We start from the raw sequence: 449,450 nt of genomic DNA, 5'->3' as shown, positions 1-449,450 counted from the left end.
AGGATCGCGCGGCGGTACATCGGCAGTTGGGTGATATCGACGCCGTCGAGCATGATGCGGCCCGAATTAGGCTTTACCAGTCCCATGATCGAATAGAAGCAGGTGGTCTTGCCCGCGCCATTGGGGCCGAGCAGGCCGAGCACCTCGCCCTTGGCGACCTGCAGCGACACGTCCGAGAGCACGACCTTCTTGTCATAGCTCTTGGCGATCGAGACGACGTTCAGGCCATCGCGCGACGTCGCCGGATCGGCCGCGGTACCGCTGAGCAGGCCCTGGGGGGCGACATCGTTCATTGTGACTTCCTGCAAACCTTTCCGGCGGCGCTTGGGCCCGTCGGTGTCTTGCCCCTCCCATAGCACGGAACAAGGCGATGAAAACCGGCGATAATCGCAGGATGGCAGGATTTATGCATGGAGGGTGTAGTGTCGCTTCCCTATTCGTCACCCTGAACTTGTTTCAGGGTCCATTTCACCCCAAGCGGCTTCGGCTGATGGGGCACGATGGATCCTGAAACAAGTTCAGGATGACGGAAGCGTGGATCGGCTGGAGCTCAGTCCCGCTTGGGCACCGAGAAGGTTCCCGACACGCGCCCACCGGCGCTGCCGGTCTGACCGGGCGCGCCACCAGCCGAGCGGCCGTCGACGGTCGAGCGACCCGTGGTCAGGTCGATGACCATGCGCCCGCCATTGAGCGTGTTGCCGCCCTGGCGCAGCGCGACATTGCCGATCAGCGTGATGATGCGCCGGTTGAAATCATAGATGCCGACATTGCCGCTGGCACGCTCTTCGCCCTTGGTGACGACGACGCCGCCATTCGCATCGATCCGCTCGATCTCGATGCCGCCGGCGTTGCGATAGGCCACGGTCATCCGCGCCGCCTGCAGGCGAAGGCCCGCCTGTGTGATGTCGACATTGCCCGACAGCAGCACGCGATTGGCGCGATCCTGCAGCTCGATCCGGTCGGCGGCATAATCGACCGGCGCATTGCTGTTGTGGTTCATCAGCGACTGTGCGGTCACACTGGCGGGAGAAAGCACCAGCCCGGCCATGGCGATGCCGCCAGCCGAAACCGCCAGCAGGGCGCGCCGCGCCCCCCCTGAAATCCTGCCCGAAAACCGCATGCTGCTTCCTGTCTTCCTCAAACCTGTCATGGCAGGCCGCCCTGGGTCATGCGCAGCCGTGCACGCCCTTCCAGCGTCACCGTGCGCTCGGCAAGGTTCGCCTTTAGCCGGTCGGCGCGGAAAGTGCCAGTCGGCAAGCGTCCGGTCACCTCGCCCCGGCTGACCATGCTGCGCTTGGGCAGATCGATATCGACGTCGCGCGTCACCATGCGGTAGCCATTGGCGCTGCTGAACTGGACCGGACCGACCACTTCGACCTGCTCGGTATCCATATTGTAATTGCCGCGCCCCGCCTCGAGCACGCCCGGGCCGTCCTTCAGCAGGATGCGCGCGGCCAGATCGTTCATCTCGACCACCGGATTTCGCGAGCTTTTCTGCACCGCCGATCCCGCCTCGAGCGAGAAGGGCCGGCCTTCGCTGTCCTGGCCGCGATACAGGGCCTGGGTCACGCGCATGCGTTCGCGCGCGATATCGACCTGGTTCTTGTCGAGCAGGAAGCTGACCTCGGTATTGCGCAGCAGCGGCGCGAGCGCGAGAAACGCGACCAGCACGCCGATCGCGGCGGGCAGGAACATGCCGAGAAAGCGCACCATCTTGTCATGGCTGCTGCCGGGCGCGGCGAACAGCTGGCGGCGGCTACGCATCTGATCGGCACGCTGGGTCATGGAACGCTTTTCAGGCCTGTGGACTGCGAACGCGCGACGAACGGGCGTTCTTCGGAAGGCGCGATATATTAGGCGTGCGCGAAAATATCAATTTCCGGCCAGCCGGCGAGATCGAGCTCGGCGCGTGCGGGCAGGAAGTCGAAACAGGCCTGCGCGATCTCGCGGCGCCCTTCGCGTACCAGCCGCGCGTCCATCGCCACGTGCAGCGCGTGCAGGAATCGCACGTCGCTCGCGGCATAATCGCGTTGGGCATCGTTGATCTCCGGCGCGCCCCAGTCGCTCGACTGCTGCACCTTGCTCAGCTCCTTGCCCAGCACCTCGCGCACCAGCTCCTTCAGGCCATGCCGGTCTGTATAGGTGCGGATCAGGCGCGAGGCGATTTTGGTGCAGAAGACCGGCGCGGCCATCACGCCCAGATAATGCTTGATCGCCGCCAGATCGAACCGCGCGAAATGATAGAGCTTCAGGCGTTCGGGATCGGCCAGCACGGCGCGCAGGTTCGGCGCGGCATATTCGCTGCCGGGCATGAAGCGCACCAGATGCTCGTCTCCGCGCCCATCCGAAATCTGCACCAGGCAGAGGCGATCGCGCGGGGTGATGAGGCCCATGGTTTCGGTATCCACTGCGACCGGGCCGGGTGCCAGCACGTCGGCCGGCAGGTCTTCCTCGTGAAAATAAACGCTCATGCTGTCTCGCCGTCCGTGTTTGTCGGCGATGCGACGCGCCGCTTTTCGCGCCCGTTGCGGGCCCAGATGTTCAAGGTTTCCACCATCGCAGAAAAGGCCATGGCGGCATAGATATAACCCTTGGGCACGTGCACGCCGAAGCCATCGGCGATCAGCACTGCGCCGATCATCAGCAGGAAGCCCAAAGCGAGCATGACCACCGTGGGGTTGCGGTTGATGAAGTTCGCAAGCGGATCGGCAGCGACCAGCATCACGCCCACGGTGATGATCACGGCGGCCATCATGATCGGAACCTCGTCGGTCATCCCGACGGCGGTCAGGATCGAATCGATCGAGAATACCATGTCGAGCGCGATGATCTGCACGATCGCCGCGCCGAAGCCGATCGCGGCCTTGCCCTTCTTGTCGAGCGCCTCGCCCGAGGGCTCGTCATCGACGCTGTGATGGATCTCCTTGGTCGCCTTCCAGACCAGGAACAGCCCGCCCGAAATCAGGATGAGGTCGCGCCACGAGAACTGCGTCTCGAAGGTCGGCTCACCATTCTGCCCGGGTGCGCCGGTGATGCCCAGATCGAACACCGGCGTGGTCAGCGAGACGATGAAGGCGATCATCGACAGCAGCGCTAGCCGCATGACCAGCGCCAGGCCGATGCCGGCGCGGCGCGCGGTCTGCTGCTGGTGCACCGGCAGCTTGTTCGAGAGGATCGAGATGAAGATCAGGTTGTCGATGCCGAGCACGACTTCCAGGATCACGAGCGTGACGAGCGCGGCCCAGGCGGCCGGGTCGCTCAAGAGCGGGATAATGCTGTCCATCGGCCCCAATTGCCGCAGCCATCGGGGTCTGGCAAGGCCTGCCGGATGCCCGCGGCACCGATTTTGCGGCAGGCAGAGCCGCGCGCTGCCCAGCGGCGGCGATCATCGCTGTGGCCCAGCCGCTTCGAACGTGCGGCAAAGCCACGATCACGGCCATTTATCGTTCGCCAAGCATCCGAATTTGGTTTAAGAGAATCACTGGAAGCGCGCGCCTTTTGCGGGCTCATCCTGTTGCGCAAGGCGGGAAATGCGATCTTCCACAGGTTTTTGGTCCGTGAAGGCCGGTGGCACTGTCGAAAAGTCGCCTGCTTCCATGGACTTGGGTTGGGGTGTTTTAAGATTTGCGCGGTATTCGTGGCGGCTGGCAGGGAGTCAGACAGGTTCGCCAGGATACTGGCCTGAATTTGAGTGATGGGGTTTACGTCCGCCCTGTTCTTGAGCGAGTGATCCAGGACGACATTGAAAGTGAATAGTTCGGCATGAGTTTTGACAGGGGTCGGCGCGGCGGCAGAGGCCGGGATAAACGCGACAGATTTGGCGAGGATGATTTCGACGCTTTTTCGCCTCCGCCTTCCTATGGTGACCGTGGTGGTTTCGGCGGCGGTGATCGCGGCGGCTTCGGCGGTGGCGACCGTGGCGGCTTCGGCGGCGGTGGTGGCGGTGGCTTCGGCGGCGGCCCGCGCGGCGGCGGCGGCGGTGGTGGTGGTCGCGGCGGCTTCGGCGGCATGCCCACCCAGGTCGTCGGCGAAGCCAAGGGCAAGGTGAAGTTCTTCAACGCGCAAAAGGGCTTCGGCTTCATCCAGCGCGAAGATGGCGGCGACGACGTGTTCGTGCATATCAGCGCGGTCGAGCGAGCCGGCCTGTCTAACCTGGCCGAAGGTCAGGGCCTGGAATTCACGCTGGTCGATCGCGGCGGCAAGGTCTCGGCGAGCGACCTCAAGGTCGATGGCGAGCTGATCCCCGTGTCCGAAGGTTCGGGCGGCGGCGATCGCGGTGATCGCGGTCCGCGCAGCGAGGCTCCGCGCCGCGAGCTGACCGGCGAGCGTGCCACTGGAACCGTCAAGTTCTTCAACGCGATGAAGGGCTTCGGCTTCATCACCCGCGACGATGGCCAGCCCGACGCGTTCGTGCACATCAGCGCGGTCGAGCGTGCCGGCATGGCAGGCCTCAACCAGGGCGACCGTCTGGAGTTCGACCTCGAAGTCGACCGCCGCGGCAAGCACTCGGCCGTCAACCTGGTCGCGCATAACGGCTGACCTGGGCTCCGCGCCCGACCGGGCCGGATGAGAGACATGAAAACCCCGCCTGCACCCGATGGTGCGGCGGGGTTTTTTGTTGGTTGGCTGTCAACAGATTTGCTGGCTACACGCCCAGCCATTCCAGCCCGTAGGGGAGATTGTCTGCAGCATAATCAACCTGCAGCACCCTTCTGCTCATCGGTGCCGACGCGACATCAGAGGCATGGAGGATAGGTGTTGCATAGGCCCAAACATCGCCCGCGCTTGCCAGACAAACAACCTGGCCGCATTTTGCAACGAGTTCGTCAATCTGATCGATCGCAACCCTGCCAAACCTGTGTGAACCCGGCGCGATGACAAGAGGTGCATTTGTAGCCGGAACATCGTCAATATGCGCTCTCAAGGTCACCATGCGTGCCAAAAGCTCGAACGGCGGGGCGACGTGGATCATGCCGTTCTTGACCGTCCATGGCCCAAAGCCAGGCGCCTCTTGTCGTTGCTTTACGCAGATCGTCCTGTCCTGGTGCCAACCAAGTGACCAGTTTGCCTCTGTGGACTTGTCGAACAAAATGGCCCTGACAGGCCGAGCACAGCTCCCCAATATCTGTTCGGCAATTGATCCCAAGGACCCATTGCGGGCCAAAACGGGTTCGAGCGCCGGGATGCGCCACAAACGAACGCCGGCTTGGCCTCGGGGGATTTCCGAAATGGCCGTCAGGACCTGATCCATCTGATTAGCCATGGCGGCTTTGAAAAGCAGCGCACCGCTCGTTACGAAATGGGATGCAGCTTTATTGTCCAGCATATTGCTTCTAAGCATGCCAACTCCCGAAGAGCAACGGCTGCCCACTTTCCGGCGGACGCAGGATGCACAGCGAGAGCAGATCGCCCCCGGCTGGACTCCGGCTTTCGCCGGAGAACGGATGGGTCAGCACCTAAGCCATTCCCCTTACCCGGTCTCCCGAGAAGGCGGGAGCCCACCTCCTGGCTGTGCCTCTGGAACAACCGGCAGGAGATGGGCCCCTGCCTGCGCAGGGGACCGGCTGGGGAGGGCACGATGGGGCATCGGTACGCCCTCCGCGCATTTTAATCAGTTGATTAAACCGTCAGCTCGTTTACCCGGCTTGGGCTAATCCATGAACGTTCCCGGGAGCCTTTTTCATGTCCCATCTGTCCGCCGCCGAAGTCGATGCGATTGCCAAGAAGGTCGAACGGTTCGTCCGCGATGTCGTCGCCCCCTATGAGCGCGATCCGCGCTGCGGCGCGCATGGGCCGTCGGAAGAGCTGGTGCTGGAGCTGCGCGCGCTCGCCCGCCAAGCCGGGGTGATGACGCCGCATATCCTGCCCGATGGCCGCCACCTCACCCAGGCGCAGACCGCGATCGTGCTGCAGAAATCGGGCCTGTCGCCGCTCGGCCCCGTCGCCTGCAACACCGCCGCGCCCGACGAGGGCAACATGTATCTGCTCGGCAAGGTCGGCAGCCCCGAACAGAAGGCGCGGTTCCTCAACCAGCTCGTCTCGGGCGAATCGCGATCGGCCTTTTTCATGACCGAACCGGCGGAGGAAGGCGGCGCGGGCTCCGACCCGTCGATGATGAAGACCACCGCGAAGCTCGACGGCAACCATTGGGTGATCAACGGGCGCAAGGCGTTCATCACCGGCGCGGAAGGCGCGAAGGTCGGCATCGTCATGGCGAAATCGGACGACGGCGCTTGCATGTTCCTGGTCGACCTGCCCGATCCCGCGATCCGCATCGAGCGCGTGCTCGACACCATCGACAGCTCGATGCCCGGCGGCCATGCGGTGGTCGAGATCGAAAACTTACGCGTCCCCGCCGACCAGATGCTGGGCCAGAGCGGCGAGGGCTTCAAATATGCGCAGGTCCGCCTCTCGCCCGCCCGGCTGTCGCACTGCATGCGCTGGTTTGGCGCCGCGACCCGCGCGCACGAGATCGCGAGCGATTATGCCTGCCGCCGTCATGCCTTCGGCAAGCCTCTGGTCGATCACGAAGGCGTCGGCTTCATGCTCGCCGAGAATCTGATCGATCTGAAACAGGCCGAGCTGATGATCGCGTGGTGCGCGGGCGTGCTCGACACCGGCGAACTGGGCACGGTCGAAAGCTCGATGGCCAAGGTCGCGGTGTCGGAAGCGCTGATGCGCGTCGCCGATCGCTGCGTGCAGGTGATGGGCGGCAAGGGCGTCAGCGGCGACACGATTGTCGAGCAGGTGTTCCGTGAAATCCGCGCCTTCCGCATCTATGACGGCCCGACCGAAGTGCACAAATGGTCGCTCGCCAAGAAGATCAAGCGCGACCACAAGCACGCGCAGGAAGGAGTGTCGGCATGACCCTGACCGCAGACCTGACCGGCCAGCGCATCCTCGTCACCGGGGCATCGAGCGAAGGCTTCGGCGCGCATTTCGCGCGGCTGCTGGCGAAGAGCGGCGCGCATGTCATCGTCACCGCGCGCCGCCTGCCCGCGCTCGAGGCGCTGGTCGAGGAGATCAGAAGCACCGGCGGCAGCGGCGAGGCGATTCGCATGGACGTCGCGGATCTCGCCTCGGTGCGCGAAGGGATGGCTGCGGCTGGCGCGATAGACACCTGCATCAACAATGCCGGCGTCGCGGTAACCAAGCGCGCACTCGACCAGACCGAGGACGATTACGACTTCGTAATGGGCATCAACCTGAAAGGCGCGTGGAACGTCGCGACCGAGGCGGCGCGCGGCATGCGCGAGCGCGGCGGCGGCAACATCATCAACACCGCCTCGATCACCGGATTCCAGACCGCGGCGGGCACCGGGCCCTATGCGGTGTCCAAGGCGGGCGTGCTGCACATGACGCGGCAGCTGGCGATGGAACTGGCGCGGTTCAACATCCGGGTCAACGCACTCGCGCCGGGCTATTTTCTCACCGATATCAACCGCGACCAGCTTTCGGGCGAAGCGGGCGAACCCTTGCGCAAGCGCATCGCGATGCGCCGTTACGGCGAGCTGCCCGACCTCGACGGGCCGCTATTGCTGCTCGCCTCGGACGCCAGCCGCTTCATGACCGGCAGCATCCTGACAGTCGATGGCGGGCATCTGGTGCACTCGCTGTAAAGCGGCTCAGCCGCTTTGCACGACGCTGAGCAAGTTGCCGTCGGGGTCCTGAAACCAGGCGACACGCGCCGCCCCATCGGGCGCGGTCCAGATGCCGAGCGCGTCCTGGCCGAAGCCTTCATAGAATTTGGGCGCGACGCCCCGGCTGGCCAGATGCTCCATGGTCTGCTCGATATCCTCGACCGACCAGCCGAGCGCCGGGTGCGGCGAGGCGGCATAGCCTTCCAGCTCGGTGATGCGGAGCACCGCGCTGCCCAGATCGAACACGGCGGCAAAGCCGTCGTCAGCGACAAACGGAAGCTGGAGCACGTCGCGATAGAAGCTTTCGGCGGCGCGGCGGTTGGCGGTGTTGATGAAGGTGACAGGCTTGGCGTGGGTGAGCGGCATGATGGCAACCCCTGCTAATGCGTCGCGATTCGTGATGGCGACATGGCATAGCATCATTCTGCGTCAAGACGCCAACCCTTCGCTTGACGCTGCCCCCGGGGCCGCGTCAAGGTCGCGCGCATGCCCGACAGTGCCAGCCCCCAAGCCACCATCCAGCTCGATCCGCAATGGCGCGAGGCGCTCGCTGGCGAGTTTGCCGCGCCTTACATGGCCGATCTCAAGCGCTTCCTGCTAGAGCGCAAGGCGGCGGGCGCGCGCATCTTTCCGCCGGGCAGCCACTGGTTCCGTGCGCTCGACCTCACCCCGCCGGACAAGGTGCGCGTCGTCATCCTGGGGCAGGACCCGTATCACGGCCCCGGCCAGGCGCATGGCCTGTGCTTCAGTGTGCGTCCCGGCGTGCCGGTGCCGCCCTCGCTGGTGAACATCTACAAGGAATTGCAGCGCGATCTCGGCATAGCGCTGCCGCGCCACGGCTTCCTGGAATCCTGGGCGAGACAAGGCGTGCTGCTGCTCAACGCGGTGCTGACGGTCGAGATGGGCGATGCCGGGTCGCACCAGGGCAAGGGGTGGGAGCAGTTCACCGATGCGGTGATCGCGCGGGTCAATGCGCTAGAACACCCGGTCGTGTTCCTGCTCTGGGGCAGCCATGCGCAAAAGAAGGCGGCGGGCGTCGACAGCGTCGATCGCGGCGGACGGCATCTGGTGCTGAAGGCCCCGCACCCCTCGCCGCTCTCGGCTCATCGCGGATTCCTGGGCTGCGGGCATTTCAGCCAGGCGAATGCGTTTCTGGAAGGCCAGGGACTGGAGCCGATCGACTGGCGATTGCCCGAGAGCGTGCAAGCCGCCTGACCTGCTTGTCACCCCCGAGGGCGTGGGCCCCGCTTCCTCGGGCAACTGACGCGGAGAAGCGGGATTCCCGATTTCGCGGGAATGACGGTTATTTGAACACCGCCCGCGTTACCGCAAAGCCCACCAGCGCCGACGATCCGGTGAGGAACGTGCCCCAGATGATGTCGAGCACGGTGATCTTCGTGTTCCAGGTGGCGAGCGTCGCCTGGTTGGTCAGGTCATAGGTCATGTAGCAGAAAAAGCCGAGCAGCGCGCCCTTGACCAGCGCGGTCTGCCAGCGGCCATCGGCGAGCGCAGGGACCACCGCGAAAATCTGGATGCCGGCGATGTACAGCACATAGAATATCACCGCCGGAGCAAGCCGGAACGAGGGTGCGAGCAGGTCGCCAAGCAGCGGCTGGTAGAGCCGCGGGGCCATGGTCTTGAGCCAGACGCTGTCGATCAGCGCGAAGGCGAGCCCGGTGAACAGATAGGCGGCGGCATAGCGGAGCATGGCGGGACCTTTGCGCGAATGATGGGACGCAGGTGAACTGGCGTCAGTCGCCAACGCGCGTCAAGCGGGTGCGGTTGCGGGTGAGCCACTCGCTCTTGTCGTCGTCGAGAAAATCGACCTCCTTCAACGTCTCGACCTTGTCGCCATCGCGCACGGTGGTGAGGCGGAGGGTTGCCGGACGGTTGTCGTCGCTGGCCTTTGTCTCCTCGACCATCGTCCAGTGCGTGGCATCGCGCGAGCCCGGATCGATCCGGATCGCATAGGTCATTACTTCGACAGCTCGACCCTTGCGGAAGGTTGCGACCGAGACCGTGTCGGCCTTCTCATCGAACAGTTCGCCGGTGGTGATGCGGACAATGCCGACCTTGGGTCCATCGTCGAAATCGGAAACACGCAGCATCGTCGCGCCATCGCCCTGGTCGATGATGCGCGTTTTGACCGGAATGCCGAACCAGCGGTTGGCCGAATAGTCGAGATAGCCGAGCTCGCCTTCCCACGATCCCACCAGGCTTGCACGGGCCGCTGTGGCATTAGGAGCGGAAGAGGACGCTGGCTGGGCACTTGCCGCAGAAACGGAAACAAGACTGAGCGCAAGCAAGGCATATCGGAACATCATGGCCCCCTGTGATGTGGTACTCGCCCAGCTACGCGACCATCGCCTGCGCAGATGCGCCGGGATCACGCCATCGGCTTGGGCTGCCACAATTCGATCTTGCGGCCTTCGGGGTCCATGATGTGCGCGAACAGGCCGTTCGCCTCGGCGGGGAAGGTCTTGACCGGCTCCACCCCTTCGGCAGCGCAGCGGGCAAGCACGGACTCGAGATCGTCGACCATCAGGTTGAACATGAACTCCTTGGTGGACGGCGCGAAATATTCGCTGCTCTGCGCGAAGGGCGAAAAGACCGTGCCCGCGCCGGGGTGATTCGCGGCGTCCTGCGGCAGGAAGACCAGCCCACCCCAGTCGTCGAAGGCCAGACCGAGCACGCGCGAATACCATGCGCGCAACGCGTCAGGGTCCGGGGATTTCAAGAAAAGCCCGCCCAGCCCGATGACCTTGCCCATATGCCGCCTCCATCAAACGAGTCGGCCGACAAAATACCACGAAGTCGAACCATGAAAAAAGGAAACCCGCCGATGTTGCCACCGGCGGGGTAACCTTTTTCCTCCCCAGGAAAACTTTATCGGTCAAACATTCTTTTCAACGCAGTACCGATCACCATGAACCGCGCTCTTACGAGAACTGGTTCATCGTGTTGTTGACGCCGCCTGCCTTCAGCGCCGCCTCGCCAGCGAAATATTCCTTGTGAGCATCGCCGATGTCGCTGCCAGACATGTTCTGGTGCTTCACGCATGCGATCCCCTGACGGATCTCCTGCCGCTGGACGCCGAGTACATAACCCAGCATGCCCGCTTCTCCAAAATATTCCTTCGCCAGATTGTCGGTCGACAGCGCGGCGGTGTGATAGGTGGGCAGCGTGATCAGGTGGTGGAAGATGCCCGCGCGGCGCGCACCATCGGCCTGGAAGGTGCGGATGCGCTTGTCGGCGGCGATGCCGAGTTCGGTATCGTCGTACTTGGCATCCATCAGCTGGGCACGGTCATATTCGGACACGTCCAGACCTTCCTTGACCATCGCGTCATAGACCTGCTGGCGGAAGTTCAGCGTCCAGTTGAACGAAGGCGAGTTGTTGTACACCAGCTTGGCGTTGGGAACGACTTCGCGGATGCGGTCCATCATGCCCGCGATCTGCTCGACATGCGGCTTTTCGGTCTCGATCCACAGCAGGTCGGCACCGTTCTGCAGCGAGGTGATGCTGTCGAGCACGCAGCGATCCTCGCCCGTACCTTCGCGGAACTGGAACAGGTTGCTGGGCAGACGCTTCGGGCGCAGCAGGCGTCCGTTGCGGTTGAGGATGACATCGCCATTGCGCGCGGTCGCGGGGTCGATCTCCTCGCAATCGAGGAAGCTGTTATACTGGTCGCCGATATCGCCCGGCTCGTGGCTGACCGCGATCTGCTTGGTCAGGCCAGCGCCCAGCGAGTCGGTGCGGGTGACGATGACGCCGTCTTCGACGCCCAGTTCCAGGAACGCATAGCGGCAGGCGCGGATCTTGGCGAGGAAGTCCTCGTGCGGCACAGTGACCTTGCCGTCCTGGTGACCACACTGCTTTTCGTCCGACACCTGGTTTTCGATCTGCAGCGCGCAGGCGCCGGCCTCGATCATCTTCTTGGCGAGCAGATAGGTGGCTTCGGCATTGCCGAAACCGGCATCGATATCGGCGATGATCGGCACGACATGCGTCTGGAAATTCTCGACCTGGGCGAGCAGTTCCTGTTCCTTCGCAGTATCACCGGCGGCGCGTGCCTTGTCGATGCCGCTGAACAGCAGGTCGAGCTCGCGCGCATCGGCCTGGCGCAGGAAGGTGTAGAGCTCCTCGATCAGCGCGGGCACGCTGGTCTTCTCGTGCATCGACTGGTCGGGCAGCGGGCCGAATTCGCTGCGCAGCGCAGCGACCATCCAGCCGGACAGGTACAGATACTTGCGCTTGGTGGTGCCAAAATGCTTCTTGATCGCGATCATCTTCTGCTGCGCGATGAAGCCGTGCCAGCAGCCCAGCGACTGGGTGTATTGCGACGGATCGGCATCATAGGCGGCCATGTCCTCGCGCATGATCTTCGCGGTGTAGCGCGCGATGTCGAGACCGGTCTTGAACCGGTTCTGCAGTTGCATGCGCGCGACGGATTCCGGGTTGATGCCGGTCCAGCGGCCCTGCTTGCTGGCAACGAGCTGTTCGTTGGCGCGGATGTGATCGGTATAGGACATGGGGCTTTCCTCTTGCGAATCAGGCAGTGTCACAAATTGACAGCTGATGGTGTTGATTTACGCGACATGAGCGAGATCACCGCATGATCGCTGCAAGAATCTTGTCTAATTGCGGCAAGTGCGAAGGCCCTGATTTGTCATCCTGTAAATTTATTCACAAAACTCCGCACCCTGCGCAATCGCCTTGATCTGTTGCACCGCAGCATTATATCGGGCCGCGCGGTGTCCCCCCACATGCTCTCGCCCCGGCGGAGCGCCATCCTTCATGGAATTCATCCGATGATCGCCAGAACCCTTGCGAGCCTTGCCCTGTTTGCCAGCGTCAGCACGCCTGCGCTTGCCCAGGCCGTAGCTGACCAGCCGCCCGCGCCTGCCGCAGAGGAACAGAAGCAGCAGGCCCCCGCGAAGCCCGGGCCGACGCCCGAACAGATGAGGCTTCTCGCCACCGCCGCGGCGATGTCGCAGTCGGTGTTTGCCAAGGATTTCTACATGACCGTGGGCCTGGGGGCAGGCATGGTGCCCAGCTACGAAGGCTCGGACCAGTATGTCTTCTTTCCCGCTCCGATCATCCAGGGCAGCTACAAGGGCTATAATTTCGCTGCACGCGGCCCGGGCCTGTTCGTCGACCTGGTCAAGGACCCGGTGCTGCCCAAGGTGGAATTCATCGCCGGCCCCATGTTCCGCGTTCGGCCCGAGCGCAACAATCGCATCCGCGACGCCGTGGTCAAGCGGCTGGGCGACTTTCCGATCGCGCTCGAGCTCGGCGCATCGGGCGGGGTCAAGATCAACCGCATCTTCGGCCGCTTCGACAGCATGACCTTTACCACCGACGCGCTGTTCGACGTGACCGGGGTGCATTCGGGCGCGATCGTCACGCCGCAGGTCAGCTATAACCGGCTGCTCGGCACCAAGGGCGTGGTCAACGTCTCCGCCTCAGCCGATTTCGTCGATGGCGATTATGCCAATACCTATTTCAGCGTCGATGCCGCCGGCAGCGCTGCATCGGGTCTGCCGCGCTTCCGTGCCGATGGGGGATTGAAGTCGCTCCAGACCTCGGTCCTGCTCGGCCTGGACCTGTCGGGCAACGCGCTTGATGGCGGCTGGGGCGTGTTCGCGCTCGCCAGCTATTCGCGGCTGCAGGGCGATTTTGCCGACAGCCCGATCGTGTCGATCCGCGGCGATGCCAACCAGTATTTCGGCGGCGTCGGCGTGACCTACACCTTCTGATTTTCGGAAAGGCCCCGCGCGCCGGTGCGACGCGCGGGGCCTTTCATCCTCAGTTGTTGCCGCTGATCAGGTCGCCAAACGCGCCGAGCGCAGAGCCTTCGCCCCGGTTCTGACCGCCGCGCGGTCCTGCGGCAGCCAGCATCCGCCCGGCGAGCCGCGAGAAGGGCAGCGACTGGATCCACACATGGCCAGGCCCGCGCAGCCGCGCGAAGAACAGGCCCTCGCCGCCGAACAGCGAGGTCTTGATGCCGCCCGCCGAGACCAGGTCGAAATCGACATTGCCGGTGAACGCGGCGATACAACCGGTATCGACGTGCAGCTCCTCGCCCGCGCGCAGCTCGCGTTCGACGATCGTGCCGCCCATCTGCGCGAACACCATGCCGTCGCCCTCGAGCTTTTGCATGATGAAGCCCTCGCCGCCGAACAGGCCGGTGAGGATGCGCTTCTGGAAATGGATGCCGATCGACACGCCCTTGGCCGCAGCGAGAAAGCTGTCCTTCTGGCAGATCAGCCGCCCGCCATATTGCGACAGGTCGATGGGCAGGATCGATCCCGGCACCGGCGCACCGAAGGCGACGCGCGCCTTGCCAGAGCCCGTGTGCGTGAACACGGTGGTGAACAGGCTCTCGCCGGTGACGAGACGCTTGCCCGCGCCGAGCAGCTTGCCCATGAAGCCGCCGCCCTGGTCGTCGCTGCCGTCGCCGAACACGGTGGTCATCTCGATCGAGGGGTCCTTCCAGACCATCGACCCGGCCTCGGCCACCGCACTCTCGCCGGGGTCGAGTTCGATCTCGACGAACTGCAATTCCTGGCCCTTGATCTCATAATCTATCTCATGCGCGGGCATGGTTCTCTCCTGTTGGTGCTGGGTAGCGCGATCCTAATCGCCGCCTGTGACAGCAGCAATGCGGTGGGTCATAGGCCTGTCGATTGGTCAGGGTCGAGGGCGCGCGCCATGGTGCCATGAATTGGCGTCAGCTCGAGAAATAGACATACCAGGCGATCAGCAGCACCACGCGCGGCGCGAAGGACGACCCCGTCAGCGCGGCAAGCGTGATTGCGGTCACCGAAGCCGCCGCCCCGGTGGTCAGCGCGAGCAGCAGCGGCTCGCCCGATCCGCGCACGATCGCGGCGGGCAGCGCGAGCAGCAGCGACCATGCCAGCCCCGCAACAACAAACGCCGCCCGGCGTAGCATCGGCAGGGTCGCCGTGGTCGCGGTGAGCTTCAACAGCCCCCGCGCCTCGCAGCGCCCGGCCTGCGCGCTCAGCGCGAAGACGAGCAGCAGCAGCGCCGCCGGACTGCCGATATGCCGGTAATCGCCGAAAATCCCTGCGAGCGTCGCCGCCGCCGCGAGCAGCAGGAACAGTCGTCCTGCGCCGATCAGCCGGAACTCCGCCAGAACCAGCCCCAGCAGTGCCGACCGGGCAGGCGGCGCCGGCGGCGCATCGGCGCGCGCGGCCGCCGGTGGCCCGGCGGAGAGAAGCTTCGCAATGCGCCCCTGGCCGGCCTGCTTGCGCCCCGACCGGTGCGGGCGATAGATCAGCCCCGCGACCAGCACCAGCGCCACCGCAATCCCGATCCAGGCAAGGCGCGCGGCGATATAGCCCGGTGCGTGCAGCCCGGCGGCCACGTCGAGGTCGATGCGGCCGGGCTTGAGCGTGGCCGGGTCCACCCCGCCGATCTGCACGTTCATCTCGCCCGCAGGCTCGGGCCCGGCGAGCGGGCGGACGAAGCCCGGATGGTCGAACAGATTGGCGGTGAACGATGAAGGCTGGTTCGCCCCCAGTAGCGGCATCACGATCGATGCCATCCACACGAAGAAATAGGCGAGATCCCCCAGTCCGCCACGCAGCCACGGGACCGCATCGAACAGGATGCGCAGCGCCGCCAGCGCGACCAGCGGCGGCGCCGCGATCAGCCAGAGCGGATAAGCAATCTGCCACAGGCTGTAGGGGCCGCTCACCATCAGCCAGCCGAGGAACCAGCCCGCCAGCGTCAGCGCGCCCAGCGTGCCGAGCAGCACCGCGGCATCGGCGGCGAACCGCCCGAGCAGCATCGCGACGCGCGGCGCGGCGGTCACCTCTTCCACCTGCCAGGGCTGGCGGCGGTTGGTATTGGCGCGGAGGTAGATATAGCCGACCGGCAGCAGCAGTGTCGTCACCACGATGCCCAGCCACACGCCGAGCATCGCCGATGTCAGCACCGGCAACTGATCGGCGACGGCGATCGCCACGCCGCGCCCGCTCTCGTCCGAAATCATGAAGCGCGCGCCCACCGGCGCGATCAGCAGCAGCAGCCACAGCCCCCAGCTGCGCCGATAGCGCATCAGGCTGGTGGCGAACGAGGAACGCAGCACCGCCCCCGGTTGCGCCGCCGGTTGCGCGCCCGATGGCTGAGGCAACATCATTGCGGCGCGACCCGGCCCTGGTCGACGCGCAGCACCTGCACCGCCTGGGGCGCGAGCGCATCGGCAAGGTGCGTGGTCATCACCACCACCGCCTCGGCCGCCCGCTCGACGATCAGCGCGCTGACCTGAGCCGCCGTTTCGCCATCGAGCTCCGCCGTCGGCTCATCGAGCGCGAGCAGTCGCGGCGCGCCGAGCATCGCCTGCGCAAACACCAGCCGCCGCCGCATGCCGCCGGAAAAGGTGGCGATGCGGTTGTTGATATCGGCATGCAGCCCGATCCGCTCGGTAATCGCACCGAACTGCAGGTCCGCAGTGCGCGCATCGAGCCCCTTCAACGCCGCCATATGCAGCGCAAATTCGCGCGCGGTCAGATCCTCGGGCAGATCGACCGCCTGCGGCGCATAGCCCAGCACTGCCCGCAAGGCCTTGCGCGCCCCCGGCAGTGCCGCCCCGTCCCAGGCAATCGCCCCCGCATTGGGCTTCTCCGCCGTGGCGAGCAACCGCAGCAAGGTCGACTTTCCCGCCCCGCTGGGCCCGACCAGCAGCGTCAGCCCGATGGGAAAGGTGGCGGAAACACCGTCAAGCACCCGCTTGCGGCCATAGGATCGGGAAATGTCGGTTAACGTCAGCATGGTGGTGTATTGTAACGGCAATACACTCTTGGCAAGCGGATTTCGCTGGCCTTGGCGCTCCGGGCGTCCTAATCTCCCCCCATCCCCGGGGAGCCGAGCGGCTGAGAGGTGGGTTTGCGCCCCACGACCCGTTGAACCTGAACCGGCTGATACCGGCGGAGGGAGGGAGCGGCGTTGTCCATTCATGCGCCCGCATCCGCTCTCCCGCCGCACAAGGAGAGCATTACGATGGCTGATTTTCCTGCCCGCACCGAGATCGGCGTGACCACCGGGCCCATTCGCGGCAGCCGCAAGATCCATGTCGCGACCAAATCGGGCAGCGGCATCCGCGTCGCGATGCGCGAGATCGATCTCGCCGGCGGCGAGCCTTCGGTCCGCGTCTATGACACCTCGGGCCCCTATACCGACCCCAATGCGCATATCGACATCTCCGCCGGCCTGCCCGAGCTGCGCCGCGACTGGATTCTGGCGCGCGGCGATGTCGACCATGTGCCGCAGCGCGAGGTTCGCCCCGAGGATAACGGCCGGCTCGGCCCCGATCGCTCGGGCGGCGTGCCCCCCTTCCCCAATGTCCGCAAGACCGTGCTGCGCGCCAAGCCCGGCATGAATGTCAGCCAGATGCATTATGCCCGTCGCGGCATCATCACGCCCGAGATGGAATATGTCGCCGAGCGCGAGAATCTGGGCCGCGAGCGGCTCAAGGAATATCGCCGCGACGGCAACAGCTTCGGCGCGTCGATCCCCGATTACGTGACGCCCGAGTTCGTCCGTGACGAGGTCGCGCGGGGCCGCGCGATCATCCCCAGCAACATCAACCATCCCGAAACCGAGCCGATGGCGATCGGCCGCAATTTCCTGGTCAAGATCAACGCCAATATCGGCAACAGCGCGGTCGCTTCCGACGTCGCGTCCGAAGTCGACAAGATGGTCTGGTCGATCCGCTGGGGCGCGGACACGGTGATGGACCTGTCCACCGGCCGCAATATCCACGACACGCGCGAATGGATCCTGCGCAACAGCCCCGTGCCGATCGGCACCGTGCCGATCTATCAGGCGCTGGAAAAGGTCGGCGGCATTGCCGAGGAGCTGACCTGGGAGATTTTCCGCGACACGCTGATCGAGCAGGCCGAGCAGGGCGTCGACTATTTCACCATCCATGCTGGCGTGCGGCTGGCATACATTCCGATGGCGGCGAAACGCGTCACCGGCATCGTCTCGCGCGGCGGGTCGATCATGGCCAAATGGTGCCTGGCGCATCACAAGGAGAGCTTCCTCTACGAGCATTTCGACGAGATCACCGAGATCATGAAGGCGTATGACATCGCCTATTCGCTGGGCGATGGCCTGCGGCCCGGATCGATCGCCGATGCCAATGACGAGGCGCAGTTCAGCGAACTCTACACGCTGGGCGAGCTGACCCATCGCGCGTGGAAGTCCGACGTGCAGGTGATGATCGAAGGGCCGGGCCATGTGCCGATGCACAAGATCAAGGAGAATATGGAAAAGCAGCTGGAAGTGTGCGGCGAAGCGCCCTTCTACACGCTTGGCCCCCTCACCACGGACATTGCGCCCGGCTATGACCATATCACCAGCGGCATCGGCGCGGCGCAGATCGGCTGGTACGGCACGGCGATGCTCTGCTATGTCACGCCCAAGGAGCATCTGGGCCTGCCCGATCGCGACGACGTGAAGGTCGGCGTGGTCACCTACAAGCTCGCCGCGCACGCCGCCGACCTTGCCAAGGGCCATCCGGCGGCGCAGGTGCGCGACGATGCGCTGAGCAAGGCGCGCTTCGAATTCCGCTGGCGCGACCAGTTCAACCTCTCGCTCGACCCCGATACGGCGGAGGAATTCCACGACCAGACCCTGCCGGCAGAGGGCGCGAAGACCGCGCATTTCTGCAGCATGTGCGGCCCCAAATTCTGCTCGATGCAGATCAGCCAGGAAGTCCGCGACTTCGCCACCAAGCAGAACCAGGGCGTGGAAGGCTTTATCGCCACGGGCCCCAGCGGCGCGGAAACCGCAGCGGCAAGCCGCGAGGCCGCTCTCAAGGGCATGGCCGAGATGAGCGAACGCTTCAAGCAGGAGGGCGGGGAGCTGTATCTTCCGGCGGAGTGAGGCAGGATGCCTACCTGCTAAGGCTTGATGGTTTTCGGTTCTATTTCTTCAGTCACGAACCGAACGAGCCCCCGCATGTCCATGTCGACAGGGGGGCGGCGACCATCAAGCTGTGGCTGGACCCGGTTTCCGTCGCACGGAGCCGGGGCTTTCGTGCGCACGAGATAGGTGGCATAATTGCCGCCGTGGATGAGCATCGCACGATGTTTCTGGAGAAATGGCATGAATATTTCAGCTAACCTCACCGACGAGCGCGTGCTGGACGTGCGCTTCGACGATCACAGCCTGATCGTGGATCTGATGGACGGCCGGACCATCTCTGCTCCGCTGGCCTGGTATCCCAGGTTGCTGAACGCCAGGGCAAAGCAGCGGGCAGTGTTGGAGACCTGCGCAGGCGGATATGGCATCCACTGGCCCGAACTGGACGAGGATTTGAGCACCGAAGGCCTGTTGCGTGGGGCACCTGCAGCAAAGGCAGCATAACCACGTGCCCGCGCCTGATGTCAGAATTGTGTGAGCAATAAGCAGTAAGCCCTCTGATCCTGGCGCAATCCTGGCGGGCAGGAATGCCATCCGGATCATTGGCTCTTCCGGCCCTAAATCACGAATGACCCTCCATTTTTTCCAGCCCCGAGTTTCCGCATGATCCGCACCTTGCTCACCCTCGCCCTCCTCACCATGCCCCTTGCCGCCTGCGCGCAGGACGCGCCGCCGGCCGCCGAGCGCGACATGCCGGTCATTACTGGCGGCTGGAGCAAGGCCGCCCTCACCCCCGAGATCGAGGCGGTGGCGGTATGGGCGTTCAATGCGATGGACGTGCCCGGCGCAGAACTGGCCGAGATCGAGAATATCAGCCAGCAGGTCGTGGCGGGGATGAACTATCGCATGGATCTGGTGTTCACCGATGGCCGCCGCTGGCGGGTGCAGGTGTATCAGAACCTCGCGGGCGAGCGCAGCCTGACTAGCGCGCAGGCGGTGAAATAGCCGCAGCGGCGCTGATCGCGGTGATCGTGCCGCCATCCGGAGCTTTTTCGCATGGGCCGTCTGTGAGACCTTCGTGAGCTGGGGGGTGATCTCAGGCAGATCACCGATCCGGGCGCGCCTATCACGCAGATCACGGAAACCGCAGGCGGTGCGATGGGCATCATCGGGGTGAAGCTGCTGCTGGCCTTCCTCCATCACCGGTGCAAGGGCAATTGATATCCAGGCAAGCACGTGAGCATGCGTTACCTGCTCGCGGTCAGACCATCTTGTACCACAGGATCGCGGCCCAGACAGCGATGGTCAGCGCCCCGCCCGTGAAGGTCGCGATCACCGACTGGCGCAGGCAATGCGCCTGTGCGTCGATCGAGTGAATGAACGCGGCGAACAGGCGGCGTTGAAGCTTTTGCACCTGATCCGGGTCGGGTCCGGCGACCAGTCCCTCCTCGAGCCCCTCGGTCTCGAACTCCTCGCCCAGCAGCAGTGCGCGCAGGCACAATATGCTCGACCAGACCAGCGGCAGCAGCCCGACCAGGCTGAGCAGCGTCAGCACCGGCTGGGTCGGCGCATCGAGGCTGAGCGGCGCGCCGGGACTGGCGGAAATGGGGTGCGTACCGATGGTGGTCATCAGCGCGTTGAAAGCTAGCAGCCCGCCGATGCGGATCGACAGGTCGAGATCGCGGTTCTCCAGATATTCGAGCGTCGCGATGAAGCCAGGATCGGGCGTATCGCCCAGCATTGCCTGGAACGCGCGCAGACGGGATCGGAAGAATGGTCGCACCATGGCCTGTTGCTAACCGCAATTGTTCAGGCACGCCAGACGCCGATCGCATGGCGCGGCGGCCAGCGCCTTCCTTTCTACACGATGGCGGCCTTTTCCTGTGCCGGAGCGAGGAATGGCCCGCACAGAATGATCCGATGCGGACGCATCTGCACTTGAACGGCTGTCTGCGCTTCCGGGCACGCGCTAGACTTCGTGCTGCAGCACTGCTGCTGCAACATGGGGCGAAGCTTTGCCATGGTGGATACAAGGTCGGTCCTGCTGGTCGCTCTGCTGGCCTGCACCATGCAGGTCTGCACAGCGGCACCGACACCCGCCCCCAACGCCGAGGCGAAGCCGATGGACTTTTCGCACGTCACAAGCCACGCCCAGGCAGATGCGCTGGTCAAGCGCGGCGAACTGGTGAAGATCTGGCTTTTCCCCAAGCGCTTTGGCGGCCCCGAGGTGCGGGAGAATGTCGGCTATGTCCCCGCGGGCACCGAAGTCGCGCTCGATTTCGCGCATGACCGGATCAGCGGCCTGATCGATCTGAAAGCGATCGATCGCATGACCGTGAAGCCCGAGTATCGTGGGAAGAGCAAGGTGCTCAAGGCGATCACCTATGTCTGCCACGGCGCGCCGGACAAGCCGCCGATCACGATCAGCATCGACATCTGGTAACGGCTTGGCGTGACGCCCGGTCACCCGTTGCCACGCGGAGCCTTGCGTCGGCGGCTGGCGCGGAGGATATCTGTCATCTCGTCAATCAACTCGCGCCCCTTGATGCCGTCCTCGGTCTTGTCGTCCGGGTCCGCCTCGAAATGCGCGCGCATCCTGTCTGACATCTCGACCAGCCGGGCATAGGTTTCGTCACCGATCTGCCGGCGGACGACCTTCAGCCCCTCATTGAGCTGGTGGAAGTTCGTGTCGATATCCTCTTCAAAATCCCAAGGCAGTCTGGATTTGAACTTTGGCGCGGACAGCATCATCGACCCGAGTTGGTCCACGACATCGCCAACGCTCTGCGGGATGTAAAGCTTATCAAGTGGCAGAACTGGCCTGGACATATTGCTCTCCCGAACCATCGGAGCTGTCTTAAATGGTACCGCGCGGAGCCGTACGCCTGAGGCTGGACTCGATGATGTCGCTAATGTCTTCGATCAAGGTGCGGCCCTTTTTGCATTCTCCGTTCTTGTCTTCGGGGTCAGCTTCGAAATGCGCCCGCATCCGCTGCGACATCTCGACGAGCTGGAGATATGTTTTCTCACCGATCTGGCTGCGAACTTGCTTCAAACCCTCATTGAGTCCAAAGAAAGTGATATCGATCCCCTGTTCAGATGCCGAAAACGTGTCTGATCTGAATTCCGGCGCATAGAGCATCATCCAGCCCAAAAAGTTATAAATGGAGTCCAAGTCTTTAGGGACATAATGGCTCTTTTTGCGATCACCGATTGCTGGCATCTTATTTTCCTGGCTTCTTAATAGCGTAGGTACTGCCTCGTCCCAGCCGTGTAGGACGCACAATCACCGTAGAATCAGCTCCAAAGTCAGCGCCGAAGAAGCCTCGAATCTGAGGTTTGGAAGGAAGTTTGCGCTCGGTGGTCATATCATAGGCCATTCTGCCAACTCTTACATCGGGGATACGATATGTTCGAACCGATCTGGATGTATCATATTCGCGACCAGCAACTCGCACCTGCTTGCCGGCTCCGTGTTCAATGCCATGCCGGTCAAACAGCCTGCTCATTTCAGCTTTGACAGAACGATCAATGTAATTGCCAATCGCCTCGCTACGCGAAAGCGATGGTCGCAGGTGCCCAGAATCATATAGTTTGATGGCATTGTCATAAGCCCGGTCAACGCTCGTTTGCATCTGCCTCAGCACTTCCACCTGCAGCGGCCCCGTATCCCCCAGCTTGTTGTAGCGCGCCGCCGCTCGGTGCATCCTGAGGCTCCGGATCTCGTTGATCTGCCCCTCCAACGTGGTCGCAGGGCCGAGGCTCTGGTAGCGGAAATCGGGATCCACCTGCTTGATCTGCGCGATCAGCTTCTTCACCTCGGCATCCGCCAGTTCGGTCGTCAGGCGGCGCGAGGGGCCGGTAATGTCGAGCGCATTGTCGGCAAGCGCGATGATCGCTCCGCCCGGAGCGTTACGCAGACCTGGAAAGGTCTGCTCAAGCGTCATCGGGTCGTAGCTGGGCCGGCGCTGGTTTCCGCCAATTCGGGCGCGCGGATTGGGCTTGTAATTGGCGAGCGTCAGCTGCGGCTGCGCCGCCGGTGCACTGGAGTTTGGAGCGGCACGTCCGCGCAGCGACCGACGCGCAGTACCCGATCGCTTGCCACCCGGAGCGAAGGTGAACTGCCCGTTGTTGGGATCGTGATACGGGTTGAACTTGCGCTCAAGGCGATGCAGTGGCGCGCCGATATCGGGGCCTCTGCCCGTCCTCAGATAAAGTTCAAAAGCGCGCCGATAGCCGAAGGTGCGAGCATCGGGTGGGGGATAGGCATTCATGAATTGCTCCCTTCCATTGAGGGAACAATTCATGAACAAATCCTACATTTCAACCCAGTTAACCTATTTGGTTATTTCTCCGAGCATTAGCTAACCAGCAGCCGAGACTGCTTGTCGACCGACGGCGCTGGAATGCCTGCATCGGCGATGCTGCGTCGCATCGCCACCGCGACCCAGGCGATCAGGGCCACGACCAGCGGCGCCATCAGCGCGAGCGTCTGCCCGTTCATGGCAGGCGCCGAACCATCGGGTAGATAGGATGCGACAAAACCATAACCTGTCGCGACCCAGCACAGCACCAGCAGCGCGGCCTGCTCCCATGGGCGGGTACGAGCCAGCAGATCGGGCAGGATCAAGGCCAGCGCCACGCCCAGCAGGCACAGATCGTAATCATAGGCATAGGGGCTGACGAACACGGTTGCCGCGCAGGCCGAGGCGGCGAGCCAGCGCGGGGGCAGCGCGCGATACCAGCCGATCAGCAGCAACCCCAGGGCGATCACGGCCCCCGCACCCTGGATTGCAAAGGCAAGGCCCGGTTCCGCGCCGAAGCGGAAGGCGGACGCATAGGGCGAAATCATGCGGTACATCGGATAGCGCCCCTCCGACAGGAACATGCCGGATTCGCGCACGCCGTCGATGAACGCGATCCAGATCGAGGGGCCAAAGGCGATGGTCGCGGCGAGAAGCGCGGCAGCGACCGTGACGGCCGCGATCGCCACCGTCTGCCAGCGGCGATGCGTCAGTGCGAGCAGCGCTAGGCCTGCGGCGAGATGCGGCTTGATCACCATCAGCCCCAGCGGCACGCCCGCACCCGACCTTTGCGCCAGCAGCGCGAGCAGGAACCACCCGGTCAGGGCGCCGGTCAGGAACCCGTTCTGGCCGGTCATCACCGTCAGCACGATGATCGGGATCATGGCGAGGATGACGCCAGGGAGGAAAGGCCCCGCGATCCGGCGGAGCACCGTGACGTAGAGCGCCAGCGTGAGTCCCGTGAACAGGCCATAGGCCAGGCCGAGCGGCAATGCCGCCAGTCCGGTCACGAACAGGGTGAAGGGCGGCGGATAGGTCCAGGGCATGAACACCTTGACCCCGGTCGCGGCCTTTTGCGCCCGGGCCATCTTGCGCGCATCATAACCGTCCGCCGCTCGGCCCTGAAGCCCCAGCGTGCCCGCCACATGAAAGGCGTGAAAATCGACCACAGCGGGGTTGCCGCCTTCGGCGACCGGGCGCTGATAGGATATCGCGGCGAAGACGAGCAGCATCGCGATCAGGGTCAGCACCCCCTTGAGCAACCATGGGCGCGTGGCGAGGCCGCGCGGCGGGACATGCGTCGGGGTCGGATCGGGCACGGGCATCGGCGTGTGCCTCATCCAGGCAGCCGAACGGCCCGCCGGGCGGGCGGCAGGTCTTGAGCCGGTTCAGTCTGGCGCATCGATCGGTCCCCGCTGGCTTGCGCGCGCCAGCATGCAGGGGACGGGCTTCAATTTGGTTAACGCGCTGTCACCATTTCGGACAGGACGATGGCCGCCCGGGGGTCCGGCTCACAGATAATATTTGATCTTCACCCGCTGGCTGGTGCCGCTGCCCTGTGCGACGAACACGACCTGCGAAAAGCGCGGCGGGCCGAAGCTGAAGCTGGGGTTGCGCGAAAAGCCGATGCCTTCCTTGGGGATCCCGGCAAAGGTATCGAGCTTGTTGTTGCCATTCTCGTCATGGACGATGGCAAGCGCATACTGCCCGGCGGGCAGGTTCTCGAACCGCGCCACGCCATCTTTGGCCCGCGCGGTCAGTCGATACGCACTCTTGTCCTTATCGCAATCGGGAAAGCTCTTCTCGTTCGCGGTCAGGCACAGCTGCAGCAGCCCCTTGGCCGAACGCAGGTGATCGACCGTGATCTCCACCGTGCTCAGCGGTGCGGCGCCCGGCAGCATGGTCAAAGCCATGAAACCGATTGCGCAGGTAGAAAACAGCTTGCCCATGTCTTTCTCCGGATCAGGCCGAGCGGGTGGCATCGCTCAGCGATGCGTCCTCGCGCGGTCGCGACGTTCTGTCCTGAAAGGCCCCCAGCCCTTTGTCGGTCCCGCATAGCCTGTCCCAGAAGCGGAAATAAAGCCCATAATTGCAGGTATAGCGGGCGTGGTGCAGTTGATGATGGCTCGCGGTTATCAGCCCCTGGCCTAACCGCCCCTGAACCAGCCAGCGCGGAAACAGCTCCCAGCCCATATGGTTGGTGACGCCCATCAGCGTCATGATGAACAGGACAAGGCCCAGCATCGCGGCGTGGATGGGGATCAGGAACACGAGCGCGGGGATCACGACCGCGCCGGTCAGCGCCTCTACGGGATGAAAGCTCATCGCCGCCCACGCGGTCGGCGGGCGGCTGTCATGGTGCACCGCATGCGCGATGCGGAACCATTTCGGCACGTGCATCCAGCGGTGCGTCCAGTAGAACCAGGTATCGTGCGCGAACAGATAGAGCAGCACCGAGACCGGGAGATACCAGAGCGGCCAGGCGTTCCAGTCGGTATAGATCTGCGTCCAGCCCCGGTTCTGCCAACCCCAGGCGACGATGCCGGTGGGGATACCATAGATGGCCGCGCTGTAGAGCGACCAGCGGATTTCCCGCCCGATCTGCGGCTTGAGCCCCGCATAGAGCCCCGGCCGCACCTTCTTCGTCAGCCAGGCGAACAGCCCGCTGGTCATCAGATAGCGCACGCCGACGATCAGCGTCATGGCAATGGCCGACACGAGGATGGAAGACGAGCCGATCATCCGCCCGCTGTAGCGTGCTTCGGCTGCGCTGCAAAGCGCGCCTTCCGCCCTTCCATCGCATCGCCCGCTGCGCTAGGGCGGACAGGACATGAAATCCCCGCGCAATATCTCCAGCAAGACACTCAAATGCGATGTCGCGATTCTCGGCGGCGGCCTGGCCGGCGGGCTGATCGCGCTTGCGCTGCGGCGCAAGCGGCCCGAGCTCGACGTGCTGCTGATCGAGGAAAGCGCGACGCTGGGCGGCAATCATATCTGGTCGTTCTTCGGCCCCGATGTCGCAGGCGAACATCGCTGGCTGGTTGCCCCCCTCGTCTGCCATGGCTGGCGCGGCTATGACGTGAAATTCCCGGGGCACGAGCGTGGGCTCGAGGAAAGCTATTATTCGATCCTCTCCGACCGGTTCGATGCCTATCTGCGCGAAGCGATCCCGGCGCACAATATCGTCACCGGAGTGCGCGCACTCGCCGCCAGCCAGACCAATGTCGTGCTCGAAAACGGCGCGCGGATCGAGGCGGGCGGCGTCATCGACGCTCGCGGCGGCGGCAATGTGCGCCATCTGCGCTGCGGCTGGCAGAAGTTCATGGGGCAGATGCTGCACCTGTCCGAACCGCACGGCCTGACCCGCCCGATCGTGATGGACGCGACGGTCGAGCAGATGGACGGCTATCGCTTCGTCTATTGCCTGCCGGTGAGCCCGATGGAAATCTTCGTCGAGGACACCTATTACAGCGACACCTCGGACCTCGACACCCAGGCCTTGTCCGCCCGGATCAGCGCCTATGCCGACGCCAAGGGCTGGCAGGTCGAGCGGGTGAGCCGCACCGAGACCGGCGCGCTGCCGGTCGTCTATGGCGGCGATTTCGGCGGATACTGGCAATCGACCGGCGGCGATGTCGCCAAGGCGGGGACCCGCGCGGCCTTGTTCCACGGCCTAACCGGCTACTCGCTGCCCGATGCGGTGCGCCTTGCAGCGCATATCGCCGAGATGCCCGACCTTTCAGGCGCGGCGCTTGCCGAGATGAGCCGAAAGACCAGCCTCGACCATTGGCAGGCAGATGGCTTCTACCGAATGCTCACCAAGATGCTGTTCAAGGCCGCCGGGCCCGATGAGCGCTACCGTGTGCTCGAACGCTTCTACACGCTGCCCGACGGCCTGATCGCGCGCTTCTATGCCGGAAAATCCACGCTGATGGACAAGATGCGCGTGCTCGCCGGCCGCCCCCCGGTGCCGATCTGGCGCGCGATCCGCGGGCTGTTCAGCTAGAGCGGCCTAGACGGCCGCCAGGCCCTGAACTTCTCCCATTGAACCCATGGCTCCCGGATGCGGTCGGAAGGCCGCAGCCGTACACCGTCGCGTGCACCCGCGTGTTCCGGATTCAGACGAATTGACATGACAACTGTCATGTGAAATGATCCGGCAACGATCCAGGAGGCGCGAGTCATGAAGCGTGCGGAGCAGAAGGCGGCGACCCGGGCGATGATCCTCGATCTCGCCGCGCGCCGCCTGCGCGAGGAGGGTCTTGCGGGGAATGCCGTCCACCGGCTGATGCGCGATTGCGGGCTGACCCATGGCGGCTTCTATGTCCATTTCCCCAGCAAGGACGCGCTCGATGTCGCCGCGCTCGAACAGGCGATGGCCGAGCATGGATCGCGCGACGCCGCGCTGCCGCCGGGCTTGCCCACCGCCGAGCGCCGCAAGCAGCGCGCACGCCGCTATCTTTCCCGCGCGCATCGCGACGACTCGGCTAATGGCTGCCCACTGGCGGCCTTGCTGAGCGAGGTCGCGCATGCCGGATCTGACCTGCGCGAGACCTTCCAGCACCTGCTCGCCGGGATCGTCACCGACACCGGCGATGCCGAAGGTCCGTCACCGCCATCGGAGGAACTCGCGCTGGCCGCGCTCGCGATGGGCGGGCTCGCGCTCGCACGCGCCGTGCCCGATGCGGCGCTGTCGGATGCGATCCTCAGCGCCTGTCGCGACGCCACCGCCACGCTTGCCGATGCCTATGCCGCGCAGAAGGAGGTCTGACATGAGCGAGAACTGGAAGCCCACCGCCTGCGTCATCTGCTCGCTCAATTGCGGGCTGGAGGTGCAGACCGAAGGCGGCAAGATCACGCGCATCCGTGCGGACAAGAACCATCCCGTCAGCCAGGGCTATCTGTGCGAGAAGGCGCAGCGGATGGACGCCTATCAGCAGGGCCGCGACCGGCTTTCATCGCCGATGCGCCGGCGGCCCGACGGCAGCTATGAGGCGATCGACTGGGACACCGCGATCGCCGAGGTCGCGGCCCGGCTGGCGGCGGTGCGCGATGCGCATGGCGGCGAGAGCATCCTCTATTATGGCGGCGGCGCGCAGGCGAACCACCTGCCGGGCGTCTATTCGCAGAGCACGCTCGCCGCCCTGGGCGTGCGCTATCGCTCGAACGCGCTGGCGCAGGAAAAGACTGGCGAGGCCTGGGTGCAGGCGCGGATGTTCGGCTGCGGCATGCACCATGATTTCGAGCATGCCGAGGTCGCGCTGTTCATCGGCAAGAACCCCTGGCAATCGCACGGCTTCCCGCGCGCGCGGCTGGTGCTGCGTGAGATCGCCGCAGACCCGAACCGCGCGATGATCGTGATCGACCCGCGCCGTAGCGAGACCGCGGCGATGGCCGATTATCATCTCGCGATCCGCCCCGGGACCGACGCCTGGTGCCTCGCCGCGCTCGCCGCGATCCTGGTGCAGGAGGGCCTCGAGAACCGCGAGTGGATGCAGGCGCATGTCGTCAACGAAGGCCCGGTGCTGGACGCGCTGTCGCGCATCCCGGTGAGCGCGTTCGCCGATGTCTGCGGCGTCGACGAAACGCTGCTGCGCGCTGCGGCGTGGCGGATGGCGACGGCCGAAACCCTGGCCTCGATGGAGGATCTGGGCATGCAGATGGGCGTCCATTCGACGCTCGGTTCCTATCTGCACCGGCTGATCATCGGCCTGACCGGCGCCTTCGGGCGCAAGGGCACCAGCTATGCCTTCGTCCCCTTCCGCCCGCTCGGCTCGGGCGGCGGTGGCGGGGCGAGCGGCAAGACCAGTAGCACGAGCGCCCCAGGCGAGCGCAATTTCCGTCGCTCGCCGGTCACCGGCTTTCCCGTCATCATGGGCCTCATCCCGTGCAACGCGATCAGCGAGGAGATCCTCACCGATCACCCGCACCGTTTCCGCGCTATGATCATCGAAAGCTCGAACCCGGTGCATTCGCTCGCCGATACCGCCCGGATGCGCGAGGCGCTACGCGCGCTCGATGTCAGCGTGGTGATCGACATCGCGATGACCGAGACCGCGCGCGAGGCGGACTATGTGCTGCCCGCCGCCAGCCAGTTCGAAAAGGCCGAGGCGAGCTTCTTCAATTTCGAGCCCGAGGCCAATGCCTTCCATCTGCGCCGCCCGCTCTTCCCGCCGCGCGAGGGGACGCTGGAGGAAGGCGCGATCCATGCCCGGCTGTGCGCGGCTCTGGGCGCGTTCGGCGAGGCGGAGATCGCGCCGCTGCGCGCGGCGGCACAGCAAAGCCTCGACCATCTCGCCATGGCGTTCATGCAGGTGATGGGCGCGAACCCCGGACTGATGCGCGTCGCCTCGGCATTGCTCTACAGCGCGCTCGGCCCCGCGCTGCCCGAGGGCATGGGCAATGCCGCCGGCATATGGGGCGTCGCGCAGCTTTTCACCGGTGCCTTTCAGCGAGAGGCCGAGCGCGCCGGGTTCGTCGGTCCGCTGGCCGGAAACCGGCTGTTCGAGGCGATCCTCGACTCCCCCTCGGGCGTGGTGTTCGCGCGGCAGGACGCAGAGGACAGCTGGCAGCGGCTGCGCAGCCCGGGCGGGCAGATCAACCTCTACATTCCCGAAATGGTCGAGGCGCTGCAGGCGCTCGATCCGCAAGGACCGCCGCGCGATCCGGATTATCCCTTCATCCTCTCGGCGGGCGAACGGCGGACCGAGACGAGCAATACCAGCATCCGCAACCCCGACTGGCTGCGCAAGGGCGAGCTTGTCAGCACGCTCAGGGTGCATCCCGAGGATGCCGCGATGCTCGGGCTCGCCGATGGCGCGCCGGTCGATATCATCACCCGCCGCAGCCGCGCGCGCACGCTGGTCGAACTGCACGAGGGCAGTCGGCGCGGCCATGTCTCGCTGCCCAACGGCCTCGGCCTCGACGTGCTGAGCCCCGGCGGCGAGGTGCAACGCCACGGCGTCGCGCTCAACGAGCTCACCGACTATCGCTGGCGCGACCCGATCGTCGGCACGCCCTGGCACAAATATGTGCCCGCGCGGATCGAACCGGTCGGTTGAGCTGGGCGCGCTGGTCGCCCCTCAACCGCCGAGCCCGAGCGAAGCCGAAGGCCCCGCGCCAATAGCCACCCTCCCCGCCCCTCGACGCATTGCGGCAAATGGAATATTCTCCGCCCTCGAATGCCGCCAAGAGCACGAAAAACGGGTCGATCACGATCAACGACGGTGGAAACGCGGCGTCTCGCGGCGGCGTTCCGACCGCTTGGGGAGGGATCCAGTGCAACAGTCGCTCGTTAACCTGCTGCCGCCTGCCACGCTGGCGGCGATTCTCGCCTTCTGGGGGCTTGCCCCCGCCGCATGGGTGGAAGCGCCATGGTCGCTGCCTGCAGTCGCGGTGGGCACGGTCGTGTTCGTCCAATGCCTCGAATTCGTGTTCGAGCGGCACGCCGGCTGGCGGATGAACTGGCGCGAGTTTGCCACTGATCTGTTCTATTTCGGCTTCTTCTTCTTCGTCATCGGCTGGCTTTCGGACACGCTGATCAACTCGCCGCTGCGCGAGCTGAAAGAGGCCTGGGGCATCGGCACGCCCTGGCTGGCCGAGCTGCCCTATCTGTTGCAGGCGCTGATCGCGCTGTTCTTGTTCGAACTCGGCCAGTACTGGATGCACCGCGCAATGCACAACTGGACGCCCCTGTGGCTGACCCATGCACCGCACCATCACCTGACGCAGCTCAATGCGATGAAGGGCTATATCGGCAATCCGATCGAACTGTTCCTGATCAGCATCGGGGTGATCGCGCTGCTCGATATCAACCTCGACGCGCTGTTCGCCAGCATCACCGTGGGCAGCGCGATCGCGATCTATGCGCATGCCAATGTCCGCGCCGACCCGCCGATCTGGTACGGCTTCTTCTTCACCACCATCCGCAACCATTCGCTGCACCACACCGCAACGAGCTATGAAGACACGCGCTGCAACTATGGCAATTCGGTGATCTTCTGGGACCGGTTGTTCGGCACCTACAAGGAAGGCGAGAGCGCGATCGTCGGGCAGGATGACCGCAAGCGGCTCTCCATTCGCGAGCAGTGGCTCTTCCCACTGCGCCCGTGGCTCGAACGGCGAAAGGCGGTCAGGGACTAGCTAGCCGATCGTCCCGATCACATCGCCGATCTTGTAGCTCTCGCCCTCCTCGCCGGTGACGCGCAGCACGCCCGAATCCTGCGCTTCGATCTCGGTCGTGCTCTTGTCGGTCTCGACGGTGTAAAGCACGTCGCCCTTTTCCACCGTCTCGCCATCGCCGAACATCCATTCGACCAGGGTGACCTCGGTGACGCTCATGCCGAGCTTGGGGATGCGGATTTCTGCCGGCATCAGCGCTTCCATTCCATCGTCGTGCGGATTGCGGCGGCAATCTCTTCCTTGTTGGGGATCCAGGCCTGTTCGAGCACGCTTGCCATCGGCACGGCGGAGAACGCGCCGCCGATGCGCTGGACCGGGGCCTTGAGCTCGTTGAACAGGCTCTCGTGCAAGCGCGAGGCGATTTCCGCGCCCGTTCCGTACGCGCGCACCGCTTCGTGCAGCACCACCGCGCGGCCGGTCTTGCGTACCGATGCGGTGACGGTCGCCTCGTCATAAGGAGCGATGGTGCGCAGGTCGACCACCTCGACCGACACGCCCTCGCCCGCCAGCGTTTCGGCGACTTCCAGCGCATCGAGCACGGTGCGGCCATAGGTGATGAGCGACACATCGTGCCCCTCGCGCGCGACCGCCGCCTGGCCCAGAGGCACGCGGTAATCCGTGCCGGGATCGTCCGACTTGAGGCCGTAGCACAGGATGTTCTCGATGAAGATCACCGGATCGTTGCACTCGATCGCGCTGCGCATCAGCCCCTTGGCATCGGCGGCGTTCGAGGGCGTCACGATCTTCAGCCCCGGCACATGCGCGAACCACGCTTCCAGCATGTCCGAATGCTGGCCGCCAAAGCCGACGCCGACGCCGGTGGTGGTACGGATGACCAGCGGCACGTTGGTCTGCCCGCCGGACATGAAGCGCAGCTTGGCGGCATGGTTGACGATCTGGTCCATCGCCACGGTAACGAAGTTCATCAGCATGATCTCGGCAATCGGCCGCATGCCGGTGAGCGCCGCGCCAACGCATGCGCCCATGATCGCCTGCTCCGAAATCGGCGTCGCGCGGATGCGGTGCTCGCCATATTTCTCGGTCAGCCCCGACGAGACCTTGAACACGCCGCCGCCCTGCTTGGCGGCGACATCCTCGCCGAGCAGGATGACCCCCTCGTCCGCCGCCATCGCCTCGTCGATCGCGGCATTGAGCGCCTGGACCATGGTGATCTGCTTCGGCTTCTTGGCCTTGGGCGCGGCGGCCTCGAGTGTTTCGGCCTCGCTCATGCCGCGATCTCCTCTTCGAAAACGTCCTTCAGGATTTCGTCCGCATCGGGGAACGGGCTCGAGAAGGCGAACTCGACCGCCGCCTCGATCTCGGCTTCCAGTTTCGCGACGATCGCGTCGAGCTCGGCCTGCTGGAACTGGTGCTCGAGCATCAGCGCTTGCAGCTTGGGCAGCGGGTCCTCGGCCTTCATTTCCTCGATATGCTCGGGCGGCATGTACGAGAAGTCCGCGCCGAAGAAATGGCCCATCATCCGGTAGCACATCGCCTCGATCAGCGTCGGCCCCTCGCCCGCGCGGGCGCGATCGACCGCCTCTTTGGCCGCCGCGTACATGGCCAGCGCGTCATTGCCGTCGACCTTCACGCCCTTCATCCCATAGGCGGCGGCGCGGGTAACGATGCTGTCGACCTTGGTATGGTCGGCAAAAGCGGTGTGCTCGCCATAGCGGTTGTTCTGGCACAGGAAGATCACTGGCAGCCTGTAGAGCTGCGCCATGTTCATCGCCTCGTGGAACGCGCCGATATTGGTCGCGCCGTCGCCGAAACAGGTGACGGTGACCCTGCCGTCCTTGCGGTTCTGGCTGGAGAGCGCGAGGCCATTGGCGATCGGCAGGCCGGAGCCGACCACCCCGGTGGTGACCATCACGCCGGTGGCCGGATGGGTGATGTGCATCGACCCGCCCTTACCCTTGCAGGTGCCGGTAGCGCGGCCCGCAATCTCGGCGATCAACAGGTCGAGCGGTACGCCCTTGGCGATCTGGTCGTGCTGGCCGCGATAGGTGGTGACGAGATAATCGTCCTGGTTCAGCGCCGCCATCATCGCCGAGGTGACGAGTTCCTGCCCGCGCATCGTGTAATAGATGGTGGCGAGCTTGCCGCTCATCAGCAGCGATCGCATCTTCTCGTCGAAGCGCGCCACCTTCATCGTGCGGGTATAGATGTCGAGCAGCGTGTCGCGGTCGAGGCTCATGACGCGGTCCCCTTCTTGGCATCGAGGCTGGCCGCGGCGCTGGGCCGCGCGGCGACCCGCTCAGACCAGGCGGCAAGGTTGGCAAGGCCCTCGGGCAGCGGCTGGGCAACCATTTTGCCGAATTCGGTGAGGCAATAGAGCAGGATGTCGGCGAGCGTGAAGCGATCCCCTGCCAGCCAGGTCTTGCCCGCGAGCAGCGCATCGAATGCGGCCAGGCCATCGCGCGCACAGGCCTTCAGACCATCCGCAGCCTCGGGCAGGCAGCGCATCCGGCTCTGGAACATCGGCAGGCCTTCCGAGCCCCGGAACGCCGTGGTCATCGGGCCGACCACATCATAGTCGAGGCGGCGGATCAGCATGCTGGTCACCGCGCGCTCTTCGGCCGTGCTGCCGATCAGCGCGGGCGTCGGGAATTTTTCCTCGATATAGCCGCAGATCGCGGTGCTTTCCGACAGATAGCCGCCATCGTCCATCTCGAGCAGCGGCACCTGGCCGAACGGGTTCTTGGCGACGAAATCGGGCTGGCGGTTCTCGCCCTTCATGATGTCGACAAAGGCGCGGTCGATGACAGCGCCTTTCTCTTCCAGGAACATCAGCACGACCCTGGGATTGGGGCCGATCGATTGATAGAGCTTCATGGGGAGCCTTTCGCTGGAAATCAGAACTGGACGCGCTGGGTGAAGCCGCCATCGATGACGATGTTCGCGCCGGTCATGTACGGGCAGGCCGGGCTGGCGACGAAGACGATCGCCTTGGCCACCTCTTCGGGCTCGCCGAACCGGCCCATCGGCATTTTCGCGAGCGTGCCCTCGTAGAGCGCGGGCACCACGCCCTTGATCATTTCCCAGTTGCCGCCGGGATAATAGATCGCGCCGGGCGAGATGCAGTTGACGCGGATGTTCTGCGCGGCGAGCGCCTGGCTGAGCTGCGACCCGTAAGTGATCAGCGCGGCCTTGAGCGCGTTGAAAGCCTGGGGCGCGACAAAGGTCTCCAGCGCGGCGGTCGAGGACATGAACACGATCGATCCGGTGCCCGATTCGGTCAGCGCAGGGGTCAGCACCTCGACCCCGTGCACCGCGTTCATGATGTCCATGTCCAGGCATCGCTGCCAGTCGCCGGTCGCGCCCTGGCCCGAGGCGCTGGCGGTATGGACGAAGATGTCGCAGCCGCCCAACTTGTCCAGGCAATCGTTCAGCCAGCCCTTGTAGCCTTCCGGATCGCCGGTGATGTCGATCGCGGTGCCGTGCACCTTGCCGGGGCCTGCCGCGTCGATTTCCCGGACCGCCGCCTCGACCTTGGCGGGATCGCGCGAGAGGAACGCGACATCCGCGCCCTCGGCGGCGAAATGGCGCAGCGAGGCGAGACCGAGGCCATGCCCGCCGCCGTTCATGATGACCTTCTTGCCGGTCAGCCCCAGATCCATCGCCGCTCTCCCTCGCCGGTTTTGTTGCAGGCGGCGAGGCTATCGGAAAGCGGCTGAAGCGGTAACCAGCAAAAGTGACAGCTTGAAAGCGCGGCTGGTGCTTGCACCAGTTTACATCGGCCTGCCGGATCGAATGCACCGCCCATCCGTTCATGGGGCACGCTGGACACGCCTGCCGCCTGTCCATAACAAGGCAGCAATGGTCTTTGGGAAAGGGAGCGATCGCATATGGTCTGGGTCATCCGCCTGCTCGTTGCGGGGTTCTCCGCATTGTTCGTGATCATCGGCGCGCGCGCGCTGCTCGATCCGCAGACGATCATCGCGCAGTTCGAGCTGGGCCAGCAGAACGCGACCGGATTGAGCGCGATCCGCGCCGATATGGGCGCGTTCTTCATCGGCACCGGGCTTGCGGCGCTCATCGGGCTGATGCCCGGCAAGCGCGAATGGCTGCTCGGTGCCGCGGCAATGGTGGCGCTCGCGTTCACCGGACGTGTCTTCGGCCTGATCAGCGATCCGCTGACCGCGAACATTGCCCAGTCGATGATCATAGAAGCGATTTCGGTGGTGCTGCTCGTCGCCTCGTTCGCGATCCTCAGCCCGCGCCGCTTGGCTCCGGAACCGGTGATCGAGACCCGCGACGAAAATCTTGCTGCCGAGCCGTTCGAGCCGCAAACGACCGGTGACTCGGCCCGCCCGATTGGCTAACGGGAGGTCAGTTGATTCTGTCGCTGACCGGGGGTTTCGCGATCTTGCTTTGGACCTGCTCGCCTGATTCCCCGCTGGTGGCGCACGATCATGGCTGATAGCGGCCTGATCGTCAGCTGCCCGTCCGGCGCTGATGCCGCGCTGCACTGGTGGCGCGTCGAGAGCGGCCATATTGTGGCGCGCGGGCAGGATTTTACCCCGCCTTCCCGGGCTGCGCGCGATGGCGATGCGCCCGTCATGGCTCTCGTCCCTGCCGCCGATACGGTGATCCGTACGCTCGACATGGGCGACATGAGCGCACCCCAGGCCGAGGCTGCCGCGCGCTATCGCGCGGCCGATCTCAGCATCGGTGGCGATGTCTTCGTCGCAGTACGCGCGCTGGGCCGGGCCGTCGACGAAGGGGGCATGCGCGTGCTGTGCGCGACGATCGCGCGCGCGACGCTGGCCGATCATCTGGCCGAACTGGCGTTGCGCGGGCTCGATCCGGATATCATCCTGCCCGTCGGGCTGTTGCTGCCCGCTGCCGAACATCGGGTGGCTGCGACCTTTGGCGATCTGGCAGCGGAGCGGCTGGGCGATCTGGTTTTGCCGCCCGACGAGGCGCTGGGCGCGGTGCTGCTCGGGACGGCCGCTCCGGTGTCGCTCGATAGCGATGCACGCGAAGCCGCGATGATCGGCGCGCTGGCCGATCCCCCGCTCAATCTGCGTCAGGGCGAATTCGCGCGCCGCACGCCGCTGTTCGCGCTCGCGCCGGGCCAGGGGCGCACGCTCGCCTGGCTGTTCGGCGCGCTGCTCCTGGTCAGCCTCGCCATCCCGCTGCTCGAGATCGGCAAGAACTATTTGGGCGCGGATCTCGCCGAACGGCGCGCGCTTGCCAGCGCCGAGCGGCACGTTCCCGGCGCGACCGATGTCGGCCAGGCCGAGGCGCAGCTCGATGCGAAGCTCGCCGCGCGCGGCACCGGCAACAGCGTGGTCAGCGTGCCGATGTCCGGGCTGCTGTCGGCGATGCAGCCGGTGCCCGGCGTCGTCATCCGCCAGGCCGATTACCGCCCCGGCGGCATTGTCGGCGCGATGATCGCCGCTCCGCGCGTCGAGGACCTGAACGCGGTGCTGATCGCGCTGCAGAACAATGGCTACAAGGTCACCGCCGCCAACCGCAGCGATGCGACCGGCCAGGCGGTGGCCGATATCACGGTGCTGGCGCCATGACCGAAGCGGCGAAGAACTGGTTCATCGCGCTGTCGCGCCGCGAGCAGATCCTGGTCGGAATCGCCGCGCTGCTGGCCGCGGGCGTGATCGGCTTTTTCGGCATCTACAGCCCGCTTTACGGCCTCGCGACCGATGCCAAGCGCAGCTTCTACGAGGCAACGATGCAGGCCGGGCGGATCGAGGCCAAGGCGCAGGCGCTCTCGCTGCCCGCCGACAAGCGCCCCGCCGAGGCGATCGCCGCGCTGCACCTGCTGCTCGCCAGCGAGGCGGGGGAACGCGGCTTCACGCTCGATGCCAACACGCCGCAAGGCAATGACCGCGCCGAGATCGCGATTGGTTCGGCCCGCTCGACCGCGTTCCTCGCCTGGCTCGCCGATCTCGAACGGCGCGGCGTGGTGCCCGAAACACTGGTGATCCGGCGGATGGACAATGGCACCGTCTCGGTCTCGGCGCGGCTGGTGAAGATCGGCGCATGAGCCGCAGCACCAAGCGGGCGGTGCTGATCGCGCTGGCATTGCTGCTCGCGCTGATCGTGCTGCTGCCGCTGCGCATCGTGTTCGATGCTGCGGGCCTGGGCGCACGCGGGGTCAGCGCGCGCGCGGTCGAAGGGACGATCTGGTCGGGTACGGTGCGCGACCTGAAGATCGGCAGGCTGAGCCTCGGCGATCTTGATGCGGGGCTATCTCCCACCGGGCTGCTCGGCGGCGAGCTGGTCCTCGCGATGACCCGCGCCGGAGACGCACCGGCCCAGCCCCCGCTCGCCTTCAGCCTGGCGCAGAGCGGTGACAGCATCGCGATGCGCGATGCGGTGGGCGAGATCGCGACCGCCGACCTGTTCGCACCGCTGCCGCTGCGCAGCGTCAGCCTCGATGGGGTGAACATCGCCTTTTCGGGTCGCCGTTGTACAGACGCCTCGGGCGCGGTGCGGGTGAATATCGAACAGAGCCTGTTCGGGCTAACGCTGCAACGCGGCCTGAGCGGGAATCTGCGCTGCGACGGCGCGGACCTGCTGGTGCCGCTGAAGGGCCAGTCGGGACTGGAACAGATGGACATCCGCATCCGGGGCAATGGCCGCTACAGCGCCGATTTCCGCCTCGGCGGTCTCGCCGCGAGCGCCGGGCCTGCGCTGTCTGCCCTCGGCTTCCGCCAGCAGGGCGATGCGATGGCGATCCGGATCAACGGGCGGTTCTGATGGGTGGCGGATATGGCTCCGACCATCCTTTCATCGTCACCCGCGCGCGCGGGGGTGTCCCGCTTCCTATCGGCGCCAGCAATCAAGCGGGACTCCCGCTTTCGCGGGAATGACGAATTGACAACACTGAAACCAAGAACACGACAGGAGAGCCCGAAATGACCCTTGACCCCAGCACCCCCGTCCTGATCGGTGTCGGCCAGGCGGTCGATCACTGGGATGGCAGCGATGCCGCCGCCGCGCCCAGCCCGCAGTCGCTGATGCAGCGCGCGGCGGAGGCAGCGCTGGCAGACACCGGTGCCGCCGAAGCGGTGCGCGCCGCGATCGATGTGGTCACGGTCGTGCGTCATTTCGCCGACAGCGCGCCCGGCATGGTCCCCGAAGGCACGGGCGGCTGCGACAAGCCGCCGCTCGGCCTCGCCCGGCGTCTGGGCGTGACGCCGGCGCGCGCGATCTATTCGATCGTCGGCGGCCAGAGCCCGCAATCGCTGGTCAACGAATTCGCCGCCGCGATCCATGCGGGCGAGGCGCGTTGCGTGGTGCTCTCGGGATCGGAGGCGATCGCCGCGGCCAAGACCGCTGCGCGCAAGGGCGTGGCGCTCGACTGGAACGAGGCGATCGACGGCGAAATGGAGGATCGCGGGCTTGGGCCGATGCTGCTCGACCGGCACGAGCTGAAAAACGGCATCGGCGCGCCGATCCTCACCTATCCGCTGTTCGAGAACGCGCTACGCGCGCGGCTCGGTCGCAGCAAGGCCGAGCATGTCGCCGAAATGTCCGAACTCTGGGCGGGGTTCAGCGCGGTCGCCGCCAAGAACCCTTATGCGCAATTCCCCAAGGCGATGAGCGCCGACTATCTCGCGACGCCATCGGACGGCAATTATCCGGTCGCCGACCCCTATCTCAAATGGCATGTCGCGCAGGACGCGGTGAACCAGGGCGCGGCCGTCATCCTGACGAGCGTCGGCCAAGCCGAGGCGATGGGCGTGCCGCGCGCAAAATGGGTATTCTTGCACGGCAGCGGCGAGGCGATGGACAAGCCGGTCAGCCTGCGCACCGACCTGTCGCGCTCGCGCGCGATCGAGGTGTCGCTCAAGGGTGCGCTCGCCAGTGCGGGAAAGACCGCTGCCGACATCGCGCATTACGACATCTACAGCTGTTTCCCGGTGGCGGTGCTGCTCGCCGCCGAAACGCTGGGCGTCGACGGACGCAGCACGCCGCTGACGCTCACCGGCGGGCTCCCGTTCTCGGGCGGGGCGGGCAACAACTACTCGATGCACGGGATCGCCGCGATGGTCGAGACGCTGCGCGCCGACCCAGGCAGCTATGGCCTGGTGCTCGCCAATGGCGGCTTTCTGTCCAAGGAAGCGGTGGGCATCTACAGCACGACCGCGCCTAAAAGCTGGTCGCCGGTGGACCACGCCCCGATGCAGGCCGAGGTCGATGCGCAACCTTCGCCTGAGCGGCTGGAGGAAGATGCGACCGGCATGATCGAGAGCTATACCATCGGCTATGCCAAGGGCGTTCCCGCGCGCGCCGTGGTGATCGCGCGCACCGACAAGGGGCGCATCGTTGCGCGCCCCGATGACGCCGACAAGGCGGGCCAGCTCGCCGCGCTTGCCGATCCGGCGCGCGATCCGATCGGGCGCAGGGTCACCATCCGACACGCCGACGGCGTCAACAGCTTCACGGTCGCCGCATGAGCCGCCCCGCCCGCCCCGGCCGTGCGCAGTTCCGCCACTTCACGCAGATCAGCACGCGCTGGTCGGACAATGACATTTACGGCCATACCAACAATTCGGTCTATTATTTCTGGTTCGACACCGCGGTGAACGAATATCTGATCCGCGCGGGCGCGCTCGACATTCATGCCGGCGGCGTGATCGGCCTGGTGGTCGAAACCGGCTGCGCCTATTTCGCGCCCACCGCCTTTCCCGACCTGATCCATGCGGGCGTGCGCGTGGACCATATCGGAACTTCGTCAGTGCGCTATGCGGTCGGGCTGTTCGCGAACGACGAGGATGCCGCCGCGGCTGCGGGGCATTTCACCCATGTCTATGTCGATCGAGAAACCCGCCGCCCGGTGCCCCTGCCCGATGCCCTGCGCACCGCGCTGGAAGCGATCCGGGCGTAAAGCTCAGCCGACGAAGGCGCGCTCGAGCACATAGGTGCCCGGCTTGGACTGGGCCCCTTCCTCGAAGCCCAGCGATTCGAGCAGCGCGCCGGTTTCCTTGATCATCGCCATGCTGCCGCACAGCATCACGCGGTCGGTGGCAGGATCGAGAGGATAGTCGCCCGCCTCGATCCGCGTGGTGATGCGGCGGTTTTCGTCGACCCAGGTCGGGCATTTTGTGACCGAGCAATCATAGACGAGCTGCTTCGCGGCTTCCTCGGCGACCAGCGGATCGTCCTTGAGCTTGCTTTCGAGCAGGTCGCGATAGGCCAGGTCCTGGATCTGGCGCACGGTGTGCTGCACGGTGATCTGCTCGAACCGCTCATAGGCTTCGGGATCGCGAATGATCGACATCCAGGGCGCAAGCCCCGTGCCGGTACCGATCAGGTGCAGCCGCTTGCCGGGCAGCAGCGCATCGAGCGTCAGCGTGCCGGTGGGCTTGCCGCCGAGCAGGATCTCGTCGCCCGGCTGGATCTTGTAGAGACGGCTGGTGAGCGGGCCATCGGGCACGATGATGCTCAGGAACTCGAGCGATTCGTCCCACATCGGCGAGGCGACCGAATAGGCGCGCAGCAGCGGCTTGCCATCGACCATCAGCCCCAGCATCACGAACTGTCCGCTGACGAACCGGAACGACGAAGGCCGCTCGACGGTGAAGGAGAAAAGCCCTTCGTTCCAATGATGCGTGGTCAAAACCTTGGCGGGGGTGAAAGCCATTATCCGTCCGATTAACTGATGTGAATGCGTGCCCTCTAGCAGCATGAATCGCAAAGTGTGAGGAAGGATTGTTATCCGCGGCAAAATTTTGGCTTGGCGGATCGGCGATTCGGTAGTCCGGAACCGGGCTTGAACGCCGGTGCGACGATGACCCGCCAGGCACCCGGCAAATTTCGAAAAAAAATTTCGGCAATTGCTGCCCGGGCGGCGACGGGCCGTGAGGGAAGCGCAGAAGCGAAACACGCAAAGATGTCAGTTTCGCAGGTGTCCAATTTTGTGGACAGTTGCCAGTGGTTAACATCGGTCACATCTAAAGCTGCAAGTCACTGCAGGTATATATATTTGAATCGCTACACGGAGATCAGTGGAGCCCTGGCGGCAAGCACAGCATTCCGGTCGGAATTTGCCGCTATTCCCGCCGTTTAGGAATATGACCGCATGCGCCGATGCTCAAGCAATGGTGAAGTAATACGCAACAACGCTTTCCAGTTCCGGCGTTCAATCGCCATCCGGGTTTCATGTCATCGGCCTCGTCGTTAACCAGTGCTTATCGATTGCAGTCGATGAACGGCATGCGACCTCATCCACGTTTCGCAGCACAGGTTCATGATGATCCACCAGTTCTACGCTCACATGCCGATCCGCAAGAAATTCGACTGGATCATTTCCCTGGTGCTGGGATTGATGGCGATCCCGATCGCGGCCGGGTTGACGGGCTGGCTTGGCGCGGCTCCGGGTGCTGGCCAGACAGGCCTTTCGCTCGCCGCGATGGGTTGTATCGCGCTTCTCCTGCTCAAGGCCAAGCAGCTGATCTGTGACCCCTATGTCAGCACCGTTGTCCGCATGGAGGGGCTTGCTGCCGGGGATATCGAAAGTCCGCTCGCGTTTACCGAGCACCAGGACTGTGTCGGCCGGATGAACCGCTCGATGCTGGTGTTCCGTGACAATGCCGCAGAACGCAACCGCGCGGAAAGGAGCCTGAACACGGTCGTGTCCGAGATCACCACCGGGCTGGAGCAGATGAAGAGCGGCAATCTGGCCTATCGGATCGAGCGCGCGTTCGATGCCGACCATGACAGCCTGCGCACCAGCTTCAACGACACCACGTCCCGGCTCAGCGAGCTTCTGGCGCAGACAGCGGCGGCAGCATCGCATGTTCTGACCGGCGCCACCGAGATCCGCTCGGCCTCGGACGATCTGGCCAGCCGCACCGAGCAGCAGGCCGCCAGCCTGGAGGAAAGCGCCGCCGCGATGCGCGAGGTGACCACCATGGTGCAGCAGACCGCACAGAATGCGGCAGAGGTCGGCAAGCAGGTCGGAGAGGCTCATGCTGCAGCCGACAATGGCGGTGCGGTTGTCCGCAGGGCCGTGCAGGCGATGGATGCGATCCAGAAATCGTCGAGCCAGATCACCAACATCATCGATGTCATCGACGGTATCGCGTTCCAGACCAACCTGCTTGCCCTCAACGCCGGGGTCGAGGCGGCCCGCGCCGGGGATGCAGGCAAGGGCTTTGCCGTGGTCGCCAACGAGGTGCGCGCTCTGGCCCAGCGTTCGGCCGATGCTGCCAAGGACATCAAGGAACTGATCACCGCGTCGACCACCGGGGTGTCGGATGGGGTTGCCCTTGTCGATCAGACAGGTTCGGTCCTGCTGCAGATCAGCGACCGCGTTGCTGCGATCAACAGCCGTATTTCGGAGATCTCCAGCTCGGCCCAGGCGCAGGCCGCGCGCTTGCAGCAGGTCAATATCGCCGTCGGCGAGATGGACAAGATGACCCAGCAGAATGCTGCGATGGTCGAGGAAACCAATGCAGCGGCACGCAGCCTGGCAGGCGAGGCCACCAACCTGTCGCAGGTCGTCGATCAGTTCAATGCCGGCCAGAAATCCGGTGCACCCGCCATGTCCAGGCCGATGCCCCGCCCGGCACCTGCCGCCCGCGTGCCGATGGTGACCGGCAATCTGGCGCTCAAGGCGGATGCAGAGGACTGGTCGGAATTCTAGGGTGCAGCCGGGACAGGTCGATCGGCGCCACCGACCGTCCAGGCGATTGGCGCGCCCTGCAGGAGTCGAACCTGCGGCCTCAAGATTAGAAGTCTCGTGCTCTATCCAGCTGAGCTAAGGGCGCGCGCCTTGGTGAGGGCGCAATAGCGGGCTTTGCAGGTGGGTGCAAACCGCGATATGGCTTGGGGCGATGCAAAGCCCCTCTGCCGAACCCGCCGCCGTCAGCCACAGCCTGCAACCAGGCATCGGCTTCGATCCCGCTACGCACCGCTTCCGATATTACGATTTCGTCATGGCGGCGTTCGTCACGGTGCTGCTGCTGTCGAACGTGATCGGCGCGGCCAAGCCGACCTTCATCACCATCGCCGGACAGCAATGGGTTTATGGCGCGGGCATCCTGTTCTTCCCGCTGGGCTATGTCATCGGCGACGTGCTCACCGAAATCTATGGCTATGCCCGCGCACGCCGCGTGATCTGGGCAGGCTTCGGCGCGCTGCTGTTCATGGCGTTCATGAGCTGGGTGGTGGTGAGCCTCCCCCCGGCGGAAGGCTGGAACGGCCAGGCGGCTTATGAATCGGTCTTCGGCCAGGTTCCCAGGATCGTCTTCGCCTCGATCGTCGCCTTCTGGGCGGGCGAGTTCGTCAACAGTTACGTCATGGCGCGGATGAAAATCTGGACGGCGGGCAAGCTGCTCTGGACCCGCACGATCGGCTCGACGGTGGTCGGCCAGGGTGTCGACAGCCTGATCTTCTACCCGCTCGCCTTTTACGGCGAATGGGAGACGAGCCAGGTCATCACCGTGATGATCACCAACTGGCTGCTCAAGGTGAGCTGGGAAGTGGTGCTGACGCCGGTGACCTATGCCGTGGTCGGCTGGCTGAAGCGGCGCGAAGGGGTAGAGGTATTCGATACCGCCACCGATTTCACGCCGTTCAGCACGAAGGTCTGATCGGGGGTCTGATCCGGCATCCAGCGCTCCCGGCTCAGCGGTCCGAGGCGATCAGGCCGATCACCAGATAGATCAGCACCGGTGCGCCGATGCCGAACAATGCGGCGAGCACGAAGGCGATGCGGATCAGGTTCACATCCCAGTCGAAATAGTTGGCGATGCCGGAGCACACGCCCATCAGCTTGCCGTTCGACTTGTCGAGATGGAAAGAGCGGTTGTTCATGATGGTTCCCCTTTAAACCGATAGATTGATGATAGCGTGTCGGGCGATCAGACGATCATCGCCGACATCGTGCCGATTTCCGCCGGACCTACGCTCAGTCCGATGAAAAGTGCCGAGGTGGCGAAAGCGCAGACGGCAGCGACGAGATTGGTGTTGAACTGCGAGAGCGAGAACATGATGCGGGTCCTTTCAGAGTGTCTGTGTGTCCCTTTGGTCCGTCCGTCGGGAGATGCCGGATACTCTGCATAGGGCGTGCCAGATTGAAAAACCCATATTTTTCTGATGCTTGCACAGGATGAAACATTTCTTGCCGCAGGCTGAATGCGAAATTTTGGGAATATTCACGATGTTTTGGGGTGGGATCATTCCCGCCGTGCCGCGCCTCGCCGATTTTGCGCGCATGGCTCGGTTCATGGCGCTATAGCGGGCCACAGATGGCGCTTTCTTCCCTCTCGCTGACCCAGTTCCGCAACCATGAGGCGACCCGGCTGCAGGCGGGCGCGCGGTTCAACGTGATCTGGGGCGACAATGGCGCGGGCAAGACCAACATCCTGGAGGCGATCTCGCTGCTCGCACCGGGCCGGGGCATGCGCCGCGCCGACATCCAGCAGATGGCCCGGCAGCAAGGTCCCGGCGGGTTCACGGTCGCCGCCGCACTCATGGACGACGATGTGCGCATCGGCACAGGCACCAGCGCGGATGCGCCATCGCGCCGGCAGGTGCGCGTCAATGGCGCGGCGGCGGCAGCGAACAGCCTGGCCGACTGGCTCGCCGTTGTCTGGCTGACCCCGGCGATGGATCGGCTGTTCCTGGAAAGCGCGGGCGGCAGACGACGGTTTCTCGACCGGCTGGTGCTGGCGCTGCACCCCGCGCATGCCCGGCACGCCGCGCGCTACGAGGCGGCGATGCGCGAGCGCAACCGGCTGCTCGCTGCCGACCGCCCCGCCGATCCCGGCTGGATCGATGCGCTGGAAGCGCGGATGGCGGAGCATGGCGCGGCGATCGCGCTGGCCCGGGCCGATACGCTCGAAGCGCTCGATGCGCAGATCGACGCGCTCGAAGCCGGACCGTTCGCCCAGCCTTCGCTCGCGCTGGAGCGAAAGGGTCCGGTCGAGGTCGAGGCGCTGATCGCCGCATTGCGATCGGGGCGGCCGCGCGATGCCGGAGCAGGCCGCGCGCTCGCAGGCCCCCATCGCGACGACCTGATCGTCACCATGCGGCAGAAGGGACAAGCCGCCGCGCTTTGTTCGACCGGCGAGCAGAAGGCGATGCTGATCGCGATCATCCTGGCGCATGCCGATCTGGTCGCCGAGCGCCGAGGCAGCCGCCTTATCCTGCTGCTCGACGAGGTCGCCGCCCATCTCGACCCGGCGCGGCGCGCGGCGCTGTACGAACAGCTCGCCGACCGCTCGGGCCAGGTGTGGATGACGGGCACCGATGCGTCGCTGTTCGACGCGGTGCCGCTATCCGGCCGTGCCGACTGGAGCGTCAGCGGCGGGGTGGTTTCGCCTCAGTGAATGGTGCCGATGCACTGATCGAGCGAGAGGATCACCAGCAACCGCTCGATCTGCCGCCAGTGACAGAAATGGATGTGATTGCCGCGCGCCCGCGCTGCCTCGGCCCGGTCGGAGGCCTCGATCCCCGCCGTCTCGCCGTAATGCGAGAGCAGCTTGCAGGCGTCCTCATAGGCTTCGCGGCTTCCGATATAGGGCGGGTTCATGGGCGCGTTCGGGTCCTCTTTCCTCGTGCCGGCAAAGCTGCCGGCGCCGCGTCCAGATGGGGATACAGGCTGGCCGTGCAGGAAGGTTCAACCGGCATGGTAAACTGGGCGTTAGGCTTTGCGCCCGGTGTCAGCAGCGATTGGCGGTGGCAAAAGCCGCGCGCGCATGGCAAGGGCACGGTCATGGTCAATCAGACATCAGGCAACCGTCAGCCCCCGGCCCGCGCTGGTGGTGTTTTCATGGCTTTGGGCACGCTGGCAGGCACCGTCATCGGCGGGTTCATGGGCCAGCCCTCGATCGGCTTTCTCGCGGGCCTGGGCGGCGGCGCAGCGCTGCACGGCGTGATCTGGTACATCGACCGCCGCAAGGGCTGATCGGCCCGGTCAGCGGGCAGCAGCGGCAATCTCGGCTGCGCCGCACAGGATGGCATTGGTGCCGGTCTGGCGCACCGTGCATTGCGGTGTGCCGCCGATCGCAATGTCCGCCCCGCCCTTCACCGCGATCCGCGCCGGACCAGCGACGCTGAGCTTGGCGCGCACCGGCCCCTCGCCGATCAGTTCGAGCGCGCCCAGGGCAAGCCCCATCCCTTCGATCAATCCGTCACCGAGCATCACCGCGCGTGCGCTGGCCGCCTTGCCGCCGATCTTCAGGCTGCCGCTGCCGTTGACGTTGAGCGACAGCGCCTCGGCCGCGACCGCGCCGATCTCGACCGAGCCGTTGCCGTCCATGGTCGCGCTGGGCCGCGTGCCGCTCAGCGCATCGATCTTCGCACTGCCATGGCCCAGCAGGGTGAGCGACTGGACGCTGCGCGCATCGAGCCGCACCAGCGGCAGAGCCTCGGGGGCCTTCGGGCGATAGCGGCGCTCGGTAGGCAGGCTGGTGCGCGCCCGGCGGATGTAAAGCGTGCCGCCCTGGACCCGCATCGACAGCGATTCGAGCGCGCGCGGATCGCCGCTGGCCACCGCAAAAGGCGCCGCGCCCGAGCGTATCTCCACCGCGACATCGCCCTCGATCCGGACCTTGTCGAACGGCGAGAGGGTGAAGCGCTTGTCCGCGGCCTGTGCGGCTTCGGGCAGCAGCAGCACCAGCGCCAGCGCAAACAGCCGCCGCTTCATGCGCGCGCCTCGCCCATCTCGATCCAGCCGAGAAAGCGCGGGGTCTTCGGCATGTAGCGGCTGTCGCAGCCGCTCAGCCGGAAGCCCTGACCGGCAAGGGCGCTGCTGACCGGGCGGGTCAGATGGCATCCGCCCGCAATCCGCTTCCACACGGGTTCGATCCGCTGCTGCCAACGTGCCGGGCCGGGATCGGGTGCAGCACCATGTTCGAGGAACAGGATCGTTCCGCCGGGCGCCAGCACGCGGCGCATTTCGCGCAGGACTGCTTCCGGATCGCGCACCGAGCACAGGGTGAAGGTGGTGAGTACCGTGTCGAAGCTGCTGTCTGCAAAGGGCAGGCTTTCGGCGTAGCCTGCGCGGAAATCGGCGTCGAAGCCGCGCGCCTTCGCCTTGTCGCGCGCGGTATCGAGCAGCTGCGGCGAAGGATCGACCCCGGCGAGCGCCGTGACGCGCGCGCGATCATAATGATCGAGGTTGATGCCGCCGCCGCAGCCCAGTTCGAGCACCCGGCCCTCAGCGCGCGGCACGATGCGGCCGCGCGCCTTGGCGATGGCGGGCTGGCCGCAGCAGAAGGTGATGAGGCGCGGCATCACGTGCCGGTCCCAGAAACCGGGCTGGTCGGCTGCCCCTACCGGACTGTCGTTGTTCGTCAATGCGCTCTCCCCCGTCCCGGCAAGCCAGGAACGGGGACGAGTGTCTAGCATGGCTGGCGACCATGCAACCGCTTTTGCGCCTGGCGCGCGCCGTCGGATCAGCCGCAGGTGATCGTGCCCGAACCCATGGAGCTGCTCTTGCACTTGGCTTTGCCCTTGATGGTGACATCGCCTGAGCCCATGAGCGCCGCATCGACCGAACCGTCCGACGCCATGGTCACATCGCCCGATCCGGCGATCGAAATATCGACGGCGGGGCTGGAAAAGCGCTCGCCCAGCACGCTTCCCGATCCCGCGATCGAGATATCGGCATTGTCGGCACTGCCCGCGAGCTTGAGCGAGCCGCTGCCCGCGATCGCGCCGTCGAGCTTCTTGGCGGTCAGCTGCGCGATATCGGCCGTGCCCGATCCGGCGACGCTCAGCTTGATCTCGTCGCCTTCCATCCGGTCGACCTTTGCCGAGCCCGATCCTGCCAGCACCAGCGCGCGCAGCGCGGGCGCGCTGATCTTGATATCGGCCTCGCCCGAATCGCCGAAGCTGAAGGTCGATTTCTTGCGGCGGATGCGCAGCTCGCCATCGCGAACGCGGAATTGCAGCCTTTCCAGAGCCTTTTCGTCGCCCGACGCGCTGACGGCATGCTCGCCTTCGGTGGTGAAGCTGATGTTGTCCGGCCCGGCCAGCGTGATCCGGTCGAACGGTTCGCCCGACCATTTGGACGACCATCCCTCATCCGAACCACCCGATTCGTCCTCGATCAGCACCTCGGCACCGTCGACCATGTTGCAGCCTGCGACCGCGACAGCGGCGGCAGCCGCGACCAGAGCGTGTTTCCAAGTGACGGCCATGACGATACTCCTTGCGTGTGTTGCTGTATTAATACAGAAGGAGTAGCGAAAACGCAAGCTGAAGCTGACAAGACGCTCGACGGTTCGTCGCCAAGTGTCTAGAACCATTGGCAGGGGGCGGCGCAGCATCTTTGGGGAAAGGCGCGTACCATCAGCAAGATCGGGATGCAGGAGCTCGCGGAGCTCGCTGGAGTGTCGGTGTCCACGGTGTCGCGGGCGCTGGCAGGAAAGACGATCATCAACGCCAAGACGCGCGAACGCGTGGTCGAACTGGCGCGCCTGCACGGCTTCAAGCCGAATCAGGTCGCCCAGAATCTCCGCCTGCGTCGTGCGCAGGCGATCGGCGTGGTCATGCCGATGGGCCATGAGGTCGATCAGCACCCGTCCGATCCGTTCTTCATGACCATGCTCGGCTATCTCGCCGATGCGCTGACCGAGCGCAATTTCGACCTGCTGCTCTCGCGCGTCATTCCGTCAGGCGATCACTGGCTGGACGATCTGCTCGATTCCGGGAGGGTGGATGGCGCGATCGTCATCGGCCAGTCGGACCAGATGAAGGTGCTCGAGGCGGCCGCCGAGCGGCACCGCGCGCTGATGGTCTGGGGCGCGCGGATCGAGGGCCAGCGTCATGTCACCGTGGGGTCGGACAATGTCCGCGGCGGACTGATCGCCGGACGGCACCTCATCGAACGCGGCAAGCGCAAGCTGCTGTTCTTGGGCAATCCGAGTCCGCCCGAATTTGGCCAGCGCCAGCAGGGATTCCTCCAGGCCTGTGCCGAGGCAGGGCTGTCGCACAGCGTGCACACGCTGCCGATCCATCTCACGTCCGAGGCTGCCTATAGCGCGGCGAGCGCGTTTCTTGACGAAAATCCCGGCATCGACGGCATTTTCGCCTCCTCGGATGTGGTGGCGATGAGCGCGCTAAGGGCGCTGTCCGAGCACGGCCTGTCGGTACCGGGCGATGTTGCTGTCGTCGGCTATGACGACATCATGCTGGCGGCGCACACCAATCCGCCGCTGACCACGATCCGCCAGGACCTGCAGGCCGGCGCGAAGATGCTGGTCGACATGGTGTTCCGCCAGATCGATGGCGAAATCTGCGAACCGGTGCAGCTCGAGCCCGAACTGATCGTCCGCGCGACGAGCTGAACCCGACAGCGCTCGCCAGCGGCGTCCGCTGGCGCGCGCTCAGATGCTCGCGATGCGCTTGACCACGCCATCGTGGTCATTGTCGTCGCCATCGGCGGCGTTCAGATCGGCCAGATCGATCCAGCACAGGTCGTGGTGCGTCAGCACGCGGCCATCATGCGCGCGGATCGAGATCGGCTGGATCGGACGGCGATCGCGCTCGTCGACCAGCACCGGGTTGGACGGCACGCCGCTTTCCCATTTCTCGCCCCATTGGCGCAGCGCGATCATCGTCGGCAGCAGGTCCAGCCCCTTGTCGGTGAGACGATATTCGATCTTGCGCCGATCATCGACACAGGGCGCTCGCTTGAGGATGCCGCTTTCGACCAGGCGGGTCAGCCGGTTGGACAGGATGTTGCGGGCAATGCCCAGCTCTTCCAGAAATTCCTCGAAATGGTGCAGCCCATTGAACGAGGCGCGCAGGATCATGAACGACCAGCGCTCACCCATCGTCTCGAGCGCCTGAGGCAGGCTGCAACAGGCTGCAATCTCGGCCAGCGGTTCGCGCAGTTTGTTGGGGTTGCCGTGGGTCATGATCATCAAATCCAGTTTCAAACCGCCATCTTATCGAAAAATGCGGCCTTGCCAATGAAAATTCAGTTTCTAGTTGCAACTCGAAACCTATTCGTATAGGTAGTGATTCGCAACTGAAATTGCACCCCGCCGATTTCCTCCCCGGGAAAACCGTTAGAAAGGACACGCCATGCCCCGCTTCACCAAGACCCTGACCCAGATCGCTTTTGTCGCCGCCGCCTCGCTTTCGAGCATGGTGATGATGCAGGCGAGCACCGCCAGCGCGCAGGCTCCGGGCAGCAGCTATTTCACCGCAGAACTCGCCGCGCCCGTCGAAAAGACCACCAAGATCATCCAGGGCGTCGTGTGGCAGTGCGAAGGCACCGTGTGCACCGGATCGAAGGCGACCTCGCGCCCGATCAACGCCTGCACGCGTCTGTCTCGCAAGATGGGCGATGTCACCGCCTTTACAACCCGCAACGAGGCGATGGCCGGCGAAGAGCTGGCTACCTGCAACGCCAAGGGCTGATCGAACGAACCGCTTCCGGTCGGGTGGCCAGGACCTGCGATACTCCCACATCGCATGACCCTGCCGCCCGGCAAACCTGCCGCGCCTGTGCGATAACCCCCTTGATGCCCTGGTCCCTTGCCCCGAGCGACCCCGACCATGGCCCCTCGCACAGGCGCGTTTTTCTGTTGCAATTGCTTGCAAAGCACCGACATTCACCAGGTGCTTAGACAATATGAACTGGTAGAACGGGTCAAGGAATACGACCCCGATGCGGACGAGGCGCTGATCAACCGCGCCTATGTGTTTTCCGTGCAGAAGCATGGCAGCCAGAAGCGCGCCAGCGGCGACCCGTATTTCAGTCATCCGATCGAGGTGGCAGGTCTGATGACCGACCTGAAGATGGACGTCGAGACCATCATCACCGCATTGCTGCACGATACGGTCGAAGACACGCTGACCACGATCGAGGAGGTCGAACGGCTCTTCGGCCCCAAGGTAGCCGAGATGGTCGACGGCGTGACCAAGCTTTCCAAGATCGAGGCGCAGACCGAGAACGAGCGCGCGGCCGAGAACCTGCGCAAGTTCCTGCTCGCCATGTCGAACGACCTGCGCGTGTTGCTGGTCAAGCTGGCCGACCGGCTGCACAACATGCGCACGCTCAAGTTCATTTCCAGCGCCGACAAGCGCAAGCGCATCGCGCGCGAGACGATGGACATCTTCGCGCCGCTCGCCGAGCGCGTCGGCATGTACGAATATATGCGCGAGATGCAGATGCTCGCGTTCCGCGAGCTCGAACCGGAAGCCTATGAAACGATCTGCGGTCGGCTCGACCAGATCAAGGCGAGCGGCGAGAACCAGGTCGAAACCATCGCCGAATCGCTCAAGGCAGAGCTCGCCGCCCACGGCCTGACCGCCGAGATCAGCGGTCGCGAGAAGCACCCCTATTCGATCTGGCGCAAGATGGCCGAGCGGCACGTGTCGTTCGAGCAGATGACCGACATCATCGCCTTCCGCGTCATCGTCGACAGCATCGACGACTGCTATGCCGCATTGGGCCATATCCACCGCAAGTGGAAAATGATCCCCGGCCGGTTCAAGGACTATATCTCGACCCCCAAGCGCAACGGCTATCGCTCGCTGCACACCGCGATCATCCACGGCCAGTCGATGCGCGTCGAGATCCAGATCCGCACGCACGAGATGCACCGGCAGAGCGAATTCGGTCTCGCGGCGCACTGGGCGTACAAGCAGGGCGGGACGCGGCCCGACGGCCAGGCCGGATGGATTCGCGACCTGATCGAGATTCTTGACACCGCGCAGGATGCCGACGAGCTGCTCGAGCACACCCGCATGGCGATGTATCAGGACCGCATCTTCGCCTTCACGCCCAAGGGCGCGCTGCACCAGATGCCCAAGGGCGCGACCGCGATCGACTTCGCCTATGCGGTGCACACCAACCTCGGCAACAAGGCGGTCGGCGTGCTGATCAACGGACGCAACCTGCCGCTGCGCACCCCACTCGCCAATGGCGACATCGTCGAGATCCTGAAATCCGAAGGCCAGGAGCCGCAGACCAGCTGGCTCGGCTTCGTCACCACCGGCAAGGCGCGCGCCGCGATCCGCCGCTATGTCCGCGACAAGGAGCGCGACGAGACCATCGCCATCGGCCGGGTGATCTACGACGAGATCGCCGGGCGCCTGCCGGTCAAGATCGGCAAGAAGGCGCTCAAACAGGCGCTCGAACGGCTCGGCATGGACGACGAGTCCGAGCTGATGCTCGCGGTAGGCAAGAACCAGATCAGCGATGTCGATCTGATGGATGCGCTGGTCCCCGGCAGCAGCAGCGAACAGGCCGCGCTGCGCGAATTCCCGCGCCAGGACCGGGCGATCTCGATCCAGGGGCTGACCCCGGGCGTCGCCTTCCAGCTTGCCGAATGCTGCCACCCGGTGCCCGGCGACCGCATCGTCGGGCTGCGCCGCCAGGGCCAGCATATCGAGGTGCACACCATCGATTGCCTCAATCTGGTCAGCGGGGTCGATGCCGACTGGATCGACCTGTCATGGGGCGGCGATTCGGATGGCGCGACCGCGCGCATCCGCGCGATCCTGTACAACCGGCCGGGCACGCTCGCCGACATGGCGGGCATTTTCAGCCATCACAAGGCGAACATCGTCAACCTCAAGCTGACCAATCGCGACCAGCCGTTCCATACCTATGAATCGGACCTGGAAGTGCACGATGTCGGCCATCTGATGCAGATCATCATGGCGTTGCGCGCGTCGGAATCGGTGGCGCGGGCAGAGCGTATCTGACCCGCGATACCGGGCTCAGGCGAGGCTGACGAAGCTGTCGATCACCCGCTTGCGCCCTGAATTCTCGAAGTCGATCTCCAGCTTGTTGCCTTCCTTCTCGGCGACCAGCCCATAGCCGAATTTCTGGTGGAACACGCGGGTGCCGATCTCGACATCGCTGCGCCCGGCATTGCCCAGGCTGATCGCGCTCGACCGCGCTTCAGCGACGCGCTGCGGCGTGGCGTTGAACCCGCCGGGCACCTGCGCCGCGCGCTGCCAGCCAGGGCCGCGCCGCGCCGCGCGCTCGGGATCGCGCGCCAGATGCGCGAACGGATCGTCGCGTTCGGACAGCCCTGCGCGCCACAGCGACGCGCCGCCGGTGAGCGAGCTTTCCTCCTCGACATGCTCGGGCGGCAGCTCGCCGATGAAGCGCGAAGGGATCGAACTGGTCCACTGGCCATAGATGCGCCGGTTCGCCGCGTGCACGATCGTGCAGCTCGCCCGTGCGCGCGTGATCGCGACATAAGCGAGGCGGCGTTCCTCCTCCAGGCTCGCCATGCCACCCTCGTCGAGCGCACGCTGCGAGGGGAAGACGCCCTCCTCCCATCCCGCCAGGAAGACATGCTCGAACTCGAGCCCCTTGGCGCCGTGGATGGTCATCATCGTGACCTTGGCCTCGTCCGCCGCCGCCTCGTTGTCCATCACGAGGCTCACATGCTCGAGGAAATCGCCGAGGCTCTCATATTCCTCCATCGCGCGCGCGAGTTCGGACAGGTTCTCCAGCCGGCCCGAGGCCTCGACCGAGCGCTCGGCCTGGAGCACCTGGGTATAGCCCGATTCGTCGAGTATTTGCCGCGCCAGGTCCGCCGGGTTCATCGTTGCGAGCAGGTCGCGCCAGCGCGCGATGCCGCGCATCAGCGCGGTCAGCGCGGTGCGCGCGCGGGCGGGCAATTCATCGCTGTCCAGGATCTGGAACGCGGCAGCGCTGAGCGGCAGCCCGGTCGCGCGCGCCAGCCGGTGCACCTTTTCCAGCGCCTTGTCGCCCAGCCCTCTTTTCGGGGTGTTGAAGATCCGCTCGAACGCCAGGTCGTCCGCCGGCTGGTTGACCACGCGCAGGTAAGCGAGCGCATCGCGGATTTCGGCGCGCTCGTAGAAGCGGAAGCCCCCGATGATGCGATAGGGCATGCCGATCGCGATGAACCGGTCCTCGAACTCGCGCGTCTGGAACTGCGCGCGCACCAGGATCGCGGTCCGGTCGAGGCTGATCCCGCGCCGCGACAGGCTTTCGAGCTCTTCGCCGATCCGCCGCGCCTCTTCGGGCCCATCCCACACGCCGAGCACGCGCACCTTCTCGCCCGCATCGACCTCGGTCCACAGCGTCTTGCCGAGTCGGTCGCTGTTCGACGCGATCAGCCCCGAGGCCGCGCCCAGGATGTGCGGGGTGGAGCGGTAGTTCTGCTCGAGCCGGATGATCCGCGCGCCGGGAAAATCCTTTTCGAAGCGCAGGATATTGGCGACCTCCGCCCCGCGCCACGAATAGATCGACTGGTCGTCATCGCCGACGCAGCAGATATTCTTGCGCGCCTGGGCGAGCAGCCGCAGCCAGAGATACTGGCTGGAATTGGTGTCCTGATATTCGTCGACCAGGATATATTTGAACTTCTGCTGATATTGCTCGAGCACCGCGCGGTCGGTGCGCAGTAATGTCAGCATGTGCAGCAGCAGGTCGCCGAAATCGCAGGCGTTGAGCGCCTTCAGCCGATCCTGATAGGCGGTGTAGAGCTCCTGCCCGCGCCCGTTGGCGTAGAGCTCGCTCTCCGCCGCATCGAGCTCGTGCGGGTTCAACCCCTTGTTCTTCCAGCGGTCGATGCACCCGGCGAGCTGGCGCGCGGGCCAGCGCTTGTCGTCGATGTCCGCCGCCTGGATCAGCTGCTTGAGCAGGCGCAACTGGTCGTCGGTATCGATGATCGTGAAATTGCTCTGCAGCCCGACCAGCTCGGCATGGCGGCGCAGCATCTTCGCGCCGATCGAATGGAAGGTGCCGAGCCAGGGCATGCCCTCGACCGCCTCGCCGATGATCTTGCCGACGCGCTCGCGCATCTCGCGCGCAGCCTTGTTGGTGAAGGTGACCGCGAGAATCTCCGACGGCCAGGCGCGCCGCGTCGCGATCAGATGCGCCAGCCGCGCGGTGAGCGCCGCGGTCTTGCCCGTGCCTGCGCCGGCCAGCACCAGCACCGGCCCGTCCGAGGACAGCACCGCCTCGCGCTGCGGTGTGTTCAGCCCCTGCAGATAGGCGGGGTCGCTGGCCGAGGGCGGCGGGAATTCGGAGGCGGGGGCGAGATCGTTCACCGTCGAACGTTTAGGGAACGTGGGAGCCGGGGGCAAGGGCTGCGTTGGCCTGCATTCGATTAGGCGGTCCCCTGCGCAGGCAGGGGCCCATCTCCTGCCCTAGCCGATGTCGCACCTGCCGGGAGATGGCCCCCGCCTTCGCGGGGCATCAAGAGAGGGACGCCCGCCCCCACCATCGGCAACCATTAATGCAGCACGAACCGCTCAAGGATCTCGACGTCGCCCGGCAGCGCCAGGCCGATCTTCGCGCGCGCGAATGCCTCATGCGACATAGCGCGCGCCGCCTCGCCGAACCGAACGGGATCGTGCGCGGCAAGCGATCGCAGCGCCTTTTGCAGCCGGATCTGCACCTCGAGCTGCCCCGCGCCGTCGCGCGCGATCCAGCGAAAGGCATCGCAGACCAGATCCTCGATCCGGATCGCGGGCACATGCAGTCGCGGGCAGGTGACCCGGGCCGGTGTGGCGCGTGCCGCCGTGCTCCATCCGGCCAGAACGCGCAGCGACGTGCCCAGCACGTCGATCGCGGTGCCGGGGTCGTTGACCCCGGGCGACAATGCCTTGGACGCGGTTTCGGACAGCACGATCAGGCCATAGCGCGGATCGGCCTCGAAGGTGCGCTCGCCTGCGATGACGAATGCGCGCCGCACCGAACGCGCCGTCGCCTCGTCGAGTGCCTTGGATGTCTTGAGCAGGATCGTGCTCGAATCGACATAGGTGCCGGGGCGCACGCCCAGATGGAAATCCACGTCCTCGCGCTCGCTCACCGTCGCGAACAGCTCGTCGTCGATCGCCTGGACGAAGCCGAAGCGCTCGGCAAAGAGCGGCACGCCGCTATCGGGCAGCGCATCGCTCTGCACGCCGCCGAGCAGCGGACGCTCGGCCAGATCGGCAAAGGCCTTGTTGGCAGCATCCTCGAGCAGGTCGATCACTTCGGACACGTCACCCAGCCGGCTTAGCCGCGCGATCCAGCGGATCAGCGCATAGATGACCGAGACGATGACAAGGCATGTGGTGAGGAACAGGATGACGCGCGCGGGCTGGCCGAAATAGCTGGTGGACAGCCCGACCGTGCCCACGATCGCGTATATAAACCCGCCGATGAACACCGAGATCGCGTTCTGCGCGGTACGGTCCTGCATCAGCAGCGGGCGAGCGCGCGGGGTCGCGGCGGAGGCTGCGGCCTGGAGCGAGGACACCATGATGCCGAGCGAGAAGATCGCGACCGCCAGCAGCGTGTTGGCGAGCACGCCGAGCAGGTCGTCGACGCCGTCCAGCCCGATGAGCTTGTGGAATTCCTCTGGCAGCAGCACGGCCAGCGCCGGGGCGAGCAGCAGCGCCAGCACCGCAAGCACCGCATAAGCCGCCGGCGTGAACCACAAGGAGCGATAGACCCGCCGCGCGAGCAGCCGGGCATAGGACAGGCTCATGCGCCGGTCGCCATGAAGGCGATCGGGGCGCGCCGATCAGCCAAGCCGCGCGAGCGCCGCTGCCAGCCGCTCGGCCTCGGCGGATTTCTCCGCATGGTCGGCGCGCGCCTTTTCCACCGCTTCGGGCTTGGCCTTTTCGACGAACGCCGGGTTGGAGAGCCGCCCTTCGAGCGATTTCGCCTCCTTGGACACGGCCTCGAGCGCCTTGCTCAGCCGGGCCTTTTCGGCGGCGATGTCGATAATACCTTCGAGCGGCAGCACGAACGTCGCCTCGTTGACCACGATCTGCAGATTGGCGCCTTCGGGCGCGGCCTCGTCCAGCGGCGCGAAGTCGATCCGCGCCAGCCGCTGCGCACCGGTCCAGAAGCCGTTGACCCAGGCTTTGGTCTGGTCATTGGCATCCTGCACGAACGCCTTCAATCGCGTACCCGGCGCGATGCCGAGTTCATTCTTGGCCGAGCGGATGCTGCCGACCAGATCGATCCGCCATTCGGTTTCCGCCTTGGCACCGGCATCCACCTCGGCCAGCGGCGCGGGCCATTGCGCGACGATCAGGTCATTCGACCGCTCGCCCAGCGCGTGCCACAGCTCTTCGGTGATGAACGGCATGAACGGGTGGAGCATCACCAGGATCTGATCGAGCACCCAGCCCGCGACCGCGCGGGTTTCAGCGGCTTCGCCCGCGTCGCTCTCGGCGGAGAGCACCGGCTTGATCAGCTCCAGATACCAGTCGCAGAACTGGTCCCACACGAAATGATAGATCGCATTGGCCGCCGCATCGAAGCGCAGGTCTGCCAGCGCCTTGTCGAGCGCGGCGACCGTTTCCACCACCTCGCCGATGATCCAGCGATTGACTGCAAGCGTGGCCGCCGGCGCGGCGACCGATGAACTCGCGCCGATACCGTTCGACTGGCAGAAACGCGCTGCGTTCCACAGCTTGGTCGCGAAATTGCGATAGCCCTCGACGCGGCGTTCATCCATCTTGATGTCGCGGCCCTGGCTTTCCATCGCCGCCATGAAGAAGCGCAGCGCATCCGCGCCATAGCTGTCGATCAGCCCCAGCGGATCGACCGTATTGCCCTTGGACTTGGACATTTTCGCGCCATCGGCGGCGCGGACCAGCCCGTGCAGATACAGCCGCTTCCACGGGGCTTGCCCCATGAAATGCGTCCCCATCATCGCCATGCGCGCATCCCAGAAGAACAGGATGTCGAACCCGGAGATCAGCAGGTCATTGGGATAATGCTTGGCAAGCAGCGAGGTGCCAGGCGCACCCTCCCCGTTTGTCCCGAGCGCAGTCGAGGGACCCTGCACCACCGTCTCTTGACGTCCCTCGACTTCGCTCGGGACAAACGGAGCTGGGGCGGCATCGGGCCAACCCAGCGTCGCAAACGGCCAGAGCGCGGAGGAGAACCAGGTGTCGAGCACGTCGGCATCGCGTTCGAGCGTCACGCCGTCGCCGGCAAGCGCCTGCGCCTCCTCCTCGGTCTCGGCGACATAGCATTGGCCATCCGAGCCATACCAGGCCGGAATCCGGTGCCCCCACCACAATTGCCGCGAGACGCACCAGGGCTGGATATTATCCATCCAGTGGAAATAGGTCTTTTCCCAGCTCTTGGGCACGATCTCGATCACGCCGGTCTTCACCGCCTCGATCGCGGGCTGCGCGAGCGTCTTGGCATCGACATACCATTGGTCGGTGAGCCAGGGTTCGATGACCACGCCGCCGCGGTCGCCATAGGGCGTCTGGATCGTGCGCGGTTCGGCGTCGTGCTCGGTGACTTCGCCGTCCTTGGCGGTGACGACATGCGGGACGAGACGGCCGAGCGCCTTCATCCGCTCGACGACGAGCTTGCGCGCATCGAACCGGTCCACGCCGATGAACTCCGCCGGGATCAGCCCGTCGGCGGTCTGCACCACCCGCGCCTCGGCATCGAACATGTTGAGCATCTCGCTCGCCGCGATGCCTGCGCGCCGCCCGACCTCGAAATCGTTGAAATCATGCCCCGGCGTGATCTTCACCGCACCCGAACCGAGCTCGGGATCGGCATGGTCGTCGGCGACGATCGGAATGCGGCGTCCGGTGATCGGCAGCTCGACATACTTCCCGATGACGCTGGCATAGCGCGGGTCCGCGCCGTTCACCGCGACCGCCATATCGGCGAGCATCGTTTCGGGACGGGTGGTTGCGACCACGATATGGTCGCGCCCGTCATCGAGCGTGACGCCATCGGCCAGCGGATAGCGGAAGTGCCAGAAATGGCCCTGCACCTCGCGCGTCTCGACCTCGAGATCGCTGATCGCGGTCTTGAGCTTGGGGTCCCAGTTGACCAGGCGCTTGTCGCGATAGATCAGCCCCTGATTGTACAGGTCGACAAAGACCTTGAGCACCGCCTTGCTGAAATGCGGGTCCATGGTGAACTGCTCGCGCGACCAGTCCATCGAACAGCCCAGGCGGCGCAGCTGGCGGGTGATCGCGCCACCGCTCTCCTCCTTCCACTCCCAGACCTTCTGGACGAAATCCTCGCGGCTGTAGTTGGTGCGCTTGTCCTGCTTCGCCTCGAGCTGGCGTTCGACCACCATCTGCGTCGCGATGCCCGCATGGTCGGTGCCGACCACCCACAAGGCATCCTTGCCGCGCAGCCGCTCATAGCGGATCATGATGTCCTGCAGCGTGTTGTCGAGCGCATGGCCGATATGCAGCGATCCGGTGACGTTCGGCGGCGGGTTGACGATGGTATAAGGCTCGGCACCGGGCCGCTCGGGCCGGAACGCGTTCGTCCCTTCCCAATGCGGATACCATTTCGCCTCGATCGCGGCGGGGTCGAAGGTCTTGGGCAGTTCGGTCTTGTCGGTCATGGGCAGGGCATTAGCGGCAAAATGCCGAATAATCCAAGCCCCGAGTTAGCCTTCAAAGCGAGCGATTCTGACCTCTGCTCGGTTGAGGGCGTCGAGCAAATCCGGCGGCAGGGTCCGCAGTGCGACCAGCGCGCCCGCCGACTTGCTCGCGATCAGGTCCGGCTCGCCACCGGAATTGTCGAAAATGAACAGCTCATCCAGCTTGCCGAAAAACTCGCCGAGCATCTCGAACGACCGCGTCCGGCGCGCAGCGATCTTGCCGCGCGGCACATCATGCCCGCCGGTGCGGACCCGGATGGCGACGCGCTCATATTGCGCTTCGACGCTATTCAGCACCACATAGAGCATGCGAACGATGAAACCCTTGTCGTGCGCCAGATCGACGAGGCGGAGATATTTGGGCGAGGACAGGACGGTCTCGACGCCGATGGTCTGATAGGTGTTGATCGAGGCTTCGAGCCAGGCTTCGATCCGCTGGACGGCGGCGAGATTGGCCACCTCCGTCTGCGAACCTTCATGTTCGATGATCTTGGCGGTCAGGAGATCCGGGTTGATGATCCAGACCGACCCGCCCCAGCCTTCGATGTCGGTACGGTTGTAGAGCGAACTCTTGCCGCTGCCATTGGGCCCGGCGACGATCCACAGGACGGGGCGTTCAGGCTTCCGGGGAGTCTTCACGCGACGCCGCCTGCGCCTTCTGGTCGGCCTTGATGCGGCGGACATTGGACCGGAAGGCGGCGAGCAGATCGTAGGGCAGACTCGGGCTTTCCGCCTGAACCACCTTCATGCGCACCTTGCTGCCATCAGGCGCGGTGACGACCTTGGTCGGCAGGTCGCTGGGACGGACGCGAGGGGGATGGCTGGCCATGAAGACGCTCCTTGTCGTTACAAGCTAGGGCGCATGCGGGCCAAAGCCAAGCCCCGCCGCGCTTATTTCCCCTCGCGCCCCTTAAGATGCTTTGCCAGCCAGTCGAAGACGTTGCGGTGCCATTGCACGCTGTTCTGCGCCTTGAGCACCCAGTGGTTCTCGTCGGGGAAGATCAGCAGCTTCGATTCGATGCCCTGGCGCTGCAGCGCGGTGAACGCCGCGAGCGATTGCGAATAGGGGATGCGGAAGTCCTTTTCCCCATGGATGACCAGCGTCGGCGTCTTCCACTTGGTCACGTGATTGACCGGGTTCCACTTCTCGGCGTCGGTCCGCTGCCACCAGGGGCCGCCATGGTCCCATTCGTCGAACCACAGTTCTTCGGTCTCGAACGCCATGGCGCGCAGGTCGAACACGCCTGCGTGCGTCACCAGGCACTTGAAGCCGTCGGGCCACTGGCCGGCGATCCAGTTCATCATGTATCCGCCATAGCTGCCACCGAGCGCGCAGGCATTGGCCGTGTCGAGCGAGGCGTCGATGCCGGGCAGCGCGGCCATGCCGAGCTTCAGATCCTCGAGCGGCTTGCCGCCCCAATCCTTGTTGATGCTGTCGGTGAACGCCTGGCCGTATCCGGTCGAGCCGTGGAAATCGATCGTCACCGCGGCATAGCCCTGCGAGGCCATCACCGCCGGATTCCAGCGATACGACCAGCTGTTCGAGAAACTGCCCTGCGGACCGCCATGTACCAGCAGCGCGACCGGCAGCTTGCCCTTCGCGCCCTGGGGCTTGACGATCTGGCCATGGACAAGATCGCCATTCGCGCCCTTGAACGAGAACTGCTCGTACATCACCGGATCGAGCCCGGCGAGCTTGTCCGCGTTGACATTGGTCAAGCGGCGCGTCTGGCCCTTCGCGTCCATCAGCACCAGATCGTCGGGCGCGGAGACCGAGTTGATCGTGTAGATCATCGCGCCACCCGCCAGCGGCACGACATTGCCCACATTGCCACGCTCGGTCAGCCTGGTCACCTTGCCGCTGGGCACGTCGACGCGGAACACAGGATGTTCGAGCAGGTCCTGCGCCGTGACCAGCAGGCTCTTCGAATCCGCAGCCCAGGCGATCGAGCCGACCGAACGGTCCCAGCCGTCGGTCAGCTTCACGGTCTTGCCGGTCTTCATGTCCCGCAGGTGCACGACCATGCGATCGGCCTCGTAACCGGGCCGCGCCATCGCCGCCCAGGCGAGCCAGCGGCCATCGGGCGAAGCGGTGGGCAGCGAATCGGTGCCCTGGTTGGTCTCGGTCAGATTCTGCGCGGTCGCGCCATCGGCGAGCGGCTGCCAGACGATGTCGAGATTGGTCGAGCGCGGCTCGTCGCCATCGGACTTTCGGATGGCAAAGGCGATGGCGTTGCTGTCGGCGCTCCACGCGATTTCCTCGCCGCCGCCGAACGGCTTGCTCGGCGCATCGCCTTCGATTCCACCGCTCACCGCGCGCGCGGGACCGGCGGTCTTGCCGTCGGTCGCCAGCGCATAGGCATAGATGCGCGAATAGGTGCCGGGCTCGCGCCAGCTATCCCAATGCCGCACGAACAGCCGGTCATATTCGCGCCCCGTACCCATCGGCTTGGCCCTGGCATCGCACGTATCGACCGAGCATCCCTCGGCGACATCCGCCCAGACCGCGAGGCTGTTGCCATCGGGCGAGAGGCTGAAGCCGCTGAGGTCCACCGCCGATTGCGTCACCTGCACTGGCTCGCCGCCGGGCAGCGCGACGCGCCACACCTGGTTGGTTCCGGAGCGGTTCGACAGGAAGAACAGGTGCTTGCCATCGCGCGCAAACACGGGCGCGCTTTCGTTATGGCCGGGCGAATCGGCGATCGCGATCGGCTGGGCCTTGCTGTCCGCGAGGTCGAGCACGAACAGCCCGGTGCTGCGCTTGTTCGCGGCGAGATCGGTCGTGGTCAGCTGATAGGCGACCCATCTGCCATCGGGCGACGCGGCGGGTGCCCCCAGCCGGTTGAAGGTCGCAAGGTCCGTCTCGGTCATCGGCCGGGCGGCGGCAGGGCTGGCGAGGAGAACGGGCGAAAGCGCACTGGCGACCAGCGCGGCGAGGAGCATCTTCTTCATGGTTGCAGGCGTTACCATCGGGTACCGCCGGGTGCAAAGGGGAAGCTCAGCCCTTGCGGCCGGTGATCCGCCCAATTTCCTTCGCGACCATCGCCTCGACGATCGGCGGCAGGTTCTTGTCGAGCCATTCGGCGAGCATCGGGCGCAGCATCGCGCGCACCATGCCTTCGAGCGAGGTCTCGCCCGAGCGGACGATCTGCGGGCTGACGCCCGGTTCGGTCAGCGTCGCCAGCACGGCAAGCGATTCGCGCATCGACTGCTCGCCCGCACGGCTGATCAGCGGCGCTTCTTCAGGCTCCGCCGCCGGCTCGGGTTCGACGCTGTCGGTAAGTTCGAGAATGTCATCCACCGGTGCTGCCTGCCGGGCGGGCGCGGGCGCAGGACGTTGCGGCGGCGCGCGGCGCGGCTTGCGGTTATCCTCCGCGATCACCTTCTTGATCGAGGCGAGGATTTCCTCAAGGCTCGGCTCGCCGATATCGCGTGTCATTCCCTTGCGCCCCTGATCCGATTCGCCCCGTGCCCTGCCTTACTGGTTGGGCGGGCCGATCAGTGCGGCATTTTGCGCGGGGCTGTCAACGGTGCGCGTCGATTGGGCGACCGGGTCCTTGTCCGAATCGAAGTCCATGATCTTGTCGCGGACGCGCTCGTAATTGATCTCGGGATCGTAGAGCAGCCCGCCATCGAGACCCAGATCGCGTGCTTCGGCCCGGCCCATCGCCGCCAGCAGCGTGAAGCCCGCGACATAGGCGTTGCGGCGCGCGGTCACCAGCTGCACCTGTGCGTTGAGCAGCTCGCGCTCGGCATCGAGAATGTCGAGGATGGTGCGGTTGCCGACGCTGTTCTCGGCGCGCACGCCTTCCAGTGCCAGCGTGTTCGCATCGACCGCGCGCTGCGACGATTCGATCACCTGAAGCGAGGCATTGAAGCTCGCATAGGCAGCGCGCACCTGCGCGATGACGCTGCGTTCGACGGCGATTTCCTGCTCCATCGCCTGGCCGGTCACGGCCTGGGCGCGGCGGATCTGCGCGCCGGGGCGGCCGCCCTGATAAACGGGCACGGTCACCTGGACGCCAGCGGCGGCGCTCGACTGCTGCTGCACGAAATTGCCCTGAATCAGGGTACTGCCCAGCGTGCCGAGGAAATTCTGGTAATTGCCCTGGCTGAACAGCCCGACGCGCGGCATGCGCGCACCCCGCGCCGATTTCACATCAAATTCCGCCGCCTTGACCCGCTCGCGCGCGGCTTCCAGATCGGGGTTGCTGTCGAGCGCGGTCGCCACGGCGGCATCGGGCGCATCGGGCAAGTTGGGCAGCGGCGGCGGCGGCTCCAGCGCTTCCGGAGCGCGGCCGACGAGCTGGATATAGGTTTCTTTGCTGCGGATGAGGTTCGCCTCGGCGGTCTGCAGGTCACTGCGCGCAATCGCGAGCCGGGCCTCGGACTGGGCAACATCGGTGCGCGTCAGATCGCCGATCTCGAACCGGTCGGACGAAGCCTGGAGGTTGACGTCGAGCACCTCGACATTCTGCCGCTGCAGCCCGACGATCGCCTCGTCGCGAATCACGTCCATATAGGCGGCGACCACATTGCTGAAGACGGTCGCCTCGGTACCGCGCAGATCGGCCTGTCCAGCCTCGACCCGGGTCTTCGATGCCTTGATCGCGTTGCGCACCGTGCCGCCCGAATAGATTGGCACGTCCAGGCTGATGGTGCCGTTGACGGAGCGGGCAGGTGCCGTGAAGGCGTTGGCGGGGTTGAGGAAGTTCTCCGAATATTGCGCCTGGACTTGCGAGCTGGGCCGACCGTCGGCCAGCGCGATTGGCACGCCTTCGTCGGTCGCGCGCTGCTGGGCGCGCGCGGCGTTGAGTGTCGGGTTGGTCTGATAGGCGGCGATCAGCGCATCGCGCAGCGTATCCGCCTGGGCGGGCACGCTGCCCAGAACCAGCGCCGCACCACAACCGGCCATCCAAAGCGAAGTCTTCATCTATCCGGTTCTCTTGTCGTCCACCGCCGGTGCCAATGGCGAGGCCCTGTGCTTCAGAAGGTATAGCTCTTTGGCCGGGCGAAGGCCGCAAGCGGTGCGATGTCGGTATCGGCAAAGGGGACCAGAGCGAAGGCACCACCCTGACGGCGACCTGCGGCCAGCCGGGTCACGCCTGCCTCATCCAGACCGGTCAGCAAACGCCCGCCATCGGCGAGCTGCGCCACGATGGCATCGGGTACCTGCTCGACCGCGCCGTCGATGATCACGAGACTATAGGGTGCCCCTGCAGCGTGGCCCTCCCCCAGCGCCGATTCGACGGTGGTGACATTGGCAAGTCCGGCAAGTCCGGTGCTGGCCTGTTCGACCAAGGCACGATCCTGTTCGACCGCAACCACGTGCGCCACGATGCCGGCGAGCAAGGCGGCCATATAGCCGGTTCCCGATCCGATCAGCAGCACCTTGTCGTCGCCCGACAGTTCGGCGCGGGTCAGCAGCAGGCCGGTCGACAGCGCGGGGTTGAGCACGCGGCCACCGCCCAGCGGCACCGCCCGGTCGATATAGGCGATGGCACGGTGGCTGGCGGGGACGAAATCCTCGCGCGGGGTCACGGCCATCGCGGCGATGACGACGGGATCGCTGACGTCGCTGGGACGCAGCTGGCTTTCGATCATGTGCCTGCGGGCAGCGGCAAAATCGGTCGGAGCAAGAGTCTGTGTATCGGTCATGTCCAAGCGCCCTAGAATATGCGGACGGCGATGCAAGCCCTAACGGAACAGCACGCTCCGCTTTGATAGCCTTCCGGTTGCAAAATGCAATCGACATCGCCGTATTCATGCTTATGGCATGGCTGTATTAGCATGGCAATACAGCAAATGCGCCACTTTGGACATATCGCGCATCGGGCTCCTCCGCACGCTTGTGTCTTGACTTTCGCCGCGATCCGGCACAATGCGCGCTCCTTCCCCACGGTGGCCCGATGGCGGAGTGGTGACGCAGAGGACTGCAAATCCTTGCACGCCGGTTCGATTCCGGCTCGGGCCTCCATTTCCTGCGCGGCAGTTCCGAGCGAACGGCATGGCTGCTCCTGGGGAGATGATGAAATCATGATGATCTGGGTCGATGCCGATGCCTGTCCGGTCAAGGACGAGGTCTATCGCGTCGCGCTGCGCCACGGCGTCGCGGTCACCATCGTCAGCAACAGCCCGATCCGCGTGCCCTCGCATCCGCTGATCGCGCGCAAGGTGGTAAGCGACGGCTTCGATGCCGCCGACGACTGGATCGCCGAACATGCCGATGCGCGCTCGATCGTCATCACCGCCGACATATTGCTCGCCGACCGCTGCCTGAAGCAGGGCGCAGCCGTGATCGCGCCCAATGGCAAGCCGTTCACCACCAGCTCGATCGGCGGCGCAATCGCGACGCGCGCGATAATGGCGGACCTGCGCGCAGGCGGTGACGTAATCGGGGGACCACCGCCCTTCACGAAGGCGGACCGATCGCGCTTCCTGCAGGCGCTCGACGAGGCGCTGGTGCGGCTGAAACGCCAGGCCTAATCCTGGATATCGCCGATCGGCATGCCCGGCGGAATCGGCAGATCGGCCTTGTCGCTGGCGAGCAGCGCCTTGAGCGCATCGCGATCCTTGAGCAGCCGCGCGGTCGAGAGCGCCCAGGCGCGGTCCGCCGGATCGGCGAAGCGCTTCCCCGTCTGCGCCTCGGCCCAGTCGTGCAGCGCCTGGTCGATCCGGGTCGTCGCATCGACACCCGCATCGGACGACATCGCCGCCCTGGCCAGTGACAGGATGATCCGCGTGCCGAGCGCGCGGCGCACCGCACCGAGCCGCGCGGTCGCTTGAGGCGCATCGGTGAGCGCGAGCAGCCGTGCCGCCACCGCATCGACGCCGGGGCTGTCCGGATTGGCGCGATGCTGTTCGGCCATCCGGGCCAGCCGCTCGGGCGCGAGCAGTGCGTTGAGCGTCTGCTGCGCCGCCACCTGCGCCGCGACCAGCGGATCGAACGCGGCGGTGCCCGCCATCGGCATGATCTCGATCTCGGTCTGGCGATCATAATCGCCTGAGAACCCGGCGGAGAGCTGCGGCATCAGCGCAGACGGCACATCGAGCACCGCCGGTTGCAGCGTCGCCAGCAGCGAATCGAGCGCGCGCTTCTGATCGGCAGGCGCGACCGGCGCGCCCTGCGCCGCCGCGCCCGGGCCGACCGCATATTCTGAGGTCAGCCCGCCCAATAGCTTGGCCGCCGCCTCGACCTGATAGCGGTGAACCAGCCAGATCGGCACGAACTTGCGGCGCAGGCTGGCGACCGGTTCGCCCGGGGCCAGCGCCGCCGGGCCGAAGCGCGATACGGCAGCGGCGCGCACCTGCATCATCCGGTCGAGCTCGGCTACCGGATCGGCCCCGTCATCCCACAGGCTGCCCCAAGGCTGGCTCGCCGAAACACTGCGCGCGTTCTCATCTGACACGAAGCGCAGCCCCTCGCTCTCCGCCGCTTCCGCCTTGGCGCGCGCGGCAGCATCGGGATCGCCGCTCACCGGATCGCCATAGAGCCAGTCGATCGCATGCACGTCCCAGCGCCCCATGCCGACGCCATAGGCATCGGAAAGATCGGGCGCGCCATCCTTCAGCCCGATGCGCGGCGCGGGATAATCCATCACGCTCGCGCGATCCTGCGTGCTGCCCGCGAAATTGTGCATCAGCCCCAGCGCATGGCCGACCTCGTGCGCGGCGAGCTGGCGGATGCGCGCCAGTGCCACCTGCACCGGATCATTGGGACCGCCGGTTCCGGTCTTGTCCGCGCCGACCAGCCCTTCGTAGATCAGCATGTCCTGCCGCACGCGCAGCGATCCGAGCAGCACCGAACCTTTCAGGATCTCGCCAGTGCGCGGATCGGAGACGGCATAGCCATAGGACCAGCCGCGCGTCGCACGGTTGACCCAGTTGACGACATTGTAGCGGATGTCGAGCGGGTCGGCCCCCTCGGGCAGTATCTCGACTCGATAGGCATCGACAAAGCCCGCCGCCTCGAACGCCTGTTTCCACCAGGATGCGCCTTCGAGCAGCGCGGTGCGGATCGGCTCGGGCGCGGCATTGTCGATATAGAAGACGATCGGCTTGCGCACACGCGAGCGCGGCGCGGCAGGATCGAGCCGCTCGAGCCGGAAGCGGTTGGCGAGATTCTGCACGATCTGCCCACCCAGGGGCGCGGAGAAATCGAGGATCTGCGTCGCGAAGCTGCCGCCGCGCGGATCGAACTGGCGCGGCACATAGCCGCTTTCGGGCAATGCGATCAGGCTGTGGCGCACTACCAGCGTCACCTGGCGGGCATCGGGCGCGATATTGCGCACCTCGGGCCCCGGCGTGTCGCTGGCATAGGTCTGGCGGGCCTCGAACTCCAGGTTCATCGGAAAGGCGCGCACCGCAGCGGGGTCGGCCGCGCTCAGATTATCGACCAGCCGCCAGCCCTTCTCGCCGCTCGAATTGAGCTGCGCGGTGACGTTGCGCGTGTCGCGCGCCAAAAACGGTGCGATGTCGACCAGCAGCCGCCCGTCAGGACCATCGATCGCATCGCCCATCCAGATAAGCGAGGTGGCAAAGGCATTGGCAGCGGCGGCCTGTTCTGCCGGCGTGCCGCTGCTCGCCCGGAAACGGGGGTTTTCGAGCTCGAACGCGATTTTCTTGCCCATCCGCCGGACGAGCAGGATCTGCGCAGGACCCGGCTGGGCACGATCAAGCCCGATCGGCGCGGAGCCCAGGCCCGTGCGCAAGGCGGTGGCATAGAGCATCCGCGTGACCACGCCATCGTCCCCGGCAACGGGCAGCGAGAGCAGGATGCGCCCGCCCTTCTGGTCGACATGCACCGGGTAGAGCCCGTCGAGCCTCTCGGTCCCGGCGAGCGGGCTGGCCGAGGCGGAGGCAGGCGGCGCGGCCTGAGCCTGAAGCGGAACGGCCAGGGCGGCGAGCCCCAGGGCGAGTGCAAGCGAACGGTTCATCGGACCCCCAGTCTGTTTGCCGCAGACTAGGGGCCAACGATATCAGCGGGCAAGCGGCTTTTGCGGGACTTTGCGTCTGCGCCGCCAGTCCCAATAAAGCCCGATGCCGCCCATGAAACCGATCAGCGCGAGCATGAAGCTGCCTACTACCGCGTTCAGCCCAACCTTGCCGATCGGGAACAGGAAGTTCCATTTGTGGATGAAGCTGAAGATATAGCGCTCGGGCTTCTGCCAGTTCTCGGTACGGTCGGCGAGCACGCCGGTCGCGGTGTCGACGAACAGGGTGGCATTGACCGGCGCGCCATAGTCGATCCGCCAGACCGGCAGCCGCTTGTTGCGGAAATCGTAATCCGGGCCGAAGCGGGTGACGAGTTCCATATGCGTGATCGCGCTGTCCGGCGCGCCGCTGAACCGGCGGCCAAGCTCGCGCGCCAATGCCTTGTCGCCATCGCCCCAGGGCTTGCCGGTCGCGGCATCGATATAGAGCGCGGGGCCGGTGGGGCTGATGCCTTCGAACCGCGCATTGCGGATCGCACTATCGCCCATCGGCATCTTGTGTCCCTGATGCGCGCTGTGATCGTGCTCGCCCTTGGGGCTGGCCGAACCCGGCTGGGCGAGCCCGAGCCGATAGAGCGCACGACCGCCCGGCCCTTCGACTAGCGACAGCGCGTTGACATCGAGCCCTTTGGCGATCTCGGCCCAGTCGCGCTCCACCGGATAGCGGGCATTCGCGACATTCACCGGCGGGGAGAGGCGCAGCTTGCTCGTCGGCTGCTCGAGCGCGGACTGCACCAGATGGAGGATTCCGCTGACCGAGAACATCAGCAGCGGCAGCGCCAGCACATAGCCCATCGCGCGGTGCCACCCCTTCGATCCCGCCAGACGCTTGCCGCGCCGGATCGCGACCAGCAGCAGGATGCCGGTCACCGCCAGCGCCGCCAGGCTGCCGACCATCAGCGTGATGACCAGTACGCGCAGCCAGTCCAGCCCTTGCGGCACCCATTCCCAGCTGTGCAGCGCGCGGAACACGTTCTGCAACCGCGTCTTGGTCAGGTTGTTCACCGCCGCGAGGCTGCTGGTTTCGGTGTGGACATAGGCGGTCAGCCGGTCGTCGCCCGCAAAGCGGATGCGCCAGACCGGCAGCAGCCGGTTGACCCAGGGATAATCGGCATCGAACGCGGTCTGCTGCACGATCTCGGCGATCGGGCGCTGTTCTTTCAGGAAGTGCCGGGCGATGAACTCGGCCTGGCGCGCATCCTCGCCCGCCAGTTCCGCGCCGGTATCGAGCCGGAAATAGCGGCGCGCGGCCTGCGGCGAGACCGTGACCTGCAACAGGTTGCGGTCCTTTCCGACCACCACCTTGACCGCGCGCGCCTTACCGATCCCGGCATCGGCCAGAACCTTCTCGACCGGCACCGCGCCTGCCATGTCGATCGCGCGCATCGACGGCATGAACTCCAGCTGCTGCGGGCCGAACAGCACCATGGCGATATGCGCCATGCCCGACAGCCCCCAGATGAAAAGGCTGATGCCGCCGATCAGCGCCAGCCATTGGTGCTTGCCCATCGACCAGCGGGCGAGCCTGGGACGATTTGCCATGATGGATCTCCCTTCCCGCTCAGAACCGGGCCTGCAGGCCGCCATAGACCGCGCGGCCGACACCGGGGGTGTAGATCGCGGCGCGTTCCAGCGACTGGTTGGCATTGGTGGCGACGTTCGAGATGAATACCGTGTCGAACAGGTTCTCGACCGATCCGAACAGGCGGATACCGGGGATGACATCGACCCCGGCGGTCAGGCCCAGGAGTTCATAGCCCGGTGCCCGTTCGGTATTGGCAAAGTCCGCCCAGGGGCCGTCGAACACCCAGCGCAGATTGGCCGAAACGTACCAGCGGTCCTTCTGCTCGAACCGCACTTCGGACACGAAGACATGGCGCGGAACCCCGGCAAGCTGGTTGTCGCCATAGGTCCGGTCATTGTCGAAGCGGAAATCGTTGAACGTATAGGCCCCGCGCAGGGTAAAGGCCTGGCCGCGCGCCGCCAGCACCTCGCGCGCAACATACACGTCAAGGCCGAGCTCGATGCCCTGATGGATGGTCCTCGCCGCATTGTCGGTAAACGAGACGAAGCCATTCGCGCCGGGCACGCCGAAGTCGAGAAACTCGTTCTCGATCTCGCTGCGATAGAGCGAGACGTCCCAGGCGATGAAGCTCGCCTGGCCGCGGCTGCCGATCTCGAACGTGGTCGCGCGCTGTTCCTTGAGCGGGGCAAAGGGCCGCGCGCCGCCCGAGGTCAGGTCAGCCAGGCTCGGCGGCTCGAAGCTGCGGTTGATATTGCCATAGAGCTGCGCGGTGTTGGACAGCTGATAGAGCAGGCCGAAGCGCGGGCTGAACTGCTCGTATTCGCCGCGTCCGGACACGTCGCCCAGCCTGGCTGCGACATCGCGCACCACGCTGACATATTGCCCGCCAAGGATTGCGGTGAAGCGGCGGGTAAGGCCAAGGTCGAGCTGACCGAAGGTCGTAAGGCTGGTCGAATCCTGGTCGGATTCGCTCACCAGACCGGCACGCTGGCCGTTCACGTTGCGATGCCGCCGCGCGCGGTTGTCTCCCTTCGCATAATAGCCGCCGAGCGTCCAGCGGCTCACCGCATCGCCGATCAGCGCGAATTCGCCATATCCCTTCAGCGAGAGGCCGAATTCGTCCTCCTTCTGGTCGATGATCCCGGCAAAGCGGGTGATCGCGTGGTCGAGCTTGCGCCGCGCGTACCAGCCGCCGATCTCGACCGTGCTGCTGCCGAGCGTGATCGCCGTCAGGTTCGACAGGCGCAGCACTTCGAGATTGCGGTCCCAGTCATCGGCAACCGGACCGGGATCGAGCACCGTCACCGGCCCGCCAGGACGGAACGGGCCGACGGTGACGGGGCGTCCTGCCGCGCGCGGATTGGCCAGCGCATCGGCGAGGCGCAGCGATCCGTTCAGCTCGAAATTGTCGCTGAGCGCCGTCACATAGAAACGCGTCTCGACATTCTGGCCGAGCCTGAAGCCGATATTGCCATGGCCGTAGAGGCTGCGCACATCGCTATGCTCGCGAAAGCCGTCGTCGCGAAGCCCGGTCAGCCCGATATAATAGTCGGTGTTGCCAGAGACGCCCGAGGCGCTCAAGTTTCCGCGCAAGGTATTGAAGCTGCCGCCCTCGATCCGTCCCGAGAAACGCGAATGCGCGGTGCGCCCGGTGGGCGAGACGATGTTGACCGCACCGCCGAGCGAGGCCGCGCCGAACTGAAGGCCGTTCGCGCCCTTGAACACCTCGAGATAGCGGATGGTGAGCGGGTCGATCTCCTGGAACTCGGTCGAGCCGCTCGCGCGGCTGATCGGCACGCCATCGCGCAGCACGGTGAGCCCGCGGCGCTCGAAGCCGGAATTCAGCCCCGATCCGCGGATCGAGATACGCGATTCGCGCTGCGCGCTGGTATCGGCGAACACGCCGGGGGTGAAGATCAGCACATCGCCGATGCTCTGCGCGAAATCCTCGGCGAAGACGGTGTCCTCGACCAGCCCGACGCCGCCGGGCACCTGTTCGAGCCGCTTGCGCCCTTCCTCGACGCTGGGCGCGGTGGGGGTGCCGGTCACGCTGGCAGTGACGACGATGACGGGGTCGGTACGCTGGCCGACGCCCTGGGCAAGAGCAGGAGAAACACAGGTGAAGGCAGCGCCACCCAGCAGGGCAGCGCGCAGAAATGCGGTATTGGTCATGATCATTCGTTCCCTGAACGCGGGATTCAAGAGGCACGCAGGGCACGCCGGGCCCGCACGCGTCATGCGCGCGCGGCGGCGGCCTGCAAGGGCGTCAATGGTTCAGAGAAACAGCGGGGGCCCGGTCGCGGGAGGGGTGGCGGCATGGTGCCGCGCGCGCAGCAGCTGGTGGTGCAGTGCGGGCGCGATGGTTGTAATCGCCAGCATCGGTGGAAGCGTCACGGCATCGACCGGGATCGCCAGCATCGCCATGCCGGCAAAGGCGCAAGGCGGCATCGGATTGTCCGCATCGTCGCCCTGGTCATGGTCCTGCTGGCCGGATCTGGCGGCAGCAAGCTTCTGATAATCCTGGTAACGCGGGTCATCGACCGAAATCGTCGCCGCCTTGTTGCCCAGGCCCGAGCACAGCTCGATGGTCAGGCCTGCCGGTCCGAAATGCGGCATGAACCCGCGCGGCGCGAACGCACCGAACAGCATCGCCAGCAGCAGCACCGGCAAGGCATGTCTGGTCAATTTGCGAAAGCGCCCCATCGCCGCGGCGGGTAGAACCGATCACCGGACCAATCAACCCCCCAAAAACGGGGCAGGATTTGTCAGGACGCGAACTTGCGCGCCTGGCGGCGCACGGGCGCCCGCGATCCCCCGAAGGCACTGCGCAACCGCGCCCAGAAGGTCGGCCGGGGCTCCTCGGGCAGGGTCTGGCCCGTCACCTTGAGCAGGTAGCGCGCGAGCAGCAGCGCCTGGTTGCGCGTCATCACGATATCGCGCTGTTCGATCACGTCATTCTCGAGCGCGATCCGCGACCGCGCGCATTCGATCCTCAGATCGATGCCGTTAGGCATGTCGACATGCGTCCAGCCGACCAGCGCCTTCGGCGCGCTATCGTGATATTTCCGTTCTACGGCAGATGGTTGCAGTTCGTCGTTCATGGCCCCACTCCTGATGCGATTAGCCGACATTTGTAACCTTCTGTCAAGACTATCCCAGATTTGGTGCTGTTTTGCGCAGCATGGCCGAGTTGGCGGGGAACCGGCGCGAGCGCTGGACGTAAGCACCCTGGCAGGCCCTGCCATTCAGCAAGGCCCCCTTTCCGTTACAAAACAGGAGGAATTGACATGGCAACTGCAGCCAAAGCCACCACCAAGCCCGACAATGTCGATACCGGCATCGAAGCCAAGGACCGCAAGGAAGTCGCCAAGGCGCTTCAGCACGGTCTGGCCGACACCTATTCGCTCTATCTCAAGACGCTGGGCGTCCACTGGAACATCGTCGGCCCCGCCTTCTACAGCGTCCACAAGCTGACCGAAGCGCAATATGAAGACCTGCACGCTGCCGCCGACGTGATCGCCGAGCGCATCCGCGCCCTGGGCGAAATCGCCCCGGCATCGTTTGGCGACTATACAAAGCTGTCGGTGGTCGATTCGAGCGAGACCCCGCGCCAGGCCGATGCGATGATCAAGGGCCTGATCACCGACAACGAAGCGATTGCCAAGCGCATGCGCGATTTCGTCGAGGTCGCCGAGGACGCCGATGACGTGTTCACCGCCGACCTGCTGACCGCCCGGATCGGCAAACACGAGGAAAATGCATGGATGCTGCGCGCGCTGATCAGCTGACCGCACGCCACACCAGGCACCTCGCAGGGGCCGCGATCCTTTGGGATCGCGGCCCTTTTGCTGTGCGTGGTCAGCCGGCACAGGGACGGCAAAAAGCCCGCCCGGCGCGATGCCGGACGGGCTTTGGAGGTCGCAGACTGATAGAAATCAGCGCCGTTCGGGCACCGCAATTTTGTCGAGCTCACTCAGCAGCGCGTCGAACTGGTCGGGCATCGGGCTATCCGCCACGCCGTCATACACCTCGCGCAAGCTGCGGCCGATGCGTGCCTGACGCATCAGCATGGGATCGAAACACGAGGTACGCATGGCACTTGCCTCCAGACGATCTAGGGAACTGGCACCGCGCACTGTCTTCACTTCCCGTCCAGCCCAAGGGCTGCTTGCAAGATCGGGGCGCAGCATCACGCCCGGGTTGAACACGACCGCCCCGACCATGCGGCAAGCGGCTCCCGGCCACATGCCGGAGGTGAATTGGTCACGCAGCGAGTGCAGTCACGCCCTCGCTCAGCTTGTCGAGCGTGCCAAGAATATCGCTCATCGCCTCGTCAGCGGAGTTGCGCTGACGGCGCGAACCGATCGGCGAGTCGCCATCCAGCATCGCGACCAGTGCAGCGCGGGCGCGCGACACGCGGCTCTTCATCGTGCCCACGGCACAATCGCAGATTTCCGCCGCTTCCTCGTACGAGAAGCCGCCCGCGCCGACCAGAATGATCGCCTCGCGCTGGTCCGCGCCGAGCTGCATCAGCGCCATGCGCACGTCCTCGAGGTGCAGCGGGGCCTGCTGATCCGAATTGGCGGTCAGCGTGCGCTCTGCAACGCCCTCGTCATAGGGCGCGGTAAACTTGTTGCGGCGCATCTGCGAGATATAGCAGTTGCGCAGGATTACGAAGGTCCAGGCGCGCATCGACGTGTCGGGGCGGAAACGCGCACGCGCGCCCCAGGCCTTGAGCATCGTGTCCTGCACCAGATCGTCGGCCACATCCATCTTTCCGCACAGGCTGTACGCAAAGGCGCGCAGGTGCGGAATGGTTGCAGCAAGCCGCTGCTTGAACGTCGCATCATCCAGCGGCACCACGGCCTCTTCGCTCCGCTCGCTGGCGGCATTCGCTCCGGTCGACTGGTCCTGAATGATCGTCATAAACTCGCCTCTCATTAGCTGCCCCCAAAGCAGCATGGATTGGTCCTCAACCAGCGATGCGGCTCCTGGTCCTCACAAACCCGACGGCCGCATCGCCGTGTCCCATCAACCCGTGGCTCCGGGGATGGTTCCAACCGAATTTTCGGCAACCGGTTGCATGCAATTGCGTAAATGGCCGGGCCATGCCCCCGAACAACCAAGAAAAGTCATTGAAGAAGAAGGATGATCCCCATGAACCGCAACGCCTCTTTCCGCATCGTGCTCGCAGCAGGCCTGGTCGCATCGCTGCTTTCCGCCTGCAACACCGTCAAGGGCGCAGGCCGCGATGTCGAATCGGTCGGCCGTGCCGCCGAACGCGCCATCGACTGACGAACGTCTTGCACGAAAAGAAAAAGGCCCGGAGCGATCCGGGCCTTTTTTGTGCATTCATGCTGCGCGCAACAGGTTACGCTCGACCACGCACAAGATGCATCACCAGGCTGGCGACGAGGAACAGCAGGAAGAGGAAGAAAAGGATCTTGGCGATACCTGCCGAAGCGCCGGCGATACCGCCGAAACCCAGCACGCCGGCAACGATCGCGACGATCAGAAAGATAAGGGCATAATGCAACATGGTTCATCTCCGGTTGGGATGAACCGTTTACGATGCGCGCTCGATTCAGGTTCCCTGAGCGCCGCGATTTTCTGGAATGTTCAGCCGCGCATCGCGCTGCCCATCGGCTCGCTGGTCACCGGATATCCCATGTTCTCCGGGATGCACAGGAACGGCCTGCCGTCGCGCTCCTCGATGAACGGCATGATCATCCGCACCGGAAACTGGGCCACATGATCGACCGCGTCGGCATGGCAGCCGAACTGCGCCAGCCGCTCCATGTTGCGCCGCGTCGGAAAGATCAACTTGACCTTGCCCACGTCCGCCATTGCCAGCGCGTCGGCGGCCGTGGCCCAGAACAGATGGTGGTTTTCGGTCGCATCGACCTCGACAATATGGTCGTGCTCGTCGCAGCGCGCGAGATAGAAGCGCGTATCGAACACCCGGCGCTCGTTGAAGGGCGGGCGCCAGCGCGCAAATGGCGTCAGCGCAGTCAGGTCGAGCGTCCAGCCGGCATCGCGGCAAAGCTCTGAAAACGCGGTACCCTTGTGCAACGCGGCGCGCGCCTGCGCCAAGGCCTCGCGTTCGGGCGGAGCGGCAAAACCGATTCCGAGCCCGGTCTCCTCGACCGTCTCGCGGATCGCGGCAACGCGCGCCGCCGCTTCGTGCGGATCGAGCCCGTGGTCCAGGCCGGAGGCGATCACATGATCGTCGGCATCGACGCGGCCACCGGGAAACACCACGGCGCCGCCCGCAAACACCATCTGCGACGACCGCTCGACCATGAGCAGTTCCGGCGCGCCGCCATTGGGGCAGTCGCGAAAGACGATGATGGTCGCGGCAGGGGTTGCAGTCACCAGCGGTTCGCCGGTGCGCGGGTCATGGGTCTGGATATGCGGATCGGTTTGCTGCGGTTCGCTGTCGGCCATGCTGCATGTCATTGCCTATAGCGCGCAGCCTGCCAAGCGCGAAAAATGCGAGAGGCCGTTCCGGCTCAATGCCGCAGCAGCCGTTCCGCAATCCGGTCGGGCTCGATGCGGTAGAAGCGCCGCGCCGCCTCGCTGGCAAGCGGACCATAGCCCTCGGACACGCCGGCAAGATCATCGACGAGTTCGGCCTCGCGGTTGCATTCGTCGACCAGCATGTCGAGCAGCCCGATCAGCTTCTCGCGCTCGGGCGAGGGTTTCACCGGCATGCGTCCGAAAAGGCTCAAGCCCTTTTGCGCCAGAATCCCGATCATCGCTGAGTCTCCTTGTGCTTTGTGCGGTCGTGACAGGGATAACGGCAGGCCGGTTCGCGAATTTAGCAATTCGCTAACCATGTTGGCCATGTCGGCAAATTTTACACCCGGTCGCCGCTGCAACAGCTCGTTAACCATTCAGGCTTATGTAAAAGCTTGGTTTTCACGGTGTGGCATGCTGCGTGCTACGTTACGCGCACAGTCATCTTCACTTCCGGCAGGGTGGTTCGCTTCACAGGTCTCGCGAGCCCCCTGCCGTCCCCCTTCCATCATCAACCCGCCAGCGAACGCAGCACCTGCATGGTGTGGGCATCGGCGGGGAAGAAGGTCTCGAGCGCGAGTTCGGACAGGGTGATGTCGCGCGGGGTGCCGAAGATCGTCACCGTGCTCATGAACGACAGTCTGCCCGCCACGGTATCGATGATCATCGGCAGTGCGATGGGCGCGCGCCCGGCCGGGGCGTTGTCATTGGCCGAACCCGGATAGGCGGCCAGCTCGTCGCGCAGCTCGGCCAGTCCCGAATCGGCGGTCAGCTCGATATCGCGATCGAGCCGGTGCAGGATATAGCTGCGCCATTGCTCGTAATTGACGATCTGCGGTGCGAGGCCATCGGGGTGCAGCGCGAGGCGCAGCACGTTGACCGGTGGTTCGAGCAGGTACGGCGCGATCTGTTCGGTCAGCACGGCGAGCGCGCCATTGGCCGCAACCATGTTCCAGTGCCGATCGACCGCCAGCGCCGGAAAGGGCTCGTGCGCCTTCAGCAGATGCTCGACTGCCGCCAGCGCCTCGGCCATTTCGGGCGCCGTAAGCCCCGTCTCCTCGAACTCGGGCGCCAGGCCCGCCGCAAGCAGGATCTGGTTGCGCGCGCGCAGCGGGATGTCGAGATAGTCGGCCAGCCGAATGATCAGGTCGCGGCTCGGCTGAGCGCGCCCGGTTTCGACGAAGCTCAGATGCCGGGTCGACATCTCGACCTCGAGCGCCAGCTGAAGCTGGCTGAGGCGGCGGCGTTCGCGCCACTGGCGCAATTGCGCTCCGGCGGGTTCCTGGGTTCGGGTCTCGTGCTTCATGCGGACGAAACTAGCCGAGCGCGAGAACCGCCGCCATTACCTCGAAGGTCATCGGATCACCCCGCCAGCCCGACCACGGCAAAGGCTAGAAATGCGAGCAGCCCGGCATTGCGGTTGCTGCGGAACTTGGCGAGCGGGTCCTGAGGGTCCGCAGGCTTCAGCGTCAGAATCTGCCAGGCAAGATGCACCGTCACCGGCAGCAAGGCGAGGAGCGCGACCCAATCGGGCCGCACCAGCCAGATCGCGCCGCCCCATCCGGCAATCGCAAGCGCATAGCACAGCGCGACGCCGGGGCGCACCGCGCTGCCCATTGCCCGCGCGCTGGACTTGATGCCGACCAGCGCATCGTCCTCGACATCCTGCAGCGCATAGATGGTGTCATAGCCGATCACCCAGGTGATGCAGCCGCCATAGAGCAGCAGCCCGGCGAGCGAAACCGAACCGGTCACAGCCGCCCAGGCGACCAGCGCGCCCCAGCTGAACACGAGCCCCAGCCAGACCTGCGGCCACCAGGTGATTCGCTTCATGAACGGATAGGCGGCGACCAGCGCGAGCGAGGCGATCGCGATCAGAGCAGCGGCGAGGTTCAATTGCACGAGCACGACCAGCCCGATCAGGCACAGGCCGATCAGCCAGGCCCAGGCGGCCTTCAGGCTCACCGCCCCGCTTGCCAGCGGACGTCCGCGGGTACGGGCGACCCGGGCATCGAGATCGCGGTCGACGATATCGTTATAGACGCAGCCCGCGCCGCGCATCGCGATCGCGCCGAGCAGCATCCACGCCAGCAGCGGCCAGTGCGCACGAAGACCGCCCGCCAATGCAAGCGCATAGGCGCAGGGCCAGTAGAGCAGCCACCAGCCGATCGGCCGATCGAAGCGCGCCAGCAGCGCATAGGGCCGCGCTGCGGCGGGCAGCATCGAAAGCAGGCCGCGGGTTTCGGTGTCGGGGAGAGGCGTGGTGGTCATGGAGCCAGGCTTAGCGGGGATTCATCGCGCAAGGAACCTGCCCCAATTCCCCCGCCCCATTTTCATCGTCACCCCCGCGCAGGCGGAGGTCCCGCTATGGCGCAACGCTCTGATCAAAGCGGGATTCCCGCGTTCGCGGGAATGACGGGCAAGATGGATGGCGACTACAGCCGCGTCCTCAGCGACCACAGTTCCGGAAAGGCGCGCTTGGGCAGCGTTGTGTGCAGATAGGCCGCGCCGGCTGTGCCGCCGGTACCGCGTTTCATGCCGATGATCCGCTCGACCGTCAGCACGTGCTTGTGCCGCCAGGCCGCCATCGCATCGTCGAGATCGACCAGCTTTTCGGCGAGCTGGTACAGGTCCCAATAGCGCTCGGGCTGGCGATACACTTCGAGAAACGCGTCCTCCACCGCCGGATCGGGTGCGTGCGGCTTTGCAAAATCGCGCTCCAGCAGCGAATCGGGAATGGCAAAGCCGGCGCGGGCCAGCGCGGCGATCGCATTGTCCCACAGGCTGGGCGCGGCGAGCGCCTGCTCCATCGCACTCAGCGCCCGGGGCCGGTCCTGCTGATATTTGAGAAAAGCGCCGTCCTTGAGGCCCAGCAGATATTCGACCGTGCGGAACTGGTCCGACTGGAAGCCCGAACTGGGCCCCAGCACGCCGCGAAAGCGCGAATAGTCGCTCGGCGTCATGGTCGAGAGGATATCCCAGCTCAGCGTCATCACCGCCTGGATGCGGCTCACCCGTGCCAGCCCCTTGTACGCGGGAATCAGCGCACCCGAGGCGACCTGCGCATTGGCCAGCTGCAGCTCGCGGATGATCTGCTTGAGCCACAATTCCTTGGTCTGGTGGATGATGATGAACAGCATCTCGTCATCTTCGGGCGAGATCGGGTGCTGGCAGTCCAGCAGTGAATCGAGCGCGAGATAGCGCGCATAGGTCATAGGGGGATCAAGGGGCGTATCGGTCATGCCCGGGTCATAGCGCCCGGCGCATCAAAGCGGAACCGTTCAGCGGTCACTCTCGTTCGGCGCAGCGTCGGCCCTTGGCTCGGTCGCCGCATCCGGATTGGCCTGACGCTCGTCGAGCATTTCGGCGGCCTCGTCGAGCGCGCGGGCCTCGCCCACGGTCACGCCGCCCGGGCCCGGGTCGTTTTCGGCAGGCCCGCACGAGGCCAGCCCAAACGACATAACCCCAAACGACAGGGCCGCCAGCGCCAAAGCGCCGACGGCCCGTATCTTATCCAAGCTTCCGAAGAAGCGAGGCATTACTTCTTGGCAGCTTCGCCAGCGGCAGCAGCGGCGTCCTTGGCAGCGTCCTTGGCTTCGCCAGCAGCAGCAGCAGCCTTGTCGGCGCCAGCTTCGGCAGCGTCGACAGCGCCTTCAGCAGCAGCTTCGGTGGCTTCGCCAGCAGCTTCGGTGGCTTCAGCAGCGGCGTCGCCAGCAGCTTCGGCAGCTTCCATGCCAGCGTCGGCAGCTTCTTCAGCGGTCGCTTCGGTGGTGGCAGCTTCTTCGGTCTTTTCTGCGCCGCAAGCAGCCAGAGCCAGCGAGAGTGCGGCAACCGATGCGATCGAAATAATGCTCTTCATCTTGAACTTCCGTCCTTGTCTAAATGGCTGATAATCAGCCCAAAAGGAGTTAAACACGTCACAACCGTGCCGACAAGCTTCAGCCAAGCCCCCACTGTCGGACGCGCGCATCTAGCGCCCAAATTCTTCCTTTGCAATCTTTTTGGTTGGGATAAGCGACAAAGCGAGACACGGCTTTACGTCTGGCCCGGTCTGGTGCCCGAGCACCGCCGTCTCCCAAGCCCGATTGACCACATATAAAGATTTCTTTATATGACACCTCATGGACATGGGAACGCTCTTCCGGGCACTGGCCGACGACAGCCGATTGCGCATCATGCTGCTGCTGCAGTTGATGGAGCTTTCGGTCGGCGAGCTCGCGCAGGTGCTCGATCAGAGCCAGCCGCGCGTGTCGCGCCATGTTCGCATTCTCGCGGAGGCGGGGCTGGCCGAGCGGCACAAGGAAGGCAGCTGGGTATTCCTGCGCCCCGCGCTGCCGCGCCGCGACCACGAGGCCGCCAGGCTGCTCGATGCCTTTCTGCGCCGCGAGGACGCGGTGGGCGAGGCGCTGGCCGCGCAGCATGCCAGCGACCGGCAGCAGCTCCAGGCGATTCGCAGCGTTCGCGATGCGCGCGCCGCCGATTTCTTTGCGCAGCATGCCGGCGAATGGGACGCGATCCGATCGCTCTATCTGCCCGAGGCCGAGGTAGAGGCTGCGCTCGCAGCGATGATCGGCGAACGCCCGTTGGGGCGTCTGCTCGATATCGGGACAGGCACGGGACGCATGATCGAGCTGTTCGGCCCGACCGCCGATCACAGTACGGCGATCGACCGCAGCCCGGAAATGCTGCGCCTGGCGCGCGCGAAGCTGCAGCATCTGCAGAGCGGTTCGGTCGATCTGGTCCAGGGCGATTTCTACGCGCTGCCGCTGGCCGATGCCGCTGCAGACACGATCCTGCTGCACCAGGTGCTGCATTACGCGCAGAACCCGCAAGCCGTGCTCGATGAGGCCGGACGGGTCGCCGCTCCCGGCGCGCGCATCGCGATCGTCGATTTCGCACCGCATGCGCTCGAGGAGTTGCGCGAGCGCGATGCGCACGCGCGCCTGGGCTTTGGCGACGACACCATGGCCGCGCTGCTCGGCCATGCCGGCTTCGCGCTGATCGACACGCGCAGCCTCTCTGGCGGCACGCTGACCGTGAAGATCTGGCTCGGCCAGCATCGCGGCGAGCCGGCCCGCATCCAGCCCCATGATCAGACACACGTAACGCCCAGAAAGGCCGCTGCATGACCCTCTCTCTCAAACAACTGGCCGAAGCGCGCGAGGCGCTGGGCGCGCCGCTGTTCGCGGGGCTGGCCGGTGATGTCGAAGTGAGCTTCGAATTCTTTCCGCCCAAGACCGAGAAGATGGAGGCGACCTTGTGGGACACGCTGACCACGCTTGCCCCGCTCGGCCCCAAATTCGTTTCGGTCACTTATGGTGCCGGCGGATCGACGCGCGAACGCACGCACGCCACGGTCGCGCGCATCGCGTCCGAGACCGCGATCCCCGCTGCGGCACACCTCACCTGTGTCGATGCCAGCCGTGACGAGATCGATTCGATCGCGCAGAGCTACTGGGATGCGGGCGTGCGCCACATCGTCGCGCTGCGCGGTGACCCGCCGCGCATGGGCGAGAAATTCGTCGCGCATCCCCGGGGCTATGCCAATGCGGCGGAACTGGTGAAGGGCCTGAAACAGGTCGCGCCGTTCGAGATTTCGGTCGCCGCCTATCCCGAAACGCATCCCGATGCCGATTGCGCCGACAGCGATATCGACAATCTCAAGCGCAAGCTCGATGCCGGAGCCGATCAGGCGATAACCCAGTTCTTCTTCTCGCCCGAAGCGTTCTTCCGCTTCCGCGATGCCTATACCCGCGCGGGAATCACCGCGCCGATCCTGCCGGGCATCCTGCCGGTCAGCAATGTCGCGACCACGCGCAAGATTGCCGGGGCCTGCGGCACCGAAATTCCGCAATGGATGAACGACCTGTTCGAAGGGCTCGACGACCATCCGACCACGCGCCAGCTGGTTGCAGCCACCGTCGCTGCCGAAATGTGCCGCCGCCTCTATTCGGGCGGGGTGCGCCATTTCCACTTCTACACCCTCAACCGCGCCGAGCTGAGCTTTGCGATCTGCCACCTGCTGGGCCTGCGCGCGCCCAAGGTCGCCGCCGCTCCGGTGCTACAGGAGAATGCCGCATGAGCCCCGCCGAAAAGCTCAAGTCGATCGCTGCCACCCGCATCATGATGCTCGATGGCGGCTATGGCACCCAGATCCAGGCGCACCGGCTCGAGGAAGCCGATTTTCGCGGGGGCATGGAATTCACCCATGACCAGAAGGGCAATAACGACATTCTCGCGCTGACCTGCCCGTCGGTCATCGCCGGCATCCACCGCGCCTATCTCGACGCGGGGTCCGACATTATCGAGACCAACACGTTTAGCGCCAACCGCATCAGCCAGGCCGATTACGGCGCCGAGCATCTGGTGCGCGAGATCAATGTCGAATCCGCCCGCGTCGCGCGCGAGGAAGCCGATGCGGCAGAAGCGCGCGACGGCAAGCCGCGCTTCGTTGCCGGTGCGATCGGCCCGACCAACAAGACGCTGTCGCTCTCGCCCGATGTCAACGATCCGGGCTATCGCGAGGTCGATTTCGACACCATGCGCGACGTCTATCGCGAACAGTGCGACGCGCTGGTCGAAGGCGGAGTCGATTTCATCTTGATCGAGACGATCTTCGACACATTGAACGCCAAGGCCGCCGCCATGGCCGCGCGCGATGCCGCAGAGGCCGCTGGCCGCGAGGTGCCGATCATGCTCAGCATGACCATCACCGACATGGCAGGGCGCAATCTTTCGGGCCATACGGTCGAGGCGTTCTGGCATGCGGTGCGGCACATCAAGCCGCTCACCGTCGGGCTCAACTGCTCGTTCGGCGCGGACCTGCTGCGTCCGCATCTCGCCGCTTTGGCGCGCCAGGCCGATACGCTGATCATGGCCTATCCCAATGCCGGGCTGCCCAATGACCTTGGCCAATATGACGAGCTGCCCGAGCATACCGCGAGCCTGATCGGCCAGTGGCTGGAAGACGGGCTGATCAACATCGTCGGCGGTTGCTGCGGCACCACGCCGGGCCATATCGGCGCGATCGCGCGCGCCGTCGCCAGCGCCCCGCCCCGCGCCATCCCGACCCTGCCGGTCCAGACGCGGCTTTCCGGTCTGGAACCGTTCACGATGGCGGCTTGACCCGCATTGGCCCTCTCCCCTTCAGGGGAGAGAGAAGAGCCGCGTAGCGGCGAAGGGAGAGGGGCACGGCACGACCCTCTCCGCATGTTCCCCTCTCCCAACCCTCTCCCCTCAGGGGAGAGGGCGAAAGCGAAAAAATGACCCAGTCCCCCACCCCTTCTACGGCCCAGTTCGTCAATATCGGCGAGCGCACCAACGTTACCGGATCGGCCAAGTTCAAGAAGCTGATCATGGAAGACCGCTATGAAGAGGCGGTCGAGGTCGCGCGCCAGCAGGTCGAGAACGGCGCGCAGATCATCGACATCAACATGGACGAAGGCCTGCTCGACGCGCACGCCGCAATGACGCGCTACCTGAAGCTGATCGCCGCCGAGCCTGATATCGCGCGCGTGCCGTTCATGATCGATTCGTCCAAATGGTCGGTGATCGAGGCCGGGCTGAAATGCGTCTCGGGCAAGCCGATCGTCAATTCGATCAGCATGAAGGAAGGCGAGGAGGAATTCCTCAAGCACGCGCGCATCTGCATGGATTATGGCGCCGCCGTCGTCGTCATGGCATTCGACGAGGTCGGCCAGGCCGATACCCGGGAGCGTAAGGTCGAGATCTGCGAGCGCGCCTACAAGCTGCTCACCGGCATCGGCTTCCCGCCCGAGGACATCATCTTCGACCCCAATATCTTCGCAGTCGCCACCGGCATCGACGAACATCGCCGCTATGCGATCGACTTTATCGAGGCCTGCCGCGACATCAAGCAGCGCTGCCCGCACGTGCACATCTCGGGCGGCGTGTCGAACCTGTCGTTCAGCTTCCGCGGCAACGAGCCGGTGCGCCGCGCGATGCACAGCGTGTTCCTGTACCACGCAATCAAGGCGGGCATGGACATGGGCATCGTCAATGCCGGCCAGCTCGATATCTATGACGATATCGATCCGGTGCTGCGCGAAGCGTGCGAGGACGTGATCTGGGACCGCACCGAGGACGCGACCGAAAAGCTGATCACGCTCGCCGAGACCTTTCGCGGCAAGGACGAAAAGGCCGAGAAGGAAGCCGCCGAATGGCGCAGCTGGCCGGTGGTCAAGCGGCTCGAGCATGCTTTGGTCAAGGGCATCGACGCGCATATCGTCGAGGATACCGAGGAAGCCCGGCTCGCCGCGGCGCGCCCGATCGAGGTGATTGAAGGTCCGCTGATGGACGGCATGAACGTCGTCGGCGACCTGTTCGGCGAGGGCAAGATGTTCCTGCCGCAGGTGGTCAAGTCCGCGCGCGTGATGAAGAAGGCCGTGGCGCACCTCTTCCCCTATATCGAGGCCGAGAAGGACCCCAATGCCAAGGGCAAGGGCCGGATCATCATGGCGACGGTGAAGGGCGATGTGCATGACATCGGCAAGAACATCGTCGGCGTGGTGCTGCAGTGCAACGGATACGAGGTCGTCGACCTTGGCGTGATGGTGCCCTGGCACGACATCCTCAAGGCTGCGAACGACAACCAGGCGGACATTATCGGCCTGTCGGGCCTCATCACCCCCTCGCTCGACGAAATGGTGACCGTGGCCGAGGAAATGCAGAAGGCCGGAATGCGCATTCCGCTGCTGATCGGCGGCGCGACCACCTCCAAGGTGCACACCGCGCTGCGCATCGCGCCCGCCTATGAAGGCCCGGTGGTGCATGTGCTCGACGCCAGCCGCGCGGTCGGCGTTGCCTCCAACCTGGTCAGCGGGACGCTGGCCGCGCCGTTCATCGCCAAGGTGGCAGAGGAATATGAGGCGGTGCGCCTGGCGCGATCGAACAAGGGGCAGAACGACCTGTCGCCGATCGAGGTCGCGCGTGCCAATGCGTTCGTCGCCGACATGAGCCAGAAGCCGCCCGCCCCGGCGCAGCCCGGCGTCCATGTGTTCGAGGACTGGGACCTGGCGGACCTGCGCGAATGCATCGACTGGACGCCGTTCTTCCGCGCCTGGGAGCTGGCGGGCAATTTCCCCGCGATCCTCGAGGACGAGATCGTCGGCGAGAGCGCGACCTCGCTGTTCGCCGATGCCAATGCGATGCTCGACAAGATCATCGCCGAGAAATGGCTGACCGCCAAGGGCGTGGTCGGCCTGTGGCCCTGCCAGCGCGATGGCGACGATGTTTTCATCCATGCCTATGGCCAGGAAATCCGCATGCCCTTCCTGCGCCAGCAGATCGCCAAGCGCGAGGGCCGTGCCAATATGTGCCTCGCCGATTTCATCGATCCGGCGGGCGACTGGATCGGCGGCTTCGCGGTCACTGCAGGCCATGGTATCGACGAGCATCTGGAACGCTTCAAGGCGGCACATGACGATTATAACGACATCCTGCTGAAAGCGCTCGCCGACCGCCTGGCCGAGGCCTTTGCCGAGCGGCTGCACCAATATGTCCGCACGACGCTCTGGGGCTATGCCCAGGGCGAGCAGCTCACCAACGAGGCGCTGATCAAGGAACAATATCGCGGCATCCGCCCGGCACCGGGCTATCCCGCCTGTCCCGATCACAGCCAGAAGCCGGTTTTGTTCGACCTGCTCAAGGCCACCGACGCCACCGGCATTACGCTGACCGAAAGCTTTGCCATGCTGCCGACGGCGGCGGTGAGCGGCTTCTATTTCGGTCATCCGGAAAGCGCCTATTTCGGCGTCGCGCGGATCGGCGAGGACCAGCTTGCCGACTATGCGACACGGCGCGGGGTCGATCTCGACACCGCGCGGCGCTGGCTGCGTCCCAATCTGGATTGATCGCAAGCGATTGACTCTGGACCGCTAAACCGCAAACTCCCGCCGCAAGTCCCGCTGCGAGGGGTTTGCGGGAGGGGCATCGGCGCGTGACACCGTCTGAACTCAGCGCATATTTCTTCGTGCAGATGGCGCTGATCATCGGCACCTGCCGGCTTGTCGGCTATGCGGTGCGGCGCTGGCTCGGCCAGCCCCAGGTGGTGGGCGAGATGATGGCGGGCGTGCTGCTCGGCCCGTCACTGTTCGGCTTTTTCCTGCCCGACCTTCAGGCCGCGATCTTCCCGCCCGAGACCAAGAACGTGCTGTTCGTCTGCGCGCAGCTCGGCGTGGGGCTGTACATGTTCCTGGTCGGCCTTGGCTTTCGCTCCGACCATTTCCGCGCGCAGATCGGCAGTGCGGCAGCGGTTTCCTTCACCGGCATGGCTGTGCCGTTCATCGTCGCGATGCTGCTTGCACCCCGGCTGCAGAACGTCCCCGGCCTGTTCGCCAGCGACGTCAACCAGTTCCAGGCGACGCTGTTCCTCGGCGCGTGCATTGCGATCACCGCCTTCCCGATGCTCGCGCGCATCATCCACGAACGGGGACTCACCGACACCAAGCTCGGCAGCCTGACCCTTTCTGCCGGCGCCATCGACGATGCCGCCGCCTGGACGGTGCTCGCGATCGTGCTGGCAAGCTTCGGCGACGGGCCGGGCGTCGCAATCAAGGCAATTGCCGGCGGGGCGAGCTTTGCGGCGTTCATGCTGATTTTCGGGCGCAGGCTGCTCGCGCCGCTCGGCCGCATCACCGAACGCAACGGCAAGGTGACGCACTCGATGCTCGCCGCCGTGCTCGTGCTGTTCATGCTCGCCGCCTTTGCCATGGATTATATCGGCATCCACGCGGTGCTGGGCGGTTTCCTGCTCGGCATCTGCATGCCCCGCGGAATGCTGTCGAGCGAATTGCAGCGCCAGCTCGAACCGATCATCATGGTGCTGCTGATCCCCATGTTCTTCGCCTATTCGGGGCTGAACACGCAGCTGACCGTGGTCAACAATGCCGAGCTGCTCGCGATCGCGATGGGCATTCTGGCGGCCTCGATCCTGGCCAAGGGGGTCGCCTGCTATGCCGCCGCACGCATAACCGGGCAGGACAATGCCACCGCCATGGCGATCGGTGCGCTGATGAACGCGCGCGGGATGATGGAGCTGATCATCATCAATATCGGCCTGCAGCGCGGGATCATTGGCCCGGCGCTGTTCTCGATGCTGGTGATCATGGCGATCGTGACGACCTTCATGGCCTCGCCACTGTTCGACCTGGTCTACGGGCGCAGGCACAAGACGGAAGGCGAGGCGGAGCCGGTAACCGATGAACCCGCGCCTGTGCCGTGACGGGACGGCGCCCGCGTTAACCCTCTAAAACCCGGCATTTCCCAACGAGCATGGTATGACATTGGGCATGACCACGCTTCGCATCATCCTTGTCGCCGCGCTGGCCCTGATCAGTGCCCTGCCCCTTTTCGCGCAACAGCAGCGTCCCATGCCCTATCGCATCGCCGAGACCGGCAAGACCTATCGCTCGCTGTCCGATGCCGTGAACAAGATCGGCGGCGGCACCGGCACGATCGAGGTCGCACCCGGCATCTGGCGCGATTGCGCGGTGCAGGAGGCCGGCAATATCACCTATCGCGCCGCCACCCCGGGCACCGCGATCTTCGACGGCGGTGTGTGCGAAGGCAAGGCGACGCTGGTGCTGCGCGGCCGCAGCGCACGGGTCGAGGGGCTGATCTTCCAGAATATCGGCGTGCCCGATGAGAACGGCGCCGGCATCAGGCTGGAATGGGGCGATCTCAGCGTGTTCAACAGCCTGTTCCGCAACAGCCAGCAGGGCATTCTCACGGCTCAGAATCCGGGGGGACGGATCGTCATCGACAAGTCGAGCTTTTCGGGCCTCGGCATCTGCGCGTCGGATTGCGCGCATTCGATCTATATCGGCGATTACGGATCGCTCACCGTCACCCGCTCGCGCTTCGAACGCGGCCAGGGCGGCCATTATGTGAAGAGCCGCGCTGCGCAGGTGTCGATCACCGACTCGAGCTTCGACGACAGCCAGGGCAATGGCACCAACTACATGATCGACCTGCCTGGCGGCGCGAGCGGCGAGATCACCCGCAACATCTTCGTCCAGGGTCAGAACAAGGAAAACTGGTCGGCCTTTATCGCTGTCGCCGCCGAAGGTCGCAGCTACAGCTCCGCGGGGCTACAGATCTACGGCAATGATGCGAGTCTTGCCCCCGGCGTCGATCGCGCCACCTGGTTCGTCGCCAACTGGAGCCGTGACCGCATCCCTCTGGGCGAAAACCGGTTGGGCAAGGGCTTGAGTGCCTACGATCAGCGGTAACCGCCGGGTTCCGCAAAGCGAAACGTTCGCCGAACGGCCATTGGTTTTGGCCCGCAAACCCTCTACATGGCGGCGATGATGCTGGCTGTTTTCCGGACCCTTTGGGCTATCTTCCTGCTGGCTCTTACCCTGCCCGCTGCAGCCCAGCCGCTCCAGCGCGGGCCGAACAACATCGCCGCATCGCTGGTCGCCGAGAGCGCCGATCCTGCGCCTGGCAGCACGGTCGATCTCGCCTTTGCCATGACGCCCAAAAAGGGCTGGCACGGATATTGGGAAAATCCGGGCGATGCCGGGCTTGGCATGACGCTCGAATGGACGCTGCCCAAGGGCGTTTCCGTCGGCCCGCTGCGCTACCCCGTGCCGCAGACGCTGATCATCGCGGGGCTGATGAACCATGTCTATGAAGGCCCCTATGCGCCGCTGGTCGCGCTAAAGCTCGATCCCACGCTCACCCCCGGCACGGTATTGCCGATCAGCGTCAGGGCCGACTGGCTGGCGTGCACCGACGAGATCTGCGTGCCCGAGAGCGCGACGCTGACCACGCGCCTCACCGTCGGCAAGAACGGCATCGACAAGGCCGCGCGCGCCCGCTTCGACGCGTGGCGGCAGCGTCTGCCCGCGCCGCTCGGCTCCGAAGCGACCTTTGCGCGCGACGGCAAGATCCTGCGCATCGCCATCCCCTTTCCCGCCGCTGGCGCAATCGACGCCCCGCATTTTTTCGCGCGCACCGACAAGGCGCTCAGTTATCGCGCGCCGCAGAGCTTTTTCCGCGACGGTGACCGGCTGATCGTCGAGACCGAGGTCGCGGGCAGTGACGCTGCGGAAATCGGCGGCGTGCTGCGCATCGGCGAGAATATGGGGCTCGATCTGGTGGCGAAGCCCGGCACGGTTGCCCCCGGCGGCACGCGGATCGAAAGCGCCGCCGGTAACACAACAGCCGAAGGCGACATGCTCGCGCTGCTCGCCACCGCGCTGGGCGGCGCGCTGCTGGGCGGGCTGCTGCTCAACATCATGCCCTGCGTCTTCCCGATCCTCAGCCTCAAGGCGATCAGCCTCGCCAAGGCGGGCGGCGACGAACGCGCGGCGCGGCGCGATGCGCTCGCCTATACCGCGGGCATCGTGCTGGTGTGCCTCGCGCTGGGCGGACTGCTGCTGGCGCTCCGCGCAGGCGGAGAGCAGATCGGCTGGGCATTCCAGCTGCAGGACCCGCGCATCATCCTCGCGCTGCTGCTGCTGGTCACTGCCATATCGTTCAACCTTGCCGGACTGTTCGAGTTCGGCACTGTCTCAGCGGGGGGCAGCCTGACGCAGAAACAGGGCGCGGCAGGATCATTCTGGACCGGCGCGCTCGCAGCCTTTGTCGCGACGCCGTGCACCGCGCCGTTCATGGCCGCCGCGATGGGCACCGCGCTGGTGCTGCCCTGGCCCGCCGCGCTGCTGGTCTTTGCCGGGCTGGGGCTCGGCCTGGCACTGCCCTTTCTCGCGATCGGTTTCGTTCCCGCCTTGCGCCGGATAATGCCCCGCCCGGGTGCCTGGATGAGTGCCTTCCGCCGGATCATGGCGGTGCCGATGTTCTTAACTGCGCTAGCGCTGGTCTGGCTGCTCGGCCAGCAGACAGGCAATAGCGGGGTCCTTTTCGGGCTGGCCGCCGCGATGGCGCTGGCGCTGCTGCTGTGGTGGCTGGGCGCGCGGCAGAGCGCGGGCAAGAGCGGCTGGATCGCACTCGCCCCCTCGCTGGCCGTTGCGGTCGCGGCGATCGCCGCGCTGCCGATCGATGCCGCGCCGTCCGCCTCGGCCCGCACTGCCGACGCGACGCTTCCCGCCCAGCCGTTCAGCGAGGCGAAGCTCGCCGAATTGCGCGCCGATGGCAAACCCGTCTTCGCCTATTTCACCGCCGACTGGTGCATCACCTGCAAGGCGAACGAGGCCGCCGCGATCCAGCGCGAGGCGACCGCAGCGGCGTTCAGGAAAGCGGGCGTCGTGGTGCTCGAAGGCGACTGGACGCGGCGCGATGCCGAGATCAGCCGCTATCTCGAGGCGCAGGGCCGATCGGGCGTACCGCTCTATGTCTGGTATGCGCCGGGCCAGGAGCCGGTGATCCTGCCGCAGGTGCTGACCGTGGACACGCTGACCGCGCTGCCCGGCTGAGGCCGAGCGTTACTCGCCCGCGCGCGCCAGCACTTCGGGCAGATATTGCTCGCCCAGCGTCCCACAATTGTCGGCCAGACCTTCGAGATCCTTGGCCATTGCCTTGTCATCGGCGACCATCGCCACCGCAAATATCTGCGCCTGTTCCTCGAGCGCCTTTTCCGCCTTGGCGCTGTCACCGCCCGGCGCCAGCAGCACCGCGCCGGTCATGAACGCCGTCGCCAGCTCGGTCGCCTCGCCGCTGGTTTTCTTGTCGTCCTCGGTTACCGCTGCAGCCGCCGAAAAGAACGCCGCGCAGCTCAGCAGCGAGTCATACCCGTCCTTGTCGGACAGGGTCTGGGCATGCGCCGGGGTAGCCAGCGCGCCAAGGGCTGCAGCGCCAACAAGGGGGCGGGAGAAAAGGGAAGAAACCATGCAGGACGTCCGATCAGTCTTGCCCCGCCGAAATGCACGGGGCCACGGTGCGACCCGCTGGAACGATGCGTGCCGCGTTTCGGCGGCGATGGCAATAGCGGTCAGGCGGCGTCGCGCGTCACCGAGAGGCGGAGACCAAGGGCGGACAGCACGGCCATCAGCGTTTCGAGCGTCGGATTGCCGTTCTCTGACAGCGCATTGTAGAGCGCCTGACGGCCAAGCCCGGTGCGCTTGGCGATCTCGGTCATGCCCTTGGATCGCGCCACATCCCCCAGCGCCCGGGCAATTTCCTGTGGGGTGCCATCTTCCATCCAGACGTTGAGATAGCGGACAACATCGTCTTCGCTGGTCAGAAACTCTGCGGGATCAAACGTCCTGGTCTCCACCATCACTAAGCACCTCTTTCGCGAGCTTACGAGCCAGTGCAATATCGCGCGGCTGGCTGTCCTTGTCTCCGCCGACCAGCAGCAACACCACCGTGTCGCCCACCATCGTGAAATATGCGCGGTAACCGGGGCCGAAGAACATGCGGAGCTCCGACACGCCTTCGCCCACAGCCTTGCAGTCGCCGAAATGTCCATCGGCCAGCCTGCGCAGCCGCTTCAGGATTCTTGCCCGCCCTTCAAGATCGCGCAACGCCTTAAGCCAGGCTGCAAACTGTTCGGTCTGCGTAACGCTGAATTGCTGTCCTTTATAAAGGACAGGCGGGTTTTTGTCAATCGATCCGTCGTTAGGCCTGGTCATCGGTACTGCTCCGGAAAGCCAAGCTTATGCGTCATCGCTGATGGTGTCGCCATTGGGCTTTTTCAGCGCCCAAAACCCCTCAAAACTTCCGCTGCGTTTTCCCGTAACGCATTTTTCGCGTCCCCGGCTTGCCCTCGGTCGCCCGTCCTTTGGGCGCGGCGACGCGCTGCTCCACCGGGAGCCCCAGCTCCTCCGCCTCCAGCTTGCGGATCTCGTCGCGCAGCCTTCCTGCTTCCTCGAATTCCAGATCGGCAGCGGCGGCGCGCATCTTCTTTTCGAGGTCCTCGATATAGGCGCGCAGATTGTGGCCGACCATGTGCGGGCGGTCGTCGACGCCGGTGTCGACCAGCACGCTGTCCTTGCTCGCGACATGCGCGATGATGTCGCCGATATTGCGCTTGATCGTGGTCGGCGTGATGCCGTGTTCGGTATTGTACGCAATCTGCTTCTCGCGGCGGCGGTTGGTCTCGTTGAGCGCGCGCTCCATGCTGCCGGTGATGCGGTCGGCATAGAGGATCACGCGACCTTCGACATTGCGCGCGGCGCGGCCGATCGTCTGGATCAGCGAGGTTTCGGAGCGCAGGAACCCTTCCTTGTCGGCATCGAGGATCGCGACCAGCCCGCATTCGGGAATGTCGAGCCCCTCGCGCAGCAGGTTGATGCCGATCAGCACGTCATAGACACCCATCCGAAGGTCGCGGATCAGTTCGATGCGCTCGAGCGTCTCGACGTCCGAGTGCATGTAGCGGACCTTGATCCCGGCCTCGTGCATGTACTCGGTCAGGTCCTCGGCCATGCGCTTGGTGAGCGTGGTGACGAGCGTGCGGTATCCCGCGGCGGCGACCTTCTTGCACTCATTGATCAGGTCGTCGACCTGCTCCTCGACCGGCTTGATCTCGACCGGCGGGTCGATCAGGCCAGTGGGGCGGATGACCTGCTCGGCGAACACGCCGCCGGTCTGCTCCATCTCCCAGTTACCGGGCGTCGCCGAGACGCTGACCGTCTGCGGGCGCATCGCGTCCCATTCGTTGAAGCGCAGCGGGCGGTTGTCGATACAGCTGGGCAGGCGGAAGCCATATTCGGCGAGCGTCAGCTTGCGCCGGTGGTCGCCGCGCGCCATCGCGCCGATCTGCGGAACGGTCTGGTGGCTTTCGTCGATGAACAGTAGCGCGTTTTCGGGCAGATATTCGAACAGGGTCGGCGGCGGCTCGCCCGGCAGGCGCCCGGTGAGGAAGCGCGAATAGTTCTCGATGCCAGCGCAGCTGCCCGTTGCCGCGATCATCTCGAGGTCGAAATTGGTGCGCTGCTCGAGCCGCTGCGCCTCGAGCAGCCGCCCTTCGGCCTCCAGTTCCTTCAGCCGCTCGGTCAACTCGAACCGGATCGCGGCCGCGGCCTGCTGCATCGTCGGGCCAGGCGTCACATAGTGCGAATTCGCATAGACGCGCACTTGCGCCAGCTTCGCGCCGGGCTTGCCGGTCAAGGGATCGAACTCGGCGATCGATTCCACCTCGTCGCCGAAGAACGAGATGCGCCAGGCGACATCCTCGTAATGCGAGGGGAAGAGTTCAAGCGTATCGCCGCGGACGCGGAAATTGCCGCGGGTGAAGCTGGCATCGTTGCGCTTGTACTGAAGCGCGACCAGCTTGCGGATCAGCTCGCGCTGGTCGACGCTCTCGCCCGCCTTGATGTCGAAGATCATCGCCGAATAGGTCTCGACCGAACCGATGCCGTAGATGCACGACACCGAGGCGACGATGATCACATCGTCGCGCTCGAGCAGCGACCGGGTCGCGGAGTGGCGCATCCGGTCGATCGCCTCGTTTACGCTCGATTCCTTCTCGATATAGGTGTCGCTGCGCGGCACATAGGCTTCGGGCTGGTAATAATCGTAATAGCTGACGAAATATTCGACCGCGTTTTCGGGGAAGAAGCTCTTGAACTCGCCATAAAGCTGCGCGGCGAGGATCTTGTTCGGCGCGAGGATCAGCGCGGGACGCTGCGTCTGCTCGATCACCTGCGCCATGGTGAAGGTCTTGCCCGATCCGGTGACGCCGAGCAGCACCTGGTCGCGGTCCTGCGCCTTGATGCCCTCGACCAGTTCCTTGATCGCGGTGGGCTGGTCGCCCGAAGGGGTGTAATCGCTGACCAGCTTGAACCGCCGCCCGCCCTCGGCCTTTTCGGGCCGCTGCGGCTTGTGCGGCACGAACGTGCCATCGGTTTGCGGCTCTTCCAGCCCGCGTCGGATTACCAGTTCAGCCATGATGCGAGATATGCGGAGCGAGCGGCACCGGCGCAAGGGTGGCGATGCGATTGCATTGGTTGGACGGGCTCTTTAGGGTCTGGCACTCAAGGACAATGCGGTCGCGCATCCACAAACCCCCTATGGAGAATTCCCCATGAAGATGCAGACTGTTTCGATCCTCGCCCTGCCGCTGCTCGCGCTGGCCGCCTGCAGCGGCGGTGGTGCCGACAAGGACGGCGACGGCAAGATCAGCAAGGAAGAGGTCGCCAAGGAAGCCGAATCGATCAAGTTCAGCCCCGGCGAATGGGAGAACAAGGTCGAGATCGTCGACGTGAAGTTCGACGAGAGCAAGCTGCCCCCCGAAGCCAAGGGCATGACCGGCGCGATCGTCAAGCAGATGGTGGGCCAGGTCCAGACCACCAAGAACTGCCTGACCGAGGAACAGGCGAAGAAGCCGGGGGCGGACTTCCTCGCCGGGGCCGAGAATGACGAGTGCACCTACAAGAAGTTCAATCTTTCGGGCGGCAAGATCGATGCCGATATCGAGTGCAAGGGCAAGGAAGCGGGCCAGCAAGGCAATATCAAGCTCAGCGGCACCTTCACCGGCACCACCTATGACATGCAGATGGACATGGTCATGCAGTCGCCGCAGACCGGATCGATGACGATCAAGGCGAAGAACAGCGCCAAGCGCATCGGCGAATGCAAGGCCTGATCTTTCGAGCCATGTTCTTGCTTCCGTCACCCCCGCGCACGCGGGGGTCCCGCTTCCTGAAGCAGCTTTGGCGCAAAAGCGGGATTCCCGCCTTCGCGGGAATGACGGTGCTGGCTGTCATGGTAGTGGCTGCCCTCAGCGTCCCAGCCACCGCGCAGACCGATGAGAATGTCCGCATCGCGCTGAAATTCACCGCTGACCGGCTCGATCGCGGCAAGGTCACCGGCCTTGCCCACCGCCCGAGCATGCGCGAGGCAACGCTCGACGATCCGGTGCGCATCGCTTCGATCTCGAAGCTTGCGGTGGGCGTCGCGGTGATGCGGCTGGTCGACAAGGCGGTGCTCGATCTCGACCGCGACGTGTCGCTCTATCTCGGCTGGCGGGTCGTGCATCCGGGGTTCCCGGCGCAGAAGATCACGCTGCGACTGTTGCTGTCGCACCAGTCGGGGCTGAAGGATGATGCAGGCTATTTCATCCCGCTCGATGCCAGCCTCGCCGATCTGCTCGCCAAGCCCGAAGCCTGGGATGCGACCCATGCCCCCGGCGCCTATTTCCGCTATGCCAATGTCAACTTTCCCGTCATCGCTGCGGTGATGGAGGCGGCGAGCGGCAAGCGCTTCGACCGGATCATGGCCGAAGAGGTGTTCGATCCGCTCGCCATCCCCGCCTGCTACAACTGGTCGGGCTGCAAGCCGGGCGCGGCCAAGACCGCGATCACGCTCTACAATCCCGATGGTACGATCGCGCGCGATGACTGGATTGGCGCGCCCGACCAGTGCGCCTATGTGCCCACGAGCGATGGTCGATGCGATATCGAGCTTTATGCGCCGGGCAGAAACGGATCGGCCTTCAGCCCGCAGGGCGGCATGCGCATTTCCGCCGGTGGCCTCGCGCGGCTGGGCCAGATGCTGCTGAACGGCGGCGACGGGCTGCTCACCCCGGAGTCCTTCGCCGAACTCACCCGCGCGCAATGGCGCTTCGATGGCAGCAATGGCGATGACGATCGCGGCTATTTCCAGGCCTTCGGACTCGGCGTGCAGCGGATCGAGAAGCCCGATGGATCGGTGTGGATCGGCCATCCGGGCGAGGCCTATGGGCTGCGCGCAGGTTTGTGGGTCAACCGGGCAAGCGGTGAAGGTGTTGTACGGATCAGCACGGGAAATGCGGAAGATTACCCGATAGGTCATTGCCTCGACACATGTCCATGATAGGTTGCGATCTGCAACTGGCCGGAGTCGGGCCGGGCGAGCAGGAGACACCACATGATCGGATATGTTACCGTCGGATCCAACGATCTCGACAAGGCGCGCGCTTTCTATGCAGGGCTGGTCGGCGCGCTGGGCGGCAGCGAGCTGATGCGGATGGAAGAGAACGGCTTCACGCTGTTCGGCACCGCCTGGGGCACGCCGGGCATCGCCATCACCCGGCCCTATAATGGCGAGCCGGCGACCGTTGGCAACGGCATGATGATCGCTCTGGCCATGGATGCGCGCTCCAAGGTCGACATGCTGCACGCCAAGGCGCTCGAACTCGGCGGCACCTGCGAGGGCGAACCGGGTCTGCGCGGCCCCGAGGGCGACCAGGCCTTTTACGGTGCCTATTTCCGCGACCTTGACGGCAACAAGCTTTGCGCGTTCAAGGTGGGTCCGGCGGATTGATCACCGCGATCTTTCACTCTTCATGAATATCGTAACCCCCGCGCAGGCGGGGATTCCGCTTCGCTACAACTCTGTTGGAGAAGCGGGATTCCCGCCTGCGCGGGAATGACGATAGATTCCGCGATCGCAGGCGCTATAGTCGCGCGAACGGCGCAGGAACGCCTTGGGGAAAAAGGGGAAATCGATGAACAGAGCAACGGCTTTCGGCCTGATCGGCAGCGCGATGGCACTCGCGCTCTTCGCACCGGCGCAGGCGCAGGATGCGCTCGGCAAGGCGGTGGCGAGCGATTATGACGCGAAGCTCGAAAAGCTGTTCCTCGATTTCCACGCCAATCCCGAACTGTCGTTCAAGGAAACGCGCACCGCAAAGATCATCGCGGCCGAACTGCGCGCCGCCGGTGCCACGGTTACCGAGGGCGTCGGCGTGACCGGCGTGGTCGGCATCATGAAGAATGGCGACGGCCCGGTGATCATGGTGCGCGCCGATATGGACGGCCTGCCGCTCGCCGAGGATAGCGGCCTGCCCTATGCCTCAAAGGTCCGCCAAGTCGATATCGACGGCACCGAAAAGCCGGTGATGCACGCGTGCGGGCACGACACGCACATCACCTCGATGATCGGCACCGCGCGCCGCCTCGCCGCGATGAAGGACCAGTGGAAGGGCACCGTGGTGTTCGTCGCGCAACCGGCGGAAGAGCGGATCGGCGGCGCGGCCAAGATGATGCAGGACGGCCTGTACACCCGGTTCCCCAAGCCCGATTACGCGCTGGCCTTCCACGTCTCCGCCGGGACGCCCACGGGCAAGATCGAGATCCAGCCAGGGCTCACCGCCTCGTCTTCGGATTCGGTCGACATCACCATTTTCGGCGTCGGCACGCACGGCGCCTATCCGCACATGGGCAAGGACCCGATCGTAATGGGCGCGGAGATCGTGATGGCGCTGCAGACCCTGGTCTCGCGCGAGATCTCGCCGCTCGAGGCTGGCGTGGTGACGGTCGGCTCGTTCCATTCTGGCTTCAAGCACAACATCATTTCGGACAAGGCCGAGCTGCAGCTCACCGTCCGGTCGAACGACAATGCGGTGCGCCAGAAGCTGCTCGACGGGATCAAGCGCATTGCCGAGAATGTCGGGCGCTTGAACGGCCTGCCCGAAGACAAGCTGCCCCAGGTGAAGGTCGGCTTCGAATCGACCCCGGTGACGGTCAACGACAAGCCGCTGACCGAACGGATCACCAAGACCTTCGCCAAGCGCTTTGGCGAGGCCGCGCTGCTGACCAGCGAGCCGCAGACCGGCATGGGCGCGGAGGATTTCGCCTATTTCGTCGCGCCCAATACCGATGTGCCGGGGCTGTACTTCAACGTCGGCGGCACCCCGCAGGCGGATATCGACGCTGCCAGGGCGGGCAAGCTGACGCTGCCGGCGCATCACAGCCCGTTCTTCAAGGTCATGCCGCGCGAATCGATCACACTGGCGACCGAGGCGATGGTGACCGCGGTCATCGATCTGCTCGGCCCCGGCAACGGCCCGACCGCGGATTGATGCGCTGATGCCCAAACGCCGCGCCTGGGAAGAGGAAGAGGACGAAGCCGCTGCACCGCCGCCCGAGCCGTGCTGGCTGTGCGGGCGCGATCTCGGCGAGCTGATCGAATGGCACCATCCGGTGCCCAAATCGAAAGGCGGCAAGGCGCGCGTCGCGGTTCACCCGATCTGCCACCGCACCATCCACGCGCATTTCACCAATGCCGAGCTGGGGCGGATCGGCGAGGACGTCGAGGCTTTGCGCGACCATCCGGAGATCGCGAAGTTCCTGACCTGGGTCGCGGGCAAGCCTGCGGATTTCAACGCGCCGACGAAGAAGAAGGAGCGGTAAGGGGGCAGCGGTCCTTTTGAGCCAGATGCCCCCCCGCGCTCAGCCTGAGCCTGTCGAAGGCCCCGCGCTGATGGTTACGATATGACTCCCGTCACCCCCGCGCAGGCGGGGGTCCCGCTTTTTGCGCAGCCGCCAAAGATCAAGCGGGATTCCCGCGTTCGCGGGAATGACGAGGAGCATATTGCAACTCCTGGCGCGGGACCATCGACACGCTCAGGCTGAGCGGAGGTTGAACAGGAAACCCCCGCGCGCCCTATTCCCCTTTGTCAGGCCGACTGACGCTCCAATACTGCCAGGCGCAGAAGCCGAGCACCAGCACGCCTGACATCAGCATCTCGATGATGCCCAGATTGTTGACGATCCAGTCTTTCATGCGCGCGCTCCCCTAGGCCTGCCGCCGCTGCACGGACCTGGTCCCGCTGCCCGCGCGCGGGCGGTGAGCGAGCGTGTAGCGGATGATCAGGCTCACCCCGATGACGCTCGGCACCGCCCAGATCAGCGGATTGAAGACATGATCGGGCACCAGCCGGATCAGCCCGACCGAGAGGAAGGCGGTATAGGCCGAAATCCCCATGCCGAGCAGCGCGCGGAAATGTTCGGGCACATGCGCACGCGGCGGGGCGCTGGGCCGCCAGACATAGAAGAGCTGCGTCGCCACCGCAGTCAGCCCGACCACGGCGAGCGCGGCCATCAGCGGTTGCGCGATTATCAGCCCGTAATAGCCGCACCAGGCGGCGGAGGCGATCACCGCGCCGAACAGCGCGAGATAATGTGGCGCGCGCAGCGCCGCGCGGTTGGCGCGGTGGCGGACGACGGCGAGGCCATAGACCGCAAAGCCGATGGTCAGCATGCCGAGATAGAGCATCATCCAGCCGAACAGCCCGTCGAACAGCACCCGGTCGGTGATCATCGGCAGCCGCTCTTCCGGCCCGTAGAGCGACAGCAGCGCCATCGCGATGGCCAATATGCCTGCCCCGATAAAGGCGAGCGTCGCCACCCGCCCCCATTTGCGATGCGCCGCGCCGCCCTTGCGCGAGGCGATGGGCACCCAGAACGCGATCAGCCCGGTTGCCCCGCAGATGACGTGGAGGACAACCAGGGCTTCGAACAGGTGCATGAGATGGCCGTTCAAGAAAACGAAATCCTCCCCGAGCTTGTCTCGGGGAGGGGGACCGCCGACCGCAGGTCGGGGGTGGAGGGGAAACGGTATGGCATGTCGCGGAAGCTATAGGCTATCCCGCTGCCCCTCCACCACCCGCTTCGCGGGCGGTCCCCCTCCCCCAGCAAGCTGGGGGAGGATTTCATCAGGTCAGTTCCCAGCCGCAGCAGGCGCTGCCGCCGCCGCTGCCGGAGCAGGCGCTACCATGCCGGGCATGGCCGGAGCCGCACCGGCAGGCGCTGCGCCAGGCACAGCTCCCTTGGGTCCGAGCGTCAGCAGGGCCGGATAGTCCTTGGCCATCTGCGCCCCGCCCAGCGGTTTGCGCTGGATCTGGTGGCAGGTGGCGCAGTTGGTCTTGTACGGATCCCCCTGCGGTCCGAGCCGGTTGGCCGGGAACACGCTGGTCAGCGGGTGGATATATTCCTGATTGGCATTCTTGACCATCTGCAGGCCGTACCAGGCCTGGGCGCGCTGCGGGCTCGACTGGCCCCATTGCGCAAAGGCACGGCTGTTGTGGCAATAGGTGCAGTTGACGTTCAGCGATCGCGACAGGTGCATCATGATCGCGTAATTGGCTTCCGCATCCTTGGTGCCCTTGAGGTTAAGCGTCGTGGGGTGGATCGTCTTCGATTGCACCCGCGCCGCCTTGGCATCGAGCCCCAGATACATGCTCGCCGTGCTCAGTGGCAGCGAGGCATAGGCGGTCACCGGGCTGGGCGTGTTCTGGCCACGCTTGTTGCCCATCAGACGCCCGTCGCTGGGCTTGGGATCGGTCCAGACATATTTCGGCACCGCATTGCCGCGATGGCAGGTATAGCAGGTCACGCCGGTCTTCTTGACGTGGTCCGAATAGTTCTGGTTGATGTTCTGCGTCATCTGGATCATCCGGCGCGCGACAACCTTGGTATATTTGCTGTCGTCGGCCAGATTTTCGGCATTGTGGCAGTAGTTGCACCCGGCCTGTTCAGGCGGGGCGTCGGCCGGAACGATCCACTGGGTGATCGCCGCCATGGTATAGTCGAACTCTTCCTGGCTGACATGACCCAGCACCTTGACGTTCTGATACACCTCGCTTGCCTTCGGACCCGATGGGGGCGGAAGCTCATAGGGAGGCGGCGGAACGGTGCCGGGATCGATCTTGTTGTCAGGATCGCTGATCTGGGCGATGCCGGTTCCCCGGAAACCGCCCTGTTCGGAGGTCTTGGGGCCGATGTCACAGGCCCCGAGCGAGAGCGCGGCCACGGCCAGCGCTCCCATGGTGGTGAGTTTGGATAGGGTCAACATGGCTGTCAGTTCCCTTCTGCCGGGCTGGGGGCCGCAGGCGCAGCAGCGCCAGGGTCCGCAGCCATCAGGCTCGGTTCCGCCGGCACCGGAGCCGGTGCGACGAAACTCGTGCTCGGATCAACAACACCGGTATCGGGATAGGCAGGCGCAAAACCATGCTCCTGAGCCCAGAGATACCAGTTATCGACAACCGTGCCGGTGAGCAGGATGCCGATGCCGCCGGTAAGTGTGGTCAGCACCGCAAACCACCAGGCCCAACGATGGATCGATTCCATGGTGGCATTGAAGCCCATGGTCCAGCGCCAGAACAGTCCGGCGCGTTCGCTGGCCGTTCCGCGATCGTAGATCTGTTCGATCTCGCGCTCGCCACCATAGCGACCCACAGCCAGAATTGTGGCGCCGTGCATCGCAAAAAGCAAGGTGGAGCCATAGAGGAAGGCGATCGAAAGCGCGTGGAACGGATTGTAGAACAGGTTGCCGTAACGGATCGAGAAAGCCGCGGTCCAATCGAGGTGCGGGAAGATGCCGAAGGGCACGGCTTCCGACCAGCTGCCGAGCAGGAACGGGCGGATGATGCCGAGCACCAGATACAGCCAGATTGCGCTCGCAAAGGCCCAGGCGATGTGCGTTCCCATGCCCAGCGCCTTGGCGCGGAGATAGGTGCGGGCCCACCAGAGCAGGATCGAGGCGGTCAGGAAGAAGCCCGCGATGATCCACCAGCCGCCCTCGGCCAGCGGCACATAGACCGAGAAGCCCCATTCCGGACCCGGCGGTTCGAGCGCCAGCCAGAAGAATTCCTTGAGGAAGCGATTGGGGTTCCAGTTGACCGAAGCCAGCATGTTGAGACCCATGATCGCGATCGACAGGCTGCCGAAGAGCAGCGATGCGAGACCCAGCTTGCCGAGATAGAGCGGCCCGAGCTGCGCCTGGCCCAGCTTGCCCATCCAGTAGCTATAGGCGGTAAGCGGGATGCGCGGTTCGCTGTCGTCCTTGTGCGGCATCCCCATTTCGGGATGCCCGCGCAACTGGACCTGGGTGAAGATATTTTGGTAGCTTGCCATGGTGATTACCCCTCTCACATCCAGATCGGCAGGTTGAGCCACCACGTCCACCATTCGGGCCAGCCGCGGGTCCAGAACGGTCCGGATATGATGATGCACACAGCGCTCCAGAACCCGGCGTTCAGCGCCAGCAGCAGGCCCACGCGGTGAATGCCGAGCGTGCCGACCGAATAGCCGATCAGGTCGCGGAAGAAGGTGTCTTCATATTCGGGTGATTTCACTTCCTCACCCTTGGCCGGGTTGGTGGCCGAAAGGACCAGCGCGCCGTGCATCGAAAGCGCGAGCGTGGTGGTGAAGAAGAACGACACGGCGAGCATGTGCGCCGGGTTGTAGTGGAAGTGCAGATACTGGTAGCCGACGTTCGACACCCAGTCGAGATGGCTGAAGATGCCATAGGGGAAGCCATGTCCCCAGGCGCCCAGCAGGAACGGGCGGAACACCACCAGCGTCACATAGGCGAAGATCGCGAAGCCGAAGGCGACGGGCACATGATAGCCCATGCCCAGCTTTCGGCAGATTTCCACCTCGCGCAGCGCCCAGCTGACGAACGCGCCGATCGCGCAGACCGTGATGATCTGCCACAAGCCCCCTTCTTTCAGCGGTGCGAGGCCAAGCCCGTATTTCAGGTCCGGCGGCGCGATGCTGATCAGCCAGGGGTTCCAGGTTCCGCCCTGCGATGCACCATAGAAGATGAGCGCAGTGCCGAGCGAGGCGAAGAACAGCGTCGTGATCCCGAAGAAGCCGACATAAAATGGCCCGACCCAGAAATCGAACAGATCCCCGCCGACCAATGTTCCGCCTCTGACGCGATATTTTCTCTCGAAGCTCAAGAGCGCCATTGCCAGACTCCTTCGTTCGCCGCCGCGATAGGTGCGGCGAGCGTGAATGATTATTCCCCGTATGCGGGGACTCGTTTGTTCTCATGCATCCAGTGAAAGGGGCGGACCGGTGAAAACCGGTCCCACAGGTCCGCCCTCATCGCCTGGCAAGGCGACACACTGGCATTACCCTTAAGTCAGGGTGTAATCGCCGATGCCGCAGCAACCGCCGCAGGTGCAGCTGCCGGCATAGGGGGCTCCAGCCAGTTGTAGCGATTTGTGCTCAACAGGATGAAGTGGATGAGAAGTGCGAGGACGAACAGGAAGACCGCGAGCGCAGTCAGGATCCTGTTGCCGTCGAATGATTGCCACATTCTATGCATGATCAGGTTTCCTTCTTAGCTGAGCTGAACGTCGGTCACCGGGTCGAGGCTCGATGTCGCTTCATAGCCGGGCGTGCCCGGGAACCAGGGGCGCCATTGCCAAACCAGTACGTGCGCGATGATCGCGACGATGGTGAAGAAAGCGAAACTGGCGACGAAGAGCTTGTGGAACTCCTTCGCCTCGCTTTCTGTGAGGTAGGTCGTGGGACCCATCCCTTCATCTGCCATGAGATATTCTCCTTAGCTTCCAGATTTGGAAGAACGCCGCGTGGGCGCCTTCCAGGCGATTATCCGTGCGGGCGCAAACCCGACGCGGATAGTTGGAGGCCCCGTCCCAAGGCCGATGACTGGACAAGACGCTCACGCGACCTCACCCATATTCTGTGCGACGGCTTCCTCCACCAGCCGCACCTCGGTTACTGAATCTTCGCCTGCGCGCCGCGCTGCCCTCTCCGCAGCGTCGCGCAATGTCTTGGCCGCAGAGATGCGCACCAGCACCGGCTGCGCGTCGACCAGCCGGTCGAGCATGGCCTTGGCTTGCGGCGTCCAGGCGAGTTCCCGCTCGATCCTGGCCGGCGTCGCCGCCACCGCATCCATCTGGCTCGACAGCGGCAGGATGTGGAACAGCGCGTCGAACAGCGCATTGCACACCTCCTGCACCAGCCAGGTCGCACCCGAATAGCCCATCACCGGCGTGCCCGTGTGGCGGCGAATGACCGCGCCGGGGAAGCTTGCCGGAATGTACATGCCGCGCGCGCCGCATTCGGCCATGTACATGCGCTCGTTATAGCTGCCGAACATCACCAGCGGCGGGTTGGTGCGGATCGCCTGACGCACCGCCTCGTTGTCGGGCTTCACCCCAGCGGTGCGGCTGAAGGCGAAATTGCACGGCAGCCCCATGTCGTGCTCGAGGAAATTGCGAATGCCGCGCGCATAGGTCTCATTGGCATGGATGCCGAAGCTTGCGGTGCCGAAGAAATCCTGCGTGACCGAACGCCACAGGTCCCAGAGCGGCTTGATCGTCGTGTGCTTCTCGCGATCGATGAACGGCTCGGGGTTGAGCCCGGTCAGCTCGCCCAGCTTGCGCAGGAAGAGCGTGGTCGATTCGAGGCCGATCGGTGCCTGCAGATAGGGCCGTTCGAGCGTCTCGCACAGGTTGCGTCCGAACTCGCGGTACATGCAGATGTTCACTTCCGCATCGGCGAGCTTCTTCACATCGGCCAGATGGCTGCCCAGCGGGAAGACCATGTTGAGCTCGCAGCCGATGCCCTCGACCAGCCGCTGGATCTCGGCCAGGTCGCTCGGCATGTTGAACGTGCCGTAGATCGGGCCGATGATGTTGACCTTGGGCTTCACGCCTTCCTTGCGGGGCGCGAGCGGCTTGACCTTCTTGGGACCGAACTCGGTCCACAGCCAGGTCAGCGCGCGGTCGGCGGCCTGCCACTGGTCCTCGTCGATGGTGCGCGGCAGGAAGCGGCGGATATTGGTGCCATTGGGGGTGACGCCGCCGCCGATCATCTCGGCGATCGATCCGGTGACCACCACGGCGGGAAGATCGGGGTCGAGCGTCTGCCAGGCGCGGCGCATCGCCGCTTCGGTGCCGGTCTTGCCCAGCTCTTCCTCGCCGAGACCCGTGACGACGATCGGCAGCTCGTGCGGCGGCAGCGCGTCGGTATAATGCAATACCGAGGTGACCGGCAGGTTCTCGCAGCCCACGGGGCCGTCGATGATGACCTGCAGGCCCTTGATCGCGGTGAACGCATAGACCGCGCCCCAATAGCCGCCGGCCCGATCGTGATCGATGATGAGCGTCATGTGCCGACCGCCTCCTCGGACTTGGAGAGGCCGGCCATGCGCGCGGCATATTTCTTCTTGAACTCGGGCCGGTCGACCGGGGTGTCGCGCCAGATGCCGGCATTTTCCTGGGCGCCGACGCCGTCGAAAAAGCTCTGCATCCGGTTGAACCGGTCCTGATTGGCAAGCGCGGCATTGATGACCACCGCCAGCGAACCTGCGCCTGCAGGGCCCATCAGCGGCCGCGCGGAAATGAGGTTGGTGAAATAGAGCGCGGGGATCGCCTCGCTCTTGGCGTGCTGGACCACCGGCGTGGTGCCGATCGCCAGGTTCGGGCGGAATTCCTCGACCGCGGCAATGTCCTGTTCCAGGCTGGCGCGATACTGGATGCGCACGCCGCGGGCTTCCAGCCATTCGCGGTCGGGCTCCGACCAGCGCGTCTTGGGGCAGGCGGTGCCGACATAGGGCACGTCCGCGCCGCTTTCGATCAGCAGCCTGGCAACGAGCAGTTCGGAGCCTTCATAGCCCGAAACGGTGATGCGGCCCTGGATCGGGCTGGCGGCGAGCGCCGCGCGGATCGCGGGCAGGAAGCGGTCCTTGGCGGCATCGACCCTGTCCTGCGCGATACCGCAGGCCGCGCCCACGGCATCGAGCCAGGCCGCCGTGCCATCGACGCCGACCGGCGCGGATCCGATCACCGGACGGCCCGCCGCCTCGAACTCGCGGATGCTGGCGGTGTAGAACGGATGGATCGCCGCGACCGCAGCACAATCGAGGGCGCTGTACAGCTCGCGCCATTCGCGGGTGGGAACGACCGGGCCGGCCGCGAGGCCCAGGGGCTCGAGTAATTGCCCGATGCCAACCGGGTCAGCGGGGAACATCTCACCCAGGAGAGTCACCGTCGGCCGGTCCGGTCGATGGCTGGGGCTGGCAACCGGCCCCTGTGAAGCTTCCTTGCGGGCATAGGCGAGCATGGCGCCGGCCAGCACGTCCTTGGCCTCGGCATGCGTCGGCACGCCGAAACCGGGCACATCGATGCCGATAACGCGCACGCCGTTGATCGCCTTGGGCAGGCCCTGGAGCGGCACGCCCGAGGCGGTCGGCACGCACAGGTTGGTCACGACGATGGTGTCGTAGAGCGCGGGGTCCGCCATCTGGTGGACTGCGTCGCGAATATCCTCGTAGAGCTTCCCGGTGACCAGCGTCTCCGAGCTGAACGGCACATAGCCGACCGAGCGGCGCGCGCCGTAGAAATGCGAGGTGAAGGTCAGCCCATAGACGCAGCAGGCCGATCCCGACAGGATCGTCGCCGTGCGCCGCATGCGCAGGCCTACCCGGAGCGATCCGAAGGCCGGGCACATGCTTTGCGGCTGATCGTGCGGGCCTTGGGAAGGATCGGGGGGATAATCGGCGGCATAGCGCGCCAGAACCTCGCCCTTGCCCGCCTGCTCCGCCGCCGCGCGCATCGTGTCTTTCGACGCGCAGCCGCCCTCGACGGGAACCGCCGCAAGGTCGATCCGGTCAGGACTGCGTGGCGCGGGAAAGGCGGGGCTGTCGCTCATATCTGGTCGTACACCACTTCGAGCGAGGGCTTTTCCTCGAACACGCCGCCGCGCATGTCCGCCTGGGTCGCGGGGACCAGTTCGACATTGCCGCCGGTATCCTCGGGCTTGAACAGGCCGAGCAGCCCGTCCTGCGTGAGCGGGCGCGGATGGGTCGGCTGGGCATCGGCGACGTTGATCGCCAGTTCCTCGAACAGCGGCGCCCATTCGGTATCGGGGCGGCCGATGATCTGGTAATTGGCCGACTTGCGGCGAATGTCCTCGTTCGCGGGGATCGAGGCGAGCACCGGAATGCCCACCGCCTCGGCAAAGGCCTGCGCCTCGCCGGTGCCGTCATCCTTGTTGATCAGGATGCCCGCGACGCCGACATTGCCGCCCATCTTGCCGAAATAATCGACCGCCTTGCAGACATTGTTGGCGACATAGAGCGATTGCAGGTCGTTCGACCCGACCACGATCACCTTCTGGCACATGTCGCGCGCGATCGGCAGGCCGAAGCCGCCGCAGACCACGTCGCCGAGAAAATCGAGCAGCACGAAATCGAAGCCCCAGTCATGGAAGCCCAGCTTCTCGAGCAGTTCGAAGCCATGGATGATGCCGCGTCCGCCGCAGCCGCGTCCCACTTCGGGGCCGCCCAGTTCCATCGCGAACACGCCGTCGCGCTGGAAGCAGACATCCTCGATGCGCACCTCTTCGCCGGCGAGCTTCTTGGCGCTGCTGGTCTCGATGATGGTCGGGCAGGCCTTGCCGCCGAACAGCAGACTGGTGGTATCGGACTTGGGATCGCAGCCGATCAGCAGCACGCGCTTGCCCTGCTGCGCCATCATGTAGCTGAGGTTCGACAGGGCAAAGCTCTTGCCCGATCCACCCTTGCCATAGATGGCGATGATCTGCGTCTCCTTGGTGACCGGCCCCGTGGCGACGGGATCGGGTTCGTGCGCGGCTTCCTCGCGCAACGCGGTGACATCGGGACCAGAGTTTTCAAGCATCGTCATGCGCAAGCGCTCCAATCGAGTATCATCTTGAGGCAGGTGGGATCGGTGAACGCTGTCGGATACGCAGCGGGCGCATCGGCGACCGGCTGGACATGGCTGACCAGTCCCGAAAGGCTGAGCGCCCCGCTGGAGACCATCGCGCGGATCGCGACCAGATCGTCCGGACCCCATTCGGCGGCGACGCGGATGCGCGCCTCGCGCATGAAGGCCGGGGGAAAGGTGAAGCTCAAGGGCTGCTGGTAGAAACCGGCGAGCGTGACTTCGCCCCGCTTCGCCAGGCGACCGATCAGCGTATCGAGCAAGCCCGAATCTCCGCTGACATCGCAGATGCTGCGATAGTCGCGGCGCTCGTCTGCGTCGGGATGAATCACGGCATAGCCATGGTCGCCCGCTGCGCGCTCGGCATCGATTTCCCAGACGGTGGGCGCGGGCGCGCCGCTGGCGATGGTGAGCCGCGCGAGCAATCGGCCGAGAATGCCATGGCCGACGATCAGGTCGGGGGCTTCGCCGCCCGCCATCGCGTGCAGCGCCGTAGCCGCGAGCGCGAACAGCACGCCATCGCTGCCCCAGCTCTCGTCGATCGGCAGCGCACGGGCCGAAGGCACCACCAGCCGCCGCGCCGATCCGCCGAACAGACCGCGCGCATCGGCAAAGCAGTTGGCACCAGGCACGAACACCCATTCACCGATCCGGCCACGGCATTCGCTGCCCGACTCGACGATGCGGCCGACCGATTCATAACCGGGGACCAGCGGATACCCCATGCCGGGAAAATTGGGCATCTTGCCGGTGAACAGCAGCTTTTCGGTGCCGGTGCTGATGCCGCTCCAGGCGATCTCGACCACGACATCGCCCGATTCGGGCGCGTTCAGCGCGAGGGGGCGAAGCGCAAGGCGATGCGGCGCTTCGAAAATGACGGCCATTGCCTGCACGTGCGCGCTCCCCTTGTTCTTGTGATCCGATCCCGGAGAGGGACCTTCCATCAAGGTGTCATCTTATATTAACGCCCTCTAGTGTCAATCTAGGTTTACAGCTTGAGGCGCATTAGTTCCGCGACGGAATGCGAGCGTTTTGCAACAAGGGGAGGTCAGGCCGTAGCGGCAATCACCCGCGTGACGATGGGCAGGCCGGTGCGGCGTTCGGTCCAGCGGGCAAAGCCTGCCTTGTCCAGCATCGCGCCGATCTCGTCCGGCGTGCGCGCGCGGCCCGAGCCCATCGCGAGCAGATAGAAGCCGAAATAGGCATCCGCCATCGCCTCTGCGCCCGGCGTCCCCGCCATCGGTTCTGCGATCAGCAGCGTGTCGCCGGGCTTCAGCGCGGCGCGCACCTTGGCGAGCAGGCTCTGCGCCAGATCGTCGTCATGATCGTGCAAGATGCGGACCAGCGTGATGAGATCATAGCCGGCGGGAATCGGGTCATTGCGGAAATCGCCGGGATGCGCCGTAACGCGCACGCCCGCCTCGCCCAGCTGGCGCGCGCCGATGGCGGTGACGGCGGGCAGATCGAACAGCCCGAATTCGAGCCCCGGAGCGGCTTTCGCCACCGCCGCGATGAACGCGCCCGCGCCGCCGCCGACATCGAGCATCCGCTGGTGCTGGCCGAAGCGCCAGGCGTGCACCACCTGATCGGCGACCATCGGCTGCGAAGCGGCCATCAGCTGCGAATAGGGCGAGACCGCCGCCTGATTCTCGCCCTCGCTGCCATCGCCCAGCGCATAGGGCCAGTAGCCGGCAAGCGCGCCCGGTTCGCTGCGCTCGCCGCGCAGCAGCGACAGTGGATCGGCCAGATCGGCATAGAGCAGGTGATGGTGGCGGATCATCGCGATCGCGCCCGGATTGCCGGTCAGCGCGACACCCTGCTCGCCGAGCATCCACAGATCGTCGCCGACACATTCGATCACGCCCAGCGCCGCCGCCGCGCGCAGCAGCCTGTGGGTCGCATCCTCGCCCAGCCGCGCCAGCGCGCCGAGTTCGGCGGAGCTTGCCGCGCCCTGTTCCAGCCGCGCCACAATCCCGCCTTCGACACAGGCATAAAGCGTCTGCGAATAGGTGAACCCGGCGATGATATCGAACAGCCGCCGCGCGCGCACCCGCGATATGCCGCGCGCCAGAATCGAGCGCGAGGCCCAGGACTGGAAGGCGGGGTTTCCGATCATCCGGTTGCGCCAGCCGACCCAGCGCTGCTTGAACCCCGCCATGCTGGTCAGGCCGCCACGGCGGGGCTGGTTGCGGCAAAGGCGAGGATCATCTCGGCGATGCGATCGGGCGCCTCTTCATGCGCCAGATGTCCCAGATCGGGAATTACGGCAAGCTCGGCACCGGGGATCAGCCTGGCCGCGCGCTCGACCGAATCGGTGGGCACCATCGCGTCGCGCCCGCCATGGATCAGCAGCGTGCGTCCGGTCAGCCCCGGCAGGCTGGCCGAGAGCGTCTCCAGGTCCCAGTTCGCCATCATGCCGATCGCGCCCGCGCAATGGTCCGATGTGCGGAACAGCCTGTGGTAGAGGTCGACCCCCAGATCGTCGATTCGCGATCCGGTCGATTTCTTGAGGAAGCGCGCGACCTCGCCCCGGCTGCTTGCCATCTGGGCAAAGATCATCGCGGTGAACGGATTGACGAACAGCATCCGCGCGAGCGCCGGGAACAGCCGCGCGGCGAGCCCCGGGAACGGCATCAGCGCGGGCGTCAGGCCGATCAGCGTCGCATCCCAGCGTTCGTCCATCGCCAGCCGTGCGCCGATCGCTGCGCCCGCCGAATGGCCAACGATCACCGCCGGTGCGGGATGGCCGAGCTTCTTGAGCAGCTCGCCCAGCGCCTTTGCCATGCCCGGCAGGCTCTGCCCGCCCGAAATCCGCCCCCGGGTAAAGCCATGGCCCGGCATGTCGGGCGCGATCACCAAATAGTGCTTCGCCAGCAGCGGCAGCAGGTCGCGCCAGCTGTGCGTCGCAGCACCCGTGCCATGGACCAGCAGCAGCACCGGCGCATTCTCGGGCCCGGCGATCTGCACGTGCCAGTCGAGCATCGCGGTGCGCACGAAGCGGCTGTGCGCGCGATTGGGCCAGTCCTGCCCCTCGACCTCCCAGCGAACCGAACTCATGATGCCTTCCCGAACTGCAGCGCGGATACCGCCTGTTCCACCCCCCGCGCATCGGCGCGCGGCAGCGCCAGATAGCGCGCGCGCATCGCGGCTGCAATCGCTGCGGCCTCGGGCTGGGGCCTTGCGGAGATATCGATGACCACGCCCTGCGTTCCCGATCCGGCAAAGCGCCGCGCCGCCGCCAGCGCATCCTCGCCCGCCTGGGCGCGACCCGGCTGGCCATGCTTGTCGATATTGCCCTTGCCATCGGTGAGCAGCGCGACGAACGGCGTGCGCCCGCGCGCGGCCTGGGTCTCGGCCAGTTCCGCAGCTGCGGCCAGCCCCAGCGCGAGCGGCGTGCCGCCCCCGCCGGGTAGCTCGCCCAGCACCTTCTTGGCGCGGGTGAGCGATCGCGTCGGCGGCAGCAGCAGTTCCGCGCTGGTGCCCCTGAAGGCGATCAGCGCCACCTGCGCGCGCTTGACATAGCTTTGCGCCAGCATCAGCTCGACCGCGCCCTTGGCCTCGGCCAGCCGCGCCAGTGCCGACGATCCCGAGGCATCGACCGCGAAGATGGTCAGCGCCTCGGCGCGCTCCTCGAACCGGCGGATGCGCAGATCGCCCTTGCGGATGCGCAGCCGTTTCGGCGCGTCGGCCGCCTCCTGCTGGCGGCGGATTTCCTGCCAGGGCACCGCCGCGCGCAGCGTATCGATCAGCGCCAGCCTGGCCCCGCCGCGCGGCAGGCCGGGGCGCGCACCAAGCGGTTTCCCACGCAGCTGCGAGGCGCGCTTGCGCCCTGCCCCGCCTGCCCCCGTGGCACGGCGTGCGCTCCGCCCCTCGCCGATCCGCGCGAGCACGTCCTTGGGGATCGAAGCGAGTGCAGCGGCGAGGATGAGATCATCGAGCGCATCGGGATCATGCTGTTCCTGCTCGCTCTCGGCATCGCCGGGAGGCGGTTCGTCCTCGGCCTCGGGCGGCGGGGGCGGCGTATCGTCAGCCTTTTGCGGGATGCGCGTGGCGCGCGGACCCAGGATCGTGCGCGCGGTAAAGGCGAGGTCTTCGTCGGTGGATTCGCGCGAATGCGATTGCGCGTGCAGGCGCATGGCGGTCTGCGCGAACAGCAGCGCACGCGCGGAGTCGACGCCCAGGGCGAGCGAGAGATTGGCGAGGCTCGCAACAACCTTCTCCCCTCCGTTTGTCCCGAGCGTGTCGAGGGACGTATCGCAACCGTCCGAGATCACGTCCCTCGACTTCGCTCGGGACAAACGGGAAGGGTCATTGTCTTGGCTTTCGACTGACTTGGTTGACACAACCCCCTCGCACCAGAAGCCCACCCGCTCGGTCAGCGCCACCGGCGGTGCCTCGTCCTCGCCGCCATCGTCGAGCAGCACCAGCGCGAAGCCAGCGCCCGCATCCATCGCCTGCGCGATCCGACCCGCGACCAGCGCCGACATCCGCTCGGCCATCGGCACGACCAGCAGGCCGCCCGCAGCCTCCTGCAGCAGTCCCGTCTGCTCGATCCGGTGCCCCGCCGCCAGCGAGGCCGCGACATTGAGCCCACCGCACAGCCGCTCCTCGTCGATATGCACCGGCACCCGGCGCACGGCCCGGCCGTCGAATGCCGCCGTCAGCAGCGCCAGCGCCGCCTCGCGCTCTGGCCCCGCGCCACGCAGCCAGATGCCGCCCAGCCGGGCGGGCGCAGCGGCCAGCAACCGGGCCGCCGTCAGCGTGTCGGTCATCCGAAAAGCTCGGTCAGCGCCCGGTCGATGCGCGCGGTCGATCCCGTCTCGTCGAGCACGTCGCGGCGCAGCCGGTGGCGCAACGCCATCGGCGCGATCGCGCGCAGATGCTTGCGTTCGGCCGATTTCGCGCCCTCGAGCGCGGCATAGGCGCGGGCCGCGCGCATGAGCGTGAGTTCGCCGCGCAGGCCATCGGCCCCCACCGCGATGCACAGGCTGGCAGCATCCTGCAGCGTTTCATCGGGCATCGCGACCTTGGGCAGCGCCTTCTTGCCCTTGGCAATGCGCTTGACGATCTTGGCATCGGCCTCGGCCCAGTCTGCGGCGAATGCGGCGCCATCGCGTTCCTGCGCATCGCAGCGGCGCATGATCTCGATACGCTGTTCGATATCCTGCGGCGTTTTCACCTCGACCGACAGGCCGAACCGGTCGAGCAGCTGCGGGCGCAGTTCGCCCTCTTCCGGGTTGCCGCTGCCGATCAGCACGAATTTCGCCGGATGCCGGACCGACAGCCCCTCGCGCTCGACCAGGTTCTCGCCCGATTGCGCGACATCGAGGAGCAGGTCGACCAGATGGTCCTCGAGCAGATTGATCTCGTCGATATAGAGGTAACCGCGATGCGCGCGGGCGAGCAGCCCCGGCTCGAACGCCTTCTCGCCACGCCCCAATGCGCGTTCGAGATCGAGCGCGCCGAGCACCCGGTCCTCGGTCGCGCCCAGCGGCAGGTCGACAAACGGCACCGGCACCTTGGCGGTCTTGCGCGCGCCGCATTGGTCGGGGCAGCGATCCGCCTCATCGGGCGCGCAATTGTAGCGGCACCCGGCAATCGCCACCATCGGCGGCAGCAGCGCGGACAGCGCTCGCGCGGCGGTGGACTTGCCCGTGCCGCGATCGCCGAACACCATCACCCCGCCAATGCGCGGATCGACCGCGCTGATCAGCAAGGCACGCTTCATTTCGTCCTGGCCGACGATGGCAGAAAAGGGAAAGGCCATAGCGCCCATGTCTAACACATCGGACGGCCATCACAAGCAAAGTGTCAGGCTAGGTTGACGGTTGTTACCAGAACGAAATCCTCCCCCAGCTTGCTGGGGGAGGATTAAAGAGGATGTCAGCGCGAGCTGGCCAGCCGCTTGCGCAGGGTTTCCAGCGCGGATTTCTTGATCTGGCAGACGCGCGCGGCGGTGATGCCGAGCACCAGGCCGATTTCGTCGAGGTTCATCTCCTCGATATAATGCAGCTGCAGGATGAGCTGCTCGCGCTCCTTGAGCGTGCCGATGCTGGCGTTGAGCAGCTGCTTGAGATTGTCCGCCTCCATCCGGGTTTCGGCGGAATCCTCGGAATCGGCAAACCACATCGAATGTTCGGAATAGACCTCGTCCATCGATTCGAACTTCACGTCCTGCGCCGCGTCCGAGCGCATGCGGAATTCGGCGGCGTCCATGCCCATCGCAGCGGCCAGCTCGGCTTCGGTCGGGTTGCGGCCCAGTTCGCGCACCAGCTTCTCGCTCGCCCGGCGCAGCTGCTTGCGGAAGTCCATCGCCGACCGGCACATGTTGCTGTTGGCGCGCAGATGATCGATCAGCGCGCCGCGGATCCGCATGCTGGCATAGGTGGCAAAGCCGTGCCCGCGATCCTCGTAGTTGTTCGCCGCCTCGACCAGCGCGACCATGCCGATCTGGACCAGGTCCTCGATCTCTATCACCCCCGGTGCCATGCCGCGCACGTGCCAGGCGAGCTTGCGGACCAGCGGCAGATGCGCCTCGATCAGCTTGCCGGGCGGCACGGCGGCAGGCTTGCGGCCGTAGGTGATCGTCTCGATGGGAAGATGCTGCATGTCAGGTGTCCAGCTTCATGAGAATGTTCGGGATCGGCGTCTGCATCAGCCGCGCGAGAAGGAATGTTCGGCCTGGGGCGTGCGGTAGCCCGCCTGTCCGCCGACGGTGGCGACCACCTCGACCGGCTTGTCGTCGGGCAATTCGCGGAACGAGAGCACCGGCGTATCGGGGAAGCGCGGGCGCAGGAGATCGGCGAGCGGTTTGCGCGCCTGGGGCGAGGTGACCAGCGCATAGTTGCGCTGTTCGAGCATCAGCGGGCGCGCCGCCTGTTCGATCGCGCCCAGGATGCGCTGCGCCAGCCCCGGTTCGATCGGGAAGGCAGCGTCGCCTGCGACGCGCAGCGACTGGGCGAGCAGCGTCTCGAGCTCGGCATCCAGCGTCACCACCGGCAGCGGCAGGTTCACCGGCACCAGCGACTGGATGATGATCGATCCGATCCGCTGGCGCACGCCCTCGACGATCTGCGCCACGGTGGTGCCTTCGGCCGCCGCCTCGACCATCGCCGAGCAGATGCGGCGGAAGTCCTTGAGCGGCACGCCCTCGCGCAGCAGCTCGCGGCAGACGGCGGAGATGGTGAACAGTGACAGCGGCTGCGGGGTGAGGCCCTCGACCAGCTGGGGCGAGTTTTCCTTGAGCGTTTCGAGCAGCTTCTTGGTCTCGTCCATGCCGAACAGCTGCGCGGCGTTGAGGCGGACCATCTGGTTGAGATGCGTCGCCATGACGGTGGCAGCATCGACCACGGTATAGCCCGCGACGATCGCCTCGGCGCGCTTGTCGGCGCTGATCCACACCGCATCCATGCCGAAGGTCGGGTCCTTGCAGGCGCGGCCCTCGATCGGCGTGTCGATATCGCCGCTGTCGAGCGCGAGCAGGTCGTCGGGCCAGATCTCGTCCTCGGCGACGATCGTGCCGCCGATGGTGATGCGATAGCTGTTGGCGGGCAGCGCCATGTCGTCCTTGATGCGAACCAGCGGGATGACGAAGCCCAGTTCCTTCGAGATCTGCTTGCGGATGCCGGTGACGCGGCGCATCAGCGGCGCGTCGCGGCGCTCGTCGACCAGCGGCACCAGGCCGAAGCCGACATCGATGCCCAGCATCGCGCCATCGGACACGTCTTCCCATTCGATGGCATTGGGGTTTTCGGGCGCTGCGGGGGCGACGTTCTCGACCACGGGCGGCTTGGGACGCGACAGCTTCCACGCGATAAAGCCGGCAGCGGCGGCAGCGGGCAGGATGATGAGATGCGGCATGCCGGGCAGCACGCCCATGATGCCAAGGATCACCGCGACCGGGGTCCAGGCCTTGGCAATGGCGAACTGGCCCGATATCTGGCCGGGCAGGTCCTGCGCCGAGTTGACGCGGGTGACAATCGACGCGGCGGCGATCGACAGCAGCAGCGCGGGCACCTGCGCGACCAGCGCGTCGCCGATCGCCAGCATGGTATAGTTGGAGGCGGCTTCGGCAATGCCCAGGCCATGGCTTGCCATGCCCAGGATGATGCCGCCGACGATATTGACCACCAGGATCAGCACGCCCGCGACCGCGTCGCCCTTCACGAACTTGGACGCACCGTCCATCGACCCGTAAAAGTCCGCCTCGGTCGCGACTTCGGCGCGGCGGGCCTTGGCTTCCTCGGGCGTCATCAGGCCGGCGTTCAGGTCGGCGTCGATCGCCATCTGCTTGCCGGGCATCGCATCCAGGGTGAAGCGCGCCGACACTTCGGACACGCGGCCCGCGCCCTTGGTGATGACGACCAGGTTGATGATCATCAGGATCGCGAAGACGAAGATGCCGACGACATAGTCCCCGCCGATCAGCAGGCTGCCGAACGCCTCGATGACGTGACCTGCGGCCGCGCCGCCCTCATGCCCGTGCACCAGCACCACGCGGGTCGAGGCAACGTTGAGGCCGAGACGCAGCAGCGTCGCGAACAGCAGCACGGTGGGGAAGCTCGAGAAATCGAGCGGCTTGGTGACATTCAGCGCCACCATCAGCACCGCAAGGCTGATCATGATGTTGAAGATGAAGCCGATGTCGAGCACCATCGCGGGAACGGGCAGCACCAGGAACACCACCAGCAACAAGGTGGCGAGCGGCAGGATCGAGCCGCGCGACATGGCGAGGATATTGGCAAGCTTGCCGGAAGCAGGGTTCATCTAGGTCAGGCTCCCATCGCGGCGAGCAGCATGTAGGCCAGCCGCGCATTGTCGTTTCCGCCGATGCTGGCGGTCATTTCGGGTCGGGCGGCGCGCGCGCTGGCGAGCCGGACGTAATCGGCAGGCTGGACCTGCGGCAGATCATTGCCATCGCGCGGCAAGCGGCTGCCGCCGGCGGCTGCCGCCCCGCCGAGCTTGTCGGCAAAGCGGGTACGGATCTCGGCAAAGCTGCGCGGCGCGCCCGAGCGATCGTAGAAGATCGAGCGGTTGGCCCCGGCGGCGCGCGCGAACATCGGCGCGGCTGCGGCATCGGGATTGGCATCGTGCGCGGCGAGGAACTGGCGGGCACCTTCGGGGCCCAGGAAATGCGCGAGATACAGGTCCACCGGCGCAGCGCTGCGGCCGAGCGAGGATTCGAGATACTGGCGGTTGTCGGATGCGAATTCGCCCGCCATCAGCGCGGCAATTTCGGGATTCTTGCGCAGCGCGAGGATCGACTGACGGGTCTGCGGATCGTCGACACGGTAGCGGCCGCGCCCGTCGCGCTGAATGGCGTTGGCGGCCCAGTCCAGCCCGTGCTTGTATCCGTGCTTCTCGACAACGCCGAGCCAGCTCTGGTCGATGAACTGGTACAGGCCGGTCGCCGACGAGGTTCCCGCCTTGGCGTTGGGGTTGAGCCCGCTCTCGATGCGCGCCTGGCCCATGAGATAGTCGAAATCCACGCCCGTGCGCTGCGCAGACGCGGCAATCGCGCGGGTGACGCGATCTCCTGCATTGCTGACACTGCCAAGATACGAGGACAAAACGGCTCTCCAGAGTTACTGGAGACGTTCACAGCAAAAGCTGTGCCAATTTGGGGATGTTGCCGCCCTTGCCCGCAGCTGCCGTCGATCCTCTCCCCTCCCGCTTGCAGGAGGGGCAGGTTCAGCCTGCTGAACCGGGGTGGGATAGGAGCACGACCGGTGGCGCTAGCCCACCCCGCACTTCGGGCACCCTCCTGCACGCGGGAGGGGAGAGGCGATGCGCGTCATGGCAGATTCGCTCGAACGGAAAGCCCCCCCCCTCGATGGGGGAGGATTTCGTACAGCGCACAAACAAAAAGCCCCCCGCCCGCTGGGGGCGAAGGGCCGAATGGAGGTCTTTCGGGGAGAGTATCAGCGCCGGGCGGGGCGGCCTGTATAGGTCGCGACCGTCTGTTCGCCCTGGATCGCGGCGACGCGGCGCTCGACATGGTCGCGCAGGAAGCGCAGGCGCTGCGCGGCAGCGGCATTGTACTTCATCAGCGTTTCCAGCTGGCTGCGGGTGCTGGCATCGGCGCGCAGCACACCCTGGGTGCGCAGGGCATCGGTGATCCCGCCCAGATCGCGGGTGTGCGCGATCATGGCTTCAGTGTCTCCGGCGTCCAGCGCGGCGATCAGCGCGGTTTGCGTGTCCGCAAAGCGCTCAAGCAGTTCGCCCTGCATCAGTTGAGCGATCCGCCGAGGTCGAGTTCGATCATCTTGGCGGCAAGCTTTTCCGCGTCGATGACATAGCTGCCATTGGCCAGCGCATCGCGGATCGCGGCGACGCGGCCTTCGTCGATCGGCGCAGAGGCGGATGCGGTCTGCAGGAAGCTGCTCACCGACACCGCTTCACGCAGGGTATTGTCGGTCGCAGCCGTGGCCGCGCTCGCGCCAACGGTCTTTTCGGTGCTGCCGCCCTTGCGGGTCGCACCGACGATCGGGCTGCCATAGGCATTAATGCGGGACATGGTGTAAAGACCTCGTTCTAGCATGACTTACGTCCTTTAACGGCCTTGGCAGCGGTTGCTTAAGGCGATTTTTTGACAAAGGGTTAACGCGATCTTGCTCGCGCTGGTAAACGGCTCAGTTACTGAGGATCGTGGCGCGGCCCGGTTCGACGATGCGCACGAATATGGGCTTGCCCCTGGGATCGTCGCGCACCGGAATGACCTCGCCGACGCGTCCGTCCTTGTCGGCGATCATCACGCGCGAGAGCGAGAACATCGGCCGGTCGACGGTGAGCAAGATCGGCTCGCCGCGCTTGACGGCCTCGGCGCCCTGCCCTGCCAACGCCCTGGCCTGACCCGGACGCGGGGCGACGGCCTGCTCGCGCTCGGCGGCCAGATCGAGCGGCACGCGGATGCGCCAGCCGAGCGCGGGGCAGCGCACGGCGGCTGCGCCCAGATCAGGTCCGGTGACCTCCAGCGCAACCGGGCAGGCCTTGAGCTTGAGCCGACGATCCACCGGCGCGCGCGCGCCGCCAGGCTCGCCGATGCCAGCGCCCATGGTCGCGGCAACCAGCACGTCGATCTCGTTCAGATCCTGAATGGCTTGCGCCTGTGCCTGGACGCTCGCCGAGGATGCCAGCAGGGGCGCGGCAAGGCCTAGCGCCAGAAATGTTTTGCGAACGGGCATGAACGGTCCTTTGATGACTGTGCCTCGATCACAGCAAGGTCCGTGCCAGAAACTCAGCGCCCGGCCGTATCGCGAGCGCGGATCGTAATGAGCACGGTCCCGCCCGCTGCCGTCTCTCCTTCGCCAGGTCGCGCCAGGTCCGGTAGCATCGCACCATCGCCAACGCCCTGTTCGGCCAGGACGCGCATGATCGCCGCCGTCCGCGCCGCCGCCAGTTCCCAGCGATCAAGCCGCGAGCTGCGGTTGGCCGCCACCACGGGAACGGCAATGGCGAATTCCGCCTGCCGATTCTTGCCGCCAAGCGCGGCAACCGCCTGCCTGCCCCCTGCCGTCAGCCGTGCCTCCTGCGGTTCGAACAGGGTGGTCAGCTTCAACCGGACCTGCTGCGCGCGCGCGGCCCTGTCCTGGCCGAAGCTTTCCGAGAACGCGTCGGCCACGGCGGGATGACGATCGCCGACGCTGGCGATCATCGCCATCACACCGGTCATGATCAGCGCAAGGTCCAGAAACGACAATGTGGTGCGCTGTGCCGGCGTCATATATGTTCCACCGGGCGCGGCGGCTGCGCCTCCGCCTCTTCCTTGCGCTTCTGTGCGGCGGCGATGTCGGCATATTCGCGTCGGCCGATATCCACCAGGCGTCGTGCGGCATCCTCTTCCCAGTGAATCTGTTCGCCCGCGATGCGCGCCAGGCGCTGCGCGATCGGGCCCGCGATCACGTTGGCCAGCACCAGTCCATATAAGGTGGTGAGCAATGCGACCGCCATCGCGCGGCCGATCGAGGCGGCATCGCTGACATTGCCGAACAGCAGGATCAGCCCGATGACGGTGCCGAGCATGCCCATGGCGGGCGCGCAATCGGCGACATTCTCCCAGAAGCGCACCATCGCGGTCAGGCGCGCGCGGCGCTGCGCCGCCAGCCGGACGATCGCAGCCTGAAAGCCGTCGAGCGACCGGTGGTTGGCCATCGCGTCGGCGGCGGCAGACACGAACGCCCCGCCCGACTTCACCCGGTCGGCGCAACTGATGCCGCGGCTTTCGACCATATGCTCGATGCGCAGGACCGCGCGATAGCCGTCATCGGCCTGTTCCTGCACCTTCAGCCACAGTTCGCGGCGCAATGCGGAAAAGCCGCTCAGCGCAGCCGACGTACCGTTCTGTGCCCAGGCGACGGCAAAGCTGGTGCCCACCACGCCAAGCAGCGCGGCGGGATCGATAAAGGCGGCAATCGACATCGCGTATCCGTTCAAACCCCCGATTGCCCCCGGCACAGCGGCAGAAAATTGCCGCCTGACTGGCAGATAATTGCCACCCCCTCCACGGATCGTTGACGCATGACCAGGGCCATCCCGTCCGGAACCGCGGATTTCCGGCATTTCCATCAATTGGCACAGGCTTTGCTTCTCCCTTGGGCGACGCACTCTGTCCATCGCTTAGGACGGCAGATGCAGCCACAGTTTAAGAGGAATGGTCCCATGGGGGCAGACAGGCTTTTCGGAATGCACGGCACGGCGCTGCAGCTGCGATCGCAGCGGCTGTCGATGCTGGCATCGAACATCGCCAATGCCGGAACGCCCGGATACAAGGCGCGCGACCTGGACTTCGACAAGGCCATGCAGCGCGTGCAGAGCGGCGACACGCTCGACGCGGCGCTCGGCGAGAATGCGGGCTATCGCATTCCGCTGCAGCCCTCGATGGACGGCAACACCGTCGAGCTGTCGACCGAGCAGACGCTGTTTGCCGAAAACGCCATCGGCTATTCGACCACGCTTTCCTTCCTCGAGGGCCGCGTCGCGACGCTGACCCGCGCGATCAAGGGAGAATAAGCCATGCCCGGTCCCATGAGCGTTTTCGACATTTCGGGCCGCGCCATGTCGGCCCAGCTGTCGCGACTGAACACCACCGCATCGAACCTGGCCAATGCCCGCACCACCTATGCGAGCGAGAAAGAGGCCTATCGCGCGATCAAGCCGGTGTTCAAGACCATCGAGGAACGCCCCGGGGTCGCCACCGTCCAGGTCGAAAAGGTCGTCCAGTCGGACATCAAGCCGGTCAAGCGGCACGACCCCACCAATCCGCTCGCCGATGACGAGGGCTATGTCTGGGATGCCGGGGTCGATGAGACCGCCGAGCTGATCGATATGCTCGAGACCGCCCGGCAATATCAGAACAACGTGCAGGTGATGCAGACCGCCAAGTCGCTGATCCTCGATACCGTGAGGATGGGCAAATGACGACCGTCACCAATGACTTCGTTTCGCAATACCAGAAGCAGACCGCGAGCGTCCCGAGCGCGAACAGCAAGGAATCGCTGGGCCAGGCCTCGTTTCTGAAGCTGATGACCGCGCAGCTCAAGTTCCAGGATCCGTTCAAGCCGGTCGAGAACAAGGACATGGTCGCGCAGATGGCGCAGTTCAGCCAGGTCGCGGGCATTTCCGAGATGAACGCGTCGCTGAAGGCCATTGCCGGCTCGTTCGGCACCTCGCGCCTCGCTGAAGCCGCCAATTTCATCGGCCGGTCGGTGCTGCAGGATGGCGACACCGCCTATGCCGATGCGCAGGGCCGCTATTCCGGCGAGTTCAACCTGGCCAATGCGGCGAGCAACGTCTCGCTCGAATGGCTCGATAGTGCGGGCAATGTCGTCCACACCCAGGAGATGGGCAATCTGCCCGCGGGCCGCATCCCTTTCCAGCTCGTCAGCGAGGACGACCAGGGCAACCCGGCCGATATCGGCCCGCTCAAGGTGCGCATCAAGGGCGCCGCCGCCTCCACCGTTTCGACCTGGCTGCCGGTGACGGCGGTCGAATCCAGCAGCACGGGTGCCGACGCCCTGCTGGTGACCCCCGCCGGTTCGTTTTCCGCCAGCAGCGCCAGGCGCATCACCTGAGCTGCCCGATCCACCCACCCAGAACGACCCGATTTCACTGACCAAGTTTCACTGAGGAGTAAGCCCAAATGTCCTTCATCACCTCGCTCAGCGGCCTCAAGGCAGCGCAGACCGATCTTGCGACGGTCTCGAACAACATCGCCAACTCGAGCTCGACCGGCTTCAAGAAGAGCAAGGCCACCTTCGGTGACCTGTTCGCCTCTGCCCCGACACAGAGCACCAAGTCGGTCGCGGGCCAGGGTGTGCGCCTGACCGGCATCGTCCAGCAGTTCACGCAAGGCTCGCTCAACTCGACCGACCGCACGCTCGATCTCGCGATCGCCGGCGACGGCTTCTTCATCGTCGAAGGCTCCTCGCCGCGCCAGGCACAGAGCTTCACCCGCAACGGCAACTTCTTCGTCAACGTCAACCGCGAGGTCGTCGACAATATCGGCAACCGCGTGCAGATGCTCCCGGTCGATGCCAATGGCCGCGTGACCTCGACCGCCGCTGCCGACCTTTACGACTTCGTGCTGCCCCAGAACGACCCGGCCGATCCCAATGCGGTGCTGTCGAACATCACGATCAGCGACGAGGGCGTGGTCAGCGCCACCTTCTCCAACGGCACCCAGACGCGGATCGGCGCGGTCGCGATGGCGAGCTTCGCTGCCGCCGAAGGCCTTCGCCCGATCGGCGATGCGCACTGGCAGTCGACCGGCGTGTCGGGCACACCTCTGATCAACCAGGCGGGCAACGGCCCGCTCGGCACCGTCCGTTCGGGAACGCTCGAAGCGGCCAATATCGACCTGACCGAAGAACTGGTCTCGCTGATCGCGGCGCAGCGCAACTTCCAGGCGAACGCCCAGGCGCTCGAAACCGCGAACACGCTGACCCAGACGATCGTCAACCTGCAGACCTGATGATCCGCGCTTAACCCTTTTGTAATCCGCAAAACCAAGGTGCCCTGACATGGACAAGATGATCCACATCAACCTGAAAGCCATGCAGGGCATCATGAATCGCCAGACGGCGATCGCCAACAACATGGCGAATGCGGACACGACCGGGTTTCGCGCAGAGATCGTCAACGCCCGCGCGCTCTATGTGCAGGGCGAAGGCCTGGCCAGCCGTGCCTCGACCAGCGAGGCGGTGGTCGGCGCGGACATGAACGCAGGAACGGTCGAGATGACCGGCGGGCCGCTCGACATCGCGATGAACGGCGATGCGCTGCTCGGCGTGCAGGCGGCCGACGGGGCGGAAGCCTATACACGGCGCGGCGACCTGATGGTCAACGAAAGCGGGCTGCTGACCACCGGCGACGGGTTCCCCGTGCTCGGCCAGGGCGGCCCGATCACGCTGCCCCAGGCGGACAAGATCAGCATCGCGTCCGACGGCATGATCTCGATCGTGCCGGCCGGAGGCGATCCCAACCAGCCGATCGAGGCGGGCCGCCTGAAGCTGGTCAGCCCGCAGGGCAGCGAGATCAAGAAGGGCCTGGACGGCCTGTTCAGGGTGCCGAATGACGGCGCCCTGCCCGAGGATCCCGACGCAACGGTGACCACCGGTGCGCTCGAGGGGTCGAACGTGAACATGACCCAGGCGCTGGTCGACATGATCAAGGCCAGCCGCGCCTGGGAAACCCAGGTCAAGATGCTGACCACCGCGCAGGAAATGGACGATGGCGGCGCATCCATCATGCGGATGCCGAGCTGAGCCGAGCGAAACGGAGTGAAATGAGATGAGCAACGGAGCCCTTCAGGTCGCCCGTACCGGGCTGGACGCGCAGAACACCAAGATGCGCGTCATCGCCAACAACCTGGCGAACGTGAACACCACCGGTTTCAAGCGCGACCGGGCCAATTTCGAATCGCTGGCCTATCAGCAGCAGATCGCCCCGGGCGCCCGCGCCGATGCGCAGAACCGCTATGCCACCGGCCTTTCGGTCGGCACCGGCGTGCGGGTCGCCAACACGAGCCGCATCGAAACCCAGGGTTCGGCCCAGATCACCAACAATTCGCTCGACGTGATGATCGAGGGCAACGGCTATTTCCAGCTGCAGATGCCCGATGGCAGCTTCGCCTTCACCCGCGCAGGCAATTTCACCCAGACCGCCGACGGCCTGCTGGTCACGCAGGAAGGCCTGCCGGTCGTCCCGAACATCCAGATTCCGCCCGGCGTCACCAGCATCACCATCGGTTCGGACGGCATGGTTTCCGCCACGCTCGCCGGGCAGACCGATCCCAGCGAACTGGGTCAGATCGAGCTTGCCAGCTTCGTCAACCCGGCAGGCCTGCAGTCGATCGGCAACAACCTGCTGACCCAGACCGCTGCCAGTGGCCCGCCGGTGACCGGTGCAGCCGGTATCGAAGGCCGCGGCACCCTGCGCCAGGGCGTTCTCGAAGGATCGAACGTCAACATCGTCGAAGAGCTGGTCGACATGATCGAGACCCAGCGCGCCTATGAGGTCAATTCCAAGATGATCAAGGCGACCGACGAGATGCTGCAGTTCGCCAACCAGCAGGTCGGCTGAGGATAGATGACGATGCTTCGCACCTCTCTCCGCCACGGCCTGACCGCAGCTCTGCTGGTCGCACTGTGCGCGGCAACGCCTGCTCTGGCCAAGAAGAAGAAGGCGCCCATCCAGCCCGATCCGGACTATGCGCCGACCCTGTCGATGCCACAGCCGGCGCCGGCCGTGCCCAATGGCGCGATCTTTCAGGCGAGCAACGGCTATTCGGCACTGACCAACGGCGCGCGCGCCGCGATGGTGGGCGATGTGCTGACCATCGCGCTGGTCGAACGTACTCAGGCGGCCAAGTCCAACGGCGCCAATACCGAACGCAATGGCAGCATCGGCCTCACCCCACCGACCACCGGCCCCTTGAGCTTCTTCAACCCGTCCGATGTCGCGGCGGGCGGCAATACCAGCTTCCAGGGCACCGGCACGGCGCAGCAGTCCAACTCGCTTCAGGGCCAGATCACCGCGACCATCGCCGAGGTCTATCCCAATGGCACCATGCTGGTGCGCGGCGAGAAGCTGATCAGCCTCAACCGGGGTGCAGAACATATCCGTTTCAGCGGCATCGTCCGCGCCGTCGATATCAGCGCAGAGAATGTCGTCCCGTCGTCACGCGTCGCCAATGCGCAGATCATCTATGGCGGCACCGGCGAGATCGCTCGCGCCAGCCAGAAGGGCTGGCTGCAGCGCTTCTTCGAAATCATCAGCCCGTTCTGAAGGCCCATTGACATGACGCTTGCCTCCACCTTCCGCATGTTTGCCGCGCTGCTGCTGGCAATCTGTGCCGCAACGCAGCCTGTCCAGGCCGAGCGCATCAAGGATCTGGGAACGTTCCAGGGTCTGCGCGCCAACCAGCTGACCGGCTATGGCATCGTGGTGGGCCTGCCCGGAACCGGCGACGACAACCTGCAATATGCCACGCTGGCCATGCGCGGCGTGACCAATCGCTTCGGCCTGACGCTGCCGCCGGGCATCAACCCGGCCACCCGCAACGCCGCCGCGGTCATGGTCACCGCCGAGCTGCCCCCGATGGCCAAGCCCGGCCAGCGCCTTGACGTGACCGTCTCTGCCATCGGCCAGGCCAAGTCCCTGCGCGGCGGAACGCTGATCATGATGCCGCTGCTGGGTGCCGATGGACAGATCTATGCCATGGCCCAGGGCAATCTGGCGGTGGGCGGACTTGGCGTGACCGGCGCGGACGGCTCGAACACGGTCGTCAACATTCCGTCGGTCGGACGCATCGCCGGCGGGGCCACGGTGGAACGCACCGTGGATACCGGGTTCGACCAAAGCCCGCATCTGCTGTTCAACCTGAACGATGCCGATCTGACCACGGCCATGCGCGTTGCCGACGCGATCAACGGCCAGTTCGGCTATGCGCTGGCGGTGGCCAATGACGCCGTGTCGGTGCGGATCGCCGCCCCGGTGACCCCGCAGGAGCGGGTGCTGATGATGTCCCGAATCGAGAATATTCCGGTCACCCCGGCAGAAGCTGCCGCGAAAGTAATTGTTAACGCGCGCACGGGTACGGTCGTTATCAATGGCGCGGTACGGATCGGGCCGGCGGCGGTGAGCCATGGCAAGCTGACCGTGAAGGTGCAGGAAGCACCCACTGTCGTGCAGCCCGCGCCGTTCAGCCAGGGCCAGACCTCGGTCGAACAGCGCAGCCAGGTAGAGATCGAGGAACAGACCAACCCGGCATTCGAAATCACGAAAGGTGCCAACTTGTCCGAGATTGTCGAAACGATCAATGCCATCGGCGCCTCGCCGAGCGATCTCGCCGCGATCCTGGAAGCGTTGAAGCAGTCCGGCTCGCTCAAGGCGGAGCTCGTGATCCTGTGACCGTCATGCCCGCCTCTGCCGCCTTCCCGCTTGCGCGCACCAGCGCGGCGCTGCCGCTCGACAAGCAGGCCAAAGCCGCCGCGTCCGCTGCCAGCGGCGCGCAAGGTGCCGCGCCGGGCAGGAGCGAAGCCGAAACGGCCGAGCTGCGCAAGGCGGCGCAGTCGTTCGAGGCGATCTTCCTGCGCCAGATGATCGGTGCGATGCGCAGCGCCACCGATGGCGACACGTTGCTCGGGTCTTCGGCCACCGACCAGTTCCGCGACCTGATGGACGCGCGCGTCGCCGAGGACATGGCGGGCAAGCAGAGCTTCGGCATCGCCGACATGGTGCTCAAGCAGTTCGGGATCGATAAGCCATGAGCAACCTGCTGAACATCGGCCGATCGGGCCTGCGCGCGTTCTCGCGCTCGATGGATGCGGTGTCGCACAACATCGCCAATGCCGAAAATCCGGATTATGTGCGCCGCAGCGTGCAGATGAGCGATGCCACCGTGTCGAGCGCGCTCAATCCCGCTTATCTGTCGCAGACCGGCCTCAACGGCGTGCGGGTGGCACAGACGGTGCGCGCATCGGACGAGTTCATTGAGGCGCAGGTCCGCCAGAGCGGCGCCGCGCGCATCCGCGCCGAGACCCAGGTCACCTGGATGGAGCGGATCGAGACCAATCTCGACAATGCCGGATCGAATGTCGGCAGCCGGCTCAACACCTTTTTCAGCCGCGCCGAAGAGGTGGCGGCCGCGCCGTTCGACAATTCGCTCAAGCTCACCCTGCTCAGCGAGCTCGACGCGGTGGTCGATGCCTTCCGCCGCACCGCCAGCAACATGACGCTGACCGCGCAGCAGGTCAGCCAGGCCGCGACGCAGGAAGCCAACACGCTCAACGCCGCGCTCGAGAATCTCAACAAGATCAACCTCGACATCACCCGCACCAAGGAAGGCACCGATGCGCATGCCGGCCTGCTCGATGCGCGCGATGCGATGCTGGCGACGATTTCCGAAAAGCTGAACGCGACGATCAGCCTGGCCCCCAATGGTACCGCGACGCTCACCTATGGCGGACAGCAGCTGGCGGGTGTCAACTTCTTCGCCACCGTGACCTCATCGTCCAATGCCGATGGCAGCCTGGCGCTGCAGGTCAATGGCGTTGCAGTCCCCGTGCCGAGCGAGGGATCGCTGGCCGGGCTCAGCCGCTCGGGCGCGACTGCGCAGGGACGGCTCAACGATCTGACCGCGCTGGCGCAGCAGCTGGTCACCGATATCAATGCCTGGCAGGCCCAGGGCCGCACGCTGGGGGGAGCCGCCGGAGCCCCGCTGCTGACCATGCCGGGCGATGCCTCGACGCTCGCGGTGACGACGCGCGACATCAATCAGCTCGCGATCGCCGGCGCCGATGGCACGCCCAACGGCAATCTGCTGGCACTGCCCGCCCTGCGCACCACGGCGGGCGTCGAGACGCAGTGGAACAATTTCATGGCCGGCTTTGCCACCAGTCTTGCATCGGTGCGCAGCGAATCCGATGCCGCGACCGCGCTCGACGAAGGCGCACGCCGCCGCCGCGATGCGATGTCGGGGGTCGATCTCGACCGCGAGGCCGCCGATCTCATCCGGCTGCAACAGGCCTATGAAGCGTCGGCCCGGGTGATCCAGGTCGCGCGCGAAACCATGCAATCCATCCTGAACATCTTCTAACGCGACAAGGCACGACATCATGGTCCAATCCGTCAACCGCTATCGCGCGCCGCAGGATGTCACCCGGCAGGTGCGGCTGAGCCAGCAGATCGCCGATCAGCAGGCGCTGGTCAGCGGCGAGAGCCGCATCGCCCGGCCCTCGAACGATCCCAAGGCCTGGCTCGAGTCCTCGAACATCTCGCGCTTCCAGTCGGACGAAGCCGCCTGGGTCAACAATCTGGGCCGCGCCGACACGCGCGCCAACCAGGCCGAGGCGAGCCTCAACACCATCGTGAGCGGGCTCATCCGCACGCGCGAGCTGCTGCTGCTGGCCAATACCGGCACGATCAGCACGGCCGACCCCGAAGTGCTCGCGCTCGAGGTCGAGGGGATCAACGCCGATTTCAACGATGCGCTGGGCCAGCGCGACAATTTCGGCGGGCAGCTGTTCGGCAACGGGCCGGTCATCCGCATTCCGATGGGCGATGCCCGCTTCGTCGTGTCTGCGCCCAATCTGGACGAGGTCCAGGCGAATATCGATGTCGACGGGGGCGCTGGCGGAGCCACGCGCAGCCTGGAACAGATCATGACCGATACCGCCGCCGCGATCCGCGACAACACGGCCACCGGCCAGGCCGCCCGAAATGCGCAGCTGACCGCGCTCGACGGCGCGATCGACCGCATGACGCAGCTGCTGACCCGCCAGGGCGTGGTGAAGAATTCCATCGAATCGGCGCGCGAGGAGCTGGAGCAGAGCAAGCTGTCGCTGGCCTCGCGCAAATCGGAACTGGTCGATGCGAATGTCGCCGAGGCCCTGACCCGGATCCAGACGTTGCTGACCAACCTGCAGGCCACCCAGGCCGTCTATGCCAAGGTCTCTCAACAGTCGCTGCTCGACTTCCTGCGCTGATGATCCACCGGGTTAACGCCAACGCCCGCGCTGTTAACCCTGTTTTGCGCTTAACCACGATCGTCAAAAGCCGTTCTACGATCTGAACGGGCCGGTTTTTCAGCCCGCATTGCGCCACCGTCCGGTGGGCAATTATCACGATCAAGGGAACCGCGATGTTCGCAGCAATTGGCTTTGTCGTCCTGATCGCCATGGTGTTCGGCGGGTTCATTCTCGCCGGGGGCAGCATGGGCGTCATTCTGCACGCCCTGCCGCTGGAAATGATGATCATCGGCGGCGCGGCTGCAGGCTCGATGCTGATCGGCAATTCGGGCGCGCACATCAAGGCGATCGGCGGCGGCGTCAAGACCGCGTTCAAGGGTGCCAAGTACAAGAAGCAGGATTTTCTCGACTGCATCTTCCTGGTGTCCAAGCTGATGAAGATGCTGCGCACCGAAGGCCCGGTGGCGCTCGAGCCGCATATCGAGGACCCCAAGAGCTCCTCGGTCTTTTCGGAATATCCCACGCTGCTCAAGGATACGACGCTGATCCATCTGATCTGCGATTCGCTGCGCCTCGTCGTCGTCTCGTCGGGCCAGCTCGATCCGCATGCGGTGGAGGATGTCGTCGATCAGGCGATCAAGACGCATCACCACGAGGCGGTCGGCCCCGCCGACGGCCTGCAGAACCTCGCGGATGCCTTGCCCGCGCTCGGGATCGTCGCGGCCGTTCTCGGGATCGTCAAGACCATGGGCTCGATCGACAAGCCGCCGGCCATCCTGGGCGAAATGATCGGTTCGGCACTGGTCGGTACGTTCCTCGGGATTTTTCTCGCTTATGGTCTGGTCGGTCCGCTAGCCAACCGCTGCAAGCAGGTGATCGAGGCCGATGGCGCGATGTATCACGTTGCCAAACAGATCATCATCGCATCGCTCCACGGCCATCCGCAGCCGCTGGTGATCGAGGCTGCACGCTCGAGCCTGGGTCACGCCAACCAGCCGACCTTTGCCGACGTGTTCGACGGCATGCGGGGCCGCTAAGCCATGGCCAAGCGCAAGCCCGATCCGGTGGAGAATGTCCGCCCGATCATCGTCAAGAAGATCATCGAGGAAGGCCATGGCGGCCATCATGGCGGCGCCTGGAAGGTGGCCTATGCTGACTTCGTGACGGCAATGATGGCCTTCTTCCTGCTGATGTGGCTGCTCGGCGCGACCGAGGAAAAGGACCGCAAGGCAATTGCCGACTATTTCGCGCCGACCATCGTCGAGCTGAAATCGGGCAGCGCCGGCTCCAACGGCCTGTTCGGCGGGGAATCGATCGTCGGGCGCGACGATTATCCCAACCGCGCCGGCCAGACTGGAACGCGGACGATCACCATTCCGCAGGATGCCACCGGGACCGCCGATGATGCCGGCAAGAGCCCCTATAGCAACATGACCGAAGAGCAGCGGGCGGCGATGCGGAAGGCGCAGCAGCTGGCCGAGAAGGAACAGTTCGAGAAGCTCAAGAAGCAGCTCGAGGAGCGGCTAGGCGGCAGCGAGCAGCTCAGCAAGCTGCTCAAGAACGTGCGCTTCACCGATACGCGTGAAGGCCTGCGCATCGACCTGGTGGACGAAGCCAATTTCAGCATGTTCGCGCTGTCGACCGACAAGCTGGTTCCCAAGGCGGCCGAATTGCTGAAAGAGGTCGCGCAGGTCATCAACGGTATGCCCAATCCGGTGATCATCCGCGGGCATACCGATGCCCTGCCCTATGCCTCGGGCAAGACGATGAACAACTGGATGCTCTCGACCAGCCGCGCCGAGGCGACGCGCAGGGCGCTGGTGATCGGGGGGATAAATCCGGGTCAGGTGCACCGCATCGAAGGCGTGGCCGACAAGGAGCCATACAATCCGATGGACCGCAACGACCCGGCCAACCGCCGCATCTCGATTACCCTGGCATTTACCGACCCGACCGCAGGATCGGCGAGTGCACCGGGCGGCGCGAAGGCACCCGGCGCCATGCCGTCACGGCCCGTTCCCGCGCCGCTACCCTCCAAATAGGGGAACGGTCGGGCCGGGGACGGCAGCGTCAGCCGGCGAGCTTCTCTGAAATCTCGAGCATGGCGATGGCGGCGCGGGCAGCGTCGCCGCCCTTGTCCTTCTCGTCCTTCTTTGCCCGGGTGAGCGCCTGGGCCTCGTTCTCGACGGTGAGAATGCCATTGCCGATCGGCAGGCCGTCGAGCGTCAGCGCCATGATCGCGCGCGCGCTTTCGTTCGAGACCACCTCGAAATGATAGGTCTCGCCGCGGATGATCACGCCGATCGCGACAAAACCGTCAAAACGCTGCGTTTCCGATGCCATGGCGATGGCTGCCGGGATTTCCAGCGCCCCCGGAACGGTCAGCGTTTCATGGCTGTGCCCCGCCGCCTTGATCGCGGCGCGCGCGCCTTCGAGCAGCAGGTCGTTCAAATGATCGTAGAAGCGTGCCTCGACGATGAGGAAATGCGCCATGGTTCGATTATCCTGTAATGAAGCGGAAAAAGAGGCCGATCAGCCAGTGGTCCAGGCCGCGACCTCGGCCGCGACCGTGTTTGCCGCCTGGTTCAATGCCGCACCCACCGTCACCGCGTCAACCGTCGCGACCGGAACGCTCGCCTCGAAGCGCTGCTTGCGCAAGGGGCTGCCGGGCTTGCGCACCACCGCGTCGAAGCGGACGATCGCAGCGCGCCTGTCCTCGTCATAGCCGAAGCGCTGGAGCTGGCCCGAGAGCATCGTGCTGCGCTCGGCCCCGGTCTCGACCTGGTCGAGCACCAGCCGCCCGCTCTTCGCCGCCAGCGTCTCGGCCAGCACGGTGCGGAACAATCGCGCGGGCTTGTCCGCCCAGACCGCATCCTTGACATAGGCGATGGCACTGTCGCTGACCTGCACCGGCACGCGCACCTGATCGAGCGTGCGCTCGACCGTGGGTGTATCGACCACGATCGCATCGGTCACCGACGCCGATGCCATCGACCCCGCCCCCGGCGTGGCGCTGGAGGTCAGCGTCAGCAACTGCGGCGGCGCTTCGGAACCGAAGCTGACGCAACCGGCGAGCAAGGCGCAGGCAGCGCCGGCGGCCAGCAATGAACGGAACGTGGCGGTCATGGCGTAGCCTCTCAATTCTTCGGCTTGTAATCGGGCAGCGGCGGCGCGCTGAGCAGTCCGCCTGCGCCTTCCTGATCGATCTTCTCGGTGATCGCCGACAGCGCGCGCGCGGTGACGCGCAGGTCGCGCACCAGCGCCTCGGTCTCGGGCAAGGTGGTGGTCGAGAACTGACGCAGACCCGGCTTGGCCTCGTCCATCGTCTCGGTCAGCTTGACCAGCGCCTTGTCGGTATCGGCCAGCGTCTTGGCGAGTTGCCGTGCCAGCGGACGGCCTTCGCTGTCGAGTACTTCCTTGGTCGACTGCGCGGTCATGCCGAGCTGCTCGGCGGCGACCCCCGCCTTGGTCAGCGTCACGCGCAGCTCGGCAAGCGCGGCGCGCAGTTCGGGCGCGCTGTCGGCCAGCTCGCCGGTCAGCCGGCCCGAATTCTTGAGCAGGATCGAGATCGACTTCTGGTTCTCGTCCGACAGGACCTGGGTGAAGCGCTCGGTCAATGTCGCCAGCCGCTCGATCAGCAGCGGCGCATTGTTGAGCAGTTCACCGAGCGCGCCGGGCTTGGTCGGGATGACAGGCACGCCTTCGGGTCCCGGCTCGGTGATCGCGGGCGCGCCCTGCTTGGCACCGTCGAGCTGGATCTGCGACACGCCGGTAAAGCCGACGCCCTGGATGGTGGCGGTGGTGCCTTCGAGGATCGGAACATGCGCATCGACCTCGATCCGCACGCGCACGAACTGCGGGTCCTTGGCCCAGAGCGCGATCTCGGTCACCTGACCAGAGGGCACGCCCGAATAGGCGACGACCGACCCCTTGGCGATGCCGTCGACCGAGGTCTTGAAGAAGATGTCATAGGGCTGCCGATCGGTCTCACCCAGCCCCGCCAACCAGATGACAAAAGCGGCGATGCCCGCCAGCAGCACCAGGGTGACGGTCCCCACCCAGACATGATTGGCGCGTGTTTCCATGGCGTTGGTTATGCCCCTGATGTTCTGATGGTGTAAACCGCCAAAGCGGCGACGGCGTTCCGCAAGGTCATCGCAGGAACCCCCGGCTCTTGCTGCTGGCCGGAAGGCGCTTGCGCTTCAGTTCCTCGTCGGCATGGCTAACGGCGGCAGCGCGGCCGCGCGGGCCGTTGAAATACTCCTGGATCCACGGATGATCGGTGGCGAGCAGTTCGGGGATCGTGCCGATGGCGATGACCTTCTTGTCGGCGAGCACCGCCACCCGGTCGCAGATCTCGTGCAGCGTATCGAGGTCGTGCGTGATCAGGAACACCGTCAGCCCCAGCGTCCGCTGCAGCTCGCGGGTCAGCGCATCGAAGCGCGCCGCGCCGATCGGGTCGAGCCCCGCAGTGGGTTCGTCGAGGAACAGCACGTCGGGATCGAGCGCAAGCGCCCGCGCAAGCCCTGCGCGTTTCTTCATGCCGCCCGAAAGCTCGGACGGATATTTGTCGGCCGCGTCCTCGGGCAGGCCCGACAGCGCGATCTTGTAGAGCGCGATCTCGCGCCGCAGCTTGCGATCGATATTCGGATAGAATTCGGCGAGCGGCACCATCACGTTCTCGGCGACGGTGAGCGTCGAGAACAGCGCCCCGCCCTGGAACAGCACGCCCCAGCGGCTGCGGATCGAGACATCCTCCTCCTCGCCGTCGAGGATCGATTCGCCCAGCACCTCGATGCGCCCGGCATCGGGCCGCTGCAGCCCGATGATCGAGCGCATCAGCACTGACTTGCCGGTACCCGATCCGCCGACCACGCCCAGGATCTCGCCATGCCGCACGTCGAGCGACAGATCCTCGTGCACCACCTGCTCGCCGAAGCTGTTGGTCAGCCCCGTGATGCGAATGGCGACATCGCAGTCCTTTTCCCGCGCTGCGCTCATCCCCAGCCCACTTCGGTAAAGAAGACCGCGAAGAACGCGTCGAGCACGATGACCATGAAGATCGCCTGGACCACGGCGGCGGTGGTGCGCATGCCGACTTCCTCGGCATTGCCGCGCACCTGCATGCCCTGATAGCAGCCGGCGAGCGCGATGATCAGCCCGAAGACCGGAGCCTTGATCATGCCGACATAGAAATCGGTGATCGGGACGACCTCCTGGATGCGCACGACAAAGGTGGCGGGCGGAATCTCGAGCACGATCCAGCACAGGAACGCGCCGCCAATCATCGCGACGATCATCGAATAGAAGCCGAGCAGCGGCATCATCAGCACCGCAGCGGTCACGCGCGGCAGCACCAGGGCCTCGACCGGGGAGACGCCGATCGTGCGCATCGCGTCGACCTCCTCGGTCAGCTTCATCGTGCCGATCTGCGCCGCGAACGCGCTGCCCGACCGGCCCGCGACCATGATTGCGGTCATGAGCACGCCCAGTTCACGAATGGTCAGTCGCCCGACTAGGTTGACGGTGAATACCTCGGCGCCGAACTGGCGCAGCTGCACCGCGCCCTGCTGCGCGATGACGATGCCGATGAGGAAGCTCATCAGCCCGACAATGCCGAGCGCCGAGACGCCGACCAGCTCGAAATGGCGTACGGTCGCGGCCCAGCGGATGCGGCGCGGATGCGCGATCAGCGACAGCAGCGATCGCACCAGCGCGCCGAAAAAGCCGAGCATGCCGAGCATCGAGCCCAAGGCGGTCATCGTCGCCTCGCCGACGCTGGCGAGCACCCGGCTGACCACATTGGGCCGGTGCGGCGGCTCGATATCGCTGATGTCCGATCGGCCCACCGCCTCGACCAACCTGCTGCCCGATTCGCTGAGGTTCACGATCTCGCAGCGCTGGTCGCGTGCCAGCCGATAGACCACCCAGGCGCCGACGGTGTCGATATGCCCGGTATCGGCCATGTCGATCAGCCCGATCGGCTGGTCGATCGCCTTCAACCGCTTGTCGAGAGCGGCAATGGTGGTGATATCGAGATTGCCGGAAAAGCGCAGCACCGCGCCGGTTTCACCGCGCTCTTCGATCGCAAAGTCGGCCGGGGCACCCATATGCCGCCCTTCTTGTGCGATAAACGGTGCGATCACAAGCACCTTGGCGCACAATTGGTCGCAGCGGAATTTGCCATCATGCAGGCCATACGCGGCAAGCACCGGCTTGTTTCCCGCCGCATTGGCGTTAATGCTCGCGGGCGTGGGGGAGAGGCTGGCCTTTTACGATATGGATCGGACGATTACCGTCCATCCGACCTATGCGCGCTTCCTGCTGTGGATGGCGCTGCGCCATGCGCCGTGGCGGCTGGTGCTGCTTCCGCTCTCGCTGCTCGCCGCGATCGGCTATGTCCTGCGCCTGGTCAGCCGCGACCAGCTCAAGCAGATCAACCAGAGGCTGCTGCTGGGCGAACTTCGGGTCGCCTGGCTGGCAGAACCCATGGCAGCACATGCCGAGCATGTCTTTGCAACCAATATCCGCCCCGGCGCGCTCGAGCGCATCGCCGCCGATCGCGCCGAAGGCTATCGCATCGTCATCGCCACGGCGTCCTACCGGCTCTATGTCGAGGCGATCGCGCGGCGCCTTGGGATCGACGACGTGATCGCGACCGACCTTGTCTCCTCGCACGGGACCGTGCAGCCCAAGATTGCCGGGCACAATTGCTACGGCATCCACAAGGCGGAGATGATCGCCGCCTGGATGGCCGAACACGGGCTCGATCCGGCCGAGTGCAGCATCCGCTGCTATTCTGACCATGTCTCGGACATTCCGATGCTCGAACTGGCGCACGAGGCGTTCGTGACCAATGCGCATATGCCGATGCGCATCGTCGCGCGCGAACGCGGCTGGCCCGAGATCGACTGGCCCGGCGCGCTTGCGCCGCAGCACAGGGTGGCGCAACCGGGCATCACCGGCTAGGCAGAAAGCTCGCCTGCGAACAACCCCGGGGAAGCTCATGAAATCCGTCGCCGTCCTGCTGTCCACCGCGCTCGCCGCCTCGCTGATGCTGGCCTCGCCCGTATCGGCCCAGTCTGCCGGCAATACCGCCGAGGCAGAAGCTCCCGATTATCCCGCCATCCTCCCCCTGCGCGAACAGGCGAAGTTGCGCGATGCCTGGCTCGCCCAGCGGCTAGAGACCGTCGTCCCGGCGCTGATGCGCGAACAGGGCGTCGACATGTGGGTGCTGATCGCGCGCGAATATGACGAGGACCCGGTGGTCGCGACCATGCTCGATGCACGTTCGATGCATGCGCGGCGGCGGACGATCCTGGTGTTCTTCGATCCGGGCGAGGGCAAGCCGGTCGAGCGGCTGACGGTGAGCCGTTATGGCCTCGCGGGAATGTTCGCCCCCGTCTGGACGCCCGAGCAACAGCCCGACCAGTGGAAGCGGCTTGCCGAGATCGTCGCCGAGCGCAATCCGCAGAAGATCGCGATGAACATCTCGTCGCAGACCGCGCTCGCCGATGGCCTCAGCCACAGCCAGTACGAGGATTTCGTCGCCGCGCTGCCGCCCGAATATCGCGAGCGAATCGTGCCCGCCGGGCCGCTCGCCATCGGCTGGCTGGAAAGCCGCATCCCCGCCGAGATGGAGGTCTATCCGTCGATCGTCCGCCTGGCGCACGCGATCATCGCCGAGGCGCTGTCCGACAAGGTCATCACGCCGGGCCAGACCACGGCAGAGGATGTGCAGTGGTGGATGCGCGAGAAGATCAGCGCGCTGGGCCTCAAGACCTGGTTCCATCCCTCGCTCGCCATTTTCCGCGCCAGCGAGGCGGGCGAGCTGACCGGCGATGCCGTTATCCAGCCCGGTGACATGCTGTGGACCGATTTCGGCATCACCTATCTGGGGCTAAACACCGATACCCAGCATCTCGCTTATGTTCTCAAACCCGGCGAGACCGACGCGCCGGCCGGCCTGAAGGAAGGGCTCGCTGCCGCCAATGCGGTGCAGGACATATTGACCGGCGAATTCCGTGTCGGCCTGACCGGCAACGACCTGCTCGCGGCCACCCGCGCCAAGGCGATCGCATCGGGCTATCAGCCGAGCATCTATTCGCATCCCATCGGTTTTCACGGGCACGGCGCGGGACCGGCGATCGGCTTCTGGGACAATCAGGACAGCAGCCCCGCCGGCCGCTATCTCGTCCGCGGCAGCACCGCCTGGTCGATCGAGCTCGCGGTCACCAACAACGTGCCCGAATGGGGCGACAAGGCGGTTTCCTTCCGCACCGAGGAGGACATGTTCTTCGACGGCGAGAAGGTCGCATATCTCGACGGGCGGCAGGACAGGTTCCACCTGATCCGCGGCGCAGCGGACGCGCCGGCCGAGACAACCGAGCCCGCACCCCAACCCGAAGCACTGCCGACCGAGCCGGTGGCGGATGCGGGCGAGTAAGGCGAGCAGCTCTCTCCCGTTGAGCTTCGCTCGCCTGCGGCTCAGGGGAGAGATACGAAGGCTTGGCAGCTTGTCTGGCTAGCCGGAGTTGAGAGGGGCTAGGGCAGCGCTTTCCCCTCTCCCTCCGCCGCTACGCGGCTCCTCCCTCTCCCCTCAAGGGGAGAGGGCGTGATGCATATGCCCCTATTGATGCACCCGCCCGAAATCGGGCTTGGCATCATCCTGGCCCTGTTCGATGATCGAGCGGCGGATGGCGCGGGTGCGGGTGAACAGCGCTTCGAGCTCGTCGCCCTTGTCCCAGCGGATCGCGCGCTGCAGCGCGGACAGGTCCTCCGAGAAGCGCTGGAGCATGTCGAGCACCGCGTCCTTGTTCGAGAGGAACACGTCGCGCCACATCACCGGGTCGCTGGCGGCGATGCGGGTGAAATCGCGGAAACCCCCGGCCGAATATTTGATCACCTCGCTCTGCGTCACGCCTTCCAGATCGCTGGCGGTGCCGACGATCGTATAGGCGATGAGGTGCGGCAGATGGCTGGTCACCGCAAGCACCAGATCGTGATGCGCGGCCTCCATCGTCTCGACATTCGCGCCGAGCGCCTGCCAGAACGCCGCGACCCGCTCGCACGCCGCCGCATCGGCGCCGTCATCGGGGGTGAGGATGCACCAGCGGCCCTTGAACAAGGAGGCAAAGCCTGCTTCCGGCCCGCTATTCTCGGTGCCCGCCACCGGGTGCGCAGGCACGATCACGGCCTCGGGCAGCACCGAGCGCAAGGCGGTGAGCACGCTCGCCTTGCACGAGCCGACATCGCTGATGATCGTGTCGGGCGAGAGATGCGGCGCCATGGCGGTGGCGGCGGCAGCCATCGCGCCGACGGGCACGCAGAGGATGACCATTTCGGCGCTCGCCAGTTCGGGGCCGAACCCGGCATTATAGCCGTCGCACAGCCCGATCGCTTGCGCCCGCGCGCAGACATCGGCGCTGCGGTCATAGCCCAGGATGCGCGTATCGGGCAGCGCCTGGCGCACGGCGCGCGCGATCGACGAGCCGATCAGGCCCAGCCCGACGATCGCGATGGTGCCGAAGGGTGCGCTCATGCGGTCACCAGATCCCGCAGCACCTGCGCGATGGCGCGCATATGCGCTTCCTCGCCGATGGTGATGCGCAGCGCATGGCCGAGCCCCTGGCCCTTGGGCCAGCGCACGATATAGCCCGCCTGCATCAGCGCCTGATAGGCCGCCTCCGCACTCACCGCGCCCTCGAACAGCACCAGCAGGAAATTGGCATGGCTCGGCACCACGGTCACGCCATGATTGCCGAGCTGCGCGAGCTCGCCCGCCAGCCATTGCCGCCAGAAACTGTTATGCTCGCGCGAGCGGGTGACGAATTCCTCGTCCGCCAGCGCTGCCAGCGCCGCGGCCTGACCGGTGAGCGTGACGTTGAAGGGCCCCCGGATGCGGTTGAGCGTGTCGATGATGCCTTGCGCGCCATAGCCCCAGCCGATGCGTTCGCCGGCCAGGCCATAGATCTTGGAGAAGGTGCGCGTGACCAGCACGTTGGAATGCCCGGCCGCGAGCTCGAGACCATGATCGTCCTCGTCCGCGTCCAGATATTCCGAATAGGCCTGGTCGAGCACCAGCAGCACATCCGACGGCAGACCGGCATGCAGCCGCGCGATCTCCGCACGGGGTGTCAGCGTGCCTGTGGGGTTGTTGGGATTGGCGAGATAGACCACGCGGGTGCGATCGGTCACGCAGGCGAGCAGCGCATCGACATCGGTGGCGTAGAAGTTGTCTGGCGCAACTACCGGCGTCGCACCGCAGCGCCGCGCGGCAATGTCATAGACCGAAAAGCCGTAACGGACATAGACGACCTCGTCGCCCTGCCCGGCATAGCCCTGCGCCGCGAGGTTGAGCAGCTCGTCCGATCCCGTCCCACACACGATCCGCGCCGGGTCGAGCCCGTGCAGCTTGCCGATCGCCTCGCGCAGCGCGGCGCTGTCCGGATCGGGATAGAGCGAGGGGGCGAGCGCCGCACCGTGCGCGCGCGCCTGGAGCGCCGCCGGGCTGGTGCCGAGCGGGTTCTCGTTGGCGGAGAGCTTGACGAGCGGACGGCCGTCATCGCCGACCGACTTGCCGGGGACATAGGCGTGAATGGATGCGATCCACGATTTGGGCTGGGGCTGGCTGGTCATGGGCCGGGCGCATAGCGCGAGTCGGGCGACAGGGGAAGCCGCGAGCGCCAGACCCGTTCGAGCTGGCAGGGCCTTGCCTGCAAGTCTGCGTAAATGCTTAACAAAATCAATACCGATGCAAGCGAGGCCTGCACCCTTGGCTGACATGAGCAAGCATATGTTAAGTCTGGATAATTCTGGGCGGCACGGCTTTTGCGACTTGCCCCCGATATGAGGCTGCGTTAAGACATCGCCCAAGGTCGCCCAGGAAAATGCGAGCGGTACAGCCGCAGCATGATCCAGAATACGGTCCGGGGTGATGCATTGGTGTCCGCGTCTCCTCGGTATCCGCACAGGTTACAGGGGGTGATCTTGGGACAACGCCATTTCCGCACGCGACAGCTGATTCTGGGCACCGCGACCTGCGCCGGGCTGTTGTGGACGAGCGCGAGCCATGCCCAGCAGGTCAATGTCCCCTCGCCCCCCACACGCGAGGAAATCGAGCGCCCGGTGCAGCAGCGCAGCGAACGGCCTGCGCGCCTGACGGTCGAAGGCGATATCGAGCGCGCGCCCTGCCCGCTGGCCGACCCTGCCTATGCCAATGTCAAACTGACGCTGACCGAGGCGCGCTTCAACAATCTGGGCCCCATCGCGCCGATCGAGCTGCGTCCGCTGTACGAACGCTATATCGGCACCGAACAGCCGGTCGCGGTGCTTTGCGAAATCCGCGATGCGGTCGCCACCAAGCTGCGCCGCGATGGCTATATCGCCGCCGTGCAGGTACCCACCCAGCGCATCGACAATGGCGTGGTGCAGTTCGAGGTGCTCTATGCCAAGCTGACGCAGATCCGCGTGCGCGGCGATGCGGGCAATGGCGAGAAGCTGGTCGCCAGCTATCTGGAGCGGCTGACCGAAGGCACGGTGTTCAACCAGAAGCTGGCCGAACGCTATCTGCTGCTCGCGCGCGATCTGCCCGGCTATGATATCCGGCTGACGCTGGTCCCTGCGGGCACAGGCCCGGGCGAGCTGATCGGCGATGTCACGGTGCGGCGCACCCCGTTCGAGGTTGACCTGAACGTCCAGAACCTGGCGGCGCGCGATGCCGGCCCCTATGGCGCGCAGCTGCGCGCGCAATTCTATGGCCTGACCGGCATGGGCGACCGCACCTATGTCTCGGCCTATTCGACGCTCGATTTCCAGGAACAGCAGATCGTCCAGGCGGGGCACGAATTCCGCGTAGGTTCGGAAGGCCTGACCCTGGCCGGGCGCTTCACCTATGCCTGGACCGAGCCGGACATCAACTTGCCTGCCGGGGTCTCCGCCAAGATCACCGCGACCACCCTGCTCGCCAGCGCGGAGGCGCGCTATCCGCTGCTGCGCAGCCAGGCCGGATCGCTCTACAGCACGGTGGGGATGGATTATGTCGATCAGGACATCGATTTCATCGGCCCGCTCTCGCGCGACCGCTTGCGCATCGCCTATGCCCAGCTGTCGGGCGAGGCGATCGACATGGCCAATGGCGCCTCGCCGCGCTGGCGCATGGCCGGGCTGCTCGAATTCCGCCAGGGCCTGTCGATCCTGGGTGCAAGCGATCCATGCAATTTCGTCTGCGCACTGGTGCGCACCCCGACCACGCGCGGCGATGGCGATCCGACCTCGACACTGATCCGCGGCGAACTGTCCGCCGAGGCGGCGTTCGGCGACAAGGGCTCGATCTTCATCCGCGGCCGCGGCCAGCTTGCCTTCGATCCGGTGCTCAGTTTCGAGGAATATTCGGGTGGCAACTTCACCATCGGCCGAGGCTATGATCCGGGCACGATCGTCGGCGACGATGGCGTCGGTTTCCAGGCCGAACTGCGCGGCCCGCAGATCACGCCGATCAAGGATGTCGATTTCTCGTTCCAGCCGTTCGCCTTCATGGACGTCGCCTGGACCTGGGACGATGGCCGCCCCGGCGACCCGCAGCGGCTGAGCTCGGTCGGCATCGGCGCGCGCGCGCGATTGAGCGACCGGTTCCGGCTCGACGTCACCGTCGCGGTGCCGACCGAGGCCGCAGGGCTGCGCACCGACACGCCCGATCCGCGCATCCTGTTCACCCTCACCACCTTGCTACTGCCCTGGGGAGCCCGCTGATGGCTTATGACCGCAACCTGACCGCCCGCCGCATCCTGCTGGCCAAGGCGACATCGGCGCTTGCGCTGGCTACCGGCCTGGCGATCGGAGGGACAGGCACCGCTCATGCCCAGGCCTTCGAGGGTACGCCTACCGTGGTCTCGGGCGGAGTCGGCATCAACCGCACGCCGGGTGCCGACAATATCCGGGTCGATACCAACCAGGCGGTGATCAACTGGACCACCAACGACACCGCGATCGGCGGCGGGGTGATCAACTTCCTGCCCAATGGCCGGACCGCCTTCTTCCGCAACAACCCGACCATCCAGAACCAGTTCACCGTCCTCAACCGCATCATCCCGACCGACCCCAATCGCGCGATCGCGATGAATGGCACCGTCATCAGCCAGCTGCAGACCGGCGCGGGTCTGGTGTCGGGCGGCAATGTCTGGTTCTACAGCCCCGGCGGCATCGTCATCGGATCGACCGGGGTGATCGATGTCGGCGGGCTGCTGCTGACCAGCCTCGATCCGGTGCGCGACGCCAGCGGCAATTTCATTAATGCGGGCGGTTCCTTCACCCTCGGCCCGGCGGCATCCGCGACCAGCTATGTGCAAATCGATCCGGGCGCGCTGGTTCAGGCGACGCCGGAAAACAGCTATGTCGCGATGGTCTCGCCGATCGTCCGTCAGCGCGGTACGATCGATGTCAATGGATCGGCGCTGATGGTCGGTGCCGAGGCGGCGACGATCACCTTCGGCACCGGCGGGCTGTTCGACATTCAGGTGACGACAGGCACCAATGGCGATCCGGCGACCACCGATCCCATCACCGGCAACGCTGCTATCTTCCACGACGGCAAGACGGGTGGCCCGGTAAGCGCCGGGGCCGGCGACAATCACCGCATCTACATGGTCGCCGTGCCCAAGAACAACGCCATCTATATGGCAATCGGCGCCGGCAGCGAGCTGGGCTTCGACGTGGCGGGCGCCGCCAATGTGGTCGGCAACTCGATCATCCTTTCAGCCGGCTACAATGTGTTCGGCGATACCATTGACGACAGCGCCGCAGTCAATGCCGCGCAACAGGCACGCCTGTTCATCAGCGATTCGACGATCACCTCGTCGCTGACGGGCGCGGGCGTGACCGAAGCGGTGGCAGATGCGTTCAATGCCGATCTCAGCTTTGCAAGCGACCTCACCCTGCGCTCGCCCAACAACGCCCGGCTGACCGCGCGCAACGGACGGACCGCCTCGGTCGCGGGCAATGTGCTGGTATCCGCCGACCGCTTTGCCGCCACCGCAGGCGAGAATGTCACCGCTGGCACCGCCCAGATCAGGGCATTCCAGAATGGTGTCATCACCATCGGCGGAACGGCCCGGGTTAGCGCAGACGCCTTTGGCGGCAACAATTTCATCTCGGGCAGCGTCGGCAGCGGTACCGGCGGGACGGCCCTGCTGCAGAGCGATTCGGGCGGGCAGATCACGATCGCCGGCAATGTCGACATGTCGGCCAGTGGCTTTGCCGGTATCGGCGAACCTTCGACGGTCGTCGGCAGCAATTTCGGTCGGGGCGGGCTGGTGGTCGTATCCAGCACCGGAACGGACGGGCGCATCTCCCTGAGCGGCAATCTCAACGCGGTCGCCAACGGCTTCGGCAGCGCCGATTACGGCTCAGGCACGGCAGGCAACGGCTTTGGTGGACAGGTCTCGGTCGCTGCAGGAAATTCGACCGCCGCCGGGACAGGCAACGCGCTCATCATCTTCGGTTCGGCAACGCTCAACGCTGATGGCTTTGGCGGTGAATCGGCCTTCGGGCGGGGCGGGAACGGTACGGGCGGTACCGCCGCCTTCGGTGCGGGTATCGGCGGCACGGCCGGTGTTCTGGGCAACCTGCTGGTCACCGGCATCGGTCTTGGCGGCGCAACCTCCTCGGCAACTGGCCGGGGGGGCGATGGCATCGGCGGCCGCGCGTTCGCGCAGATCTTCGGCGCGGGCGGCATTCTGAACGCCGGTGCCAATGTCACGCTGCAGGGGCTTGCCAATGGCGGCAGCGCCCAGACCGCTGGCGGCGTTGGCGGCGACGCGACTGGCGGCCAGGCGCAAATGGTGATCAACGCGGCGGGCGGTTCGCTCAACGTCACCGGAATATCGGATGTCAGCGCCCTTGCCTCGGGCGGGCAGGGCACGATCGGCGGTAATGCCGTCGGCGGCACGGCGCTGGTCAACACCAATACCAGCGGTGTCATCACGCTCGGCAACGGCCTGTTCATCAGCGCAGGCGGCGTCGGGGGTTCGGCGACGACCTCTGGCCAAGGCGGATCGGGCAACGGCACTGGCGGCACGGCGCAGATCGCCGCGCTGGCCAACGGGGCGATCAACATCACCGGCGATGTCGATATCAACGCCAATGGCGCCGCATTCAGCTCTTCGCTGACCGGGGTCGATGGCGGCAACGGCACGGGCGGGCGCGCGTCGATCTCGCAGAATACGGGCGGTCAGATCACGATCACCGGCAATGCATTTGTTGCCGCGACCGGCATAGGCGGCGACAACACGGGCGGCGGCGACGGCATTGCGGGTAATGGCCTGGGCGGCGACGTTCGCATTGCGGTGAACGACCGCTCGATCAGCATCACCGGCAATGCCACCACCGACGCGCGCGGGACCGGCGGCGCGAGCATCGGGGGCGTGCGCGGCGGCAATGGCACCGGCGGCCTCGCCAATCTGGGTGCTGGCGCGGGCACGCTGGCGATCGGTGCCATCGGCACGGTCAATGCCGATGGCACCGGTGGCAGCGCGATCAGCGGCAATGGATCGGGCGGCATCGGCACCGGCGGCCAGGCGATCATCGGATCGATCGTGGGCGGCATCATCCAGATCGGCAGCACCGCCGAACTGAGCGCACAGGGCTTTGGCGGCCAGGGTGCGGGCGTCGGCACTTCGGGCGGCCTTGGCGATGGCGGCGATACGCAGATCTTTGCGCAGGCCAACGGACGGGTCACCGTTACCGGCGAGACGAACATGAACTCGTCCGCATTCGGCGGATCGGGCGCGGCAGGCGGCAATAGCGGTGCGGCGACCGGCGGTTTTGCCAACATCCTCTCGTTGGGCAATGGCCAGATCGCGCTCAGCCAGAATGTGTTCATGTCGGCGCAGGGCCTGAGCGGCGTCGTGCGCGACGGCGCGGGCAATTCGGGCGCCGCGACCGGCGGTTCGGCCATCGTCGAATCGCGCGACAGCGGCGGAGCCATCACCATTGCGGCCAATCTCGTCGCCGATGCGATCGGCGATTCGGGTTCTGCATTCACCGGCACCATCGGCGATGCCCTGGGCGGCACCGTGGCGGTTCAGGCGCAATCGGGCTCGATCAGCATCCTGGGCACGACCTCGCTCGATGCCGGCGCGTTCGGCGGCAACAGCCTGCTGACCGGCAATGGCGGCAATGCCACTGGCGGCCGCACCGCAGCGGTGGTGTTCGGTACGGGCGGCGGCCAGATGATGTTCGGCAACGCACTGACCATGGCGACGAACGGCATCGGCGGATCGGCGCAGACCGGCAATGGCGGCGTGGGCACGGGCGGCCTGACCGAAACCGGCACGATCGGGGTGATCGGCAGCTTCAATTTCGGCGGCCTGATCTCGATGGTGGCCAATGGCACCGGCGGCAATGCGCTGGTGGGGGGCAATGGCGGCGCCGGTACCGGCGGTACCTCGCGCATCGGCGCGAACGAGAGCAACATGACCGGCGGCGACATGTTCGTCGCGGCTGTGGCGCGCGGCGGTGACGGCGCGCTGGGCGGACGCGGCGGCGATGCAACGGGGGGCCTCGCCACCCTGATCTCCGGCGGTAGCCAGGCCACCCGGCTGCTCGATTTCGACAATGTGACGCTGCTTGCCGACGCCTTTGGCGGCGCGGGTGGCGCAGGTGCCAATGGCACGGTCGGCGGGGCGGGCGGTGCGGGCGGCAATGCCACGGGCGGGCGGACCCAGGCGATCGGCACGGCGCGCGGCGGCCAGCTCGACATCCTGAACCTGCAGGTGTCGATGAACGGTTTTGGCGGCGCAGGCGGCGCGGGCGGCACAGGATCTGCAGGCCTGGGCGGCAATGGCGGCGCAGGCGGAATCGGCACGGGCGGCAACACGCAGATCGGCACGGTCAGCAGCACGATCACCACCGGGCCCAATCCCACGCCGACCGGCTTCATGGTGATGACCGATGCCTCACTTCAGGCCAATGGCTTTGGCGGCGCCGGCGGCGATGGCGGCATCGGCACCACCGGTAACGGCAATGGCGGCAATGGCGGGCTGGGCGATGGCGGCGACATCTTCTTCGCCACGCGCGGATCGCTGACCCGGGTGGGCAACCTGACGATGCTGGCCAATGCCGGCGGCGGCAATGGCGGTGCAGGAACGCTGCGCGGCAATGGCGGCAACGCGATCGGGGGCGTGATCGGCCTGGAAAGCACCGAGCAGTTCCAGGCGCCCACCAACCGCGGCACCCTGATCGCGAACGACATCATCGCGATTGCGAGGGGCACGGCGGGAACCGGGGCCATCAACGGCACGACCACCCAGGAGACCGGATCGTTCGTCCGTGCGGTCAATGGCGACCTGTCGGCCAACAGTCTGGTGTTCAACATCGGCAATGCCGGCGATGCGCCAGATCCGACCGGGATCGTCGAGGATTACATCCGGGTCACCGATGCCGCGGTGAACGTCACGGGCAGCTTCACCTTCATCACCCCCGTCCAGCTTTCGGTGCTGGTGAACAATGGCTCGGTCAATGCGGGCGCATTCGGCGTGCAGGCAGGAAGCTTCGTTGCCGACACGGTGGTGACCGCGCCCGGTGCCATCGGCACGATCACCGCCAATGCCATGGATCTGCGATCCGATGGCGCGATCATCGTTACCGCCAATCTGGCCACGCCCGGCAGCCTCACGGCCGTCGGCGGCGGCGCGATCAACCTGGGCAACATCAACGCAGGCGGGGTCATCGGCATTCAGGGCGCCGCGCTGCAGCTCGGCAACCTGACATCGGGCAACCATGTCAACCTGACGTCGACCACTGGCGCGATCAATGCGGGCACGATCACGGCCGCCAATTTCGTCGCCATGACGGCAGCAAACGGGCTGACCCTGTCTGCCGTCACCGCGACCAACGGCTATATCGACCTGCTGGTCAATGCCGGCAACATGACCATCGGCAATCTGACGGCAGGCACTTATATCGTGCTGGATACGCGCGCCGGCAACATGGCGCTGGGTGATATCCAGTCTGGCCAGGATACCGAGCTTGAAGCAGCCGGTTCGGTCCAGTTCGGCAATGCCGTGACCGGGCTGGAGTTCGCCATCGAGGCGCTGGGCAGCATCACGGGTGGCAATGTCAATGCCGCAGGTGCCTTGCCGACTACCAGTTATAGTGTGGGCCTGTTGTCGCAGACCGGCAATATCCAGGTCGGCAACCTGACCGGCGCCCGCAATATCGGCTTTATCGCAGGCGGCACGATCAACGCCGGTTCGCTCACCAGCGGCGAAAACATCATCGCGCTGGGCACGGGCAATATCCTGTTCAACGGCGCGGTCACCACCGGAAATGCCGCCAGCCGCTATTTCTATGTCGGCAACACCTCGATGGTTACCTCTTTGGGACAGGATTTCGATCCGACGCCTCTCTTTGCCCTGACCCCGGTACGAACCGCCGGCAGCCTGAGTGTGAACGGCCCGATCCAGGCCAGCAACGTGCTTGCCGGTGTCGGGACCGGCTTCAACTCCGGCGCGATCACCGCCAATGGCGGGCGCGTCGGCATCACGGCGGCCAACATCAGCTCCGGGGCGATCAACTCGACGCTGTTCAGCTTCCTCAATGCCACCGGCGGCAATCTTTCGGTGGGCAATGTCACGGCAGGTGGTGCGGTGACGCTGCTGGCGGATACCGGGCCGATCACTGCAGGCACGCTGGGCGGCTCGCAGGTCAGTGTCGACGGCCAGGGTGCGGTCAGCATCGGCGGCGTCACGGCCACCGGCGCGGCGCAGCTGCGCTCGCGCGCGGGCACCTTCACCGCGACCGGGGCGATTACCGGCGGCACGGTGAACATCGGCGGCACCGCTATTGCACTGGCCAATGTCACCAGCACGGCGGGAGCCATCGCCATGGCGGCGAGCGCAGGCAACCTGAGCTTCGGCACGTTGACCTCGTCAGCCAACACCCAATTCACCGCGACCGGATCGGTCACGGGCGGCGACATCACGGCAGGCAGCTGGATCGGCACCACCGTTGGCGGCAACATGACGCTGGGCAATCTGCGCACCACTGGGCCGGGCACATCGCCCAACGGCTTCAGCATCGGGCTCGGCGCGCAGGGCAATATTGTCACCGGCACGATCAACAGCTTCGGCCTGCTCGGCATCGGATCGGATGACGGCCAGGGCAATTTCGGCAATGCCACCAGCATCACCACCGGCGCGATCACCGCAGGCGGAACCGTGCTGGCGCGCGCCAACCAGGGCATCGTGACTGGCGCTATCAGCTCGACCAACGAGATCCGCGTGCGCGGCGCCAGCGTGACCACCGGTGCGCTCCAGGCGACCAATGCGGTGTTCGCCGCAGCGCTGAACGGCAATCTCAACACCGGCAACGTCACCACCGGCACCAACGCGCTGCTGCTCGCCTCGCAGAGCATCAGCACGGGCAGCATCGGCACCGGCACCAGCGGCACGACGCTGCTCGCCAGCAGCGCGGGCCTGGCGCCGACCGCCAACCTTTCGCAGATCGACCTCAACGCCCTGCTCGCGGCCACCCCCGCGCGCGTCGGCGGCAGCGTGTCGATCGGCGCGACGACGACGGGAACGCTGCTCGGCGCCTCGACCGGAACCTTCTCGGCCAACAGCACGATCACCGCGGGGGCGCGGATCAGCCTGGACGTCGGCGGCACGGCGGTGTTCGGCGGGCTCGCGGTCGCCCCGACCATCGCGATCAGCTCGGGTGATATCGCCTTCTCGCAGGGTGGCGGCCTGGGCAATGCCAATACCGGCACGATCACGCTGACCGCCAACCGCAGCGGCGCGGTGGTCATTGGCGGCACGGCCGACAGCCAGTCGCAGCAGAGCGGCTACACGCTCGACGGCAGCGAGATCTCGCGCATCCGCGCGCAGAACATCGTCATCAACGCGCCCAATGTCTCGTCGACCGGCACCGGCGTCGAGATTCGCGCGCTGACGATGAACGGGTCGAGCGCGTCGAGCGGCGTCAACCTCAACGGGTCCGAGGGCAGCCTGACGATCAACACGCCGGGGACCATCCGGGTCAACGGCAATGCCGTGTTCAATGCGATGGCGGCCACCAACCGCGTGTCGCTCAATGCGGGCCGCGTGGAGATCAACGCCGATACCGGCGGTCTCTTCCTCAACGGCAGCTCGCCGGGCGGCATCCTCTCGATCAACGCCAACAACATCCATATCGCCAGCGCCTCGCTGCTCGAGCGGCTGGCGGATAACGTCAATTTCGTCGGCCGCGACACCGCGCTCGGCCTGCCGATCGCGACTGCGCGCCCCGATGGCGTGATCCAGGCCTCGAGCCTGAGGTTCACGGTGGGTAGCACGCTGCTGATCCAGAACACCGGCACCTCGCTGCTCAATGCAGGCTTTTTCGGCCGCGTCGGCAGCTTCCAGGTGACCCCGCGCAGTTCGCAGAGCCAGGGCACGCCCAACCTGATCGATCTGGTGATCTATGGCCAGCTGCTCGATACCGGCGATCTGGTGCGCAACGGCACCTCGGTGCGCGACCTGATCTTCCCGCGCTCGACGAGCAGCACCGGACAGGACAGCGGCGGCCCGAGCGGCTTTACCAGCACGTCCAGCGTCAACGGCTGTCTGCTGAGCGCGATCTCGTGCGGCGGGGGCGGCATTACCGAGACCGGTCCGACCGTGATCAGCCATGCCGGTCCGCCGCCGCCGACCCCGGCGGCCGAGCGCGAGGCGCAGAAAGAGCAGGAAGAAGCCGAAGCCGCCGCCGAAGAGGCCGCGCGTGGCGAGGCCGCTCCGCGCAAGCCGATCATGCCGCCGGTGACCATCGTCAACACGCGCCGCCTGGGCGTCGAGCCGATCATCGACGAGCCCGTGACCAGCGGCGGCAACCCCAATCTGCAGCTCGACGTGCCGCTCGCCGAAACCGTGCCCGATACCGGAGGACAGCCATGATCCGCCCCTCGTCCCTTCAGCCTGGCCTGGCCCGCGCGTTGTGGCATGGCGGCACGGCCCTGGTCGCTCTGGCAGTGGGGCTGGGCTCGCCCGCGCTGGCGCAGACGCAGGAATCGATCGCGCTGCGCGACAGCTTCCGCGTCGGTTCGGCGGGCGTGCTGTGCACGGCGCAATACCGTCCGACCGACCCGGCGCTGACCAGCATGTTTGATCGCGGCTATCGCGTGGTGTGCCGCGATGCCGCCAGCCCGGTCGCCTCGCTCTACGCGCTGCGCGGGGGCGAGGGCGACCGGCTGGAGCGCTATCTCGCGGCCGCGGCCACGCGCCTGTCCTGCGGCACGAAGCAGGTCACCGAGGTCGAGACCGCAGGCGGCGCGAGCGTGATCGAATGCAGCGATCCCAAGGCCGGGGTCGATTATCGCATCTATGCCGCCGTGCGCGGCGACACGGTGTTCGTCGCAGAAGGGCTTGCGGGCTATGACTCGGCGCTCAAGCTGGCGCTCGCGGCGCTGGTGACCGACCGCGCCGTGCCCGGCACGGTCGATGTCGCGACCACCCAGGTGAGCGATCCTGCCGCGTTCGCCCGCATCCAGGCGGGCACGCTCGACGAGGAATCGGCACGCGTCGAGGCCTATATCCGCAACAATTACGGCGCCTATGCCGAGTCCGCCGAATTTTTCGAGACGCTCGCCGCGCGCGAACAGGGCGGCAGCGAGCGCAGCGCCGAGTTTCTGGCCAATCAGGCGCTACAGCTGTCCAACATGGGCGATTTCGCCACCGCCGGTGCGCTGTTCGCGCGCGCCGACCGGCTGGTCGCGGCCAGCGACGGCGTCACCCAGCGGATGATCCGCAATTTCCGCGCGATCGATGCGATCAACCAGCGCAACCCGCTGGAAGCGCTCAAGGTGCTCGACCGGCAGGTATCGGTCGATACCGAGATGGTCGGCGAAACGCGATTGTCGCAGGGCGAGATCACCAAGATGCTTGCCGACCAGATCAACCGCGAGAATGCAGGGCTCAAGCGGCTGGGCGGTGTCGATGCGAGCCTGACCGGAGCCGAGCGCGCGCAGATTCTGGACGGGCAGGCGCTGCTGCTGCGCGGCACCGCGCTTCGCCTGTCGGGCCAGAGCGATCAGGCGCTGGTCGCACTGCAACAGGGCATCGACAGCATTGTCGCGGTGCGCAACGGACGGATCAGTTCGACCGGCTGGCTGCGCGCGGAAGTGGCGACCCAGCGCGCGCTGATCCAGGAATCGCGCGGCGATTTCGCAGGCGCGCGCGCAGGGCTCACCGAGGCGCTCGACATCTACAAGCTCGACTATCCGCAATCGCCCGGGCTGCTCAGCGCCAAGGGACGGCTTGCCGCATTCCTGGCGCGACGCGGCGAAGCCGATGCCTCGATCGCGCTCTATGACGAGATCGTCGCCGAGGGCGAAGCCGTGCCGAGCGCGCGCGCCGCGATGAAGGAGATGCTGGCGCCCTATTTTGCCCAGCTCGCCACGCGCGCCGACAATGATCCGTCGGTCGCCGCGCGGATGTTCACCGCCAGCCAGCTGCTCCAGCGCCCCGGCGTCGCACAGACCCAGGCGGTGCTCGCGCGCGAGCTTTCCGAAGGCAATGACGAAGCCTCGGCGCTGTTCCGCCTGGCAGTGACGCGCACCCGCGAGATCGCGCGCACCAGTGCCGAGATCCAGCGGCTCGAAGCCCTGCCAGCGCCGACGCCCGAGGATCTGGCCACGCTGGCGCTGGCGCGCGAATCGCTGACCACCCAGCAGAACGAGCAGACCGCGCTGCAATCGCGGCTGGGCCAGTATTCGCAATATCGCGTGCTCTCGCCGACATCGGTGACGCTCGCGGAGCTGCAGAAGCTGCTCGGCCCGCGCGAAGGCTATTACAAGGTCAGCTTTGTCGGGCAGACGGTCTATGGTCAGCTGATCACCGCGGACAGGGTGCGCACCGTCAGCATCGCGCTGACCCGGGCCGACCTCGACAAGGTGGTGGCCAAGCTGCGCGATTCGATCGTCGTCATCGAGAATGGTCAGCCGACCAACTATCCGTTCGACGTCGTCGAGGCGCGCAAGCTCTACGAGGCGCTGTTCCCCGGGCTCAAGCAGGATCTCGCAGGAATCGAGCATCTCGTCTACGAGCCCGATGGCGCGCTGCTGCAATTGCCGCCGGGCCTGCTGGTCGAGGACCAGAAGGGCGTCGATGCGTATCTGGAACGTTCGGCCGCGATCGATGCCGACCCGTTCGACTTTACCGGCGTCGCCTGGTTCGGGCGCGACCGGCGCTTCTCGATCGCGGTGTCGCCGCGCTCGTTCGCCGATGTCCGCACCATCGCTCCGGCGCGCGGCAAGCAGACCTATCTGGGGGTCGGCGAGAACGCTCCGCCGCCCGAGCGGATCCAGCTCGCCTCCGCGCAGCGCGAAGCCGATTGCGAATGGCCGGTTGCGACCTGGATGGACCCGATCTCGCCGGCTGAGCTCAAGCTGGCGCAGAACGTGCTCGGCGCAGGCCGGGCGAATGTGATCACCCAGCAGAGCTTCAGCGACACCGCGCTGCTGGGCCGCGACGATCTCGACGATTATCGCATCCTGCATTTTGCCACGCACGGTCTGGTCACCGCACCGCGCCCCGAATGCCCGGCACGCCCCGCCCTGGTCACCTCGTTCGGCGATGCGAGCTCGGATGGGCTGCTCAGCTTCAAGGAGATTTTCGACCTGAAGCTCGATGCCGATCTGGTCATTCTCTCGGCCTGCGACACGGCGGGACTGGCGACCGTTTCGGCCTCGCGCGAAGCGGGGATCGAGACCGGGGGCAATTTCGCGCTCGATGGTCTGGTCCGCGCCTTCGTCGGCGCCGGAGCACGCTCGGTGCTGGCGAGCCACTGGCCGGTGCCCGATGACTTCAACGCGACCGAGAATCTGATCTCCTCGCTGTTCAAGGCTAGCCCCGGCACCGCGATGAACGAATCGCTCGCCAGGGCGCAGCGCGCGGCGATGGACGATCCGCTGACCTCGCATCCCTATTACTGGGCGGCGTTCATCCTGCTCGGCGATGGGACGAAGCCCCTGGTGAACTAAGGGGCGCTGAAATAGGCCTGCACTGGTCAAGACGGACGCAAGCGCCTATCTTGACCCTTATGGGATTCTTTCGCGACATATCGCCGGTGCGCGCTGCATCGGACCTGAAGGCCTATTGGTTCGACCAGCAGGAGCATAAATGGCGCTTTCTCGCGCTGTCGGCGGCGTGCACGATCGCAATCTTCGGCGCGTTCATCAGCGAATCCGGCTTCGAGGTGCAGTGGAAGCGCCCCGAGATCACCTGGGTGACCAGCCTGGAGCCGGGGCGCAGCGACGAACAGATCCGCAAGGAAATCGAGGCCAACCAGCTGCTCAAGGAGAAGCGCGAAGCCGAGGCGCTGAAGCGCGAGGAAGAGCGCAAGGCGCAATATCGCCGCCTCGCCGAACAGCTGGGCATGGATACCGAGTGATCCCGACCGTCCGGTCCGATGCCGACTGGATGCGCATCGCCATTGCTCTGGCAGAGCGTGGGCGTTCGCTGTCGAGCCCCAATCCCTCGGTCGGCTGCGTGCTCGTGCGCGACGGTCGCGTCATCGGCCGCGGCTGGACGGCCGCTGGCGGCCGCCCGCATGGAGAAGCCATGGCGCTCGCGCAGGCAGGCGATGCCGCACGCGGTGCCACCGCCTATGTTACGCTCGAACCCTGCGCCCATGAAAGCACGCGCGGCCCGGCCTGTTCCGATCTGCTGATCGCCGCCGGTTTGGCGCGCGTCGTGATCGGCTGCCAGGACCCCGACCCGCGAACCAACGGCGCCGGGATCGACCGGCTGCGCGCGGCGGGCATCGCGGTCGAGACCGGGCTGCTCGAGAGCGAGGCACGCGCCAGCCTCGCCGGTTTTCTTGCCCGGCAGACGCTCGGCCGTCCGTTCGTCACGCTCAAGCTCGCCACCTCGCTCGACGGGCAGATCGCGCTTGCCGATGGCACCAGCCGCTGGATCACCGGCGATGCGGCGCGTGCGCATGCGCATGTCGAGCGCGCACGGCATGACGCCATCCTGGTCGGCGGTGGCACCTTCCGCGCCGATGCGCCCAGGCTCGACGTGCGTCTGCCCGGGATCGAGCATCGCTCCCCCCGCCGCGTGCTGCTGAGCCGCATGGGCGATGCGCCGCCGGGCTGGACCGGTATCGCCGCGCCGGAGGACATCGCGACGCTGGACGGAACCGACTGGCTGATGGTCGAGGGCGGGGCGGAAGTCGCCGCCGCGTTTCTGGCGCGCGACATGGTCGACCGGCTGCTGCTCTACCGCGCACCGGTGCTGATCGGGCGCGGCATGGCGGCTTTGGGCGATATCGGGCTAAGCGATCTGGCGCACGCGCATGGCCGCTGGCGGCTCGCCGACACGCGGCTGCTTGGCAAGGACCGGATGGAAAGCTACCAGCGGGTGCGCTGACCCGCCGCATCGAGGACCCATTTCATGTTCACAGGCATCATCACCGATATCGGCACCATCGAGCATGCCGAACAGCGCGGCGACCTGCACGCGCGCATCCGCTGCCAATATGACATGGCCAGCGTCGCGATCGGCGCGTCGATCGCCTGTTCGGGCGCGTGCCTGACCGTGACGAGCAAGGGCGATGACTGGTTCACCGTCGATATTTCCGCCGAAACGGTCAGCAAGACCGCCGCCAACCGCTGGGTCCAGGGCAAGCGGCTGAACCTCGAACGCGCGCTGAAGATCGGCGACGAGCTGGGCGGGCATATCGTCACCGGCCATGTCGATGGCGTCGGGACCGTCGCTGCGCGCGAGGCCGAAGGCGATTCGATCCGCTTCACCATCGCCGCCCCGGCCGCGCTCGCGCCCTATATCGCCGCCAAGGGATCGATCACGGTCGATGGCGTGTCGCTGACCGTCAATTCCCATGCCGACCAGTCCGATGGGACCGTGCATTTCGGCCTCAACATCATCCCGCACACCTGGGAGATGACCACGCTGGGCGAGTTGCAGCCCGGCGATCCGGTCAATCTGGAAATCGACGTGCTGGCGCGCTATCTGATGCGAATGAACGAGGCAAAATCGCTTTCGATGTGATTTTCCGATTTCGACTCACATTGTGATGTGATACTGGAGTGTCCGAAAGGATATTCCCATGTCAGCGCAATTGATCGAACGCATCGTCGAAATCATCGAGACCGGCCAGGAAAGCCGCGCCGGGCTGGCGCGTGCCGCAGGGCTGCACGCCAATTCGCTGCGCAAGCTGGGCGAACCCGACTGGAACCCGACCGCCGAGACGCTGGGCAAGCTGGAACGCTATCTCTCGCGCGACCCCGCCGGCGTGATGGCGACCGCCGAAGAGATCATCAACGAGGCGCGCAACGGGCGCATGTATATCCTGGTCGATGACGAGGACCGCGAGAACGAAGGCGATCTCATCATCCCGGCGCAGATGGCGACCCCTGATGCGATCAACTTCATGGCCAAATATGGTCGCGGGCTGATCTGCCTCGCCATGACGCGCGACCGTGTCGAGCAACTCGGCCTCAACCTCATGTCGCGCAACAACGGCACGCGGCACGAAACCGCGTTCACCGTCTCGATCGAGGCGCGCGACGGCGTCACCACCGGCATCAGCGCGGCGGACCGTTCGCGCACCGTCACCGTCGCGATCGACCCCAGCAAGGGGCCCGAGGAGATCGTCACCCCCGGCCATGTCTTCCCGCTGATGGCGCGCGATGGCGGCGTGCTGGTGCGCGCAGGGCATACCGAGGCGGCGGTGGATGTATCGCGACTCGCGGGGCTCAATCCCTCGGGCGTGATCTGCGAGATCATGAACGACGACGGCACCATGGCGCGGCTCGACGACCTGATCGAGTTCGCGCACATCCACGGCATGAAGATCGGCACGATCCGCGATCTGATCGCCTATCGCCGCCGTCACGACCATCTGGTCGAACGCCGCGCTGAAGCGCGCTTCACCAGCCGTCACGGCGGCGAGTGGAAGGCGATCGTCTTCTACAACAAGGCCGAGAAGAACGAGCAGATCGTGCTGCAAAAGGGCCATGTCGATCCCGACAAGCCGACGTTGGTGCGCATGCATGTGCTGAGCCCGTTTGCGGACATTTTCGGCGAGACCGGCGCGCGCTCGGGCGTGCTGGGCAAGGCGATGGACCTGATCGGCGAAGAAGGCGCAGGCCTTGTCGTGCTGCTCAACCGGCACGGCATCAACAGCCTCAGCAACGCCGTACGGATGAAATCGGGCGAGGCCGTGCCCGATATGGAAGAGCTGCGCGATTATGGCATCGGCGCGCAGATCCTCACCGAAATGGGCGTGAACGAGATGGAATTGCTGACCAACTCTCACCACAGCCTGGTGGCGCTCGACGGCTATGGCCTGTCGATCGTCGGCGAACGCCCGATCCCGACCGAATGACCGCCGGTGCGGCGAACGAGCGAGGGCTTCAGACCGTGAAGCTCTCGCCGCAGCCGCAGCTGCCCTTGGCATTGGGATTGTTGAACACGAAACCGGCGGTGAAATCGTCCTCGACCCAGTCCATGATCGATCCGATCAGATAGAGCACCGATCCGCCATCGACGTAGAAGGTGCCACCGGCGGTCTCGATCTTCTCGTCGAACTTCACCTCTTCGGTGACATAATCGACCGAATAGGCGAGGCCTGAGCAGCCGCGTCGCGGGGTCGACAGCTTGACCCCGATCGCCCCTTCGGGCGCGTTCGCCATCAGATGCGCGATGCGCGCCTCGGCCGACGGGGTGAGCGTCAGCGCAGCGGGACGGGCACGGGTGGTGGTGGTCATCGGTCTTTTCCTCACTTTACCCCTCTCCCCACGAGGGAGAGGGTGGCGAAGACTTGGCAGATCGCTGCCTAGTCGGAGCTGGGAGAGGGGGAATGCGCAACCCCCGCGCACATCACCCTCATCCAACTGCGCCTAGCTGGCTCCGCCAGCAAGGCTTCGTATCCTTCTCCCCTCAAGGGAGAAGGGAAAACATCACAACATCCCCATTTCGAGCCGGGCCTCGTCGCTCATCTTGCCGGGATCCCACGGCGGGTCCCAGACCAGATTGACCTCGGCATCGGCGATGCCGGGGACGGAGCAAACCTGCATCTCGACCTCACCCGGCATGGATTCGGCGACCGGGCAATGTGGCGTCGTCAGCGTCATGGTGATGACCGCATGCGCGTCGTTCACCTCGACGCCGTAGATCAGCCCCAGGTCGTAAATGTTCACCGGAATTTCGGGATCGTAAATGCCCTTCAAGCGGTCGATCACCGCCTCGTACACCTCGCCGCCGGGCTCGTTCGGAGCCTGACCTTGCGGCTTTTCGGCGAGGAAGCCGTCCAGATAGTCGCGGCGGCGCGGTTCCGCGGGCGCGGCGTCCTCGACCACGTCCTGCACGCGCGCCTTGGGCGGCTTGGCCACTGCCTCGACCTCGTCGATCACGATCTTTCCCGTCTCTTCCATAAGCCTCACCCGAAAATCCTGCGGACCCGTTCCAGTCCCCGCACCAGGGCGGCGACATCCTCGCTGTTGCTGTAAATCCCGAAGCTCGCGCGCGCGGTCGCGGGCACGCCCAGATGGTCCATCAGCGGCTGCGCGCAATGATGCCCGGCGCGGATCGCGACATTCGCCTCGTCCAATATGGTGCCGATATCGTGCGGATGCACCCCCTGCATCTCGAACGACAATATGCCCGCGCTGTCCTTCGGCCCGAACAGGCGGATCGCGTTGATGCCCGACAGCGCGTCCTGCGCCTCTGCCACCAGCGCGCATTCGTGTGCGTGGATCGCCTCGACGCCGATCGCTTGCACATAATCGATTGCCGCCGCCAGCCCGATGGCGCCGGTGATATGCGGCGTACCCGCCTCGAACCGCTGCGGCGGCGGGGCATAGCTGGTGCATTCGAAGGTCACCCGGTCGATCATCGCGCCGCCGCCCTGCCAGGGGGGCATGGCATCGAGCAGCGCGGCCCGGCCCCACAGCACGCCGATGCCGGTCGGGCCATAGAGCTTGTGCGCACTATAGACATAGAAATCGCAGCCCAAAGCCGCGACATCGACGGGGATGCGCGGCACCGCCTGGCAGCCATCGAGCAGCAGCAGCGCGCCGACATTGTGCGCCAGCGCCGCCGCGCGCTTCGCATCGAGCACGCTGCCGAGCACGTTCGACACATGCGCGAGCGCGACCATCTTGTGCGCCGGCGTCAGCATCGCCTCGACCGCCTCGAGATCGATCTGGCCATCTTCGGTCAGCGGCGCGACATCGATGACCGCGCCGGTGCGCTCGGCGACCAGCTGCCAGGGCACGATATTGCTGTGATGCTCGAGCTGGCTGAGCAGTATGCGGTCGCCGGACTTGAGGTTCTTGCCCCCCCAGCTCGAGGCGACCAGGTTGATCCCCTCGGTCGCGCCGCGCACGAACACGGTTTCGTCCTCGCGCCCACCGATGAACGCCGCCGCCTTGCGCCGCGCAGCCTCGTAGGCGATCGTCATGTCCGCCGAGCGCGCATAGACGCCGCGATGGACGGTGGCGTAATCACCGCCATAGCTCCGCGCGATCGCATCGATCACCGCCTTCGGCTTCTGCGCGGTGGCGGCGGAATCGAGATAATGCCAGGGCTCACCCGAGGCGGTGACCAGGCCGGGAAAATCGGTGCGACGGTCGAGCAGGCGGGGTGCGGTGAGCGTGGCCATCACGCCAGCCCCTCGAGCGCCGCGAGCGCGCGCGTTTCGATCGTCTCGCGCGCGGCATCGTCGTCCAGCGACACGAATGCGTCGGCGATGAACGCCTGCAGCATCAGCTTGCGCGCCACCTGCGGCGGCAATCCCCGCGCGGCCATGTAGAACAGGGCCTGCTTGTCGAGCTCGCCCACAGTCGCGCCGTGCGCGCATTTCACGTCGTCGGCATAGATTTCCAGCTCGGGCTTGGCATTGGCGGTCGCGGTGCGGTCGAGCAGCATCGCCTTTACCGACTGCGACGCATCGGTCTTCTGCGCATGGCGCGCGACCGCGACCTTGCCGAGGAACGATCCGGTCGCCCGGCCCGCGAGCACGCTGCGCACCACCTGGTTGCTGGTCGCATTGGGGTGCGCGTGGTTCACGCTGGTGACGATCTCGAGCGTCTGGTCCGAATGGCCCAGGATCGCCCCGCCCATCTCAAAATGCGCGCCTTCGTGCAGCAGCACATGGATGCTCATCCGGCCATAATCGGCGTCGGTCGCCAGCAGGTGCAACGCAAAGGTCGCGCCCGCCTCAATCTCGACATCGAGATCGGTGATCGACACGCCCGACAGCGCCACCGGCAGCACGATCTGCCGACTAAGCGTCTCGCCTGCGGGCACCACGATCCGCTCGGGCGCTAACGGCACTTCGCCCCAGACGCGCGCCAGCGCATCGAGATCAGCATAGCGCCACGCCTCGTCCCTGCGGGTGGGAAGGGGGATGACGTTGGTCATCACGCCACGGCCTCGTAACCCTGCTCTTCCAACTCCAGCGCCAGCTCGGGCCCGCCGCTGCGGACGATGCGGCCGCCGGCCAGCACGTGGACGAAATCGGGCTTCACCAGATCGAGCAGCCGCTGATAGTGGGTGATCAGCAGCACTGCCTTGTCGCCCTTGCGCATGATCGCGTTGATGCCTTCGCCGACAATGCGCAGCGCGTCGATGTCGAGCCCGCTATCGGTCTCGTCGAGCAGCGCGAGCTTGGGATCGATGATCCCCATCTGCACCATCTCGTTGCGCTTCTTCTCGCCGCCCGAAAAGCCGACATTCACCGGGCGCTTGAGCATCTCCATGTCCATGCGCAGCAGCGCCGCCTTTTCCCTGGCGAGCTTGATGAACTCCGCGCCCGAAAGCGGCTCTTCCCCACGCGCCTTGCGCTGGGCGTTGAGGCTTTCGCGCAGGAACTGCAGGTTGGAGACGCCGGGTATCTCGACCGGGTACTGGAAGCCCAGGAACAGCCCGGCCGCCGCGCGCTCGTACGGCTCGAGGGCGAGCAGGTCCTGCCCGTCGAAGGTCGCGGAACCCTCGGTCACCTCATAGCCGGGCCGTCCGCCCAGCGTATAGGCGAGCGTCGACTTGCCCGCGCCATTGGGCCCCATGATCGCATGGATCTCGCCCGCGTTGATGGTGAGCGACAGCCCCTTGAGGATCGCGGTTTCGCCGACCGTGGCGTGGAGGTTTTCAATCTTGAGCATTGTCATTCCGTTCTATCCCTCTCCCTTGAGGGGAGAAGGGGTTGTTGCAGCGAAGCCGATCATTCGCTCGCCTCCGGTCCGCGCTTGCGGTCCATGTAGAACGCCAGCACCTTGTCGGTGGCGCAATCGGCCAGCGGGCCGCGCTTGGTCGCGCCTTCGGCCATGCATGCGCCAATTGCTTCGCAGGCATAGCCATCGACGACCGGATCGCCGCTCGACGCGCGCACGCGGCAGCTTTTCAGCACGCCCTTCTTGCGCGACAGGCGCAGCTTGATGCGGCTCATCCGCTCGGCAATCACGACGATCTCGTTCGCCGGGGGTGGCGTAGCCAGGGCAGGCTGGAGCGCAGCAAGGGCGAGCAGCGCGATCACCCCACGCTCCCCTCAAGCGAAATGCCCAGCAGCTTCTGCGCCTCGACCGCGAATTCCATCGGCAGCTGCTTGAGCACCTCGCGCGCGAAGCCGTTGACGATCAGCGCCACCGCGTCTTCTTGGGCGAGCCCGCGCTGCATCGCGTAGAACAGCTGGTCGTCGCTGATCTTGCTGGTCGTCGCCTCGTGCTCGATCGTCGCGGAAGGATTGCGCACCTCGATATAGGGCACCGTGTGCGCGCCGCACTGGTCGCCAAGCAGCAGCGAATCGCACTGGGTGAAGTTGCGCACGCCCTCCGCACCGGGGGCCACGCGCACGAGCCCGCGATAGGTGTTGTTGCTCTTCCCCGCGCTGATCCCCTTGGACACGATGGTCGAGCGGGACCCTCGTCCGTTGTGGATCATCTTGGTGCCGGTATCGGCCTGCTGGTAATTGTTGGTGACCGCGACCGAATAGAATTCGCCGACGCTGTCCTCGCCGTTGAGCACGCAGCTCGGATATTTCCACGTCACCGCAGAGCCGGTCTCGACCTGCGTCCAGCTGATCTTCGAGCGCGCGCCCTGCGCCAGGCCGCGCTTGGTGACGAAATTGTAGATGCCGCCCTTGCCCTCGGCATCGCCGGGATACCAGTTCTGCACGGTCGAGTATTTGATCTCGGCATCGTCGAGCGCGACCAGCTCGACCACCGCGGCATGCAGCTGGTTCTCGTCGCGCTGCGGCGCGGTGCAGCCTTCGAGATAGGACACATAGCTGCCCTTGTCGGCGACGATCAGCGTGCGTTCGAACTGGCCGGTATTTTCCGCGTTGATGCGGAAATAGGTGGAAAGCTCCATCGGGCAGCGCACGCCCTCGGGGATGTAGACGAAGGTGCCGTCGGAAAAGACCGCGCAGTTCAAGCACGCGAAATAATTGTCGCGCACCGGCACGACCTTGCCGAGCCACTTTTTCACCAGCTCGGGATGCTCGCGGATCGCCTCGCTGATCGACATGAAGATCACGCCCGCTCTGGACAACTCCTCGCGGAAGGTGGTGGCGACCGAGACGCTGTCGAACACCGCATCGACCGCGACCTTGCGCGCGCCCTCGACCCCTGCGAGCACCTTCTGCTCCTCGATCGGGATGCCGAGCTTTTCATAGACGCGCAGGATTTCCGGATCGACCTCGTCGAGCGACCCGAGCTTGGGCTTGGCCTTGGGCGCGGCGTAGTAATAGGCGTCCTGATAGTCGATCGGCGGATAGTTGAGCTTGGCCCAGTCGGGCTCGGGCAGCTCCTGCCAGATGCGGAAAGCCTTGAGCCGCCAGTCGAGCATCCATTCGGGCTCGTTCTTCTTGGCGCTGATATAGCGGACGGTGTCCTCGTTCAGCCCCTTGGGCGCGAGTTCCTGTTCGATATCGCTGGTAAAGCCCCATTCATAGGTGCCCACCTTTTCCGCCGCGGCCCAGGCATCGGCATCGCGCAGCTTGCTTTCAGCGGTGTTGCTGCTGTCGGTCACGATACGGTCCTTTTGAAATCAAGCGGGTGTTCGGGGCGGCGGGGGTCGGGGATGTGCTGGCCCAGGCTGGCGAGCGTGACCGAGGCCAGCGCCGCGCGGATGGTGCGGTTGACGATCTGCCAGTGCGGGCGGACGTGACAGCTGCCCTCGATGGCGCAGTCGCTGGCATGTTCTCCGGAGCAGACGGTGATGGTGATCGGCCCATCGACCGCCTCGACGATATCGGCGAGCGTGATCGCGGCGGGCGGGCGCGACAGGCGGAAACCGCCCCCTGCCCCGCGCACCGATTCGATCAGCCCGGCGGCGGACAGCTTGCTCACCAGCTTCTGCGCGGTGGGCAGCGGCAGGCCGGTCTCTTCGGCCAAGGCCCGCGCGTTGCACCGCATGCCACCGCAATGGCGCGCAGCGGCGCTCATCAGCACCACGGCATAATCGGCAAGACTGGACAGGCGCATCGGGGCCTCCCGCTAATCGGAGTGAATCGTTCCGATTAGGAGATGGCTGTTTTGCATGCGGAAATCAAGGTTTTGTTGGACGGTGGCTCGCACCCCCGCTGCTATTCGAACAGCGCGCGCCTGGGGCCCAGAAAGCCGAACAGATAGGCCGCCACCTTGCGCATCTGGATTTCCTCCGACCCTTCGGTGATGCGATAGCGGCGGTGGTGGCGATAGATATGCTCGAACGGCGTGTGCCGCGAATAGCCAATGCCGCCATGCACCTGCATCGCGCGGTCCGCCGCCTCGCAGCACAGCCGGTTCGCCCAGTAGTTGCACATGCTGACCTTGTCCGACAGCTCGCGCTCGATCGCCTTGTGCGGCATATTGTCCATGTCCCAGGCGGTCTTGCGGATCAGCAGCCGCAGCATCTCGGCCTGGGTGGCGAGCTCGACCAGCGGGAACTGGATCGCCTGGTTCTCGGCCAGCGCCTTGCCGAACGGCCGCCGCTCGCGCGCATATTTCACGCTTTCCTCGATGCAGAACACGGCCGCGCCCAGCGACGATGCCGCCTGGCGGATGCGGTTCTGGTGGACGAAGCTCTGCGCGAGCGAAAGCCCCCGCCCCTCCTCGCCCAGCATCGCGCTTTCGGGCACCCAAACATTGGTGAATGACAGGCGCGGGTGATCGGTGGGCATGTTGAAGGTCCAGAGATACTCCTCGATCTTGAGGCCCGGCGTGTCGGTGGGCACCAGCAGGCAGGTGATGCCGCGCGCGTCGCCGTCCTGGCCGCTGGTCCGCGCAAACAGCGCGCAATGCGTCGCGACATGCATGCCGGTGATCCACATCTTCTCGCCATCGATGCGCCAACCGGGCACGCCATCGCGCGTCTCGCGGACCGCGCGCGTCTCCATATGCGTGGCGTCCGATCCGTGATGCGGTTCGGTGAGCCCGAAAGCGGTGATGCGCTTGCGCTCGAACCCGCCCAGGATGAACTCCTGCTTCTGTTCCTCGGTGCCGAATTCCTCGAACATCGCGACGAAAGGGAAGTTGCCGACGATCGAATGCTCGTTCTGCAGGTCGTTGTGCAGGCCAAGCCCCTGCGCCGCGAAATGCTCGCGGATCACCGCCATCCACAGGTTCGATCCATCCTTGCCGCCGTATTTCTTCGGCGCGGAAAAGCGCCAGTGCCCGGCGGCATCGGCGCGGCGCTGCGCCTCGCGCAGCAGCTCTTCCCAGTCGTGGCGCGGCAGGCCCCCATTATCGAAATCGGTCCGCGCCCATTCGCGGCGATGGTCGAAAAAGCGGATATTGTCGTCCGCCTGCTCGAGCGGCTTGATCTCCTTCGCGATGAACGCGTCGAGCTCGGCCAGATAGGCGGTCAGCTCCGCCGGAAGCGTGAAATCCATAGGTGCATCCTCATATTATCGTTTGGATGCACTATGGACGGGTTTACGCTTCCGGCAAGCCTTTAGCAGGGTCGCGCTGGCCGAGGCCCGACCAGTCGACCCGGCGCGTGACATACATCACCGCCGCCAGCGCCACGAACAGCAGCACCGATCCGATCAGCAGCGAATAGGCCTCTAGGTTGAGCAGCACATAGAGCAGCGCATAGAGCCCGAGCAGCAGCCCGCCGATAAAGCCGGCGCGCTTGGCGCTGCCCAGCACCGCGGCGCTATAGGCCGAGATGAGCCCAATGATCGCGCCCGAAGCGAGCAGATAGGCCAGCGTGAAGCCGATGATCTCGGCAAAGGCGAGCAGCAGCACGAAGAACAGGATCAGCCCGGCGCCGGTGAGCAGATATTCCGCCGCCGCGACGCGCGCGCCCGCGATGATGTCGAACATCAGGAAGGCGAGGAAGGTGAAGCCGATGAACAGGAAGCCGTATTTCACCGCGCGGTCGACCTGGCTGTAGAGGTTGACCGGTTCGATCAGGTCGATCTGCGCCATCTGGCCGCCGGCAGCCACCTGCTCGCCCGGCTGGGGCAGCTGCACGATCGCGCGGCCCAAGGCGAGATTGCTGATCTTGTAGCGCGCGGTGAAGCCCTTGTCCGACACCTGGCGGCTGTTCGGCAGGAACTGTCCGGCAAAGCTCGGATGCGGCCAGTGCGAGCGCACGCTCCAGTCGGTCGCCTCGCCATCGGGGATCAGCATCAGCTGGCCATTGCCGCGCACGCCGAAGCGATAGGCGACGTCCACCGGCGCTCCGGCGCTGTCCGACCAGTCGGCAAAGGCAAAGAAGCCCGATCCGTTGGTCGATCCCAGCCCCTTGCCGGGGCGGAGCGGCAATGCTTTGCCCGCCATCGCGAGGCTGTTGTCGGCGAGCAGCCCGCGCGCATCCGAAATGCCGACGCGGATCTCGGCGCGGTCGAGCAGCAGCTCCTCGGGCCGCACCCCGAAGCGCGCGAGATCCTCAGGCAGCGCGAACCGCGCCGTGCCCTTGACCCGCGCCTCATAGACGACCGTCTCATAGATCGACTTGGGCCGCCGATCGGGCTCGACATCGACCGAAGCGGTATTGGTGACCGGCGCGAGGAAAAGTTCGCGCTCGATCGTCACCGCGCGCGTCATCGCCTTGCCGTTCTCGGTGACGGTCTCGACCGATTGCTGGCGGTACGGGATGACCATCACCGGCCCTGCAAGCATCTGCGGCCCGCCCCAGCCCTCGGCGACGCTGGCGCGCGCGGTTTCCGACTGGCTCTGCCGGTCCCAGACGAGCGCATAGACCATGAACAGCGGGATCGCGAGCAGCGCGCCGATCAGCACGGTCATGCCCAGCTTGAAGCCGGGGCTGCGTTCCTTGGCCATGTGCACTGGTCCCTTCACGGTTCATCGATGAAAATGCACAGGTCAGCTATGCGCGCAAAGCTGAATTGGGTGTGAACTGCGTCACAGCGAATCGGTGAAGCGATCGTTAACCCTGTTGCGGAAGCCGGATGCCTCACCCGTTCGTTGCCCGCTAGCAATCGGGGCATCCGGCTTCCACTAGCCTGTTTCCGGATATGCGCATGCGTCCCTCGACTTCGCTCGGGACAAACGGCTGGGTTCCGGTGCGCCTCAACCTCCCCGAGTTCCCGAGCGAAGTCGAGGGACGTGCGCAAAACGGTTTTGGCTACCTCCGACATCCACTGGCGCCTTCGCGAGGAAAATGGGTTCGCGCGAAGACGCGAAGCCGCGTAGGCCTTTCGCAAACCCGCCCCCTCTCCCGGTCCCCTGCGGAGGCAGGGGCCCATCTCCCGAAGGATGTTTGTGGACGCAACGGCAGGGGATGGATGCCTGCCTTCCCAGGCAAGCCGAAGGCGCCATGACGGCGAGAGGGAGGCAACCCGAAGCTCTGCTATCTACGATTGTACGGACAAAGCTGGCTTTGAGAACTTGACCCCATTGCGGACATGGCTTGATCGGTTAAATGTTTACCGATGATCGACAACATATGGCATTTGAGAGGCTCCGTGGAATTGCCTCCCGATGTCACAGACGCAATTACAATTGAACGCCTAGAAGAATTTTTGGTCAAGCAGGCCAAACCCGTGCGTAATGATACGAATTCGTCAATAACTTTCTATTCCCCACTTTGGGAAAATCCACTCATCGCGAACAATGGGCTCGTGTTGGCAATGTACGACCAAGGGAATTTTCGTATTGAGCCGGCCCCCGAAGGCCGCCATCTTCGTTATGACCTGCGGAGTTTGCATGGCCTGATGTTTTGTCTGGCCGGAGCATTGTTATTTCTTGTTTTTGTTGGCTTTTTTCGCGGATTCGCGGCAGCCGTGCCTGTCTGCTTATTCGTCTTTGGGTGGCTTTATGGGGGAAATATGCTTCTAGCTTGGGTGCGCATTCCTAGCGCTATCCGAAACGTTGTTAGAGGCAGCTAACCACACAAATTCCGCCATTCAGCCTACCAAGGCCCAGATCCAACCCCTCACCTTTTCTCCATCGCCAACCGGCTCATCAAAATCGCCGCCCTCTTCGCCTGGCGCTTGATGCTCGGCAGGTCGACGGTTTCGCCCGGTGCGTGCGCGCCGTCGCCTGCCGGGCCCATGCCGACCAGACCGTCGACATAGCGCGCGACGAACGAGATATCGCCCGCGCCGCGCTTCAGCGGATCGAGTTCGGCCATCTGTTCGAGGCCGAGGTCCGCGTTGATGCCGTTGAGCTTCTTTAGCAGCGCGCGGTTGCCTTCGGTCGGGGCCATCGGGGGATAGCCCTGTTCGAAGATGATCTCGGCGCTGGTGCCGGGCAGATGCTGCGCCACGATCGCCTGCATCTTGGCCTTGACCCGCTCGGACTGCTCGTCGCTCAGCGTGCGGAAATCGCCGCGCGCGATGGCCTGGGCGGGGATGATGTTGGTCTTGCCCGCGGCCTGCGCGCGGACCAGATCGGTATCGAGCTGCGCCACCGTTCCGCCCGCGATCAGGCCGACATTGAAGGTCAGCTTGTCCTCGGGCAGCTCGTCATGGAACTGGTCGATGATCCGCGCGAGCTCGTAGATCGCGCCATGGCCCGCGCTGGCCGAGAAGATGCCCGAGCTGTGCCCTTCCTTGCCGGTGGCGTTGACCTGCCAGCTGTACGAGGAGCGGCGCGCGATCGAGCCCATGTCCTTGCCGTCGACCTGGGACAGTCCCTCGAAATCGAGCGCGACATCGGCCCATTGGCCCCATTTGATCAGGTCGGCGCGCGCGATGTCGATGGGATCGCCTGCATCCTCCTCGTCGCCGGTGAGCACGATGGTGATGGTCGCGGCCGACAGCGTGCCCGCCTTCTGCATCGCGTCGAGGGCCGCGAACATGGTGATGACGCCGCCCTTGTTGTCCTCGATCCCCGGCCCTTCGAGCGTGTTGGCATCGATGCGGCGGACATTCTGGAACGGCGAATCGGGTTCGAACACGGTGTCGAGATGGCCGATCAGCAGCATCTTGGTGCTGCCCGCACGGCCGGTGCGCGTCGCGATCAGGTGCCCGGCGCGCTTGGCGGCGCTCTGGTCGACCCATTCGACCTTGAAGCCCAGCTTTTCCAGCTCGGGCGTCACCATGTCCGCCACCTTCTTCACGCCCGCCAGATTGCGGCTGCCGCTGTTCTGCCGGGTGATCGCCTCGAGCACGCCGATCCAGCGGTCATGATCCTTGTCCACCGCCGCGACCATCTTCGCCTCTTGCGGGCTGAGCTTGGCGAGCGCGGGCGTGGCAACGACGGCGAGAGCCGTTGCGGCGGCGAGAGCGAATGTCCGGAACGTCATACTGTACCCCTTAACCTATGTCGAATTCGCGCACGCCGCGCCGCTGGCGGATCGCCTCGACCCGGTCGCGCAGCTCGGCGCGGATCGCGCGCGCGTCGCGCACATTGGTCACCTCGATCATCGTGCGCGGATGCGGCGCGGCCGACGCCGTGCGCCCGGTCGAATCCGAGGAGCTGATGCAGATGGTGCCGTTGTCGAACATCTGCTGGATGATCGAGAATTCGACCTTCACGTCCTTGATGCGATACAGCTCGATCTCTTCCTCGCTGCGCATCAATATGCCGCGCCGCATGAACAGCCTCTGGTCGTCGATCCAGAACAGGCTCGCGCGGTTCTCGATCGCGTTCCAGCCGATCCAGGCGCCCAGCACCACCGCCAGCACCGCACCGGTCTGCCAGCCATAGCCGGCATAGATGCCGCCCGCGAGCACCGCGAGCGCGACGGCCAGGATCAGCCAGCCGGTGCCCGACTGGAACAGCCAGGCAAAGGTCGACGAGCGGAACTCGATGCGCGGCACGCCCTCCATGCGGCGCACGGCGCTGCGCGGCTCGATCGGGCGGTGTTCGATAATGTCATGCGGGTCCATGGCGCGTCCTTCCCCTGAACGCCAAGGTCTTAACCGGCCAGGCGGCGGCGGTAAACGGGATTGCACATGAGCAGCATAAAAGCCGCTCGTCGAAGCCGAATGTGCATCGGTCGAAGCTGCAGAGCATTGCAGGCAGGATCGGACGCAGGGAACGACTACGGATGTAGTTGAAGAGCTGCGACAATCGGGCGGCATCCGGATAAGGCAGGGGAAATTTCGTGAAAATCCGGTATCTTGCATCCGTGGCGGCGATCGCCCTGGCGGGCCTTCCCGCGATGGCCTGGGCGCAGGATGCCGCGCCCGCCGCGCCCGCGCCTGCAGACCAGACGACGACCCCGCTGCGCAGTTTCGATCCTGTCTATTTCGCGCAGTTCGCCCCGCGCACCGCGCTCGACATGGTCCGCCAGATCCCCGGCTTCTCGATCGCCGAGGGCGAGGACCGGCGCGGTCTCGGCCAGGTGTCGAGCAACGTGCTGATCAATGGCGAGCGCTTTTCGGGCAAGAGCAACGATGTCGTCTCCGAACTCGGCCGCATCGGCGCGGCCAATGTCATCCGCATCGAGCTGATCGACGGTGCGACGCTGAACCTGCCCGGGCTGACCGGCCAGGTGGTGAACATCGTCAGCAAGGTTGACAGCCTGACCGGCCAGTTCCGCTGGAGCCCGCGCGTGCGCTTCCGCCGCACAGATCCGCAGGTGCTGAACGGCGAGGTTTCGGTGAGCGGCAAGGCAGGGAAGATCGCCTATACGCTGAGCCTTGCCAATAACAGCTTCCGCAACGGCAATGCCGGGACCGAGCGCGTGCTTGACGCTGCGGGCAATGTCACCGACCGGCGCTATGAAGAGCTGTACGTCAATGGCGACGAACCCCGGATTGCGGCGGGAATCAAATATACCGGCGACAGCGGCCAGATCGGCAATCTCAATCTCGCCTATCAGCGGCGCTGGGTGCGGATCACCGAGGATTCGGACGGCGAGGTGGTGCGCGACCGCGACTATCTGGAGACCGAGAAGGAATATAATTACGAGATTGGCGGCGATTACCTGTTTCCCTTGTGGGGCGGCAATCTCAAGCTCATCGGCCTGCGCCGGTTCGAGCACAGCCCGTTCTTCACCCGCATCTTCCTCGATTTCGAGGATCGCCGCCCGCGCGAGGGCAACAGCCTGGCGACCCGGATCGACGAGACCGAGACGATCGCGCGCGCCGAATATGGCTGGAAGGCGGGCAAGGCCGACTGGCAGTTCAGCCTCGAAGGCGCGATCAACAAGCTCGACACCGATGCCGAGCTGAAGCTGCTCGACACGTCGGGACAGTTCAACCCGGTGGCGCTGCCCGGGTCCGACGCGACGGTCGAGGAAAAGCGCGCGGAAGTCGGCCTCAGCTATGGCCGCCCGCTCGCCTCCAACCTGACGCTGCAGACCTCGATCGGCGGCGAATACTCGCAGATCATGCAGAGCGGCCCCAATGGCCTCACCCGCAGCTTCATCCGCCCGAAGGGGTTCGTGTCGCTGGCGTGGAAGCCGGCCAAGTCGCTCGACCTGAGCTTGCGCCTCCAGCGCGATGTCGGCCAGCTCAACTTCTTCGATTTCGTGGCGTCGGCAGACCTCGGCGCGGAGAACCAGAACAGCGGCAATCCCGATCTGGTGCCGCAGCAGAGCTGGAATGTCGATTTCCAGGCTACGCAGAACCTCGGCGCGCTGGGATCGATCAACCTCAAGGCGTTCGTCAATTTCGTCGAGGATATCGTCGACCAGGTACCGATCGGCGCCACCGGCGAGGCGCCGGGCAATATCGACAGCGCGACCATCTGGGGCGTCTCGATCGATTCCACCTTCAAGATGGACGTGATCGGCTGGACCGGGGTGCGCTTCGACATCGACTATACCTATCGCAAGTCGAGCCTGCCCGACCCGCTGACCGGCATCAATCGCCGCATCTCGGGCGACCTGATCCACGAATTCAGCGCCGAGTTCCGCTATGACATTCCCGGCGGCAACTGGGCTGTCGGCGCGAACTATTTCGACTTTTCACAGGCCGACGAGGTGCGCCTTGCCCAACTTGCCGAATTCCCGATCGATGGCGGGGACCTGGGCTTCTATGTCGAGAACAAGGACGTGCGCGGGCTGACCGTGCGGCTGGGCCTGTCCAACCTGATCGGCACCAACGAGGCGTTCCGGCGCACCTTCTATGTCGCGCGGCGCGACGGGCCGGTGGCGTTCGTCGAGGATCGCGACCGCTTTTTCGGACCCGTCGTCCGGCTCGACATCAACGGCAGCTTCTGATCGCCCGGCGGTTCATGCGCGATACAGCCGGCAAAACCTACGCGAAGGCCCGTGCGGCGAATCCTTCCCGCTCCCCAGGATTTGCGCTTGGCGCACGGGTGCTTAGCCGATAAGGGTTGCGGCCATGAACAAGGCGATCACACTGGCTCTGGCAAGCGCGGCTGCGCTGACCGTGCTGTCCGGCTGCGCGGGCGGCAAGAACAAGGTCAACACCAACTATATCGCGCGCGATGTCAGCACGCTGTACATGGCGGCCAAGGACCGGCTCGATCGCGGCCAGAACAAGATCGCCGCCGAGCTGTTCGACGAGGTCGAGCGCCAGCATCCCTATTCGCCCTGGGCCCGCCGCGCGCAGCTGATGAGCGCGTTCAGCTATTATCTCGCCAAGGATCACAACAAATCGATCCAGTCGGCGCAGCGCTTCCTCGCCATCCATCCCGGCAACAAGGACGCGCCCTATGCCTATTACCTGATCTCGCTCAACTATTACGAGCAGATCAGCGACGTGACGCGCGACCAGAAGATCACCCAGCAGGCGCTCGCCGCGCTGGGCGAGGTGATGCGGCGCTATCCCAATACCCGCTATGCCTCCGACGCGCGGCTCAAGGTCGATCTGGTCAACGATCACCTCGCCGGCAAGGAAATGGAGATCGGCCGCTATTACCAGCGCAGCTCCAACTGGCTGGCGGCGACGCTGCGCTTCCGCGAGGTGGTCGACAAGTACCAGACCACCAGCCACACCGCAGAGGCGCTCTATCGCCTGACCGAATGCTATCTGGCGCTCGGCATCCCGGCCGAAGCCAAGAAATCCGCTGCCGTGCTCGGCGCGAACTATCCCGGTTCGGACTGGTACGAGCGCGCCTACAAGCTCACCGAAAAGCACGGCGACCTGATCACCGCGAGCTGATCCCGCCGATTTTGCCAACAAGAAAGGCCCCGGAAGCGCGATGCTTTCGGGGCCTTTTCGTTAGAGCTGGCCGAACACCCAGCGCAGCACCGATTTCTGCGCGTGCAGCCGGTTCTCCGCCTCGTCCCAGACCACCGATTGCGGCCCGTCGATGACGCTTCCCGTCACCTCCTCCTCGCGATGCGCGGGCAGGCAGTGCAGGAACAATGCATCCTTCTTGGCCTTTGCCATCAGCGCATCGTTGACCTGGAACGGCATCATCGCCTTCAGCTTCTCTTCCGCATGCGCCTGGCCCATCGAGATCCACGTATCGGTGACGATCACGTCCGCGCCCGACGCCGCCTCGCCCGCATCGCGGTGGAAGCTGATCGCGCCACCCGCCGCGCGCGCGGCCGCGACGAACGCCGGGTCCGGATCATAGCCGTCGGGGCAGCCGATGCGCACGCTGAACTTCATCAGCCCGGCGGCCTCGACGATCGAGTTGAGCACATTGTTGCCATCGCCCAGCCAGGCGACGACAAGCCCGGGCAGCGCCTTGCGATGCTCGATGATGGTGAGCAGGTCCGCGACGATCTGGCACGGATGCGACAGGTCGGTCAGGCCGTTGATGACGGGCACGGTCGCGAAATGCGCCATTTCCTCGATCTTGGCATGGTCGTCGGTGCGGATCATGATGGCATCGCACATGCGCGAGAGCACGCGCGCGGTATCGGCGACGGTCTCGCCGCGGCCCAGCTGGGTGCTGCCCGCATCGAGGATCAGGCTGGTGCCGCCCAGCTGGCGGATCGCCATGTCGAACGACACGCGCGTGCGGGTCGAGTTCTTCTCGAACACCATGGCGAGGGTATGCCCCTCAAGCGGCGCATCGGGATCGGCCTTGCCCCTGGGCCAACCATGGCGCACGTCCTTGCGGTCGATCGCGTCGTTGAGCATGGCGGCGATGGCATCGTGTCCGGCGTCGGACAGGTTCAGGAAATGACGGGTCATGAAATGTCTCCCCCTCCTCTCTCCTTCGCAGGGAGAGGATACGGAGCCTTGGCAGCAGCGCTGCCTAGGCGAAGTTGGAGAGGGGAATGCGATATGGCACCCTTGCCCCTCTCCCAACCCTCTCCCCTGAAGGAGAGAGGGCCAGCTTAGCGTCAAGCCGCTTCGGGCAGCGCGAAGTCTCGCGCGCCTGCCGACAGGCGCTCGATGAACTCGTCGACATGCACCTGCTCGATCACCAGCGGCGGGAGGATGCGCACGACATTCTCGCCCGCCGCGACGGTCAGCAGCCCGTGATGATCGCGCAGATGCGCCACGAACGCGCGGTTCTCCGCCCGGTCCTTGAGTTTCAGCCCCAGCATCAGCCCCATGCCCCGCACCGAATCGAAAATCTCGTCGTGATTGGGGATCAGCTGCTCGAGTGCGCCGCGCAGCCGTTCGCTCATCGTGCGGACATGCGCCAGGAACTCGGGATTGTCGACCACGTCGAGCACCGCTTCGCCCGCTGCCATGGCCAGCGGATTGCCGCCATAGGTCGAACCGTGCGTGCCGATGACCATGCCGCGCGCCGCCTTTTCGGTGGCGAGGCATGCGCCCATCGGGAAGCCACCGCCAATGCCCTTGGCGGTCGCCATGATGTCGGGCTCGATACCGTATTGCTCATAGGCATAGAGCGTGCCGGTGCGTGCGACGCCGCACTGGACCTCGTCGAGCACCAGCATCAGGTCATGCTCGTCGCACAGCGCGCGCAGGCCCTGCATGAACTCGGGCGACGCCGGACGCACGCCGCCCTCGCCCTGGACCGGCTCGACCAGGAACCCCGCGACATCGGGGCCGATCGCTGCCTTGGCGCCTTCCAGATCGTCGAAATCGACATAGCGGAAGCCGGGAAGCAGCGGCGCGAAGCCCTTGTGCATCTTCTCCTGGTTCGACGCGCTGATCGTCGCCATGGTGCGGCCGTGGAACGCGTTCTTGAACGTCACCAGCACCGTGCGATTGGCATCGCCGCCTTCGGACTGGTGATAGGCGCGCGCGGTCTTGATCGCGCATTCCACCGCCTCGGCGCCCGAATTGGTGAAGAACACGGTATCGGCAAAGGTCGAATCGACCAGCCGCTGCGCGAGATGCTCGCCCTGCGGGCTGCCGTAAAGGTTCGACACGTGAATCAGCGTCTCGGCCTGTTTCTGGATCGCCTGGGTCAGGTGCGGATGGCCATGACCGAGCAGGTTGACCGCGATGCCGCTGGCAAAGTCCAGATATCGCTCGCCACGCTCTCCGATCAGGTAACAGCCTTCGCCGCGCACCGGGCGCACAGCGCACCGGGGGTAAACGGGCATCAGCGGCGTGATCGTCATGGCAGCCTTGTCCTTCCTTCTTCGCGGGTCCCTCAAAAAAACAGCACGCGCCTTGCGCATTCACCCGGTGCACGGGGACCACGGCACCAAAAGTAAAAAGGCGACCCCATGAACCAGGGCCGCCAGCGTGCGGGCCCAAGCTATAGCGCCGCAGGGGCCACAGGGTCAATGATCGCTGCACAAAGGGGCTGGCGGCGGCGCAATCGGCTTGCTAAGGGCTTGCCCCTTGGCGATGCACCCGTAGCTCAGCTGGATAGAGCGCTGCCCTCCGAAGGCAGAGGTCACAGGTTCGAATCCTGTCGGGTGCGCCAGATTCTTGCGTATCGAGTCGGCGATATTTCCGCTTTGAGGTCCGCCATGCCTGACCCATTGCAAAGCCAGCATCGCCAATGACGAGCTCTCCGCCACCTGTCAGACCGCCGGCAGGCATCGCGCCGTCCGCCCACGGCCCGACCGCGCGCGAGCGGATGCGGGCGATCATCGGCGGGTCCACGGGCAATCTGGTCGAATGGTACGACTGGTATGCCTATGCGGCGTTCACGCTCTATTTCGCGCCGCATTTCTTCCCCTCGGGGGACAGCACCGCGCAGCTGCTCGGCGCGGCGGCGGTGTTTGCGGTGGGCTTCTTCATGCGCCCCATCGGGGCCTGGGCGATGGGCATCTATGCCGATCGCAAGGGGCGCAAGAGCGGGCTGGCGCTGTCGGTTTCGCTGATGTGCGCCGGATCGCTGCTGATCGCGGCGGCGCCGACCTATGAGACCGCAGGCCTGCTCGCCCCCGCGCTGCTGGTGCTGGCGCGGCTGATGCAGGGGCTTTCGGTCGGCGGCGAATATGGCGCCAGCGCGACCTATCTGTCCGAAATGGCGGGCAAGGGACGGCGCGGCTTCTTCTCGTCCTTTCAATATGTCACGCTGATCGGCGGGCAGCTGCTGGCGATCGGCGTGCTGCTGGTGCTGCAGGCGGTGCTGAGCGAAGCCGCGCTCGATGCCTGGGGCTGGCGCATTCCCTTTGCCATCGGCGCAGCGCTGGCGGTGGTGGTATTCTGGATCCGGCGCGGGCTGGCCGAGACCGAGAGCTTTGCCAATGCGCAAGCCAGCGATGCGCCGAAATCGGGCATGCTCGCATTGTTCAGCCATCACCCGCGCGAGGCGCTGACGGTGATGCTGATGACCGCAGGCGGCACGCTCGCCTTCTATGCGTTCTCGATCTACATGCAGAAATTCCTGGTCAACACCTCGGGCTTCGACCGCGAGATCGCCTCGCGGATCAACGGTGCCAGCCTGTTCGTGTTCATGCTGCTGCAGCCGGTGGCGGGCGCGCTCAGCGACCGGCTGGGGCGCAAGCCGCTGCTGGTCGGCTTCGGCGTGCTGGGGGTGCTGTGCACCTATCCGCTGTTCGCCGCGCTGGAGACCACGCGTGATCCGGTCATCGCATTTTGCCTGGTGCTCGGCGGACTGGTGATCGTCACCGGCTATACCTCGATCAACGCGGTGGTGAAGGCCGAGCTCTTCCCCGCGCATATCCGCGCGCTGGGCGTCGCGCTGCCCTATGCGCTGGCGAACACCATCTTCGGCGGTACGGCGGAATATGTCGCCCTCAGCTTCAAGCAGGCCGGATGGGAGCGCGGCTTCTACTGGTATGTCACGGGCATGATCGCGCTGTCGCTGATCGTCTATGTCCGCATGCGCGACACCCGCACTGCCAGCGCGATCGTCGAGGACTGACCGCCAGCGCGGTCGTTGCGCAGAGCAAGCCCTTGAAAACCATTGCAAAGCCGAGCGCCGCTCCAGCTACCGGTTGAGTCGCCAGCGACACATTGCTGTCTCAAATAGGCAACACCAGTGAAAAATCTGGCGCCGGCGCATGGCGAGTGTTGTCCTCGGCTCCCGTCTCAGCGAAGGGACGCAGAGATCCGGCGCGATTCCGCCGGTGTTACCCTATCGCCACATCCGCCACTTCGAGGATATTTCCGATGCGTGTCCTGTCCCGCCGCCTGGTTTCGTCGATCGCCCTGTCTGCTGCCGCATTCGGTTGCGCCCTCGCCTCCCCCGCTGCAGCACAGACGGCAGAGGGCGACCAGGCCGAGGACGCCGAGCGCGGCGTCGGCGTCATCGTCGTCACCGCGCAGAAGCGCGAGCAGGACCAGCGCGACGTTCCGCTGTCGATCTCGACGCTGAGCAGCGATGCGCTCGCGGCAGTACAGGCGGGCGGCGGCGACATTCGCGGCCTCGCCGGACGCGTGCCCAACCTCAATATCGAAAGCTCGTTCGGTCGCAGCTTCCCGCGCTTCTACATCCGCGGCCTTGGCAATACCGATTTCGACCTCAACGCCTCGCAGCCGGTCAGCCTGGTCTATGACGATGTCGTGCTGGAAAACCCGATCCTCAAGGGCTTCCCGATCTTCGACCTCGACCGGATCGAGGTGCTGCGCGGACCGCAGGGCACGCTGTTCGGCCGTAACACGCCCGCGGGCATCGTCAAGTTCGACACCGTCAAGCCAGGCGTCGATGGCGGCTATGCCAAGGCCAGCTGGGCGCGGTTCAACACCATCCAGCTCGAAGGCGCGGTCGGCGCGAACCTGGGCAATGGCTTCTCGTTCCGCGCCTCGGGCTTCTACCAGCACCGCGACCACTGGGTCGACAATATCGACAATGGCGCGGGCGATGACCTCGGCGGCTATGACGATTTCGCCGGACGGCTGCAGCTGCAGTACGAGGACGGCCCGCTCACCGCGCGGCTGACCGGCCAGGTCCGCGTGCTCGACGGATCGGCGATCCTGTTCCGCGCCAACGTTTTCCAGCGCGGCAGCAACGAGCTGATCGGGCTGGGCGGCCCCGGCACCGAGTTCCGCCGCGACCGGATCCGTTCGGACGGGATCAATTTCCAGGAGCTCAACACCTATAATGTCGGCCTGACCGTCGACTATGATTTCGGCCCGGCGACGCTGACCTCGGTCACCTCCTACTGGAACGGCAATCTCAAGAGCCGCGGCGATATCGACGGCGGCTTCGGCAATGCCTTTGCGCCCAGCATGGGTCCGGGCTTCATCCCGTTCTCCGCCCAGACCCGCGACGACGTGCCCAGCCTCGACCAGTATACGCAGGAAGTGCGCCTCGCCTCGAACAACCAGACCGGCCTCGGCTATCAGATCGGCGGCTTCTTCTTCAACGAGCGGCTGAACATCACCACGCTCGATTATGGCGCACCCGCCGATACCGTTGCGGCGGCGGTCGCGGTGCAGCGCCAGGTGACCAATGCCTTCGGCCTGTTCGGGACCTTGAGCTACACGTTCGATAACGGCCTGATCCTGCAGGCCGGCGCGCGCTATAATGACGACGACCGCGACTTTGCCGCCGCGCGCCCGATCGACACGCGCCCCGGTTTCCTGGGCTTTGGCGGGCCGGTCGGCACGTTGCGCACCGAGGCCAAGGCAAACCTGCTGACCTGGGACCTGAGCGCGGTCTATCCGGTAAGCGATGCGGTCAACATCTTCGCCCGCGCCGCACGCGGCTATCGCGCGCCTTCGATCCAGGGCCGCCTCGCCTTCGGCCGCGCGCTCTCGGTCGCCGATGCCGAGCGCACCATGTCGTATGAAACCGGCATCAAGACCGTGCTGTTCGACGGCGCGGCGCGGTTCAACCTGACCGGCTATTATTTCAACACCGAGGACCTGCAGCTGACCGCGGTCGGCGGCGGCGGCAACGTCACCGCGCTGCTCAATGCCGATGATGTCGAGGGCTATGGCTTCGAGGCCGAGCTGGCTGCTCGCCCGACCGATGGCCTCGATCTCAGCATCGGCGTCGGCTTCAACGAGAACGAGATCAAGTCGCCGGGTCTGGGCGTTGCCGGATGCGGCGCGCCGTGCACCGTGCTCAACGCTCCGATCGCAGGGCGCCCGGGCATCTTCTCGATCGACGGCAACCGCCTGCCGCAGTCGCCGAAATGGTCGGTCAACTGGACCGCCGGCTATGCCCATCCGGTCGGCAATGGCGAACTCTATGTCTTCACCGACTGGTATTATCGCTCGCGCATCCAGTTCTTCCTCTACAATTCGGTCGAATTCAGCGACGACAGCCTGATCGAGGGCGGCCTGCGCTTCGGCTATCGCACCGGCGACGGCAAGTTCGATGTCGCGGCCTTTGCGCGCAACATCACCAACAATGTCTCGGCCACCGGTGGCATCGATTTCAACAATCTGACCGCCTATGTGAACGAGCCGCGCATCATCGGCATCGAGCTCGGCACGCGCTTCTGAAACCTGGCCAGACCGGTCTGGAAACACGAAAGGGGAGCAGCGATGCTCCCCTTTTGCATGCTCGGGTCCAGCGCTTTAGGGCATCGAACCCGCTAACCCCACCAGCCGAGCAGCGCGCCGATCACCGTCGCGCCACCGATGGGCGCGACGATCGCGAGCAGCAGGTTGAGGCCAATGGCCTGCATCAGCCGCTTTTCCTGCTCACTGCTCAGCCGGCGCGGAGGCGGGGGCGGCGTACGGCGCGGAGGATCGAAGGGCGGCCAGTCGGGGTCGAATGGAACGAACATCGCTGGCCTCCCCCGCTTATTGCTGCTGGCCGAGTTCGCGGTTGAACCACAAGGCGGTGAGCGTCGCCAGCGCGCCCGAGAGCAGATAGGCCCCGGCGGCGAGCAGCCCGTAATTGGCCGAGAGCCACAATGCGACCATCGGCGCAAAGCCCGCTCCGAACAGCCAGGCCAGGTCGGAGGTCAGCGCCGATCCGGTATAGCGGTGCTTCAGCGGGAAGAACGACGAGAGCGCGCCCGACGACTGGCCGAAGGCGAGGCCCAGCAGGATGAAACCGCCGAACATGAACGCCGCCTCGCCCGCGCCCCCGGCATCGAGCAGCTGCGGCGCGAAGCCGCTGAACGCCGCGATTGCAACCGCGGTGGCGGCGAGCAAGGTGCGGCGGCCATAGGCATCGGCCAGCCTGCCCGAGGCAAGGATCGCCAGCACGCCCAGCGCGGCCGCCACCGCCTCGATCAGCAGGAAGCGCACCGGCGATTCCTCGGTGAACAGGAACACCCAGCTCAGGGGATAGACGGTCACCATGTGGAACATGGCAAAGCTGGCGAGCGGGGCGAAGGCGCCCAGCACGATGATCTTCCACTCGCTGCGCACGGTCGAGAACACCGGCTCGGGCTGCAGCGTCTGGCTTTCGAACAGCTCGGTATATTCGGGCGTCACCACGATGCGCAGGCGGGCGAACAGCGCGACGACGTTGATCGCGAAGGCGACGAAGAACGGGTAGCGCCAGCCCCAGGCGAGGAAATCCTCCGCAGGCAGCGCCGAGATCAGGAAGGCGAAGAGCAGGCTGGCGACGATCAGGCCGAACGGTGCGCCGAGCTGCGGGATCATCGCGTACCAGCCGCGCTTTTCCTTGGGCGCATTGAGCGCGAGCAGCGATGCAAGCCCATCCCACGAGCCGCCCAGCGCCACGCCCTGGCCCATGCGGAACAGCGCGAGCAGCAGCGCCGAGCCGATGCCGATCGTCGCATGGCCGGGAAGAAAGGCGATCGCTGCGGTCGATCCGCCGAGCAGGAACAGCGCGATCGTCAGCTTCGCGCCGCGGCCATAGGCGCGGTCGACCGCCGTGAAGATCATCGTTCCGGCGGGCCGGGCGACAAAGGCGAGCGCAAAGATCGCGAACGACCAGAGCGTGCCTTCGAGCGGATCGAGATAGGGGAAGACCAGCTTGGGAAAGACCAGCACCGAGGCGATGGCATAGACGAAAAAGTCGAAGAATTCGGATGTGCGCCCGATGACCACGCCAATCGCGATCTCGCCAGGCCCCACCGAATGGCCATCGTCGTTGATCGCGCGGGCATCGCGTTCGGCCTCGGTCGTGGGGACGGTGTTGGCCACCATGGGCAGTTCCTTGGATTCGGGGGCGGATAAATTTCTACACGTGCCTTATGCAACTTTGATCCAGATCAATGCACTTGGACAAAATGTCCTATGTGCGCTTGCAGCATAGGGGTCTAATTGGACGGTCATGTCGCGCTCCATGACTCGCCTCCGCCCCCCGCTGGCCATTGCCGCCGTCTGCCTCCTGCCGCTGCTTGGCGGTTGCAACATGGTCGTGCTCGATCCGGCGGGCGATGTCGCGCAGCAGCAGGGCGATCTGGTCGTCATCTCGACGCTGCTGATGCTGATCATCATCGTGCCCGTCATGGCGCTGACCGGATATTTCGCCTGGAAATATCGCGCGGCCAACGAGACCGCGACCTACAAGCCCGATTGGGACCATTCGACTCAGCTCGAGCTCGCCATCTGGGCGATCCCGCTGCTGATCATCATCTGTCTGGGCGCGGTGACCTGGGTCGGCACGCACCTGCTCGACCCCTATCGCCCGCTCGCCCGCACCGCGCCCGGACAGGCCGTGACCGAAAAGGACAAGCCGCTCGAGGTGCAGGCGGTCGCGCTCAACTGGAAGTGGCTGTTCATCTATCCCGAACAGGGCATCGCCACGGTGAACGAGCTCGCGGTGCCCGAAGGCCGACCCTTGCGGTTCCGCATCTCCTCGTCCTCGGTGATGAACAGCTTCTATGTCCCCGCGATGGCCGGCCAGATCTATGCGATGCCGGGCATGGAGACCAAGCTGCACGCGGTGTTCAACGAGACCGGGCGCTTCACCGGCTTTTCGGCCAATTATTCGGGCGCGGGCTTTTCGAACATGCGCTTCGGCGTGCGCAGCCTGAGCCCGCAGGATTTCGCCAAATGGACCGCGAAGGCGCGTAGCCAGGGCCAGACGCTCGACCGCGCGACGTACCTGAAGCTCGAGCGGCCGAGCGAGAAGGAGCCGGTGCGCCATTATGCCAGCGTCGAGCCCGACCTGTTCGACCGCATCGTCAACATGTGCGCCGAGCCGGGCAAGATGTGCATGCACGACATGATGGCGATCGACGCGCGCGGCGGCATGGGCCTCGCTGGCCTGCACAATGTGCGCCAGCTATCCTATGACAAGCACGCTGCGCGCGGCACCGGCGATACCGCCAGCGACCGCTATATCGCCGAGAACTGCACCAATCCCGAGCTGCTGAGCGCCAGCCTCGCGCGGATGGAGGATCGCGTGATCGATCTTTCCACGCTGACCGGCGCAGGCCTCAAGCGCCCCGGCGGCCCGCTGTTCCGCAAGCGCGAAACTTCTCCCCAGTCGCCTGAACACACCAAGTCGCCTGAACTGACTCAGGCAGGCACCATGGACCCCGTATCATGAGCACCGACGCCGTTCCCTCCACCTCCGCCGCCGAGCCGACCTTCCTGCTGGGCAAGCTCGGCTGGAACTCGCTGCCGCACGATCCGATCGTGCTCAGCACCATGGTCGTCGTCATCATCGGCGGCGTGGGCCTGCTGGCGCTGGTGACCCGCTACAAGCTGTGGGGCTATCTGTGGAAGGAGTGGTTCACCACCGTGGACCACAAGAAGATCGGGATCATGTACATGATCCTGGGCCTCGTCATGTTCCTGCGCGGCTTTGCCGATGCGATCATGATGCGCCTGCAGCAGGTCATGGCGTTCGGCGGGTCCGAGGGTTACCTGAACGCGCACCATTACGACCAGATATTCACCGCGCATGGCGTGATCATGATCTTCTTCGTCGCGATGCCGTTCATCACCGGCCTGATGAACTATGTCGTGCCCTTGCAGATCGGTGCGCGCGACGTGTCCTTCCCCTTCCTCAACAATTTCAGCTTCTGGATGACGACATCAGGCGCGGTGTTGACCATGGTGTCGCTGTTCGTCGGCGAGTTCGCCGCGACCGGATGGCTCGCCTATCCGCCGCTCTCCGGCATTGCCTACAGCCCCAGTGTCGGGGTGGATTATTATATCTGGGCGCTCCAGATCGCAGGCGTCGGCACGACATTATCCGGCATCAACCTGATCGTGACGATCCTCAAGATGCGCGCGCCGGGCATGGGCCTGATGAAGATGCCGGTGTTCACCTGGACCTCGCTGTGCGCCAACATCCTGATCGTCGCCAGCTTCCCCGTGCTCACCGCGGTTCTCGCGCTGCTGACGCTCGACCGCTATGTCGGCACCAATTTCTTCACCAACGACTTTGGCGGGTCGTCGATGATGTACGTCAACCTCATCTGGATCTGGGGCCATCCGGAGGTGTACATCCTCATCCTGCCGCTGTTCGGCGTGTTCAGCGAGGTGACCTCCACCTTCTCGGGCAAGAAGCTCTTCGGCTATACCTCGATGGTCTATGCGACGGTGGTCATCACCATCCTGTCCTACGTCGTGTGGCTGCACCATTTCTTCACCATGGGTTCGGGCGCGAGCGTCAACAGCTTCTTCGGCATCACCACGATGGTGATCTCGATCCCCACCGGGGCCAAGCTGTTCAACTGGCTGTTCACCATGTATCGCGGACGCATCCGCTACGAGCTGCCGATGATGTGGACGGTGGCGTTCATGCTCACCTTCACCATCGGCGGGATGACCGGCGTGCTGCTCGCGGTGCCGCCTGCCGACTTCGTATTGCACAACTCGCTGTTCCTGATCGCGCATTTCCACAACGTGATCATCGGCGGCGTGCTGTTCGGCATCTTCGCGGCGATCAACTACTGGTGGCCCAAGGCGTTCGGCTTCAAGCTCGACAAGTTCTGGGGCAAGGTCAGCTTCTGGTGCTGGGTCCCCGGCTTCTGGGTTGCGTTCATGCCGCTCTATGTCCTCGGCCTGATGGGCGTGACGCGCCGGATGCGGGTGTTCGACGATCCCAGCTTGCAGATCTGGTTCGCCATCGCCGCCGTCGGTGCGCTGATGATCGCTGCCGGCATTGCCGCCATGCTCATCCAGTTCGCCGTCAGCATCTGGAAGCGCGAGGCGCTGGCCGAGACGACGGGCGATCCGTGGAACGGCCGCACGCTCGAATGGGCGACCAGCTCGCCCCCGCCCGACTATAATTTCGCCTTCACTCCGCGTATCCACGCGCTCGATGCCTGGTACGACATGAAGGCGGCGGGCGTGGAGCACCCTGCCGATGGCTACAAGGACATCCACATGCCGAGCAACACCGGCGCCGGCGTCATCCTGGCGGGCATCAGCACCGTCGCGGGCTTTGCGCTGGTCTGGCACATCTGGTGGCTGGCAGGGCTGAGCCTGATCGGACTGATCGGCGCGGCGATCGCGCACACGTTCAACTACAAGCGCGATTTCCATATCCCGGCCGCCACCGTCGCCGCGACCGAGAAGGCGCGCCTCAGCCAATTGCAAGCGGCAGGAGCCTGATCCCATGAGCAGCATCACCCTGCCCGCCGGCAACGACAAGCCGGTCTATTACGAGATCGACGAGCATCCGCATCCCGAAGGCCACAGCACGCTGCTGGGCTTCTGGATCTATCTGATGAGCGACTGTCTCATCTTCGCGATCCTGTTTGCCTGTTATGCGGTGCTCGGCGGCAATTTCGCCGCGGGTCCCGGCCCCAAGGACCTGTTCGACCTCAACCTCATCGCGCTCAACACGGCGATGCTGCTGTTTTCGTCGCTGACCTATGGCCTGGCGATGATCGCGATGCAGAACCGCAACCTGCGCCATGTGCAGATGTGGCTCGCGGTCACCGGCCTGTTCGGCGCGGCGTTCCTCGCGATCGAGCTCTATGAATTCTCGCACCTCATCCATATCGGCGCGACGCCGCAGCGCAGCGCGTTCCTCTCGGCCTTCTTCACGCTGGTCGGAACGCACGGGCTGCACGTCACCTTCGGGCTGGTCTGGCTGGTGACATTGATCGTCCAGCTCGGCCGCCATGGCCTCAACCCCGCCAACCAGCGCCGCGTTGCGTGCCTTAGCCTGTTCTGGCACTTTCTCGACGTGATCTGGATCGGCGTGTTCACCTTTGTCTATCTGATGGGAATGCTGTGATGAGCGCTGCCACCACCCATGCCGAACAGGCCGAGCACGACAGCCACGGCATCGAAATCCCGCACGCCTCGTACCGCGACTATACCATCGGCTTCGTCCTCTCGGTCATCCTGACCGCGATCCCGTTCGGCCTGGTGATGACCGGCGCATTGTCGCCTGCGGTCACCGGCGTGGCGATCCTGGGCCTCGCCGTCGTGCAGATCGTCGTCCACATGGTCTATTTCCTGCACATGAGCCCCAAGGCCGAGGGCGGCTGGTCGATCACCTCGCTGATCTTCACGATCATCGTCGTAGGCATCATGCTGTCGGGATCGCTGTGGGTGATGAGCAACCTCAACACCAACATGATGCCCCAGGCGCATGAAGAGATGAGCCAGATCCCGTGACCCGGTCCCGACCAGCCGCGCGGGTCGTGCTGGTCGTCTCGCTGCTTGCGCTGGCGCTGGCGGGCTTAGGCCTTGCCGCCTGGCAGGTGCAGCGCCGCGCCTGGAAACATGCGCTGATCGAGGCGGTTGACAGCCGCAGCACCGCCGCGCCGGTCGCCGCGCCTGGCCCGGACCAATGGCCGCGCATCCGCCAAGAACGCGACGCCTATCGCCGGGTCGCCTTCACCGGACGGTTCGCGCATGACCGCGAGACGCTGGTGCAGGCGGTCACGGCGCGCGGCGGCGGATACTGGGTGCTGACACCGCTGGTGGGCGAGCGCTTCACCGTGCTGGTCAATCGCGGCTTCGTGCCCCCCGACCGGCGCGATCCGGCCACACGGGCGGCGGGCAATCCGGCGGGAATGGTCCGCATCACCGGGCTGCTGCGGATCACCGAACCGGGCGGCGGCTTCCTGCGCTCCAACGACCCTGGCGCGGATCGCTGGTATTCACGAGACATCGCTGCGATCGCTGCCGTGCGCGGGCTGAATCACACCGCACCCTATTTCATCGACGCCGATGCGGCGCGCAATCCCGGCGGCTATCCGGTCGGCGGGCTCACCGTCATCCGCTTCAGCGACAATCATGCGGTCTACGCCTTCACCTGGCTCGCGCTCGCGCTCGGGTGCCTGTTCGGCGCAAAGCTGGTATGGCAGCGGCGATGATCGCCACGCCTGCCCCCCAGATCACCGATGCCGTGCGGCGCAACATGGCGCTGCTCATCCAGCTGCGCTGGCTCGCGGTCGGGGGCCAGCTGCTGACCATCCTGATCGTGCATGGGCCGATGGGCATCGCGCTGCCGCTCGCCCCGCTGCTCGCGGCGATCAGCCTGCTCGTGTTCATCAACATCGTCACGCTGTACATGCTGCACCGGTTCGATGCGGGGCTCGAATATGCGCTGTTCACTGCGCTGATGTTCGATATCGCCGCGCTCACCTGGCAGCTGCATTTCACCGGCGGTCTCGCCAATCCGTTCGCGGCTTTGTTCCTGCTGCAGGTGGTGATCGGCGCGATGGTGCTGCGCCCGGCGGCATCCTGGGCGATGGTCGCGGCTTCGCTCGGCGCACTGGCTGTGCTCGCGATCGACCCCGTCCCGCTCGCGCTGCCGCCCGAGCTGCAGGACGAGGAGTTCAGCCTGTATCTGCAGGGCAGCTTCGTCTGTTTCGGGCTGATCGCGGTGCTGCTGGTCGCCTTCGTTACCCGCATCGCGCGCAACCTGCGCGAACGCGATTCCGCGCTCGCCGCGATCCGCCAGCGCGCGGCGGAAGAGGACCATATCGTGCGCATGGGCCTGCTCGCCTCGGGCGCGGCGCATGAACTGGGCACCCCGCTCGCGACGCTTTCGGTGCTCGTCAACGATTTCCGCGCGATGCCCGAACTGAACGCGGTGGCCGATCTTTCCGCCGATCTCGACGACATGGAAAACGCGGTGCAGCGCTGCAAGACGATCGTCAGCGGCATCCTGATGTCCGCCGGCGAGGCGCGCGGCGAGGCGACCGAACGCACCACGATGCGTGCCTTCCTGCGCGACATCGTCGACGAATGGCAGGTGACGCGCGGGCTCGATACGCTCGAATATCACGACAGGTTCGGCCAGGATGTGGCGATCGTCTCCGACCCTGCGCTGCGCCAGGTGATCGGCAATGTCATCGACAATGCGGTCGAGGTGTCGCCGCAATGGGTCGGCATCCGCGCCGCGCGCCAGGGCGAGGCGCTCGAGCTGACCGTGACCGACAGGGGCCCCGGCTTTGCGGAGGAGATTCTCGATGGCCTGGGCAAGCCGTACCGGTCGACCAAGGGCAAGCCCGGCGGGGGCCTGGGCCTGTTCCTGCTCGTCAACGTGATGCGCAAGCTGGGCGGAGAGGTGCGTGCGGGCAATCGCGAGCAGGGCGGCGCCGAAGTCACCATATGGTTGCCGCTGGATGCCATCGCCTATTCGACAGGAGCGCGGACATGACCGAGACCCGTCAGTTGCTGATCGTCGAGGATGACGAGACCTTCGCGCGCACACTGCGCCGGTCGTTCGAGCGGCGCGGTTATGCGGTCGAATCGGCCTCGGGCCATGAGGCGCTGGTGGCTCTGCTCGACAAGGGCCTCAAACCGACACACGCGGTGATCGACCTGAAGCTCGCCGGCTCCGTCTCGGGCTTGACCTGCGTACAGGCCGTCCGCGCCGCCGCGCCCGATGCGCGGATCGTGGTGCTCACTGGCTTTGCCAGCATCGCCACCGCGGTCGAGGCGATCAAGCTGGGCGCGGACCATTATCTCGCCAAGCCATCGAACACCGACGATATCGAAGCCGCCTTCGCGCGCACCGAGGGCGATGCCGACACCGCGCTCGACACGCGCCAGTCGTCGATCAAGACGGTGGAATGGGAGCATATCCACCAGACGCTGGTCGATACCGGCTTCAACGTGTCGGAAACCGCGCGGCGGCTGGGGATGCATCGGCGCACCCTGGCGCGCAAGCTGGAGAAGCGGCAGGTGCGGTGAGGCGCGGCTGCGCTTGGCATTATCCCAGTTCGTCACCCAACCCCCGCTCAGCCTGAGCCTGTCGAAGGCCCCGCGCTTCCCGGCCCATCTACTGAACGTCACCCCCGCGCACGCGGGGGTCCCGCTTCTTGCACAAAGCCTTGAATTCAAGCGGGATTCCCGCCTTCGCGGGAATGACGATGATGTGGGCGGAAAATCCCGGCCTCAAGGCCGCGCGCAGCTATCCAGTCCGTCGCGCTGGACGATGCGGATGCGGCGCGCGATATTGTTGCCATAGCGGCGCACGAAACCGCTGGGGTTCTTGACCGAACGCTTCTTGGGCAGCGGCAAGGCTGCGGCCATGCGCGCGGCTTGGTCGCGGGTGAGCGAACTTGCGCCCTTGCCGAAATAGCGCTCCGCCCCCGCCTCGACGCCATAGGTGCCGATGCCGGTTTCGGCGACGTTCAAGTACACTTCCATGATCCGGCGCTTGCCCCAGATGCCCTCGATCAGCACGGTGAACCAGGCTTCCAGCCCTTTTCGGAAAAAGCCGCCATTCTGCCAGAGGAACACGTTCTTCGCGGTCTGCTGGCTGATCGTCGATCCGCCGCGGATGCGCCCTCCTTCCATGTTGCGCCGCATCGCCTGCTCGATCGCCTCGGTATCGAAGCCGTTATGCGTGCAGAACTTGCCGTCCTCCGCGGCGATCGCGGCGGAGACCATGTTGCGATCGATCCGGTCGAGCGGCGTCCAGTCGCGCGTCGCGCCATTGGCATCGCTCAGCATCGTGATCGTCGTCGGCGGCGGCACGAAGCGATAGATCACGACCATCAGCAGCGATAGCGCCACAAAGCCGAAGATCAGCTTGAAAACCAGTGCGATCAGGCGAGCGATCATGCCGCGTTTGCGCGCTGCTGCCACGGGTGGTTCAACGCTTGTCGCGCCAGGTCACGGTATCGCCCGGCTTGATCCCGAGCTCGGCCGCTCGGCCCGCAGCGATCTCGAGCACGGCCGCGACCGGCTCGCCCGAGCTGATCGGGTCGAGCGAATAGGGCACCGCATTGGCCGCGATGCTCTCGACGGTGCCATCGGCGCGAATGAACAGCAGGTCGAGCGAGATGACCGTGTTCTTCATCCAGAAGCTTGCGGGCTTCGGCGTCGGGAAGGGAAAGAGCATGCCCGCATCGGGGGCCAGCTCGGTGCGGAACATCAGCCCCTGCGCCTGTTCCTGCGAGCTGCGCGCCATCTCGACGGTAAACTTGTGCGTCTTGGCGCCGCTCCTGATCGTCAGCGGCACCAGATCGAGCCCGGCGGGCGACAGCGCAGGATTTTCCGCCGCAGGGCGCTGCGCCACGGCATCGCTGGGGGCAGAGGCATTGCACGCCACCAAGGCCAGCGTCGCCAGCATCGCCCCGCAGAATCTCGTTACCATGTCTCTCTCCCGAATTGCTCGTCCAGCCCCGCTATCTCCTCCATGCTATCGGCGAAAACAAGGGCCCGGGCGAGTGCAAAATCATGGCCTGCGCGGATAAAGGCCTGCAATTGCTTGCGCCTGCGGTCGGGATCGGCCGGGTCTGATGCAAACGGGCCGATACGTTTGCGCCGGGCAAAGGCCATCGCGGCGTTCAGCGCCTGATCGCTCGCGGTCTCACGGGCCTCGCCGCGCTCGGCCTCACCGACACCGGCGGCGACCAGCGCCTGCTCGACCCGGCGCGCGCCATAGCCTCGCCTGAGCAACGCGCCGCCCTTCATCGCGGCGAAAGCGGCATCGTCGACATAGCCCAGCTCCACGCAGCGATCGGCCAGCTGGTCGTAATCGGGTGCGCGCTCGTCCGCCCATCCGCGCTCGCGCACCTTGCGTTGCATGTACTGGATGAGGCGCGCGCGCGTCGTCGCAAACCGCCCGAGATAATGCAGCGCCAGATCCTTGAGCGCGCGCTCGTCGAGCGGCTTTGGCGGGCGCTTTTCACGCTTGCGTCGATCATCGGGAGCGGTCATGCGCCATTTTTGTGCCACAGTCGGGTCGAATTTAGAACGCTTGTCATCGGCTAGAGGCGAGATGGGGCATTCTGGGATGAAGCGGGCGCTGCCTGAACCATTCATCTCTGGGCCATGACGGCATGGGCAGACGCTAGCGGGTCTTGTCCATGTGGGCGTGACAGACCGGGCCACCGGCGCGCGCAAAGGAAAGCAACGGGTTAATACGCATGACGCAATTGCAGCCGACTCCCACCGCCGATGCGCTGCCGCGCCGGTTCGCCGATTTCGCGACACTGGGTGATGCACTAGACTACGCGGCACAGGGCGTGCGCGGGTTCAACTTCCACGATCCGCGCGGCACATTGGTGCGCCCCTATCCCTATAGCGAGCTGCGCAGCGATGCTCTCGAGCATGCCCGGCGGCTGATCGCGCGCGGCGTGAAGCCCGAGGACCGGATCGCCATCGTTGCCGAAACCGGCGCGGAATTCGCCTCGCTGTTCTTCGGCGCGGTCTATGCCGGCGCCTGGCCGGTGCCGCTGCCCCTACCCACCAGCTTTGGCGGCAAGGAAAGCTATGTCGAGCAGCTGAGCGTCCAGCTGCGCTCGAGCGACCCCAAATTCCTGTTCTATCCGGCCGAACTCGCCGAGATGGGCGGCGAGGCGGCCAAGCGCTGCGGCGTCGAGGGGATCGACTGGGAGAGCTTCGCTGCCGAAGCTGCACCCGAAGCCGATCTGCCCGCTGCGAGCCCTGACGATATCTGCTATCTGCAATATTCGAGTGGATCGACGCGCTTCCCGCATGGCGTCGCGGTCACGCACGCTGCGCTGCTGAGCAACCTCGCCGCGCATTCGCACGGCATGCATGTGTGCGAGACCGATCGCTGCATCTCGTGGCTCCCCTGGTATCATGACATGGGCCTGGTCGGCTGCATGCTCTCGATGGTCGCCAACCAGGTTTCGACCGATTACCTGAAGACCGAGGATTTTGCGCGGCGTCCGCTCGCATGGCTCGACCTGATCAGCCGCAACCCCGGCACCTCGTGCAGCTATTCGCCGACCTTCGGCTATGACATCTGCGCGCGCCGCATCGGCAGCCAGTCGCGGGTCGAGGAACGCTTCGACCTGTCGCGCTGGCGGCTCGCGGGCAATGGCGCGGACATGATCCGTCCCGATGTCATGCAGGCCTTCGTCAACGCGTTCGCACCGGCGGGCTTCAAGGCGAGCGCTTTCCTGCCGAGCTATGGCCTGGCCGAAGCGACACTTGCCGTCACGCTGATGCCGCCGGGCGAGGGCATTGTCGTCGATCTGGTCGAGGAACAGCGCCTGTCGGGTGCGCCGGTCGATCCTTCCAAGCCCAAGCGTTACCGCTCGATCGTCAATTGCGGCAAGGCTTGCCGCGACATGAGCATCGAGATCCGCGATGCCGACGGCAAGGTGCTGCCCGACCGCGAGATCGGCAAGGTGTGGACCGCAGGCCCGTCGATCATGCACAGCTATTTCCGCGATCCCGAAGCGACCGAGGCGTGCCTGATCGATGGCTGGCTCGATACCGGCGACATGGGCTATATGGTCGATGGCTATCTCTATATCGTAGGCCGCGCCAAGGACATGATCATCATCAACGGCAAGAACCACTGGCCGCAGGATATCGAATGGGCGGTGGAACAGCTGCCCGGCTTCAAGTCCGGCGACATTGCCGCCTTCTCGATCACCACGCCTGCCGGGGAAGAGGCCCCCGCCGTGCTGGTCCAGTGCCGCACCACCGACGAGGCCGAACGCCGCCGGTTGCGCGACGAGATCCGCGAGAAGGTCCGCTCGATCACCGGCATGAACTGCGTGATCGAACTGGTGCCACCCCGCACGCTGCCGCGCACCTCGTCGGGCAAGTTGAGCCGCGCCAAGGCACGCAACCTGTATCTTTCGGGCGAGATCCAGCCCTACGAACTGGCCGCCTGAACAGGTCTTGCGGCGATGGCCGGGTTTACCGCCCGGCCCCCGCTTCCTATATCGGCAAGGCATGACCGCTCAGCCGCGCCCCACAGGCCCCGATGCCGCCGCTGCCTCCATGGCCGCACCGTCGCGTCCTGCCTGGGTCAGCGGCATCATCATCGCGCTGTTCATTGCGCTTGCCAGCGCGTTGCTGCCAGGCTCGCTGCCCGCCAGCCAGCAGGTCGGTTCGGCCTTCAACCCCGCCACCACGCAGGTCGCGCTCAGTCGCCAGGAGGGCGAGGCGATCACGGTCGCCGAACCGGTTGACAATGGCCTGCGCCTGCCCTCGGGCGGTGATGGCGATGCTGCGGCCGCCTATTCCTGGACCAGTCCGGCCGCGATCGTTGCTGCAGCGCTGGCAGATACCCTCCTTTCCATTCCCGTATACGCGCGCGCCTGGGCAGACCATCCCGCTTCTGTGCGCCCCGGCACCGCCCCGCGCGCGCCTCCGCTGACCGCCTGATCCGCGCGACGACCGTGCTGGCGGTATCGATACGCTGAACCCTTAGCGGATCGGCGTGCTGCTCCTGTCCGCCCGTCGCGCCTGATCGCCGGGTAGTGTCGCGCCGTGTCTCTGGCACCGGCCGCGGCGCAGCCCGAGACCTTCCCTCTCGCCAAGAGAGACTGATCATGCATCATGCCACTCCGCTGATCGGCACCATCGTTGCCGGTCTGGTCGTCGCGTTCCTGATGGGCGCGCTGGCCCAGAGGCTCAAGATATCTCCCATTGCCGGCTATCTGCTCGCCGGCGTCCTGGTTGGCCCGTTCACCCCCGGCTTCGTCGCCGATGGCAAGCTCGCCAACGAACTCGCCGAGATCGGCGTCATCCTGCTGATGTTCGGCGTCGGCCTGCATTTCTCGCTGCGCGACCTGATGGCGGTGAAGAATATCGCCATTCCCGGCGCGCTCGCCCAGATCGCCACAGCCACCTTGCTCGGCATGGGCCTGTCCTGGGCCATGGGCTGGACACCGATCGCGGGCTTCATCTTTGGCCTCGCGCTGTCGGTCGCCAGCACCGTGGTGCTGCTGCGTGCGCTGCAGGTGCGGGGTCTGGTCGAGACCGAACGCGGGCAGATCGCCATCGGCTGGCTCATCGTCGAGGACATCGTGATGGTGCTGGCGCTGGTGATGCTGCCCCCGCTGGCGCGCATCGCCACCAATCCCGAAGGCGCAGACCTGATGGCCATCGCTCAGCCGATGGCCGCAACCTTGTTCAAGGTCGCGGGCTTTGTGGTGTTCATGCTGGTGATCGGCCGCCGCCTGATTCCGCATGTGCTGCACTGGGTGGTGCATACCGGATCGCGCGAGCTGTTCCGCCTCGCGGTGCTCGCGATCGCGCTTGGCGTCGCCTTCGGTGCAGCCTTCGTGTTCGAAGTGAGCTTTGCGCTGGGCGCATTCTTCGCAGGCATGATCCTGGGCGAAACCTCGCTCAGCAGGCGGGCGGCGGAGGAGACGCTCCCACTGCGCGATGCGTTCGCGGTGCTGTTCTTCGTCTCGGTCGGCATGCTGTTCAACCCGTTCGTGCTGGTCGAACAGCCATTGCCGCTGCTCGCCACGCTGGGGATCGTCGTGATCGGCAAGTCGATCGCGGCCTATGCCATCGCGCGGCTGTTCCGCAAATCGAACCGGACCAGCCTCACCATCGCGTGCAGCCTCGCGCAGATCGGCGAGTTCTCGTTCATCCTGGCAAGCCTTGGAAACAGCCTGGGCGTTCTGCCCGCGGATGCGCGCGACCTGATCCTCGCCGGCGCGATCCTGTCGATCTTCCTCAACCCGTTCCTGTTCGGCTGGGTCATGCGGATTCAGGAGCGCTTTTCCGACGACACGCCCGCACAAGATCCGCCCGCCGATAAGGGGCATATCATCATCATCGGCCATGGTCGTGTCGGTCGGCATGTCGCCGCCGCGCTGAGGGCCGCACCGGGCAGCCTGGTGGTGATCGAGGACAATCCCGAAAATCTCGCCATGGCCGCCGATCAGGGCCTGACCACGGTGCGCGGCGATGCGGTGGAAAGCGGTATCCTGGAAAGGGCGGGGATCGATCGCGCCAGCGCGCTCATCCTGGCCATACCCGAAGGCTATGAGGCAGGCGCGATCCACCAGCGCGCGCAAATATTGAACCCGGAACTGAAAGTCATCGCCCGGGCGCATTCCGAGGACGAATACGCGCACCTTGCCCGTCTGGGCGTGCGCCACATCGTCCGCGCCGAACAGGAAACCGCGCGGCGCATGGTCGAGCTGCTCCAAAGCCTCTGAGCGCGCCCTCCACCAGTTTCACGAAAGACATAGCATGCAAGATATTACCGAGGCGCAAGCCGCCAATGACACAAGCCATGAAGCGCGGCGCAAGCGCATGAAAACCCTGTTCCAGCGCTATCCCGACATCAGCACATCCGAACGCGACGAAATGGTCCGCTATCTACGCACCGCACCGGTGCTCGATATCGGCCTGCTGAAAAGCGACGAATCGCTGCGCTATCGCATCGCCGCATTCGAAGCCGCCAATGCCCGCGCGCTTGGTGCCAGCCCATGGGAAATCGCGGCGCTGGTGGCGATCTTCGTCTTCGTCGGGAGCGTTTGTGTCGCATTATGGGACATGGGGGCGTAGGCGCGACACGCGCCACGCCCGTGATGGACAATGGAGGGCCAGGCCCGCCATTTTCCTTGCACTTTGCGGCTGTATTGTTATCTTAACACAGTAACACTTATCTCTTGCCCTGACGGGCATCTCCCCTCATTTTGGGGAACAAGAGCGAACGGGAGCGCAAAGGCCATGGCGACGCAAACTGCGATTGCGGACAAGAAACTGACGCTGGAAGCGCCCGAACCGGTGCCGATCGTCACCGCAGCCGAGGCGACGGGGCTGGTTCCGGTGTCCGAAGAGGTGCGCTCGAAGCTCGACGAAAAGGTCGACGGCTTCATCAGCGATCTCGTCGCGCAGGACGTCAACTCGCCCGAGTTCGGCAAGCGCGTCGACCAGATCACCAATATGGGCCGCAAGGAAATCACCGACGCGGCGGGCCAGTCGAACCGCTTTCTCGACCGCCCCGTGCGCGCGATGGACAATGACAATTCTGTCGGCGCGAACCTCGCGCAGCTGCGCCGCACGGTCGAGGATCTCGACCCCGGCAAGAAGGGCGACCTGTTCACCCGCAAGAAGATTTTCGGCATCATCCCCTTCGGCAACAAGATGCGTGACTATTTCGACAGCTACAAGTCGAGCCAGGGGCATATCCAGTCGATCCTCGCGTCCTTGCAGAGCGGCAAGGACGAGCTGCTGATGGACAATGCCGCGATCGACGTCGAGCGCCAGAACCTTTGGGCCGCCATGGGCAAGCTCGAGCAGATGATCCACGTGTCGAAGACGCTCGACGCGCGGCTCGAGGCCAAGGCCGCCGAGCTCGAGATGACCGACCCGGCCAAGGCCAAGGCGATCAAGGAAACCGCGCTCTTCTATGTACGCCAGCGCACGCAGGACCTGCTGACGCAAATGGCGGTGACCGTGCAGGGCTATCTCGCTCTCGATCTGGTCAAGAAGAACAATGTCGAGCTGGTCAAGGGCGTCGATCGCGCCAGCACGACCACCGTCGCGGCACTGCGCACGGCTGTTACCGTGGCGCAGGCTTTGGTCGGGCAGAAGCTGGTGCTCGACCAGATCACCGCGCTCAACACCACCACCGCGAACATCATCGATTCCACCGGCACAATGCTCAAGGACCAGACCGCCAAGATCCACGAACAGGCGGCTTCGGCGACCATTCCGGTCGAAACGCTGCAACGCGCGTTCCAGAACATCTACGACACGATGGACAATATCGACACATTCAAGGTCAAGGCGCTGGACAGCATGAAGACCACGGTCGACACGCTGAGCAAGGAAGTCGAGAAGTCCAAGGGCTATATCGCGCGCGCCGAGGGTGCCTCGCAGGGCGGCGGCGGCGCATCGTCCGGCCCCTCGCTGCTGAGCTCGCTGGAGGCTTGAAGCAGGTACGCGCATGTCCAAATCGCTGACCAGCCAGTCCGACCAGATCCTCGCCGATGCCGCGGCGGTCAAGCGCCGCGTCCAGATGGGCCCGTCGATCGGCAGCAAGTCGCGCGCGCTCAAGCGCGAGCATCTGTGGAAGAAAATCGCGGCGATCGCGATCAGCATCGGCGTCATCCTGGTGGCGGCGGGCATTGTCGGCGCGATCATCGACGGCATCGGCTTCTATGGCGTGCTGCTCACCGTGCTCGCGGCGGTGGTTGCCACGGTGGTGCTCGGCAGCGGCATGAAGCTGAAGGTGCCGACGCCCGAACGGCTCGCCAAGGAGCCGCTGAAGGTGCTGGCCGGCAAGACCGAGATCTGGCTGGAGAGCCAGCGCCCCGCGCTGCCCGCGCCGGCCGTGACGCTGATCGACCAGATCGGCGTGCAGCTCGACATGCTCGCGCCGCAGCTCCAGACGCTCGAGGAAAACAGCGAGCCCGCGCGCGAGATTCGCAAGCTGGTGGGCGAGCATCTGCCCGAACTCATCACCGGCTATCGCAAGATCCCGGCGAGCATGCGGCAGGAAAAGCGCGGCGAGCGCACCCCCGACGAGCAGCTGATCCATGGCCTTGGCGTCATCGAACGCGAAATCGCCAGCGCCACCCGCACGATTGCCGAGGGCGATGCCGACAAGCTCGCCATCCGCGGGCGCTATCTCGAACTCAAATATGATGGTGTTGCAGACAGCCAGTAAGGCTGCCCTTCAGGCTATCGAAGTCCTGAAGGCATAAAGCACCACCTGCCCGTCGGCGTCGCTGTCATCGGGCTCGCGCACGCCGCCTGCTGCCTCGTACAGCGCCCGAGCCGGGCGATTGCCCTGTTCGGTCAGCACCCAGGCGCTGGCGCAGCCGAGCGTTTCGCCATGCGCGAGCAGACAGGCCATCAGCCTCTTGGCCAGCCCTTGCCCCTGGTGGCTCGGCGCCACGCCGACCTCGTTGATCCACAATTCGGGCGGTTTGTCGGGATGGAGATAGTCGACGCCCGAGGCAAAGCCGACCACCTGCCCGGCGCCGATTGCCACCGCGATGTGGTGGCGCGGATCGGCGAGAAAGGCTGCAGTCTGCTGCGGATCGAGCGGATTGTCGAAGACATCGGCTGCCACATGGGCGAGGACCTGCGCTTCGTCGCTTCCCAGAACGCGCACCTCGATCATGGCGCAATCGCCAGCCAATCCCCGCCCGGCATCCGCTCCAGTCCTTCGACGCCCAAGTTCCAGACATAGACCATTGCCTCCACCGCGCCGTTTGCCGTCAAGACCTCAGCGATCTCGCGGCGATAGTCGTGCGGGGGCGGGTCGGCGGGGCCGCAGCTTTCGAACGCGTCGAGCCAGGGGAGGCTGGCGGTGGGGTCGGTGAGGCGCAGCAGGTCGCCGGTGATGGTGTCCTCGCCCTCCAGCACCAGCGCGGGGTGCCAGCTGACGCGGTAGAGCGTGCCGGTCAGCGTGCCCGTGCCTAGCCATTCGCTTTCCGCTGACAGACGCGCCGCATTTTCATGATCGCTACCCCGGCGCAGCGTGCCGTAGACGAAGAGAAGGTCGGTCTGGATCGCGGACATGATCTGTGGCTATCATGGCCGCGGGAGACAATCGAGATGCAGCGTTACACCAGCTTCGCCGAATTCTGGCCCTTCTATCTGCGCGAACACAGTCGGGCGCTGACCCGCGCGTGGCATTATACGGGCACGTCGCTGGTCGTGCTGCTGGCGCTCGCGGCGCTTGTCACCGGCAATTTCCTGCTGTTCGCGATGATGCCGGTGGCGGGCTATTTCTTCGCCTGGATCAGCCATTGGCGGATCGAGCGCAACCGGCCCGCCACCTTCACCTATCCGCTCTGGTCGCTCGCGGCGGATTGCCGCATGTGGGCGCTGTGGCTGACCGGCAGGCTGGGGCCGGAGCTGCGGCGCGCCGGGGTCGCCTGACGGGAACCGCCTTGCGCGGCCCGGCGTAGTCCGGGCAGCAAGGAGAGTTCCATGACCGATACCCCGACCCCCAAGCCGACCGATCCCGTCGACTGCACCGAAGAGACCGCGCAGCGCGCAGGCGCCAAGACATCGAGCCTGAACGATCAGGCCGGGGGCGATTCCGACAAGCCGACCGAACCCGATGTCGACAAGGACAATGTCAGCGAAGACGAGCTCGACGACGCGCTCGACGATTCGATGGACGCCTCGGACCCGCCGTCCTTCACCCAGCCCTGATCGGCTTTCGCCTGCCGAACAGCAGCGGGAACAGCGCCAATGGCCCCTGTCCCGCAAGTCCGGCGATCCCGGGCATGTGGAAAAGATCGTCATACCATTGCCGGGCATTGATCCCCAGGGCCAGGCCCAGCAGCAGTTCGGCGAACATCAGCACGATCGATCCGGTGAGCCCCATGACGACCAGGTTTCCGGTGCCTGAAAGCTCGGGTGGCCGCCGGACAATCGTCCGTGCTCGCCAGGCCATGGCCAGCAGCAGCAAGGGGAACTCGATCATCACGGCCGCTGATGCCCCGATTGCGGGTGCGACGATCATGGTTCGAATTATACCCAGGATGAACCCGAGGGCGAAGGCTTCCAGGCCGTAGCGCAGTCCTGCAACAAGAGCGGGACGGCGCATCGCCTCACACCGTGATCAGCAGGCCCGCCAGCGCCGCGCTCATCAGGTTCGCCAGGCTGCCTGCGGCGAGCGCCTTGAGGCCAAGCCGCGCGATCATTGGGCGCTGGCTGGGCGCGAGGCCGCCGGTCACCGCCATCTGGATCGCGATCGACGAGAAATTGGCAAAGCCGCACAGGGCGAAGGTGATGATTGCGACCGTCCGCGCCGATAGCCCGGCCTCGGGCTTGCTCAGCTCGATGAACGCGACGAATTCGTTGAGCACGATCTTGGTACCGAACAGCCCGCCTGCGCGCAGCGCCTCGTCCCAGGGCACGCCGATCAGGTACATGACGGGGGCGAAGACATATCCCACGACCTGCTGGAAAGAGAGATCGGGCTGGCCGAACCAGCCGCCGATGCCGCCGAAAATGCCGTTGGCGAGCGCGACCAGCGCGACAAAGGCGAGCACCATAGCGCCGACCGCGACCGCCAGCTTGACGCCGGTCTGCGCGCCCATCGCGGCGGCCATGATGACATTGGCGGGGCGCTCTTCCTCATATTCGACATCGAGCGGCATCACCGCCTCGCTGCTGATATCCGCCGGATCGTCGGGCATGATGATCTTGGCCATCAGGATGCCGCCCGGCGCGGACATGAAGGCCGCGGCGAGCAGATAGTCGATGCGGATGCCCATCGCGGCATAGGCGGCGAGGATCGTGCCGGCAACGCCGGCCATGCCAACGCTCATCACCGTGAACAACTGCGCGGGCTTCAGGGCGGCGAGATAGGGGCGGATGACCAGCGGCGATTCGCTCTGCCCGACAAAGATGTTTGCCGCCGCGCACAGGCTTTCGACCTTGGAGATGCCGATCAGCTTCTCGATGCCGCCGCCGACCCACTGGATCACGCGCTGCATGATACCGAGATAATAGAGGATCGAGACGAGCGCCGAGAAGAAGATGATCACCGGCAGCGCGGCGATGGCAAAGCTGTTGCCGCCGACATCGGGGCTGGCCAGCGGACCGAAGATGAAGTTGGTGCCCGCCTGCGCATAGCCGAGCAGGTTGGAAACGCCGCGCGACATCGCCTGTATCGCGGTGCGACCGGCGGGCACATAGAGCACCAGCACCGCGATGCCGGCCTGCAGCGCAAAGGCGGCGCCGACCACGCGCAGCCGGATGGCGCGGCGATTGTTTGAGAGCAGCAATGCGATCGACAGGATCAGCGCAATGCCTGCCACCCCCAGCAAAATCCGTGTCATGCCCTGCGCCCGTGTCCCGTCTATCGAATTTGAAGATTGTCCCCGATTCTGCCTAGCCACAATGGGGCGACGGGGAAAGCGCGAACTGTCTCGGGGTGCGGCGGGTCGTCAACTGGCCTGCCGCCGTGCCACCTGCCAGCAGCCGGTAACGATCAGCGCCGCGCCTGCCAGCGTCGTCCAGCCGATCGTCTCGTTGAAGATCAGCCAACCGAACAGCGCGCCCCAGATGAACATCGAATATTCGAGCGGCACCAGCGCTTGTGCCTCGGCGCGGGCATAGGCCCAGGAGAGCAGCGAGAGCGACAGGATTGCCAGCATCGCCGCCAGCGTCAGCAGGCCCCAGCCGATCGGCGCGGCCATCGCGGCGTCGCCCGGCATCGCCGCACCGGCAAAGGGCATGGCGAGGCCGAACCAAAAGCCCATGATGACATTCTGCACCAGCACGATTTCCTGCGGGCTAGCGATCTGCGCCTGCTGGCGCTGCAGGATCAGGTTCCAGGCATAGAGCACTGCCGACGCCATGATCGCGGCGATGCCCTGCCACCCGGCCTCGCCCTGGTCGGCGACCGCATCTCCGCCCAGCCAGCCGAGACGGCCGGCGGCGATCACCAGCACCCCGCCAAAGCCGAGCACCGATGCGAGCACCGCGCCGCGCCCGATCCGTTCTTTGAGCAGCACCGCAGCGAGAAACAGCGCGATGATCGGCGCGATGAAGGTGATCGCCACGGTCTCGGCCATCGGCGTGCGTGCCAGCCCCCAGAAGAACAGCACCGCCATGCCTGCCACCACCGTGCCGCGCAGCAGATGCAGCCGCAGCGCCGCGCCGCGCGGCAGCCGCCGGTTGCCCTTCCACCAGAACAACGCGCCTGCCAGCGCCGAACCGATCAGGCAGCGCCAGAACAAGGCCGCGATCACGCCGATATCGATCGTCACCGCCTTCATCGCGCTGTCCATGGCGCCGAAGAACATCATGCCGCCGGCACAGGCGACAAAGGCCAGCAGCGGCGCGCGCGGGGCAACGGTAAGCGGGGCGGGGGTGCTGGCCATGGTGCCGCTATCGGGGTGCGAAGCGGCGCTGTCCAGTGCTGTCGGTCGAAGACCGGCGCTCAGCGGTCCATCTGCGCAAGCGCGGCACGCGTCGCATCGCGATAGGCGGTGCCGTCATGACGGTGCGCGCCGACAAAATGCATGAAGCGGCAATCGGCATCCCAGGGCTCGGCCCAGTAATTGCCGTACTGGCGATAGGGCAGCAGTACGGGATCCGGATCGTTCGCGACCACGAAGCTGGAGGTCACCTGCTCGCTGCCCCATTCGGCCATCGCCGCGTGGCCCAGCAGCCGCGCCATCTCGTCATGGAAGAAGCGCGCGGTCTCGCGCCCGTTGCCGCCGCGCGCGAAGCCGGCAAAGCCTGCGCAGCCGCGGATATAGCCATGGCGCTCGGCGCCCTGGATGCTGGCAAGCGCGCGTTCCATCCGCGACTGGATGTGCCGTGCCTCGCCCGGATTGTCGGGCGCGGGCGGGACATAGTCGGTACAGGTCTTGACGCCGATGTCCCATTCGGGACCGCCAAGCAGGGTAAAGCTGCGATTGGCGGCAATGGCATCCGCCACGACATCGGGACGCCCCAGGGTCACCGTGTCGCTGTCGAGCTGGATGACATAATCGTCGCCGCGCCGGTCGAGGATCGACAGGAACCGCTCCCAGGCACCGCCCGCTGGGAAGCCGTTATGGTCGACATCGGCGATATCGATGATCTCGGGCTTGCCGCAATGCCAGGCGAGCACCGCGCGGTCTTCGGTGGTGAGCGTGCCATCGGACAGGATGACGATGCGCCCCCGCCGCAACTGCCCCCAGAAGGACTTGACCGCCACCAGATAGGGCAGCAGCACCGCCGTCCCCATCATCGAGAAGATGACAAGCCCGTCATTGGCTGGACGGATCGGCGCGGTTTCCAGCACCGGGCGACAAGCCCGATCGTGACGCCAGTTGTCCAGGCGCGTTTGCAGGCGATAGGGCAGAAAGCGGGTCAGCATGGCGGCAGGACCTAGCACGGGCCGGTTAACCGGTGGCAAACACGGTAGGCGCATCGCCCGGCTGCCACGGGGGAAGCCGCAGCATTACGGATGCGAACAGGTCCGAACCGATCAGTCCTGCCAGCCAGCCGTGCATCTGCGGCAGCGGCTGCGCATCGAACCAGGCCTGGTCGGTCGCGGCGAACTGGCGGATGAACGGGAAGAGCGCGATGTCGGCGAGCGTCCGGGTCGATCCGCACAGGAACGCGCTGGCGGCAAGACGCTGTTCGAGCGATTCCAGATGCTCCAGCCCCGCCGTGCGATGCTCGATCGGGTCGCTGCCATGGCGGCCCGGATATTTGTAGCGGTCAAGATGGTGCTTGAACGGGCCGTCGAAGCGCTCGATCAGCTCCGCATCGTCGCCCCGCAGCCAGCCCTCGGGATCGTGCCGCGCCAGCGCCCAGCGCATGATATCGAGGCTCTGGTCGATCACTCGGGTATCGGGAAGCACCAGCACCGGTACCGTGCCCTTGGGCGAGGCGTCGAGCATCGCCTGCGGCTTGGCGCGCAGCAGGATCTCGCGCAGCTCGACACTCCGGCCGCTCACCAGCAGCGCCATGCGCGCGCGCATCGCGAACGGACAGCGTCGGAAGCTGTAGAGGATCGGCAGCGCCGTCATGCCGCAGGTGATCAATCGAGCGAGCGGCCCGCGCGGCCCGCCAGTTCGGTGACATAATGCCAGGCGATCCGGCCAGAGCGCGCGCCGCGCTGCCGCGCCCAGAGCAGCGCTTCCTCGGGGTCGAAATCGAGCCCAAGAGCATCAGCATAACCGGCGATGATCGCGAGATAGGCATTCTGGTCGCAGGCGGGAAAGCCGAGGCTCAGCCCGAACCGGTCGGCGAGCGCCAGCCGATCGTCGACCGCGTCGCGCGGATTGATCGGATCGTCCTGTTCGGCCATCGATCGCTCGACAATAGCGCGGCGGTTCGAGGTAACCGCGAGCCGGGCATTGGCCGGACGCGCCATCGCTCCGCCTTCGAGCAGCGACCGCAGCGAGCGCGCGGCGCTGGCGGCTTCGGGACCGTCAAAGCCGATATCGTCGATGAACACCAGGAAACGGCGCTCGACCGCTCCCAGTGCGGCGAACAAGGCGGGCAGCCCGGTCAGCGCATCGGGCTCGCCCCCGGTCTGGACGAGCGCGAGCGGCGCACCCGAGACCTGCGCATCGGCGACCGCTGCCTTGACCAAAGCCGACTTGCCCATGCCGCGCGATCCCCAGAGCAGCACGTCATGCGCCGCCTGGCCGGCGGCATGGCGGCGGACATTTTCCACGAAGCTCGCCTTTTGCGCGTCGATGCCGCGCAAGCGCTCGAGCGGGACGGCCTTCAGCTCAAGCACGGCCTCGGCCCCGCGCGCGCTCCACACATAGGCCGGGTGCGCGGTCCAGTCCGCCATCTGCACCGGCGGCGGCGCAAGGCGCTCAAGCGCGGCCGCGATGCGGGCTATAAGCTCAGTTTCATCCATGACCGGGTACCCCTACCCGTTTGTCCCGAGCCCTTCAACGCCGCCTCTCGGCGTCGCTCAGGATAAACATGAGCCCTTGGCTCATGTCGAGGGACGTACTCGGTACCGTTCGGGCATACGTCCCTCGACACGCTCGGGACAAACGGCCGTGGAGGTTGCGCTCACCAACCGCTCAAGCCGCCAGCGCCTCGGCGTCGAGCGCGTAGAGCAGGTCCGCACCCGCCATCGCCGCCGCCTTGAGGCCGCTCGCCTCGGGCACCATGCGCTCGAGGTAGAAGCGCGTGGTCACCAGCTTGGCTTTCAGGAACTCGGCATTCCCCTCTGCCGCATCGAGCATCGCCTGCGCGGCGTGGCTCTGCCTGAGCATCAGCCAGCCTGCGGTCATCACGGCCATCATCGTGCAATAGGGATAGCTGCCCGCCAGCCGGTCATCGACATTCGCGCCGACCATATATTCGGTCACTTCCGCGACATCGCCGGCGAGCGAGGCCAGCGCAGGGTGGTTGCCTGCATCGGCCTGGACCTCGGCGATCAGGCCGCGCACGACATCGCCGCCCGCCATGCCGAGCTTGCGCCCGACCAGGTCGGCCGCCTGGATGCCGTTGGTGCCCTCGTAGATCTGCGCGATGCGGATATCGCGATAATATTGCGCCGCACCGGTCTCTTCGACATAGCCCATGCCGCCGTGAATCTGCACGCCGAGCGAGGCGATCTCGCTGCCCAGATCGGTGCCATAGGTCTTGGCGAGCGGGGTCAGCAGATCGACCATCTCGCGCGCGCCGGGCACGCCGAGGTTCGCGCGATCGACTTGGCCCGAGGCATAATAGAGCAGCGCGCGGATCGCCTCGGTCCCCGCCTTCATGCGCAGCAGCATGCGGCGGACATCGGGATGCTCGATGATCGCGACCGGATCGCGCCCTGCGCCTGCGCGCGCCGACTGGACGCGCTCGCGCGCGAACCACAGCGCCTTTTGCGTCGCGCCCTCGGCAATCTGGACGCCCTGCAGCCCGACATTGAGCCGCGCATTGTTCATCATCGTGAACATCGCGCGCATGCCGCCGAATTCGGGGCCGATCAGCTCGCCGATGCTCTCGCCTTCCTCGCCGAACTGCAGCACGCAGGTGGGCGAGGCGTTGATGCCCATCTTGTGCTCGATCGACACGGTCTTGATGCCGTTCGCCTCGCCCGGATTGCCGTCTGCATCGAGCCGGTATTTGGGCACCAGGAACAGCGAGATGCCCTTGGTCCCTGCAGGCGCACCGGGGGTGCGCGCAAGCACCAGATGGATGATGTTGTCGGCCATGTCATGATCGCCGAACGAGATGTAGATCTTCTGCCCGCGGATCGCATAGGTGCCATCCCCGCGCGGCGTCGCGGTCGCGCGCAGGGCGCCGACATCGCTGCCCGCCTGCGGTTCGGTGAGGTTCATCGTGCCGGTCCACTCGCCGGTCGACAGTTTCGGCAGGTACAGCGCCTTCTGTTGATCGCTGCCATGATGGTGCAGCGCCTCGATCGCGCCGACGGTGAGGATCGGGCAGAGCGCGAAGGCCATGTTCGCCGCGCCGAGCGAATCGAGCGCGACGGTGGCGAGAGAAAACGGCAGGCCCTGGCCGCCATGATCGGCGGGCGCGCTCAAGGCACTCCAACCCGCTTCTACATAATGCTGGTAAGCCTCCCGGTAGCCTTCGGGCATCTTCACCGATCCGTCGATCAGCCGCGCACCGACCGTGTCGCCGATCCGGTACAGCGGCGCGAATTCCCCAGCGGCAAATTCGCCCACACCCTCGACGATCGCCTCGACCAGATCGGGCGTCGCCTCGGCAAAGCGCTCATGGCCTGCGAGTTCTTCGATGCCGGTGATCGTCTTCAAGACGAACAGCTGTTCGGTGGTCGGTGCGGTGAAGGTCATGGTCTATTCCCTGCTGTCCCTTGCGTTCGAGCGCTGTATAGGCAGCAACATGCCAGCTTCCAAGCCTTCTGACCCGAGGATTGCGCCCGCCGACGCCGCCGGGATCGCGCGCGCGGCGGCGATGCTGCGCGAGGGCAGGCCCGTCGCACTGCCAACCGAAACGGTCTATGGCCTGGCCGCCGATGCCGCGCGCGCGGATGCCGTAGCGGCCATCTATCGCACCAAGGGCCGGCCTGATTTCAACCCGCTGATCGTGCATGTGCCCGACCTGGACGGCGCACGGGCGATTGCGATTTTTGATGCGCGCGCAGAAAAACTGGCTGCCGCCTTCTGGCCGGGTCCGCTGACGCTGGTTCTGCCGCTGCGGGAAGGGGCGGGAATCGCCCCGGCGGTGACCGCCGGGCTTTCGACCATCGCGCTGCGCTGTCCTGCGCACCCGGTGATGCGCGCGGTGCTGGAGGCAAGCGGGCTGAGGCTCGCCGCGCCGTCCGCCAACCGCTCGGGTGCGATCAGCCCGACCCGGGCGGAGCATGTCGCGGCGAGCCTGGGCGAGGGACTGGACCTGATCGTCGACGGCGGTGCAGCTCGGGCCGGGCTCGAATCGACCATAGTTGCGCTGCGCAACTTGGGCGACGAACCCGCGGGCTGGCAGCTGCTGCGCCCCGGCCCGATCGATCCGGAGGCGATCGCCGCGCTGCTCGGCGAACCGCCGATCCCGCTCGCCGACCAGCGCATCGAGGCCCCCGGCCAGCTCGCCAGCCATTATGCGCCGGGCAAGCCGCTCAGGCTGGGCGCTGTGGCGGCGGATGCGGATGAGTGGCTGATCGGGTTCGGCAATGTGGTGGGCGATGACACGCTCTCGGCGTCAGGCGATCTCGCCGAGGCAGCGGCGAACCTCTACGCCGCGCTCCACCGCGCCGATGCAAGCGACCACGCGCGAATCGCCATCGCGCCGGTCCCGATGGGCGGCATGGGCGACGCGATCAACGACCGGCTGAAACGCGCAGCGGCCTAGGCCAATTGCCATCTGCACCCGTCACCCCTGCGCACGCGGGGGTCCTGCCACTGGGGCGCCGTGCTGAAAAAGCGGGATTCACGCCTTCGCGGGAATGACGATAAAGTCAGAATGCTCCCCCAAACCCCGCACCCACCGGCCAGCCTGGGCCGCGATAGGCGATGACCTTGAACAGCGTCCCCATCTGTTCAGGCGAGACCAGCCGGTCGAGCGCGGTCATGATCTCGTTCGCCTTGGCAGGCTGCCCCTTGGCGAGCACCGCTGCGCGCTGCGCGATGCCCAGCGCCATCAGCCAGTCGCCCTGCCCCACCGGACCATGGCAATCGACATCGCCCGCCAGAGCGATGCGCTTCAGCTGCGGGAAATCTACCAGAGCGGTGAGATCGGCCAGTCCCGGATCGGCGAAGGGATCGACCTTCCGGTGCGCGCGCACCGCCTGCAGCGTGCTTCCCGTCCGGGGCTCGGCATAGCCGTAATCGATGAACAGTGCCGCACCGCCCTGCGCCTTCAGCCGCGCCGCGATCTCGTACGCCATGCCGGCTGCCGCCGGGCTGCTTTCCAGGATCGTGCCCTCGGGGCTGTCGGCGAGCTCCGCCGGGACCACCGAATCCATCGGCCTGGCGCCTGCGACGGGCAGGAAGCGCTCGCCATTGTGCACCACCACCCGCTCGCGCCAGCCATTTTCGGTGCGCACGATCTGCCGCACCGGCAATGCGTCGAGAAATTCGTTGGCGACGATCAGCAGCGGCCCCTCGCGCGGGACGCCGTCCAGCCCGTCATGCCAGGTCGCACCGGGCACGCTCAGCTTCTGCGCCATGCGCAGCGCGGTGCTGCCCTCGATCAGATGCACCTTCGGACGAAAGCCGAACTGCTCCATCGCGCGCAGTGCATCGGCGGCGAGCGTGCCCCTGCCGGGTCCGAATTCGACATAATGGCACAGCGCCGGCTTGCCCGCCTGCTGCCATTGATCGGCCAGCCACAGACCGATCATCTCGCCGAACATCTGGCTGATCTCGGGCGCGGTGATGAAATCGCCGGTGGTGCCGAGCGGATCGGCCCGGTTGTAGTAATGCGCATTGGCCTCGGCCATGTAATGCGCCACGCTGATCGGGCCGGTCGTGCCGATCAGCCGACGGAACACCGCCTCGAGCCCCTGCGGCGCTGCCCCCTCGCCTTCGGTCTCGTCCATCGGTTCAGGCAGTGGCGGGCAGCGGCTTGGCCGTGCGTCCGCGCGAGGAGACCATCAGGTACAGGCCGATCAGGATCATCGGCACGGTCAGCCACTGGCCCATGCTCATTCCCGTCTGTTCGGCAAATTCGATGAGGTGCGCATCGGGATTGCGGAAATATTCGACGATGAAACGCGCGGCGCCATAGCCCGCCAGGAACACTCCGCCCAGAAAGCCTGGACGGTGGCGCACATCGGTCTTCCAGAACAGCACCATCAGCACGAGGCCCAGCACCAGCCCTTCGAGCCCCGCTTCGTACAGCTGGCTGGGATGGCGCGGCAGGCCGTCGGGATCGGTCGGGAAGATGACCGCCCAGGGCACGTCGGTCGGGCGGCCCCAGAGCTCTGCATTGACGAAATTGGCGAGCCGTCCGAAGAGCAGGCCGAGCGGCACGACGCAGCTGACATAATCGCCGACGCGCAGATAGCTTAAGCGGTTGCGCCAGGTCAGGTAGGCGATCGCGAGCAGCACGCCGATCAGCCCGCCATGGAAGGACATGCCGCCCTCCCAGACCTTGAACACCTCGAGCGGGGTCGCGTAGAGATCGGGGCGGTAGAAGGTGACATAGCCCAGCCTGCCGCCCAGAATGATGCCGAGCGTGCAATAGAGCATCAGGTCGTCAGCATGGCGCTGCGCCATCGGCGCGCCGGGCTGTTTGAGCATCTTGCCCATGTACCAATAGCCGATCAGGATGCCGAACAGATAGGCCAGGCTGTACCATTTGAGCTGGAACGACCCGATCTGCAGCGCGACCGGCGACAGGCCCAGCTCCTCGAACCGGATCGCGGACTTGGCGACGGCGGCGCTCGCGCTGGCGGCAATGTTGGCGGCTAGCGCCGAAATGGGCAGGATCAAGGCTTTTCCCCAAGGGTTTTCCCCTTCATAAGGGCAGGCAAGCACAAGCGAAAGAGGAGAGATTTTGATGGCGACCGAGCTGGACCAGATGATGGATGAAGCCATCCAGGCGCTGACCGGCGAAGGAGGGATGCTCCCGCTGACGACATTCGAGAAATACGGCCAGAAACTGCCCATGATCGAGTCGGCCCCGCCTGCGCTGTCGCATTTCTTTGCCTATTTCTGCATGCAGCATGCCGATGCCGAGTTTCTGGTCGATGGCGAGACGCGCCTGACCTTCGGCCAGAGCTATGCCGCCGCGCGCCATGTCGCCGCTGCGCTGGTCGCGGGCCATGGCATCAAGAAGGGCGACCGGGTGGGCATTGCCGCGCGCAACTCGGCCAACTGGATCATCGCCTATATGGGCATATTGATGGCGGGCGGCGTCGCGACGCTCCTGAACGGCTGGTGGCAGGGCCCCGAACTGTGCGCCGGGATCACCGATGTCGATTGCACGCTGGTGCTTGCCGATGATCGCTGCGCAAAGCGGATCGCCGAATGCGGGGCTACCGGCAATGCCCGCGTGGTCGTGATCAGCCATGACGGTCCGCCCGAAAAGGGGCTGGCATCGGTGCTCGAAGCCGGCGGCGATGCCGCCACCGAACTGCCCGAACTGACCGGCGACGATCTTGCGACCATATTGTTCACCTCGGGTTCGACCGGCCAGTCCAAGGGGGCCTATTCCGACCATCGCGGCGTGGTCCAGGGCGTGTTCAGCTATGTCGCGCAGACGCTGATGGCCTTGAACATCGTCACCCGCCAGGGCAAGCCGCCCGAAGGCCAGCCCGCGACGCTGCTCAACGTGCCGCTCTTCCACGTCACCGCCGAGGTGCCGGTGCTGTTGCAGAGCTTCGTCATCGGGCGCAAGCTCGTGTTGATGCCCAAATGGGATGCCGAAGAGGCGATGCGGCTGATCGAGAAGGAGAAGATCAGCTATTTCGTCGGCGTTCCGCTGATGAGCTACGAGATCGCACAGCACCCCAATCGCGACAAGTACGACCTCAAGACCTGCGTCACCTTTGCCGCAGGCGGCGCGCCGCGTCCGGTCGAGCATGTCAAGCGCATCAAGGAGACGATGGACTGGGCCTTCCCGATCCTGGGCTATGGCCTCACCGAGACCAACGGCGTGGGCTGCGGCAATTTCAACGAGAATTACATGGCCAAGCCCGACAGCACCGGCCAGGCCTCGCGTCCGCTGGTGGACCTTGCGATCCTCGACGATAATGGCCACCCGCTGCCCCAGGGCCAGGTGGGCGAGGTCGCGATCCGCTCGGTCGCCAATTTCCTCGGTTACTGGAACAACGAGGCGGCAACGAAGGCCGCGATCATGCCCGATGGCTATTTCCGCACCGGCGACCTCGGCTATCTCGACGCCGACGGCTATCTGTTCATCGTCGACCGCAAGAAGGACATCATCATCCGCGGCGGCGAGAATATCAGCTGTGTCGAGGTGGAATCGGCGATCTACGCGCATCCCGACATTGCCGAGGCGAGCGTGTTCGGCATTCCCGACGAGCGCTTTGGCGAGATCGTCGGCGCGGTCTATGTGGTGCGCGAAGGCGCCAGCCTGAACGACGAGCAGCTCACCGAGTTCCTTGCGGGCCAGCTTGCCGCATTCAAGGTGCCCGCGCGGCTGTGGCAGAGCGCCGAGGCGCTGCCGCGCCTGGGCACCGCCAAGATCGACAAGGTCAGCTTGCGCAAATCCTATCAGGCCGCCGCCAAGGCCGAAGCGGGAGCCGCCACCTGACCTTAACCTTGCGCCTGTATCGCTGCTTGCCATGAACCCCGTTGCCAACCAGCGCGCGATCATCGATCGCCGTGCGCTCGATGCGCGCATTGCCGAGTTCGCCGCCGAACTCGGCGACAAGGCGCGCATGCCCGTCGTCACGATCCTGCGCGAGGCGCTGGCGGCGGGGCGCGCGGAGATCGCCGCGCGGCTGCATGCCAATCCGGCGGCGGGGCACGATTGCGCGGCGGCGCAGTCGTTCCTGATCGACCAGATCGTGCGGCTGATCCACGATTATGTCGTGCGCTTCCAGTACCCGGTCGCCAATCACAGCGCGGGCGAGCATTTCTGCATCGCGGCGGTGGGCGGCTATGGCCGGGGCGAGATGGCCCCGCACAGCGATGTCGACATCGCCTTCCTCACCCCGCTGCGCAAGAACAGCTGGACCGAGCAGGCGATCGAGGCGATGCTCTACATGATGTGGGACCTCGGCCTCAAGGTCGGGCATTCCAGCCGCTCGATCGACGAGATGGTCCGCCAGGCGCGCAGCGACCTCACCATCCGCACCGCATTGCTCGAAGGGCGCTATGTCTGGGGCGATCAGGACATCTATCGCGAGGCCTCGGTGCGCTTCGGGAAGGATGTCGTTACCGGCACCGCGCGCGACTTCGTGGCGCAGAAGCTCGAGGAGCGCGACCAGCGGCACAAGCGCATGGGCGACAGCCGCTATGTCGTCGAACCCAATGTCAAGGACGGCAAGGGCGGCCTGCGCGACCTGCACACGCTCTACTGGATCGGCAAGTATATCCACCAAGTGCGCTCGGCCGCCGAGTTGGTCGATGCCGGCCTGTTGACCATGACCGAATATCGCGGGTTTCGTCGCTCGGCCAATTTCCTCTGGGCGGTGCGCTGCCATCTGCACGACATTACCGGGCGCGCCGAAGACCGGCTCACCTTCGACCTGCAGCGCGAGGTTGCGACGCGGATGCGCTTTGCCGATCGGCCGGGCAAGTCGGCGGTCGAGCGGTTCATGCAGTATTTCTTCCTCAACGCCAAACGCGTCGGTGACCTCACCGGCGTGTTCCTCGCGCAGCTCGACGACCAGTTCGCCGCGCGCGACCGACGCTTCATCCCCTCGATCCTGCGGCGGCGTCCACGCAAGCTTTCGGGCTTCATTCTCGATCGTGGGCGGCTGGCTTTGCCTCGGCCCGATTTCTTCCGCGAAGACCCGGTGCGGCTGATCGAGATCTTCCAGCTTGCCGACCGGCACAAGGTCGAGATCCACCCCAGCGCGATGCGGCAGGCGAGCATGGATGCGCATCTGATCGACCGGCATGTCCGCGCCGATCCGCGCGCCAACTCGCTGTTCATGGACGTGCTGTGCAGCCCGCGCGATCCCGAGCTGGTGCTGCGCTGGATGAACGAGGCAACCGTGTTCGGCCGTTTCGTGCCCGATTTCGGCCGCGTCGTGGCGCAGATGCAGTTCGACATGTATCACCATTATACGGTGGACGAGCATTCGATCCGCGCGATCGGGCTGCTGGCGAAGATCGAGTCGGGCGAGCTCAAGCAGGACCATCCGCTCGCCTATGACGTGATGCAGAAACTGATCAGCCGCCGCGTGCTGTTCGTCGCCACGCTGCTGCACGATATCGCCAAGGGGCGGCGCGGCGACCACAGCGTGCTGGGTGCCGAGGTCGCGATGAAGCTGTGCCCGCGGCTGGGCATGACCGAGGCGGAGACCGAGCAGGTCGCCTGGCTGGTGCGCTATCACCTGCTGATGTCGGCCACCGCGTTCAAGCGCGACCTCACCGATTACAAGACCATCGCCGATTTTGCCGCCATGGTGCAGAGCCCCGAGCGCCTGAAACTGCTGCTGGTGCTGACCGTGGTCGATATCCGCGCGGTGGGTCCGGGCATCTGGAACAGCTGGAAGCGCCAGCTGCTGGGCACACTGTTCGAATCGACCGAGGAGGTGCTGCGGCTGGGCCACAAGCAGCATGGCCGGCGCGAACGCGTGATCGCCAAGCAGGATGCGGCGCGCGCCGCGCTCGGCATCGACGAGGGCCGCTTCGTCCAGCTCGCGCGCAAGCTCGACGATGCATACTGGATCGCCGAGCCCGAGGACATCATCGCACAGAATCTGCAGCTGATCGATGCGCATGACAGCGAACCGCTGACCGTGGCGGCCGAATTCTATCCCGCGCGCGGCGCCACGCTGGTGACGGTAAGCGCGGCGGACCATCCCGGGCTTTTCTACCGCATCGCGGGCGGCATCCATCTTGCCGGCGGCAACATCATCGACGCGCGCATCCACACTCGGCGCGACGGCATGGCGCTCGACAATTTCCTGGTGCAGGACCCGCTGGGCCGTCCGTTCATGGAGGAAAGCCAGATCGCGCGGCTCAAGACCGCGATCGCCGATGCGCTGGCCAACCGCGTCGCGCTGACCCCCCGGCTGATTGCCCGGCCCGTCGCCCGGCCACGCGCCGAGGCCTTCAGCATCGCCCCCAATGTGCTGGTCGACAACAAGGCGTCAAACCGTTTCACCGTGGTCGAGGTCAACGCGCTCGACCGGCCGGCGCTGCTCAACCGCCTCGCCTTTGCGCTGTTCGACCTGAAATGCATCGTCCATTCGGCGCATGTCGCGACCTATGGCGAACGCGCGGTCGACACCTTCTATGTCACCGATCTGCTGGGCGACAAGATCGACAGCAAGTCGCGGCTGAAGACGCTGGAAAAACGGCTGCTGGCTGCCGCCTCGCCCGACAGCGAGCAGGCGGTCGCCGCCTAGATTTTCCCGGTGAGGATCGCCCAGCCGGCAAGGCCGTTCATGCCAGTATAGACGATATAGGCAGGCAGCGCGATCGTGTAGCCCAGTGCCGCGAAGCTGAGCGCCGACAGCAGGATCAGATATTCGAGCATGTAGCTGCCATAGCCGCGCATGAAGCCCTGGAACAGCGCGCGCATCTGCACGGCCATGGGGTGCGCCGATTCCATCGTCGCGCGGTGGAGCGCAAAGTTGATGATGCCGCAAAAGACGATGAGAATGGTTGCCATGGCGTTAAACTAACGCCAATCGCACCCGCCATGAAAGCCCTGAATTGCGGCTGGACGATTTCGGGACGCCCCGCCCGCGAAGCGTTAAATCGCGAGGCGGATAATCTCGGCGCCGGGCTGTTCCCTGGCCAGCCGGAAGACGGGCACTTCGCCGACACCCTTGAGCGTGATCTTTTCGGGCAGCTCGAAATGGCGGTCGCCGCGCCCGCGCAGCCAGGTGGTCTCGGACACCGCAATGCCATCGGGATGCGCGGTGCCCTCGATCCGGGCGGCGATGTTCATCGTCTCGCCCCAATAGTCATAGGCCATGCGCGTCTCGCCGATCACACCGCCGACCACCGGGCCGGTATGGATGCCGACGCGGATGTGCAGGTCGATGCCGGTCGCGGCGCGCAGGGCGGGAAGCCCGGCGATGACCGCCTCGCCGAAGCGGATCGCGGCATCGGCGCTGTTGTGCGACGGGCTGTTGCCGCCGCTGATTGCGAGATACGCGTCGCCGATGGTCTTGACCTTTTCCACCCCGGTCTCGGCCGCGCACTTGTCGGCGAGCAGGAAGAAGGCGTTGAGCAGATCGACCAGATGCCCCGGCGAAATCCGCCGTGACAGGTCGGAAAAGCCGCAAATGTCGATGAACACCACCGAGACATCGGGATAGGCATCGGCCACCACCTGTCCAGCCTTAAGCCGTTCGGCCACCGCAGGCGGCAGCACGTTGAACAGCAGTTCCTCGGTCTTGGCCTTTTCCGCCGAGAGCGCATCGGACAGCAGGAAGCTCTGCCGGTGCGCCTGGCCGACCGACCAGTTGAGCAGCACCATCACCGACGCGCTGGTGATATAGGTCATCGTGCCATAGATTACCGGCACGATCGAGCTGCCGGTTTCGACCATCACGGTGAAATACACCGCCGCATGCGAGGCCAGCCAGGCCGCGAACCAGCGTGTCTGCCCAGCAAAGGCGATCGCGGCAAAGGCCATGACGATCAGGCCGTTGATCGCGATCGGGGCATGCAGTTGCACATGCTCGCGGTGCATTTCCTCAAACAGCAGCGCGTTTTCCGCCATGATGAGAAAGGCAATGCCCAATAGGCTGGCAAAGTCGATGATCGGCTTGCCCGCATAGCCGCGCCAGAAGGTCGCCCCGGCAAAGCCCGCCAGGATCGCGAGCGTCGGCAGCAGCAACACCGAGAATTTGAGCTCGTCGGCGCGCGAGAAATAGAGCGGATTGACCAGCGCATAGCCGATCAGCATCGCCGCGAGAAAGCCCGCAAACAGCCGCATGTGGACCACGCGCGCCTGGCGTTCGCCGGTGACGAAGCGCGCTTCGAGCGCGGAATCAAGAAAGCGCCCGGTGCCCGAGCGCGCTATTTCCAGCCTGTTTGCGTCCTGCTGCATCATGGGTCCCTCTGCCCTGGCGGCCCGGCCATCGCCCTTCCGATTAACATCGAGGAATTGACAAAGCTGTAACGGGCTCGGAATTTCGGCTGCAACGACACGAAGGGGAGGATGATTTGACCGATTTCGACAGCTGGCGCGCGCGCTCGCCTTTTTACGACGACAGCCATGAGGCGCTGGCGCAATCGGTCCGCCGCTTCGTCGCGCGCGAGATCGCGCCGCATATCGATCAATGGGAGGCCGATGGCGAGCTGCCGCGCGAGCTGCACCGCAAGGCAGCCGAGGCCGGCATCCTCGGCCTGCGCTACCCCGAACAATATGGCGGGCATTCGGACGGCTTCGATATCTTCCATGGCCTCACCCAGACCGAGGAGCTGGCGGCCGTCGGCGCCGGTGGGCTTTCGGCCTCGCTGATGACGCACGGCATCGGCCTGCCGCCGGTGCTGGCGCTGGGCAGCGAGGCGCTGAAGCAGCGCGTCGCCCCGCCGGTGCTCCAGGGCGAGAAAATCATCGCACTCGGCATTACCGAGCCTTCGGGCGGCTCGGACGTCGCCAATCTCAAGACCCGCGCCGAGCGCGTGGGCGACCATTATGTCGTCAACGGCTCCAAGATGTTCATCACCTCAGGGATGCGCGCCGACTGGCTGACCTGCGCGGTGCGCACCGGAGGTGCTGGCGCGGGCGGCATATCGCTGCTGCTGATCGAGATGGACGCGCCCGGCGTCACTCGCACCCGGCTCGACAAGATGGGCTGGCGCTGCTCGGACACCGCCGCCATCTATTTCGAGGATGTGAAGGTACCGTCGGAGAACCTGATCGGGCCGGAAAATGGCGGCTTCATCGGCATCATGCGCAATTTCAACAGCGAGCGGCTTGGCATGGCGATGGGCTGCTGCGCCTATGCGCGGGTGTGCCTGAAGGAAGCGGCGGAATGGGCGCAGAGCCGCGAGACCTTCGGCAAGCCGCTGGTCAAGCACCAGTCGATCCGCATCAAGCTGGCCGACATGGCGCGCCGCATCGCCGCGACTCAGGCCTGGGTCGATCAGTGCGCCTGGGCGGTCGAGAACGGCCGCGACCAGCCGGCGGATTTCGCGATGCTCAAGGTGCAGGCGACGCAGATGCTCGAGCATGTCGCGCGCGAGGCCGCGCAGATCCTGGGCGGGGCGAGCTATATCACCGGATCGAAGGTCGAGCGCATCTATCGCGAGGTCCGCGTCAACGCAATCGGCGGCGGATCGGAGGAGATCATGCTCGACCTCGCCGGACGGCAGCTGTTCGGCGGGAAATGATCGGAAATGGAGGGGGTTGGGGATCAACCTGCTCCATAACCGAGCGGCAAGCGCTGGTGAAATTGGCCCGAAATGCGTCCAATAGCATCTCCTTGGGGCAGGTGGCGCTATGGCCGTATTTTCCGATCAGAGTTTGATCGCGCGAACCTATTACGAAACCATGCGCGGACGTTTCGCAGCCTATTATCCACCCGAAACCTCGGGCGAGGTCGAAATGAATCCTGTCCGCATGCAGAAGGCGGAAATGGCCAGGATCATCACCCAGGAATTCGAGGACCTGGATCCCTTGAAAGGGGCAAATCCATCCCTGGGTCAGTTGTTCAAGATCGAGATCGACTTGCTGTCCCTGATCCCGGAAGTCGCCCTTCGAGAGCAGTTCTGGACTATCGAGAACCGTTTCAGGCGGGTGGTCCCCGGCAGCATGGCGGACGCATTCATCGACAGCCTCGAAGATGACCGGCCTGCAAACGCTGGTGGGGAGGTGCTGCTTCAGCGCGCACGCGCTTTGCTCGGCGTGATCCACAGCAATTACGAAGTCAATTTCAACCGTGAACTTCTAATCCGGCGCTTGATGTTCATCGTGTCGGCGCTTGCCTTGGTCCTCATCGCCATCTCCGCTGCGACCGCGACTGCTGTCGTTCCCCGGATAGCCCAGCAAGCCTTGCTGCTGATTACCATCGTCGGGATGGCGGGAGGCATGATCTCCACCATACAGCGGCTGCAGAAGGCGACGTCTCGCGACGCCATGGTGGATGACGGCATCTTCGAACTGATCAGCCTGCGCGTAGGATGGCTCAGCATCATCATGTCTATCGGCATTGGCGGGATCTCGGCGCTGTTCGTCTATGCTCTGATCTCAGCCGGGCTGCTCGACACGCTAATCCCGCAATTGGCCGGTATGCCAACCGACCAGAATGTGCTGCCTCCGGTTTGCGTGCTAGGCAAGAACTGCTCCCATTGGGCGGATCAAACCTATCAGGCACTTGGCCTTTCCACCCGTGCCGACCTGTTCAAGCTCATGGTCTATGCCTTTGTGGCAGGATTTGCAGAGAGATTCGTGCCCGATGCCATCAACAAGCTGGCAAAGAGCGCGTTTCCGCCGACGACATTGCCGATCGGCTGACATCCTATGACCCAGCGCACTGCGCGTAGGACTCCCTGAAACTACAGGATGATGCTATCAGGCGACTCGCCTGCATGTCCTTGTTTTACCGGGAGTCCATCATGCCCTTGCCCGCGCGTCGTTCCGCCGTGTTCAGCCTGTCCGTCGCCGCGATCGCGGTCCTGGTCGCCAGCCCGGTCAGCAGCCAGCAGGCAGCCAGCCCCATCGCGCGATACGACATGGATGTCGGCACCGTCACGGGCCTCGCCGCAATGGGCAGCGGCATGGGCGCAGGGCTTTCGATGATGTTCGGCGGCGGCGGCAACAAGCAGGCGCACGAGCTGATCCTGCGGCTGGGTTCTTCCAGCGCTCCAGCGGGCGGCGCGCCCAAGGCCGATCATTTCATGCCCGCCGTCGCCAAGCTTGGCGCATCGGTCCCGCTGGTCAGCCCCAAGCCGGGAACGCGCACCGATGTGCCCGAGCAATTGCCCAAGGACTTCCAGCGCCCCAAGGGCCGTCTGCTGATCTATTGGGGCTGCGGCGCCAAGGCAGGTCCCGGCCAGCCGGTGGTGATCGATTTCGCCAAGCTGACGGCGGGCCAGGTGCCGCCCGACCTGTTCGCAGGCGCGATGCCGGTCGACCGCAGCGTCACCGCGGGCAACAGCCGCACCTATGGCGAATGGCCCAATGCCGAAACGCGCAAGCTGCTGAGCAGTGACAGCTCGCTGCTCGGCGAGCATCGCGTCGCGGGCAATTTTTCGCCCGAGATCAAGTTCGCGCTGGCGCAGGATTTCATGCCCGCGATCACCGGCAAGTCCTCGCCGCTGGCAGGGGGCGCGACGCAGATCAGCTGGAACAGCGTCGCCAATGCCACCGGCTATTATGCCTGGGTGATGACCGCCAAGGCGAACAGCAAGGGCGAGTTCCAGGACATGGTCTGGTGGTCGTCCTCGGCCTCGCGCCAGTTCGGCGGCGCCTTGTGGGACTGGATCGCGCCTGCGCAGGTGGCGAAGCTGATCCAGCAGCAGGTCGTCATGCCGCCATCGCAGACCAGTTGCACCGTGCCCGCCGAGGTGACCGCAGCGGGCGGCGAGTTCGCGCTGGGCAACCTCTATGCCTATGGGCCTGAGGCGAATTTCGCCTATCCGCCGCGTCCCGCCAATGCGAAGACGCCGTGGAAGCCCGAATGGACGGCACGCGTGCGCTATCGCTCCAACTCGATGTGGCTGCTCAACGGCCCGGACATGGACGCGATGATGCGCGGCGGCGACAGCAGCGAAGCCGAACCGCCGAAGAAAAAGAAAAAGTGCAAGGGTGGCCTTGGCGGGCTGCTCGGCGCGGTGGTCACCGGCGAGGGCTGCTAACCCGGCTTGGAGCGCGCCCGTGTTCCTGCTATGTTCCAGCTGCGACCTCGAGTCGGAACAAAGGGGATGAAGCCATGAGCGAGTTGATATTCTACACCAACCCTATGTCGCGCGGGCAGATCGCCCGCTGGATGCTGGAAGAGTTGGGCGCGCCGTACGAGCAGCGCATCGTGCAATACGGGCCCGAGATGAAGGGGCCGGATTACCGGGCGATCAACCCGATGGGCAAGGTCCCCGCGATTGTCCACGATGGCAAGGTCATCACCGAATGCGCCGCGATCTGCGCCTATCTGGCCGAGGCCTTTCCCGAGGCCGGGCTGGCGCCGACGGCCGAGGAGCGCGCGGATTATTATCGCTGGATGTTCTTCGGCGCGGGACCGCTTGAACAGGCGATCATCAACCATGCGATGAAATGGGAGAGCCCCGAGGACAAGCAGGCGATGCTCGGCTATGGCAGCTACGAGCTTGCCGTCGAGACTCTCGCCGGGTGGCTGGCGGATCGCGACTATGTCTGCGGCGACCGGTTTACCGCAGCCGATGTCTATGTCGGCGCGCAGGTCGACTGGGGCCAGGCGTTCGGGACGCTTCCCCCTCATCCGGTATTCGCCGCCTATGCCGAACGGTTGCGCGCGCGCCCGGCCTATCAGCGGGGCAAGGCGATCGACAACGAACTGATCGCCAAGGCCAAGGCCGAAGCCGAAGGAGCCAGCGCATGACCCGGCAGGAAGGCGGATGCCATTGCGGCGCGGTGCGCTTTGCCGTCGACGCCCCGGGCGAGCAGGACGAACCGGCACGCACCGCCTTGTGCCATTGCACCGATTGCCGCCGCTGCGCCGGAGCACCTGCCGTCGGCTGGACCGCGGTGGCGAGCACGACCTTTCACCTGCTGAAGGGCACGCCTGCCGTCTATCATTCGTCCGAGACTGCCGAGCGCAGCTTCTGTCCGAATTGCGGAACGGGGCTGTTCTACGTCAACGAGGCGGTGCTGCCTGGCCTGGTCGATATTCAGACCGCGACCTTCGACGATCCCGATGCCTTTCCGGCGATGGCGCATATCCAGACGGCCGACCGCATCGGCTGGATGAAAAGCGCGCACGAACTGCCCGAATTCGAGCGGTTTCCGGAAGGGTAAATTCCTCCCCGAGCTTGTCTCGGGGAGGGGGACCGCCGACCGCAGGTCGGTGGTGGAGGGGAAGCGGGTTCGCGCTTCCCTTCGAAATGGGCTCTATCCCGCCGCCCCTCCCCGAGACAAGCTCGGGGAGGATTGGAAACTTACCCCGTCGGGCCGAACACCTTGGGCGCGCCGGTGCCTGCCTTGCGGTCCTTGTCGCTGGCGGTAATCGCCTCGAGAATCTGCGGATTGCGAAAATCGCCATTGGCATAATCGCGCGCCGACTGGCCCGCGATCGTGTCCTGCTTGTCCGGGTTTGCACCGTTCTTGAGCAGCAGCCGGACCATGGCGAGGTCGCGCAGCTGCACCGCGCGGATCAGCGCGGTCTCACCCGAATTGTTGGTGGCATCGACCTGGGCCTTGCGGCCAAGCAGCGTTTCGGCACCGTCCACAAAGCGCAGGTTGGTTGCCAGCATCAGCGGCGTCACCCCGTTCTTGTCGCGCGCATTGGGGTTCGCCCCGCGCTGGAGCAGAAAACCCATCCAGGTAAGGTCGCGTCGCGCGGTGACGATGTGCAGCGCGGTCTCGCCGCTGGTAATGTCCTTGGTGTTGACGATGGTGCTGCCCGGCTCGTTGAGCATCTGCGTCGCCTTGTCGCCATCGCGCTCGCGCACCGCCTTGAGGAAATTGTAGCTGTCCGAAAACTGGGCCTGGGCAGCAACGGGGAAGAGCAGCGCAAAGGCCAGAACTGCCGACCACAGGCGCGAAAAACGGTTCATTCGGGGTGTCACAGGGTCCATGATCCTTGATATGCTGGCATCGGGAACGCGGCCAGTGGAGCTGCCGACCGCAATGCCCCCTTGAAAGCGCCTGCATAGCAGAGCAGAGACGAACCTGTCATGAACAAATCCCTTTTTCCCGCCCTCGCCGCCGCGCTCGCCCTGGTGCTTCCGCTGTCCCTGACCGCGTGCGACAGCACTGCTACCAAGCCCGAAGCCCCGCTCGAGGGCGCGAAGATCGGCGGGCCGTTCACGCTCACCGACCAGGACGGCAAGCCGGTGAAAGACACCGATTTCGCCGGCAAGTTCCGCATCATCTATTTCGGCTACAGCTATTGCCCCGATGTGTGCCCGGTCGACCTGCAGAAGGTCGCCGCCGGTTTCGCGAAGTTCGAAAAGGACCAGCCCGAGCGCGCCAAGCAGATCCAGCCGATCTTCATCACCATCGATCCCGAGCGCGATACGCCTGCGGTGCTCAAGCAGTATGTCGGCGCCTTTCACCCGCGGCTGATCGGCCTCACCGGCACCCCTGAGCAGATCAAGGCGGTCGCGGACGCGTATCTCGTCATGTACAAGGCGCAGAAGCCCGCCGGCGCGGACCCCAAGGCCTATCTGGTCGACCACAGCCGCCAGGCCTATCTCATGGGCAAGCAGGGCGAGCCGATTGCATTGCTGCCCTATGACGAAGATCCGCAAGCGATCGCCGCCGAAATCGACAAATGGACCAGCTGACCCCGTTCTGGGAGCAGCCGCTGGCGAGCCTCGACCGCGCGCAATGGGAGGCCTTGTGCGACGGTTGCGGCAAATGCTGCCTTCACAAGGTGGAGGATGAGGATACGGGGCATATCTACCCCACCAATGTCGCCTGCCGCCTGCTCGACACGCGCACCGCGCGCTGTTCCGACTACCGTCACCGCCGCGCGCTGGTGCCCGATTGCCTGCGGCTGACCCAAGGCAATGTCGGCTCGATCGCCTGGTTGCCCTCGACCTGCGCCTATCGCCTGCGCGCCGACGGCCTGCCGTTGCCCGATTGGCACCATCTGAAGACCGGAAGCCTGGCGGCGATGCACGCGGGCGGCCATTCGGTGATCGGCCGGGTGATTTCCGAGGTGCATGCAGGCCCCATCGAGAACCATATCATCGAGGAAGAACTGTGAGGGCGAGCGGCCGATGCCGATAGCCCGCCTTCTGCTGCGCAGACCCGACGCGCCCGAAGCCCCGCAGCGGCTGACGATCAACGGCCGCGATTATGCGCTCGTCATCCGCCGCCATCCGCGTGCGCGTACGATCCGGCTGCGCACCGATCCGGCCAAGGGCGCGCTGCTGCTGACCTTGCCGCGCCACGCGCGGCTCGGCGAGGGGCTCGCCTTCGCCCGCACCCAGGTCGATTGGATCGAGGCGAGCTTCGCGCACGCCGGCACCGCGACGCCGATCGAACCGGGCGCGGTCCTTCCCTTTCGGGGGACACCGCACCGGATCGACTGGGAGGCCGCGCATGGCCGCACGGTGGTCGCCGCCGATGGCGTCATCCGGCTGGGCGGCGCGCGCGATTCGGTCGAACCGCGCCTCACCCGCTGGCTCAAGGCCGAGGCCAAGAGGCTCTGCGCCGCCGATCTTGCCGATTATTGCGCCCGCGCGGGCGTCGCGACACCATCGCTTGCCCTGAGCAGCGCCGCGCGCCGCTGGGGGAGCTGCTCGGCCAATGGCACGATCCGCATCAACTGGCGGCTGATCCTCGCGCCGGACCTGGTCCGCCGCTCGGTCGTCGCGCACGAGGTCGCGCACCTCAAGCACATGAACCACAGCCCCGACTTCTACGCCTGGCTCGACCACCTGTTCGAAGGCGACCGCAAGTCCGCCGACCGCTGGCTGAAAGCGCACGGACGCGGGCTGTATCTGGTGGGCGGGGGTTGAGACCGCGACTTTTCGCGACCATCGGCGCACAGATCCCTCGACTTCGCACGGGAACTCGGACCCTTGACGGGGCACCTTACCCCTTCCGTTTTTCCCGAGCGACGCCGAGGGACGGCACGTTTCCAGGATGATGCCGCCGCAGCTAGCCTGGCGACTCATCCTCGCGCCAGTCGCGCGATGTGTGGATGACGCGCAGGATGGCCACTGTCCGGCCATTGTCTGCCAGGGTATAGGCAATGATATAGGGAAACCGCTGCACCGATTTTTCGTACGTGCCGATGATCCGGCCCGGATGGCCGGTGGAAAATTCTCCCAATTGCTCGCCAGTCCTGTGAATGGCACGGCCCACTCTTTCCGCCGCGTCCGGATCATCATCGGCAAAATAACGGATCGCCGCGAGATAATCGGCCCTCGCGCGTTCTGACCAGACCACCCGCCGCATCAGCGCTTTGTTCTGGCCTCGCGAGCTTGCGCGATAATGGCCTCGGCCTCTGCGACGACCTGTTCATGCGGGACGACGCGGCCGGCATCCACATCGGCCAGGCCCTGCTGGATGCCTTCGATAATCTCAAGCTCCCGATCCACATAAGCCGACAGTGCAGCCGCGGCGAGATAGGAGCGGCTGCGGTCGGTACCCTTGGCCAGGCGAGAGAGCTTGTCGCTGACGTCCAGTGGCAACCGGATCGTCATGGTTGTGCTACTCATGAGTCCCCTCGTGTGTTCAATTGTACACAAGCTAGCACAACCATGGGTCGATCACAATCACACCGTCATCGACGTACCCCTGTAGATCCGCGCTCTGTACCGCGAATCCTGCGCGTCGGGCAGCGGGGCGCCGACCAGCAGGACCGCGCGGGCGAAGCGCTTGAGCTCTTCCTGGTGCTCCACCGCATTGCGCGGTTCTTCGGAGCGGACGCGGCGGGTAAGGTTGATCTGGTTGGTCGGAACATCGTGCACCAGCCGCTCGTTTTCCACCGCCAGTGTCGCGGTGAACGCGTGCAGCGTCGTCTTGACGAAATTGGCGAGCGCGAACGCCGGGCCGCTCTGGCCGAAGGGCACGTCGGGCGAGACCAGCACCAGCTGGCAGCCGTCATAGAGCGAGGCCTTGCGCGAGACGCGGAAATGCTGGGTAAGGTTCTCCTCGCACAGCGTGCGGAATTCCTCGGGCTCGAGCATCGCACCATCCTCGAACAGCCGGTCGGGCAGGCCCGCCATCGGGGTCGAGACGACCGTGGTGGGACGACCGAAATCGGTCAGCGCCTGGTCCATCGCGCTTTCGACATCCGCGCCGCACACGCGCACGGTAACCTTGTCGGCAATCTCCTGGTCGAGCAGGGCAAGGACGCTCGCGCCGCCCGCCTCGCTGCGGGTGAGCAGCACCATCCGCGCGACGCCCAGCCCGCCGATCAGATGGTTGGCGGTCTCGGCGATATAATCGGCCAGATGCTCGCCGATCACCCACACGGTCTTGCCCTTCATCTGCTCGAGCCGCTCCTGCTTGGGGCTGCCGAACATCTCGCGCTCGGTGTACGAGCGTTCGACGCTGAGCCCGCCCGAGGGCATGAAGGTCTCGCCGCTCACCGCGCGGTCGGCAAGGTAGAAGACGGTGGCCTGCGCGACCTCGCTCTCCTTGGGCATCGCGCCCAGGTGCAGCTGCGACAGCACGCCGCGCCCGACCTTGTCCGCCTCCTTGCCGATGCGCTCCTGCGGCAGGTACGGCATGTCGTCGGGCGGCAGGGCCAGCAGCCAGCCGGTGCGGCCCTCGGCGCTCGCGCTGCGCTGCTGCCATTCGTCATGCGCGAGCAGATAGCCCGCCGAGGCGAGCCGCATCAGCAGGCGCCCGGCAATATCGGGGGTGAGCAGATAGCGGTCCCAGGTGCAGATGCCGTCGCCCTCGCGCGCGAGTTCGAGGCACAATAGCCTCAGCGGATCGGGGGTCGAGCGGTCGTGGCTGAGATAGCCGGTATCGTTGCGCGCGAGACGCCCGAGAACATGCGTCACCTCCGCGCCCTCGCGGATCGATTCGATCACCGCGGCATAGATGGCATTGAGCCGCTTGTTCTCGAGGATCAGGCGCGCACGCCGCAGGAACAGGCCGGGCTTGCCACCGGTGCCGGACAAGCGGTCCCCATCGACCGGGCCGGGCGCGATCGCGTTGACCTGGATCTCGGGGCCGAGAAAGCGCGAGAAGCTTTCCACCATCGCGCGCTGCCCGGCCTTGGACACCGCGTAATCGGCGCGGTTGGGATAGGCGACGGCGAGGAACTTCTCGCCGCCGAAATAGCTCGACACGTTGAGGATATAGCCCGAACCCTGCCGCTTCATGATCGGCACGACATAATGCATCAGCAGATAGTTGCTGATGAGGTTCGCGTCCAAGGTCCAGCGCCACATGTCGAGGCTCATGTCGATGACCATGTCCTCTGCGCCTGCGACGCCGGCATTGTTGATCAGATAATCGATGCGCCCGAACTCGGCCATGGTGGCATCAGCGGCGCGGCGCAGCGAATCGAAATCGCTGACATCGACATCGGCCATGATCTTCACCCGGCGCTCGACCCCGGCAAAGCCGACATCCTGCAACTCGCCGACGATGCGTTCGCGCGCGGCCTCGAGCTCGCTGGCGCGGCGCGCGACCATCATGACTTTCGCCCCGGCGAGCGCGAGCAACCGCGCGACCTGGCCGCCGATCCCGGCCGAACCGCCGGTGATCATCGCCACTTTGCCCAGATGCAGCCCGGTGATGTTCTCGGCAAAGCCCAGCATCGCCCGGCGCGCGCCCGTCTCCTCGCCGATATTGGCGGGGAGATAGAGCGAGGTTTCGGTGATCTTCTGTTCCTTGAAGACGATGCGCGTCGCGTGCCCTGCGGCAAAGCGCGTGTTCTCGTCCTCCTCGTTGGTGTAGCGCACGATCTGGTTGCCCCAGGCGGCGCGCTTCTGGCGGCGCTGCGCGAAATCGACGCGCGATTCGTCGCGCCAGATGGTGATGAGCTGCGCGACCGCGGCGGTGAGGATGCGGCCCGCCTTGTTGCCCTTGCCATCGCTGGGCCCCGACATGAACACGAAGCGCGGGTCCTGCATCAGGTCGGTGCATGTCTTCCAGTAGCGGCGCAACGTGCGCGCGACCGCGATGGTGCCGGTGAGCTCGATATCGATCAGCGCATCGACCTCGGCATCGCTTGCTTCGACCAGCGAATTGCCGAAATGGCCTGCGGGTTTGACCGGCAGCACGATCGCGCTGTGGATCGCGCCATGCGCATCCGAATAGGCGCGGATCGCCGCCTCCATCCCGTCGGGCTCGGCGCGGTTGAAGCGCATGATCGTGAGGCCTTCTTCGGCCCCCTGCGCCTTTACCCGCGCCTCGGCCTGCGCGACATCGACCTGGCGCGTCATGCCCAGCAATACGCGCGCACCGCACGCCGCCTGGATCTTGGCCATGTCGAGCGCGTCTTCCCAAGCCTCGCCCGCCGCGATCAGCACGGTGAGCCCTGCGCCGTCCAATGAGCGCATCGACGGTCGCGTCATATAGGTCGAGCGCGAATCCTTGCGCACCTGCATGCCGTGGGTCACGTCGATCTCGTTGCCGTTGAGCGCCGCCGATTCATCGCTGGCGAGGAACAGGCACGCATCGGCAATATCGCCCGGAACCGGCAAGGTCTTCTGTTTCGGCGCATCGCCGATCGCGCGTTCGAGCGTCATCCGGCCCATGAAATGGTTCGCGGTGGTGTTTTCCGGCTCGCCCTGCAGCGCGTCCATCGCCGCGAAGACGGTGCGGATGCGCTCGCTCTCGATCGGACCGGGAAAGACGGTGTTGACGCGGATGCCGTGTGCACCGAGCTCCTTGGCCAGCTCCTGGCTCAGCGCATTCAATGCCGCCTTGGGCACGACATAGGCGGTGCGCCCATAATAGCGGGTGTGCGAGAAGATGGTCGAGATGTTCACGACCGAGCCGCCCACCGGCATGATCGGGGCTGCCGCGCGCGTCAGGTTCCAGCTGACGCCGAGCAGGTTGCGCATCGCATCGGCGACGGTCTCGCTATCGCCATTGGCCTCCATCTCGGCGCGGGTCAGCGGCACATTCTCGAGTGTCTGGCGCGGCCCGGCCGAACCCGCATTGTTGACCAGCACGTCGATCCGGCCGAGCGCCTGCTTGACCTGATCGATCCCGGCGCGCACCGAATCCGGATCGGCACCATCGAGGATCACGGTGAACACCCGCGCTTCCTCCACCCCGGTCTCGTCGAGCAGCGCCTGCTTCGCCGCCGCCAGCCGCTCCGCCGTGCGCCCGGTCATCACCAGGGTCGCGCCCTCGGCGATGAAGCGGCGGATGATCGCGCCGCCCAGATTGCCCGCAGCCCCGGTGACCAGCGCCACCTTGCCCGCCAGCCTGCCGGTCGCCGCCTTGCCGCCCGCCGGGTCCACCTTGGCCCCCTTGCCCTTGCCTGCCGTCATCTCATGTCTCTCCTGCAACGCCGGACCAGGGCGATCGTGGTGCGGTCAATCCCTGGGGAGGGTGGAAGTGCTGGCCCAATATTCGAGCAGCTCGTCGCGGCTGCGCAGGCCCATCGCGGGCAGGGCGTGGTTGACGACATAGGTCGCCCCGGTGTGCCGGTTGTCCCACATCGCCTGATGCGCCTCGGGCAGGCCGTCCCAGTCGACGACCAAGGGCTCGGTGACGCTCAGCAGCCCGCCCGCGATCATATTGTTCATCACCGTCACCTCGTGCGCGTTGCACAGGTGCGTGCCGAAGATGTTGGCAGTCGGCATGATGATGCGGCGCTGCCGGGTCCAGACCTGCGGCGCGTAGAAGGTGTAGCGGCGGCCCGCCATCTCCTCGGCATAGACCACGCGGCCGCCAAAGGGTTTCACCAGCGAGGTCGACACGCCGAGCGAATCCTGCCCGGCGCGCTCGATCACCAGATCGGGCACGCCGCGCGGATTGCCGGGCGATCCCAGGATCTTGCCGATCGCGGTGCCGAAGGGCTTCATCGTGTGCTGCTGATAGCGGCGCACGCCTTCCTTGAACCGCTCGATATCCGCGCGGGCATCGGGCAGGCGTGGCAGGCTGTCGGGCCAGACGAACTCGGCATCGCGACGCTTCAGCCCTTCCAGGCTGATAATGCCCTCGACCGATTCCTCCAGCCCCAAGGATTGCAGGAACTCGCGCTGCCCGTCGGTGGTGGTGACGATCACCGTGCGCGCCTTGTACAGCCGCGCCGCCTCGATCATCTCCAGCCCCAGCGGATCGGCAAGATCACGGCTGCCCGGGCCGTAATAGAGCAGCACCGATTCGCCACCACGCAGCTGCGCGCGCGCCAGCATGTCCGACGGTGCGGCGCTGCCAGGCTTGCCCATGAAGCTGAAATGATAGCCCGAGGATGCCCCGTAAAAGGCGAGCGTGCCATGCTCCTCGAGCAGCTGGAAGCTGCGCGGAAAGGCGCTTTCGCCAGCATGGCTGACGACGAAATCGGCGAGCCTGCCGCCGTTCATGCGGCGATATTCCTCGAGAATGCCTTCGCCTTCGCGCTCCCATGCCCTGGCCGCTTCGGGGTCGTCGGGCACGGGGGTGAAGGCTCCGGCAAAGCGCGGGTCCTTGCGGTTCAAGGCACCGACCGCGCCCTGTTCCCTGACGAAGGCCGCGCGGCTGTCACTCGAGACCATGCCCGTCGCCTTGAGGCCCGACTTGATGCTCGATTTCAGCGCATCAAGCCCGGTGCCGGTGGCCGATCCCTCGACGAAGATCGTCTTGCCCGGCACGATCTGCAGCGTGGTGAACAGGCAGCGGGTGATCGTGCCCAGATTGAGCACATAGCTTCCTGCCTGTTCGAGCGTCAGGTCGGGCGGCACGCGGTGCAGCTGCGGCCCCTGGACGTTGAGGAACTGGGCATGGCTGCCGGTCTTCGTCTCGTATCCCTGGATCGCGAAGCCCGCGAACATCGGGTCGTCGCCCGCTTGCGGTGACAACAGGTCCGAGGTGCCCGAATAGACGACCACCAGGTCGCCGACGCGCAAGCGCCCTTCGGCCTTCACCTCGCTGCCCAATGAGGCGACCAGCGCCAGCCCGCCTGACCCTGTAATCTGGACGTCCTCGTCATGCGCGTCGAAGGGGGAGACGGGAATGCCGGTGAGCGCCCAGATATCGTTGAAATTGACCTCGCTGGTCAGCATGTAGACCAGAGCCTCGTTGGGCTCGGGCGCGACCACGGGCACGATATGCTCGCGCTCGTGGCTGGCGGGCGGGCCAAAACGGGGCGCGCCGGTATCGGGGTCGCGGCTGATGCCGAAGGCGAGCTGCTTGGGCGGGATCGCGGTGACCCCGGGATAGAAGGGCGCGCCGACGGGGAGCAGCTGGCCGTTCGCGATCATCGCCGCCTTGTTCGCCTCATGCTCCTCGTCGATCCACACGCCGTTGCGCCGGACGGGCAGCGGCGGCGATTGCTTGTCCATGAACTGGCGGATGCCGGTCTTGCCGCCTTCGGGATCGATGATCGCCTCGGCAAAATGCTCGCCCTCGCGCTTGAGCCCTGCGGCCATGCCTTGCGTCCAGCCAGTGCGCACCGCATCGAGCGCGCGCCTGCCCGCCTCGCCGCGACCGGCCCAGTCGAGCTGCTTGAGGATGCGTTGGAGAAACGCGTCCTCGAGCACCGCGTCGAGATCGATATGCGCGGCATGCGCCCAGCGCTTGGTCATCGCCTTGCGATCGGCAAAAGCCTTGCCCAGCGTGCTTTCCGCGCCGTGCCGCGCATAATCGCGCACCATCGCGTGCGCCATGCTCAGCACATCGTCGCTGCCATCGGCGATCTGCTCGATCGCGCCCAGCTCGAGCGCTTCCTGCGCTCCGATCGCGCGGCCGCCCAGGATCAGGTCGAGCGCATCGCGCAGGCCATCGGCAGCGCGGCGTTCGGCGAGCAGGCGCGGCAGCCGCTGCGTCCCGCCATAGCCGGGCAGCAGCCTGAGGTTGATCTCGGGCTGGCCAAAGCGCGCCACGGGCTCTGCAATGCGATAATGGCAGGCGAGCGCGAATTCCATCCCGCCGCCCAGCGCCACGCCCTGGATCGCCGCGATGCACGGCTTGCCCATCGTCTCGATCTTCGCGAAGGCCAGCTGCGCATTGTTGGGCAGCACGCCGGCTTCCTCGACGCTGTTCACCTCTTCGAGCATCTGGCGGATGTCCGCGCCCGCAACGAACGAGGCGGTGCCCTGGCCTGTAAACACCACCGCGATCACATCGTCCTTGCGCGCGAGATGCTCGACCACGATGACCAGCTCGTCGATCGCGCGTTCGTTGAGCGCATTGACCGGGGGGTTGGTGACGGTGACCGTCGCCACACGCCGGCCGTCGCCCAGATCGTTGTACTGGATGAGGAAATAGCGATAGCGCTCGAACAGCGCCTGATCCTCGGCGAGCTGCTGCTTGCGCTGCCAGGCGGCGACGGCGGCTTTCAGCGCATCGATGCTCTCGGGATTGCGCAGCGTCGAGGTGTCGCCGATATCGCCGCCCTCTACGATCGCGCGGACCATGCGGCGCATGTACTTGCCCGAGCGCGTCTCGGGAAATTCGGCGACCTCAAGGAAATCCTGCGGCACCGCGACCGCGCCCTTTTCGGTGCGGACTAGGTCGGTGAGGCGGCGGCGGTCGTCCTGGGTGAGCCTGCGCCCGGCAATCGTGGTGACGAACGCGATCGGCGTCGCCCCCTTTTCGCGGTGCGGCGCGCCGACGACCAGCACATTGCCCACCGGCGATCCCGGATCGAGCGTCTTGTCGCGCAGGATCGCGCCCTCGATCTCCTCGGTGCCGATGCGATGGCCCGACACGTTGATGACATCGTCCGACCGGCCATGCAGCGAGAACGAGCCGTCCTCGTGCCGGATCGCGAAATCGCCCTGGGTGTACGCCCAGGTGCCCTTCCACCGGCCCCAATAGGTGCTGGCGTAACGGGCGGCATCCCCGCGCCAGAGCGGGTTGACGCGGATGCCGCCCGCGACCTCTTCGAGAGCAAACTGCTCGGCATCGCCCCAGATGGTGCGGGTGAGATAGGGATAGGGGAGCGCGATGACAATCTCGCCCTTCTCGCCATTTTTCGCGCGCCGCCAGGCGACGCCGCCCGGCTCCTCGCGTTCCAGCCCGAATTCGAGATCGGGCGCGTCGGGGTCTTCGACCCAGACATCGCCGACGATCCAGGGCAGCGGATAGGTGTGCGCGTCGGGACGCAGCGGGAAATCGCCATTGCCGTAGAAATGCGTCCAGGCGATGCCGCCATGCTCGGTCGCCCAGTAGCTGTTGATATACCAGGGGGTGACATGCTCCATCGCGAAGGCCTGGACCGAGGGCGAGGTCGGCTCCGCGCAGAAGGTCGCGACCTTGAGCGAGGACATGTCGTACGCCTGGATGTCCTTCAGATTCTCCGGGTCCTGCATCACGCTCTTCAGGAAGGTGACGCCCGCCTTGAAGATCTGCACCTTGTGCCGCTCGATGATCGAGGCGAAGCGACCCGCATGCGGGAAGACGGGCGAGCCTTCGGTGATGATCGTCGTCACCCGGCACAGCAGCGATCCTGCGATCAGATAGCTCTGCCCGGTGATCCAGCCCGGATCGGCGACGACGAACATGACATCGCCGGGCGCGGCATCGAACGCCACCGGCATGGTCGCGGCGACACCGGCGCAATAGCCGCCATGCACATGCACGACGCCCTTGGGCTTTCCGGTCGAACCCGAGGTATAAATGATGAAATTGGGATATTCGGCATCGACCGGCAGCGGCTTCGACACCGCCCAGATCGCGCGGACGAAATCGGCATCGGGCAGCGCGAGCAAAGCCGCCTCATCGGCGACATCGAGCCCGAGCGCGCGCGCGGCGTCCAGTATCTGCCCGAGCGCGGCTGCAGTCAGGTCATGGCTCCAGTGGTCGCGCTGCGCGTTCCACACCAGGTCGGGCTGCGCGGTATGGCGCACCACCACCACCGCCTCGACGCGCGGCGGCGAATCGACCAGGGCAGACGCGATCGCCATGCGCAGGTTCGCCGCCTGCGCGGCATTGAGCGCCGAGCCCTGCGCCAGATCGTCGAGCGCGCGCCCGACGCCGCGCATCACGTCCGACCGTTCGACCGTGACCTCGCCGTCGAGCAATTCGGTGACCGCATCGGTGATCGCGCCGCGCACCTTGTCATCGGCCTCGTTCGCGGGATCGTTCAGCGCGCCGGCGAGCAGATCCATCGCGGTGCCCACGCCGATGAAATTGTCGAGCGCAGGGTCGGTATAGCTCGTCTTGAACGGCACCATCTGCGCGTTGCGATAGCTGCCATCGGCGGTGATGACGATGCGCGCGCCCGCATCGGCGATGCGATCGGACAGGGTCTTGTCGCTGAACCCACCGAAGACCGGGGTGTAGATGATGCCTGCGCGCTTGGCGCCTTCGGTCCAGTAGATCTGCGCCGGGATCGACGGCATGTTGAGCGCGATGCGGTCGCCCGCCTTCAGGCCCAGACCGGCCAGCGCCAGCGAGCATTTCGCCGCCTCCAGCATCAATTGCTTGCGCGACACGGGAAAGCAGTCGACCGGTCCGCCGCGCCCGTTGTCGCTGGACATGTTCCAGCGGTCGCCCTCGAAGATCAGCGCGGTTTCCGCGCCGTGCCCGGCGAGCACGTGTCGGTCGACCTCGTTGAAGCCGCTATTGGTGAACGCGCCCTCGAACCAACGCCAGTTGGGCGGGTTGTCGGCATTGAGCCCGCGCTCCCAAGGGTTATAGTCGGCCGGCAGGTCGAGACTCAGCGGCGCGCCCGTGGTCGCGTCCCAGCCGGTCCATGCACCGGCATCGCGGTCGAAATAGCCCCAGGTCTGGAGGTCGGGCAGATACCAGCAGATCGACGATCGCGCCTGGTCGCCATGAAAGCCGCCCGGATCGGCGATGCACGCGTTGCGCATGGCGGTCCAGCTGGCCGAATCGGTCAGCGGGTTGGCGCGCGGCGGAACGGCAGGCGATGCCACCATCTGGGGGGCGGTCAGAGGACGGGCCTGGACAGGCAGGTGGGATGGGGGAACGACATGAGTTCGCAGCTCTCCTGCCGTCCCGGTCTATCGCGATTCCCAAATCGCAAATGCCGGATGCGGCGAACGAAACAAATGTCTCCCGTCCTTCGGATAACACAATGTTTCGTGAAGCGGTAGCGCTGATTACCGCGCGCCGATCAGCGCTGGTGCCAGCGCCCCACCGCGCGCGACACCGCCTGCATCAGCTGCATGCGCGCCGGGATGCTCGCCGTGGTCTCGGCGAGCATGACCGCTACGGCATAGCGGGTCCCATCAGGCGCGGTCATGATGCCGACATCGTTATAGCCGGTCGACACCGGGGGCAGATCCTGCCCGGTCCCGGTCTTGTGGAGGAACTGCCAGCCCGCAGGAACCCCCGCTTTCAGCCGATTGGGTCCGCTGCGTGTACGGCCAAGCGTGTCGAGCATCAGCCGCGTGGAGCTCTGCGAGAGCAACTCGCCGCGTGCCAGCCGCGCGAGCGCATCGACAATGCCTTCGGGGCTCGCCCCGTCGATCGGATCGGCGACATAGGCCGACAGCAGATTGCGCCGCCGGTCGAGCGGGACGCGCTCGCGCGCCGCCTGGAAGGCACGCCCGGCCGAGAGTTCCTGCCGCCATTCGACGCCGGCGATCGAGCTCTGCAGCAGGCGCTCGCCAGGACCGAAGCGGATGTTGGCAAGGCCCTTGCGGCGGAGGAAATCCTGCACCGCAGCCGGACCCCCGGCGGTACGCAGCAGCGCATCATTGGCGCTGTTGTCGCTGGCGGTGAGCGCCTCGTTGATCAGCGAGCGCACCGTTTCGCGCACCACGCCCTCGCGCGACACGCGTGCCGCAAGGGGCTGGTGAAACAGGGTCAGGTCATCGGGTGTGATCGTCACCTGCTGATCGAGCGTCAGTTCACCGCGATCGACCTTTTCCAGGACGGTCATCGTTACCCAGAGCTTCGAGACGCTCTGCTGCGGGAACAGCTCGCCGCCGCGCTGGCCCACCACCCAGTCGCCATCGATGCGGCGCACCGCGATGCCGGTCTTGCCGGGAAAGGTGCGCCAGAGCTCCTGCAGTTCATCGCGCAGCCCCTGCGGCACGACATTGGCGGCGCGCGGCGCGAGTGGCGGCGGCACCGGCTGAACGCGCGCGGGCGCAGGCGGCGCGGGGCGCGGCTGCGCAACCTGTTTCGGCGTCGATACGCATGCCGACAAGGCAGCGGTGGCGAGGATCAGGACCAGCGGACGGGCGACCATGCAGGGCTTTCTAGCAGCATCTTCGGGTTGGCGACCATGCGGACTGACAGATGTATCCGCGCTGAAGCGGTCTAGCCACGGGTTCCGCATGCCGGGCCGCTTTTGCGGCGAACCCGGCGTTGGGCGCGATGAGCAGTGCCTTTCCCTCGCTATGGCGCGATAGCAGCACTCTCTCCTCCCCCATCAAGGGGGAGGGCTTTGGGGTCAGGGAACCAGCACCGTATCTTCGGCCACCGGCAGCAGGTCGGGATAATCGCTGTTATAGTGCAGCCCCCGGCTTTCCTTGCGTTCGAGCGCCGAGCGGACGATCAGGTCGGCGACCTCGATCAGGTTGCGCAGCTCGACCAGATCGGGAGTGACGCGGAAATTGCCGTAATATTCCTCGACCTCGCTGCGCAGCAGTTCGATGCGATGCCGCGCCCGCTCCAGCCGCTTGGTGGTGCGCACGATGCCGACATAGTCCCACATGAAGCGGCGGATCTCGCGCCAGTTGTGCTGGACGACGACCTCCTCGTCCGAATCGGTGACGCGGCTCTCGTCCCAGGGCAGGATGGCGGGCGGCGGGCCGAGCTCGTCCCAATGTTCGATAATGTCCTTCGCCGCCGCATCGCCGAAGACGAAGCATTCGAGCAGGCTGTTGGATGCGAGCCGGTTCGCGCCATGCAGCCCCGACTGGCTGACCTCGCCCGCGGCATAGAGCCCCGGCAGGTCGGTGCGGCCGTTGAGATCGATCAGCACGCCGCCGCAGGTATAATGCTGCGCGGGCACCACAGGGATCGGATCGCGGGTGATGTCGATGCCGAGGCCCAGCAGCTTGTCGTAGATCGTCGGGAAATGGCCCTTCACGAATTCGGGCGGCTGGTGGCTGATGTCCAGGTGCACGTAATCGAGGCCCAGCCGCTTGATCTCGTGGTCGATCGCGCGCGCGACGACATCGCGCGGAGCCAGTTCGAGCCGCTCGTCGAAATCGCCCATGAAGCGATAGCCGGTTTCGGGGATCAGCAGGTGCCCGCCCTCGCCGCGCACCGCCTCGGTGATCAGGAAGTTCTTGACGTCGAGATTGTAGAGGCAGGTCGGGTGGAACTGCATGAACTCCATGTTCGAGACGCGCGCGCCCGCGCGCCAGGCCATCGCAATGCCGTCGCCGGTGGCACCCCTGGGCGCGGTCGAGAACAGATAGGTGCGCCCCGCCCCGCCGCTCGCCAGCAGCGTCGCGCGCGCGGTCAGCGCCTCGACATGGCCGGTCGCGCGGTTGAGCGCATAGGCCCCCCATATCCGCTTGTCGCCCGCAGGCGAGACGCGGTGCCGGTCGGCGATCAGGTCGATCGCGACCATGTCGGGCAGCAATGTGATGTTCGGGTTGGCGAGCGCCGCGCGCTCGAGCGCCTGCTGCACCGCCCAGCCGGTGGCATCGTCGACATGCACGATGCGCCTATGGCTGTGCCCGCCCTCGCGCGTCAGGTGCAGGTCGTCGGCATGGTCGCCGCTGCCGCCGTTGCGGTTGAACGGTACGCCGAGATCGACCAGATGCTGGATCGCCGCCGGAGCGTTCTCGACCACGAACTCGACCGTCTCGCGCCGGTTGAGCCCGGCGCCCGCGACCATCGTGTCCTCGATATGGCTTTCGAACGTGTCGCCTTCCTCGAGCACCGCCGCGATGCCACCCTGTGCCCAGGCGGTCGATCCGCCCGAAATGTCACCCTTGGCGAGCACCAGCACCCGGCAGTGCCGCGCAAGGCTGAGCGCCGCGGTGAGCCCCGCCGCGCCCGATCCGATGATCAGGACATCATGCTGCTTGCCCCCCGCCATGGCCTAGGCCGCCGCCTTGGTGAGGTTGAGGAACACGTCTTCCAGGTCCGGCTCGCGGGTCGAGACATCGACAATATCGTATCCGGCGGCGCGCACGCGGGTCATCACCTGGCCGGCATTGAGCCGGTCCTTGCTATAGCCGATTTCGATCACCCGGTCGGTGAGCTTGCTGACCTTGTCGAAATCAGGATCGGAGGGCAGCACGACCACATCCTGGTCGAGCGTCAGCACGATCAGCTTCTCGCGCGCCATGCCGACCAGCTCGGCCGTCGGCTTGTTTGCAATCAATTTGCCATGGTTGATGATCGCGATGCGATCGCACAATTCTTCGGCTTCCTCGAGATAGTGCGTGGTCAGCACGATGGTGACCCCGGCGCGGTTCAATTCGCGGACATAATCCCAGAGCTGCTGGCGCAGATCGATATCGACGCCCGCCGTCGGCTCGTCGAGCACCAGGATCGGCGGCGAGTGCACCATGGCTTTGGCCACGAGCAGCCGCCGCTTCATGCCGCCGGAGAGCGTGCGGGCATAAGCATTGGCCTTGTCCTCCAGCCGCACCGCGCGCAGCAGCTCGGCGGTGCGCCGCTCCGCCTTGGGTACGCCGAACAATCCGGCCTGCAGCTCGAGCGCCTCGGCGGGGGTAAAAAAGGGATCGAACACGATTTCCTGAGGCACGATGCCGATCGAGGCCTTGGCGTTGCGCGGATCGGCATCGATGTCGAAGCCCCAGATGCGCGCCGACCCGGAGGTCTTGCGGACCATGCCCGACAATATGTTAATCAGCGTCGATTTGCCCGCGCCATTGGGGCCGAGCAGGCCGAAAATCTGCCCGCGCGGGACATCGAAGCTGACGCCGTCGAGCGCCAGCTTGTCGGGGGCCTTGCCTGCACCCGCATAGAGCTTGCGCAGATTGTCGATCGATATGGCAGCTTCCGTCACGAAAAGCGGATTAGCCGCACGGGCAACCGAGCGCAAAGGGAAAGGTGCACCTGCCCGTGATGTGTGCAGGTGCAGCACAAATGCTGCCTAAATTTTACGCACCGCTTCGCATGTGCACAAATTTTGAGCGCGCCTGCCTGCCGCGCGGTTAGCGATTCATTAGGAATCGCCCGATTCCAGCATTTGGCACGTGGCTTGCGTAGCTTTGCTGCGGTGACGGGGCCAACCCCGCAATAAAATAACCAATGGGGGCGTAATGAAATTCATCATTGCCATTATCAAACCCTTCCGGCTCGACGAGGTGCGCGAAGCCCTTACCAGCCTGGGCGTCGCGGGCATGACCGTGACCGAAGTCAAGGGCTTCGGCCGCCAGAAGGGCCAGACCGAAATTTATCGCGGTGCCGAATATACCACCAACATGGTCCCCAAGCTGAAGCTGGAGATCGCGGTCAGCGACGATATCGCGCCGCAGGTGGTCGAAACCATTCAGGCAGCCGCCAACACGGATTCCATCGGTGACGGCAAGATCTTCGTTTTCGACCTGGCGGCAGCGACGCGCATCCGCACCGGCGAGACCGGCGACACGGCACTGTAAGGGGAAAGGGGAATGATGAAACCTTTGCACAAGATTGGCGCTGTGGTCGGAACGACAGCGCTTAGCGTATTCACCGCAGCCCAGGCCTGGGCTGCGACCGCCGCCCCGGCTGCAGAAGTGGTCGAAGAGGCCGTCACCGCCGTGGCCGAAGGCCCGATCAAGGCCCCGACCGCCGAGCAGATGGCGGGCATGGTCGACAAGGGCGACACCACCTGGATGCTCGTTTCGGCGGTGCTGGTGCTGATGATGTCGATCCCCGGCCTCGCGCTGTTCTATGGCGGCCTGGTGCGCACCAAGAACATGCTTTCGGTGCTGATGCAGGTGCTGACCATCGTGTCGGTCGCCGCGCTCGTCTGGGTCAGCTGGGGCTACAGCCTCGCCTTCACCAGCGGATCGCCCTATATTGGCGGCCTGTCCAAGGCGTTCCTGGCGGGCGTCGACGGCACCACCTTTGCCGCGACCTTCTCGAACAACGTCTATATTCCCGAGCTGGCCTTCGTGGTGTTCCAGATGACCTTCGCATGCATCACGCCGGCGCTGATCGTCGGGGCCTTTGCCGAGCGCGTGAAGTTCACCCCGCTGATCATCTTCACGGTGCTGTGGCTGACGCTCGCCTATTTCCCGGTCGCGCACATGGTGTGGTACTGGGCTGGACCGGACTTCCTGCCTGACGCGCCGACCGACACCGGTCTGCTCTGGGGCATGGGTGCGCTCGACTTCGCCGGTGGCACCGTGGTGCACATCAATGCCGGTATCGCAGGGCTCGTCGGCTGCCTCGTGATCGGCAAGCGCCTGGGCTACCGCACCGAGAACATGCCGCCGCATTCGCTGGTGATGACCATGATCGGTGCCTCGCTGCTGTGGGTGGGCTGGTTCGGCTTCAACGCCGGCTCCAACCTGGAAGCCAATGGCGTCACCGCCGTCGCCTTCATCAACACCTTCGTCGCCACTGCCGCCGCCACCGTCGCCTGGGCCGTGATCGAACAGATCGTCCACAAAAAGCCCTCGTTGCTGGGCGCTGCCACCGGTGCGGTTGCAGGCCTCGTCGCCATCACCCCGGCTTCGGGTCTGGCCGCGCCGATGACCTCGATCCTGCTCGGCTTCGCCGCCTCGATCGTCTGCTTCTTCTTCGTCACCACGGTGAAGAACAAGCTCGGCTATGACGACTCGCTCGATGTGTTCGGCGTGCACTGTGTCGGCGGCATCATCGGCGCGATCGGCACCGGCATCGTCGCCGACCCGGCGCTCGGTGGCCAGGGCTTCTTCGACTACACCGTCTTCCCGGCAGGCGTGGGCGAATATGACATGGCCGCACAGGTCATCACCCAGATCAAGGCGGTGGGCATCACCATCCTCTGGTCGGGCCTGGTCTCCGCCGTGCTCTTCTACGCACTCAAGTTCACCATCGGTCTGCGTCCCTCCGAAGAGGTCGAGCAGGCCGGGCTCGACATCTCCGAACATGGAGAGCGCGCCTATAACTACTGATTTCACGAGTTTGGTCTGCGGCGGGAACAGCTAGCACCCGGCGCAGACCTCCAGAGGTTCCTCCTGCGAACTGACAACTCAAGGCCGGGATGGCAACATCCCGGCCGTTTTTTTGCGTTCGTCGCCAAGGCCTTGCCGATGGCTCGCGGCGCCTTATCGGTTTCAGATCGAAACCCTATTGACAAAGCTGTCAGCAAGGTGAGACCTTCCGTCCGACAGATCGCGAGAACGCGGCACCTGCGGGGACTTCGCAAGCCCCGGTCCCGGACGACATTGCACCGGACCCTGTCGGGCCGGGTTGCATCGAAGGAGAGAGCCATGGCCACCGTTTTGAAAGAACCCGGCGCCGCGCTGAATTACGACATGAGCGATGCCAGCTGGTATGTCGAAGACCGCTGGCAGGAGCCGTTCCGCCAGATGCGCGAGCTCGATCCGATCCACTGGACCGAAAACGGCATGTTCGGCAATTTCTGGAACGTCACCAGCCACAAGGCGATCCAGCATGTCGAGGCCCTGCCCGAGATCTTCTCCTCGTCCTACGAACATGGCGGCATCACGCTGGCCGACCGGATCGATGACGGCACCGAGCTGGTGATGCCGATGTTCATCGCGATGGACCGGCCCAAGCATACCGGCCAGCGCCGAACCGTCGCGCCCGCCTTCACCCCGACCGAGATGAAGCGCATGTCGGACGACATCCGCCGCCGCACCGCCGAGATTCTCGACGGCCTGCCCTGGGACCAGCCGTTCGACTGGGTCGACAAGGTCTCGATCGAGCTGACCACGCAGATGCTCGCGATCCTGTTCGACTTTCCCTGGGAGGACCGCCGCAAGCTCACCGAATGGTCCGACTGGGCGGGCGATATCGAGCTCGTGCACAGCGAGGAGCTGCGCCAGGAGCGGCTCAAGCACCTTTACGAGATGGGCGCCTATTTCAAGAAGCTGTGGGATGCCAAGATCAACGCCGAGCCCACGCCCGACCTCATCTCGATGATGATCCATTCGGACGCGATGAGCGAGATGGACGAGTTCGAGTTCATGGGGAACCTCATCCTGCTGATCGTCGGCGGTAACGACACGACGCGCAATTCGATGTCGGGGCTGGTCTATGGCCTGCAGCAATTCCCCGACCAGCGCGAGAAGCTCGAGCAGAATCCCGAACTGATCCCCAATGCGGTGCAGGAAATCATCCGCTGGCAGACCCCGCTCGCGCATATGCGCCGCACCGCGCTCGAGGATTACGACCTGTTCGGCAAGACCATCAAGAAGGGCGACAAGCTCGCCTTGTGGTACATTTCGGGCAATCGCGACGAGAGCGTGTTCGAGGATGCCGACAAGATCATCGTCGATCGCGAGAATGCGCGGCGACACCTCGCGTTCGGCTATGGCATTCACCGCTGCGTCGGCGCGCGCCTTGCCGAACTGCAGATCGCCATCCTGCTCGAGGAAATGGCCAAGCGCCGGATGCGGGTGAACGTGCTCGAGGAGCCGGTGCGCGTGCGCGCCTGTTTCGTCCACGGCTATCGCTCGATGCAGGTGTCCTTAAGCAAATATTGAAGCCGCGTTGGCGGCGCGCGCGTAACTATGGCATCCTGACCGGCGTAACGGGCCGGACGATGACACGGGGACGTGACGATGCAACGACGCGAATTTCTGAACGCCGGACTGCTCGGGGCCGCCGGCCTCGGGCTGTTCGGTCTTGCGAACTTCTCCTTCGGCGCTGCCACCGCGCGCGCCAAGGGCAAGTTCGAGATCACCAAGACCGATGCGCAGTGGAAGCAGCAGCTGACAGCGGATCAATATTATGTGCTTCGCCAGGAAGGGACCGAACGGCCCTTCACCAGCCCGCTGAACAAGGAAAAGCGCGCAGGCACCTTCCTGTGCGCCGGATGCCAGCTGCCGCTGTTTTCCTCCAAGACCAAATATGAAAGCGGCACCGGCTGGCCGAGCTTCTACGCGCCGCTGCCCAGAGCTGTGGGCACCAGCACCGACACGCTGCTCGGCTATCCGCGCACCGAAGTGCACTGCAGGCGGTGCGGCGGGCATCTCGGCCATGTGTTCGAGGACGGGCCGAAGCCTACGGGCCTGCGCTATTGCATGAACGGCGATGCGATGCTGTTCCGGCCGAGTGCCACATAAAAATCCTCCCCGAGCTTGTCTCGGGGAGGATTTAAGATCAACCCACGCGCTTCACGCTGTCCTTGTGCGCGCCGACACGGGCACCACCGCCACCGCCGCCGGGACGGCCACCGCCACCCGAACGACCGCCACCGCCACCGGGACGACGCCGGCGACGATTGCCGCCCTCGCCATCGCGCTTGGGACCATAGTTGCGACCGCCGGACGCGCCGCGCTCGCCGCCGCGACCCTGGGCCGGGCGCTCGGGCGCCTTGGCCGGGGGCGGCAGCTGGGCTGCGGCCTCGGTAAAGCCCTTGGGCAACGGCATCGGCACCGGCTTGACCTTGGTCAGCTTCTCGATGTCCTTGAGCAGCGGCCGCTCGTCATTGCTAACGAACGCGATCGCGATGCCGTCGGCACCATTGCGCGCGGTACGACCGATGCGGTGGACGTACTGCTCGGGCACATTGGGCAGGTCATAGTTGAACACATGGCTGACGCCGTTAATGTCGATCCCGCGCGCGGCGATATCGGTCGCGATCAGCACCTTGATCTCACCATCCTTGAACGCAGCGAGCGCGGCGGTGCGCTGCGACTGGCTCTTGTTGCCATGGATCGCGGCAGACCGGATGCCCGCCCCCGCCAGCACGCGCACCACCTTGTCCGCGCCATGCTTGGTGCGGGTGAAGACGAGCGCGCGCTCGGGCTTGATCTCGCGCAGCTTCAGCGTCAGCAGCGCTTGCTTCTCGCTCTGGCTGACAAAGGTCACGTACTGCTCGACCCGCTCGGCGGTGGTCGATTGCGGCGCGACCTCGACCCGCACGGGGTTGTTGAGGAAGCGCGCGCCAAGTTCGGCAATCGCCTTGGGCATGGTCGCGGAGAAGAACAGGCTCTGGCGCTGCTTGGGCAACATCGAGGCGATGCGCTTCAGGGGCACGATGAACCCGAGATCCATCATCTGGTCGGCCTCGTCGAGCACGAAGATCTCGACATTCTCGAGCGTGATCGCGCGCTGCTCGATCAGGTCGAGCAGGCGGCCCGGCGTCGCGACGAGCACGTCGGTGCCGGCCTGAAGCTTGCGCTTCTGCTGGTTGATTGGCACGCCGCCGAAAACGCAATTGACCGAAAGGTTGAGATAGCGGGCATAGACGCGCATGTTCTCTGCAATCTGCGCGGCAAGTTCGCGCGTCGGCGACAAGACCAGCATGCGGACACCGCGATGGCTGCGGCCCTTGGCCTCCTTGGCCAGGTGATGCAGCGAGGGCAGCGAAAAGGCTGCGGTCTTGCCGGTACCGGTCTGGGCGATGCCCAGCAGGTCGCGGCCTTCGAGCAAGGCCGGGATGGCGTCGCGCTGGATCGGCGTGGGCGTATCATAGCCCTTCGAATCGAGCGCACGAAGGATCGGATCGGCCAGGCCAAGTTCATGAAAATAGGACATATTTACTCTTCAACAAGAGCAACGCGCGAACCTCGCCCCTATCGGGCGGCGCGCGCATTGCGGGGTTCAGAAGCCGCCGGAAGGTTCCGGAAACTTCAGGAAAACGCCCCGCGTGAATTGGGATGTTCGGGAATATAAGCAGCGGGGTTTCAGGACCCGGCCTATCGCCAGCCTGCCCTTGGGGCGGGGCTGGAACGAAGTTCACGCTGCCGGTTCATAAGGGGCATTGGGAAGGATTCCCGTGCCAAGGCGCGCTGCTTGGAGCGGCATATGGTGGAAAGCCCGCGAAATAGCAAGGAAATTCGCGGGACGCCGGAGCGCCTTGGCGAATCAGGCGGCTTCCTGCGCGTCCGCCGGGCCGCCGATCAGCACGAAGCGGCGGTCGCAATAGCCGCATTCGACATAGCCCTTTTCGTCGATCTGTAGCCAGACCCGCGGATGACCCAGCGCTGCGCCACCGCGAATATCGCTGGCGCCATCGCAGGCGACACGGGCAGAGGTGGTGCGGACGGTTTCGGGCGGTGTGATCATGGCTGCGCGATTATCAAAACCGGCGGGCCCATGCAATCGGGCTTTGGTGCAAAGATCAGGCCTGGCCGTGCTTTTCGAGCACGATGCGCGCCTCGGCGGCATCCTCGGGCAGCACCATCAGGCGCGCGGGCGTCATGAAGCCCAGGCCAAGGCCTGCCATGCCGCCATCGAAGACATGCGCGTCGATCCCCTCGGCGGCGAGCGCCAGCCGCGCCATCTCCGCCTCGATCCGGTCGCTATATTCGGCAATCGCCTTGAGACTCACGCCCGATCCGCCGCCCGTTCGGTCAATTCCGGGGCATCGGTGAAATAGCGCGTGGTCGGGGTGGTCGGCAGGCCGTCGATCGAGCGGGTGCGCCCCGCGGTCCTGGCGAGCCAGGCCTCGGGCTCCATCTGCCGGTGCGCCTTCTTCAGCGTCTCGCGCTCGCGTTCCATCTGCATGACCGGCACGCCCCAGCCGCAGCTGGTCTGCACGCTATCGACGCTGATGTCGAAAATCTGCCGGGTTCCGGGCATCAGGGTGAAATGCGCGGCAAGCTCGTCCCACTCCGCATCCTGCGGCAGCACCGGGCGGCCGCGCCCATAGATACGCAGGATCAGCGCCGGATTCTCGAACGCGCAGAACATGATGGTGATGCGGCCATCGGCGACCAGATGCGCGTGCGTCTCGTTGCCCGATCCGCCGAGGTCGAGATAGGCGACGCGCTTGTCGCTGAGCACGCGAAACGCATCATAGCCCTTGGGGCTCAGGTTGATCCGCGCCCCATCGGCCGCGGTCGCGACGAAGAAGATCGGCTGGCGCGCGATGAAGGCGCGGTGTTTTTCGCTGAGCGCATCGGAAAAGTCTGCCATGCGGCGATTGTGAAGCAGTGACCTCGGCGGCGCAAGACCGCCTCTTCCCCCCGGCCCAAAAAGCCGTTACCGCAAGGCCCATGACGACCTCTCCTCCTGCCGGAACGCCCGGCATTCCCCGCTCGCTGTTCGTGCTCTCCGTCTTCTATGGCGGCATGGTATGCCTGGCGGGCGTGCTCGGCAACAAGCAGGTGGCGATCGGTCCGCTGGCGGTCGAGGCGGGCATCTTCGCCTTTCTGCTGCTGGTCGTGGTGTCGAGCGCGATCGCCGAACTGCACGGGCGCGATACGGCGAACAGCCTGGTGAAGTTCGGCTTCGTGCCGCTGCTCTTCTCGATGCTGCTGTCGTGGATCGTCTGGTCGCTGCCGCCCTCACCCGACATGGCGGAAGAGAACGCCAAGGCCATCCAGCTGATCCTGGGCGCGACGGGGCGGATCTGGGCCGCAGGGGTGTGCGCCTATGGCGTCTCGCAGTTTCTCAACGTCTATATCTTTTCCAAGCTGCAGAACATGCCGGGCCGGTTCCTCGCAGTGCGCGGGGTGATCGCCTCGGCGCTCTCGCAGATCGTCGACACGCTGATCTTCGTCACCATCGCCTTTTACGGCGTGTTCCCGATCGGCCAGCTGCTGGTCGGCCAGATGGTCGCCAAGGTCGCGCTTTCGGTCGCGCTGGTGCCGTTCCTGATTGTGTTCTTCGTCCGGCTGGGCAAAAGGCTCGACGCATGAGCGATACCATTCACGATCCCGCGCTGCTCGCCAAGGCAGAGACGCTGACCGAGGCGCTGCCGTTCATGCAGCGCTATGCCGGCAAGAGCTTCGTCGTCAAATATGGCGGCCATGCGATGGGCGATCCCGAGCTGGCGCGCGATTTTGCCGAGGACATCGTGCTGCTGAAGGCGGTGGGCATCAACCCGGTGGTGGTGCACGGCGGCGGGCCGCAGATCGGCGCGATGCTCAAGCGGCTGGGCGTGGTGTCCGAATTCATCGACGGGCTGCGCGTCACCGACAGCGAGACTGCCAATGTCGCCGAGATGGTGCTGGGCGCGATCAACAAGGAACTGGTGACCTGGATCGCGGCCGCCGGCGGCAAGGCGATCGGCATCAGCGGCAAGGACGCCGGTTTTGTCCGCGCGTCCAAGGTCGAGCGCACGATGCGCGACCCCGACAGCAATATCGAGCGCGCGATCGACCTCGGTTTCGTCGGCGAGCCCGAAGCGATCGACTGCACCGTGCTCAAGACCATTTCGGATGCGGGCATGATTCCCGTGGTCTCGCCGATCGGCGTCGGGCCGGACGGCCAGACCTACAATATCAACGCCGACACCATGGCAGGCGCGGTCGCGGCGGCGCTCGGTGCATCGCGGCTGTTCCTGCTCACCGATGTCGCGGGCGTGCTCGACAAGGTCAAGCAGCTGCTCACCGATCTCACGCCGCAGGACATTGCCGCGCTGCGCGCCGATGGCACGATCACCGGCGGCATGATCCCCAAGCTGGAGACCTGCGTCCATGCGGTCGAACAGGGAGTCGATGCGGCGGTGGTGCTCGACGGCCGCGTGCCGCATGCGATGCTGCTCGAAATCTTCACCTCGCGCGGGGCCGGCACGCTGATCCGCGCGTAACCGTTTTAGTCTTGTAATACACCCCGGATCGTCCTAGATATCCGGCCCAAGATCTCCGACAAGCCCATAGCGAGAGACCCATGCAGATCGTGCTCGAAATCCTGGATATCATCCTGCAGGTGGTGACCTGGTTCATCATCATCCAGATCGTGCTGTCCTGGCTGATCGCGTTCAACGTCGTCAGCATGCAGAACGATCTGGTTCGCCAGCTGGTCGAATCGCTGCATCGGATCACCGAGCCGCTCTATCGGCCGGTGCGCAAGATCATGCCCGATCTCGGCATGATCGATCTGGCGCCGATGGTGGTGATCCTGATCGTGATGATCCTGCGCAACTCGATCATCCCCAGGCTCTGGGAACAGTTCGCCTAAAGCGCACATTTCCGCGCTCGGCTGTGGCATTGACGGCCATTTGCCGCTAGGGCCGAGGGCATGACAGCCCGGATCAGCGCCAAAATCATCGATGGAAAGGCCTTTGCGGCCGATTTGCGCGCGCGTCTTGCCGCGCGTGTCCCCAGCTTTGTCGAACAGGCGGGCCGCGCGCCCGGCCTGGCCGTGGTGCTGGTGGGCGAAGACCCGGCGAGCCAGGTCTATGTTCGCTCCAAGCACAAGGCGACGCTCGAGGCCGGAATGCAAAGCTTCGAGCATCGCCTGCCCGCCGAAACCAGCCAGCAGGACCTGCTAGACCTGGTCGCCGCGCTCAACGCGGACGACAATGTCGACGGCATTCTTGTGCAGCTGCCGCTGCCGGACCATATCGACGACAAGGCGGTGCTGGCGGCGATTGATCCGGCCAAGGATGTCGACGGCTTTCATGTCGTCAACGCAGGGCGGCTCGCGGTCGGCGAAGAGGCGCTGGTGCCCTGCACGCCGCTCGGCTCGCTGATGCTGCTGCAGGATGTGCTGGGCGACCTTTCCGGGCTGCACGCGGTGGTGATCGGGCGGTCGAACATCGTCGGCAAGCCGATGGCACAACTCCTTCTCCAGCAGAGCTGCACCGTGACCATCGCGCACAGCCGCACCAAGGACCTGCCCGCCATCGTGCGGCTCGCCGATATCGTCGTCGCTGCCGTGGGCCGCGCAGAGATGGTCCGCGGCGACTGGATCAAGCCGGGCGCGACAGTCATCGATGTCGGCATCAATCGGGTTCCCGGTGCCGAGCCCGGCAAGACCAAGCTGGTCGGCGACTGCGCCTATGACGAATGCGCTGCCGTGGCCGGCGCGATCACCCCGGTGCCCGGCGGTGTCGGCCCGATGACCATCGCCTGCCTGCTGCGCAATACGCTCGTCGCCGCGCACCGCCGCACAGGGCTGAGCGATCCGGAGGGGCTGTGATGCGCTTGGCCGCCGCGAGCCTCGCGCTGCTCACCCTCTGCACCCCGATCGCGCATGCCCAGTCCGGGCCGCCGCCGCGCGAGGATCGGCGCGGGCCGCCGCCGGGGCCTCCGGGGCAATCCTATGCCAATTCGAGCGCGGTGCTCGTCTCCGAGATCGCCTTTGCCCGTCTGGCGCAGGACAAGGGCCAGTGGACGGCGTTCCGCGAAACGGCATCGGACGATGCGCTGATGTTCGTGCCCAAGCCGGTGCTCGCACAGGCCTGGCTCAAGGGCCGCGCCGATCCGGCACAAGCGGTGAAATGGCAGCCGCAAAAGCTGTTCATGGCGTGCGACGGGCGCACCGGCGCCTCGACCGGGGCCTCGCAATTTCCCGGCGGCGCTGTCGGCTATTACACCACCGTCTGGCAGAATCTGGAAAAGCCGCGCGCCAAGAAGCCCGACTGGAAATGGGTGCTCGACCATGGCGCATCGCTGGCGGCACCGCGCACAGGCGACGAGATGATCTCCTCGCGCACCGCCGTGTGCACAGGCAACCCCAAGGCGGCACTCGGCGCCATTCCGTTCGGCCCGCCGCCAAAGGGAGAGAAACCGGCGACCCCGGCGACCAGCGGCGCGCGCGCATCGGCCGATGGCACGATGGTCTGGCGCTGGGACGTGCGCGCCGATGGCAGCCGCACGATCAGCATCGAATTGTGGAACGGCACCGGTTTCGACACCGTGGTGCGCGATGACGTTCCGGCGGAGGCCGCATGATCGAGCTTTTCGTTTCCGCCTTCGTCACCCTGTTCGTGGTGATCGACCCGCCCGGCTGCGCGCCGATCTATGCCAGCATGACCACCGGCGCGAACGCGCAGCAGCGGCGCAGCATGGCGTTCCGTGCGGTGATCGTCGCAGGCGGCATCCTGCTGGTCTTCGCGCTGTTCGGCGAGGTGCTGCTCTCTGCGCTGCATATCGAACTCAACAGCTTCCGCATCGCGGGCGGCATCATGCTGTTCCTGATCGCGCTCGACATGGTGTTCGAAAAGCGCACCGAACGCCGCGAACAGCGCGCGCAGAAGGTGATGGAGACGCCCGAGATCGAGGATGTCTCGATCTTCCCGATGGCGATGCCGATGATCGCCGGTCCCGGCTCGATTGCCTCGGTGATGCTGCTGGTCTCGCAAAATACCGGGCTCGACCGCGCACTGACCATCCTGGCCGCGCTGCTTGCGGTGCTGCTGCTGACCCTGGTCGCGCTGCTGACCGCAGGCCCGCTGATGAAGCTGCTCGGCGCCAAGGCCGAAGCCGTGATCACGCGCCTGCTCGGCGTGCTGCTGGCCGCGCTGGCGGCGCAGTTCGTGATCGACGGGCTGAGGGCCAGTTTTCAGTAAGGTGGTGGGGCGAGGGCGAGGCTCGCTCGTCAAAGGCCATGCTCCGCGAAGAGCGTTACCATCGTCCGTCACCCTGAACTTGTTTCAGGGTCCATTTCTCCCCAAGCAACTTTCGGCTTTTGGGGCATAATGGGTCCTGACACGAGTTCAGGATGACGTTGACTTGCGCAGTTCCCATGACGCGGGGCCTTCGACAAGCTCAGGCTGAGCGGTCGAGTGATAGCCGCTTCTGCGCCTTTTTGAAGAAAAGCTGCCATTCAGCAATCGACCCCATTGCGGACCATGATCAAACCAGTATCTTCATCGTACAATAATGGCAGCCAGGGCGAGGCAATCGATGCCCCTTTATACATACATAATGTCTCACAAAGGGAGCACGAAAGTGTTCCAAGATAGAAGTAGCAACTACACTGGTTTCTTGCTCGAACCGATCGCAGCGATGTTTCCCGAACTTAAGCCTGCTTATGGAGATTTGATGCGAATGAGACCGGCGGCAGTGTCTGGCGCGGCTCGGACTTGGGGTTGTTCTCTGGATGTTTCCGGATCAGTGTTCACGCTTCATGTGGTCGAGACACGCGAATAGCAATTGTATTGGCCGCTTCCCACCCCAATTTCGGACGCCACAAGAGCAGCAACAAGGCCCTGAAAGTGGCCATCCTGCACGCCGAAAATCCCGTGACCACCAGACACAATTGCCGCAATTCCGGTCGCCTCGGCTTGACGCGTTGCCTACGAAAAACCCGCCAGCCTTTCGGCTGACGGGCTTTTGTTGAGGCTTGCGCCCAGGCTGGTGCTTAGAAGCGGACCAGCGCCGAGAGCGAGTATTGCTGCGCCTGGAAGTCCTGGCGACCCACCGTGGTGTCGATCGACGCGGTGAAATCGAAGGTCGGCTGCGAGATGGTCAGACCGACGCCCGCCTCGGCCCAGGTCCGGTCGTCCGAACGATAGGCGAAGGGGAAGCGGCCCGTGGTGCTTCCGGCGAAATTGGCACCGAAGAAGCGGTCGCCTTCCAGCACATCATAGACATAGTCGGCATAGATGTACGGACGGAACACCGCGGTCTTCTTGGCACTGGCCGATGCGCCGACGCGGATCTGCAGGCTGTCGAACTTGTCGCGGTCGATGTCCAGAGCGGGACCGCCACCGATTTCGCGCACGTCACCATAGTTGATATACTGGTACTGTGCGGCGATGCGCGGCGTGAAGACGATCGTCTTGGTCTCATAGGCCTTGGACAGGCCCAGTTCCGCCGTCAGTGCCAGGCTGTCGTCGCTGGTTCCCAGGTTGAAAACGGTGGGACCGACCAGCACCGAACGGGCCGTATCGACCGAGAAGCGGCCAGCGCTGATGCGGCCATCGACGATCAGGCCGCCCGGCGTGGTGACCGCGCCATAGATGCTGCCTTCCAGCAGTTCGCCCGCTACGCTCTGGCCGCGAACGACATTGGCATCGACGTCCGAATAGCTGCCCGAGATACCGAGCACCACGCCATCGCGCGGCAGATATTCGAAACCGCCGGTGATGAAATAGCCGTCGAAGAAGTCGCGACGACCGGTGGTCAGCGCCGTCGGCATCGCCGTGGACTTGCCGTTGATGTAACCGCCGCCCAGATACAGCGCAAAGCTGCTGTCGAGCGAGGTCGAATCGGTCACGGCAGCTTCCTGGCCATCCTGTGCAGCGGCAGCCGCAGCCATCGCGCCCGGAAGCGCCATGCCGTTGGTGGCAGTGGCGGCGATGCCCATCGGCTGGCCGATCATCGCGATCGTGCCGCCCATGTTGCCGGACAGAGCCGACTGCATGCGGGTGCGGTGGAAGCGCGAGCTGGCCGACAGCATGGCTTCACCGATGTTCAGACGGGCCGATTCGGTGAACGGAGCCAGCTGCTCGAACGTCGCCTGGATCTGGGCGGCCGACATCAGGTCGGTGCGCAGATAGACGTCGGCGAAGGTGCGCTCGGCGCTGCGGTTGCTGTCCAGAATGCCCGCATAGGAGCGCTGCACGGCCGAACCGCTGGCGATCACGTTGCGGTACAGACCTGCGGTGATGCGCATGTCGACGGCATTGGCGCTGGTGGTCAGCACCGGCGTCAGGATGGCGCTGATCGGAGCGGCGGAGTTGAACGCCGCCGTGATCGCGCCGCCCGTTGTGACGATGCGGTAGGTGTCGCCATTCTTGATCGTGTAGCCGGACACCGGCGAGACGATCACGCGGCCACCCAGGCTGGCTGCGCCGGTGATCGCCAGGCGATCCGACACGCCGTTGCCGACATCGACCGCAAACTGCGTCGCCGAGGACAGCACGGCGCTGCCGTCGATGGTCAGCGTGCCGATGCTGCCGACGCCGCCCGGCGCGATCGTGCCCATGATGCTGGTGACGAACGGCGCCTGGATGGTGCCGGTGCCGGTCAGCAGGCCAGCCGCAAGCGTGTAGTCACCCACCGAGCGCAGGCGACCGTTGACGTTGACGGTGCCACCCGTCTGGGTGACGTCGATCAGGCTGGAGAGGTTGCCCGCAGCAGCGATGGTGAGACCGGCGGTGTTGGCCACGGTCAGGCGGTCGATAGTGACGACGCTCGACAGCGTGGTGGTGCCGGCGGCGCTCAGGGTCACGTCGAAATAGCGACCGGCCACGCCCGTGCGGTTGTTGGGGTTGATGTTGTTGGGCACGAAATTGGTCGCACCCGGCAGACCGTTGGCCAGCGTCGCGGTGGGCAGCGGTCCGGTGCGGAAGATGCCGCTGCCGTTGCGCTGGGCTTCTTCGGCCAGCTTCTGCAGCGCGGCCAGGCTTTCGGCGCTCGCGGCTGCGCTCAGCGGCGTGCCGAGATCAGCCGTTGCGAGCTGGTTCTGCAGGCCGGCCACAGCATTGTCGCCCGTGCTCAGCGAGTTGATCATGTCCGCGCGGGTCAGCGTGGTCGCGGCCGCTGCCGGGGCAGCCTCGGTCGCGGTGGCGGCAGCGGCGGGGGTTGCCGCAGCAGCCTCGGTGCCGACCGTGGTGTTCAGCGCCACCTGTTCTGCACCGCCGCTCAGCTGACCGTTGAGGTCGGCGCGGCCGATGCCCGAGACCACCGCTGCACCATCGGTGGTGCGAGCGGGCGGCGTGAAGTCGCGGCGGGTCGCCAGATCACGGCACTCGTTGAGGCCCAGGCCCTGGATGCAGACCTGGCCGAAATCGGGATCACCGCCGGCAATGCCGAGGCCCAGACCGGTCGGGATGCCGTTGACCACCTGGCCGCTGGCATTGATGATGTTGTAGTTGGGGTCGAGCGTCGTCACCCAGCGGCTGGCGTCTTCCCAGTTGCCGTTGCCGGCGGCTGCGGTGACATAGCGATAGGGGTTGGTCGCAGCGATATAATCCCAATAGAGATAGAGCGGCTGGTAGAAGCTGGTCGTGCCATAGCTGCTGAACGCCTGCGGGCCGAAGAAGCGGCTGCCGCCCGACAGCACGCCGATCTGCAGGTTCTTGGTCGACAGCGTGTTGCGCGATGCGGTGAGGATCAGCGGACCGCCCGAGTCGCCACCTGCGGTGGTGCCTTCGCCGGGAAGCGCATCGTCGCGGTGGATGTTGATGTCGAACTGATTGGCACCAGCAGTGCCGCGACGCGGATCGTCAAAGTCCAGATTGTAGAGGTTCTGGCCGAGCGGCGGCGTTCCGGGCGCGGCGGGACCGAACAGGAAGTCGTTGCGGTCGTCGAGCGAGGCGAGCGCGCCCAGCATGTTTTCCGCAGCACGGCGGCGGAAGTCGACACCCTGCGTCGCGCCTGCGGTGCCGTTGCCCGAGCGGCCATAGCCGGTGATGGTGACGTGATAGCCGGTGCCGCGAGCCGGATCGATCGTGGTCGGGGTCGGAAGCGGCGAGAACAGCAGCGCCCAGGTGGGGATGCGGGCAGCCGGCGTATCGAGCGTCGCCAGCGCGATATCGGCTTCAAGGAAGCCGAGCGCCTGCGGGTTGAGCAGCGAGCGCGGATCGTACTGGATCTGGCTGATGTTGAACACGTTCAGCGCGGAATTCGAACGGAAAGCATTGGCGGCCCAGTTCTGGAAACCGGGGCGCGCGTCGACATTGAACGAGAAGGCCGCCGGAACGGTGCCGTCGATGCTGCTGTAATCGGTCGCGAGGCGATCGTTGACGCAGTGCGCGGCGAACAGCACGGTGCGCGGATTGATCAGCGTGCCGGTGCAGACAAAGCCGTCGTTGCGGAAGAACATGCCAACGCCGTTCACGCCGCCCGCATTGTCGATAATCTGCGTCGGGGTCTGGTTGTTGTTCGGAACAATGGCGAGCGCCGGAGCGGAAGCCAGCGCGACGGCCATCGCCGTTGCCGCGGTTCCGCCCAGAATTGCCTTGTGAAGGTGGGAGGTCTTGAAGGTCATGAATTTCCCCTGATCAACGTTTTGTTGATCGGGGAAATTAGCTGGAGCGGAACGAAAGGCAACGCAGGCCGTTGAAGTGCGTTCCGATTGTGGCGATCTGTTGCCGCTTTGACACATTTTGTTACAGAAACGGCATGAAAACGGCCCCGACCCCCCAGAATGAGGGGGTCCGGGGCCGTTGAGTAATCGTGCGGACGATTACTTGCCGAGCGTTTCGGTGAGAAACCAGGCACGTTCCTGCGCCTGATCGGTCCAGTCGTCGACGATTCCGTCAGTGGCATTGTCCCCGGCCTGTCCGGCGAGTTCCTTGACCTCGCGCAGCTTGGCGACAAAGGCGAGATTGTCGTCGCGCAGCTCCTTGAGCATCGCTTCGGCCGACACGCCCGACTTGTCATTGTCGGCAATCGAGCTGCGGCGCGCGATATCGCCGATCGAGGTCAGCGTGCGGAATCCGTTCTTGCGCACGCGCTCGGCAATCGCGTCGGTAATGGCGAGGATCTGCGTCGCCTGATCGTCGAGCAGCAGGTGATATTCGCGGAAATGCGGACCCGCGACATGCCAGTGGAAATTCTTGGTCTTGAGGTACAGCGCAAAGCCATCGGCCAGCAGGCCGTTCATCGCTTCGGCCAGTGCCTTGCCGGCATTGTCGCCCTTCTTGTTTCCCATGACGTGCTCCTGTTCTTGCTGCGGATGCGGCTAACATAGGTTGGTTTTGCGCGATTCCCATGGCGATTTGTCGGTTCGCGCCGATGCAGCGGGTGTTTGGCTCACACCAGCCCGAAGGCGCCGAGCGCGAGCGCAAGCCCGATGGCGGTGATGACTAGCCCGGCAGCGATCCGCGCCGGGCGGATGGGCCAGGCGGCAAGCCGCTCCTGCCAGATGATCGCGGGCATGAGTCCCAGCACCGTCCCTGCCCAGCCACCGATTAGCGGCCAGACCCAGTCATGGCTGCGCGCGGCGGTCGCCGCGACGATGAACTGCCCCTTGTCGCCGAACTGCAGGATAAACAGGCCGAGCATTCCGGTGAGCAGCGGCCCCGTACGCCATCCCGGCAGCGTATCGACCGGCCGCCGTGGAGCGAGCATGCCGAGCCCGGCAAAGAGCAGCGACAGCGCATAGAACAGCCGAAGCGCATCGAGGCTTATCCAGGTTCCGACCACGACGCCGCCCAGTGCGCCGATCAGCGCCATCAGCCCGCAGGCCAGCGCGACGCCGATCGTCAGCAGCACGGGCCGGGCAAAGCGCTGGCCCAGAGCGGCGCACAGCAGTTGCGCGCGGTCGCCCGTCTGAACGATCGCGGTCAGCAGCAATGTGGTGAGAAAGGCTTCCATCCCTGCCGACGTTAGCGCCAATCAGCGCACGCCGCGCACCGCAATCGAGGCCAGCATCGCCGCGCGCATCTCGCCATCGCCCGAATCGCAGGCGATCGCCTCGTCCATCGCATCGAGATAATGTGCGGCCATCGTCCGGCTCCAGCCTTGCGCAAGCAGATGCTCAAGGCCGTGCGCTAGATCGCTCACGCAAGGCAGCGCATTGACCTCTGCCATGTGCCGCATCTTGCCCAGCTCGCGCTGCAGTTCGGTGCGTGCGACGCGGCGGGCGAGCGCACGGATATGCCCGGCCTGCATGCGCAGTTGCTGGCGCGCGAGCTTCAGCCGGTCCTGCGCGGGGTCCGAAGGCGAAAACTGCTGCATGGCGATCCGCTCCTGCAAGGCACCGGCCTGCATTCGGCCGGTCTTGCACAAGGTTCGCACGCATCAGTTAATTTTCGGGTAAGCGCCTTTGCGTGCCCGCAACGGGTCCGCGATATGCGGCGCAGCTTGACAAGCCAGCGGCCATCCGGCATGGGCCGCCTTCGCGTTTGAAGGGCGGCCGCATGTGCCGCTCTTTGTGTTTGTGATTCTCAGCAGGCCCCGGCATCCGCCGTTTCCTGCATCCGATTTCTAACCCAAAGGAACAGGTCATGGCCAAGCCAGCCACTGTCAAGATCCGCCTGGTCAGCACCGAAGGCACCGGCTTCTTCTATGTCACCAAGAAGAATCCGCGCAACATCACCGAGAAGATGACCTTCCGCAAGTATGACCCCGTCGCGCGCAAGCACGTCGAGTTCAAGGAAGCCAAGATCAAGTGATCTTGTCGGTCCGTCCGCGATGAACCGGCGATTCAGCGCCGGTTCAATCGCAACGGACCAGGGGTTTCGGCGTATTTTCCGCTTTATGGAAGCCTAATCCCGATGCTGAAGACCTCTTTCAAACCGATTGCCGCCGTGCTGCTCGCCAGCGCGGCTTTTGGCATGCCTGCCGCCCTGCCCAGCGCCGCGATCGGCCAGACCGCCACCCAGGGCGACGAGCTTGCGCAGGTTTCGCGGCATCTCAAGGCGATGCAGTCGCTGCGCGCGAACTTCACCCAGACCGACCGCAGCGGTCAGACGCTCACCGGCACGCTGACCCTCAAGCAGCCGGGCAAGATCCGCTTCGAATATCAGAAGGACGCGCAGCTGCTGATCGTCAGCGACGGCCGCGCGCTCACCATGATCGACTATCAGGTCAAACAGGTCCAGCGCTGGCCGATTCGCAACTCGCCGCTCGGCGCGCTGCTCGATCCCAGCCGCGATCTCACCCGGTACGGCAAGGTGGTGCCGACGGGCGACCCCAATGTCGTCAGCGTCGAGGTGCGCGATCCCAAGCGCCCCGAATACGGCGTCATCACGCTGATCTTCACCCGCAGCGGCTCCGCGCCGGGCGGGCTGTCGCTGGTCGGCTGGGTCGCGCTCGATTCGCAGAACAAGCGGACGACCATCCGCCTCTCGGGCCAGCAGTACAATGTCGCCGTGGCAGACACCGCCTTCGCCTGGACCGACCCCCGCGCCAAGGGCCCGCGACGCTGATCGACCCGCAAGCTGAGCGCGTCGCCTCGCTGAACTAAGCACTCCTCCCCCTTGATGGGGGAAGGCAGCGAGACTTGGCGACAAAGGAGCCTAGTCGCAGCGGTGGGGGTGAGGGCGCGTCCGGACGCAGCCTTTGCGCCCGTTGACCCTATGGCTTCATCCCGCACCATCATCCCTAACCCACCCTACCCCATCAAGGGGGAGGGCTTTCGATCGTGCATCCTTTCTCGTCACCCCCGCGGAGGCGGGGGTCCCGCTTGTCTTTCACCAGCACAGCAAAAGCGGGATTCCCGCGTTCGCGGGAATGACGAAGGTCTTTGGAGAAAATCGCACTCGACCCCTGACGAACCGACGCGCGCCATCGACGAACTGCGAAAGATTCTCAAATCCGTTCACATGGGAGAAAGCCTTCTCCCGTTAGAACGGTTTTCGAAGACGGCGACGAGGTTTCCCCCTGTTACCTGGTCGAACCACCGGCTTCACCCAAGCGTGACGAACGCAACAAAGAACCCTCGTTCCAATGCCCCCGGGACGAGGGTTTTTTGCGGCCTGCCTAACGTTTAGGGCTTGGGTTAGAAGGAATCGCTGGCTAGAGCCTTGCCCATGGCTGCCCCTCTCAAAATCGCTTCGTGGAACATCAACTCGGTCCGTTTCCGGCTCGCCTCGGTGCAGCGGTTCCTGGCCGAAGAGCAGCCCGACATCCTGTGCCTTCAGGAAACCAAGGTCATCAACAACGACTTTCCCGAAGGCCCCTTCCGCCAGCTCGGGTATAATTTCCAGAAGCTTCACGGCCAGCCGATGCACCATGGCGTAGCGATCATCAGCAAGATGCGGCTCAGCGACGACAACCGGCTCGACTGGCAGGCCAATGGCGAGGCGCGGCATATCGGGGTGAGCATCACCGGGCCCCTGGGCGGCACGGTGCGGCTGGAAAATGTCTATGTGCCCGCCGGCGGCGAGATTCCCGACCGCGATCTCAACCCCAAATTCGGCCAGAAGCTCGATTTCCTCGAACGCATGACGCAATGGTCGCGCGGGCTCGACGGGCGCACGATCATCCTGGGCGATTTCAACATCGCTCCGCTCGAATCGGACGTGTGGAGCCACAAGCAGCTGATCAACACCGTCAGCCATACCGCGATCGAGATCGAGCGGCTGAAGGCGCTGCAGGATGCGCACAATTGGGTCGATATCGGCCGGAAGTTCTATCCCGCACCCGAGCGGCTCTACACCTGGTGGAGCTATCGCGCGCGCGACTGGTCGGTCTCGGACAAGGGCCGCCGGCTCGACCATATCTGGGTGTCGCCCGATCTGGTCGAGGCGGTGAAGAGCCACCGCGTGGTCGAGCCGTGCCGCGGCTGGGCGCAGCCTTCGGACCATGCCCCACTGATCAGCGAGTTCCTGTTCTGATGCCAGGCGCTTCGGGGGGACAGGCGCGATGAACGCGCGTGCTGCGGCCCGGGCGCTCGATGCGCTGGCCCGGGGCTGGGATATCATCGTCGAGAGCGAAACCGGCAGGCTCGCGCTGCGCCCGGTCGAAACCGGTGGCGCGCCGCTGGGCACGGGCCGCAAGCTGCTGATCTCCGCCGCGCGCGCGATCACGCTCAAGCTCGCCAACCAGAAAGAGGCCGCGCGCCCCGATGCGCCGGTGCTGATCGCGGTGCCCGGCGCGCTCGACAGCGCCCGCGCGATCGCGATTGCCGATCCCTCGCTCGATCTTGCGCAGCCGATGAAGGGGCCGTTTGCAGCCCAGCCCCTGCCCGCACCGCAAGCCGCCGAAGCCGCGATGCAGCTCGCGCGGCTCGCGGGATTGCTGCCCGCCTATCACTTGCTGGACGATGGCGAGGTCGATTTCGACGCGCCTGTCGTCACCCCCGCCGATGTCGCCGCCTATGCCGACCCGGCGCAGCTGCGCATCGCCGCGCGCGCGCGGCTGCCGGTGAGCGCCAGCGAAAGCGCCGAGATCGTCGCCTTCCGCTCCGACGCCGATTTCCACGAGCATGTCGCGCTGATCGTCGGCACGCCCGATGACAGCATCCCGGTCGTGCGGCTGCACAGCGAGTGCCTGACCGGCGACGTGTTCGGCAGCCTCAAATGCGATTGCGGGCCGCAGCTCAACGGCGCGCTGCATGCGATGGCGCACGCGCGCTGGGGCATCCTGCTCTATCTGCGCCAGGAAGGGCGCGGCATCGGGCTGATCAACAAGCTGCGCGCCTATCAGCTGCAGGACCAGGGGCATGACACGGTCGATGCCAACAACCGGCTGGGCTTCCCCACCGATGCGCGCGATTTCGCGGTGGCGGCTGAGATGCTGAAGGCGCTGCGCGTGCCCGCCATCCGGCTGATGACCAACAATCCCGAAAAGCAGGCGGTGCTCGCCAGCCTGGGCGTCGAGATTGCCGAGCGGCTGCCGCTGCAGATCGAGGCCAATCCGCACAATGCGCGCTATCTGGTCACCAAGCGCGACCGCACCGGCCACCAGCTGTGAACGACACCGTCCGCGTCGATACGGCAGCGCTGACCGTCAGCTTAAGCGACTGGACCGTGCCGTGCACCATCGGCCGCAGCGGCGCCTGCTCCGCCGACGCCAAGCGCGAGGGCGATGGCTGCACACCCAAGGGCAGCTGGCCGATCCGCGCCGCGCTGTTCCGCCCCGGCCGCAGCGCCCCTCCGCCGGGCTTCGCGCTGCCCTGGCGCTGGACGCATGCTGCGGACGGCTGGTCCGACGACCCCGCCGACCCGGCGTACAACCGCCCCGTCCGCCTGCCGCACCCGTTCAGCACCGAAACCCTCCAGCGCGAGGACATGCTCTACGACGTGGTGCTGGTGCTCGGCCATAACGACGCGCCCCCGGTGCCCGGCGAGGGCAGCGCGATCTTCTTCCATTTGTGGAACGAGGCCAAGCCGGCGGCGGAGCGCAGCACCGAAGGGTGCGTGGCGATCGCGCGGGCGGATATGCAGGCGCTGCTGCCGATGCTCCGGCCGGGGATGGTGCTGGAGATCGGGTGAGCGGGGCCGGGCGGGGTTTCGAGTTTCCGCTTTTAATGGGTTTTCCGTAGGCAGCTGATGACGGCATTGGGTGGATTTGTACCGGGAAGCTGTTTAGCTTGCCGCTATGCGAACCCACTTAGAATTCCGATCAGATGATCTCTTTGATGCTCAAATCAGCTCTGACTTGCCACAAGGTAAAAAGGTTGCAGACCTGTTGAAATCCATGCTGCCCAGTGTCGGATTTGAGGTCGAAGACCTAATTTTGGAGGACTGGGGATGGTCGGTCAGATTGCGTCACGATCCATTCCCGCTCTGGATCGGCTGTGGTTCGTATCCGGAATATGAGGACGGCTTCTTGTGCTTTATCGAGCCATCAAAGCCGTATGTACGGAAGTGGCTCAAGCGCATACCGACGCAGCAAGCTGTTGAGCGACTTGGGGATGCCGTCGAGCGTATCCTGCGAGGCAGCAAAGGCGTTCGCGGCTTGCGCTGGTGGACTGAAGCAGAGGTACAGCAAAGGTAATCATCTGCTTCGGGGTCTTTTTTGCACAGTAGTTTTCGTCCATCTCTGCTCCTTAGCTGCCACTCCTCCGCTCAGCCTGAGCTTGTCGAAGGCCCCGCTATACGGCCGGCGTGGGCGCGGGTCCTTCGACGACGCGGGCTGAAGCCCGCTGCTCAGGATGAGCGGAGTTGGCGAATGGGTGCTTTGGCGAGACGAATCGAAGGCCGGACACCCACGGTAAGACCAAGCGCGTTCCCCTCCCTGCAAGGGAGGGGTTAGGGGTGGGTTTGGGCGGTGCTCGCCGGGGCTGTTCAGACCATGAGGCGTGGCTGACCCACCCCCTGCCCCTCCCTTTCAGGGAGGGGAGTTTTGTGCGGGGGGTGAGTTGGTGCAGCCGGATAGCCCTCTCCCCTTTAGGGGCGAGGGTTGGGAGGGGGAATGCGCCTCGCCACGCCCCTCTCAGCTACGGCTAGCCAGCGAGCTGCCAAGCCTTCGCATCTCTCCCCCAGGGGGGAGAGAGCCAGTCACCCTAGCGCCCCGCCATTTCCTTCACCCGGGCCAGATACGTCCGCCCCACCCTCAGCTCGCTGCCATCGGCGAGACACGCGAACCACACGCCGCCGCCATTGTGGCGGAGCGACGTGATATAATCGTTGCGCACGATGTGCGAGCGGTGGAGGCGGACGAAGCGCGCCGGGTCGAGCCGTTCCTCGAGCGTCTTGATCGTCTCGTGCATCAGATAGCTGCGCGTGCCGACATGCAGCCGCATGTAATCGCGCTCGGCATCGATCCGCTCGATCAGGTCCGCGTCGATACGCTTGAGTTCGCTACGGTGCGGCACCCAGAATTCGCGCACCCAGTCGCCCTGCGCGGGCGGAGTAGCGGGCGGGTTGGCGAGCACCGCGCTGCGCCGTTCGAGCACGCGCGCGACCGCGCGTTCAAGCCGGTCGGTGGCGACGGGCTTGAGCAGATAGTCGATCGCGGCGAGGTCGAACGCCTCGACCGCGAACGCCTGATAGGCGGTGACGAAGATGATCGCGGGCGACTGCCCGGTCTTGCCCAGCGCGCGCGCGACGCCCATGCCGTCGAGCCGCGGCATGTTGATGTCGAGAAACACCAGCTCGGGCTTGAGCTGTTCGGCAAGCCGCAGCGCGGATTCCCCATCGCTCGCAGTGCCGACCAGGCTGATCCGCGGCAGCCGCGCGCACAGCAGCTGCAACCGTTCGACCGCGAGCGGCTCGTCGTCGACGATCATCGTGCGCAGCGGGGCGGCGTCGCTCTCAACAGTCATCGCGCACCGCCGGCAAGGTCAATTCCACCACAAAGCCTCCTTCAAACGGGACATGCCATTCGATCCGTGCCGAGCTGCCATAGCGCGCGTCGAGCCGGTCGCGGACATTGGCGAGCCCGATGCCGCTGCCCTTGTCCGAATCGGTCGGGATGACATCGCCATCGTCGCTGACCGTCAGGTGCAGCACGCCATCGACCTCGCGTGCGCCGATGCGGATGGTGACCGGACGGGTGGCGCGGGCGACGCCGTATTTGATCGCGTTCTCGACCAAAGGCTGCAGGATCAGCCCCGGCACGCAGCAGTCCATCAGTTCACCCGGAATATCGATCTCGATCCGCAGGCGATCAGGAAAGCGCACCTCCTCGATCGCGAGATAGAGCTGCTGCAGCTGAACCTCGTCCTCCAGCCGCACGTCGTCGAGCGGATCGCCGGTCAGGCTGGTGCGATAGAAGGTCGAGAGGTTCATGATCATCGATTCGGCCTCGTCGGGCCGGTTGCGCAGCACCAGAGTCGAGAGCGAATTGAGCGTGTTGAACAGGAAGTGCGGATTGACCTGATAGCGCAGGGACCGCAGCTCCGCCTGCTGCGCCGCCTGAGCGAAACGCGCCGCCTTGCGCTCGGCTGTGCGCACCTCGGCGGCATAGCTCAAGGCGAGATAGAGCATCGCCCAGGAGCTCAGGAAATAATAGCTGGAAATGGCGAATTCGAGCACGTTGGCGACCGGATCGAGCGTGACGATCTTCTCGGCCAGCTCATTGTCCTGGAACACGCTCATCGGATCATAGACGTTGAACGCGAAATAGTTGAACACCGAGATGGCGAGCGCCGCCGGGATTGATCCGACCACCGCGGCGATGATGCGCGGGGTGAGCGGCTTGTCCTCGAACCAGCGCAGGCCGAAATACAGCACCACATTCACGAGCACGCCGAACAAGGTGACCGCAATGCGGCGCACTACCAGTTCCTGCTGCGCGGGGAAATCGAGCACCGCCGCGCGCAGCGTGACGATGATCATGTAGAACAGCCAGAAGCCCAGGATCGAGAGCAGGGCGACCTGCTGATCGACACGGGGGCGGGCCGGGCGGGTTATGGCGCGGGGAACAGGAAGTTTCATCACACGCAGTCTTAACCTGCGATGACCCGCCTGTCTGCCCCGCGGCCTTGTGCTGGTCGAAGCCCGCGCCGCCTTGGTCGAAAGCGCGCCTTACTCGGCGAGCGCGACGCCCGGGCTGCGCGGATCGGCATAGCCGGTCCAGCCCTTGCCGGTGAACTCAGCGGCATTGAGCTTCGATCCGAGCTCGTCGACCACGACGGGCTGGCCGAACGCGGCGAGCGCCTCGTTCATGCCGCCCAAGGGCGTCTTGCCCTCGACGATCAGCGAACCGTTGCCGAAATAGATATTGGGCAGCGCCAGCGCCTCACCGGCGGGCAGCTTGAAATCGATCACCCCGATCAATGCCTTGGTAACGTGCATGATGATGCGCTTGCCGCCAGCCGAGCCGACCGCGAGCACCGGGCGATCCTGAGCGTCATAGACGATATGCGGCGACATCGAGGACAGCGGGCGCTTGCCCGGCTGCACCCGGTTGGCAACCTTCTTGCCGTTCTTCTCGGGCGCGAAGGTGAAATCGGTCAGCTCGTTGTTGAGGAAATAGCCGTTGGCGATCAGCTGGCTGCCGAACGGGCCTTCGACCGTCGAGGTCATGCTGACGATATTGCCCGCACCATCGACCGCGACAAAATGCGTGGTGCCCGCGACTTCGCTCGACAATGCGGCGGTGCGCGGCTCAGAGCCCGGCGGGGTGCCCGCCTCATATGTGTTCAGTGCCTTGTCGGGATCGATCAGCGCCGCGCGCGATTTCACATAGGCCGGGTCGAGCAGGCCGTTGACCGGGACCGAGACGAAGTCCGCATCGCCCAGATAGCTTTCGCGGTCGGCATAGGCGAGCTGCATCGCCTCGCCGATCAGGTGCCAGGTCTTCGCATCGTTCGGCCCCAGCGCGCCGATATCGTGCGGCTCGAGCATGCCCAGGATCTGCTGCACCGTGGTCGCGCCAGACGAGGGCGGGCCCATGCCGCAGACCTTGTAGCCGCGATAGCGCGAGCAGACCGGCGGGCGCTCCTTCGCCTTGTAGGCGGCAAGGTCGGCCATGGTCATGGGTACGGGATTGACGCTGGCCTTGCTCACCGCGTCGGCCAGCGCCTGGCCGTGCTTGCCGGTGTAGAAGGCATCGGGACCGTTCGTCGCCACCGCGCGCAGCAGCTCAGCGAGCGCCGGGTTGGTGACGCGGTCGCCGACCTTCTTGGGACCGGTCGCGTTCCAGTAGATCGCGCGCGCATCGGGGAAGCGCGCCCAGATCGGCGCGAGCCGGGCGAGAGCCCGGGCCAGCGCATCGTTGACGACAAAGCCCTCTTCCGCCAGCCGGATCGCCGGGCCAAACAGATCGGCCCATGGCAGCTTGCCCCATTTCTGGTGCGCCATCGCCATCAGCCGGATATTGCCCGGCACGCCGACGCTGCGCCCACCCTGAAACGCCTCGATGAACGGCAGCGGCTTGCCATCCGCGCCGAGCAGCAGCTTCTCGCTCGCCGAGGCCGGGGCCATCTCGCGCCCGTCGATGGTCGCAAGCGTGCCCGTTGCCGCATCATGGTGGAGCAGCAGCCCGCCGCCGCCGATCCCGGAGCTTTGCGGCTCGACCACGGTCAGCGCGAGCATCATCGCCATGGCCGCATCGGCAGCAGACCCGCCCTTGCGCAGAATCTCCTGCCCGGCAGCGGTCGCGCGCGGATCGGCCGAGGAGACCACCCCCTTGCCCAGCGGCGCGGTGGCGGAGGTCTCGGCCGGCGGCGCGCTCTGCGCGTTGCAGGCGATCGAGAGCGAAGACAAAGCCAGCGCGGCGGCGGCAACGAAGGTGCGGGGGATGAAGCTCATGCCAAGCGTTATACCGCCATGGTGCGATGCGGCAAGCACCGCATCAGGCAGCCAAGACCTCCCTCGGTCGCGGGGATCCCCCACGCGCCCAGAGCTTCTCGTGGAAGAAGAACGCGACCGCGTTGATCATCGGTTCGATGATCGCGAGGCCGCTGGCGATCTCGATCGACCCGGTGAACGCATAGGCGACCGAAAAGCCCACGGTGAGGTGCACCGCGAGATAGCTGAGAGTCTTGGCAAGATCGCGGGGCATGGCGAAACTCCTGTCGAGTGTACATGAGTATTGATAATCATTTGCAATTTAGACTGCCAATGATGGTTTTGCACGATGTTGATCGAGCGGGCCGATCAATCTCGGCAGGTTCGCTGGGTTTCACGCGAAGACGCGAAGGCGCGAAGGCGCGAAGGATCATCGTTTTCCGGCGAAAGCCGGAATCCAGAAGGCACGCTTTCGTCCATCCACTCTTGGGCTCCGGCTTTCGCCGGAGAACGGAATGCTCAGAACGTCTTCGCGGCTTCGCGTCTTCGCGTGATCCCTAAAACCTTCAGCCGGTCCCGACCGCCTCGGCCAGCGACGCAAAGCCATCGCGCTGGAGCAACGCCTTCAGCCCGCGGTTGATCCGCGCGGCCAGGCCCGGCCCCTCATAGACCAGCGCCGAGTAGAGCTGCACCAGCGAGGCTCCGGCCCGAATGCGGGCATAGGCGTCCTCGGCGCTGGCAATGCCGCCGACGCCGATCAGCGGGATCGCGCCGCCGCTGGCTTGCCGGAAATCCTTGAGCCGCTGCTGCGCCAAGTCGCGCAACGGCGCGCCCGAAAGCCCGCCCGCCTCGCCTGCATGCCGCGAGCGCAGGGCGGGGCGCGAGATCGTGGTGTTCGACACGATCAGCGCATCAAGCCGCTTGTCGATCGCGATGCGGGTGATGTCGTCGATATCCGCCGCTTCCAGATCGGGCGCGAGCTTGAGGAAGACCGGACAGCCGTGCGAGCCCCGCGCCTCGATCACCGCATCGAGCAGGGCGGAAAGGGCAGCGGCGTCCTGCAGCGCGCGCAGGCCCGGCGTGTTGGGCGAGGAAATGTTCACCGTGAGATAGCGCGCGAGCGGCGCCATGGTCCGCGTCATCACCGCATAATCGGCGATGCGATCGGCCGATTCCTTGTTCGCGCCGATATTGACGCCGATGATCCCCTTGCGCCCCTGCCCGGCCTTGAGCCGCGCGACCACGGCCTCCGCGCCGTCATTGTTGAACCCCATGCGGTTGATCACCGCCTTGTCCTCGGCAAGACGGAACAGCCTGGGCCGCGGATTGCCCGCCTGGGGCAGCGGCGTCACCGTGCCGATCTCGACAAAGCCGAAGCCGAAGCCGAACATCGCGTGCGGTGCCTCGGCATTCTTGTCGAAGCCGGGTGCGAGCCCCACCGGTGTCGGAAAATCGAGCCCGGCCACGCGCATCGCCAGCACCGGGTCGGGCCGGGGCGGCGAAGAGGCGGGCATCAGGCGAAGGCCCGCGATGGTCAGCCGATGGGCATCCTCGCCATCGAGCAGGAAAAGGGCGGGCCGGGCGAGCGAGAACAGCATGCCGCCCTATGGCTTTGCGACGGGCCGATGGTCAAGCGGCGGCGAGACGGTTTACGCATGCGGTAACTCCCGATAGCTTCGCCATTAACCCTTCACGAAATAACGGAAAGTCGCTTCATGACCCTGCGCCCGATCGCCCTTGCCCTTTTTCTCGCGGCCAGTCCGCTTGCCTTGACCGTCTCCGCAAGCGCCCAGAGCGCGCCTGCCGAGGCCGCTGCGCAGAACGCCGAACTCAAGGCGTTCTTCGACCAGGTCGATGCCGAGAATCTCGCCGCCGCGCCGCAGGGCAAGGCCTATCGCGGCATTCGCGACGGTGATTACGGCAAGTGGAACGACCCCTCGGATGCCGCCGAGGCCGCGGCATTCGCGCGCGGCCAGAAGGCGCTGGCGACGATGAAGGCGCGGTTCGACCCGGCAAAGCTCTCGCCCGAAGACCGGCTGAGCTATCGCCTGTTCGAATATCAGGCCGAGCGTGCGGCGCGCGCGCACCCGTATCGCAAGAACGACTATATCTTCGACCAGATGAACGGCGCGCAGAGCCAGATGCCCGCGTTCCTGATCAACATCCACAGCGTCAAGACCAGGGCCGATGCCGAGGCCTATGTCCAGCGGCTGCAGGGCATGGGCCCGCAGATGGATGCGCTGGTCGCCGAAGCCAGGCAACGCTCGGAAGCGGGCGTGATGCCGCCGAAATGGGTCTACCCTTTCGTCCTCGACGATGCGCGCAACGTCATCAAGGGCGCGCCGTTCGACAACGGTGCCCCCTCGACGCTGCTTGCCGACCTGACCAAGAAGGTCGAGGCGCTGGCCATCGCCGCGCCCGAAAAGGCGGCGCTGATCGAGGCGGGGCGACAGGCGCTGACCACAAGCGTCAAGCCGGCCTATGAGCGACTGATCGCCGAAATGGAACGGCAGCAGGCGATTGCACCGACCGACGACGGCATCTGGCGGCTCAAGGACGGCGCGGCCTATTACGCCCAGCTGCTCGCCAATTACACCACCACCGACCTTTCTGCCGACCAGATCCACCAGATCGGGCTCGACAATGTTGCGCGCATTCACGGGGAAATGCGCGAGATCATGAAGAAGGTCGGGTTCAAGGGCAGCCTGCAGGAGTTCTTCGCCTTTGTCCGCACCGACGACCGCTTCTATTTCAAGACGCGCGAGGACTATCTCGCCACGGTCGATACCAAGCTGAAGGCGATGCAGGCGAAACTGCCAGACTATTTCGCGACGCTGCCCAAGGCCCCGCTGACGGTGAAGGCGGTCGAGGCATTCCGTGAGAAATCGGCAGGCAAGGCCTTCTACCAAAGCCCCGCGCCCGATGGCTCGCGCCCCGGCACCTATTATGTGAACCTCTACAATCTCAAGGACATGGCCTCGACCGAGCTCGAGGCGCTGGCCTATCACGAGGGGCTGCCCGGGCATCACCTGCAGCGCGCCGTGCAGACGGAACTCGGCGACTTGCCGCCCTTCCGGCGCTTTGGCGGGGTCACCGCCTATACCGAGGGCTGGGGGCTCTATTCGGAAGAGCTGGGCAAGGACATGGGCTTTTACGAAGATCCCTATTCGGACTTCGGACGACTGGGCATGGAATTGTGGCGCGCCTGCCGCCTGGTGGTCGATACCGGCATTCACCACAAGCGCTGGAGCCGCGAACAGGCGATCCAGTATCTCACCGACAACACCCCCAATCCGCCGGGCGACATCTCCAAGGCGATCGAGCGCTATGTCGTCTATCCCGGCCAGGCGACCGCGTACATGATCGGCAAGCTCAAGATCATGGAGCTTCGCGACAAGGCGCAAAAGCAGCTGGGACCGAAGTTCAGTTTCGCGCGGTTCCACGATGCCGTTCTGCGGAGCGGACCGGTGCCGCTGACGGTGCTCGAGGAGCGGATCGACGCCTGGATCCAGGCGGGCGGCTGAAAACCCCGGTTTTGCGGCGTTTCAGGGCAGGCGCCCGATTTTGCACGATTTTTCAGAATGTCGAATCTGTCCAATCGCCCTGACTCGCTTGCGATTATATACCGCCTTGCGACCCGAAGGGCTCAAGGCGGAGACGCCGAGAGTTCTTTTCCTAACAGGCGACCCTGATTTTTTCGGGGTCGCCTTTTTTTTGGTCCGATTTGGAGCTATACCCTCGCCCGGGTCGACAGAAAGATAAATCCGGCGAGAGGAGGACGGCGCAAACGCCGCGCCTGTCGTACGGCCGATTGGGGTCGCCAATGCCACATCTTGAATATGCGCTGCCCAGCGAACCGCTGAGAGAGTTCGTCTCCGTCTATTATCGCCTCACCTGCCCCGAACCCCTGGTGGTGGACGGGGAGCGCGCGGCGATTGCTCAGCTGCGCATGGCGACCGGCGGACGCGTGACGCTGCACATGCCCGACGGCAGTTCGACCGTGTGCACCGGGGCCGTGCTGGTCGGACCAACCACCGCAGCGGTGCGATTCGAGATCGAGGGGCCGTTCCACATGTTCGGCATGGGCATTACCGCCGCCGGATGGGGCGCCTTCACCCATGCCAACGCTGCCGATTTCGTCGACAAGGTGGTGCCTGCAGCCACCGTGTTCCCACGAATCGAAGAGCGCATGGCATTGCTGCGCACTCTCGATACCCTGCCGCAGATGACGGCTGCCGCTGATGAGATCATCCAGGGCTTTGTCGATCAGGTCTCGCCTGAGATGGTCGAATTCACCCGCATGGTCGATGCCTGGCTCGCCTCCAGCGTATCGCCGATGGTCACCGACCTGCACGCCCAGAGCGATCTTTCCGAACGTCAGCTGACCCGCCGGGTGAAACAGCTTTACGGGATGCCGCCCAAATATCTGTCGCGCAAATATCGCGCGCCGCGCGTTCGCTGATCGATGCCGAGCCCGACGAGGCAGACTATCTGCGCGACGCGTTCTACGACCAGTCGCACATGATCCGCGAGCTCAAGCTGTTTGCGGGCACGACACCGACCCGGCTGCGCACCGGCGAGGGCGAGATGGCGCGGCTGATCGACCAGCGCAGCCAGCTCAAGGGCGCGATCAACCCGCTGGTGGCAGAGACCTGAACGCCGCCTGTCGCGCCGACGCTCAGCCGAGCAGCACGAGTTCGAGCAGATTGAAGCCGTCCTCGCGCCGGTAATCGGCAATCTCTGCCCACGCGCGGATCATCGCGAGCCCGGCTCCGCCACCGCGCTCCGCGTTCGGCGCGTCGAACTCGTCAGCTTCGCGCGGGTCAAACGGACGGCCATTGTCGGCCAGGATGATGCAGATTCCCGCCGGGTCAGGATAGAGCTCCAGCCAGCCGGACAACGCGCCTTCCACCGCGCCATGCTCGTAAACATTCGTAACAGCTTCTTCGACCAGAACGGCAAGCTTTGCGCTGAGCATGGGGGACAGGCTATGTTCTTCGGCAAAAGCCTGCGCCTGCGCGACCGCGCGATGTATCGATTCGGGACCATTGCCGTCCAGATCGCAGCGATACGGATTGAAATTGCGCGACGTCATGGCGCAGTTTATGCCATGTATGCGGGCAAGTGGGGATGCCTAATATGAGACGCGTACTGCTTGTATCACTTTCGCTGCTGGCCATGACCGCTCAACCCGCCTGGGCCGATATCGGCCGGGTCAAGAAAACTGCCGGCGCCGCGCAGATCGAACGCAAGGGCACGCGGATCAATGCCGCGGTTGGCACCTCGCTCCTGCCGGGCGACGTGCTCGTCACCGGCAAGGGCGGGCAGATCGCGGTCGCCTTTGCCGACAATACCCGTTTTTCGGTCGGCCCCAACAGCCGCATTGCGGTCGACAAGTTCGACTTCGACCGCACCACCCGCTCCGGCGCCTTCGAGACCCGGGTCGAGCGCGGATCGCTGGGCGTCGTTTCGGGCCAGATCGCCAAGTCGCGGCGCGACGCGATGAAGGTGCGCACCCCGACCTCGTTGCTCGGCGTGCGCGGCACCCGCTTCATCATCAACGTGCCCGAATGATGCGCGCAAGGGGGCTTTCGATCGCGCTGGTCGCGCTGACCCTGGCCGGCTGTGCCGGGCCTTCGCTGCTGCTGATGAACAACGAGGACGGCTCGAACGAGGGTGCGCTGGCGGTCATCGACGAGAAATGCGGCAATCCCGACGGATCGACCATTGCGGGATCGTTCACCCGCACCAGGCTTTCGGGCTGTGCGCCGCGTCCCAAGGGCGTCGGCGAGGCGGCGCTCAAGCCCGAGGAGCGCAGCCTGATCGCCAATCTGCCGCCGCCACCGGCGCGCTTCACCATGTATTTCATTCCCGACACGACCGTGCTGGCACCAGGATCGGAAGGGATGATCGATGCCCTTGCCGAGCATTTCAAGGCGCGGCCCGGCGCGGAGCTCGAGATCATCGGCTATACCGATACCGTCGGCAAGCCCGAGTATAACCTTACCCTGTCGCAGAAGCGCGCCGACGAGATCAAGGGACGGCTGGTGCAGCTGGGCTTCCCGGCCGAGGTCATCACCACGACGGGACGGGGCGAGACCGAGTTGCGCTTCCCCACCCCCGACGAGACCGAGAATGGCGGCAACCGCCGGGTGGAAATCATCGTCCGCTGAACGGCGGCGCCTGCCTGGCCGGAGTGGCTGTGTCTAGTGGATTGATTTTGACATTTGCATCCCTTTGCGGCTGGGATAGGTCTGCAAATGTCAAAATCGTAAAATCCACTAGAACCAAAAACATCTAGTGGTCCAAAGAGATTCTGACATTCGAGCACAGCCTGGCTTCACACGGTACCGAAGGTCAGAATCGGACCACTAGACAGGCGCTGAACGCGTCCCGGCCGTTCTCCGGCGAAAGCCGGAGCCCAGAGCGGCCAGGGCGCAACCTAGCCCTCGACTCCGGCTTTCGCCGGAGAACGGCACCCTGCTGAAACGTCGGACACCCTCTTCATGCTCACCGATATCCAGATTTCGCGCGCCGCCAGCTTGCAGCGCATCTCCGTCATCGCCGAGAGGCTGGGTCTCGAAGAAGCAGCGGTCGAACCTTATGGCCATTACAAGGCCAAGATCGACCTCAAGGCGGCCGGACTCGACGGCGCCGAACCGAGAGGCAGGCTGATCCTGGTCACCGCGATCAATCCCACGCCCGCGGGCGAGGGCAAGACCACGACATCGGTGGGTCTCGCCGATGCCCTGAACCGCATCGGCCACAAGACGGTGCTCGCGCTGCGCGAACCCTCGCTCGGCCCCTGTTTCGGCACCAAGGGCGGCGCGACCGGCGGCGGCTATGCGCAGGTCGGGCCGATGGAAGACATCAACCTGCATTTCACCGGCGATTTCCACGCGATCACCTCGGCGCACAATCTGCTCGCCGCAATGATCGACAACCATATCCACTGGGGCAATGCGCTCGATATCGACGTGCGCCGCGTCGTCTGGCGGCGGGTGCTCGACATCAACGACCGCGCGCTGCGGCAGATCGTCCAATCGACAGGCGGCGTCGGCAACGGCTTCCCACGCGAAAGCGGCTTCGACATCACCGTCGCGTCCGAGGTGATGGCGATCCTGTGCCTGGCGCGCGATCTCGACGATCTGGAGGAACGGCTGGGGCGCATCGTCATCGGCTATACGCGGCAGCGTCAGCCGGTCACCGCGAGCGACCTCAAGGCGGCAGGCGCGATGGCGGTGCTGCTCGCCCAAGCGATCAAGCCCAATCTGGTGCAGACGCTCGAGGGCAACCCGGCGCTGCTGCACGGCGGGCCGTTCGCCAATATCGCGCATGGCTGCAATTCGGTGATCGCGACGCGCGCCGCGCTGGCGCTGGGCGATTTCGTGGTAACCGAGGCGGGGTTCGGCGCGGACCTGGGCGCGGAGAAATTCTTCGACATCAAGTGCCGCCAGGCCGGACTCGCCCCGGCCGCGGCGGTGATCGTGGCGACCGTGCGCGCGCTCAAGATGAATGGCGGCATCGCCAAGGCCGAGCTTGGCCATGAGGATGTCGAGGCGGTGCGGTGCGGCAGCGTCAACCTCATCCGCCATATCGAGAATGTGCGCCAGTTCGGCGTGCCCGTCGTCGTCGCGATCAACCATTTCCACAGCGACAGCGAGGCCGAGATCGCGGTGCTGCGCGAAGTGGCCGAGGCGCAGGGCTGCGAAGCGCATCTGTGCCGCCACTGGGCCGAAGGCGGTGCGGGCGCGGAGAGCCTGGCACACGCGGTCGCGCGGATTGCAGCCGGCGGCGAGGCGCAGTTCAAGCCGCTCTATGACGATGCGCTGCCGCTGATCGACAAGATCGAGACGGTGGCAAAGCGCATCTACCGCGCCGAGGGCGTTTCCGCGACGCCCGCCGTGCTGGCGCAGCTCCAGCGCTGGGAAGAGGCGGGATACGGCCACCTGCCGGTGTGCATGGCCAAGACGCAGTACAGCTTCTCCGCCGATCCGACGCTGCTCGGTGCACCGACGGGCCATGTCCTGCCGGTGCGCGAGGTGCGGCTGAGCGCGGGTGCCGGCTTTGTCGTGGCGATCTGCGGCGAGATCATGACCATGCCGGGGCTGCCCCGGATCCCCGCCGCCGAAACGATCCGTCTCGACGCGCAGGGCGAGATCGAAGGGCTGTTCTGAATGTCGCAACGCGCGCCGATATTCACGCCCCATTGACAGCCGCACGGCTTGACGCCAAGCCCGCCGCCCATGGCGAGCGCATCTGCCTCTCTTTCCGACGAACGGTTCGGCCTCGACCGGCGGATCACGCTGCTCGGGCCGCTGCCGCTCGATTGCGGTGCCGCGCTCGCGCCGGTGCAGATCGCGTACGAGACCTATGGCACGCTCAATGCCGACAAGAGCAATGCCATCCTGATCTGCCATGCGCTGACCGGCGACCAGTATGTCGCCTCGACGCACCCGATCACCGGCAAGCCCGGCTGGTGGCAGCGGCTGGTGGGAGAAGGCAAGCCGGTCGATCCGTCGCGCGACTTCATCATCTGCGCCAATGTCATCGGCAGCTGCATGGGCTCATCGGGCCCGGCAACGGTGAACCCTGCCACCGGCGAGCCCTGGGGCATGGATTTTCCGGTGCTGTCGATCGCCGATATGGTGCGCGCGCAGGCGCTGCTGCTCGATTATCTCGGCATTCCGGTGCTGTCCGCCGTCATCGGCGGCTCGATGGGGGGCATGCAGGCGATCAGCTGGCCGGTGCTTTATCCCGACCGTGTCCGCGCCGCGCTCGTCATCGCCTCGACCGCGCGGCACTCGGCGCAGAACATCGCGTTTCACGAGGTCGGCCGCCAGGCCATCATGGCCGACCCGCGCTGGCGCAAGGGGGCCTATTATGCCGATGGCGACGTGCCCGCATCGGGCCTGGCCGTCGCGCGCATGGCCGCGCATATCACGTACCTCTCCGAAGCCGGACTGACCGAGAAATTCGGCCGCCGGTTGCAGGACAAGAGCGGCAAGGATTGCAGCGGCAGCAGCTTCGGCTTCGATGCGGATTTCCAGATCCAGTCCTATCTGCGCCATCAGGGCATCAGTTTCGTCGACCGGTTCGATGCCAACAGCTATCTCTACATCACCCGTGCGATGGACTATTTCGACCTCGCCGAACCGCATGACGGGGTGCTCGCCAAGGCGTTCATGGGCACCAGGACGCGCTTCTGCCTGATCAGCTTCGATACCGACTGGCTGTATCCCACCGCGGAATCGCGGCGGATCGTCCACGCGCTCAACGCCGCCGGAGCCGAGGTGAGCTTTGTCGAACTGTCCTCGCCCTTCGGCCATGACGCCTTCCTGCTCGAATGCCCGGAGATGAACCGCATCGTCGATGGTTTCCTGCGCGCCGGGGCGAACGCGTGACCGGATTGCGCCCCGACCTCCAGATCATCGCCCAGAACGTGACGCCCGGCGCGCGTGTGCTCGATATCGGGTGCGGCGACGGCGCGCTGATGGCGGCACTGCGCGACACGCGCCAGGTGCGCGCGCGCGGGCTCGAGCTCGACCCGGCCAATGTGAGCGCCGCGGTAGCGCGCGGCCTTTCGGTGATCCAGGGCGATGCCGATACCGATCTTGCCGATTATCCGTCGGACAGCGTCGATTACGCGATCCTCAGCCAGACGCTGCAGACCACGCGCGCGCCGCATCTGGTGCTGGAACAGCTGCTGCGCATCGGGCGGCAGGCGTTCGTCAGCTTCCCCAATTTCGCGCATTGGCGCATCCGCCTGTCGCTGGCGACGCAGGGCCGGATGCCGGTCACCAGGCTGCTGCCCGAAAGCTGGTACGACACGCCCAATATCCACCATGTCAGCATCGAGGATTTCCGTGATCTGATCGCGGCGCGCGGCTGGGCCTGCGACGGGCAATGGTTTCTTTCGGGCGGCAAGCCGACATCGCGCGGCATGGCCAATCTGCTCGCCGAGCACGCGGTCTTCCTGCTGAGGCGCTGAGACATGAGAATCGGGATCATCGGAGCCGGGCTGGCCGGGCTGACCGCTGCGCGCGGGCTGGCAGAGGCGGGGTACGCGGTCATATTGTTCGACAAGGCGCGCGGCCCGGGCGGCCGCATGTCCACCCGCCGGACCGAAACCGCGCAGGGCATGGCGTTTTTCGACCATGGCGCGCAATATTTCACCGTGCGCGACGCCGGTTTTGCCGAAACGGTCGAACGCTGGGAGGCCGATGGTGTCGCGGCGCGCTGGGCGGCGGCGGGCGACAATGCCTGGGTCGGTACCCCGGGCATGAACGCGATCATCAAGGCCGAGGCGGCAGCGCACGATGTCCGCTGGAACTGCCGGATCGAGCGGATCGTGCGCGAGGGCGCAAGTTGGCGGTTCGAGCACGACGCGGGCAGCGAGAGTTTCGATACCGCGATCGTCGCCGTCCCGGCAGAGCAGGTCGCGCCGCTGCTGGCCTCCCATGCCCCCGAATGGGCGGCGCTGGCCGAGGCCACGGTATCGCAGCCGTGCTGGACGGTCATGGCAAGTTTTGCCGAACGAGTCGATTTTGGTCCCGATTGCCTGCGCAACGCAGGCACGATCGGTTGGGCGGCGCGCAACAGCGCCAAGCCGGGGCGCACGGGACCGGAAAGCTGGGTCGTCCAGGGATCGCCCGCCTGGTCGGCGGCGCATCTCGAGGACGAGGCCGACAGCGTGATCGCGGCGCTGGTCGCCGATCTGGCGGCGGCGACAGGTGTCGCGCTTCCCGAAACACTGATCGTGCAGGCACATCGCTGGCGCTATGCGCTGTCGGGCGCAGCCGGGCGGACGATGCTGTGGGATGAAGGTTCGAGGCTGGGGGTCAGCGGCGACTGGCTGATCGGACCCCGGATCGAGAGCGCCTGGGCCTCGGGCCGGGCGCTTGCGGCGGCTGTGGCCGCCTGATCAGATCAGCTCAAGATCAGACGATCGCGCCGGGGCCGATGCTCGCGGCGAGGAACAGCGCCGAACTCAGGATCGCGAGCGCTGCGGCACCGATCTGGCTGGAAAGCTGGAGCGACATTGTTTCTTTTCCTTGGAGTTGGAGTGAAAGGGCGGTCAGACGATGACGCCGGGGCCGATGCTGGCAGCGATGAAGACGACCGAGGTGATGGCGGCGAGGGCGGAAGCGATGACGTTCATGATGGTGGTTCCCTGTGTTCGAGACGGTCTGGAAGCGATGCGGATCAGACGATGATGCCGGGGCCGACGCTGGTAGCGACGAGGATGACCGAGCAGATGGTGGCGAGTGCGGTGGCGAGAATGTTCATGGGGAAGGTCCTTTCGATTTCGGTTTGAGGTGCGGGCTGGAGATCAGGCGACGACGCCGGGAGCAACGCTGGCGGCGATGAACAGGCTGGAGGTCAGGATGGCGAGAGCGACGGCGGCGATCTGGCTCTGGGCGTTCGAGAAGAGGGTCATGGCGGTGTCCTTTCGTGAGTATCTGGTGGTTCCGGTCGGTGTGTCCGGAGATGCCAGATACTCTGCACACGCCGTGCCAAACTGAAAAAGACACGCTATTCCAGCGGTTTAGCCTTTTTCAGGCCTGCGCAGAACATGAATGAATGCTGACTATTGGGAAAATTTCCCATTAATCGGGATCGGCGCTGTACAGGGATTGCAGGCGCGTCAGCCTGCCGAAGGTACCAACCCGGTCGCCTCGGCCTCGGCCTGCATGCGACGTGCGAAGAAGGGCGAAATGGTGAACCGCGCCAGCACATCGGAAGCGGGGGCCCCGGAGGGCGCACCCACCAGCTTTTCGAGCGCGCGCCAATCGGCCCGGCCTTCCGCAACACGGCCGTTGGCGGCGAGTGCAAGCGCGCGCGCGAGCAGGAAATTGGGCTGCGTCTCCAGTTCGGGCTTTTCGGCGCTGAGCGCAAGCTGCAGCGCCTCGGGGCGCTTGCCGTTGATGACGCGCGTGATCACCAGCGACGAGATCTGATAGCCCCCGGGCTGTTCGTTCAGCGCGCTCGCGCGTTCGAGCACGGGTTCGGCGCCGGGATAGTCGCCACATGCCATGAGCAGGCTGCCTGCAAGACCCAGCGTGTCGGGCTCGAGCGGATTGCTCTCGATCGCACGGCGGGCAAAGGCGATCGCACGCGGGCAATTGCCCCGCGCCCAGGCCGAGCGCGCCACCGCGATCTGCGCCAGCGCCGATGTTCCGTTATTGCGCAACGCAGCTTCTGCAAGATCACGCCCCCTGGCGGTCGGGGTCAGCGGCACCATGCTCTTGCCGCGCGGCCGCGACAGTTCGAGGAACGATTGCGCCTGGAGCACCAGCGATTCGTTGGGGAACAGCTTTGCCGATGCATCGAGGCACTGGCTCACCGCGGCCCGCTCCGCGGGATCGCGGCTCTGGCGGAAACTGTCATAGGCGATCAGGCATGGATAACCGGGGGACGTGTCGCCGCCCAGCAGCTTGCGCTGATGCTGGATGATCACCCCACCCGAACGCGCGACCTCCGAAATGCCGTTCCCGATGGCCTGCTCGACATCCGGCGCCGCGATCTCGGTGCCGTCATGGTTTATCTCATAGGACCACAAGGTCGTCCCGCTCGCCTTGTGGCGAAGCGCGAGGAAGATCGGCGCATTCGCTCCAGGACCAGCACTGCTGCCGCGTACGACCAGCTGGTACGCGCGCGCCCTCTCCGTCTCGCTGACATCCTCGTGCGCCGCGCTCGTCACCGCGACCATCTCGAAGCGCTGCAAGTGCATTTCGGCAATCTGCGCGGCGGTGTTGAGCGCATCATTGCCGCTCGCCGGCTCGGTCAGGATCGTGACATGCGCAATCTGGCCGCGCATGTCGCGCCGTGCAGCCTCTTCGCTGGCGGTTTCCGGCTTGGCCAGCAACCAGATGACGTAGAGAAGGCCGAGCAGCAGCAGGATGCGCACCACCCAGAGGATCCAGCCCCGGTCGATCCCCGATGGCGGCGGGGATGATGCCTGCGAGCGGGCGTGTCCCTGGATCTCTCCCGCACCTGCAGCGCCCCCGAAGGCGCCTGTATTGCCTCCCGGGTTCGGCAGCGACTGAGGCCCGGCTGCGCCCAGCGCGGCGGCGGCCGGCTCTGCCATGGGCGCCAGCTCGACATTGTAGCGCCCGACAGGAATGACGATGCGATGACGGCCTGCGGCCTCCTGCGCGGACAGCCCGGCATAATGCAGTTCGAGCATCTTGCGCAGCCGCCCGACCTGCACGCGCGGATAGCTGTCGCTCTGCGGATCGAAGCTGTCGTCGCGGCCCAGACCGTCGACCGCAATCTGATAGGCCTTGAGCCGCTCCCCGTTGCCCGCAAGTGTCTGTTCGACAAGATATTCGAGCAAACGCCGCAACACGGGTGAGCGGACGAACTCCGGCGAGCGCATCACCAGACCAAGTTCATTCTGCAATGCGCTTCTTTCAGGTTGCGCACTCACCTGCGTGTCATCCCTTCAGGGCTGGCGGATTGTCGATAGCAACGGATGAAGCGCCCGGAACCGTTATCTTGTCCGTGTTTGCTTCCATGAGGATATAGGCCGAAATGTAACTTTGCAATCGAACGTGACATGAAAATGGCCGGAAGCACTGAAAAACTTGCATTTTACGGGTAACAACCAGTCCAATCGGCGATTGCGGTTTTTGTTGCCAAGGGGTTGGAACCGACGACCATCGCCCCTATCGAGGGCATAGCATGCCGCCGCAAACCCCCTCCTCTGCCGATCGAACGCCGCCGCCCGCCCTGCGCGAGACGCTCGGACGATTCCTGCCTTATCTCTGGCCAGCGGACCGGCCCGATCTGAAGCTGCGCATCTGCGGCGCGATGCTGATGGTGCTGCTGGGCAAGGCGGCGGTTCTTTCCATGCCCTTTGCCTACAAGGCCGCAGTCGACCGGATGACAATCGACGGCACCACGATGGCGATGGCGGCGATCATCGCGGTGCTGGCTTATGGCGCGGCGCGGCTGGGATCGGTGCTGTTCGACAATCTGCGCAACGTGGTCTTCGAACGCGTCGGCCAGGAAGCAACGCGGACGCTCGCCGAGAACGTCTTCGTGCAATTGCACCGGCTGTCGCTGCGCTTTCACCTCGCCCGCCGCACCGGCGAGGTCACCAAGGTGATCGAGCGCGGCACCAAGAGCATCGACGTGATGCTCTATTTCCTGCTGTTCAACATTGCCCCGACGGTGCTCGAACTCATCGCGGTGCTGGTGATCTTCTGGATCAATTTCGGCTTCGGGCTGGTGCTGGCAACGGTGGCGATGGTGGCGATCTATATCGTCTTCACCCGCAAGATCACCGACTGGCGCAACCATCTGCGCGAGGCGATGAACACGCTCGATGGCAAGCAGCTCGCCCGCGCGGTCGATTCGCTGCTCAATTACGAGACGGTCAAATATTTCACCGCCGAGGAGCGCGAGGCCAAGCGCTATGGCGATGCCGCGCGCACCTATGCCAATGCGGCGGTCAAATCCGAAAACTCGCTGGCGCTGCTCAATGTCGGCCAGTCGCTGATCACCAACCTGATGATGGCCGGCGCAATGGCCTATACCATCTGGGGCTGGAGCCGGGGGCAGTTCACCGTCGGCGATCTGGTGCTCGTCAACACGCTGCTGATGCAGCTGTTCCGCCCGCTCGACCTGCTCGGCATGGTCTATCGTACAATCCGCCAGGGGCTGGTGGATATGGCGGCGATGTTCGACCTGATCGATACCCCCGCCGAGATCGTCGATGTCCCGAATGCGCCTGCGCTCGACATCCGCCAGCCCTCGGTCGAATTCCGCAATGTCGATTTCGGCTATGATCCCGACCGGCAGATCCTGCACGGTCTGAGCTTCCGGGTCGAACCGGGCCAGACGCTGGCGCTGGTCGGCCCCTCGGGCGCGGGCAAGTCGACGATCGCGCGGCTGCTCTTCCGCTTCTACGATCCGCAAGCCGGGCAGATCCTGATCGGCGGGCAGGATATCGCCAAGGTGACGCAAGGCTCGCTGCGCGCCGCGCTCGGCATCGTGCCGCAGGATACGGTGCTGTTCAACGACACCATCGGGTATAATATCGGCTATGGCCGCGAGGGCGCGACGCAGGAGGAGATCGAGCGCGCGGCGCATGGCGCGGCAATCGGCACGTTCATCGAATCGCTGCCCAAGGGCTATGATACGGAGGTCGGCGAGCGCGGGCTCAAGCTGTCGGGGGGCGAGAAGCAGCGCGTCGCGATCGCGCGCACCTTGCTCAAGAACCCGCCGCTGACCATCTTCGACGAGGCGACGAGCGCGCTCGACAGCGCCACCGAGGCCGAGATCCTCGATACGCTGCGCTCGCTGGCCGAAGGGCGCACCACGCTGATCATCGCGCACCGGCTGTCCACAGTCACGCATGCCGACAGCATCCTCGTGCTGGACAAGGGCCGGGTGGCGGAGCAGGGATCACACCGCGAACTGCTGCGCCGCGGCGGGCTCTATGCGGCGATGTGGGAACGCCAGGCGCAGGAACGCGCGAAGGAAGAGGTGGCGGCATGACGATGACGGCGGCAATTCTCGCGGCGCTGGCGCTGCAGGGCGTAGCGCTCGATCCGCCGGTCGAGGCCGAGGCGGCAGAGGTGGAGCAACCGACGCGCACCGGCGCATGGAACGACATGTATGGCGAGCCCCAGCATCCCGGCGCGACCTATCGCGTGCGGCTGTTCGTGCACGCCGCGCAAGCCTGTCTTCATTTTGCCGGCGAAGCGCCCTATGATGCCGAGCGCGCCGAATTCCTGAACGCGATGATGGATGAAAGCTGCGCGGGGCTGAAGGAACGCTATACCGCGATCCTGGCCGATCCGACGACCGACGCGCCATCTCGCGCCCTGGTCGAGAAAGCATGGGAGCCGTTTCGTGAGTGACAAGCTCTCCAGGATTTCCGCCCTTGTGCTGGCCGCCGCTCTGCTGACGCTGCCCGCCTGCAAGGACCGCAACCAGTCCGACCGTTCCCCGGTGCAGATGCCGCCGATCCTGGCCTCTGCCACCGCCGCCCCTGCTGCCATGAAAGAGACAAGCATGTTCACTCCGCTTACCGATGATGTTCAGGTTTCGCCGCAGATCACGCTCGATCAGGTGGCGGCGGCAAAGGCGGAAGGCGTGACGTTGATCATCAACAACCGCCCCGATGGCGAGGACCCGAGCGCGCCGCAAAGCGCCGAGATCGAGGCGGCGGCAAAGGCTGCCGGGATCGAATATGTCTCCATCCCCGTCACCCATGCCGGATTCTCGGCCCCGCAGGTCGATGCGATGATCGCGGCGCTGGACAAGGCCGAAGCAAGCGGCGGCAAGGTGCTCGCCTATTGCCGCTCGGGCACGCGCTCGACGCTGCTCTGGTCGCTCGCCCAGGCCAAGCAGGGGCAGAACCCTGCCGAGCTCACCCGCATCGCGGCGCAGGCCGGCTATGACCTGACCCCGATCCGCCCAATGCTCGACGCACTCTCGGGCCAGGCGGACTGAGACAGAATTAGATCCTCCCCCCGGCAAGCTGTGGGAGGATCCCCGGGCTTATGGTTAACCCGATAATAACCATCTTGTGACCATGTTTCCTCGTTCCACCGCGGCGACTCTGCGGTGGCGATGCAAGGAGAATGGGGCATGGCCAGCCATCCCGGCGCGGCATCCGGCAATTCCGCAGCGGCACTCACGCTTGCCGAGCTGCGCGAGTTCGCGAGCTTCTCACCCGCGGCACAGCGCTATATCAAGCGCGCGCTCGATATCGGGCTCGCGCGCGAGGACGCGTTCAAGCGCTGGGCACGAAACGCCGAGGAAACCGCCTCGATCCGCATGCATTATCTGGTCTACCAGGACCTCAAGCTGTTGCGCGGCAACGTGCCCGATGCGCCGCATGAGGACGGGTTCGAGCATTTCATGGCGCTGCTGGTGCGGCTGGCGGCGTTCGATTTGGCGCAGGGCCGGATCGAGAGCTTCTCCGCCTTCCGCTTCCTCTACGAACGCCTGCTCGGTGCCGATGTGCGCCCCTGGCTGCCGTCTGCCTATTGCGCCGCCGCGGCGCTGCCGCAGATCCAGCCCGAACGGCGCAAGATGCTGCTCCAGTCGATCAGCGAGGCGGCTGCCACTGCTCCGGGCTGGTCGCTGCGCGCACCGGTCTTCTTCCCCGAATGGGTCGAATGGGTGAGCGGCGACGCCGCGCATTGAGGGCTCGGTTCTGAGACCACATCACCGTCACCCCCGCGAAAGCGGGGGTCCCGCTTCTGCGCAACGGGTTGAAAGATAGCGGGATTCCCGCGTTCGCGGGAATGACGTGCTTTCTAGCTCGTCCCCACCAGCGCGGCGAGCGCCACGCGGCGGTAGATGCGCGCCAGCACGTCCAGGTCGGCTACCGCCACCGCCTCGTCGAGCTTGTGCATCGTCGCGTTGCACAGGCCGAATTCCACCACCGGGCAGATGCGCGAGAGGAAGCGCGCGTCGGACGTTCCGCCGGTGGTCGACAGCTCCGTCTCCACACCCGTCTCCGCGCGGATCGCGTCGACGATCAGACCTGAAAGCTCGCCCGGCGGGGTGAGGAAGGCTTCGCCCGAAATCTTTGCCTCGACCGTCCCGCCCAGCGGCTCGGCGATCGCGCGAATGCGCTGGATCAGCGATTCGCCGCTGTGCAGATCGTTGAAGCGGATGCTGATCCGCGCCTCGGCGGCGGCGGGGATGACATTGTGCGCGGGGTTGCCGACATGCAGGTCGGTCACCTCGATATTGCTCGGCTGGAACCAGTCGGTGCCCTCGTCCAGCACCACTGCCTCGATCGCCGAGAGGATCGCGACCAGCTTCGGGATCGGATTGTCGGCCAGATGCGGATAGGCGACATGGCCCTGCTGGCCCGCCACGCGGATCCACATGTTGACCGAGCCGCGCCGCCCGATCTTCACCATGTCGCCCAGCCGATTGACCGAGGTTGGCTCGCCCACCAGGCACAGGTCGGGCACCGTGCCCTCGCGCAGCATCAGGTCGATCAGCGCGCGGGTGCCGTAGATCGCGGGCCCTTCCTCGTCGCCGGTGATGATCAGGCTCAGCGTCCCCGCCTCGCGCGGGATGTCGGCAGCCGCGGCGACGAAGCTCGCAATCGATCCCTTCATGTCGACCGCGCCGCGCCCGTGCAGCAGGTCCCCGCGCACCTCCGGCACGAACGGATCGCTCGCCCAGCCCTTGCCCGGCGGCACCACGTCGAGATGCCCGGCAAAGGCGAAATGCCGCCCCGGATCGCCGAGCGGACGCCGGATCGCGAACAGATTCTCGACCGGGCCATCGGGGGCCTCGCCGCAGACGAAGCGCGTGACGGCAAAGCCCAGCGGCTCGAGCATCGCCTCGAGGCAATCGAACACCGCGCCGGTGGCGGGCGTGACGCTCTCGCAGGCGATCAGGCGGCTGGCGAGATCCAGCGGGGCGGCGGCAATCGTGGCGGTATCGGTCATCGGGGCTTTCTCGTTGGTCGCAGGCGCATTTGAGTGATTTCGAGTGAAATGGAACATTTCACGGCTCGGAAATCACGGCAAAACAGAAATATAGAGCCAGCTTTTGATTCCATCAAAATCTGGCTCTAACATCGCGCCATGCCCAAAGTCGACCTGCAAGCGGTTCCGCAAACCAACGCCACCGGATATCCCGATCACCTCGCGGATGTCGTGCAGGGGCGCTGGTATCGCCGCCTCTCCCCCGCGCTGGGGCTCAGCGATTTCGGGGCAAGCCATGTCGTGCTCAAGCCCGGTGCCTGGTCTGCCCAGCGACACTGGCACGAGAACGAGGACGAGATTCTCGTCATCCTGTCCGGCCAGGCGGTCCTGGTCGACGACCACGGCCGCACCCTTCTTGGGCCGGGCGACATCGCAGCCTTTCCCAAGGGCGAGCCCAACGCGCATTGCCTGGTCAACGAAAGCGACGAAGATTGCGCGTTCCTGGTGATCGGTCAAAGCGTCAATGGCCCGTGCCATTATCCCGATGTCGACATGCATGAGAACGGCGCGGGCAACAAACGCCGCAAGGACGGATCGGCCTTCTGACTGGCCGAAGAGGCTACCCTCCCTCGCTCCTGAATATCCCAGCACCATCCCGATGGGCCGAAGGAGGGCCGGGCCCGCGCGCGCCTGACGTGACTGAGGCTGCATGCGCCAGGTTGACCCAACAGCCAAAATCCCTATTAGGCTAATGCGAATCGCTTGCATTATCATTTGGGGGATTATCCATGAACCGCTGGTTGAACTCTGCCGCCCTGATCGGCCTTGCCGCCGCTCAGCTGCAGGTCAGCGCCGCCGAGGCGGCGCGCGCAGAGACCGAAACGCTCGACGAGGCCGAGGCTGCCGACGGGCGCACCATCGTGGTCTCCGCCACGCGCACGCCCATCACCATCGACGAGGCCCCTGCCACCATTTCGGCGAAGACCGACGAGGAAATTGCCGACGAGCTGGCGACCGACATCAAGGATCTGGTGCGCTTCGAGCCCGGTGTCAGCGTCCGCCGTCAGCCCGCGCGGTTCGGTGCGGCGCTCGGCAGCACCGGCCGCGCGGGCAACGAGGATTTCACCATTCGCGGCATCGGCGGCAACCGCGTGCTGATCCAGGTCGATGGCGTGCGCATGCCGATGGGCTTCAGCTTCGGCGCGCAAAGCGTGGGCCGAGGGGATTCGGTCGATATCGGGCTGGTCAAATCGGTCGAGATCCTGCGCGGTCCGGCCTCCGCGCTCTACGGCAGCGACGGCCTGGCGGGTGCGGTCAGCTTCACGCTGAGCGACCCCGAGGACATATTGAAGGGCCAGTCGGTCGCCGGGCTGGTGCGTGGCCAATATGCCAGCGCCGACAACGAATTTGCCGAAACCGCGATCCTGGCTGGACGCAGCGGCGAGCTCTCGGCGATGGTCGCCTATACGCGGCGCGATTTTCAGGAGCTGGAGAACCGCGGCACTAACGATGTGCTCGGGGCCAATCGGACCACGCCCAATCCGCAGGATGGGCACAGCAATGCCGCCACCGCGCGGCTGGTCTGGGATCCCGCCGGTGGCCACAAGGTCCGGCTGACCGGCGAATATCTCGACAACCGCATGGTCACCGATCTGCTCTCGGGCCGCTCGGCGAGCGTCGACAATCTGGTGGCGCGCGACAGCGGCAAGCGCTGGCGGGTAGCGGGCGACTGGATCTGGGAAGGCACCGGCACGCTCGAGATGGCGCGGGCCAGCCTGTACTGGCAATCGGCCAAGGACCGCCAGTTCACGCAGGAAGACCGCACGCCGCTAGCCGATCGCACCCGGCTCAACACCTTCGACAACCGCGTCTATGGCCTGTCCGCCGAAGCGCGCGCAGGCTTCGTCACCGGGCCCTTGAGCCACAAGCTGGTCTTTGGCGGCGATGCGAGCTCTACCCGGCAGCAGGGGCTGCGCGACGGCACCGTGCCGCCAGCGGGCGAGCGCTTCCCGTCCTCCGCCTTTCCGGTGACCGATTACACGCTCGCCGGTCTGTTCATCGGCGACGAGATCAGCATGGGGCCACTCACCCTGTTCCCTGCGCTGCGGTTCGATCATTACAAGCTCTCACCCCAGAACGATCCGCTGCTCCCGGCGACCTTCGTCACCACCGGCCAGTCGGGCAGCCGGCTGAGCCCCAAAATGGGCGCGGTGCTGAAGCTGAACAGCGAGGTGCGGCTGTTCGCAAATTATGCCCAGGGCTTCCGCGCCCCCGAGCCCTCCCAGGTCAACCAGTTCTTCGAGAATCTGGCACAAGGCTATACTTCGCGCCCCAATGCCGATCTGGGGCCGGAGCGCAGCGAGAGCATCGAAGGCGGCATCCGCTTTACCAGCGAAGCCGTGAGCCTCAGCGCCACCGCGTTCAGCGCGCGCTACAAGGACTTCATCAGCCAGGAGGTCGTGGGTGGCGGCTTCACGCCGAATAATCCCGCGATCTTCCAGTTCATCAATCTCGACCGGGTAAAGGTCGAAGGCGCCGAGGCGCGGCTCGAACTGCGCGACAAGGGCGGCCTCAACGGGCAGCTGGCCCTGTCCTACGCCAAGGGTGACGTCATCGATCCGCAGGCGAACACCCGCATGCCGCTCGCCACGGTCGATCCCTTGAAGCTGGTCGCGGGAATCGGCTGGCGCGACCCGCAGGGCCGGTTCGGCGGGCAGCTGATCGCCACGCACAGCGCGCGAAAGTCCGAGGCGCGCAGTGCGGGCGTGTGCACCCCGTCGTGCTTCCGGCCCGAGGCGTTCACCATCCTCGACGCGACGGCATTCGTCGCGCTGGGCCCGGTGACGCTGCGCGCGGGCCTGTTCAACCTCACCAACGCCAAATACGCCTGGTGGTCCGATGTGCGCGGCCTCGCCAGCAACACCACCATCGCCGATGCCTTTACCCAGCCGGGCCGCAACGGCAGTGTCTCGTTGACTTATCGCTTCTGATTCGCAATACCGTTATCAATCAAAACAGGGGTCTTGATCATGCACAGAAAGATCGTCTCGCTTGCTGCTGCCAGCCTGTTCGCGCTGGCTTCCACGTCCGCGCTTGCCCATCCGCCGATCGCCGAACGGCCCGCCCAAGAAGAAGCCGCCGCGTTCGAGGCCGATCGCGCCGACATTCTGGCGATGGCGGGCAATTTCAAGGTGCGCTTCGACATGCAGGAAGCGACGCCCTGGCAGAGCGGCTACGCCCCGCTCGACCGCAAGATTTCGGGCGGGCATGAGGTCGTGCGCGTGATCGAGGATAGCGGCCGCCGCATCGTGCTGCAGCATATCCTGGTCAGCGAGATCGACGGCAAGCCGCATATCACCAAGCACTGGCGGCAGGACTGGGAATACGAGCCCGCCCGGGTGCTGGTCTATTCGGACCGCAATGCCTGGACCTGGGAGGACGTGCCCGAGAAGATGCGCCGCGGGCGCTGGTCGCAGACCGTCTGGCAGGTGGATGACAGCCCGCGCTATGCCGGCTGGGGCCAGTTCGAGCAGCAGGGCGGCCTTCGCCGTTGGCGTTCCAACTGGACCTGGCGACCGCTCGCCCGGCGCGATGCGGTGCGCAATCCCGTGTACGACCGCTATTATGCGATCAATCGCCACCAGCCCACCCCCGATGGCTGGGTCCACTGGCAGGACAATATCAAGATGGGCATGAAGGACGGCCGCCTGCAGCCGATCGTCCAGGAATATGTGCTCAATACCTATACCAAGTTCGACGGCTATAACGTCAAGGCCGCAGACGATTACTGGGCCGCCACCAAGGGCTATTGGGCTGCGGTCCGCGCCGGGTGGGACAAGGTGGCGGCGACCAAGGGCGGCATTGCCATCCAGGAGGAAGCGCAGGCCGGCACCATCATCAGCGCGCGGTTGCTGACCATCGCCGACGAGATTGTCGAGGGCAAGCTGACCGAGGCTAAGGGCACAGCCGAAGCGCTCAAGCTCATCGACGACAATACCCGGATGACGGGCGCGAAGCAGGTCGCAAGCGCCGGTCGCTAAGCGTCGGCGCCCCGCCCCCTGTTGGGGCGCCGATACTCCCCTGCCCCGCCGACTGGACACGGCGGGGCGGGGGATATTGCGTTCAGTGGTCGTGCTGCGCCAGGGCTTCCAGCACGTCTTCCAGTCGTGCCGGATCGCCCATCGCGACGACGCGCCCGTCGCTGCCCTTGTGCAGCGGATCGCCGTTCCAGTCGCACATATGTCCGCCCGCGCCCTCGACCACGGGGACGAGCGCGGCGAAATCGTGCAGTTTCAGGCCGCTTTCGCAGACCAGATCGACCGAGCCCTGCGCGACCAGCGCGTAATTATAGCAATCGCCGCCCCAGATCAGCCGCCGGGTGTCGCACTGCTTGGCGAGCGCCATGAAATGCATCGCGTCATGATCGCTGAACAGGTGCGGGCTGGTGGTGGCGAGCACGGCATCGCCGATCTCGGGGCAGAGACGCGCCTTGACCGGCCTGCCGTTGAACGTCGTGCCGCGCCCGGTCGCGCCCACCCAGCGCTCGCGCCCGATCGGCTGGTCGATCACGCCGAGCACCGGCCATTCGTCCGAAATCAGCGCGATGAGCGTCCCGAAGATCGGGCGGCCGGCGATGAAGCTCGTCGTTCCGTCGATCGGATCGAGCACCCAGACGCGTCCCGTCGTTCCGGGTTTCTCGCCATATTCCTCGCCGATCACGCCGTCGCGCGGGGCCTCGGCATCGAGGATCGCGCGCATCGCGGCCTCGGCGGCGCGGTCGGCCTCGGTTACAGGCGAGGCATCGGCCTTGCGGTCGGTAGTGAAATCGGCGCGGTAAAAGGGGCGGATCGCCTCCCCCGCCGCATCGGCGAGCCGCTGCGCGAGCTCGATATCCTTGCTGTGTATCATGATGGTCTAGCTAGGGGCTGGCGGAGCGCTTGGCCAGAGGCGATGGCGTCAGAACAGGCCGAGCGCCGCCACCTCGGCGTCGGACAGCAGGATGCCGAATTCGTCCGCCAGCAGTGCGCGCATCGCGGCCGTACCGGCAATCGGCATCCGCTCGCTCTCCGCCCCGCGCTGGACGCTGAACTGGTCGTTGGTGATCGACTTGAGCCCGTCGCGCGTCACCTGGCTGACCAGCACGTTGCGGATGAAGCGCGATTCGGGCGAGGTCGCGGTCCAGTGGTTCGACATGGCCAGATCGGCAGGCTGGGCAAGCTCGTCGGTGAAGCTGTATTGCGGGCGGACCTCGCCGCCGAAATGCCGTTCGAGCATCCAGCCGAATGCGTCATCATGGCGCAGCCGGTGGACCGAACCGTCATTGCCCGCCGCCTCCGCGCCATCGGCCAGACGCATCGCGGGCACATGCCCGCCGCCAAAGCCCGCATCGGCGAGCCAGCGTTCACCCTCCAGCGACACGGCCAGTACGATGTGCGTGCGCGGCGGCACCGGGTCGCCCGGCTGCTGGCGGAACCAGACGCGGGCGAGCAGCGGATCGACTCGGAAGCCCAGCGCTTCGAGCCCGCGCTGGAACAGCGGGTTGAGCTCGAAGCAATAGCCGCCGCGCGTGCCGGAGAGCAGCTTGGCAGCAATCGCCTCGGGCGCGATATCCACCCCGCGCCCGAGCCGCGCATCGAGCGCATCATAGGGAATGGCGAGCCGCTGCGCCCAGAGCAACGCATCGAGCCCGGCGAGATCGGCCGCTGGCCGCTGCGCCAGCCCCAGCCGCGCGAGATACCGGCCGAGAAAGTCGCTCAATGCGCCCCGCCCGGCTGATCGGGCACGGCCACGCGCAGCGGCTGGCCATCGGGCACGACCCAGCTCGAAACCGCGCGCAGGCCTTTGGGCCCCGCCTTGCCCCAATGCACCGTGCCCGGCGCTATGCGCACGCCCTGACCGGGCATCAGCGTCATTTCGCCGAGCCCTTCGCGCACGATCACCGTGCTGCCGCCCAAAATGTAGAGAAATTCCTCGCCATGGTGATAATGGCGCGGGATCGGGGCATTGGCGGGAATGTTCAGATCGCCGGTCACCAGATGATGCCCCGGCGCGGCCTGGATCGGCCCGGACAGGACTTCGGTTATGCCGGGCGCGGACTGATAGACCGCGACACCCTGAGAACCGGGAGAAGCGCAAGCGCCGAGCCCCGCTGCCAGCGCGATCAGCACGGGCAGGCTCGGGCGCATCGGCCGATCAGTCGAACAGGCTGGAGACCGAGCTTTCGTCGGCGATGCGGCGGATCGCCTCGCCGATCAGCGCCGCCATCGGCAGGCTGCGGATACGGCTCGATTCGGTAACCGCCTCGGTCGCCTGGATCGAATCGGTGATCACCAGCTCTTTCAACGAGCTGTTGTTGACGCGTGCCACGGCGCCGCCCGAGAGCACGCCGTGCGTCACATAGCTGACCACATCGACCGCGCCCGCATCCTTGAGCGCCTGGGCCGCGTTGCACAGGGTGCCGCCCGAGTCGACGATATCATCGATCAGGATGCAGAAGCGCCCCTCGACATTGCCGATGATGTTCATCACTTCCGATTCGCCCGGGCGCTCGCGGCGCTTGTCGACGATCGCCAGCGGCGCGTTGTCGAGGCGCTTGGCGAGCGCACGCGCGCGCACCACGCCACCCACGTCGGGCGAGACGACCATCAGCTTGTGCTCACCGAACCGCGCCTGGATGTCCGCCGCCATCACCGGCGCGGCATAGAGGTTGTCGGTGGGGATATCGAAAAAGCCCTGGATCTGCCCGGCGTGGAGATCGACCGACAGCACGCGGTCGGCGCCTGCCACGGTGATGAGGTTGGCGACCAGCTTGGCCGAGATCGGGGTGCGCGGCCCCGGCTTGCGGTCTTGCCGGGCATAGCCGAAATAGGGGATCACCGCGGTGATGCGCCGCGCCGAAGCCCGTTTCAGCGCATCGATGCAGATCAGCAGTTCCATCAGATTGTCGTTGGCGGGATAGCCGGTCGACTGGATGACGAACACATCCTCGCCGCGCACATTCTCGTGAATCTCGACGAAGATTTCCTCGTCGGCAAAGCGGCGCACGCTGGCATCGGTCAGCGGCATTTCCAGATAGGCGGCGATGGAACGCGCCAGCGGCAGATTGCTGTTGCCGGAAAGGATTTTCATGTGGCTTCCCCGTTGCCTTGATCGCGCCCGCCTTAGCCAGATGGTCCGCAAACCGGAAGATGAAACTTTGATGAAATGCAGGCGGCGGCTCGCCCCTTCCCATCAAAAGCTGTTGCCGCTCCCCTGGCCAGCCCCTATCCCGCAGCCATGACCGACCGGCTTATCATCACGCTTGTCCAGTGCAGGCAGACCATGGGCGATCTGGCACGCAATGCCGATGCGATGCTGCAGGCGCGCGCCGAGGCGCAGGATTGCGACCTTGTCGTCTTTCCCGAGTTGCAGCTGATCGGCTATCCGCCCGAAGACCTGGTGCTGAAACCGGCGCTGATCGCCCGCGCGCAGGAGCAGCTCGAGCGGCTCGCAGCGGCCACGGCCGATGGCGGTCCGGCCATGCTGGTGGGCAGCGTCTTCCAGCGCGAGGGCGCGCTGTACAACGGAATCGCGCTGCTCGACGGCGGGCAGATCGCGGCGGTGCGGCTGAAGCACGAGCTGCCGAACTATGGCACGTTCGACGAGAAGCGGCTGTTCGCCTCGGCCCCGCTGCAATCACCGGTGCCGTTCCGCGGCGTGCTGCTGGGCCTGCCGCTGTGCGAGGACATCTGGTTCCCCAGGGTATGCGGCCATCTGAAGGCGATGGGGGCTGAGCTGCTGATCGCGCCGCATGGCAGCCCTTACGAGATCGAGAAGGACGACCGCCGCCTGCACAATGTCGCCCGCGCCCGCGTCGCCGAAACCGGGCTGCCGCTGGTGTTCCTCAACCGTATCGGCGGGCAGGACGAGCTCGTGTTCGATGGCGCGTCGTTCGTGCTCAACGCCGATGGATCGCTGGCCCATCAGCTGCCCGACTGGGAGGCCGCGACGGTGCGCACCGAATGGACGCGCACGCAGAGCGGCTGGCATTGCGCGCCGGGCGAAATCCATGCGCTCGATCCGTTCCCGCAGGATGTCTATCACGCGATGATCGTGGGCTTGCGCGATTACGTGAATTCCAATGGCTTTCCCGGCGTGGTGCTGGGCCTGTCAGGCGGCATCGACAGCGCGCTGTCTGCCGCCGTCGCAGTCGATGCACTGGGCGCGGACCGCGTCTGGTGCGTGATGCTGCCCAGCCGTTATACGAGCCAGGCAAGCCTCGACGATGCCGCCGAATGCGCACGGCTGCTCGGCTGTCGGCTCGACACGATCGGAATCGCGCCGGCGGTCGATGCCTTCGATGCGATGCTTGCCCCCAGCTTTGCCGGGCGCGATCCCGACCTCGCCGAAGAGAATATCCAGTCGCGTATCCGCGCGGTCACGCTGATGGGGCTGAGCAACAAGTTCGGCCCGATGCTGCTCACCACCGGCAACAAGAGCGAGATGAGCGTCGGCTATGCCACCATCTATGGCGACATGTCGGGCGGTTATAATGTGCTGAAAGACGCGTACAAGCTGACGGTGTTCGACCTGTCGCGCTGGCGCAACGCCAACAAGCCGCCGCTGGGCCTTGGCCCCGATGGCCCGGTCATGCCCGAAAGCGTCATCACCAAGCCGCCGAGCGCCGAACTGCGCCCCGACCAGCGCGACGACGACAGCCTGCCGCCCTATGAAATCCTCGACCCGATCCTGCACGGCCTGGTCGAGGAGGAACTGAGCGTCGCCGAGATCGTCGCGCGCGGCTTTGACGAGGCGACCGTCGCGCGGATCGAACGATTGCTCTACCTCGCCGAATACAAGCGCCGCCAGGCCCCGCCGGGGGTGAAGCTGGGCATCCGCAATTTCGGCCGCGACCGGCGCTATCCGATCACCAACCGGTTCCGGACGGCGTAGACGCCGCGCCGATTTTCGGCTAGAATTCTGGCCGAAAGGAATCTTATGCGCCACGTGCCCGTCGCCATCTTCAAGGACAAGGTGTCCGAATTCATCGCAGCTGCCGAGCAGGGTGATGAGATCGTCATCACGCGTCACGGCAAGGCCGCTGCCAAGCTGGTGCCGATCATCGATCAGGATGAGGTCGAGGAGCGCGGGCGCAAGGCCTGGGAGGCTCTCGCGCAATTGCGCGAAGAATTACGCGCAGAGGGCAAGACGGCGACGATCGAGGAGATGATCGCCTGGAAGAACGAGGGTCGGCGTTGAAGCTTTGCGTCATCGACGCAAGCGTCGTCGGCCCGATGATCCTCCCAGACGAAGCCCCCGACATTCCGCCGCAACTTATGCCTGTGATGGTCGAGGGGCGCGCGCTGGTTCCCCAACACTGGCGGCTTGAGGTTTTGAACCTTGGCCGTACGGCCCTGCGCCGGAAGCGAATCGATGCCCAAAGGCTCGAAAGAGCACTGAGCATCCTCTCCGACTACCGCATCCATCTGGACGACGGCACGAACCGGCATGCATGGGGGGCGTGCATGGAACTGGCGGCACGTCATGATCTGACCGCCTATGATGCGGCCTATCTGGAGCTTGCCATCCGGGCAGAAGCGCCGTTGATGACTCTCGACAAGGCGCTGGCTAAGGCCGCACGCCACGAAAAGCTGGAATTGATTGCATAATGACCATCACCCGTTTCGCCCCGTCCCCCACCGGGCATCTGCATATCGGCAATATCCGCACCGCGCTGCACAACTGGATGTGGGCGAAGAAGACCGGCGGCACGTTCATCCTGCGCATCGACGATACCGATGCCGAGCGCAGCCGCGAGGAATATGTCACCGGCATCCGCGCCGATCTTGCCTGGCTGGGGCTCTCGCCCGATGCCGAATATCGCCAGTCCGAGCGCAGCGCGCTGTACGAGGCGGCGTTCGAGCGACTGCGCGACGCGGGCCGGGTCTATCCGTGCTACGAGACCGCGCAGGAGCTCGACCTCAAGCGCAAGATCGCGCTCGGGCGCGGCCTGCCCCCGGTGTACGACCGCGCCGCGCTGAACCTCAGCTACGCCGAGCGCGCCGATCTGGAGGCGCAGGGGCTGAAACCGCACTGGCGGTTCAAGCTTGACCATGACGAAGCCATCGCCTGGGACGACCTGGTCCGCGGACCCCAGAGATTCGAGGCTACGAGCCTATCCGATCCCGTCATCCGCCGCGCCGATGGCAGCTGGCTCTACATGCTCCCTTCCGCGATCGATGACGTCGATATGGGCATCACGCATGTCGTGCGCGGCGAGGACCATGTGTCGAACACCGCCGTCCAGCTGCAGATGTTCACCGCTTTGGGCAGCACGCCGCCGCGCTTCGCGCACGAGGCGTTGCTGACCGGCGCGGAGGGCAAGCTCTCGAAGCGGCTCGGCTCGCTGGGCGTGGGCGAGCTGCGCGCAAAGCACATCTTGCCGCAGGCGATCGTCGCGCTGCTCGCGCGGCTGGGCACCTCGGACCCGGTCGAGCCGCTGCATGATCGCGCCGCGCTGCTCGAGACGTTCGATTTCGCGCGCTTCGGCCGCGCGCCCGCGCGCTTTGCCGAGGAGGATCTGGAGCGGATCAACCGCCAGCTCGTCCACAGCGCCGATCATGCTCTGGTCGCCGACCAGCTCCCGCCGGAGATCGACGAGGCGATCTGGCATGCGATTCGCCCCAATATCGCGCATCTGGGCGAGGTCGGCGATTACTGGCGGATCATCACCGGGCCGGTCGATGCGCCCGCGCCCGAGCCGGAGGACGCTGCCTATCTGGCCGAGGCGCGCAGCGTTCTGGAAGGTCTTGAATTCGGCCCCACGGTCTGGAAGGACTGGACCGAGGCCTTGAAAGCGAGCACCGGACGCAAGGGCAAGACGCTGTTCCTGCCGCTGCGCCGCGCGCTCACCGGCATGGACCATGGCCCCGACATGGCGGAGCTGCTGCCGCTGATCGGCAAGGATCGGGCGCTCGAGCGTCTGGGGGGATAGCTTGGCTTTTTGGTCCCTCGACTTGAGCCAAAGGGCCAAGTCGAGGGACGTATGCGCCGCCCGGCCAATCAGCTGCGCAGCAGCTCGTTGATGCCCGTCTTGGAGCGGGTCTGCGCGTCCACGGTCTTGACGATCACCGCGCAATAGAGCGAGGGGCCCGGCGTGCCATCGGGCAGCGGCTTGCCGGGCATCGCGCCGGGCACGACCACCGCATAGGGCGGCACCTTGCCGTAATGCACCTCGCCGGTGGCGCGATCGACGATCTTGGTCGACGCACCCAGATACACGCCCATCGAGAGCACCGCGCCCTCGCCGACGATCACGCCCTCGGCCACTTCCGACCGCGCGCCGATGAAGCAATTGTCCTCGATGATCACCGGTCCGGCCTGGAGCGGTTCGAGCACGCCGCCGATGCCGACGCCGCCCGAGATGTGCACGTTGCGACCGATCTGCGCGCAGCTGCCGACGGTGGCCCAGGTATCGACCATCGTGCCTTCGCCGACATGCGCACCGATATTGACGAAGCTGGGCATCAGCACCGCGTCCTTGGCGATGAACGCACCGCGGCGTGCCACGGCACCGGGAACAGCGCGGAATCCTGCCGCCTTGAATTCGTCCGCGCTCCAGCCGTCGAACTTGCTCGGCACCTTGTCCCACCAGCTCGCGCCGCCCGGCGCGCCGCTGATCAGGTCCATCGGGTTCAAGCGGAACGAGAGCAGCACCGCCTTCTTGAGCCACTGGTTGACCTGCCAGCCGCCCTGACCATCGGGCTCGGCGACGCGCGCCGCACCGCTGTCGAGCAGGTTCAGCGCTTCTGCCACATCGGCGCGCACGGGGCTGTCGGCGCCGGTGTCGAGGCTGTCGCGGCCATCCCAGGCGGCTTCGATACGGGCTTGCAGGGTATCGGTCATGCAGAAGTCTCCTCGGTCAGCGCCGCGAGCCACTCGCCCAGCGCGGTAATTTCATGGTCGATATAGTCGTGATCGTGCTCGTGATTGCCGCCGTCCGAGCCGTTGTTCATCCACACCGTGGTCATGCCGAGCTGCTTGGCGGGCCTGAGGTTGCGCGCCAGATCGTCGACAAACAGGGCCGACGCCGGATCGATGTCGAGCGCATCGACCAGGCTCGCATAGGCGGCGGCATCGGGCTTGGGCCGGTATTGCGTCGCGTGAATGTCGTGGATCGCCTCGAACTGGTCCACGAGCCCCAGCCGGTCGAGCACGCGCGACGCATATTTTACATCGCCATTGGTGAAGATGAGCTTGCGCCCCGGCAGCCGAGACAGGCCCTGCGCGGTGATCGAGCAGGGCGAAACGCGGCCCATGTCGATATCGTGCACATAATCGAGGAAATGGTGCGGATCGACGCCATGGTCGAGCATGAGACCCGCCAGCGTCGTGCCGTGCCGGTAGTAATAATCCTTCTGGATGCGCCGGGCCTCGACCAGATCGACCTTCATCAGCTCGGACACATATTGCCCCATGCGCTCGTCGATCAGCGCGAACAGGTCGGTCTCCGCCGGGTAGAGCGTGTTGTCCAGATCGAAGATCCAGGTGCGGACATGATCGAAGGGCGGGCGCATGATGGCCAAAGCGCCTAGACCGGCTGAGGCGCATCGGCAAGCCGCCATTCGGCCTGCACGGACGGATCGGATTCGCTCGCTGCCCGGTTGGCGCGTTCCGCCATCGCCCGCGCCGGATCGAGCCGCCCCAGTGCCCAGACCGCCGCGCCGCGCACCACCGGATCGGGATCATCGAGCAGCGCGGTGACCGGCGCGACCAGCGCCGCATCGCCGCTATTGCCCGCCGCGACAGCCGCATTGCGTACCATCCGCCCGCGCCCGCTGCGCTTGATCGGTGAGCCCGAGAACAGCGCGCGGAAACCGGCATCGTCGAGTGCCAGCAGATCGGCGAGCGACGGCGCAACCAGCTCGGCGCGCGGCAGGAAGGCCCGGTTGCGGTGCGCGGCATCGGCGAACTTGTTCCACGGGCAGACCGCGAGGCAATCGTCGCAGCCGTACACATGGTTGCCGATGCCTTCGCGCAGCTCGAGCGGAATCGGCCCGGCATGCTCGATCGTCAGATACGAGATGCAGCGACGGGCATCGAGCCGATAGGGCGCCGGAAACGCATCGGTCGGGCACACCGTCTGGCAGGCGGTGCACGATCCGCAGCGGTCGCGCCCCGCGCCGCTCGGCGCGAGCTCGAGCGTGGTATAGACCGCGCCGAGGAACAGCCAGCTGCCATGGCTGCGGCTGACCAGGTTGGTATGCTTGCCCTGCCAGCCGAGGCCCGCGGCCATCGCGAGCGGCTTTTCCATCACCGGCGCGGTATCGACGAACACCTTCACTTGAACGTCATCCGCCTGCTCGACGATCCAGCGCGCCAGCGCCTTGAGCGCGGACTTGACCGTCTTGTGATAGTCGCCGCCTTGCGCATAGACCGAGATGCGCGCGCGATCGGGATGCTCGGCCAGCGCGAACGGATCGCGTCCCGGCGCATAGCTCATCCCTAGCATGATCACCGAGCGCACATCGCTCCACAGCACCTTCGGCTCGGCGCGCTGGTCGGCGCGTCCTTCCATCCACAGCATGTCGCCATGGCATCCACCCTCGAGCCATTGCTGGAAGCGCGCGGCATTCTCGGGGCCGAGCGTCGCGGGCGCAAAGCCGCAATCGGCAAAGCCCAGCTTCGCCGCTTCCGCCGCTATTTCCGCCTCAAGGTTTCGCTTGCCGCTCGCCATGCTCATCCGCTACCCGATTGGCGGGCCGCAACCAAGTGCGACGGCCCGCCGGAGAGACGCTTGAGCAAGGATCGCCCGTGACCGCCAACGCCATCGAAGCGCATGGCCTCGTCAAAATTTTCGGGCGGCAGCGCGCGGTGGACGGGGTGGACCTGACCGTTCCCGCCGGCAGCATCTTCGGCATTCTCGGCCCCAATGGTGCAGGCAAGACCACGACGCTGCGCATGTTGCTCGGCATTGTCGATCCCGACGAGGGGACGCGCACCCTGCTCGGCACCGATCATCCGCTCGATGTCGCGCGGCGGGTCGGCTATCTGCCCGAGGAGCGCGGGCTCTACCCTTCGATGAAGGCCTATGACGCCATCGCCTTCATGGGCGCGCTGCGCGGGCTGCCGCTCGCCGAGGGGCGCAAGCGCGGCCGCGCGATGCTCGAGGAGCATGGCCTGGGCAAGGCGGCGGACAAGGAGGTGCGCACGCTCTCCAAGGGCATGGCGCAGACGGTGCAACTGCTCGGCACTCTGGTGCACGATCCCGAGCTGATCGTGCTCGACGAGCCGTTTTCCGGGCTCGACGCGCTCAACCAGGCCAAGCTCGAACGGATGATCCGCGCCCAGGCTGCCCGCGGGGTCACCGTGATCTTCTCCACGCACGTCATCGCGCATGCCGAGCGGCTGTGCGAGCGCATCGCGATCATCGCCGGCGGCAAGGTGCCCTTTGCCGGATCGGTATCCGAAGCCCGCGACCGGCTGCGCCCGCAGGTGCGGCTGGAGACGCGCGCGCTCGACGGGCCTTGGCGCGCGGCGCTGCCCGCCGATGCGGTGCCTGAGGGGCATTTCTGGCATTTCACCTTGCCCGAGACCGGGGTCGAGCCGCTGCTGCGCGCGCTGATCGAGGGCGAGGCCGGCATCCAGTCGCTGTCGATCGAGCGGCCCGGGCTGCACGATGCCTTTGTCGCCATCGCCGGGGCCGATGCCGCACGCCAGCTCGAGGAAGACCAGCAGCAGGAGAGCGCCGATGCCTGAATTGCTCCGCGCCTCCTGGGTGATCGCCCGGCGCGACTTTGCCGCGATCATCTTTTCCAAGGCGTTCTTCTTCTTCCTCCTGGGCCCGATCTTCCCGCTCGCGATCGGCATCGCGGCGGGCAGCATCGGCGGGCAGGTCGCGCGCGACATCGACAAGAACAGCTTCGCGCTGGTGATGGATGCGGCCGACAGCGCCGCCGCGCTCAAGGCGCGCACCAGCCTGGCAAAGCAGCTGGGCGAACAGCGCGTGCCGGTGCTGGTCGCGGTCCAGACCGACGCTCCCGACAGCGTGATCAGATCGGGCGAGGATACGCGCTATCTGGGCGTGCTCACCGGGAGCCTGGCCGAGCCGAGGCTGATCGGCACGAAGGACGAGGTCGAGCGGTGGAAAGGCCCGCTCGAACTGCTGGTCGAGCGCGCGCGCGAAGGCGATAGCGCCGCCCCGGCGCGGATCGCGACGCGGCTGGTCACCGAAAGCAGCGGCTCGGTCGAGCAGGGCCGGCTGGTCACCGCGCAGGTCGGCCAAGCGCTGCTGGTGCTGCTCACCATGCTGCTCGCAGGGATGGTGCTGTCCAACCTGGTCGAGGAAAAGACCAACAAGATCATCGAGATTCTTGCCGCGGCAGTGCCGATCGACGCGATCTTCCTCGGCAAGCTGTTCGCGATGCTGGGCATGGCGATGATCGGCATTGCCTGCTGGACCTCGCTCGCGTTCGTCGCGATCCTGCTCGCGGCCAATGGCCTGCCGCCATTGCCGATGCCCGCGATCGGCTGGCCCACCTTCCTGGCTTTGGGCGTCGCCTATTTCGCCATGGCCTATCTGCTTCTCGGCTCGCTGTTCCTCGGCATCGGATCGATGGCGAGCACAGTGCGCGAGGTACAGACATTGTCGATGCCCGCGACCATGGGCCAGCTGGTGTTCTTCTTCCTCGCCTCGTTCTCGGTCACCCGGCTGGGCGAGCCGATCGAGCTGGTCGCGGCGATCTTCCCGTTCAGCTCGCCCTTCGCGATGCTGGCGCGCGCGGCGCAGCAGGAACTGCTGTGGCAGCACTTGCTCGCGCTTGGCTGGCAGGCCTTCTGGGTGCTGCTGCTGATCCGCTTCGGGGCAAAGCTGTTCCGCCGCAACGTGCTCAAATCGGGCGGCGGCAAGCGCGGGCTGATCGCAGGGATGTTCGCGCGCAACTGACGCAAAAAGGGCCGCGACGGCATCCCGGCGCGGCCCCTTTGCTGGTTGCTAGCCAAATCAGTACATGTGCTGGCCGCCGTTGATCGACAGCGTCGATCCGGTGATGAACGCGGCCTCTTCGGCGGTCAGGAACACAACGCCGCGCGCGATTTCCTCAGCCTGGCCAAGCCGTCCGACCGGGATCTGCGCGACGATCTTGTCCATCACGTTCTGCGGAATGGTCGAGAGCATTTCGGTCGCGATATAGCCCGGCGCGATCGCGTTCGCGGTGACGCCATATTTCGCGCCTTCCATCGCCAGCGACTTGGTGAAGCCGTGGATGCCCGACTTGGCGGCGGCATAGTTGACCTGGCCGATCTGCCCGCCCTGGCCGTTGACCGAGCCGATATTGACGATGCGACCCCAGCCACGCGTGCGCATGCCGGGGAAGCACGCCTTGGCCATGTTGAAACAGCCGGACAGGTCGACGCGAATCACTTCGTCCCACTGTTCCCAGGTCATCTTCATCATCGTGGCATCACGGGTGATGCCGGCGTTGTTGACCAGGATGTCGACCGGGCCATGATCCGCCTCGATCCTGGCGACCGCGTCCATGCTCTGCTGGTGATCGCCCACATCCCATTTCTGCACCGCGATTCCGGTGCGATCGGAAAAGGCCTTTGCCGCCTCGTCATTGCCGCCATAGCTGGCGATGACATGCGCGCCGGCATCCTTGAGCGCCAGGCTGATCGCCTCGCCAATGCCGCGCGTCCCGCCAGTCACGATTGCGATACGGCCCATCTTCATCCTCCTCCATAGCCCGGAAATCGGTGCATTCGCGGCCACACTAGGAAGGCGTCGCGCGCAAGACAAGTTGACGCGGACGGGAAGTGTTGGGGCTTTTATCGTCATTCCCGCGAACGCGGGAATGACGCTTGGCGCTCGCTGGTTCATATGAAAGCGGGACCCCCCCTTCGCGGGGGTGACGAGAAATGGGGAGGAAGGCCGAACGCAAAAAGGGCGGCACCTTGCGGCACCGCCCCTTTGGTTCGACGATCGATCCCGCCGTTACTTGGTGCGCAGGCGCACAGGCAGGAACTGCGGCTGGCCGGTGCGGCGCTGGACGCGCAGCAGCACCGCCTCGCGATTGGCCGAACGTGCCTCGGCGATCACGCGGTCGACCTCGGCCGAGGTGGCGACCGGGCGGTTGTTGATCGAGAGGATCACGTCGCCCCGGCGAATGCCCTTGGTAGCGGCATCGCCCGACGGATCGACCGCCGCGACGACCACGCCCTTGAGCTCGGGCGGCACGCCGATCTGGCGCGCGATCTGCGGGGTCAGTTCGGTCACAGCCATGCCCAGCGCCTGGCGGGTGGCGGTTTCGCTGTCCTGTTCGTCCTGGTCGGAGAAGTCTTCCGCCGCTTCGGGGTTGAAGGTCTGCGCGGCGAGCTCTTCCTCGCTCGGACGGCGGCCCACGGTGGCGTTGAGCGTCAGCCGCTCGCCATTGCGGATGACGACGACGGGGATGCGCTTGCCCGGCGCGGTGTTGGCGACGATGAACGACAGCGTCTGGTCGGGGGTAACATCCTTGCCATCGACCGAGACGACCACGTCGCCCGCCTTGATGCCAGCCTTTTCGGCGGCTTCACCCGGCTCGACGCGCTGGACGAATTCGCCACGGCGCTTGGGCAGGCCGAGCGATGCGGCGAGATCATCGGTCAGCGGGTTGATGCCGATGCCGAGATAGCCGCGCTCGATCGCCGAACCGCTGCGCAGCTTCTCGACGATGGGCGCTGCGACCTCTGCGGGAATCGCGAAGCCGATGCCGACGCTGCCGCCGGTGGGCGAGATGATCGCGTTGTTGATGCCGATGACATTGCCGTTGAGGTCGAACATCGGGCCGCCCGAATTGCCGCGGTTGATCGCGGCGTCGGTCTGCAGATAGCGGTCATAGGCGCCGCCCTGGCCGGTGTTGCGATAGACCGCCGAGATGATGCCCGAGGTCACCGTGCCGCCGAGGCCGAACGGGTTGCCGATCGCGATGATCCAGTCGCCGACGCGGGTCTTGGTCGAATCGCCGAAGCGCACGAACGGGAAGGGCTTGGTGCCGCTGATCTTGAGCACCGCGAGGTCGGACTGCGGATCGCGGCCGATCAGCCGGGCGGGATATTCGGTGCCGTCGGGCATGGTCACGGTGATCGATTCGACCGAGGCATTGCCTTCGGCGGCGATCACGTGGTTGTTGGTGACGACATAGCCATCGGCCGAGATGATGAAGCCCGATCCCAGCGACTGCGCCTCGCGGGTGCCGCCGCCACCGCCTTCGGGTGCGCCGAAAAGGCCGCCGAACGGGGTTCCGGCAAACGGGTTGTTGGGCACGCGCACGCGCTGGCGCGTCGAGATGTTGACCACCGCGGGCTGCAACTGCTCGGTCAGATCGGCAAAGCTCATCGGCGCGCCGGGACGGGGGGCTGCGGCGAGCATCGCGCTCTGGTCGTTCTGCGCCACCTGCGCGCCCAGCGGCTGGCCCGTCGCCAGAACGATCGCGCTGCCACCCAGCAAAAGGGCCGACGTCACTGCATAGGCATATCGCACGTACAAATCCTCTTCATCTACAAGAAGCGACCATCGGCGTGCCCCAGAACGCCGGAAAACCGGCACACGCCATGGCAATATTCGGTTTGCAATCCGCGCCTGAACGCAGATTGAATGATGGGCGCGGATTCACGCGCCCAGGCTCTTATCGGTTCCCCCGACCCTGAAATTCCCGCAGATATTCGTTGTTCGGCGACAGGATGATCGAGGTTTCGCCCGATCCTCCCAGGAACGTCCGCTCATAGCTCTGCATCGCGCGGTAGAATTCATAGAAGGACGCATCCTTGCCGAAGCTGTTGGCGTAGGTACGCGATGCGGATGCATCGGCCTCGGCCCGGATGATCTGGGCGTTCTTCTGGCCCTGCGCCGTGATCGTGCGCGCTTCCTGCTCGCGTGCGGTGCGCATGCGCTGGAACGCGCTCTGCAGCGGCGTGCCCTGCGGCAGGTCGGCGCGCTTGATCTGCACGTCGACGATCTGCGCGCCGTATTGCGCCGCAATGCGATCAAGCCCAGCCTGGATGCGGTCCATGATGCCGCCGCGTTCGGGGCTCAGCAAGGCGGCGAACTGGCGCTTGCCGAGCTCGTTACGCAGCGCCGAACCCAGGATCGGGCGGAGCTCCGCCGCGACGCGCTCGACGCTTCCGGCCGAGACGTACATGCGCTCGGGATCGACGATGCGGAAGCGGGCATAGGCGTCGACCTCGAGCCGCAGCTGGTCGGTGGATAGCACCTGCTGCTGCTCCATCTCGACCGCGATCACCCGCTTGTCGACCCATACGATCTGTTCGGCAAACGGAATGCGGGCGATCAGGCCCGCGCCGGTCTTCCCGAATTCCTCATTGTCGCGATAGACATTGAAGGTACGCACCGGCTGACCGAAGCGGACGATCACCGCCTGCTTGGTTTCGGGCACGATCGCGACCGAGCTGGCGATGACGATCAGCACCAGGGCGAGAAGGCCCAGCAGCAGCATGGGGCGTTGCATCAGGCCGTTCATCAGTTCGACCCTCCCTGCGCACGAGGAGCTTCGACGGTTGTGCTCTCCTGCATCTTCTTGCGCAGCTCGGGCAGCGGCAGATACGGGGTCACATTGCCCGGTTCGATGATCGTTTTGTCAAGCTTGGACAGCACCCGCTCCATGGTCTCGTAATACATGCGGCGACGCGTCACTTCGGGCGCGAGGCGATATTCCTCGTACACCTTGTCGAACGCGGCGGCCTCGCCCTGGGCAGCGGCGGTGAGCTGCTGCGCATAGGCGCGGGCCTCGTTGAGATAGGTCTGCGCTTCCTGCTGCGCGGCGGACACGGCCTTGAACGCCTCGTTCACCGCTTCGGGCGGATCGGCCTTCTTGATCGCGACGCCCTGCACCTGGATGCCCGAACGGTAGCTGTCGAGCAGCTCCTTCATCCGCTGCTCGACCTTCTGCTCGACCTCGATACGGCCGGGGCCGATGGCATCGTCGAGCGTCACTTCGGCGACGCTGGCGCGCATCGCGGCTTCGGCGGCCTCGCGGATCGTCGCTTCGGGGTCGGCCAGCTGGAACAGGTAGAGCGTGGGGTCCTTGATCGTCCAGCGCACCGAATAGGCGAGATCGACGAGATTCTGGTCGCCGGTGAGGATCAGGTTTTCCTGCGTGCCTGCGGCGGGAATGTCGATGGTGCGGATGTTCTGCACGTCGACCGTCTCGAACGATTCGATCGGCGCGGGCAGCGTCAGCGCGATGCCGGGCTCGACCGTGCGCGAATAGCTGCCGAGGAAGGTGACGACGCCGCGCTCCTGCGGGCCGACGCGGTGGAAGCTCGACAGCACCAGCCAGGCGACGACGACCGCGCCGACCGCGATCGGCACATAGCTCTTGCCATTGGGACGCTTGGGCAGGCCGCCAAAGCCGCCGCCGCGGAAACCACCGCCGCCTCCGCCGCCCGGGCGACGCTTGAACAGGTCCTCGATATTGTTGGGCTTGCGACCGCCGCTGCCGCCATTGCCGGAAGGCTGCCAGGGGTTGCGCGGACCGCCGCCGTTGGAACCGCCGCCGGTTCCGCCGCCATCGCTGCCACCCGAACCGGAATCGCCGGAGCCGCCCGAACCTCCCGATCCGCTGCCCCAGGGGCTGTTATTGGCCATCGTCAATATGCGGGGGAACCACCCGGTCAGTCTTGTCATAGGACCTTTATAGGTTGTGCCTTCGCAAAAAACAGGGGGTTCGTGCGCTTGTATTGTGCGTTGACCCGCATTTCGTCTAGGCGGGGCGGAGCGATCACGAGCAGAGCTGGCTCGGGGGCGCACACCGCTTCATGCGCGAGGAACTGATGGCAGAGCTGAACGAGATCGAGGCCGTAGCGGCAGGCGCCAGCGAAGGACGCGCCAGCGCGGTCAAGCTGCGCGATGGCGGCGTGGTATCGCTGGTGCTCGACGTGGCAGGGCTCGAGCCGCTTGCGCGCGACAGACTGGAGATTGCGGTCAAGGGCGCGCTGCTCAAGCTCGAGGGTGTGAGCAAGGTGCAGGTCGCGATGACCGCCGAGCGTCGCCCGCCCCGGCTGATCGTGGTGGGCTCTGGCAAGGGCGGGGTCGGCAAGTCGACCTTTTCGGCCAATCTCGCGGTCGCACTGCACCGTGCCGGGCGCAAGGTCGGGCTGGTCGATGCCGATATCTATGGTCCGTCGCAGCCGCGCCTGTTCGATTGCGAGGATGTGAAGCCCACCGCGCGCGACCAGAAGCTGGTGCCAGTGCCCAATGATTATGGCGTGCCGATCCTCTCTATGGGGCATCTGGTGCAGCCGGGCCAGGCGATCGCGTGGCGCGGGCCGATGGCGGGCAATGCGCTGGGCCAGCTGATCGACGCGCATTGGGGCGACGTGACCGACATCATCGTCGACCTGCCGCCGGGCACGGGCGACGTGCAGCTTTCCATGCTGCAAAAGCACAAGCCCGCCGGCGCGGTGATCGTCTCCACCCCGCAGGACCTGGCGCTGATGGACGCGGTGCGCGCGATCAGCCTGTTCGAACAGGGCAGCGTTCCCATCATCGGGCTGATCGAGAACATGGCGGGCTATGTCTGCCCACATTGCGGCGAGCTGTCCGATCCGTTCGGCATCGGCGGCGCGGAAGCGGCGGCCAAGTCGATGAACCTGCCGTTTCTTGGCCGGGTGCCGCTCGACATGGCGATCCGCAAGTCATCGGACGCGGGCGTGCCGCCGGCCTCGGGCGAGGGGCTGATCGCCGATGCGTTCGGCAGCATCGCCGCGCGCATCTCGACCTGGATCGACAACCGCTTCGGTAAGGCGGGCTGAGCGACCATGGCGCTGATCACGCGGCGCGGGCTGCTGATCACGGCGGCGGCCGGGGCGGGATTGACCGTCGCCTGGGCACTTTGGCCGCGCCGCTATGACGATTCGCCCGGCTTTGCCGAAGGCGAGGCGGCCTTCGGCGCGTTCCTGCGCATCGCCACCAACGGCACGGTGATCGTCGGCAATCCGCATTGCGAAATGGGCCAGGGCGTGGGTACCGTGCTCGCGCAGATCGTGGCGGAAGAGCTGGGCGCGGACTGGCGCACGATCGCACTCGAACCCGCGCCGCCCGTTCCGGTCTTTGCCAACAACCGGCTGGCGAGCGAATGGATGCCACTGCTGATGCCGAGCGGATGGACGCTTCAGCCCGACGAGAACGACATCCTGATCCGCCGCTGGGCGGCGATGCGCGATTTTGTCGTGACCGCAGGCGATACCGAAGTGATCGCGTACGAGCCGAGCTATCGTGCCGCAGCGGCGACCGCGCGCGCGATGCTGTGCCAGGCGGCGGCGGATCGCTGGGGTGCTGCGGTCGAGGAAACCGATACCCGCGACGGGTTCGTCGTCTGGGGCAACGAGAAGCTGCGCTTTGCCGAGCTGGCCGAAGAAGCGGTGGGCTATCCCGTGCCCAGCCCGGCGCCGTTGCGCACCACCCTGCCCGGCAATGTCCGCGCCGAACCGATCGGCGATGCGCCACCGTTCGCGCGGCTCGACCTGCCCGCCAAGGTCGATGGCAGCGCCAGCTTTGCGGGTGATGTGCGCCTGCCCGACATGGTCTATGCCGCGATCCGCCAGGGGCCGGTCGGCGCGGTGCGTCTCGAAAGCGTCAGCCGCAAGCCGGCGGACGGTGTCACCGGACTGATCGACGTGGTCCAGGGCGAGGACTGGGTGGCGGCGGTCGCAACCAGCTGGTGGGGCGCGGACAAGGCGGTGCGGCTATTGCGCCCGCGCTTCGCGCATATCGGCGGAAAGCTTAGCGGCGAACAGATTGCCGAGCGGCTCGACAAGGCGCTCGACGGGCCGGACAAGGGCGGACGAACCGGCTACCGGATGTTCGCGCGCGGCGAGGAGGATGCAGGCTTTGCCTCCGCCAAGGGGCTGGCGGCGCGCTACGCCATCGCCGCCGCGCCGCATGCGACGCTGGAAACAGGCGCGGTCACCGCGCGCTTTGCCGACAACCGGCTGGAGCTATGGGTCGCGAGCCAGGCCCCGCAGGTCGCGCGCCGCCGCGCCGCCGCCGCGCTCGGCATTCCGGTCGCCAATGTGCAGATCTATCCGATGCCTGCAGGCGGATCGTTCGACCGCAGGCTCGACGACGATCTGGTGGCGCCTGCCGCGATCCTCGCGCGCGATCTGCGCCGCCCGGTGCAGCTGATGCGCTCGCGCCTGGAAGAATCCGCGCGCGACCCGGTGCGCACGCCCGCCGCCGCGCGCGTCGCCGCGCTGACCGACACCGAGGCGAACATCCGCGCGCTTTCTATCAAGATTGCCTGCCCGCCCAGCGCACGCGAATTCGCGCAGCGGCTGTTCGAGGACGCGCATCCGACGGACGCGATCGAGACGACCAGCGGCGAAGCCGACCGCATGGCGGTGGCAGGCGCGATGGTGCCCTATGACATCCCGCATCTCGCGATCGATCATTATCCGGTGCGCATCGACGTGCCGACGGGGCGCTGGCGCGGCAATGCGGCAAGCTATGGCGTGTTCGTCACCGAAACCTTTATCGACGAGCTGGCATCGCGCGGACGGCGCGAGCCCTTGTCCTACCGGGTGCAGATGCTGGGGCAGAACATCCGCCTCGCCAATTGCCTCACCCGCGTCGCGGGGCTGGGCGAATGGGATGGCGGCATGGACAATAGCGGCCAGGGCGTCGCCTGCTGTTCGTGGAACGGCGCGCATATCGCGGTGATCGCCAGCGCCTCGCGCGCGAGCGACGGCGCGCAGGGCGGCACCGGGCGCGGCGGCTTCCGGGTGGAGCGGCTTTCCGCCGTGGTCGATGCCGGACGCATCATCAATCACGACATAGCCTTGCAACAGATAGAGGGCGGCATGATATTCGGCCTTGCTATGGCGATGGGGTGCGCCACCGGCTGGACCGATGGCTATCCCGATGCCAGAGCGCTCAATGACCTTTCCCTGCCGCTGCTCGCGGACATTCCGGAGATCCGTGTGGACCTTATCGAAAGCCAGGAGCCGCCTGCGGGGCTGGGCGAAATCGGCGTGCCCGCCGTGGCGCCTGCCATCGCCAATGCGCTCGCTTCGGCAACCGGCCTGCGCCTGCGCCAGCTGCCCCTGCTGTCAGGTGGCCTGTGAGCGATAGCGAAATTTCCCGGTCGGGCACGGCACCGCCGCCCGAGCATCCGCCGATCCTGAAGCCGAAGGTCGGCGTGCTGCTGATCAACCTCGGCACGCCCGCTGCTCCCACGACCAAGGCGGTGCGCGATTATCTGGGCGAGTTCCTCTCGGACAAGCGCGTGGTCGAGATCCCCGCGATCGTCTGGCAGCCGCTGCTGCGCGGCGTCATCTTGAACACCCGGCCGCAGAAATCCGCCGCCGCCTATGCCGAGGTATGGACCGATCACGGATCGCCGCTGATGGTCTATTCGCGCCGCCAGACCGAGGCGCTACAGCAGCGGCTGGGCGACGGCGTGCTGGTCGATCTGGCAATGCGCTATGGCCAGCCTTCGATCGAATCGCGGATCAAGGCGATGAAGGACGCCGGGTGCGACCGCATCCTGCTCGCCCCGCTCTACCCGCAATATTCGGGCGCGACCACCGGCACCGCCAATGACAAGGCGTTCGAGGTGCTGCAGGCGATGCGCTGGCAGCCCGCGATCCGCACCCTGCCCGCCTATCATGACGATCCGGCGCATATCGATGCCTTGAAGCGCAATATCGAGCACGCGATCGCCTCGCTCGATTTCGAGCCCGAGGAGATCGTCACCAGCTTTCACGGCATGCCGCTGCGCACGCTGCATCTGGGCGATCCCTATCACTGCCAGTGCCGCAAGACCGCGCGCCTCTTGAGCGAGGCGATGGGGCGCAACCTGATCGTCTCGTTCCAGTCGCGCTTCGGCCGCGCCAAATGGCTGGAACCGGCCACCGACGCGACGCTCGAGGCGCTCGGCAGGAAGGGCGTCAAGCGCATCGCCATCGTCGCGCCGGGTTTTTCGGTCGATTGCCTCGAGACGCTCGAGGAGCTGGCGATCCAGGGCCGCGAGCAGTTCGAGCACGCAGGCGGCGAGAAATTCGCCTACCTGCCGTGCCTCAATGCCAGCGCCGAGGGGATGGACATGCTCGAGACGCTGGTGCGGCGGGAGCTCGCGGGCTGGATTTGAGGCGGGCTGGGTTTGAGCGAATCCCGCAGCGCCTGGCCCTTCACCCCCGCCCGCTCAGCCTGAGCCTGTCGAAGGCCTCCACCGCCGCTCCGACCAATCCACACGTCACCCCCGCGCAGGCGGGGGTCCCGCTTTCTCGGATCGATCGGCACAAGCAAGCGGGATTCCCGCATTCGCGGGAATGACGATGGTGTGATTGGAACCCTTGGCGCGGGGCCTTCGGCAGGCTCAGGCTGAGCGGCGGTGGTCACAGTTTACACACCCTCGCCCTCGACTTGCCCCCATCGGCGCGGCATACCGGCACCAGCACGATCAGCAGGGGAATGGCATGTCCGACATCTTTCTAGGCCTGGGCGGCGGCGAGAAGCAGATGCTGATCCTGTCGCGCGCCAACCGGCACGGGATGATCGCGGGGGCGACCGGCACCGGCAAGACGGTGACCCTGCAGGGCATTGCCGAAAGCTTCTCCGCCGAAGGCGTGCCGGTGTTCGTCGCCGATGTGAAGGGCGACCTGGCCGGCATCGCGATGCCCGGATCGCCGGCCCACAAGGCGCACGAAAAACTCGTCGCGCGCGCGGCCGAGATCGGGCTCGAAGGTTTTGCCTATTCGGACAATCCCGCCGTGTTCTGGGACCTCTATGGCGAACAGGGTCACCCGATCCGCACCACGATCAGCGAGATGGGGCCGCTGCTGCTCGCGCGGCTCATGGGCCTCAATGACACGCAGGAAGGCGTGCTCAACATCGCCTTCCGCTTTGCCGACGAACAAGGGCTGCTGCTGCTCGACCTCGCCGACCTGCAATCAGTGCTCGCCTATACCGCCGAAAACGCGAGCGAGCTGTCCGCGCGGTTCGGCAATGTCACCAAGGCCAGCGTCGGCACGATCCAGCGCCAGCTGCTCCAGCTGGAAAGCCAGGGCGCAGGCCAGTTCTTCGGCGAACCGGCGCTGGAGATCGACGATTTCCTGCGCTGCGACGATCAGGGGCGCGGCTATATCAACGTGCTCGCCGCCGACAAGCTGATGCAGAGCCCCAAGCTCTACGCCACCTTCCTGCTCTGGCTGCTGTCCGAACTGTTCGAGACGCTTCCGGAAGTCGGCGACCCCGAAAAGCCGAAGCTCGTCTTCTTCTTCGACGAGGCGCATCTGCTGTTCGATGACGTGCCGGAAGCGCTGGAAGAGAAGATCGAGCAGGTCGTGCGCCTGATCCGCTCCAAGGGCGTCGGCGTCTATTTCGTCACGCAGAACCCGATCGACATTCCCGAAAAGGTCGCCGGCCAGCTCGGCAACCGGGTGCAGCACGCGCTGCGCGCCTTCACCCCGCGCGACCAGAAGGCGATCCGCGCCGCCGCCGATACCTTCCGCATCAACCCCGATCTCGATGTCGCCACCGCGATCACCGAGCTCAAGGTCGGCGAAGCCTTGGTCTCGACGCTGCTGGAGGACGGATCGCCCTCGATCACCCAGCGCACGCTGATCCGCCCGCCGCGCTCGCGGCTGGGGCCGCTGACGCCCAAGGAGCGCGCGATCATCCAGTCGGTCTCGCCGCACGACGGCAAGTATGACACGCGCGTGGAGCGCGAGTCGGCGATGGAGGTGCTGGCGCACAAGGCTGCCGATGCCGCTGCCGTGGCCGAGGAGGTCGAGGCCAAGGGCAAAGAAGAGGTCGCAAAGCAGCCGCGCAAGACGACATCGGTCTGGGCCAAGGCAGGCAATGCGGCGGCAGGCGCAGCGGCGGCTTCGGCGGGCGCGGTGATCGCGGGCGCGCTGCGCGGCAAGAAGAGCAGCGCGCGTCCGGTCGCGTCGGCGGCGACGGCAGCAGCGGGCGAGGTCGCGACCGAAATCGGCAAGGCGTTCGGCTTTCCGGGCCTGGGCCGCTTCGCGCGCAACCTGCTCGGCGGACTGATGCGATAGGCTTACGCAGCGAGGGTTGCGCACACGTCCCTCGACTTTAGTTCATCCTGAGCGGCTGGCTGGCCAGCCAGTCGAAGGGCTCGGGACAAACGGAGGGGGTGCGTCTCGCCTTTGAACGACCTTTTCCGAGTTCCCGAGCGAAGTCGAGGGACGTCGGCACCCAATCCCCCGGTTCAAACGCTCTGGATATAATCCCTGAGCGCCGCCGCCTCGCTTTCGATCTTGTCGATGCGATACTTGACCAGATCGCCGATCGACACGAAGCCGATCAGCGTCGTCCCCTCCACCACCGGCAGGTGGCGGATGCGCCGCCGGGTCATCAGCGACAGCGCGGACATGACCTGGGTATCGGGCGTGACCGTGATCGCCGGCGCGGTCATCGCCGCCTCGACCGGCTGATCGAGCACCTCTGGCCCTTGGGCGTGCAGCTTGTAGACCAGGTCGCGCTCGGAAAAGATGCCCACCACCTCGCCGTCGCGCACGATGGGCAGCGCGCCGATGCGTTTCTCCGCGAGCAGATTGGCGGCATCGCGCACCGTGGCACTGCACGCGCACTGGTGGACGGTTCCGTCGCGGCCGGAAAGGATATGGGCAATGGTCATGGCAGGCGCTCTCCTTGGGCACGGCCCGGTCGCCTTCTAGGGAGGCAGCGCCGAAACATGAGCGCCGCCAGAGCGACTCAAGGCAGAAGCATCGTCCCACGAAATGCTTGGAAAGAAAAGCCGCGAGGACCTATATCCCTGCCCATGCCGCGCTATTCGAATCTGGACGATCCCGCTTATGCCCGTTTCGCCTGGGGCCGCTATTGGCGCGTCATGGGTTGGATGGCGGCAGTGACCACACTGGCGATCGGGCTCATCCTGGGCACGCTGTTCCTGCTGCACGGGCTGGTCTCGATCCATCTCTATATTGCCGCAGCGCTCGGCATCGGCTTTACGATGCTGCTGACGGCGGCGCTGATGGGGCTGGTGTTCCTTTCCAGCGGCACCGGCCATGACGAATCGATAGACGACGCGCTCGATCCCGACGCGCCTTGAGGGGGTCTTTTTCATGTCCGAACCGACCGGATCGCTGACCGCGGGACGCGAACCCGTGCTGCGCGTGGTGCCCGCGCCTGCCGACATCAACTCGAACGGCCATATCTTCGGCGGCTGGGTGCTGGCGCAGATGGATATCGCAGGCGGCATCGTCGCGGGCCGCGAAGTGCAGGGGCCCTGCGCCACCGTCGCGATCGAGACGATGCAGTTCCTCGCGCCAATCCTGCTGCGCGACATCATCTCGATCTATGGCGAGGTCGAGCGGGTGGGCCGCACCTCGATCGCGATCCGGCTCGACGTGATCGCCACGCGCGGGCGCGGCGCGGAGGAAGTGCGCGTGACCAGCGGGCTCTTCACCTTCGTCGCGCTGGACGAGAACCACCGCCCGAGGCCGATCGTCAGGGAAGCGCCGCTCGCATAATCGTCATTCCCGCGAACGCGGGAATCCCTCTTCTTCAGCAACGGGCGCGCAAAAGCGGGACCCCGCTTTCGCGGGGGTGACGGGTCAGGTGGATGAAAGCTGTATCAGCAGATTCCCCACCGTCTGCACCAGCAGCGCGATGTCGCCATCACGCGAGAGGCGGTGGTCGCCGTCCTTGATCAGCAGAAGCTGCACGTCGGCCGATCGCAGCTGCTTCGTAGTCTCCAGCGCATATTGCCACGGCACGTCGGGGTCGTTCTGCCCCTGGATCAGCCGCACCGGGCCGTCATAGGCGATCTCGCCGATCAGCACGCGGTTGCCCTCGCCCGACTGCCAGAAGCGGCGCGTGGTCACCATCGGCTCGGGACCGTATTCGCTCGCGCGCTCAAGCCGTCCTTCGGTGAGGATCGTCATCTTCTCCTCCTGGGAAAAGCCCCACATGGTGAAATCGGGCGCGGCGGCGATGCCGACAATGCCTGCGACGCGCTGCGGCCGGGCAAGCGCGACCAGCAGCGCCAGCCAGCCGCCCATCGACGAACCGACCAGCAGCACCGGGCCGCTGACCACCGTGTCGATCAACGCCAGTACGTCATCGCGCCAGTCGGCCAGCGCCTGATCCTCGAACTTGCCGCTGCTCGCCCCGCACCCGGCATAATCGAAGCGCAGCATCGCATGGCCGGTCTCCCCCGCCCAGGCGTCGAGCGCCAGCGCCTTGGTCCCGGTCATGTCGCTGGCATAGCCGGGCAGGAAGACGAGTGTCGGGGCACCCGCGCGCTCGGGCGCAGCGCGGCGGTGTGAATAGACAAGGCGCGGCCGATCGGCGCGGTCGAGAAACGAGAGGGTGTTGGTCATGGGCTGCGGCTTAGCCGAGTGGCGGCAGCGTGGCTAGCCAAGCGTCTTCCCCTCCCGCACGCGGGAGGGGAAGAGGGGGAAGTCCGCCTCTCCCTCCATGGGAGAGGCAGCGAGGCTTGGCGACGCAGGAGCCTAGCCGCAGCGGTGAGGGTGAGGGTGCGTCCTGGCACTATGGCATGATCCCGAGCGATCACCCCCACCCCACCCTCCCCCATCGAGGGGTAGGGCTTCGGTAGGCGGCCCCTTCGCTAGTGACTCCTTCACCCTTCATCGCTATATCCTCCGCCATGGCGAGCATCCGCACCCTCACTAGCACCACCACTCCGGGTTTCCGGGGGCGGGGCTGCGTGGGCTGAACACGCGGAGCCAGCCACCCGGAGCGGGTGGCGCGGCGTCGGCTCCTCCCCGCACATTCCGGCACGACACACAGGCGCGTAACCCCTTTTGGGGCGCGGCGGTTTGTGCCATGGCGCTGCGACACGAATGGGCGGAACAACAGGAAACACGGCCATGTCCCAGCTTTTGAAGATCAGCCTGCCCGATGGTTCGGTGCGCGAGATGCCGCAAGGGTCCACCCCTGCCGATGTCGCCGCCGCGATCGGCCCCGGCCTTGCCAAGGCGGCGATCGCGGCGCGCGTCGATGGCGAGCTGCGCGACATCACTCGCCCGTTCACCGGCGATGCGACGCTGGCCCTGGTCACTGCGAAGGACGAAGCCGATGCGCTGGAGCTCGCGCGGCACGATTTTGCGCATGTGCTCGCCGAAGCGGTGCAGAACCTGTTCCCGGGCACGCAGATCACCTTCGGCCCCTCGACCGATGACGGCTTCTATTACGATTTCGCGCCCCCAAACATCGATGGAAAGCAGCGGCCGTTCACCGACGAGGACCTTCCGGGAATCGAGGCCGAAATGCGCCGCATCATCGCCGCGAACAAGCCCTTGCGCCGCGAGGTGTGGGACCGCGACGCGCTGATCGCGCGCTGGCGCGAGCAGGGCGAGACGTTCAAGGCCGAATGGGCGGCCGAGCTGCCCCAGGGCGAAGAGATCAGCGTCTACTGGTCGGGTGACGACTGGATGGACATGTGCCGCGGCCCGCATCTCGCCTCCACCGGCAGGCTCGACCCTGCCGCGTTCAAGCTGACGCGCGTGTCGGGCGCCTATTGGCGCGGCGACCAGCGCAACCCGCAATTGTCGCGCATCTACGGCACCGGCTGGCTCAACAAGAAGCAACTCGATGCGCATCTGCTCCGCCTCGAGGAAGCCGCCAAGCGCGACCATCGCAAGATCGGCCAGGAAATGGACCTGTTCCACCTGCAGCAGGAAGCGCATGGGAGCGTCTTCTGGCACCCGCGCGGCTTCGTGATCTATCGCGCGCTCGAGGCCTATATGCGCCGCCGGCTCGACGCGGCAGGCTATCTCGAGGTCAAGACCCCGCAGGTGATGGACGCGCGCCAATGGGAGCAGTCGGGCCATTGGGGCAAGTATCGCGAGAACATGTTCGTCATCCCCGACGAGGTGCCGAACACCGAGGACGAGGGCCCGGTGGTGTCGAACGACGCCGCGTGGATGGCGCTCAAGCCGATGAACTGCCCGGCGCATGTCCTGATCTTCCGCCAGGGGATCAAGAGCTATCGCGACCTGCCGCTGCGCCTCGCCGAAATGGGCTGCTGCCACCGCAACGAGCCGCACGGCGCGCTGCACGGCCTGATGCGCGTGCGCCAGTTCACGCAGGACGATGCGCATATCTTCTGCCGCGAGGACCAGCTGGTCGACGAGATCAGCCGCTTCTGCGACCTTCTCGACGTGGTGTACAAGGATCTGGGCTTTGGCGACTATGCCATCAAGCTCGCGCTGCGCCCCGAAAAGCGCTTCGGCTCGGACGAGATGTGGGACTGGTCCGAACAGTCGATGCGCGATGCCGTCGCCGCGACCGGTCGCAACACGCCCGAATGGGGTTGGGAAGAGCTGCCCGGCGAAGGCGCCTTCTATGCGCCCAAGCTCGAATTCCACCTGACCGACGCGATCGGCCGCACCTGGCAGGTGGGCACGATCCAGACCGATACCGTGCTGCCCGAGCGGCTCGATGCGAGCTATGTCGCCGAGGATGGCAACCGCCACCGCCCGATCATGCTGCACCGCGCGATCCTGGGCAGCTACGAACGCTTTATCGGCATATTGATCGAGCATTATGCGGGCAAGTTCCCGCTCTGGCTCGCGCCGGTCCAGGCGGTGGTCGCGACCATCGTCTCGGACGCCGACGATTATGCGCGCGAGGTCGTCGCAGAGCTTCAGGCGGCGGGCATCCGCGTCGAGGAGGATCTGCGCAACGAGAAGATCAACTACAAGGTGCGCGAGCATTCGGTGGGCCGCGTGCCCAATATCCTCGTCGTCGGCAAGCAGGAGGCCGAGAAGCGCACCGTGGCGCTGCGGCGCCTGGGCGAACAGCAGCAGCAGTTCCTGTCGCTCGACGAGGCGGTGGCGATGCTGAAGAACGAGGCGCTGCCGCCCGATCTCAAGGGCTGATCCGCACGCATGTCTGATGCGATCCATGAAGTGGCCTGCGAGGTCTATGCTCACAAGGTATGGCAGGGCATAGACCTGACGTTAGCCCTGCGCATGAGCAAAACCCGCATCAAGCGATGCCCGGAATGCCATGGCCGCGTCCGCATACATTCGGCCGCATCGAATGGCATGAGAGCCCATGTCGAGCACTTTGCCCGGCATCCGGGATGCTCGCGTGGGGATTGTTTTGACGGAACCAGCCGACCTCATCCAGACGCTCTGCGCTAGCTTCCAAGCTTTGATGGAAAGTACGCAAAAGCCCCCTGATCCCGGACCGGATCAGGGGGCTTTTTCGTGCCTGCGCTCCGCGGGGTTCCGTCCAGGAAAAAGGGCGCGATGGTCACCCACCGCGCCCCCGATCCTCTCCCCGAGGGGAATATTAGAAAGTGAGGCGAACCCCGAAGCGCACCGCCCAGAGCGAACCGCGCAGGTCAACCGCCTCGGCCGGAGCCGTGAAGGTCGTGCCGGTGCGGTTGGCGAACTGATACTGAGCGCAGGTGTTGGTGCCCTGTGCTACGCAGGTCACGTTGGCCAGCGTACCGTAATAGGGGAAACCGACCTGACGGATGGTACCCCAATCGGAGTCGAGAAGGTTGAGCACATTCTCGACGTCCGCCAGCAGTTCGACCTTGGTGCCCAGGAAGAACGGAACTTCCTGACGCAGCGACAGGTCTAGCTTGTTGTAGCGCGGCGACTTGCCGATATTTTTCGGCGCAATGCGGCCCTGATACTTGTTCAGTTCCGAATTCTGGACGAAGTTCTGGAACCCGGCAAAGTCGAAGTTCGCTGCATAGGTGACAAGCGGATCAGCCGTACGCGACGAGACATTGGGCACGTACATCAGGTAGCGGTTGTTGGTGCCGGTGACACCGAAGACCGCCGAACGCAGGTTGCCCGATGCCTGGTCGGCAAAGGTATAGCTGTAACGCTGACCCGACTGCGAGTTGAAGAACAGCTCGAACCGGGTGGTATTGTCACCGAACAGCTTGGCATCATAACCCATCACGATGCGGAAGGCGTCGTCACGCTGGTAGTTGGAGATGCCATAAGCTGCGAAATTGGGATCAATGACGGCCGCGTTGGTGTAGTTCGAGAACGCCACCGACGAGGTGCCCGAGTTGGTGTCCTTGGCACGCTGATAGGTGTACGAAGCGCCCAGACGGAAACCGTTGTCCCAACGCTTGTCGACCCGCGCCACCACGTTCCAGCTGTAACCACGACCGTCGTTGGTCAGCAGGATATCGGTATTGGTGGTCGTGCCCTGGCCAGGCAGGGCACTGTAGCGCGGGCGGCCATCGGGGAGCACGCCGGTCGCCACCGAGCGCAGATCGGTCCAGGTCAGAGCGTCCTTGACCTTCGACCAGATGACATCGACGCCGAACTGCCAGTCGTCACCGAGGAAGCCGAGATTTGCGTTATATTCGAGCGTACCCGAAACGCGCCACTGCGACGGGATCTTGTAGTTCGGATCGAGCGCGTTGGTCGGTGCCTGCGCGGTGCCGGTGGTGCGGATCGCGTCGATCAGCGCCTGCGGAATGCCGGTGCCTCCCGAAACGTTGTTCAGCGTAGCTGCGCCAATCGCGTTCTGCTGCGCTGCCGACAGCCCGGCGATGCCCGAGACGGTGAACGTATCAGGAGCACCGTTCACGCCGGGAACGCGACGGACCTGGACGTTGCCCAGCGTCGGACCGGGGTTCGAATAACTGTTCGAAATCCAGACGTTGGGGTTGCCGCCACCGAACAGACCCGCCGAACCACGGAAGGTCAGGCGATCGGTGGGCTTCCAGTTCAGGCCGAAGCGCGGCTGGAACAGCTGGCGACCATTGAGGGTCTGGGCGTTGGTGAAGCCGTAGCGGTTGAAGAAGTCGTTGTTGACGAACGGACGATCGGGCGTGTCGAACAGGTCCCAGCGGAAGCCAGCAGTCACCACCAGCGTGTCGGTGACGTCCACGGTATCCTGCAGACCGAAGGTCCAGCTGTTATTCTCGAAATTGGCCGCGACCGTCTCGATACCGCCACGCAGCGGTGCCGAGAAGTTCAGCTCGTTCGCCTGGCGCGCCTGAAGACCGGCGATCGAGTCGAAATACCAGGCACCCGAGACGCGCTGGGCGAACAGGTTGCGGATATCCTGGGTCCGGCGCTCGGCGATCAGCTTGAGCGTGTGGTTGTTGAGCTGCAGTGTCGCCTGGAACTCGATATTCAGCGACTGTGCGTCGAGTTCGTTTGCCTGGCGGCTGATGTCCGGGCCGAAGGTGAGCTGACGCTGGCCAACAGTACAGGCGAGCGCTGCCGCAGCCACGGTCTGGCCAGTAATCGGCGCAGGCGAGGTCGGGTCGAGACAGGTGCGGAACTCACCAAAGGACGCTGCGCCAAAAGGCTGCTGAATGCGCAGATAATCGGCATAGGACACGCGCAGCTGGGTCGAGAAACTGTCGGTCCACTGGTCGTTGAACTGAACGATGCCGAAATGGTTGGTCGCACCCTGGTTATAGTTGTTCGACAGGTACGAGAAGGTCGGGTTAGTCGCAGTCAACGCACCGATGCCGGTCTGGCCTGCGGTCACGTTGCCCTTGTTGTAGATATAGGTGAAAGTCGCGCGGTGGCCATCGGCGATGTTCCAGTCGACCTTGGCGACGAGCTTGTCGTCCTTTTCGGGAATGTTGCCGCCAATGCCCTGGGTGTCGAAATTATAGGCGCTCTGGGCGATCGCGCTGATGTTGCTGAGCTGGGCATCGGTAATACCGAGCGCACCAGGCAGGATCGGGGCAGGAATGATGTCCCGCAGCCGCTCATAGGTCACGGCGAAGAACAGCTTGTCCTTGATGATCGGGCCCGCCAGCTGAGCGGTGTAGATCTTCGATTCATAGGCACCGGTGCGAACGACGCCGCGGGCGGTATCACCGCGCAGGCTGTCATCGCCGTAATAGAAACCGGCCAGGCCCGAGAAGCTGTTGCTACCCGACTTGAGCTGTGCGTTGAGCGCGCCGCCCTGGAAAAAGCCCTGCTGGATATCGACGGGGGCGACTTCGACCGAGAATTCGCCGATCGCATCGAGCGGAACCGGGCCACGGGTCGAAACCAGGCCGCCCGCTTCGAGACCGAAGGGATCGCCGAAGGCGACGCCATCGACGGTGAAGCGGTTGAAACGGTTGTTCTGTCCCGCGATCGAGATCGCACCGCCATTGGTCGGGTCAAGGTTCACGCGCGGGTCGCGCGCGGCGAGGTTGCGGATGTCGCGGTTGACGTTCGAGACGCCGGCGATGTCACGCGCGCTCAGCACGGTGCCCGCACCCGATTCGAGCGGGGTGACGGCAGCGACCGACGATGCGGTCACGACGATCACGGCCTGAGACTGCAGCTCGACCGGAACGCGGAAGTGCTGGCCGGCCTGGAGGAAGATGTCGGTGACCGAGGACTGCTCGAAGCCCGAAGCGTTGACTTCAACCGTGAAGGGGCCACCCAGACGCAGGCCGACGGCGCTGAAATTGCCGTCGCTGTCGGTCGTGGTGGTGGCGGTCGTGCCCGAGGGCGTGTGGATGATCTTGACTTCGGCGCCCGCCAGCGGCGCGCCGTCGCCGGTGACGGAACCACGGATCGACGAGGTCGTTTCCTGGGCGTGCGCCGGCGCGGCCATCACGGTGGCCAGCGAAAGCGCCGCGGCGCTCGCCGCGAGATAATAGCGAATCTGCATGTGTCTTTCCCCGTTTCTTGCCACCCTTGGGACACTGGCGGCGATGAAAGCGCTCTCAAAAATCAAGAGATGAGCGGCGCACTAGGCGGCGCTAAGGACAGAAAAGCGAAACGAATGTGAAGGAAATGTGACAGATTTAAGTCACGATGTTACGACCCAACTGGAAATCGTTCGCAACTGCGTTAAACACTTGTTTTAAAAAGAATAAAGTGCGCCCAATGCCGAGTGGCGGTGCGCTTGGTGCGCGATGCGCTTCAACGCGTCCTGACGTTTTCTTCGCAACTGCGGCATAAATGACACGCTGGTAACCATGCCGCCGGTCAGTGGCGCGCCAATTGCCCCAATCTGGTTTCGAGTCGGTGCCACGCAAAAGGGGACGCGTGGCCTGTCGCCTCGCGTCCCCTTGAAGAACCTCGATAAACCCGGCCGATACCGACCGGGCGATGTCGTCAGGCTGCGTCGCCCGCCTCGATCTTGTCCTTGGCGGCGAACACCTGGACCGGGTCCTTGCGGCCTTCGACCACCTCGCGGTCGACCACGATCTCGGCGACGCCCTTCATGCCGGGCAGCTCGAACATGGTGTCGAGCAGCATCGCCTCGACGATCGAGCGCAGGCCGCGCGCGCCGGTCTTGCGTTCAATGGCCTTTTTCGCGATCGCCTCGAGCGCGTCGTCGGTGAAGCTGAGCTCCACATCCTCGAGCTCGAACAGCTTCTGATACTGCTTGATCAGCGCGTTCTTGGGTTCCTTGAGGATCTTCACCAGCGCGGTGACGTCGAGGTCCTCGAGCGTCGCGATGACCGGCAGACGCCCGACGAATTCGGGGATCAGGCCGAATTTCAGCAGATCCTCGGGCTCGCCTTGGCGTAACAGCTCGCCGGTCTTGCGCTCTTCGGGCGCGGCGACATGCGCGCCGAAGCCGATCGACTTGCCCTGCAAACGGTCGCCGATGATCTTTTCCAGACCTGCGAACGCGCCGCCGCAGATGAACAGGATGTTGGTCGTGTCGACCTGGAGGAATTCCTGCTGCGGATGCTTGCGGCCACCCTGGGGCGGGACGGAGGCGGTGGTGCCTTCCATCAGCTTGAGCAGGGCCTGCTGCACACCTTCGCCCGACACGTCACGCGTGATCGAGGGATTTTCGGCCTTGCGGCTGATCTTGTCGATCTCGTCGATATAGACGATGCCGCGCTGCGCCTTCTCGACATTATAGTCCGAGGCCTGGAGCAGCTTCAAAATGATGTTCTCGACATCCTCGCCGACATAGCCCGCTTCGGTCAGCGTCGTCGCATCGGCCATGGTGAACGGCACGTCGAAGGTCTTTGCGAGCGTCTGCGCGAGCAGCGTCTTGCCGCAGCCGGTGGGGCCGACGAGCAGGATGTTCGACTTGGCCAGCTCGACCTCGCCCGAGCCCTTGCCCGAATGGTTGAGGCGCTTGTAGTGATTGTGCACCGCGACCGAAAGCACGCGCTTGGCGCGGTCCTGGCCGATGACATAATCGTTGAGCACGTCGCAGATTTCCTGCGGCGTCGGTACCCCGCCATCCTTCTTGCCAGCAAGACCGGCCTTGGATTCCTCGCGGATGATGTCGTTGCACAGCTCGACGCACTCGTCGCAGATGAACACCGTCGGTCCGGCGATGAGCTTGCGCACTTCGTGCTGCGATTTTCCGCAGAAAGAGCAATACAAGGTGCTCTTCGAATCGGAACCGCTCAGCTTAGTCATAGCATTTCCTTCTGTTCCGGCTGCATTATGCCCGGAACGTAACGTTTCAGCCTAGTGCCTAAAATGCGAAATTCAACACGCAACACCCGCCCTGTGGACGGGCATTGCGGCGAATCCGGCTTGGGCCACGGCCTGCAGCGCCCGTGATAGGGCGCAATCCTTGTTAATTTCCTGCCTCGTCCGATGGAGCGGGACGCTTGTCCATGACATGATCGACCAGCCCGAATTCCTTGGCCTCTTCCGCTTCGAGGAAGGTGTCGCGGTCCATCGCCTTCTCGATTTCCTCGAGCTTGCGGCCGGTGAACTTGACGTACAGGTCGTTCATCCGCTTGCGAATGCGCAGAATCTCGCGCGCCTGGATCTCGATATCCGATGCCATGCCGCGCGCGCCGCCCGAAGGCTGGTGCACCATGATGCGCGCATTGGCGAGCGCGGTGCGCATGCCGGGTTCGCCCGCCGCGAGCAGGAAGCTGCCCATCGACGCCGCCTGGCCGATGCACACCGTACCGACGCGCGGACGGATATACTGCATGGTATCATAGATCGCCATGCCCGCCGTCACCACGCCGCCCGGCGAGTTGATGTACATGAAGATGTCCTTTTTCGGATTTTCCGATTCCAGGAACAGCAGCTGCGCGACGATCAGCGAGGCCATGTTGTCCTCGATCTCGCCGGTCACGAACACGATCCGTTCACGCAGCAGCCGCGAGAAGATGTCAAAGCTGCGCTCCCCGCGATTCGACTGTTCGATGACAATCGGGACCAGGGCATCGCGGACGGTATCGTACATAAGGAAGCCTTCTTTCTGCGCTTTTGTTTCGACCGCCTAAATCGGCCTGTTTGCGCGCAAGTTCAAGCCCCGATGCGTTGCCCCCGCCCGACCATCAGCGTGGCGATCGCGCCGCACAGCATCAGCACGCCGGCGAGCAATATGGCGTTGCGCGGATCGGAGCCGAGCAGCGGCGCATAGATCAGCGGCATGGTCACCGTCTCGATCAACATGGGGATGACGATGAACATGTTGAAAATGCCCATATAAACCCCGGTGCGTTCGGGCGGGATGCAATCGGCCAGCATCACATAGGTATTGCCCATCATGCCTGCCCAGCCCAGGCCGATGCCGATCATCGGCACGAACATCGCGATGCGATTGTCGAGCATCGGCAGGCTGAGCATCGCCAGGCCCGAGGCGACGAGGCACAGCGCGTGCACCGGCCTTGCGCCGAACTTGCGCACGATCGGGATCAGCGCCAGCGCACCGACGAACGACACCGCATTATAGGCGACGCCCATCTGCTGCGCGGTAAGCGAGGCGGAGATGAAGTCCGCGCTCGAAGCCTTCGCGCCCTCGCCCGCCGGAAACAATGTGCGCGAGACCGAGAGCGCGATGAACTGCCAGTAGACGAACATCGCATACCATTGACACAGCATCGCCCAGGCGAGCTGGCGCATCGGGCGAGGCATGGCGATGAAGGCATCGCGAATTTCGGCAAGCGCCGCGCCCGCGCCCATGGGCTTGGCGGCCATTTCTGCGAGCTCGGCCTCGCTCAGCTTCAATTCGGGCACGCGCAGCACCGACCAGACGATGGTCGAGATCGACAGGATAGCGCCGATGACAAAGGCGATGCGGACGATCACCGGAATGCCGTTCATGTCGACCAGGTTCTGGCTGATGCCGAAGCCGACGAGCAGGCTGGGCGCGGCATAGGACAGGCATTGCGCGAGGCCGGTGAACGCGCTCTGCACCAGGAAGCCCGCAGGTCTCTGCCCCGGCTCGAGCCGGTCGGCGACATAGGCGCGATAGGGCTCCATGGTGATGTTGTTGCCGGCATCGAGCAGCCAGAGCAGGCTCGCGGCCATCCACAGCGTGCTCGAATAGGGCATCAGGAAAAGGCAGAGCGAACAGATCACAGCGCCGATCAGGAAATAGGGCGTGCGGCGGCCGAGTTTCGACCGGGTGCGGTCGGACAGGGCACCCACGATCGGCTGGATCAGAAGGCCCGTCATCGGCCCCGCCAGCCACAGCAGGGGCATCGTCGCCTCGTCCGCGCCGAGAAAGGTGTAGATCGGCGTCATGTTCGCCTGTTGCAGGCCGAAGCTGAACTGCAGCCCGAAAAAGCCGAGATTCATTTCGACGATTCGCGGCAGCGACAGCCGCGGCGGCGCGGTGCGCGGCGCGGCGAAATCGGCGGCGGAAGCGTGCGTGGCGCTGGTCATCACCCTCTCCTTGTCGTGAAAGCGGCGTCTTGCCTAGCGCCTTGGCCGCGATGCTATGCCCAGCTGGCACCGCTTGGCAAGCTTTTTTGCAAACGATTGCACATTCTGCTTGCAATCGTTTGCTAACTTGCTAGCGTCGATGGTCATAGCCGATCAACCGGCAGGTTCAGGAGAGATGTCATGACGATTTCCAAGGCTCTGCGCGCATCCAGCGCCACCGCGGCGCTTGCCGCCTCCACCCTTTTCCTCGTTCCCGCCGCCTTCGCGCAGGACACCGCTGCGCAGGACGACAGCGCCGAGAGCGACGTCATCGTCGTGACCGCCGTGGCGCGCGGCGCCAATGTCCTCGACAGCTCGGTTTCGGTCAGCGCGATCGATGCCGACCAGATCGCCACCACCGCGCCGCGCAGCGCGGCGGAAATCTTCCGCAACATCCCCGGCATCCGCTCCGAATCGTCGGGCGGCGAAGGCAATGCCAATATCGCGGTGCGCGGCCTGCCGATCGCCTCGGGTGGTGCCAAGTTCCTGCAGCTGCAGGAAGACGGTCTGCCGATCCTCGAATTCGGCGACATCACCTTCGGCAACTCGGACATCTTCCTTCGTTCGGACCTCAACATCGCGCGGGTCGAGGCGATTCGCGGCGGTTCGGCCTCGACCTTCGCCTCCAACTCGCCCGGCGGCGTGATCAACATGATCTCGAAGACCGGCAAGGGTCAGGACGGCGGCACGATCCAGGCGACGCTCGGCCTCGACTATGACGAGAAGCGCTTCGATTTCGATTATGGCGGCGCGCTGGCCGACGACCTCTATTTCCACATGGGCGGCTTCGTCCGCCAGGGCGAAGGCCCGCGCGACATCGGCTATGACGGCAATCGCGGCGGCCAGTTCAAGATCAACATCACCAAGGAATTCACCGGCGGCTTCATCCGCTTCTACGGCAAGTATCTGGACGACCGCGCGGTCGCCTATCTGCCCAACCCGGTGCAGGTGACCGGCACCAACGCCAACCCCAATTATCGCAACGTTCCCGGCTTCGATATCAGCGGCGACAGCCTGCATTCGCGCTTCTTCCGCTCGGCGCTCAGCCTGAACGGCAACAACCAGCCGCAGCGCTACGACATCACCGCCGGGCAGCGCCCGCTGGTCAAGGCGTTCGGCTTCGAGGGCGAATTCGAGGTCGCCGATGGCTGGACGGTGACCAACCGCTTCCGCTTCTCCGACGTTTCGGGAAGCTTCGCCTCGCCCTTCCCGGGCTCTGTCGATACCGCCGCCAACACCGCGACCGCGCTCGCCGGTGCCGGATCGCGCCTGGTCTTCGCCAATGGCCTGCAGGCCGGGCAGAACGTTCCAGGCAATGCGCTCGTCGCCAGCGTGGTGCTGTTCAACACGCGGCTCAACAGCCTGGACAACATCACCAACGACCTGCGCATCACCGGCGATTTCGACATCGGCAGCGGCAAGGCGACGCTGACCGCCGGCTTCTACAAGTCGCGCCAGGACATCAACACCGACTGGCTGTGGACCTCGCACCTGCTCGAGGTGCGCGGGGGCGGCAATGCCGCGCTGATCGACGTGGTCGCCGCCAATGGCCAGCGCCGCAGCGACGGTGGCACCGTCGCCTATTCGGCAAGCTTCTTCGGCAATTGCTGCCGCCGCAGCTATGACCTGCAATATGATACCAACGCGCCCTTCGCCTCGCTTTCGCTCGAATTCGACAAGCTGACGCTCGACGGCAGCATCCGCTACGATTTCGGCGATGCTTCGGGCCGCACCTTCGGATCGGATCTGGGCGGCGGCCGCGTCGGCATCACCAGCTTCGATTTCAACCGCAACGGCGCGATCAGCCCGGCCGAGGCGCAGACCGCGACCATCCCGCTGAATGCGCCCGCGCTGGTCGATTACAGCTATGATTATTTCAGCTACTCGCTGGGCGTGAACTATCGCGTCTCGAATGATCTCGCGCTGTTCGCCCGCTACAGCAAGGGCGGCCGCGCCAATGCCGACCGCATCCTGTTCAACAACGATAACGTCAACTTCGTCACCGGCGACATCCGCAGCGAAGGCATCGCGGTCGATTTCGTCAAGCAGGCCGAAGCCGGCATCAAGTATCGCTCGGGCGGTCTCGCGCTCTATGCCACCGGCTTCTATGCCGAGACCGAGGAAACCAATTTCGAGGCGACCAGCCGCCAGACCTTCGACCGCCAGTTCAAGGCGCACGGCATCGAGCTCGAAGCCTCGTACCGCACCGGCGGCTTCACCTTCAGCGCGGGCGGCACCTATACCGATGCCGAAATCAGCCGCGACCGCATCAATCCCGGCAACCAGGGCAACAAGCCGCGTCGTCAGGCCGATTTCATCTATCAGCTGAGCGGCCAGTATGAAGAGGACATGTTCACGCTCGGCGCCAACATGGTCGGCACCACCGACAGCTTCGCGCAGGATAACAACCTGCTCGTGCTGCCCGGCTTTGCCCAGGTGAACGCGTTCGTCGCGGTGCGTCCGTTCGATCGGGTACAGCTGTCGCTCAACGCCAACAACCTGTTCGACACGCGCGGCTTTACCGAGGCGGAAGAGGGCGCGATCCCGGCCAATGGCATCGTGCGCGCGCGCTCGATCAACGGGCGCACCATTTCGGCCACGCTGCGTTACGACTTCTGAGAATGACCACCGCCTGGACCGCCGCGCATATCGCCGCTCTCGAAGGCCAGCCCCTGCCGGTGCCGGGGCTGATCGGCGAGGACGATGCGCGGCGCATCCTGCCCGATCTGCTGCTGTGGGACATGTGGCCGCTGCAGCGGGCGGACGGTCGCCTGGCCGAGGTGAACGGCGGCAGCCTGTGGATGGTGCTCGGCGCGCTTGACCGGGGCGATCCGATCCTGCGCCATTTCGAGGCGAAGATCCGGCTGCTGCACCTGGACGCTGGCGGCTGGCACGATCTGGGCGACATGCTTCCGCAAGGCCTGGGCGATTTCGAGCGCGAATGGTCGGGCTCGGCATTGCTCGAAGGCGACCAGGTGACGCTGTTCTTCACCGCAGCAGGCTATGCCGACCGGCCCGGCGGTTTCCAGCAACGGCTGGCAGAGACGAGCGGCACTTTGCAGCCCGATGGCCGCATCACCGACTGGTCGGCAGTCCGCGAAAGCGTGGTCGCCGATGGCGCGGTCTATCTTGCTGCCGACAAGCACGAGGGCGCTCCCGGCACCGTAAAGGCGTTCCGCGACCCGGCTTTCTTCATCGATCCCAAGGATGGCGCGCGCTATCTGGTATTCACCGGCACGCTCGCCGCATCGGATCACGCGTTCAACGGTGCGGTAGGGCTGGCACGGAAGGACGAAACGGGCGCCTGGCAGCTGATGCCGCCGATCATCCATGCCGACACGCTCAACAACGAGCTTGAGCGCGCGCAGATCATCGCGCATCAGGGGCTCTATTATGCCTTCTGGTCCACGCAACGCTCGGTGTTCAACCCCGGTGGTCCTACCGGGCCGACCGGCTTCTACGGCATGGTCGCCGATTCGCTGAACGGGCCCTGGCGGCCGCTCAATGGCACCGGGCTGGTCATCGCCAATCCGGACGAGGAGCCGATGCAGACCTATAGCTGGTTCGCGACATCGGACCTGCTGGTGTGCAGCTTTGTCGATCATTGGGGGCTCAAGGGCCGCAAGCCTTCGGACAGCGCGCTGGTAGCGGCGGAGACGTTCGGCGGCACACCCGCACCGATGGTGCGGATCGCGCTCGATAAAGACCGCTCGTCCATCGTCGAGGTCTTCGCGATGGACCGGCTCCATGCGGTCTGCGATGCCGGCTGAGGCTCCGCTGCTCGGCGCCATCGAGGCGGGCGGCACCAAGTTCGTGCTGGGCGTCGGTACCGGTGCCGATGCGATCGTCGACCAGGTGCAGATTCCCACCCGCGATCCCGAAACCACGCTCGCCGAGACGATCGCCTTCTTCCGCAAACATCCCGGCCTTGCCGCGATCGGCATCGGCTCGTTCGGCCCGCTGGAACGGGATCGCAGCGCGGCGAAATGGGGGCATATCCTGGCGACCCCCAAGCCCGGCTGGAGCGATTGCGACCTTGCCGGAACGATCGCACGCGCGCTTGGCGTTCCGGTCGCCTTCGATACCGATGTCAACGCCGCCGCGCTGGCCGAGGCGCGGCTGGGCGCAGCACGCGATGCGAAGGTCAGCGTTTATGTCACCATCGGCACCGGCATTGGGGGAGGCGTGATCGCCGATGGCCGGATCGTCGGCGGCACCGGCCATCCCGAGCTAGGCCATATGCGCCCGCGCCGCGCGCCGGACGACCGTGAATTCGCAGGCCATTGCCCGTTTCATGGCGATTGCCTCGAAGGGCTGGCGAGCGGGCCTGCGATCATCGCGCGCTGGGGCCAGTCGCTCTCCCACCTCGCGCCCGATCATGACGCGCATGGCATTATTGCGGGCTATCTCGCAGAAATGTGCAACACGTTGCGCGCCGCGCTCGCCCCCGATGCCATCGCGCTGGGCGGCGGGGTGATGGGCACGCCGGGCCTGTTCGAGCGGATCGTCGCCGAAGCGGGTACGTGCGACGGGGGCTATTTCGCGCTGAGCGCCGAAAAGGTGATCCGCCGCCCCGCACTCGCACCCATATCGGGGCTGGCGGGTGCATTCCTGCTCGCGGCGGACCTTCTGTAACCCGGCTTATTCGGCCGGCGCGGCGGCGAGCTTGTCCTGGGTGCGCAGCTCGAAATCGCTCGCGTCATGCCGCTCGAGCAGCTGCTGGCTGAGGTCATCGCCAAAGCCGCGATTGACGATCCGGCCGCGCTTGACCGCCGGGCGCTCGCCGATCTGTTCGGCCCAGCGCAGCAGATGCGTATATTCGTGCGCCTGGAGGAATTCGGCCGCGTTATAGACCTGCCCGGTCGCGACGCCGCCATACCAGGGCCAGATCGCGATATCGGCGATCGAATAGTCGCTGCCCGCCATATATTCGTTGTCCGCCAGGTGCCGGTTGAGCACGTCGAGCTGGCGCTTCGTCTCCATCGTGAAGCGGTCGATGCAATATTCGATCTTGAGCGGGGCATAGGCATAGAAATGCCCGAAGCCGCCGCCGAGATAGGGCGCGCTGCCCATCTGCCAGAACAGCCAGTTGAGCGCTTCGGTGCGCTTCATCGGATCACTGGGCAGGAAGGCGCCGAACTTTTCGGCGAGGTAGAGCAGGATCGAACCCGATTCGAACAACCGCACCGGCTCTGCACCGCTGCGATCCATCAGCGCGGGGATCTTGCTGTTAGGGTTGATGGCCACGAAATCGCTGCCGAACTGGCCGCCCTGGCGGATGTCGATCAGCCAGGCGTCATATTCCGCGCCCGAATGCCCGGCAGCGAGCAATTCCTCGAGCATCACGGTAACCTTCACGCCATTGGGCGTCGCCATCGAATAGAGCTGCAGCGGATGCTTGCCGACCGGAAGCTCCTTGTCGTGCGTCGCACCGGCGATGGGGCGGTTGATATTGGCAAAGGCGCCGCCATTGTCCTTGTTCCAGGTCCAGATGGCGGGCGGGGTGTAATCTTCGGGGAAGTTGGTCATGGATCGGGCCTTTCGCGATGGTGTCGCGATTCGACAGGCCGGATCGCGACGACAGGGGCGTCGCCGATCAAGATGGCGGTGCGTAAGACTCAGTCAAGGGCATCGCCTCGCGATGACCGCGCAACGAAAAAGGGCGACCGTTGCCGACCGCCCTTTCCCGAATCAGTACCTGATTGCCTTGCGGCTATCAGGGGCTGTTGGGCTCATCGTCATCAGCGATGACGATGATGCCACCGATCACGGCGGCGGCTGCCACGACACCAATGATGATGCCGGTGCTGCCTTCTGCGTCGCTCTCTTCGCCCGAAGCGCTGGCGCGAGCTGCGGAGGTCGCAGCCTGTGCCAGAACCGGAGCGCCGACCATTGCGGTCAGAGCAAGCGCAGCCAGTGCGGTCTTTGCAAGTTTCATAGGATTGTCCCTTCAGACATGCTGCTAGCGACCGCCATATTCCACAGCTGCTTAGCAAATGCAACATGCGTTCAGCGCAATTATCCGGAAATTCACCGCAGTTTTTGGGGGATTTGAAGTCTTTACAACAGATCGAGCAAACCCATGGCCGCCATCTGTAACGGCGCAAGATAAACCGCATCATCGAACGATACGCTATTGGTCAGCGCGTAAAATCGCCGGGCGCTATCGTCGCTCATCCCCATTTCACGGTAAAAATCAATATACTCGCGATGCACCGGGTCGCTATCCGGGAGATCGCCGGCCTCGCGGCCCAGGTCGTCGCGCCAGCTGTGAACGGCGAACTCTGCGCGCGAATCGGCGCGGCGGCGCACACCCGCCAGGAACAGCTCGACCGCGCCCGAACGCACCGAACCACCGGCGGGGACCAGAGTTTCGATGCCGGCATGCCGCACCATCCGCGCAAGGCGCAGATTGGCCTCGTCATCGTCGGATCCAGGGCATTCGATCATGCGCAATGTCGCGATGCCCGGATAGGCTTTCAGCATGGCGGCGAACTGGCCCGGCGTGCGCGAATCGACCACGCCGATCATGTCCGCGCTGCGCGGATCGGTCACGCGGAACGGGCCGAAACTGGCGAGCGCGGGTTTCGCCTGCGCCTCGGTCTCCGGGACCGCAATTTCGGTCCAGCTGAGCTCCTCGTGCCAGGCGATCGCGGCGGTGTCGAGCGCCAGCGCCGCGCCGCCGAGGGTGATCTCGCGCGCCTCGATGCGATCGGGGCACAGCAAGAGACCGAACAGGGCAATGGCGGGCAGGAATCGTGGCAGCGGCATGAGCGGGCATCGGACGGGGGTGGATGATGCTCCACCGATGCGCCTGCCGATTTGCCGGAGAGTTGCGAAACATGGTCAGGGCAGACCGTTAAGCCGGGCTTACCTGCTCGCCCTACTCTCAAGAAAATCCTTTTTCTATAAGAGCTTGGGCCGCCTCAAATTGGTTAGCGCGCCTCGGCCAGCTCGGCCAGCTGGTCCGCCATGGTCGCCCAGCCTGTTTCGAACCCCATCGTCCTGTGCTGCTCGCACGCCTCTTTCGTCCAGTGCCAGGTGGTGGCGGTGTAACGCGTGCCCTCGCCCTCGGGCGCGATCTCCAGGCAGCCGACCATGAACGCGGCCTGCGGAATCCAGCCGGCGCGGAACGCATCGGTGAAGACGATGCGCTTGCCCGGCGTCACCTCGAGCAGCACGCCATCGCCTTCGTGGCTCTCGCCATCGGGACCGCGCATGATCGTCGCCATCCGCCCGCCCGACCGCCAGTCGATCTCGACGATCTCGGTCCGCCAGGGGCGCGGGCACCAGTAATCTTCCAGCTGGCCGGTCATCACCTGCCAGACCCGTTCGGGCGGCGCGGCAATGTGCCGGGTAACGCGAAGGGGGTAACCGGGTTCGTCTGTGGCTTCGGTCATGGTCCTGTCTCCTCGAACTCAATCGCGGTCGGGCGCGCCCAGCGGGAAAAAGCCGCGATAGGGGCGCGCCTCCTCGATACAGCGGGCAAAGGATGGTCGTGCGATCAGCCGGGCGCGATAACCTTTGAGGGCGGCGAAATGCTCGGGAATGGGGTGCGACCAGTCGGCATAGAAGAGCGCGGGGGCCGCGCCGCAATCGGCCAGCGTGAACGCGTCTCCCGCCGCCCAGACGCGGTCCTGCATATGCGCGTCCAGCCAGCCATAGATGGTATCGAGCATCGCCCTGGCATCGGCGAGCCCGGCAGGATCGCGCTGGTCTTCTGGCCTGAGCGCATCGAACACCGTCTTCTGCTGCGGACTCATCACGTAATTGTCGATGATCCGGTCGAGCATCCGCACCTCGATCGCTGCTGCCGCATCGGCGGGGATCATCGGCGCGGGGCCGGGATGCGCGATCTGCAGATGCTCGATGATCGTGCTCGCTTCGATCACCGTCTGCGCGCCATCGCGCAGCACCGGAAACTTGCCGACCGGCCAGAGGCGGCGCAATTCGGCCTGGTTCTTCGGCTGATCGGGGCCGAGCATGCGGAACTCGAACGGCGTGTCGTTCTCGTACAGCGCGATCAGCACCTTCTGGCAATAGGACGAGAAGGGATGCGCGAAGAGCTGCAGCGTCATTGCGCAGCCTTTCTGGGCCCGACCAGCGAGAAGACCGCGCCCTGCGGATCGCGCCCGGTGATGATATAGTCGCCGCCCGGAATCTCGGACGGGCCGAACAGAATTTCGCCCTGGCGGACCGGGATGGTGCGCGCGGCGGCGTCGATATCCTCGACATAGAAATAATAGCCCCAGCCGGGGTGCGGCATGTCATCGGGCTTGGTCATCATCGCCCCGATCAGCTCGCCATGGCGGAGGAACTCATATGCCCCCATCGGCCCCATATCCATCTCGCCGTCCTTCACCCAGCCGAACAGCGTGGAATAGAAGGCCATGGCCCCCGCCTGATCGGTGGTGGTGAGCTCGTTCCAGGCGCAGTGGCCGGGCTTGCCGCCATTGCAGACATAGGCGCGCGACGTTTGACCCGACCGGTCCTGCATCAGGTAGAAGGGAACGCCCTGCGGATCGGCGACCATGGCAAGGCGCCCGGTGGCGGGCAGGTCGCGCGGCCCCATATGCACCGTACCGCCAAGCGAGCGCAGGCTGGCGAGCGAGGCATCGATATCGTCGACCGCGACATAGCCCAGCCAGGCGGGCTGCGCGCCGCCAGCGAGCATGTCCGGGCTCAGCGCGAGGATGCCGCCGATGTCCTCGTTCCCAGCGCGGATGGTGCGATAGTCGATATCGGGCTGCTGCGAATCGCCATAGGTCCAGCCGAGCAGCGCGGCGTAGAAGGCCTGTGCGCCATCGGCATCGCGGGTCATCAGTTCGTACCAGACGAATTCGCCCTGTTGGTTGGTCATGCTCTCGCTCCCTTCAGGCGGTCAGTTCGACAACGGGGACAAAGCCGCCGAAGATCAGCCGCCTGCCGTCGAAGGGCATCGGGTTCTTGTCGGGGTCCATGCGCGGATCGACCTTGGAGGGGTCTTCCATCATTTCGCGCATCTTCGCCATGGCGGCATCGCGCGTCGCCTTGTCAGGCCATTCGATCCAGCTGAACAGCACCGCCTCGCCATCTTCCGCCTTCACGGCACGGCGAAAATCGGTGGTGTGGCCGTCGGGCACGTCGTCGCCCCAGCATTCGACGATGCGCAGCGCGCCCAGCTCCATGAACACCGCATCGCCCTGGCGCGCATGCTCGATGAACCTGTCCCGATTGGCCTCGGGGCAGGGAATGACGAAACCGTCGATATAGGTCATGGGTGTTGCTCCTTGTCGCAGAAGGGAAAGCAGTTTTCAGGCAGCGTCGGCGGCGGCCTCGATCGCGGCGATATCGATCTTCACCATCGCCGACATCGCATCGAACGCCGCCTTGGCGCGCGCCGGATCGGGGTCGGAGAGCAGTTCCATCATCCGCCGCGGCACGATCTGCCAGCGCACGCCCCAGCGGTCGTGGCACCAGCTGCAGGCGATTTCCGCGCCGCCCTCGGTGACGATGGCGTCCCAGAGCCGATCGGTCTCGGCCTGGTCGTCGGTATAGATCTGGAACGAGATCGCATCGCCATGCGGCTTGCCCGGCCCGCCGTTGAGCGCGACCCACGCCTGGCCGGCCAGCGTGAACTCGACGAGGATCACCGCGCCTTCAGCTGTCGAAGGGTTGCCAGACGGCGCGCGCACCACGCGGTCGATCCGGCTGTCGGGGAGGAGCCCGGTGTAAAAACGTGCGGCCTCTTCTGCCGCGCCATCGAACCACAGACAGGGCGCGATCTTGGGGGCTGTCTCGCTCATCCGGCACATCCTCGCTTGGCCCGGCCGCCTGTTTCTGCGACTCGGGGCTGTCATTGCCGAGCGTGATTGACCGTGTTACAAAAAGCAACTGCTTAGTTATTATTTATAACCTCAAAGGGAGTAACATTGCCCAAAAGGCTGTATGACGATGCATGCGGGACCGCGCATGCGCTGGAACTGATCGGCGAGCGCTGGGCGCTGCTGGTGATGCGCGAGCTGATGCTCGGGCCACGCCGGTTCAGCGAGCTGCGCGCCGATCTTCCCGGCATCAGCGCCAATGTGCTGACCCAGCGGCTCGAAGGGCTGGAGGAAAAGCGCCTGCTCGTCCGCCGCCGCCTGCCGCCGCCGACTTCCGCGCAGGTCTATGAGCTGACCGAATGGGGATACGAGGCCGAACCGCTGGTGCAGATGCTGGGCCGATGGGCAGCGCGATCGCCCTGGCACGACCCCAGCTTGCCGATCAGCGGGGTCTCGGTGATGCTCTCCTTCCGCACCATGATCGACCGCGCGCGCGTGGGCGACATGAAGGTGCGGGTGGGCTTCGTCTTCGGCGACATGAGCTATGTCGGCCAGCTCGACGCCAGCGGCATCGCGATCGCGCGCGGCGCGGCGCAGGGCTGCGACCTGATCTTTACCGGCACCCCGCACGCGCTCGCCGGCGCGGTCTATGGCGGGGTGCCGCTCGACGTGCTGGCAGGTGAGGGGCTGCTCCGCGCCGAGGGCGATCCGGCGCTGGTTGCGCGCTTCCTCACGCTGTTTCCCTTGCCCGAGCGGGTGGAATTGCCTCCGGAATGACGCGATTCTGCCGATTCCGCTCGACTCCTTAACCTCGGCGCGTCAGGCTCTCGCTGGAACAAAAGGGGGGCGCTGATGGTCGCCATTGTCCAGACCGTGGCCTATCTGGGGCTCGAAGCGCGCAGCGTCGAGGCGCAGGTTCAGATCGCGCCCGGCATGCAAAAGGGCATCGCGGTGGTCGGCCTGCCCGACAAGGCGGTGGGCGAAAGCCGCGAGCGGGTGCGCGCCGCGATCGCTTCACTCGGCCTGTCGCTGCCGCCCAAGCGCATCACCGTGAACCTCTCGCCGGCCGACCTGCCCAAGGAAGGGTCGCATTACGACCTGCCGATCGCGCTCGCGCTGCTCGCGGCGATGGGGATCATCGATGCCGAGCTGGTCGGCGAATATGTCGCGGTGGGCGAACTCGCGCTCGACGGGCGCATCGCCGCCTCGCCCGGCGTGCTGCTCGCCGCCTTGCACGCCTCGGCGACTGGCAAGGGGCTGATCTGCCCGGCGGCACAGGGCGCGGAGGCCGCCTGGGCGGGCGGCATCGACGTGATCGCCGCGCCCGACCTGCTCACATTGCTCAACCATCTCAAGGGCAATGGCCGCCTCAGCCCGCCGAAACCGGGGGTGGCCGAAGAGCCCGCGCCGGGGCCGGACCTCAAACAGGTCAAGGGCCAGGAGACCGCCAAGCGCGCGCTCGAGATCGCGGCGGCCGGTGGGCACAATATGGTGATGGTCGGCCCGCCGGGCGCGGGCAAGTCGCTGATGGCCTCGTGCCTGCCTGGAATCTTGCCGCCGCTCACCCCGCAGGAAGCGCTCGAGGTCTCGATGGTGGCGAGCGTCGCGGGCACCTTGGTCGATGGCCGGATCAGCCGCGCCCGCCCCTTTCGCGCCCCGCATCATAGCGCCTCGATGGCCGCGCTCGTCGGCGGGGGGTTGAAGGTGCGCCCCGGCGAGGTGTCGATGGCGCATCTGGGCGTGCTGTTCCTCGACGAACTGCCCGAATTCCAGCGCACCGTGCTCGATTCGCTGCGCCAGCCGCTCGAGACCGGCGAGGTCAGCGTCGCGCGCGCCAATGCGCATGTCACCTTTCCGGCGCGGGTGCAGATGATCGCGGCGATGAACCCGTGCCGCTGCGGCCATCTGGGCGATCCGGCGCTCGGCTGCTCGCGCGCGCCCAGATGCGCGGCGGACTATCAGGCCAAGGTGTCGGGCCCGCTGCTCGACCGCATCGACCTGCATGTCGAGGTCGAGGCCGTCACCGCCGCCGACCTGACCCTGCCCCCGCCCGCTGAGGGATCGAAAGAAGTCGCGGCAAGGGTCGCGGCCGCCCGCGCGCTGCAGACCCAACGCTATGCCAATATCAAGGCCCGCACCAATGCCGAGATCGACGGCGAGGCCCTCGAACGCTTCGCCACCCCCGACGAACCCGCGCGCCAACTCCTCGCCCGCGCCGCCGAAGCGATGCGCCTGTCCGCGCGCGGCTATACGAGGGTGCTGAGGGTTGCCCGCACGATCGCAGACCTCAGCGGCGCGGAGACGGTGGGCCGGGTGCATGTCGCCGAGGCGCTGAGCTATCGCAGACGGGCGCCGGTGGGGTGAGGGAGCGAATGAGAAACGCGTCAGGACGTCGAATGCCATCTCTTTTGAGGAGGTTGGCTGTTTTCGTGCTGGTTGCCCTGTCAGCGTTGGGAGCAGCCGGGTGTGGCCCCGAGCAAAAGCCATTCCCTGAGATTGACAGGGCCAAGCTGCGGATCAAGTTGGAACGCACGGGATGTTTAGACTCTTGCCCACGCTACCAGGTAAGCATCGACGGCCAAGGTAATGTCGTCTTTGACACCGGCCCTACGTCGAAAGAGATGGGGTTCGGCGACGGGCAGGACTATTCAATAGATACTGGCGTCAGGGTGGCAGGGAAATACCAGACCAGGATAACCGGCGAACAAGTCGATGCGATCATAACCCAGTTTCAGAACGTTGGCTTTTTCGAACTCGAAGACGAATATGTTTCTCAAGTAACAGACAATCCGACATATGTTGTTTCGATCGATACCGGCAATGGCAAAAAATCAGTTGTTGATTATGCAGGCGAAGATGTCGGTATGCCAGCAGCGGTGACGCGACTGGAAGACGCGATTGACGAGGCTGCTGGGACCTATCGCTGGATCAAGGGTACGCCCGATGTCATCCCCCTTCTAAAGGCGCTGGATACCGACTTTTCCGGTGTAATCGGGCTGGAACTGATGGATGCGGCTGCCGAACGAAATGACATTGCCACAATGGTCCGGCTGAAGGCGCTGGGCGCACCACTGAACAGTCGGGATTTGCCGAAACCGCAGTCGGGTTGGGCGATCAATCCGCTACGGTCTGCCATCACAGCGCGCCAACCCGATGCCATGGCATGGCTTTTGAAGAATGGTGCAGCGAGCGATCAGGAGGCCCTGAAGGATGCCTTGTCCATCGCAATTGGGATGGACAATCACCAGGCTTATAAGCGCATCAGCGCCGCTTTCCGGATTGCAGCGCTAGATATCGACTTCAAATCGCGATTATTGGCGTCTGCGGCAGGGAACGCCGATGTGGCCATAGTGAAAGATCTTCTCGCGTCAGGTGCCAATCCGCGCGGTACGATGAGTGAACAGACGGTGCCTTTCCGACCGCTTTTCGAAGCAGCGAGTGCTGGATCATACGTTGAAACAAGCCATTCGCCTGTCGACCGGCGCAATACCGTAGCCATATTGCTGAAGTCAGGAGCAGAAGCTCAGACTTGTCAGAACCATTATTGCGAGACCGCTCTGTTCAATGTTTCCGACCCAGTCATAGCCGAAATGTTGATCAAGGCTGGCGCTAATCCCAATTTTCGTGACGATGAAGGTGAGCACATTCTGTTCGGCATATCCGATGACGATGTGGCGATGGTGCTGATCGCGCACGGCGCTGACCTTGAAGCTGTACGGCCAGCTGATGGTATGACCTTGGGCCGCTGGGCCCGCTATCAAGGATGGCGCAGGGTCGTAGATATGCTCAACCGCAAAGGGCTGTAACAGAAACGGCGGAGCTTGCGCCCCGCCGTTTAGCTGTGTCCAAACCTGACCCGGCAGAGCCTCTCGGCCCCACCGCCATCATCGCGTCATTGCGCGGTCCAGCCGCCGTCGACCGGGATCGCCACGCCGGTGATCTGCGCGGCGGCTTCGCTCGAGAGGAACGCGGCGAGCTCGCCCATCTGTTCGGGGGTGGCGAACTGCTTGCTCGGCTGCTTTTCGATCAGCAGCTTTTCGGTCGCGGCCTCGACGCTGATGCCCTGTTCCTCGGCCATTGCCTCGATCTGCTTCTGGACCAGCGGGGTGTGGACCCAGCCGGGGCAGATGGTGTTGCTGGTGATGCCGGTGCCCGCGTTTTCCAGCGCGACCACCTTGCTGAGGCCAACCACGCCGTGTTTGGCGGCGACATAGGCGGCCTTGTGCTTGCTGGCGATCAGGCCGTGCACCGAACCGATATTGATGATGCGGCCAAAGCCCTTCTTCTTCATTTGTGGCAGCGCGGCCTGGATGGCGAAGAAGATGCCCGACAGGTTGATCGCGATCACCTGGTGCCACTTTTCTTCCGGGAATTCCTCGACCGATGCGGTGTGCTGGATGCCGGCATTGTTGACGAGAATGTCGACCGAGCCGAGCTTCTCGACGCACAATTCGACCATCGCGCGCACGTCATCGGGCTTCGACATGTCGGCATTGCTGTAGACGACCTCGACGCCGTATTTCTCGGCCAGGCCGGCGCGCTCCTTCTCGATCGCGTCGGCATCGCCGAAACCGGTGATGACCAGATTCGCGCCCTTGGACGCCAGAACGTTCGCGATGCCCAGGCCGATCCCGCTGGTCGAGCCGGTGACGATGGCATTCAAACCCTTGAGCATAAAAGATCCTCTTCAATTTCAATGCGGTTGCACGACGCGGCCCGGGCGATGTTCGCAGTTGCAGCGAATCACTCTTGCCGACTCGTCTAACGTGAGTTACCCCTAGGTTCCAACGGAAAAACTCGGGTTTCGCGACTGTTTCTGGGGGAACTACGATGGCCAAGGCTGGTCCGTCGTCGGCGGCTTATGCTGCGGATGCGAAACCGAAAAGTGACAGATATGTTGCCGCGGCGAACAGCAAGCCGGTCAATCTGGCCTTGCAGGGTGGAGGCGCGCATGGCGCCTTTGCCTGGGGCGTGCTCGACAAGCTGCTCGAGGACGGGCGGCTCCATTTCGATGCGGTGAGCGCGACCAGCGCAGGTGCGATGAACGCCACCGTGCTCGGTTATGGCCTGACCATCGGCGGCGCGGAAGGCGCGCGCGAGGAGCTCGCCAAATTCTGGAAGAAGATCAGCGACGAGGGCGCGAAGGGCCCGCTCCAGCCGAGCTGGATCGACAAGGCGCTGGGCAATCACAGCCTCGATTTCAGCCCTGCTTTCGTGTTCATGGACATCCTTTCGCGGGTCATGTCGCCCTATGAGCTCAACCCGTTCAATTTCAATCCGTTGCGCCAGGTGCTCGAAAGCAGCGTCGATTTCGACGTGCTGCGCGAAGGCTGTCCGATCAAGCTGTTCCTGTCGGCCACCAATGTCCGCACGGGCAAGGTGCGCATGTTCGAGAACCACGAGATCGGCCCCGATCAGGTGCTTGCCTCGGGCTGCCTGCCCTTCATGTTCCAGACCATCGAGATCGATGGCGAGGCCTATTGGGACGGCGGTTACATGGGCAATCCGGCGATCTTCCCGCTGATCTATGGCAGCCAGACCAGCGACGTGGTGATCGTGCACATCAACCCGCTCAACCGCGAGGAAGTGCCGAAGACAGCCAAGGACATCCTCAACCGCATCAACGAGATCAGCTTCAATTCCAGCCTGATGCGCGAGATGCGCGCGATCGCCTTCGTCACGCACCTGATCGACGACGGCCAGCTCAACGACGACAAGCACCGGCGGATGCTGATCCATTCGATCCAGGACGAGGTGTTCATGGAAAGCCTGGGGGTCACCAGCAAGCTGAACCCGGACTGGTCGTTCATGCAGAAACTGAGAGATGTGGGTCGCGCCTGTGCCAGCCAGTGGCTGGAAAATCACTTCGACGATGTCGGGGTGACATCATCGACGGATATCAAATCCTTCTTCCTCTGATCTCCACCAAAAAGGGGCTGTCCTGCCATGACGCCTGAAGAAATCCTGAAACTGCCTTCGATGCCGGCGGCCGCGCCCAGCTATCCGCTGGGGCCGTATCGCTTCATCAACCGCGAATTCATGATCGTCACCTACGAGACCGATCCGGTCGCGCTGCGCGCCGCGGTGCCCGAGCCGCTGGTGCCGAACGAGGAAAATCTCGTCCTCTACGAGTGGATCAAGATGCCCGACAGTTCGGGCTTCGGCGATTATACCGAAAGCGGCATCGTCATCCCCTGCACCTTCAACGGCGAGCCGATCAACTATACCGCGCAGATGTATCTCGACGACCAGCCACCGATCGACGGCGGGCGCGAGATCTGGGGCTTTCCCAAGAAATATGCGCTGCCGAAACTGCTGGTCGCATCGGACACGCTGACCGGTACGCTGAGCTATGCCGGCCAGACCGTCGCGATGGGCACCATGGCGTACAAGTGGCAGGAAGCGCCCGGCGGGTGCGAGGCGCAGGCCAAGTCGATGACCAAGACTTCGTGCAATCTCAAGATCATCCCCGATGTCGATGGCAGCCCCAAGATCTGCCAGCTCGTCGCGTACAATCTGGAGAATATCACGGTGAAGGGCTGCTGGGTCAGCCCCGCGCGGCTGCAGCTGATCCCGCATGTCAACGCGCCGGTCGCGGACCTGCCGATCCTGCGCATCGTCGGCGGCAAGCATTTCGTCAGCGACCTCACCCTGCCGCACGGCCGGGTGCTGTTCGACTATATCAAAGACGCCGCAGGCTGAGGGAGGACGCAGTCATGAAAAAGCAGGATGTGCTGAAACTCAGCTCGATGCCGCTGCAGAGCCCGACCTATCCGGTGGGCCCGTACAAGTTCTTCGAACGCCAGTACATGATCGTCAGCTATCGCACCGATCCGGCGAAGATCCGCAAGATGCTGCCCGAACCGCTCGAGCCCGATGGCGATATTGTCTCGGTCCAGTGGCTCGACCTGCCCGATGGCGAGGGCTTCGGGGCCTATTCGGCGGTGGCGCAGGTGATCCCGTGCACCTTCAACGGCGAGAAGTGCAATTTCCTGACCCAGATGTACGTCGACAACTGCCCGCCGCTCGCCGGGGGCCGCGAGATCTGGGGCTATCCGATGAAATACGGCATCGCGAAGCTCAAGACCGTGGGCGACACATTGACCGGCGAGCTGACCTATTCGGGCCAGACCGTCGCCAGCGGCACCATGGTGTACAAGCATAGCGGCCCGACCGATCTTGGCGAGATCGAGGCCCTGCTGAAACGCACCCAGGTGACGCTGAAGCTGATCCCGGACATCGACGGTACGCCTGCCATTGCGCAGCTGGTCGGCATCAATTTCGAGAATATCGTGGTCAAGGGTGCCTGGACCGGCCGGGCGCGGGTCGAGCTGATCGATTCGGTCAACTGCCCGCTCGCCGACCTGCCGGTGCTCGAGCATGTCGGGGGCTTGCACCTCGTCACCGACATGACGCTGCCTTATGGCCGCGTGCTGCACGACTATCTGGGCTGATCGGGCTGCAAGCGAACACTCCCGAACCCGGCGTGGCGATCGCTGCGCCGGGGTTTCGTGTCAGAGCAGTTCCTGCACCGTCTCGCTGGGGCGGCAGAGCTTCACCGCGCTGTCGGTCACCACGATCGGGCGGTTGATCAGGATCGGGTGCGCCATCATCGCGTCGACGATCGCCGCATCGGTGACATCGGCCCCGTCGAGGCCGAGTTCCTTCACCAGCGGCTCCTTGGCGCGCAGCAGGCCGCGTGCGCCCTCGCCCGCCCTTGCGATCAGGCTTTCCAGCGTCTCGCGCGAGGGCGGGGTCTTGAGATATTCGATGACCTCAGGCTCATGCCCCGCCTCGCGGATCGCAGCCAACACGTTGCGCGAGGTGCCGCATTTGGGGTTGTGGTAAATGGTAAAGCGCATGTTGGCCTCGTGTCCGGTTGTTTGATTTCAGGGCTCGCCATCCCAATAGTCCAGGCTTTCGCGGCTGCGCTGGATCACCTCGAAGGGATGCTCCCGAAACAAGCCAGCTTCGGCCATGAACTTTCCCGAATCGGGATATTCGTAGATTTCCGGGTCGTCCTGCGTACTGATCGCGAGATATTTGAGCGGCGCGTCTGACGTGTTGATGATCTGGCGCGGGTAATCCGGCCCCGGCGGCACGGTGATGACATCGCCAGCACCAATGGGAACGTGCTCGCCCGCCACCCTCAGCGTACCGCTGCCTTCGAGGATGACGAACATCTCTTCCTGGGCATGGTGCAGATGATAGGGACAGGCGATCTTGCCCGGTGCCACGACCAGCACCGCCGCGCCCAATTTGCTCGCCGCCGTCCCCTCGGTGACCCGCGCATGGCGGAAATCGACGCTTGCGGTGCGGGTACGATGCTCGAGCGGAACGGTATCGAAGTTTCGGATCAGCAGCGTCTTGAGCGCCTCGGCCTTGTCCGTCATCGCACCGACCCGCCGTCAGCGACCGATCAGAACGGAACGTCGTCGTTGAGATCGTCGTCGAAGCCGCCGCCGCCCCAGCCGCTCGACGAGCCGCCGTCGTTGAAGCCGCGCGAGCTGCCCGAGCTTCCGCCCGACGACCCGCCGCGCGAGCCACCGCCGCCAAAGTCGCCGCCGCCGCCCATGCCGCCGCCACCGCCGCCACGGCCCTGCGCGCTGTCGAGCATGGTCAGCACCGCGCCGGGGCCCTGCAGCACCACTTCGGTTGTGTAGCGGTCATTGCCTTGCTGGTCCTGCCACTTGCGGGTGCGCAACTGGCCTTCGACATAGATCTTGCTGCCCTTGCGCAGGAAGCGCTCGGCCACGCCCGCCAGGCCATCGCCGAACACCGCGACAGTGTGCCAGTCGGTGCGCTCCTGCTTCTCGCCGGTATTGCGGTCCTTCCAGCTCTCGGTGGTGGCGAGGCGGAGATTGGCGACCTTGCCGCCATTGGCGAAGCTGCGGACCTCGGGATCGGCCCCCAGATTGCCGATCAGGATGACCTTGTTGACGCTGCCCGACATATGCTTTCCTCAGGATTTTGATGCTGTGATGAGTGTTGCCCGGCACTATGCCGATGGCGCGATGACGCGTCTATAGACCGAATGCCGTCGCAGTCCAGAACGTGATGCCAGCCGCGATCCAGGCCAGGCCGAACAGATAGCCGACCATGAACATCGGCCATTTCCAGCCATTGGTCTCGCGCCGCGTCACCGCGATCGTCGAGATGCATTGCGGCGCGAACACGAACCAGGCGAGAAAGGCGAGCGCGGTCGGCAGCGACCAGCGCCCGGCAAGCCGCTCACCCAGCGCCTGGGCCTGTTCGTCCTCGTCGGTCGCGTCGATCGCGTAAGTGGTGGCGAGCGCCGAGACCGCGACCTCGCGCGCTGCCATCGCGGGGATCAGCGCTAGCGCAATGTCGCGCGAAAAGCCGATCGGCGCGACCACGGGTTCGAGCACGCTCGCGATCCGCCCGGCGGCCGAATATTCGGATTGGCTCATGCTGCTGCCTTCGGGCACCTGCGGATAGCTGAGCAGCAGCCACAGGCCGATGGTGACCGCGAAGATGATCGTGCCCGCGCGGCGCAGGAACAGCCAGGCGCGCTGCCACAGGCCGAGCGCAAGATCGGCGAGGCGCGGCATCTGGTATTTGGGCATTTCCATCAGGAAACCGCTCGCCCCGCCCTTGGCGACGGTCGAGCGCAGCACGAGCGCGACCACCATCGCGCCGATGATGCCGAAGACATAGAGGCCGAACAGCACCAGCCCCTGCAGCCCGATGCCGGGTCCGACCGCGATTTCAGGGATGAACGCGGCGATGATCACGGTGTAGACGGGCAGCCGCGCCGAACAGGTCATCAGCGGCGCGATCAGGATGGTGGTGAGCCGGTCCTTCTCGTCCGAGATGCTTCGCGTCGCCATGATGCCGGGGATCGCGCAGGCAAAGCTGGAGAGCAGCGGGATGAACGAGCGGCCCGACAGCCCGACACTCGCCATCAGCCGGTCCATGATGAACGCGGCGCGCGCCATATATCCGGTCGCCTCCATCATCAGGATGAAGAAGAACAGGATGACGATCTGCGGCAGGAAGACGACGACCGCGCCGACGCCCGCAATCGCCCCATCGACCACCAGCGAGCGGAAAAAGCCTTCGGGAATGACCGCCGTGGCCAGCTCGCTCAGCGCGCCCGCGCCCGCCTCGAGCGCATCGGCAAAGGGCGATGCCCAGCTGAACACCGCCTGGAAGATCACGAACAGCAGCGCGAACAGGATCAGCGGGCCGGCAAAGGGGTGGAGCAGCACGGCATCGGCGCGGTCGGTCCAGCGGCGGCTCTGCGTCTGGCTGACGATCGCGGCAGTCGCGATATGCTCGGCCCGGCGGCGCCGCGCGCGCATATCGGGCTCACCGAGCGGCGCGTGCGGCACCTGTTTCGCTAGGATCACCGCATCGAGCGCTCCCGCCAGTTCGGTCAGGCCACGGCGGCGCACCGCCACGGTGGGGATGACGGGAACGCCGAGATCGGCCGCGAGCCGCGCCGCATCGAGCGTGAGCCCGTCGCGTTCGGCGAGATCGACCATGTTGAGCGCGATGACGGTCGGCAAGCCAAGCTGCAGCAGTTCGAGCGCGAAGACCAAATGCTGGTCGAGATTGGCCGAATCGAGCACGATCACCAGCGCATCGGGCTGGCGCTCGCCCGCTTGGGCACCCATCACCACGTTGCGGGTCACCGCCTCGTCGGGGCTGGTGGGGTCGAGGCTGTAGCTGCCGGGCAGGTCGATCAGCTCGGCGGGGCGGCCATCGGCAAAGGCGAAGCGGCCCGATTTGCGCTCGACGGTGACGCCGGGATAGTTGGCGATCTTCTGCCGCGCCCCGGTGAGCGCGTTGAACAGCGCGCTCTTGCCGGCATTGGGGTTGCCGACCAGCGCGATCAGCGGCTGATGGCGGGTCATGCGATAGGCTCCGGTTCGCGCAGCGTGATCGCGCGGGCATGGACGCGGCGGATCGCCACGGTCATCCGCCCGATATCGAGCGCGATCGGATCGCGGCCGAAAAAGATGCCGCGCTGGCGGATCGAGACCATCGCGCCTTCGTCGACGCCGAGCGCGCGCAGGCGCTTGCCTTCGTCTGGAGGCAGGATGCTCCAGTCGATCGCGGCAATCTCCGCGCGCTGGCCGGTGGGAAGCTGGTCAAGAAGCATGGTTTTGCGAACCGCTATCAATATCCGCAAGCCCACGCCAGCGATTTCTTGGGGCCGTACGCGGTTGGCGAGGGCGCAAGGCTGGGCTAGGCCTTCAATCCATGGCGAAGAGCGACACACAGCCGGATGCGATCATCATCGGGGGCGGGCATAACGGACTGACCTGCGCCTTCTATCTCGCGCGTTCGGGCATGAACGTGCGCATCGTCGAGGCGCGGGGCGTCGTCGGCGGCGCGGCGGTGACCGAGGAGTTCCATCCCGGTTTCCGCAATTCAGTGGCGAGCTATACCGTCAGCCTGCTGCAGCCGCGCGTCATCGCGGACATGGGGCTGGTGCAGCGCGGCTATCGCGTCATCGAGCGGCCCGTTTCCAATTTCCTGCCGCTGCCCCAAGGCGACCATCTGATCCTGGGCGGGGGGCTCGAGCGGACGCAGGCCGAGTTCGCGCGCTTCTCGAAGCGCGATGCCGAGGCGCTGCCGGGCTATTACGCGATGCTCGACCGAGTCGCGGATGTGCTGCGCGATCTGGCGCTGCGGCCGCCGCCCAATATCGGCAGTGGCATCGCCGGTTTGGTGGAAGCGCTGACCACCGGGCGGCTGCTCTCACGGCTGTCGCGCGACGTGCAGCGCGACGTGCTCGAGCTGTTCACCAAATCGGCGCGCGAGTTCCTCAGCCAATGGTTCGAGAGCGCGCCGGTGCAAGCCGCGTTCGGCTTCGATGCGGTGGTCGGTAACTATGCCAGCCCCGATACGCCGGGATCGGCCTATGTGCTGCTCCACCATGTCTTCGGCGAGGTGAACGGCAACAAGGGCAGCTGGGGGCATGTCGTCGGCGGCATGGGCAGCATCACGCGGATGATGGCCGAGGCCTGCGCCGAACAGGGCGTGGACATCCGCCTGAACAGCCCGGTCGATCAGGTGCTGGTCGAGGGCGGACGCGCGGTCGGGGTGCGACTGGCGAGCGGCGAGGAGATGTGGAGCAGCCGGATCATCGCCAATGTCGGGCCGAAACTGCTCTATGGGCGGCTGGTGCCCGAAGCCGCGCTGCCTGACGATTTCGCGCGGCGGATGCGCGGCTATGCCACCGGGTCAGGCAGCTTCCGCATGAATGTCGCGCTCGATCGGTTGCCCAACTTTGCCAGCCTGCCCGGAGCGGGCGAGCATCTGCGTGCGGGGATCGTGATCGCACCCAGCCTCGATTACATGGACCGGGCGTTCACCGACGCCAAGGCGCACGGATGGTCGCGCGAACCGATTGTCGAGATGCTGATTCCCTCCCAAGTCGACGACAGCCTCGCGCCGGCGGGACATCATGTCGCGAGCCTGTTCTGCCAGCAGTTCGATCCCGCGCTCGCCTGGACGGAAGAGCAGGAAGCTGCGGCGGCGGACACGATCATCGGCACCGTGGAGGCGCACGCGCCCGGCTTTCGCGCTTCGATCCTGGGGCGGCAGATACTCAGCCCGAAAGGCCTGGAGCGCAAATTCGGGCTGGTCGGCGGCGATATCTTCCACGGACGTATGAGCCTCGACCAGCTCTGGGCGGCGCGGCCGGTGCTGGGCCATGCCGATTATCGCGGGCCCTTGAAGGGCCTGTACATGTGCGGATCGGGCACGCATCCGGGCGGCGGCGTCACCGGCGCGCCGGGGCACAATGCCGCGCGCGCGATCCTCGCCGACCGGCGCTGGCGGCGGATATGAAAAAGCCCCCGCGAGACGGGCTCGCGGGGGCTTTGCTCTGTTCTCAGCGCAGAAGGCTCAGGCCTTCTTGGCAGCGGCCTTTTTCGCCGGGGCCTTCTTGGCAGGCTTTTCGGCAGCTTCTGCGGCTTCTGCCGGAGCCTCTTCCTTCTTCGCGGCTGCCTTCTTGGCCGGAGCCTTTTTGGCGGGCTTGGCTTCTTCAGCCGCTTCAGCCGGAGCGGCTTCGGCGTCCTTCTTCACCGCAGCCTTTTTCGGCGCGGCCTTCTTGGCCTTGGGCTTTTCGTCGTGGCTGTGGTCATGGCCGCAATCGGGACCATGGACATGGCCGTCCTCGTCCGCCTCGATCGCCGCTTCCAGCTCCTCGCGGGTGACCTTGCGGTCGGTGATCGTCGCCTTGTCGAACAGGAAGTCGACGACCTTGTCCTCATAAAGCGGCGCGCGCAGCTGGGCAGCGGCCATCGGCGTGTTGCGGATATATTCCGCGAAGCGCTGACGGTCTTCCTGGCGATACTGCTGCGCGGCCTGCGCGATCAGCATGTTCATTTCCTGCGCCGACACCTCGACGCCATTGGCCTGGCCGATCTCGGAGAGCAGCAGGCCGAGGCGCACGCGGCGCACCGCGATCGCGTGATATTCGTCGCGGTCCTTTTCCATCTCGGCGCGAGCAGCCTCGACATCCTCTTCCTGCGCGGCTTCCTGTTCGAGCTGCGCCCAGATCTGGTTGAACTCGGCTTCGACCATCGAGGGCGGAACCTCGAAGTCATGATTGGCGGCCAGCTGGTCGAGCAGGCGGCGCTTCATGTGCGTGCGGGTCAGGCCGTTCAGTTCCTGCTCGAGCTGGCCCTTGATCAGGCCGGTCAGCTGCTCGAGGCTTTCGAGGCCGAGCGACTTGGCGAAATCGTCGTCGAGCTTGGTCTCGCCCGGCTTCTTCACCTCGCCGACGACGATGTCGAAGGTCGCGGCCTTGCCTGCGAGATCCTTGGCACCGTAATTTTCGGGGAAGGTCACGTTGATCACGGCTTCGTCATTGGCCTTCAGGCCGACGAGCTGGTCCTCGAAACCGGGGATGAGCTGGCCCGAACCGATGACCACGGCCATGCCTTCGCCCTTGCCGCCTTCGAACGGCACGCCATCGACCTTGCCTTCGAAGTCGATGACGACCTGGTCGCCTTCCTTGGCCTTGTAGCTCTTGGGCGCGGTGTCATAGCTCTTCTGGCCGTCGGCGATGCGCTGCAGCGCCTCGGTCACGGCTTCCTCGGCAGGCTCGACCGTCAGGCGCTCGAGCGTGATCGAATCGATCGCCGGGGTGGGAACCTGGGGCAGCACTTCGAGCGAGACCTTGACCTCGGCATCCTTGCCGGCGGCATAATCCTCATTGAGGTCGACCGAGGGCTGGATGGCGGGGCGCAGATTGTTGTCGCGGATCGCCTTGTCGACGCTTTCCTGGATCGTCGCGTTGAGTGCATCGGCGTGAATCGATTCGCCGTGCATCTTGCGAATCAGGTTGGCGGGCACCTTGCCGGGGCGGAAACCGGGCATGCGCACCTGCGGCGCGATCTTCTTCACCTCCGCATCGACCCGGGCGTCCAGATCCTTGGCGGGGATGGTGATGGTATAGGCCCGCTTCAGGCCCTCGTTCAGCGTCTCGACAATCTGCATCGGCTTAAACTCTTGTCTTTCCATAATAAGAAAGGGCAATCCCACCCTTTCCCGGCCATCCATGCGATGGTGCGGGCGAAGGGACTTGAACCCCCACATCTTTCGATACCAGAACCTAAATCTGGCGCGTCTACCAGTTTCGCCACGCCCGCGTCGCGGTAATCAAGCGTGCGCGTCTAAAGAAGGTTGCCGCAAAGGGCAAGGGGGCGCATCCCGCGCGATGTCTCCCCCGCAACCGCTGTACCGGCGGCGCGTAGGTCGAACGAAAGGAGCCTTTTCATGGCCACACGTCCCGACGACCCCAAGATCCCCGCCCCCGACCGAATCGAGCCGCAGAGCCCGCCCGAACTGCCGGTCAATGAGCCGCCGATGGAAGACCCGGTGCAGCAGCCGCCCGAGATCGATCCGGTCGGCCCGGATATCGTCGAGCCCGGCCGCGGGCCCGACGAGATGCCGACGAGCTGATCGGCCGCATCACCGACCCGAGGGGGCAGGTGCCTCCTCGGGCAGCACCACGAACGACCAGGCCTTGTCGCGCAGCAGATATTTGGCGGCAAGCGCCTGCATCTTTTCAGGCGTAGTCACCGTGTAATCGGGCAGGATCGTGCGCAGCGCCGAAATCCGGCGCGGATCGCGCGTGGCGCCCTGCAGCTGGTTGAGCCAGAAATTGTTGCCCGTGCTCGCGCGCGAGACGAGCTGCCGCAGCGGTTCGGTCGCACGAGCCAGTTCGTCCGCATCCACCGGCTTTGCCGCAAGATCCGCCGCGATGGCATTGGCGATCTCGAAGAACTTGGCGACATTTTCCGGCGCAAGTTGCCCGATCACGCCGATATAGCCGCCCTGGTCGAAGGCGATCGGCCAGTTGTTGACCACCTGAGGTGCATAGCTCGCGCCGGCTTGCGCCCTCAACTGGTCGAACAGACGGCTGTTGAAGATCGCGGTCAGGATCTCGAGCTGGCGGCTTTCCTGCACGCCCTCGAGCCCGCCACCGGTCGGCCAGCCGATGAACGCCGCCGCCTGATCGGGCGCGCCTTCGTGCCGCACGACCACCGGCTCGCTGTTCGGCGCCGGGAAGCGCACCGTCGAGGGGCCCGCCACCACCGGCACCGGCTGGCGTGGCGGCAGCGCACCAAAGGTCTTTTCCAGCGCGGCAATCGCCTCTGCCCGGTCGAAATCGCCGAACAGCAGCACCTCGATCGGCCCCTGTTGCAGCAGCGGTTCCCAGGTCGCACGGAACGCCTCGGGGGTCAGCTGCGCGGCTTCTTCCGGCCCCGGCACCTTCCAGCGCGGATCGCGGTCGCGGGTGAGATAGTTGAGATCGCGTTCCAGCACGGTCTGCGGCGACATCGAGAAGCTGCGATAGGCAAGCTCCGTCCCCGCCTTGGCGCGGCGGACGGGGTTCGCATCCCAGCGCGGCGCGGCCAGCTTGGTCGCGAACAGCTTGAGCTGGTCCTCCAGATCGGCGCGGCGGGTGTCGGCGGAGAACGAGAACGCGTCGTTCTCGACGTCGAAGCCGAAACCGATGCGGCGGCCATTGGTCAGCCGGTCGAGCCCTTCCTGGCCGATCTCGCCGATGCCGCTCGCCACCAGTGCCGATTGGCCCGCCCAGACCAGCGACGGCTTGTCCGCCGGAAATGCCTGATAGCCGTTGCCGAAGCGGATCTTGACCATGATCTTCGAGACTTCGGCGTCATTGGGATAGAGGATCGCCTTCACCCCGTTCGACAGCTCGATCATCTCGATGTCGAGCAGCTGGAGATCGGTGGTCGCCGCGACCGTGCCCGGCGCGCCAAGCTTTGGAAGATCATCGAAGGTTACCTTGGCGGCAGCGAGACGCGCGCTGGCATCGGCGCTGACATCACGCGTCAGCGCCGCGTTGAGCAGTGCTTCGCCATTGTCGACCGGCTTGGGCGAGACCAGGATCGCGCGGGTGGTGACGCCGGTAAACTGGCGCCGGGTCGATTCGAGCAGCCTTTCGGCCGTGTACAGGTCCTTCATGCCACGGAACACGTCCAGCGCGGTCTGCGGCGAGGCGATGGTCTCGCGGATATCGACCGCGCCGACGATATCGTCGGCCTGCTTGGCCCCCGCCTCGGTCGCGGCGCTTTCGACGCGCACCGCCAGCGCGGCATCGAACTCGGCCATCTCGCGCGCGATTTCCTCGGGCGTCGGCGGGGTGGCGAGCGCGTCGGCGAGCACGCCGCGCACATCGGCGAGCGCCGCCTGCCAGTCGTCACCAATCGGCACGACAGAAATGAACGTGCCATCGACCGAACGGCTGACATCCTCCTGGTTGACCTGCGCCTGCAGGAAGCTGCCGCCGCCGCGCGCCCGGCCTTCGAGTCGGCGGTTGATCAGCTGGGTCGCGACCAGATCGATCAGCAGCTGCTGGTTATATTCGATCGTGTCGTTGACCGGCTTCCAGGGCCTCAGGATCGCCATGCTGATGAGATAGGGGAAGCCCGGCTCGACGATCGTTCGCGCGATCGGAAGCTTGGGATCAGGCGCACCGAAACCGGGATAGGGCGCCTGCTTTCCGGCAACCTTCCAGTCGCCATAATAGGTCTTGATCAGCTGTTCGAGCGTCGCCGGATCGACATCGCCCGCGATCGAGATCACGGTGTTCTCGGGCCGGTACCAGCGCTGGTGAAAGGCGCGCACCGCCTCGGACGTCGCCGCGTTCAGCGTCTCGATCTTGCCGATGGGGGAGCGTTCGGCGAGCTTCTGCCCGGCGAAGAACAGGTTGCGGGTTGCATCGCCGACGCGCACCTGCGCGCCCGACCGTTCGCGCAATTCGGCCATCACCACCGGCACCTCGGCCTTGACCGCATCTGCGGTGAGCCCCGGCTCGCGGATCATGCCCGACAGGATCTTCATGCTCTCGTCGAGCCCGGCGGGGGTCGCGGCGGGCAGGTCGAGCTTGTAGACGGTGTGCGTCGGCGTGGTTTCGGCATTGCTGTCGCTGCCGAAGCTCGCGCCCAGCCGCTGCCAGATGCGGATCGCCTCGCCATCGGGGACATATTTGGAGCCGCGGAAGGTCAGATGCTCGAGCAGGTGCGCATAGCCCTGTTCGGGATCGGTCTCCATCATCGACCCGGCATCGATGCGCACGCGGATCGCCACCTGGCCCGGCGGCACGCCGTTGCGGCGGACGGCGTAGCGAACGCCGTTGCTCAGCTCGCCGAAAGTCCAGCCCTTGTCGACCGGCACGTTGCTGCCCTTGTACAGCCAGGGGGTCTTTTCGCCCGGCTCCAGATTGGGCGGACGCAGCGGCTTGCCATTGGCATCCTTGCCGCTGGCGACCGGTTCGCCGGGCAGATTGGCGAGCAGCGGCGGGGAGATTACCAGCGAAAGCGCCGCCAGAGCAGCGGCCACGGGCGCACAGCGCATCAGGGGAAAGGTCATGCGCCGATGTATAGGCAGCGCCATCCTGACTGGCCAGTGAATATGGCATGCACAGCGACGCAGGGGGCATCGACAAAATCGGCCTTGCGCCCGGCCCTGCGCTGCACCAGATAGCCTGCATGCTGATAGAGACCGAAACCACGCCCAACCCCGCCACGCTCAAGTTCCTGCCCGGACGCACGGTCATGGAAATGGGCACCCGCGATTTCGCCTCGCCCGAAGAGGCCGAAGCGTCGCCACTGGCCGAAGCGATCTTTTCGCTCGGCGATGTCACCGGCGTGTTCTTCGGCCACAATTTCATCTCGGTGACGTCGGGGCCCGGCGCCGACTGGTCGAGCCTGAAGGGCGACGTGCTTTCGGTGCTGCTCGACCATTTCTCCGCCGACATGCCGCTGTTCCGCGCCGCCAGCGCTGCGGGCATCTCGGTTCCGCCCGAGGATTCCGACTGGCCGAGCAATCCCGAGGACGCCGATATCGTCGCGCAGATCAAGGAACTGATCGAGACGCGCGTGCGCCCTGCCGTCGCCAATGACGGCGGCGACATCGTCTATCGCGGCTTCGACAAGGGCGTGGTCTATCTGCAGATGCAGGGTGCCTGTTCGGGCTGCCCTTCGTCGAGCGCGACGCTCAAGCACGGCATCGAATCGCTGCTCAAGCATTATGTGCCCGAAGTGACCGAAGTCCGCGCCGCCTGACGGCTCCTCTTCCTCCCCAGACCCAGAAAGCTCTCCCATGTCCGCACCGCTCGACGATGCCGCGCTTGACCAGCTGTTCCGCACCGCGCGCACCTATAACGGCTATACCGACCAGCCGGTGAGCACAGAACAGCTGCACGCCATCTGGGACCTGATGAAGATGGGCCCGACCTCGGCCAACATGCTGCCCGCGCGTCTAGTCTGGTGCGTGTCCGACGAGGCCAAGCAGAAGCTCGCCGCCTGCTGCATGGAGGCCAATGCCAAGAAGATCCTGGCCGCGCCAGTCAGCGTCGTCATCGGCATGGACCTGGAATTCCACGAGCTCTTGCCCGAACTCTTCCCGCACACCGACGCGCGCAGCTGGTTCACCGGCGATGACAAGGCCGAATTCCGCCGCATCTCGGCGTTGCGCAATTCCTCGCTGCAGGGCGCCTATTTCATCCTCGCGGCGCGCGCGCTGGGGCTCGATACCGGTCCGATGTCGGGGTTCGACAATGCCGCGGTCGACCAGGCCTTCTTCGCCGACCAGCCCCATGTGAAGTCGAACTTCATCTCGACGCTGGGCTATGGCGACCCGTCGACGATTTTCGGTCGCAGCCCGCGTCCGGGTTTTGACCGGTTCAACACAATCAGCTAGCGGCCATCGGGTATGCTGCCCGATCATGAAACATTGCTGGTCATCGATACCGCGACCGAAGCCTGTTCGGTGGCGTTGTTCGAGGATTCCGAACTGATCGCCAGCGACCATGCGGTCATGGGCCGCGGCCATGCCGAAAGGCTGGTCCCGATGATCGCCGCGCTGCCCGATCGCGGCCGCGCCAGGGCGATTCTGGTCAATTGCGGCCCGGGCAGCTTTACCGGCGTGCGCGTGGGCCTGGCGGCAGCACGCGCGCTGGGTCTTGCCTGGGGCGTGCCGGTAAACGGCTATTCGACCCATTCGCTGGTCGCCGCGATGGCGTTCGAGGCGCATCCCGACGCCCAGGCACTCGATGTCGCCATGACCGGCGGCCATGGCGAATATTTCGTCCAGAGCTTCGCGCGCGACGGCGCAGCGCTGAGCGCGCTCGGCTCGCTCCCGCCCGAGGCGGCAAGCGCGGCGTGCGTGCACGACCTGGTGGCTGGCAGCATGGCCGAGCCGCTGGTGGCCGCGCGCGGTCACGGGGTGGCATTGACGCTGCTGCCCGATGCCAGGCGCGCGCTGTTGCTGCCTGCACCATCGCGCGGGCTGACGGCCGATCCGGTCTATGGTCGCGGCGCCGATGCCAAGCCGATGGCCGTGCAGGGCACTGGCTGACCATGCCCCAGGACGACCCATTCGCGCCGCGTGCGGCTCCGGCCTTTCAGCTCCTCGCCGGACTGGCGGCAGAAGATGCGATCGGACCCGTCATGCACATCATGCAGCAGGCGTTCGATCCGCTCTATGGCGAGGCCTGGAACCACAGCCAGACCCGGTCGATGCTGGCGATGCCGCTCACGCATGTGCTGCTGCTCGAGATTGCCCCCACGACGCCCGACACGGCAGGCGAGCCGGTCGGTTTTGCCATGACCCGGCGCGTGGCAGAGGAAGAAGAACTCTTGCTGATCGCGGTCGCCCCAAATTGGCGTCAATTTGGCGCTGCGACCACACTCCTGAATCAAGTGGTTGAAAATTCGCGTCAAGCCGGCGTGTCGCGACTCCATCTCGAAATGCGGTCAAATAACCCTGCCATTCATCTTTATTCAAAATTCGGCTTTCAATCCGTAGGTTTACGGAAAGGTTACTACAAAGGTGCCGGTAGTCATCACTACGATGCACTCACGTTAGCGCTCGACTTGTAAAAAATAGAATCGCATTTATCTGCCAAAAATGTTAGCATTCACTATCCGTTTTTTGTGATAGACTTTAGCTATTGACGGGGATGATTTGCCCTTGCATACCGCCGGTGCCCTGCCACTTTGCGGGATTAGTGGTCGCACACTAGAACAAGAAAAAGGGATGAAGGACGATGGCAGAAGCAGAACTTGATATGCGTGAAACGCTCATTACGCTCACGGCGGATATTGTCGCTGCGCATGTAAGCAACAATAGCGTGTCGGTTTCCGATATTCCCGGCCTGATCGAAAATGTTCATCGCGCGCTGAATAGCCTGACGCCCGGAGAAGCCGCGGCCGAGCCTGAGCTGCCCGAACCCGCAGTCTCCGTACGCGCGTCGGTCAAGCCGGATTACATCATCTGTCTGGAAGACGGCAAAAAGCTGAAAATGCTCAAGCGCCATCTGATGACCCACTACAACATGACGCCCGAGGAATATCGCGCGCGCTGGAACCTGCCCGCCGATTACCCGATGGTTGCACCCAATTACGCCGCGACCCGCCGCGAGCTCGCCAAGAAGATCGGCCTGGGCCGCAAGCCTGGCAAGCGGACAGGCAAGTAATCCTGGGGCCAAGCCGGCGCAGCGGCAGCTAATCGCTGATCCGGAGCCATCCGGCATCGCGAGCGGTTGCATTTGCGGCATGGCACGATAAATTGGCTGGAAGGCGCAAGGGACCTGTCCCGGCGCCCGCCAGCCATCGCCTTTCATCATGCGGCGGACTGGCCTCAACCAGCAACGGCATTGCAAAAGGGGCAGCATGCGCCAGAAAATCGACCTGGAGGCGTTGTGCGCCGATCGTGGTCTGCGGATCACCGATCAGCGGCGCGTGATCGCGCGCGTGCTGTCCGAAGCCGATGATCATCCCGATGTCGAGCGGCTGCATGAACGTGCCTCGGCCATCGATCCGCGCATCTCCATCGCGACCGTGTATCGCACCGTGCGGCTGTTCGAAGAGGCCGGCATTCTCGACCGGCACGATTTCGGCGATGGCCGCGCGCGCTATGAGGCTGCGCCCGAAGCGCATCACGACCATCTGATCGATGTCGAGACCGGCAAGGTGCTAGAGTTCGTCGACCCCGAGCTCGAGGCGCTGCAGAAGCTGATCGCCGAGAGACTTGGCTATCGGCTGGTCGACCATCGCATGGAGCTTTACGGCGTCGCGCTCGACCGCAAGGATTGAGCCTTTCCATGAGCGAGGCCAGCCCGGCGCCCGCACCGCCGCCGCCGCTCTATCCCGATACGCCCGATATGGCGCATCTGCACTGGCGCGATCCGGGGCTGATCGGGCGCGTCCGGCTTGCCTTGCGCGTGCTGCTGATCGTGCTGATGCTGATCGTCTGCGTGCCGCTCTATTATGTCTGGCGCACGCTTCGGCTCTCCAATCCCTGGCCCAAGCTGTTCCTGCGCGGCGTCGGGCGCGCCTGCGGGGCGAAGGTCCGCGTGGTCGGCACCCCGCTCAAGCGCGATGTGTTCTATATTGCCAATCATCTGAGCTGGCTCGACATTCCGGTCATTGCCGGGCGCAACGGCAGTGCATTTGTGGCGCAGGACGGGATCAAGAGCTGGCCCGTCATCGGCTGGCTGTGCAATCTCAACGACACCGTGTTCGTCTCGCGCACCAACCGGCTCGGCATTGCCGGTCAGATCAACGAGCTGCGCGATGCGCTCGCCGAGACCTGGGCGATCACCATCTTTCCCGAAGGCACCACCACCGATGGCAGCAAGCTGCTGCCGTTCAAGTCACCGCTGCTTCAGGTGCTCGATCCGCCGCCGCCCGGCGTGCTCGTCCAGCCGATCTATCTCGATTACGGCGCCCAAGCGCATGACATCGCCTGGGTGGGCGAAGAAACCGCGCCGAACAATGCGCTGCGGCTGTTCACCCGGCAGGGCAGCTTCTGGGTGACGATGCATTTCCTCGAACCGTTCAGCCCGGCCGATTTCCCGGGGCGCAAGGCGATCGCGGCCGAGGCGCGGGCGAGGATCGATGCGGCGCTTTGTGCTTCCTTGGGGCGCGAACCGGCTGTATAGCCTTTGGCATTCATGACCCACAGCATCGATACATCGCCCGTGCCCGCCCCCGAATCCGCCGGGGACGCGCCCCGCCGCTATTTCGTGACCTCGTTCGGCTGCCAGATGAACGTCTATGACGGCGAGCGCATGGGCGAGATGCTCGCCGCGCAGGGCATGAGCCAGGCCGAAAGTCGCGACGAGGCCGATCTCGTCATCCTCAACACCTGCCATATCCGCGAAAAGGCGGTGGCGCGGGTCTATTCCGACATCGGCCGCCTCAAGCGCGAGGACGGATCGAAGCCGATGATCGCGGTCGCAGGCTGCGTCGCCCAGGCCGAGGGCGAGGAAATCGCAAAGCGCGCACGCAGCGTCGATATCGTCGTCGGACCGCAGGCCTATCACCGGCTGCCCGAGCTGATCGAGCAGGCGCGGCGCGGCGAAACTGCGATCGATACCGACATGCCCGCAGCCACCAAATTCGGCGCGCTGCCTGATCGCGCGCGCCAGCAGCGACCATCGGCGTTCCTGACGGTGCAGGAAGGCTGCGACAAGTTCTGCACCTATTGCGTGGTGCCCTATACGCGCGGCGCGGAAATCAGCCGCCCCTATGCCGATCTGGTGGCCGAGGCGCGCGCGCTGGTCGAAGCCGGGGTGAAGGAGATCACGCTGCTCGGCCAGAACGTCAACGCCTGGACCGGGCAGGACGACAGGGGCCGGGCCAAGGGGCTCGAAGGGCTGATCGAGGCGCTGGCCGACATGGCGGGGCTCGAGCGCATCCGCTATACCACCAGCCATCCCAATGACATGACCGACGCGCTGATCGCGGCGCACCGCGACATCCCCAAGCTGATGCCGTACCTTCACCTGCCCGTGCAGGCAGGAAGCGACCGCATCCTGAAGGCGATGAACCGCAGCCATACAGCGGCGAGCTATCTCAAGCTGATCGACCGGATCCGCGCCGCGAAGCCCGATATCGCGATGTCGGGCGATTTCATCGTCGGCTTTCCCGGCGAGACCGAGGCCGATTTCCAGGCGACGCTCGATATCGTGCGCGACACGAACTACGCTCAGGCGTTCAGCTTCAAATATTCGCCCCGCCCCGGCACCCCCGCCGCCGATATGGAGGATCAGATCGCGCCCGAGATCATGGACGAGCGGCTGCAGCGCCTGCAGGACCTGCTCAACAGCCAGCAGCACGCCTTCAACATGGCCACGGTCGGCAAGCGCATGAAGGTGCTGCTCGAACGCACCGGTCGCAAGCCGGGCCAGCTGGTGGGCAAGTCGCCCTGGCTGCAATCGGTGCACGTGACCGACGAAAGCGCGAAGATCGGCGACCTGATCGAGGTCGAGATCGTTTCAGCCGGACCCAACAGCCTGGCGGGCGAGCCGCTGGCACTGGTGGCGGCCTGATGGCGCACAAGAAGGGTAGCGGCGGACGCGGCGGCGATTCGACCAAGTTTCGCGGCAAGCGCGACCCGCAATCGACGCAGCTGTCTCCGGTCTATGGCAGCGACTTTCCGTTCAATCGGCCCGAGCCCGCCAATAAGGCGCGGATCGGGGTCGAGTTCGACGAGCCGACCTTGCTCGGCCCGCTGTTCGGCCAGTTCGACAAGAATCTGGTGGCGATCGAGAACCGGCTGGGCGTGTATATCCAGGCGCGCGGCAACCGCATCCAGATCGAGGGCGAGGCGGAAAGCGCGGCGCGCGCACGCGACGTGCTGGTCGGCCTGCACAAAAGGATCGAACAGGGGCTGGATATCGACGAGGGCGCGGTCGATGCGCTGATCACCATGTCCGCCGAACCGACGCTGGAAGGCATCGTGCGGAGCGAGGTGGCCGATCCGCCAGCGATCATGATCCGCACGCGCAAGAAGACGATCGTGCCGCGTTCGGCGACGCAGACCGAATATATGCGCTCGCTGGTGCGCGACGACGTGATCTTCGCATTGGGGCCTGCGGGCACCGGCAAGACCTATCTCGCGGTGGCGCAGGCGGTGAGCCAGCTGATCACCGGCACCGTCAACCGGCTGATCCTGTCGCGCCCGGCGGTCGAGGCGGGCGAGCGACTGGGCTTCCTGCCCGGCGACATGAAGGAAAAGGTCGATCCGTACCTTCGCCCGCTCTACGACGCGCTCTACGACACGCTGCCCGCCGAACAGGTCGAGCGGCGGATTGCCAGCGGCGAGATCGAGATCGCCCCACTCGCCTTCATGCGCGGGCGCACATTGGCGGACAGCTTCATCATCCTCGACGAGGCGCAGAACACCACTCCGGCGCAGATGAAGATGTTCCTCACCCGCTTCGGCATGAACAGCCGCATGGTGATCTGCGGCGACCCCAAGCAGGTCGACCTGCCCGGCGGCGTCGGAGCCTCGGGGCTCGCCGATGCGGTCGGGCGGCTCGAGGGCGTGCAGGGCATCGGCACCGTGCGCTTCACCACAGCGGACGTGGTGCGCCACCCGATCGTCGGGCGCATCGTCGAGGCCTATGAGGGCAAGGATGCGTGATTAGCCACAGGCACGTTAACCTCTGACCCACCCCGTTTGTCCCGAGCGAAGTCGAGGGACGCAGCGCAACGTCCCTCGACTTCGCTCGGGACAAACGGAGGGGGATAGCCCCATGATAGAAACCGAAACCTCCATCGACCCCATCTGGCCCGGCGATACCGACTGGGAGGCGCTCGCTGCGCGCGCCATTTCCGCAGCATTGGCCGTCAGCGCGCAGGGGTCGCTCGCCAGCGCGCCGTTCACCGTCTCGGTCAGCGTGCATTTCGGCACCGATGACGAGGTGCAGGCGCTCAACCGCGATTATCGGCACAAGGACAAGCCGACCAATGTGCTGTCCTTTCCCATGATCGATCCCGACGATTTCACTGCGCTGGCGAACACCGGCGCCGACGATTTTGGGGGCGAGGTGCTGCTCGGCGACATCATGCTCGCCTATCAGACCTGCGCGCGCGAGGCGGAGGAAAAGGGCATTGCGCTTGGCGCCCATGCCACCCATCTGGCGCTGCACGGCATGCTCCACCTGCTGGGGCACGACCATATCGACGAGGCCGATGCGGAGATCATGGAAGCGCTGGAGGTGAAAGCGCTTGCCAATCTGGGCATCGACAATCCATATTAGCAGTGCAAGTTCAGATGCTGCCTTCCCATCAAATCCAAGAGCGGGGTTAAGATTCAGCCAGTCATGGCAGACGGAGACAGTAATGGCGGGGGGAAATCCACCGCACAAGACGAAGGTTCGGGGCGAATATGGCGGGGCTTGAAGGCCCTGCTGTTCGGAGAACAACACGACCAGTCGTTGCGCGCCCAGCTTGAAGAGGCGATCGACGAGCACGAGGATGATGACGATGCCGATGGTGCATCGTCGCGTGGCGACCTGTCGCGCATCGAGCGCGAGATGCTGCGCAACCTGCTGCATTTCAGCGAGCATGATGTCGACGATGTCGCGGTGCCGCGCAGCGACATCATCGCGATCGACCGGCACGCGAGCTTCGACGCGCTGGTCCAGATCTTTGCAGAGCACGGGCACAGCCGCGTACCGGTCTATGACGGCTCGCTCGATCACATCGTCGGCATGGTGCACATCAAGGACGTCTTCCCGATCATCGCCGCCGATGGCCCGCGCCCGGACAGCTGGGAAAATCTGATCCGCCAGCCGCGTTTCGTGCCCGAAACCATGGGCGTGCTCGACCTGCTCGCCGAGATGCGCCAGACGCGCACGCACCTCGCGATCGTCATCGACGAATATTCGGGCACGGAAGGGCTGGTGACGATCGAGGATCTGGTCGAGGAAATCGTCGGCGATATCGAGGACGAGCATGACGACGAGCCCGAAACGCTGGTGACGCCCGGCGAGAACGGCGCCTGGGAGGCCGATGCCCGCGCTGAACTCGCCGATGTCGCCAAGCTGGTCGATGCGGCGCTCGGCGAGATCGACGACGAGGTCGATACCTTGGGCGGGCTGGCCTTCATGCTGGCGGGCGAGGTGCCAGCTCCCGGACGCATGCTCGAGCATGACAGCGGCTGGCGGCTGGAGATCGTCGACGGCGACGAGCGCCGCGTGACGCGCATCCGCCTGCTGCCGCCGCCCGAGCCGGTCGCGGCGGAAGCCTGATCGGGCCCTCATCTCAATGACCCGTCATTCCCGCCTTCGCGGGGGTGACGAAGGGGAAGTTGAGTGCAAATCCCGCAAATACTGGCTTTTGCATCAAAGCGGGCCTAAGGCGGGCCGATCATGGACATTTCCGATCTCCGCATTGCGCTGTTCAGCGGCAACTACAATTACGTGCGCGATGGCGCGAACCAGGCGCTCAACCGGCTGGTCGGCTGGCTGCTCGACAATGGCGCGCAGGTCCGCGTCTATTCGCCGACCACGAAAACCCCCGCGTTCGAGCCGGCGGGCGATCTGATCAGCCTGCCCTCGCTGCCGATCCCCGGCCGCGCCGAATATCGCGTGACGACGATCCTGCCGCCCAGGATCAAGAAGGACCTGAACCGGTTCGCACCCAATGTCGTGCACATTTCCAGCCCCGACAGCGCCGGGCATAGCGCCGTGCGCTGGGCGCAGCGGCACAATATCCCGGTGCTCGGATCGGTGCACACGCGGTTCGAGACCTATCCGCGCTATTACAACATGGCGTTTCTCGAGCCGGTGCTCGAGGCCATCCTGCGCCGCCTCTACCGCAAGTGCGACGCCATTGTCGCGCCGTCCGATTCGATGGCGCAGGTGCTGCGCGAACAGCGGATGAGCTATGATGTCGGCATCTGGTCGCGCGGGGTGGACAAGCACATCTTCAACCCCGGCATGCGCGACATGGACTGGCGGCGCTCGCTGGGCCTGGCCGACGACGTGCCGGTGATCGGCTTTCTCGGGCGGCTGGTGATGGAAAAGGGGCTCGACGTCTTTTCCGATTCGATCGACCGGCTGGTGCGGCGTCAGGTTCCGCATCAGGTGCTGGTGGTGGGCGAAGGGCCCGCGCGCGGCTGGTTCGAATCGCGGTTACCCGGGGCGGTGTTCGCAGGCTTTCAGGGCGGCACCGATCTCGGCCGTGCGGTCGCGAGCATGGACCTGTTCTTCAACCCGTCGATCACCGAGACCTTCGGCAATGTGACGCTCGAGGCCATGGCCTGCGGCGTGCCCGTGGTCGCCGCCCGCGCGACGGGCAGCGAGAGCCTGGTCGAGCACAATGTCACCGGCCAGCTGGTGCGTCCCGGCGCGACGGTCGAGTTCGCCGATGCGCTCCAGGCCTATTGCGGAGACGCCGATCTGCGCGCACGCCATGGCCAGGCGGGCCTCAAGCGCAGCGAGAAATACAGCTGGGACCGGATCAACCGGGGTCTTGCTGAAACCTATATCCGCCTCATCCGCCAGCGCCAGTCGGGCAGCGGCGGCGTGCCCTATCGCGCGATTCGCTGATCCGGTATCGGCCCCCGGATTCCTCCGGGGGCCATCGGTTGGTCAGACCTGCTCGAGCGCCTGTTCGAAATCGGCGATCAGATCGTCGGGATCCTCCACGCCGATCGAGATGCGCACCAGATTGTCGGTGATGCCGAGCGCCAGTTTGCGCGCATCGGGCACCGAAAGATGCGTCATTGCGGCGGGATGGCTGGCCAGCGTCTCGGTGCCGCCCAGGCTCACCGCCAGCTTGGCGAGACGCAGACTGTCGAGAAAGCGGAAGCTCTCCGCCTCGCCGCCCTTGATGAACAGCGAGAAGGTCGATCCCGCGCCCGAACAGTGGCGATCGAAAATATCCTGCTGGCGCGCATCGTGGATCATGCCGAGATAGCCCAGCCCCTCGACCTTGGGGTGCTGCGCCAGGAAGGCGCAGACCTTGGCGGCATTCTCGCCCGCGCGGGTCATGCGCAGCTCGACCGTTTCGAGCGAGCGCATTAGCATCCAGGCGGTATTGGGGTCGCAGATCGTACCGATGGTGTTGCGCAGCGCGCGCACCGGGTCCATCCACTTCTTGGGTCCGGACAGTCCGCCCGCGACCAGATCGCTGTGCCCGCCGACATATTTGGTGAGGCTATAGACCACGATATCCGCGCCATGGTGCAGCGGCTGCTGCCACAGCGGTCCGAGGAAGGTGTTGTCGATCGCGATCGGCGTCGGCACGGCTTCGTTACCCAGCACGGCATCGCGCGCTTCGGCCACCGCCTCGATATCGACCAGCGCATTGGTCGGGTTGGCGGGGCTTTCGAGATAGATCATCGCCACGCGGCCGCCCTGCTTCGCTGCCATGTCCTTCGCCTTTTCGAGCACCGCGTCGATTTCCGCGCGGGTCGCGCCGGCGGGGAAGTCGAGATAGGTGATGCCGAAGCGCGAGAGAATGCGTGCGATCATCGCCTCGGTCGCGGCATAGAGCGGACCCGAATGCACGATCACGTCATTGTTGCTGCAATAGGCGAGCAGCAGCGTGGCGATCGCGGACATGCCGCTCGAGAACACCAGCGCGTCTTCGGCATCGTCCCAGATGCTCAGCCGGTCTTCGAGGATCTCCTGATTGGGGCCGTTGAAGCGCGAATAGACCAGGCCTTCGGCGCCGCCCGGGCGCTTGCCGGTCAGCCCTTCGAAATGGCGCTTGCCCGCCGCCGCATTCTCGAACGCGAAGGTGCTCGTCAGGAAGATCGGCGCCTTCAGCGAGCCTTCGGACAATACGGGGTCGAAGCCATGGCCCATCATCAGCGTCGCAGGCTTGAGCTTGCGCCCGCCCAGCATCTCGACCTGCGGCTTGGGCTTGCGGCGCGGGGTGGGGGTGGCGATCGGCTTGATCGGGGTGTCGGTCATATGCGGGGTTCCTGCGATTGGGCGGGCTTTTTCCCATCCCTTCCATGCCCTCATCTATGCCCGAGCGTGCAACTGATTACAAAGGAAACCAACCAGGCCGTTCAGGAGGCAAGCCCAATCGCCCCCATCTGCCGCCCGTAATCGGGCTCGCCGCGGTGCGTCGCGCGGCGGAAGCTGAAATAGCCCGCCTCGTCCGAATAGGTATCGACCCCGCTCATATGCACCGTGCCGATGCCGAACGCCGCGAGCCTCGCCGCGATATAGCCTTCCAGATCGAACTGATAATGGTCGGCCCGGCCCTCGCGGAAGAAGCGCTCGTTTTCGGGCGCGGCCTCGCAGAAGCGGCGGAAGAAACCGGCGTCCACCTCATAGCTTTTCTGCTGGATGCACGGGCCGATCGCCGCGACGATATGCTCGCGATGCGCGCCCATGCGCTCCATCGCCGCCACCGTCGCCTCGCCGACCCCGGCAAACGCCCCCTTCCAGCCCGAATGCGCCGCGCCGATGATCTGCGCACGCGTGTCAGCGAACAGGATCGGCGGGCAATCGGCGCCGAGTACGCCGAGCAGCAACCCCGGTCGATCGGTAACCATCGCGTCGGCCTTTGGCCGGTCCTCGACCGGAATGGCGGAATTCACCCGCACCACGTCCGCACTGTGCACCTGGTGCAATGTCACCAGCGTCGATCCGGGCAGGATCGCCTCGGCCGCGCGCCTGCGGTTCTCGCGCACCGCCGCCGGATCGTCATCCGATCCCAGCCCGACATTGAGCCCCGCAACCAGCCCGGTCGAAACCCCGCCGCGCCGCCCGGTAAAGCCGTGCGCGATGCCTTCGAGCGCGGGCGAGGTGAGGATGGGGATGTGCGTCATGCGGGGAGCGTATTGTTCGTTATTCAAGGCTCTTCACCACCTGTTCGGTCACATCCTTGGACAATCCCGGCTGCGCCAGGATCCGCTCGAGGCAGTCGCGCATCTTCGCGGCGCGCGCCTCGTCGAACCGCCGCCAGCGTCCCAGCGGCGCAATGAAGCGCGCGGTGGTCTGCGGGTTCAGCGGATCGAGCTTCAGCACCAGATCGGTCAGCAGCTCGTAGCCGCGCCCGCTCGCCTCATGGAACACCGCCTGGTTCGACACGAACGGCCAGTAGAGCGCGCGCACCCGGTTGGGGTTGGTCAGCGTGAAATCCTTGTGCCGGATGAGCTCGAGCATCTGCTCGTGCACGCGTGGATGCGCCGAGCCGGTCTGCAGCGAGAACCATTTGTCGATGACCAGCGCATTGCCCTGATAGCGGTTGTAGAAGCTGTCGAGCGCGGTTTCGCGCTGGTCTGCCTGCATGCTGGCGAGCACCGCGAGCGCGCCCTGGCGATCGGTCATGTTGTCTGCGCGCGCGAACTGGTCGAAAGCCACCATTGCGGCATCGCCGGCTTCTGCCGAGGCAATGTACCCCAACGCCAGCGACTTGATCTTGCGCGCGCCGCGCGCCTCGCGGCTCAGCGAATAGGGTACGGAAGAGGCGCGCTCGTGCACAATCCGCCACTGGTTCAGCAGCCGCGACCCGATCGCCTTGCGCAGGCTCTTGCGCGCCACATGGATCGCCTCGGGGCGCACGATCAGCATCTGCTCGCCCAGAAACGCTTCTGTCGGCAGGCTCAGGATCTCGGCGCGCATCGAATCGTCGAGCCGCTGGTCGCTGACCAGATCCCCGAACACCGCGATGATCTCGTCGAGCGAGACCGCATGACCCTGCGCCGCACCGGGGCCGTCCATATCGGCAATGTCGGCGATCAGCCGGTCGATGACGAGCTGCTGCAGCGCCTCGTAGCGCGCGAACGGATCGTCATCGTGCCGCACCAGAAAGGGAAGGTCGCCGCTCGCGCGCGCGACATCGAGATTCACCGGCGCGGAAAAGCCGCGATTGATCGACAGCACTGGCGCGCGCGCATAGCCGGTAAAGCTCAGCGCCTGCTCGGCCTCGGTCAGCACCACCAGCATCTCACCGCGATGCGCCTTCATGTCGCGGTCGATCAGGGCGGTGCGCAAGGGGATCGGCATCAGCGGCTTGGCGGGCTGGCCCGGCGTGGGCGTGAAATTCTGCCGCAGGTGTAGCGTAGCGGTGCCGGTGGCGGCATCATGCTCCAGCCGCGCCTGGACCTGCGGCGTGCCCGCCTGTTCGTACCAGCGGCGGAACTGGCCGAGGTCGAGCCCGGCCCCCTCCTCCATCGCGCGCACGAAATCCTCGCAGGTCGCCGCCTCGCCGTCATGCCGCGCGAAGTACAGGTCGCACCCTGCACGGAAACGTTCGGGCCCCGCCATGGTCGCCATCATGCGGATCACCTCCGCGCCCTTGTTATAGACGGTGGAGGTGTAGAAGTTGCTGATCTCCATATAGCTGTCGGGGCGGATCGGGTGCGCGAGCGGCCCTGCATCCTCGGGAAACTGCGCCGCGCGCAGCATCCGCACGTCCTCGATCCGCTTGACCGCTTCGGACCCCATGTCGGCGGAAAAACACTGGTCGCGATAGACGGTGAAACCTTCCTTGAGGCTCAGCTGGAACCAGTCGCGGCAGGTGACGCGGTTGCCCGACCAGTTGTGGAAATATTCGTGCGCGACCACGCCCTCGATCGCGTCATAGTCGTAATCGGTGGCCGTATCCGGATCGGCGAGGATATAGCGCGAATTGAAGATGTTGAGGCCCTTGTTCTCCATCGCCCCCATGTTGAAATCGCTGACCGCGACGATGTTGAACACCGGCAGATCGTATTCGAGGCCGTAGACGCGCTCGTCCCAGGCCATCGAGGCCTTGAGCGCCTGCATCGCATGCGCGGTGCGCCCCTCGTCGCCTGCGCGCACGAAGATGGCGAGATCGACATGCGTCCCGCTCTTCGTCGTGAAGCTGTCGCGCGTCGCAACCAGATCGCCCGCGACGAGCGCGAACAGATAGCTCGGCTTGGGGTGCGGATCGCGCCAGCGGGCATAATGCCGCCCGCCGTCCAGATCGCCCGATTCGACCAGCGCGCCGTTGCTCAGCAGCACCGGAAACCGGCTTTTGTCCGCGCGCAGCAGCACCTCGTAGACCGACATGTTGTCGGGCCGGTCGACGAACGGGATGATGCGGCGAAAGCCTTCGGCCTCGCACTGGGTGCACAGCATGCCGTTCGAGGCGAACAGCCCCATCAGCTGGGTGTTGGTATCGGGCGCGATGCGGGTGCTGAGCGTGACGATCGCGCGTTCACCCTGGACGTCGAAGGCGATTCTACTGCCCTCCTGCCTCCAATTGACCGGCTGGCCATCGACGGCGAGCGTCTGCGGCAGCGCGCCGTCGCAATCGAGCCGCACCGCGCGGTCGTGATCGCCGTTGCGGACAATACCGAGCGTCGCGTGCACCTCGGTCGCCGACAGGTCGAGATCGAATTCAAGGCTGACCGTCTCCACCCGCCAGTCGGGCGGCTGATAATCCGCGCGGTAGATCACCGGGGGTTCGTGGACTGCCGGGCTGGCGGTTGCGGTCTGGATGTCGGCCATGGGCGCGAGTCTAGTGCGGGCGTCCGGCTTTGGCACGAGAAAATCCTCCCCGAGCTTGTCTCGGGGAGGGGGACCGCCGCCCAAGGGGCGGTGGTGGAGGGGCMGCGGGATGACACGGCGGCTCGCCGTATACGCAGACCCGCTGCCCCTCCACCACCCGCTGCGCGGGCGGTCTCCCTCCCCCAGCGAGCTGGGGGAGGATTTGGAGGACCCGCCCCCGGTTAACGACTTGCATCCCCCTCCCCCCTCGCTAGGTTCGCGCGCATGAGCCATCTCTTCATCTTCGGCATGGGCTATTCGGCCTCGCACCTCGCGGCGAGGCTGCGAGCGCAAGGTTGGCAAGTGCGCGGGACGGGGCGCGGGGGCGATATGGATTTCGCCGATTCCGCCTCGGTCCACGCTGCGCTGGCCGAGGCGACGCACGTGCTCTCCAGTGTCCCGCCCGACCGCGCGACCGGGCTCGATCCGGTGCTCACGCATTATGGCGACATCGTGCGGGCCGCGCCCGCCCAGTGGATCGGTTACCTGTCCTCGACCGGCGTCTATGGCGATGCAGGCGGGGCGTGGGTGGATGAAACGTCCGTCGTCGGCACCGGCAGGCGCAATGCGCGCACCGAGGCGGACCTGGTGTGGCAGGCGCTCGATACGCGCGTCCGCGTGCTCCGCCTGCCCGGCATCTATGGCCCCGGCCGCAGCGCGCTCGACCGGGTGCGCGATGGCTCAGCGAAGCGCATCGCGATGCCGGGTCAGGTGTTCAGCCGGGTGCATGTCGAGGATATCGCGGGCGGCGTGATCGCCTCGTTCGATGGGCCTGCGGGCGTGTACAATCTGGGCGACGACCTGCCCTGCTCGCAGAACCGGGTGATCGAGGCGGCGTGCCGGTTGCTGGGCGCGCCGCTGCCGGCGCTGCAATCGCTCGAGGAGGCGAACCTGTCGCCAATGGCCCTGGGCTTCTATGCGGAGAACCGGCGCGTCGCCAATGGCAAGGCAAAGCGGCTGCTCGGCTGGCAGCTCGCCTATCCCGATTACGAGGCGGGGCTGGCCGCGATCCTTCGCGGTGGCGGCTGAGCCTTTAGCGCTCGAACCGCTCGATCACCCAGGGTTCGGCCTTCGCGGCCTCCGCCCAGTCGACCATCCATTCGTGCCCCAGGATCGCCTCGCTATAGGCCTGGGCAAAGCCGGGCAGCGTGATGGCATAGGTCTGAAAGCGGGTGATGACCGGCGCGAACATGATGTCCGCCGCGCTGAAGCTGCCGAACAGGAACGGCCCGCCGCGCCCGAACCGCGCGCGCGCCTCGGCCCAGAGCGAGAGGATGCGCATCACGTCCTGGTGCACTTCGGGGCTGACCTCGAAATCGTCATAGCGCTGGCGCAGGTTCATGCCGCATTCGCGCCGCAGCGGCAGGAAGCCGGCGTGCATTTCTGCCGCCATAGAGCGGGCAAGCGCAGCGGCGACGGGGTCCTTGGGCCAGAAGCGGTCGCGATGGGTGCGATCGGCCAGCCAGTCGATGATGGCGAGCGAATCCCACACCACCGCCTCGCCATCCCACAGCACCGGCACCTTGCCGGCGGAGGGCTGGAATTCGGGCGCCTGCCGCCGCTCGGGCCAGGCCTCGTCGTACAGCGGCACAACCACTTCCTCGAACGGCAGCCCCGATTGCTTGCACGCCAGCCAGCCGCGCAGCGACCAGCTCGAATAGTTCTTGTTGCCAATGTACAGCTTCATATCTGCCCCAATCGATCGGCTGTTCCACACGCTTCGTGTCTTCGCGTCTTCGCGTGAACCCGAATAATTCACGCGAAGACGCGAAGGCGCGAAGCAAAGAAGGAGAATGCGTTCCGGCTGCGCCGGGCCGATTCACTCGCTGATGCTGTCCATCACAAAGCCGCGCAGGTCGTCAATGCCCATCCGCTTTTCGGACGAGGTGATGATCACATCGGGAAAAGCGGCTGGATGCTTGCGCGCTTCGGCGCGAGTCAGGTCGGCGATGCGCTCGAGCTCGCTCGCCTTGATCTTGTCCGCCTTGGTCAGCACGAGGCGATAGCTGACCGCCGCCTCGTCGAGCATCTTCATCACATCGAGATCGACCGGCTTTACCCCATGGCGGCTGTCGATCAGCACCAGCGTGCGCTTGAGCGCCGCGCGGCCGCGCAGATAGTCGTTGATCAGGAAGCGCCACTTCTTGACGACATCCTTGGGGGCCTTGGCAAAGCCATAGCCGGGCATGTCGACCACGCGAAAGCGCGGCGGGTCGCCGATATCGAAGAAGTTCAATTCCTGCGTGCGCCCCGGCGTCACCGAGGTGCGCGCGATCGCCCGCCTGCCCACCAGGGCATTGAGCAGCGAGGACTTGCCGACATTCGACCGGCCCGCAAAGGCGATTTCAGGCACGGTCGGTGGCGGCAGGAATTCGAGCGAGGGCGCGGACTTGAGGAAGGTCACCGAGCCGGAAAACAGCCGGTTCGCTTCCTGCAGCAGCGGGTGGATGATGGGCTGGGCTTCGTCGGTCACGCCTTGCCCTTGCCGTCGGCCTTGGCCGCCTTCTCTGCCGCTTCCTTGGCCGCCAGTTCCTTCAGTTGCGGATGACGGCTGTAGAGCCATTTCTGCTGCGCGATGGTGAGCACGTTCGACATCGCCCAGTAGAGCTGCAGGCCCGCGGCAAACGGCGCCATCACGAACATCAGCACCCAGGGCATGATCGAGAAGACCTGCTGCTGGACCGGGTCCATCGGCGCGGGATTGAGCTTGAACTGCAGCCACATGGTGACGCCCAGGATGATCGGCAGCACGCCGATCGCGATCATGCTGGGCGGATCGAACGGCAGCAGGCCGAACAGGTTGACCGGGGTCAGCGGGTCGGGTGCGGACAGGTCCTTGATCCACAAAGCGAAGGGCTGGTGGCGCATCTCGATCGCGAGCAGCAGCACCTTGTACAGCGCGAAGAAGACCGGGATCTGCAGGAACATGGGCAGACATCCGGCGAGCGGGTTGACCTTTTCCTTGCGGTAAAGCTCCATCATTTCCGTCTGAAGCTTCTGCTTGTCGTCCTTGTAGCGCTCCTGCAGCGCCTTCATCTTGGGCTGCACCGCGCGCATCGCCGCCATCGAGGCGAACTGCTTCTGCGCGATCGGGAACATCAGCCCGCGGATGATGATCGTCAGCAGGATGATCGCGACGCCGAAATTGCCGACCTGCTCGAACAGCCAGTTGAGCAGCTTGAAGATCGGCTTCTCGAACCAGATGAACCAGCCCCAGTCGACCGCGCGGTCGAGCAGCTTGATCCCCTTGGCATCGACATAATCGTCGAGCAGCTCGGTTTCCTTGGCCCCGGCAAACAGCATCGATTTCGTCTGGATCTGCTTGCCCGGCGCGACGACCGTAGTGTCGAACAGCAGCTCGGACTGGTACAGCTTGCCACCCAGCGCGCGGAAATTGCCCGCCATCTTGCCCTTGGTGTCGGGCGCGGGGATCAGCGCAGAGAGCCAGTAGTGGTCGGTAAAGCCGAGCCAATCGATATTGCCGTTATATTCGACCAGCTTTTTCGGGTTCTCGTCGAGATCGTCATAATGCACGTCGAAATCGGCGACATCGTCGAACACGCCGAGCGGCCCGTTGCGCACCGTCCAGGTGCTGGGATCGGCATTGGCGCTGGTGCGGTTGATCAGCCCGAGCGGGCGCACGATCGCGGGCGTCGTGCCCGAATTGACGAAGCGCTGGGTGACGGTGATGAGGTAGTTGGCATCGATGGCGTAGGCGATCTCGAAGCGCTGGCCCGCAGGATTCGTCCAGCTCAGCGTCACCGGCGTCTTCTGCGTCAGCTTGGTGCCATTGGCGGTCCATACGGTCTGGCTGGTGGGGACGGTGACTCCCTCGCCGATCCAGCCGAACTGCGCGAAATACTGATCCTCGGTCCCCGCCGGCGAGAACAGGTGGACCCGGTCCGAATTCTTGTCGAGCTTCTCGCGATAGTCCTTGAGCACCAGGTCATCGAGCCGCGCACCGGTGAGGTTGATCGATCCGGCGACGCGCGGCGCGTCGATGGGGATGCGCGCGCTACCGGCGATCACCGCCTTGCGCTCGCGGATCACCTTGGGCGCGGTGCCGGTATCGGGCACGGCATTGCTGTTCTTGAGGCCGGGACGCGGCGCTTCGACCGCATCCTCGATGGTCGCGGGGCGCGCCGGATAGAAGACTTCCAGCGCATAGGGCCATCCGAACAGAACCAGAGCCATCAAGCCGATGGCCAGGATAACGTTACGCTGATTCTCCACGCTTCAAACCTTCTTCCGGCAATTCATAAGGGGGCGCATATCTGTCAGGGCACTGGATCATGGCCGTGCCCGCCCCATGGGTGACAGCGCAATAGCCGCTTCATCGCCAGCCAGCCACCCTTAATCGCACCGTATTTCGTCAGCGCCTCGATGGCATATTGCGAGCAACTCGGGCTGTAACGGCAGCTGGGCGGCAGCACCCGCGAGGGGCCGAGCTGCCAGGCGCGGGCGATGATGATCAGGATCTGGCGCATTTATGCTCCATGTCCCCTGCCCTCACCCGAAACATGCCGGACATGCCAGCGGCGTTAGACGGACATGCAAGGGCAGACGACCGGCGATGCATCAGCGCCTGCGCGGCTTGGCACGCGGCGGACGGCGGTCGGAGCTCGCCTTGCCTTCGCGCACCCGGGCGAGAGCTCGCTCAAGATCGGCCTTCATCGCTGCAAAATCGCGGGTCAGCGCCTCGGTCCGCCCGATCAGCACATGGTCTGCACCGGCAATCCCGTGTTCGGGCAGCAGCGCGCGCGCGAGTTCGCGAAAGCGCCTCTTTATGCGATTGCGCACCACGGCATTGCCGGTCTTCTTGGTGACGGTATAGCCGATCCGCACCTGCGCGCGCTGGTCCGCGCGCGGCTTGACCAGCAGCACGAAGCCCGGGGTACCGACGCGCAAGCCCCCATTGGCGGCCAGGAAATCGGACCGCTGCCGCATGACAACGGGCGCCCCGGAAGGCTCCGGAGCGCCCGTGCTGTCAGTTTCGGTGCTGTCGTGCGCGCCCGCAATCACGGGCGGCGGCCCGATCAGGCGCTCAGGCGCTTGCGGCCACGGGCACGGCGTGCACGCAGCACGGCGCGGCCACCCGGGGTCGCCATGCGCGAACGGAAACCATGGCGACGCGCGCGCACGAGATTGCTGGGCTGAAATGTGCGCTTCATGCGGCACTCCTGAAATACGGGTTTGAATGATTCGCTGCGGAAACCGGCCGGGCCGTCCCCGCGAAAGCTGGGCGCATAAGGGGCGGGCTGTGGAAAGTCAAGCGCGCGCGGCGCATTCAGGCGCTTCGGGTTTCCGCCTGCGCGCGATCCCTTGCCAGCCATTGCCGCATCGATGCGGGCGGCGGCGAGGGGTTCATCGTCCGCTCGTCCAGCGCGGCGAGCGCTCTTGCCCGGTCCGCCTCGGTGAATGTACCGGTCGTCAGGCAGAATTCGACCATATTGCCATTGGGGTCGCGGGTATAGATCGACCGGCACCAGTTGTGATCGATCTCGAGCACGTCGAGTCCGGCCGCATTCCACTGGTCGCGCCGCGCGTCGAGCTCTTCGGCGCTGTGCACCGCAAAGGCGAAATGGTTGGTGCCCGGCGGCATGTGCGCGGCCTTGTTGAGGTTGAACTCGTGCGCCTCGGCCCCCGGCACCTCGTTCAGTTCCCAGAAGGCGATGAAGCTGCTGTCGTCGCCGTCCATCCGGTAGAAGAAATGCTTGCCCCAGCCGCCGCCCATCATCGGCGCGATCTCGACCTTGACCAGCTCGAACCCGGTGATCCGTTCGTAGAAATCGTGGATCGCGGTCATGTCGCGCGCGGCCATGGCGAGGTGGTGATAGCTCATGTCAGTCCCGTTTCCGCCGGTCGACCATGCCCATGACATCGGCTGTCGCGCCTTCGGGCGCGGGCACCTCGGTCACGGGATCATCGACATCGTCATATTCCAGCCGCAGCGCGCGGCTCATCACGGCATGCATCATATAGGTCGCGGTGACATAGGTCAGTTCGAGAATCTCCTCGTCGGAAAGCTCGGCCTTCAACGCGGCGAACACGCCGTCGGGGACGCGGCCATGCTGGAGCACCAGCGCGTCGGCATAGGCGAGCACCGCGCGCTGCACGGGCGTGAAGCAATCGGCGACCTGCCAGTGCGCGATCGCCTGGACCTGCTCCTCGCTGAGCCCGGCAAAGCGCGCCGCCTTCATGTGCTGAGAATAGACGAAGCGCGATCCCACCGCATAGCCCGCGCGCGTCTGGCCGAGTTCGCGCAACACCGGATCGAGCTTGCGCCGGTCGGAACGGTAGAAGCCGAAGCCCTCGGTCGTGTGGCGGAACGCATCGGGGACCAGCGCGAACACGGTCCACCAGTTGCCCGGCGTGCCCGTCGCGGTACCGGGCTGCTCGACCGGATCGCGGTCCCCGAACAGCGCGGTGTAAAGCTTGCGAGCATAGTCATCCGCAGAATCGCGCGGGACCTGGCGCAGACGCGGCATCAGCGGCTCCTCTGCTGGCGGGCAGAGCGAGCCGCGCCGGTCACTTCATCGCCTCGCAGGCTTCGAGCACCTTCATCGGGTTGCCGAGCGGGCTGATATCGCGCAGCGCCAGCGAGAATTGCCGGATCATCCCGGCTTCATCGGCAATGCCTGCGGCCTTGGCGCGCTCCTCGGTCAGCTTCGCCGCGAGCCTGTCCGCCAGCGCGCCGACGCGCTTGCCGAACGGGCTCTCGCCCGAGTCCTCGAGCTCGCTTTCGGCCATGCCGGCGAGATAGCTGGTCAGCGCAAAGCACTGCATCTCGCGCGTGAACGGATCGGCGGGCAGGGTGACGACGCGCTTCGAGCTGATCAGTGGATAGCGGCTGGCGCATTGCGGCAGCAGGGTCTGCGCATCGGCGGCGAGCGTATCGAGATTGGGCGGGGGAAGGCTGGCCGTCGCCTCGAGCTTTTCCGCAAAGGTTTCGGGCGCCGCTTCTGTCTGCTGACGAGTCAGGTCGAACAGGAACCAGCTCGCCTCGGCCAGGGCCTCGGTCTTGCCGCCGCCGGTCACCACCGCCGCGTAGAAACAGGTGAGACCGGCCTCTTGCGGATCGGTGGCCAGCCTCGCCTGACGGGCGGGCGCCTGGGCGCCCGCCATCGGGGCCGCGCCAAGGGCCATCGCGGCGCTGGCGAGCGCAGCGACGGCCTTGGACACGATCCGGATCATGCCGCGAGCTTGCGCAGCACGTAGTGGAGGATCCCGCCGTTCATGAAATACTCGATCTCGTTGGCGGTATCGATGCGGCACAGCGCGTCAAAGGTGAAGGTGCTGCCATCGGCGCGCGTCACTTCGACCGTCACCTGCTGGCGCGGCTTCAGATCGGCAATGCCCTTGATGGTGAAGCTGTCATCACCGGTCAGGCCCAGGCTCTCGCGCGTATCGCCATTCTGGAACTGCAGCGGCAGCACGCCCATGCCGACCAGGTTGGAACGGTGGATGCGCTCGAAGCTTTCGACGATCACCGCCTTGACGCCGAGCAGGTTGGTGCCCTTGGCCGCCCAGTCGCGCGACGATCCGGTGCCATATTCTTTCCCTGCGATCACCACCAGCGGCGTGCCATCAGCCTTGTGGCGCATGGCAGCGTCGTAGATCGGCATCACTTCCTGGCCATAGCGGCTCATGCCGCCTTCGATCCCCGGCACCATCTCGTTCTTGATGCGGATATTGGCGAAGGTGCCGCGCATCATCACCTCGTGATGGCCGCGGCGCGCGCCATAGCTGTTGAAATCGGCCTTGGCGACCTGATGCTCCATCAGCCACTTGCCCGCCGGGCTGTCGGCCTTGATCGAACCGGCAGGCGAGATGTGGTCGGTGGTGATCGAATCGCCCAGGATCGCGAGCGGCTTGGCCTCGATGATGTCGCCCACCGGCGCAGGCGTCATGCTCATGCCCTCGAAATACGGCGGGTTGGCGACATAGGTCGAACCGGCGCGCCAGCTATAGGTTTCCGATCCCTCGACATTGATCGCCTGCCAGTGCTCGTCGCCCTTGTAGACATTGGCATAGCGCGCCTGGAACATCGAGCGGTCCATGCACGATGCCATGGTGTCGGCGACTTCGAGATTGGTCGGCCAGATGTCCTTGAGGAACACGTCCTGGCCGTTCTTGCCGGTGCCGATCGGGGTGGTGGTGAAATCCTCGATCACCGTGCCCTTGAGCGCGTAAGCCACGACCAGCGGCGGCGAGGCCAGGAAGTTGGCGCGCACGTCGGGCGAGACGCGGCCTTCGAAATTGCGGTTGCCCGAGATGACGGCGGCAGCGACCAGGCCGTTGTCGTTGATCGCCTTGCTGATCGGCTCGGCCAGCGGGCCCGAATTGCCGATACAGGTGGTGCAGCCATAGCCGACCAGGTTGAAGCCGACATTGTCGAGATGCGTCTGTAGCCCGGCCTTGACCAGATAGTCGGTTACCACCTGCGATCCGGGCGCGAGCGAGGTCTTGACCCAGGGCTTGGGCTTGAGGCCCAGCTCATCGGCCTTCTTGGCGACGAGGCCCGCCGCCACCAGGACGCCGGGGTTCGAGGTGTTGGTGCAGCTGGTGATCGCAGCGATCATCACGTCGCCATCGCCGATGTCGAAATCCTTGCCCTCGACCGCGACGCGCTCGTTGGCCTTCTTGTAGGTCTCGGCCATGTCCTTGGCGAAGACATCGTCGACTTCCGTCAGGTCGACGCGGTCCTGCGGGCGCTTGGGGCCGGCGAGCGAGGGAACGACGGTCGACATGTCGAGCTCGAGCGTGCTGGTGAACACCGGGTCGACCGCGTTCGGATCGATCCAGAAGCCCTGCTCCTTGGCATAGGCCTCGACCAATGCGAGCAGCTCCTCGTCGCGGCCGGTGAGGCGCATGTAATCGATGGTCTTGTCGTCAATGCCGAAGAAACCGCAGGTCGCGCCATATTCGGGCGCCATATTGGCAAGCGTCGCACGGTCGGCCAGGCTCAGCGAGGCGAGGCCCGGGCCGTAATATTCGACGAAGCGACCGACCACGCCGTGCTTGCGCAGCATGTTGGTGCAGGTGAGCACCAGGTCGGTCGCGGTGACGCCTTCACGCAGCTGACCGGTCAGCTTGAAGCCGACGACTTCGGGGATCAGCATCGAGACCGGCTGACCGAGCATCGCGGCTTCCGCCTCGATCCCGCCGACGCCCCAGCCGAGCACGCCCAGGCCGTTGATCATCGTGGTGTGGCTGTCGGTGCCGACACAGGTATCGGGATAGGCGACGAGCGCGCCGCTCTCATCGGTGCTGGTCCACACCGCCTGCGCGATATTCTCCAGGTTCACCTGGTGGCAGATGCCAGTGCCGGGAGGGACCGCCTTGAAATTGTCGAGGCTCTTCGATCCCCATTTCAGGAAGTCATAGCGCTCGCCGTTGCGATAATATTCGATCTCGACATTCTGTTCGAACGCCTTGGGGTGGCCGAATTCGTCGACCATCACCGAATGGTCGATGACGAGGTGGACGGGGACCAGCGGATTGATCTTGCTGGTATCGCCGCCGAGCTTGGCGATCGCATCGCGCATGGCCGCCAGATCGACGACGCAGGGCACGCCGGTGAAATCCTGCAGCAGCACGCGCGCGGGGCGATACTGGATTTCCGCGTCGGACGAGGGGTTCTTCTGCCAGTCGACGATCGCCTGGGCGTCAGCGGTGGAGACGGTGAAGCCGCCATCCTCGAAGCGCAGCATGTTCTCAAGCAGCACCTTCATGCTGAACGGCAGGCGCGAGATATCGCCCAGCTTTTCCGCCGCCTTGGCCAGCGAATAATAGGCGATGGTGCGTCCGCCCACTTCCATCGTCGCCCGGGTGCCGAGCGTGTCCTGTCCAACAGCGGTCATGAGGTGTCCCTTCCAGTTATGTATGTCCCAAGGCACCGGAGCGGTGCCCCGCCTATGGCGGTTCGTCACCGACGGGCCGGATGGGGACGCGCGCGACCATTTTTTGTGCGCGGAACCGGCGGGCCGATGCATCAACCGATAAGTCGGCCAAGCCCTTAGCGCAAGGTTCTGCGGGGGGGAAGGGGGTTGGGCGTATTGAAAAACCCAGCTCGTTGGGTTATCGCTACGGTCCATGGTCGTCGTCCACCGAGAAGCCGGGATGCGGTTCGTGATCTATGTCGATGATCACGATCCGCCGCATGTCCATGTGATCGGTCAGGGTGGCGAGATGAAGGTCTTCCTGTTCGGCCCTGAAGGGCGGCCGGTGATCGACTATAGCATCGCCATGAAGACCAATGACCACAGGCGCGCGATGGACATTATCCAGCGCCACCGCGCCGACTTCCTCAAGCGCTGGCAAGAGATACACGGGAGTGAATGACGTGACCACCGATACCCACTGGTCCGATGCGCAAGCCCCCGCTGCCAAGGAGCGCGGCAAGGCGAAACTGGTCGCCGAACCGCGCGCGGTCGCGGCGCGCTACGACGCCGAAACGGACCGCATCATCGTCGATCTGGCGAGCGGAGCAACCTTCGCCTTCCCGCCCGCGCTGGTCGAGTTCCTGCAGGACGCCACGCCCGAGCAGCTCGCCGAGGTCGAGGTGCAGGGCGCGGGCTTCGGGCTGCACTGGGAGACGCTGGACGTCGACTATACCGTGCCCGGCCTGATGAACGGCGTGTTCGGCACCGCACGATGGATGGCAGCTCGGGCGGGGCAGGCGACGTCAAGGGCCAAGGCGGAGGCTTCGAGGGTGAATGGGAAGAAGGGGGGCAGGCCGAGGAAGGTGGGGTGATGCGCTTGTGCCGTGCCCCCACAATTGCCTCGCCGAGCCTACCAAAGCGTCGCTCGAACATATACAAATGATGCTCCGTTCCGCTTGGATTGGCATTTTTCTTCGCTTCAGTTATTGATGATCAAAACGTTCCATTAGGACAGACTGTGCTGCGCAGAACTTTGATGAATCTGGGCCTTCTCACCCTGGTTATTTTTTGCGGCTTGAGCTCAAAACCAGCGGTAGCCGACGTCACGGCGGTGTTCGCAAGCGATCAAGGTTGGCAGTTCGTGATCGAGGTTGCGGCAGATGGGCCCATCCGAATAACGGAAAAAAGCAGGGGCGATTTCGAAGCGGGATACACGCTGATCCGCGCCGGTAAATATTATGAGGTTTCGCCCGGTCCCGGTGGCCCAGTCGCAATATCCGCCGAGGCGGCCGACTACATGTTTCGTCAAGGCGTTAGCCGCGGTGAGATTGTTCCTTCTGACAAATCCCCCCGTTCGCTGCACAAGCCGGAGGTGGTGAAACAAGAACAGGTGCAGATCGCTGGCTATACTGGGACCCGATATTCCTTGGCCAACGGCTCAGCAGAATCGGTAGTCGTCAGCGATGCGCCCGAACTCAAGCCGCTCGGCAGAGCTATCGATCACCTGTTTGCACAGATGGAATCCAGCGGCCATGAGTCTGACCTCGCTGCCTTTCGCCCGCTGATTGCTTCACGCGGCGTCCTATCGTTTTTTGGTGAACTGTCCCTGACGCAAGTCAGTTTCGAAACTATCGATCGAAGTCGGTTCGCACTTCCCGGCAATGTAACCGAGCTCTCTGATGTCGTTGGACCATCGGTTGAGGTTCAAGCGGAACACACTGACCAAGAGCAGCGGGATATCGTGAAGGGGGTGTATCACGACAAGGCCCTTTATCTTCTCGATGACAGCGGCGCGATGCAGGTCTGGTCGGAAGAGAGCCGCACTGGCAGGCCTTTCAAAGTTCCGGGGTCGGTGCTCAGCTTTTGTCTGATGGAAAAGAACCTGTGGGCTGCGACGAAAGGCAAGCGTGGCAAGTCAGTGATGTTATGGACGAGGCAATTGCCCAGCCAAGCCGGACCCAATGGCGGTGAATGGCAGAGAGTTGGCAGCTTTACCAGAAACGGCGGCAACGAGGCTCTGGTCCTAGATTGTTCCAGCAGGGAACCGGTTCTGGTCGCCGGTAATCGCGCCATCATGCCGGTGTCCGGAAGTGCGGTAGAACTGGCCAGGCAGATGTCGACCCATCCAGCCTTGGTGGTGTCTTACGTCCAGGATGGCATGCTGTGGTTGGGCTTCAATTCGGGCGAATGGGGCGGAGGACTGCACCGGATTCGTCTTAGCGATGGCACGGTGGATAGCCCTTCCCATATCGATCCTGCCTCCCCGTGCGGCGGCAAACTGAACCCTAATTGTGATCCGGTCACCGGGTTGGCCCCCGATCCCGCTAAACCGAATTGCATGCTGGCGACCATCGGCCTGGTTCATATGATGTCGCGTGGTGGCGTCGTGCAGGTTTGCGGGAATGATCTTTCAATGATCTATGCCAAACCCTATACGCTCGACCCCAACTGGCGTTGGGCAGGAAAAATCGATGAAGACAATCGGGAGAGCGTCGCCTTTCATGCGCTGGCCCCCGCGCGCACGGGCGACAGAGCCTTTGCTGTTGCGTCGGATGGCGTGTATCAATTCGTTGGAGTAACCGAGCCCGATTTTGCTCCCTTTCAAGGGCAAAGGATCGGGGCAATTGATTGGTCTAACCCGGATTATGTTCTGGTCAGAACCCGGATGAATCAACGCCATTCCCTCAGTGGCGGAAGCTATCTCCTGATCCCTCGATAAGGGCACGTCAAATTTCGCGACGATTTGGCACGGTCAGCCATGAGCCGTCGGCAGTTGACGGAGGTCGGTAACTGAGGCTGGGAATCCTCGATTTATCCCCCAGTCCCCCCCACCGTCAGCCCGCCGACCAGCAGCGTCGGCTGTCCCACGCCTGCGGGCACGCCCTGCCCCGCCTTGCCGCAGACGCCGACGCCTTCGTCGAGCGCGAAGTCGTTGCCGATGCCGGTGACCTTGGTGAGCACGGTCGGGCCATCGCCGATCAGCGTTGCGCCCTTGATCGGGGCGCCCAGCTTGCCGTTCTCGACGCGATAGGCCTCGGTGCAGGTGAAGACGAACTTGCCCGAAACGATATCGACCTGGCCGCCGCCGAAGCTCCTGGCGTAGATGCCGTTCTTGACGCGGCTCAGCAGCTCCGCCGGGTCGTCATTGCCGGCGCGCATGAAGGTGTTGGTCATGCGCGGCATCGGGGCATGGGCATAGGACTGGCGGCGGCCGTTGCCGGTGGGGGCGACGCCCATCAGCCGGGCGTTGAGCCGGTCCTGCATGTATCCGCGCAATATGCCGTTCTCGATCAGCACATTTTCCTGCGTTGGCGTGCCCTCGTCATCGATGCTGAGCGAACCGCGCCGGTCCATGATCGAGCCATCGTCAACCACGGTGACGCCATCGGCGGCGACGCGCTGGCCAATGCGGCCTGAGAACGCGCTGGTGCCCTTGCGGTTGAAATCGCCCTCCAGGCCATGCCCGATCGCCTCGTGCAGGATGATACCGGGCCAGCCGGGGCCGAGCAGCACGGTCATCTCGCCCGCAGGCGCGGCGACGCTTTCCAGATTGGTCAGCGCCTGGGCGAGTGCCTCGTCGATCGCGCGGTTCCAGACCGCGTCCTCGAACATGCTGTCATAGAGATAGCGGCCACCCATGCCGAAACTGCCGACCTCGCGCCGGTCGCCATTCTGCGCGACGATCGACACGTTGAGCCGGACCAGCGGCCGCACATCGGTGGCGACGAAGCCGTCGGCGCGCACCACCTCGACCACCGACCAGCTGCCGACCAGGCTTGCGGTGACCTGTGCGACGCGCGGATCGCGCGCGCGCGCGGCGGCATCGATCTTCTCGAGTAGCGCGATCTTCGCCTCGAACGGGATCGATTCGAGCGGATTGCCATCGGTGTACAAATGCCGGTTGTTCCTGCGCGGCGGCGGCGCGGCCTCGCCCTTGGCCGGGTCGAGCAACTTCAAGGTTTCCGCAGCGCGGCGGATCCCTGCGGCGCTGACATCATTGGCATGCGCAAAGCCGGTCATCTCGCCCGAGACGCCGCGCAGGCCGAAGCCCGAATCGGTCGAATAGTCGGCGGTCTTCAGCCGGCCATCGTCGAAGACGAAGCTCTCGCTCGCCGAATATTGCAGGTAGAGCTCGCCATCGTCGCAGGCTTTCAGCGCATCGCGCGTGATTGCCTGCGCGGTATCGGGGTCGAGCGCATCAGCGCGGTAGAGGAACGAGCGGGGGTCTGTCTGGGTCATCGCAGACATATGCGCGCTCGGGGGGCGTTAGGGAAGGGGTGGGCGCGCAAACCCGTCATTCCCGCGCGCGCGGCGGGTGACGAGGAACGGGCGGCGGCATGACGCGGCTTCACGTGAAACAACCCGCTCAGCCCAAACGAAAAAGGGCGACCTGCGCATGGCAGGCCGCCCTTTTCTTCATCCCCGTGCCCGAAAGCGCGGGAGCAGAAGATTACTTGAGCTCGACGGTACCGCCGGCTGCTTCGATCTTCGCCTTGATGTCTTCGGCTTCAGCCTTGCTGACGCCTTCCTTGATCGCCTTGGGAGCGCTTTCGACCAGGGTCTTGGCTTCGGTCAGGCCCAGGTTGGTGATCGCGCGGACTTCCTTGATGACCTGGATCTTCTTGCCGCCGTCGCCGGTCAGGATGACGTCGAATTCGGTCTGCTCTTCAGCAGCCGGAGCAGCGCCGCCAGCGGCGGGAGCAGCAACAGCCACAGCAGCAGCGGCCGAAACGCCCCATGCTTCTTCCAGGGCCTTCGAGAGTTCAGCGGCTTCCAGAACGGTCAGCTTCGAGAGTTCTTCGACCAGGTTTGCGATATCTGCCATTTTAAGTCTCCAATTCTAAACATGTTGCTTGCCGCAGCCGGTCCAGGCGTGCGGCGGAGGTACAAAAACTTATGCGTCTTCCTTGGCCGCATAGGCGCCGAACACGCGGGCGAGCTGCCCGGCGGGAGCCTGAATGACCTGAACCACCTTGGTGGCCGGGGCATTGACGAGACCAATGATCTTGGCGCGCAGTTCGTCGAGCGAGGGCATCGAGGCAAGCGCCTTCACACCTTCGGCATCGAGGACCACATCGCCCATCGCGCCGCCAACGATCTCGAGCTTCTCGTTATCCTTGGCGAAATTGACCGCGACCTTGGCCGCTGCCACCGGGTCGCCCGAAGTCGCAAGCGCGACGGGGCCGGTGAACAGGTCGGCGATCGAGGCATAAGGCGTGCCCTGAGCGGCAAGCTTGGCCAGCCGGTTCTTGGTCACTTTGTAGCTGGCGCCTTCCGCGCGCATCTTCGTGCGAAGCTCGGTCGACTTGGCAACGGTCAGACCCAGATTACGGGTCACCACCACCACACCGGCTTCACCGAAGGTTGCGTTCAGCGAGGCAACAGCGGCTTCTTTTTCAGCACGATCCATGCCGTTCTCCTTCCACATGAGCGCATCGGCTTATGGACGATCGAAGACCATCCACCGGTGCGCCCGGTTGCTTGTGCAGCGCGAAAAGGGCCGTTGCCGGTCCTGGCCGCTCTGCTCCGTCTGTCCGTGGGGGTGTTTGCCGAGCCGAAGCCCCTGCTGCGCCTGTGCGTCAGAGGGACGAAAATGGCAGCGTCTGTGGTGCGACGAGCGCACGACAGTGAAAAACATGTCCCCGTCTAGGCTGGGAATTAAGCGGGGCAGATCCCCCGCACCAACTGTCTCGGACGGCGATCGGACACGCCTCGCGGCACGTCCGGTCGCGCAGGCCATTAGCAGTGTGGGGCCCAGAGTCAAGCGCCATCGGGTTTTCGGTCCGGCGCAAGCCGCCATCCATGTGGCGCAGATCACTTGTCTATCATTTTAGTTGAGTTATTTTGATGCCATGGTTCGCCGCTCCCCGGACGGACCGACTCGAAACGGAAGGTGCCCCATGACTGCATTCGCTCCGCATACCGACCCCACGATCCTGCTCGTCCCCGGACTCGACAATAGCGGCCCCGCGCATTGGCAGAGCCTGTGGGAGCGCCAGTGGCTGAACTGCCACCGCGTCGACATGGGCAACTGGCACACCCCCAACCGCAACGCCTGGGTCAACCGGCTGAATCTCGCGATCCGTCAGACCGAAGGGCCGATCGTGCTGGTCGCGCATTCGCTGGGCTGCCATGCGGTCGCATGGTGGGCGGCGCTCGAGCGGCCGCACGCGGGCGGCAAGGTGGCAGGCGCGCTGCTCGTCGCCCCTCCGGAAGTCGACAATGCGCCGGCCGATCCGCGTCTCAACAGCTTCGCCCCCTCGGCGCGCGGGGTGCTCCCCTTCCCCAGCCTGTTGGTGAGCAGCCGCGACGACCCGTATATCAGCCCCGACCGCGCCTATCGCCTCGCCAGCTTCTGGGGCGCGGACCATGTCGATGCAGGCCGCGCTGGGCATATCAACGCCGATTCGGACCTAGGCGACTGGCCGTTCGGACAGAGGCTGCTGGCGCGATTGCTCGACGTCGCGGAACTTTCGGGCGAGGCCGGGCACTATCCCCCTGCCCCGCTCCGCCGACTGGCGGCCGACTGGCGGCCCGACCTGACCGAGTGAGGGTCAGGCGCGTTTCACGCTGACCTGCTGCTCGACCAGCTCGACGGTGCCGAAGGCGGTGAGAAACGCCACGTCGAGCGCGTCGCGACCGACGCCGATCTTCACCATGTCGGCGGCGGTCGCCATGCCAGTGGGGTCGACCAGATGCCAGGCGCCGCCCGCGCCGTCCGGATTGGCGAGAAAGACCTCGGCCACCGCATGGAAATCCTGCGGGGTGACATCGGGCGCATAGACGCTGGCGAAGCGCGCGGGGATCGAGCACGCGCGCGCGAGCACGATCATGACGTGCGCATAGTCGCGGCACACCCCGTGGCGCGTGACGAAGCTGTCGAGCGCGGTGGTCGTGGCGTCCGAGCTGCCCGATTGATAGGTGAAATGCTCGGCGATCCAGCCCTGCATCGCCGCGATCCGCGCGCCGCCCGACAGCTCGCCAAACTCGGTATCGACAAAGCTGTGGAACTTGGTCGCCGGGCAATAATGCGAATCGAACAGATATTGCACCGTCTCGCCGGGCAGCTGGTGCAGCGGCATCTGCGGCAGCGTGGCGACATCGGCGAGATCGCGCAGCACCGTCATCCGCGCGCGATAATCGATGCTGAGCCGTCCGCTGGTGCGCAGCCAGATGCGGTCGCCGATCCCGTCGAGCGCGGCCACCCGTACGAAATGGTCGCAATGCGATGCCTGGATATGCGCCGATTCGATCCGCTGTTCGGGGATGGCCGCCGCCTCTACCTGGAGCAGGATGTCGGTGGGAACCTCCATGTCATAGGTCAGCGTGACGTGCAGATCGAGGGTCATGGGGTGCGGCTCCGGCCAGAGAGGGAAGGCGATGGGGGTTGGCTGTCGAAGCCAGACACCAAAAAGGGGCCGAAGGTTCCCCTCCGGCCCCTGAAAGGCTTAGCAGCAGATTGTGACGATCAGCCTGCGTGCACTTCCGACACGTCGACCTTCAGGCCGGGGCCCATTGACGAGCTGACCGAGATCTTGCGCAGATACTTGCCCTTGGAGCCCGAAGGCTTCGCCTTGACGATCGCATCGACGAACGCGTCGAAATTGGCGCGCAGCGCTTCATCCGAGAAGCTCGCCTTGCCGATGCCCGAATGGATGATGCCGGCCTTTTCGACGCGGAATTCCACCTGGCCGCCCTTGGCCGCCTTGACGGCTTCGGCGACGTTCGGGGTCACGGTGCCCAGCTTCGGGTTCGGCATCAGGCCCTTGGGACCCAGCAGCTTGCCGAGACGGCCGACCACACCCATCATGTCGGGGGTGGCGATGATGCGATCATAGTCGATCTTGCCGTTCTGGATTTCTTCCATCAGGTCTTCGGCACCCGCACGCTCGGCCCCGGCAGCCAGAGCCGCTTCGGCCTTGTCACCGCGCGCGAACACGGCGACGCGCACGTCCTTGCCGGTGCCCGAGGGCAGCGACACGACGCCGCGGACCATCTGGTCGGCATGACGCGGGTCGACGCCCAGGTTCAGCGCGACTTCGATGGTCTCGTCGAACTTGGCGCTCGCCAGTTCCTTGATGGTCTTGATGGCTTCATCGACGCCATACAGCTTTTCAGCGTCGAGCTTGGCGGCGAGAGCCTTTGCCTTCTTGGTCACCTTTGCCATGATCTCAGCCCTCCACCACTTCAAGGCCCATCGACGTCGCCGAGCCTTCGATAATCTTCGTTGCCGCTTCAATGTCGTTGGCATTGAGGTCGGCCATCTTCACCTGCGCGATTTCCGCGAGCTGCGAACGCTTGATGGTGCCCGCGCTTTCCTTGCCCGGAAGCTTGGAACCGCTCTTGAGGTTCGCTGCCTTCTTGATCAGGTAGCTCGCCGGCGGCGTCTTGGTCACGAAGGTGAAGCTGCGGTCGCCGTACACGGTGATGACGGTCGGCAGCGGGGTGCCCTTTTCCATGTCCTGCGTGGCAGCGTTGAACTGCTTGCAGAATTCCATGATGTTGACGCCGCGCTGACCCAGGGCAGGGCCGATCGGCGGCGAGGGGTTGGCGGCACCAGCGGCCACCTGCAGCTTGATATAGCCTTCAATCTTCTTTGCCATGATGGCACTCCTTCATTCTGTCAGGCGAAAGGCAGGTGCCCGTCGCCCTCAAATTAAGCGGTCAAGCGATCCACCCGAAGGGTGCATCTCCCGCACGGTGCATCCTCTCTCCTTCAGGGGAGAGGATACGGAGCGTTACCGGCTTGCCGGTTACGCGGAGTTGAGAGGGGATGCGTCCGGATCGAACGCCTGAGCCCCGCTCCCACTGCGACTAGGCAGCAAGCTGCCAAGTCTCGTTGCCCTCTCCCCTGAAGGGGTGAGGGCAAAATTCCATGTGGGTCGCATCGCGAACCGGAAAACCGGTTCCCACTTTTCCTGCGATGCTCCCTTATTTCGCCAGCTCGACATGCTCGAAATCGAGATCGACCGGCGTTGCGCGGCCGAAGATCGAGACCGAGACCTTGACGCGGGCCTTGTCGAAATCGAGTTCCTCGACGATGCCGTTGAAGCTGGCGAACGGTCCTTCGAGCACCTTGACCGAATCGCCGATCTCGTAATCGACATCGATGCGGGCGCGCGGCGCGTTGGCGGCTTCTTCCTTGGTGTTCAGGATGCGCGCGGCCTCGGCATCGCTGATCGCTTGGGGCTTGCCGTTGGGGCCGAGAAAACCGGTGACCTTGGGCGTGTTCTTGACGACGTGATAGACATCGTCGGTCATCTTGAGCTTGGCCAGCACATAGCCGGGGAAGAACTTGCGCTCGGTCTGCACCTTCTTGCCGCGGCGCACTTCGGTCACGGTCTCGGTCGGCACCTCGACCTGCTCGACCAGCGCCGACAGGCCCATGCGCTCGGCATCGGCGAGAATCGCGTCGCGGACCTTGTTCTCAAAGCCAGAATAAGCGTGAATGATGTACCAGCGCGACATTCAACTCTCTTTCAAAACAGCGGACTGGCGATCAGGCCAGGGTGAGCAGCCACTTGACGATGGCGCCGAAGATCGAATCGACGGTCAGGAAGAAGATCGCCAGGATGGTCATCAGGATGAACACCATGATCGAGGTGGTCACCGTTTCCTGGCGGCTCGGCCAGACGACCTTCGAGGCTTCGGTGCGCACCTGTCGCACGAACTCGCCGGGGCTGGTCTTCTTTCCTTCGCTGGCCATGGCCTTCACTTTCCTTGCTCCGATGGGCGGGCATATCCGCTTCGGCAGACACATCGCCGCCAGCCTTGCCCGGCTGAAACGCGATATATGCACCCTGTCGGAGAAAGACAGCCCCATAGCCGCGCAAATCCGCAGAAGCAAGGGGATTCAATGGAAGGGGATGCCCCGCTTGGGGGAGGCACTGATCGCCGCTGGCAGGAGTGGAGGGACTCGAACCCCCGGCATTCGGTTTTGGAGACCGACGCTCTACCAGCTGAGCTACACTCCTTCGCGGGCAGGCGACGCCCTTAGCGGGTGCAACCGCACTGTGCAAGCGCTGCTGCACCGATCGGGCGGCCTGAAATGAAAATCGGGGCGATCGCTGCCCCGATGGAGACGCTTGAAAGCGCGATCCAAGGGGGGCGATCACCCCGTTTTTCATAGCGGCATCGCACGGAGTCCGAAGACCCCGGCGACCAGACGCATCAGCGCTTCGAGAACTGGAAGCTCTTGCGCGCCTTGGCCTTGCCGTACTTCTTGCGCTCGACGGTGCGGCTGTCGCGGGTCAGGAAGCCTGCCTGCTTGACCGTGCTGCGCAGCGCCGGTTCGTACTTGGTCAGCGCCTGGCTGATGCCGTGCTTGACCGCGCCAGCCTGGCCCGAAAGACCGCCGCCCTTGACGGTGCAGATCACGTCATACTGATCCTTGCGGTCGGTGATGTCGAACACCTGGTTGATCACGAGACGCAGCGTCGGGCGGGCGAAATACACGGCCTGATCGCGCTTGTTCACGATGATCTTGCCGGTGCCGGGCTTCAGCCACACGCGGGCCACGGCGTCCTTGCGGCGACCGGTGGCATAGGCGCGGCCCTGCTTGTCGAGCTCCTGCTCGCGCAGCGGGGCGTTCGAAACCTTGGCGACGGGCGCGTCGGTGGTTTCGATGTCGGCGGCGATGTCCTTGATGTCGGACAGGGATTGCACGGTATCAGACATTATGCACCCACCTTGTTCTTGCGGTTGAGCGAGGCCACGTCGAGCACTTCGGGCTGCTGGCCGGCATGCGGATGTTCGGTTCCGGTGAAGAGGTGCAGGTTGCGCATCTGCTGGCGACCCAGCGGACCACGGGGAACCATGCGCTCCACCGCCTTTTCAAGCACACGCTCGGGGAAGCGGCCGTCCAGCACCTTGGCGGCGGTCACTTCCTTGATGCCACCGATATAGCCGGTGTGCTTGTAATAGACCTTGTCGCTGCGCTTGTTGCCGGTCAGCTGGACCTTGCCGGCGTTGATGACGATGACATGGTCACCGCAATCGACATGCGGGGTGTAGCTCGGCTTGTGCTTGCCGCGCAGGATGTTGGCGATGATCACCGCGACGCGGCCGACCACCAGTCCATCGGCATCGATAATATGCCATTTCTTTTCCACCTCAGCCGGCTTGATCGACTTGGTGGTCTTGAGCAAAGCCTTCATGGCCTTCAACCTTCCAAAACGTCCTCCGCTGCGGTTCTCGATCGGATGGATCGTGAAGTGCGACCGGCTGACAGATTTCCGTGACACGACAGGCCGCTGGTCAGCAGGCCTGAACGAAGCGCGGCTAATGACGATCAGGTCCCGATTCGTCAAGCATTTTGGGGGTTTTGGCGTAGGGTATCATGATACCATCGGCTTTCCGACCCCAGAGGAGTCCGGGAAAAGCCTCGATTCGCACCATCCGAAGGAGCCGTCGCCCGGCGCGGCTCAATCGATCGCCAAGGTCTGGCCAAGCACCCAGGCGCGAAAGCTGGGCGGACAATATTCGACCGGCAGCACCAGCACTGCCGGCTCGTCATAGCTGTGCAGATGCACGATCCGGGCGACCAGCGCCTTGGACTGGGGCAGCGCGGTCTTGAACAGCACCGGCACCTCGGCCTGTTCGGTCAGCTCACCATTCCAGTGATAGATCGACTGGACCGTCCCCAGCACATTGGCGCAGGCGGCAAGCTGTTCGCGCACCACGGTGCGTGCGATCGTCTGCGCCTCCTCCTTGTCGGCAAAGGGGCAGTAGACCAGCCGGATCGCGCTGGAGTCGATCATCGAATCGCCGATCATGCCGGGCGCGTCGCACCCTGACGGCCCAGGCTGTGCGCACCCCAGGCGACGGTGCCGACCAGGATCGCGCCCACCGCCTGGTGCAGCACGGCCAGGTGCAGATCGACGCTGCTCATCACCGTGGCGATGCCGAGCAGCACCTGCACGCCGAACGCGCTGTGGATCGCGACCGAGGCAGGCCGATCGGCCTTGCGCACCGCACGCGCCATCACGACCAGCGCAGCGACCGCGACAAAGGCCCACCAGCGGTGCAGGAAATGCAGCAGGAACGGGTCATGGGTCAGCGCATGCAATATCCCCTGCGACCAGTCGATATCGACGGGAACGAAGCTGCCGTTCATCAGCGGCCAGCTCTTGGCGGCATAGCCCGCGTTGAGCCCGGCGACCCAGGCGCCGAGCAGCAGCTGCACGAAGAGGACCAGGATCGTCACCAGCGCCAGCCCGGTCATGCGCGCCGGCCGCGCTTCAGGATCGCGCGCGAGCACCTGCAGGTCGCGCGCGGTCCAGATCAGCCCGGCCATGATGAACAGCGCGTTGAGCAGGTGCACCGCGAGCCGGAAATGGCTGACATCGGTACGCTCGGTCAGCCCGGAGGCGACCATCCACCAGCCGATCGCCCCCTGCAGACCGCCCAGCGCGAACAGCGCGAACAGCCGCCAGCCATAGCCCTGCGGAATCGCGCGGCGGACGGCGAACCAGGCGAAGGGCAGGGCGAAGGCGACTCCGACGAGCCGCCCGAGCAGCCGGTGGACATATTCCCAGAAATAGATGGTCTTGAACTCGGCCAGCGACATGCCGGCATTGACCTCGATATATTCGGGGATGCGCTTGTATTTCTCGAACTCGGCGACCCAGGCCGCCTCGGACAGCGGCGGCAGGGTACCGGTGACCACATTCCATTCGGTGATCGACAGGCCCGATTCGGTCAGCCGGGTGATCCCGCCCACGACCACCATGCAGAAGACCAGCAGGGCGACACCGTAGAGCCAGATGGCGATGGCATTGGGCGTGCTGCGGTCGGGCGACAGCGGCGTGGCGATCCGGGGGTGCGACAGGCTGGTCATGATGCACGCATTTCGGACGGCGATGCCCCGCTTGCAAGGGGTTTTTCGGCACGGCTCATCGCGTCGTGGCGAGATTGTTGGTAAAGCCGGATTGCGCAATGATATCATATCACCTATGTGCAGGCCATGTTGTCTCGTATCACCCGGTCCGGCCAGCTCGATTCGGCCGCGATTGCGCTGTCTGCGCTGTGCATGGTGCATTGCGCGGCAGGCCTGTGGCTGGTGGCGGGATTCGCCTCGATGGGCGGCATCTTCCTCTCTCCCTGGGTGCACGAGATCGGCTTTGCTCTGGCAGCGATCATGGCGGCGCTGGCGCTGGGCCATGGCGTCCGGCTGCACGGGGCCTGGACACCGCTCGCCATCGGTTCGACCGGCATTGCCGCGATGCTCGCCGCGATGACCGTGCCGCATGGCGGTTCATGGGAATATGCGCTGACGCTCACCGGCGTCGCGCTGCTCAGCATTGCACATCTGCTGAACTATCGCGCCGCGCGTCAGCACTGAACGCAATCACGATTGCCAATATTGGGGCTTGCCCTAGCCCCTTGATCCGCGCCAAGAGTCGCGCCCTATGACCAGCACCTCCACCGAAACCGCCCAGATCAGCATCTATATCAACGGCGAGCCGCGCCGCGTTGCCGCCGGCCAGAGCATCGCCGCGCTCGTCGGCACGCTGGGGCTCGATGCCGCCAAGGTCGCGGTCGAGCGCAATCTGGAGATTGTGCCGCGCTCGACGCTCGGCGATGTCACCGTGCAGGATGGCGACCGGCTGGAGATCGTGCATTTCGTCGGCGGCGGCGATCATCAGGCGGCTGTTGCCGATGACAGCTGGACCGTCGCGGGTCACACCTTCCGCTCGCGGCTCATCGTCGGCACCGGCAAGTACAAGGATTTCGCGCAGAACGCCGCTGCGGTTGAGGCGTCAGGAGCCGAGATCGTCACCGTCGCGGTGCGCCGCGTCAACGTGTCGGATCCGGGCGCACCGATGCTGACCGACTTTATCGACCCGAAGAAGATCACCTATCTGCCCAACACCGCCGGCTGTTTCACCGGCGAGGAGGCTATCCGAACGCTGCGCCTGGCGCGCGAGGCAGGCGGTTGGGATCTGGTCAAGCTCGAGGTTCTGGGCGAGGCGAAGACGCTTTATCCCGACATGCACGAGACGCTGCGCGCGACCGAGATCCTGGCCAAGGAAGGCTTCAAGCCGATGGTCTATTGCGTTGACGATCCCATTGGCGCGAAACGGCTGGAAGATGCCGGCGCGGTCGCGATCATGCCGCTCGGCGCGCCGATCGGATCGGGGCTGGGCATCCAGAACCGGGTCACCATCCGGCTGATCGTCGAGAACGCCAAGGTGCCCGTCCTGGTCGATGCTGGCGTCGGCACCGCGTCCGATGCCGCGATCGCGATGGAACTGGGCTGCGATGGCGTGCTGATGAACACCGCGATCGCCGAAGCGAAGGACCCGATCCGCATGGCGCGCGCGATGAAGCTGGCGGTCGAAGCCGGCCGGGAGGCCTATCTTGCCGGCCGCATGGGCACGCGCAAATACGCCGATCCCTCCAGCCCTCTCGCCGGGCTGATCTGACCGGGTTCCACGTGGAACCCCGCGCGGAGAATCCGGAGGAATCGCTCGCGAAATCCCGTATTGGATGACGGCCCCCAGCTTTCCGTAGCGGAAGAATGACCGTTTCTTGCCGATTCGGTGACGCTTTCTTTGCATATGTTACATTGGTCGATGCGGCTGTGTCGTTCGTCGACAGCTGTAGTCGTTGAGCGACATCTGCTGCGCCCTTGTCGAGCGCGGCGCGCGCGTCGGCGCGCCCTGCCCTATCCAGATGATGTCGCCGATGCTCCATAGCTCCCCAGGCCGGACATCGGCGGCAAACAACAACAAGGCCGGTCCTGAAGGGACCCTTACCCCAGGACCGGCCACATCGTTCAGTGAGCTTGCCCCAGAAAGGACCCCCCCATGTTCGCCCGTGCTCTTGCCCCCATTGCCACCCGCACACTCGCCGCTGCTGCCGCTTCGGCCATCGTGTTTTCCGCCGCCGTCCAGGCCAAGCCGGTCGTGACCGAGCAGGTCAGCGGCAACCGCGTCGTTCGCAGCATCGAAGTGCCGTTCGTCGATCTCGACCTCACCACGCCCGAGGGCGCAGCGACGCTCGAGCACCGGCTGCGTGCCGCCACCACCCAGGTCTGCGGCAGCCTGCCGCGCGGCCCGCTGCGTGAAGTGAGCGATTACAAGAATTGCGTCCGCGAAACCGAAGAGAGCGGCCAGCGCGCTATGGTCACGCTGATCGCCCGCGCCGAAGCCGGCGAGACCTTCAAGCCCGGCGAACGCATCGCCGTCGGCAGCTGACGCGCCAAGCCTTTACCACACCCTTGGTAGAAACCCGACTGGACCGGTAGCCCCCAAGCTGCCGGTCCTTTCTTCATGCGCTTTCCCTACGCGCAAAAAGGTCGAGGCGGACGCTAGAGGAGCGCCCGCCTCAGTCCTTTGCGACCCAAAGGACTAGCTCTGAAGCTGTCGTGGCTGGCCCTGAGGCCAGGCGATCAGCGATAGAAGACGTGATTGTCGACCGCGGCGAGGCGCTGCATGCGCCAGCCCGGCGAGACATGACGCGCATGGAAGAACAGCGCGCCTTCGACCGGGCTGTCCCAGCTGTCCTTCATCGCGATCTGCGCGATGGCGACGGCTTCCTTCCAGTCCTGGCTGGCGGTGGGAATGGCGGGCATGCGGCCGCCGCGAACGAACGAGAACTGGCTGGGCTGATAGACCACGCCGCACAGGCTGCTGGCGAAGCGGCCCGAATCGCGGCGCGCGATCACCACCTTGGCGACGGCGAGCTGGCCGTTGAGGGTCTCGCCCTTGGATTCGAAATAGACGGCACCCGCGAGACAACGGGTTTCCTCGTCGATTTCGGCGGGCATGTCGGACATCGACACGAGCTGCGCCAGGCTTTCAGCCTTGAGCGGCGGCTGGGCGGTCTGGGTGTCGATCTGCTGGGGAGCGGTTTCGGCCGAGGCAGCACCGGCTACGACAGCGGCTTCATCAGCGCTGGAGGCGGTGGTTTCGCTCGTCTGGGCGGGAACCGGCTGGATCATGTCGGCAATCAGCGGCGATGCAAGGGCGGCTGACGCGTCGGTGAGAGAGAAGGTGACAATCGAATAAACTGTCATGGCGGCCATGCTGGCGACCTTGAGGATCTTACTCATTACAAACTTTGACTGTGCGGTGGATCACCACGGCCGGAACTGGGATCAGGCATGAAAGCCCGGCCGGTTCCGGAAGGGAAACCCCCCGTCTGCGTGCTAGCCCTGTTCTTCTCTGGCCTTGAAAAGCCGGGGAACCATATGAGCCGCCTGCGCGTTGATCGGTGCAGCGGCCCCTCTAGCAGCCGGGATAATGAGTCAACTCGTCTGACCCATTATCGCGTTGAACTGTGCGCGGCTGGCGACATCCAGTTCGATAATCCACAAGTCCGCATCGCGAAGACGGCGTCGCTCGACATATTCGTCCATGCTGCCCTGGCGCGCCAGCGAGCCGGAATCGTCGCTCCACACCTCCTGCCACTCCGCCTGGCCATCGAGCCCGCGGAACAGTTCGAACAGCGCATTGTCCTGTCCGCGAACCGTCCGCGCGATAAGGATCGCGCCCGATACCGGGTCCCCTTTGGCGATGATCGTGGCAAAGCCGCCTGATGCAGCGGTGAGCCGCTTGAGCGCCTCGATCCGTACATGCGTCGCCAGCCGAGGCTCGATCACGGGCTGTCCGCGATCGGCGGCTTGTAGCCTTCCAGCCCCGACAGCGCGATGTGCGAGCGCATGAACGTGCCCGTGCCGCGCGCGATCTCCTCGCCATGGCTGTCCACCAGCCGGGATTCGCCCACCCAGACGCGCCGGCGGCCGCTTACCCAATGGCCCTCGGCATAGACCGGCCCCGCGCGCACCGGCGCGGTGAAATGCAGGTTGAACGCCGTGGTGAGCAGGAATCGGTCGGTGACCAGCGCGTTGCACGCATAGAAGGCGGCATCGTCGAGCATCTTGAAATACAAGGTGCCATGCGCCGCACCGGCCGCATGGAAATGTTCAGGTGTCACATCGAAATCGATCCGCGCCTTGCCCGCTGCCGTGATCGTCAGCCGGGAAGGGAACAGCCGATTGATCGCGGCAGCGGCATAAAGGCGTTCGAGCGCGCGGAAATGCGCCTCTTCACCCGGCCCTGTCGCCCGGTCAGGCAGCGTCACGATCCAGCTCGGCGGTGACCAGCGCATAGATCGCATCAGGGTCATCCGCGCCCTTGATCTTGGCGAGCGTCTTTTCGTCGCGCGTCAGCCGCGAGATATGCGCAAGCGCCTGAAGGTGCATCGCACCCGTGGCCACCGGCGAGAGCAGCGCAATCACCAGATCAACCGGAAGATTGTCGATCGAACCGAACTCGATCGGCTTGCCCAGCCGCAGCACCACCGCCACCGAATGGTCCAGCCCGTCCATCTTGCCATGCGGGATGGCGACGCGGCGCCCGAAGCCGGTCGAACCGAGCTGCTCGCGCTCGAGCAGGCAGCCAAGCACCTTGTCTGGATCGAGCCCGTAGCAATGACCGAACTGTTCGGCGGCCAGCTCAAGCGCCTGGTGCTTGTCCGCGACGCGCGCCGAGATCAGCACCGCCTGCTTATGGAGTTCGAACCATGCCATGACAGTCAAAATTCTCGATTCTGTCGCGCCGCCCCCGATCGTTGCCGAGGCGGCGCGCACGAATGTTCAAAGGATCACCGTCGGCCCTGCCGGGAGGGGGTTGCCTCATCCCGCCGACGCATTGCTGCCGCGCCCATGCACCATATCGCCCGAAAAACCAAGCCATGCGATGCACGGGCGCACAACGCGCCGAAAATATTCAGACGCGCGGTTCGACCCAGCCGATCGAACCATCGGGGCGGCGATAGACCATGTTGTGCCGCCCGGTGCCGGTATTCTTGAAGAACAGCGCATTGGTGTTGCGCAGGTCGAGCATCATCACCGCGTCGGATACGGTGGCGGTGGGCACGTCGACGCGGGTTTCGGCGATCACGACCGGGGCATCGCCCACGACCTCCTCTTCCTCATTGCCGCTGTCGAACACGACATAGGCGGCTTCTTCCTCGCGCGCGGCATGCTGGAACTGTTCATGGCGGCCCTTGAGGCGGCCCATATAGCGGCGCAGCTGCTTCTCGATCTTGTCCGCAGCGCCGTCGAAGCCGACATGCGCATCCTGCGCCAGGCCATGGCCCTTGAGGATCAGGCCCTGCATCACATGCGTGACGATATCGCACTGGAACTGGTCGTGAGGCCCTCGGCTGAAGGTGACCTGGCTGGATATCGCCTTGGAAAAATACTTTTCGACAATCGCATTGAGTCGGTCCGCGACGTGCACCTTGAGCGCTTCGCCAGTATCGACCTGATGACCAGAAATACGAATGTCCATGATATTCTCCATTTTTTGGGGCCAGCCGCAGGATCACTGCCGCGACGGGCCGGATCGATATATCCTTGGCGTCCAACGCTAAGGATCGGGTGACGATTCGGGTAAAGACCTCCTTTCCGGAATGATTTTCAGTACAAAGGTTAGCGTGTCGACAGCCAGAGCGGCTGCTTGATCTTGCCCAGGAACTCGGCATGCGCGGCCAGCTCTTCCTCGCTGGCGGCAAACGGGCGCGGCAGGCGGTGCGGACGCTGGACACTGGGAATGAGGCGAGGCCGTGCACCGGGGACGATGACGGTTTCCGCGCTGTCGTCGGCGAGACCGAGCCCGATCTGGCGACCCCCGGTCAGCTCGATATAGACCTGCGCCAGCAGCTCGGCATCGAGCAGCGCGCCGTGCAGCACGCGGTGGCTGCGGTCGACGCCGAAGCGCTTGCACAATGCATCGAGGCTGGCGGGCGATCCGGGAAACTTGGCGCGCGCCATCGCGACGGTGTCGATCACCCGGCTCATCGCAATGGCGGGCTTGCCGACCATGGCCAGTTCCGCATTCAGAAAGCGCATGTCGAACCCGGCATTGTGCGCGACCAGGGTCGCATCGCCGAGAAACTCGAGCAGATCCTCGACGCCTGCGCCGAACAGCGGCTTGTCGGCGAGAAACGCATCGCCCAGGCCATGCACCTTCTCGGCTTCGGGCGGCATCGGGATTTCGGGATTGAAATAGGCGTGGAAGGTGCGGCCCGTCAGGCTGCGACCGACCATCTCGATACACCCGATTTCCACCATCCTGTGTCCTTCATCAGGGGACAGGCCGGTGGTTTCGGTATCGAAAATGATCTCTCTCATTTCCGATACTATTGGACCGATTTGCTCATCGTGCAAGGGCCGAACGTAAATTCTGAAGCAGCCTGCGCACCGCCTGTCGCGTCGCCAATTTGGTGCCGCCGGTGGGGATCACCCAATCGGCATGCGCGCGCTTGTGGTGATCAGCCATCTGCAGGTGACGGATATGGCGCAGGCGTGCCGCGGTCATGCCCGGGCGGGCGAGCACGCGCTTGCGCTGCTGCCACAGCGCCGCGGAGACGACCACGATACCATCGACATTCTGGGTGCCGCCCTTCTCGAACAGCAGCGGGATATCGAACACGATGATCCGGCGCGACCGGTGGGCGCGGACGAATGCCGCGCGCGACCGCGCCACCGCCGGATGCACGATATGCTCCAGCCTCTTCAGCGCCGCTGGATTGCCGAACACCGCCGCACCCAGCTTCGCCCGGTCGACGCCTTGCGGCCCGGTGGTGCCGGGAAATGCCGCCTCGATCGCGGGCAGCAGCGCGCCGCCCGGTCCCTGCAGCACATGCACCTCGGCATCGGCATCGAACACCGGCACGCCCTCGGCGCGCAGCATCTTCGCCACCGCCGATTTGCCCATGCCGATCGATCCGGTCAGCCCCAGCACCATCGGACGGTGACGGTGGTGCGGCGGCAGGCGCTTGATCGGCGACATCATGCCAGCAGCAATGCCCGGAGCTCATCGTCGCGGTTCCGCGGAGGAGCGGCACCGAAGAAGATCTCGAAGGCGAGCGCCGCCTGGCCGATCAGCATCTCGAGCCCGTCAACCGTCTCGAGCCCGCGCGCGCGCGCCGCCTTGAGCAGCCCGGTTTCGAGCGGATTGTAGACGATGTCATAGACCAAGGCGCTTTCGGGCAGCGGCGACAGGTCGAGAACGAGCGGGTCGAAGCCCTTCATGCCCAAGGGACTCGTGTTGACCAGCAGATCGACCTCGCCCAGCGGATCGTCCATGCCGCGCACCTGGCCCTTGAGGGCGAAGCTCGCGAGCAATCCCATCGCCTTGAGCGGGTTGCGCGCATGGATGGTGACGCTGGCGACCTCCATCCGCGCAAGCGCGAACAGCACCGCGCGCGAGGCCCCGCCTGCGCCGATCACCGCGACGTCCGCGCCGGTAAAGTCGCTCTGCCCGAGCGGCGCGTAGAACCCGCCCGCATCGGTATTGGTGCCGAACAGCGCGCCCTGTTCATCGCGCGCGATCGTGTTCATCGCGCCAATGCTGCTGCGGACATCGCCCGGATCGGCGACATGCTCGATCACCGCGATCTTGTGCGGAATGGTGACATTGCACCCGCGCCAGAGCGGATCCTCACGGCGATTGGCGATATAATCCGCCAGCGCGTCGGGCGTGACATGACAGGCACGATAGTCCGCGTCCATGCCCAGCGCCTTGAGCCAGAAGCCATGGATCAGCGGCGATTTGCTGTGCGCGATCGGGTCGCCGATCACCTCGGCATAGGGCTTGCCAGATTGTGTCACCGGGTCTGCTCAGCTCGGCATCAATTCGCGCTGGCGCAGGAAGCCGAGTAGCGGCAGCAGCGGCATTCCTTGCACCGTGAACACATCGCCCTCGATATGGCTGAAAAGCTGGGCTCCGGCGCCCTCGATCTCGTAGCAACCCACCGTATATCCGATGGTTTCCCAGTGCTTTTCCACATAATCACGCACAAAGGCGGTGCCCAGCGGACGCACGTGCATCACCGCCTTGTCGACATGCCGCCAGATCGGGCGACCGCCCTCGACGATGACGGCGGCGCTCCACAATTTGTGCGGCTTGCCCGACAGCGATTCGAGCTGACGGATCGCATCGTCGGGCGTTTGCGGCTTGCTCAGCATCTCGCCTTCGCTGGTTTCCAGGATCTGGTCGGAGCCGAGCACCATCGCCTCGGGCCGCCGCGTGCCGACCCGCATCGCCTTCGCCTCGGCGAGCGCATCGGCAATATCGCGCGGGGATGTGCCCTCGGCATGGAGCGACGCGCGGATCGACGATTCGTCGATATGCGCGGCCACGACCGAGAAGGGCACATCGGCAGCATCGAGCATGGCCCGGCGTGCGGTGCTCTGCGATGCGAGTATCAGCATTTCCATCGTCCTTATGCCCGGTGCAATTAGGCTTTATCCACTGGCTCGTTCGTCTGCCGCCTGTTCTCGCGCGCGGCTTCGCGCTCGTTGAACAGGTTGATGATCGCCGCCGCCGATTCCTCGATCGACCGGCGCGTCACGTCGATCACCGGCCAACCATTATCCGCAAACATCCGCCTGGCAAAGGCCAGCTCGGCCTTCACCTTCTCGTCATTCACATAATCGGTTTCGGGGGCCTGGTTCAAGGACAACAGCCGGTTGCGGCGCACCGCGATCAGCCGTTCGGGATTGGTCGTCAGCCCCACCACGAGCGGATGCCTGAGCGTGAACAGCGCGGAAGGCGGCGGGGATTCGATCACGATCGGGATGTTCGCGGTCTTGTAGCCGCGATTGGCGAGATAGATCGAGGTCGGCGTCTTGGACGAGCGCGAGACGCCGGCAAGCACGATGTCCGCGGCTTCCCAATTCTCCCAATTCTGCCCGTCGTCATGCGCGATCGTGAACTGGATCGCTTCCACGCGTGCGAAATAGGCCGCATCCAGAACATGCTGTCGGCCTGGCCGCGCCTTTGCCGCCTGGCCAAGCAGATTGGACAAGGCATCGCTCACCGCATCGAGCGCGGGCACCATCGGCAGCCCGAGCACGCGGCAGCGCCGCTCGAGCTTGGCGCGGATATCGGGATTGACCAAGGTGAACAGCACGAGCCCCGGATTGGCCGCGACCTCGTCCAGAATCCGGTCGAGATGCGTTTCGGAGCGCACCATCGGCCAGAAATGCTTGATGACCTCGACCGCATCGAACTGCGCCAGCGCCGCCTTGGCGATATTCTCCAGGGTCTCGCCCGTGGAATCCGACAGCAGATGCAGGTGAATGCGGCTCATGGCCATGGTCTGTGGGCAGCGCGGGGATAAATCAAGGCATGATATTGTGGGCAAAACCGGGGATGGTTTTGCTCCCCCCTGACCGGAGATTCCTCACAGGGCTTGTCCACAAGGGAAAGCTTTACCCACAGGCTGTTGATAGTGGGCACAAATTTGCCGACTCGTCAGGCAGCTGCGATTTGGCGACTGTCAATCTGTCGATACATAGGGCAAGAAAGCGTCATGCCGGTTTTCCAGCGGCCTTCTTCAACAGAATCCCTATATAAAGGATATAAGAATTAAGATGGGTGGGGACACAACTCTGACGACGGCGCGCAAGGCGCCCTTGCTCGATTGCCTGAACGGACATGTGGCCGAGGTGCCGCCGATGTGGATGATGCGCCAGGCCGGGCGCTACCTTCCGGAATATCGCGCGCTGCGTGCGGAAAAGGGCGGCTTTCTCGAGCTGGTCTATGACAGCCCTGCCGCTGCCGAGATCACGCTGCAGCCGCTGCGCCGGTTCGCGCTCGATGCCGCGATCCTGTTTTCCGACATCCTGATCGTGCCCTATGCGATGGGCCAGGATCTGAAATTCCTGGTGGGCGAGGGGCCACATCTGTCGCCCCGGTTGCTCGATCATGCGCTGGAGAGCCTGCAGCCGGTCCCTGAGCGCCTTGAGGCGATCTACGAGACCGTGCGTCTGGTGAAGGCCGAGCTTGCGCCTGAAAAGACGTTTCTGGGCTTTGCAGGGTCGGCCTGGACCGTTGCGACCTATATGGTCAACGGCGAGGGCAGCAAGGACCAGCACGCAACACGCGAATATGCCTATCGCGATCCCGCCGGCTTCCAGGCGCTCATCGACGGGATCGTCGATCTCACCATTGAATATCTGATCGGCCAGATCGATGCCGGCGTCGATGCTGTCCAGATTTTCGACAGCTGGTCGGGTTCGCTTGCCCCGGCGCAGTTCGAACGCTGGGTGATCGCCCCCAATGCGCGTATCGCCGCCGCCATCCACGAGGCGCGGCCCGGCGTGCCGGTGATCGGTTTCCCCAAGGGCGCGGGCGAAAAGCTTGCCGCCTATGCACGCGAAACCGGCGTCGATGCGCTGGGGCTCGACGAGACGATCGATCCGGTCTGGGCTGCCGCCAACATCCCCGCGCATTTGCCCGTCCAGGGCAATCTCGATCCGCTGGCGCTGCTGGCGGGCGGCGAGCAGATGGAAAATGCGGTCCGCCATATCCTGCGCACGTTCGAGGGGCGGCCGCATATTTTCAACCTCGGCCATGGCATATTGCAGCAGACCCCCATTGAACACGTGCATGCACTGCTTACACTGGTGAAGCAGGGCGTATGACCGCCCTGCCGGATCCACGGCAGAACCCATGAACGAGCTTCTTCTGACAATGGATTATGTTCTCTCCATGCTCTATCTCTGGCTGAAAGCGGCGCACCTCATTTTCGTCATCTTCTGGATGGCCGGCCTGTTCATGATGCCGCGCTTTCTGGTCTACCATCAGGAGGCCGAGCATGGCTCGGAAGAGGCGACGCGCTGGATCGACCGTGAGAACAAGCTGCGAAAGATCATCCTCAACCCTTCGCTGATCATCGTCTGGGTGCTGGGGCTGGTGCTGGCGAGCCAGGGCAACTGGTGGACCGCCGGCTGGCTGCACGCCAAGCTGCTCTTCGTGCTGCTCTTGAGCGGCTATCACGGCTGGATGATCGGCTATTCGAAGAAGCTGGCGCGCGGCGAGCGCAAGCTCACCGGCAAGCAGCTACGGCTGATCAACGAGGTTCCCGGCATCGCTGCGGCGGTGATCGTGATCCTGGTGATCGTGAAGCCGTTCTGAGGGCTGTCTGCGGCCAAACCTCGCGGTTGCGCGTGCGACGATAACCTGTCCCGCTCGGTCTGACCCCGTCGAAGGCTACGCGCCGAGAGCTGCTTCAATTCATCGTCATTCCCGCGGAAGCGGGAATCCCGCTATGCGATCTGCACTTTCGCTGCAAGCCGGACCCCCGCCTTAGCGGGGTTGACGAGTTTATGGTTTGGACCACGAGCGCCGGGCCTTCGACAGGCTCAGGCTGAGCGGAGGTGGCAGCAGCGGGATGCGGACTGGCCGTCATCGCCTCATCGCAGGCCGGATTGACTTTTGCGCAGTCCCCGCTTATCTCCGCTCCCGTCCCGTCCGGGACCTTCGACGACCCGCTTCACCATTGACCGGATTACCGGTTGGGCGTCCCGCATCTCTTTCCAGACTGCCGCGTTTCCATTTTTGGCGGCACCCTTCCCACGGAATCCTGCACCTCATGCACCTTAAAGAACTCAAGCAGAAAACCCCCGCTGAACTCGTCACCATGGCCGAAGAGCTGGGCGTCGAGGGCGCATCGACGCTCCGCCGCCAGGACCTGATGTTCGCGATCCTCAAGGAACTCGCCGAAGACGGCGAGCAGATCATGGGTCTGGGCACCATCGAGGTGCTGTCCGACGGTTTCGGGTTCCTGCGCAGCCCCGAGGCGAACTATCTCGCCGGGCCCGACGACATCTACGTCTCGCCGAACCAGGTGCGCCGCTTCGGCCTGCGCACCGGTGACACGGTGGAAGGCGAAATCCGCGCACCGCGCGACGGCGAGCGCTATTTTGCCCTGACCAAACTGACCGCGGTGAATTTCGACGATCCCGATGTCGTGCGCCACCGCGTCAATTTCGACAACCTGACCCCGCTCTATCCGAACGAGAAGCTGCGGCTCGACACGCTCGACCCGACGGTCAAGGACAAGTCGGCGCGGGTCATCGACATCGTCTCGCCGCAGGGCAAGGGCCAGCGCGCGCTGATCGTCGCGCCGCCGCGCGTCGGCAAGACCGTGCTGCTGCAGAACATCGCCAAGGCGATCACCGACAACCATCCCGAAGTCTTCCTGATCGTGCTGCTGATCGACGAGCGCCCGGAAGAAGTCACCGACATGCAGCGCAGCGTGAAGGGCGAGGTCATCAGCTCGACCTTCGACGAGCCTGCACAGCGCCACGTCCAGGTCGCCGAAATGGTGATCGAGAAGGCCAAGCGTCTGGTCGAGCACAAGAAGGATGTCGTCATCCTGCTCGACTCGATCACCCGTCTGGGCCGTGCCTACAACACCGTCGTCCCCTCGTCGGGCAAGGTGCTGACCGGCGGTGTTGATGCCAACGCCTTGCAGCGTCCCAAGCGCTTCTTCGGTGCCGCGCGCAACATCGAGGAAGGCGGTTCGCTCTCGATCATCGCCACCGCGCTGATCGATACCGGCAGCCGCATGGATGAGGTCATCTTCGAAGAGTTCAAGGGCACCGGCAACAGCGAAATCGTGCTGGATCGCAAGGTGGCCGACAAGCGTATCTTCCCCGCGCTCGATGTCGGAAAGTCCGGCACGCGCAAGGAGGAACTGCTGGTGGAGAAGGACATCCTTTCCAAGATGTGGGTGCTGCGCCGCATCCTCATGCAGATGGGCACCGTCGACGCGATGGAGTTCCTGCTCGACAAGATGAAGGATTCGAAGACCAACGAAGACTTCTTCGATTCCATGAACCAGTAATCCTTCAGGGCTGCGACACCCATCATGATGGAACTTTGGAACCATATCGTTGCCGATTTCTCGAATATCGGCTCCCCGTCCGCCCTGGCCGCCTTCGGCCAGGTGCTGATGATCGACGTGCTGCTGGCGGGTGACAATGCCATCGTCGTCGGTGCGCTGGCGGCGGGCCTGCCTGCCGATCAGCGCAAGAAGGTGATCCTGATCGGCATCATCGCCGCTCTGGTGCTTCGCATCGGCTTCGCGCTGGTCGTCACCCAGCTCATGCAGATCGTCGGGCTGATCTTCGCCGGCGGACTGTTGCTGCTCTGGGTTTCGTGGAAGATGTACCGCGAGCTGCAACCGGCGGGCGCGAACGGTGGCTCACCCGAGATCGAGGGCGACGAGCATAGCGGCGTCGCACCGGCCAAGAGCTTTGCCGCTGCCGCCTGGGCGGTTGCGGTGGCCGATGTCAGCATGAGCCTCGACAATGTGCTCGCGGTGGCAGGCGCGGCGCGCGAACATCCCGGCATCCTCATCGTCGGCCTGATCCTGTCGGTCGCGCTGATGGGCATCGCGGCCAATTTCATCGCCAAATATATCGAGCGCTATCGCTGGATCGCCTATATCGGCCTGGCCGTGATCCTCTATGTCGCGGGCAAGATGATCTATGACGGGTTCGTCGATCCCGGCGTCGGCGTGGTGACGCTGTTCAGCTGATCATTCGGTAACGCGAAAAATTTCCTCCCCGCCGGTGTTCGATCCCTGATAGGATCGCGCCATCGGTCGGGGAGGATTTTTGCATGAAGCGGGTATGGCTTTCAGGAATGGTGCTGGCCTGTCTCGCGAGCGGTCCGCTGATCGCCAGGGAGAAGGCGCAGATCGCCGCCTCGGCCGAAATCGGGCGAAACATCACTCTGTTCGAGCTTCCCAAGGGGTCGCGCCCGCACGATGTTGCGCCTGCGCCCGATGGCAAGATCTGGTACACCGCACAGAAACAGGGCGCGCTCGGCATTCTCGATCCTGCCACCGGGCAGGTCGTGCAGGTGCCGCTCGGCCAGGACTCGGCCCCCCATGGGGTCATCCAGGGGCCAGACGGCATGGCCTGGATCACCGATGGCGGGCAGAACGCGATCGTCCGCTACAACCCCGCAAGTGGCAAGCTCGATATATGGAAGCTCCCCGAGGACACGGGCTATACCAACCTCAATACCGGTGCCTTCGACCGGCAGGGCACGCACTGGTTCACCGGCCAGAATGGCATTTACGGGCGCGTGAGCGCCGCTGACGGCAAGGTGCAGGTCTGGAAGGACCCCAAGGGCCGCGGCCCCTATGGCATCGCCACCGCGCCCGATGGCAATGTCTGGTATGTCTCGCTCGCGGGCAGCCATCTGGCAAAGATCGACAGCGCCACCGGCGAGATCAGCGTGATCGAGCCGCCGACGAAAGATGCGGGGCTGCGCCGCGTCTGGGGGGACAGCAAGGGCGATCTGTGGATCACCGGGTGGAACAGCGGCGAGCTCTATCGTTACCGGCCTTCGGCCAAGAGCTGGAAGAGCTGGAAGCTGCCGGGAGCCGCCGCCAAGGCCTATGCGGTCTATGTCGACGAGCGCGACATGGTCTGGGTCAGCGATTTCGGCGACAATTCGACCCGGGTGTTCGATCCGCGCAGCCAAAAATTCGTCCAGCGCTATCCCGGCAGTGGCGAGGGGGCGAATGTCCGCCAGATCCTGGGCCGCAAGGGCGAGGTGTTCCTGCCTGAATCGGGCACCGAACGGCTGATGGTCATCCGGACCGAAAAATGAAGCTCTGGACGCTGTTGCTGGCCGTGCTGGCCGTATCGCCAGGTGTTGCACTGGCCCAGGCTGCGAACCAGGATGGTGAACGCGCTTTCCAGCGCTGCTATAGCTGCCATTCGGTCAAGAAGGGTGAGAAGGGTCTAAGCGGGCCTAATCTCGATCAGTTGAGCAAACGCCCGATCGCCGGCGACAGGACCTTTGCCTATTCCAAGGCTTTCAAGACCTTTGCCGCCGCGAATCCACGCTGGACACCCGAGCTGCTCGACCGCCTCCTCACCGATCCCGAGGCGCTGGTGCCGGGCAACCAGATGGGCTTTTTCGGCTTGCGCAAGGCCGAGGAGCGTGCAGCAATCATCGCCTATCTGATTGGAGAAAAATAACCGATAAGGTTAAGCAAATTCGTCACCCCCGCGAAGGCGGGGGGCCCGCTTGCCTGAAACCGAAGGCCCAAAGCGGAATTCCCGCGTTCGCGGGAATGACGAGCATGGGTGCCTGAATCAGCTCGCCTTGGCCAGCATCTCGCCCATCTTCTCCCAGACCTTGTTCACCGCCTTCAAGGGCCGCACCATCACCTTGAAGTCCTCGATCTTTCCTTCCGCATTCCAGCGGACCATGTCGACTCCGTTGACCTGGATACCATCGAGCACGAGCGCGAATTCGAGCACGGCGGTGTCGCCGTCGACGATCTGGCGGACATAATGGAAGCTGTCATTGCCCAGCACATGCGCGGCGGCGTGGAGATAGGCGAAGACCTTGGCCTTGCCTTCCTGCGGGGTGTGGACGACGGGCGAGTGGAACACCGCGTCGTCTGCCAGCATTGCGCTCAGCTTTTCGGGGTCCGAGCCGCCATGCATGTAATCGTGCCAGGCGGCGATTCCGGCTTGTGCGATGCTCATGCCAGATGCTCCGCGAAAAAGGCGGCGGTGCGGCCGTCGGCGAGCTGCGCGCCGGCCTCGTCGCGGCGGTTGCCCATCTCGGCGGCAAAGCCGTGATCGAGCCCTTCATAGTCGTGCAACGTCACCTTGGGGTGATCGTCCAGCCCGGCATGGATCGCCGCCTGCGCCTCGGGCCCGACAAGATGGTCGGCGGTAGGGATGTGCAGCATCAGGGGATTGGCGATCGCGTGCGCTTCCCCGAGCATCTGGTCGATCATCACGCCATAATAGCCGACGCTGGCGTCGATATCGGTGCGCGCGGCGACCATATAGGCGAGCTTTCCGCCGAGACAGTATCCGACCGCGCCGACCTTGGCGACGCCGTCCAGCCCGCCGATGCCGGAACGGATCGCGCGGATCGTCGCCTCGATATCCTTGACGCCGTCATTGGGATCATATTGGCCGAAATAGCCGAACGCTTCCTGCAGCTCGGCCTCGATATCGGGGTCGAGCTCGATACCCGGCTTGATCCGCCAGAACAGATCGGGCGCGACCGCGAGATAGCCCTGCGCGGCCCAGCCATCGCACTTCTGGCGAATGCCAGGGTTCACGCCGAAAATCTCCTGGATCACGATGATCGCGGCCTTTGGCGTGCCTTCGGGCGCGGCGACATAGGCGTCGAAGCTGGCGTCGTGGTCGAAAGTGGCGATGCTGTGCGTCGAACCCATTCTACTCTCCATCATCAATTCGATTGATTTGTGACCCGTTTATACCCACTTTGCCCGTGCTGATAAGCGTGAATCCGGGGCTTGGGGGCCTTTGCGCTGACAAGAGGGTAATGCCATGAAAGTGAATATCGAAGTCGATTGTTCCCCGGAAGAGATGCGCCGATTCATGGGGCTGCCCGATGTCTCCGACGTGAACAAGACCTATGTCGACGGTGTCGTGAGTGCGATGAAGGGCACCAGCAATGTCGACCAGCTGCAGACCATCGCCAAGAATATCGCGCCGATGGGCGAGATGGGCCTGCGCTTCTTCCAGCAGATCATGGATGCCGCTGCCGCCGGGGCTAGCGGCAAGAAGTCCTCGGACTGACACCGCCCCATATTGAACCATGACTGCGGGTGCGACGATCTATGCGCTGTCGAGCGGCGCACCACCCGCAGCCCTGGCGATCATCCGGATCAGCGGACCCGATGCGGGCGTAGCGCTGACGGCGCTGGCGGGCAAGTTGCCCGAACCGCGCCGTGCCTCGTTGCGAAACCTGCGCGATCCCGCGTCGACTGATATTCTCGACCGCGCGCTTGTCCTGTGGTTTCCGGGTCCGGACACGGCCACCGGCGAGGATCTCGCCGAACTGCATCTGCACGGGGGCAGGGCGGTGGTCCGTGCGGTCGAGGCGGCGCTTGCAGGGATTGAAGGGCTGCGGCTCGCCGAGCCTGGGGAATTCACCCGCCGCGCCTTTCTCAACGGACGCATGGACCTGGCCGAGGCCGAGGGCCTGTCCGACCTGCTCTTCGCCGAAACCGAAGCGCAGCGCGTCGCCGCGATCCGCATGGCGAGCGGGCACCTGTCGCGCCAGGTCGAGGCGTGGCGGCGCGAGGTGCTGCGGCTCTCCGCGTTGGTCGAGGCCGAGCTCGACTTTTCCGATGAGGATGATGTGCCCGAGCATGCCGTCGATGCGGTGGGTGAGGGGATCGGCGCGCTCGCGGGCGAGATCGATCTTGCGCTGGCAAGACCGCGCTCGGAACGGTTGCGCGACGGCATCCGCGTGGTGCTCGCCGGGCCGCCCAATGCCGGCAAGTCGACATTGCTCAACGCGCTGCTGCAACGCGAGGCGGCCATCGTATCCGACATCGCTGGCACCACGCGTGACGTGATCGAAGCACCGGTGGCCTTGGGCGGGATACCTTTCGTGCTGACCGATACGGCGGGGCTGCGCGACGAGGGGGCCGAGGAGATCGAGAGCATCGGGATCGCCCGGGCACAAGATGCGATAGCGGCGGCAGACATCGTCCTGTGGTTGGGTGCAGAAGGCGACGGGCCCTCTCATCCTGCCCTGTGGGAGATCGAGGCGCAGATTGATCGCACGGGTGTTCCACGTGAAACAAAGCAGGTGGCACGCCATCGGCTTTCGGCGAAGACGGGGCAGGGGCTCGATGTGCTGGTCGCCGACATGGTCGCGACAGCGCAGACGTTACTGCCTGCGAGCAACGAGGTCGCGCTCAATGCGCGCCAGCACCGGCTGCTCGGCGAATGCGCCTTTGCTCTCCACGGAGCCGAGGCACAGACGGACCTGTTGCTCCGTGCCGAAGGTCTGCGTCTGGCGCGGCATGCGCTCGATCAGCTGCTCGGGCGCACGCATGTCGAGGACATGCTCGACGCGCTGTTTGGCGCGTTTTGTATTGGGAAATAGGATCTCCCCTCCCGCGTGCGGGAGGGGAGGCTGAGCCCCAGGCGAAGACGGGGTGGGGGAGTTCCGTTTTTCCGACGGACGTGCTGCCCCACCCCGGCTTTAAGGCACCCCTCCCCAAGGAGAGCGGCAGTCACCCCCTCGACCGAATCCTGCATTTGCTGTATGCGGCGCTCCATGCAGCAATTTGATGTTCTGGTGGTCGGCGGCGGTCATGCCGGGTGCGAGGCGGCGGCCGTCGCCGCACGCATGGGCGCGCGTGTCGCACTGGTCAGCTTCACGCGCGAAGCGATCGGCGCGATGTCGTGCAATCCGGCGATCGGCGGGCTCGGCAAGGGCCATCTGGTGCGCGAGGTCGATGCCTTTGACGGACTGATCGCGCGGGCGGCGGACCAGGCCGCGATCCATTATCGCATGCTCAACAGCTCGAAGGGTAGCGCGGTGCAGGGCCCGCGCGTCCAGGCGGATCGCAAGCTGTACAAGGCCGCGATCCAGACCATGCTGGCCGCACAGCGCAACCTGTCGATCGTCGAGGGCGAGGTTGCGGCGCTGCGGCTTGAGCAGGGCCGGGTGGCGGGCGTCGATCTTGCTGATGGTAGCGCGATTGCCGCGCGCGCCGTGGTGCTGGCGACCGGGACCTTTCTGGGAGGCCGGCTGTTCCGCGGCGAAGAACGGCTCGAGGGCGGCCGAATTGGCGAACCCGGCGCGAGCCTGCTGGCGCAACAGCTCCGCGCGGCCGATCTGCCGATGGCGCGGCTCAAGACCGGCACACCGCCGCGCATCGACGGTCGCACGATCGACTGGGCGCAGCTCGACGAACAACCGAGCGATGGCGAGGCCTGGACCATGTCGCCGCTGAGCGACGGGCGCACGGTGCCGCAGGTGTTCTGCGCGATCACGCGGACGAGCCAGCAGACGCACGATATCATCCGCGCGAATCTCGACCGCTCGCCGCTGTTCAGCGGCGCGATCGGGGCTCAGGGACCGCGCTACTGCCCCTCGATCGAGGACAAGATTCACCGCTTCGGCGATCGCGACGGGCACCAGGTGTTTCTCGAGCCCGAGGGGCTGGACACGCATCTGGTCTATCCCAACGGCATCTCGACCTCGCTGCCCACCGATGTGCAGCTCGCCCTTGTGCGCAGCATGGCGGGGCTCGAGCGCGCCGAAATCGTGGTGCCGGGCTATGCGGTCGAGTATGACCATATCGATCCGCGCGCGCTCGACCATCGGCTCGAAGTGCGTGCGATCCCAGGCCTCTATTGCGCGGGCCAGATCAACGGCACCACGGGATACGAGGAAGCCGCGGCACAAGGCTTGGTCGCCGGCATGGCGGCTGCGGGCGCGGTGCTCGAACGCGACATCGCGCTGCCCGATCGCGCGAGCAGCTATCTCGCGGTCATGATCGACGACCTGGTGCTGCAGGGCGTCACCGAGCCCTATCGCATGCTCACCGCGCGCGCCGAATATCGGTTGAGGCTGCGCGCCAACAATGCCAGCGATCGGTTGACCGCCATGGCCATTGCGAACGGAGCGGTGGGGCAGGAGCGCCAGCGCTGGTTCGAGCAGCGCCAGTCGGACAAGGCCGCCGCGCTTTCGGCGCTCGAGCGCCAGGCGAGCTGCACCGAGCTCGCGGCGCTCGGTCTGCCGGTAAAAGCCGATGGCAGCCGCCAGAGCCTGTACGACTGGCTGCGTTTTCCCGCGATCGATCTGGCTTCCCTCACCCCGCTGCTGCCCGAATCTATGGCGCAGTTGCCGAAAGACCTCCGTGCCGAGATCGAGGAGGATGCGGTCTACGCGCCCTATCTCGCGCGGCAGGATGCCGAGCTGCGCGATCTTCGCGCGAACCAGAAGGTGCTGCTGGGTGCGGATATCGATTATCGCGCGATCACCGGGCTTTCGAACGAGATGGTCGAGCGGCTCGATTTCGCCCGGCCCGAAACGCTGGCGGAGGCGGGGCGCGTTCGCGGTGTCACGCCTGCGGCTCTGGCTGCCATTCTCGTGCACGCCCGCAAGCGCGCCGCATGATCCTGCATAGCGAGGAAGATGCGCGCGCCTGGGTCGCCGCGCTGCCCGGTGTTTCACGTGAAACAAAGGACCGACTCGAGGCGCTCGCCGCCTTCGTCGCGGACGAGGCGCGGCACCAGAACCTTGTCTCTGCTGCCACGCTCGCTTCGATGTGGCAGCGGCACATCGCCGACAGCGCGCAGCTGCTGCGCTTTGTCGAGCCGCAGCCGGATGAGCATTGGGTCGATCTGGGTAGCGGCGCCGGCTTTCCAGGACTGGTCATTGCACTGCTCGCGCCGTGCCGGGTGACGCTGGTCGAATCGCGGGCCTTGCGTATCGCCTATCTCGACAGGGCCATCGATCGGTTCGGGTTGAGGGGCAGGGTCGAAGTCGCGGGCAGCGCGCTCGACAAGGTCGAGGGCTTCGCCGCTGATTATATTTCCGCGCGTGCGTTTGCACCGCTGCCGCGTCTGCTGGAAGGCGCAGGGCGCTTTTCCACAGAAAAGACGCGCTGGTTGCTGCCAAAGGGACGCAATGCGCGCGCGGAACTGGAAAGCATCGCCGCGCCGTGGCAGAAACTGTTCCACGTGGAACAGAGCCTCACCGATGCCGACGCCGCGATTCTCGTCGGAACCGGACGCGCGGCACCGCTGGCCAGCCCGAAGGCGCCGCGCCGCAAGACCGAGCGCAGACACAGGAGCAAGTGATGATCCGCATTGCGGTCGCGAATCAGAAGGGCGGGGTGGGCAAGACCACGACCGCGATCAACCTGGCGACGGCGCTGGCGGCGACGGGTCTGTCGGTGCTGCTGATCGATCTCGACCCGCAGGGCAATGCCTCGACCGGGCTGGGCATCGCGCGCAATGATCGCGAATATTCGAGCTATGATCTGCTCACCAACGAAAGCTCGCTGGTCCAATGCTGCGTCCCGACGCAGATTCCCGGGCTCGACGTGATTCCGGCAACGGTCGATCTGTCGGGTGCCGAGATCGAGATGGTCGATCTGGAAATGCGCACGCACCGGCTGAAGGCGGCGATGGACAACGCGCCCGAAGATCGCTGGCAGGTATGCCTGATCGATTGTCCGCCCTCGCTTGGTCTGCTGACGCTGAACGCGCTGGTCGCCACCGATCAGGTGCTGGTCCCGCTGCAGTGCGAGTTCTTCGCGCTCGAAGGACTGAGCCAGCTGCTGCAGACGGTCGAACGGGTGCAGCAGCGGTTCAATCCGGACTTGTCGATCATCGGCGTGGTGCTGACCATGTACGATCGCCGCAACCGGTTGACCGATCAGGTATCGGACGACGTGCGCGCGGTGCTTGGGCGGCTGGTCTTCGATACCGTCATCCCGCGCAATGTGCGGCTGTCCGAAGCGCCGAGCCATGGCATGCCGGCGCTGATCTACGACCACCGCTGCGTCGGATCGGAAGCCTATATCGCGCTCGCACGCGAATTCATCACCCGCATGCCGCGCATGGAAGAGGAAGCAGCCTGATGGCCGAAGACAATAGCGGTCTGCCCGATATCGCCAAGGCGCTGGGACGCAAGCGGCCGAGCGGGCTGGGGCGGGGCCTCAATGCGCTGCTCGGCGAAGTCGGGCGCGAGGAGCCGCTGGTGCGGCGCGACGAGGGCGGCGAGGGACAGCCCGGTTCTGCTACCGGCCTGCGCACGCTGCCGCTGGCCGATATCCGCCCGCACCCCGGCCAGCCGCGCCGCTATTTCGACGAGGAAGCGCTCGACGATCTCGCGCGCTCGATCGCGCAGCGCGGGGTGATCCAGCCGGTCATCGTCCGCCCGCGCAAGGGCGGGGGCTACGAGCTGGTCGCGGGCGAACGCCGCTGGCGCGCGGCGCAGCGCGCCCGGCTGCACGAGATCCCGGCGATCGTCCGCGAGCTCAGCGATCCCGATACGCTGGCACTGGCGCTGATCGAGAACATCCAGCGCGAGGACCTCAATCCCGTAGAAGAGGCCGAAGCCTATCAGCGGCTGGTCGGCGATCAGGGCTATACCCCGGTCGAGGTCGCGCGGATGGTCGACAAGTCGCGCAGCCATATCGCAAACCTGATGCGCCTGCTCGCGTTGCCGCAGCCGGTGCTCAAGATGGTCGCCGACAAGAGCCTGAGCATGGGCCATGCCCGCGCGCTGATCAACGTGCCCGATGCCGAGACCATCGCGGCGGAAGTGGTCGATCGCGGGCTTTCGGTGCGCGAGGTCGAGAAACTGGTGCGCCGTGCGCGCAGCGATGCGGGCGGCAAGTCGGGCGGCAAGGTGCGTTCTGGCGGAGCGGGCGATCCGGCGAGCAATGCCGATATCGAGGCGGTCGAGCGGCATCTGGAAGACCTGCTCGGCCTGAAGGTCAAGATCAGCAGCGAGGCGAACCAGCGCAGCGGCAGCGTCACCATCCGCTATGGCAATCTCGACCAGCTCGACCTGATATGCCAGCGCCTCTCGGGTGAGATTATTTAATTATTACAAATATTTAAGCTGTCATTCCCGCGAACGCGGGAATCCCGCTTCAAGTGCGAACGTTCAAGGCAGCGGGACCCCCGCCTGCGCGGGTGTGACGATGGAAAGGGGCAGGGGAAGAACCTTCAGCCCCGCTCGACCACATTCAGCTCGTTGATCGCCGTGTGCACCCGCGCCTCGATCTCCTCGCGCGAAAGCCCTGCAGGAATCATCTCGCCGAACTTGTAGATGATTACGCCGGGGCGTTTGATGAAGCCGCGCCGGGGATAGAGATGCCCGCTCGCCAGCGCGATCGGCACCACCGGCAGCTTGGCGAGCTTGTACAGCCCGGCAAAGCCCGCCTGGAGCGGCGGCTGCTCGCCTGGCGGGGTGCTGGTGCCTTCGGGATAGATCACGATCGATCGCCCTTCGGCGACGAAACGGCGCACCTCTGCCATCATGTTGCGCAGCGCCACCGCGCCGCCCGCCCGATCGATGAAGATCATGCCATAGGTTCGCGCGATATGGCTCCATAGCGGAATGCGCGACAGCTCGATCTTGGCGACGACGGCCGGCCGGTTGAAGATGCGCAGCAGTTCGATCGTCTCGAAAAAGCTCTCGTGCTTGATGGCATAGAGCACCTGGCCCTGCGGTATCGGCCCTTCGATGCGCACGCGGATACCCAGAAACGTCCGGGCGCAGCAATAATGATACATGCCCCAGCCGCGCGCCATGCTCTGCAGCCGGTGGCGTGAGAAGGGCAGGATGATGAAGGCGATGATGACGATGAACACCGATCCGCCGTAAAAGGCGATGGTGAACAGGATCGACCGGAGGATCGCCAGCAGCGTGCGTGCCATGATCAAACCCCGAACAGCCCGGCGATGACGCGCAGCACCAGCTTGTTATATTCGCGCCACAGCGTCATCAGGCTGGGCTTGCTCGCGACCGCATCGGGATAGATGGCGATATCGTCGGGCAGCGCGCGGTGCAGCTCGTATTCGGCGCGGCGCATGTGCCAGTCGGTGGTGACCAGCCGAACCGATTTGACCTTGCGCTGCTTGGCCCAGCGTGCGGTCTCCAGCCCATTCGAGCGCGTGTCATAGGCGCGAAAGCCGAGGTCCACGCAGCAGTCGAATAGCGCCACCGATCCGGGAAAGCGCGCGCTGAGCTCTGCCGGACGAACATCGCGGTCGACGCCCGAAATCAGCATGCGCTCGGCCCATTTGTTGCGCAGCGCCTCCAGCCCGCGATCAATGCGCAGCGGGCCGCCGGTCGGCACGACGACGGCGTCGGTCTGCTGGTCGCCCAATGGCTGGGGCAGCAGGATCGCGAACCAGGCAAAGCCCAGGATCCAGGCCAGCAGCACCGATGACAACAGGCGAACGATCACAGCTTCTTCCTGAGCGCGCCGAGCACCGTCACCCGCGCGGTGAACACAGCGAGCGCAATACCCGCTATCGGCACAGTTGCAAGCTGCAGCCAGTCGATCGGGCCGAACGATCCGGCAGAAATCAGCCCCGAATCGAGCCTGGCGGCGGCGCGCCCAAGCATCCAGAGCACCGGCGCGGCAAGCAGGCAGCCGATCAGCGCCCCCATGGCGGCATCGAGCGCGATGCGACGCTGGAACAGCCGCGCGATCTGCTGATGTGTGCTGCCGAGCAGGTGCATGATGTCGATCGTCTCGGAATGCGCGGCAAAGCTGCTGCGGGCCGAGAGCATGACCGAAGCGGTGGTGGCGAGCGCGAGCAGCGCGACCAGCGCGATCGCCAGCCAGCGCAGCGTCCCGATCAGATCGAACACCGGTTTCAGCCACTGGCCATGCGCATCGATCCGCGCATCGGGCGCGACGGACCTCATCGCGCGGCGCAGCCGGGTCAGCGTGGCACCATCGGCCTCGGCGCGAAAATCGACATCGATCAGCGCGGGCAGGGGAATATCGCGGTTGACCGCGCCGCTGCCCAGCCATGGCGTCAGCAGCGCGCGAACCTCGGCCTCGCTCACCTGGGTGACCCCGGCAATCGCCCGGTCGGAGCGCAGCAGCGCCTCGGCCGCCAGTGCCTGTTTCTGCCGCGCCTCGGCATCGGCATTGACGATCTGCACCGTCGCGCGCCCGGCCAGATCGGCATTGACCTGCCGCGCCGCGCTGCCCAGCGCCAGCGCGGCGGCGGCCGCGAGCAGCGTCAGGAACAGCATCACCGCGATCACCCAGGGCATCGGCCCGGTTAGCCGCGCCTGCGGGATCAGCCGCCGGTCATGGCCGGTGGGGAAGAGCGCGCCGAGCATCAGCGTGTCTCGCCGGGCTTGCCGGGCATGTCGGCCCAGCCGGTCATGTCGGACGGGCGCGGCGGATAGCGCAGTGCGCCGGTGGGGTCGGACAGGCGCCCGCCTTCCAGCCGCATCATCTGCGCGCGCTTGATCCGCGTCATCAGGTGCACGTCGTGCGTCGCGACGATGATCGTGGTGCCCATGCGATTGAGCGCCTCGAACAGCCGCAGCAGCTTGACCGCCATATCGGGATCGACATTGCCCGTGGGTTCGTCGGCGACGAGAATGTCGGGCCGGGTGATGACCGCGCGCGCGATCGCGACGCGCTGCTGCTCGCCGCCCGAAAGCGTCGCGGGCAGGGCATCGCCGCGTGCGCTCAATCCCACCCAGTCGAGGATTTCGCGTACGGGCGTCGCGATATCGGCATCGCGCATCCCCGCGATGCGCAGCGGCAGCGCGATATTGTCGAACGCGGACAGGTGCGGCACCAGCCGGAAATCCTGGAAGACGACGCCGATGCGGCGGCGAAAGCCCGGCAACCGGTCGCGCGCCAGCGTCATGAGGTCGCTGCCGAACAGCCGGATCATGCCGCGGCTAGGCCGCTGCGCCAGATAGAGCAGCTTGAGCAGCGAGGACTTGCCCGCGCCCGACGGTCCGGTGAGGAAATAGAACTGGCCCGAGAACAGCGTGAACGAGAGGTCGATCAGCGCCTCGGGCCCGGTGCCATAGCGCAGCCCCACATTCTCGAACTGGACGATGCTTTCGACCGAAGGGGCCATCTGCGGGGCGCTCATGCAGCGGCGATAGCGCGGCGCGGCCCAAACAGGCAATGGGAATGCGCACCCTCACGTCACCCGCACTGCCAAATCCCGCTGCCATGGCGTCAAGCCATTGAAAAACCGCCCTTGCGCGCAATCAGCAGTGGAAAACATGGGGTGACCACCTTTGCAGGCGGTCCAAGCCCCTTGCGGCGATTCGCCCATCATGGTTAGAAACGCCATGATTATTGCGTGCCCTGCGTGCAACACCCGCTATGCGGTTCCCGACAGCGCCATCGGTATCGATGGACGATCGGTGCGTTGCGCCAAGTGCGGGCATAGCTGGTTCCAGCATGGTCCCGACATTCCCGCGCCGGAGTCGGTCGCCGACCCGGCAGTGCAGCCTGCGCCCACGCCCACACCTCCGCCGGTCGCGGAACCGGCAGCACCAGCCGCTTCGGCAGCAGCGCCGGTTGAATCCGAGCCGAGACCTGCTGCCCCAGTGCCTGCGCCGCCGCCGGCAGCTAGCCCGGAGCCGCCGATGGTCGCGCCGGTGCCGGTCGAGCCCGAATCCGCGCGCGAGCCGGAACCCGAGTTGCCGCCATTGCCCCGGCCGGTTCCTCCGGTCGACCGTCCGATCGTGGCGAGCTATGCCGATGATGCGCTCGCCGATCGGCCGAGCAGCTTCAGCCACGAACCGCCCTTCCGCCCGCGCCGCAACCCGGCCAAGCTGTGGATGATCGGCGCGGTCGCCTTTGCGCTGCTCGCATCGGGCGCGGCCGTCGCGATCCAGACCTTCGGCCTGCCAGGCTTCATCGCCGATTACAGCCTGCCCTTTGCCGAGGTGGAGCCCGATCTGGTGATCGATTTCCCGCCCAAGAAGCAGGAACGGCGCACGCTGCCCAACGGCACCGAATATTTCAGTGCGTCGGGCACGATCCGGAATCTGAGCCAGCGCGCGCAGAACGTGCCGCCGATGCTGGTGGTGCTGCGCGATGCGCAGGACCGGGTGGTGTTCAACTGGATCATCAACCCGCCGGTCGAGAAGCTGGAGCCCGGCCAGTCGGCCGATTTCCGCCAGGCGATGGTCGACGTTCCGCGCTCTGCCACCTCGGCCGAGATCGCCTGGGCCAAGCGCAACTGATCGCACGCGCTGCCTGACAGGCACACGAGATTCCCTTGTTGCTATGGGCGTTACGCTTTGCTAATGGCGCGGCCTGCCACGCGGGCAGGGCCGTCGAAACAGCCGAAATCCCCGCGAATTGCTGGACTGTGCGGTCATGGCGGAATTGGTAGACGCGCAACGTTGAGGTCGTTGTGGGCGAAAGCCCGTGGAAGTTCGAGTCTTCTTGACCGCACCAGTCATCCAGGGGCCCGCCGCCCGGGCGGCCCCTCAGATCCCCGACAACCGCTGCCCGATCGCCTGGCCCATGCGCAAGGGCGCGCCGGGCTGAAGCGCATCGTGCCAGGCGACACGGCCCGGCTCGAATAGCAGCACCACGGTCGATCCCAGATAGAAGCGGCCCATCTCGTCGCCTGCTGCGAAGCTGTGGGTGCTGCCGGTGAACTCCTCGGCGACCGGTGCGGTTTCATGGTCGGCAAAGCGGTGCGGCCAGACCGTGTCGATCCCTGCGACGATCATCGCGCCGACCATCACGCTGGCGAACATCCCGTCGGGTCCGTCGAACAGGCATGCGAGCCGCTCGTTGCGCGCGAACAGCCGGTCGACCCCAGCAGCGGTGCCCGGATTGACCGAGAACAGCTTGCCGGGAAGGTACACGGTCGATTGCAGCGTGCCGGCGGCGGGCATGTGCACGCGGTGGTAGTCGCGCGGGCTGAGATAGATGGTGACGAACTGCCCGCCATCGAACCGGTGCGCGTCGCCGCCCTGGCCGCCGAGCAGCTCCTCGACGCTGTAGTCGCGCCCCTTGGCCTGAATGATGCGCCCGTCGCGGATCGGGCCCGCCTGGCTGACCGCGCCGTCGGCGGGGCTGAGGATGAAACGCTCGGCATCGGCCAGCGGACGCGCTCCGGGCTTGAGCTCGCGGGTGAAGAAGTCGTTGAAGCTGGAAAACTGGCCGAAGCCGCGCGCCGCCTCGCCCATGTCGACATCATAGGCGGCGGCGAAGCGGCGGATCATCCGGTCGCGCAGCCAGGGGCTCTCGCTCGCCGCCAGCCGTCCGGCGAGACGGGTCAGCGCGTGCTGCGGTACGAGATGCTGGAGCGCAATGAAGGCAGAGGACATTTCCCTGCTCTAACGCACGCATCGCGACGCGACCAGTGGCTTGACCCGCCTTTGGTCGCACCCGTCAGGCGCTGACCCAGCTGCCATGGAAGCTGACCGGCAGCGCGACGTCGCTGCGCCAGCTCGTCACCGGGCCATCCGAGATGCGGCGCGCGTCGAACAGGTGCAGCTCGGTGGCCCTGGCGTCGAGGTTGAGCGTGGTGCCGATCAGGTGATGCGGTCCGGCGGGGACGAATTCCTCGACCAGATGGCGTGCGCCGAAATCGAAGCTGTCATGGCGTCCGCTGGTCCAGTCCCAGCTGCCGACGCTGCGCGCGAACGGCCGGTCGCCGGTATAGCCGCCGACATGCACCGTCGCCGATCGGGGCAATCCGGCGAGCTCGGGCGCGCTGCGCGGGAATTCGGCGGTGATGCCGGCGGGCGTCAGCGTGGCGCGGCCATCGGGGTGCAGCGCGACCAGGTTGAGCTCGGGCCTTTCGGCATGCACATAGCGTCCCTCGACCAGCCCCGGCGCGCCTTCGACCGCGAAGGTCACGTCCTTGTGGAAGCAGCCGTCGAAACGGATCGTCCCGTCCTTCTCTTCCCAGGCATCGCCGAGATGGAAGAAGGAGAGCGGCGGCAGATCGTAAACGCGGCGCTTCGACAGGTCGTCCTTGTCGAGCACCAGCACCTTCGATCCCAGCTCGGGCTGCCAGGTCAGGCTCTTCGAGAAGGGCAGCTTCATCGCGCCTGCGATCCAGGGCTGGCACAGGATCACCAGATGGCGCGCGGTCGCGGTAAAATCATGGATATAGCTCGCCATCGGCAGCTTGACCGCCTCGCCCGCCTCGAACATGCCGTCCTTCGACAGCCGCCAGACATAGACCGCCGCCCCGCCCGATCCTATGTTCCAGATGCGGCCATCGGGCTCGATGCGCGGATGCGCGAGGAACGGCATGTGCTTCAGGTCGTCGCGAAAGGTGACCTGGCCCTGCGTCTCGAGGCTGGCCGGATCGAGCGCGGTGGCAGAGCCTGCCTCCCAGAGCGCCAGCAGGCGGTTGCCAGCCTTGATCACATGCGTGTTGGCGGCATTGGTATCATCCGAGCTGCCGACGATCGCGCCGGGCTGCTCGAGCGTGCCGAAGCCCGGCTGGACGATGCGGCCGAGCTTTTCCTCGAGCCGCCGCTTGGGCGTGTCGACGAAGCGCGCCGCCAGCCGTGCCTCGTTGCCGCGCACCTGCCAGGCGCGGATCAGTCCGTCGCCGTCGAACCAGTGGCCCGAGGCGCTGTCGCCGCGGCGGAAGCGCGCCGGGCCGTTGCGGTAGAGCGTGCCGCCCAGATCGGGCGCGCGGCCGTGGATGCGGCGAAGGCTGCGCGGGGCGATGTCTTCCAGGATGTCAGTGACGCCCAAAGTCCAGTCGGGCTTGGCGGCGGCAGCGGCGGCGGCGGCGGCGGCGCGGGCGGTGGCGGGGACCAGGGTGCCGAGCGCGGCCAGGCCCCCACCGATCAGCAGATCACGACGGTTCATGAGATCGTGCCCTTACTGGATCGCGATGCGGGTTTCGGAGGCGCCGACGGGCACATCGAAGCTTGCCGCTTCCCAGCGCGCAGGTCCGCCCACGGGCTTGGCGTTGTTCGAAAAGGCAAAGGGTTCGAGCGGCATGCCGAAGGGGTTGGTCTTCATCTTGCCGTCGCCATCGACATCGTGAAACGCCTTGATCGCATAACGGCCGGGGGCCAGGCCCTCGAAAACGACCGAGACGGTCTTGCCTTCCACCTTGGCCATCGCGGCGCGCACCGGCTTGCCGCCCGCATCGTGCGCGGCCTCATTGTCATACAGGCTGAGCAGGATCTGGCCCTCGGGCATCTCGATCTGCTCGAAGGTGACGGTCAGCGAGGCATCGGGTGCGGGGGTGGTCGCGGCGGCGGCGTTCTGCGCCCAGGCGATGCCGCTTCCGGCAGTGGCAAGCGCGAGCGTGGTGGCGAGATACAGGGCTTTCATGGGTCTGGTTCTCCTGATGGGTTGCGATGACGACGGGGCCATGCTTGACCCCCTCACCCTGGCGCAGGTAGACCCGGCTGTCCTGTCCGGTTACGCGAGTTGCCCGCCCTGATGCGTGAGTTGTCACCCCCTGCCGTTCACGCTTCGCGAAATGCCTGGGATGCGAAAAGCCAGGCATTGCGGGGACTTGTCATCGGCATGATTGCCGCAGCGGTGCTCGCCTATCTGGGTGCGATGGGCACGCAGGCCGCGCCCTTCGTTCAGCGTTTCGCCTATTGGGCAGCGGTGATTTTGCCCGGATCGCTGCTCGGCCTGGGGGTCAATGCGCTGGTGCGCGGCTGGGGCGGCCTCGCGGCGCACCGCTGGGCGGAGGCGGGGCTGGTCGCGCTGCTGGTGTCGCTCCCGCACAGTTTCGTCGTCATCGTGGTCAGCGCGTTGTTCTTCGGCATCGGTCTGATCACACCGATGGTGGTGCTCGAATTCTGGCTGGCGGTACTGCTCATCTCGGTGGTGCTCACCACGATCAACTATCTTGCGACTGGACACCAGGTCGCCCAGGCGGCGGTCGTGCCCATGCCGCAGCCTGTGCCCGAGCCTGCGCCCAAACCGACCTCTGCCGAATCCCCTGTGACCGATCGCTCCGCACTTCCGCCGCTGCTCGCCGAGAAGCTGCCGCACCGGTTGCGCGCCGGGCGGCTGCTCGCGATCGAGGCGGAGGACCATTATCTGCGCGTGCACACCGATCTGGGCAGCGATCTGGTGCTGATGCGCATGGCCGATGCCTGTGCGCTGCTCGACGATTCGGCAGGCGCGCGGGTGCATCGCAGCTGGTGGGTTGCGCGCGATGCGGTGCAGGCGGTGCGCCAGCAATCGGGCCGGATGGAACTGGCGCTGCCCGGCGACATCAGCGCGCCCGTCAGCCGGGCGATGCAGCCGGTGCTGCGCAGCCAGGGCTGGTTATAGCCGGGCGAACCAGTCCGATATCGCTCCGGCGATCCTGCCTGAGCTCTTGCCGTCGCCGAACGGGTTGTGCGCCTGGGCCATCGCGGCATAGGCTTGTGCATCGTCGAGCAGCCGGGTCGCTTCGGCGATGATCGTCGCGCGGTCGGTGCCGACCAGCTTCGCCGTGCCTGCTGCGACGCCCTCGGGCCGCTCGGTGGTGTCGCGCATCACCAGCACGGGCTTGCCGAGCGCTGGCGCCTCTTCCTGCACGCCGCCGCTATCGGTCAGCATCAGCTCGGCAATCTGCAGCAGCCGGGTGAAGTTGAGATAGTCGAGCGGTTCGAGCAGCGCGACATTGTCCAGCCCGCCCAGGATCGGCAACATCGCGGCACGCACCTGCGGATTGAGATGCACCGGGAAGATGATCGCGACATCGTCGCGCGCGGCCAGATCGCGGATGGCGTGCGCGATGTCGTCCATGCCGCTGCCGAAATTCTCGCGCCGGTGCGTCGTGACGCCGATGATCCGCTTGCCCGCAAAGCGCGCCTCTACGGGCGCGAGCAGGCCTGCCCGGCCGGGATCGGCGGCGAGCTTTCCGGTCACCCAGTGGAGCGCGTCGATCACCGTGTTTCCGGTGACCAGAATCTTCGCCTCGTCCACCGCCTCTCGGCGCAGCGCATCGGCCGCGGTTCCCGTCGGCGCGAAGTGCAGGTCGGCGAAGGTTCCGATGATCTTGCGGTTCACCTCTTCGGGCCAGGGGTGATAGATATTCCCGCTGCGCAAGCCGGCCTCGACATGCGCGACCGGGATCTTGCGATAATAGGCGGCGAGCGCGCCGCACATCGCGGTCGCGGTATCGCCCTGCACGATCACCATATCGGGCTTTTCGGCATCGAGCACGCTGCCGATGCCGGTGAGCAGCCGCGCGCTGATCTCGTCGAGGCTTTGGCCCGGCTGCATCAGCGCGAGGTCATGATCGGGCACCAGCCCTGCGATTTCCAGCACCTGGTCGAGCATCTCGCGATGCTGGCCGGTGACCAGCACCGCCGGCTCCAGATCGGGCGCGGCCTGGAGCGCGGCCACCACCGGGAAGAGCTTGATCGCTTCGGGCCGCGTGCCGAAGATTACCGCAATCCGCCGTGCCATGCCCTTGTCTCCCCCCGCCTGTCAGCTCAGCGGCCGACGCTCACATAATGGAAGCCCGCCGCCTTCATCTGCTCGGGCTTGTAGATGTTGCGCAGGTCGACCAGCGTGTTGCCGCGCATCGTCGCGAGCACGCGCGGCAGCGCGAGCGCGCGGAACACGTCCCATTCGGTGACGATCACCGCGCAATCGGCGTCCTGCAATGCCTGATAGGCGCCTTCGGCCATCGTCACGCCGGGCATCAGCGCGGCGGCTGCCTCCATGCCCTCGGGATCATAGGCGATGACTTCGGCGCCCGCGTCGATCAGCCCCTGGGCGATGACGATCGCGGGGGCATCGCGCATGTCGTCGGTATTGGGCTTGAAGGTCAGGCCCAGCATCGCGATGCGCTTGCCCTCGACATCGCCGCCCATCGCCGCGATCACCTTGCGCGCCATCGCGCGCTTGCGCAGGTCGTTGACGCGCACCACGGCCTCGACGATCTGCAGCGGCGCCTCATGGTCCTGCGCGGTCTTCATCAGCGCGAGCGTGTCCTTGGGGAAGCAGCTGCCGCCATAGCCGGGGCCTGCATGCAGGAACTTCGATCCGATCCGTCCGTCGAGGCCGATGCCGCGCGAGACGTCCTGCACGTTCGCGCCGACCTTCTCGCACAGATCCGCCATTTCGTTGATGAAGGTGATCTTGGTCGCGAGGAACGCATTGGCGGCGTACTTGATCACCTCGGAGGTGCGGCGCGAGACGAACAGGATCGGCGATTCGTTGAGGAACAGCGGTTGGTAGATCTCGCGCATGTATTCGCGCGCCCATTCGACCTCGGTGCCGACGACAATGCGGTCGGGCCGCTTGAAATCGCCGATCGCCGCGCCCTCGCGCAGGAATTCGGGGTTGGAGACGACCTCGAAATCGGCGTCCGGCGCGGTCTGGCGGATGATCTTCTCGACCTCGTCGCCGGTGCCCACCGGAACGGTCGACTTGGTGACGACGACGCAGCGCTTGCGGATCGATTCGCCGATCTCGCGTGCGGCATCGCGCACATAGCTGAGGTCCGCAAAACCGTCGCCGCGGCGCGAGGGCGTGCCCACCGCGATGAAGACCGCATCGGCATCGGCGACGCTCGAGGGCAGATCGGTCGAAAAGGACAGGCGGCCAGCGCGCACATTGGCGGCCACCAGCCCTTCCAGCCCCGGCTCGTAGATCGGCATCTTGCCGGCGAGCAGCGATTCGATCTTGGCCGGATCCTTGTCGACACAGACCACGTCATGGCCGAAATCGGCGAAACAGGCGCCCGACACCAGGCCGACATAGCCCGAACCAATCATCGCGATCTTCATAGGGGGATAAGCTCCACAGCGTTTGCGTGTCGTCTAGTGGGCGGAAAACGGGGCGTCAAATCCCCGCCGCGCCGGGCCGGTCGAGCGCCATAACGCGCGAATGTTGCAATGGTCTGAACGCCCGGCAGCGCGGCCAGGCGATCAGAGCGGCTTTTCGTAGATCAGATACTCGCGGTTGACCTTGCTCTCGATCGCATCGGCGATCGCGTTCATGCCCTGATTGTCTTCGAGCACCCAGCCGATCTCGCCGCGCACCGTGCCGTAATTCTTCACCGCCTCGACGCGGATCGTCTCGATCAGCATGAAGGCAAGCTGTGCGGCCATGCGCGTGTTCTGCAGGTCCTTGACCACGCCCATCAACGGCACGCGCACGCTGGGCGAACGGCAGGTGCGCAGCCACCAGAGCAGCTTGGCCCAGCCGAACGGGAAGAGCGATCCGTTGAGCGGTGCGGTGACGGTGTTGATATCGGGCAGCGTCATCAGGAACGCGACAGGACGGCCGTCATATTCGGCGATCATGATCAGGTCCTCGCGCACCAGCGGGCGCAGCTTCTTGCCGATATAGGCGACCTCTTCGTCTGTGATCGGCACGAAGCCCCAGTTCTCGCCCCAGGCATCGTTGAGGATCGCCAGGATCGTCGCGGCATCCTCGTCGAACCGGCTCTTGTCGACCTTGCGCAGCCGGATGCGCTCGTTCTTGCGCCCGGCGGCGACGATGCGCTGGACCAGCGGCGAAAAGCCCTCGACGATCGGCAATTCATAGCTCAGCAGCTTCTTGGCGACCGTATAGCCGGCGCGCTCGATCCAGCCCTGATAGGCGGCATTGTGGTGCCCCATCATGATGATCGGCGGGCGGTCATGGCCGAAGGTGAGCAGCCCCGGCTCGTCCCAGATCGACAGGCTCAGCGGGCCGAGCGCGCGCGTCATGCCCTGGTCGCGCAGCCATTGCTCGGCGGCGTTCAGCAGCGCGCGGGCCACGGCCTCGTCCGCCGCCTCGAACATGCCGAAATTGCCGGTGCCCGGGCCCATGCCCTGATCGACCGGCTGGGTCAGCGCGAGATGATCGATATGCGCCGAAATGCGACCCACCACCTTGCCGCCGCGACGTGCGATCATCGGCTGAACGGTGGCATGGCCATAAAACGGGTTCTTGGCCGGATTGAACATCTCGTAGACTTCGGCGCGCAGGGGCGGCACCCAGGCCGGGTCGGAGGCATTCAGATCATAGGCGATATCGACGAACGCCTTGAGGGCGGCCTTGTCGTTTACCGGGCTGACGCTTATCTGCTGCTGGTCCGCCAAAACTCATCCTTCATCGTCATGGAAGCCCCAAAGGGCCGTGCCCTTTGTCGCTCTGCCATGATCTGTGTCAAGGAATTGCGGGCCAGATATTGCCATCATGCTGCCACGTTGCCGTGGCTTAAGCGGGCGATCAGTACAGGAACATCATGGCTAGCAGTTTCCCCCTTTCCGATTCCGGTCGCAGCGCCACCCAGGGCGCGACGCTTGCGCGCGCCAGCGGCCAGGTGCCCGACGACATGGCGATGATCCGCGCTGCGGCTTCGCTGACGCGCGATCTCAATGCCGCGAAGCCGGGTGTCTATTGGGCGGACATGCTCGCCTCGGTCACGGTCGGCTATGGCGCGCTTGCCGGTGCGATCCTGGTCGATGGCGTTGGCCTGGCGCTGCTGTGCGCGCTGGTCGCGATCCTGGCGCTCTACCGCGCGGGCAGCTTCATTCACGAACTGACGCATCTTCGCCCCGATGCCGTTCCCGGATTCAATGCCGGCTGGAACGCGCTGGTCGGCATTCCGCTGCTGATTCCCAGCTTCATGTACGAGGGCGTGCACAACCTGCACCACCAGCGGCTGCGCTATGGCACGGTCAAGGACCCAGAATATCTGCCACTCGCGCTGATGAAGCCGTGGACGGTGCCGCTGTTTGTGCTGGTCGCGGCCCTGGGCCCGATCGGCCTCATCATCCGTTATGGCGTGCTGTCGCCGCTCTCGCTGATCATCCCGCCGCTGCGCCGCATCGTGGTCGAGCGCTATTCGGGGCTCGTCATCAATCCCGCCTTTCGCCGCGTCATGCCCGAGGGCGAGGCGCGCCGGCACTGGCTAGTACTCGAAACGCTCGCCAGCGCCTGGGCGATGACGCTGATCGCGCTGGTCGCGACCGGCACCCTGCCGCTGCGCGCCTTCCTGATCGGTCTCGCCATCGTCTCGGGCACGATGGTGCTCAACCAGATACGCACGCTGGTCGCGCATCTGTGGGAGAACGAGGACGAGCCGATGAGCGTGACCGCGCAATATCTCGACAGCGTCAACGTGCCGCCGCCGGGCCTGCTGCCCGAGCTCTGGGCGCCGGTGGGACTGCGCTACCACGCGCTGCACCATCTGCTGCCCGGCGTGCCCTATCACGCGCTGCCCGAGGCGCACCGCCGCCTGGTGCGCGAACTCGGCGTGGAATCGACCTACCAGCTGGCGAATTATCGCAGCCTTGCTGGGCTGGTGACGCGGCTGGTGAAGAGCAGTTTCGGAAGCAGGGCGCGCGGCTGAATTTCGTCACGCCCGCGAAGGCGGGGTCTCGCTTCACCCTTCATCGTCAGCGCAGGAGCCGGATTCCCGCTTTCGCGGGAATGACGGTGCAAGGGATGCAGGATTACTCCCCGCCCTTGGCTACCGCACGCTCGACATCGAGCAGCTCGAGCCCCTGGCCGAGGGCAACGCGCTCATCGAAGACGAAGCATCCCCCCTCGAACAGCGATTGCTCGGCGGGCACCTGTTCCAGATATTTCAGGATGCCGCCCCTGAGGTGATAGACCTCGTCAAAGCCCTGCGCGCGGACATAGGCGGTCGCCTTCTCGCAGCGGATGCCGCCGGTGCAGAACATCGCGATCTTCTTGCCCGATTGCCGCAATTCCTCCGCTTGCGCGTCGAACCAGGCGGGAAACTGGGTGAACCGCTCGGTGCCCGGATCGACCGAGCCCGTGAAGGTGCCTTGCGCGAACTCGAAGCTGTTGCGCGTGTCGATCACCACCGTATCGGGATCGGCGATCAGCGCGTTCCAGTCCTTGGGTTCGACATAGGCGCCCTGGCCGTGCACCGGATCGATATCGGGCACGCCCATCGTCACGATCTCGCGTTTCACCTTGACCTTGAGCCGTTTGAACGGGGGCATATGCGCGCCCGAATATTTGACCTCGATGGCGGCAAAGCCCGGCATCGCGCGGATGGCATCGACCAAAGCTGCGATCCCGGCTCCAGGCCCCGCCAGCGTGCCGTTGACGCCCTCGTGCGCGATCAGCAGCGTGCCGCACAGCGCCTCGCCCTCGCACAGCGCGTGCAGCGCATCGCGCACGGCCTGAGGCTCCGCGATCGGCGCGAAATGATAGAGCGCCGCGACGGTCAGCGGATAGTCGGTGGGCAAGGTCATGCGCTGCCCCATAATCGGCGTGCGACGGTCTGCCAAGCACCGGGCTTGCAACACCCCGATGTCTGCGGCATGGCGGGATAATGGTTCCCCTTTCGTTCGCCGGGCAGGATTTCGTCATCGTCGATCGCGCCGCGCTCTACTGGCCGCGCGAAAAGGCGCTGTTCGTGGCCGACCTGCATTTCGAAAAGGCGAGCTGGTATGCCCGTTCGGGGCAGATGCTCCCGCCCTATGACAGCGCGGCGACACTCGACCGGCTCGAGCGCGCGCTCGAGGCCTCGGGCGCGACCAGCCTGTGGTGCCTAGGCGACAATTTTCACGACAGCGACGGCGCCTCGCGGCTCGACCCCGCTCTGGTCGATCGGCTTGAGCGACTGGCGCAACGCGTCGCGCTGCACTGGATCACCGGCAACCATGACAGCGCGCTCGAAACCGGTTTTGGCGGCAGCGTGGTCGAAGAGGCCGAACTTGCCGGGCTGGCGCTGCGCCACAAGGCCGAATCGCGCAGGAGCGTGCCCGAACTTTCGGGCCATTTCCATCCGCGCCTCAGGGTGCGGCTGCGAGGGCGGACGGTCTCGCGTCCCTGTTTCGTCGCCTGTTCCGACCGGCTGATCCTGCCCGCCTTCGGGGCATTGACCGGGGGGCTCGATGCCGACGACCCGGCCATTCTTTCCGTGCTGGGCGCAGGACCTCATGCCTTTGTCGCTACGGAAAGCGCGGCGTTGCGCTTCGACTTGCAAAAAACGGCAGAATTTCGGCGATAAAGTCACTTGCATAACTGGTGTTGCGTTTTCGCGACAACGCTCTGCATTTTTGCGGGAAGTCCGCGCAACCGCTGGAATCCCGCCGATTTTGGTCTAACGTTCACGTCAAGGCGGCGAATGACCGCCAGAGAGACCACAATCAGGAGAGAGATATGCCCATGCGTTTCGGCAAAGCCAGCCGTGTGTCCCTCATGCTTTCAGCCGGCCTGGTGGCCATGGCAAGCCCCGCCCTGGCGCAGGAGGCTGAACAGGAAGGCGTCAACGACAGCAACACCATCGTCGTCGTGGCCCAGGGCCGCGAGCAGCTGCTCTCCGACGTTCCGGTCGCGGTGTCGGCCGTCAACGCCGAAACGCTGGAGAATACCGGCGCCAACGACATCCGCCAGCTGAACCAGGTCGTCCCGTCGCTGCTCGTGTCGTCGACCGGCAACGAGGCGAACGGATCGGCGCGTATCCGCGGTATCGGTACCGTCGGTGACAATCCGGGCCTGGAAAGCTCGGTCGCGGTGTTCATTGACGGCGTCTATCGCTCGCGCTCGGGCATCGGTCTCAACGAACTGGGCGAGCTCGACCGGGTGGAAGTGCTGCGCGGTCCGCAGGGCACCTTGTTCGGCCGCAACGCCTCCGCCGGGATCCTGTCGATCTATTCCAAAAAGCCCGAGTTCGAATTCGGCGGCTTTGGCGAGGCGACCTATGGCAATTACGATAATATCCGCCTGCAGGCCGGTCTCACCGGCCCGTTGAGCGAAACGCTCGCGGCACGCTTCGACGGCGTGTACGAAAAGCGCGACGGCTTCCTGCGCGACGTGAACAACAATATCGACCTGAACAATCGCGACCGCTATTTCGTCAAGGGTCAGCTGCTGTGGGAGCCGGTCGACACCGTCTCGTTCCGCTTCATCGCCGACTATACCAATCGCGACGAGCGCTGCTGCGGTGCGGTCTATCTGGGCCGCGATTTCAACCCGCTGATCGGCGACCTCAACAACCCGTCGACCCCCCTCGCGCCGCTCCAGACCACGGGCAACAACATCATCAACGTGCTGCGTGACCTCGGCCAGCCGATCGGTTCGTTCAACGATCCGTTCAGCCGCAACACCTTCGTCACCCGTGGCCGCACCTATAACGGCAAGACCAAGGATGGCGGTCTCTCGCTCGAAGTGAACTGGGACATGGGCGGCGCGACGCTGACCTCGATCACCGGCTATCGCTATTACAAGAACAGCCAGGCATCGGACACCGATTACAGCGCGGTCGACATTCTGTATCGCGCCGACAATACCGACGCCCAGTTCCGCCAGTTCAAGACCTTCACCCAGGAACTGCGCCTGCAGGGCGAGGCGTTCGACGGCAAGCTCGACTGGCTCGTCGGCGGCTATTTCGCCGACGAAGACCTGACCGTGCGCGACAATCTGCGCTTCGGCAACCAGTATGGCCGCTTCGCCACCTGCCGCATCATCTCGGGCGGTGGTCTGGCCGGCCTGTATTCGCCGACCTCGCCGGGCTGCGTCGCACCCGGTGTTGGCCCGGCCACGCTGGCTGCAGCCACCGGCGGCGGCCAGACCGGCGCGGATATCGCCAACGGCTTCGCGCTGCTCGATACGCTCAACAATCTGGGCTCGATCAGCGATCGCTATTTCCAGAACAGCCGCAACTATGCGTTCTTCACGCACAATATCTTCCACATCACCGACAATCTCGATCTGACGGTCGGCCTGCGCTACACCAACGAGCGCAAGCGCTTCAACGCGACCTTCAGCAACGACAACACGGTCTGTACCCGCCTGCAGGCATCGCTCACCGACGATCTGATCAGCCCCAATGCCACCGCACGCGCGCTGGCTGGCGCTCTGGTCGGCCTGGGCTGCCAGGGCAACTCGACCGCAGAGCTCAACGGGGTGTCGATCCGTGATCGTCGCAGCGAGAACGAGTTCACCGGCACCGCGGTGCTGTCGTGGAAGCCCACCGACGATCTGCTGCTCTACGGCAGCTATTCGCGCGGCTACAAGGCAGGCGGCTTCAACCTCGACCGTTCGGCGCTCAAGGGTCCGGTCGTCGCTCCGCTGGGCGGCGCTCCGGTGACCACCTTCGCGGCGGTCGGCGGCGCCCAGGCGCTGGTGCGCAACCTGCAGTTCGACCAGGAAATCGTCGATGCGTTCGAACTGGGCGCGAAATATTCGCGCGGTCCGCTGACCATCAACCTCGCGCTGTTCCGCCAGCAGTTCGAGAATTTCCAGCTCAACACCTTCAACGGCACCGTCTTCCTGGTTCAGACGGTCAACGGCTGCTCGACCGATCTCGCCGGCGCCGACCGCGATCTCAGCGCCACGACCGGCGGCTGTGCCCGCGGCGACGTGACCTATGGCGTGGTCGCCCAGGGTGTCGAACTCGAAGCCTCGATCCGTCCGTCGCGCACCTTCACGGTCAATGGCGGTCTGACCTATGCCGATACCAGCTATCGCAACAACCTGATCGGCAACCGCAACGGCGCGCCGCTCGATCCGGCGCTGCGCAAGCTGCCCGGCGACAACCTGTCGAACGCGCCCGAGCTGACGCTGACCGGATCGATGGCCTGGACGCCGGATATCGGCAATAACGGCCTTTCGGGTCTGCTCTATCTCGACACCCGCGTGACCGATGCCTTCAACACCGGATCGGACCTGTTCCCGCAAAAGGAACAGCCGAGCTTCGTGGTGGTCAACGCACGCGTCGGCCTGCGCGGTCCGGAACAGGCCTGGGCGATCGAGCTCTGGGCGCAGAACCTTTTCAACGAGGACTTCACCCAGGTCGCGTTCAACAGCCCGTTCCAGGCCGGTACGACCGCAGCGCCGTTCGTCGATCCGCAGTTCCCCGGTGGACGCCAGATCTTCTCGGCCTTCCTGGGCGAACCGCGCACCTATGGCATCACCCTGCGCGGCCGCTTCTGATCGCTCTGCTAGGGTAACGCGAAACAGCCCCGTCCGCATCGCGCGGGCGGGGCTTTTTGCTGCGCTCAGGCTGCGGAGGGTTGCCCGGCATGGCGAAGGAGCGTGACTGTCAGCACCGTCACCGCGCCCGCCATTAGCCCTGCTGCAACGACAAAGGGTGCGCCGGGGAAGAAGATGCCCCGGGCATCGGCATAAGCGGCGAACACCCAGGTCATCAGCGGCGGTCCGATGATCGCGGTCAGGCTGATCGTGCTGGCGATCGCACCCTGCAACTCGCCCTGCGCGTCCTCGGCCACGCAGGGGCTCATCAGCTGCTGCATCGCCGGGAAGCACATGCCCGGGATGGCACCGATGATCACCCCCAGGATCACGACGGGCGTGCTCGGCGCAAAGGCGAGCGTCAGAAACGAGGGGATCGAGAACAGCAGGCTGATCGTCGCGGTGCGCACCGCGCCGAAGCGGGCGATGGCCTTGCCCGACAGCACGCCCTGGGTGAGCACGATCATCACGCCGAACAAAGCGATCGTCATTCCGGTCATCGCCGGGGTCCACTGGAACTTCGCCGTGCCATAATAGGCCCAGACCGATAGCTGTGCCTGGCTGGCGAGCTGCATCAGGAAGATCGCAGCCAGGCAGCCGATGACCAGCGGAATGCGCGCCATGCGCACGATCATGCCCAGCGGGTTGGAGCGGAACGGATCGAAGCGCCGCCGCTTGTCGGGATCGAGCGTTTCGGCAAAACGCAGCCAGCCGAAGACCGTGCCCGCCGCACACAGCAGCGCGGCCGCCACGAACGGCAGCCGGTCGCCGAACTGGCCGATCAGCCCGCCGATCGCCGGGCCGAGCACGAAGCCCGCTGCGCCCGCGCCGCCGAGCATGCCGAACGCCGCCCCGCGCCGCTCTGCCGGAATGCTGTCGGCGATGCAGCTGTTCGCGGCGGCATAGCTTGCGCCCATCACGCCCGAGATGGCGCGGCCTGCGAACAGCCAGGCCAGGCTCGGGGCAAAAGCCATCAGCGCATAGTCGACCCCCAGCAGCGCCAGTGTCGCCAGCAGCACCGGACGGCGCCCGAACCGGTCGCTCAGCCCGCCGATGACGGGCGCGAACAGGAACTGCATCAGGGCATAGGTGAACAGCAGCCAGCCGCCCCAGGTCGCGGCATGATCGAGACCTTGCCCTGTCAGCGACTGGATCAGCGACGGCATGACCGGCACGATCAGGCCGATACCGGCCATGTCGATGAACACGATCGACGCCAGAACCAGCAAATTGCGATTGATCATGCCGCCCCCGCGTCCATGGCAGCGCATCGTTCAGGCTGCATCAGCCCCCAGCATCGCCATTCCGCCCCGCGGGGCAAGGCGAATCACCCCCAGTTTCAGGCCAGTTCGTCGCCGCCCGCAGACGCTGCTCGCGGTTTGCGACCTTGCGCCACGACATACCATTCGTTGCTGCCCTTGCGGCTGGCAGGCGGCTTGGCGTGCTTCACGGTCTTGAAATGCTGCTTGAGCAGGGTGAGCAGATCGTTGTCGGTGCCGCCGGCCAGCACCTTGGCGACGAAGGTCCCACCCTCGACCAGCTGATCGACCGCGAAATGCGCCGCCGCCTCGACCAGCCCCATGGTGCGCAGATGATCGGTCTGCTTGTGGCCGACGGTGTTCGCCGCCATGTCGGACAGCACCAGATCGGGCCTGCCGCCGAGCGCATCGATGAGCTTGTCCGGCGCCTCATCGGCCATGAAGTCCATCTGGAAGATGGTGACACCCTCGATCGGGTCGACCGGCAGCAGATCGATGCCGACCACCGCCGCCTTGGGATTGACCCGGCGCACCAGCTGCGACCAGCCGCCCGGCGCGATGCCGAGATCGACCACATGCCGCGCCTTGCGCACGATGGCGAATTTCTCGTCGAGCTCGACCAGCTTGTACACCGCGCGGCTGCGATAGCCTTCGGCCTTGGCCTTGCGGACATAGGGATCGTTGAGCTGGCGCTCGAGCCAGCGGTTGGACGAGGCGGTGCGCCCGCGCGCGGTCTTGACCCGCTGCTTGAGGCCATCGCCATATTTTCCGGTCGCCTTGCGCCGGCTGTCGCCGGGGATCCTGCCCCCGCCCGATCCGCCTTTGCCGCCAGAGCCTCCGGAACCGCTACCCTGCTTGCCGTCGCCGCTCATGCGCGTTGCTCGTGCGCGGAGCGCGGCTGCGGCGCATCCTTGCCCATCAATGCGCGCAAGATGCCCTCGCGAATGCCGCGATCGGCGACGCCCAGCCGCATGGCGGGCCAGATGTCGAGGATCGATTCGAGAATGGCGCAGCCCGCCACCACCAGATCGGCGCGCTCCTTGCCGATGCAGGGCAGTTCGCGCCGCTGGTTCAGGCTCATGCCTGCCAGCCGCGCGCTGATGGCGCGCATCGATTCGGACGGCACGATCAGCCCGTCGATCGCGTCGCGATTGTAGCAGGGCAGGTCGAGATGCAGACTGGCGAGCGTCGTCACCGTGCCGCTGGTGCCGAGCAGCCGCCGCTCTGCATCGGGCAGCTCCGGCAACCGGCGGGCAAAGGGGGCAAAGCCGTCCATCACCCGCGCTCGCATGCGCGCATAGGCGGCCGCGCGCGATTCGGGATCGTCATGATCGAAGCGCTCGCTCTCGGTCAGCGTCACCACGCCCCAGGGCACGCTCATCCAGTCGAGAATGTCGGGCACCGGGCCCGAGCTGTCGACCAGCACCAGCTCGGTCGATCCGCCGCCGATATCGAAGATCAGTGCCGGGCCGTCGCCAGGTTCGAGCAGGATATGACAGCCGAGGACCGCGAGCCGCGCCTCTTCCTCGGCGGTGATGATGTCGAGCACGATCCCGGTCTCGCGCCGCACGCGCTCAATGAACGCTGGGCCGTTGCTCGCCTTGCGGCACGCCTCGGTCGCCACCGACCGCGCCAGCGCGACATGACGGCGGCGCAGCTTGTCGGCGCAGATCGACAATGCGGCGACCGCGCGGTCCATTGCCGCGTCGCTCAGCCGTCCGCTCTGGCCCAAGCCCTCGCCCAGCCGCACGACGCGCGAAAACGCATCGACGACAACGAACCCGTCGGCCGCCGGTTTGGCGATCAGCAACCGGCAGTTGTTGGTGCCCAGGTCGATCGCGGCATAGGCGCGCCGGGCGTTCCAGCCGCCACGATCGCCCTGCCCATTCCTTGCCGGCCTTGATTCGGTGATTCGCGTCGGTGCGGGCCCCGGGCCGCGCTGGCCCTGCTGGACGGCAGTCTTGGATCTGCCTCGCTGTCGTGCCGCATTCCGGCCATTTCTGGCGGGATTGGCCAGTTCCTTGGCAACCTTGCCACCATCAGGCGGCGTGATTGCGGGGGATTCGGCCTGCGGCATGGATGTGGGTCGCTCCACCATGCCAAAATCGCTCTTTTTCTCATCCGGGCATGCCCGCGCGGCCGATATGTCCACGCTTCGCCGGTACTTGGGGCAAAGGCTAGCCAATATGCGACGAATGCGCAAGCTTGGCACAAATTCGTCGCGATTTGGGTCTTGACCGCGTTCGCCGACGCGCCTAATTGCGACCGCCTATTGCCCCTTCGTCTAATGGTAAGACCACGGACTCTGACTCCGTTAATCAAGGTTCGAATCCTTGGGGGGCATCCATTCTCCACCATCGCCGCACTCGGATCGCTCCGTTGTAACTGACTCCGTGTCGGGCAATGCCGTCTGTCGAATAATCGTGGCGCGGCCGCGGGCGGCCCAACACCTTCGGGCTTTGCCCCTAGCCTGGAGGATCGCGCATGACCCGTTTTCCCGATCAGTTTGCTCCGCTCGCCGCGCAGCCCAGCATGACCTCGTGCACCCGTCGCTCCGCGCTGGGGCTTGCCGCCCTGCTGGCCTTGCCCGCGCGCCTCAGCGCCGAGTCGGCAGCATCGGGCTGGAAGACGCTCGCGACCGAGGTGTACAAGGGCAAGCAGGATGATCTCTCGGCGCTGCCCGGGGGCGAGCTGGCGTGGTACGGCAACGGCGCGGGCAAGCTCTTTGCAACGCGCGATGGCGGCGAGAGCTGGGAGAAGCTCTGGGACCGGCCGGGCACGTTCATCCGCGCGCTCGGCTTTGTCGATGCCGAAAACGGGTTTCTCGGCAATGTCGGCACCGGCTATTATCCCGGCGTCACCGATCAGAACCCGCTCTATCGCACGCGCGACGGAGGCATCAGCTGGACGCCGGTGCCCGTCAGCGGCTTTCCGGCCAATGGCGGCATCTGTGCCATCCATATCCTGCCGCAGCGCCGCATCTTCCAGGGGGAGACGCGCAACGTCCCGGTGATCCACGCCGCAGGGCGCGTCGGAGGTCCCGCCTTCGTGCTGCGCTCCGAAGATGGCGGCGAAAGCTGGCGGACGATCGATCTGAGCGCGCAGGCGGGGATGATCCTCGACGTGCATTTCCACGATGCGCAGCATGGGCTGATCGCCGCGAGCACATCGGCGGAAGTGGAGAAGGGCCAGGCGCTGATCCTGCGCACCCGCGACGGCGGCAATAGCTGGCAGACCGCCTATCGCGGCACGCGCGCTTTCGAGAACATCTGGAAGATGAGCTTCCCGACGCCGCTGGTCGGCTATGCCACCGTCCAGTCCTATGACGAGAGCAATCCGGTGCGGCTGGTCATCAAGACGACCGATGGCGGTGCGAGCTGGCAGGAGATCGCGCTGACCCAGGTGCCCGGCACCCGCACCTTCGGTATCGGCTTTGCCGATGCCGAGCATGGCTGGGTGGGGACGCGCGCCTGCGGCTTCGAGACGCGCGACGGTGGGCAGAGCTGGACGCGCGTCGATGCGATGGGCCCGGCGGTCAACAAGATCCGCATCGTCGAGCATGGCGGCGGAAAGCGCGTGTTCGCCATCGGACAGCAGGTCAGCCGGCTCGACCTGACATGACCGGGCCCGAGCGGCTGATCGGCCTGCCGCCGGTTATCCCGGATGTTTGCACATTGCTGGTGCTGGGTAGCCTGCCCGGGCGCGCCTCGCTGGCGGCGTCGCGCTATTACGGGCATCCGCGCAACCATTTCTGGACGCTGATGGAAGGGGTGATCGGCGAATCGCTGGTTGCGCTCGATTATCCGGAGCGGCTCGCGCGGCTCGGCGCGCGCGGGGTCGGGCTTTGGGATGTGATTGGCTCGGCGCGGCGCGGATCGAGCCTGGATGGCGATATCCGGGATGCCGTGGCCAATCCGCTCCGCCCGCTGGTCGAGAGCCTGCCGCATCTGCGCGCGATCGGCTGCAACGGTGCGCTGGCGGCGAAGGGCGCGATGCGCGCGCTTGCCGGGCTGGATCTGCCGATCCTGGCGTTGCCGTCGAGCAGCCCGGCCTATACGCTGCCCCTCGCCGCCAAGGCCGAAGCCTGGCGTGCGCTGGGAGCGTTCATTCTGCCGCCCCGCTAGGCGTGCTCCGGGTCAGACCCGCCCGCGCTTGGGGCCGAGGAAGAACCAGGCGATCAGGCCGATCACCGGAAGGATGACGATGAGCAGCGTCCAGAGCAATTTGGTCGCGGTGGTGGCACCGCTGGCCCAGACGCTGAACAGCGCAATCACATCCAGGATCAGGATGACGATGCCGAAAATGCTGTATTCCATGGCTTGGGTTCCTTGCGTGGGGATCAGGGGTGCATGACCACCTTGATCCATTCGTCCTGATGGTCCCGGAAATTGCGATAACCGGTCGCTGCCTCGTCGAGCGGCAGGCGGTGGCTGATCAGGAAACTGGGATCGATGACATCACGCTCGATGAGGTCGAGCAGTTCCGCCGTAAAACGCCGGACATGCGTCTGGCCGGTGCGCAGCTGCAGCCCCTTCTGCATCAGCGCGCCCAGCGGAAACAGATCGGCCTTGCCGCCATAGACGCCGGGAACCGAGACGCGCCCGCCCTTGCGGCAGGCCATGATCGCCTGGCGCAGCACATGCGCACGGTCCTGACCGATGCCGACGGTCTGCTTGATCCGGTCGGCGATATTGTCGATCGCAAACCCGTGCGCTTCCATGCCGACCGCGTCGATCACCGCATCGGGGCCGACGCCGCCGGTCATCTGCTTGAGCGCATCGAGAATGTCGGTTTCGTGGAAATTGACCGGCTCGGCGCCCAGCTGCTCGGCCATGTCGAGCCGGCCCTTGACCCCGTCGATCGCGATGACGCGCCCGGCCTTTTGCTGGAAGGCGCTGAGGATCGCGAACAGCCCCACCGGGCCGCAGCCCCAGACCGCGATGGTGTCCCCCGGCGCGATCTCGGCATTGAGCGCGGCCATCCAGCCGGTGGGCAGGATGTCCGAGAGGAACAGCAGCCGCTCGTCGGGAATGTCCTCGGGGACCACCAGCGGCACGACGTCCGAATAGGGGATGCGGACATATTCGGCCTGGCCCCCGGCAAAGCCGCCGGTCAGGTGCGAATAGCCGAACATGCCCGCCATCGGGTGGCCAAAGGCCTTTTCGGCAACCTCCTGGTCCTCGACCGGGCAGCTGTTGTCACAGTTGCTGTAGCGCTGCTCCGAACAATGGAAGCACTGGCCGCAGAAGATGGTGAAGGGCACGACGACGCGCTGGCCGACTTCGAGCGTGCTTTCCTTGCCGGTCGCGACGACGCGGCCCATGAACTCATGGCCCAGAATGTCGTCCTTTGCGACGCCGGGAATGACGCCGTCATACAGGTGCAAGTCCGACCCGCAGATCGCGGTGGAGGTGACCTCGATGATGCAGTCGCGCGGGTTGACGATGGCGGGATCGGGCATCTGGCGGACGTCGATATCGCCCTTGCCCTGGAAGGTGGCAGCTCGCATGGCTTGGATTCCTCTGTCTTGCTGGGTCGGCGATACGCCGCGGCTCAGGCCGCGTCGGGGCGCATCCGGGCGGTGGCGATCTCGCCCGTCTCGATCAGCATCTTCATCCGGCGCAGGTCGCGCAGCAGGCCGAGCTTGAGCGCTTCGGCCATCATCGCCTCGGTCTTCCACGCGCTGGCGAAATGCTGCGGACGCACCGCCATGATCACCTCGACCGCCGTGCCCTTCGACCCGTTGTCGCGAAAGCGCAGGCGGCCGTGCATGTCGGCATGGCCTTCGCCCTCGGAGCGCCAGGCGATCAGCTCGTCCTCGCGCTCGGCGACGATCCGGGTGAGCAGCGGGCGCGAGGCCATGTCGCGCAGCTCGGACGGCGGCAGCAGCAGGTCGGGCTGGTTGCCTTCGGGAAAGGGCAGATATTCGAGCGCCGACCAGAGCTGCGCGTTGCCTTGCCAGCAGGCGCGGATCTGCTCGGGGGTGGCGCGGATGGTGACAGTGGCGCCGGTGACGCGATAATCGCCGAAGCGTCGGCGATGCCGGGCGCTGCGCGCGGGGGCGGCATCATGGTTGATGCCCGGCTTGCGGCGATAGATCAGGACCCCGCCTGCCGCAGTGGCAAGCGTGGCGGCGAGCCCGTATCGGGCCCAGTTGGCGATGGTCATGGCCTGTGTCCCTGGTTGCGAGCAATGGTGACACGGTGCCCCTCAAGGCTCGTCGGGGGGTGGGTAAAGGCACCGTGTCGGGGTCAGGAGTAGGCGCCGAGGCCGCCCGCGATCATCACATGGGTTGGTAAGTGCCGATAAAATCCGCACATTCCTCGGTCAGCTGTCGCGATCCTGCGCGCGCGCGAGCGGCAGCCGCACATCGAACACCAGCCCGCCGGGCAAGGTCTGGATCGCGGTCTCCGCGTCCATCTCGTAATGCAGCGCGCGTTCGACAAAGTCGCGGGCGAGCGCACCCAGCGCCTGGTCGGGATCGGCCAGATTGCGGCCCTCCTCCTTCCACACCAGGGTGAGCAACGGTTTGGCGGCGCTGTCGTCGATGCCCCAGCGCACCCGGAGCCGGGGCGGCGGATCGCCCGGATCGCCAAAGGTCACCGCATGGCTCGCCAGCTCGTGGATGGCCAGGCCCAGCATGTTCGCGGCCTTCACCCCCAGCATGATGTCCGGCCCTTCGGCGCGGACCTGATCCTCGTCGCTCAGGTGGTGGCTCAGCAGCTCGTCATGGACCAGATCGGCCAGATTGACCTGTCCGCTCGCCGATCGGGTGGACAGCGACTGGGTGCGCGCGAAGGTGTTGATGCGCCCGTCGAACTTGGCGACGAATTCCTCAATGGTATCGCAATGGTCTGCCGTGCGCCGCGACAGCGCCCGCACCACGCCCAGCGTGTTGCGGACGCGATGCTGCAACTCCCCCAGCAGCGACCGCTCCTGGTCGCGCAGTCGCTTGAGGTCGTCGATATCGGTCGATGTGCCCAGCCATTCGATGATCGTTCCGTCATCGCCATGGACCGGACCGGCGCGGGTCTTGTGCCAGTAATAGCGATCCTCCTCCGCGTTGCGGATGCGGAATTCGACCTCGAAGCTCTGCCGGTCGGAGGCCAGGCTCCACGCGGTCTGCGCCGCTTCGCGATCGTCGGGATGGACGACGCGGAGCCAGCCATCGCCTACATAATCGGCCTCGCTCTGGCCAGTGAACGCCTCCCATTGCGGGCTTGCCCACAACCATGCGCCATCGCGGTCCGCGCGCCAGACGAGCAGCGGCAGCGTGGCGATGAAATGGTTGAGCGTCTGGACCGGGCCGGACCAGCTAGAAGGCATGGGCATTCTCCTTGTGCGCACCTGCCCCGCCATCGGCATCGCAGATCTTGAGATAATCGCCATCGAACAGCGCGGTTGCTTCGAGACGCGTCAAATCGAGTATCGTCAGGCACTTCTGTTCGAGCTGGATCAGGCCGTCGCGGCGCAGATCCTGCAGGGTGCGGTTGACATAGACCGGGGTCATGCCCAGCGCCTCGGCCAGTTCCGTCTGTGTCAGATGGAAGGCACAGCTTCCTCCTTCCGCCAATCGTACGGACCTTTGCCGCATGAATAACTCACACAGGATATGAGCCATGCGTTCGCGCGCGGTGCGCTGTCCGAGCGAGGTCGACCGTTCGCGCTGGATCGCCGACGACACGTGCATGTCGCACCAGAGGAGCTTTTCGAGATCGGGATGAAGCTTGCGGGCGGTATCGAGAAAATCGTCTGCGAGCAGTGCCACCCGCGCCGGGGTCAGCGTGGCGATGCTGTGGTCCATGGACTTGGCGAGGTGGCCGTTGATATCGAACATGTCGCCGGGGATCAGCACCGACAGAATCTGGCGGCGACCGTCTTCGAGCGTCTTGTAGCGGATCGCCCAGCCTTCGATCAGTACGTGCAAGGGGCCGGTGCCTCCGCCCTGGCACAGCAAATCGACACGGGGCGGCAGGCTGCGCACATTCCGCTGCACCTGGTCGGCCAGCCAGGTCTGCGAGGCGTCGTTCAGATCGCCGAAGCCACGCAGCTTCAGGGTGACGTGCGGCGTCAACTTTTCCTAGCCTCCCATGACATCGTTCGGGGGAACCTACGCACCGTTGGCGAGTATGTTGCATGAGCGTTTCTCGCACCTGTTCCGGTCCGATAACCTAGAGAGTTCAATGACATCTCCGCCTGCCGACCAAGCCCTGCTGTGCGGTTGCCGCGTGCTCGTGGTGGAAGACGATTTCCTGATAGCGGATGACTTCTCCCGGCGCCTGGCCGCGCAAGGGGCCGAGATCGTCGGACCGGCGGCGACGCTGGAGGGCGCGCGCGATCTGGTCGATGTCGCTGGCCAGCGCATCGACATTGCGGTGCTCGACGTCAAATTGCGCGGAACGCTGGTCTTCCCGCTGGCCCGGCATCTCTATGCGGCGGGCATCCCCTTTCTCTTCTGTACCGGCTATGGCGAAGACCCGATTGCCGATTGCTTTCGCGAGGTCACCCGCTTCGAAAAGCCGTTGTCGCATCAGGGCTTTGCCGAGATGGTGCAGATGATCGCGCGGCTGATGCAGGGCCCGCGCGGCGGACCGCTGCGCTGAAAGCCCGTCAGGGCGCTGTGCGGACCCTCCTATGTAAGTTCACCTTCGCTCGAGCCTGCCTATCCCTGCCGCACCAATCTTCGAAAGGATGGGGTTATGCGGAATATGGCAATCTTGACGGCGGCGCTGCTGGTGGCGGCCTGCAATGCACCCGATGGGGCACGGTCGGATACGGCGGATGGCGATGCCGCCGACATGCAGCAGGGCGACATGGCGACCAACGCCGCCGATGACCCGGCCATGGCGGCCGCGCCGGTTTCGACCGGAGCCTATGTCGCGCAGGCGGCGAATTCGGACATGTACGAAATCCAGGCGGGCGAGCTGGCAGCAAAGAACGGCCAGTCGCAGCAGGTCAAGGATTTCGGCCGGATGATGGTCACCGACCACACCAAGTCCTCGCAGGACATGAAGGCGATGGTGACGCGCGCCAATCTGGGCACCCAGCCCCCGGCGCGGCTCGATGCCGAGCATCAGGCGATGATCGATCGGCTGAAGTCGGCCAAGGGCGAAGCGTTCGACCGCGAATACATGACCCAGCAGATGGCAGCGCACCGCAAGGCGCTGGCGCTGCATCAGGGCTATGCCCAGAGCGGCGACAATACCGAGCTCAAGGGCTTTGCGACGCAGGTCATCCCGGTCATCCAGAAACATCACGACTGGCTGGAACAGAATGGCCAGGGTGCAAATGGCACGACCGCAGGGGTGGGCACGGGCAATCGCAGCGGCACGATGCAGGACGGCAGCATGGGTACGGCGAACGAATCGTCGAGCGCCAACCGCGCCCCGCGCGCGACCGGTTCCACCACCGATCAGTAACGGCGGATTGGCAGAGCGGATCTGCTCCTTCTCTCCACCTCACTGGCGGTCTTCGGGTCGCCATTTTTTTTGAGGCAGGGATGGGCGTCGGTGTTCAGCCCTTGCCGCCGGCGATCGCCAGCCGGGGCCGGTCCTCGCTCGGCTGGGGCGGTTGCAGCGCGGCGATGAAGCGCGCGCTCCACCAGCGCACGTCCTGCTTGACCACCGAAGCGAGCATCGCGGCATGCCGCTCGCGGCGTTCCTCGAGCGGCATGGTGAGCGCGCGCGCGATGGCATCGGCCATGTCCTCGCTGCTGTGCGGGTTGATGATCAGCGCGGCATCGAGCTGCACCGAGGCTCCGGCAAAGCGCGAAAGCACGAGCACGCCGGGGTCCTCGGGGTCCTGCGCCGCGACATATTCCTTGGCGACCAGGTTCATCCCGTCGCGCAAGGGCGTGACCAGCCCGACGCGCGAGGCGCGGTAGATCCCGAACAGCTCCTCGCGCGCATAGCCCTTGTTGACATAGCGCACCGGCACCCAGTCGATCGAGGCGAACTCGCCGTTGATCCCGCCCGACAGCGCGTTGAGCTCTGCGCGGATCTGCTGATAGCTCGGCACGTCGCCGCGCGAGGGCGGCGCGATCTGCAGCAGGAACAGCTTCTCGCGCAATTCGGGCCGGGTGGCGAGCAGCTGCTCATAGGCCAGGAAGCGCTCCTGCAGCCCCTTGGAATAATCGAGCCGGTCGACGCCGACGATCACCTGCCGTCCGACCGCGCTGGTGATCAGCCGCTGTTCGGCATCGCGCGCGGCGGGCGTGCCCAGCGCCGAGGTAAATTCGGCGGTATCGAGCCCGATCGGGCAGATCAGCAGCCGGGTCGATCGCCCGTCGAGCAGCGCATGATCGCCGTCGAGCTCGGCGCCGAGATGCGTGACGATATAGTCGATGAACGAGGCGCGCCATTCGTCGGTGTGAAAGCCGATCACGTCATAGCTGAGCAGGCTCTTCACCAGCTCGCGATGGCCGGGCAGCGACATCATCAGGCTGGCGGGCGGCCAGGGGGTGTGCAAGAAGAAGCCGAGCCGGTTGGCAAAGCCGCGCTCGCGTAAGCGCTGGCCGAGCGGCATCAAGTGATAATCGTGCACCCAGATCATGTCGTCGGGCTCGATCAGCGGCGCCACCGTCTCGGCAAAGCGCTGATTGACGCGGGCGTAGCCCCCGGCAAAGTCGCGCGCGATCTCGGTCAGATCGAGCCGGTAGTGGAAGAGCGGCCACAAAGTGCGGTTGGCAAAGCCGTTATAATATTCCTCGATATCCTGCGCCTCCAGGTCGATCGTCGCGGTGGCGACCCCGTCCTGGCGACGGAAGCTGATCTGGCCGGTGAAATGGTCGGTCTGCTCGCCCGACCAGCCGAACCAGATGCCGTTGCTTTCGCGCAGCGCGGCGGACAGCGCGACCGCCAGCCCGCCGCGGTTGCTGCTCGCGCCGCCATTGGCGGCCTGGACGCGGTTGGATATGCAGATCAGACGGTTCATCGTGCGTCACTCCAGGGCCGGGAGAGCAGGCCTGCGCACTGGATCAGCCCCACCAGCGAATAGGTTTGCGGGTAATTGCCCCACAGCGCGCCTGTGCTGGGGTCGATATCTTCGGACAGCAGCCCGGCAGGGGTGCGCCGGCTCAGCATTTCCTCGAACAGCGCGCGCGCATCGCCATACCGGCCGGTGGCGTGCAGCGCCTCGATCAACCAGAAGGTGCATACGTTGAACGCCGATTGCGGCGGCCCGAAATCGTCCTCATCGGCATAGCGCAGCATATGGCTCCCCCGGCGCAGACCGCCCTCGATCGCATCGAGCGTCGCGATGAAGCGCGGATCGTCGGCGCGGATGAACTTGAGGTCGAGCAGCTGCAACAGGCTGGCATCGAGCGTGCGTTCGCCGAGCACCGCCGAATAATGGTTGCCCGCATGGCTCCAGGCATGGGCGTCGATATGCTGGCGGATATGCTCGGCGCGTTCGCCCCAGAACATCGCCGCCTTGGGCCGTCCGATCGCGCCCGCCGCATTGGCGAGCCGATCGCACGCCGCCCAGCACATCGCGGCGGAATAGGTATGCACATGCGCGCGGGTGCGCAGCTCCCATAGGCCAGCATCGGGTTCGTTGAACATCGCAAAGGCGCGGTGGCCGACGACTTCGAGCGCCTCGAAATCCTGCACCGTCGCCTGGCGCAGCAGCCGCTGGTCGAAAAACGCCTGCACGCTCGACAGCACGATCTGGCCATAGGCGTCGTGCTGGATCTGCTCATAGGCCTGGTTGCCCGACCGCACCGGCCCCATGCCGGCAAAACCGGCAAGGCCGGGCATGACATGCTCAGTCAGCGTTGCCTCGCCGCCGATGCCGTAGAGCGGCTGGATATGCCCGCCGCGCGCCGCATCGACGATGTTGCGCAGATAGTGCAGGTACGATTCGAGCACGTCGAGCGCGCCCAGGCGATTGAGCGCCTGCACGGTGAAATAGGCATCGCGGATCCAGCAGAAGCGATAGTCCCAGTTGCGACCCGAATCGGCATGCTCGGGCAGCGACGTGGTCAGCGCCGCTACGATCGCGCCGGTCTGCTCGTACTGGCACAGCTTCAGCGTGATCGCAGACCGGATCACCGCCTCCTGCCATTCGAGCGGCAGGTTGAGCCCGCGCACCCAGTGCTGCCAGGTCGAGACGGTCTCGTCCAACATCGCTTCCATCCGCGCCTCTAGCTGCGCGTCGAACCCCTCGTCGGGGCCGAAATAGAAATAGAGGTCGCGTTCTGCCCTGAACATGCGCTCGTCCCGGATCCACCCCAAAGGGGCGTTCGAGGTCAATCGCTGGACCTGCTCGCCCAGGATATAGCGTATGTGATTGGAGCCCGATGTGAGCCGGGGCGAACCCTCGCCCCAGGCATAAGCGGGGCGCAGCCGGACCGAGATGCGGGGGGACCCGCTGATCACGCGGACGATGCGCGCGATCGCCACCGGGCGGAACATGCGGCCATGACGCGGGAAGCGCGGCATGAAATCGATGACCTCGATGACATTGCCCGCGTTACACGACATGCGCGTCAGCAGCACGGGGGTGTTGCGGATATAGCGCTGCTCGGTATGCGCGCAATTCTCGAGCACGATGTCCCAATAGCCATGGTCCTGCTTCGGCTCGAGCAGCGAGCAGAACACCGGGTCGCCATCGAAACGCGGAAGGCATCCCCACGCGATGCGCGCATTGGGATCGACCAGAGCGGCGATCTCGCAATTGCCGATGGGCCAGAGGTTCATGGCGTCCTTCATCGCCGCACTCACGCGATCAGCGCCGCGATACGCCGACGCACGCCCTCGACGCTGTCGAGACGCTCGTCGCTGTGATCGGCCGTGCGCGAGCCGACGCTGATCGCCTGGCCGCCCAGCGCGCGCGTCGCCTCGAACGCAGGAATGTCGGTCAGATCATCGCCGATGAACACCGGCACGCTCCCGGCAAAGCGATCCAGCGCCATGATGGCGCGCACCGCATCGCCCTTGTCCGATCCGCCGGGTCGCAGTTCGAACACCATGTCGCCCTGCTGCACGATCAGCCCGTGCGACGCGGCCTGGGCCATCGCCCATTGTTCCGCCCGGTCGCGCAACTGCGGCATCAATCGGTAGTGCACACCCAGCCCGAAGCTCTTCTCCTCGATGACGATCCCTGGAAAGTCCTCGAAATGCAGTGCCGCCTCGAAGGCGAGATCGACGAACAGCCGTGTGCGGCGAGGGGCCTGGACCGCGCCATCGACGCTCAGCTCCTGGCCATGGCTGGCCGCGATCACGCCGCCTGCCAGTGCGGGAGGCAGCAAGTGGTGCAGCTGTTCGAGCGAGCGGCCGCTGACCACCGCGATGCGGCCGGACAGGGTGCGCGACGCCTCGGCCAGCGTGTCGGCCATCGCCGGGCTGATCGCGACAGCTTCGGGCGTGTCGCCGATCTCGACCAGCGTCCCGTCAAAATCGAGCAGCAGCGCCAATGGCCTTGCCTCCTGATGGGTCTCGGCGGGGACGATCAAATGCACAAGGCTGTCAGGCACGCGGCTGCGGCTCCTTTTCGGGTCCATCCATGAAGGTGTGCAAGGGACACGCGCCAACGCCGTGCAGGTTCCCCTCAACGGCGCTTTTTCAGCAGCTTGAGCACCGCCGGTTCGGCCTCGTCAGGGTCGGTGCGGCGGAACATCGGGTCATCGTCGCGATAGGCTTCGAGCAGCTGCGGGTGGATATAGGACTGACGGCAGATCGTCGGCGTGTTGCCCAGCGCATCGGCGGCGCGCGCCACCGCCTCGCGAATCGCCTTCTCGGTCGCCGGCGGCTGTTCCTGCTGGCGCAGCTCGCACAATGCCGAACAGGCGGTGACGGTGCCGCACCAGGTGCGGAAATCCTTGGCCGAGAAATCCTCGCCGCCGATCTCGCGCAGATAGGCGTTGATATCGTCCGAGGTGACGCTGCGCAGCTCGTCACCATCCCTGTACCGGAAGAGCTGCTGTCCGGGCAGCTCCTGCAGGCCGCGCAGCACCTTGGCGACGCGTCGGTGGCGCAAGGACACGTCCCATTTGCGCCCGCTCTTGCCGTTGAAGCGGAATCGGATCTGCGAGGCCTCGAGCGCGACATGGCGGCAGTGCAGCGTCGTCAGGCCATAGGAGCGGTTCTGCTTGGCGTACAGCGCATTGCCGATGCGGATCGCGGTGCAGTCGAGCAGATGGATGATCGTCGCCATCACGCAGGTTCGCGACGTACCGCGCTTCGAGATATCCTTTTCAACCTGCTCGCGGATCGCGGGAAGCTTCGCGCCGAAACTGGCAAGCCGCGCGAACTTGGCGGCATCTTGCCGCTCGCGATAGGCGGGGTGATAGCGATACTGCTTGCGCCCGCGCGCATCGCGCCCGGTCGCCTGCAGATGGCCGTTCGGGTCGGGACAGATCCACACCTGCTCATAGGCCGGCGGGATGGCGAGGCTGTCGATGCGCTTACGCACCGCCTTGTCGCGGATCAGCCTGCCCTTGTTGTCATGATAGCTGAAGCCCTTGCCGCGCCGCTTGCGGGTGATGCCGGGCATGTCGTCGGTCGTGAAGACCAGCGCGCCTTCCTTGCTCATCGGGCAGGCGCGCCGGGCAGATCACATGCCCTCATGGTCCTTGTCGCCTGCCAGATCGTCGCGCCCGGCATTCTTGGCGGCATTGCCTTGCGCATCTTTCGGCCCGTAATAGCGGTTCTCGCTCTGTCCACCTTCGATGAAACCCCGTTTTTCGCCGCGCAGCTCCTTGCCGGTATGCGGGTTGGGATAGGCGCCGCCACCCGATTCCCCCGCACCGCCCTTGCCGGTCCGCGCTTCCATGTCGTCGGGGATACGCTTCTTGTCGGTCATGGCTCCGTCCTCCTCGAAAATGAGGCTGCAAGGACTAGGCGCGGCAATTGCGCGGTGCGCTAACATAGGCCGGTGTGGGTTGTTCGCAGCTGCGCGACACAGGGTCCGAAGCCGCCCCCTCCCCGAATCGGCGGCCCCCATCGAGAGGAATAGCCATGGCCCATTCACGAACGCACAATGGACGCACCCCCAATGGACAGGGCGGAAGCTCGATCCTGAGCAGCTCGGTCAAGGGCTTGCTGCTCACCGCAGGCGTGGCGGCGATCGCCAATATCGGCCGCAAGATGGCGGTCCAGGCCCCGACTGCCATGGCGCAGGACTGGTGCGAAGGCCTGATCAAGGAGCACAAGGCGACGCTGGCCGCGATCGACAAGCTCGAGCAGCTCTCGCCCGAGCAGACCGATCGCCGCTCGATGCTGCTGATGAATCTCAAGCACATGATCACCAAGCACGCGATGCAGGAAGAGAATGTGATCTATCCCGTGCTGGCCCAGGGCGGCGAGGGTGATGCGGCCAAGGCGCTCAACAGCGACCATGGCGAGGTCAAGGTGATGCTCTACGAGCTCGGCCATATGGAAAAGGGCGATCCGGCGTTCAATGAAACGCTCGGCCGCCTGCGCAGCGCGCTCGAGGAACATATGCGCCAGGAAGAGCAGGAGCTGTTCCCCGCGCTGCGCGAGCGCCTGAGCGACGAGGAGAACAAGAAGCTCAGCCGCGAGATGAACATGGCCGGGCTGATCCTCGCCTGACCCGTTCGACAAAGGAGAGAGACATGGCCCAGAAGGAAAGCCGCGACGCGTTGCAGATGCTCGCCGACGATCACCGCACGGTGGAAGCCTTGTTCGAGAAATACGACAATGCGCGCGGCGAGGCGGCGCAGCAGAAGATCGTGCAGCAGATCTGCCAGGAGCTGACCATCCACGCGATGATCGAGGAACAGGTCTTCTATCCTGCGATCCGCGAGGCGGTCGACGACGACATGATGGACGAGGCGCAGGTCGAGCATGACAGCGCCAAGATGCTGATCCTCTCGCTGCAACAGGGCACGCCCTCGGACGCCTATTATGACGCCAAGGTCAGCGTGCTGAAGGAGCAGGTCGAGCATCACGTCTATGAGGAGGAGCGCCAGCGCGGCAGCATCTTTGCGCAGGTGCGCAAGGCGGAGATCGACCTGGTCGCATTGGGCGGGCAGATGGCCGAGCTGAAGCAGCGACTGCTCGCCCAGGCCAAGGCCGAAGGTCTGCCCCGGCCCGAACTGGTCGCGCTGGCGAGCTGAACGCACGGGCCGGGCATGAGCGAAGCGCCCGAACAGGAGCGCGACGAACGTGTGGTGCCCGATTCCGCGCAGCTGACCGCGGCCGCGCGGGCGCTGCTCGCGATGCTCGACCGGATGGAATGGAAGCTGGCGACGGCGGAAAGCTGCACCGGCGGCTTCCTGTCGTCGCTGCTCACCGATGTCGAGGGGCTGAGCCATTGCCTCGATCGGGGCTATGTCTGCTATTCGGTTGCGGCCAAGCACGACATGCTGGGCATCGACCCCGGTCTGATCGACGAGCAGGGCGCGGTGAGCGAGCCGGTGGCGCGCGCGCTCGCCGAGAACAGCATCTGCCTTGCCGACGCGCAGCTTTCGCTCGGCATTACCGGCTTTGCGGGAGCGTCCGACCCTGACGAAAGCGAGGGCGCGGGCGTTGCCTATATCGGCGTCGCGGTGCCCGACCAGTCCTGGGTGTATCGCGTCGATTACGGCGAGCGGCCGCGGCGCGACATCCGCAACATGGTCACGCTCGCCGCGCTCGCGATAGGGCTGCGCACAGCTAAGGACCGCAGCCTTTCCTAGCTGGCGCGCGTGATTGCCAGCGCGACATCCTGCCCGGTGCCGCCTGCGAGAACTGTCAATGTGCCATCCTGCATCGTCTGCAGCTGCGCGGCTTCCAGCTCGCCGGTCAGGGTGTTCATCTGGGTGACGCTGTACACGCCGGGCTCCAGGCCCTGAATGTCGAGCGTCGATGCATGGCCGCATTGCGCGCGATTGGCCATCAGCACCACGATCGCCTGATGGGCGTCTCCGCAGCCGGTCGCAAGGCCATCGAAGCCCGGTGCGCGCAACCGTTCGCCGAGCGGCTGGCGGCGGAAGTCCGACCAGTCGATCAGCGGCAGGAAGCGCGCAAGCACGCCCTGCGCCTCGTGCATCGCGGGCAGCAGCACATGCGGGTGGCGATAGGGCCAGCGCATGCCGCCGCCTGCGCCGCCGCTCGCCAGATGCGCCCATTGCATGCGGCGGAACAGCTCGGTGTCGAAATCGTCCGGCAGCGTGATGTGCCGGTCCTTGAAGGCATGGATCGGGCCGTGCTCGGTATCGAGCAGCGGGCGATCGACCGGGCATTGCTCGACCGCCGCCGTCATCAGCCGCGCGGTCGCCTCGGCCGGCGCGAGCGTACCGCGCGGATGGTCGATCGTGCCCTTTTCGTACAGGTGCACGCTGGCGAAATCGAGCGAGGGGTGGCGGAAGATCACTTCGCCCAGATCGGGGCGGAGCAGCAGGTTGGGGAGATAGACCGACACCGTCTGCGGATGGCTGCGGCCATGCACGCGCAGCTCCTCGGCCCTCAGCGCTGCCGAAACCTCGCCGACAAAATCGTGCACCGCCGCCATGTCGCCGCCGGCATAGAAGCTGTCGATCTCGTTCCACAGGTCCCAGCCGAACACCGCCTCGCTGTGCCCCCAGCGGCGGGTGGCGAACAGCAGCCGGTTGATGATCGCTGCGCGCGTGGCTTCGCAGGTGAACATGTGGCGCGGCGACTTGCACGGGCCGCCGGTCGCCTGCGCATAAGGGTGCGTCTTCCAGCGCCGCGCCATGAAGAAGGTGTCGAACGGGGTGAGCAGGAAGCGGATGTCGTGCCGCTCGCCGAGCTGGATCAGATCGTCCCACAGCCGCACCATCGCCGGGCTGAAATGGCCGCAGCGGCTTTCCAGATGGCGGTAGCGGACCTGGTTGTAATCGAGCATCAGGCGCAGGCAATTGACCCCGCTCGCTTTCAGCGCGGCGAAATGCCGGTCGACCGATGCGACATCCTGCCGGCGATAGAGCGGCGCGAGATGCGGCCAGGTGATAGCCTCGTTATGCCCGACCGGTGCCCAGGCCGCGCCCGATTCGGTCTGGAAATAGGGCGCGTTGGCAGCGCACCGCACCCAGTCCCGTTCGGGGTGCGGGGCGGAAACGCGGCGGATCGCGGCCGGTTCGAGCTCGGCGATAGGCTTCATTCGGCGGCCACCACGCCCAGGGCCGAGAGCGATTCGAGCCGCCAGCGCGCATCGAGCCTGCGCCAGGTCGCCAGCGCCTGGCCGACGATCTGGTCCATATTGTAATAGCGATAGGTGGCGAGCCGCCCGACAAAGGTCACCTCCGGGCAATCGCGCGCCAGCGCAGCATAGCGCCGGTACATGTCCTGCGCCGCCGGGTTGGGGACAGGATAATAGGGATCGCCCTCGTCCGCGGGATATTCGCGCATGATGCTGGTCACCTCGGCCTGCTGCCCGGTCAGATGCTTGAACTCGGTGATGCGGGTATGGGGCACATCATAATCCGGATAGTTGACCGTCGCGACCGGCTGCACCTGTTCCTGGGGCAGCGTCTCGTGCTCGAAGCGCAGCGAACGATAGGGCAGATGCCCGAGGCGATGGTGGAAATATTCGTCGATCGGTCCGGTCCAGACCAGATGTTCCCAGCTGATCGTCTCGGGCAGATCGTCATAGCCCTGGCCGGTCAGCACGTCGATCTGCGGGTGGTTCAGCATCTTGCGAAACATCCTGGTATAGCCCTTGTCGGGCATGCACTGATGCGCATCGGTAAAATATCGGTCATCGGTATTCGTCCGTGCCGGCACGCGCGCCGCGACGGACTTGTCGAGCTCGCGCGGATCGACGCCCCATTGCTTGCGGGTATAGCCTTCGAAGAACTTGGCATAGAGGTCCTGTCCCACCTGCGACACCACGGTATCGCGCGAATTGCGCACCTCGCCGACATCGATCGCGACCGATTGCAGATACGCGGCGGCCTCCTCCTCGGTCTCGAGGTTCATGCCGTAGAGCGCATTGAGCGTGGTCCGGTTGATCGGCATCGGCACCAGCTGGCCGTCGACATAGGCGAGCACGCGATGCTCATAGGGCCGCCAGCCGGTGAAGCGCGACAGATAGTCGAGAATGTCGCGGCTGTTGGTGTGGAAGATATGCGGCCCGTATTTGTGGACCAGGATGCCCGCATCGTCGTGATGGTCATAGGCATTGCCCGCGATATGCGGCCGCTTGTCGATGACCAGCACCGACTTGCCCGATCCCGAAGCAATCCGCTCGGCCATGACCGCACCGGCGAAGCCCGCGCCGACGACGAGCACGTCGTAATGACGCGCGCGGTTCGCCGGCCGTGCGCTCGAAATCCGCGCGACCTGCCGCGCGAAGAGACCGTCCTGCAGCTGGCGCGCGATGCGGGCGACGGTGCCGTCCCAGCTCTTGTCGGCAAGGCACGTTTGCGCCTCGGCCTTCCACGCGGCGCGGGTGCGCGAATCGGCGCCGAGCAAAGCCTCGCAGGCCGACACGAACCCGCGCGCGTCCTCGGCAATGCGGATGCTGCCTAGCGTTCCGTAAGTGGCGACGACATCGGCAATCGAGGTCGAGACCACCGGAAGCCCGCTCGCCATATATTCGGGGGTCTTGGTCGGGCTGATAAAGCGCGTTGAGGCGTTGAGCGCGAACGGCATCAGCGCGATGTCCCAGTGCACGGCATAATCGGGCAGCCGCGCATAATCGCGCCCGCCCAGCCAATGGATATTGGCCGCGCGGGGCAGATCGTCGGGGCTGATCTTGACCACCGGGCCGATCATCACGAACGCCCAGTCGGGGCGCAGCGCCGCGAGCTCGGCGAGCAGCGCGAGGTCCATGCGCTCGTCGATCACGCCATAAAAGCCGAGGCGCGGGCGCGGCAGATGCGCCTGATCCCCGGGCTCTGCCGTGGTCCTCGCATCGCGCGCGAAATGCGCGATGTCGACGCCCGATGGATAGCAGTGCACGTTGGGATGGCGGGTGCGCCGCGCCTCGTAGAGGCTGCGTCCGCCGCACAGCACCAGGTCGGCACGCGCCATCAGGCTCGCCTCGCGCTGGGCGATATCGGCGGGCGCGAAGGCGAAATTGGCGAGCTCGTCCATGCAGTCATAGACGGTGAAATCGGGCTGCAGGCCGGCGCTGAACGCCAGCATCATCGGGGTATAGTACCAGAAGACCAGAGGCCCCCGGTGCCCTGCGACCTCGGCCTCGAGCAACGCGCCGAGCGCCCGATCAATGGCGGTGCCGTCCAGCCCTTCGGGCAACACCGGAACCAGCCGCGTCACGCCGCCCTCGACGCTGCTGCGGTCGAGACGCGGGGCGTCGCAGGCCGCATCGAAGCGCGGCTCCTCCCAATAGGTCACGTCGAACTGGCCGGCGAGACGGGTCATGATGTGCTGCGGCCGCTGGAACACCAGGTCCCAGCGAAGGTGCGAAAAACAGACGATCACCGGGCGCGCCGAAAGGGCAGGGGTCTGGCTGTGCTGGAACGGGCGGTGCATCGGGTATCTCCGGATCGAAGGTGGCCGCCGGTCCTGGAACGGACGGGCGTGTCGCTAGCGGACTGATCCGGCACCTAGCCGAGCGTGGCTCCCGGCAATCTTACATAGGTGAGGCCCCGCGCTTCCGGCCAATTTGGGGGAAGCTGACCCATGTTATTGGGCGCGGACCGATCGAGGCCCAGCCTTGCGCCATCCTGCCGGGACACCCCGCCCCGGCGATGATGGAGACCCCGCCATGACCTATTTTCTCGGCTTTCCGCTGCTGCCCTTGTGGATCATGGGCGTGCCGCTGATCGGTGCGCTGATCACGCTCGCGCTGCCTGCGCCGAAGCACAACACCATCCCGCGCACGCTGCGCCGCGACGAGCGTGTCGGCAATGCCGCCACCGTGACGACGGCGCATCCCACGACCACCGCCACCTGATCGCAAGCCCCGGATCGTCGCGCTCCGGGGCGTGCCCTTTTCCCAAGGAACCCCAGCATGTTCACCCATAACAAACGCCTGCAATATACCGTCCGCGTGTCCGAGCCCAACCCGGTGCTCGGTTCGCTGCTGCTCGAACAGTTCGGCGGCCCCGATGGCGAGCTTGCCGCCGCGATGCGCTATTTCACGCAGGGCCTGGCCGAGGAGGACCCCGGCCGCAAGGACATGCTGCTCGACATCGCCACCGAGGAGCTGAGTCATCTCGAGGTGATCGGATCGATCGTCGCGATGCTCAACAAGGGGGCGAAGGGCGATCTGGCCGAAGCCGCGATGGAAGAGGCAGACCTGTACCGCTCGCTCACCGCGGGCGGCAACAGCCACACCCAGGCGATCCTCTATGGCGGCGGCCCCGCGCTCACCAACTCGTCGGGCGTGCCATGGACCGCGGCCTATGTCGATTCGCGCGGCGACCCGACCTGCGACCTGCGCAGCAACATCGCCGCTGAATCGCGCGCCAAGATCGTCTATGAGCGGCTGATCAACGTCACCGACGATCCGGGCATCAAGGACGCGCTGGGCTTTCTGATGACGCGCGAGATCGCCCACCAGAAATCGTTCGAAAAGGCGCTCTATTCGATCGAGGACAATTTTCCGCCGGGCAAGCTCGCCGGGATGAGCGAGTATGATTCGCTCTACATCAACGCCTCGACCGGCCCTGGCGATGCCGATGGACCGTGGAACAGCGGCGACAAGTGGGAGCGGATCGACGATGTCGAGGCGCATGGTCCGGTCGATGGCGGCGACGGCACTGCCGAGGTCAAGCTTCCGAAGGATCAGCTGGGCAGCGTGAAGGCACTGGCCGAGCGGACGGCGTCCGACCCCGGAATCGATCCGGTGACCGGGGCCGAGCTCGGCATGGGCAAGTGATCGCACAGACGCGATGACGGCCACAGGCCACCCCGCAAGGCCCCCTGTTCATGCCTGAAATCGCATGGACAGGGATCGCCGCCAGCCTGGTCGCAGGCGCGCTGACCGGGCTGGGCGGGGTGGTGGTCATGCTCGGGCGCGCGCCCGATGCCCGGCGGCAGAACCTGCTGATGGGTTTTGCCGCCGGGGTGATGATCGCGGCCGCGTTCTTTTCGCTGATCATCCCCGGCATCGCGCGGGCCGAGGCCACCGGATCGTCGCGCGAGATGGCGGCGGTGATCGTGATCGGCGCGGTGCTGCTCGGTGCGCTGGCGATGGCGCAGCTCGGTCGCGGCATCGATCGGATCGCGCGCGCCCGGCTGGCGAAGCTGCCCGGCTGGCTTGCCGACGATGCCGAACATCGGCGCATCCTGCTGTTCATCCTCGCGGTGACATTGCACAACATCCCCGAAGGCACTGCGGTCGGCGTCAGCTTCATGTCGGGCGATGCCAGCCTGGGCTGGGCGACCGCGCTTGGCATCGGCATCCAGAACATTCCGGAAGGGATGGCGGTGGCGGCCGCGCTCTCGACCTTGGGATGGAGCCGCGCGCGCTGCATTCTCGCGGCGCTCATGACCGGGCTCATCGAACCGTTCGGCGGGGCGATCGGCGTCGCCATCGTCCAGACCTCGACAGCGGCGCTTCCCTGGGCGCTGGGCTTTTCCGCTGGCGCGATGCTGTTCGTCGTGATGGCTGACATCATCCCCGGAACCAGCCGCCGGATCGAGCACGGATCGGCAACCCCTGCGCTGATGGCGGGTTTGGCGATCATGATGTTTCTCGACGTGACCCTGGGTTGAGCCGGGCACGCACCCTCCCCTCATCAAAGGATCTTCCCCATGACCAAGACCAAGACCGTATCGAAGATGCAGGAAGCCGAACTGCCCGGCCTCGAGGCCGAGCTCGACCCCAAGCCCGAATGGCAGCCGCGCTATCCCGGATCGGGCCGGCTTGAGGGCAAGGTCGCGGTCGTCACTGGCGGCGATTCGGGGATCGGCCGTGCCGTTGCGGTGCTGTTCGCGCGCGAGGGCGCGAATGTCGTGATCAGCTATCTCGAGGAGGACACCGATGCCGAGGCCACGGCCGAGATGGTCGAGGAAGAAGGCGGCAAGGCGGTGATCATCGCGGGCGATATCGGCGAGCGCGACCATTGCCGCGAGGTCATCGACCTTGCCATCCGCAAGTTCGGCCAGATCGACATTCTGGTGAACAATGCCGGCGAGCAGCATCCCGACAAGGAGATTACCGACATTTCGGACAAGCAGCTCAAGCGCACCTTCCAGACCAATGTCTATGGCATGTTCTACATGGTCCAGGCCGCGATGCCGCATCTCAAATCCGGCGCGACAATCATCAACTGCACCTCGGTGACGATGTACAAGGGCGCGGACGAGCTGCTCGACTATTCGGCGACCAAGGGTGCGATCACCGCGTTCACGCGCAGCCTGTCGCAGAATCTGGTCGAAAAGGGCATCCGCGTGAACGGCGTCGCGCCGGGACCGATCTGGACTCCCCTCAACCCCTGCGGCGGCGCGAGCGAGGAGAAGCTCGAGCATTTCGGCGAATCGACCCCGATGGGACGCCCCGGCCAGCCGAACGAGGTCGCGCCGTGCTTCCTGTTCCTCGCCTGCGAGGATTCGAGTTACATGAGCGGGCAGGTGCTGCACCCCAATGGAGGGGTGATCGTCGGCAGCTGATTTGCGGCGAGCGGTGCGACGAGCCGCGCCGTTCCTAACCTGTGCAAGGGCCGCTGCCATCCTGCGTCCTGACAATGGCCGCAGCGGTCCGGAGCGCTTCTGCTTCCCCGAGAAGCGCAACCGCAATGCAGGAAAGGAAGTCTCAAGTGGCTGATAACAATCAGAACTGGAACGACAGTGACAGCAATCAGCAAGGCCAGCGCCGACAGGAAAACGACTATGCGCGCTCGGCGAGCCATCAATCCGGCTATGCCGGGCAGGGCCAGCCGCAGCAGCAAGCCGATAACTGGGGCCAGCGCGGCCAGGGTGATTACCAGCGCGGCCAGCAGGGCGGCAACAACCAGGGCGGCGGCTGGGGCCAGTCCGGCTCGTCGGGCCAGTCGCACCAGCAGGGGGGCAGCAACTGGCAGCATGGCGGCCATTTCGCCGATCCCGCGCAATATGGCGGTGGGGGCTCGGGCCAGGGCGGCGGCAGCGGCTTCGGCCAGTCGGGTCAGGACTATGCCCAGGTCGGCGGCTTCGCCCAGGGTGGCGGCTGGGGCGGCGCAGGCCAGGGCCAGCAGAACCGTTCGTCGGGCTATGGCCAGTCGGGCCAGGGCTATGGTCAGTCGAATCAGGGCTATGGCCAGCCCAGCGGCTATGACCAGCAGGGCGGCGGACTGCAAGGTTGGGGCCAGCAGGGCGACAGCTCGGGACACCGGCATCAGCACGATCCGCATTATTCGAGCTGGCGC

444 protein-coding genes, 7 tRNA genes and 1 riboswitch (2 of these 452 cut by a window edge) are annotated in these 449,450 nt (G+C 65.4%); of the genes, 205 read left to right on the top strand and 246 right to left on the bottom strand.

The window, feature by feature from the left end:
- The 5 genes from lptB to FG486_RS08755 form a co-directional block, all read right to left on the bottom strand.
- Window positions 1-293: the 5' end (the start) of an LPS export ABC transporter ATP-binding protein gene (lptB, locus tag FG486_RS08775; protein ID WP_060977979.1), read on the bottom strand. It extends 490 nt beyond the left edge of the window; only the first 293 of its 783 coding nucleotides appear in the window; its start codon is at window positions 291-293; the stop codon falls past the left edge of the window.
- Window positions 294-550: 257 nt separating this feature from the next.
- On the bottom strand, window positions 551-1,120 hold the full coding sequence (locus FG486_RS08770) for an LptA/OstA family protein (protein ID WP_181267254.1): 570 nt from the start codon (window positions 1,118-1,120) through the stop codon (window positions 551-553).
- Between the two features lie 26 nt (window positions 1,121-1,146).
- The gene (gene lptC / locus FG486_RS08765) at window positions 1,147-1,785 is read right to left on the bottom strand and encodes an LPS export ABC transporter periplasmic protein LptC (RefSeq protein WP_066284122.1); all 639 of its coding nucleotides are present in this window, start codon (window positions 1,783-1,785) and stop codon (window positions 1,147-1,149) included.
- A gap of 68 nt (window positions 1,786-1,853) precedes the next feature.
- Window positions 1,854-2,471 carry a ribonuclease D gene (locus FG486_RS08760; RefSeq protein ID WP_060977976.1) on the bottom strand — a complete coding sequence of 206 codons (618 nt, stop codon included), beginning with the start codon at window positions 2,469-2,471 and terminating at the stop codon, window positions 1,854-1,856.
- The gene (locus FG486_RS08755; RefSeq protein WP_181267253.1) at window positions 2,468-3,283 is read right to left on the bottom strand and encodes a TerC family protein; all 816 of its coding nucleotides are present in this window, start codon (window positions 3,281-3,283) and stop codon (window positions 2,468-2,470) included. Before FG486_RS08755 ends, FG486_RS08760 begins: the two co-directional genes overlap by 4 nt.
- 479 nt (window positions 3,284-3,762) lie before the next feature.
- Between FG486_RS08755 and FG486_RS18295 the strand changes: the two genes are divergently transcribed.
- Window positions 3,763-4,539 (top strand): cold-shock protein, encoded by a 777-nt coding sequence (locus FG486_RS18295; protein WP_181267252.1) that lies wholly within the window; start codon window positions 3,763-3,765, stop codon window positions 4,537-4,539.
- A gap of 106 nt (window positions 4,540-4,645) precedes the next feature.
- Here FG486_RS18295 and FG486_RS08745 read toward each other — a convergent pair whose 3' ends face one another.
- The gene (locus FG486_RS08745) at window positions 4,646-5,341 is read right to left on the bottom strand and encodes a phytanoyl-CoA dioxygenase family protein (RefSeq protein WP_241695673.1); all 696 of its coding nucleotides are present in this window, start codon (window positions 5,339-5,341) and stop codon (window positions 4,646-4,648) included.
- A gap of 341 nt (window positions 5,342-5,682) precedes the next feature.
- Here FG486_RS08745 and FG486_RS08740 point away from each other — a divergent pair, with 341 nt between their 5' ends.
- Both FG486_RS08740 and FG486_RS08735 read left to right on the top strand, forming a co-directional pair.
- Window positions 5,683-6,867 (top strand): acyl-CoA dehydrogenase family protein, encoded by a 1,185-nt coding sequence (locus tag FG486_RS08740; protein WP_181267251.1) that lies wholly within the window; start codon window positions 5,683-5,685, stop codon window positions 6,865-6,867.
- The gene (locus FG486_RS08735; RefSeq protein ID WP_181267250.1) at window positions 6,864-7,619 is read left to right on the top strand and encodes an SDR family NAD(P)-dependent oxidoreductase; all 756 of its coding nucleotides are present in this window, start codon (window positions 6,864-6,866) and stop codon (window positions 7,617-7,619) included. The genes FG486_RS08740 and FG486_RS08735 overlap by 4 nt, the downstream gene beginning before the upstream one ends.
- Window positions 7,620-7,625: 6 nt before the next feature.
- Here FG486_RS08735 and FG486_RS08730 read toward each other — a convergent pair whose 3' ends face one another.
- Window positions 7,626-8,006 (bottom strand): VOC family protein, encoded by a 381-nt coding sequence (locus FG486_RS08730; RefSeq protein WP_181267249.1) that lies wholly within the window; start codon window positions 8,004-8,006, stop codon window positions 7,626-7,628.
- A 120-nt stretch (window positions 8,007-8,126) separates the two neighbouring features.
- Between FG486_RS08730 and ung the strand changes: the two genes are divergently transcribed.
- Window positions 8,127-8,855, top strand: a complete 729-nt coding sequence (gene ung / locus FG486_RS08725) for a uracil-DNA glycosylase (RefSeq protein WP_181267248.1) — start codon at window positions 8,127-8,129, stop codon at window positions 8,853-8,855.
- 88 nt (window positions 8,856-8,943) lie between these two features.
- Here ung and FG486_RS08720 read toward each other — a convergent pair whose 3' ends face one another.
- From FG486_RS08720 to FG486_RS08705, 4 genes are all read right to left on the bottom strand, one after another.
- Entirely contained in the window at window positions 8,944-9,348 is a 405-nt protein-coding gene (locus tag FG486_RS08720; protein WP_181267247.1) for a DUF2177 family protein, read from the bottom strand.
- A 43-nt stretch (window positions 9,349-9,391) separates the two neighbouring features.
- Window positions 9,392-9,853, bottom strand: a complete 462-nt coding sequence (locus FG486_RS08715; protein WP_066284152.1) for a hypothetical protein — start codon at window positions 9,851-9,853, stop codon at window positions 9,392-9,394.
- 173 nt (window positions 9,854-10,026) lie between these two features.
- Window positions 10,027-10,410, bottom strand: a complete 384-nt coding sequence (locus tag FG486_RS08710) for a VOC family protein (RefSeq protein ID WP_181267246.1) — start codon at window positions 10,408-10,410, stop codon at window positions 10,027-10,029.
- Between the two features lie 169 nt (window positions 10,411-10,579).
- Window positions 10,580-12,172 (bottom strand): isocitrate lyase, encoded by a 1,593-nt coding sequence (locus tag FG486_RS08705; RefSeq protein ID WP_066284162.1) that lies wholly within the window; start codon window positions 12,170-12,172, stop codon window positions 10,580-10,582.
- 279 nt (window positions 12,173-12,451) lie between these two features.
- Here FG486_RS08705 and FG486_RS08700 point away from each other — a divergent pair, with 279 nt between their 5' ends.
- Entirely contained in the window at window positions 12,452-13,399 is a 948-nt protein-coding gene (locus tag FG486_RS08700) for a MipA/OmpV family protein (RefSeq protein ID WP_171007807.1), read from the top strand.
- A 49-nt stretch (window positions 13,400-13,448) separates the two neighbouring features.
- On the opposite strand, the gene FG486_RS08695 is transcribed toward FG486_RS08700, so the two are convergent.
- From FG486_RS08695 to FG486_RS08685, 3 genes are all read right to left on the bottom strand, one after another.
- Window positions 13,449-14,246 (bottom strand): TIGR00266 family protein, encoded by a 798-nt coding sequence (locus FG486_RS08695; protein ID WP_066284166.1) that lies wholly within the window; start codon window positions 14,244-14,246, stop codon window positions 13,449-13,451.
- A gap of 127 nt (window positions 14,247-14,373) precedes the next feature.
- Window positions 14,374-15,807 carry a hypothetical protein gene (locus tag FG486_RS08690; protein WP_241695672.1) on the bottom strand — a complete coding sequence of 478 codons (1,434 nt, stop codon included), beginning with the start codon at window positions 15,805-15,807 and terminating at the stop codon, window positions 14,374-14,376.
- A complete protein-coding gene (locus tag FG486_RS08685) occupies window positions 15,804-16,439 on the bottom strand; it encodes an ATP-binding cassette domain-containing protein (RefSeq protein WP_181267245.1) in 636 nt (211 codons plus the stop codon). Before FG486_RS08685 ends, FG486_RS08690 begins: the two co-directional genes overlap by 4 nt.
- Window positions 16,440-16,515: 76 nt before the next feature.
- Window positions 16,516-16,620, top strand: a riboswitch (TPP riboswitch).
- A 47-nt stretch (window positions 16,621-16,667) separates the two neighbouring features.
- On the opposite strand from FG486_RS08685, the gene thiC reads away from it, so the two are divergent.
- The 4 genes from thiC (at window position 16,668) to FG486_RS08665 (ending at window position 19,541) form a co-directional block, all read left to right on the top strand.
- Window positions 16,668-18,557 (top strand): phosphomethylpyrimidine synthase ThiC, encoded by a 1,890-nt coding sequence (thiC, locus tag FG486_RS08680; protein WP_181267244.1) that lies wholly within the window; start codon window positions 16,668-16,670, stop codon window positions 18,555-18,557.
- Window positions 18,554-18,796, top strand: a complete 243-nt coding sequence (locus FG486_RS08675) for a DUF4160 domain-containing protein (protein WP_338401598.1) — start codon at window positions 18,554-18,556, stop codon at window positions 18,794-18,796. The genes thiC and FG486_RS08675 overlap by 4 nt, the downstream gene beginning before the upstream one ends.
- Window positions 18,780-19,040 (top strand): DUF2442 domain-containing protein, encoded by a 261-nt coding sequence (locus FG486_RS08670; RefSeq protein ID WP_181267243.1) that lies wholly within the window; start codon window positions 18,780-18,782, stop codon window positions 19,038-19,040. Before FG486_RS08675 ends, FG486_RS08670 begins: the two co-directional genes overlap by 17 nt.
- Before the next feature lie 159 nt (window positions 19,041-19,199).
- Complete coding sequence (locus FG486_RS08665; RefSeq protein WP_181267242.1) at window positions 19,200-19,541, top strand: cystatin family protein; 342 nt, start codon at window positions 19,200-19,202, stop codon at window positions 19,539-19,541.
- Between the two features lie 256 nt (window positions 19,542-19,797).
- Here the strand turns inward: FG486_RS08665 and FG486_RS08660 are convergent, their stop codons facing one another.
- The gene (locus FG486_RS08660; RefSeq protein WP_181267241.1) at window positions 19,798-20,322 is read right to left on the bottom strand and encodes a hypothetical protein; all 525 of its coding nucleotides are present in this window, start codon (window positions 20,320-20,322) and stop codon (window positions 19,798-19,800) included.
- A 234-nt stretch (window positions 20,323-20,556) separates the two neighbouring features.
- Between FG486_RS08660 and FG486_RS08655 the strand changes: the two genes are divergently transcribed.
- The gene (locus FG486_RS08655; protein ID WP_181267240.1) at window positions 20,557-20,979 is read left to right on the top strand and encodes a hypothetical protein; all 423 of its coding nucleotides are present in this window, start codon (window positions 20,557-20,559) and stop codon (window positions 20,977-20,979) included.
- 20 nt (window positions 20,980-20,999) lie between these two features.
- Here FG486_RS08655 and FG486_RS08650 read toward each other — a convergent pair whose 3' ends face one another.
- The 6 genes from FG486_RS08650 to FG486_RS08625 form a co-directional block, all read right to left on the bottom strand.
- A complete protein-coding gene (locus tag FG486_RS08650) occupies window positions 21,000-21,365 on the bottom strand; it encodes a hypothetical protein (RefSeq protein ID WP_241695671.1) in 366 nt (121 codons plus the stop codon).
- A 28-nt stretch (window positions 21,366-21,393) separates the two neighbouring features.
- Window positions 21,394-21,759 (bottom strand): hypothetical protein, encoded by a 366-nt coding sequence (locus FG486_RS08645; protein ID WP_181267239.1) that lies wholly within the window; start codon window positions 21,757-21,759, stop codon window positions 21,394-21,396.
- A gap of 1 nt (window position 21,760) precedes the next feature.
- Complete coding sequence (locus FG486_RS08640) at window positions 21,761-22,810, bottom strand: hypothetical protein (RefSeq protein ID WP_181267238.1); 1,050 nt, start codon at window positions 22,808-22,810, stop codon at window positions 21,761-21,763.
- Between the two features lie 86 nt (window positions 22,811-22,896).
- On the bottom strand, window positions 22,897-24,165 hold the full coding sequence (locus FG486_RS08635) for a glycosyltransferase family 87 protein (RefSeq protein WP_181267237.1): 1,269 nt from the start codon (window positions 24,163-24,165) through the stop codon (window positions 22,897-22,899).
- Window positions 24,166-24,351: 186 nt separating this feature from the next.
- A complete protein-coding gene (locus tag FG486_RS08630; protein WP_181267236.1) occupies window positions 24,352-24,789 on the bottom strand; it encodes a DUF2141 domain-containing protein in 438 nt (145 codons plus the stop codon).
- Window positions 24,790-24,802: 13 nt separating this feature from the next.
- Window positions 24,803-25,582 carry a sterol desaturase family protein gene (locus FG486_RS08625; protein WP_181267235.1) on the bottom strand — a complete coding sequence of 260 codons (780 nt, stop codon included), beginning with the start codon at window positions 25,580-25,582 and terminating at the stop codon, window positions 24,803-24,805.
- An 88-nt stretch (window positions 25,583-25,670) separates the two neighbouring features.
- Here FG486_RS08625 and crtY point away from each other — a divergent pair, with 88 nt between their 5' ends.
- The 4 genes from crtY (at window position 25,671) to FG486_RS08605 (ending at window position 30,982) form a co-directional block, all read left to right on the top strand.
- Window positions 25,671-26,846, top strand: coding sequence for a lycopene beta-cyclase CrtY (crtY, locus tag FG486_RS08620; protein WP_181267234.1), 1,176 nt, complete (start codon window positions 25,671-25,673; stop codon window positions 26,844-26,846).
- 177 nt (window positions 26,847-27,023) lie between these two features.
- Complete coding sequence (locus tag FG486_RS08615) at window positions 27,024-27,611, top strand: TetR/AcrR family transcriptional regulator (RefSeq protein WP_181267233.1); 588 nt, start codon at window positions 27,024-27,026, stop codon at window positions 27,609-27,611.
- 1 nt (window position 27,612) lies between these two features.
- Window positions 27,613-29,901 carry a molybdopterin-dependent oxidoreductase gene (locus FG486_RS08610; protein ID WP_181267232.1) on the top strand — a complete coding sequence of 763 codons (2,289 nt, stop codon included), beginning with the start codon at window positions 27,613-27,615 and terminating at the stop codon, window positions 29,899-29,901.
- 217 nt (window positions 29,902-30,118) lie between these two features.
- Window positions 30,119-30,982: a sterol desaturase family protein gene (locus FG486_RS08605; protein WP_338401597.1), complete on the top strand. Its 864-nt coding sequence runs from the start codon at window positions 30,119-30,121 to the stop codon at window positions 30,980-30,982.
- On the opposite strand, the gene FG486_RS08600 is transcribed toward FG486_RS08605, so the two are convergent.
- Genes FG486_RS08600 through FG486_RS08580 form a run of 5 tightly spaced genes read right to left on the bottom strand, consistent with a single transcriptional unit; the run spans window position 30,983 to window position 34,641 of the window.
- On the bottom strand, window positions 30,983-31,213 hold the full coding sequence (locus tag FG486_RS08600) for a biotin/lipoyl-containing protein (protein ID WP_241695669.1): 231 nt from the start codon (window positions 31,211-31,213) through the stop codon (window positions 30,983-30,985). It lies immediately after the preceding gene.
- Complete coding sequence (locus FG486_RS08595; protein WP_181267229.1) at window positions 31,213-32,250, bottom strand: alpha-ketoacid dehydrogenase subunit beta; 1,038 nt, start codon at window positions 32,248-32,250, stop codon at window positions 31,213-31,215. The genes FG486_RS08600 and FG486_RS08595 overlap by 1 nt, the downstream gene beginning before the upstream one ends.
- The gene (locus FG486_RS08590; protein ID WP_181267228.1) at window positions 32,247-33,218 is read right to left on the bottom strand and encodes a thiamine pyrophosphate-dependent dehydrogenase E1 component subunit alpha; all 972 of its coding nucleotides are present in this window, start codon (window positions 33,216-33,218) and stop codon (window positions 32,247-32,249) included. The genes FG486_RS08595 and FG486_RS08590 overlap by 4 nt, the downstream gene beginning before the upstream one ends.
- On the bottom strand, window positions 33,215-33,856 hold the full coding sequence (locus tag FG486_RS08585; protein WP_181267227.1) for a glutathione S-transferase family protein: 642 nt from the start codon (window positions 33,854-33,856) through the stop codon (window positions 33,215-33,217). The genes FG486_RS08590 and FG486_RS08585 overlap by 4 nt, the downstream gene beginning before the upstream one ends.
- Window positions 33,857-33,876: 20 nt before the next feature.
- Window positions 33,877-34,641 (bottom strand): SDR family NAD(P)-dependent oxidoreductase, encoded by a 765-nt coding sequence (locus FG486_RS08580; RefSeq protein WP_181267226.1) that lies wholly within the window; start codon window positions 34,639-34,641, stop codon window positions 33,877-33,879.
- 228 nt (window positions 34,642-34,869) lie between these two features.
- On the opposite strand from FG486_RS08580, the gene FG486_RS08575 reads away from it, so the two are divergent.
- From FG486_RS08575 to FG486_RS08550, 6 genes are all read left to right on the top strand, one after another.
- Window positions 34,870-35,346: a DUF4345 family protein gene (locus FG486_RS08575; RefSeq protein ID WP_181267225.1), complete on the top strand. Its 477-nt coding sequence runs from the start codon at window positions 34,870-34,872 to the stop codon at window positions 35,344-35,346.
- Window positions 35,347-35,436: 90 nt separating this feature from the next.
- Entirely contained in the window at window positions 35,437-36,555 is a 1,119-nt protein-coding gene (gene gspL, locus FG486_RS08570) for a type II secretion system protein GspL (RefSeq protein WP_181267224.1), read from the top strand.
- Window positions 36,552-37,031 (top strand): type II secretion system protein GspM, encoded by a 480-nt coding sequence (gene gspM, locus FG486_RS08565; RefSeq protein ID WP_066279318.1) that lies wholly within the window; start codon window positions 36,552-36,554, stop codon window positions 37,029-37,031. Before gspL ends, gspM begins: the two co-directional genes overlap by 4 nt.
- Complete coding sequence (gene gspN / locus FG486_RS08560) at window positions 37,028-37,747, top strand: type II secretion system protein N (protein WP_181267223.1); 720 nt, start codon at window positions 37,028-37,030, stop codon at window positions 37,745-37,747. Before gspM ends, gspN begins: the two co-directional genes overlap by 4 nt.
- 158 nt (window positions 37,748-37,905) lie before the next feature.
- Window positions 37,906-39,450, top strand: coding sequence for an acetyl-CoA acetyltransferase (locus FG486_RS08555; protein WP_181267222.1), 1,545 nt, complete (start codon window positions 37,906-37,908; stop codon window positions 39,448-39,450).
- Window positions 39,447-39,881 carry an acyl-CoA thioesterase gene (locus tag FG486_RS08550; RefSeq protein WP_181267221.1) on the top strand — a complete coding sequence of 145 codons (435 nt, stop codon included), beginning with the start codon at window positions 39,447-39,449 and terminating at the stop codon, window positions 39,879-39,881. The genes FG486_RS08555 and FG486_RS08550 overlap by 4 nt, the downstream gene beginning before the upstream one ends.
- Before the next feature lie 3 nt (window positions 39,882-39,884).
- Here the strand turns inward: FG486_RS08550 and FG486_RS08545 are convergent, their stop codons facing one another.
- Window positions 39,885-40,637: a ferredoxin--NADP reductase gene (locus FG486_RS08545; RefSeq protein WP_060977984.1), complete on the bottom strand. Its 753-nt coding sequence runs from the start codon at window positions 40,635-40,637 to the stop codon at window positions 39,885-39,887.
- A gap of 606 nt (window positions 40,638-41,243) precedes the next feature.
- Between FG486_RS08545 and FG486_RS08540 the strand changes: the two genes are divergently transcribed.
- Entirely contained in the window at window positions 41,244-42,641 is a 1,398-nt protein-coding gene (locus FG486_RS08540) for a methyl-accepting chemotaxis protein (RefSeq protein WP_241695668.1), read from the top strand.
- A gap of 47 nt (window positions 42,642-42,688) precedes the next feature.
- Here FG486_RS08540 and FG486_RS08535 read toward each other — a convergent pair.
- A tRNA-Arg gene (locus FG486_RS08535) sits at window positions 42,689-42,765 on the bottom strand.
- A 66-nt stretch (window positions 42,766-42,831) separates the two neighbouring features.
- On the opposite strand from FG486_RS08535, the gene FG486_RS08530 reads away from it, so the two are divergent.
- Entirely contained in the window at window positions 42,832-43,590 is a 759-nt protein-coding gene (locus tag FG486_RS08530; RefSeq protein ID WP_241695667.1) for a queuosine precursor transporter, read from the top strand.
- A gap of 34 nt (window positions 43,591-43,624) precedes the next feature.
- Here the strand turns inward: FG486_RS08530 and FG486_RS08525 are convergent, their stop codons facing one another.
- Together FG486_RS08525 and FG486_RS18290 are read right to left on the bottom strand one after the other, a co-directional pair.
- Window positions 43,625-43,813, bottom strand: a complete 189-nt coding sequence (locus tag FG486_RS08525; protein ID WP_066279275.1) for a PspC domain-containing protein — start codon at window positions 43,811-43,813, stop codon at window positions 43,625-43,627.
- 47 nt (window positions 43,814-43,860) lie between these two features.
- On the bottom strand, window positions 43,861-43,989 hold the full coding sequence (locus FG486_RS18290) for a hypothetical protein (RefSeq protein WP_277816978.1): 129 nt from the start codon (window positions 43,987-43,989) through the stop codon (window positions 43,861-43,863).
- Window positions 43,990-44,247: 258 nt separating this feature from the next.
- On the opposite strand from FG486_RS18290, the gene recF reads away from it, so the two are divergent.
- The gene (gene recF, locus FG486_RS08520; RefSeq protein ID WP_181267220.1) at window positions 44,248-45,330 is read left to right on the top strand and encodes a DNA replication/repair protein RecF; all 1,083 of its coding nucleotides are present in this window, start codon (window positions 44,248-44,250) and stop codon (window positions 45,328-45,330) included.
- Here the strand turns inward: recF and FG486_RS08515 are convergent.
- The gene (locus tag FG486_RS08515) at window positions 45,324-45,533 is read right to left on the bottom strand and encodes a hypothetical protein (protein WP_060980236.1); all 210 of its coding nucleotides are present in this window, start codon (window positions 45,531-45,533) and stop codon (window positions 45,324-45,326) included. The two genes, recF and FG486_RS08515, sit on opposite strands and share 7 nt — an antisense overlap.
- A gap of 96 nt (window positions 45,534-45,629) precedes the next feature.
- On the opposite strand from FG486_RS08515, the gene FG486_RS08510 reads away from it, so the two are divergent.
- Window positions 45,630-45,908: a hypothetical protein gene (locus FG486_RS08510; RefSeq protein WP_241695666.1), complete on the top strand. Its 279-nt coding sequence runs from the start codon at window positions 45,630-45,632 to the stop codon at window positions 45,906-45,908.
- Window positions 45,909-45,917: 9 nt separating this feature from the next.
- Here FG486_RS08510 and FG486_RS08505 read toward each other — a convergent pair whose 3' ends face one another.
- The 3 genes from FG486_RS08505 to FG486_RS08495 form a co-directional block, all read right to left on the bottom strand.
- On the bottom strand, window positions 45,918-46,649 hold the full coding sequence (locus FG486_RS08505) for a GIN domain-containing protein (RefSeq protein WP_181267219.1): 732 nt from the start codon (window positions 46,647-46,649) through the stop codon (window positions 45,918-45,920).
- Window positions 46,646-47,302: a class I SAM-dependent methyltransferase gene (locus FG486_RS08500; protein ID WP_338401596.1), complete on the bottom strand. Its 657-nt coding sequence runs from the start codon at window positions 47,300-47,302 to the stop codon at window positions 46,646-46,648. Before FG486_RS08500 ends, FG486_RS08505 begins: the two co-directional genes overlap by 4 nt.
- Window positions 47,303-47,400: 98 nt before the next feature.
- A complete protein-coding gene (locus tag FG486_RS08495; protein ID WP_137775919.1) occupies window positions 47,401-48,147 on the bottom strand; it encodes a head GIN domain-containing protein in 747 nt (248 codons plus the stop codon).
- A gap of 165 nt (window positions 48,148-48,312) precedes the next feature.
- Here FG486_RS08495 and FG486_RS08490 point away from each other — a divergent pair, with 165 nt between their 5' ends.
- Complete coding sequence (locus FG486_RS08490) at window positions 48,313-49,296, top strand: substrate-binding domain-containing protein (protein ID WP_066274836.1); 984 nt, start codon at window positions 48,313-48,315, stop codon at window positions 49,294-49,296.
- Between the two features lie 39 nt (window positions 49,297-49,335).
- Here FG486_RS08490 and FG486_RS08485 read toward each other — a convergent pair whose 3' ends face one another.
- Window positions 49,336-49,875, bottom strand: a complete 540-nt coding sequence (locus tag FG486_RS08485; protein WP_060980240.1) for a winged helix-turn-helix transcriptional regulator — start codon at window positions 49,873-49,875, stop codon at window positions 49,336-49,338.
- A 163-nt stretch (window positions 49,876-50,038) separates the two neighbouring features.
- On the opposite strand from FG486_RS08485, the gene FG486_RS08480 reads away from it, so the two are divergent.
- Both FG486_RS08480 and FG486_RS08475 read left to right on the top strand, forming a co-directional pair.
- Complete coding sequence (locus tag FG486_RS08480; protein ID WP_181267218.1) at window positions 50,039-50,377, top strand: DUF8200 family protein; 339 nt, start codon at window positions 50,039-50,041, stop codon at window positions 50,375-50,377.
- Window positions 50,378-50,578: 201 nt separating this feature from the next.
- Complete coding sequence (locus FG486_RS08475; RefSeq protein ID WP_181267217.1) at window positions 50,579-52,672, top strand: RelA/SpoT family protein; 2,094 nt, start codon at window positions 50,579-50,581, stop codon at window positions 52,670-52,672.
- A 15-nt stretch (window positions 52,673-52,687) separates the two neighbouring features.
- On the opposite strand, the gene FG486_RS08470 is transcribed toward FG486_RS08475, so the two are convergent.
- From FG486_RS08470 to FG486_RS08430, 9 genes are all read right to left on the bottom strand, one after another.
- Window positions 52,688-55,000 (bottom strand): UvrD-helicase domain-containing protein, encoded by a 2,313-nt coding sequence (locus FG486_RS08470; RefSeq protein ID WP_181267216.1) that lies wholly within the window; start codon window positions 54,998-55,000, stop codon window positions 52,688-52,690.
- A 185-nt stretch (window positions 55,001-55,185) separates the two neighbouring features.
- Entirely contained in the window at window positions 55,186-56,427 is a 1,242-nt protein-coding gene (locus tag FG486_RS08465) for a DUF2254 domain-containing protein (RefSeq protein WP_181267215.1), read from the bottom strand.
- Between the two features lie 36 nt (window positions 56,428-56,463).
- Window positions 56,464-59,286 (bottom strand): valine--tRNA ligase, encoded by a 2,823-nt coding sequence (locus FG486_RS08460; protein ID WP_181267214.1) that lies wholly within the window; start codon window positions 59,284-59,286, stop codon window positions 56,464-56,466.
- A gap of 45 nt (window positions 59,287-59,331) precedes the next feature.
- On the bottom strand, window positions 59,332-59,964 hold the full coding sequence (locus FG486_RS08455) for an ATPase (protein ID WP_338401595.1): 633 nt from the start codon (window positions 59,962-59,964) through the stop codon (window positions 59,332-59,334).
- Complete coding sequence (locus tag FG486_RS08450; protein WP_066275817.1) at window positions 59,942-60,154, bottom strand: hypothetical protein; 213 nt, start codon at window positions 60,152-60,154, stop codon at window positions 59,942-59,944. Before FG486_RS08450 ends, FG486_RS08455 begins: the two co-directional genes overlap by 23 nt.
- A 62-nt stretch (window positions 60,155-60,216) precedes the next feature.
- Window positions 60,217-62,277: an alpha/beta hydrolase family protein gene (locus FG486_RS08445; protein ID WP_181267212.1), complete on the bottom strand. Its 2,061-nt coding sequence runs from the start codon at window positions 62,275-62,277 to the stop codon at window positions 60,217-60,219.
- A 46-nt stretch (window positions 62,278-62,323) separates the two neighbouring features.
- Window positions 62,324-62,764 carry a DUF2497 domain-containing protein gene (locus FG486_RS08440; protein WP_060977770.1) on the bottom strand — a complete coding sequence of 147 codons (441 nt, stop codon included), beginning with the start codon at window positions 62,762-62,764 and terminating at the stop codon, window positions 62,324-62,326.
- 39 nt (window positions 62,765-62,803) lie between these two features.
- Window positions 62,804-64,258, bottom strand: a complete 1,455-nt coding sequence (locus tag FG486_RS08435) for a TolC family outer membrane protein (RefSeq protein ID WP_241695664.1) — start codon at window positions 64,256-64,258, stop codon at window positions 62,804-62,806.
- 53 nt (window positions 64,259-64,311) lie between these two features.
- A complete protein-coding gene (locus tag FG486_RS08430; protein WP_241695663.1) occupies window positions 64,312-64,983 on the bottom strand; it encodes a protein-L-isoaspartate O-methyltransferase family protein in 672 nt (223 codons plus the stop codon).
- A gap of 245 nt (window positions 64,984-65,228) precedes the next feature.
- Between FG486_RS08430 and FG486_RS08425 the strand changes: the two genes are divergently transcribed.
- Window positions 65,229-65,302 (top strand) — tRNA-Cys (locus FG486_RS08425).
- Between the two features lie 59 nt (window positions 65,303-65,361).
- Window positions 65,362-65,811, top strand: a complete 450-nt coding sequence (locus tag FG486_RS08420; RefSeq protein WP_181267211.1) for a YaiI/YqxD family protein — start codon at window positions 65,362-65,364, stop codon at window positions 65,809-65,811.
- On the opposite strand, the gene FG486_RS08415 is transcribed toward FG486_RS08420, so the two are convergent.
- From FG486_RS08415 to FG486_RS08395, 5 genes are all read right to left on the bottom strand, one after another.
- Window positions 65,808-68,261 carry a zinc-dependent metalloprotease gene (locus FG486_RS08415; protein ID WP_181267210.1) on the bottom strand — a complete coding sequence of 818 codons (2,454 nt, stop codon included), beginning with the start codon at window positions 68,259-68,261 and terminating at the stop codon, window positions 65,808-65,810. The two genes, FG486_RS08420 and FG486_RS08415, sit on opposite strands and share 4 nt — an antisense overlap.
- A gap of 42 nt (window positions 68,262-68,303) precedes the next feature.
- Window positions 68,304-69,860, bottom strand: coding sequence for a PepSY domain-containing protein (locus FG486_RS08410; RefSeq protein WP_181267209.1), 1,557 nt, complete (start codon window positions 69,858-69,860; stop codon window positions 68,304-68,306).
- Window positions 69,861-69,879: 19 nt separating this feature from the next.
- Window positions 69,880-72,015: a TonB-dependent receptor family protein gene (locus FG486_RS08405; RefSeq protein WP_181267208.1), complete on the bottom strand. Its 2,136-nt coding sequence runs from the start codon at window positions 72,013-72,015 to the stop codon at window positions 69,880-69,882.
- A 102-nt stretch (window positions 72,016-72,117) separates the two neighbouring features.
- The gene (locus tag FG486_RS08400) at window positions 72,118-72,528 is read right to left on the bottom strand and encodes a DUF2946 family protein (protein ID WP_137775923.1); all 411 of its coding nucleotides are present in this window, start codon (window positions 72,526-72,528) and stop codon (window positions 72,118-72,120) included.
- Between the two features lie 80 nt (window positions 72,529-72,608).
- Window positions 72,609-72,944, bottom strand: a complete 336-nt coding sequence (locus tag FG486_RS08395) for a hypothetical protein (RefSeq protein ID WP_066279726.1) — start codon at window positions 72,942-72,944, stop codon at window positions 72,609-72,611.
- Between the two features lie 186 nt (window positions 72,945-73,130).
- On the opposite strand from FG486_RS08395, the gene FG486_RS08390 reads away from it, so the two are divergent.
- Window positions 73,131-73,631 (top strand): Dps family protein, encoded by a 501-nt coding sequence (locus tag FG486_RS08390; RefSeq protein WP_066279729.1) that lies wholly within the window; start codon window positions 73,131-73,133, stop codon window positions 73,629-73,631.
- 147 nt (window positions 73,632-73,778) lie between these two features.
- Here FG486_RS08390 and FG486_RS08385 read toward each other — a convergent pair whose 3' ends face one another.
- Both FG486_RS08385 and FG486_RS08380 read right to left on the bottom strand, forming a co-directional pair.
- Entirely contained in the window at window positions 73,779-74,066 is a 288-nt protein-coding gene (locus FG486_RS08385) for a NepR family anti-sigma factor (protein ID WP_181267207.1), read from the bottom strand.
- Window positions 74,067-74,106: 40 nt separating this feature from the next.
- On the bottom strand, window positions 74,107-74,769 hold the full coding sequence (locus tag FG486_RS08380) for a sigma-70 family RNA polymerase sigma factor (protein ID WP_231750092.1): 663 nt from the start codon (window positions 74,767-74,769) through the stop codon (window positions 74,107-74,109).
- 231 nt (window positions 74,770-75,000) lie between these two features.
- Between FG486_RS08380 and FG486_RS08375 the strand changes: the two genes are divergently transcribed.
- On the top strand, window positions 75,001-75,138 hold the full coding sequence (locus FG486_RS08375) for an entericidin A/B family lipoprotein (protein ID WP_023839673.1): 138 nt from the start codon (window positions 75,001-75,003) through the stop codon (window positions 75,136-75,138).
- Between the two features lie 76 nt (window positions 75,139-75,214).
- Here FG486_RS08375 and FG486_RS08370 read toward each other — a convergent pair whose 3' ends face one another.
- The 8 genes from FG486_RS08370 to FG486_RS08335 all read right to left on the bottom strand — a co-directional run bounded on the left by FG486_RS08370 (window position 75,215) and on the right by FG486_RS08335 (window position 80,221).
- Window positions 75,215-75,382 carry a DUF1328 domain-containing protein gene (locus FG486_RS08370; RefSeq protein ID WP_023839674.1) on the bottom strand — a complete coding sequence of 56 codons (168 nt, stop codon included), beginning with the start codon at window positions 75,380-75,382 and terminating at the stop codon, window positions 75,215-75,217.
- Window positions 75,383-75,462: 80 nt separating this feature from the next.
- A complete protein-coding gene (locus FG486_RS08365; RefSeq protein WP_181267206.1) occupies window positions 75,463-76,290 on the bottom strand; it encodes an NUDIX hydrolase in 828 nt (275 codons plus the stop codon).
- A gap of 65 nt (window positions 76,291-76,355) precedes the next feature.
- On the bottom strand, window positions 76,356-76,601 hold the full coding sequence (locus tag FG486_RS08360; RefSeq protein ID WP_066279735.1) for a hypothetical protein: 246 nt from the start codon (window positions 76,599-76,601) through the stop codon (window positions 76,356-76,358).
- 272 nt (window positions 76,602-76,873) lie between these two features.
- Window positions 76,874-77,668, bottom strand: coding sequence for a helix-turn-helix domain-containing protein (locus FG486_RS08355; RefSeq protein WP_066279888.1), 795 nt, complete (start codon window positions 77,666-77,668; stop codon window positions 76,874-76,876).
- 56 nt (window positions 77,669-77,724) lie between these two features.
- Window positions 77,725-78,633 (bottom strand): 4-hydroxybenzoate octaprenyltransferase, encoded by a 909-nt coding sequence (gene ubiA / locus FG486_RS08350; RefSeq protein ID WP_066279894.1) that lies wholly within the window; start codon window positions 78,631-78,633, stop codon window positions 77,725-77,727.
- 164 nt (window positions 78,634-78,797) lie between these two features.
- Entirely contained in the window at window positions 78,798-79,604 is an 807-nt protein-coding gene (locus FG486_RS08345) for a tryptophan 2,3-dioxygenase (protein ID WP_181267205.1), read from the bottom strand.
- Window positions 79,605-79,643: 39 nt separating this feature from the next.
- Complete coding sequence (locus tag FG486_RS08340; RefSeq protein ID WP_066279902.1) at window positions 79,644-79,823, bottom strand: hypothetical protein; 180 nt, start codon at window positions 79,821-79,823, stop codon at window positions 79,644-79,646.
- 77 nt (window positions 79,824-79,900) lie between these two features.
- Complete coding sequence (locus FG486_RS08335; protein ID WP_060977786.1) at window positions 79,901-80,221, bottom strand: hypothetical protein; 321 nt, start codon at window positions 80,219-80,221, stop codon at window positions 79,901-79,903.
- Window positions 80,222-80,483: 262 nt separating this feature from the next.
- Between FG486_RS08335 and FG486_RS08330 the strand changes: the two genes are divergently transcribed.
- From FG486_RS08330 to FG486_RS08300, 7 genes are all read left to right on the top strand, one after another.
- Window positions 80,484-81,491 carry an ArsR/SmtB family transcription factor gene (locus FG486_RS08330; protein WP_181267204.1) on the top strand — a complete coding sequence of 336 codons (1,008 nt, stop codon included), beginning with the start codon at window positions 80,484-80,486 and terminating at the stop codon, window positions 81,489-81,491.
- A complete protein-coding gene (gene metF / locus FG486_RS08325) occupies window positions 81,488-82,444 on the top strand; it encodes a methylenetetrahydrofolate reductase [NAD(P)H] (RefSeq protein WP_066279905.1) in 957 nt (318 codons plus the stop codon). Before FG486_RS08330 ends, metF begins: the two co-directional genes overlap by 4 nt.
- Window positions 82,441-83,487, top strand: coding sequence for a homocysteine S-methyltransferase family protein (locus FG486_RS08320; RefSeq protein WP_181267203.1), 1,047 nt, complete (start codon window positions 82,441-82,443; stop codon window positions 83,485-83,487). The genes metF and FG486_RS08320 overlap by 4 nt, the downstream gene beginning before the upstream one ends.
- Window positions 83,488-83,624: 137 nt before the next feature.
- A complete protein-coding gene (gene metH, locus FG486_RS08315) occupies window positions 83,625-86,234 on the top strand; it encodes a methionine synthase (RefSeq protein ID WP_181267202.1) in 2,610 nt (869 codons plus the stop codon).
- An 86-nt stretch (window positions 86,235-86,320) separates the two neighbouring features.
- Window positions 86,321-87,604, top strand: a complete 1,284-nt coding sequence (locus tag FG486_RS08310) for a cation:proton antiporter (protein WP_066279913.1) — start codon at window positions 86,321-86,323, stop codon at window positions 87,602-87,604.
- A 67-nt stretch (window positions 87,605-87,671) separates the two neighbouring features.
- Window positions 87,672-88,613 (top strand): right-handed parallel beta-helix repeat-containing protein, encoded by a 942-nt coding sequence (locus FG486_RS08305; RefSeq protein ID WP_181267201.1) that lies wholly within the window; start codon window positions 87,672-87,674, stop codon window positions 88,611-88,613.
- Between the two features lie 75 nt (window positions 88,614-88,688).
- Window positions 88,689-90,761, top strand: coding sequence for a protein-disulfide reductase DsbD family protein (locus FG486_RS08300; RefSeq protein WP_181267200.1), 2,073 nt, complete (start codon window positions 88,689-88,691; stop codon window positions 90,759-90,761).
- A 9-nt stretch (window positions 90,762-90,770) separates the two neighbouring features.
- On the opposite strand, the gene FG486_RS08295 is transcribed toward FG486_RS08300, so the two are convergent.
- From FG486_RS08295 to uvrB, 4 genes are all read right to left on the bottom strand, one after another.
- Entirely contained in the window at window positions 90,771-91,175 is a 405-nt protein-coding gene (locus FG486_RS08295; RefSeq protein WP_181267199.1) for a hypothetical protein, read from the bottom strand.
- Window positions 91,176-91,276: 101 nt separating this feature from the next.
- Entirely contained in the window at window positions 91,277-91,564 is a 288-nt protein-coding gene (locus FG486_RS08290) for an addiction module antidote protein (protein WP_066279930.1), read from the bottom strand.
- Window positions 91,542-91,919, bottom strand: a complete 378-nt coding sequence (locus tag FG486_RS08285) for a type II toxin-antitoxin system RelE/ParE family toxin (RefSeq protein ID WP_082751047.1) — start codon at window positions 91,917-91,919, stop codon at window positions 91,542-91,544. The genes FG486_RS08290 and FG486_RS08285 overlap by 23 nt, the downstream gene beginning before the upstream one ends.
- Before the next feature lie 79 nt (window positions 91,920-91,998).
- Window positions 91,999-94,179: an excinuclease ABC subunit UvrB gene (gene uvrB, locus FG486_RS08280; RefSeq protein ID WP_181267198.1), complete on the bottom strand. Its 2,181-nt coding sequence runs from the start codon at window positions 94,177-94,179 to the stop codon at window positions 91,999-92,001.
- A 136-nt stretch (window positions 94,180-94,315) separates the two neighbouring features.
- On the opposite strand from uvrB, the gene FG486_RS08275 reads away from it, so the two are divergent.
- The 5 genes from FG486_RS08275 to FG486_RS08255 all read left to right on the top strand — a co-directional run bounded on the left by FG486_RS08275 (window position 94,316) and on the right by FG486_RS08255 (window position 98,405).
- A complete protein-coding gene (locus FG486_RS08275; protein ID WP_181267197.1) occupies window positions 94,316-94,876 on the top strand; it encodes a DUF3617 domain-containing protein in 561 nt (186 codons plus the stop codon).
- A 119-nt stretch (window positions 94,877-94,995) separates the two neighbouring features.
- Complete coding sequence (locus FG486_RS08270; protein ID WP_181267196.1) at window positions 94,996-96,084, top strand: serine hydrolase domain-containing protein; 1,089 nt, start codon at window positions 94,996-94,998, stop codon at window positions 96,082-96,084.
- 54 nt (window positions 96,085-96,138) lie between these two features.
- Window positions 96,139-96,534 carry a VOC family protein gene (locus FG486_RS08265; RefSeq protein WP_181267195.1) on the top strand — a complete coding sequence of 132 codons (396 nt, stop codon included), beginning with the start codon at window positions 96,139-96,141 and terminating at the stop codon, window positions 96,532-96,534.
- A 184-nt stretch (window positions 96,535-96,718) separates the two neighbouring features.
- Window positions 96,719-98,074, top strand: coding sequence for an amidohydrolase (locus FG486_RS08260; protein ID WP_181267194.1), 1,356 nt, complete (start codon window positions 96,719-96,721; stop codon window positions 98,072-98,074).
- Window positions 98,075-98,081: 7 nt separating this feature from the next.
- Window positions 98,082-98,405, top strand: coding sequence for an HNH endonuclease (locus FG486_RS08255; RefSeq protein ID WP_181267193.1), 324 nt, complete (start codon window positions 98,082-98,084; stop codon window positions 98,403-98,405).
- 385 nt (window positions 98,406-98,790) lie between these two features.
- On the opposite strand, the gene FG486_RS08250 is transcribed toward FG486_RS08255, so the two are convergent.
- The 22 genes from FG486_RS08250 to FG486_RS08145 all read right to left on the bottom strand — a co-directional run bounded on the left by FG486_RS08250 (window position 98,791) and on the right by FG486_RS08145 (window position 119,917).
- On the bottom strand, window positions 98,791-99,537 hold the full coding sequence (locus tag FG486_RS08250; RefSeq protein ID WP_241695662.1) for a hypothetical protein: 747 nt from the start codon (window positions 99,535-99,537) through the stop codon (window positions 98,791-98,793).
- Window positions 99,538-99,714: 177 nt separating this feature from the next.
- Complete coding sequence (pufC, locus tag FG486_RS08245) at window positions 99,715-100,848, bottom strand: photosynthetic reaction center cytochrome PufC (protein ID WP_181267192.1); 1,134 nt, start codon at window positions 100,846-100,848, stop codon at window positions 99,715-99,717.
- A gap of 5 nt (window positions 100,849-100,853) precedes the next feature.
- On the bottom strand, window positions 100,854-101,909 hold the full coding sequence (gene pufM, locus FG486_RS08240; RefSeq protein ID WP_066279956.1) for a photosynthetic reaction center subunit M: 1,056 nt from the start codon (window positions 101,907-101,909) through the stop codon (window positions 100,854-100,856).
- Between the two features lie 14 nt (window positions 101,910-101,923).
- Window positions 101,924-102,748 (bottom strand): photosynthetic reaction center subunit L, encoded by an 825-nt coding sequence (gene pufL / locus FG486_RS08235; RefSeq protein ID WP_023839309.1) that lies wholly within the window; start codon window positions 102,746-102,748, stop codon window positions 101,924-101,926.
- 176 nt (window positions 102,749-102,924) lie between these two features.
- Entirely contained in the window at window positions 102,925-103,110 is a 186-nt protein-coding gene (gene pufA / locus FG486_RS08230) for a light-harvesting antenna LH1, alpha subunit (protein WP_023839308.1), read from the bottom strand.
- Between the two features lie 15 nt (window positions 103,111-103,125).
- Window positions 103,126-103,338, bottom strand: coding sequence for a light-harvesting antenna LH1, beta subunit (pufB, locus tag FG486_RS08225; protein WP_023839307.1), 213 nt, complete (start codon window positions 103,336-103,338; stop codon window positions 103,126-103,128).
- A 132-nt stretch (window positions 103,339-103,470) separates the two neighbouring features.
- Entirely contained in the window at window positions 103,471-104,925 is a 1,455-nt protein-coding gene (gene bchZ / locus FG486_RS08220; protein WP_181267191.1) for a chlorophyllide a reductase subunit Z, read from the bottom strand.
- On the bottom strand, window positions 104,922-106,466 hold the full coding sequence (bchY, locus tag FG486_RS08215; protein WP_181267190.1) for a chlorophyllide a reductase subunit Y: 1,545 nt from the start codon (window positions 106,464-106,466) through the stop codon (window positions 104,922-104,924). The genes bchZ and bchY overlap by 4 nt, the downstream gene beginning before the upstream one ends.
- On the bottom strand, window positions 106,463-107,461 hold the full coding sequence (locus FG486_RS08210; RefSeq protein ID WP_066279970.1) for a chlorophyllide a reductase iron protein subunit X: 999 nt from the start codon (window positions 107,459-107,461) through the stop codon (window positions 106,463-106,465). The genes bchY and FG486_RS08210 overlap by 4 nt, the downstream gene beginning before the upstream one ends.
- Window positions 107,458-108,384 (bottom strand): chlorophyll synthesis pathway protein BchC, encoded by a 927-nt coding sequence (gene bchC, locus FG486_RS08205; protein ID WP_066280009.1) that lies wholly within the window; start codon window positions 108,382-108,384, stop codon window positions 107,458-107,460. Before bchC ends, FG486_RS08210 begins: the two co-directional genes overlap by 4 nt.
- 164 nt (window positions 108,385-108,548) lie before the next feature.
- Window positions 108,549-109,658, bottom strand: coding sequence for a methyltransferase (locus FG486_RS08200; RefSeq protein WP_241695661.1), 1,110 nt, complete (start codon window positions 109,656-109,658; stop codon window positions 108,549-108,551).
- A 5-nt stretch (window positions 109,659-109,663) separates the two neighbouring features.
- Complete coding sequence (gene bchO, locus FG486_RS08195; RefSeq protein WP_181267189.1) at window positions 109,664-110,557, bottom strand: alpha/beta fold hydrolase BchO; 894 nt, start codon at window positions 110,555-110,557, stop codon at window positions 109,664-109,666.
- The gene (locus FG486_RS08190) at window positions 110,554-112,272 is read right to left on the bottom strand and encodes a magnesium chelatase subunit D (RefSeq protein WP_181267188.1); all 1,719 of its coding nucleotides are present in this window, start codon (window positions 112,270-112,272) and stop codon (window positions 110,554-110,556) included. Before FG486_RS08190 ends, bchO begins: the two co-directional genes overlap by 4 nt.
- Complete coding sequence (bchI, locus tag FG486_RS08185; RefSeq protein ID WP_066274120.1) at window positions 112,269-113,267, bottom strand: magnesium chelatase ATPase subunit I; 999 nt, start codon at window positions 113,265-113,267, stop codon at window positions 112,269-112,271. Before bchI ends, FG486_RS08190 begins: the two co-directional genes overlap by 4 nt.
- A 116-nt stretch (window positions 113,268-113,383) precedes the next feature.
- On the bottom strand, window positions 113,384-114,109 hold the full coding sequence (locus tag FG486_RS08180; protein WP_060978495.1) for a sigma-70 family RNA polymerase sigma factor: 726 nt from the start codon (window positions 114,107-114,109) through the stop codon (window positions 113,384-113,386).
- Between the two features lie 45 nt (window positions 114,110-114,154).
- Entirely contained in the window at window positions 114,155-116,266 is a 2,112-nt protein-coding gene (gene flhA, locus FG486_RS08175; protein ID WP_066274121.1) for a flagellar biosynthesis protein FlhA, read from the bottom strand.
- Between the two features lie 5 nt (window positions 116,267-116,271).
- Entirely contained in the window at window positions 116,272-117,069 is a 798-nt protein-coding gene (locus FG486_RS08170) for a transglycosylase SLT domain-containing protein (RefSeq protein WP_137775779.1), read from the bottom strand.
- Between the two features lie 351 nt (window positions 117,070-117,420).
- Window positions 117,421-117,729, bottom strand: a complete 309-nt coding sequence (locus tag FG486_RS08165; RefSeq protein WP_066276263.1) for a hypothetical protein — start codon at window positions 117,727-117,729, stop codon at window positions 117,421-117,423.
- Entirely contained in the window at window positions 117,729-118,016 is a 288-nt protein-coding gene (gene flgM, locus FG486_RS08160) for a flagellar biosynthesis anti-sigma factor FlgM (RefSeq protein WP_206678380.1), read from the bottom strand. Before flgM ends, FG486_RS08165 begins: the two co-directional genes overlap by 1 nt.
- 115 nt (window positions 118,017-118,131) lie before the next feature.
- Window positions 118,132-118,683 (bottom strand): hypothetical protein, encoded by a 552-nt coding sequence (locus FG486_RS08155; protein WP_082750931.1) that lies wholly within the window; start codon window positions 118,681-118,683, stop codon window positions 118,132-118,134.
- 53 nt (window positions 118,684-118,736) lie between these two features.
- The gene (locus tag FG486_RS08150; protein WP_181267186.1) at window positions 118,737-119,222 is read right to left on the bottom strand and encodes a hypothetical protein; all 486 of its coding nucleotides are present in this window, start codon (window positions 119,220-119,222) and stop codon (window positions 118,737-118,739) included.
- Window positions 119,219-119,917 carry a MotA/TolQ/ExbB proton channel family protein gene (locus FG486_RS08145; RefSeq protein ID WP_181267185.1) on the bottom strand — a complete coding sequence of 233 codons (699 nt, stop codon included), beginning with the start codon at window positions 119,915-119,917 and terminating at the stop codon, window positions 119,219-119,221. The genes FG486_RS08150 and FG486_RS08145 overlap by 4 nt, the downstream gene beginning before the upstream one ends.
- A 240-nt stretch (window positions 119,918-120,157) precedes the next feature.
- Here FG486_RS08145 and flgB point away from each other — a divergent pair, with 240 nt between their 5' ends.
- The 13 genes from flgB (at window position 120,158) to FG486_RS08080 (ending at window position 130,508) form a co-directional block, all read left to right on the top strand.
- Window positions 120,158-120,508 carry a flagellar basal body rod protein FlgB gene (gene flgB / locus FG486_RS08140; protein ID WP_023838682.1) on the top strand — a complete coding sequence of 117 codons (351 nt, stop codon included), beginning with the start codon at window positions 120,158-120,160 and terminating at the stop codon, window positions 120,506-120,508.
- Between the two features lie 3 nt (window positions 120,509-120,511).
- Window positions 120,512-120,916, top strand: coding sequence for a flagellar basal body rod protein FlgC (gene flgC, locus FG486_RS08135; protein ID WP_066276275.1), 405 nt, complete (start codon window positions 120,512-120,514; stop codon window positions 120,914-120,916).
- A complete protein-coding gene (locus FG486_RS08130) occupies window positions 120,913-121,569 on the top strand; it encodes a flagellar hook assembly protein FlgD (RefSeq protein ID WP_137775780.1) in 657 nt (218 codons plus the stop codon). Before flgC ends, FG486_RS08130 begins: the two co-directional genes overlap by 4 nt.
- A gap of 68 nt (window positions 121,570-121,637) precedes the next feature.
- A complete protein-coding gene (locus FG486_RS08125; protein WP_137775781.1) occupies window positions 121,638-122,468 on the top strand; it encodes a flagellar hook-basal body complex protein in 831 nt (276 codons plus the stop codon).
- A 49-nt stretch (window positions 122,469-122,517) separates the two neighbouring features.
- Window positions 122,518-123,261 carry a flagellar basal body rod protein FlgF gene (locus tag FG486_RS08120; protein ID WP_181267184.1) on the top strand — a complete coding sequence of 248 codons (744 nt, stop codon included), beginning with the start codon at window positions 122,518-122,520 and terminating at the stop codon, window positions 123,259-123,261.
- Between the two features lie 25 nt (window positions 123,262-123,286).
- On the top strand, window positions 123,287-124,078 hold the full coding sequence (gene flgG / locus FG486_RS08115) for a flagellar basal-body rod protein FlgG (RefSeq protein WP_181267183.1): 792 nt from the start codon (window positions 123,287-123,289) through the stop codon (window positions 124,076-124,078).
- A 6-nt stretch (window positions 124,079-124,084) separates the two neighbouring features.
- Window positions 124,085-124,783, top strand: coding sequence for a flagellar basal body L-ring protein FlgH (locus FG486_RS08110; protein ID WP_066284497.1), 699 nt, complete (start codon window positions 124,085-124,087; stop codon window positions 124,781-124,783).
- 12 nt (window positions 124,784-124,795) lie between these two features.
- Window positions 124,796-125,908: a flagellar basal body P-ring protein FlgI gene (locus tag FG486_RS08105; RefSeq protein ID WP_181267182.1), complete on the top strand. Its 1,113-nt coding sequence runs from the start codon at window positions 124,796-124,798 to the stop codon at window positions 125,906-125,908.
- The gene (locus tag FG486_RS08100; RefSeq protein WP_338401593.1) at window positions 125,905-126,267 is read left to right on the top strand and encodes a rod-binding protein; all 363 of its coding nucleotides are present in this window, start codon (window positions 125,905-125,907) and stop codon (window positions 126,265-126,267) included. Before FG486_RS08105 ends, FG486_RS08100 begins: the two co-directional genes overlap by 4 nt.
- Complete coding sequence (gene flgK / locus FG486_RS08095) at window positions 126,264-127,595, top strand: flagellar hook-associated protein FlgK (protein WP_066284491.1); 1,332 nt, start codon at window positions 126,264-126,266, stop codon at window positions 127,593-127,595. The genes FG486_RS08100 and flgK overlap by 4 nt, the downstream gene beginning before the upstream one ends.
- 19 nt (window positions 127,596-127,614) lie before the next feature.
- Window positions 127,615-128,484, top strand: coding sequence for a flagellin (locus FG486_RS08090; protein ID WP_066284488.1), 870 nt, complete (start codon window positions 127,615-127,617; stop codon window positions 128,482-128,484).
- A 155-nt stretch (window positions 128,485-128,639) separates the two neighbouring features.
- Window positions 128,640-129,503, top strand: a complete 864-nt coding sequence (gene motA, locus FG486_RS08085) for a flagellar motor stator protein MotA (RefSeq protein ID WP_066284486.1) — start codon at window positions 128,640-128,642, stop codon at window positions 129,501-129,503.
- Window positions 129,504-129,506: 3 nt separating this feature from the next.
- Entirely contained in the window at window positions 129,507-130,508 is a 1,002-nt protein-coding gene (locus tag FG486_RS08080; protein WP_066284484.1) for a flagellar motor protein MotB, read from the top strand.
- Between the two features lie 28 nt (window positions 130,509-130,536).
- On the opposite strand, the gene ribH is transcribed toward FG486_RS08080, so the two are convergent.
- The 5 genes from ribH to FG486_RS08055 form a co-directional block, all read right to left on the bottom strand.
- Window positions 130,537-130,959: a 6,7-dimethyl-8-ribityllumazine synthase gene (ribH, locus tag FG486_RS08075; protein ID WP_066284480.1), complete on the bottom strand. Its 423-nt coding sequence runs from the start codon at window positions 130,957-130,959 to the stop codon at window positions 130,537-130,539.
- A 39-nt stretch (window positions 130,960-130,998) separates the two neighbouring features.
- Window positions 130,999-131,592 carry an ABC-type transport auxiliary lipoprotein family protein gene (locus FG486_RS08070; protein WP_066284479.1) on the bottom strand — a complete coding sequence of 198 codons (594 nt, stop codon included), beginning with the start codon at window positions 131,590-131,592 and terminating at the stop codon, window positions 130,999-131,001.
- An 11-nt stretch (window positions 131,593-131,603) separates the two neighbouring features.
- Window positions 131,604-132,551, bottom strand: coding sequence for an MlaD family protein (locus FG486_RS08065; RefSeq protein ID WP_181267181.1), 948 nt, complete (start codon window positions 132,549-132,551; stop codon window positions 131,604-131,606).
- Between the two features lie 67 nt (window positions 132,552-132,618).
- Window positions 132,619-133,467 (bottom strand): ABC transporter ATP-binding protein, encoded by an 849-nt coding sequence (locus tag FG486_RS08060; RefSeq protein ID WP_181267180.1) that lies wholly within the window; start codon window positions 133,465-133,467, stop codon window positions 132,619-132,621.
- Entirely contained in the window at window positions 133,464-134,576 is a 1,113-nt protein-coding gene (locus FG486_RS08055; RefSeq protein ID WP_066284506.1) for an ABC transporter permease, read from the bottom strand. Before FG486_RS08055 ends, FG486_RS08060 begins: the two co-directional genes overlap by 4 nt.
- A gap of 130 nt (window positions 134,577-134,706) precedes the next feature.
- Between FG486_RS08055 and FG486_RS08050 the strand changes: the two genes are divergently transcribed.
- Both FG486_RS08050 and FG486_RS08045 read left to right on the top strand, forming a co-directional pair.
- The gene (locus FG486_RS08050) at window positions 134,707-135,435 is read left to right on the top strand and encodes an HAD family hydrolase (RefSeq protein ID WP_273301422.1); all 729 of its coding nucleotides are present in this window, start codon (window positions 134,707-134,709) and stop codon (window positions 135,433-135,435) included.
- Window positions 135,436-135,472: 37 nt separating this feature from the next.
- Window positions 135,473-136,912: a M24 family metallopeptidase gene (locus FG486_RS08045; RefSeq protein ID WP_181267179.1), complete on the top strand. Its 1,440-nt coding sequence runs from the start codon at window positions 135,473-135,475 to the stop codon at window positions 136,910-136,912.
- 183 nt (window positions 136,913-137,095) lie between these two features.
- Here the strand turns inward: FG486_RS08045 and FG486_RS08040 are convergent, their stop codons facing one another.
- Both FG486_RS08040 and hisC read right to left on the bottom strand, forming a co-directional pair.
- On the bottom strand, window positions 137,096-138,007 hold the full coding sequence (locus tag FG486_RS08040; RefSeq protein ID WP_181267178.1) for a prephenate/arogenate dehydrogenase family protein: 912 nt from the start codon (window positions 138,005-138,007) through the stop codon (window positions 137,096-137,098).
- On the bottom strand, window positions 138,004-139,104 hold the full coding sequence (gene hisC / locus FG486_RS08035; RefSeq protein ID WP_066284107.1) for a histidinol-phosphate transaminase: 1,101 nt from the start codon (window positions 139,102-139,104) through the stop codon (window positions 138,004-138,006). Before hisC ends, FG486_RS08040 begins: the two co-directional genes overlap by 4 nt.
- A 351-nt stretch (window positions 139,105-139,455) precedes the next feature.
- Between hisC and FG486_RS08030 the strand changes: the two genes are divergently transcribed.
- Genes FG486_RS08030 through ribB form a run of 7 tightly spaced genes read left to right on the top strand, consistent with a single transcriptional unit; the run spans window position 139,456 to window position 155,844 of the window.
- Complete coding sequence (locus FG486_RS08030; protein WP_241695660.1) at window positions 139,456-141,216, top strand: ShlB/FhaC/HecB family hemolysin secretion/activation protein; 1,761 nt, start codon at window positions 139,456-139,458, stop codon at window positions 141,214-141,216.
- On the top strand, window positions 141,216-149,393 hold the full coding sequence (locus FG486_RS18285) for a hypothetical protein (RefSeq protein WP_181267176.1): 8,178 nt from the start codon (window positions 141,216-141,218) through the stop codon (window positions 149,391-149,393). The genes FG486_RS08030 and FG486_RS18285 overlap by 1 nt, the downstream gene beginning before the upstream one ends.
- Complete coding sequence (locus FG486_RS08020) at window positions 149,390-152,476, top strand: CHAT domain-containing protein (protein ID WP_181267175.1); 3,087 nt, start codon at window positions 149,390-149,392, stop codon at window positions 152,474-152,476. Before FG486_RS18285 ends, FG486_RS08020 begins: the two co-directional genes overlap by 4 nt.
- Before the next feature lie 50 nt (window positions 152,477-152,526).
- Entirely contained in the window at window positions 152,527-152,886 is a 360-nt protein-coding gene (locus FG486_RS08015) for a hypothetical protein (RefSeq protein ID WP_181267174.1), read from the top strand.
- Window positions 152,883-153,866: a bifunctional diaminohydroxyphosphoribosylaminopyrimidine deaminase/5-amino-6-(5-phosphoribosylamino)uracil reductase RibD gene (gene ribD, locus FG486_RS08010; protein WP_338401592.1), complete on the top strand. Its 984-nt coding sequence runs from the start codon at window positions 152,883-152,885 to the stop codon at window positions 153,864-153,866. Before FG486_RS08015 ends, ribD begins: the two co-directional genes overlap by 4 nt.
- A gap of 24 nt (window positions 153,867-153,890) precedes the next feature.
- Window positions 153,891-154,505, top strand: a complete 615-nt coding sequence (locus FG486_RS08005; RefSeq protein WP_181267173.1) for a riboflavin synthase — start codon at window positions 153,891-153,893, stop codon at window positions 154,503-154,505.
- A gap of 58 nt (window positions 154,506-154,563) precedes the next feature.
- A complete protein-coding gene (gene ribB / locus FG486_RS08000) occupies window positions 154,564-155,844 on the top strand; it encodes a 3,4-dihydroxy-2-butanone-4-phosphate synthase (protein WP_181267172.1) in 1,281 nt (426 codons plus the stop codon).
- A 28-nt stretch (window positions 155,845-155,872) separates the two neighbouring features.
- On the opposite strand, the gene FG486_RS07995 is transcribed toward ribB, so the two are convergent.
- The 10 genes from FG486_RS07995 to creD all read right to left on the bottom strand — a co-directional run bounded on the left by FG486_RS07995 (window position 155,873) and on the right by creD (window position 164,728).
- Window positions 155,873-156,226, bottom strand: a complete 354-nt coding sequence (locus tag FG486_RS07995; RefSeq protein ID WP_181267171.1) for a HesB/IscA family protein — start codon at window positions 156,224-156,226, stop codon at window positions 155,873-155,875.
- A gap of 192 nt (window positions 156,227-156,418) precedes the next feature.
- A complete protein-coding gene (locus FG486_RS07990; protein WP_181267170.1) occupies window positions 156,419-156,892 on the bottom strand; it encodes an SUF system Fe-S cluster assembly protein in 474 nt (157 codons plus the stop codon).
- Window positions 156,893-156,897: 5 nt separating this feature from the next.
- Window positions 156,898-158,121 (bottom strand): cysteine desulfurase, encoded by a 1,224-nt coding sequence (locus tag FG486_RS07985; protein WP_181267169.1) that lies wholly within the window; start codon window positions 158,119-158,121, stop codon window positions 156,898-156,900.
- The gene (locus tag FG486_RS07980; RefSeq protein WP_181267168.1) at window positions 158,121-158,882 is read right to left on the bottom strand and encodes a SufD family Fe-S cluster assembly protein; all 762 of its coding nucleotides are present in this window, start codon (window positions 158,880-158,882) and stop codon (window positions 158,121-158,123) included. Before FG486_RS07980 ends, FG486_RS07985 begins: the two co-directional genes overlap by 1 nt.
- Window positions 158,882-159,622: a Fe-S cluster assembly ATPase SufC gene (gene sufC / locus FG486_RS07975; protein ID WP_181267167.1), complete on the bottom strand. Its 741-nt coding sequence runs from the start codon at window positions 159,620-159,622 to the stop codon at window positions 158,882-158,884. Before sufC ends, FG486_RS07980 begins: the two co-directional genes overlap by 1 nt.
- A gap of 59 nt (window positions 159,623-159,681) precedes the next feature.
- Window positions 159,682-159,993 carry a hypothetical protein gene (locus FG486_RS07970; RefSeq protein WP_066281353.1) on the bottom strand — a complete coding sequence of 104 codons (312 nt, stop codon included), beginning with the start codon at window positions 159,991-159,993 and terminating at the stop codon, window positions 159,682-159,684.
- Entirely contained in the window at window positions 159,990-161,486 is a 1,497-nt protein-coding gene (sufB, locus tag FG486_RS07965; protein WP_338401591.1) for a Fe-S cluster assembly protein SufB, read from the bottom strand. The genes FG486_RS07970 and sufB overlap by 4 nt, the downstream gene beginning before the upstream one ends.
- Entirely contained in the window at window positions 161,483-161,941 is a 459-nt protein-coding gene (locus tag FG486_RS07960) for an SUF system Fe-S cluster assembly regulator (protein ID WP_181267166.1), read from the bottom strand. The genes sufB and FG486_RS07960 overlap by 4 nt, the downstream gene beginning before the upstream one ends.
- Window positions 161,942-162,042: 101 nt before the next feature.
- Complete coding sequence (locus FG486_RS07955) at window positions 162,043-163,329, bottom strand: acyl-CoA dehydrogenase family protein (protein WP_181267165.1); 1,287 nt, start codon at window positions 163,327-163,329, stop codon at window positions 162,043-162,045.
- Between the two features lie 43 nt (window positions 163,330-163,372).
- Window positions 163,373-164,728, bottom strand: a complete 1,356-nt coding sequence (creD, locus tag FG486_RS07950; protein ID WP_181267164.1) for a cell envelope integrity protein CreD — start codon at window positions 164,726-164,728, stop codon at window positions 163,373-163,375.
- A 611-nt stretch (window positions 164,729-165,339) separates the two neighbouring features.
- Here creD and FG486_RS07945 point away from each other — a divergent pair.
- Window positions 165,340-165,795: a hypothetical protein gene (locus FG486_RS07945; RefSeq protein WP_181267163.1), complete on the top strand. Its 456-nt coding sequence runs from the start codon at window positions 165,340-165,342 to the stop codon at window positions 165,793-165,795.
- 47 nt (window positions 165,796-165,842) lie between these two features.
- Here the strand turns inward: FG486_RS07945 and FG486_RS07940 are convergent, their stop codons facing one another.
- Window positions 165,843-167,156 (bottom strand): M20/M25/M40 family metallo-hydrolase, encoded by a 1,314-nt coding sequence (locus FG486_RS07940; protein WP_181267162.1) that lies wholly within the window; start codon window positions 167,154-167,156, stop codon window positions 165,843-165,845.
- A gap of 10 nt (window positions 167,157-167,166) precedes the next feature.
- Window positions 167,167-167,742, bottom strand: coding sequence for a PH domain-containing protein (locus FG486_RS07935; RefSeq protein WP_181267161.1), 576 nt, complete (start codon window positions 167,740-167,742; stop codon window positions 167,167-167,169).
- A gap of 218 nt (window positions 167,743-167,960) precedes the next feature.
- Here FG486_RS07935 and FG486_RS07930 point away from each other — a divergent pair, with 218 nt between their 5' ends.
- Together FG486_RS07930 and FG486_RS07925 are read left to right on the top strand one after the other, a co-directional pair.
- Entirely contained in the window at window positions 167,961-170,024 is a 2,064-nt protein-coding gene (locus tag FG486_RS07930) for a TonB-dependent receptor domain-containing protein (RefSeq protein ID WP_181267160.1), read from the top strand.
- A gap of 124 nt (window positions 170,025-170,148) precedes the next feature.
- On the top strand, window positions 170,149-170,931 hold the full coding sequence (locus FG486_RS07925; RefSeq protein ID WP_066281322.1) for an outer membrane protein assembly factor BamD: 783 nt from the start codon (window positions 170,149-170,151) through the stop codon (window positions 170,929-170,931).
- 60 nt (window positions 170,932-170,991) lie between these two features.
- Here the strand turns inward: FG486_RS07925 and argF are convergent, their stop codons facing one another.
- Together argF and FG486_RS07915 are read right to left on the bottom strand one after the other, a co-directional pair.
- Entirely contained in the window at window positions 170,992-171,918 is a 927-nt protein-coding gene (gene argF, locus FG486_RS07920; RefSeq protein WP_181267159.1) for an ornithine carbamoyltransferase, read from the bottom strand.
- Between the two features lie 152 nt (window positions 171,919-172,070).
- Window positions 172,071-173,270, bottom strand: coding sequence for an aspartate aminotransferase family protein (locus tag FG486_RS07915; protein ID WP_181267158.1), 1,200 nt, complete (start codon window positions 173,268-173,270; stop codon window positions 172,071-172,073).
- Between the two features lie 234 nt (window positions 173,271-173,504).
- Between FG486_RS07915 and FG486_RS07910 the strand changes: the two genes are divergently transcribed.
- The 3 genes from FG486_RS07910 (at window position 173,505) to FG486_RS07900 (ending at window position 177,525) form a co-directional block, all read left to right on the top strand.
- Window positions 173,505-173,581: transfer RNA gene (locus tag FG486_RS07910), tRNA-Arg, on the top strand.
- 156 nt (window positions 173,582-173,737) lie between these two features.
- Window positions 173,738-174,994 (top strand): MFS transporter, encoded by a 1,257-nt coding sequence (locus FG486_RS07905; RefSeq protein ID WP_241695749.1) that lies wholly within the window; start codon window positions 173,738-173,740, stop codon window positions 174,992-174,994.
- Between the two features lie 248 nt (window positions 174,995-175,242).
- Window positions 175,243-177,525: a TonB-dependent receptor gene (locus FG486_RS07900; protein ID WP_181267156.1), complete on the top strand. Its 2,283-nt coding sequence runs from the start codon at window positions 175,243-175,245 to the stop codon at window positions 177,523-177,525.
- A gap of 92 nt (window positions 177,526-177,617) precedes the next feature.
- On the opposite strand, the gene FG486_RS07895 is transcribed toward FG486_RS07900, so the two are convergent.
- Together FG486_RS07895 and FG486_RS07890 are read right to left on the bottom strand one after the other, a co-directional pair.
- Window positions 177,618-177,812: a hypothetical protein gene (locus FG486_RS07895; RefSeq protein WP_066274266.1), complete on the bottom strand. Its 195-nt coding sequence runs from the start codon at window positions 177,810-177,812 to the stop codon at window positions 177,618-177,620.
- Between the two features lie 16 nt (window positions 177,813-177,828).
- Window positions 177,829-179,151, bottom strand: coding sequence for an MFS transporter (locus FG486_RS07890; protein ID WP_137776257.1), 1,323 nt, complete (start codon window positions 179,149-179,151; stop codon window positions 177,829-177,831).
- Window positions 179,152-179,290: 139 nt separating this feature from the next.
- Between FG486_RS07890 and cyoA the strand changes: the two genes are divergently transcribed.
- The 7 genes from cyoA to FG486_RS07855 are packed head-to-tail and all read left to right on the top strand — an operon-like array spanning window position 179,291 to window position 186,069.
- Window positions 179,291-180,502: a ubiquinol oxidase subunit II gene (gene cyoA / locus FG486_RS07885; RefSeq protein ID WP_181267155.1), complete on the top strand. Its 1,212-nt coding sequence runs from the start codon at window positions 179,291-179,293 to the stop codon at window positions 180,500-180,502.
- On the top strand, window positions 180,499-182,520 hold the full coding sequence (gene cyoB / locus FG486_RS07880; protein WP_181267154.1) for a cytochrome o ubiquinol oxidase subunit I: 2,022 nt from the start codon (window positions 180,499-180,501) through the stop codon (window positions 182,518-182,520). The genes cyoA and cyoB overlap by 4 nt, the downstream gene beginning before the upstream one ends.
- Before the next feature lie 4 nt (window positions 182,521-182,524).
- Window positions 182,525-183,151: a cytochrome o ubiquinol oxidase subunit III gene (cyoC, locus tag FG486_RS07875; protein WP_060978403.1), complete on the top strand. Its 627-nt coding sequence runs from the start codon at window positions 182,525-182,527 to the stop codon at window positions 183,149-183,151.
- Window positions 183,151-183,537, top strand: coding sequence for a cytochrome o ubiquinol oxidase subunit IV (gene cyoD, locus FG486_RS07870; protein WP_181267153.1), 387 nt, complete (start codon window positions 183,151-183,153; stop codon window positions 183,535-183,537). The genes cyoC and cyoD overlap by 1 nt, the downstream gene beginning before the upstream one ends.
- A complete protein-coding gene (locus tag FG486_RS07865) occupies window positions 183,534-184,241 on the top strand; it encodes an SURF1 family protein (protein ID WP_181267152.1) in 708 nt (235 codons plus the stop codon). The genes cyoD and FG486_RS07865 overlap by 4 nt, the downstream gene beginning before the upstream one ends.
- A complete protein-coding gene (locus FG486_RS07860) occupies window positions 184,238-185,533 on the top strand; it encodes an ATP-binding protein (RefSeq protein WP_241695659.1) in 1,296 nt (431 codons plus the stop codon). The genes FG486_RS07865 and FG486_RS07860 overlap by 4 nt, the downstream gene beginning before the upstream one ends.
- Window positions 185,530-186,069: a response regulator transcription factor gene (locus tag FG486_RS07855; RefSeq protein ID WP_066274276.1), complete on the top strand. Its 540-nt coding sequence runs from the start codon at window positions 185,530-185,532 to the stop codon at window positions 186,067-186,069. The genes FG486_RS07860 and FG486_RS07855 overlap by 4 nt, the downstream gene beginning before the upstream one ends.
- A gap of 204 nt (window positions 186,070-186,273) precedes the next feature.
- On the opposite strand, the gene mtgA is transcribed toward FG486_RS07855, so the two are convergent.
- The 3 genes from mtgA to FG486_RS07840 are packed head-to-tail and all read right to left on the bottom strand — an operon-like array spanning window position 186,274 to window position 188,046.
- Entirely contained in the window at window positions 186,274-186,945 is a 672-nt protein-coding gene (gene mtgA, locus FG486_RS07850) for a monofunctional biosynthetic peptidoglycan transglycosylase (protein ID WP_181267150.1), read from the bottom strand.
- Between the two features lie 31 nt (window positions 186,946-186,976).
- On the bottom strand, window positions 186,977-187,480 hold the full coding sequence (locus tag FG486_RS07845) for a DUF192 domain-containing protein (protein ID WP_066274280.1): 504 nt from the start codon (window positions 187,478-187,480) through the stop codon (window positions 186,977-186,979).
- Entirely contained in the window at window positions 187,474-188,046 is a 573-nt protein-coding gene (locus FG486_RS07840; protein WP_181267149.1) for a regulatory protein RecX, read from the bottom strand. The genes FG486_RS07845 and FG486_RS07840 overlap by 7 nt, the downstream gene beginning before the upstream one ends.
- A 209-nt stretch (window positions 188,047-188,255) precedes the next feature.
- Here FG486_RS07840 and FG486_RS07835 point away from each other — a divergent pair, with 209 nt between their 5' ends.
- From FG486_RS07835 to FG486_RS07810, 6 genes are all read left to right on the top strand, one after another.
- Window positions 188,256-189,983 carry a fatty acyl-AMP ligase gene (locus FG486_RS07835; RefSeq protein ID WP_066274286.1) on the top strand — a complete coding sequence of 576 codons (1,728 nt, stop codon included), beginning with the start codon at window positions 188,256-188,258 and terminating at the stop codon, window positions 189,981-189,983.
- A 61-nt stretch (window positions 189,984-190,044) separates the two neighbouring features.
- Entirely contained in the window at window positions 190,045-190,479 is a 435-nt protein-coding gene (locus FG486_RS07830; protein ID WP_181267148.1) for a hypothetical protein, read from the top strand.
- A gap of 167 nt (window positions 190,480-190,646) precedes the next feature.
- On the top strand, window positions 190,647-192,272 hold the full coding sequence (locus FG486_RS07825; RefSeq protein ID WP_181267147.1) for a cation:proton antiporter domain-containing protein: 1,626 nt from the start codon (window positions 190,647-190,649) through the stop codon (window positions 192,270-192,272).
- Window positions 192,273-192,306: 34 nt separating this feature from the next.
- A complete protein-coding gene (locus FG486_RS07820; protein WP_181267146.1) occupies window positions 192,307-192,624 on the top strand; it encodes a hypothetical protein in 318 nt (105 codons plus the stop codon).
- Window positions 192,625-192,789: 165 nt separating this feature from the next.
- Window positions 192,790-193,998 carry a toxic anion resistance protein gene (locus FG486_RS07815; protein ID WP_066274052.1) on the top strand — a complete coding sequence of 403 codons (1,209 nt, stop codon included), beginning with the start codon at window positions 192,790-192,792 and terminating at the stop codon, window positions 193,996-193,998.
- A gap of 13 nt (window positions 193,999-194,011) precedes the next feature.
- The gene (locus FG486_RS07810) at window positions 194,012-194,734 is read left to right on the top strand and encodes a hypothetical protein (protein WP_181267145.1); all 723 of its coding nucleotides are present in this window, start codon (window positions 194,012-194,014) and stop codon (window positions 194,732-194,734) included.
- 9 nt (window positions 194,735-194,743) lie between these two features.
- On the opposite strand, the gene FG486_RS07805 is transcribed toward FG486_RS07810, so the two are convergent.
- Both FG486_RS07805 and FG486_RS07800 read right to left on the bottom strand, forming a co-directional pair.
- A complete protein-coding gene (locus FG486_RS07805; RefSeq protein ID WP_181267144.1) occupies window positions 194,744-195,193 on the bottom strand; it encodes a GNAT family N-acetyltransferase in 450 nt (149 codons plus the stop codon).
- The gene (locus FG486_RS07800) at window positions 195,190-195,594 is read right to left on the bottom strand and encodes a gamma-glutamylcyclotransferase family protein (RefSeq protein WP_181267143.1); all 405 of its coding nucleotides are present in this window, start codon (window positions 195,592-195,594) and stop codon (window positions 195,190-195,192) included. Before FG486_RS07800 ends, FG486_RS07805 begins: the two co-directional genes overlap by 4 nt.
- A gap of 36 nt (window positions 195,595-195,630) precedes the next feature.
- Here FG486_RS07800 and FG486_RS07795 point away from each other — a divergent pair, with 36 nt between their 5' ends.
- Entirely contained in the window at window positions 195,631-195,957 is a 327-nt protein-coding gene (locus tag FG486_RS07795) for an Mpo1-like protein (protein ID WP_181267142.1), read from the top strand.
- A gap of 51 nt (window positions 195,958-196,008) precedes the next feature.
- The gene (locus FG486_RS07790) at window positions 196,009-196,236 is read left to right on the top strand and encodes a hypothetical protein (RefSeq protein ID WP_181267141.1); all 228 of its coding nucleotides are present in this window, start codon (window positions 196,009-196,011) and stop codon (window positions 196,234-196,236) included.
- Here the strand turns inward: FG486_RS07790 and FG486_RS07785 are convergent.
- The 7 genes from FG486_RS07785 to FG486_RS07755 form a co-directional block, all read right to left on the bottom strand.
- The gene (locus FG486_RS07785) at window positions 196,223-196,510 is read right to left on the bottom strand and encodes a hypothetical protein (protein ID WP_181267140.1); all 288 of its coding nucleotides are present in this window, start codon (window positions 196,508-196,510) and stop codon (window positions 196,223-196,225) included. The two genes, FG486_RS07790 and FG486_RS07785, sit on opposite strands and share 14 nt — an antisense overlap.
- A gap of 127 nt (window positions 196,511-196,637) precedes the next feature.
- Entirely contained in the window at window positions 196,638-197,873 is a 1,236-nt protein-coding gene (locus FG486_RS07780; RefSeq protein ID WP_066274036.1) for a NupC/NupG family nucleoside CNT transporter, read from the bottom strand.
- Window positions 197,874-197,981: 108 nt separating this feature from the next.
- Window positions 197,982-198,920 carry a DMT family transporter gene (locus FG486_RS07775; protein WP_137776258.1) on the bottom strand — a complete coding sequence of 313 codons (939 nt, stop codon included), beginning with the start codon at window positions 198,918-198,920 and terminating at the stop codon, window positions 197,982-197,984.
- 59 nt (window positions 198,921-198,979) lie between these two features.
- Window positions 198,980-199,906 carry a hypothetical protein gene (locus FG486_RS07770; protein WP_181267139.1) on the bottom strand — a complete coding sequence of 309 codons (927 nt, stop codon included), beginning with the start codon at window positions 199,904-199,906 and terminating at the stop codon, window positions 198,980-198,982.
- 25 nt (window positions 199,907-199,931) lie between these two features.
- A complete protein-coding gene (locus tag FG486_RS07765; RefSeq protein WP_181267138.1) occupies window positions 199,932-200,564 on the bottom strand; it encodes a glutathione S-transferase in 633 nt (210 codons plus the stop codon).
- Between the two features lie 11 nt (window positions 200,565-200,575).
- Complete coding sequence (locus FG486_RS07760) at window positions 200,576-201,409, bottom strand: ATP-binding protein (RefSeq protein WP_181267137.1); 834 nt, start codon at window positions 201,407-201,409, stop codon at window positions 200,576-200,578.
- 172 nt (window positions 201,410-201,581) lie between these two features.
- Complete coding sequence (locus FG486_RS07755; RefSeq protein ID WP_181267136.1) at window positions 201,582-203,318, bottom strand: acyl-CoA dehydrogenase family protein; 1,737 nt, start codon at window positions 203,316-203,318, stop codon at window positions 201,582-201,584.
- 49 nt (window positions 203,319-203,367) lie between these two features.
- Between FG486_RS07755 and FG486_RS07750 the strand changes: the two genes are divergently transcribed.
- Entirely contained in the window at window positions 203,368-204,333 is a 966-nt protein-coding gene (locus tag FG486_RS07750; RefSeq protein WP_181267135.1) for an L-threonylcarbamoyladenylate synthase, read from the top strand.
- Between the two features lie 106 nt (window positions 204,334-204,439).
- On the opposite strand, the gene FG486_RS07745 is transcribed toward FG486_RS07750, so the two are convergent.
- Both FG486_RS07745 and lgt read right to left on the bottom strand, forming a co-directional pair.
- Window positions 204,440-205,522 carry a class I SAM-dependent methyltransferase gene (locus tag FG486_RS07745; protein ID WP_181267134.1) on the bottom strand — a complete coding sequence of 361 codons (1,083 nt, stop codon included), beginning with the start codon at window positions 205,520-205,522 and terminating at the stop codon, window positions 204,440-204,442.
- 4 nt (window positions 205,523-205,526) lie between these two features.
- Complete coding sequence (gene lgt / locus FG486_RS07740) at window positions 205,527-206,417, bottom strand: prolipoprotein diacylglyceryl transferase (RefSeq protein WP_241695658.1); 891 nt, start codon at window positions 206,415-206,417, stop codon at window positions 205,527-205,529.
- A gap of 67 nt (window positions 206,418-206,484) precedes the next feature.
- On the opposite strand from lgt, the gene FG486_RS07735 reads away from it, so the two are divergent.
- A complete protein-coding gene (locus FG486_RS07735) occupies window positions 206,485-208,203 on the top strand; it encodes a class I adenylate-forming enzyme family protein (RefSeq protein WP_181267132.1) in 1,719 nt (572 codons plus the stop codon).
- Between the two features lie 31 nt (window positions 208,204-208,234).
- Complete coding sequence (locus FG486_RS07730) at window positions 208,235-210,976, top strand: [protein-PII] uridylyltransferase (RefSeq protein ID WP_181267131.1); 2,742 nt, start codon at window positions 208,235-208,237, stop codon at window positions 210,974-210,976.
- On the opposite strand, the gene FG486_RS07725 is transcribed toward FG486_RS07730, so the two are convergent.
- Together FG486_RS07725 and FG486_RS07720 are read right to left on the bottom strand one after the other, a co-directional pair.
- Complete coding sequence (locus tag FG486_RS07725; protein WP_060980312.1) at window positions 210,973-211,242, bottom strand: hypothetical protein; 270 nt, start codon at window positions 211,240-211,242, stop codon at window positions 210,973-210,975. The two genes, FG486_RS07730 and FG486_RS07725, sit on opposite strands and share 4 nt — an antisense overlap.
- An 84-nt stretch (window positions 211,243-211,326) precedes the next feature.
- On the bottom strand, window positions 211,327-212,637 hold the full coding sequence (locus FG486_RS07720) for an adenylate/guanylate cyclase domain-containing protein (RefSeq protein ID WP_181267130.1): 1,311 nt from the start codon (window positions 212,635-212,637) through the stop codon (window positions 211,327-211,329).
- A 113-nt stretch (window positions 212,638-212,750) separates the two neighbouring features.
- Here FG486_RS07720 and FG486_RS07715 point away from each other — a divergent pair, with 113 nt between their 5' ends.
- The 5 genes from FG486_RS07715 (at window position 212,751) to FG486_RS07695 (ending at window position 217,521) form a co-directional block, all read left to right on the top strand.
- Window positions 212,751-213,923: an acyl-CoA dehydrogenase family protein gene (locus tag FG486_RS07715; RefSeq protein WP_181267129.1), complete on the top strand. Its 1,173-nt coding sequence runs from the start codon at window positions 212,751-212,753 to the stop codon at window positions 213,921-213,923.
- A gap of 109 nt (window positions 213,924-214,032) precedes the next feature.
- Window positions 214,033-215,046 carry a hypothetical protein gene (locus tag FG486_RS07710; protein WP_066282263.1) on the top strand — a complete coding sequence of 338 codons (1,014 nt, stop codon included), beginning with the start codon at window positions 214,033-214,035 and terminating at the stop codon, window positions 215,044-215,046.
- A 101-nt stretch (window positions 215,047-215,147) separates the two neighbouring features.
- Entirely contained in the window at window positions 215,148-216,389 is a 1,242-nt protein-coding gene (locus FG486_RS07705) for a hypothetical protein (RefSeq protein ID WP_194249869.1), read from the top strand.
- A 74-nt stretch (window positions 216,390-216,463) separates the two neighbouring features.
- The gene (locus tag FG486_RS07700) at window positions 216,464-217,105 is read left to right on the top strand and encodes a glutathione S-transferase family protein (protein ID WP_181267128.1); all 642 of its coding nucleotides are present in this window, start codon (window positions 216,464-216,466) and stop codon (window positions 217,103-217,105) included.
- Window positions 217,102-217,521 (top strand): GFA family protein, encoded by a 420-nt coding sequence (locus FG486_RS07695; protein ID WP_181267127.1) that lies wholly within the window; start codon window positions 217,102-217,104, stop codon window positions 217,519-217,521. Before FG486_RS07700 ends, FG486_RS07695 begins: the two co-directional genes overlap by 4 nt.
- 140 nt (window positions 217,522-217,661) lie before the next feature.
- Here the strand turns inward: FG486_RS07695 and FG486_RS07690 are convergent, their stop codons facing one another.
- Window positions 217,662-218,279 carry an ankyrin repeat domain-containing protein gene (locus FG486_RS07690; RefSeq protein ID WP_231750143.1) on the bottom strand — a complete coding sequence of 206 codons (618 nt, stop codon included), beginning with the start codon at window positions 218,277-218,279 and terminating at the stop codon, window positions 217,662-217,664.
- 120 nt (window positions 218,280-218,399) lie between these two features.
- On the opposite strand from FG486_RS07690, the gene FG486_RS07685 reads away from it, so the two are divergent.
- The 3 genes from FG486_RS07685 to FG486_RS07675 are packed head-to-tail and all read left to right on the top strand — an operon-like array spanning window position 218,400 to window position 220,193.
- Complete coding sequence (locus tag FG486_RS07685) at window positions 218,400-219,011, top strand: SCO family protein (protein ID WP_181267126.1); 612 nt, start codon at window positions 218,400-218,402, stop codon at window positions 219,009-219,011.
- A complete protein-coding gene (locus tag FG486_RS07680; RefSeq protein ID WP_181267125.1) occupies window positions 218,999-219,436 on the top strand; it encodes a YcgN family cysteine cluster protein in 438 nt (145 codons plus the stop codon). Before FG486_RS07685 ends, FG486_RS07680 begins: the two co-directional genes overlap by 13 nt.
- A gap of 13 nt (window positions 219,437-219,449) precedes the next feature.
- The gene (locus tag FG486_RS07675; RefSeq protein WP_181267124.1) at window positions 219,450-220,193 is read left to right on the top strand and encodes a M48 family metallopeptidase; all 744 of its coding nucleotides are present in this window, start codon (window positions 219,450-219,452) and stop codon (window positions 220,191-220,193) included.
- A gap of 142 nt (window positions 220,194-220,335) precedes the next feature.
- On the opposite strand, the gene FG486_RS07670 is transcribed toward FG486_RS07675, so the two are convergent.
- From FG486_RS07670 to FG486_RS07640, 7 genes are all read right to left on the bottom strand, one after another.
- Window positions 220,336-220,635: a type II toxin-antitoxin system RelE/ParE family toxin gene (locus tag FG486_RS07670; RefSeq protein WP_181267123.1), complete on the bottom strand. Its 300-nt coding sequence runs from the start codon at window positions 220,633-220,635 to the stop codon at window positions 220,336-220,338.
- The gene (locus FG486_RS07665; protein ID WP_241695657.1) at window positions 220,635-220,883 is read right to left on the bottom strand and encodes a CopG family ribbon-helix-helix protein; all 249 of its coding nucleotides are present in this window, start codon (window positions 220,881-220,883) and stop codon (window positions 220,635-220,637) included. The genes FG486_RS07670 and FG486_RS07665 overlap by 1 nt, the downstream gene beginning before the upstream one ends.
- Window positions 220,884-220,955: 72 nt before the next feature.
- Window positions 220,956-224,645, bottom strand: a complete 3,690-nt coding sequence (locus tag FG486_RS07660) for an SDR family oxidoreductase (RefSeq protein ID WP_181267121.1) — start codon at window positions 224,643-224,645, stop codon at window positions 220,956-220,958.
- A 45-nt stretch (window positions 224,646-224,690) separates the two neighbouring features.
- Window positions 224,691-230,183: an AMP-binding protein gene (locus tag FG486_RS07655; RefSeq protein ID WP_181267120.1), complete on the bottom strand. Its 5,493-nt coding sequence runs from the start codon at window positions 230,181-230,183 to the stop codon at window positions 224,691-224,693.
- A gap of 197 nt (window positions 230,184-230,380) precedes the next feature.
- The gene (locus FG486_RS07650; RefSeq protein ID WP_066282292.1) at window positions 230,381-231,463 is read right to left on the bottom strand and encodes a serine hydrolase; all 1,083 of its coding nucleotides are present in this window, start codon (window positions 231,461-231,463) and stop codon (window positions 230,381-230,383) included.
- 204 nt (window positions 231,464-231,667) lie between these two features.
- The gene (nadB, locus tag FG486_RS07645) at window positions 231,668-233,272 is read right to left on the bottom strand and encodes an L-aspartate oxidase (RefSeq protein ID WP_181267119.1); all 1,605 of its coding nucleotides are present in this window, start codon (window positions 233,270-233,272) and stop codon (window positions 231,668-231,670) included.
- 3 nt (window positions 233,273-233,275) lie between these two features.
- Window positions 233,276-234,211, bottom strand: a complete 936-nt coding sequence (locus tag FG486_RS07640; RefSeq protein ID WP_181267118.1) for an ATP-binding cassette domain-containing protein — start codon at window positions 234,209-234,211, stop codon at window positions 233,276-233,278.
- A 256-nt stretch (window positions 234,212-234,467) separates the two neighbouring features.
- Here FG486_RS07640 and FG486_RS07635 point away from each other — a divergent pair, with 256 nt between their 5' ends.
- The 4 genes from FG486_RS07635 (at window position 234,468) to msrB (ending at window position 238,430) form a co-directional block, all read left to right on the top strand.
- A complete protein-coding gene (locus tag FG486_RS07635) occupies window positions 234,468-234,806 on the top strand; it encodes a P-II family nitrogen regulator (RefSeq protein ID WP_023839107.1) in 339 nt (112 codons plus the stop codon).
- 15 nt (window positions 234,807-234,821) lie between these two features.
- The gene (locus tag FG486_RS07630) at window positions 234,822-236,291 is read left to right on the top strand and encodes an ammonium transporter (RefSeq protein ID WP_082751153.1); all 1,470 of its coding nucleotides are present in this window, start codon (window positions 234,822-234,824) and stop codon (window positions 236,289-236,291) included.
- A 318-nt stretch (window positions 236,292-236,609) separates the two neighbouring features.
- Window positions 236,610-237,848, top strand: a complete 1,239-nt coding sequence (locus FG486_RS07625) for a cytochrome P450 (protein WP_181267117.1) — start codon at window positions 236,610-236,612, stop codon at window positions 237,846-237,848.
- 78 nt (window positions 237,849-237,926) lie between these two features.
- Window positions 237,927-238,430, top strand: a complete 504-nt coding sequence (gene msrB / locus FG486_RS07620) for a peptide-methionine (R)-S-oxide reductase MsrB (protein ID WP_181267116.1) — start codon at window positions 237,927-237,929, stop codon at window positions 238,428-238,430.
- A gap of 37 nt (window positions 238,431-238,467) precedes the next feature.
- On the opposite strand, the gene FG486_RS07615 is transcribed toward msrB, so the two are convergent.
- The 4 genes from FG486_RS07615 to FG486_RS07600 all read right to left on the bottom strand — a co-directional run bounded on the left by FG486_RS07615 (window position 238,468) and on the right by FG486_RS07600 (window position 241,230).
- Window positions 238,468-239,847 carry a DEAD/DEAH box helicase gene (locus FG486_RS07615; protein ID WP_066276502.1) on the bottom strand — a complete coding sequence of 460 codons (1,380 nt, stop codon included), beginning with the start codon at window positions 239,845-239,847 and terminating at the stop codon, window positions 238,468-238,470.
- A gap of 330 nt (window positions 239,848-240,177) precedes the next feature.
- A complete protein-coding gene (locus FG486_RS07610) occupies window positions 240,178-240,378 on the bottom strand; it encodes a zinc-finger domain-containing protein (protein ID WP_066276497.1) in 201 nt (66 codons plus the stop codon).
- Between the two features lie 55 nt (window positions 240,379-240,433).
- Entirely contained in the window at window positions 240,434-240,643 is a 210-nt protein-coding gene (locus FG486_RS18355) for a putative signal transducing protein (protein WP_181267115.1), read from the bottom strand.
- The gene (locus tag FG486_RS07600; RefSeq protein WP_181267114.1) at window positions 240,640-241,230 is read right to left on the bottom strand and encodes a pyridoxamine 5'-phosphate oxidase family protein; all 591 of its coding nucleotides are present in this window, start codon (window positions 241,228-241,230) and stop codon (window positions 240,640-240,642) included. Before FG486_RS07600 ends, FG486_RS18355 begins: the two co-directional genes overlap by 4 nt.
- A gap of 80 nt (window positions 241,231-241,310) precedes the next feature.
- Here FG486_RS07600 and FG486_RS07595 point away from each other — a divergent pair, with 80 nt between their 5' ends.
- From FG486_RS07595 to FG486_RS07570, 6 genes are all read left to right on the top strand, one after another.
- Window positions 241,311-241,955, top strand: a complete 645-nt coding sequence (locus FG486_RS07595) for a queuosine precursor transporter (protein WP_066276480.1) — start codon at window positions 241,311-241,313, stop codon at window positions 241,953-241,955.
- Complete coding sequence (gene argB, locus FG486_RS07590; RefSeq protein WP_181267113.1) at window positions 241,952-242,848, top strand: acetylglutamate kinase; 897 nt, start codon at window positions 241,952-241,954, stop codon at window positions 242,846-242,848. The genes FG486_RS07595 and argB overlap by 4 nt, the downstream gene beginning before the upstream one ends.
- An 80-nt stretch (window positions 242,849-242,928) precedes the next feature.
- Window positions 242,929-243,219, top strand: a complete 291-nt coding sequence (locus tag FG486_RS07585) for a YggT family protein (RefSeq protein WP_066276473.1) — start codon at window positions 242,929-242,931, stop codon at window positions 243,217-243,219.
- Window positions 243,220-243,279: 60 nt separating this feature from the next.
- Complete coding sequence (gene folD / locus FG486_RS07580) at window positions 243,280-244,182, top strand: bifunctional methylenetetrahydrofolate dehydrogenase/methenyltetrahydrofolate cyclohydrolase FolD (protein ID WP_181267112.1); 903 nt, start codon at window positions 243,280-243,282, stop codon at window positions 244,180-244,182.
- Complete coding sequence (locus tag FG486_RS07575; RefSeq protein ID WP_181267111.1) at window positions 244,182-244,937, top strand: hypothetical protein; 756 nt, start codon at window positions 244,182-244,184, stop codon at window positions 244,935-244,937. Before folD ends, FG486_RS07575 begins: the two co-directional genes overlap by 1 nt.
- A complete protein-coding gene (locus tag FG486_RS07570; protein WP_181267110.1) occupies window positions 244,934-245,554 on the top strand; it encodes a MarC family protein in 621 nt (206 codons plus the stop codon). Before FG486_RS07575 ends, FG486_RS07570 begins: the two co-directional genes overlap by 4 nt.
- 794 nt (window positions 245,555-246,348) lie before the next feature.
- On the opposite strand, the gene FG486_RS07565 is transcribed toward FG486_RS07570, so the two are convergent.
- The 4 genes from FG486_RS07565 to FG486_RS07550 all read right to left on the bottom strand — a co-directional run bounded on the left by FG486_RS07565 (window position 246,349) and on the right by FG486_RS07550 (window position 251,618).
- On the bottom strand, window positions 246,349-249,924 hold the full coding sequence (locus tag FG486_RS07565; RefSeq protein WP_181267109.1) for an autotransporter domain-containing protein: 3,576 nt from the start codon (window positions 249,922-249,924) through the stop codon (window positions 246,349-246,351).
- A 198-nt stretch (window positions 249,925-250,122) separates the two neighbouring features.
- The gene (locus FG486_RS07560; protein ID WP_066282774.1) at window positions 250,123-250,590 is read right to left on the bottom strand and encodes a Dps family protein; all 468 of its coding nucleotides are present in this window, start codon (window positions 250,588-250,590) and stop codon (window positions 250,123-250,125) included.
- Between the two features lie 101 nt (window positions 250,591-250,691).
- Window positions 250,692-251,255: a TMEM165/GDT1 family protein gene (locus FG486_RS07555; RefSeq protein WP_066282780.1), complete on the bottom strand. Its 564-nt coding sequence runs from the start codon at window positions 251,253-251,255 to the stop codon at window positions 250,692-250,694.
- A 21-nt stretch (window positions 251,256-251,276) separates the two neighbouring features.
- Complete coding sequence (locus FG486_RS07550) at window positions 251,277-251,618, bottom strand: hypothetical protein (protein ID WP_137860425.1); 342 nt, start codon at window positions 251,616-251,618, stop codon at window positions 251,277-251,279.
- 269 nt (window positions 251,619-251,887) lie between these two features.
- On the opposite strand from FG486_RS07550, the gene rpmG reads away from it, so the two are divergent.
- From rpmG to FG486_RS07520, 6 genes are all read left to right on the top strand, one after another.
- Window positions 251,888-252,055: a 50S ribosomal protein L33 gene (gene rpmG / locus FG486_RS07545; protein WP_023839125.1), complete on the top strand. Its 168-nt coding sequence runs from the start codon at window positions 251,888-251,890 to the stop codon at window positions 252,053-252,055.
- A gap of 102 nt (window positions 252,056-252,157) precedes the next feature.
- On the top strand, window positions 252,158-252,811 hold the full coding sequence (locus FG486_RS07540; RefSeq protein WP_181267108.1) for a LolA family protein: 654 nt from the start codon (window positions 252,158-252,160) through the stop codon (window positions 252,809-252,811).
- 603 nt (window positions 252,812-253,414) lie between these two features.
- Window positions 253,415-254,221: an exodeoxyribonuclease III gene (locus FG486_RS07535; RefSeq protein WP_181267107.1), complete on the top strand. Its 807-nt coding sequence runs from the start codon at window positions 253,415-253,417 to the stop codon at window positions 254,219-254,221.
- 28 nt (window positions 254,222-254,249) lie between these two features.
- Window positions 254,250-255,299, top strand: a complete 1,050-nt coding sequence (gene ribA, locus FG486_RS07530) for a GTP cyclohydrolase II (RefSeq protein WP_181267106.1) — start codon at window positions 254,250-254,252, stop codon at window positions 255,297-255,299.
- Window positions 255,296-255,820, top strand: a complete 525-nt coding sequence (locus FG486_RS07525) for a L,D-transpeptidase family protein (protein WP_181267105.1) — start codon at window positions 255,296-255,298, stop codon at window positions 255,818-255,820. Before ribA ends, FG486_RS07525 begins: the two co-directional genes overlap by 4 nt.
- A 196-nt stretch (window positions 255,821-256,016) precedes the next feature.
- Complete coding sequence (locus FG486_RS07520; protein WP_181267104.1) at window positions 256,017-256,325, top strand: hypothetical protein; 309 nt, start codon at window positions 256,017-256,019, stop codon at window positions 256,323-256,325.
- A 508-nt stretch (window positions 256,326-256,833) separates the two neighbouring features.
- Here the strand turns inward: FG486_RS07520 and FG486_RS07515 are convergent.
- The 5 genes from FG486_RS07515 to FG486_RS07495 all read right to left on the bottom strand — a co-directional run bounded on the left by FG486_RS07515 (window position 256,834) and on the right by FG486_RS07495 (window position 262,104).
- On the bottom strand, window positions 256,834-257,595 hold the full coding sequence (locus FG486_RS07515; protein WP_241695656.1) for a LytR/AlgR family response regulator transcription factor: 762 nt from the start codon (window positions 257,593-257,595) through the stop codon (window positions 256,834-256,836).
- Entirely contained in the window at window positions 257,585-258,709 is a 1,125-nt protein-coding gene (locus FG486_RS07510; RefSeq protein WP_181267103.1) for a sensor histidine kinase, read from the bottom strand. Before FG486_RS07510 ends, FG486_RS07515 begins: the two co-directional genes overlap by 11 nt.
- A gap of 90 nt (window positions 258,710-258,799) precedes the next feature.
- Window positions 258,800-260,527: a gamma-glutamyltransferase gene (ggt, locus tag FG486_RS07505; RefSeq protein ID WP_181267102.1), complete on the bottom strand. Its 1,728-nt coding sequence runs from the start codon at window positions 260,525-260,527 to the stop codon at window positions 258,800-258,802.
- 43 nt (window positions 260,528-260,570) lie between these two features.
- On the bottom strand, window positions 260,571-260,780 hold the full coding sequence (locus FG486_RS07500; protein ID WP_181267101.1) for a DUF2061 domain-containing protein: 210 nt from the start codon (window positions 260,778-260,780) through the stop codon (window positions 260,571-260,573).
- A 292-nt stretch (window positions 260,781-261,072) separates the two neighbouring features.
- Window positions 261,073-262,104 carry a quinone-dependent dihydroorotate dehydrogenase gene (locus FG486_RS07495; RefSeq protein ID WP_181267100.1) on the bottom strand — a complete coding sequence of 344 codons (1,032 nt, stop codon included), beginning with the start codon at window positions 262,102-262,104 and terminating at the stop codon, window positions 261,073-261,075.
- A gap of 117 nt (window positions 262,105-262,221) precedes the next feature.
- On the opposite strand from FG486_RS07495, the gene FG486_RS07490 reads away from it, so the two are divergent.
- The 3 genes from FG486_RS07490 (at window position 262,222) to FG486_RS18275 (ending at window position 265,162) form a co-directional block, all read left to right on the top strand.
- Window positions 262,222-264,030, top strand: a complete 1,809-nt coding sequence (locus FG486_RS07490; RefSeq protein ID WP_181267099.1) for a DUF885 domain-containing protein — start codon at window positions 262,222-262,224, stop codon at window positions 264,028-264,030.
- A gap of 299 nt (window positions 264,031-264,329) precedes the next feature.
- Window positions 264,330-264,968 carry a DUF6597 domain-containing transcriptional factor gene (locus FG486_RS07485; protein WP_181267098.1) on the top strand — a complete coding sequence of 213 codons (639 nt, stop codon included), beginning with the start codon at window positions 264,330-264,332 and terminating at the stop codon, window positions 264,966-264,968.
- 59 nt (window positions 264,969-265,027) lie between these two features.
- Entirely contained in the window at window positions 265,028-265,162 is a 135-nt protein-coding gene (locus FG486_RS18275) for a hypothetical protein (protein ID WP_277816974.1), read from the top strand.
- Between the two features lie 22 nt (window positions 265,163-265,184).
- Here FG486_RS18275 and FG486_RS07480 read toward each other — a convergent pair whose 3' ends face one another.
- Entirely contained in the window at window positions 265,185-265,601 is a 417-nt protein-coding gene (locus tag FG486_RS07480; protein WP_066279128.1) for an ATP-binding protein, read from the bottom strand.
- Between the two features lie 83 nt (window positions 265,602-265,684).
- Here FG486_RS07480 and FG486_RS07475 point away from each other — a divergent pair, with 83 nt between their 5' ends.
- The 7 genes from FG486_RS07475 to FG486_RS18270 all read left to right on the top strand — a co-directional run bounded on the left by FG486_RS07475 (window position 265,685) and on the right by FG486_RS18270 (window position 271,722).
- Window positions 265,685-266,080, top strand: a complete 396-nt coding sequence (locus FG486_RS07475; RefSeq protein ID WP_231750080.1) for a FecR family protein — start codon at window positions 265,685-265,687, stop codon at window positions 266,078-266,080.
- On the top strand, window positions 266,077-266,679 hold the full coding sequence (locus FG486_RS07470) for an OmpA family protein (protein WP_181267097.1): 603 nt from the start codon (window positions 266,077-266,079) through the stop codon (window positions 266,677-266,679). Before FG486_RS07475 ends, FG486_RS07470 begins: the two co-directional genes overlap by 4 nt.
- A 333-nt stretch (window positions 266,680-267,012) precedes the next feature.
- The gene (locus FG486_RS07465; protein ID WP_181267096.1) at window positions 267,013-268,683 is read left to right on the top strand and encodes a formate--tetrahydrofolate ligase; all 1,671 of its coding nucleotides are present in this window, start codon (window positions 267,013-267,015) and stop codon (window positions 268,681-268,683) included.
- Between the two features lie 69 nt (window positions 268,684-268,752).
- Window positions 268,753-269,910, top strand: coding sequence for a homoserine O-acetyltransferase MetX (gene metX / locus FG486_RS07460; RefSeq protein WP_181267095.1), 1,158 nt, complete (start codon window positions 268,753-268,755; stop codon window positions 269,908-269,910).
- Entirely contained in the window at window positions 269,907-270,497 is a 591-nt protein-coding gene (gene metW / locus FG486_RS07455) for a methionine biosynthesis protein MetW (RefSeq protein ID WP_338401588.1), read from the top strand. The genes metX and metW overlap by 4 nt, the downstream gene beginning before the upstream one ends.
- A 3-nt stretch (window positions 270,498-270,500) precedes the next feature.
- Entirely contained in the window at window positions 270,501-271,430 is a 930-nt protein-coding gene (locus FG486_RS07450; protein WP_181267093.1) for an NAD(P)/FAD-dependent oxidoreductase, read from the top strand.
- A gap of 160 nt (window positions 271,431-271,590) precedes the next feature.
- Window positions 271,591-271,722: a hypothetical protein gene (locus tag FG486_RS18270; protein ID WP_277816973.1), complete on the top strand. Its 132-nt coding sequence runs from the start codon at window positions 271,591-271,593 to the stop codon at window positions 271,720-271,722.
- A gap of 431 nt (window positions 271,723-272,153) precedes the next feature.
- Here FG486_RS18270 and FG486_RS07445 read toward each other — a convergent pair whose 3' ends face one another.
- Window positions 272,154-273,911, bottom strand: a complete 1,758-nt coding sequence (locus tag FG486_RS07445; protein WP_181267092.1) for a tetratricopeptide repeat protein — start codon at window positions 273,909-273,911, stop codon at window positions 272,154-272,156.
- Between the two features lie 281 nt (window positions 273,912-274,192).
- Here FG486_RS07445 and FG486_RS07440 point away from each other — a divergent pair, with 281 nt between their 5' ends.
- The 4 genes from FG486_RS07440 to FG486_RS07425 all read left to right on the top strand — a co-directional run bounded on the left by FG486_RS07440 (window position 274,193) and on the right by FG486_RS07425 (window position 277,672).
- On the top strand, window positions 274,193-276,013 hold the full coding sequence (locus FG486_RS07440; RefSeq protein WP_181267091.1) for an ABCB family ABC transporter ATP-binding protein/permease: 1,821 nt from the start codon (window positions 274,193-274,195) through the stop codon (window positions 276,011-276,013).
- Window positions 276,010-276,378 carry a hypothetical protein gene (locus tag FG486_RS07435; protein WP_181267090.1) on the top strand — a complete coding sequence of 123 codons (369 nt, stop codon included), beginning with the start codon at window positions 276,010-276,012 and terminating at the stop codon, window positions 276,376-276,378. Before FG486_RS07440 ends, FG486_RS07435 begins: the two co-directional genes overlap by 4 nt.
- Before the next feature lie 154 nt (window positions 276,379-276,532).
- The gene (locus tag FG486_RS07430) at window positions 276,533-276,973 is read left to right on the top strand and encodes a protein tyrosine phosphatase family protein (protein WP_181267925.1); all 441 of its coding nucleotides are present in this window, start codon (window positions 276,533-276,535) and stop codon (window positions 276,971-276,973) included.
- Between the two features lie 138 nt (window positions 276,974-277,111).
- Window positions 277,112-277,672 carry a hypothetical protein gene (locus tag FG486_RS07425; protein WP_060977631.1) on the top strand — a complete coding sequence of 187 codons (561 nt, stop codon included), beginning with the start codon at window positions 277,112-277,114 and terminating at the stop codon, window positions 277,670-277,672.
- A 113-nt stretch (window positions 277,673-277,785) separates the two neighbouring features.
- Here the strand turns inward: FG486_RS07425 and dapE are convergent, their stop codons facing one another.
- Window positions 277,786-278,940: a succinyl-diaminopimelate desuccinylase gene (gene dapE / locus FG486_RS07420; protein ID WP_181267089.1), complete on the bottom strand. Its 1,155-nt coding sequence runs from the start codon at window positions 278,938-278,940 to the stop codon at window positions 277,786-277,788.
- Window positions 278,941-279,078: 138 nt separating this feature from the next.
- On the opposite strand from dapE, the gene FG486_RS07415 reads away from it, so the two are divergent.
- The 3 genes from FG486_RS07415 to FG486_RS07405 all read left to right on the top strand — a co-directional run bounded on the left by FG486_RS07415 (window position 279,079) and on the right by FG486_RS07405 (window position 282,959).
- Complete coding sequence (locus tag FG486_RS07415) at window positions 279,079-279,525, top strand: cupin domain-containing protein (protein WP_181267088.1); 447 nt, start codon at window positions 279,079-279,081, stop codon at window positions 279,523-279,525.
- A gap of 182 nt (window positions 279,526-279,707) precedes the next feature.
- Window positions 279,708-281,909, top strand: a complete 2,202-nt coding sequence (locus FG486_RS07410) for a TonB-dependent hemoglobin/transferrin/lactoferrin family receptor (protein WP_181267087.1) — start codon at window positions 279,708-279,710, stop codon at window positions 281,907-281,909.
- A gap of 39 nt (window positions 281,910-281,948) precedes the next feature.
- On the top strand, window positions 281,949-282,959 hold the full coding sequence (locus tag FG486_RS07405) for a DUF6607 family protein (protein WP_181267086.1): 1,011 nt from the start codon (window positions 281,949-281,951) through the stop codon (window positions 282,957-282,959).
- 82 nt (window positions 282,960-283,041) lie between these two features.
- Here the strand turns inward: FG486_RS07405 and hisN are convergent, their stop codons facing one another.
- Genes hisN through FG486_RS07385 form a run of 4 tightly spaced genes read right to left on the bottom strand, consistent with a single transcriptional unit; the run spans window position 283,042 to window position 286,047 of the window.
- On the bottom strand, window positions 283,042-283,827 hold the full coding sequence (hisN, locus tag FG486_RS07400; RefSeq protein WP_181267085.1) for a histidinol-phosphatase: 786 nt from the start codon (window positions 283,825-283,827) through the stop codon (window positions 283,042-283,044).
- Window positions 283,828-283,875: 48 nt separating this feature from the next.
- Window positions 283,876-284,676 (bottom strand): arylamine N-acetyltransferase family protein, encoded by an 801-nt coding sequence (locus FG486_RS07395; protein WP_181267084.1) that lies wholly within the window; start codon window positions 284,674-284,676, stop codon window positions 283,876-283,878.
- Window positions 284,673-285,104, bottom strand: a complete 432-nt coding sequence (locus FG486_RS07390) for a cupin domain-containing protein (protein ID WP_181267083.1) — start codon at window positions 285,102-285,104, stop codon at window positions 284,673-284,675. Before FG486_RS07390 ends, FG486_RS07395 begins: the two co-directional genes overlap by 4 nt.
- A gap of 7 nt (window positions 285,105-285,111) precedes the next feature.
- Entirely contained in the window at window positions 285,112-286,047 is a 936-nt protein-coding gene (locus tag FG486_RS07385; RefSeq protein WP_137776192.1) for a ribose-phosphate pyrophosphokinase, read from the bottom strand.
- Window positions 286,048-286,194: 147 nt separating this feature from the next.
- Here FG486_RS07385 and FG486_RS07380 point away from each other — a divergent pair, with 147 nt between their 5' ends.
- Genes FG486_RS07380 through gltX form a run of 4 tightly spaced genes read left to right on the top strand, consistent with a single transcriptional unit; the run spans window position 286,195 to window position 289,891 of the window.
- Complete coding sequence (locus FG486_RS07380) at window positions 286,195-287,850, top strand: NAD+ synthase (protein WP_181267082.1); 1,656 nt, start codon at window positions 286,195-286,197, stop codon at window positions 287,848-287,850.
- Between the two features lie 45 nt (window positions 287,851-287,895).
- Window positions 287,896-288,156 (top strand): type II toxin-antitoxin system Phd/YefM family antitoxin, encoded by a 261-nt coding sequence (locus FG486_RS07375; protein WP_066282584.1) that lies wholly within the window; start codon window positions 287,896-287,898, stop codon window positions 288,154-288,156.
- Window positions 288,153-288,566 (top strand): type II toxin-antitoxin system VapC family toxin, encoded by a 414-nt coding sequence (locus FG486_RS07370; RefSeq protein ID WP_137776193.1) that lies wholly within the window; start codon window positions 288,153-288,155, stop codon window positions 288,564-288,566. The genes FG486_RS07375 and FG486_RS07370 overlap by 4 nt, the downstream gene beginning before the upstream one ends.
- A complete protein-coding gene (gltX, locus tag FG486_RS07365; protein ID WP_181267081.1) occupies window positions 288,566-289,891 on the top strand; it encodes a glutamate--tRNA ligase in 1,326 nt (441 codons plus the stop codon). The genes FG486_RS07370 and gltX overlap by 1 nt, the downstream gene beginning before the upstream one ends.
- Before the next feature lie 68 nt (window positions 289,892-289,959).
- On the opposite strand, the gene dapD is transcribed toward gltX, so the two are convergent.
- Genes dapD through queG form a run of 3 tightly spaced genes read right to left on the bottom strand, consistent with a single transcriptional unit; the run spans window position 289,960 to window position 292,633 of the window.
- Window positions 289,960-290,802, bottom strand: a complete 843-nt coding sequence (dapD, locus tag FG486_RS07360) for a 2,3,4,5-tetrahydropyridine-2,6-dicarboxylate N-succinyltransferase (RefSeq protein ID WP_181267080.1) — start codon at window positions 290,800-290,802, stop codon at window positions 289,960-289,962.
- On the bottom strand, window positions 290,799-291,473 hold the full coding sequence (locus FG486_RS07355; protein ID WP_066282605.1) for a pyrimidine 5'-nucleotidase: 675 nt from the start codon (window positions 291,471-291,473) through the stop codon (window positions 290,799-290,801). The genes dapD and FG486_RS07355 overlap by 4 nt, the downstream gene beginning before the upstream one ends.
- Window positions 291,474-291,487: 14 nt before the next feature.
- Window positions 291,488-292,633 (bottom strand): tRNA epoxyqueuosine(34) reductase QueG, encoded by a 1,146-nt coding sequence (gene queG / locus FG486_RS07350; RefSeq protein WP_181267924.1) that lies wholly within the window; start codon window positions 292,631-292,633, stop codon window positions 291,488-291,490.
- 77 nt (window positions 292,634-292,710) lie between these two features.
- Between queG and FG486_RS07345 the strand changes: the two genes are divergently transcribed.
- Together FG486_RS07345 and FG486_RS07340 are read left to right on the top strand one after the other, a co-directional pair.
- Window positions 292,711-293,655: an ABC transporter ATP-binding protein gene (locus tag FG486_RS07345; RefSeq protein ID WP_066282568.1), complete on the top strand. Its 945-nt coding sequence runs from the start codon at window positions 292,711-292,713 to the stop codon at window positions 293,653-293,655.
- The gene (locus tag FG486_RS07340; protein WP_241695655.1) at window positions 293,648-294,841 is read left to right on the top strand and encodes an ABC transporter permease; all 1,194 of its coding nucleotides are present in this window, start codon (window positions 293,648-293,650) and stop codon (window positions 294,839-294,841) included. The genes FG486_RS07345 and FG486_RS07340 overlap by 8 nt, the downstream gene beginning before the upstream one ends.
- A gap of 57 nt (window positions 294,842-294,898) precedes the next feature.
- On the opposite strand, the gene phbB is transcribed toward FG486_RS07340, so the two are convergent.
- From phbB to hflK, 4 genes are all read right to left on the bottom strand, one after another.
- Window positions 294,899-295,621 carry an acetoacetyl-CoA reductase gene (gene phbB / locus FG486_RS07335; protein ID WP_066282596.1) on the bottom strand — a complete coding sequence of 241 codons (723 nt, stop codon included), beginning with the start codon at window positions 295,619-295,621 and terminating at the stop codon, window positions 294,899-294,901.
- Between the two features lie 267 nt (window positions 295,622-295,888).
- Window positions 295,889-297,415, bottom strand: a complete 1,527-nt coding sequence (locus FG486_RS07330; RefSeq protein WP_171007843.1) for a Do family serine endopeptidase — start codon at window positions 297,413-297,415, stop codon at window positions 295,889-295,891.
- A 145-nt stretch (window positions 297,416-297,560) separates the two neighbouring features.
- A complete protein-coding gene (gene hflC / locus FG486_RS07325) occupies window positions 297,561-298,400 on the bottom strand; it encodes a protease modulator HflC (protein ID WP_420542527.1) in 840 nt (279 codons plus the stop codon).
- A gap of 11 nt (window positions 298,401-298,411) precedes the next feature.
- Window positions 298,412-299,578 carry an FtsH protease activity modulator HflK gene (gene hflK / locus FG486_RS07320; protein WP_181267078.1) on the bottom strand — a complete coding sequence of 389 codons (1,167 nt, stop codon included), beginning with the start codon at window positions 299,576-299,578 and terminating at the stop codon, window positions 298,412-298,414.
- A 146-nt stretch (window positions 299,579-299,724) separates the two neighbouring features.
- On the opposite strand from hflK, the gene FG486_RS07315 reads away from it, so the two are divergent.
- From FG486_RS07315 to FG486_RS07300, 4 genes are all read left to right on the top strand, one after another.
- Window positions 299,725-300,705, top strand: a complete 981-nt coding sequence (locus FG486_RS07315) for an Mrp/NBP35 family ATP-binding protein (protein ID WP_066282591.1) — start codon at window positions 299,725-299,727, stop codon at window positions 300,703-300,705.
- Window positions 300,706-300,711: 6 nt separating this feature from the next.
- The gene (locus FG486_RS07310) at window positions 300,712-303,015 is read left to right on the top strand and encodes a xanthine dehydrogenase family protein molybdopterin-binding subunit (RefSeq protein WP_181267077.1); all 2,304 of its coding nucleotides are present in this window, start codon (window positions 300,712-300,714) and stop codon (window positions 303,013-303,015) included.
- On the top strand, window positions 303,012-304,040 hold the full coding sequence (gene hemH / locus FG486_RS07305) for a ferrochelatase (protein ID WP_338401587.1): 1,029 nt from the start codon (window positions 303,012-303,014) through the stop codon (window positions 304,038-304,040). The genes FG486_RS07310 and hemH overlap by 4 nt, the downstream gene beginning before the upstream one ends.
- Before the next feature lie 328 nt (window positions 304,041-304,368).
- Window positions 304,369-305,952, top strand: coding sequence for a helicase HerA-like domain-containing protein (locus FG486_RS07300; RefSeq protein WP_181267076.1), 1,584 nt, complete (start codon window positions 304,369-304,371; stop codon window positions 305,950-305,952).
- Window positions 305,953-306,125: 173 nt separating this feature from the next.
- Here the strand turns inward: FG486_RS07300 and FG486_RS07295 are convergent, their stop codons facing one another.
- Window positions 306,126-306,554 (bottom strand): CBS domain-containing protein, encoded by a 429-nt coding sequence (locus tag FG486_RS07295; RefSeq protein WP_066284027.1) that lies wholly within the window; start codon window positions 306,552-306,554, stop codon window positions 306,126-306,128.
- 144 nt (window positions 306,555-306,698) lie between these two features.
- Here FG486_RS07295 and FG486_RS07290 point away from each other — a divergent pair, with 144 nt between their 5' ends.
- Window positions 306,699-306,989 (top strand): hypothetical protein, encoded by a 291-nt coding sequence (locus tag FG486_RS07290; RefSeq protein ID WP_066284024.1) that lies wholly within the window; start codon window positions 306,699-306,701, stop codon window positions 306,987-306,989.
- A 13-nt stretch (window positions 306,990-307,002) separates the two neighbouring features.
- Window positions 307,003-307,410, top strand: coding sequence for an acyl-CoA thioesterase (locus FG486_RS07285; protein ID WP_066284021.1), 408 nt, complete (start codon window positions 307,003-307,005; stop codon window positions 307,408-307,410).
- Window positions 307,411-307,494: 84 nt separating this feature from the next.
- Here FG486_RS07285 and FG486_RS07280 read toward each other — a convergent pair whose 3' ends face one another.
- Complete coding sequence (locus tag FG486_RS07280) at window positions 307,495-308,262, bottom strand: alpha/beta hydrolase (protein WP_181267075.1); 768 nt, start codon at window positions 308,260-308,262, stop codon at window positions 307,495-307,497.
- A gap of 510 nt (window positions 308,263-308,772) precedes the next feature.
- On the opposite strand from FG486_RS07280, the gene thrS reads away from it, so the two are divergent.
- Window positions 308,773-310,785: a threonine--tRNA ligase gene (gene thrS, locus FG486_RS07275; RefSeq protein WP_181267074.1), complete on the top strand. Its 2,013-nt coding sequence runs from the start codon at window positions 308,773-308,775 to the stop codon at window positions 310,783-310,785.
- Between the two features lie 418 nt (window positions 310,786-311,203).
- Here the strand turns inward: thrS and FG486_RS07270 are convergent, their stop codons facing one another.
- From FG486_RS07270 to FG486_RS07255, 4 genes are all read right to left on the bottom strand, one after another.
- Complete coding sequence (locus FG486_RS07270) at window positions 311,204-314,515, bottom strand: TonB-dependent receptor (RefSeq protein WP_181267073.1); 3,312 nt, start codon at window positions 314,513-314,515, stop codon at window positions 311,204-311,206.
- Between the two features lie 449 nt (window positions 314,516-314,964).
- Window positions 314,965-316,239: an ATP-dependent Clp protease ATP-binding subunit ClpX gene (clpX, locus tag FG486_RS07265; RefSeq protein WP_066278917.1), complete on the bottom strand. Its 1,275-nt coding sequence runs from the start codon at window positions 316,237-316,239 to the stop codon at window positions 314,965-314,967.
- A gap of 163 nt (window positions 316,240-316,402) precedes the next feature.
- Window positions 316,403-317,029 carry an ATP-dependent Clp endopeptidase proteolytic subunit ClpP gene (clpP, locus tag FG486_RS07260; protein WP_060977383.1) on the bottom strand — a complete coding sequence of 209 codons (627 nt, stop codon included), beginning with the start codon at window positions 317,027-317,029 and terminating at the stop codon, window positions 316,403-316,405.
- Between the two features lie 62 nt (window positions 317,030-317,091).
- Window positions 317,092-318,456: an MFS transporter gene (locus FG486_RS07255; protein WP_241695653.1), complete on the bottom strand. Its 1,365-nt coding sequence runs from the start codon at window positions 318,454-318,456 to the stop codon at window positions 317,092-317,094.
- A gap of 180 nt (window positions 318,457-318,636) precedes the next feature.
- On the opposite strand from FG486_RS07255, the gene FG486_RS07250 reads away from it, so the two are divergent.
- The 3 genes from FG486_RS07250 to FG486_RS07240 are packed head-to-tail and all read left to right on the top strand — an operon-like array spanning window position 318,637 to window position 323,130.
- Window positions 318,637-321,114: a TonB-dependent receptor gene (locus FG486_RS07250; RefSeq protein ID WP_066278909.1), complete on the top strand. Its 2,478-nt coding sequence runs from the start codon at window positions 318,637-318,639 to the stop codon at window positions 321,112-321,114.
- 2 nt (window positions 321,115-321,116) lie between these two features.
- Window positions 321,117-322,265, top strand: coding sequence for a glycoside hydrolase family 68 protein (locus FG486_RS07245; RefSeq protein WP_181267072.1), 1,149 nt, complete (start codon window positions 321,117-321,119; stop codon window positions 322,263-322,265).
- Window positions 322,243-323,130, top strand: coding sequence for an ROK family protein (locus tag FG486_RS07240; protein WP_241695652.1), 888 nt, complete (start codon window positions 322,243-322,245; stop codon window positions 323,128-323,130). The genes FG486_RS07245 and FG486_RS07240 overlap by 23 nt, the downstream gene beginning before the upstream one ends.
- Window positions 323,131-323,136: 6 nt before the next feature.
- Here the strand turns inward: FG486_RS07240 and yghU are convergent, their stop codons facing one another.
- From yghU to FG486_RS07200, 8 genes are all read right to left on the bottom strand, one after another.
- Window positions 323,137-324,024, bottom strand: a complete 888-nt coding sequence (gene yghU, locus FG486_RS07235; protein ID WP_181267071.1) for a glutathione-dependent disulfide-bond oxidoreductase — start codon at window positions 324,022-324,024, stop codon at window positions 323,137-323,139.
- Window positions 324,025-324,211: 187 nt separating this feature from the next.
- Entirely contained in the window at window positions 324,212-324,433 is a 222-nt protein-coding gene (locus tag FG486_RS07230; RefSeq protein WP_060977389.1) for a hypothetical protein, read from the bottom strand.
- 122 nt (window positions 324,434-324,555) lie between these two features.
- Window positions 324,556-325,266, bottom strand: a complete 711-nt coding sequence (locus tag FG486_RS07225) for an alpha/beta hydrolase (RefSeq protein ID WP_181267070.1) — start codon at window positions 325,264-325,266, stop codon at window positions 324,556-324,558.
- A gap of 164 nt (window positions 325,267-325,430) precedes the next feature.
- Window positions 325,431-325,895, bottom strand: a complete 465-nt coding sequence (locus tag FG486_RS07220; protein ID WP_181267069.1) for an SRPBCC domain-containing protein — start codon at window positions 325,893-325,895, stop codon at window positions 325,431-325,433.
- Window positions 325,896-325,913: 18 nt separating this feature from the next.
- A complete protein-coding gene (locus FG486_RS07215) occupies window positions 325,914-326,573 on the bottom strand; it encodes a glutathione S-transferase family protein (RefSeq protein ID WP_181267068.1) in 660 nt (219 codons plus the stop codon).
- Window positions 326,570-327,355 carry a VOC family protein gene (locus tag FG486_RS07210; protein WP_181267067.1) on the bottom strand — a complete coding sequence of 262 codons (786 nt, stop codon included), beginning with the start codon at window positions 327,353-327,355 and terminating at the stop codon, window positions 326,570-326,572. Before FG486_RS07210 ends, FG486_RS07215 begins: the two co-directional genes overlap by 4 nt.
- Before the next feature lie 13 nt (window positions 327,356-327,368).
- Complete coding sequence (locus FG486_RS07205; RefSeq protein ID WP_181267066.1) at window positions 327,369-327,752, bottom strand: DUF1428 domain-containing protein; 384 nt, start codon at window positions 327,750-327,752, stop codon at window positions 327,369-327,371.
- A 36-nt stretch (window positions 327,753-327,788) separates the two neighbouring features.
- A complete protein-coding gene (locus FG486_RS07200; protein ID WP_181267065.1) occupies window positions 327,789-328,280 on the bottom strand; it encodes a VOC family protein in 492 nt (163 codons plus the stop codon).
- A gap of 126 nt (window positions 328,281-328,406) precedes the next feature.
- On the opposite strand from FG486_RS07200, the gene FG486_RS07195 reads away from it, so the two are divergent.
- The 3 genes from FG486_RS07195 to FG486_RS07185 all read left to right on the top strand — a co-directional run bounded on the left by FG486_RS07195 (window position 328,407) and on the right by FG486_RS07185 (window position 332,104).
- Window positions 328,407-329,075: a winged helix-turn-helix transcriptional regulator gene (locus FG486_RS07195; protein WP_241695651.1), complete on the top strand. Its 669-nt coding sequence runs from the start codon at window positions 328,407-328,409 to the stop codon at window positions 329,073-329,075.
- Window positions 329,076-329,150: 75 nt separating this feature from the next.
- Complete coding sequence (locus FG486_RS07190) at window positions 329,151-330,662, top strand: YifB family Mg chelatase-like AAA ATPase (protein ID WP_181267064.1); 1,512 nt, start codon at window positions 329,151-329,153, stop codon at window positions 330,660-330,662.
- Between the two features lie 32 nt (window positions 330,663-330,694).
- On the top strand, window positions 330,695-332,104 hold the full coding sequence (locus FG486_RS07185; protein ID WP_181267063.1) for a DUF6438 domain-containing protein: 1,410 nt from the start codon (window positions 330,695-330,697) through the stop codon (window positions 332,102-332,104).
- Between the two features lie 86 nt (window positions 332,105-332,190).
- Here the strand turns inward: FG486_RS07185 and FG486_RS07180 are convergent, their stop codons facing one another.
- The gene (locus FG486_RS07180) at window positions 332,191-332,973 is read right to left on the bottom strand and encodes a 3-hydroxybutyrate dehydrogenase (RefSeq protein ID WP_181267062.1); all 783 of its coding nucleotides are present in this window, start codon (window positions 332,971-332,973) and stop codon (window positions 332,191-332,193) included.
- 155 nt (window positions 332,974-333,128) lie between these two features.
- Here FG486_RS07180 and FG486_RS07175 point away from each other — a divergent pair, with 155 nt between their 5' ends.
- The 3 genes from FG486_RS07175 to FG486_RS07165 are packed head-to-tail and all read left to right on the top strand — an operon-like array spanning window position 333,129 to window position 335,752.
- On the top strand, window positions 333,129-334,217 hold the full coding sequence (locus FG486_RS07175) for a patatin-like phospholipase family protein (protein ID WP_082751018.1): 1,089 nt from the start codon (window positions 333,129-333,131) through the stop codon (window positions 334,215-334,217).
- A 27-nt stretch (window positions 334,218-334,244) separates the two neighbouring features.
- Window positions 334,245-335,000 carry an acetoacetate decarboxylase gene (locus FG486_RS07170; protein ID WP_181267061.1) on the top strand — a complete coding sequence of 252 codons (756 nt, stop codon included), beginning with the start codon at window positions 334,245-334,247 and terminating at the stop codon, window positions 334,998-335,000.
- Window positions 335,001-335,014: 14 nt separating this feature from the next.
- Window positions 335,015-335,752, top strand: coding sequence for an acetoacetate decarboxylase family protein (locus FG486_RS07165; protein WP_181267060.1), 738 nt, complete (start codon window positions 335,015-335,017; stop codon window positions 335,750-335,752).
- 60 nt (window positions 335,753-335,812) lie between these two features.
- Here the strand turns inward: FG486_RS07165 and arsC are convergent, their stop codons facing one another.
- The 5 genes from arsC to FG486_RS07140 all read right to left on the bottom strand — a co-directional run bounded on the left by arsC (window position 335,813) and on the right by FG486_RS07140 (window position 339,426).
- Window positions 335,813-336,160 carry an arsenate reductase (glutaredoxin) gene (gene arsC, locus FG486_RS07160; protein WP_181267059.1) on the bottom strand — a complete coding sequence of 116 codons (348 nt, stop codon included), beginning with the start codon at window positions 336,158-336,160 and terminating at the stop codon, window positions 335,813-335,815.
- Between the two features lie 27 nt (window positions 336,161-336,187).
- Window positions 336,188-336,691, bottom strand: coding sequence for a cupin domain-containing protein (locus tag FG486_RS07155; RefSeq protein ID WP_181267058.1), 504 nt, complete (start codon window positions 336,689-336,691; stop codon window positions 336,188-336,190).
- Between the two features lie 26 nt (window positions 336,692-336,717).
- Window positions 336,718-337,251: a single-stranded DNA-binding protein gene (gene ssb / locus FG486_RS07150; protein ID WP_181267057.1), complete on the bottom strand. Its 534-nt coding sequence runs from the start codon at window positions 337,249-337,251 to the stop codon at window positions 336,718-336,720.
- A gap of 70 nt (window positions 337,252-337,321) precedes the next feature.
- Entirely contained in the window at window positions 337,322-339,178 is a 1,857-nt protein-coding gene (gene feoB, locus FG486_RS07145; protein WP_181267056.1) for a ferrous iron transporter B, read from the bottom strand.
- Entirely contained in the window at window positions 339,175-339,426 is a 252-nt protein-coding gene (locus tag FG486_RS07140; RefSeq protein ID WP_181267055.1) for a FeoA family protein, read from the bottom strand. The genes feoB and FG486_RS07140 overlap by 4 nt, the downstream gene beginning before the upstream one ends.
- 101 nt (window positions 339,427-339,527) lie before the next feature.
- On the opposite strand from FG486_RS07140, the gene FG486_RS07135 reads away from it, so the two are divergent.
- Window positions 339,528-341,123: a phytoene desaturase family protein gene (locus FG486_RS07135; RefSeq protein WP_181267054.1), complete on the top strand. Its 1,596-nt coding sequence runs from the start codon at window positions 339,528-339,530 to the stop codon at window positions 341,121-341,123.
- A 57-nt stretch (window positions 341,124-341,180) separates the two neighbouring features.
- On the opposite strand, the gene tig is transcribed toward FG486_RS07135, so the two are convergent.
- Window positions 341,181-342,779, bottom strand: a complete 1,599-nt coding sequence (gene tig, locus FG486_RS07130) for a trigger factor (protein WP_181267053.1) — start codon at window positions 342,777-342,779, stop codon at window positions 341,181-341,183.
- A 67-nt stretch (window positions 342,780-342,846) separates the two neighbouring features.
- Window positions 342,847-342,931, bottom strand: a tRNA-Leu gene (locus FG486_RS07125).
- Between the two features lie 127 nt (window positions 342,932-343,058).
- Between FG486_RS07125 and FG486_RS07120 the strand changes: the two genes are divergently transcribed.
- Window positions 343,059-343,244, top strand: coding sequence for a hypothetical protein (locus tag FG486_RS07120; RefSeq protein WP_066278843.1), 186 nt, complete (start codon window positions 343,059-343,061; stop codon window positions 343,242-343,244).
- A gap of 9 nt (window positions 343,245-343,253) precedes the next feature.
- Here FG486_RS07120 and FG486_RS07115 read toward each other — a convergent pair whose 3' ends face one another.
- A complete protein-coding gene (locus FG486_RS07115) occupies window positions 343,254-346,184 on the bottom strand; it encodes a M16 family metallopeptidase (RefSeq protein WP_181267052.1) in 2,931 nt (976 codons plus the stop codon).
- Between the two features lie 119 nt (window positions 346,185-346,303).
- On the opposite strand from FG486_RS07115, the gene FG486_RS07110 reads away from it, so the two are divergent.
- The 12 genes from FG486_RS07110 (at window position 346,304) to FG486_RS07055 (ending at window position 356,163) form a co-directional block, all read left to right on the top strand.
- Window positions 346,304-346,879, top strand: coding sequence for a NifU family protein (locus FG486_RS07110; RefSeq protein WP_137776114.1), 576 nt, complete (start codon window positions 346,304-346,306; stop codon window positions 346,877-346,879).
- A gap of 37 nt (window positions 346,880-346,916) precedes the next feature.
- Window positions 346,917-347,516: a malonic semialdehyde reductase gene (locus FG486_RS07105; RefSeq protein ID WP_181267051.1), complete on the top strand. Its 600-nt coding sequence runs from the start codon at window positions 346,917-346,919 to the stop codon at window positions 347,514-347,516.
- Window positions 347,517-347,528: 12 nt separating this feature from the next.
- Window positions 347,529-348,173 carry a tRNA (adenosine(37)-N6)-threonylcarbamoyltransferase complex dimerization subunit type 1 TsaB gene (gene tsaB, locus FG486_RS07100; RefSeq protein WP_181267050.1) on the top strand — a complete coding sequence of 215 codons (645 nt, stop codon included), beginning with the start codon at window positions 347,529-347,531 and terminating at the stop codon, window positions 348,171-348,173.
- 2 nt (window positions 348,174-348,175) lie between these two features.
- On the top strand, window positions 348,176-348,697 hold the full coding sequence (locus FG486_RS07095; RefSeq protein ID WP_181267049.1) for a GNAT family N-acetyltransferase: 522 nt from the start codon (window positions 348,176-348,178) through the stop codon (window positions 348,695-348,697).
- Window positions 348,698-348,864: 167 nt separating this feature from the next.
- On the top strand, window positions 348,865-349,293 hold the full coding sequence (locus tag FG486_RS07090; RefSeq protein WP_060977412.1) for a Ros/MucR family transcriptional regulator: 429 nt from the start codon (window positions 348,865-348,867) through the stop codon (window positions 349,291-349,293).
- Between the two features lie 196 nt (window positions 349,294-349,489).
- Window positions 349,490-349,912, top strand: a complete 423-nt coding sequence (locus FG486_RS07085) for a Fur family transcriptional regulator (RefSeq protein ID WP_060977413.1) — start codon at window positions 349,490-349,492, stop codon at window positions 349,910-349,912.
- An 8-nt stretch (window positions 349,913-349,920) separates the two neighbouring features.
- Window positions 349,921-350,760, top strand: coding sequence for a lysophospholipid acyltransferase family protein (locus FG486_RS07080; RefSeq protein WP_181267048.1), 840 nt, complete (start codon window positions 349,921-349,923; stop codon window positions 350,758-350,760).
- Window positions 350,761-350,772: 12 nt separating this feature from the next.
- A complete protein-coding gene (gene miaB, locus FG486_RS07075; RefSeq protein ID WP_181267047.1) occupies window positions 350,773-352,152 on the top strand; it encodes a tRNA (N6-isopentenyl adenosine(37)-C2)-methylthiotransferase MiaB in 1,380 nt (459 codons plus the stop codon).
- Window positions 352,152-353,249: a PhoH family protein gene (locus FG486_RS07070; RefSeq protein WP_241695650.1), complete on the top strand. Its 1,098-nt coding sequence runs from the start codon at window positions 352,152-352,154 to the stop codon at window positions 353,247-353,249. The genes miaB and FG486_RS07070 overlap by 1 nt, the downstream gene beginning before the upstream one ends.
- Window positions 353,250-353,361: 112 nt before the next feature.
- The gene (ybeY, locus tag FG486_RS07065; protein ID WP_181267046.1) at window positions 353,362-353,868 is read left to right on the top strand and encodes an rRNA maturation RNase YbeY; all 507 of its coding nucleotides are present in this window, start codon (window positions 353,362-353,364) and stop codon (window positions 353,866-353,868) included.
- Between the two features lie 63 nt (window positions 353,869-353,931).
- The gene (locus tag FG486_RS07060; protein ID WP_066277979.1) at window positions 353,932-354,861 is read left to right on the top strand and encodes a hemolysin family protein; all 930 of its coding nucleotides are present in this window, start codon (window positions 353,932-353,934) and stop codon (window positions 354,859-354,861) included.
- A 120-nt stretch (window positions 354,862-354,981) separates the two neighbouring features.
- Complete coding sequence (locus FG486_RS07055) at window positions 354,982-356,163, top strand: glycosyltransferase family 4 protein (protein ID WP_066277976.1); 1,182 nt, start codon at window positions 354,982-354,984, stop codon at window positions 356,161-356,163.
- A 42-nt stretch (window positions 356,164-356,205) separates the two neighbouring features.
- Here the strand turns inward: FG486_RS07055 and FG486_RS07050 are convergent, their stop codons facing one another.
- The 3 genes from FG486_RS07050 to pepN all read right to left on the bottom strand — a co-directional run bounded on the left by FG486_RS07050 (window position 356,206) and on the right by pepN (window position 361,053).
- The gene (locus FG486_RS07050) at window positions 356,206-357,534 is read right to left on the bottom strand and encodes a cystathionine gamma-synthase family protein (protein WP_066277973.1); all 1,329 of its coding nucleotides are present in this window, start codon (window positions 357,532-357,534) and stop codon (window positions 356,206-356,208) included.
- 101 nt (window positions 357,535-357,635) lie between these two features.
- Complete coding sequence (pgeF, locus tag FG486_RS07045; RefSeq protein WP_181267045.1) at window positions 357,636-358,403, bottom strand: peptidoglycan editing factor PgeF; 768 nt, start codon at window positions 358,401-358,403, stop codon at window positions 357,636-357,638.
- A gap of 19 nt (window positions 358,404-358,422) precedes the next feature.
- The gene (gene pepN / locus FG486_RS07040) at window positions 358,423-361,053 is read right to left on the bottom strand and encodes an aminopeptidase N (protein WP_181267044.1); all 2,631 of its coding nucleotides are present in this window, start codon (window positions 361,051-361,053) and stop codon (window positions 358,423-358,425) included.
- Window positions 361,054-361,317: 264 nt separating this feature from the next.
- On the opposite strand from pepN, the gene FG486_RS07035 reads away from it, so the two are divergent.
- Entirely contained in the window at window positions 361,318-362,121 is an 804-nt protein-coding gene (locus FG486_RS07035) for a Rossmann-fold NAD(P)-binding domain-containing protein (protein ID WP_181267043.1), read from the top strand.
- Window positions 362,122-362,125: 4 nt separating this feature from the next.
- Here the strand turns inward: FG486_RS07035 and FG486_RS07030 are convergent, their stop codons facing one another.
- The 10 genes from FG486_RS07030 to acnA form a co-directional block, all read right to left on the bottom strand.
- Window positions 362,126-362,779 (bottom strand): glutathione S-transferase family protein, encoded by a 654-nt coding sequence (locus tag FG486_RS07030; RefSeq protein ID WP_181267042.1) that lies wholly within the window; start codon window positions 362,777-362,779, stop codon window positions 362,126-362,128.
- Window positions 362,780-362,911: 132 nt separating this feature from the next.
- The gene (gene yihA, locus FG486_RS07025; RefSeq protein ID WP_082730767.1) at window positions 362,912-363,565 is read right to left on the bottom strand and encodes a ribosome biogenesis GTP-binding protein YihA/YsxC; all 654 of its coding nucleotides are present in this window, start codon (window positions 363,563-363,565) and stop codon (window positions 362,912-362,914) included.
- A complete protein-coding gene (yidC, locus tag FG486_RS07020) occupies window positions 363,562-365,325 on the bottom strand; it encodes a membrane protein insertase YidC (protein ID WP_181267041.1) in 1,764 nt (587 codons plus the stop codon). The genes yihA and yidC overlap by 4 nt, the downstream gene beginning before the upstream one ends.
- Window positions 365,326-365,369: 44 nt before the next feature.
- Window positions 365,370-365,579: a membrane protein insertion efficiency factor YidD gene (gene yidD / locus FG486_RS07015; protein ID WP_181267040.1), complete on the bottom strand. Its 210-nt coding sequence runs from the start codon at window positions 365,577-365,579 to the stop codon at window positions 365,370-365,372.
- Between the two features lie 91 nt (window positions 365,580-365,670).
- The gene (gene rnpA, locus FG486_RS07010; RefSeq protein ID WP_181267039.1) at window positions 365,671-366,039 is read right to left on the bottom strand and encodes a ribonuclease P protein component; all 369 of its coding nucleotides are present in this window, start codon (window positions 366,037-366,039) and stop codon (window positions 365,671-365,673) included.
- 89 nt (window positions 366,040-366,128) lie between these two features.
- Entirely contained in the window at window positions 366,129-366,263 is a 135-nt protein-coding gene (gene rpmH, locus FG486_RS07005; protein WP_060977424.1) for a 50S ribosomal protein L34, read from the bottom strand.
- A 116-nt stretch (window positions 366,264-366,379) separates the two neighbouring features.
- Entirely contained in the window at window positions 366,380-366,934 is a 555-nt protein-coding gene (locus FG486_RS07000) for a VOC family protein (protein WP_181267038.1), read from the bottom strand.
- A 1-nt stretch (window position 366,935) separates the two neighbouring features.
- On the bottom strand, window positions 366,936-367,580 hold the full coding sequence (locus FG486_RS06995; protein ID WP_181267037.1) for a carboxymuconolactone decarboxylase family protein: 645 nt from the start codon (window positions 367,578-367,580) through the stop codon (window positions 366,936-366,938).
- A 40-nt stretch (window positions 367,581-367,620) separates the two neighbouring features.
- Window positions 367,621-368,286, bottom strand: coding sequence for a hypothetical protein (locus tag FG486_RS06990; RefSeq protein ID WP_181267036.1), 666 nt, complete (start codon window positions 368,284-368,286; stop codon window positions 367,621-367,623).
- Window positions 368,283-370,955 (bottom strand): aconitate hydratase AcnA, encoded by a 2,673-nt coding sequence (acnA, locus tag FG486_RS06985; protein WP_181267035.1) that lies wholly within the window; start codon window positions 370,953-370,955, stop codon window positions 368,283-368,285. The genes FG486_RS06990 and acnA overlap by 4 nt, the downstream gene beginning before the upstream one ends.
- A gap of 259 nt (window positions 370,956-371,214) precedes the next feature.
- Here acnA and FG486_RS06980 point away from each other — a divergent pair, with 259 nt between their 5' ends.
- The 3 genes from FG486_RS06980 to FG486_RS06970 all read left to right on the top strand — a co-directional run bounded on the left by FG486_RS06980 (window position 371,215) and on the right by FG486_RS06970 (window position 373,695).
- Window positions 371,215-371,436, top strand: a complete 222-nt coding sequence (locus FG486_RS06980; RefSeq protein ID WP_241695649.1) for a DUF4160 domain-containing protein — start codon at window positions 371,215-371,217, stop codon at window positions 371,434-371,436.
- Between the two features lies 1 nt (window position 371,437).
- Window positions 371,438-371,848, top strand: a complete 411-nt coding sequence (locus FG486_RS06975) for a DUF2442 domain-containing protein (RefSeq protein ID WP_338401585.1) — start codon at window positions 371,438-371,440, stop codon at window positions 371,846-371,848.
- Window positions 371,849-371,937: 89 nt separating this feature from the next.
- A complete protein-coding gene (locus FG486_RS06970; protein WP_181267032.1) occupies window positions 371,938-373,695 on the top strand; it encodes a hypothetical protein in 1,758 nt (585 codons plus the stop codon).
- A gap of 92 nt (window positions 373,696-373,787) precedes the next feature.
- Here FG486_RS06970 and tldD read toward each other — a convergent pair whose 3' ends face one another.
- The 3 genes from tldD to rplJ form a co-directional block, all read right to left on the bottom strand.
- A complete protein-coding gene (tldD, locus tag FG486_RS06965) occupies window positions 373,788-375,215 on the bottom strand; it encodes a metalloprotease TldD (RefSeq protein WP_181267031.1) in 1,428 nt (475 codons plus the stop codon).
- 211 nt (window positions 375,216-375,426) lie between these two features.
- Window positions 375,427-375,801, bottom strand: coding sequence for a 50S ribosomal protein L7/L12 (rplL, locus tag FG486_RS06960; protein ID WP_060977432.1), 375 nt, complete (start codon window positions 375,799-375,801; stop codon window positions 375,427-375,429).
- Window positions 375,802-375,870: 69 nt separating this feature from the next.
- Window positions 375,871-376,386, bottom strand: a complete 516-nt coding sequence (gene rplJ, locus FG486_RS06955) for a 50S ribosomal protein L10 (protein WP_066278037.1) — start codon at window positions 376,384-376,386, stop codon at window positions 375,871-375,873.
- 490 nt (window positions 376,387-376,876) lie between these two features.
- On the opposite strand from rplJ, the gene FG486_RS06950 reads away from it, so the two are divergent.
- Entirely contained in the window at window positions 376,877-377,527 is a 651-nt protein-coding gene (locus FG486_RS06950; RefSeq protein WP_181267030.1) for an RBBP9/YdeN family alpha/beta hydrolase, read from the top strand.
- A 3-nt stretch (window positions 377,528-377,530) separates the two neighbouring features.
- Here the strand turns inward: FG486_RS06950 and FG486_RS06945 are convergent, their stop codons facing one another.
- The 10 genes from FG486_RS06945 to FG486_RS06900 form a co-directional block, all read right to left on the bottom strand.
- The gene (locus FG486_RS06945; protein WP_181267029.1) at window positions 377,531-378,325 is read right to left on the bottom strand and encodes a transglutaminase-like domain-containing protein; all 795 of its coding nucleotides are present in this window, start codon (window positions 378,323-378,325) and stop codon (window positions 377,531-377,533) included.
- A gap of 119 nt (window positions 378,326-378,444) precedes the next feature.
- The gene (gene rplA, locus FG486_RS06940; protein WP_060977434.1) at window positions 378,445-379,143 is read right to left on the bottom strand and encodes a 50S ribosomal protein L1; all 699 of its coding nucleotides are present in this window, start codon (window positions 379,141-379,143) and stop codon (window positions 378,445-378,447) included.
- 4 nt (window positions 379,144-379,147) lie between these two features.
- Window positions 379,148-379,579, bottom strand: coding sequence for a 50S ribosomal protein L11 (rplK, locus tag FG486_RS06935; protein ID WP_060977435.1), 432 nt, complete (start codon window positions 379,577-379,579; stop codon window positions 379,148-379,150).
- A gap of 328 nt (window positions 379,580-379,907) precedes the next feature.
- Entirely contained in the window at window positions 379,908-380,444 is a 537-nt protein-coding gene (gene nusG / locus FG486_RS06930) for a transcription termination/antitermination protein NusG (RefSeq protein WP_023839461.1), read from the bottom strand.
- A gap of 31 nt (window positions 380,445-380,475) precedes the next feature.
- Complete coding sequence (secE, locus tag FG486_RS06925; protein ID WP_060977436.1) at window positions 380,476-380,682, bottom strand: preprotein translocase subunit SecE; 207 nt, start codon at window positions 380,680-380,682, stop codon at window positions 380,476-380,478.
- 192 nt (window positions 380,683-380,874) lie between these two features.
- Window positions 380,875-380,950, bottom strand: a tRNA-Trp gene (locus tag FG486_RS06920).
- 196 nt (window positions 380,951-381,146) lie between these two features.
- Window positions 381,147-381,653: a 30S ribosomal protein S9 gene (gene rpsI, locus FG486_RS06915; protein ID WP_066043943.1), complete on the bottom strand. Its 507-nt coding sequence runs from the start codon at window positions 381,651-381,653 to the stop codon at window positions 381,147-381,149.
- A complete protein-coding gene (rplM, locus tag FG486_RS06910; protein ID WP_060977437.1) occupies window positions 381,653-382,132 on the bottom strand; it encodes a 50S ribosomal protein L13 in 480 nt (159 codons plus the stop codon). Before rplM ends, rpsI begins: the two co-directional genes overlap by 1 nt.
- Window positions 382,133-382,399: 267 nt before the next feature.
- Window positions 382,400-382,735, bottom strand: a complete 336-nt coding sequence (gene cutA / locus FG486_RS06905; RefSeq protein WP_241695648.1) for a divalent-cation tolerance protein CutA — start codon at window positions 382,733-382,735, stop codon at window positions 382,400-382,402.
- A gap of 11 nt (window positions 382,736-382,746) precedes the next feature.
- Window positions 382,747-383,814: a COX15/CtaA family protein gene (locus tag FG486_RS06900; RefSeq protein ID WP_181267028.1), complete on the bottom strand. Its 1,068-nt coding sequence runs from the start codon at window positions 383,812-383,814 to the stop codon at window positions 382,747-382,749.
- Between the two features lie 126 nt (window positions 383,815-383,940).
- Here FG486_RS06900 and FG486_RS06895 point away from each other — a divergent pair, with 126 nt between their 5' ends.
- From FG486_RS06895 to FG486_RS06885, 3 genes are all read left to right on the top strand, one after another.
- Window positions 383,941-384,318 (top strand): MerC domain-containing protein, encoded by a 378-nt coding sequence (locus tag FG486_RS06895; RefSeq protein WP_137775644.1) that lies wholly within the window; start codon window positions 383,941-383,943, stop codon window positions 384,316-384,318.
- A 67-nt stretch (window positions 384,319-384,385) separates the two neighbouring features.
- On the top strand, window positions 384,386-385,402 hold the full coding sequence (thiS, locus tag FG486_RS06890; RefSeq protein ID WP_181267027.1) for a sulfur carrier protein ThiS: 1,017 nt from the start codon (window positions 384,386-384,388) through the stop codon (window positions 385,400-385,402).
- A gap of 384 nt (window positions 385,403-385,786) precedes the next feature.
- Window positions 385,787-386,176: a UrcA family protein gene (locus FG486_RS06885; RefSeq protein WP_137775642.1), complete on the top strand. Its 390-nt coding sequence runs from the start codon at window positions 385,787-385,789 to the stop codon at window positions 386,174-386,176.
- 194 nt (window positions 386,177-386,370) lie between these two features.
- Here FG486_RS06885 and FG486_RS06880 read toward each other — a convergent pair whose 3' ends face one another.
- The 10 genes from FG486_RS06880 to FG486_RS06835 all read right to left on the bottom strand — a co-directional run bounded on the left by FG486_RS06880 (window position 386,371) and on the right by FG486_RS06835 (window position 393,086).
- The gene (locus FG486_RS06880; protein ID WP_137775641.1) at window positions 386,371-387,033 is read right to left on the bottom strand and encodes a cell wall hydrolase; all 663 of its coding nucleotides are present in this window, start codon (window positions 387,031-387,033) and stop codon (window positions 386,371-386,373) included.
- A gap of 195 nt (window positions 387,034-387,228) precedes the next feature.
- Complete coding sequence (locus FG486_RS06875) at window positions 387,229-387,582, bottom strand: DUF1491 family protein (protein ID WP_181267026.1); 354 nt, start codon at window positions 387,580-387,582, stop codon at window positions 387,229-387,231.
- The gene (locus FG486_RS06870; RefSeq protein WP_066277904.1) at window positions 387,579-388,091 is read right to left on the bottom strand and encodes a PaaI family thioesterase; all 513 of its coding nucleotides are present in this window, start codon (window positions 388,089-388,091) and stop codon (window positions 387,579-387,581) included. Before FG486_RS06870 ends, FG486_RS06875 begins: the two co-directional genes overlap by 4 nt.
- On the bottom strand, window positions 388,051-388,512 hold the full coding sequence (locus tag FG486_RS06865) for a PTS sugar transporter subunit IIA (protein ID WP_060977955.1): 462 nt from the start codon (window positions 388,510-388,512) through the stop codon (window positions 388,051-388,053). The genes FG486_RS06870 and FG486_RS06865 overlap by 41 nt, the downstream gene beginning before the upstream one ends.
- A gap of 199 nt (window positions 388,513-388,711) precedes the next feature.
- A complete protein-coding gene (hpf, locus tag FG486_RS06860; RefSeq protein WP_066278034.1) occupies window positions 388,712-389,278 on the bottom strand; it encodes a ribosome hibernation-promoting factor, HPF/YfiA family in 567 nt (188 codons plus the stop codon).
- A gap of 140 nt (window positions 389,279-389,418) precedes the next feature.
- Window positions 389,419-390,120, bottom strand: coding sequence for a DNA polymerase III subunit epsilon (gene dnaQ, locus FG486_RS06855; protein ID WP_181267025.1), 702 nt, complete (start codon window positions 390,118-390,120; stop codon window positions 389,419-389,421).
- A gap of 25 nt (window positions 390,121-390,145) precedes the next feature.
- On the bottom strand, window positions 390,146-390,784 hold the full coding sequence (gene coaE / locus FG486_RS06850) for a dephospho-CoA kinase (protein WP_171007768.1): 639 nt from the start codon (window positions 390,782-390,784) through the stop codon (window positions 390,146-390,148).
- Window positions 390,781-391,602 carry a shikimate dehydrogenase gene (gene aroE, locus FG486_RS06845; RefSeq protein ID WP_181267024.1) on the bottom strand — a complete coding sequence of 274 codons (822 nt, stop codon included), beginning with the start codon at window positions 391,600-391,602 and terminating at the stop codon, window positions 390,781-390,783. Before aroE ends, coaE begins: the two co-directional genes overlap by 4 nt.
- Before the next feature lie 9 nt (window positions 391,603-391,611).
- On the bottom strand, window positions 391,612-392,205 hold the full coding sequence (locus FG486_RS06840) for a Maf family protein (RefSeq protein WP_082750993.1): 594 nt from the start codon (window positions 392,203-392,205) through the stop codon (window positions 391,612-391,614).
- Between the two features lie 26 nt (window positions 392,206-392,231).
- A complete protein-coding gene (locus tag FG486_RS06835; RefSeq protein WP_066278028.1) occupies window positions 392,232-393,086 on the bottom strand; it encodes a pyruvate, water dikinase regulatory protein in 855 nt (284 codons plus the stop codon).
- Window positions 393,087-393,369: 283 nt separating this feature from the next.
- On the opposite strand from FG486_RS06835, the gene hemE reads away from it, so the two are divergent.
- The 6 genes from hemE (at window position 393,370) to FG486_RS06805 (ending at window position 398,784) form a co-directional block, all read left to right on the top strand.
- A complete protein-coding gene (gene hemE / locus FG486_RS06830) occupies window positions 393,370-394,422 on the top strand; it encodes a uroporphyrinogen decarboxylase (protein ID WP_277816972.1) in 1,053 nt (350 codons plus the stop codon).
- 28 nt (window positions 394,423-394,450) lie between these two features.
- Window positions 394,451-394,915 (top strand): CopD family protein, encoded by a 465-nt coding sequence (locus tag FG486_RS06825; RefSeq protein WP_241695647.1) that lies wholly within the window; start codon window positions 394,451-394,453, stop codon window positions 394,913-394,915.
- Window positions 394,916-395,372: 457 nt separating this feature from the next.
- Complete coding sequence (gene rho, locus FG486_RS06820) at window positions 395,373-396,629, top strand: transcription termination factor Rho (protein ID WP_060977948.1); 1,257 nt, start codon at window positions 395,373-395,375, stop codon at window positions 396,627-396,629.
- Window positions 396,630-396,653: 24 nt separating this feature from the next.
- On the top strand, window positions 396,654-397,325 hold the full coding sequence (locus FG486_RS06815) for a TerC family protein (protein ID WP_066277887.1): 672 nt from the start codon (window positions 396,654-396,656) through the stop codon (window positions 397,323-397,325).
- Window positions 397,326-397,408: 83 nt separating this feature from the next.
- Complete coding sequence (locus tag FG486_RS06810; RefSeq protein WP_181267023.1) at window positions 397,409-398,410, top strand: Vgb family protein; 1,002 nt, start codon at window positions 397,409-397,411, stop codon at window positions 398,408-398,410.
- A 23-nt stretch (window positions 398,411-398,433) separates the two neighbouring features.
- Complete coding sequence (locus FG486_RS06805) at window positions 398,434-398,784, top strand: c-type cytochrome (protein WP_338401619.1); 351 nt, start codon at window positions 398,434-398,436, stop codon at window positions 398,782-398,784.
- Between the two features lie 117 nt (window positions 398,785-398,901).
- Here FG486_RS06805 and FG486_RS06800 read toward each other — a convergent pair whose 3' ends face one another.
- Window positions 398,902-399,300, bottom strand: coding sequence for a nuclear transport factor 2 family protein (locus tag FG486_RS06800; RefSeq protein WP_181267021.1), 399 nt, complete (start codon window positions 399,298-399,300; stop codon window positions 398,902-398,904).
- Window positions 399,297-400,007 carry a dienelactone hydrolase family protein gene (locus tag FG486_RS06795; protein ID WP_066277875.1) on the bottom strand — a complete coding sequence of 237 codons (711 nt, stop codon included), beginning with the start codon at window positions 400,005-400,007 and terminating at the stop codon, window positions 399,297-399,299. Before FG486_RS06795 ends, FG486_RS06800 begins: the two co-directional genes overlap by 4 nt.
- 115 nt (window positions 400,008-400,122) lie before the next feature.
- Here FG486_RS06795 and FG486_RS06790 point away from each other — a divergent pair, with 115 nt between their 5' ends.
- The 6 genes from FG486_RS06790 (at window position 400,123) to FG486_RS06765 (ending at window position 406,162) form a co-directional block, all read left to right on the top strand.
- Window positions 400,123-400,374: a DUF6489 family protein gene (locus tag FG486_RS06790; protein ID WP_060977942.1), complete on the top strand. Its 252-nt coding sequence runs from the start codon at window positions 400,123-400,125 to the stop codon at window positions 400,372-400,374.
- A gap of 19 nt (window positions 400,375-400,393) precedes the next feature.
- On the top strand, window positions 400,394-401,695 hold the full coding sequence (mnmE, locus tag FG486_RS06785) for a tRNA uridine-5-carboxymethylaminomethyl(34) synthesis GTPase MnmE (RefSeq protein WP_181267020.1): 1,302 nt from the start codon (window positions 400,394-400,396) through the stop codon (window positions 401,693-401,695).
- A gap of 174 nt (window positions 401,696-401,869) precedes the next feature.
- Window positions 401,870-403,720: a tRNA uridine-5-carboxymethylaminomethyl(34) synthesis enzyme MnmG gene (gene mnmG, locus FG486_RS06780; protein ID WP_181267019.1), complete on the top strand. Its 1,851-nt coding sequence runs from the start codon at window positions 401,870-401,872 to the stop codon at window positions 403,718-403,720.
- Window positions 403,717-404,406, top strand: coding sequence for a 16S rRNA (guanine(527)-N(7))-methyltransferase RsmG (gene rsmG, locus FG486_RS06775; protein WP_181267018.1), 690 nt, complete (start codon window positions 403,717-403,719; stop codon window positions 404,404-404,406). Before mnmG ends, rsmG begins: the two co-directional genes overlap by 4 nt.
- Entirely contained in the window at window positions 404,406-405,191 is a 786-nt protein-coding gene (locus FG486_RS06770; RefSeq protein ID WP_060977939.1) for a ParA family protein, read from the top strand. Before rsmG ends, FG486_RS06770 begins: the two co-directional genes overlap by 1 nt.
- Window positions 405,191-406,162, top strand: coding sequence for a ParB/RepB/Spo0J family partition protein (locus FG486_RS06765; RefSeq protein WP_181267017.1), 972 nt, complete (start codon window positions 405,191-405,193; stop codon window positions 406,160-406,162). Before FG486_RS06770 ends, FG486_RS06765 begins: the two co-directional genes overlap by 1 nt.
- 125 nt (window positions 406,163-406,287) lie before the next feature.
- Here the strand turns inward: FG486_RS06765 and FG486_RS06760 are convergent, their stop codons facing one another.
- Genes FG486_RS06760 through ftsE form a run of 4 tightly spaced genes read right to left on the bottom strand, consistent with a single transcriptional unit; the run spans window position 406,288 to window position 409,188 of the window.
- Window positions 406,288-407,001, bottom strand: coding sequence for a lysophospholipid acyltransferase family protein (locus FG486_RS06760; protein WP_181267016.1), 714 nt, complete (start codon window positions 406,999-407,001; stop codon window positions 406,288-406,290).
- Between the two features lie 2 nt (window positions 407,002-407,003).
- Window positions 407,004-407,534, bottom strand: a complete 531-nt coding sequence (locus FG486_RS06755; RefSeq protein WP_181267015.1) for an ElyC/SanA/YdcF family protein — start codon at window positions 407,532-407,534, stop codon at window positions 407,004-407,006.
- A complete protein-coding gene (locus FG486_RS06750) occupies window positions 407,531-408,427 on the bottom strand; it encodes a cell division protein FtsX (protein ID WP_181267014.1) in 897 nt (298 codons plus the stop codon). The genes FG486_RS06755 and FG486_RS06750 overlap by 4 nt, the downstream gene beginning before the upstream one ends.
- Window positions 408,427-409,188, bottom strand: a complete 762-nt coding sequence (gene ftsE, locus FG486_RS06745) for a cell division ATP-binding protein FtsE (protein ID WP_066278017.1) — start codon at window positions 409,186-409,188, stop codon at window positions 408,427-408,429. Before ftsE ends, FG486_RS06750 begins: the two co-directional genes overlap by 1 nt.
- Before the next feature lie 220 nt (window positions 409,189-409,408).
- On the opposite strand from ftsE, the gene FG486_RS06740 reads away from it, so the two are divergent.
- Window positions 409,409-410,311, top strand: a complete 903-nt coding sequence (locus FG486_RS06740) for an MJ0042-type zinc finger domain-containing protein (RefSeq protein ID WP_181267013.1) — start codon at window positions 409,409-409,411, stop codon at window positions 410,309-410,311.
- A gap of 130 nt (window positions 410,312-410,441) precedes the next feature.
- Window positions 410,442-410,528: transfer RNA gene (locus tag FG486_RS06735), tRNA-Leu, on the top strand.
- Window positions 410,529-410,560: 32 nt separating this feature from the next.
- Here the strand turns inward: FG486_RS06735 and asd are convergent.
- From asd to FG486_RS06720, 3 genes are all read right to left on the bottom strand, one after another.
- Window positions 410,561-411,412, bottom strand: a complete 852-nt coding sequence (gene asd / locus FG486_RS06730; protein ID WP_181267012.1) for an archaetidylserine decarboxylase — start codon at window positions 411,410-411,412, stop codon at window positions 410,561-410,563.
- A gap of 64 nt (window positions 411,413-411,476) precedes the next feature.
- Window positions 411,477-412,919 (bottom strand): carotenoid oxygenase family protein, encoded by a 1,443-nt coding sequence (locus tag FG486_RS06725; RefSeq protein ID WP_181267011.1) that lies wholly within the window; start codon window positions 412,917-412,919, stop codon window positions 411,477-411,479.
- A 12-nt stretch (window positions 412,920-412,931) separates the two neighbouring features.
- Window positions 412,932-413,393 (bottom strand): DUF2141 domain-containing protein, encoded by a 462-nt coding sequence (locus tag FG486_RS06720; RefSeq protein ID WP_181267010.1) that lies wholly within the window; start codon window positions 413,391-413,393, stop codon window positions 412,932-412,934.
- A gap of 177 nt (window positions 413,394-413,570) precedes the next feature.
- On the opposite strand from FG486_RS06720, the gene FG486_RS06715 reads away from it, so the two are divergent.
- The gene (locus FG486_RS06715) at window positions 413,571-414,356 is read left to right on the top strand and encodes a LytTR family DNA-binding domain-containing protein (RefSeq protein ID WP_241695646.1); all 786 of its coding nucleotides are present in this window, start codon (window positions 413,571-413,573) and stop codon (window positions 414,354-414,356) included.
- Here FG486_RS06715 and wecB read toward each other — a convergent pair.
- The 3 genes from wecB to FG486_RS06700 form a co-directional block, all read right to left on the bottom strand.
- Window positions 414,351-415,481: a non-hydrolyzing UDP-N-acetylglucosamine 2-epimerase gene (gene wecB, locus FG486_RS06710; protein ID WP_181267009.1), complete on the bottom strand. Its 1,131-nt coding sequence runs from the start codon at window positions 415,479-415,481 to the stop codon at window positions 414,351-414,353. The genes FG486_RS06715 and wecB overlap by 6 nt on opposite strands.
- A gap of 26 nt (window positions 415,482-415,507) precedes the next feature.
- Window positions 415,508-416,809 (bottom strand): UDP-glucose dehydrogenase family protein, encoded by a 1,302-nt coding sequence (locus tag FG486_RS06705; RefSeq protein ID WP_066277824.1) that lies wholly within the window; start codon window positions 416,807-416,809, stop codon window positions 415,508-415,510.
- Between the two features lie 141 nt (window positions 416,810-416,950).
- The gene (locus tag FG486_RS06700; protein ID WP_066277821.1) at window positions 416,951-418,111 is read right to left on the bottom strand and encodes a hypothetical protein; all 1,161 of its coding nucleotides are present in this window, start codon (window positions 418,109-418,111) and stop codon (window positions 416,951-416,953) included.
- Between the two features lie 146 nt (window positions 418,112-418,257).
- On the opposite strand from FG486_RS06700, the gene FG486_RS06695 reads away from it, so the two are divergent.
- The gene (locus FG486_RS06695; RefSeq protein ID WP_181267008.1) at window positions 418,258-419,367 is read left to right on the top strand and encodes a fatty acid desaturase family protein; all 1,110 of its coding nucleotides are present in this window, start codon (window positions 418,258-418,260) and stop codon (window positions 419,365-419,367) included.
- Between the two features lie 103 nt (window positions 419,368-419,470).
- Here FG486_RS06695 and trhO read toward each other — a convergent pair whose 3' ends face one another.
- Window positions 419,471-420,244 (bottom strand): oxygen-dependent tRNA uridine(34) hydroxylase TrhO, encoded by a 774-nt coding sequence (trhO, locus tag FG486_RS06690; RefSeq protein WP_181267007.1) that lies wholly within the window; start codon window positions 420,242-420,244, stop codon window positions 419,471-419,473.
- An 80-nt stretch (window positions 420,245-420,324) separates the two neighbouring features.
- Between trhO and pdeM the strand changes: the two genes are divergently transcribed.
- Together pdeM and FG486_RS06680 are read left to right on the top strand one after the other, a co-directional pair.
- A complete protein-coding gene (gene pdeM, locus FG486_RS06685; protein ID WP_137775633.1) occupies window positions 420,325-421,005 on the top strand; it encodes a ligase-associated DNA damage response endonuclease PdeM in 681 nt (226 codons plus the stop codon).
- Window positions 421,006-421,157: 152 nt separating this feature from the next.
- Window positions 421,158-423,932, top strand: coding sequence for a TonB-dependent receptor (locus FG486_RS06680; RefSeq protein ID WP_181267006.1), 2,775 nt, complete (start codon window positions 421,158-421,160; stop codon window positions 423,930-423,932).
- 65 nt (window positions 423,933-423,997) lie between these two features.
- Here the strand turns inward: FG486_RS06680 and FG486_RS06675 are convergent, their stop codons facing one another.
- The 3 genes from FG486_RS06675 to FG486_RS06665 form a co-directional block, all read right to left on the bottom strand.
- Window positions 423,998-425,215, bottom strand: coding sequence for an MFS transporter (locus tag FG486_RS06675; protein WP_181267005.1), 1,218 nt, complete (start codon window positions 425,213-425,215; stop codon window positions 423,998-424,000).
- A gap of 95 nt (window positions 425,216-425,310) precedes the next feature.
- On the bottom strand, window positions 425,311-426,102 hold the full coding sequence (locus FG486_RS06670; RefSeq protein ID WP_082750984.1) for an RlmE family RNA methyltransferase: 792 nt from the start codon (window positions 426,100-426,102) through the stop codon (window positions 425,311-425,313).
- Entirely contained in the window at window positions 426,099-427,328 is a 1,230-nt protein-coding gene (locus tag FG486_RS06665) for a Ppx/GppA phosphatase family protein (RefSeq protein WP_231750048.1), read from the bottom strand. Before FG486_RS06665 ends, FG486_RS06670 begins: the two co-directional genes overlap by 4 nt.
- Before the next feature lie 175 nt (window positions 427,329-427,503).
- On the opposite strand from FG486_RS06665, the gene FG486_RS06660 reads away from it, so the two are divergent.
- The 3 genes from FG486_RS06660 (at window position 427,504) to FG486_RS06650 (ending at window position 429,354) form a co-directional block, all read left to right on the top strand.
- Window positions 427,504-427,577: transfer RNA gene (locus FG486_RS06660), tRNA-Gln, on the top strand.
- Window positions 427,578-427,714: 137 nt separating this feature from the next.
- Window positions 427,715-428,851, top strand: coding sequence for a WD40/YVTN/BNR-like repeat-containing protein (locus FG486_RS06655; protein ID WP_181267004.1), 1,137 nt, complete (start codon window positions 427,715-427,717; stop codon window positions 428,849-428,851).
- The gene (locus FG486_RS06650; protein WP_181267003.1) at window positions 428,848-429,354 is read left to right on the top strand and encodes a DNA-deoxyinosine glycosylase; all 507 of its coding nucleotides are present in this window, start codon (window positions 428,848-428,850) and stop codon (window positions 429,352-429,354) included. Before FG486_RS06655 ends, FG486_RS06650 begins: the two co-directional genes overlap by 4 nt.
- 12 nt (window positions 429,355-429,366) lie before the next feature.
- On the opposite strand, the gene FG486_RS06645 is transcribed toward FG486_RS06650, so the two are convergent.
- From FG486_RS06645 to FG486_RS06625, 5 genes are all read right to left on the bottom strand, one after another.
- Window positions 429,367-429,546 (bottom strand): PLDc N-terminal domain-containing protein, encoded by a 180-nt coding sequence (locus tag FG486_RS06645; RefSeq protein ID WP_181267002.1) that lies wholly within the window; start codon window positions 429,544-429,546, stop codon window positions 429,367-429,369.
- Window positions 429,547-429,569: 23 nt separating this feature from the next.
- Window positions 429,570-430,739, bottom strand: coding sequence for a zinc-dependent alcohol dehydrogenase (locus FG486_RS06640; protein WP_181267001.1), 1,170 nt, complete (start codon window positions 430,737-430,739; stop codon window positions 429,570-429,572).
- A gap of 44 nt (window positions 430,740-430,783) precedes the next feature.
- Window positions 430,784-431,398 (bottom strand): SRPBCC family protein, encoded by a 615-nt coding sequence (locus FG486_RS06635; RefSeq protein ID WP_181267000.1) that lies wholly within the window; start codon window positions 431,396-431,398, stop codon window positions 430,784-430,786.
- A 159-nt stretch (window positions 431,399-431,557) separates the two neighbouring features.
- Complete coding sequence (locus tag FG486_RS06630) at window positions 431,558-432,556, bottom strand: sensor histidine kinase (RefSeq protein WP_181266999.1); 999 nt, start codon at window positions 432,554-432,556, stop codon at window positions 431,558-431,560.
- Window positions 432,546-433,304, bottom strand: coding sequence for a Crp/Fnr family transcriptional regulator (locus FG486_RS06625; protein WP_181266998.1), 759 nt, complete (start codon window positions 433,302-433,304; stop codon window positions 432,546-432,548). Before FG486_RS06625 ends, FG486_RS06630 begins: the two co-directional genes overlap by 11 nt.
- 109 nt (window positions 433,305-433,413) lie before the next feature.
- Between FG486_RS06625 and FG486_RS06620 the strand changes: the two genes are divergently transcribed.
- Window positions 433,414-433,833, top strand: a complete 420-nt coding sequence (locus FG486_RS06620; protein WP_181266997.1) for a response regulator — start codon at window positions 433,414-433,416, stop codon at window positions 433,831-433,833.
- A gap of 105 nt (window positions 433,834-433,938) precedes the next feature.
- On the top strand, window positions 433,939-434,649 hold the full coding sequence (locus FG486_RS06615; protein ID WP_181266996.1) for a DUF4142 domain-containing protein: 711 nt from the start codon (window positions 433,939-433,941) through the stop codon (window positions 434,647-434,649).
- A gap of 94 nt (window positions 434,650-434,743) precedes the next feature.
- On the opposite strand, the gene FG486_RS06610 is transcribed toward FG486_RS06615, so the two are convergent.
- The 5 genes from FG486_RS06610 to FG486_RS06590 all read right to left on the bottom strand — a co-directional run bounded on the left by FG486_RS06610 (window position 434,744) and on the right by FG486_RS06590 (window position 440,032).
- Complete coding sequence (locus FG486_RS06610; RefSeq protein ID WP_181266995.1) at window positions 434,744-436,162, bottom strand: alpha,alpha-trehalose-phosphate synthase (UDP-forming); 1,419 nt, start codon at window positions 436,160-436,162, stop codon at window positions 434,744-434,746.
- Window positions 436,159-437,940 carry a glycoside hydrolase family 15 protein gene (locus FG486_RS06605; protein WP_181266994.1) on the bottom strand — a complete coding sequence of 594 codons (1,782 nt, stop codon included), beginning with the start codon at window positions 437,938-437,940 and terminating at the stop codon, window positions 436,159-436,161. Before FG486_RS06605 ends, FG486_RS06610 begins: the two co-directional genes overlap by 4 nt.
- A gap of 8 nt (window positions 437,941-437,948) precedes the next feature.
- Window positions 437,949-438,704, bottom strand: coding sequence for a trehalose-phosphatase (otsB, locus tag FG486_RS06600; RefSeq protein ID WP_181266993.1), 756 nt, complete (start codon window positions 438,702-438,704; stop codon window positions 437,949-437,951).
- Between the two features lie 74 nt (window positions 438,705-438,778).
- A complete protein-coding gene (locus FG486_RS06595) occupies window positions 438,779-439,762 on the bottom strand; it encodes a DNA topoisomerase IB (protein ID WP_181266992.1) in 984 nt (327 codons plus the stop codon).
- Window positions 439,763-439,783: 21 nt separating this feature from the next.
- Window positions 439,784-440,032, bottom strand: coding sequence for a hypothetical protein (locus tag FG486_RS06590; RefSeq protein ID WP_181266991.1), 249 nt, complete (start codon window positions 440,030-440,032; stop codon window positions 439,784-439,786).
- 155 nt (window positions 440,033-440,187) lie between these two features.
- On the opposite strand from FG486_RS06590, the gene FG486_RS06585 reads away from it, so the two are divergent.
- Genes FG486_RS06585 through FG486_RS06575 form a run of 3 tightly spaced genes read left to right on the top strand, consistent with a single transcriptional unit; the run spans window position 440,188 to window position 441,869 of the window.
- Window positions 440,188-440,781 carry a hemerythrin domain-containing protein gene (locus FG486_RS06585; protein ID WP_181266990.1) on the top strand — a complete coding sequence of 198 codons (594 nt, stop codon included), beginning with the start codon at window positions 440,188-440,190 and terminating at the stop codon, window positions 440,779-440,781.
- A gap of 23 nt (window positions 440,782-440,804) precedes the next feature.
- The gene (locus FG486_RS06580) at window positions 440,805-441,308 is read left to right on the top strand and encodes a hemerythrin domain-containing protein (RefSeq protein WP_181266989.1); all 504 of its coding nucleotides are present in this window, start codon (window positions 440,805-440,807) and stop codon (window positions 441,306-441,308) included.
- A gap of 15 nt (window positions 441,309-441,323) precedes the next feature.
- A complete protein-coding gene (locus FG486_RS06575) occupies window positions 441,324-441,869 on the top strand; it encodes a CinA family protein (RefSeq protein WP_181266988.1) in 546 nt (181 codons plus the stop codon).
- Here FG486_RS06575 and FG486_RS06570 read toward each other — a convergent pair.
- On the bottom strand, window positions 441,866-443,293 hold the full coding sequence (locus tag FG486_RS06570) for a glycoside hydrolase 5 family protein (RefSeq protein ID WP_181266987.1): 1,428 nt from the start codon (window positions 443,291-443,293) through the stop codon (window positions 441,866-441,868). The genes FG486_RS06575 and FG486_RS06570 overlap by 4 nt on opposite strands.
- Window positions 443,290-445,629 carry a UDP-galactopyranose mutase gene (gene glf, locus FG486_RS06565; protein ID WP_241695643.1) on the bottom strand — a complete coding sequence of 780 codons (2,340 nt, stop codon included), beginning with the start codon at window positions 445,627-445,629 and terminating at the stop codon, window positions 443,290-443,292. The genes FG486_RS06570 and glf overlap by 4 nt, the downstream gene beginning before the upstream one ends.
- Window positions 445,630-445,864: 235 nt before the next feature.
- On the opposite strand from glf, the gene FG486_RS06560 reads away from it, so the two are divergent.
- From FG486_RS06560 to FG486_RS06540, 5 genes are all read left to right on the top strand, one after another.
- Window positions 445,865-446,053, top strand: a complete 189-nt coding sequence (locus FG486_RS06560) for a hypothetical protein (RefSeq protein WP_066282101.1) — start codon at window positions 445,865-445,867, stop codon at window positions 446,051-446,053.
- A 57-nt stretch (window positions 446,054-446,110) separates the two neighbouring features.
- A complete protein-coding gene (locus FG486_RS06555) occupies window positions 446,111-446,980 on the top strand; it encodes a manganese catalase family protein (RefSeq protein ID WP_181266986.1) in 870 nt (289 codons plus the stop codon).
- 50 nt (window positions 446,981-447,030) lie between these two features.
- Complete coding sequence (locus tag FG486_RS06550; RefSeq protein ID WP_181266985.1) at window positions 447,031-447,819, top strand: ZIP family metal transporter; 789 nt, start codon at window positions 447,031-447,033, stop codon at window positions 447,817-447,819.
- 39 nt (window positions 447,820-447,858) lie between these two features.
- Entirely contained in the window at window positions 447,859-448,716 is an 858-nt protein-coding gene (locus FG486_RS06545; RefSeq protein WP_181266984.1) for a glucose 1-dehydrogenase, read from the top strand.
- A 146-nt stretch (window positions 448,717-448,862) separates the two neighbouring features.
- Window positions 448,863-449,450, top strand: partial view of a hypothetical protein gene (locus FG486_RS06540; RefSeq protein ID WP_181266983.1) — the 5' portion only. It continues 180 nt past the right edge of the window; only the first 588 of its 768 coding nucleotides appear in the window; the start codon lies at window positions 448,863-448,865; its stop codon lies off the right edge, out of view.

The organism is Blastomonas ursincola (assembly GCF_013607875.1).
Taxonomy (GTDB): domain Bacteria; phylum Pseudomonadota; class Alphaproteobacteria; order Sphingomonadales; family Sphingomonadaceae; genus Blastomonas; species Blastomonas ursincola.
The sequence above is the reverse complement of the archived record's forward strand: the minus strand, read 5'-3'. Positions and strand labels throughout refer to the sequence as shown.

Bases quoted from the DNA above. Each gene is read 5' to 3' on its own strand.
- FG486_RS07985 (WP_181267169.1), bottom strand. From the start codon at position 158,121: ATGGCCACGCTCACCGCACCCCGCCTGCTCGACCGTCGCACCGATTTT.
- FG486_RS07095 (WP_181267049.1), top strand. From the start codon at position 348,176: ATGCCCCAGGACGACCCATTCGCGCCGCGTGCGGCTCCGGCCTTTCAG.
- FG486_RS06605 (WP_181266994.1), bottom strand. From the start codon at position 437,940: ATGAAGGACGCCATGAACCTCTGGCCCATCGGCAATTGCGAGATCGCC.
- FG486_RS08555 (WP_181267222.1), top strand. From the start codon at position 37,906: ATGACCCTTGACCCCAGCACCCCCGTCCTGATCGGTGTCGGCCAGGCG.
- FG486_RS07565 (WP_181267109.1), bottom strand. From the start codon at position 249,924: ATGACCTTCAAGACCTCCCACCTTCACAAGGCAATTCTGGGCGGAACC.
- FG486_RS07600 (WP_181267114.1), bottom strand. From the start codon at position 241,230: ATGGCAGACTTTTCCGATGCGCTCAGCGAAAAACACCGCGCCTTCATC.
- FG486_RS08190 (WP_181267188.1), bottom strand. From the start codon at position 112,272: ATGACCGACACGCTGACGGCGGCCCGGTTGCTGGCCGCTGCGCCCGCC.
- FG486_RS07540 (WP_181267108.1), top strand. From the start codon at position 252,158: ATGCTGAAGACCTCTTTCAAACCGATTGCCGCCGTGCTGCTCGCCAGC.
- FG486_RS07625 (WP_181267117.1), top strand. From the start codon at position 236,610: ATGGCCACCGTTTTGAAAGAACCCGGCGCCGCGCTGAATTACGACATG.
- argB (WP_181267113.1), top strand. From the start codon at position 241,952: ATGAGCGATACCATTCACGATCCCGCGCTGCTCGCCAAGGCAGAGACG.
- FG486_RS07070 (WP_241695650.1), top strand. From the start codon at position 352,152: ATGGCGCACAAGAAGGGTAGCGGCGGACGCGGCGGCGATTCGACCAAG.
- FG486_RS06680 (WP_181267006.1), top strand. From the start codon at position 421,158: ATGCCCATGCGTTTCGGCAAAGCCAGCCGTGTGTCCCTCATGCTTTCA.
- FG486_RS07720 (WP_181267130.1), bottom strand. From the start codon at position 212,637: ATGATGCAGCAGGACGCAAACAGGCTGGAAATAGCGCGCTCGGGCACC.
- rpmG (WP_023839125.1), top strand. From the start codon at position 251,888: ATGGCCAAGCCAGCCACTGTCAAGATCCGCCTGGTCAGCACCGAAGGC.
- rpmH (WP_060977424.1), bottom strand. From the start codon at position 366,263: ATGAAGCGCACATTTCAGCCCAGCAATCTCGTGCGCGCGCGTCGCCAT.
- FG486_RS07670 (WP_181267123.1), bottom strand. From the start codon at position 220,635: ATGCGGCGGGTGGTCTGGTCAGAACGCGCGAGGGCCGATTATCTCGCG.
- FG486_RS18285 (WP_181267176.1), top strand. From the start codon at position 141,216: ATGGCTTATGACCGCAACCTGACCGCCCGCCGCATCCTGCTGGCCAAG.
- ribH (WP_066284480.1), bottom strand. From the start codon at position 130,959: ATGGCGCATTTCCTCATCGTCGAGGCACGCTTCTACGATCATTTGAAC.
- FG486_RS08040 (WP_181267178.1), bottom strand. From the start codon at position 138,007: ATGAGCGCACCCTTCGGCACCATCGCGATCGTCGGGCTGGGCCTGATC.
- FG486_RS07595 (WP_066276480.1), top strand. From the start codon at position 241,311: ATGACGACCTCTCCTCCTGCCGGAACGCCCGGCATTCCCCGCTCGCTG.
- phbB (WP_066282596.1), bottom strand. From the start codon at position 295,621: ATGGGCCGTATCGCAATCGTGACTGGCGGGACGCGCGGCATTGGCGAG.
- FG486_RS06615 (WP_181266996.1), top strand. From the start codon at position 433,939: ATGGCAATCTTGACGGCGGCGCTGCTGGTGGCGGCCTGCAATGCACCC.
- tldD (WP_181267031.1), bottom strand. From the start codon at position 375,215: ATGACCCAGACAGACCCCCGCTCGTTCCTCTACCGCGCTGATGCGCTC.
- FG486_RS08375 (WP_023839673.1), top strand. From the start codon at position 75,001: ATGAACCGCAACGCCTCTTTCCGCATCGTGCTCGCAGCAGGCCTGGTC.
- FG486_RS07155 (WP_181267058.1), bottom strand. From the start codon at position 336,691: ATGACGGACAAGGCCGAGGCGCTCAAGACGCTGCTGATCCGAAACTTC.
- FG486_RS08740 (WP_181267251.1), top strand. From the start codon at position 5,683: ATGTCCCATCTGTCCGCCGCCGAAGTCGATGCGATTGCCAAGAAGGTC.
- FG486_RS08305 (WP_181267201.1), top strand. From the start codon at position 87,672: ATGACCACGCTTCGCATCATCCTTGTCGCCGCGCTGGCCCTGATCAGT.
- FG486_RS06705 (WP_066277824.1), bottom strand. From the start codon at position 416,809: ATGAAGATCGCGATGATTGGTTCGGGCTATGTCGGCCTGGTGTCGGGC.
- FG486_RS07900 (WP_181267156.1), top strand. From the start codon at position 175,243: ATGCGTGTCCTGTCCCGCCGCCTGGTTTCGTCGATCGCCCTGTCTGCT.
- FG486_RS08490 (WP_066274836.1), top strand. From the start codon at position 48,313: ATGCAGGAGCTCGCGGAGCTCGCTGGAGTGTCGGTGTCCACGGTGTCG.
- FG486_RS08510 (WP_241695666.1), top strand. From the start codon at position 45,630: ATGGTAAACTGGGCGTTAGGCTTTGCGCCCGGTGTCAGCAGCGATTGG.
- FG486_RS07450 (WP_181267093.1), top strand. From the start codon at position 270,501: ATGAGAATCGGGATCATCGGAGCCGGGCTGGCCGGGCTGACCGCTGCG.
- pdeM (WP_137775633.1), top strand. From the start codon at position 420,325: ATGGTTCCCCTTTCGTTCGCCGGGCAGGATTTCGTCATCGTCGATCGC.
- FG486_RS07825 (WP_181267147.1), top strand. From the start codon at position 190,647: ATGCATCATGCCACTCCGCTGATCGGCACCATCGTTGCCGGTCTGGTC.
- gltX (WP_181267081.1), top strand. From the start codon at position 288,566: ATGACCATCACCCGTTTCGCCCCGTCCCCCACCGGGCATCTGCATATC.
- FG486_RS08345 (WP_181267205.1), bottom strand. From the start codon at position 79,604: ATGACCGATACGCCCCTTGATCCCCCTATGACCTATGCGCGCTATCTC.
- wecB (WP_181267009.1), bottom strand. From the start codon at position 415,481: ATGGCACGGCGGATTGCGGTAATCTTCGGCACGCGGCCCGAAGCGATC.
- FG486_RS07405 (WP_181267086.1), top strand. From the start codon at position 281,949: ATGCACAGAAAGATCGTCTCGCTTGCTGCTGCCAGCCTGTTCGCGCTG.
- ssb (WP_181267057.1), bottom strand. From the start codon at position 337,251: ATGTCGGGCAGCGTCAACAAGGTCATCCTGATCGGCAATCTGGGGGCC.
- FG486_RS07955 (WP_181267165.1), bottom strand. From the start codon at position 163,329: ATGGATTTCACGCTTCCGGCGGAGCTGACCGCCTATCTGGCCGAGCTC.
- FG486_RS06995 (WP_181267037.1), bottom strand. From the start codon at position 367,580: ATGCCGCGTCTGCGCCAGGTCCCGCGCGATTCTGCGGATGACTATGCT.
- FG486_RS07140 (WP_181267055.1), bottom strand. From the start codon at position 339,426: ATGCTTCTTGACCAGCTTCCCACCGGCCAGCGCGCGGAGATTGCCGCG.
- FG486_RS07280 (WP_181267075.1), bottom strand. From the start codon at position 308,262: ATGACCAACACCCTCTCGTTTCTCGACCGCGCCGATCGGCCGCGCCTT.
- FG486_RS07225 (WP_181267070.1), bottom strand. From the start codon at position 325,266: ATGCCGCTGCCACGATTCCTGCCCGCCATTGCCCTGTTCGGTCTCTTG.
- FG486_RS07940 (WP_181267162.1), bottom strand. From the start codon at position 167,156: ATGACGTTCCGGACATTCGCTCTCGCCGCCGCAACGGCTCTCGCCGTC.
- FG486_RS08595 (WP_181267229.1), bottom strand. From the start codon at position 32,250: ATGAGCGAGGCCGAAACACTCGAGGCCGCCGCGCCCAAGGCCAAGAAG.
- FG486_RS08290 (WP_066279930.1), bottom strand. From the start codon at position 91,564: ATGGTGGAGACCAGGACGTTTGATCCCGCAGAGTTTCTGACCAGCGAA.
- FG486_RS08210 (WP_066279970.1), bottom strand. From the start codon at position 107,461: ATGACGATGCTTGAAAACTCTGGTCCCGATGTCACCGCGTTGCGCGAG.
- FG486_RS06840 (WP_082750993.1), bottom strand. From the start codon at position 392,205: ATGCTGATACTCGCATCGCAGAGCACCGCACGCCGGGCCATGCTCGAT.
- FG486_RS08200 (WP_241695661.1), bottom strand. From the start codon at position 109,658: ATGGCGGGGTTCAAGCAGCGCTGGGTCGGCTGGCGCAACCGGATGATC.
- FG486_RS08155 (WP_082750931.1), bottom strand. From the start codon at position 118,683: ATGCCCGTTCGCAAAACATTTCTGGCGCTAGGCCTTGCCGCGCCCCTG.
- FG486_RS06725 (WP_181267011.1), bottom strand. From the start codon at position 412,919: ATGAACCGTCGTGATCTGCTGATCGGTGGGGGCCTGGCCGCGCTCGGC.
- FG486_RS08575 (WP_181267225.1), top strand. From the start codon at position 34,870: ATGGTCTGGGTCATCCGCCTGCTCGTTGCGGGGTTCTCCGCATTGTTC.
- FG486_RS08445 (WP_181267212.1), bottom strand. From the start codon at position 62,277: ATGAAGAAGATGCTCCTCGCCGCGCTGGTCGCCAGTGCGCTTTCGCCC.
- yidD (WP_181267040.1), bottom strand. From the start codon at position 365,579: ATGCGCCAGATCCTGATCATCATCGCCCGCGCCTGGCAGCTCGGCCCC.
- FG486_RS08130 (WP_137775780.1), top strand. From the start codon at position 120,913: ATGACGACCGTCACCAATGACTTCGTTTCGCAATACCAGAAGCAGACC.
- FG486_RS07135 (WP_181267054.1), top strand. From the start codon at position 339,528: ATGGCGAAGAGCGACACACAGCCGGATGCGATCATCATCGGGGGCGGG.
- FG486_RS07760 (WP_181267137.1), bottom strand. From the start codon at position 201,409: ATGGATGAAACTGAGCTTATAGCCCGCATCGCGGCCGCGCTTGAGCGC.
- FG486_RS07255 (WP_241695653.1), bottom strand. From the start codon at position 318,456: ATGACCAGCGCCACGCACGCTTCCGCCGCCGATTTCGCCGCGCCGCGC.
- msrB (WP_181267116.1), top strand. From the start codon at position 237,927: ATGCAACGACGCGAATTTCTGAACGCCGGACTGCTCGGGGCCGCCGGC.
- FG486_RS08485 (WP_060980240.1), bottom strand. From the start codon at position 49,875: ATGATCATGACCCACGGCAACCCCAACAAACTGCGCGAACCGCTGGCC.
- FG486_RS07855 (WP_066274276.1), top strand. From the start codon at position 185,530: ATGACCGAGACCCGTCAGTTGCTGATCGTCGAGGATGACGAGACCTTC.
- FG486_RS08395 (WP_066279726.1), bottom strand. From the start codon at position 72,944: ATGAACGACGAACTGCAACCATCTGCCGTAGAACGGAAATATCACGAT.
- FG486_RS06555 (WP_181266986.1), top strand. From the start codon at position 446,111: ATGTTCACCCATAACAAACGCCTGCAATATACCGTCCGCGTGTCCGAG.
- FG486_RS08710 (WP_181267246.1), bottom strand. From the start codon at position 10,410: ATGGGCAAGGTCATCGGGCTGGGCGGGCTTTTCTTGAAATCCCCGGAC.
- FG486_RS07835 (WP_066274286.1), top strand. From the start codon at position 188,256: ATGACGCAATTGCAGCCGACTCCCACCGCCGATGCGCTGCCGCGCCGG.
- FG486_RS07775 (WP_137776258.1), bottom strand. From the start codon at position 198,920: ATGGCCAGCACCCCCGCCCCGCTTACCGTTGCCCCGCGCGCGCCGCTG.
- FG486_RS08405 (WP_181267208.1), bottom strand. From the start codon at position 72,015: ATGACCAATACCGCATTTCTGCGCGCTGCCCTGCTGGGTGGCGCTGCC.
- FG486_RS08550 (WP_181267221.1), top strand. From the start codon at position 39,447: ATGAGCCGCCCCGCCCGCCCCGGCCGTGCGCAGTTCCGCCACTTCACG.
- coaE (WP_171007768.1), bottom strand. From the start codon at position 390,784: ATGATGTCGCCGATCAAGCGCCTGCCGCCGCACCACCGTCACCGTCCG.
- dapE (WP_181267089.1), bottom strand. From the start codon at position 278,940: ATGACCGATACCGCCACGATTGCCGCCGCCCCGCTGGATCTCGCCAGC.
- glf (WP_241695643.1), bottom strand. From the start codon at position 445,629: ATGCACCGCCCGTTCCAGCACAGCCAGACCCCTGCCCTTTCGGCGCGC.
- FG486_RS06815 (WP_066277887.1), top strand. From the start codon at position 396,654: ATGATGGAACTTTGGAACCATATCGTTGCCGATTTCTCGAATATCGGC.
- FG486_RS07390 (WP_181267083.1), bottom strand. From the start codon at position 285,104: ATGCGCCCGAGCCTGCCCGTGCTGATCGCGCTGGCAGCGGGGCTCGGC.
- trhO (WP_181267007.1), bottom strand. From the start codon at position 420,244: ATGACCTTGCCCACCGACTATCCGCTGACCGTCGCGGCGCTCTATCAT.
- FG486_RS07785 (WP_181267140.1), bottom strand. From the start codon at position 196,510: ATGATCGAGTTCCCCTTGCTGCTGCTGGCCATGGCCTGGCGAGCACGG.
- FG486_RS06550 (WP_181266985.1), top strand. From the start codon at position 447,031: ATGCCTGAAATCGCATGGACAGGGATCGCCGCCAGCCTGGTCGCAGGC.
- FG486_RS07205 (WP_181267066.1), bottom strand. From the start codon at position 327,752: ATGACCTATATCGACGGTTTCGTCATTCCCTGCCCCGAGGCCAATCGG.
- FG486_RS06865 (WP_060977955.1), bottom strand. From the start codon at position 388,512: ATGGCATGGTTCGAACTCCATAAGCAGGCGGTGCTGATCTCGGCGCGC.
- FG486_RS06990 (WP_181267036.1), bottom strand. From the start codon at position 368,286: ATGATCCGGATCGTGTCCAAGGCCGTCGCTGCGCTCGCCAGCGCCGCG.
- thiS (WP_181267027.1), top strand. From the start codon at position 384,386: ATGACCAGCACCTCCACCGAAACCGCCCAGATCAGCATCTATATCAAC.
- FG486_RS07200 (WP_181267065.1), bottom strand. From the start codon at position 328,280: ATGAGCGAGACAGCCCCCAAGATCGCGCCCTGTCTGTGGTTCGATGGC.
- nadB (WP_181267119.1), bottom strand. From the start codon at position 233,272: ATGGCGGGGGGCAAGCAGCATGATGTCCTGATCATCGGATCGGGCGCG.
- FG486_RS08585 (WP_181267227.1), bottom strand. From the start codon at position 33,856: ATGAAGCTCTATCAATCGATCGGCCCCAATCCCAGGGTCGTGCTGATG.
- FG486_RS07665 (WP_241695657.1), bottom strand. From the start codon at position 220,883: ATGACGATCCGGTTGCCACTGGACGTCAGCGACAAGCTCTCTCGCCTG.
- FG486_RS06670 (WP_082750984.1), bottom strand. From the start codon at position 426,102: ATGAGCGGCGACGGCAAGCAGGGTAGCGGTTCCGGAGGCTCTGGCGGC.
- FG486_RS07770 (WP_181267139.1), bottom strand. From the start codon at position 199,906: ATGCTGACCCGCTTTCTGCCCTATCGCCTGCAAACGCGCCTGGACAAC.
- FG486_RS07680 (WP_181267125.1), top strand. From the start codon at position 218,999: ATGGACCAGCTGACCCCGTTCTGGGAGCAGCCGCTGGCGAGCCTCGAC.
- FG486_RS07250 (WP_066278909.1), top strand. From the start codon at position 318,637: ATGACGATTTCCAAGGCTCTGCGCGCATCCAGCGCCACCGCGGCGCTT.
- FG486_RS06885 (WP_137775642.1), top strand. From the start codon at position 385,787: ATGTTCGCCCGTGCTCTTGCCCCCATTGCCACCCGCACACTCGCCGCT.
- gspN (WP_181267223.1), top strand. From the start codon at position 37,028: ATGAGCCGCAGCACCAAGCGGGCGGTGCTGATCGCGCTGGCATTGCTG.
- cutA (WP_241695648.1), bottom strand. From the start codon at position 382,735: ATGATCGACTCCAGCGCGATCCGGCTGGTCTACTGCCCCTTTGCCGAC.
- FG486_RS08515 (WP_060980236.1), bottom strand. From the start codon at position 45,533: ATGAACCCGCCCTATATCGGAAGCCGCGAAGCCTATGAGGACGCCTGC.
- arsC (WP_181267059.1), bottom strand. From the start codon at position 336,160: ATGCGCTTTACCATTTACCACAACCCCAAATGCGGCACCTCGCGCAAC.
- FG486_RS07120 (WP_066278843.1), top strand. From the start codon at position 343,059: ATGGCCACACGTCCCGACGACCCCAAGATCCCCGCCCCCGACCGAATC.
- FG486_RS07220 (WP_181267069.1), bottom strand. From the start codon at position 325,895: ATGACCGAAGCCACAGACGAACCCGGTTACCCCCTTCGCGTTACCCGG.
- FG486_RS07165 (WP_181267060.1), top strand. From the start codon at position 335,015: ATGAAAAAGCAGGATGTGCTGAAACTCAGCTCGATGCCGCTGCAGAGC.
- FG486_RS08460 (WP_181267214.1), bottom strand. From the start codon at position 59,286: ATGACCGACAAGACCGAACTGCCCAAGACCTTCGACCCCGCCGCGATC.
- FG486_RS07765 (WP_181267138.1), bottom strand. From the start codon at position 200,564: ATGACGGCGCTGCCGATCCTCTACAGCTTCCGACGCTGTCCGTTCGCG.
- FG486_RS08580 (WP_181267226.1), bottom strand. From the start codon at position 34,641: ATGGATCTGGGGCTGACCGGCAAGAAGGTCATCATGAACGGCGGCGGG.
- bchC (WP_066280009.1), bottom strand. From the start codon at position 108,384: ATGGCCGTCATTTTCGAAGCGCCGCATCGCCTTGCGCTTCGCCCCCTC.
- FG486_RS08600 (WP_241695669.1), bottom strand. From the start codon at position 31,213: ATGCCGGCAGAAATCCGCATCCCCAAGCTCGGCATGAGCGTCACCGAG.
- FG486_RS06635 (WP_181267000.1), bottom strand. From the start codon at position 431,398: ATGACCATCGCCAACTGGGCCCGATACGGGCTCGCCGCCACGCTTGCC.
- gspL (WP_181267224.1), top strand. From the start codon at position 35,437: ATGGCTGATAGCGGCCTGATCGTCAGCTGCCCGTCCGGCGCTGATGCC.
- FG486_RS07315 (WP_066282591.1), top strand. From the start codon at position 299,725: ATGGCAGAGCTGAACGAGATCGAGGCCGTAGCGGCAGGCGCCAGCGAA.
- FG486_RS07915 (WP_181267158.1), bottom strand. From the start codon at position 173,270: ATGACGATCACGCCGCTGATGCCCGTTTACCCCCGGTGCGCTGTGCGC.
- FG486_RS07990 (WP_181267170.1), bottom strand. From the start codon at position 156,892: ATGGAAGAGACGGGAAAGATCGTGATCGACGAGGTCGAGGCAGTGGCC.
- thiC (WP_181267244.1), top strand. From the start codon at position 16,668: ATGGCTGATTTTCCTGCCCGCACCGAGATCGGCGTGACCACCGGGCCC.
- ribA (WP_181267106.1), top strand. From the start codon at position 254,250: ATGAACGCGCGTGCTGCGGCCCGGGCGCTCGATGCGCTGGCCCGGGGC.
- FG486_RS07185 (WP_181267063.1), top strand. From the start codon at position 330,695: ATGCCATCTCTTTTGAGGAGGTTGGCTGTTTTCGTGCTGGTTGCCCTG.
- FG486_RS07635 (WP_023839107.1), top strand. From the start codon at position 234,468: ATGAAATTCATCATTGCCATTATCAAACCCTTCCGGCTCGACGAGGTG.
- FG486_RS08285 (WP_082751047.1), bottom strand. From the start codon at position 91,919: ATGACCAGGCCTAACGACGGATCGATTGACAAAAACCCGCCTGTCCTT.
- FG486_RS08125 (WP_137775781.1), top strand. From the start codon at position 121,638: ATGTCCTTCATCACCTCGCTCAGCGGCCTCAAGGCAGCGCAGACCGAT.
- FG486_RS07890 (WP_137776257.1), bottom strand. From the start codon at position 179,151: ATGGTGGCCAACACCGTCCCCACGACCGAGGCCGAACGCGATGCCCGC.
- FG486_RS08525 (WP_066279275.1), bottom strand. From the start codon at position 43,813: ATGAACAACCGCTCTTTCCATCTCGACAAGTCGAACGGCAAGCTGATG.
- FG486_RS08540 (WP_241695668.1), top strand. From the start codon at position 41,244: ATGATGATCCACCAGTTCTACGCTCACATGCCGATCCGCAAGAAATTC.
- FG486_RS08505 (WP_181267219.1), bottom strand. From the start codon at position 46,649: ATGAAGCGGCGGCTGTTTGCGCTGGCGCTGGTGCTGCTGCTGCCCGAA.
- FG486_RS07780 (WP_066274036.1), bottom strand. From the start codon at position 197,873: ATGACACGGATTTTGCTGGGGGTGGCAGGCATTGCGCTGATCCTGTCG.
- FG486_RS07820 (WP_181267146.1), top strand. From the start codon at position 192,307: ATGCAAGATATTACCGAGGCGCAAGCCGCCAATGACACAAGCCATGAA.
- FG486_RS08755 (WP_181267253.1), bottom strand. From the start codon at position 3,283: ATGGACAGCATTATCCCGCTCTTGAGCGACCCGGCCGCCTGGGCCGCG.
- FG486_RS08665 (WP_181267242.1), top strand. From the start codon at position 19,200: ATGATCCGCACCTTGCTCACCCTCGCCCTCCTCACCATGCCCCTTGCC.
- FG486_RS06980 (WP_241695649.1), top strand. From the start codon at position 371,215: ATGCGGTTCGTGATCTATGTCGATGATCACGATCCGCCGCATGTCCAT.
- FG486_RS08590 (WP_181267228.1), bottom strand. From the start codon at position 33,218: ATGAGCCTCGACCGCGACACGCTGCTCGACATCTATACCCGCACGATG.
- FG486_RS07935 (WP_181267161.1), bottom strand. From the start codon at position 167,742: ATGGACCCGCATGACATTATCGAACACCGCCCGATCGAGCCGCGCAGC.
- FG486_RS07805 (WP_181267144.1), bottom strand. From the start codon at position 195,193: ATGATCGAGGTGCGCGTTCTGGGAAGCGACGAAGCGCAGGTCCTCGCC.
- FG486_RS08360 (WP_066279735.1), bottom strand. From the start codon at position 76,601: ATGATCGGGATTCTGGCGCAAAAGGGCTTGAGCCTTTTCGGACGCATG.
- yghU (WP_181267071.1), bottom strand. From the start codon at position 324,024: ATGACCAACTTCCCCGAAGATTACACCCCGCCCGCCATCTGGACCTGG.
- sufC (WP_181267167.1), bottom strand. From the start codon at position 159,622: ATGCTCAAGATTGAAAACCTCCACGCCACGGTCGGCGAAACCGCGATC.
- FG486_RS08060 (WP_181267180.1), bottom strand. From the start codon at position 133,467: ATGAGCGCAGCGCGGGAAAAGGACTGCGATGTCGCCATTCGCATCACG.
- flhA (WP_066274121.1), bottom strand. From the start codon at position 116,266: ATGAACCCTGCTTCCGGCAAGCTTGCCAATATCCTCGCCATGTCGCGC.
- FG486_RS07055 (WP_066277976.1), top strand. From the start codon at position 354,982: ATGGACATTTCCGATCTCCGCATTGCGCTGTTCAGCGGCAACTACAAT.
- flgM (WP_206678380.1), bottom strand. From the start codon at position 118,016: ATGTCCCGCATTAATGCCTATGGCAGCCCGATCGTCGGTGCGACCCGC.
- FG486_RS08065 (WP_181267181.1), bottom strand. From the start codon at position 132,551: ATGGAAACACGCGCCAATCATGTCTGGGTGGGGACCGTCACCCTGGTG.
- FG486_RS06870 (WP_066277904.1), bottom strand. From the start codon at position 388,091: ATGCGCTGGTCACCGCCGAGCTGGATCGTGACGCTGCCTGACCGGGCG.
- flgC (WP_066276275.1), top strand. From the start codon at position 120,512: ATGCCCGGTCCCATGAGCGTTTTCGACATTTCGGGCCGCGCCATGTCG.
- FG486_RS07750 (WP_181267135.1), top strand. From the start codon at position 203,368: ATGCCAGCTTCCAAGCCTTCTGACCCGAGGATTGCGCCCGCCGACGCC.
- FG486_RS06945 (WP_181267029.1), bottom strand. From the start codon at position 378,325: ATGACCCTCGATCTGCACGTCACGCTGACCTATGACATGGAGGTTCCC.
- mnmE (WP_181267020.1), top strand. From the start codon at position 400,394: ATGACTGCGGGTGCGACGATCTATGCGCTGTCGAGCGGCGCACCACCC.
- FG486_RS08415 (WP_181267210.1), bottom strand. From the start codon at position 68,261: ATGAACCGTTCGCTTGCACTCGCCCTGGGGCTCGCCGCCCTGGCCGTT.
- FG486_RS07980 (WP_181267168.1), bottom strand. From the start codon at position 158,882: ATGACCAACGTCATCCCCCTTCCCACCCGCAGGGACGAGGCGTGGCGC.
- bchO (WP_181267189.1), bottom strand. From the start codon at position 110,557: ATGAGTTCGGTTCGCTGGGAGGTCGAGGGGCAGGACTGGCCCAATCGC.
- FG486_RS06740 (WP_181267013.1), top strand. From the start codon at position 409,409: ATGATTATTGCGTGCCCTGCGTGCAACACCCGCTATGCGGTTCCCGAC.
- thrS (WP_181267074.1), top strand. From the start codon at position 308,773: ATGTCCCAGCTTTTGAAGATCAGCCTGCCCGATGGTTCGGTGCGCGAG.
- metX (WP_181267095.1), top strand. From the start codon at position 268,753: ATGGCGAGCGCATCTGCCTCTCTTTCCGACGAACGGTTCGGCCTCGAC.
- clpX (WP_066278917.1), bottom strand. From the start codon at position 316,239: ATGACTAAGCTGAGCGGTTCCGATTCGAAGAGCACCTTGTATTGCTCT.
- FG486_RS07615 (WP_066276502.1), bottom strand. From the start codon at position 239,847: ATGTCCTATTTTCATGAACTTGGCCTGGCCGATCCGATCCTTCGTGCG.
- FG486_RS07340 (WP_241695655.1), top strand. From the start codon at position 293,648: ATGCCTGAATTGCTCCGCGCCTCCTGGGTGATCGCCCGGCGCGACTTT.
- hflC (WP_420542527.1), bottom strand. From the start codon at position 298,400: ATGCAACGCCCCATGCTGCTGCTGGGCCTTCTCGCCCTGGTGCTGATC.
- FG486_RS08480 (WP_181267218.1), top strand. From the start codon at position 50,039: ATGCCCCGCTTCACCAAGACCCTGACCCAGATCGCTTTTGTCGCCGCC.
- FG486_RS08660 (WP_181267241.1), bottom strand. From the start codon at position 20,322: ATGGTGCGACCATTCTTCCGATCCCGTCTGCGCGCGTTCCAGGCAATG.
- crtY (WP_181267234.1), top strand. From the start codon at position 25,671: ATGAAATCCCCGCGCAATATCTCCAGCAAGACACTCAAATGCGATGTC.
- FG486_RS08365 (WP_181267206.1), bottom strand. From the start codon at position 76,290: ATGGCCGACAGCGAACCGCAGCAAACCGATCCGCATATCCAGACCCAT.
- FG486_RS08390 (WP_066279729.1), top strand. From the start codon at position 73,131: ATGGCAACTGCAGCCAAAGCCACCACCAAGCCCGACAATGTCGATACC.
- FG486_RS07060 (WP_066277979.1), top strand. From the start codon at position 353,932: ATGGCAGACGGAGACAGTAATGGCGGGGGGAAATCCACCGCACAAGAC.
- FG486_RS08180 (WP_060978495.1), bottom strand. From the start codon at position 114,109: ATGCAGCATCTTCCCATCGAGACGATCACCTACGGCCGCAAGCCTGCC.
- rplA (WP_060977434.1), bottom strand. From the start codon at position 379,143: ATGGCAAAGGTGACCAAGAAGGCAAAGGCTCTCGCCGCCAAGCTCGAC.
- FG486_RS08695 (WP_066284166.1), bottom strand. From the start codon at position 14,246: ATGCCCGCGCATGAGATAGATTATGAGATCAAGGGCCAGGAATTGCAG.
- FG486_RS07845 (WP_066274280.1), bottom strand. From the start codon at position 187,480: ATGGTAACGAGATTCTGCGGGGCGATGCTGGCGACGCTGGCCTTGGTG.
- FG486_RS07630 (WP_082751153.1), top strand. From the start codon at position 234,822: ATGAAACCTTTGCACAAGATTGGCGCTGTGGTCGGAACGACAGCGCTT.
- FG486_RS07655 (WP_181267120.1), bottom strand. From the start codon at position 230,183: ATGGTGGCATCGCCTGCCGTTCCGCCGCGCGCCAACCCGCTGACCGAT.
- FG486_RS06900 (WP_181267028.1), bottom strand. From the start codon at position 383,814: ATGACCAGCCTGTCGCACCCCCGGATCGCCACGCCGCTGTCGCCCGAC.
- FG486_RS07710 (WP_066282263.1), top strand. From the start codon at position 214,033: ATGGCCGTATTTTCCGATCAGAGTTTGATCGCGCGAACCTATTACGAA.
- FG486_RS06665 (WP_231750048.1), bottom strand. From the start codon at position 427,328: ATGGTGGAGCGACCCACATCCATGCCGCAGGCCGAATCCCCCGCAATC.
- pepN (WP_181267044.1), bottom strand. From the start codon at position 361,053: ATGGCCGACATCCAGACCGCAACCGCCAGCCCGGCAGTCCACGAACCC.
- FG486_RS07090 (WP_060977412.1), top strand. From the start codon at position 348,865: ATGGCAGAAGCAGAACTTGATATGCGTGAAACGCTCATTACGCTCACG.
- FG486_RS07310 (WP_181267077.1), top strand. From the start codon at position 300,712: ATGGCGCTGATCACGCGGCGCGGGCTGCTGATCACGGCGGCGGCCGGG.
- FG486_RS07860 (WP_241695659.1), top strand. From the start codon at position 184,238: ATGATCGCCACGCCTGCCCCCCAGATCACCGATGCCGTGCGGCGCAAC.
- FG486_RS06650 (WP_181267003.1), top strand. From the start codon at position 428,848: ATGACCGGGCCCGAGCGGCTGATCGGCCTGCCGCCGGTTATCCCGGAT.
- FG486_RS08340 (WP_066279902.1), bottom strand. From the start codon at position 79,823: ATGTCGTTTGGGCTGGCCTCGTGCGGGCCTGCCGAAAACGACCCGGGC.
- flgG (WP_181267183.1), top strand. From the start codon at position 123,287: ATGAGCAACGGAGCCCTTCAGGTCGCCCGTACCGGGCTGGACGCGCAG.
- FG486_RS07270 (WP_181267073.1), bottom strand. From the start codon at position 314,515: ATGCAGATTCGCTATTATCTCGCGGCGAGCGCCGCGGCGCTTTCGCTG.
- FG486_RS08745 (WP_241695673.1), bottom strand. From the start codon at position 5,341: ATGCTTAGAAGCAATATGCTGGACAATAAAGCTGCATCCCATTTCGTA.
- FG486_RS08700 (WP_171007807.1), top strand. From the start codon at position 12,452: ATGATCGCCAGAACCCTTGCGAGCCTTGCCCTGTTTGCCAGCGTCAGC.
- FG486_RS08370 (WP_023839674.1), bottom strand. From the start codon at position 75,382: ATGTTGCATTATGCCCTTATCTTTCTGATCGTCGCGATCGTTGCCGGC.
- FG486_RS08690 (WP_241695672.1), bottom strand. From the start codon at position 15,807: ATGATGTTGCCTCAGCCATCGGGCGCGCAACCGGCGGCGCAACCGGGG.
- FG486_RS08165 (WP_066276263.1), bottom strand. From the start codon at position 117,729: ATGCAGGGCGAACTGCTTGAGCGCTTTGCGGACACGCAAACCGCGCTG.
- FG486_RS07180 (WP_181267062.1), bottom strand. From the start codon at position 332,973: ATGCTCAAGGGTTTGAATGCCATCGTCACCGGCTCGACCAGCGGGATC.
- FG486_RS06895 (WP_137775644.1), top strand. From the start codon at position 383,941: ATGTTGTCTCGTATCACCCGGTCCGGCCAGCTCGATTCGGCCGCGATT.
- FG486_RS06810 (WP_181267023.1), top strand. From the start codon at position 397,409: ATGAAGCGGGTATGGCTTTCAGGAATGGTGCTGGCCTGTCTCGCGAGC.
- FG486_RS07650 (WP_066282292.1), bottom strand. From the start codon at position 231,463: ATGGTCGCCCGTCCGCTGGTCCTGATCCTCGCCACCGCTGCCTTGTCG.
- FG486_RS08640 (WP_181267238.1), bottom strand. From the start codon at position 22,810: ATGAATGCCTATCCCCCACCCGATGCTCGCACCTTCGGCTATCGGCGC.
- FG486_RS07000 (WP_181267038.1), bottom strand. From the start codon at position 366,934: ATGAGCTATCACCACCTCGCCATGGCCGCGCGCGACATGACCGCGATC.
- FG486_RS07810 (WP_181267145.1), top strand. From the start codon at position 194,012: ATGTCCAAATCGCTGACCAGCCAGTCCGACCAGATCCTCGCCGATGCC.
- FG486_RS07295 (WP_066284027.1), bottom strand. From the start codon at position 306,554: ATGACCATTGCCCATATCCTTTCCGGCCGCGACGGAACCGTCCACCAG.
- FG486_RS07575 (WP_181267111.1), top strand. From the start codon at position 244,182: ATGCGCTTGGCCGCCGCGAGCCTCGCGCTGCTCACCCTCTGCACCCCG.
- FG486_RS08145 (WP_181267185.1), bottom strand. From the start codon at position 119,917: ATGTCGATTGCCGCCTTTATCGATCCCGCCGCGCTGCTTGGCGTGGTG.
- FG486_RS06580 (WP_181266989.1), top strand. From the start codon at position 440,805: ATGGCCCAGAAGGAAAGCCGCGACGCGTTGCAGATGCTCGCCGACGAT.
- FG486_RS06545 (WP_181266984.1), top strand. From the start codon at position 447,859: ATGACCAAGACCAAGACCGTATCGAAGATGCAGGAAGCCGAACTGCCC.
- rho (WP_060977948.1), top strand. From the start codon at position 395,373: ATGCACCTTAAAGAACTCAAGCAGAAAACCCCCGCTGAACTCGTCACC.
- clpP (WP_060977383.1), bottom strand. From the start codon at position 317,029: ATGTACGATACCGTCCGCGATGCCCTGGTCCCGATTGTCATCGAACAG.
- FG486_RS07440 (WP_181267091.1), top strand. From the start codon at position 274,193: ATGCCGCCGCAAACCCCCTCCTCTGCCGATCGAACGCCGCCGCCCGCC.
- FG486_RS08300 (WP_181267200.1), top strand. From the start codon at position 88,689: ATGATGCTGGCTGTTTTCCGGACCCTTTGGGCTATCTTCCTGCTGGCT.
- FG486_RS06645 (WP_181267002.1), bottom strand. From the start codon at position 429,546: ATGGAATACAGCATTTTCGGCATCGTCATCCTGATCCTGGATGTGATT.
- FG486_RS08050 (WP_273301422.1), top strand. From the start codon at position 134,707: ATGCTCGCGGGCGTGGGGGAGAGGCTGGCCTTTTACGATATGGATCGG.
- rplJ (WP_066278037.1), bottom strand. From the start codon at position 376,386: ATGGATCGTGCTGAAAAAGAAGCCGCTGTTGCCTCGCTGAACGCAACC.
- FG486_RS08625 (WP_181267235.1), bottom strand. From the start codon at position 25,582: ATGATCGGCTCGTCTTCCATCCTCGTGTCGGCCATTGCCATGACGCTG.
- FG486_RS06560 (WP_066282101.1), top strand. From the start codon at position 445,865: ATGACCTATTTTCTCGGCTTTCCGCTGCTGCCCTTGTGGATCATGGGC.
- FG486_RS08090 (WP_066284488.1), top strand. From the start codon at position 127,615: ATGGTCCAATCCGTCAACCGCTATCGCGCGCCGCAGGATGTCACCCGG.
- FG486_RS07485 (WP_181267098.1), top strand. From the start codon at position 264,330: ATGCCACATCTTGAATATGCGCTGCCCAGCGAACCGCTGAGAGAGTTC.
- FG486_RS08260 (WP_181267194.1), top strand. From the start codon at position 96,719: ATGAACAGAGCAACGGCTTTCGGCCTGATCGGCAGCGCGATGGCACTC.
- FG486_RS08730 (WP_181267249.1), bottom strand. From the start codon at position 8,006: ATGCCGCTCACCCACGCCAAGCCTGTCACCTTCATCAACACCGCCAAC.
- cyoB (WP_181267154.1), top strand. From the start codon at position 180,499: ATGAGCACCGACGCCGTTCCCTCCACCTCCGCCGCCGAGCCGACCTTC.
- FG486_RS07585 (WP_066276473.1), top strand. From the start codon at position 242,929: ATGCAGATCGTGCTCGAAATCCTGGATATCATCCTGCAGGTGGTGACC.
- pufM (WP_066279956.1), bottom strand. From the start codon at position 101,909: ATGGCAAGCTACCAAAATATCTTCACCCAGGTCCAGTTGCGCGGGCAT.
- FG486_RS07660 (WP_181267121.1), bottom strand. From the start codon at position 224,645: ATGACGGCAGGCAAGGGCAAGGGGGCCAAGGTGGACCCGGCGGGCGGC.
- FG486_RS07695 (WP_181267127.1), top strand. From the start codon at position 217,102: ATGACCCGGCAGGAAGGCGGATGCCATTGCGGCGCGGTGCGCTTTGCC.
- bchZ (WP_181267191.1), bottom strand. From the start codon at position 104,925: ATGACGCTCATCATCGATCACGATCGGGCCGGCGGCTATTGGGGCGCG.
- dnaQ (WP_181267025.1), bottom strand. From the start codon at position 390,120: ATGAGAGAGATCATTTTCGATACCGAAACCACCGGCCTGTCCCCTGAT.
- FG486_RS08650 (WP_241695671.1), bottom strand. From the start codon at position 21,365: ATGTCCAGGCCAGTTCTGCCACTTGATAAGCTTTACATCCCGCAGAGC.
- FG486_RS07030 (WP_181267042.1), bottom strand. From the start codon at position 362,779: ATGAAGCTGTACATTGGCAACAAGAACTATTCGAGCTGGTCGCTGCGC.
- FG486_RS06585 (WP_181266990.1), top strand. From the start codon at position 440,188: ATGGCCCATTCACGAACGCACAATGGACGCACCCCCAATGGACAGGGC.
- FG486_RS06760 (WP_181267016.1), bottom strand. From the start codon at position 407,001: ATGGCACGCACGCTGCTGGCGATCCTCCGGTCGATCCTGTTCACCATC.
- FG486_RS07730 (WP_181267131.1), top strand. From the start codon at position 208,235: ATGAACCCCGTTGCCAACCAGCGCGCGATCATCGATCGCCGTGCGCTC.
- FG486_RS08435 (WP_241695664.1), bottom strand. From the start codon at position 64,258: ATGAAGACTTCGCTTTGGATGGCCGGTTGTGGTGCGGCGCTGGTTCTG.
- FG486_RS06640 (WP_181267001.1), bottom strand. From the start codon at position 430,739: ATGCGAGCTGCCACCTTCCAGGGCAAGGGCGATATCGACGTCCGCCAG.
- FG486_RS06695 (WP_181267008.1), top strand. From the start codon at position 418,258: ATGGCTAGCAGTTTCCCCCTTTCCGATTCCGGTCGCAGCGCCACCCAG.
- FG486_RS07245 (WP_181267072.1), top strand. From the start codon at position 321,117: ATGACCACCGCCTGGACCGCCGCGCATATCGCCGCTCTCGAAGGCCAG.
- FG486_RS08465 (WP_181267215.1), bottom strand. From the start codon at position 56,427: ATGAGCCTGTCCTATGCCCGGCTGCTCGCGCGGCGGGTCTATCGCTCC.
- FG486_RS08355 (WP_066279888.1), bottom strand. From the start codon at position 77,668: ATGAAGCACGAGACCCGAACCCAGGAACCCGCCGGAGCGCAATTGCGC.
- hemE (WP_277816972.1), top strand. From the start codon at position 393,370: ATGGGTGGGGACACAACTCTGACGACGGCGCGCAAGGCGCCCTTGCTC.
- FG486_RS07080 (WP_181267048.1), top strand. From the start codon at position 349,921: ATGAGCGAGGCCAGCCCGGCGCCCGCACCGCCGCCGCCGCTCTATCCC.
- flgK (WP_066284491.1), top strand. From the start codon at position 126,264: ATGAGCAACCTGCTGAACATCGGCCGATCGGGCCTGCGCGCGTTCTCG.
- FG486_RS07905 (WP_241695749.1), top strand. From the start codon at position 173,738: ATGCGGGCGATCATCGGCGGGTCCACGGGCAATCTGGTCGAATGGTAC.
- cyoA (WP_181267155.1), top strand. From the start codon at position 179,291: ATGACTCGCCTCCGCCCCCCGCTGGCCATTGCCGCCGTCTGCCTCCTG.
- bchY (WP_181267190.1), bottom strand. From the start codon at position 106,466: ATGAGCGACAGCCCCGCCTTTCCCGCGCCACGCAGTCCTGACCGGATC.
- FG486_RS06595 (WP_181266992.1), bottom strand. From the start codon at position 439,762: ATGAGCAAGGAAGGCGCGCTGGTCTTCACGACCGACGACATGCCCGGC.
- ubiA (WP_066279894.1), bottom strand. From the start codon at position 78,633: ATGACCACCACGCCTCTCCCCGACACCGAAACCCGCGGCCTGCTTTCG.
- FG486_RS08545 (WP_060977984.1), bottom strand. From the start codon at position 40,637: ATGGCTTTCACCCCCGCCAAGGTTTTGACCACGCATCATTGGAACGAA.
- FG486_RS07425 (WP_060977631.1), top strand. From the start codon at position 277,112: ATGGCCAGCCATCCCGGCGCGGCATCCGGCAATTCCGCAGCGGCACTC.
- argF (WP_181267159.1), bottom strand. From the start codon at position 171,918: ATGACCCGTCATTTCCTGAACCTGTCCGACGCCGGACACGATGCCATC.
- FG486_RS08055 (WP_066284506.1), bottom strand. From the start codon at position 134,576: ATGGGTGCCCCGGCCGACTTTGCGATCGAAGAGCGCGGTGAAACCGGC.
- pgeF (WP_181267045.1), bottom strand. From the start codon at position 358,403: ATGACGCACATCCCCATCCTCACCTCGCCCGCGCTCGAAGGCATCGCG.
- hpf (WP_066278034.1), bottom strand. From the start codon at position 389,278: ATGGACATTCGTATTTCTGGTCATCAGGTCGATACTGGCGAAGCGCTC.
- FG486_RS07475 (WP_231750080.1), top strand. From the start codon at position 265,685: ATGACCGCTCAACCCGCCTGGGCCGATATCGGCCGGGTCAAGAAAACT.
- FG486_RS08255 (WP_181267193.1), top strand. From the start codon at position 98,082: ATGCCCAAACGCCGCGCCTGGGAAGAGGAAGAGGACGAAGCCGCTGCA.
- rplM (WP_060977437.1), bottom strand. From the start codon at position 382,132: ATGAAGGCTTTGCTCAAGACCACCAAGTCGATCAAGCCGGCTGAGGTG.
- FG486_RS08655 (WP_181267240.1), top strand. From the start codon at position 20,557: ATGGTGGATACAAGGTCGGTCCTGCTGGTCGCTCTGCTGGCCTGCACC.
- tig (WP_181267053.1), bottom strand. From the start codon at position 342,779: ATGCAGATTGTCGAGACGCTGAACGAGGGCCTGAAGCGGGCCTATACC.
- mnmG (WP_181267019.1), top strand. From the start codon at position 401,870: ATGCAGCAATTTGATGTTCTGGTGGTCGGCGGCGGTCATGCCGGGTGC.
- creD (WP_181267164.1), bottom strand. From the start codon at position 164,728: ATGGCCAAGGAACGCAGCCCCGGCTTCAAGCTGGGCATGACCGTGCTG.
- FG486_RS06835 (WP_066278028.1), bottom strand. From the start codon at position 393,086: ATGAGCCGCATTCACCTGCATCTGCTGTCGGATTCCACGGGCGAGACC.
- rplK (WP_060977435.1), bottom strand. From the start codon at position 379,579: ATGGCAAAGAAGATTGAAGGCTATATCAAGCTGCAGGTGGCCGCTGGT.
- FG486_RS06570 (WP_181266987.1), bottom strand. From the start codon at position 443,293: ATGAAGCCTATCGCCGAGCTCGAACCGGCCGCGATCCGCCGCGTTTCC.
- FG486_RS08335 (WP_060977786.1), bottom strand. From the start codon at position 80,221: ATGAAGAGCATTATTTCGATCGCATCGGTTGCCGCACTCTCGCTGGCT.
- FG486_RS08045 (WP_181267179.1), top strand. From the start codon at position 135,473: ATGAAATCCGTCGCCGTCCTGCTGTCCACCGCGCTCGCCGCCTCGCTG.
- FG486_RS06790 (WP_060977942.1), top strand. From the start codon at position 400,123: ATGAAAGTGAATATCGAAGTCGATTGTTCCCCGGAAGAGATGCGCCGA.
- FG486_RS18270 (WP_277816973.1), top strand. From the start codon at position 271,591: ATGACGCCGGGGCCGATGCTGGCAGCGATGAAGACGACCGAGGTGATG.
- metH (WP_181267202.1), top strand. From the start codon at position 83,625: ATGACCCAGTCCCCCACCCCTTCTACGGCCCAGTTCGTCAATATCGGC.
- FG486_RS07490 (WP_181267099.1), top strand. From the start codon at position 262,222: ATGACCCTGCGCCCGATCGCCCTTGCCCTTTTTCTCGCGGCCAGTCCG.
- FG486_RS08020 (WP_181267175.1), top strand. From the start codon at position 149,390: ATGATCCGCCCCTCGTCCCTTCAGCCTGGCCTGGCCCGCGCGTTGTGG.
- bchI (WP_066274120.1), bottom strand. From the start codon at position 113,267: ATGGCCTTTCCCTTTTCTGCCATCGTCGGCCAGGACGAAATGAAGCGT.
- FG486_RS07175 (WP_082751018.1), top strand. From the start codon at position 333,129: ATGGCCAAGGCTGGTCCGTCGTCGGCGGCTTATGCTGCGGATGCGAAA.
- FG486_RS08110 (WP_066284497.1), top strand. From the start codon at position 124,085: ATGACGATGCTTCGCACCTCTCTCCGCCACGGCCTGACCGCAGCTCTG.
- FG486_RS07285 (WP_066284021.1), top strand. From the start codon at position 307,003: ATGTCCGAACCGACCGGATCGCTGACCGCGGGACGCGAACCCGTGCTG.
- cyoC (WP_060978403.1), top strand. From the start codon at position 182,525: ATGAGCAGCATCACCCTGCCCGCCGGCAACGACAAGCCGGTCTATTAC.
- nusG (WP_023839461.1), bottom strand. From the start codon at position 380,444: ATGTCGCGCTGGTACATCATTCACGCTTATTCTGGCTTTGAGAACAAG.
- queG (WP_181267924.1), bottom strand. From the start codon at position 292,633: ATGGCGAGCGGCAAGCGAAACCTTGAGGCGGAAATAGCGGCGGAAGCG.
- rplL (WP_060977432.1), bottom strand. From the start codon at position 375,801: ATGGCAGATATCGCAAACCTGGTCGAAGAACTCTCGAAGCTGACCGTT.
- acnA (WP_181267035.1), bottom strand. From the start codon at position 370,955: ATGACCGCTGTTGGACAGGACACGCTCGGCACCCGGGCGACGATGGAA.
- FG486_RS07380 (WP_181267082.1), top strand. From the start codon at position 286,195: ATGACCGACCGGCTTATCATCACGCTTGTCCAGTGCAGGCAGACCATG.
- rsmG (WP_181267018.1), top strand. From the start codon at position 403,717: ATGATCCTGCATAGCGAGGAAGATGCGCGCGCCTGGGTCGCCGCGCTG.
- FG486_RS07610 (WP_066276497.1), bottom strand. From the start codon at position 240,378: ATGATCACACCGCCCGAAACCGTCCGCACCACCTCTGCCCGTGTCGCC.
- FG486_RS08270 (WP_181267196.1), top strand. From the start codon at position 94,996: ATGGTAGTGGCTGCCCTCAGCGTCCCAGCCACCGCGCAGACCGATGAG.
- FG486_RS06770 (WP_060977939.1), top strand. From the start codon at position 404,406: ATGATCCGCATTGCGGTCGCGAATCAGAAGGGCGGGGTGGGCAAGACC.
- FG486_RS06720 (WP_181267010.1), bottom strand. From the start codon at position 413,393: ATGAAAGCCCTGTATCTCGCCACCACGCTCGCGCTTGCCACTGCCGGA.
- FG486_RS08720 (WP_181267247.1), bottom strand. From the start codon at position 9,348: ATGCTCCGCTATGCCGCCGCCTATCTGTTCACCGGGCTCGCCTTCGCG.
- FG486_RS08275 (WP_181267197.1), top strand. From the start codon at position 94,316: ATGAAGATGCAGACTGTTTCGATCCTCGCCCTGCCGCTGCTCGCGCTG.
- FG486_RS07755 (WP_181267136.1), bottom strand. From the start codon at position 203,318: ATGACCTTCACCGCACCGACCACCGAACAGCTGTTCGTCTTGAAGACG.
- FG486_RS07995 (WP_181267171.1), bottom strand. From the start codon at position 156,226: ATGACCACCACCACCCGTGCCCGTCCCGCTGCGCTGACGCTCACCCCG.
- pufC (WP_181267192.1), bottom strand. From the start codon at position 100,848: ATGTTGACCCTATCCAAACTCACCACCATGGGAGCGCTGGCCGTGGCC.
- FG486_RS07215 (WP_181267068.1), bottom strand. From the start codon at position 326,573: ATGACGCTGCAGCTCTTCGCGCATCCCTTCTCGTCCTATTGCCAGAAG.
- FG486_RS07105 (WP_181267051.1), top strand. From the start codon at position 346,917: ATGTCCGCACCGCTCGACGATGCCGCGCTTGACCAGCTGTTCCGCACC.
- FG486_RS07560 (WP_066282774.1), bottom strand. From the start codon at position 250,590: ATGGGAAACAAGAAGGGCGACAATGCCGGCAAGGCACTGGCCGAAGCG.
- hflK (WP_181267078.1), bottom strand. From the start codon at position 299,578: ATGACAAGACTGACCGGGTGGTTCCCCCGCATATTGACGATGGCCAAT.
- FG486_RS07115 (WP_181267052.1), bottom strand. From the start codon at position 346,184: ATGACCTTTCCCCTGATGCGCTGTGCGCCCGTGGCCGCTGCTCTGGCG.
- FG486_RS07790 (WP_181267141.1), top strand. From the start codon at position 196,009: ATGACCGATACCCCGACCCCCAAGCCGACCGATCCCGTCGACTGCACC.
- pufA (WP_023839308.1), bottom strand. From the start codon at position 103,110: ATGCATAGAATGTGGCAATCATTCGACGGCAACAGGATCCTGACTGCG.
- FG486_RS08430 (WP_241695663.1), bottom strand. From the start codon at position 64,983: ATGACCGATACACAGACTCTTGCTCCGACCGATTTTGCCGCTGCCCGC.
- FG486_RS06750 (WP_181267014.1), bottom strand. From the start codon at position 408,427: ATGCTCGGCGCGCTCTTCCCCACCGGCCATGACCGGCGGCTGATCCCG.
- FG486_RS08705 (WP_066284162.1), bottom strand. From the start codon at position 12,172: ATGTCCTATACCGATCACATCCGCGCCAACGAACAGCTCGTTGCCAGC.
- rnpA (WP_181267039.1), bottom strand. From the start codon at position 366,039: ATGCGGCAGCGGTCCGATTTCCTGGCCGCCAATGGGGGCTTGCGCGTC.
- FG486_RS07515 (WP_241695656.1), bottom strand. From the start codon at position 257,595: ATGACTGTTGAGAGCGACGCCGCCCCGCTGCGCACGATGATCGTCGAC.
- ftsE (WP_066278017.1), bottom strand. From the start codon at position 409,188: ATGGCCCCTTCGGTCGAAAGCATCGTCCAGTTCGAGAATGTGGGGCTG.
- FG486_RS08320 (WP_181267203.1), top strand. From the start codon at position 82,441: ATGAGCCCCGCCGAAAAGCTCAAGTCGATCGCTGCCACCCGCATCATG.
- FG486_RS06800 (WP_181267021.1), bottom strand. From the start codon at position 399,300: ATGAGCATCGCACAAGCCGGAATCGCCGCCTGGCACGATTACATGCAT.
- FG486_RS18275 (WP_277816974.1), top strand. From the start codon at position 265,028: ATGATCCGCGAGCTCAAGCTGTTTGCGGGCACGACACCGACCCGGCTG.
- feoB (WP_181267056.1), bottom strand. From the start codon at position 339,178: ATGACCCGCCATCAGCCGCTGATCGCGCTGGTCGGCAACCCCAATGCC.
- FG486_RS07170 (WP_181267061.1), top strand. From the start codon at position 334,245: ATGACGCCTGAAGAAATCCTGAAACTGCCTTCGATGCCGGCGGCCGCG.
- FG486_RS07385 (WP_137776192.1), bottom strand. From the start codon at position 286,047: ATGAAAATCCTTTCCGGCAACAGCAATCTGCCGCTGGCGCGTTCCATC.
- FG486_RS07840 (WP_181267149.1), bottom strand. From the start codon at position 188,046: ATGACCGCTCCCGATGATCGACGCAAGCGTGAAAAGCGCCCGCCAAAG.
- FG486_RS08005 (WP_181267173.1), top strand. From the start codon at position 153,891: ATGTTCACAGGCATCATCACCGATATCGGCACCATCGAGCATGCCGAA.
- FG486_RS07190 (WP_181267064.1), top strand. From the start codon at position 329,151: ATGGTCGCCATTGTCCAGACCGTGGCCTATCTGGGGCTCGAAGCGCGC.
- FG486_RS07480 (WP_066279128.1), bottom strand. From the start codon at position 265,601: ATGACGTCGCGCAATTTCAATCCGTATCGCTGCGATCTGGACGGCAAT.
- FG486_RS07510 (WP_181267103.1), bottom strand. From the start codon at position 258,709: ATGAAACTTCCTGTTCCCCGCGCCATAACCCGCCCGGCCCGCCCCCGT.
- FG486_RS07035 (WP_181267043.1), top strand. From the start codon at position 361,318: ATGAGCCATCTCTTCATCTTCGGCATGGGCTATTCGGCCTCGCACCTC.
- metF (WP_066279905.1), top strand. From the start codon at position 81,488: ATGACCCTCTCTCTCAAACAACTGGCCGAAGCGCGCGAGGCGCTGGGC.
- FG486_RS06590 (WP_181266991.1), bottom strand. From the start codon at position 440,032: ATGACCGACAAGAAGCGTATCCCCGACGACATGGAAGCGCGGACCGGC.
- FG486_RS07675 (WP_181267124.1), top strand. From the start codon at position 219,450: ATGCCGATAGCCCGCCTTCTGCTGCGCAGACCCGACGCGCCCGAAGCC.
- FG486_RS08070 (WP_066284479.1), bottom strand. From the start codon at position 131,592: ATGACCGCCACGTTCCGTTCATTGCTGGCCGCCGGCGCTGCCTGCGCC.
- FG486_RS07410 (WP_181267087.1), top strand. From the start codon at position 279,708: ATGAACCGCTGGTTGAACTCTGCCGCCCTGATCGGCCTTGCCGCCGCT.
- FG486_RS07735 (WP_181267132.1), top strand. From the start codon at position 206,485: ATGGCGACCGAGCTGGACCAGATGATGGATGAAGCCATCCAGGCGCTG.
- FG486_RS07375 (WP_066282584.1), top strand. From the start codon at position 287,896: ATGCGCCACGTGCCCGTCGCCATCTTCAAGGACAAGGTGTCCGAATTC.
- FG486_RS07240 (WP_241695652.1), top strand. From the start codon at position 322,243: ATGCGGTCTGCGATGCCGGCTGAGGCTCCGCTGCTCGGCGCCATCGAG.
- rpsI (WP_066043943.1), bottom strand. From the start codon at position 381,653: ATGTCTGATACCGTGCAATCCCTGTCCGACATCAAGGACATCGCCGCC.
- motA (WP_066284486.1), top strand. From the start codon at position 128,640: ATGTTCGCAGCAATTGGCTTTGTCGTCCTGATCGCCATGGTGTTCGGC.
- FG486_RS08760 (WP_060977976.1), bottom strand. From the start codon at position 2,471: ATGAGCGTTTATTTTCACGAGGAAGACCTGCCGGCCGACGTGCTGGCA.
- FG486_RS08150 (WP_181267186.1), bottom strand. From the start codon at position 119,222: ATGACGCCGGCACAGCGCACCACATTGTCGTTTCTGGACCTTGCGCTG.
- FG486_RS06675 (WP_181267005.1), bottom strand. From the start codon at position 425,215: ATGATCAATCGCAATTTGCTGGTTCTGGCGTCGATCGTGTTCATCGAC.
- FG486_RS07705 (WP_194249869.1), top strand. From the start codon at position 215,148: ATGCCCTTGCCCGCGCGTCGTTCCGCCGTGTTCAGCCTGTCCGTCGCC.
- ybeY (WP_181267046.1), top strand. From the start codon at position 353,362: ATGATAGAAACCGAAACCTCCATCGACCCCATCTGGCCCGGCGATACC.
- FG486_RS07500 (WP_181267101.1), bottom strand. From the start codon at position 260,780: ATGCCCCGCGATCTTGCCAAGACTCTCAGCTATCTCGCGGTGCACCTC.
- hisN (WP_181267085.1), bottom strand. From the start codon at position 283,827: ATGATACACAGCAAGGATATCGAGCTCGCGCAGCGGCTCGCCGATGCG.
- mtgA (WP_181267150.1), bottom strand. From the start codon at position 186,945: ATGATCGCTCGCCTGATCGCACTGGTTTTCAAGCTGATCTTCGGCTTT.
- FG486_RS07800 (WP_181267143.1), bottom strand. From the start codon at position 195,594: ATGTCCGCGATCCAGACCGACCTTCTCTTCGTCTACGGCACGCTGCGC.
- FG486_RS08630 (WP_181267236.1), bottom strand. From the start codon at position 24,789: ATGGGCAAGCTGTTTTCTACCTGCGCAATCGGTTTCATGGCTTTGACC.
- FG486_RS08530 (WP_241695667.1), top strand. From the start codon at position 42,832: ATGCAAAGCCCCTCTGCCGAACCCGCCGCCGTCAGCCACAGCCTGCAA.
- FG486_RS07700 (WP_181267128.1), top strand. From the start codon at position 216,464: ATGAGCGAGTTGATATTCTACACCAACCCTATGTCGCGCGGGCAGATC.
- FG486_RS06880 (WP_137775641.1), bottom strand. From the start codon at position 387,033: ATGAGTAAGATCCTCAAGGTCGCCAGCATGGCCGCCATGACAGTTTAT.
- FG486_RS06575 (WP_181266988.1), top strand. From the start codon at position 441,324: ATGAGCGAAGCGCCCGAACAGGAGCGCGACGAACGTGTGGTGCCCGAT.
- FG486_RS07555 (WP_066282780.1), bottom strand. From the start codon at position 251,255: ATGGAAGCCTTTCTCACCACATTGCTGCTGACCGCGATCGTTCAGACG.
- asd (WP_181267012.1), bottom strand. From the start codon at position 411,412: ATGTCCTCTGCCTTCATTGCGCTCCAGCATCTCGTACCGCAGCACGCG.
- FG486_RS07690 (WP_231750143.1), bottom strand. From the start codon at position 218,279: ATGAACCGTTTTTCGCGCCTGTGGTCGGCAGTTCTGGCCTTTGCGCTG.
- FG486_RS06610 (WP_181266995.1), bottom strand. From the start codon at position 436,162: ATGAACCGTCTGATCTGCATATCCAACCGCGTCCAGGCCGCCAATGGC.
- FG486_RS07550 (WP_137860425.1), bottom strand. From the start codon at position 251,618: ATGCAGCAGTTTTCGCCTTCGGACCCCGCGCAGGACCGGCTGAAGCTC.
- FG486_RS07495 (WP_181267100.1), bottom strand. From the start codon at position 262,104: ATGCTGTTCTCGCTCGCCCGGCCCGCCCTTTTCCTGCTCGATGGCGAG.
- FG486_RS07300 (WP_181267076.1), top strand. From the start codon at position 304,369: ATGTCCGACATCTTTCTAGGCCTGGGCGGCGGCGAGAAGCAGATGCTG.
- dapD (WP_181267080.1), bottom strand. From the start codon at position 290,802: ATGACCGATACCCTGCAAGCCCGTATCGAAGCCGCCTGGGATGGCCGC.
- folD (WP_181267112.1), top strand. From the start codon at position 243,280: ATGACAGCCCGGATCAGCGCCAAAATCATCGATGGAAAGGCCTTTGCG.
- FG486_RS08670 (WP_181267243.1), top strand. From the start codon at position 18,780: ATGAATATTTCAGCTAACCTCACCGACGAGCGCGTGCTGGACGTGCGC.
- FG486_RS08635 (WP_181267237.1), bottom strand. From the start codon at position 24,165: ATGCCCGTGCCCGATCCGACCCCGACGCATGTCCCGCCGCGCGGCCTC.
- FG486_RS06825 (WP_241695647.1), top strand. From the start codon at position 394,451: ATGAACGAGCTTCTTCTGACAATGGATTATGTTCTCTCCATGCTCTAT.
- FG486_RS07745 (WP_181267134.1), bottom strand. From the start codon at position 205,522: ATGGACGAGACCGAAGGCGAGGGGGCAGCGCCGCAGGGGCTCGAGGCG.
- FG486_RS07355 (WP_066282605.1), bottom strand. From the start codon at position 291,473: ATGCGCCCGCCCTTCGATCATGTCCGCACCTGGATCTTCGATCTGGAC.
- FG486_RS08295 (WP_181267199.1), bottom strand. From the start codon at position 91,175: ATGGTTTCTTCCCTTTTCTCCCGCCCCCTTGTTGGCGCTGCAGCCCTT.
- FG486_RS08645 (WP_181267239.1), bottom strand. From the start codon at position 21,759: ATGCCAGCAATCGGTGATCGCAAAAAGAGCCATTATGTCCCTAAAGAC.
- gspM (WP_066279318.1), top strand. From the start codon at position 36,552: ATGACCGAAGCGGCGAAGAACTGGTTCATCGCGCTGTCGCGCCGCGAG.
- FG486_RS07210 (WP_181267067.1), bottom strand. From the start codon at position 327,355: ATGACCAACCAACAGGGCGAATTCGTCTGGTACGAACTGATGACCCGC.
- FG486_RS08735 (WP_181267250.1), top strand. From the start codon at position 6,864: ATGACCCTGACCGCAGACCTGACCGGCCAGCGCATCCTCGTCACCGGG.
- FG486_RS08495 (WP_137775919.1), bottom strand. From the start codon at position 48,147: ATGGCCGTCACTTGGAAACACGCTCTGGTCGCGGCTGCCGCCGCTGTC.
- FG486_RS07945 (WP_181267163.1), top strand. From the start codon at position 165,340: ATGATCGACAACATATGGCATTTGAGAGGCTCCGTGGAATTGCCTCCC.
- hisC (WP_066284107.1), bottom strand. From the start codon at position 139,104: ATGACCAGCCAGCCCCAGCCCAAATCGTGGATCGCATCCATTCACGCC.
- FG486_RS07685 (WP_181267126.1), top strand. From the start codon at position 218,400: ATGAACAAATCCCTTTTTCCCGCCCTCGCCGCCGCGCTCGCCCTGGTG.
- FG486_RS07290 (WP_066284024.1), top strand. From the start codon at position 306,699: ATGCCGCGCTATTCGAATCTGGACGATCCCGCTTATGCCCGTTTCGCC.
- FG486_RS08615 (WP_181267233.1), top strand. From the start codon at position 27,024: ATGAAGCGTGCGGAGCAGAAGGCGGCGACCCGGGCGATGATCCTCGAT.
- FG486_RS08080 (WP_066284484.1), top strand. From the start codon at position 129,507: ATGGCCAAGCGCAAGCCCGATCCGGTGGAGAATGTCCGCCCGATCATC.
- FG486_RS07110 (WP_137776114.1), top strand. From the start codon at position 346,304: ATGCTGATAGAGACCGAAACCACGCCCAACCCCGCCACGCTCAAGTTC.
- FG486_RS07085 (WP_060977413.1), top strand. From the start codon at position 349,490: ATGCGCCAGAAAATCGACCTGGAGGCGTTGTGCGCCGATCGTGGTCTG.
- FG486_RS08420 (WP_181267211.1), top strand. From the start codon at position 65,362: ATGATGATCTGGGTCGATGCCGATGCCTGTCCGGTCAAGGACGAGGTC.
- FG486_RS07895 (WP_066274266.1), bottom strand. From the start codon at position 177,812: ATGTTCGTTCCATTCGACCCCGACTGGCCGCCCTTCGATCCTCCGCGC.
- FG486_RS07465 (WP_181267096.1), top strand. From the start codon at position 267,013: ATGCTCACCGATATCCAGATTTCGCGCGCCGCCAGCTTGCAGCGCATC.
- FG486_RS18290 (WP_277816978.1), bottom strand. From the start codon at position 43,989: ATGTTCTCGCTCTCGCAGTTCAACACCAATCTCGTCGCTGCCGTCTGC.
- FG486_RS08385 (WP_181267207.1), bottom strand. From the start codon at position 74,066: ATGGTCGGGGCGGTCGTGTTCAACCCGGGCGTGATGCTGCGCCCCGAT.
- tsaB (WP_181267050.1), top strand. From the start codon at position 347,529: ATGCTGCCCGATCATGAAACATTGCTGGTCATCGATACCGCGACCGAA.
- FG486_RS07470 (WP_181267097.1), top strand. From the start codon at position 266,077: ATGATGCGCGCAAGGGGGCTTTCGATCGCGCTGGTCGCGCTGACCCTG.
- FG486_RS08410 (WP_181267209.1), bottom strand. From the start codon at position 69,860: ATGGCAAATCGTCCCAGGCTCGCCCGCTGGTCGATGGGCAAGCACCAA.
- FG486_RS07725 (WP_060980312.1), bottom strand. From the start codon at position 211,242: ATGGCAACCATTCTCATCGTCTTTTGCGGCATCATCAACTTTGCGCTC.
- FG486_RS08380 (WP_231750092.1), bottom strand. From the start codon at position 74,769: ATGACGATCATTCAGGACCAGTCGACCGGAGCGAATGCCGCCAGCGAG.
- FG486_RS07535 (WP_181267107.1), top strand. From the start codon at position 253,415: ATGGCTGCCCCTCTCAAAATCGCTTCGTGGAACATCAACTCGGTCCGT.
- FG486_RS08440 (WP_060977770.1), bottom strand. From the start codon at position 62,764: ATGACACGCGATATCGGCGAGCCGAGCCTTGAGGAAATCCTCGCCTCG.
- FG486_RS08610 (WP_181267232.1), top strand. From the start codon at position 27,613: ATGAGCGAGAACTGGAAGCCCACCGCCTGCGTCATCTGCTCGCTCAAT.
- FG486_RS07415 (WP_181267088.1), top strand. From the start codon at position 279,079: ATGCCCAAAGTCGACCTGCAAGCGGTTCCGCAAACCAACGCCACCGGA.
- secE (WP_060977436.1), bottom strand. From the start codon at position 380,682: ATGGCCAGCGAAGGAAAGAAGACCAGCCCCGGCGAGTTCGTGCGACAG.
- FG486_RS08685 (WP_181267245.1), bottom strand. From the start codon at position 16,439: ATGCTGACGTTAACCGACATTTCCCGATCCTATGGCCGCAAGCGGGTG.
- FG486_RS07830 (WP_181267148.1), top strand. From the start codon at position 190,045: ATGACCGCTCAGCCGCGCCCCACAGGCCCCGATGCCGCCGCTGCCTCC.
- pufL (WP_023839309.1), bottom strand. From the start codon at position 102,748: ATGGCGCTCTTGAGCTTCGAGAGAAAATATCGCGTCAGAGGCGGAACA.
- cyoD (WP_181267153.1), top strand. From the start codon at position 183,151: ATGAGCGCTGCCACCACCCATGCCGAACAGGCCGAGCACGACAGCCAC.
- FG486_RS08120 (WP_181267184.1), top strand. From the start codon at position 122,518: ATGGACAAGATGATCCACATCAACCTGAAAGCCATGCAGGGCATCATG.
- FG486_RS07050 (WP_066277973.1), bottom strand. From the start codon at position 357,534: ATGACCGACACCCCGATCAAGCCGATCGCCACCCCCACCCCGCGCCGC.
- ggt (WP_181267102.1), bottom strand. From the start codon at position 260,527: ATGAGCTTCATCCCCCGCACCTTCGTTGCCGCCGCCGCGCTGGCTTTG.
- ung (WP_181267248.1), top strand. From the start codon at position 8,127: ATGCCCGACAGTGCCAGCCCCCAAGCCACCATCCAGCTCGATCCGCAA.
- FG486_RS18295 (WP_181267252.1), top strand. From the start codon at position 3,763: ATGAGTTTTGACAGGGGTCGGCGCGGCGGCAGAGGCCGGGATAAACGC.
- FG486_RS07435 (WP_181267090.1), top strand. From the start codon at position 276,010: ATGACGATGACGGCGGCAATTCTCGCGGCGCTGGCGCTGCAGGGCGTA.
- FG486_RS07795 (WP_181267142.1), top strand. From the start codon at position 195,631: ATGCAGCGTTACACCAGCTTCGCCGAATTCTGGCCCTTCTATCTGCGC.
- lptC (WP_066284122.1), bottom strand. From the start codon at position 1,785: ATGACCCAGCGTGCCGATCAGATGCGTAGCCGCCGCCAGCTGTTCGCC.
- FG486_RS08450 (WP_066275817.1), bottom strand. From the start codon at position 60,154: ATGGCCAGCCATCCCCCTCGCGTCCGTCCCAGCGACCTGCCGACCAAG.
- FG486_RS06765 (WP_181267017.1), top strand. From the start codon at position 405,191: ATGGCCGAAGACAATAGCGGTCTGCCCGATATCGCCAAGGCGCTGGGA.
- FG486_RS06950 (WP_181267030.1), top strand. From the start codon at position 376,877: ATGACTGCATTCGCTCCGCATACCGACCCCACGATCCTGCTCGTCCCC.
- FG486_RS08105 (WP_181267182.1), top strand. From the start codon at position 124,796: ATGACGCTTGCCTCCACCTTCCGCATGTTTGCCGCGCTGCTGCTGGCA.
- FG486_RS06795 (WP_066277875.1), bottom strand. From the start codon at position 400,007: ATGGGTTCGACGCACAGCATCGCCACTTTCGACCACGACGCCAGCTTC.
- flgB (WP_023838682.1), top strand. From the start codon at position 120,158: ATGGGGGCAGACAGGCTTTTCGGAATGCACGGCACGGCGCTGCAGCTG.
- FG486_RS06655 (WP_181267004.1), top strand. From the start codon at position 427,715: ATGACCCGTTTTCCCGATCAGTTTGCTCCGCTCGCCGCGCAGCCCAGC.
- FG486_RS07815 (WP_066274052.1), top strand. From the start codon at position 192,790: ATGGCGACGCAAACTGCGATTGCGGACAAGAAACTGACGCTGGAAGCG.
- FG486_RS07925 (WP_066281322.1), top strand. From the start codon at position 170,149: ATGAACAAGGCGATCACACTGGCTCTGGCAAGCGCGGCTGCGCTGACC.
- FG486_RS06620 (WP_181266997.1), top strand. From the start codon at position 433,414: ATGACATCTCCGCCTGCCGACCAAGCCCTGCTGTGCGGTTGCCGCGTG.
- pufB (WP_023839307.1), bottom strand. From the start codon at position 103,338: ATGGCAGATGAAGGGATGGGTCCCACGACCTACCTCACAGAAAGCGAG.
- FG486_RS08265 (WP_181267195.1), top strand. From the start codon at position 96,139: ATGATCGGATATGTTACCGTCGGATCCAACGATCTCGACAAGGCGCGC.
- miaB (WP_181267047.1), top strand. From the start codon at position 350,773: ATGACCCACAGCATCGATACATCGCCCGTGCCCGCCCCCGAATCCGCC.
- FG486_RS07960 (WP_181267166.1), bottom strand. From the start codon at position 161,941: ATGCGCCTGTCCAGTCTTGCCGATTATGCCGTGGTGCTGATGAGCGCC.
- FG486_RS08330 (WP_181267204.1), top strand. From the start codon at position 80,484: ATGGACATGGGAACGCTCTTCCGGGCACTGGCCGACGACAGCCGATTG.
- FG486_RS07230 (WP_060977389.1), bottom strand. From the start codon at position 324,433: ATGAAACTTGCAAAGACCGCACTGGCTGCGCTTGCTCTGACCGCAATG.
- FG486_RS07430 (WP_181267925.1), top strand. From the start codon at position 276,533: ATGTTCACTCCGCTTACCGATGATGTTCAGGTTTCGCCGCAGATCACG.
- recF (WP_181267220.1), top strand. From the start codon at position 44,248: ATGGCGCTTTCTTCCCTCTCGCTGACCCAGTTCCGCAACCATGAGGCG.
- uvrB (WP_181267198.1), bottom strand. From the start codon at position 94,179: ATGGCTGAACTGGTAATCCGACGCGGGCTGGAAGAGCCGCAAACCGAT.
- FG486_RS08770 (WP_181267254.1), bottom strand. From the start codon at position 1,120: ATGCGGTTTTCGGGCAGGATTTCAGGGGGGGCGCGGCGCGCCCTGCTG.
- FG486_RS07570 (WP_181267110.1), top strand. From the start codon at position 244,934: ATGATCGAGCTTTTCGTTTCCGCCTTCGTCACCCTGTTCGTGGTGATC.
- ribB (WP_181267172.1), top strand. From the start codon at position 154,564: ATGTCAGCGCAATTGATCGAACGCATCGTCGAAATCATCGAGACCGGC.
- FG486_RS06630 (WP_181266999.1), bottom strand. From the start codon at position 432,556: ATGCCTTCTAGCTGGTCCGGCCCGGTCCAGACGCTCAACCATTTCATC.